This window comes from Flavobacterium aquariorum, from assembly GCF_003254745.1.
Taxonomy (GTDB): domain Bacteria; phylum Bacteroidota; class Bacteroidia; order Flavobacteriales; family Flavobacteriaceae; genus Flavobacterium; species Flavobacterium aquariorum.
Window position 1 is genome coordinate 115,344 of record NZ_QKXH01000001.1, and the last position, 461,373, is coordinate 576,716.

Consider the following 461,373-nt stretch of genomic DNA (forward strand, 5'->3'; position numbering starts at 1 on the left):
AACAGCAAAAATCCTATTGTTTCCCAACTCTCTGAAAACGTGTATTGTGGCGTTAGACTAGGTGGAATGGGAGTCGCAATAGGCAGCTTAATAGGAACCGAACTCGCAGATTTAGTATAAAAAATGGCAACCAAAATAACACCAAAAAAAACAACAAAAAAACCCGTCAAAAAAAACAGCAAAAGTTTTGGATCCAAAGTAAAATGGATTCTGCTAAAAGCGCTGCTGTGGTTTTTTGGGATTTCAATTTCTTTCGTGGTTCTTTTTAAATTTGTACCTGTTCCATTTACACCATTGATGGTGATCCGTTATTTTGAAAATAAAGCGGCCGGAAAAGAAATATATTTCAGCCATAATTGGGAACCTATCGAAAAAATTTCCGTGAATTTACAAAAAGCCGTGATTGCCAGTGAAGATGGAACTTTCCTCACCCATAACGGGTTTGATTTTATCGCGATGCAAAAAGCATACAAAAGCAATGAAAGAGGCCGAAAGATAAAAGGCGGAAGCACCATATCACAACAAACCGCCAAAAATGTTTTTCTTTGGCAAGGTCGTAGCTACCTCCGAAAAGGTTTGGAAGCTTATTTCACGGTTTTAATAGAAGCTATTTGGGGCAAAAAACGAATTATGGAAGTTTACCTCAACAGTATAGAAATGGGTGACGGAGTTTACGGGGCCTATGCTGCAACAGAGCATTGGTATCGAAAAGATGCTTCAAGCCTTACAATGACCCAAGCAGCAGGAATCGCAGCGATATTACCCAATCCCCGAAAATACAAAGCCACCAGTTCTTCCTCATACATAAACAATAGAAAAACAAAAATTGTTCGGATTATGAGACACATTGGAAAAATTGAATATTAAAATTAAACCCCAATAACTATTTGCTATTGGGGTTTGTTATTTAGATGAATTTTAAACTTAGAATTTAAACGCTACTCCTAGAACAAAATTCCTTCCCAGATTAGGTATTCCCGAAGTCGCCAATCGGGATAAATGCGGAATATAGGTTTTGTTGAATAAATTATTCCCATTCAAGTTTAAATCAAAAGCCGTTTTACCCAGCTTTACTTTACCTCCAAAACCCATATTCAGCAAGGTGTAGCCATCCGAAGAAATATCATAACCACTTACTTTATCCTGACTGAAAGTGGTCGATACATTTAAAGTAGCAAAAGCATCCTCTAGCCATTTTCCAATTACAAAATCAGTTTTTAAGGTGTTGTCCCAGTTGTTGGCCGGAATTTGAGGCAAGTAACCACCATCTTGCAGTTTCCCCGTAACGGTTTCAAAACTGGATTCAATATGCAACCAATCCAAAGGGTGCGGATGAATATGCAAAGCAACTTCTCCTCCATACAAATTGGCATTATTCTGGATATAATCATAAACCTTAAACCCATCGATTTCTGCTCCAGATGGTGATGAATAAATGTAGTCGTTTATATGATTGTAAAAACCACTCACACTAAACTCAAAATGGGTGCTTTTATACTCCAAATCCAAATCGGTTTGCAGGTTTTGCTCGGTTTTTAAATTAGGATTCCCAATTTCATAACGAAAAGTGCCTTCGTGAACGCCGTTCGAAGACAACTCAGCCAAATTTGGTGCCCTGAACCCTGTTGCTGCATTCAATCGGAAAGACAAATCTTTGGCCAAATTGGTTTTATATCCCAATGAGGCATTGAAACTGTCATAGTTTTTGTTGAGGGCTTCAAAATATCCTTCTTCACCGACGATTCCATGTTCTTCTGAAGCCAAATGCCTGTAGTCAAATCGAAGACCTCCCTGCAAGGAATTGTCTCCCCAATTGTAAATCCCTGTTCCAAAAACGCCAAAATCATTTGTAGTTGCATTTGGAATTAAAAATTCATCCCCTAGATTTTTATTTTCCTGGGACATTCCTTGAACACCAAAAATGGTTTCAACTTTACCAAGCTTTGGCAAATAATATTTGACATTATAATCGAATGTATTTAAAATCATATGCAAAGACGCAACGTTGCTGTCTTCAAACTCGGAACGGTCATTTTGAATATATCCTAAATTCACATCCAATTTTGAATCGCTAAAAAACAATGTATTATTCAAAGAAAGTAAATTACTGAAAACACCTTGTTTTGGAAAAGTTGTTTTCTTACTTGCCGTTTGGTCAGCAATTCCATCTTCAGGAATTCCAACATCCAGATTGTTGTAATTGTATCTCAAAGTACTTGAAAACTTGGCATTGCTGTACCCTATTCCTGCTTTCAAATCCATTTCTTGAAAACGTGTGTTAGTAACACGGTCACCATCTGGAATTTTATAATCGGATTGAGTGTTGTAGGCGCCACGTATCAAATATTTCCAATTATCGGTAGAAGTTTTCAATCCTAAAGTTGTACTGGTTCCAAGAGTATTCGAAAACAATCGTTGTCCAAAATCTCCTTGAAAAGTATTTGTCAAAGCAAATTTTTCGGGATTAAAAAACAAAACGCCTCCCAATGCATCAGAACCATATAGCAAAGATGCAGGGCCTTTTATGACCTCAACATTTTCTACTCCAGAATCGTTTAAACCCAAGCCGTGTTCGTCTCCAAACTGTTGATTCTCTAAACGGACACCTTGTGTATACACCAAAACTCGATTTCCACTCAGTCCTCGGATTACTGGTTTACCAATTGACGTTCCCGTAGAAACTTGTGAAACTCCGGGGATTGTAGCCAAGCCTTCTATCAACGTGGCACTTCCTTTTTCTTGCATTGATTTGACACTTTCTCGATCAACTTTCATCACATTTTGGGATTGTAATTTGGAGAAAGGAGTTGACACAATAACCTCATCCATTTGAAAAGCCAATTCATCCATAACAACATCGAGCGTATGAATATTTTGTGTTTTTTCAATCTTCTTACTTTGGGCAGCAAATCCAATGGATGAAAACACAAGTGTTAAATCTCCACTTGGGAGTTCTGTCAAAGTATACATACCGTTTTCATCTGTCTTCGTTGATTTATGCAATTCGGATGCATCGACGACAACTCCCGCCAAAGGGTTGTTTTTGGAGTCCGTTACCTTTCCGGTTATCGAATTTTGTGCGTGTAAAAAAGAGGTAATCCCAAGCAATAGGATAATGATATATTTTTTCATTTAAATTGAATTTATTGTTAAATAGTAAATACACAAAAACCGTTGAGTCTTTATGTCAAAAAAAATTTAAGCAATAAAAACGGGAGGTGCCCGAAGCGAAAAAAGACTTCCTTTAAAAAATTCGGTAATTTCTCTGGATTTGAAAAAAGTATATCCGGAGGGAATACAAAAATCCGGAAATTCATAAGAAGCAAATTCGGTAGAAATAAAATTGCTTATCTTGAAATCACAAACATAACAATGGTCTAAATTGTGATGTTGATGTGTAATTTCATGCTTGGATGTGTAGCTGTGATTACATTTTTTTTCTAAAAGCTGTTTAGCCAAATGCTCATAACTATGCACAGATTGAAACAGCATGGCAAACAATACTGCAAGCGCCAGAAAAGAATTGAGTATGACAAACCTTTTTTTCATCGGGAACAAAGGTAGTTATACAAAATAAAAAACCCGATTAACTTTACTATTATTTGTAAGTTAATCGGATTTATAAAACAGTAAAATGGATTAAACCAATTTTGCCGCAATTAAATATTCTGCAATCTGAATAGTATTAGTCGCTGCTCCTTTTCTCAAGTTATCGGCAACAATCCACATATTCAAAGTGTTTTCCTGACTTTCATCACGACGAATACGTCCTACGAAAACATCGTTTTTACCTTCTGCATATTTTGGCATTGGGTAAGTAAAAGTATCCAAATTATCCTGAACCGTTACACCGTCGGTTTGGCTCAAAATAGTCCTTACTTCGTTTACATCAAAATCATTGCTGAATTCAACGTTTACGGCTTCACTATGCCCACCAACTACTGGTACACGAACAGCAGTAGCCGTAACTTTGATTGAATCGTCACTTAAGATTTTTTTGGTTTCTTTAACCAATTTCATTTCTTCTTTTGTGTATCCGTTATCTTCAAAAACATCACATTGTGGAATACAGTTACGGTTAATTTCGTATTTGTAAACCATATCACCTTTTACTCCAGCCACTTCATTTTCGAATTGTTGAACGGCTTTTACTCCTGTTCCTGTAATGGATTGGTAAGTAGAAACGATAACACGTTTTACATTGTATTTTTTATGTAATGGAGCCAAAGCCAATACCATTTGAATAGTCGAACAGTTTGGATTGGCAATGATTTTATCTTCTTTTGTCAATTGATTAGCATTGATTTCCGGAACCACCAATTTTTTGGTTGGATCCATTCTCCAAGCTGATGAGTTATCAATAACTGTAGTTCCTGCAGCAGCAAATTTCGGAGCCCATTCTAATGATGTTCCTCCACCAGCAGAAAATAAAGCAATATCCGCTTTCATATCAACGGCTGTTTGCATACCTACTACTTTGTATTTTTTCCCTTGAAATTCAATTTCTTTTCCAACTGATTTCTCGGAAGCAACTGGAATTAATTCGGTTACAGGAAAATTTCTTTCTGCCAATACTTTCAACATTATTTCGCCAACCATTCCGGTAGCTCCTACAACTGCTATTCTCATCGTAACTATATTATTATATGTGTATATTTTATTTTTGAAGTACAAAAGTATGTAATATTCAAAACATAACAAGCGTCTTCACAAAAATTAACAAATTGTTATAAATTAAACAAAATAGAAAAACCACCCATTTATAGAGCGGTTTAGTTAGAATATATAGTGTAAAGCGGTATTATTTTTTCAGCAAATCTCTAATTTGGGTAAGCAATTCTTCCTGTGTTGGTCCTGCAGGTGGAGTTTCAACTGGAACTTCTTGTTTTTTGGTTTTTTCATAAGCTTTCAGCACCATAAAAATACAAAAACCAATGATTACAAAATCAAAAACGGTCTGAATAAAAGCACCGTAATTAATAGCAACTTCTGCAATTGCCGGAGCTTTTTCCGCACCATTTTCCATAACAGCAGGAACACCATCCTGAAGAACAAGTTTCAGGTTTTTAAAATCTACCTTTCCTAATAGCAGTCCTATTGGCGGCATCAAAACGTCATTTGTAAAAGAGGTGACAATTTTTCCAAAAGCGCCCCCAACGATTACGGCTGTTGCCAAATTCACTATTTCGCCTTTCATTAAAAAGGCTTTGAAATCACTAATAAATCCCATAATGTATTGATTTTGGTTAGTTTATAATATAACGAATATACTTGTTTTTGGGAAATAAATTACTATTATTCTCTATAAAAAACACGTTTCACTCTTTGTGAAATACTCGTAAGGATTTCATAAGGGATTGTTTTCAATTGTTCTGCCATATAAGTCACGGTCGGGCTTTCGCCAAAAATTACAACTGAATCTCCTTCTTTACATTCAATCTCGGTCACATCAACCATTAACATGTCCATGCAAACGCTTCCAAGAATGGGTGCTTTTTTATTTTTTATCGTTACAAAACCAACCCCATTTCCCCAACTTCTGGCAATACCGTCGGCATAACCAATAGGAATTGTAGCAATTTTCGATTCTCTATTTGCCATAAATCGTCTGCCGTATCCAACACTTTCTCCTGTTTGAATTGTTCTGATTTGGGAAATAATGGATTTTAAAGTCCCTACATTTTCAAGATATTTTTGTTCTTCCGAATCATTGGAAACACCATAAAGACCAATTCCCAAACGAACCATATCGTATTGTGCCTGTGGAAAATTGCTGATGCCCGAAGTATTTAAAATATGACGAATGGGAGTAATCTCCAATTCGTTCATTAATTGAGAAGATAATTTTTCAAATAAATTAATTTGATACTGTACAAAATCTTTATGTTGCAAATCATCACTTGTAGCCAAATGTGATAGAATACTCTGCACTTTGACTGTTGAGTTTCCTTTCAGAGTGGCTATTAAATCATCTATTGTATTCGCCTCAAAACCCAAACGGTGCATTCCGGTATCTAACTTTATATGAATAGGAAAATCTTTTAGTTTCTTTTGTTCGGCAATTTTGAGGAAAGCATTCAATCCTTTCAAACTATAAATCTCAGGTTCCAATTGGTGCTGAATTATAGCCGGGAAACTGGTGTTTTCGGGATTCAAAACCATAATAGGTAATTTGATGCCTGCGGTTTTTAATGAGATTCCCTCATCGGCGAAAGCCACTCCCAAATAATCTACTTTGTGATGTTCCAGTAATTTTGCAATTTCAAATCCACCGCTTCCATAACCAAATGCTTTTACCATCGCCATCATTTTGGTGGTGGCTTTTATTTTTGATTTAAAGAAGTTAAAATTATGACTTATCGCATTCAGATTGATTTCAAGAACTGTTTCGTGTGTTTTCTCTGCAAATGCTGCTACAATTTCTTCAAACTGGAAAGACCTTGCTCCTTTAATCAGAATGGTTTCATTTTCAAAATTCAATTGCTCCAAATGCAATAAAAACTCATTGGTGTCTTTAAAAAAAATAGCATTCGGAAGTTTTGTTTTTAATGTTGAAATTGTTTCACCAATTCCAATAAAACGGCTAATGTTATTCGAAACAATCAACTCCGCCACTTTAGAATACAAAACTTCATTCGACAATCCGCTTTGAAAAATATCCGAAAGCACAACCGTCTTTTTCTGATGTTGTTTTTGACTTTCAAGAAAATCCAATGCTATTTTTAAAGATTGAAAATCGGAGCTATAACTGTCATCAATAAGACTGCAATTATTGATTCCTTTTTTTACTTTCAAACGCATTTCTATCGGATACAATAATTCGATTCGGCTTTGAATGGTTTTTGCATCATATTCCAAATGCAATAAAACCGATAGACAAGTAATTACATTTTCGACAGAAGCATCATCCACAAAAGGAATTTTCAAGGTTGAAATATTTCCTTTATAGGTGTATTCAATACCTGTATGTTCGTGTGTATGTTCCTTTTTGGAAACAAAAACGGCAGCAGTTGTATCTGTAAAAGACCAAGAGATAGTTTTAGTTTTTGGAAGAATAAATTTCTCTACGTCACTATTCTTTTGAAAAATCACTACTTCCGAATCTTTGAAAAGCAGCATTTTTTCTTTGACTTTTTCTTCCAGATTTTTAAAACCTTCATCGTGGGCTGAACCAATATTCGTTAAGATTCCAATAGTTGGCTGAATGATTTTCTCCAGTTTATCCATTTCTGAAACAGTCGAAATTCCGGCTTCAAAAATACCCAGATTATGCTTTTCATTGATAGCAAGCACCGACAACGGAACACCAACCTGGGAATTATAACTTTTAGGACTTCGGATAATATTATAATCGGGACTCAGTAGGAAATTGAGCCACTCTTTTACGATTGTTTTTCCATTGCTTCCTGTCACTCCAATAATTGGGAACGAAAAAAGACTTCGATAATGGGCCGCAATTTGCTGTAAAGCTTCCAGAGTATTTTTGACAACCAAAAAATTGGCTTTTGATTCAAGACCATCTGGAATGTGGGTTACCACAAAATTCCGAACGCCTTTACCAATTAAATCTTTTAAATATATATGAGCGTCGTGATTGGTTCCAACTAATGCAAAAAAAAGTGTTTTGTCATTATTTTGCAAAGAACGACTGTCAATGGAAATGTTATCAATAGATTTTCCTGTCGGATTTCTATTCCATTTCGAATTTAGGACAGTTTCAATATTTACAATATTTAAATTCAATCTTAGTCTTTATTATTGGGTTTATGACTCTCACTATTTTTGTCATCTTTCCTCATCGCGTGATAATAGGCAGCGCGACTCAATGGCTCATATTCCTCGGTTTCGCCTAGCATTACGAGTTTATCATTATCCGTCTTTCGAAAACTATAATTGGCTAGATTCCCTGTTCGTGTACACACGGCATGAACTTTGGTAACGTACTCGGCTGTAGCCATAAGTGCAGGCATTGGACCAAAAGGATTGCCTTTGAAATCCATATCCAAACCGGCAACAATCACGCGAATTCCTTGATTGGCAAGGTCGTTGCAAACAGTTACGATTTCGTCATCAAAAAACTGAGCTTCATCAATCCCAACTACATCACAACCTTGTGCCAAAATAGCAATATTGGCTGCAGCGGGAACGGGTGTGGAGCGAATTTCGTTGCTATCGTGGGACACTACCATTTCTTCATGATATCGAGTGTCAATTGCTGGTTTGAAAATCTCCACTTTCTGCTTTGCAAATTGCGCTCTTTTCAACCTACGAATGAGTTCTTCGGTTTTTCCCGAAAACATGGAGCCGCAAATGACTTCAATCCATCCAAACTGCTCTTTATGATTTACTGTGTTTTCGAGAAACATTTTATATTTTTCTAGCTTAAAAAATGAATAGTTTTTATTACTTTGTAGCGGTAATAAATCGCATGGGTAAACTCAATTTTACCTCGTTTCAAAAGTAGATAATTTTTATCAAATCGAAAATTTGAGAGGTCTTATTTAGATAATAAATAATAAAAAAGAAATTCATACCTCGCCAGCTAGTACAAACAAAGAACAATTTTATATAAAGCCATATTCATTATAATTTCAGAAGCCATGAAAAAAAAATTGGAAGCCGACTTAATCAGCATTGCTCATAGAATTTTACAACTAAAAAATAAATCTGATGTTAATCAACTTTATTTGGAAACACAAAAATTATATGAAAAATTAGCAGTTTTACGATTTGTGGAAGAACATTTTTCGGATGCGAAACCAACTATTGGCCAAGCAGAAGTGGTGGAAAAAATGAAAGAATTTTTCGAAACCATTTCCGTTCCCGAATTTCAAAGACCTTCTTCAATCATCAAAGCCGATATAGAAGAAACTCCTGTAGTTGAAATTATTGAGGACAAAACTATCGCTCCTATTGAAGTAGAAGAAGTAGAAGTAAAGGAAGAAGATAGCAAAATTGAAATCGAAGAAGTCATTGCTACAAGCGAAGAAGTTCCAACTTCAGTTACTTCTGAACCTTTAGCTGTGGCAGAAGAATCCGAAGACATTATTTCTGAAAAAACAGAAGAAGATACCCCGATTGAAAAACCAATGTTCGTTCTGGAAGAAACAGAAATTGAACCAATTGCTGCATCAATTGTTGAACCAATAGAAACTGCAAAGCCGGAATCACCTAAGAAAAAGGAAATAGTCCAAATATCTTTTGATGACCTACTCGGTGGAAAATATACTGATCCTGATTTTGTGAAAGTATCTACTTCTGATAAAAAACAAGAATCAGATCCTATCCAACCAATACCTTCTTTAGATTTTCAAAAAGAACCCATTTTAAATGCTCCGCAAACGACGACTGAAAAAGCAGAACCTAAAACTATTACCCTAAATGACAAATTAGCAAAAGAAATCAACATTGGGCTCAACGACCGAATTGCTTTTGTTAAACATCTTTTTGGTGGAAACAATGAAGATTACAATCGCGTAGTAAATCAACTCATCACATTTGATACTTTTACTGAAACCAAAACTTTTATTGACGAAATGGTAAAACCTGATTACAATAATTGGGAAGGAAAAGAAGATTACGAAAATCGTTTTATGGAAATCATAGAGAAAAAATTCTTATCGTTTTAGTGATTTCAACTTTACTCATTTTATATTTTATTAAATCCTCTCTTTTAAGCAAGAAAAATGTCAAAATTATATATAGTCCCTACTCCTATTGGCAACCTCGAAGACATGACTTTTCGGGCCATTAGGATTCTTAAAGAAGTAGATTTAATCCTTGCCGAAGACACTAGAACGAGTGGTAAATTACTCAAGCATTTTGAGATTGGCACACACATGCACAGTCATCACATGCATAACGAACACAAAACAATCGAGAATGTAATTTCTAGATTGAAAGCTGGCGAGAACATCGCCTTAATTTCGGATGCAGGAACACCAGCGATTTCCGATCCCGGATTTTTGCTTACTCGCGCTTGTATCGAAAACGGAATTGCTGTAGAATGTTTACCTGGTGCAACTGCTTTTGTTCCTGCCCTTGTCAATAGTGGTTTACCCAATGACAAATTTGTTTTTGAAGGTTTCCTTCCAGAAAAAAAAGGAAGACAAACCCGATATCTGGAACTGGCCGAGGAAACCCGCACGATGATTCTGTATGTTTCCCCACATAAATTAGTTAAAACTTTAGCTGAATTTATTACCTATTTTGGCGAAGACCGTACTATTTGCGTTTGTAGGGAATTATCAAAACTACACGAAGAAAATGTACGCGGAACGGCTCGCGAAGTCCTGACACATTTTGAAAAAACAGCTCCTCGTGGTGAAATTGTCGTAGTCATCGCAGGAAAAACAGTTGTAAAAGAAGCAAAGAAAAGTAAATTTCAAAAAGACGAAGAATAAATACAAGAATATGAATATCAATACCTTTTTAGACAAACTAAAAGATCCAACAACAATAACATTCGCAGAGACAATTGCAACAATAGAAGAAAACTACACTTTTACGCCGACTGCTTTTAAAAACGGAGAACAACATAATGCGGCTGGAGAAAACTCGGGATCTTGCAAATTATTTGCTTTTGCACTATTGCAAAAATTATCCGTTGCCGAGACTTTAGCCTGTTTTGGGGCCTATTATTTTGAAGAAGTTTTGGGAGATCCAACCGGAACCAATCATCAAAACATTCGCAATTTCATGAAAACAGGCTGGGACGGAATTCAATTTGAAGGAGAAGCATTGCTTTTGAAATAGTTTTATTGCCTAAATATAAAAAATCAGAAACTAAAACCTTCATAAAAAATGCGTTGGACACTTAAGCCAAAACCTGCTGAAGAAAAAATAAAGCGTCTAGCCCAAGCTTTGAATGTAGAAGAATTTGTCGCTGCTTTACTGATACAAAGGGGCATCGAAACTTTTGAACAGGCCAAATTTTTTTTTCGCCCAAGTTTAGAGGATTTGCACGATCCATTTCTGATGAAAGATATGGACAAAGCTGTCGAGCGCATCGAAAAAGCCATTGCAAATCAAGAAAACATACTTGTATTCGGTGATTATGATGTCGACGGAACCACTGCAGTATCTCTGGTTTCTTCATATTTGAAGAGCTATTACCCCAATATTGCCACTTATATTCCGGATCGTTACAACGAAGGCTACGGTATTTCCTATGCGGGAATTGATTTTGCTGATGATAACGGATTTTCACTCATCATAGCCCTAGATTGCGGTATAAAATCCATAGATCATGTCGCTTACGCAAAAGAACGAAACATTGATTTTATCATCTGCGATCATCATCGGCCAGGTGACTTTTTGCCCGAAGCCATTGCGGTTTTGGATCCAAAACGCGAAGACTGTAATTATCCTTATGATGAATTGTGTGGTTGCGGCGTAGGTTTTAAACTTATTCAGGCGTTAGGTTCCAACAAAAATCAAACCATCGAAGATTTGGTTTTATATCTTGATTTGGTTGCCACAGCAATTGCTGCCGATATTGTTCCCATGACCGGTGAAAATCGTGTATTGGCCTATTTTGGATTACAAGTAATTAATGCAGAACCGAGACCTGGAATTAAGGCATTAATACATCAAATAAAAAAGAAAACACTAGATATTACAGATGTTGTATTTATAATTGCCCCTCGAATCAATGCTGCAGGACGCATCAAACACGGTAATCATGCCGTCGAATTATTGACTGAATTTGATTTTGAACAAGCGCAACAATTTGCTTCCGAAATTGAACAATACAATACTGATCGAAAAGATTTGGATAAACAAATCACAAAAGAAGCGCTCCAGCAAATTATCCAAAACCAGGAAGAGAAAAACTTTACTTCGGTGGTTTTTCAAGAAGATTGGCACAAAGGAGTTATTGGAATTGTAGCTTCACGACTAATCGAAACCTATTATCGTCCCACATTGGTTTTTACAAAAAGTGGTGATAAATATGCAGCTTCGGCACGTTCCGTAAAAGGATTTGATGTGTACAATGCACTCGAGGCCTGTTCGGAACATTTGGAGCAATTTGGGGGACATATGTATGCCGCAGGAATGACTTTGGCAGCAGAAAATTATCAAAACTTCAAAAACGCATTTGAAAAAACAGTGCAGGAAACCATTCATCCCGATCAATTGACTCCAGAGATATCTATTGATGCCGAAATTAATTTTGAAGACATTTCTCCAAAATTAATTAGAATCCTAAAACAATTTGAACCCTTTGGCCCATTAAATATGACCCCTGTTTTTTTGACCAAAAAAATAAAAGATACGGGCTACGCCAAAACACTGGGTTCTGAAAATGAGCATTTAAAGCTATTTGTAAAACAAAATAACTCGGAAGGTCTTTCCGCTATTGGCTTTGGACTAGGAAATAAAAAAGAGTTAACTTCTAATCAAAAAGAATTTGAAGCCGTATATTGCATCGATGAAAATGAGTGGAATGATAAAGTAAGCATTCAATTACGGTTAAAAGACATTAAATAATTAGCATTTACAATGAAAAAAAATGATCCTTACGCAGCTCTGAGATTCAAGGAGTTCAACACCTTTTTGTTGATTCGTTTTGCCATGGTTTTTGCCTGGTCAATGCAGTTTATCATCATCGAATGGGAAGTTTATAGAATTACAAAAAGTGCACTTTCGCTTGGTATTATTGGTTTAATGGAAATCATTCCTGCCATATCTGTGTCATTATTCGCAGGACATTTTGTCGATCAAAATGAAAAAAAGGGCCTTTTATCCAAATGTATTCTAGGGTTTTCAGTAATTAGTTTGGGATTGTTTTTAATCACTTGGCCAAAGGTAAATGTTGGTTTACCTACAACTACTATTCTATATACTATCTATGGCCTAGTCTTCTTTGGGGGAATTGTCCGTTCATTTTTAGGGCCAACTGTTTTTTCGCTTTTGGCACTAATTGTTCCTAAAAAAGCGTATTCAAACGCAGCCACTTGGAGTAGTTCTGTCTGGCAAGTGGGTTCTGTTGTGGGGCCTGCCGTTGCGGGTTTCTCTATTCACTTAATCGGAGTTCATTGGTCTATGTGTTTGGTTTTTGCGTGCTCTCTTTTTGCTCTGCTACTGTTAACCCAAATCGGGAAAAAACCTATTTTGAATCCAAAAATTGGCGAACCCGTTATGGACAGTTTGAAAGAAGGTGTCAAGTTTGTTTATAACAACAAATCTATTTTAAGTGCCTTAACCCTTGATATGGCAGCCGTTTTGTTTGGTGGAGCGGTAGCATTACTGCCTATTTTTGCTTTAGACATTTTAAAAGTAGGCCCTCAAGGATTTGGATTTCTAAGAGCCGCCCCAGCAGTTGGTGCCATTTTAACCATGTTTTTTACAGCCTATGTTCCTGTGAATAAAAATGCCGGTATGAAATTATTGACCGCCATCTTCTTATTTGGAGTGTGCATCATCATATTTGGACTTTCCACCAGCTTTTGGATTTCACTTTTAGCTCTATTTTTCAGTGGGGTTGTTGATGGAATTTCAATGGTTATCCGACAAACGATTTTACAGCTAAAAACTCCCGACCACATGCGCGGGCGTGTAGCCTCCGTAAATTCAATATTTGTTGGTTCTTCAAATGAGTTGGGCGCTTTTGAAAGTGGACTAACTGCAAAACTGATGGGGACCGTTACTGCTGTTGTATTTGGCGGAAGTATGACGCTTCTTATTGTCGTTTTCACAGGCTTGGTATCTCCTGAATTTAGAAAATTAGATTTGCAAAAAGACATGGATGACCATGAAAAACATGAATAATATTAAGTTCTAAATTATCCATTTTAAACGAAAACAAACGAACAATTCCTTAACATTTATTTCTTAAATTCTTAGGCGCTCTTCATAACGGTTTACAATTTGTGAATAATGCATTAAATTGTCTTAGTTCTTTTCGCCTCAATTTTGAAATATACTCAAGTGGTTTTTGCTTACAATTTTGATACGAAAGAAACTCAATCGAAGAATAGGTATCATGCCAATTACCCACTTTTTCTTGTAGTTCATTAATATATCTTTTATCCAAGTTGACTTCTTTTCTTATTTTTTTAGGCAAAGCATCATATATGAACAGTATTTTTTTTAGGCTCTTTCTAAATTGGTGCAAACCTTCTCTATTTTTATTCTGAAAATCCTGGCTTGCTTTTGTCAACTCTTTCTCAAAATAGGATTTAACAACATCCTTATCAGGTAGATATGGTGGAAAAGCAACCCCTTCACGAAAAACACCAATAAACTCTATGTATTGGGGAAGGATTTTTTGAAACTGTTTTTTTAAGAGATTTTCTTTCTTTTTTAATTCACGAAGAAGTCTTTTCGGAAGATGTTTGAACGATCCAATTATTTGGATTTCCCTTATTTCTCCAGTTTTCTGATATACCGATTTTAGTTCAATAGCACTATAGGGCTCATTATACAAATCTTCTGCAAAAGAAAACAAAGCATTTACAATCTTTATACCTAATCTCAAAAGATGAAGATGTTTGGGTTTACCATTCTTCGAATAGGCACAAAGATGTTTTTTGACAGATTTTAGATGATCTGAAACATGATGATATAACAAATCTTCTTTCATTAGCTTTTTTTACTGATGAGTTATAACACTTATATATTAATTTGTTTTAGTAATCTTTTGCCAGGTTAATCCCCTTAAGAATTTATAGATCTTTATAACAAACCCAGTTTTTAAATTAGGCACCTACCGTATCTGGATTCTGCGATAAAGAACTATAATAACACCTATCAAAATTACACATATTTCTTTGTTTACTAAAGACTTAGCAATAAAATATTGAAATGTTTTTATAGTATCAATTCAAAATTTTGACAAATAATAATCAATATAATTTTACTGTAATTTTTGGATAATATTCCAAACACTAATTTTGGTTCTGGTTTGAAACCCTAATTTTTTGTATAGTTTTATTGCTCCGATATTGGATTCGGCAACATGTAAAAATGGAGTTTTATTTTTTGCGAAAATAGCATTTGCAGTATGTGCAACTAATTGCTTTGCATATCCTTTTCCAGTATGTTCCGGATGCGTGATTACCGCACTTATTTCGATATATTCATCCATTTGCATACGCTCTCCCGTCACAGCAACGAGTTGATTGTTTTTATAAATACCGTAATAATTTCCCAATGAAGAAGTCTTCTTTTTAAAATAATCGGGATAAACAATTTTTACCAATCCCAATAAATCGTCTAAATGTTCCTCTTCTAATTTAACAATCTGATCTTCGATATCTCCTTCAATTTTGTCATGAATAGTCATTTGCAAACAGATTAATTCATTGTTTAATTTTAAGCTATCAGGTACATTTGGTTTCTGCCCAATAATAAAAAAATTACTGGCTAGTTTAGCATATTCAGAAATAGACTGTTCTATGTTATCAAAATCAATAAAACCTCCAAAAGGACAATAATCAGGGTGATAAAATTTTATAGTTCCAAAATCAATTCCAAAATCTTTATGCGTTTCGGACACTGAATACCAAACGGGATTGTCTAATTTATGATTACTAGTTGCCATCTTTATTTTATTTATGAAATACAAAAAATGAGTTCTACTAACAGTGAAATTTATTCAATCTTTTTAACCTCGAATTTTTCTCCATCAAAAACTCCGTAGGTAAAATATGTGATCCAATCTCCAAGATTTACATATTCTGAATTTTCGCCAACTGTTTTAATCATTGGCAAATGACGGTGACCAAAAACAAAATAATTATAGTGTTTGGTTTCCAATTTTCGTTTGGCATAAAGAATAAGCCATTCATTTTCTTCACCTAAAAACTTCACATCTTCGGCACCGGAAATCAATTTATTTTTAACAGAAAGATATTGCGCTAATTTAACTCCAATATCGGGATGAAGCCATCTAAAAAGCCATTTTGAAAATGGATTGGTAAACACTTTTTTCATGCGTTTATATCCTAAATCCCCAGGCCCCTTGCCGTCGCCGTGACCAATCAAAAAGGTTTTATCCCCAAAAGCAAATTCTTTGTTATCGTGATAAACAGGAATGTTCAACTCGGTTTCAAAATAATCAGCCATCCATAAATCATGGTTTCCCACAAAGAAATAAATAGGAACACCGCTGTCGCGAATTTCGGCCAATTTACCCAAAATACGAACAAATCCTTTTGGAACAACAGTCTTATATTCGAACCAGAAATCAAATAAATCACCCAAAAGAAATATTGCTTCGGCATCATCTTTTATTTCGTTCAGCCAAGCGACAAACTTTTGCTCTCTCGGAAAACTCAACTCTGGAGTTGGTGCGCCAAAATGCTGATCGGAGGCAAAATAGATTTTTTTATTGTTGGATAATTGCATGAACTAAATATAAGTTATTGATTGTCGCTTGCAAACCATTCGGCGAATGAAGATTCCGTTTCCTGCAATTTAAGAGAAAAAAGTTCAATGTCTTGAGGTAATCTGCGGATGATTCTTTGGGAAAAATCGACAACCATATTCTCGCTCGTTGGCTGATAATCTACTAAAATTACATGATGCCCACGGTTTTTTAATTCATTTGCCAACTCAATATGCGGAGTCGTCTCGTTAAAAACGGTCGCGTGGTCGAATTGATCGACAATCTCTTCTTTTACAATTTTTTTCAGATCTGAAAAATCAATGACCATACCAAACTTTACATTATTTCGATCCTTAATTGGTTTTCCAATAACGGTAACCGATAACTTATAACTATGACCGTGTACATTTTTACATTTCCCGTCATATCCGTATAAAGCATGACCCGTTTCAAAATTAAATTGTTTGGTAATTCTAATATTGCTCATTGAAGATCTATTTTTGGTTGCAAATTTAATGAATTAGCATGAGAAATGGTCTTTTTAAAATGGGATTCCATTGCTTCCAATTACTAGCCCTGATGGAAACGGCATCCTTTTTATGGGGTGATTTTTCTTCACCTCATAAAAAGATATAGTGTACAGCAGGAAAAAGCTCCTAATAATTCGTGAAATATTTCGATTACAGTAAATATAATTGTTATTTTGTAGAATCAAATTTTAGTTCATTATGTTCAAAAAACATTTTAAATATATTCCTTTTTTGTTTCTGCTTTTTTTTATCAGTTGTGCCAAAAGAGGTGCCATTACTGGTGGTGCGAAAGACACGATTGCACCAACATTAAAATATAGTTTTCCTGAAAATTATTCGGTTAAATTTCAAGGCAATAAAATCAAACTTGTTTTTGACGAAAATATCAAGCTTAAAAACCTGAACAAGCAGTTGATTATTTCGCCTCCAATGAAGAATGAACCGTTGATCACTCCAACGACTGCAACAAAAGTATTGACTATCACTATAAATGATACGCTACAACCCAATACCACATATAGCCTGAATTTCGGGCAAAGTATTGCCGATAATAACGAAGGTAATCCATTCAACCAATTTAAATATGTGTTTTCTACAGGAGATTATATCGATTCTTTGGCACTTGGCGGAAGAGTAAAAGATGCTTATGATAAAGAGGTTGCTTCTTTTGTTTCTATTATGCTTTATGAAGCGAATGAAAAATTTAACGATTCTACCGTTTATAAAGAGAATCCCCGATATATTACCAATACTTTGGACAGTTTGAAAACATTTCGATTGGAGAATTTGAAAGCGGGAAAATATCATTTGGTTGCTATGAAAGACAACAATAGCAACAATAAATTCAATCCCAAATCGGATCGAATTGGATTTAGCAAGCAAATTGTAACGATTCCGAATGATACCGTTTTTGAATTAGAATTATTTAAGGAAGTATTGCCTTTTAAAGCACTTAAACCAAGCCAAGCTTCTGGAAATAGATTAATTGTGGGTTATGAGGGCAATCCGAAAAGCAATGGCGAAATGGCCAAAATCACTCTGAAGAACAATGGTGAATCAGTGCCCTCAATAGTTACAAAAATAGAGAAAAAAGACTCTTTACAAGTTTGGTACAAACCTTTGAAAGTGGATTCGCTTTCGCTAAATATTATAAAAGACAAGTACCAAAAAGACTTTACTTTTAAAATCAAAAATCAAAAAAGTGACACTTTGAGTATTAAGGCTATTCAGTCAGGTGTTTTGAATTTTAGAGATCGATTTACTTTGGAATCCAGTACTCCTTTGGTTAATTTTGACAAATCAAAAATGAAACTTGTTGACAAAGACTCGACTGCCGTCGCATTTACTACAGCTTACGATGAATACACCCAACAGTTATTTATCGATTTTAAAATAGAAGAAGCCCAGAAATACAATTTAAAATTGATGCCTGGCGCCGTTACCGATTTTTTTGAAAAAACAAATGATACCTTATCGTTTAGCACAAGTACAAAGAACCTTGCTGACTATGGAAATATTATTATGAATCTGAAAAATGTAAAACGTTTTCCAATTATTATTGAATTGACAAATGAAAAAGGAGACGTTGTTAAAGCCAGCGAATACACTGATAGTAAAACCCAAATCGAATTCAATTTACTAGAGCCGAGTGCTTACACGGTTAGAGCGATTTATGACGACAATAAAAACAAGGAATGGGATACTGGAAACTATCTTGAAAAACGACAAGCTGAAGAAGTAATATATTCCTCTAAGGAAATAAACCTTCATGCTAATTTTGATTGGGAAGAGACTTTTGACTTAAGCCTTCCATATGTTCCTGAACCCAAGAAGAAAAATCCAAAAGACAAAGAAAAAGGCAAAAAAAGCAGCTCATTTTAACACAAAAGAATCCTGATCACTTAAAAAATTAAACTTTTTTCTGGCCAAGAGCAGCTCGGCTTTATTTAATTCGACAATAAAAACCCCTTTTGTCTCAATAGGTTCCATAATGTAATCTCCCAAGAAATTGACCACTTGGGAATGTCCATTATATTGAAAATTGTTATTATCTTCCCCTATTCTATTGACTCCAATGGTATAACTCATGTTTTCTATGGCACGTGCTTTGAGCAAAGTATCCCAAGCGTTTATCCTCGCTATTGGCCAATTGGCGACATAAATCAATATATCATATTCCTCTACATTTCTGGAAAAAACAGGAAAACGCAAATCATAACAAATCAACGGGCAAATTTTCCATCCTTTATATTCAATAATTTTTTTTTTGCTTCCTCCTATATAAACTTCATCTTCTCCAGCCAACGTAAACAAATGCCTTTTATCATAAAACTGCATTTCGCCTGAAGGGAAAATAAAGACCAATCGATTATAGAAATTATCATTTTCAGTGATTACCAGACTTCCGGTGATCGCCAAGTTTTTGGCTTCTGCCAAGTTTTTTAACCAGGTTATTGTTTCACCTTGCATCGTTTCGGCAACATCACTGGGCTGCATCGTAAATCCCGAAGTAAACATTTCTGGAAGAACAATCAAATCAACACTTTCGGAAATGGCATTGATTTTTTCTCCGAGTTTTTTTCTGTTTTTTTCCGGATTTTCCCAGAATAATGATGATTGGATGAGTGCGATTTTCATATCCTAAAATTACTAAAAAAAATGGTACACAGATAACACCTATAAAACTGATTTTTACAGATCCTCATTTTATCGCATAAAAAAACGTCCCAATTTCTCAGGACGTTTTACTTTTGGCTATTGCCTTTTGCCTAGAGGCTATTATTTCAAACTTGCAGAAAGGTATTCTCTGTTCATACGGGCAATGTTTTCAAGGGAAATCCCTTTTGGACATTCAATTTCGCAAGCTCCAGTATTAGTACAGTTACCAAAACCTTCTTCGTCCATTTGACGCACCATGTTCAATACACGGTTTGTAGCCTCCACTTTTCCTTGCGGTAACAATGCATATTGTGAAACTTTTGCTCCAACAAATAACATTGCAGAACCATTTTTACAAGTAGCCACACATGCACCACAACCGATACAAGCAGCTGCTTCAAAAGCTTTGTCAGCATCGTCTTTGGGAACTGGAATGGTATTGGCATCGATAGTATTTCCAGAAGTGTTCACTGAAACGAATCCTCCCGCTTGCTGAATTCTGTCAAATGCTGTTCTGTCCACAATTAAGTCTTTAATCACTGGGAAAGCAACACTTCTCCATGGCTCAACTACAATAGTATCCCCGTCATTGAACATTCTCATATGTAATTGACAAGTAGTGATCCCAGTATCTGGTCCGTGTGCACGTCCATTGATATACAAAGAACACATTCCACAAATTCCCTCACGACAGTCGTGATCAAATGCGATTGGTTCTTTTCTTTCATTTACTAATTGTTCATTCAATTGGTCTAACATTTCCAAAAATGAACTAGCCGTAGAGACATCGTTCAATTTGTATGTTTCCATTTTTCCTTTTTCTTTGGAGTTTTTTTGACGCCAAATTTGAAGGCTTATGTTGATATTTTTTGCTGCGCTCATAATTTTTTTATTTGTAATTTCTTGCGGCTATTTTAATAAACTCGTATTTCAATTCTTCTTTGTGAAGTTCCGATTTTGTAACATCGTACCCTTTGTTTTCCCAAGCTCCTACAAAAGAGAAGTTTTCGTCATCACGAAGCGTTTCTCCTTCAGAATCCTGATACTCTTCACGAAAGTGACCACCACAAGATTCTTTACGTTGCAAAGCATCCATAGCCATCAATTGTCCTAATTCGATGAAATCGGCAACACGAAGTGCTTTTTCCAATTCAGGATTCAATTCATCTGCACTGCCTGGAACATAAACATCTTTGAAGAATTCTTCTTTTAAAGCTGCGATTTCTGATATAGCCTCTGTTAAACCTTTCTCATTACGCCCCATTCCAACTTTATTCCACATAATCAAACCTAAACGTTTGTGGAAATGATCCACAGTTTTTGATCCATTATTAGACAAGAATTTGTTGATTTGCTCTTTTACACTATTTTCAGCAGCTACAAATTCTGGCAAATCTGTAGAGATTTTTCCAGTACGAATATCATCTGCCAAATAATTAGAAACGGTGTAAGGCAATACAAAATATCCATCAGCTAAACCTTGCATCAAAGCTGAAGCTCCCAAACGGTTCGCTCCATGGTCAGAGAAGTTAGCCTCTCCTGCAACGAAACAACCTGGAATAGTAGATTGTAAGTTATAATCAACCCAAACTCCACCCATTGTGTAGTGAACCGCAGGATAAATTTTCATTGGAGTTTCATAAGGGTTCTCATCCGTTATTTTTTGGTACATAGTAAACAAGTTACCATATTTTTCTTCCAACCATTTTTTTCCTAATGTAAGTATTTCTTCTTGAGAAGGATTGTGATTTCCTTTTGCGTAAGCCGTTTGTTTTCCTTTAGATTGAATCTCTGTAGCGAAATCCAAATAAACTCCTTCGTTGGTGTCATTAGCCTCAATTCCGCGACCTTCGTCACAAACTTCTTTTCCTGCTCTTGAAGCAACATCACGAGGAACTAAATTTCCAAATGCTGGATATTTTCTTTCTAAGTAGTAATCTCTATCTTCTTCAGCAATTTGAACTGGTTTTAATTTCCCTGCTCTAATAGCTTCCGCATCTTCCTTTTTCTTTGGAACCCAAATACGTCCAGAGTTTCTTAAAGACTCGGACATCAACGTCAATTTCGATTGATTGGTTCCGTGAACTGGAATACATGTTGGGTGAATTTGTACGTAACACGGATTTGCGAACAAAGCACCTTGCTTGTGAATTTTCCAACCAGCAGTTACATTCGATCCCATTGCGTTTGTAGAAAGAAAATAAACATTTCCGTATCCACCAGTTGCAATAATCACGGCGTGAGCAGAGTGTCTTTCTAATTCTCCAGTAATCAAATTACGGGCAATGATTCCACGAGCTTTTCCGTCAACCTTTACCAATTCCAACATTTCGTGACGGTTGTACATATCGACTTTCCCTAAACCGATTTGTCTCGATAAAGAAGAATAAGCTCCTAACAATAACTGTTGTCCAGTTTGTCCTGCAGCATAAAACGTACGTTGTACTTGTGTACCACCAAAAGAACGGTTATCCAACATTCCACCGTAATCACGTGCAAAAGGAACTCCCTGAGCTACACATTGATCAATGATGTTTCCGGAAACTTCAGCTAAACGGTGAACGTTTGCTTCACGTGCTCTATAATCTCCCCCTTTGATAGTGTCATAAAACAAGCGGAAAGTACTATCTCCGTCATTTTGATAATTTTTTGCAGCATTGATCCCCCCTTGTGCAGCGATAGAGTGCGCACGACGCGGAGAATCCTGGTAACAAAATGCTTTTACATTATAGCCCATTTCGGCAAAAGATGCCGCAGCCGAAGCTCCAGCTAATCCTGTCCCTACTACGATAATATCTATTTTTGGTCGGTTGTTTGGTGCAACTAACTTTAAGTGATCTTTATAATCAGTCCATTTTTGTGAAATGTGACCTTCTGGTATTTTAGAATCTAGTTTCATAAGTTGATCTTTATTTTTTTTAATCGGTCTTATGTAATTCGCATAACAAGTCTAATTTTAGAAAATCAGATTAAAGTATGCTCATTTCATTATAGATTGATATTAATTATTAAAATGATGAAATAGCGCAATAAAAATAAATCCAAAAGGAACTATAATTGCAAATGCATAACAAATTTTATGCAATGACTTTCCTATTTTATTGTCGAATCCAACTGATTGTAAAGAAGATGTGAAACCATGCCAAAGGTGTAATGCCAATAAAATGAAAGCAACACTATACAATCCTGTACGAACTGGACTTTCAAACTTAGCCACCAATTCAGGATAATATCTAGTTTCATCAATAACATTTGACTCCACATATTTGTAAATCATTTCGTGAACCCAAAAATCATAAAAATGTAATCCTAAGAATGCCAACACTACCAAACCTGAAATAATCATATTTCTGGATGCCCAAGATGCATTTGCAGCACCATCGTACTTTACATAGGCAACAGGCCTGGCATTTCTATTTTTCAACTCCAATACAAATCCCATAACGAAGTGAAAAACAACACCTGCAACCAAAATAGGTTGCATTACAAATTGGATTAACGGATTGTAACCCATAAAATGTGACATCGCATTAAATGAATCGGCACTAAAAACCGAAACGAAATTAATAAAGAAGTGCAGCGATAGAAACATAATCAAAAAAAGTCCTGAAAGCGCCATAGCTACTTTTTTAGCTATAGACGACTTCAATATTGCAGATTTTGCCATAATGATATAAATATTATATTTTTTTAAAAAGTCGAACAAATTTAGGTTAATTAGGAAAGAATAACAACCAAATATGCAATTTTGCTGTGCTATTTATAATGATTTTAAAGTACTTAAAAAATACGTACAAACTACGTATAAAAATACGTAGTCTTAAGACGTTTTTCTACATGGACTTACATAACAAGCCTTTAACAATTGTTAAAGTCAAAAAAACCATTAAAATTACAGACCCAATTATATTTTATTGCCAAAAGTTAAAAAAACTAACAATATTATAATCCAAAACAAGGTTTACGTATTATTCCCTAAAAATTAAAGATTAGCGATTTTATAGCCTTTAAAACATTGTATTTCCCCGAAGCAATTTTAACTTTACAACTTTAAATTTTATTCATGAAAACTGGAATTGACGCTATTGCATTTGATGTTGCCAAATTACATTTACCCATAAAAACATTAGCCTTAGCTAGAAATATAGAACCCGAAAAACTCGAAAAAGGGTTAGGATTATTAAAGATGACATTGCCGGATACCCATCAAGATACAGTAGTATTTGGTGCCAACGCTCTGACAAAACTAATACTGGACAACGACATCATGTTAGATGAAATTGCTCGAATATATGTTGGAACCGAAAGCGGGATCGACAGTTCAAAACCCATAAGTTCTTTCTTGATTTCTCTAATGGAACAAAAGTTCGGAGAGGACTCTTTATCCGAATGTGATGTTGTGGATTTTACTTTTGCTTGTATTGGCGGCGTAGATGCTCTCCAAAACTGCCTTGATTTTGTTCAACTCAATCCAAGCAAAAAAGCAATTGTTGTCACAACCGATTTTGCTAAATACGACTTGAATTCAACTGGAGAATATACTCAAGGAGCTGGCGCAGTTGCCATGTTGATTACTTCAAATCCAAGAATTATAACTTTTGAGAATCATTGGGGAGTAAGCACAAAAGGAGTTTTTGATTTCTTCAAACCTTACAGAACGATTTCAAAACAGGAAATCACCGGGAACGCAAACAACGATTCCTGGTTTGATAATTTAGAAAGTGAAATTGAAATCCACAAAGATCAACCTGTTTTTGACGGTCAGTATTCAAATCAATGCTATATGGACAGGACAAAAGCAGCTTATTTCTCTTTTAGAAAAATAAAAAACACTTCCGAAACGGTTTACAACAACTGGACAAGCATTGTCATGCATTTGCCTTATGCATTTCAAGGCCGAAGAATGCTTTCTGAAATATATGCTCTGGACGCTTCAACTGCAATTCTTTCCGGAGAAGAAACTGCTTCGGAATACCAGAATAAATTAAAAGAAATCAGTAAATCCGAAGATTACAAAACATTTGTTTCTCAAAAATTACAGCCAGCAGAATTAGCATCTTCTTTAATTGGAAACTTATATACTGGCTCCATTTTTATGGGACTACTTTCTACTCTGGCTCATTTCTATGATACTAAAAAAGAAATCTCAAACGAAAAATTCGGTTTTCTAGCCTACGGAAGCGGATCTAAATCTAAGGTTTTTGAAGGCACCATTCAACCCGATTGGAAATCGGCACTTGCGAATGTTGCGCTTTTTGAAACATTGGAAAAAAGTTTTGAAATTGATTTTGAAACTTATGAAAAACTACACAAAAAGGAACAAAAACAAAGCATCCAGGAACCTAAAAACGAATGGATTTTGGACAGAATAGAAACTGAAACTCCAAATTTAGTCGGAGCCCGTTATTACAAATGGGTTGATTAATACCGATATTGACAATACAAAAAGAGCCACGAAAGATATAAATCCATTCGTGGCTCTTTTGCTTTAACTAAACTTAGCTAAATATTCTTGAACTGTCGCGTCAGTCTTTTCATTTCTAAGTTTTTGTTCCAAATGAATTGACGGTGAGGCTCTCTCCAAACAATTTTGCACCGAGCAAGTTTCACAAGTCACACCAACTAATTGTCTTTGCACCGAATTTCCTTCGATAAACTTAAATTTCTTCTTAATAGAAGGCGTTATCAAAATTCCAACCGAAATACTTCTCAAACAATTTTTCTTGAAAGGATCCGGAGTAGCGGATGAAAAAACAAGATATTCATTATTACTGTTTTCATAACGTGAAATCTGCGCGTCAAAAAAGTGTTCTTTCTTTTGTTTCAAAGACTCCACAATTGTTTTTATGGAAACCCATCTTCTGCAATAATGCTCATTCATTTCGTTGGCATGTGGTTCCTGTTGATTGGTAATATGTAATTCTTTTTTTATTTGATAAGTGTCCGTGCCAATTTCATGAGACAAACGAAGGAAAAAGAGGTTCTTTATCTGAAAATCCTTGGGCAGAATATTGGTCAGTCGCTGATAAAATGACTCTGGCGAAACCGTAAATTTATTCATCAACTGAATCATCTCTTGAGGTTTTGGATCTGTTTTTGACAAAAATAAATTCAACTCATTTATCAATCGTTCTCTAGGAATAAGTAATGCTCCTGCAAAATAAGAAGCGTAAAAATTATTAAGAACCTGATCAAAATTATCAAACTTGATCCAGCTAAAAGTATACAGTCTTTCTTTGATTTCAAGAAAATTATAGGCAATTTCTTTAGCCAAAATAAATGCTTTTTGAGAATAATCTATACCAACCGAAAGCAGTAATGTCTTGCTTTTTGGCACAAAAATAGACCTCAAATCACCCAACTCTTCTTGTTCCGAAAAAACAATTTCTTTTATACTGTAGCCATATTCTTCAATCAATATCGCAGACAATTCATCAATCGAAATTGTGGTTTCTCCATCAATATGAAAGGCTTTGCAAAACAACAGCACTTTTTCCTCAAGCTCTTCAAAGTAATTATTATGTGCTTCTTGATAAGAACGCAAGGAGGCCAAGAAGAAACTTTCTCGAGTTAAGTTATAATGCTGAGCAATTTCAATAATGGTACTGATAAAGGCATTGACCTTGGCAGGAGCATTGGCTATAATATCAATTAAATCTGCCTCTTGAATTCCAAAAAGATCCAACGGAATCTCCTTCAAAATTCCCGATTTTAATATTTCTCCAATCGGTGCCAGATTATTGTCGAGTTTTAAAGACACCATATGATCATAGGTGACATCCAATTTCTCTGCCAAAAGGATAATTTTTTCCGTTTTAGGATATTTTTTTCCCTTTTCTATCTCGTTCAAATACGATTTAGACAGCTCCGTGATTTTGGCCAAACCAAATAATGACAAATTTTTATTTGTTCGAGCCTGCTTGAGTTTAAGCCCGAAAATCAATTTGATATAATCTTTTTCCATGTTCATAAAATCAAAGATAAACTAAAAAAAGAAAAACCTCAAAAAAAATATTTTTCATTTTTAGCGAACGTTCGCTTGTTTTTTAAAAAACTTTTTGTAGTATTGCAGTATCAAAATGAACTAGTTATGAAAAACCAGACAGAAACCATCGAGAAAAAGTTCCAAATAACAAATGGAATCACACAACAGTATCCTGAAATTTTGACGGATAGCGCCATTGAATTCTTAACTGAATTGCATCAAAAATTTAATACCAAAAGACTTTCGTTGTTAGAAGACCGCAAAAAACAACAGGTCGCATTTGATGCCGGAGCCTTACCTTGTTTCCAACCCGAAACAAGAATGATCAGAGAAAGTAACTGGGTTGCGGCAACCACTCCAAGAGATTTACTGGACCGAAGAGTCGAAATCACTGGGCCTGTGGATCGAAAAATGGTCATCAACGCACTCAATTCAGGCGCCAATACCTTCATGGCTGATTTTGAAGACAGTACTTCACCTACTTGGAGCAATTTGATGGAAGGACAGCAAAATCTAAAAGATGCCGTAAACAGAACCATAACTCTAGAAGACTCGATAAAAAATAAAAAATACGCTCTAAAAGAAAAGACAGCCGTTTTAATTGTAAGACCTCGTGGATTGCATTTGAACGAAAAAAACATACTTATCGAAGGACAAGAAACTTCGGGTTCTCTAGTTGATTTTGGATTATATGCCTTCCACAATCACGAGGAATTAACTAAAAACGGAACTGCACCTTACTTCTATTTGCCAAAATTGGAGCATTATCTAGAAGCAAGATGGTGGAATGAAGTTTTCGAATTTGCGCAAGAATATCTTGGCGAACAAAACGGAACTTTCAAAGCAACTGTTTTAATAGAGACGATTACTGCAAGTTTTCAACTGGATGAAATTATTTTCGAATTAAGGGATCATATCGTGGGATTGAATTGTGGTCGTTGGGATTACATTTTTTCTTTCATCAAAAAATTAAGAAGAAACAACACCTACATCGTTCCAAATCGCGATCAAGTAACAATGACTTCGCCTTTTATGAGCGCTTATTCACAATTGGTTATTCAAAGATGTCACAAACGAAATATTCATGCGATTGGCGGAATGGCGGCCCAAATTCCGATTAAGAATGATGAAGAAGCCAATAACGTTGCCTTTGACAAAGTAGTAACCGACAAGCGAAGAGAAGTTCAAAACGGCCATGACGGCACTTGGGTTGCCCATCCCGATTTGGTGCCTTTAGCAAAATCAGTTTTTGATAAATACATGCCTACTCAAAATCAAATTCATGTAAAAAGAGAAGATGTAAATGTAGTCGAAGAGGATTTACTGGCAGTCCCAAAAGGAACCATTACCGAAGAAGGTGTTCGAAAAAACATCAGCATTTCTGTTCTATATATTGCCTCATGGCTCAACGGACAAGGCGCTGCCGCTTTACATCATTTGATGGAAGACGCGGCTACGGCTGAAATCTCAAGGTCACAATTGTGGCAATGGCTTCAAAACGAAGTGGTTTTGGATAATAACAAAACGCTTACTGAAGACTATTACCATCGCTTGGCAATGGAAGAATTTGAAAAAATTAAAAAAATTGTCGGTGATGAAAACCATGAGAAACAAAATTATCATTTGGCAGAACAGCTATTAGACACACTGGTAGTAAATGACAATTTTATAGAATTTCTAACCCTAATAGGATATAAATACCTATGATAATTTCAATGACAATGGCAAAAATCAATAGCAATGTCAATTTAAATAAACAAAACAAATAACCAAACACACTATTAAACTTAAAAACACCATGAAAACAACAGAAACAAGAATTCAAGAATTAGTTACTGATTGGATTACCAACCCAAGATGGGAAGGAATCGAACGTCCATACACTGCTGAGGAAGTGATCAATTTACAAGGGTCTTACCAAATTGAACACAGCATTGCCAAAATGGGCGCAACCAAATTATGGAACAAACTGAATTCCCAAGATTTTGTGGCAGGATTAGGAGCACTTACCGGAAACCAAGCCATTCAGGAAGTAGAAGCTGGTCTTGAAGCTATTTATCTAAGTGGTTGGCAAGTAGCGGCTGATGCCAATGTAGCTGGCGAAATGTATCCTGACCAATCTTTATATCCCGCTAACAGTGTTCCATTGGTAGTAAAAAGAATCAACAACGCACTTTTACGTGCCGATCAAATACAAGTGGTAAACAAAACAGCCGATAAGAAAGACTATCTAGTTCCCATAGTTGCAGATGCTGAGGCTGGTTTTGGAGGTAATCTAAATGCATTCGAATTGATGAAATCGATGATTGAATCTGGCGCGGCAGGAGTTCATTTTGAAGACCAATTGAGTTCCGCCAAAAAATGCGGTCACTTAGGAGGAAAAGTTTTGGTACCTACTCAAGAAGCGATTAATAAATTAATTGCTGCACGTTTGGCTGCCGATGTAATGGGAACACCGACACTTATCGTGGCACGAACTGATGCCGATGCTGCCAATTTATTGACAAGCGACATCGACCCAAGAGATGCCAAATTCATCACAGGAGAAAAAACTGCCGAAGGATTTTTCTATGTAAACTGCGGTGTAGAGCAAGGGATTGACCGCGGATTGAGTTACGCTCCTTATGCCGATTTGATTTGGATGGAAACCAGCAACCCAGATTTGGCTTATGCTAAACGCTTTGCTGAGGCAATTCACAAACAATTTCCGGGCAAAATGCTGGCTTACAATTGCTCGCCCTCTTTCAATTGGGCTGCTAAATTATCCGTAGCCGAAATGGAAACTTTCAGGGAAGATTTGGCTGCAATGGGTTATAAATTTCAATTCATCACTTTGGCTGGATTCCATGCCTTAAACACCAGCATGTTTGAATTATCCAAAGCCTACAAAGAAAGAGGAATGGCTGGCTATTCTGAGTTGCAGGAAAGAGAATTTGCATTGCAACAACACGGTTTCAAAGCCGTAAAACACCAAAATTTTGTTGGTACATCTTATTTTGATGCCGTACAAAATACCGTTACCACAGGAAAATCTTCCACAACAGCTATGAAAGATTCTACCGAAGTAGCACAATTTTAATTTAAAAATTGCCATTTTAAAAGCACGGAGAAACCCTCATTTCTTAGTGCTTTTTTTATTTATAAATGACACAAAAATATATTTTCAAATCATCTTGTTCGAATCCCAATCCTTCATTTCTAATAATTAGTTATAAACACTAACTAAATTAGTAGTAAAGGATAACTCTGTTAGTCATAATAAACAATAAAATTAGCCATAAAGCATAATTTAATTTACAAAATAACAAACTTAATTAATCATAAAGGATAATTTAGTTAATCATAAAGGATAACTTAGTTAGCAAAAAAGCAAACTAAATTATATATAAAGCTAATTTACTTAAGCAAGATGCTATAGTAAATTAGCATTTTTGTATATAATATTCTCTAAAATACTAAGTTTCAAATGACAACAAAAAAGTAATATGTTTCCTCCTCGCCCTGATCGAAGTAAAAATCCTTTTTATCTAACCTTTTGGGACGACATAAAAAGGATTTTCACTAAACTTCTATTTTCATAGGTGTGCAGTGAATTTCATTTGCAACGAAGAGCAGGAATCCATTAACCAAAAAAACAAATGTTGCTGCTCCTAAAAACAGCTTACTTTAAAGATCAATTCTAAATTCTTAAAAAAAATAAAACAAAGATCAATTGCATTCTTAAAGTTACTATTTTTGATAATTCAATACCTAAAATCATTTTAAAATGAAGTTGCCACAATTTCAAATCACAAAATCAATAGAAAAGTGGCAATACCATATTCCAATAAAAAATTAATAAATACAAATACGTATGAAATACCACCAAATTGACCGTGCCCTTTTTATAAAAAACAGAGCAAAATTCATGGCTCAAATGAAGCCTAATAGTGTAGCAGTATTTAATTCTAATGATATTTATCCTGTTTCTGCAGACAGTACATTGCCATTTGCACAACACCGCGATATCTTTTATTTATCGGGAGTAGACCAAGAGGAAAGCATCTTATTGCTTTTTCCAGATGCACCATACGAAAATCAAAGAGAAATGTTATTCCTAAAAGAAACTAGCGCACATATTGCTGTTTGGGAAGGTGAAAAACTGACCAAAGAAAGAGCTTTTGAAGTTTCGGGGATTAAAACTGTGTATTGGTTACAGGATTTCGAGAAAATCCTAAACGAAATGATGACTTATTCAGACATCATGTACATCAATACCAACGAACATTATCGTGCTTCTGTTGAAACCGAAACTCGTGAAGCTCGTTTCATTAAATGGTGGAAAGCCAAATATCCGGCACATCAAGTGGCAAAAAGCAACCCAATATTGCAACGTATTCGTTCTGTGAAAGAAACCGAAGAAATAGATTTAATCCAGAATGCCTGTAATATTACCGAATTAGGGTATAGAAGATTACTTTCATTCGTAAAACCAAATGTAACCGAATACGAAATCGAGGCTGAATTAGTTCACGAATTCATTCGTAACAGATCCAAAGGTTTTGCTTACACACCAATTATTGCTTCTGGAAATAATGCCAATGTTTTGCATTACATCGAGAACAATCAACAATGTAAAGCGGGTGATTTAGTATTACTTGACGTTGCAGCAGAATACGCTAACTATTCTAGCGATATGACTCGTATGATTCCAGTTTCGGGAAGATTCACCGACAGACAAAAAGAAGTATATAATGCTGTTTTGAGAGTTAAAAATGAAGCGACCAAAATGCTAACTCCAGGAACTCTTTGGAAACAATATCATGTAGAAGTGGGCAAAGTCATGACTTCAGAATTGCTTGGCTTAAAGCTAATTGACAAAGCTGATGTTCAAAATGAAAACCCTGAATGGCCTGCTTACAAAAAATATTTCATGCATGGAACATCTCACCACATGGGATTGGACACACATGATTACGGATTATTGCACGAGCCAATGAAAGCTAATATGGTATTCACTGTTGAGCCTGGAATTTATATCCCAGCCGAAGGTTTCGGAATTCGTTTGGAAGACAATGTCGTGGTTCAGGAAAAAGGAGAACCTTTCAACTTAATGAGAAACATCCCGATTGAAGTGGAAGAAATCGAGAGCTTAATGAATTCATAATTCAAATGGTAAAAAAAATATTCCTATTTGTCTTTCTATCTCTTTTTGGGCATTCATTTGCCCAAACCGAGGGTTTTGCAAAAAATGCAGATTCAAGCCAAACCTATTATAAAATATTTGGCAAAGGCACACCTATTTTAATCATAAATGGTGGTCCCGGAATGAATAGCAATGGGTTTGAACCTATGGCAAAAATTTTGGCGGAGAAATATCAAACCATTATTTATGACCAAAGGGGAACTGGAAAATCAACCCTCAAAGAATTAAACGACAAAACGATATCGATGAAATTAATGGCTGATGATATCGAGTCATTAAGAAAACATTTGAAAATCAAAAAGTGGACAATTTTAGGTCATTCATTTGGTGGAATGTTAGCCTCTTATTATGCCACAATTTACCCAAACAGTATTGAAAAATTAATTTTATCGTCTTCTGGCGGAGTGGATTTGAGTTTGCTAAAAGGTGAAAACCTTATTGAAGCTGGCTTGAGCAAAACAGAGAAAGATTCCTTGAACTATTGGAACGATAAAATAGAAAAAGGCGACACTTCGTACAAAGCCCGATTGGGCCGCGGAAGAGCGATGGCACCTGCTTATGTGTACGATAGAAAATTTGTTCCAATCATTGCCGAAAGATTAACACAAGGCAATTCGACCATAAATTCATTGTTATGGGGTGATATGCAAAAAACAAATTTCGACTGCAAAAACAAGCTTTCCAATTTCAAAAATCCTGTTTTAATCATTCAAGGAAAACAAGATATCATCAGCAAAGAAATAGGAGAAATAAGTCTAAAAGCATTTCCTAATTCAAAAATGGTTCTGCTTGAAAATTGCAAACACTATGGTTGGCTTGACGCAAAAGAAAAGTACTTTGATACAATTGAAGCTTTTTTAAAAAGTTAAACAATTGATTTTATAGATTTCAGAAACGGCTTTCAGCAATGGAAGCCGTTTTTTTGTTCCATAAAATAAGTAAATAGAAGTGCTGATCTCATTTACTGTTGTTGCGGCTTGATTTATGGTTCTTGCAATACCATTTACAGTTCTTGCAATACCATCTATAGTTCTTGCGATACCATTTACAGTTCTTGCAATACCATTTACAATTCTTGCAATACCATTTACAGTTCTTGCGATACCATTTACAGTTCTTGCAATACCATTTATAGTTCTTGCGATACCATTTACGATTCTTGCAATACCATTTACGGTTCTTGCAATCGGATTTTGATAGAGACACTTTTACAACTAGTGCTTTGCCTGTTATTCCTCTTTAATTAGGATGTAACATTCTAAGTTTAAATTCGACTTATCAAAAAACTTAAATTAGAGAAATCATGCAAGCACACGAAATAGATTATCAGATTTTTGGAGAAGAAATGCAGTATGTGGAAATAGAATTGGACCCACAGGAAATAGTAATTGCCGAAGCGGGCAGTTTTATGATGATGGAAAATAACATCCAGATGGAAACTATATTTGGAGATGGTTCCGAACAACAATCAGGTTCTGGTTTATTTGGCAAACTTTTGAATGCCGGAAAAAGAGTTCTTACGGGCGAAAGCTTATTTATGACAGCATTTCTGAATCAAGGCAACACCAAAAGTAAAGTTTCGTTTGCCTCACCATATCCCGGAAAAATTCTTCCAATTGATTTAACACAATTTCAAGGGAAATTTATCTGCCAGAAAAGTTCTTTTCTATGCGCTGCCAAAGGCGTTTCTGTTGGAATCGAATTCTCCCAAAAACTAGGTCGCGGCTTCTTTGGAGGCGAAGGTTTCATTATGCAAAAAATAGAAGGAGACGGAATGGCGTTTGTTCATTCGGGAGGAACGATGGCCAAAAAAGAATTGGCGCCCGGCGAAGTCCTAAAAGTGGACACAGGCTGCATTATCGGTTTTACTAAAGATGTTGATTATGATATTCAGTTTATAGGCGGTATCAAAAATTCACTTTTTGGAGGCGAAGGTTTGTTTTATGCCACTCTAAAAGGCCCGGGCACAGTTTACATACAATCATTACCTTTCAGCAGATTGGCCGACAGAATCATTGCATCGGCACCAAGATCAGGCGGTAACAGCCGTGAAGAAGGAAGTTTGCTAGGCGGACTGGGTAATCTTTTGGATGGGGATAATCGTTTTTAATTTTTTTATAAATAAAAATCACAAGACGGCTTTCAGAAATGGGAGCCGTTTTTATTTTATATAAATATTTCATATTTATATGTTTGTCTTTCAAACTCTTTTATAATATTTTTTTCATTTAATTCAACAAAATAAAGCCTATCCTCTTTATCCATATTTACAACAATATCTCTACCTATTATACTAAATAAGTTTCTCAACTTATTTTCCATATCCCTTGAATTAAAATAAAAGACACAAATTTTAGCATTTTTTCGCAAATCAAAATCTAAAAATTTAAATAAATCAGAGATATATTCTTTATCTGAATCATCTAAAGAATGACCAATTATATAAAAAATATTTTCATCAAGACTGTGCGATTTTTGTTCCGGAATATCAATAAATTTTTTATTAGATTTTTTATTTATCTTTTGATAATATTTAGTAAAATCAAACATTTTACTCATTCTAATATGTTTTGGCAGTTCACTAATCCCAAGTACTAAATTTTGCTTACTACAATCTTCATTTATTTCTCCGTGCAAATAAACTACTTTGGATTTCTCAACTTTATATAAATTTTCTAATGTGGGAGTATAATTAAATGTGTAAATCTCACTTAATAAATGAAATGGAATTTCTGATTTTTGTTTTATTTCAGAATAAAAAACACTAACTACATCAACTAAATAACGATTAAAAATCACAATAAAACCCTCAAATGATTTTGCTAAATCATCCAACATTTTTTTAATATCAATAGAAAATTTCCGTCCGTTAATATATTTTTCATTTAATCTAAAAGGAATTTGACTTATCGGTTTATTTTTTATTATTTCAAATAATTCAAAATTCGTAAAACCAAATAAATAATCATCAAATAGATTTTTTCTAACAACCCTTTTATCTTCATGCTTATTAAATATTTCAAATTGATTCAAAATACTTTCAATTTCCATTTCAAAATCAATCCATGTATCTATTTCTAAAACATTTTTGAAATGCTTGTACCAAAGATTTGTTTCTAAAAGTTGTCTTATTTTATTTAATTTTTCAGAACTGAATTTAATATTACCTGAGTTGTAATTTTCTACTATTGAATTATAGTCAGATTGGTATCTTAATTTAAATACCTCACCAAATAATTTTTCAAAAGACACATCGGTAGCATATACATTGTTTTCAATAGTTTGCATTATTGAAATAAAATGATGGTATTTTGTTGGCAAATGATGAAATAAATCAAATCCGTTTCCTGTAATTAAAATTTTAGCCATATTAAAAAATGCTTTCCTCAAATGTAGCATTTAGGAATTTAAAAAATTAATTTTGCATTTGTAAACTATCAACATAATCAGCACTCTTTTGGAAACACTTCTCTACAAAAACACACAAATTTCGTATTCTGATTCTGGAAAAGGAACTGCAATAGTCTTGCTACACGGTTTTTTGGAAAACAAAACCATGTGGGATGTTTATGTTTCCGAACTAAGCAAAAAAAACCGAATCATAACCATAGACTTATTAGGACACGGCGAAACCGAAAGTTTGGGATATATCCAAACCATGGAAGAAAATGCCGATGTGGTTCACGAAGTTTTATCGAAATTGAGAATTCGAAAAGCCATTCTGGTTGGACATTCTATGGGTGGTTATGTTGCTTTGGCTTTCGCCGAATTGTATCCCGAGAAAATGAAAGGATTGGTATTGCTCAACTCCACTTCCAAAGAAGACAGCTCCGAAAGAAAGAAAAATAGAGACCGTGCCATCAAAGCGGTTAAAAAAGATTACGAAACTTTCATCAGACTTTCGATTGCCAATTTGTTTAGTGAAGAGAACCGAGAAATCCTTATCAAAGAAATCGAAGAAGTAAAAATTCAAGCTTTGAAAACACCATTGCAAGGAATTGTTGCCTCACTTGAGGGAATGAAAGCTAGAAAAGACAGAGAATTTCTTTTACACACTACAACTTATCTAAAATTATTGATTCTAGGAAAAAAAGATCCTGTTCTCAATTACGAAGAAAATCTGGAACAAATAAAAGACACCGATGTTGAATTGGTTACTTTTCCCGATGGACATATGAGTTCTATTGAAAATCAAGATGAATTAGTTACTGTTTTAACTTCTTTTATCAAAAACATCTAACATACCGTTTTTCAAATATCCTTTCTCAACCAGCTCTTCTTTACAAAGCAGATGATGTGCCTTACCTTCTTTGAGTAAAACCAATTTGTTTGACACTTTGATTATATTTTCATAATTATGATCAGATATAATAATCCCTTTAGTATTAGAATTCTCAACTATTAATTCATTCACTTTTTCAACCATTAAAGGAGATAAACCATTATAAGGCTCATCTAACAAAACAAATTTTGAAGAATTATTGAGAATGATTTTAATTTCTAAATACCGTAATTCTCCCCCTGACAAATGAGAAACTTTCTTTTCTAACATTGTCACAATGATTTCATCTGCACAAAACTCTAAAATCCTCTCCTTCGGAACTGATAATTGTATTGCTTTTTTAACTGAAAACACATTAGGGATAGAGTTATCCTGAGGCAAATAACTAATTTCAGCAAACAAATCCTTGGTAGAAACTTTGACAATCCCATCAATCCTAACAAACTTAAAATCAGCAGATGTAATCCCAAAAATAATTTTTAGCAAAGTTGACTTACCTGAACCATTTCTGCCAAGAAGCCCAATAATATCATTTGTTTCGCATTTTAAATAAACATCTGACAATATATTTTTATTGTCAAAAGATTTCTGAACGCTATCAATCTCTAGTAAATGCTTTTTCAAAATAATTTCCTTATCAAATTAAAAACAAAAGAGCAAATTGCTAAAAAAACAAAAGTAAAAAACCATGAATATACCCAAAGCTGTATTTTGGAAATTGTATTGTTGAAATAAAACACATACTCATTTTTGGCATTAACTTCTTTGAAAAACAAACTTAAAGCAAAACCAAAAGTAAGCACTGAATAATTAAAGGCTATCAATCCTCCAAAAAGAAAAACAAAAAAACTCACAGCGAAATTAATCGCAAGAGTACTTTTAAAAAACTCAAATAGATTACTCCATTTTCTATTCATCCCATTATATAATTTTCTCCTCAAACGGAATTGTCACATCCAATATTTCATTCAATAACAAAACAATTTGTTCCAAATAGCTAGCCTGAATTTCAGTATTAATAATCGCTACACTTTCTTTTTCTTCTTTAAAATTAAAAGGCAAAAATCCCGATTTTAAGTTTTTAAACGAAATAATTCCTGCTTCAATAGGTTTCCCTTTCGCATTTTCTTCATACATATAAGTGTATGCCAGAACCTGAATAATTTTGTCGTTTTTAATATCGTCAGTCAGTCCTTTCCAAGATTTAAGCGTAACATTAGTTTTTTCGACTTTGCCCGTTTTGTAATCAATGATTCTGATGATTCCGTTGCGTTCTTCAATCCTGTCCACATTTCCTCTTATCAAAACAGGAAAAGGTAAACTTGGATGCTCTACCATTCTATCAAAAGTCTTTTCAAGCTCCAGAATCTTTATGGCGTCACCGTTCTTGATGCTTTCCAATTCCACTTTTAGGAAATTAAAAACATTTCGTTTTGCCACTTCAAAAGCCAATAGATTTCTTCCCTTTTTTATTTCTCCTTCTTTGTAAACTACTTTGAATTGAATCAAGACTTCGGAGTCAATTTTCTTAATACAATTTTCAATGTCTTTCTCAGAAATAAATTTCCCTATAAAAGGATCATATAAAACCTTTAAAGTCTCGTGAATAATAGTTCCCAAAGTATTCAAGGCAATATTCTCCTCTACTTCTTCAACTTCACTGATCCTCAAAATCTTTTGAAAATAAAACTGAATCGGATTCCTTATATAACTCGTCAATGCTGAAGGAGAAAATCCTTTTCCTGCTATTTCTTTCAAACGAGCCATTACCATCTCCGATTTTGGAATTACCATTGGTGAATAAGCCGTGTCAGGCAAGACTGCATTGTAAATTTCGTGGGTTAAAGTATGATTAGGCTGTTTCTCTACCTCCAATTGAGTAATGAAACGACTTTTCTCTCCAGCATCCAAGCCTTCACTTTCGGTATTATACAGTAAATAAATGTTTTTTGCACGTTGTAGTAAATGATAAAAGTGATACGTATAGATAGCATCTTTCTCTTTAAAAGTAGGCAATCCCAATTCACTCTTTACATCATAAGGAATAAAGGAGTTTTGTGATTTACCAGCTGGAAATTTACCCTCATTCATAGAAGTGATAATAACTGTCTCAAAGTCCAAAACCCTACTCTCAAGAACACCCATAATCTGCAAACCATTTAAAGGCTCCCCTTCAAAAGAAACTTCAGCCAAATCAATAACTTGCTTATAAATTGCATACAAAGTATCAATCGTGTCAATTTCTTTGTGCTTTGAATAGTAATTAATCAGTTTATTAATTACTTTGAAAATAGCATAGACAAAAGTTTTGGCTATTTTTTCCTCTTCATTTTCATTGCTCAGATTATTTTTAATTTTAAGCAATAAACTTGAGATTATTTCTAAAACACCAATAGAACCCGTTTCCCATTTTCGAAATACAAGCAAAAATAAATCACTGGTATTATCATTTAATTCAAATAATTTATGATGACTGATAAATGTGTAGTTGTTTTTATTGATGATTCCAACCAAAGCACTTGTATTAGCATAAGGCTCAATTAACGGATGCGTCAATATATCCAACACATCTTTATAATAAAAAACATAGCTGCTATTGCCTCTAGATAATGCATTGGTGTGCATTTTAAACAATTTGGCAATAAGAATTTGTGCTGGATTATTTTTGCTTGAATATCCCATCGTAATATTCAAAGCCCCTACAGAATTAGACAAAGAGTACAACAGTGGAATCAACAAATTTTCTTCTCCCAAAACAATAGCCACTTTATCCAAGGAAGTATTTGGATTTTCAATGCTGATATTTTCTATGATACTTCCTGCAATCTTGGCCTGACCAATAGTTTTTGGTGTACCAATAACTTGAATATTTTTAGTAGCCGAAAAATCATCAACAATCCATTCAAAAGGATGTGATTTATAATGCTTCCAGCTTTCTTTAAAACGACGCACAAATAACCCGGCATCATGGTAAGGATCATTTAGAAATGTTTGATCAGCATCCCAATAGATCTTGGCCTGATCTGAAGCAATAAGATGTTGAATTATTTTCTCCTCAGAAGCGTTCAAAGCATTAAAACCTGCAAAAACAAAATGTTTCCCTTGAATTGATTTTGAAAATTTATTGATGTTTCTTACTGCTTCCCGATAAATCAACCCTTGATATCCAATTCCTTTTTCAAACAAATGCTCATAAAGAGATTGATAGTATTTAGGCAATAATTTCCAAAAATCAATGTAGTTCTCTAATAACTGGGTTTTATTTTCTACTTCAATCCCCCATTTCTTAATATCTTCAATATCTTTCAAGTAGGATAAAACATGATTTGGATCTAACAGATAACGATCGATTTCATTAAAATCTTGAAGTAAAGTTTTAGCCCAGTTTGCGAAAATTTCAAATGACTGTTGGTTCTTTTTTTCTGTAATTGAAAGATACACTTGATAAAACTCAAATAACAATTCTATGGGATCAATAGTTCTTATTTCCGCAATACTTTGAACAAAATCTTCAATGCTGATAATTTCTGGCGAAAACATATTTTCTTCTGTTTGCTTTTTTAATGCTTCAATAAGAAATATTTTTGCCCGTTTGTTTGGTAACACCACTATAGTCTCAGTAATACTATTATGATACTCTGTTATTATTACAGTTGCAATTTTATCTAAAAAAGAAATGTTCGTCATTTTATAAATATAAAAAAAGCCATTCAATTAAGAATGGCTTTTTAAAATTATTTAGAGAATTGATTACAATTTACCTTCGTATATTGTACCTATGTGTCTAATCTCAGTTCTTCTGTTTAATGCTCTACCTTCTTTAGTTTTGTTAGTAGCAACAGGTTTAGATGAACCGTAACCAGCTGAAGTCAAGTTAGCAGGATTAACACCTTTTTCAATTAACTTATCCATAACAACTTTAGCTCTAGCTTCAGAAAGTTTTTGGTTTAATTTAGCGCTACCTGTGTTATCTGTATGACCTTCGATAGCAAATTTAGCGTTAGGGTAGTTTTTAAGGATTTCTTTAATCGCTTCCAATCTACCATCTGTAGCTCCTTTATCAGCAGTCTCAAGTACAGCTTTACCAGTTACGAAGTAAACCGCTCTAGCTTGAACTTTAAGTTCTTGCAATACTTGCTCAGTTACTTCAGGACAACCTTTGTTACTTGCAGGACCAGGTACTGTAGGACAAGCATCATCTTTATCTAACACACCATCTTTATCAGCATCCAAATCAGGACATCCACCATTTGAAGCAGGACCTGCTTCTTTAGGACATTTGTCTGAAGCATCAGTAATACCATCACCATCTGTATCAGGACAACCTTGGAATTGTTTCAATCCAGCCACTGAAGGACAAGCATCATCAGGATCTGCTACACCGTCACCGTCTGTATCAGGACATCCTTGGAATTCAGCTGGACCAGCAACAGTAGGGCATTTGTCTTTAGAATCTTCGATACCATCAGCATCTGTATCAGGACAACCGTTGAATTGTTTTAGACCTGCTACTTCTGGACAAGCATCGTCTTTATCATAGATTCCGTCTCCATCAGTATCTTTAGCACCAAACTTGAAAGTAAGGCCAGCAGAATATTGAGTGTAAGAAGGTGCATCAGGCGTATTAGTACCAGCATACGTTCTATCTCCAAAAGATTTTTTGTAAGTACCCAACAAAGAAAGACCTACGTTTTCAGTAAACCAAAAATTCACTCCAACTCCAGGATTTACAGTTCCATAACTCTCGTCACCTAAGAAAGTATAACCTCCACCAACGCTTAATGTAGGCTCAACTACTTTAGATTTTATTAATTCCATGAAACTGTACGTAACAGTAGCATCAATACCATAGTACATTAAATCACCAGGATTTACAGCTACATAATCATTAGGTCCATTGAAAGTTTTTCCAGGAACAGCTACAACAAATTTATCAATTTGATTGATAGACCCTGTAAGTCCTACAATAAAACCACTTCCTACGTATCTTGAAACGTTGATATAAGAAACTGAAGGAAGAATATTCCAGTTATCACTTACCATAAAAGGTTGGTCAAAATGGCTCATAAAGTCATCACCAGCGCTAGATCTGTAGTCAATCGCGTTTACTCCAAAACCGATAGCCCATTTATTGTTACTGTCTTGTGCCTGAGAGCTTAGCCCCATCACCATCGTTACAGCAACTAAAAGTTTGTTAAGATGTTTCATACTTGTTATTTTTAATTACAATTAGTTAATTTCAAACAAAAGTAGGACGATTTTCTGTAACAACAAAATAAAATGTTAAATAAAACACTTCGTAAATGCAAAATTTAACAATTATATTACAGCAAGTCTCTTACCTACAGTGACAAAAGCATCGATTGCTTTGTCTAAATGTTCTTTTGTGTGAGCCGCTGATAATTGTACTCTTATCCTTGCTTTATCTTTTGGCACCACTGGAAAAAAGAAACCTATGACATACACACCCTCTCTTAAAAGTTCATTAGCCATATTTTGGGACAATTTTGCATCATATAACATCACTGGAACAATGGCAGAATCTCCTTCTACTATTTCAAAACCTGCTTTTTTCATTCCTGCTTTAAAGTAATTGGTATTCCATTCCAATTTATCTCTAAGTGTAGTATCTCTTTCTAGCAGCTCAAAAACCTTGATCGATGCTCCTACAATAGCCGGAGCCAATGAATTTGAAAACAAATAAGGTCTGGAACGTTGACGGAGTAATTCTATTATTTCTTTCTTTGCTGTCGTATACCCCCCCATCGCGCCTCCTAAGGCTTTACCTAATGTGCCTGTAATAATATCTACACGCCCCATTACACCTTTGGCTTCAAGCGTTCCTTTTCCTGTAGCTCCAATAAATCCTGCAGCATGACATTCATCCACCATAACCAAAGCATCATATTTATCAGCTAGGTCACAAATTTTATCTAACGGAGCTACTACTCCATCCATAGAAAAAACACCATCGGTAACTATTATTTTAAACCGAGCTCCCGCGTCATTAGCTTTAATCAGTTGTTGCTCTAAATCTTCCATATTACTATTTTCATAGCGGTAACGAGCTGCTTTACACAACCGAACTCCATCTATAATAGAAGCATGATTTAAACTATCTGATATAATGGCGTCCTTTTCTCCAAATAAAGGTTCAAATACCCCACCATTTGCATCAAAAGCAGCTGCATATAATATAGTGTCTTCAGTTCCATAAAAATCAGCTATCTTTTTTTCCAATGTTTTGTGGATATCCTGAGTTCCGCAAATGAAACGCACCGATGACATCCCAAAACCGTGGGTATCCATAGCGTCTTTTGCGGCTTGAACCACTTCAGGATGTGAAGACAAACCTAAATAATTATTGGCGCAAAAATTTAAAACTGTTTCGCCTGTCGAAATGGTAATTTCCGCCCCTTGTGGAGAAGTTATAATTCGTTCTTTTTTGAAAATTCCGTTTTCTTCAATAGTTTGAAGTTCTGATTGCAAGTGTTGTTGAATTTTACCGTACATTTTATTAGATTTTTAATCTTAAAGCTTAAAGGCAGACAAGCAATAAACTTCGTTATTTGACAATTTTTTATTTATTTTTACAAATGTACTACATCGATTTCGACTCCTATGTACACAAGCGCTTTTTTTAGCACTTTGAGGCCCATTTTTTCAATAGCCACTTGGTAATTTTCCAATTGATATTTATATTTTGGATTAGGGAGACCTGTTTTATAGTCCAAAAGGAAAACTTCTTTGGCCTTATTAATCACTATTCGATCCGGTTTAACAATACCTCCTTCTTTTTGAATAATTGTCTTTTCATTCAAAACTTCATTTCCTTCGGCAAAATGATCTACTAAATCCCGATGGTTAACTATTTCAATAATAGCATTATGAACAATTTTTTTTTGAAATATCGTAATTAATCCGTTTTCAATCGCTTTATTAATTGCCAACTCTACATCTTTTATTGACGCAATAAATGAAAGTATTTCGTGTATCACATTACCAAACTCTATAGCTTCCAATTGATGTGTTCCCCACATCAATGCTTCCCTTTGGGCAATTTTTATATTTTTCGGATTTAATACTGCCGAAACTACAGGAATGCTTTTGGAAGTATCAATATGTTTTTCTTTTTTAGATAACTTAGTCGAATTGCCAAATGTATATTCTAATTGATTTTCATCATAAAGGCCTTGTTGCATCAAATATTTTATAAAAAACGAGGCCATATTACTTGGATATTCCCCATCCTTTCTGGGCTTTACATTTTGAGAAATAACATACAATTGTTCCTCGGCCCTAGTTAAAGCTACATACAATACATTAACATTATCCAACAATTCTTCTTGCTTTTTCAAATTATAAACTGCAGAAGCTTCCTCTCCAAATTCTTCAATAGCACTACTGTTATCAACTAACACTTTTGGCATATCAAAATCCTGTCCTTCGGAGTTGAGCCATAACTTATCTTTCGGTTTTCTATTATAATCTTCTTCGGCAAAAGGCATTATTACAACCGGAAATTCCAATCCTTTTGATTTATGAATGGTCATTATACGAACTGCATTTGTGCCTTCTGGCGAAGGAATACTGAATTTCTCTGCATTTTTATCCCAGTAATTCAAAAAATCTGAAATTCCGGCCTGATTACGCACATCTCGTTCCAAAATAATGTCCAGAAAATACTGAACATAAGCGGTTGCCGACGATTGCGTTTCTAAATTTTCATTGGTTTTTAAAAACTTCAAAATAATTATTTCAACCGCTTCGTACAATGATTTTTTTCTAATGTTTTGAAAAGAAAGTTCTATGTTGCAGTTTTCGAGCCATTTTTCAAAAGTTGCTTCCTCCTTCAACTCCATTCCTTTGGCTATAAAATCATGAACAGGCGATTCAGTTTGTTTGTTTTGTGCCAAATATTGTAAAAAATTGGCTTTCGCCTCCAAGTCAGAACTGTTTTTTAAATATTTTAAAATGTGAATGATCAATCGAACTTCAGTCGCATTTTGAATCATCAATGTTTCAGAGGACAAAAGTGGGATGCTTTGCTCGGTCAAATAATTAGCAATAGCAATTCCCTGGCTTCGTTTTCGGGTCAGAATTACAATGTCTTTATATTCAAAGCCTTCTTTTACTACATTTTGAATAGTATTTAATGTAGCCAAAACATATAAATCCGTTTTATCCAATACGTCTTCATCCGCTTCTGAAGATTCAATTTCTGGTAGAAAAGAAATATTTACATATCCACCTACCTTATTATTTATCTTTTGACGACTATGATTTTCATATAAGTCTTTATAATCAGCATTACTAAATTCATTGGACAATAATTGAAAAAAATCATTATTGAATTCAATCACTTGGGAATAACTTCTATAATTTTTGTCTAAATGCTCTAGTCTTTTTTCTGGATTACTGAACGGATTCTGATCCTTACTCAATTCGATAAACTGCTCGGCTTTACCACCACGCCAACGATAAATAGATTGTTTTGGGTCACCTACAATCATTAAAGTTCCTTTTTGCCCAAAATCATCTTGACCTGAAAGTGCATTATCGATAAGCGGAATCAGGTTTTGCCATTGCATTTCGGAAGTATCCTGAAATTCATCAATAAAAAAATGACGGTAACGCTCTCCTAATCGTTCATATATAAAGGGAGCGGGCTGATTTTGGATTTCGCGGTGAATAATTGCGTTGAACTCAGTTATCGAAAGTACATTTTGTTCGTTCTGAATTTTTGCCAATTCATTACTAACCGTATTTAGTAATGATAACGGTGTGATGTTTTTTAAGAACGCTTTGTAGAAATTTCGCTTTTCGAAGTTTTTATAAATTTCAGCAAGACTCTTCAGTAAATCGGGGATGATATTTTCTATTAACGCTCGGTCTTTTGCCGTTTTATTGATGGCAATATCTTCGAACTCATGAAACATCTTGTTTTTAGAATTGAATTTTCCATCCACAATGCTTTGGAGATGATTAGGAAAAGTTCCTCTGGAAAATGATTTTAAATCAATTGCATTTTTATCAATTAGCAATAACAATTCAGTTGCAAGAATTGTATTTTCTTTTTCTAAATCTTTACAAACTTGAACTAATTTTTCTTTTACAGCAATAAAATCACTGATCGATTTGTCGTGAAAATGAGTAATTTCATTTCGGTTATTTTCATTCAGCACTAATTTGCCGGTTTCTAGAATTTCTCGCGAAATATCCCAAGATTTATCATCATCGGTTTTTTCCATCGTAAAATCGATGAGTAATTTAGTCAGAGTTTCGTCTTCACCGGCTTGGGCAATAATCGCGTCAACCGCTTCGATTAGTAGATTTTCGGTATCTAGAGTCACCTCGAAAGTCATAGGCAATCCTAAATCATGAGCAAAAGCACGAATTACTTTGTGGGTGAATTTATCTATAGTGGATATATCAAAAGCAGCATAATTATGAATAATGTGCTTGATGATTTGTTGTGATTTGGTTTTAATTTGAATTATCGAAAGACCTGTGTCTATGGATAAATCTTGCATTAAATCCGATGCTTTGGAATTGGGTTCGTCTTTCGCAAATTCAGACAAACTGCCTACGATTCGGCTTTTCATTTCGTGTACCGCTTTGTTGGTAAACGTTATGGCAAGAATATTTCGGTAAGCATCATTTTTGTTTGCGGTAAGAATGATCTTGAGGTATTCTTTTACAAGAGCATATGTTTTTCCTGAACCTGCGGAGGCATCGTATATGGCGAAAGAAGGTCTCTCCATTTGAATTTTAGATTGTTGATTAACGATTTTAGATTTCTGATTAACATTTAAGATTATTGAAATCCTAAATGCCCTAGCCCCGATAGTAGTGAAAATCCTTTTCTTTTTTTCCTTTAAAAAAAGAAAAGATTGCAACGAATAGCGGGAAATAGCTCCTAGAAATCACATCATCATTTTATTTGATGAAATTATAACGAAATAGAATTTTCAATTCCAAAGTTAAATGTTTAATTTTGAATAAAATATTTATAAATCATTAAACAACTATATTATGGCTTTTGAATTACCACAATTACCTTATGCGTATGACGCATTAGAACCTCATATTGATGCACGTACAATGGAAATTCACCATTCAAAGCATCACAATGCTTATACAACAAATTTGAATGCAGCTATCGCTGGCACTGATTTGGAAGGAAAAACGATTGAAAACATTTTACTTAACTTAGACTTAAAAAATACTGCAGTTCGAAATAACGGTGGTGGTTTTTACAATCACAATTTGTATTGGACAGTTATGTCTCCAAATGGTGGTGGATTGCCAACAGGTGAATTATTAGCCGCTATTGAAGCTGCTTTCGGAACATTTGAAGAGTTTAAAGCTAAATTTTCAAAAGCAGGTGTAACACAATTTGGTTCTGGATGGGCGTGGTTATGTGTTCAAAAAGGAGGTAAAGTAGACATTTGTGGGACAGCAAATCAAGACAATCCCTTGATGCCGGGAATTGGTTGTGAGGGAACTCCAATTTTAGGAATGGATGTTTGGGAACATGCTTATTACTTACACTACCAAAACAGAAGACCTGATTATATAGAAGCATTCTTTAATATAATAAACTGGACAGAAGTCGCTAGACGTTTTGCTATAGAGAAATAGAGTTCGAAAGATAATAGATTCTTAGATGATAGACGAATAGACTGAAAAGTTTATTCGTCTATTTTTTTTGATCCTTTTACCTGTTTTATTTCTTAAGACTTTATTCCAATAAAAAAGGCGGAATTTTACTTCCACCCTTTTTGCCCCAAATCTACCATAAACTTAACCTACTAAAAATTATGGTAATCAAATATACAGTGAAACAAACTGTTTTAATACTATTTTCGATGAATGCCCCAAATACTCGTTTAATTGCTAATTTACTGAATTTCAGTAAATTAAATTTATTTTTTAGCAATAAAAAAGGTGAAATTTTACTTTCACCCTTTTTGCCCCAAATCTACCATAAACTTAACCTACTAAAATTATGGTACTCAAATGTACGTTGATAATCACTTTCTTGAAAATATTTTCGATGAATGTCACAAATAAACGATTATTAACTAATTCATTGATTTTCAGGTTATTTAACTTGTTATTTTACTCTTAATTTATCTAAAGAATGCGTGATTTTATTCCAATAAAAAAGGTGAAATTTTACTTTCACCCTTTTTGCCCCAAATCTACCATAAACTTAACCTACTAAAAATTATGGTAGTCAAATATAGTTTGACATTTGTTTATTTTAAAATATACTCGACAAATTCCCTAAATACTCGTTTATTGAATAATTTATTGATTTTCAACACATTAAACTTATTGTTTCGATCTTAATTTATATGTAAAAAAAACTTGACTTAATTCCAATAAAAAAGGTGAAATGTTACTTTCACCCTTTTTGCCCCAAATCTACCATAAACTTAACCTACTAAAATTATGGTAGGCGAATATACTTTGAGATTTACAACTTTGAAAATAAAATCGATTAAACACCCACAAACCCGTTTATCGGCAAAATGGATTAATATGCTCTAGCGTCTTTTCCTTCATAAAAATTCATGAAAGCCCTGTTAACCACGCGGTTACCTCCTGGAGTAGGATAATCACCGGTAAAATACCAATCTCCTAAATTTTTTGGACAGGCAACATGTAAATCTTCAACTGTTTGAAAGATAATTTTCACTTCTGCGTTAATTTCCGGCGAGCTTAGCATTTCAGCTATTTTATCTGAAACCTCTTGAGGTGCAAACGGCTCGTATATAGCAGTCACATAATTCACAACGTCATTATCGTGATAGTCTTCCTGAGCTTTACACTTAGCATAAACTTCATCAACGATATGGTATAAGTTTCTTTCTTTTAACAACTCCAAGGCAGCTCTAAAAGCAACAAGCCCTTCTAGCTTTGCCATATCAATTCCATAACAATCCGGAAATCTTATTTGTGGTGCCGAAGAAACAATTACAATCCTTTTTGGATTAAGACGATCCATCATTTTGATAATACTCATTTTAAGAGTTGTACCTCTTACAATACTATCATCAATTATTACGAGATTGTCTGTTGGTTTTATCACACCATATGTAACATCATAAACGTGAGCCACCAAATCGTCTCTACTACTATCTTCAGTAATAAAAGTTCTCAATTTAGCGTCTTTTATGGCAACTTTTTCAGTTCTTATTTTTACAGATAGTAACTTCTCCAAAGAATCAACTGTTAACGTGTCTTTGTTTTCCAGAATGAAATTTTTCTTTCTTTGATTTAAGAAGTCTTGTGCAGCTTCCACCAGTCCATAGAAAGAAGTTTCTGCCGTATTTGGAATATATGAAAACACTGTGTTATCTGTGTCATTATCAATTGATTCTAGCACTGCCGGAAGAATTAATTTTCCCAAATTCTTTCTTTCTTGATAGATTTCGGCATCACTTCCTCTTGAAAAATAAATGCGCTCAAATGAACATGCTTTTTTAACAGTTGGAGTAAGTATCTCTTTCATAGAAACATCTCCATTTTTCTTGATGATTAATGCACTCCCTGGGTCAATTTCTTGAACGCTTTCAAATGGTACATTAAATACCGTTTGAATAACAGGTCTTTCAGAAGCTACAACCACAATCTCTTCATCCTGGTAATAATAAGCAGGGCGAATTCCTGCCGGATCTCTAAAAACAAATGCATCTCCATGACCTAATAAGCCTGCCATAGCGTATCCACCGTCAAGATTTTTTGCTGAACGGGAAAGTATTTTTGCAATATCTAAACGATCTGCAATAACTGGCGAAGCCTCTCTTTTAGAATAACCCTCAGCTTTGCAATCTTGATATAACTGCATTACTTCTTTGTCCAAAAAGTGACCAATTTTTTCCATTACCGTAACCGTATCAGCCATTTCTTTTGGATGTTGACCCAACTCAACCAGATTCTCAAAAAGCTCTTTAACATTGGTCATGTTAAAATTCCCTGCCAAAATCAAGTTTCTGTGCATCCAATTACTTTGACGCAAAAATGGATGAACGCTTTCTATACTATTTTTGCCAAAAGTTCCATAACGCACATGCCCTAAAAACAATTCTCCTATATAAGGAATATTAGCTTTTAATTCTGACATATCATCCGCGTATTCTGGATGGGCAGTCATTTCTTCGTTTATTCTATCATTTATTTGTTTGAAAACATCTTGAATCGGTTGTGCATGATTGGAACGTACACGACTGATATATCTTTCACCAGGCTCCACATCCATTTTAATACTTGCAAAACCAGCACCATCTTGACCACGATTGTGCTGCTTCTCCATCATCAAATACATTTTTTGGATACCATAGAAAGCAGTTCCGTACTTTTCTTTATAGAATTCAAGGGGTTTTAAAAGTCTAACTAAAGCTATTCCACATTCGTGTTTTAAAGCGTCGCTCATTGTTTTATTGTTTGTAGTTATTGGTATTTAATGATGTCTCAATTCTTATTACTCTAATCAAATACGATGCAAATTCGTACTCTTTCTTATAAATATTGACTGTACTAATTAAAAAAAGCCTCATATAGAGGCTTAAGAACATTATAATTCTATTTCAAACTGGGTCAGAGACTTGAACTGTTTCAATCTTGAGACTACCTCTTCTTTGTCCAAATCAAGCATTCGTTCCGTTCCAAATTTCTCTACGCTGAAAGAAGCTAAATTGGAACCATGAATAATTGCATTTTTCATATTATCGAAAGAAACATTTTCGCTTTGTGTAATGAATCCTGAAAAACCACCTGCAAAAGTATCTCCTGCTCCCGTTGGATCAAAAACCTCTTCTAATGGTAATGCCGGCGCAAAGAAAATCTCTTCACCATGGAACAATAAAGCCCCATGTTCTCCTTTTTTAATTACTACATATTTTGGTCCCATTTTATGAATTTTTGCAGCCGCTTTAACCAAAGAATATTCTCCTGAAAGCTGACGGGCTTCTTCATCATTTATGGTAATAACATCTACTCTTTTTATGATTGCCAATAATTCAGGCAAAGCACAATCCATCCAAAAATTCATGGTGTCCAAAACCACTAATTTTGGCTTGGTTTCCATCTGATCCAAAACACTGCTTTGTACTAAAGGATGAAGATTGCCCAACATCACAATTTCGGCATTTTTATAATCTTGAGGAACTTTAGGTTGAAAATCTGCCAAAACATTAAGTTCTGTAATCAAAGTATCTCTCGAATTTAAATCATTATGATACAATCCACTCCAGAAAAAAGTTTTTCCACCTTTGACAACTTCAATTCCAGAAATATCAATTTTTCTATCCGTTAACAAATCAAGATATTCTTGTGGGAAATCGTCGCCAACCACAGAAACTATAGCTGATTGCACATTAAAAAAAGAAGCTGATATCCCTATATATGTTGCTGCTCCACCTAGAATTTTATCTGTTTTTCCAAACGGAGTTTCAATTGCGTCGAAAGCTACTGTTCCAACAATCAATAATTTATTCATTATATGAGTTTCGAATTAGGGTGCAAAGATAGTCCTTAAGTTGCAATATTGCAAAGGGTAAATACCTCAAAGTTTTCACAAAAGTTTTCCCTCCTCCTTTTCATAAAAAGCATCAACGGAAAGTTGCTTTTGCATTGAAGCCATGACTGCCAATTCATCGCATCTTTCGTTTTGGGGATGATTGTTATGACCTTTAATCCATTTGAAATCGACTTTATGTTTTTTGTAAATAATTAGAAATCTTTTCCATAAATCAGGGTTCTTCCTGCCTACAAATCCTTTCTTTTCCCAACCAAAAACCCATTTTTTTTGAACGGAATCTACAACATACTTTGAATCTGAGATTACTAAAACGGATGTGTTTTCTTTTTTTAGTTTTTCCAATCCAACGATAACGGCCAAAAGCTCCATTCTATTATTGGTAGTATACCGAAAACCCTCGTAAAATTCTTTTTTATAAGGTTTGCCAACCCATTCCATTACAACTCCATAGCCTCCATTTCCAGGATTCCCTTTGGCTGCACCATCCGTATATATATGTACGTCGTATTCCAAAGTAGTAAATTAAAGATTGGAGGTAAGAAGTTTTTCAATAACCACTGGAAAATATTGCTGTTCCAATGTATGTATTTTTTCCGCTACCGATTCCGGCGTATCGTTTTCAGAAAGAGCTACGCTCTGCTGGAAAATAATATTGCCTTCATCATAGTTCTCGTTTACATAATGAATGGTTATTCCTGTTTCTTTTTCATTATTTTCAACTACCGCTTTATGAATATGCATACCATACATTCCCTTTCCCCCAAATTTTGGCAATAGCGCGGGATGTATATTTATTATGCAATTTGGATAAGCTTCAATCAAATTTTCGGGGAATTTTAACAAAAAACCAGCTAAGACAATCAAATCAGGTTGAAAATTACTAACTTTTTGTAATATTTTTCCTGAATTTAATTCTTCTTTTGAAAAAATAACGGTCGGAACAGCTAATTTTTTTGCTTTATTAAGAACTGTTGCATTCGAATTATTTGAAAAAACCGCTATCACAGTTCCTGTAGATCTATTGCCAAAATATTTTATAATATTTTCAGCGTTAGTCCCCGATCCAGAAGCAAATATCAGTATTCTTTTCATAATTCGTTTTTTTAAATTTATGCAAAAAAAGGAATAAAAAACGAAAATAAATAGATTTACGAAATCTTTGTTGAAATAAATTTTATAAATTAGTACACACATTTATTCACTAAATAGTTGTTTTAAAATAAAGTTGTTTTATTTTTGCCAACAAATTAAATTCTAAAATTAAAAGATTATGTCAGACATTGCATCAAGAGTAAAAGCGATTATCGTAGACAAATTAGGTGTTGACGAAAACGAAGTTGTAACAGAAGCAAGCTTCACTAATGATTTGGGAGCTGACTCATTAGACACTGTTGAGCTTATTATGGAATTCGAAAAAGAATTTGATATCCAAATTCCAGACGATCAAGCAGAAAACATCGCTACTGTAGGTCAAGCTATCTCTTACATCGAGGAAGCTAAAAAATAATAATGACACACCCGATTTCTAAAATTTTAAAGTTTTAAGAATCGGGTGTTATTATTTGAATTAAATTAATTTTTCGATTGAACTTCAATCAAATTATATTTACATTATAATACCCATGTCTCTTTTAGTTACTTTGTATAGTATAGAAAGCATGGGCTTTATTTGTTAAAAGATAACAAAAATAAAAACGTTATGGTTTTAAGAAGAGTTGTTGTAACAGGCCTTGGTGCTCTTACTCCCATTGGTAATAATATTGAGGAATTTTGGAATGGTCTAATCAATGGTGTTAGTGGAGCAGCTCCAATAACCTATTTCGATGCTTCAAAATTTAGAACACAGTTTGCCTGTGAAGTAAAGAACTTCAATGTTGAAGACTTTATAGACAGAAAAGAGGCAAGAAAAATGGACCGTTACGCACAATACGCTATGGTTGCTTCGGAAGAAGCTGTAAAAGATGCCGGTTTCGATTTTGACAAAATAAACAAAGACAGAGTAGGTGTTATTTGGGGTTCCGGAATTGGAGGATTAGAAACTTTTCAAATAGAGGTTCTTAATTTTGCAGCCGGAGACGGTACACCAAAATTTAATCCTTTCTTCATACCAAAAATGATTGCAGATATTGCAGGCGGTCTAATTTCAATGAAATATGGATTTAGAGGACCTAATTTTACAACGGTTTCAGCTTGTGCATCCTCAACAAACGCAATCATTGACGCTTTCAATTATATTAGATTAGGTCACGCAGACGCTATAGTAACAGGCGGTTCAGAAGCTGCTGTAACAATTGCAGGAATGGGAGGTTTTAATGCTATGCATGCCTTATCGACCAGAAATGACGATCCAAAAACAGCTTCTAGACCAATGGACAAAGACAGAGATGGATTTGTGTTAGGTGAAGGCGCTGGTGCATTAATCTTAGAAGAATACGAACACGCTGTAGCCCGTGGCGCAAAAATATACTGTGAAATTGGCGGAGGCGGAATGTCTGCAGATGCTTATCACATTACTGCACCACATCCTGAAGGATTAGGAGCTAAAAATGTAATGTTAAACTGTTTGAGAGATGCCGGTTTAGAACCAACTGATGTAGACGGTGTAAATATGCATGGAACTTCAACTCCTCTTGGTGATATTGGAGAATCAAAAGCAATTCTACACGTTTTTGGCGAACACGCTTATACAATGAATTTGAATTCAACAAAATCAATGACTGGCCACTTACTTGGTGCTACTGGAGCAATTGAAGCTATATCTTGTATTCTTTCATTAAAACATGGTATTGTTCCTCCAACAATCAATCATTTTACAGATGATGAAAACATTGACCCAAAATTAAACTTTACTTTTAACGTTGCTCAAAAAAGAGAAATGAACGTTGTTATGAGTAATACATTTGGTTTTGGTGGCCACAATGCTTGCGTTTTGGTAAAAAAATTAGATTACAAAGCATAAATGCGTATACTTAAAAAAATATTCTCAAAATCCCGTTCTCTAGAAGACGGGATTTTTTTTGATTCTATTCAACCTATTCTCGGTTTTGATCCCGTAACTCTAGAATGTTACAAAAAAGCATTTACCCATCGCTCTTCCAATCGTATCGATTTAAAAGGGAACCCTGTTAATTACGAAAGACTTGAATTTTTGGGAGACGCAATGCTAAGTGCCGTAATTGCAGCTTACTTATTTAATGAAGCTCCGCTTGGAGACGAAGGTTATCTAACCAAAATGAGGTCTAAAATAGTCAGTAGAGAACATTTAAATGAGTTAGGTAAAGATTTAAATCTGATCCAATTTGTAGAAAGCAAAGTACCAGTTCATCATTTTGGCGAAAACATTCATGGTAATATATTCGAATCTTTGATCGGAGCCATTTACTTGGACAGAGGATATGAATATTGTGAAAAATTCATCCAAAAAAGAGTAATCATCCCTTATGTTGACATTGCTCGACTCGAAGGAAAAGTAATTAGCTACAAAAGCCTTGTTATCGAATGGTGTCAAAAAGAGAAAAAACAGTTTCATTATGACATATTTGAAGACAATGGTATTGATGGTCAACGCCTATTTGGGGTAAAACTTAGTATTGACGACAAAGTAATTGCAAAAGCCAGAGCTACTTCTAAAAAGAAAGCGGAAGAAAAGGCTTCTCAACGAGCTTACTTTGCATTTCAAGAGAAAATTGACAGAAAATAACTATTCCATTATCAATACTACATCGTTTTCGTTAATAAAATATCAAAATCATAGCCGCCAAGCAACCTTTTGCGACAATAGAAATACTATATTTACATCTTATTTTTTAATGAAATGGCAATTCATAAACTGGATTTTGGCGAATTTGACGAAATAGATTATAGTCTTATTGCTATTCACACTTCATTAGAAGATTACCGATTGGCTTATTTTATCAATCAAAAACTTCATGTAAATCTGAATAAATCTATAAAAGAAATTCAAATTACAGTTAAGGAAGGGGAAGCTCATTTTTCTAGATTTCATTATTATGAAAAGAAAAAAGAGATTTCCTGGGATTTGATACAGAATAAAAACGAAGTCATTCAACAACAAAAAGAGGAAAATCAGAGTTTGTTTTCAAATGTAAATTTAGAAGTTGTCACAAAAGTGTATATGCTTCCTGAATTTAAAAAAGTAGATTACTTTTTGAAAATAGAAAATAGCAATGAGAATTTAAACCTTTTAAAAATACAGAATGAATTGAATACAATAGACAATATAGCAACGATCTATATTGTTGACATAAATAAAATAAAATCTAAAAACAATTTAATTTTTTAATACCAATGCATACTAACAAAAAGACCAAAATTGTAGCCACACTTGGGCCTGCATGTAGCACACGAGAAATCATAAAAGACATGATTGAAGCAGGTGTAAATGTATTTAGAGTAAATTTTTCCCATGCTGATTACGAAGACGTAAAAAATAAGATAAGCATTATTCGCGGTATAAACGAAGAATTTGGATATACTACCGGAATTCTAGGAGATTTGCAAGGACCTAAACTACGTGTTGGAGTAATGGAAGACGGAGTTGTTGTAAATGACGGTGATTTAATCACTTTTACAACTGCTGAAGATATAATAGGTACTTCAAAGAAAGTATTCATGAAATACCAAAATTTCCCTAATGATGTAAATCCTGGAGAAAGAATATTACTTGACGATGGTAAATTAATTTTTGAAATTGTTTCAACTGATAAAAAATCAGAGGTTGTTGCTCGTGTTATTCAAGGAGGCGAATTGAAATCAAAGAAAGGTGTAAATTTACCTAACACTAAAATTTCATTACCTGCAATGACTGAAAAAGACATTGCTGATGCCATTTTTGCAATAGAAATGAAATTAGACTGGATTGCTCTTTCATTTGTTAAAACACCAAGAGATTTACAAGACCTACAAGAATTGATCGCTAAATATTCTGAATATAAAATTCCAATTATAGCCAAAATCGAAATGCCAGAGGCATTAGAAAATATGGATAGAATTGTAGCTTATTGTGATGCTTTGATGGTTGCCAGAGGTGACTTAGGTGTTGAGTTACCAGCCCACGAAGTACCATTGGTACAAAAAGAATTGATTCGCAGAGCTAAAACAGCCAGAATCCCAGTTATTGTTGCCACTCAAATGATGGAGACAATGATTACGAGCTTGACTCCAACTCGTGCTGAAGTAAATGACGTGGCCAACTCTGTAATGGATGGTGCAGATGCAGTAATGCTTTCTGGAGAAACTGCCACTGGAAACTATCCAGTTCAGGTAATCCAAAAAATGACTCAAATACTTGAAGCAGTTGAAGATTCACCGCTTATCCAAGTTCCTCAAAACTCACCACAAGTAAGAACAAACCGTTTTATTACTAAAACAATTTGTCAACACGCAGCCATTATGGCCAATGCAATCAAAGCAAAAGCTATTTGTACATTAACCAACAGTGGTTATACTGCGTTCCAAATTTCGGCATGGAGACCTTCTGCTCACATTTTGGTTTTTACTTCCAATAAAAGAATTTTAACTCAACTTAACTTATTATGGGGAGTAAAATCATTTTATTATGAAAAATCAGTGAGTACAGACGATACTGTTACTGATGTAAATAACATCGTAAAAGAAAAAGGATTTGTGAAAAAAGGTGATTTCTTAATTAACTTGGCCGCTATGCCTATTTCCGAAAAAGGAATGGTAAATACCTTAAGAGTTTCTGAAATAGAATAACTTTTAGAGCATTAAAATATAAAACCGTCTTAAATCTTTTAAAGATTCAAGACGGTTTTTGCATTTAAATTTTTACTTATTTTTACCGAAAATAAATCCAACTTGAATGACTCGTTTTTTACTGTTTGTTATTATTTCACTTGTATCTATTCCTTTATTTGCTCAAAATAATTCAAATACTCTGTTGCCTGAAATAGACAAAACTATTGAAAACAATTCTTATTATACGCAAAGGAAAGAACACGGGATTACCCAACTCAAAGCACAATTAAAGCACACCCTTGTTCCGGAGGAAAAAGATAAGATTACACAAAAACTGTATAATGAATACCAATCATATCAATCCGATTCTGCTTTGGTTTATGCTCAAACGAATTTCCAAATAGCGGAAAATCTGAATGATCCAGAAAAATTAAATCAGACCAAATTTAATCTTGTTGCCATAATGGGAACATTAGGCATGTACAAAGAAGGTATCGACATACTTAATGCTATAAATATTGCATCTACTCCCAACTTAAAAGGTTCTTTTTATAGTGTTAGTAGAGTAATTTATGGACAAATGGCCGACAATGCTTCTTCGCAACAAGAAAAAGAAAAATATCTTTTACTATCAAAACAGTATCGAGATTTGTGTGTGACTTTTTACGATCCTAATTCCACTTCATTTATTATTGCTAAGGCTGATTGGAATTTAGATAATAAAAAACCCGAAGAAACTCTTGATTTATTACTTCCTTTCTTTCCTAAAATTAAACAAACCGATTCTAATCGAGCCATAATATCCTATATCATTTCACAAGCATACAAGCTGAAAAAAGATAGAAGTAAAGAAAAAAAATGGCTATGTATTTCGGCATTATCCGATTTACAATTGGCAAAAAAAGAATACATTTCACTTCGGTCATTGGCTTTTCTACTTTATGAAGATGGTGATATTGAGCGAGCTTATACCTACATAAAACGTTCTCTCGACGATGCAGTTATCTGCAACGCCCGCTTGAGAACCTATGAAATATCGAAGATGCTTCCCATCATCAGCGAATCGTATCAGCAACAAAACAAAACCAACAGGTATCAATTAATGGTGTTTTTAATTAGTGCAAGTTTTCTAGTACTCATATTACTTGCTCTTTTATTTTTACTTTTTAGACAAATGAAAAAATTATCGAAAGCAAAGAGTGATTTAAGCTCGGCTAATGATAAACTTTCCGAATTGAATGTTGAATTAAACACTTTTAATGAAAAACTAAATCTGTCCAATAATACTTTGACGGAAGCAAATTATTTAAAGGAAATATATATTGGGCGTTATATGGACCAATGCTCAGATTATTTAGGGAAGCTGGATGAATACCAACGAAAACTGAATGTATTGGCGACCACCGGAAAAATCAATGATTTGTTAAGTGCGGTAAAATCAAAAGAGTATATAGAAAATGAATTAAAAGAGTTTTATGCCAATTTTGACAAAACCTTTTTACAGCTCTTCCCTAATTTTATTCATGATTTTAATGCTCTATTAATCCCAACAGACACCATTCAGCCAAAAGAAGGTGAACAACTCAATACCGAATTAAGGATTTTTGCACTCATTCGTTTAGGAATAAAAGACAGCGCCAAAATTGCAGTTTTCTTGAGATATTCCATTTCCACTATTTACAATTATCGTTCGCAACTCAAAAACAAATCGGCTGGCCCTAGAGAAGAATTCGAAGAAAAAGTAATGCAAATTGGTACAAGTAATAAATAAAACTTCTCATTTTAGGGATTTGTTGGGATTATATCTACTCCTATTTTAAATTTAGATTCTATTTTTTGCCACTTTTTTTTAAACCAAAATAAATATAACTTATTGATTTTAAATATTTTAAATTGTATTTTTGAAGTTACAATCTACTTTTTTAAAACAATTGAATTTTTCGAACACTAAAGCATCTACTTTTACTTTCACGAAAACGATATATCATTTTTAAAAATTAATAAATCGATTTCGCCGAAAGCTATTCAAAAAAAATCAATCTCTAATTTATATTTAAAAAATGAAACATTTACTTTATACTGCTCTGTTCTGTTTTTTGGTTTTGCAGTCTGTCAATTCCCAACAGTTGAAATCCCCTAATGGAAAATTCATTATGGAATTTACTCTACAAAAAGACGGAACTCCAAGTTATAGCTTAAACTACAAAGACAAAACTGTCATAAAGCCAAGTAAATTAGGCCTTGAACTTAAAGATGACAAAAAATCGTTATTAAATGATTTTACGGTAATTGACACCAAAACAAACTCTTTTGATGAAACTTGGAAACCTGTTTGGGGCGAAGTGGAAAGCATCAGAAATCAATATAACGAATTGGCCATTACGCTAAATCAGAAGGAAACAGACAGACAAATCATCATTCGTTTTCGCCTGTTTAATGACGGTCTAGGATTTCGATATGAATTTCCAACACAAAAAAACTTAGTTTATTTTGTCATAAAAGAGGAAAGAACTCAATTTGCAATGACTGGAGATCATACTGCCTTTTGGATTCCCGGAGATTATGACACCCAAGAATATGATTACACTACCTCTAAATTATCTGAAATAAGAGGGCTGGCCGAAAAAGCAAAAACTGAAAATTTATCACAAACATCGTTTTCACCAACTGGCGTGCAAACTTCCCTTATGCTAAAAACAGCTGACGGACTATACATCAATTTACACGAAGCGGCATTGATTAATTATTCCTGTATGCACTTGAATTTGGATGACAAAAATATGGTTTTTGAATCTTGGCTAACTCCGGATGAAAAAGGAGTTAAAGGATATATTCAAGCTCCCGCACATTCGCCTTGGCGTACTATCATTGTAAGTGATGATGCTAGAGAAATTCTGGCTTCAAAAATGACTTTAAATTTGAATGATCCTTGTAAAATTGAAGACACTTCTTGGATTAAACCAATAAAATACGTCGGCGTTTGGTGGGAAATGATTTCTGGAAAAAGTTCATGGTCATACACCGATGAATTCCCATCAGTACAACTTGGTGTTACTGATTTTTCTAAAGCTAAACCTAGCGGCACACATGGTGCAAATAATGCAAATGTTAAAAAGTATATTGATTTTGCTGCCGCAAATGGATTTGGAGGAGTATTGGTTGAAGGTTGGAATGAAGGTTGGGAAGACTGGTTTGGTCACTACAAAGACTACGTTTTTGACTTTGTAACTCCTTACCCAGACTTTGATGTTAAGGGATTGCATGAATATGCAAAATCCAAAGGTGTAAAAATGATTATGCACCATGAAACATCTGGATCAGTTCGTAACTATGAGCGTCATATGGACAAAGCATACCAATTCATGAAAGACAATGGATATGATGCCGTAAAAAGTGGCTATGTAGGTAGTATCATATCGAATGGTGATAATCACTACAACCAATTTATGGTAAATCATTATCAATATGCCGTAGAAAAAGCGGCCGAATATAAAATTATGGTCAATGCCCACGAAGCGGTTAGACCAACGGGTATTTGCAGAACTTATCCAAACTTAATTGGTAATGAAGCAGCTAGGGGAACAGAATACCAAGCTTTTGGTGGTTCAAAACCTAACCATGTAACATTATTACCTTTTACTCGATTAATCGGTGGACCAATGGATTATACCCCTGGTATTTTTGAAATGGATTTAAGCAAATTTAGTCCCAACAATAAATCACACGTAAACAGCACTATTGCCAATCAATTGGCATTATACGTAACACTTTACAGTCCGTTGCAAATGGCTGCAGATTTTCCTGAACATTATAATAAATTCCCTGATGCATTCCAGTTCATAAAAGATGTTGCAGTAGATTGGAGCGAAAGCAACTATTTGGAAGCAGAACCTGGACAATATATAACCGTAGCCAGAAAAGCAAAAGGAACAAACAATTGGTTTATTGGGAATGTAAATGGGTACGAACCTCGTACTTCTAACATCAATTTTGCTTTTCTGGAAAAAGGAAAAAAATATACTGCAACTATTTATGCTGATGGAAAAGAGGCCAATTATAAAACAAATCCACAAGCATATAACGTTCGAAAAATTCAGGTAACGAATACATCAAAACTTTCTCAATTGAGTGCTGCTGGTGGCGGTTACGCGATAAGTATTATTGAAAACAAAAAATAATGGCATAATTCTAATCCTAACAGATTAAACACATAAATAATCATTAAGAAATTAAGGCTCATTAAGGAATAAAAACTTAGTGAGCCTTAATTTCTTAATGGTTTAAATTTTTAAAGTTTAGATGTTATTTGTCTCCAAAAATCTGAATATCGTCCACCTGAAAAGCGCCATCCAAAGCGAGGTTTTTACCCGAGCCGGTGTACTTGAAAGCAATGTTTATTTTCCCTGTATAGGTTGACAAATCCACTCCGCCAGAACCCACAAACTGATACCAAGGTGTAGCTTGTTTAGGTAATACAACCGTGAGCAGAATCCAAGTGGCTTTGGCAATATTCAAGGCATCAAAATCATTAGAAACATATACTTCGAGTGAATTTAAAGGTGAATCCACATCCAGATGATGTTGTGCTGATCTAAAAGTTAGCACTTCATTGGTATGTATATCCATATCAATTTTTGGAGAAATCAACCAAGCTATATTGGATGCTGCTTTGGTTCCAGCTGTATTAAACTCGGCATACCCATTTCCTGCATACATAGTTCCAAGCCAAAACTTTGTCCCTTTTTGTACCATATTTGACCAGCCTGGAAGATTGAGTTTAGTATTGTTTTCAACACTTTGAAAATTTTCAGAAAAGAATGGAACTGCAGCTGTACCAGTAAGCGTAACATCTTTTTCGGAACGTGCCAATAACTGATAGTCAGAACCAAATTTGGTCAAAACCCCACGTACTTTTCCGCTTCCGTCTGGAACAATTTTATCGGCAAAATCAGCAAAACTACTGGTTCGAAACAGCATCTGATTTCCCAATTTATCCATCAGACTCCAATTGGTTCCTCCGCCTACATCATTGGATTCCTCATAATAATGACGTCCAATAGCGTCTTTTGTAAATTGAACTTCCGACAATTCCACCAATGTGTTGATATTCGAATCTTTTAACAAATCAGTAATAGAAATAGATCTAACCAGAAGCTCCTCACTTACCATTGTGCAGGAAGCATTCAATACATTTTTATAATCGTTTGGCGAAATTCGGCCAACGCCTCCCTCGTTATATGTGTTAACATAGATGCTCCCAATTCGCATTCCTCCAAAGTAAATATCGGTATATTGATTTTTCATTTTGATATAGACTTTATTACCCAGCCTAAAATCAATGAACGTATTCGAAGCATCTACAGGAACACTAAAGCCCATCGTCGGGGTTGTGGCTGTCGCCAAAGTTTGAAACGAAATCGTCTTGAAAAAATTCCCTCCCTCATCACTGGAAACCACATACGCTTCAATAATATCATCGTAGGTGTATTGCGTCACTATGGAACTTGTACTGGTACGCACTTCTTCAACGGTTCGATTTACTTTCAAATCGGGTTGAGTGCAGACTAGTTTTGGCACATCAAATTCTTCCTTTACACAGCTCCCAAAAGTCATTGCAACTGCTAAAAAAATAATATGGAATTTTAAATTCATTTTTCTTTTGTTTAAAATTTATAAATTGACGTACAGGTTTACAAAATACGTTCTCCCGTAACCATAAAAATATTTGTTGCCAAAATTGGGTGTTCCACTGGAAACATCTTGATTGAGTTGCCTAAAATTTGCATTCCTGGCTTGTTCATATCCACCAGTTTTATAGCTAAAATCCAGAACATTATTTATCGTTGCAAAAAGTCCGACATTCTTTCCTTTTATTTTCCAAGATTTTCCTCCTGAAATGTTTAGCAAAATAGTAGGATCAAATTCTTCTTGCTTCAATAACTCTCTAGCTCTTTCTTCTGAAGCTTCAGGAAAATTGAAACCACTGGCAGGATTTTTATAAAATGTATCTGTTCTAGAGATCGGCGAAATATCTATAAAACTATTCGCCAAATAATTAATATTGGCACCAACCCACCAATATTTGGGGTCTCTATATTCGATCCCTAGAGCAAATGCCTGTTGCGGCATCCCTGCCTGATGGAAATTTTTTAATGATGAAGTTCCAAAATCGAATACTGGATTGGGATTATCAGCAGTGGCTTGAGCATCATTGGTTATGGTGACATTCGGATTGCTGTCAAACGTAAATTGACCGTAAGCTGCCGAAAAATTAGTCATTAGTGTTGGGGTTAATTGGTATTGAAAACTAAATTCGGCACCGACATTCTTCTTATCCAAATCTGTTAAAGTCTGGCTTACAAAAGCATCTGTATTTGCATATCCTGCACCATCATCAAATATTCCCTCGGCATAAAAGAAAGAAGTTTGTGTAACGTTCTTTATTTTGGCATAAAAAAGAGTGAGACGAGTTTGCCATCTTGGAGTTCTGTAAAAATAACTTGCATCCAAACTGTTTATGTTTTCACTTTCAATGCCCGCCACAACCGAATTGTTCAATCTCGAATTGGGAAATGCATTCCTGATTGTTGGTGGGTTTGAAAGATACGCTCCATTAAAATTCAATTGTTGTCTACCTGAAATTTTGAAAAGTATTCCTCCTTTAAACCCAAAATTCTCAAACTGCACTTTCTCACTTTTGCCAAAAGAATTAGTGGCGTAAATTCCGTTTTGGTACAAACCTTCCCTTTGATAATTGGTACTTATGAAATTTTGTGCCAAATAAAAATCGACTTTGTCGTAAGTAAATTTAAAATTGGTAAAAAGGTTTAAAGTATTGGCAGCATAATTAAAGTTGTATCCATAAGTATCTCCCTCCACAACTTGCCTGTCGGGATGGTTCAAATCTGATTGCGCCTGATTTCCATTATAAAAAACATCAATATCGTCAAAATACAAACCTCCCAATAAGTCTGTCAATTGTTGGTAATTATGGGATTTTAAATGGCTGTAAAAACCTCCAGCAGTCAAGTAAAGATTATCGCTTATTTGTGTGTTGAAGTTAGAATTGGCTGTTATCGTTTGGTCGTCCGTTCGGTCTTCATATAAAACATAATTGCTTTTGGCTGGCATATAGCCCATTATTTTTCCGTTGGAATCCAAAATCGGAGCTTGATTGGCATAATACAACGCATTCCAATCAATTTGATTATTAGTTAAAAACAACTGCTTACTTTTTTCAGCATTTTCATAATCGGGAGTAAATTCTCCAGAAAACTCTCCATTATCCGGCGCATACATCGAGCTATAATAACTCGGCATTTTTCTGTAGTAGGTTGGATCCGGGCTATTACTGTTTTGGTAATCTATATTACTGTTGGTGATTTTTCCAAATTGATAGGTCAGACTTGAATTCAAAGTTGAGATATCATTAATAGCATAAAAATGATTCAGCATCAAGATGGGTTCCTCAATTGTTTTTATTCTTGCATTGCGTTTTTTGCCGTCTTGCCAACCCCAATACGAATTGTATTTTTGGCTCATTAATTCAGTAACTTCGGCAGTATTTGGAGAATTTTTGGCTCTGGAATTTGGTGTGTAGAATCCGGAAAAATTCAAAGAATGGTGGTCATTTATTTTCTTTTCCACACTGATAAAGCCTGCTAAAGCATTGTAATTGGTGCCTTCGAAATACCCTTCCGTTGCCCATCGTGTTCCTGCCGAAACCACAAATGCCCATCCTTTGCTATTCATTCCAGAAGCATAAGTTCCCATCATTCGCCAATCATAATTGGTATTGGTCCCCGAAAAGGATAAAATCATTCCCGGTTTGTAAATCGAAGCTCGGGTATTAATTTCCTGGGTGCCCAAAATCCCGCCAAAAGCATAATCTGAAGGAAAAGAACCCACCGTAAATTCCTGATTCCTAATCACATTATTCAATCCACCCCAATTGCCCCATTGTGGCCTCCCGTCAAACAATTTGTTCATCGTAACACCATTGATCATCGTCGTTGCATATTGACTGTCTAACCCACGAATCCTAAATCGGGCCTGTCCCCAATTGAAAGCAGCCGCTTGTTGAAAAGCGTCTCTGGAAGATTGCAAAAGTCCCGACGTGCTTTCGGAGCCGCTATTGTCATCACTCAAATCACTTTCTAGAAGTGTAATTATGCCTGTTTGCTGCTCTGAAGTTTGATCATCTTCTAATGGAATAGCACTCAAATCCAACATTTGTTCTTTGTTAATTACAACTGACAATATCAGATCCTTAAATCCTTGGCTGTGTAAAAGCAACAATTGATTTCCGGGAACCACAGCGTAAAAACTAAAAACACCATCACTTGATGTGAGTTGCATCAACTGTGTGTTTGAAATCGTAACCACTACATTTTCTAATGGCTTTTGAGTTTTAGCATCAATGATTTTTCCCTTAATTCCTGTTGGCTTTTGGGCAATTACAAAAGACATTTTCAATAATAAAAGTATTCCTAACAAAAATTTACCCATACTTGTTTTGTAAACATATGGAACACATTGTATGCAAAATACAACGCCTCCAAAAATTAGATTTGTTTAAAAAAGGATAAAATAGTTTTGGAAAAAAGAATTGTAAAAACCTAAATTAGGTGTGGTATCTTAATTTTTAATCGAATGAACAAAGTATTCAATTAAAACACAAACGACAAACTTAAGATAAAAACTATTAATTTATTAATAAATAACACGTTTTTTCTTAATTATAACAAAATTGAAGAAATGTTTTAAAATTCTGAGGTCAATCAATAGCTTTAATTCGACTAACCATAAAAGCGATGAAAAAGCCGAAAATACCAATAAAGGCAAACGAAAATCGCAAACTAAAAAGTTCGGCAATATAGCCTATAACCGGTGGTCCAATCAAAAATCCTAGGAAACTAACGCTAGAAACCGTTGTTAAAGCTTCTCCAGTAGGTATTGTTGGGTGTTTACCTGCAATACTATACAAAGTAGGTACAATTGTAGAAACTCCCAGTCCAATAACCATAAAAGCAATTGTGGAAGGTATTATATAAGGAAAAACAACCGCAGTAAAGAAACCGGATGAAATCATAATTCCACTAATTTTCATCACTGTTTTCCGTCCAAATCTATTGATTAATTTATCCCCAAAAAAACGACCACTTGCCATCATAATCATAAATGAAGTGTAGCCTAAAATTATTAAAGCGCCTGGTGCTTTGACAATGTCTTTAAAAAAAACACCACTCCAATCAAACATAATTCCTTCGCTAGCCATACAACAAAATCCAATAACTCCAAGTAAAACTAAAGTGCTATCCGGTTTACTGAATCCTTTTTTCTTCTCTTTTTTAATGGTTTCTTTAGCTTTAATTAAAAATTTGAAATTTGAAACAATCAACAAAAATGCAATAAAAGCAACGATTAGGAAATGGGTATATGTACTTAGCTGCAATGCCAACATTCCCAATCCAACCAATGCACCGGTAAATCCTGCCAAACTCCACATCCCGTGGAATGAAGACATAATTGTTCTTCTAAAAAGCCCTTCTGTATAGACGCCTTGGGTGTTTACAGAAATATTAGTCAGGTTACCAAAGATTCCGAAAGCATATAATCCGAGAGCCAATTGCCATGCATTTTGAGCCAATCCTAAATTCGTTAAACTCACCGCATACATCAAAATTGCAAAAAGCAAAATCCGATGACTTCCATAGCGGGTAACCAATTTACCCGAAAAATACATCATCGTTAATTGTCCAACTGGCAAAGCAAAAAGAATACTTCCTAATTGACCATCGCTTAAGTTCAGCTCTGATTTTATGGTTGGAATACGACTTGCCCAAGTAGCAAAACACAACCCCATAGCAAAATAAAACATTGATACTGCCCAACGAATCCTGACCAAATAAGACGCTTTCGCATCTCGATAGTTTTTCTTGTATTTACCCTTGGTCTTAAAGCGACCTAAAAAATTTAAATCTATCAAAATAATTGTTTTTTTGGGAATTCTTTGTGTCAAAAGTACGAAAAGAAACCATCCAAACCCCCAAACCCTTTCAATACAATAAATTATAACGTTATTGTTAGAAAAAACAGCAAATAATACCACCAAAATAAGAAACATTTACTTCGTCAGTTCGCAAAAGCTCGTGTGGAGGTGCCACCATTAGGGAAAGGGACCAACTCAGCATATCGCTTAGTCGGTCCCTTTCCCTAATGCTGTCGGGCTATTGCCGTTACTTCGGTAACTTGGCGCTATCCCTCACCCAAACTGCAAAACCAGATATTAAATGCTAAATAACCCATTTTGGCTAATAATATTTACCATAACTAAAGCTATTCACTTCTCACTTACAAAACAACCACCTTCCCTTGAGCATTACTTTCAATAGCAGCTTCAATAATTTGCATCACCTGTAATCCTTCTTTAGCGGTAACAGGCTCTTCGAAATCATTCACAATCGACTGATAAACACCTTCAAAAAAACCATAATAATTCCCTTGCAATGTTGGAATCTTCTCTTTTATAATTTTATCATCTATTTCCGTATGCAACAATCCTTCGTTACCGGAAGCTTCTTTTCCCCAAGTGGTAAGATTTGGTTTTTTTCCTTGTTTCAACTCATCTTCCTGCACATCACCGCGAGGTTTTAAAAAAGAACCTTTTTTGCCGTGGATAACATACGCAGGATTGGCTTCCCTCACAAAAAACCCAGCTTTCAATCGCACTCTAAAATCCGAATAATAAAGCAAAATATCAATCCAATCATCTACCAAAGAATGCTCCCGTGTCACTCGAATATCGGCAAAAACACCTTGGGGAAACCCAAATAGATATAGTGCTTGGTCAATTAAATGAGGTCCTAAATCCTTAAGTATTCCAGCACCAGAATTGGCTGTTTCTTTATGTCCTTTTGGACTCAAAAACGGATTATACCGATCAAAATGAAATTCGGCTTCCACCAATTCTCCCAACACTTTATCCGAGACAACCTTTTGTACTGTTTTAAGGTCGCTGTCCCATCTTCTATTCTGAAAAACCGAAAGTTTCAATCCTTTTTCCTTGGCCAAATTAACTAATTCCTGAGCTTCGGCAACAGTAGTGGTAAAAGCCTTTTCTACCACAGCATTTTTTCTTGCAAGCAAAACTTGCTTGGCGTATTCAAAATGAGTTCCGACTGGCGTATTTACAACTACCAAATCAATATCATCCTCAAGCAATTCTTCAATAGTTGCATAACTTTTTACATTTGGATAATCCAATTGAATTAATTGCTTGCTTCTTTCCCAAGAACCAACCAATTCAAATCCTGGATGAAAATCCAAAAAAGGAGCGTGGAAAACTTTTCCAGACATTCCATAAGATAGTAATGCGGTTTTTATTTTTTGCATTTAATATTATATTTAATTTTAAAAACTATGCTTTTAAACAGTAACTTATCTCATTTTAGCTCTGTCATATTGTTTCGGCCATTGAACATCAACGCCCAATTCTTGTGCAAAAGTCAATGCCAAATTTGGATTTCTAAGTGATTCTCTGGCAAACAAAACGAGGTCAGCTTTACCGCTTGCTATAATAGCTTCGGCTTGTTGAGAAGTGGTAATCAATCCAACCGCGCCGGTCAAAATTCCAGTTTCCTTTTTAATTTTTTCGGCAAAATGAACCTGATAATTAGGTCCCAAGGGAATTTGTTGATGAGACACCAATCCACCTGAAGAAACATCAATTAAATCAACCCCTTTTTCTTTTAGAATTTTAGAAAGTTGCACTGATTCATCAGCGTTCCAACCGTCATCTGCCCAATCAGTAGCCGAGATTCTCACCATTAAAGGAAGCTCTTTGGACCATTCAGACTGAACCGCCTGGAGCACTTCCAGAAGCAATCGAACACGATTTTCAAAAGAACCACCATATTCATCCGTTCTCGAATTAGACAAAGGCGACAAAAATTGGTGCAACAAATAACCGTGTGCTGCGTGAATTTCAAGAACTTGATAGCCTGCTTGCTCAGCTCTTCTGGTGGCCAATTTAAAATCCGTAATTACTTTTTGGATTCCTATTTTATCTAATGCGGTAGGAGTTTGCTCATCATCGTGATAACTAATTGCACTTGGTGCAAAAGTTTCCCATCCCCCTTGATTTTGAGCCAATTTTTTATTCCCATACCAAGGAGACGAAACACTGGCTTTCCTGCCGGCGTGAGCCAATTGTATTCCCGGTACCGAATCCTGACTAATGATAAACTTCGTGATAGACTGCAGTTTTTTAATGTGATCATCACTCCAAATACCTAAATCACTGGGAGAAATTCTTCCTTCGGGAGAAACAGCTGTCGCTTCTTGAATAATTAAACCAGAGCCACCTGTAGCACGACTGCCAAGGTGTACTAAATGCCAATCACTGGCAAAGCCATCTTCCGCCGAATATTGACACATAGGAGAAATTGTGATTCTGTTTTTGAGCGTAATGCTTTTTATTTGTAAAGGAGAAAATAATTGTGAAGACATAAGTACAAGTATATTAATGTTTTAAACCAAATAGCATTAAAACAAGATTTTTATGTAGTAAAGTTATTGCACTAACTCTAAAATAAAAATGAAAAATGCATTAATTAACAAACATTTAAAGGGGTACTAAAAACAGGAGATAATCAAAACTGTTTTTTAATCATGGGATATGCTTAGATATATAATTCTATTTATGCCTTTGAGTAAGTTTCTAACTTGACACAAAAATAGTTTTCTCAGTGTCAATATTTTATTGAATGAATCTTTTGAGCTAATGGAAATAATTATAAAATGCTTCACCAATAACATATCCAAAAAAGAAAAGAAAAAACCACAATACGATAGCTGATATTATTAATTTTGTAAAAAAATTCACATTAAAGATTTCTTTTTCAATTTTCATAATTCCAAAGATTTTAATAGTTAAAAAATAGCACAACAAAATCATTTTCTAAAGAACTTTAGCTACGGTAAAGTAATTGAAATAAAACTAAATAGACAATACCTACTTTTAGTGATATTCCAAACTGATTAAATATCCTAAATATGTGTTTAAATGCATTAATTAACAAACATTTAAAACGATCCAAAAAAATATAGCGCAAATAATAAAATAGAAAATAGTACTTTTGTCCGTCATTAAAGAACCGAAAATTAAAAAATGGAAATAGTTATCAAGCTTTCTCAATTTTTATTGAGCTTATCATTACTTATTATACTTCACGAATTAGGGCATTTCATTCCTGCAAAATTATTCAAAACTAGAGTCGAGAAATTTTATTTATTTTTTGACGTTAAATATTCCCTTCTAAAAAAGAAAATCGGCGAAACCGAATACGGAATCGGTTGGTTGCCTCTTGGCGGTTACGTGAAAATATCCGGTATGATTGACGAAAGCATGGACAAGGAACAAATGGCTTTACCTCCGCAACCATGGGAATTCAGATCCAAACCGGCTTGGCAGCGTTTGATTATTATGTTGGGCGGTGTGACGGTAAACTTTATACTTGCTTTCATCATATACATTGGCATGGCTTATGCTTATGGAGATTCTTATATTTCAAATGCGGACATGAAAGATGGTCTTTTGATAGAAAATCAGGCGATGATTAATGCCGGATTCAAATCGGGTGATAAAATCGTTGCTGTTGATGGTGAAAAAATTGTTCGTTTTGATAAGGAAATCAGTGGTAAAGTAATTATGGCCAAAGAAGTGGTTATCGAAAGAAACGGCACCCAACAAACAATTAAAATGCCTAATGATTTTGTTGATCAATTATCAAAATTTGAAAAGGAACCGTTAGCTACCATAAGAATTCCATTTGTTATAGGTAATGTTCCCGATGAATCCTTAAACCAAAATCTTAAGGCAAAAGATATTCTTTTGTCTCTAAATGGCCAGACTACAAAATACCTTGACCAAGCCAAAGTAATTTTAGAAAACAACAAGAACAAAACAGTTTCAGCATTGGTTTTGAGAAATCAAAAACAAACAACTCTAGACCTGAAAGTAAATAACGAAGGTAAACTTGGTGTTCAACTTGGTGGATTAGGACTCGATTCTTTGGAGAAACTGGGCTATTACAAAATTACACATCAAAAATACAGTTTCCTTGAATCGATTCCTTTTGGAATTGAAAAAGGAAAAGACCAGTTGATTGGATACGGCAAACAATTGAAAATGATTTTCAACCCAGAAACCAAAGCGTACAAACAAGTAGGAGGCTTTCATGCCATTTATAATATTTTTCCAAGTTCTTGGAGCTGGGAAGTTTTTTGGGGCATCACGGCCATATTATCGATTATGCTTGGTGTTATGAACTTATTACCTATTCCGGCACTTGATGGTGGTCACGTAATGTTTTTATTGTTTGAAATTGTTAGCGGTAAAAAACCAAGTGATAAATTCCTTGAAAATGCACAAATGGTTGGTTTTGTACTTCTTATCGCACTACTATTGTTTGCAAATGGAAACGATATTTATAAAGCAATTGTAGGCAAATAAAAAAGAATGTTATTTTTGCTTTTTTTGTTTGCTACATTTAAATTTAATTCTATATTTGCACTCGCTAAAAAGAGCAACAACTTCCTCCTTAGCTCAGTTGGTTAGAGCATCTGACTGTTAATCAGAGGGTCCTTGGTTCGAGCCCAAGAGGGGGAGCAAACTTTTTTTAGCAAACATACATACCTTTAAGGTGATTCCTCCTTAGCTCAGTTGGTTAGAGCATCTGACTGTTAATCAGAGGGTCCTTGGTTCGAGCCCAAGAGGGGGAGCTTAATAAATACCACTTACGAAATGTAAGTGGTATTTTTTTTGCCCAAAACTTTCTTCCTTCCATTCGAAATATCAAAATCTTTATTATCACTCGCATTTTAAAATCAAACTACAAAACCCCCACTATCAAATAGCTATGTTCTTAAAAACTCAATTTAGCGAATGCGAAATCAAAAAAAAATCCAAACAAAAAAATTAGATTCATCAAAAAAAGATTAGCTAAAAAAGAAAATGATATAAATTACAAAATAATCACAGTAATATAAATTTCAGTGATAATAATTTAATAATTTAGTCCTAAACACGGCCCAAAAAGCCATATTACACCAGAATATTAATTATTTAATACTGAGAAATATGATGAAATTGATGCCACAGCTAAACCCCAAAGGGTGGGACGAAATGTTCTCAAATGAAGGCGTTAGAGATTCCTATGCTCAAGTTCTTCAAACGTTACAAAATCTAAATCCGGAAAGTCTAAACGATAAACAGATTCAGGCTTCGGATTTGTTCATGAATCAAGGTATAACATTTACAGTTTACAGCGACAACAATCAAGGAATAGAAAGAATTTTCCCGTTTGACATTATTCCAAGAATCATCACAAAAGCCGAATGGAGCGAAGTAGAAACTGGAATCAAGCAACGATTAAAAGCCCTTAATTTATTTTTGGAAGATGTTTATAATGGACAACACATCATAAAAGATGGTATAATTCCCGCTTCATTGGTAGCGTCTTGCCCTCATTACATTCAAGAAGTTCACGGAATAAAAGTCCCTCATAATATTCATGTGCATATCGCAGGAATTGATTTAATCAGAGGAGCAAAGGGTGAATTTTACGTACTTGAAGACAACCTACGATGTCCCAGCGGCGTGAGTTACATGTTGGAAAATCGCGAAATCACCAAACGAATTTTCCCAGACATGCTTACTTCCAATAAAGTAAGTATGGTAGGAAACTATCCAATGATATTTCACAACATCTTAGTTTCGCTATCTCCACGAAATGTTCCCAATCCCAACGTGGTTTTACTAACGCCGGGAGTCTATAATTCGGCTTATTATGAGCATACCTTTTTAGCCCGTCAAATGGGAATTCCACTTGTGGAAGGAAGAGACTTGGTGGTGAACAATAATAAAGTATACATGAAAACTACTTCGGGATTACAACAAGTAGATGTTATTTACCGACGCTTGGACGATGAGTATCTCGATCCATTAGTTTTTAAACCCGAAAGTACACTGGGCGTTCCTGGACTGATTAGCGCCTATCGCCACGGCAATGTAGCCTTAGTAAACGCAGTCGGAAATGGTGTTGCCGATGACAAGGCAGTCTATGCTTACGTCCCAGATATGATAAAATATTACCTTAACGAAGAACCTATACTTAAAAATGTTCCAACATACCAAATGGAAAACAGAGAGGAAAGAGAGTTGGTATTTGCTGATATGGAAAATATGGTCATCAAAGAAACCAATGGAAGTGGTGGATATGGAATGATTATGGGAAACAAAGCTACCCAGGAAGAACTTGAAAATGGTAAGACAGCCATTCTAGCCAATCCCAGAAATTTTATCGCACAACCTATCATTCAACTCAGCACTGTCCCCTGTTTAATAGATGGCCAATTGAAATTACGCCATGTAGATCTAAGACCGTATGCTTTATGTGGACCCAATGGAGTAGAAATTGTGCCTGGAGGATTAACTCGAGTCGCATTGACAGAAGGTTCATTGGTCGTCAACTCTTCTCAAGGAGGAGGAAGCAAAGACACTTGGATCATAAAGTAATTTCATTTTAATTTTTAAAATGAATCAAAATGAAAACAGTAGCCTTAAACACAGAAAAAAACGAAAGCAAAAAGTTTGCCTTTTTACACGAAATGGTTTTAGAACATTTAAACGATGCGAAACCAACTGAAACTACAGTAGAAAATTCAAATGAGCCTGAAGTTAAAAAAATAACAATAACAGCCGATCCTGAAATACCAAATTTAGATTCAATTCCAGTTCCTGAAATTGTTACACAAAAAGAAAAAATAAAACCCATAAAACCTGTAGAGGAACCCCATTTGGAAAACCCAAACAGTGAAACCGAAGAAAATTTAATCAAGAGATTTATAAATAAAATCAAAATCTATTAACATCAATTTTTAAAACCAATTCAAATGAAAACAACTATGCAAAGTGGAGTTACAAACGGGATGTTTTTACTCAACAATTATTCGGATTCTCAGGCTCCTATCATAGAGTCAATAATAGAAACCATTGTAGAACCTATAATTTTCAAATGCTAAAATAGAGAACTATTTAAGCCACAGTTGTCAATCATTGTGAACTTGTAAGCATTACGAAAAGTCGATTTATGGGATTGCGTGAGGGATAGAAGCTAGCTACCGAAGTAGCGCGGATAGCCCGACGCAGTTGAGCAAAGGGGCTGTATAAGCGATGGTAATAGTAAGCCCCTTTGCTCAATAGTGTCACGCCCACACGAACTTTTGCGAACTGACGCAGTAAATAATTTTGGTAGAAAAAATTACAATTGTTTTATTGCTAATAACAAAGCTTTTTACAAATTATAAATCGAAGCAAATGAAGGCAAATATGCTAAGTCGAGTTGCAGACGGGATGTTTTGGCTCAACAGATATATGGAAAGAACCGATGGCATGTTGCTAACTCTTAACACCAGTTACATACTTTCGTTTGACAAAGAAACCGATGATTGTCAAGGTTACAAACCTTTATTGAAATACTATACCGACTTGACACACGACCAAATAAATGAAGTGCAATACGACACCAATTTTGTACTGAAATACATTATTTGCGATAGTTTGAATCATAATTCGGTCAAGAATCTAGTTATAAAAGCGCGTGAAAACGCCAGAGGCTCTCAAGATAAAATAACCAAAGAACTTTGGGAACATATCAATTCGCTGTATCATTTTATGAATTCCCCCGATCTTCCTAAAAAACTGGAAACCTCAGATGCCTTAAAAATTGTAAACAAACTCAATAAAGACCTCCTGCTTTACAACGGCATATTGCATGTAACCATGCCAAGGGGGCTCGGCTGGAGCTTTTCGAATATTGGAAAACTGATCGAAAGATGCTTACAAACCATCTCTATGACTCAAGCCTATTACGCGCCAATCAATTATAATCTTGGCGGAAATGAAGACGTAATGTACTGGCGAAGATTATTGCTCTCGTTATCGGGTTACGAATTGTACCTTAAAAGCTATAGCAACATCAAGCACAATCGAAAAGTGGTACAACACGTCATTTTTAACCAAGATTTTGCCCATTCTGTGATCTTTACGCTCGAATTAATAAATAAATATTTGGATTGCCTGGTTAAAGACAGCGAAATAAGTGACGCGAGAAAACTGTACAATCAATTTGGAAGATTAAAAAGCTATGTAGACTTTACCGACTATCATCATTTGACGGACAAACAATTGGAAGAAGTTTTGGAAACTACAAAAGCACAACTGAATCAATTTTCAATCGATTTTTCAAAATTATTTTTCTCCTACACTTAGATAACTTATGGCAATATTCAAAATAGTTCACATTACAAAATACCAATATAACTGGCCCATAAAAGAAAGCATAAACGAGGTTCGGCTATTTCCCCATAATTTTAGCAATCAAGACGTACTCGATTACCGACTCTTAATTACCCATAATCCAGACGTAGAATTTTACCAAGACTATTACGGCAATCGTGTTGCCAATTTTAATAATCTAGAATCACATGAAGAAATGGTAATCGAATCCCGAATGACGGTTCGCGTAAATCATTCGCTAAAAATACCTGCAATTGACAACACCACTGTTAAAGATATTGGGAAAGAAAAAAGTGAAAACATAAACTTATTGAGATTGAATTATCCTGAAGTTATTCAAAAACAGCAGGAGATAGAAGCTATCTTGGCAGCAATAGATGTAGCCAACAAACCCATCATCGAAATTGCTCAATTATGCAATCAATACATATTCGACAACTTTACCTATACCAAAGGAATTACAAATATAGAAACCACCATTGATGAAATTTTAGAAATTAAAAAGGGAGTTTGCCAAGATTTTGCACATGTCTTATTACAGCTGGTCCGCACTGTAGGCATTCCCGCCAGATATGTAAGTGGATACATTTGTCCTTACGAAAGCGGATTACGCGGAGAAGGAGCAACGCATGCCTGGGTCGAAATTTACACTCCTACTCAAGGATGGCTAGGTCTCGATCCCACCAATAATATATGGACGATGGATAATCACGTAAAACTGGCTACAGGTAGAAATTTTTATGATTGCACCCCAATTAAAGGAACTTTCAAAGGACTGGCAAGACAGACACTCTCCGTATGTGTCTCCATAGGCTATGAAGACGGTAGGCATTATGAAGAAATAAACGATGTCCTACTTGAAGAAATCCCACAGGAAATTAACGAACAAATAAGTTATATTGAGCAACAACATCAGCAACAGCAATAATATTCATAACTAAAAGTTAAGCTGCTTCTTCAAATGCTATGAAGTTTACCAGTTCCCCTTTTTTATTAAAAATTGGAAAACCTTCAATATTACAATAATAGAGTTCTCCATTTTTTTTATAATTCAAAACTTGTTTAACGAATGGTTTTTGCAATGCAATAGCTTCTCTAATTTCGCTGGAAGTATTTAAAACGGTTTCCTTTCCTTGAAACATTTTTGGTGTTTTGCCAAGAACTTCATTTTCAACATAACCATTCATTTTATGCATGTTATGAGAAGCAAAAACAATATTCAATTTAGAATCGGTAATGAGTATAACCTTTTCTTCTAACTTATTTCTAAAATTCCAATTTACATTTTTCCATTTTTTGTCTTGGGCAAGATTCAATATTTTATTGGTATCTAAAACAATCTTTTTTATTTCAGTTTGAAAAATCGCACTGAATCCCCAAGAAATTAATGGAAATGAATTTCCTTTCAAAGAGGCGAAATACTTTGCTTTCGGATTATTGCCTTCCTTTAGAGTTGTCATAATTTTGCTTTTAAAATTCAAAGATAAAAACAATTCAAACAATAAAGTCTCGCTTGTAAGGTTTTAACTATTGTTGAACCTGTTTTCTACAAAATCAAAAATCAAATTTAAGCTGTACTACAACTGTCTTTTTGATTTCCGTATTTAGATTACTTAAAGAAATTCCCAATAGCCGAACCGAATCTTTCATTTTCTCCTGATATAATAGTTCTTTAACCGTTTCAAAAATCAGCGCTTTATCTGAAATAAAATAAGGCATTGTTTTGCTTCGCGTCTGTTGGGTAAAATCGCTGTACTTTATTTTAAGGGTAATCGTTTTACCCGAAATCTGATGTTTCTTTAGACGGCGTTCCAATTCCAATGCAATTCTTTCAAGCTTTTCCAACATAAATATTTCCGAGGAAAGATTAATATCAAAAGTATGTTCGGCTGCTACCGATTTTGTAATCCGGTTGGATTTCACTTCACTGTTGTGAATTCCACGAACTACATTGTAATAGAAACCACCCGACTTTCCGAAATGCTTTTCCAAAAATTCGACTGATTTACTTTTCAGATCCAAACCCGTAAAAATTCCGAGTTGAAACATTTTTTCGGCGGTAACCTTCCCTACTCCGTAGAATTTTTGGATGGGCAATTGTTCCAAAAAAGAAATAACTTCATCTGGATTGACCGTTTTTTGACCGTTGGGTTTATTGTAATCACTCGCGATTTTGGCCACAAATTTATTGACCGAAATCCCCGCTGAAGCTGTTAGTCCAACTTCATTGAATATTCTTTCCCTAATTTCTTGTGCCAATAAACTGGCGCTGGGATTTCCTTTTTTGTTTTTGGTAACATCCAGATAGGCTTCGTCAAGCGAAAGAGGTTCTATTAAATCCGTATAATCACGAAATATTTTATGGATCTTCTTTGAGATTTCTTTATAACGATCAAAACGTGGTCTTACAAAAATAAGTTCAGGACAGTTTTTTTTTGCCAAAACCCCGCTTATGGCAGAACGGACGCCAAATTTTCTGGCTTCGTAACTGGCCGCCGAAACAACTCCACGATTTTCGGCACCTCCTACCGCAATGGGCTTTCCCCGCAACTCAGGATTGTCCATTTGCTCCACCGAAGCATAGAAAGCATCCATGTCGATGTGTATGATTTTTCTATGTGGAAGCGGTTCGGACATATTACAAATTTAGAAACGTTTTGAAAAAAATGAAACGCCGAAACTGTTAAAAAATAAATGAATATCTTTGATGAACGCAACTAGCCCAGATAAGAACGGCAGTACAATTTTAGATTTAGATTGCTGATTTTAGATTTATAAAATTTAAAGAGATGGTAGAAATAGAAAGAAAATTTTTAGTCACTTCAAATGCATTCAAAGAAGAGTCTTTTGCCCAAAACAGAATAAAGCAAGGCTATTTAAGCTCAGTTCCTGAAAGAACCGTAAGAGTACGTGTGAAAGGAAACAAGGGTTTCTTGACCATAAAAGGAATCTCAAACGACTCGGGTATGTCCCGTTTTGAATGGGAAAAAGAAATCCCAATTGACGAAGCTGAAAAATTATTGCTTTTATGTGAATCCGGCGTAATTGACAAAACCCGCTTTGAAGTCAAAACGGGTAGTCATATTATTGAAATCGATGAGTTTTATGGTGAAAATCAAGGACTGATTATGGCTGAAGTCGAACTAAAATCTGAAACCGAATCTTTTGAAAAACCAATCTGGCTCGGTGAAGAAGTTACGAATGACAAAAGATATTACAATGCCTACTTAAGCAGCAATCCTTTTAAAAATTGGTGAATTTATTTTCGTAATTCCTCTATTTTTACAATTACTGCACCACTGCTTTTGCTAGAAGTAATATCCATAAAGGCTTTTTTACTCAAATCAATTTCTCTTCCTCTTGCAAAAGGGCCGCGATCTATCACTTCTACTATTACCGACTTCCCATTGGCTTCATTGGTAATTTTGAGCTTAGTTCCAAAAGGGAATTTTCTGTGAGCAGCTGTTAATTTTTGGTTGTCAAATCGTTTTCCGCTTGCTGTTCTTTTTCCGTTAAACTTGTCGTGATAATATGAGGCATGAGCATTTTTTTTGAAGAATACAAATTTTCCGGTTTCCACAGCAGTAGTATCTGGGGCGATTGTTACTGGCGTAAACTCTTTTTCGACGACCTTAGTTGTTTTTTTTACAGTGTCTTTATTAATGGAAAATTTTTTGCTGTTTATAATGGCACTTTGACCACTTACCAAACCAAAATTGGCAAGTATAAATAAAAGCGTGATTATTTTTTTCATTTATAGTTTATTAGGTGAAACTTTGAATTGCAAAAAAATTATAGGTAAAAAAAAGTCCTTTTCAGGACTTTTAAAAATGGGTCTAAAACCACAAGGACCAAGGTATTCTGCTTAAAATAAGCACTAACCCTAAACCGTAAAATATAGAGAAGGTTTTGAATTTTGATTCGCTAGCAGTTAATTTTTTATGTTTTGACCAACCAATCGTAATTAAAACGATAGCAATGATATTGATTAATGGGTGTTCCAATGAAGTTAAACGTAATGCTTTATCTGACATTTGTCCAAATGAGGCCAATCCTAGTGGAGAAACAAAATACAAGATTATACCAACCAACAATTGAACATGCATTCCAATTAATCCGAACAAAGCAATTTTTCTGTCTTTTGAAGTAAATTCTTTTTTAGAAGACATTCCTATTATGGCATTAATAACCGCGATAACAAGAACTAACAATGCAATATAAGCCCAACCTGAGTGAAATTTTTGTAAAATCGTGTACATAAATATTTTTTTAATTTAAACAAATATAAGCAAAAAAGTCATAAAAAAACCCCAATTCACTAAAAAGCGATTGGGGTTTTCTGAACTGTATTTCGATTCTTTTTTTAGAAATCGTAACGTAAACTAAAGTTCCAAGTTCTTCCAAATCCGAAGAAAACTTGATTGACATTTGCTACACCATTGTAAAGCATATTGTTTGAAGCATAAGTCCCTTTTGAACCCGCTGGTTGACCTGCTGCAACAGGAAGGTCATCATCAGCAAAGAAGTTAGATCTAGATTCAGCAATATAAATTTTATCAAACACGTTGTTTACATTCAATCTGAAATTTACTGATTTATCTCTTTTTGCTCCTACAAGCATTTTGTATGAGAACCCTGCATCAACTAATCCGTAAGAAGGCAATTCTAAAGATCCTTTATTATCAACCTTTGTGAATTTTTCAGGAGAAATTGCTGCATATAAATGATTATTATAGTTATAATTAGCATCCAAAGTAACTCTTTCCAAAACCTCATAAGAAGCTCCCAAAGAAGCTGTCATTTGAGCAGCATCACCTACTTTAACCTTATCTAAATATAAAAGTGCTTTACTCAATTCTACGTTAGCAGAATTGTATAATGTTGAATTAGCATTACCACTATATTCCCAGTTTCCATAAGAGAACATTCCATTAACTTTGAATTTATCAGTAATTCTAGCATTTCCTTCAAATTCAGCTCCCATGTGTGTTTCACTAATTCCTGTATAATCATAATATCCACCATTATTAGTAGTTGTATTAGAATCATTTATTCTTAAATTTCTATCATCCCAAGTAGTATAATAAACATTTACATTGGCAGTAAAAATTTTAGAACGGAAACCGTAACCACCTTCAACACTCATGATTTTTTCATTTACCAAATATGGATTCACTATAGAAGCATTCCCAGGATAAACTGCATTAAAAAATGGTTGTTTTGAATAATATCCAGCATTAGCAAAAACATTATGCTGTTCATTGATGTTATAGTTTACTCCTCCTTTTACGTTACCACCAAGTATGTTTTCGTAATCAGTAGAAGAAAGTGGATCAGAACTTAAATATTTAAAGTAATCCACTCTTTTGAAACCTTGTTGAGAAACAGCCCCTTGAATGAATGCAGTCAAATTATCTTTAGAATACTCTAATTGAGTAAAAGCGCCATACCAGTTTACATTTCCATCATTGTAAAAATTGATTTTATCTCCAGCTGTAGCATTTGAAAAAGGATTCCCAGAAGGACTCACAGTGTAGGTATTAGTCAAAACTCTATTTGGATTATTCTTATCAGTGTTATCAAAATAAACATCTGCACCAAGCAAATTATTTAAATTTTGATAGTGAATACCCACATAAGTTCTAGCATCAACCCCTAAATCCCAAGTTATGTTCTCTGTGAATTTTTTATTGAAATTGATTACACCACCATACCAGTCATGAGAATTGATAGATGAAATTTGAGAAATACCTGAAGTACTATTATAAACATATGGATCAGTTGCTGTTCCAGCACCTTTTCTACCTGTATCTGAACTGTTTTGAAAATTACCATTAATTTCCGTTCTAGTTCTAGCCACTCCATTAATCATAACTGTTTGACCAGAGTTGTAGGCCTGAATTTTATCAAAATCCACTAAACCATCAGCAGTTCTAAAAGCATCTGCCGTATAAGATGAACCTCTAACTCCTCCAGCACCTCTAGCTCCACCTCCACGGCCCCATGAACCATAAAGAACAGTAGATAATTTTGAAGTCTCGTTGATCTTGTAATCCCAGTTAAAAGAACCAATTGGTTTATGGAAATAGTTTCTAGTCATGCTAAACTTTTCTCCATTCAAATATCCCCAATCAGAATTGTATCTTATATTTGGCTCTCCATCAACTCCATATTTTTGATACTGAGCAATAGTAATACTTGAACTTCTTTGGTTATGCCATTGTGGTGCACCTGTAAAAGTAAATTGAAAATCGTGTTTGTTGTCTTTTGTAGTATAACCTAAAGCAACAAAATAATTATCTCCAACAAAATCAGTTCCATCTACATATCCATCTCCCATTGTGTGGCTGTATAAAATAGAAGCTGAAAGTCCATTCTCCAATTTACCTGTAGAATAAGAAGCTTGTGTTTTTAGATAATTTGCATTTCCAAAAGAAGACCCAATAGAACCTCCTTCTTTTTGATCAGAAGTTTTAGTCAATATATTTATTGTTCCTCCAACAGATGCAATAGCCAATTTTGAAGATCCTAATCCTCTTTGTACTTGCATAGCCGAAGTTACATCGGATAATCCAGCCCAGTTACTCCAATATACAGAACTGTTTTCCATATCATTAACAGGTACACCATTAATCATAACCGCAATGTTATTTTGGCTAAATCCACGAATACTAATTCTTGAATCTCCAAATCCACCACCACCTTTTACAGCATAAACCGAAGGAGTGTTCTTTAAAACTTCAGGAAATTCTTGAGTTCCAAGTTTTTGTTGGATTTCTGTTGCTTTAATTGTAGAAACGGCAACAGGAGTTTTTCTGTCTTTTGCAACGTCTACAACAGTTGATTTAACAACTATTTCGCTCAATTCATTTGAATTAGATACTAAAACAATGTTCCCTAAATCAGTAGTTCCATTGTTTGAAATTGTAAAATTAACGGCTTGGTTTTGGAAACCAATGTAAGAAATAATTAATTGTCCAGTGTTTACAGTAGAACTAATGGTAAATTTACCATCAAAACCTGTTGAAGCACCTGCCGATGTACCTTTAATAGCAACGTTTGCTCCAGGTAATGGACTTTGTCCATCTGTGATAGTTCCAGTAATTTTTCCTTGTGAAAATACGGTCGAAACCATCAAAAACAGTAATCCAGAGAGTAACCAATTTTTCATTGTCTTCATTCTTGTTAGTTTAAATATTTTTGGCAAAATTATAACATTTGAATCAATTAATGTTAAGAAAGCTTTAAGAAATTGCACTTTTAATAACTTTTAGAGCTCGGAAAAGTATATTATAATTTTATCGTTAATGTTTTATCATTTTTACTAATTAAAGTTTAAAAAAATAAGAATTTCACATTAAAAACAACAGACTAAATTCTCTTTTTTTTCCTCCAAAAAAAATTACCCCCCTTTATTCAATAAAAAAAGCTCTGATTATAAAAAATCAGAGCCTTCAATTTATTTTAAAAGCAATCTACTTGTTTTCTAAAAAATGATTCAATAAAAATTTAGTAGAACTATCGTGATTCTTAACTTGTTTTGTATGAATCTCTTCTAATATCGAATTAGCCAATTGTTTTCCAAGCTCAACTCCCCATTGATCGAAACTAAAGATATTCCAAATAATTCCTTGCACGAAAATCTTATGCTCGTACATCGCGATCAAAGAACCTAATGATTTTGGCGTTAATTTTTGAATCAAAATTGTATTAGTTGGTTTATTTCCCGTAAATACTTTAAACGGCAAAAGAACACTTGCTTTATCTGCACTTAGTCCTTGTTTATCAAACTCAGCCTGAACCTGCTCTTGTGATTTTCCGTTCATCAAAGCTTCTGTTTGAGCAAAAAAGTTGGACATTAATTTATCATGATGATCCTCATCACCATATAATGGTTTTACAAATCCAATAAAATCAGAAGGAATCAATTTGGTTCCTTGATGAATTAACTGAAAAAAGGCGTGTTGCGCATTCGTACCTGGCTCTCCCCAAATAATAGTTCCAGTTTCATAATTTACCGGTTTCCCATCACGTCCTACACTCTTACCATTACTTTCCATCGTTCCTTGTTGCAAATAAGGAGCCAATTTTTGTAAATATTGTGTATAAGGAATCAAAGCTTCACTTTCGGCGCCAAAGAAATTATTGTACCAAACACTCAATAATGCCAATGTTACCGGAATATTTTTGTCAAAATCGGCTGTTTTGAAATGCTCGTCCATTTCATTGGCTCCACTTAACAAATCATTGAAATTATCGAAACCTACCGCTAAACTTATAGAAAGTCCCACGGCACTCCATAAAGAAAAACGCCCTCCAACCCAGTCCCACATTGGGAACACATTGTCAGGATTGATTCCAAACTCGGTTACTTTTTGAATATTGGTAGAAACTGCCACGAAATGTTTGGCAACATCTTCTTGACTGGCCGATTTTAAAAACCAAGCTTTAATCGTTTCAGAATTGGTTAAGGTTTCCTGAGTGGTAAATGTTTTGGAAACAATTACAAATAAGGTAGTTTCAGGATTTAGTTTTTTAATAATTTCATTTACGTGATCTCCATCCACATTGGAAGCAAAATGAACGTTTAAATGATTTTTATAGTATTGCAAAGCTTCAACTGCCATGACAGGCCCCAAATCTGAACCTCCAATACCAATATTAACGATATCTGTGAATGGTTTTCCAGTATATCCAGTTCTTTTTCCAGAAACCACTTCGTTAGTAAATGATTGTACTTTGTTTTTTACCGCATACACTTCCGGCATAACATTGATTCCGTCCACGTTAATCACGGCAGATTCTTTGGCACGCAAAGCAGTATGCAAAACAGCTCTATTTTCTGTTTGATTGATAATTGCTCCCCCAAAATAATCAGAAATTGCATTTTTCAAACCTGTTTCGTCTGCTAACTCAAGCAACAAATCAATTGTTTCCTGATTAATTCGGTTTTTTGAATAGTCAACCAAAAAATCATTCCATTTCAAATGGAATTTTTCGGTTCTTGAAGAATCAGCTTGAAACATTGCTGTCATCGAAGCCTTTTGTATTTCATTATAGTGTGCCTGTAGTTTTTTCCAAGCAGAAGTTTCAGTTGGGTTTATCGTATTTAAAGCCATTTTAATTCTAGTTTTTTATAATTGCGCAAATTTACTGAAATAAGTTTGATTGGACTAAAATCAGTACATTATATAACAATTAAATTCAAATTAAAAGAATAAATTAACTTGGTTTAAATAAGCTTAAAAATCGTGTTTCCTATAAATTGGAAACACTATCCAATTCAAATTTAAGTGGCTCGATTTTCTTTAAGAAACGTTCTTTATTTTTAGGGTTCATTGGCTCTCCGTTTGGCAATTTCAATCGTAATGCATCAACTTGAACTCCATTTTTCCAAAAACGGTAGCATACATGTGGACCAGTGGCCAACCCTGTACTTCCTACCAATCCAATAGTCTGTCCTTGATTGACATGCTGGCCCCGTCTTACCAATATTCGAGACATGTGCAAATATTGAGTAGAATACACTTTGTTGTGCTTTACTTTCACAAAGTTTCCGTTTCCGGCGGTATAACCTGTTTGTTCCACTATTCCGGCTGCTGTTGTAGAAATTGGCGTTCCATATGGCGCAGCGTAATCGGTTCCTTTATGGGCTTTCCATATTTGTTGAACGGGATGAAAACGATTAGAACTAAAATGAGAGGTAATGCGACTAAATTTGATTGGTGTCTTAAGGAAAAAATTCTTTAGGGTTTTTCCATCTTCGTCGTAATAATCAAGTTTACCTGAACCTAGATTTTGTTCAAATGGAAAAGCATAAATAATCTTCCCTTTATATTCAAAAAAAGCGGCTTCAAGACTATCCACTCCATCATAAATCGAATCATTAATGTATCTTTCAGTAAAGGTTAATCCGAATCGATCTCCTTTTTTAACTTTAAAAAAATCAATAGACCAAGCAAAGATCTTAGAAATTCTCGTTGCCAAGGCTCCTTCAACATTAGCAGATTCTAAAGTCTCGGATAGTGAACCTTTTAACACTCCACCAATAGTCCGGCGTTTTAATGTTAAAGGTTTTGTCTTTTTATATGCCTTTGCAATTGAATCCCGTAAATCAACTACATAATAATTCAAAGCATCAGGTTGGTATATAAAAACATCCAGTGTATTGGTTTTATTCTTAGAACGAAGTAGTGTGTAATGTTTGTTAATTCTAATCGTGCGTACATCGAAAGTGTCTTTCACTTGAGCAACAATGTCAAATACTTTTTTGTCTCCAATGTTTTGATTTTGCAAAATACTTCCAAAAGTATCTCCTGACTTTACGGAATCCTGTACCACATTAAAATCAGAAAATTTAAAACCAAAATCATTTTTTTTTGATTTTACAATTATTTGTTTTTCAATAACATCCTCACTCCTGTTACAGGATATCAAGGAAAACAGCACTACCAGAATTACAATTACCTTCTTCAAGTTATCTCTTTTTAATCTTTAGTTTTCTACCCCCCAATTGGCCAATTCCTCTTCACTCCATAATTCCGGGAAGAAAATTCTCCTTTGGTATCTTGGGTGCATGTATTTTTTCCAATCACTTCCTCCCGTTGCCTCACCATCTCCTTTACCATTATCAATATATTTTCTGGCGGCATTTAGATGACCCATTACCCAAGTAATATTTACTGTGTGATCATAATGACGCATGGCTTTCACCAATTCAGGATTTTCACGATCGGCTTCCGGTAATTGCTTAAATTTCTGCCAAAGGTTTATCGTGTTGTACTCTTCCATTTGGGTCAAAAATGCGGCTTTGTATTTACGTTCAAACTCTAATAGTAAATAAGATTTCTCACCTGTTTGATGATCTTTACCCGCTGCTTGCCAATACATGTGATCCAAGGCGTGTTCGTAAGGCGTATTTCTATCAATAGTTGATCTAAAACGGTAATCAATAAGGTTGATTAAATCAGTCGAAGCAATTTCTATCATTCTATATTGTGCACTTTGAAAACCGCTGGCTGGAGTTAGGGTATTTCTAAATTTCATATATTGTTCGACTTCCATTCCGTCTCCCATAATATCAAAAGAAGTAGTAAGCATATCGAAGTAACGACTAATTCTCATTAATCTCTCGGTAAAAAAATCAGTTGTCAGTTTTTCCGCATAGGAAATTTGATGCATTTCCCAAAGTACCATTTTAAAAAGTAATTCATTGACTTGATGATACATGATAAAAACCATTTCATCTGGAAGCGTTGTTCTTTGAATCTGTAAATTCAATAATGCATCCGTTTGAATGTAATCCCAATATGTAATAGGTTTGGACCAAAGCAATCCTTCGAGGTGAGTCTCCGTTTTTTGATTTATCTTTTGAAATTTTTGATCAATTTCATCTAAAATTGATGCAGTGGTATCATTTATTGTCATTTTGATTTTAATTTAAACGGATTATTCAATCCCTTGTATTCCTCCAAATCGGCTTTGATCGAACCCACCAAAAGGGTCGCTTTTATACGAACCGGTATCTTATTGTAGTCGTCTGAAATCCAAAGCGTTAAACTTTCCTCTTCCTTAAATATACGTCCGGACTGTACTAAAGGTCTAAAAATCATGGCAGAAACAACACCAAATTTAGTTGTAATATCTTCTCTACCTATGAATTTTAACTTAAATTTTGTAGTTTCATTATCAAAAAACATATCAATAACTACTGATTCCCCTGCCTTAATTTTATTGATATTGGGATAATTTCGTAAATAATAAAACGAAGACAATATATCCTGAGTGTTTTTGGAAAAGTTAAATGATTTTTCAGTATTGTGTTTGTAATCTTTCACCAAGATTCTATTGGTCTTTTGGTTAAAAAAGCCTTCTTGATTTTTAGTATATCCACCTTCATTGATTTTTCGAACAAATTTATAGGGATTTCTAGTATCCTTATCTATATAACTTTCATAGACATCTTCTACATTAAAAAAGAATTTGGCCATCCCCGTAGAGAATCCTTTCCCGATTACATGATAAACGGGCTGACCGCTTAGCATTTCATCTTTGACCTCGATTGTAGCATAACCCGCGTTTATGATGCCATAATGCACTCTAAACTTTAGAAATTCACCCCCGGAAAAAGCCTCATCTTTTTGAGTATCGAAACCTAAAGTGATGACCACTAACAAGAAAATTATAATTTTTTTCATGGATTCGATACATTACAACTAAAATAACCTCAAATGTATTAAAACAAAAAAACTCAGTCAAATTAATGACCGAGTTTTTATGCTATTAACTAACCAAAAAACTATAAATTATGAAAATTTATATGAAACTAAGAAGGAAACCACCCCTTCCTGATTTGCGAGTGCAAAGGTATTGTATAAATCGAGCTTTTCTTAACGAAAAACCAAGTTTAACACAACATTTGCAACTTTAAGGGTTATTTAACTATATTTTTTTTTGATAATTCAATAAAAATGAAATTTTACAGAGTTCCTCGCAATTGTTGTTCGCGTTCTATTGATTCAAAAAGTGCTTTAAAGTTCCCTGCACCAAATCCTTTTGCTCCCATTCTTTGAATAATTTCAAAAAACAAAGTTGGACGATCTTGAACAGGTTTGGTAAAAATTTGTAATAAATAACCATCTTCGTCTGCATCGACCATAATGGCCAGTTTTTCTATTTCGGTCAAATCCTCTTTCATCATATCCATATGCACTCCCAATCGTTCAGGAATGGCCTCATAATAGGTATGTGGTGGTGCGGATAAAAACTCTACGCCTCTTGCTTTTAATTGTGAAACAGTTTTTATGATATCATCGGTGGCAATGGCGATATGCTGAATCCCGGGTCCCCCATAAAAATCCAAGTATTCTTCAATTTGTGATTTTTTCTTTCCTTCGGCTGGCTCATTGATAGGGAATTTGATTCTTCCGTTTCCGTTGGACATCACTTTACTCATCAAAGCCGAATATTCGGTATTGATTTGTTTGTCATCGAAAGAAAGGAAATTAACAAATCCCATTACGTCTTCATAGAATTTCACCCAAGTATTCATTTCGTTCCAACCCACATTTCCAACCATGTGATCAATATATTTCAGACCTGTTGGTTCCGGATTGTAATCAGATTTCCATTCTTTGTATCCAGGCAAGAAAATACCGTTGTAGTTTTTTCGTTCCACAAAAATATGAACCGTTTCTCCGTAAGTATAGATACCCGAACGTACTACTTCTCCAAACTCATCTTTCTCAACTGTTGGCTCCATAAAGGAACGAGCACCACGTTTCATGGTTTCTTCATAAGCACTTCTTGCATCTTCTACCCAAAGTGCGGCTACTTTTACACCATCCCCATGTTTTTTTAGATGATCATGAAGAGGAGAATCTTGCGTTAATGGAGTGGTTAAAACAATTCGGATCTTATCTTGTTTTAAAACATAAGAAGCCCTGTCTTTTACTCCTGTTTCCAATCCGGCGTAGGCCAATGATTGATAACCAAAAGCCGTTTTATAATAATGTGCCGATTGTTTTGCGTTACCTACGTAGAACTCGACGTAATCGGTTCCTAAAAGCGGAAGGAAATCTTGCGCTCCTTCGAATATTTTCTCTAATCCGTATTCTACTGATTTAACTTCTTTTGCCATGACTTTTTAATTAGAAAATGAGATAATTAGAAAATAAGATAATGTGCATTCCGATAAAAAATTATCTCATTGACACATTCACAAATAGTCTAATTATTTCATTTTTGATGTTGATATTATTTTGTTTAAAATTTTTAAAATTTCTGAAAGATCATTTAATAAACGTTTACAATTTGGATATTCACTGTGGGCATCACATAAAAACAACCAATATTCTGTTTCATCTGCCTCTTTAATTGCAATCTTTAATTTATGTATAAAATCAGCTTTGCTTTCTGCATTTTTGTGATTCTTTTGAATTTGCTCCAATTGATGTTCCGCTTTTTAATAATTGATTTGCAATTACAAACTTCTTCTCATCTTGTAATTCGTTTGTGTAGTCAATTATATTTAAGGCGAAATTGAAAGTTTTTATTAAAAGAGCATTGCCTTTATATTTTTCGTTGAAAGTCATGTTTAGAAAATTTGATAATTAGAAAATGAGTCAATTAGATAATTTACTGTAGGGTTAAAATTACAGATTTGTTTTAATTATCGCATTGCCCAATTATCTAATTTTCTAATTGGCACATTGACTAATTATTCAACCCAAGATTTATAGTATTGTCCATCGTCGATCCCCATCGCTTCTTCGGTTACCATAAGCGGTCGGAAGGTATCGACCATTACTGCCAATTCCTGTGTATCCTTGTGTCCGATGCTGCGTTCCATAGCTCCTGGAGCTGGTCCGTGCGGAATTCCTTTTGGGTGTAATGTGATGTGTCCTTGCTCGATATTGTTACGACTCATGAAATCACCATCTACATAATACAGCACCTCGTCGCTGTCAATATTACTGTGATTGTATGGCGCCGGAATGGATTTTGGGTGGTAATCGTAAAGTCTTGGTACGAAAGAACAAACCACAAAAGTGCCTGTCTCGAATGTTTGGTGTACCGGTGGCGGTTGGTGTACACGCCCCGTTATAGGTTCAAAATTGTGAATCGAAAATCCATACGGAAAGTTGTAACCGTCCCAACCCACAACATCAAAAGGATGTGTTGCATAAACCACTTCATGCATCATGCCTTCTTTTTTCATTTTGATGATAAAATCTCCTTTTTCGTCATGCGATTCTAATTCGTTTGGCAAAATAAAATCACGTTCACAAAACGGTGAATGTTCCAAGTGTTGTCCCGATTCATTTTTATAGCGTTTTGGTGTATAAAACGGAGAATAGGATTCTACATAAAACAAACGATTTTCTTCAGTTTCAAACTCGATTTGATAAATAATTCCACGCGGAATAATCAAATAGTCCCCATACTTGAAAGGAATATTTCCAAGCATAGTGCGGAGTTTTCCTTTGCCTTTGTGTATAAAAATCATTTCATCGGCATCGGCATTTTTATAGAAATAAGCAGTCAATGATTTTCTCGGTGCTGCCAATCCGATAATACAATCCTTATTGATTAACATGGCTTTTCGGCTGTCCAAGAAATCGTCTTCTGACTTCAATTCAAAGCCTTTCAACAATAATGATTTTATGTTTTTCCCAATTGCAATTTTTGGCTCAACCGAATATGATTTTAGTATTTCTTTGACCTGAGTCGGTCGATGAATATGATAGGACAACGAAGAATGGCCATGAAAACCCTCTGTGCCAAATAGTTGTTCGTAATATAAACCACCATTTGGCTTTTCAAACTGGGTGTGTCTTTTAGGAGGAATATTTCCTAGTTTATGATATATTGGCATAACAATTTAAATTAGATAGTAAACAATTCGTAAAAATCATAGTGTCAAATAGTTTCCTTTTTTTAAGCAAAACTTTGATATACAGAATAAAGTATTCAATTCTTTGACAATACTAATAGGCTAATTGCACCAATAAAATCACTCTGGATTTCTTTTGATTAGGAATTGAAGATACTCTAATAAACCCGTCCAATTTGTTTTCATAATTACAAATATCGTAATTTTTATTTAAAAAAATACAAATTAAAACATAAATCCAACACTAAACCAAAGGTATGAATTTGAGGTTTCCGGAGACCAGGAATATTTTATTTCGACTGGACCAATAACGGTTTCCAATCCGTAACCTAAGGCATATCCTGAATACTTGGGCCATGAAATCCAATCAAGGGAATCGTATAAATCATCTTCTAAATTGGCATAATTGGCAGAAAGATTAAGATGATTCTTTTTGAAAATTTCAAAATCAAGTGTAATAGAACTTTCCAAATAACTATTGCCTGCAATACTTAAATAATCATAGCCATAAAAATACTTGAAATTATTTGTATTATTAAATCCATAACCTCCCAAAATAAAGTCGAAATAAGGCAAGGTTTTATTACCAATTGAGGCTCCCGCTTCGGCCTGAAACTTTATTGTTGTATTTTTAAAAATTGTTCTTGCAATACCAGCTTCGCCACTTACAATAGAGAAGGGTTCAAAATTTGCTGAACTTTCAGATGAAAACATATAAAACTGTTGATTTCCAGAAAAGTACCAGCCTTTTTTAGGGAAGTATTTATTGTCATAGGAATCATATTTAATATATCCAAAGAGGCTAAAATAATTGCTTTTAGTAATTGTTGGTTCCAACTCAAGTGTTTCGGAGGTAATATCGAGATATTCAAATTCAGCTCCAACACCGATAAGGAATTTTTGGGCAAATATAGATTGTATATACACTTGATTTGACAAATCAAGATAATCAATATTTATAGAATTTGTACCGTCGCTATTATAAGTAATCACACTAACTGGAATGTTTTTGTTGAATTGGTGCAATTGAGACTTAAAACCATAACTCAACTGAAATCCATTATCGATATAGTAATCAAAGTAATATCTTATATTGTCTCCCAAAACCAAATCGGCTGATAAAAAATCATTTTTAAAAAACGTTTTTTTGTTGGTCACATTGGCCAAAATAGCACTTTTATACAAACCATCGTAGTGCAATCCAAATTTTAATTGTGTTTTCACAGAACTTTCGGTTAACGTAAGAATCAAATCATCATAGGCTCCATTTTTTTCAAAATAATAACTCATGGCACTAAAATTCTGTGTTGCATTAAGGTTATTTATCCCTGTTTCCACATCTTTAAAACTTATTTTGGATCCCGGCTTAAAGTTTAATTTCCCGATAATATAGTCCCTCGAATAATTTTGCAGTTCATTTGTTTTAATATCCACAATCGTCAAGCTATCAGTCTCTACTTTTAACTTAGGTTTATGGTAAGGATTCGCTTTATCAACCAAAAGGTCAATTTTTTCATATACTGCAAAAGTGGCATCTTCTCCTTTTTTAATAATTTCAGCGGCTTTGTCAAAGGTTACCACTCCGTAATTTTTTACGTCTGGTTTGATATAGACTTCCGTTAGATTTGCATTTGTTTTCATTCTTTCAATCATCTGCAAATTGGTGATTTGAAAGAAAATTTTTGAAGCACTCCTTAATTCGTCTTTACTGAGTAAACCCGATTGCACATCAACTCCTATTATTATATCGGCACCCATTTTCCGGACTTCTTCAATAGGGTAATTATTGATTACTCCTCCATCAACAATAAGGTTATTATCAATTACTACCGGTGCAAATATGGATGGCAAAGAAGAACTTCCCGTAATTGCCTGGGCCAAAATTCCTTTACCAAAGACCACTTGTTCCCCTAGTGCAATATTGGTTCCTACACATAGAAATGGAATTGGCAGTTCATTAAAATCACGAACATGCCGAACCGGCAATGTCAATCGACTCAACAAATTGAAATTATACATTCCTTTTGACAATGCCTCGGGTGCACCAATACTGAATTTATTAAAAGGAAGTGTCAAGGCATACAATTCATCATTTCTCTTTTCATAAAAATTTTTGGAAGACCGCGGAATATAATCGTTCAGGACATTGCTGAAGTTGGTTACGTCAATAATAGAATCAATTTGTTTGGCATTATATCCCATCGCATAAAGTCCGCCTATAACGGCCCCCATACTGGTTCCTCCTATGTAATCTATCTTTATTCCAGCATCTTCCAATACATTTAAAACACCAATATGAGCAAACCCTTTGGCTCCGCCTCCACTCAACACCAAACCTATTTTAGGCCTTTTGACTGTGTCTTGGGAAAATGAATTCAAACAAGTAAAAAACAAAAGAATAAAAATCAGTATTCTATACATAAAGGGCAAATTACTTTGTTTTGTAAAAGTCGGTAATTTTTTTGGCTTTTGATATACCTATAACGTCAGAAATTTCTTTTTCAGTCGCCAATTTCAATCTTTTAACACTTTTAAAATGTTGAATTAACGTCAGCATTGTTTTTTCTCCAATTCCGGGAATACTTTCTATAGAAGAATTCAACGCTTCCTTACTTCTTTTATCACGGTGAAACGTAATTCCAAAACGGTGCGCCTCATTTCGCAATTGCTGAATGACCTTCAAAGTTTCTGATCTTTTATCCAAATACAAAGGGACAGAATCTCCAGGATAAAACAACTCCTCCAGTCTTTTGGCAATTCCTATAATGGCAATTTTACCTCGTAATCCCAAAGCATCAATACTTTTTAAAGCCGATGACAATTGTCCTTTTCCTCCGTCGATAATAATCAAATTGGGTAATGGTTCGTTTTCGTCCAATAATCTTTTGTAACGACGATAGACTATCTCTTCCATCGAGGCAAAATCGTCCGGACCAACTACGGTTTTGACATTAAAATGCCTATAATCCTTCTTGCTTGCTTTTCCATCTTTGAATACTACGCAAGCAGCTACAGGATTAGTTCCTTGAATGTTTGAATTATCAAAACATTCTATATGTCTTGGTTCCACCGGCAATCGTAAATCACTTTTCATCTGTGCCATGATTCTATTGGTATGACGATCTGGGTCTACTATTTGCAATTGTTTCAGCTGTTCTATTCTATAAAACTTGGCGTTACGGATCGACAAATCCAATATTTGCTTTTTGTCGCCCAATTGCGGAACCGTAATTTTTATCGTTGGACCCAAATCCACTTCAAAAGGGACAATCACTTCCTTGGACATTAACTGAAAACGTTCCCGCAATTCTATTATGGCCAATTCCAATAGCTCTTCATCCGTTTCCTCTAGCTTCTTCTTGATTTCCATGGTGTGCGAACGAATAATTGATCCATGCGAAATTTGCAGGAAATTTATAAAAGCGGCGCTTTCGTCAGAAACAATTGAGAAAACATCGATATTGGTAATCTTCGGGTTTACAATCGTAGAACGTGATTGATAATTTTCCAAAATTTCTATCTTTTCTTTTATCTTTTGCGCCTCTTCAAAATGCATATCCTGAGCCAAACTGGTCATAAGACGCTTGAAATCTTTCATGCTTTCCTTGAAATTCCCTTTTAGAATTTCCCGAATGGCATCAACTTGCTTTTGATAATGCTCCAATGTTTCAAAACCTTCACAAGGTCCTTTGCAGTTGCCAATATGATATTCCAAACACACTTTGAATTTTCCGCTATCAATATTGCTTTTACTCAAATCGTAGTTACAGGTTCGTAGTGGATAGAGTTCTTTTATTAAATCTAGAATCGTATGAACGGTCTTGAAACTGGTATAAGGACCAAAATACTCAGACCCGTCTTTGACCATTCTTCGGGTGGCAAAAAGGCGCGAAAAAGGCTCCTTCTTTATACACAACCACGGATAGCTTTTATCATCCCTCAACAGCACATTGTATCTGGGTTGCAGGGTTTTTATAAGATTGTTTTCCAATAACAATGCATCAGTTTCTGTGGGAACAACAATGTGTTTTATGGTTACAATTTTCTTAACCAGCACGTTGGTTTTTGCCGTATCGTGAATTTTATTGAAATACGAAGTGACTCTTTTCTTAAGATTCTTGGCTTTGCCCACATACAAAATCTTCCCTTCCTTATCGTAATATTGATATACGCCAGGACCATCCGGTAGAGTTTGTATTTGTAAGGCTAAATTAGGGTTGGTCATTGGGATTTAAGAATGCAGATTATCTATTCGCAAATTAACTTTCAGTATACAAATATACTCATTAATCTTTTTTTGTTAAAGCTAGATCCATTAATTCCCATCATCCTAAACATTCTGATTATAGTTTCAGATAGTTTATTCGTGCATATAACGTCATTTTTTAAATTCAATCATTAAAAAATTAATTAAACTTATTAAATTTTTATAAAATATATTTAAAATTTTAATACTATTTTTTTAAAATTTAACTGATATAATTCTATTTTTTAATATTTATAAATAAAATTTTATTTACTATACTTAATTTTTTAAACATATTTTTTATATTTTTATATAAAATACTTAAAACTAACACAATATGCCAATAGAGAATTTAGGTAAAATCCATTTTTCGAAACAGCAAATTCAGGACATTAACAAAGCCCTGACCACGCTGACGGATACTTTGGCGGGAATGTCAGTGAACTTGACCGCTGCTGAACACCAGAAATATGGCAGAGTGAAAGAGAAAAACAAATTGCTTATTGACAAAGTAAAAAATTACCATGATAACCAGCCCCGCCTGCAGTCGCCGGAAGTAGACTGGAAGGAATTTGATCTTGATTATGAAAATCGGTTACAGGCTTCACAAATGTTATTGAAAATAAAGGCCATCGAAAGCCAGCTCATCAACATAAAAATCCTAGGCGACTATGATAATTATACCGATGCGCTGCGGGATTATCAATATGCCAAATACAAAAACAGATTTGCGAATGAAAGTGGCTATTCAAAAAAAATTGAAGATATGATTGTCTTTTTTCCAAGAACGGGTATAACCAAAAAGGAGGTCTAAAATGATTTATTTGCAATAGCGAATAGCATTTTTGTTGTTTTCATAAAGATTTTCATTTGGATCTACAACTTCTGATCTCGCCCAATAATAATTTTTATATTTAAGCTTTATTTTACAGTATGAAAGACTCAAAACCATTAGTGATTTTTGGCGAAAGCGTTTTGCCTGGAGAAAGTAAAACTATTCAACTGGAAATTGCACGATTGCATAGCACGACCAAACTGACTATTCCGATTATTATAAAACGTTCCAAAATCGAAGGTCCTGTTGTACTTTTTTCAGGAGGGATTCATGGAGATGAATTTAACGGTATTGAAATCGTGAGGCAACTCATCACCAAAAAAATAAACAAACCCAAAAAAGGCACTATCATTTGCATTCCCATCATAAACATATATGGATTTATAAATAAATCAAGGGATTTTCCTGACGGAAGAGATTTGAACCGCGTTTTTCCGGGAAGCAAAAAAGGGTCGCTGGCCAGTCGATTTGCCTACCATATTATTACCGACATTATGCCTCTCGTGGATTATGCAGTCGATTTTCATGCAGGAGGAGCCGGACGATTTAATGCTCCACAAATTAGGCTTACGCCAAATAACCCCAGTGTAAAAATATTGGCAGATGCCTTTAATGCCCCTTTTACCTTATTCTCAAAAAATATTGCGGGCTCTTTTAGAAGTTCAAGTGAAAAAATAAACGTAAAAATGTTGCTTTTTGAAGGTGGAAAATCTTTGGACATTAATCATGATGTAGCCCAAGAAGGCATCAATGGGGTCAAGCGTCTTTTGAAGCATTTGGATATGCTTGATCCAAAACAATTTGCTCCAACCCAAAAAAAACAAACCATTTACATCGAAAAATCGGGTTGGCTACGGGCTAAATGTTCTGGCTTATTGATAGACAACAATCTGGTTGGTCAGTTTGTAAAAAAAGGAGCTGTCCTTGGAATGATAACAGATCCTTTTGGAAAATTTGAACGTAAGATTAAAGCCCCGAATGATGGCTACGTCCTCAATGCCAATCATTCTCCCATTGTTTATCAGGGAGATGCGATTTATCATCTTTCCAATACAGGAGAAGACGAACAAGAAGAAGAAGATTAAAACCTAACAATTATCATATTTTCAACACTTCAACATTCTTATTTTTGAATAAAATTTAAGATTATGTTGTATTGGAAAAAGTTATCCCAGAAGGAAAGACAAACCCGTATCGAAAAAGCTTTACAAGAAAATGTCAATTTTACTTTGGACATTTCTTTAGGATACCCAGCCTCAAAACTAGACAGTAAAGTATATTATGAGGAAGCCTCGTTCTTGGCCGACGCCCCCACTTTAAAAACTTATGTAGCCAATCCCAACCATATTGGATGCCATACGCTCGGTACTTCAGAAAAAGCTTTCAAGGGAACCCAGGAAATCGAACGCGAAGTTTTGGATGTACTGGCAGTTGATCTATTCAAAGCACAACCCAAATCTTATGACGGATACATTTCTCCCGGCGGAACCGAAGCCAATATTCAGGCTATTTGGATGTATCGCAACTATTTTAGCTATAAACTTGGTGCCAATCCTTACGAAATAGCCATTCTAGCTTCCGAAGACACGCATTACTCCATCCCAAAAGCCGCCAATATACTGATGCTCGATTGGCTGAAAGTGCCAGTTGATTTCCATACCCGAGAAATTGACACATTTCAATTGGAAAACATCGTTATTAAAGCCAAAGAAAAAGGAAAAAAATATTTCATTGTAATCTCTAATATGGGAACGACCATGTTTGGAGCAATTGACAATCCCACCGATTACATCGAAATTTTAGAAAAACATCATTTGATTTATAAAATACATATCGATGGTGCCTACGGTGGATTTATCTATCCGCTTAGCAACAAAGAGTCGGAACTTAATTTTGAGAATCCAAAAATAAGCTCAATCACAATTGATGCCCACAAAATGCTCCAAGCACCTTATGGCACCGGTATTTTTTTGTGTAGAAAAGGATTAATTGAAAACGTTTTGACCAAAGAGGCGGAATATGTAGAAGGAATGGACTTAACCCTTTGCGGCAGCCGATCAGGTTCCAATGCTGTAGCAGTTTGGATGATTTTATTTACTTATGGCCCTTTTGGTTGGTGCGAAAAAGTCCGTGTTCTACAAATGAGAACACAATGGCTTTGTGATCAACTGGACGAATTGAAAGTAGCCTATTTTAGAGAACCCTTCATGAATATCGTTACCATCCAAGCCCAATACATTGAAGAAACATTAGTCAAAAAATTTGATTTGGTACCTCAAAAACACAATGGTGATAATTTATGGTATAAAATTGTGATTATGGATCATGTAGAAGTAGATCATTTAAGTACTTTTATAACCGATCTAAAAGAATCACTTTATGTTGAAAAAAGAATTAAGACAGAAGTATAAAGCATTACGAAAAGAGCTCACTGAGATTGAAGTTGAAGAAAAGAGTTTGGCTATCGCCAATGAGATACTGAAACTTCCTATTTGGAACAAAACCTATTTCCATGTTTTTTTGCCTATTGAAGAGCAAAAGGAAGTCAATACCGAATTTATACTGCACCTCTTATCTGGAAAGGACAAAGAAATTGTGATTTCAAAAAGTGATTTTGCAACCAGAGAAATGACCCATTTTCTTTTGACCGACAATACCCGAATACAAAAAAACGAATACAATATCCCCGAACCCGTTGATGGACTAGAAGTTCCCGCCATAAAAATTGATGTGGTCCTTGTCCCGCTTTTGGCGTTTGACAAAAAAGGAAACCGCGTAGGCTATGGCAAAGGTTTTTATGATAAATTCCTGTCCCAATGCAAACCCGAAACCCTTAAAATTGGCCTTTCATTCTTTGAACCCGAAGAGATGATTGAAGATGTTTTTGAAAACGACGTATTGCTTGATTATTGTGTTTGCCCTAGTGGAATTTATGAATTCTAATTTAGAAGTAGTATTTTTGCTTTTATAAAAACTACACTTAAATTATGAAAATGTTTAAAATCCAAAAATTCGTTGCCCAAATTCTAATTCTTTTGTTTGTATTAACATTGACAAACTGCAGTGTTAAAGTTGGACCAAATCATAGTCATGCCAAAACGAAACAGGTTCCCCCCGGACAAGCCAAAAAAATGTCTGGTCAAAAAAGCGCCAAAAATTACGCTCCAGGTCACAATAAATAAAACAAAAGAGGCTGTCTTTTACGGACAGCCTCTTTTGTTTTTGACAAAATCATCAAAAATTAATGTTTATGAAATGCTTTTTTATTGAAGACTATCAAAATCCCAACACCTGTCGAAATAGCCATATCGGCAACATTGAAAATAGCATTGAAAAATGTAAAATTACGACCTCCCAAAAAAGGAACCCATTCCGGCATTGGGTAATCTTTTATAAATGGAAAATAAAACATATCGACTACTTGTCCATTTAGCCAAGTTCCATAGGGTTTGTTTGTAAATATTGTAGCCAATTGTTGGTGACTGTCGTCAAAAATAACACCGTAAAAAACAGAATCAATGATGTTTCCAACCGCTCCGGCAAGAATCAAAGCTATAGCAACTATGAGATAATTGGAGCTTTTTTTTCGTTCTACCGCATCCCACAGCCAATATCCAATTCCTGTTACCGCAAAAAGTCTAAAAACTGTTAAGATTAATTTTCCATAGGCACCGGGTATTTTTGTCCCCCAAGCCATTCCTTCATTTTCAATAAAATGAATTTGGAACCAATTGAACACATGAACCTCTTCGCCTAAAATAAAATTTGTTTTTATATATATTTTGGATACTTGATCAACCAACAATATAATAATAATGAGAAAGTATGCTTTGACTAATGACATTTTTAAATTTTTAAAGCCGTAAAAGTACTAAATTAACCAAAAAAAACGCTCCCAAAGGAGCGTTAATTATTGAATGATAAGACATTTATCTTTGTAAGTTTTTTGCCTCGATGCTCATTGTTGCGTGAGGGACAATTTTAAGCCTCTCTTTTCCGATTAATTTTCCTGTGATTCTACAAACACCGTAAGTTTTGTTTTCTACACGGAATAGTGCATTCTTTAAATCTCGTATAAACTTTTCTTGACGAATTGCAAGCTGTGAGTTCGCTTCTTTCGACATGATTTCGCTACCTTCTTCAAATGCTTTAAACGTGGGAGATGTATCATCTGTACCGTTGTTAAGGTCATTCATATAGGCGCTTTTAATCAAATCTAAATCGGCTTGAGCCTTTACGATTTTAGTCTGAATGATTTCCTTAAACTCTGCTAAATCAGCGTCAGAGTATCTTGCAACTTCATCTACCATAATACTAATTTTTTGTAATTGTTATTTTTGTTGTTATTCCATCAAAGTCAATTTCCGTGCCATTCTCTATAATTTCCTCAAAAACAAGAACTTCTGTCAGTGTTTCCGATTTGATATAGTCTTCATTGGCCTTAACTGCTACTTCCAAAGTATCATTTTTTTGCAAATGCACTTTAATTTTATCCGTCACCTCAAATCCGGTATCTTTACGAATATTTTGAATTCTGTTCACCAATTCTCTTGCAATTCCTTCTTGTTTCAGCTCGGGAGAAATTGTAATATCCAACGCAACCGTTATTCCGTTTGAATTAGCAACCAGCCATCCTTCAATATCTTGTGACGATATTTCTACATCTTCTAGTGATAAAATTACACTATTTCCCGCAATTACAACAGTTAACGTACCTTCTTTGTCAAATTGTGAGATTTGTTCTGCAGTTAGATTTTGTATCTCTTTGGAAATCAATCCCATATCTTTTCCGAAGCGAGGTCCCAAAGCTTTAAAATTCGGTTTAATTTGTTTAATCAAAATTCCCGAAGCATCGTCCAAAAGTACGATTTCTTTCACGTTTACTTCAGCTCTTATTAAGTCTGAAACCGCTTCAATTTCGAGTCTTTGATTCTCGTCAAGTACTGGAATCATTACCTTTTGCAGTGGTTGACGCACCTTTATCATCTCCTTTTTTCTTAGTGATAAGACCAGTGATGAGATAGTCTGTGCTTTCTGCATTTTACTCTCTAACATTTTATTAACATACTTTTCAACTGAAACTGGGAACTGAGCCAAATGTACGGACTCAAAATTTTCTGTTTGTGTTGCTTTTGTTAAGTCTCTGTAAAGTGCATCCATAAAGAACGGAGCAATTGGCGCACTTAATTTACTAATAGTTAACAAACAAGTATAAAGTGTTTGATAAGCCGCGATTTTGTCCTCTGCATATTCGCCCTTCCAGAAGCGACGACGACACAAACGAACATACCAATTACTTAAATTCTCTTGTACAAATTCGGATATCGCGCGAGCCGCTTTTGTAGGCTCATAATCGTCATAATAACCGTCAACCTCAGCAATTAAAGTGTTTAATTCTGAAATAATCCATTGATCAATTTCAGGTCTTTCGTTTACTGGAATTTCAGCTTCCGCATATTTGAACCCGTCAATATTGGCATATAAACTGAAGAATGAATAGGTGTTGTACAACGTTCCAAAGAACTTACGACGCACCTCAGCAATTCCTTCTAAATCAAATTTTAAGTTATCCCAAGGATTGGCATTGGAAATCATGTACCAGCGCGTAGCATCCGGGCCGTATTCTTTTAAGGTTTCAAAAGGATCAGCGGCATTACCCAAACGCTTGGACATTTTTTGACCATTTTTATCCAAAACTAATCCGTTTGATACTACATTTTTGTAGGCAATTTTATCAAAAACCAAAGTCCCTATAGCGTGTAAAGTATAAAACCAACCACGAGTTTGATCCACTCCTTCGGCAATAAAATTCGCAGGAAAATCTTTGTTTTCGTCTATTTTATCTTTGTTTTCAAAAGGATAATGCCATTGTGCATAAGGCATCGCTCCTGAGTCAAACCAAACATCTATCAAATCGGCCTCACGCTTCATTGCTTTCCCAGATGCCGAAACTAATGTAATTTGATCGACCACATTTTTATGCAAATCAATCAAATCATAATTTTCCTCAGACATGTTTCCAATCTGGAATCCCTTAAATGGATTTTCAGCTTGAACTCCTGCTTGAACCGCTTTTTCGATTTCGTTGTACAATTCTTCAACTGATCCGATTAGCATTTCTTCGGTTCCGTCTTCGCTTCTCCAAATTGGCAATGGAATTCCCCAATAACGGGAACGGGATAGATTCCAGTCGTTGGCATTTTTCAACCAATTCCCAAAACGTCCTTCACCTGTTGCTTTTGGCTTCCAATTGATGGTTTCGTTCAAGTCGAACATACGATCTCTAACCTCGGTTATTTTTATAAACCAAGAATCCAAAGGATAATATAAAATTGGCGTGTCGGTTCTCCAGCAATGTGGGTAACTGTGCACGTATTTTTCTACTTTGAATGCTTTATTTTCTTCTTTTAATCGAATTGCGATTTCTACGTCTATAGAACGTTCTGGAGCATCTCCGTCAGCAGCGGTATAATATTCATTCTTAACATATTTCCCACCCAATTCACCCATGTGTGAGGTGAACTTTCCTTGCAAATCTACTAATGGAACTGGGTTTTCATTTTCATCCAAGACTAACATAGGCGGTACTTCGGGCGTAGCTTCTTTAGCAACCTTAGCATCATCGGCTCCAAAAGTTGGGGCAGTATGTACAATTCCGGTTCCGTCTTCAGTAGTAACAAAATCTCCTGAAATTACTCTAAAAGCGTTTTCTGGATTTTGGTAAGGCAATGCATATTGCATCAATTGCTCGTAACGAATACCTACTAAATCGGCTCCTTTACATTCGGCAAGAATATGAAATGGTATTTTTTTGTCTCCTTCTTTGAAATTTTCAAAATCAGATGGGTCGGTACTTTCAAAAAAACCTTTACCAAACTGTTTCCCCACCAGATTTTTGGCCAAAATCACATTGGATGGACGGAAAGTATACTGGTTGAAAGTTTTTACCAAAACATATTCAATTCTTGGTCCGACAGTCAATGCAGTATTACTTGGTAAAGTCCAAGGAGTGGTCGTCCAGGCTAAGAAATGAATTTCATCTAAATCTAGTCTTTCAAACTTATAATGCTTTAAATTATTAGAACTGATATAGTCATAAAAAACATTAAAAACCAACTCTTTTTGATCTTCTAAAACTTTGAATTGAGCAACAACAGTTGTATCGGTAACGTCTCTATAACTTCCTGGTTGGTTCACCTCATGCGAACTCAAACCTGTCCCCGCTTTTGGAGAATACGGCTGAATGGTGTAACCCTTGTACATCAAATCCTTATTGTAGATTTGTTTCAGCAGCCACCAAACCGATTCCATATATTTGGATTTGTAAGTCACGTATGGATCTTCCATATCAACCCAATATCCCATTTTTTCGGTCAGGTCATTCCATACATCGGTATAACGCATTACGGTTTTTTTACACGCTTCGTTATACTCTTCAACAGTTATTTTTTTTCCAATATCTTCCTTGGTGATTCCTAGTTCTTTTTCCGTACCCAATTCCACAGGTAAACCATGGGTATCCCAACCGGCTTTGCGCTTTACTTGGAATCCTTTTTGGGTTTTATATCTGCAAAAAATATCTTTAATCGCGCGTGCCATTACGTGGTGAATTCCAGGCAATCCATTAGCAGAAGGCGGACCCTCAAAAAACACAAAAGGCTCATTTCCTTCGCGAGTGGTTACACTTTTCTCAAAAATGTTTTTTTCCTTCCAAAAATCCAGCACTTCCGATGCCACTGTAGGCAAGTCAAGTCCTTTGTATTCAGTAAATTTTGTACTCATTTTATCCTTTTCTTAATCGTGGTGCGAAAGTAAGAAATTTTAAAATAAAAAGGCAATGAGCATAAGTAAAAGTTACTCTTAGTTATTTTTTGTTGATCAAGCCATTTTTTAAACCATTAAATTATTAAAAAAATAAGCCCAATAAATTCATGCAAAGCATTTTAGAAATTAAAAACAGGTAATTATACGCGCATCTGATTTTTAAAATATTTGTACGTTTGATCCTCCTAATCAGCAAGTTAATAAATTTTAATACAATGAATTTAGCTAAGGTACTTGACAAACTTTCCAAGAAAATAACTTCTGAAATTACAGCATCAAATAATGGAGTTGTGGTAAGTATCCAGCTAACAAATGTTGCCACTTTGAATGATGGTGACGAATTTTTACAGGAAAAATCTTCGATGATTCTTTCCATAGTAAATATTGAAGAAGATAAAACGCTAAAAAATCAAAGTTTGTACAAAGAATATTCAGGAAATGGCAACTCAATTGAAAAATATAAAAAGCCTACCCAAAACTTGATTTTTTCTCTATTATTTACTTCTTACAATAAAAAATTAGACCAATATGCTGAAGGACTTGATAAACTAGAATACATCATTAAATGCCTTCAAAACAACAACGTGTTTTATTATGATAATACCAATTTCTTTGAACAAACCGAAGTTTCTGAAAATCAAGCTAAATCAATGAATAAAATTATTCTCGACTTAGTCAGTTTAAAATCGGAGCAGCTCAACCAAATGTGGTCTTATTTAGGGAATAGATACATGCCATCGGTATTGTATTCTATGCGAATGATACGTGTTCAAAACGAAAATAACCTACCAGCAGATCCAATCATCGATAAGGCAAAAGTTCAATTGTGGACTAATGACAAAAGCGATATAACGGGAGAAATAGAAGCCAGCTCATTCCTGTTAGAATAAAAAGATTAGCATTCCAGCAATTTAAGAACCAATAAATATAAAGTCATGAATATTAGCTCTATTAAAACACCTGGGGTATACATCAATGAGATTGACGCATTCCCGCCTTCTGTTGCTCAAGTAGCAACTGCCGTACCCGCATTTGTGGGCTTTACAGAAAATGCCCCAACCCCTAATGTTGTCACTAGGGTATCTTCTTTTTTAGAATTTCAACAACTCTATGGAGGAGCTCCTCAACCTACGGGAATTACCGTCGATTTAGATGCCAATTCTCAACCAACCGATAATTGTACGGTTGCGGAAAGCAAATTCAAACTCTACAATAGTTTACAGCTTTTTTATGCTAATGGGGGAGGAGAATGCTACATTCAATCTATTGGTTTATATACAGATGCACCTGCTTTTGACGCTACGACCAAAGCCAAATTCATTGCAGGTGTTGCAGCCCTTGAAAAATACGACGAACCTACCTTGCTTCTTTTTCCAGACGCTGTGAATCTAGGCTTTCTAGATCTTGGCGAAGTTCAAAAACAAGCCTTGATGCAATGCCAAAAACTAATGGATCGTTTTGTTATTATGGATGTAAAATACGACAAAGCAAAAACTCCAATTAAAGACAACGAAGATTTTAGAGATGGCATTGGAACCAATAATTTAAAATATGGAGCGGCTTATTATCCTTATTTAACATGCAATTTTCCACAAGCTTTTAGATTATCGGACATTAATACGGCATTGGCACCATCTGGTGGTTTCAAACAATTTTTTCCGAATAATAACGATCTTAAAGCAAACATCACTTCTTTTGAAAGCCTTCATGCAGATGTTTCCGGTTTAAAAACAACCAGCACAGCCGCAATCACAGCCAATAAGTTACTGGATTGGACTCCTACAGTAAACGCAACAAAACTAAATGCCAATTTAACAAAAAGCTGGAATCTGATCAAAGTGTTTGCCAAGCCAAATGATTTTACGAATCCCAACTTAGTAACCTATACCAATGCCGATTTGGTATCGATTTCTTTGAAACCTGTGGTTCAAAAATTGATTGATTTTAGAAAAGCGTATGAAAAATTAGCAAAAACCGATGCAACTCCTATTGCTCCCTTGGCTTTAACGATAAATGATGTTGATTTTAACGGCAATTGGGGACTTATTTCGGCAATTACAGAATCTCCAGTAAACGAGTACGATGGCAAATTGAGTAATTTAATTCCTGTTGCCGGTCCCGTTCCAGCCCATAATGAACCTGATTTTGTAAAAATTCAAGCCGAACTCAACAAATTACAAACTCTAGTGATAAATACATTGGACACAGCGGTAAATGCTGTTTACAAATATGAATTGGTTCAGGAAAATAACCTTATCGCACAAATGCCAATTTATGGAAGCATCGTTTCCAAATTATCCCAAAGCATGAATACAGTTCCTCCAAGTGGTGCCATCGCGGGAATTTATGCCCAAACAGATGGAACCAGAGGTGTTTGGAAAGCTCCCGCTAATGTGAGCATTAATGGAATCATTGGACTAACCAGAGACATTAACGACTTTGACCAAGAACCTATGAACATTCACGAAACCGGTAAATCCATCAATGCCATTCGCAAATTTACAGGTAAAGGATTTTTGGTTTGGGGAGCACGCACACTTGACGGAAACAGCAATGATTGGCGCTATATCAACGTGAGACGACTTGCCAACATGATTGAAGAGTCCGTAAAAAAAGCCTGTATGCGTTATGTATTTGAACCTAATGTTTCTCAAACTTGGGTAAACGTAAAAGGAATGATTGAAAATTACCTGACTTCGATTTGGAATGATGGAGCATTGGCTGGAGCCAAACCCGAACATGCCTTTTTTGTTGCCGTGGGAATCAACCAAACGATGACTGCACAAGATATTCTGGAAGGACGATTAATCGTAAAAATAGGATATGCTCCATCAAGACCTGCTGAATTCATTATTCTTGAATTCAAACAAATGCAACAAAAATCGTAAGCTCCCATAAAGAGTATAATTCGAAAAAATAATATTTAGTAACTAACATTTAAAAATATAAAGTTATGCCTAATACAGATTTTCCTATCCCAAAGTTCCATTTTAGTGTTGAATGGGGCGGTACAAAAATAGCTTTCACCGAGGTTTCCGGTCTAAATAAAGAAATGGATGTTATAGAGCACCGCGTAGGTTCCAGTCCAGAGTTTTTCAAGAAAAAAATGCCCGGTTTGCAAAAATTAAGCAACATTTCACTCAAAAGAGGTGTTTTTGCAGGCGACAATGAATTTTATCAATGGTACAATACTGTAGCAATGAACACTGTCGAGAGACGCAATATCACCATTTCACTCTTAAACGAAAACCACACACCAGTCGTGGTCTGGAAAGTAAAAGACTGCTTTATTGTATCCTTAAAATGCTCAGACATGAAAGCTGATGCAAACGAAGCTGCAATAGATACAGTCGAGATTGCCAACCACGGATTTACGATGGAACACGTAGCTTAACGTTATGGCGAGTTCAAATCCTATAGTAGGCTTTCATTTTTCGGTGATTTTTGAACTGTTACCCCAGTTTAGTATTGATACCAAGTTTCAAAGTGTGGGTGGTTTAAAAGGAACTCTGGAAATGGAATCGGTGAAAGAAGGCGGCCAAAACCGGTTTACGCATCAATTACCCATACGATCGGGATATCAGGATTTAGTGCTCAAAAGAGGACTTACTTCGGATATGTCTGGCGTATCGATGTGGTGTTTGAATGCCATTGAAAATTTCAATTTCAGTCCGGCCAATCTGGTGGTTTCCTTATTAAATGAAAATGGAAACCCTGTAAAGGCTTGGTATGTATCACATGCCATTCCATTATCGATAGATTACGGAGATTTTAACGCCGAAGAAAATAAAATTGTCATTGAATCAATTGCCTTGAAATACAATTTTTTCAAAGAAATCCCAATTCCAAGTTTTTAAAAAATCAACTGTTTTTATTTTACACTGAAAATTATGCCGATAGAAATCAAAGAATTGCGCATTGTAGTTAAAATTGAAGAGGAAAAACCTTCATTTCAATCCCAAACTCCTTTGGATAAAGTGCAGTTAGAATTTATAAAATCGGAGCTTATTCGCGAATGCACCTCTAAAGTTTTAGAAAAAATAAAAGAAAAATCGGAACGATGATACAAGCTGCTTTAGGTATTATAGACAAAATGAGGATTGAGGTTTTCGAGACTAATGATTACGAAAAAGATCCCAAGAAAACCATTTTTGTACAACTCAATCCAGAGAAGTACACCATGAAACACAATGTTGTTTTTAATGAAAGTCAGCCTATGGGAGCCACTGGCAACGATTTGAAATTCAACAAAATTGAGGGTGAAGAGGTGACTTTCGAATTCCTTTTTGACAGCTCAGGTGTAATTCCTCCAGGTAAAATAAAAGATGGTAAAGGGAAAATGTCATTTTTGGATAAAGCTGGTGATGTTTTTGATGCATTAAAACCAGCCATTGTTAATCCTTTTGACGAGGTAAAATCGGTAGAAGAAGATTTGGAAGCCTTCAAAAATCTCTTGTTAGGCTACAATGGCAAAACGCATCATACCGCATACTTACAACTTTTATGGGGCGGTTACAGTTTGCAATGCCGCTTAAAAAACATGGAAATTGAGTACTATTTGTTTCGAAAAGACGGAAAACCTATTAGAGCCAAAGCCAAATGTACTTTCAAAGGAACTGTAGCTTATAAAATCATGGTTGCAGAACAAAAGAAAAGTTCTCCAGACCTTACTCATGAAAGGAAATTTGAAATGAATGACAAGCTTACTCTTATATCCGAAAACATATATGAAAACCCCAATTATTATATAGATGTGGCCCAATCAAATGCCATTTTGAGTTTTAGAAATATTCGTTTTGGTACAAATTTGATTTTTCCACCAATAAAATAATTCAATATGCCAATAAAACCCTATATCGATGAAGATGAAGTCTTGAAACTAGAAATTCTGGTGAAGGATAAAAATGATGGATTGGATACCTTACTCAAAGAAGCACATGTTCATTTTGAGCTTAATAAGATTCCATCGGCTAAATTCACGTTCATTGCTTCAAATAGGGATGTTGATAAAAAGGAAACATTTCCCAGTGATGCTTTAAAGGAAAATGATGAAATCACTTTTAATGTTACCATTAAAAAAGAAAAAAAAACACTTTTTAAAGGAGTAATAAAGGCTACTGAAAAAGTACAGGATGGTAATTTTATCAATATAAAAATAGAATGCAAAGATATCGCCTTTGACATGACATTGCCCAGTACAGAACCAGAAACCAACAACCAAACTTTTGAAGACAAATTAAAATTATTCACAAAAAAATTAAAACTTAATGATGAATTATCTGGAAAAGATTGGGGAAAAGAAAAAATAACACACAACTCGGCCACGTTGCCTTGGGATTTTGTATTAGGCTATTTGGATTCGGTTGGAGTTTTTGTATCTATAAAAAACGGTGAGTTTAATGGCGTAGATTTATTAAAAACGCCTCCTACAGAAAAATATTTAGCCGAAAACGGTATTAATGTTTTCTCTTTTACAGGAAAATCAGATGAGACCAAAAAATTAAAAAAAGCGATCATTGAGCATTGGGATCCAGCAACGCAAAAAATAGTTAAAACCGAAGAAACACAAGAAGCCATAAATCCTTTTGAGAAATTAATAAAACTCAATGAGAACAGATTTAGTGAAGCGACTGTAAAACGAATGCTCAAAGCAATTCTAAAGAAAAGTGAGCTCCAAACCATAAATGGTAAAGTGCAAACTTTTGGCAATCTGGAAGCACATACGGGCGATTTTATAAAATGTAATAAGGTAAATGAAAAAATAGACAATAAGCCCATCATCATTAGTGCCATAGAACATACTATTGAAAATGGAAGTTGGAAAACCGAATATACTTTAGGATTTGAAGGAGAACCTTCATTTGCAGAAAATGCAAGTAAACAAACAGCAAGTCCACAAGCACAAATGGGACAGACGAATGCTATTAGTGGATTGCAAATAGGCGTCGTGGTACAGATTGAAGAAGACCCTAATAAGGAATTCAGGATTAAAGTTCGCATCCCTACACTGTCCGAAAAAGGAGAAGGCGTTTGGGCCAGACTTGCCACTCTCAATGCCTCAAAAGAAATGGGAAGTTATTTTATACCAAGTGTAGATGATGAAGTTATATTGGGTTGTTTAGGTAATAATCCGGACACACCAATTATTTTGGGAAGTTTATACAGCAGTGCAAAACCAATGCCTATTCAAATCAAAAAAGAAAATTATATAAAAGGTTTTGTTACCAAAGAAGGTACCCAAGTTCTCCTCGATGACGAAAAAAAATCTATCGAACTCAGTACCAAAAAAGGAAACAAACTCTTGATAAGTGATGATGAAAAAGGATTTGTTTTAGAAGATGAAAACAAAAATAAAATAACGATGAACAAAGATGGAATTACGATAGAAAGCAGCAAAGACTTTATTGTAAAAGCGTCTGGAGACGTCAAAATTGACGGGATGGGCTGCAGTGTAAATGCATCCGGAAACATGGAATTGAAAGGGGGAATCATAAAAATAAACTAATATGCCAGCAGCAGCAAGAGCATCGGATATGCACGTTTGTCCATCCACAACTGGGACAGTTCCTCATGTTGGCGGACCTATTTTGCCGGGTGGCAATACAACTGTGCTCATAGGTGGTATGCCAGCCGCAGTTGTGGGAGATAATTGTGTATGCACTGGCCCACCTGATTCCATTACAAAAGGCTCAGCAACCGTTACCATTGGTGGAAAAGCGGCGGCTAGAATGGGAGATTCAGCGGCACATGGAGGAACAATAATACTAGGATGTCCAACAGTTTTAATAGGAGGTTAGAAAAAATATGAACGACGAAACATTTATAGGAACAGGCTGGAGTTTTCCACCCACATTTAATCCCATTTCCGGATCAGTAGAAACGGTAAATGGAGTGACTGACATTAACCAAAGTTTGCAAATTCTTTTGGGGACGAAACTCGGCGAACGCATTTTAAGATCCGATTTTGGGTGCAATCTTACCCCCTTGTTATTTGAAAACATAACCGTTACCCTGCTAACCAAAATAAAAGGAATTGTAAAAATGGCGATACTCAAATACGAACCCAGAATAGACCTCAACAATGTTTCTTTTAGTTCCGAAGAAACGTCACAGGGACTAATAAAATTAGAAATAGAATACACTGTAAGAACCACCAACTCAAGACAGAATTACGTATATCCTTTTTATCTGGAAGAAGGTACCTACATAAAATAAGTGTTGCCACCTATTACTGAACTCTTATACTAAAAATAAAAAAATGGACAATTGCTCATCAAACATATCAATTCACCAAGGAATGGGAACTACCCAAGAAGAGCGATTTTTGATGGCCCTAAAACCCGATTATTTTCTTATTGATGAAAGAAAAGAAGTTGATTTTATAGCCTTTGCCCAAAAAATGGCCACTCATATAAAATTCTATAATGATACCAATGTTGAAGATGGTAATTGGTCTAACTTTTTTCAATGGGAATCGACAGCAATTCTTGTTCAACTGTATTTATGGGACGTACAAAAACTGCAAGAGCAATACAAAATTACTAAAACCAAAGTCAAAGCTTCAACGGTTACTGCTGATCGAAAAAAAATCCTTTTGTCGTATTTCGAAACCGTAAACAATCAATTCTTAGACTTTAATCGAAAAGTAAGTTTCTTAGATCCAATTATTTTAGCCAAAGAAACCTTGCAGGGAACAAGCCCGTATTTTATTCAAAAAATCAAGGATTTGAATGACAAAGTAACCGCAAGCACAAATCCATTGGCATTAATTTCAAATTCACAATTTGACAAAAACGTACAACAACTTTATGGTTTAATTCACAATTGGAAACAGGTCGCGAGCGAAAGCATTGCCAATCAATTGGAAAATTACTCCAATCACAAACCTCATTTTACATTATACCTTTCATTTTTGAAACTTTTGGGAATTGCACAAAGCCAACTCAATGAGTTTACAAAAAGGCATCTTGATTTTTATTACAGAGACATTTTACAAATACAACCTGCGAATGCACGACCTGACTATGTACATCTTGTTCTTGAACCTACTCCAGAAAAGGCCGTGTTAGTACCCAAAGGTCGTGTTTTCCCTGCGGGTAAAAATTCATTGGGCAAAAACAAATTCTACGCTGCAACAACAGACCAAGCAATTAATGATGGAACTTTACACTCTTTTTTAAGTCATTATAAAGATTCTACTACACCTTGGAAGCAATCCGATTTTACAAAATCGAATGCTCAAAATACATCTTTCAATGTGTTTTCTAGTGCGGAAACAATTGTAGAAACGGGTTTGCTTATTGCTAGTCCGTTATTCTTCTTGAGCGGAGGTTACAGAGTGATTTTTCTCAAAATAAATGATGAAACTTTAGACTTATCCCACTATAAATTTTTTATTACTGGCGAAAAAAAAGTGATCGAAATTAATGCTACTTATTACTATGACAATTATATCTATCTAGAGATCTTAGCCTCAGAAAAAAAAATAATTGCTCATGATCCCAAAATCCACGGCAGTATAAATATAAAAACTAACTATCCCGTACTGAAGATAGTATCACTGAATGGTGCAAAACAAATCGACATAACTCAGCTAGAAATCTACATTTATGTTTCAGGTTTTAAGAATTTTATTTTAGGCACAGACACGGGATTGGTTGATACCAGCAAATCGTTCAAACCTTTTGGTGATTTTCCAAAAAACGGCAATGGTTTTGTCATTGGTTGTAACGAGTTTTTTGCCAAAAAAAATGCCAATCTATCCCTCAATATCAATCCTTATTTTGCCAGTGGCCTTGATTTGCAAACAGAAAAACTAATTGATGGATTGTGGACCAATGCTCAAACTTTTAATTATGAAATTGAAAATACAAACCCAATACAGGAATACCAGGAAAAAAACACATTGCCAAACTCTTCCAGCGTTTCAGGTTATGCTAAAATTATCCTGAATGATACCGATTTTGCAGGAGAAAAATTTCTCGAAACTTTCATTACCCAAAGTAAAGCCACAAGCGGTACTCTTCCTGTTGCCCCCACTATTAATGAGATTAGTTTACAATATTCTGTTTCGGATACCTATAGCAATGGCGTATCAAATAACCCAATTGAAGTATATCACATTTTGCCTTTTGGATATAAAAAAGATGAATTATATGACTCTAAATTTCCCCATGATGCTCCTCTTGGGGGTGAGCTTTATTTAGGATTTGAAAAAGTTGTTCCTAAAAACGGATTATCTCTTTTAATTCAGCTAGCAGAAGGAACTGCCAACCCAAGACAAGAACCAGCAACAATACAATGGTCATTCTTAAACCAAAATACATGGGTACCGATTGACTCTCATGAAATGGGCGATGAAACAAACGGACTCACACAGTCCGGACTGGTGGAATTAACGATTCCTGAATTTGACACCAGTCAAACTACCATTCTGGATAAATCTCTTTTTTGGATAAAAATAGCTGTAGATCGAACCGATGCCATTTGCCATTTTATTGGTGTTCACACTCAAGCATTGAAAGCAGTTCTAACCGATTTTGAGCAAAACGGTAGTTTCTTTATTGAAAACACACCAAAAGAAACCATCTCAAAATTTCATGAGCCTATTGATTTTATAAAAAAAGTAATCCAGCCGTATGCATCCTTTTCGGGTAAAAAACAAGAAGATGATCTTTTGCTTTACCAACGTTCCAGCGAAAGGCTTAGACACAAAAAAAGAGCCATCACTTCATGGGATTATGAACGATTGATATTAGACGAATTTCCAGAAGTGCATCGGGTAAAATGTTTGAGCCATTACCGATATAATGCCACAACCATATCCAATGTTTCCGCAGGTTATATCACTTTGATTCCCATTGCAAAATCCAATAATTACCAAAATCCCATTTCCTGGAAACCGCTTTTGAGTTTGGGAATTATGAAAAAAATACAACAGCATATCGCCAAAATAGCGTCGCCTCACGCCCGAATTTCGGTTAAAACACCCACTCTGGAAAAAATAGAAGTTAAATTTAAAGTCAAATACCGCGAAATTCCTGGTGCCGATACTCGTTTATATGCTACCGAATTAATAAAAATCATCAATGCCTATTTAAGCCCTTGGGCTTTTGAAAATACTGAAGTCGTTTTTGCCAATGCCATAGAAACTTCGTCTCTTATCCAATTAATCGACAATCAAATTTTTGTGGATTATATAACTGATTTTGAAGTCAATCAAATCATTCTCAATGACACAAACGATACTGTAAAAACAACTTATTATAAAGTAAAGGAAATTATTCCGATGACCGATTTCACCTTATTTGTACCCAATGAAACTCATTTTATAGAAGAAATAAATAATTGATCCGTATGAAAACCAATTATTTTATAGCAAAAGACCGAAAGCTCCTTCCCGCTCAAGATTATGATTTCTTGAGAAAAGAAGGTATGAAATATATCGAAAAACTAGGGAACAAACTCTGGACAGATTACAATGCTCATGATCCAGGAATAACTATTCTTGAAGTTTTGTCCTATGCTATTACCGAGTTGGGTTATCGAAGTAGTTTTGATATTAAAAATATTTTGTGTGATAAATACGGGACAATTTCAAACCATACTTTTTTCCCAGCCAGCACTATTTTTCCTAATGCTCCGCTTACCGAAATCGATTATAGAAAACTACTCATTGACATTGACGGTATTTCTAATGCTTGGTTTTTGGCAACCAAAAAAACAGTTGATTCTTCAGGTTTTTTTGCGCCACACGACAATGAGATTCCTATTTATATAAATCCTGTAGAAGACAAATTGAGTTTGAAATCGGTTGACAAAAATAATACTGCTCTCCAACAATTACCCCTTAGAGGCCTGAACAAAGTAATATTGGAACTGGAAGAAGACCCCAAACTTGGCGATTTGAATTCTACTCTTTTGGACTTCGAATTTTTGGACAATGACCGATGGGTTCAAGTAAATATCAACCCGATGTTTGAATCTTGGAACAATCCAAAAGCCAATTTACTAGAGGCACTGAGCAAGCCTGCTAAAATAAAAAGTAAAAAAATTGAGAAAATAGACAACACAGTAGTACTTACTCTTTTTAAAACTCCAAGTGGTGTTGAATTTTTGACTTTTACCATTAGCTGTTATGATCCAAGCGAAATAGATATTGTGTTGGCTCATTTTTCGGTTCCAAAAAATTATCTTGAATTGGTTACTCTTTTTAAAGATAAAAAAAATAAAGTCGATGATACCTTCCAATTAGTTCATCAAAAACTGCATCAAAACAGAAATTTCACTGGGGACTATTTATGCCTTTCGACTATAGAAAGTATCGAAATTGGGGTTTGTGTTGATATAGAAATAGAGCCTCAAAGCAATGTCGTTGATGTTATGGCTCAAATTCAGATTGCCCTGTTTGATGTTATAAATCCTCCTATTCGGTTTTACACATTGGCGCAATTACTGGAGCAAGGTTATCATTCCGAAGATTTATTTCTAGGCCCCAAACTAGATCATGGTTTCTTGAAAGATGAAGAGTTAATCAACTGCTCCTTGCCCACTGCCATTCATTCCTCGGATATTATTGCTGTACTGATGGGGGTAAAAGGAGTGGTTTCAGTCAATAATCTTTTGCTTACCGCTTATGACAAAAACGGAAAACCTATTCCCGGAAGTTCCAGCCAACCTTGGAGTTTAACTCTTTCTGGAGAAGTGAATCCTATTTTTACGCCGAAGAAATCGAAAATACTTTTGTTCCAAAAAAAGATCCCTTTTCTGCTTTCAGAAAACAATCAGATGTTGGTAGATCAGAGGATAGAAATCTATAAGTCTCAACAAAAAAACTACAAATTGCTTAACACCAATAATGAACTGCCTTATCCATCTGGAACTTTTTATCAACTCGATGAGTTTTACAGTATTCAAGACGAGTTTCCCCAAAACTATGGTTTGGGCAAAAACCAATTATCGGATAAAGAATCGGATCTTCGAAAAGCACAGGTCAATCAGCTCAAGGGTTACCTGCATTTTTACGATCAAATTCTGGCTGATTTTTTCAATCAATTGTACCATTCCAAAAATATTTTGGACACCGCAACAGTAGACAGAAGCTACTTCCCTAAGTTTCTTTCAAAAAACGATTGGACCGGCGATGAATTTTATTCCAAAAATTTATACTCCACGACATTTGAGGATAATTTATGGATTCCAAATGACGACCATATCTCTATTTATGAAAACAAAACCGATTTCTACGAACGACGCAATCGGGCATTAGACCATTTGATGTCTCGTTTTGGGGAGAGTTTCAATGATTATGTTTTCATGATGTATCAAGTCAATCAAGATGCAAAAGGCTTAGGGGAACTCAGTTTTCAATTTGAAGATTTAATACAGGACAAGCAAAATTTCATCAATGATTATCCCGAAATAAGCAGTAAAAGAGGTATTGGAATGGATTACATAAATCCAAACACCCTCACTCCGCCTGATTTTTGGGGGTCCAATTCTAGAGGTGGCTATGAAAAACGCGTGGCTAAATTATTAGGTATTAATGACATTAGTTTAAGAAATGTTGCCAATGATGATAGCCCGCAATCTCAATTGTCAATCCCTACAAAACTTGGAGTTATCCATTTTAAAATTCAAAGTCCCGCTACCGATTTGGTGATTAAATGGAGTTGGTTACAAGAACATATTTTTGATCCCAATGCCTATACGATTCATAAAGCGAGCACCAAATATTATCTCTATCTTGAAAAAGATGGCACTAAAATAGCGAAGGTAGACAAATCATTTGGCTCTTTTGAAGCAGCATACGACTATTACAATTCGTTGCTACAAGCTTTGAATGAAACTTTCGAGAATTTTTATTGCATCGAACATCTTTTACTCCGCCCTTTTCTAACAACTAATCAAGACAGTGATTTACTCACGGTTTGTTTGCAGGATGATTGCAAGGATGAAGCCAATAATGACCCCTATTCTTTTAAAGCCACGATCGTTTTACCGGGTTATTTAACCCGTTTTCGAAACTTGACTTTTAGGAAATATGCCGAGAAAATTTTCAGACAAGAAGCTCCGGCACATGTGTTATTGAAAATTTGTTGGGTGAATGCAAATGACATGGCTCAGTTTCAAAAAGCCTATAAAAACTGGCTCGAAAACTACCGCTATTTTAGAATTAAATACTGTTCTAAAACACTGCTACCAAAAGACGAATCCAGCTTCTTGCTTCATCATAAAGAAATGATAACCGCTCTAAACGAATTGAATACAATGTACTCAGAAGGTAATTTATTCGATTGTCATTTGAGTGAAATAACTAACCCCATATTATTAGGAAATACAGCATTAGGAACACTTTAAAAATAGCATTATGAAAGCATTTAACAACTCCAAATATCCCGTTTTTGAGGCAGATCAAGTCCTAAGCCAGAAACATCTCAATAGTGTTGTAAGTTATCTTGAGGAACAAGACCGCTTGTCTAGAACTGCACTCATAGGGATGGGAATTGTTTGTGGACTAGAAATTTCACACCCACAACCCAATCAAATTAAAATAGGGTGCGGAACGGCTGTTACTTCATTGGGGTATGAAATTAATTGGGAGGAAAAACTTTTTACTTTTTATCATGATTTAGAACTTTCCGCAAATTTTCTGGGAGCCAATTATAGTAAAGAGCCTTTTTTGGAACCAATGTTAAAATATGGATCGAAATATTTGCCTTTCAAAAACGCCATTGAATTACTGGAAACTACAACATCTGAACCATTAAAAACAGCTATTCCGAATGGTTTTTTTAATGATAAAGTTGTTCTGTTTATTTTAGAGACCGCATTGATAGACGAAAAAAATTGCGTCAATACCAATTGTGATGACAAAGGCAAAAGACTGGAATTTACCGTAAGACCTTTAGTTATAAAAAATTCAGATATCGCCCCTTTATTGTTACTTGGTTTTGACATAAAAAAAGCGTCACAAAAATTAGTGACTCCCAGATATAATGTTCCTTTCAAAAATTTGGTAACAGGACAGCAAGTTCTTGACGGTTTCAAAAACTGGTATGATGACGCATTTCTGACCACACTTTCCAATCAAATAAACTCGATTTACAACACCAATAAAAATGTACTGAAATCAACTTCAGACTTCTCTTCGTTGAACAATTGCAAAACTCAATTATTGCAAACCATCAACGCCAACAAAGACAAATTGCAAATTCAATATGTGTGCGATTGGATTGCAGATATTGTTGCGGCGTATAATGAAATTGTAGATTTCCAGAATCAGAATCCTACTTTTTGCTGTTTTGACGAAAGTCTGTTTCCTTTTCATATCATTTTAGGAAACATCAATTTGGAGAATAATTTCAGAACTCCTTATGTAAAAACGGGCAATACAGACAAAGAAATTCTACTAAGAAACAAACTCAATATCTTATTTGAACGGTTGGTGCTTTTGATAAAATCCTGGTCCGTCACTGATACTGCTATCCGAATAACACCCACAATTTATGGCAAGACTCCTTTGTCAAAAAAATCTATTCCATATTATTATTCCAATTTTTTGGAATTAAATAAAAAATGGAATCCCGATAAAACTGTAAAAAGCAAAACAAATGAAATCCTTTCCTATCAATCTGAAAAACCCAATTATACTGATTTACAATGGGTAAAAAAACCGTTGTTGTATGACTTAGAACCTTATAATTTTTTTAGAATAGAAGGGCATATTGGTAAAAATTACTTGGAAGTACTTACAGAATTGTCTTCTTTGAAAGACACTTACAATCTACCATTCAAAGCAATTGCCTTGAATGCAGTCGATTTTGTGGGCAAAGATGTGGACATTACGAAACACCAAGGCGATTGGTCAGACCTTGAAGTTGATTATGATTTGGCTCGAAAAAAAGTATACAATATTACCGAGTTTGTCATTAATTGGATTACTTCAAACAAAAAAGAGATTGTTGCGCAAACCATCATGACCGATGCCACGATTACTTCTCTCAAAAACATTTTGAACGAAGTAAAAACGCTGCTGACAGATGATTTAAACGAATTTTTACCCAATTATAAAAGCTTTTATGAAATTTTCAAAAACTTAAATATTCTCTTCTTATTTCATCGTTTTTGTCTTTTATGGGGCAAAAAAGATTTAAGCATTTTGGTTGAAGACTTGATCGATCACTTGGATCAAATCAATGAATTATTTCTTGAAGATTCCTTTACAGTTTTATATGATGAAGCTGTGAAAAGGTGGAATACCAGTTTCAAGGATTTGTTTTTGTCTTCATTTTTACAGAAAAACAAGGGAATGGAGCACCATGCTGGAGTTTCCGTAGGAGGCACATTTATTCTGGTTTACTCTGATTCCTCCATTTTCAAACCTCAACAAACTCCTCCAAAATATCAAGTGCTTCTTAATTCAATACAAAATTATACCGATAGTTTTTCTTTTGGAACTGTTGAAGAGACAAAAACGATTAAAGATGACCTCACCAAAAGCGTTTTATTCAATAAGACAAAATTCTCATATAGTGATTCCTATGACGCAAATGCGCTGAAAGATTGCAAAAATGAAACAGAAAACCTCAAAGCCAATCTTATAAAAGTGGCACAACAAAATCTTTCCGCCAATTATCCGGCACACTTACAAGAATTTTTTCTAACCAATATTACAAACTTATTCCAATTTGAGCCATCAATTTTGGCAGAAAACACCGCCCCTCAAAAAGTGGTACTTGCAGATTTTTTCTTGCCCTATATCCAAAATCCAGAAGGAAACAGCATCAATATTGTCATAGGAAACACCGAAACAAAACTTGGAGATTTTGAAAAAGTAGATTTTAATAATGACGATTTTAACACTTAGCAAATAATTCTTAAAAAATAACGTTATGGCAACCAAACAAGAAATAATTACAGCAATTGACGGCAAAATTATTGCGAAAGGAAATATAACCGCTGTCGACACTAACAAAATTCTAAAAGACATTTTGGAATTTTCAGACAAACCTGTAACTCCTATCAATGGTTTTGATTTTGGGAATGTGGATAAACCTTTAAGCACTAAACAACTTGCAACTGTAAAAGTGAATTTTACCGGAATAGACAAATTCTCTTGCTCCCTATATATATGTACCGAAGCACGATTGAAAGACCCTGCAAATACTGATGTGAAAAACAATCCCGAATGGCTATTTATACCTTTAAAGGAAGAAGAATATAAAATTCTGTTATCCTTTTTGCCCAACATCAACGAGAAACAAATGTATATTACCTTTACGGTTCCTTTCTTTAGAGCGGAGTTCAAAGATGCCACTACTCCAAATGCTGCAGGTGGTCTCAATAGCGACACAAGAGCAACAGTAAGTCGAGCTGATTTTCCAATGACAATTATTGGCATTGGTTTACTCGAAAACAAAAAACAACAAAAAGGTGTTCATCTCATAATACCAGAAGCCGGCCATATTTCAACATCTATGGCTCTTTTGTATAAACCAAATAAATTTGAATTTGGTTTATTCACAAAAGAAATGCAAGATAATTTAGATAAAATGTTCAGTAGCATCCTTGAGGACAATGATTTAATTATTGACTAAAAACAATGCATTTAATTCAGCAACATACACTTGATATTCGTTGTACTTCGCTCGATTTTGGGAAAGAAGTACAAAGTGTTGTTGCTGCATTGATGGAAAAAGAATTGTATCCAAAACTTGAACTCCTACTCAACCTTTACTCTTTTCAAAACTATACTTGGAAAATTGACAAACTGGAAATAACACTCCCTCCTCTTTCCAGAAAAAAATGGAAAGAAGAAATTGTGAACTATTCATTGGAACAAATTGAATTGTATCTAAAAATGAATTTTGAAGATTTTGAACAAAATCTTGGTAGAATTGAAAATTCGGAAATCGTATTTACAAAAAATAACATTCTTGAAAGTTTATTTTTTGATTTTTTGCAAAAAGGAATTATTCCCGAAAATGGATTGATTAAAAATCTTGAAGAATTAATTGCAAGTTTAGAAGTAAATGAATCTTTTATTAAAAAACTAAAAGATTTATTTAGAGAGAATTCGAAAGCCCTAATACGCTTTATATATGCCTTCTCTGAAGAATTTAAAACGAAAATTGCAAATCAAAGTGATGATTCTCAATCGGAATTCATAACATTATTACAATTTGCATTGGCTTCAAAAGCAAATTCGTTTTCTAGTACAGTAATCGAAAGTTGGATTGAATTTATGGCTTGGCAATTTTATTTTTTTAAAGAAAAAATAATCTCGAATGCAACCCTTTATCATACTGTTAAAATCATCACCTCCCAATATTGGGACATAGAATCCAATCATTTGTTGATTTTAAAAGAATTATTAATCACAGAAAAAGGTCTTCATAAAAAATACATTTTGTTACAAAACAATGATTTTATTGCTTTTTGGAACATCTTTTTGAATACCCTCGATTCTTTAAATTCAATAGAGGAATCAATAATCGCAGAAAAAAATACTTTAGAAATTAAGAAAAAAACAAAATTAGAAACTCCAGATTCAAAAACACAGAATATGATTTATGTTGAAAATGCTGGTTTGATACTATTCCATCCTTTTTTAAAATCTTTATTTGAACAGCTGGATTTGACAAAAAATGACATTTGGACAACCAAAATCAGTCAGCATAAAGCCATTTTATTAACTCAATTTTTAATTAACGGAGAAACAAAAATAGGGGAAAATGAATTGGTACTCAACAAAATTTTATGCGGTTTCCAAATAGAAAATGTGGTCCATACACAACTGGAGATCACTCCTAAAGAAATAGAAAAATGCGAGAGTTTATTAAATGCCGTGATTGAACATTGGAAAATACTAGGTGACACCTCCATTGCCGGTTTACGCGAGACTTTTTTACAAAGAAAAGGGAAAATTTTGATGACCGAAAATGAAAAACTGGAACTATGGGTAAAACAAGAAGGTGTCGATGTTCTATTAGCCCAATTACCATGGGGAATCGAAATGATAAAAACCCCATGGATGGAAGATTTTTTGCAGTGTTATTGGAATTAAAGAAAACGATTATAATGAATTAACAGCTTAATTATTGGACAAAAAATGGCTAAAACAGGACCTGTATTTAAAGCGCTTACCAAAAAGCCACAGCGAAAAACGATGCCTTTCTTTCCTTCGGCAACGAAGAAAAAAAAGAAAGCAACTGCTCTTGTGCCTGTACCTTTAAAAGCTAAAAAAATAGAAGCGGCAGATCCTGTACTTAATTTAAAAAAAGCATCTATCCTTGATATTCAAAAAGCCAAAATTGTAAAAACTGCAAAATCCCAAAAGAAACACGGTACTGCCGACGAGAAAAAAGAGGAAATGCAAAAAGCAGTTTCTATAAATCCTGCATTGGAAAAATCTAGCGTAGCCAAGAAGAATCAAGTTGAAGATATGGCTGATCCCAAAAACGCAGTCGGAAAATTTAATGCAAAAAAATTCTCAGACGCCATTTTGGAAAATATCAAAAAAGTGATTCCAAAAAACAAAGAGGAAATGGATAAAGACCAAACCTCTTCTGAAAAAATGGGTGCGGCACAACAAGGTATTACTGATTCCCTAGAAAAAGAAAAACAAGCCACAAATGGCGAGTTATCAAATTCCGTAAATGCGACTCCAGACCAAGCTAGTGTTGTCACAAAAGTAGCTACACCATTGCCAAAAGAGGATATTGGTGCCTATCCCAATGTCTCCAATCCAGGATTTGCACCACCACTCAAAACAGCTCAAGATAATGACCTTTCTTCCGATTCTAAAAAAATAGACGATGAGTTGGCTAACAACGATGTTTCGGAAGCACAGCTTCAAAATGGAAACGAAGCTGCTTTTGATCATTCATTGGTAGAAAAAAAAGAGAGTCAGAAAAAAGCAGAAGGTACTCATCAACAGTATTTAAAATCGGCTAACCCAATTGCTGGTGCCACAAAAAACAGCACCAACACTCTTACTCTCGGAGGACTGGCCAAAATGAATGCTACAAGGAATAAACAATTAAGCCAAGTAGACAAAAACAAAGAACTTAAAAAACAAAAAGAAGAAGAAGTTCGAACCAAAGTCGCAACGGACTTGAATAAAATTTATGATGACACCAAACTTTTGGTAGAAACCAGACTTAAAAACCTTACCGAAAAAGTAAACAAAGATTTTGATGAAGCCCTCGATATAGCTAACAAAGCTTTTGAAAAAAATGTAAAAGAAAGAACCGATACCAATTGGTTAGAAGATTTAGCCAATTGGGCTGCAGGAATTCCTAATGATATCAAGAAAGTATTTCTCGAAGAGCAGGATAATTTTATCAATTCATTGGCCCCTGTGGTTCGAAAAATTGGAGATTTTGTTGAAAAAGAATTGAACCAAGCCACAAAGGATATTGAGAATGGAAAACTCCAAACTCAGAATTATTGGAAAAATCAGGACAAGGATACACAAAGAATCGCCGGCGAAGTATTTGCCCATGCCACTGAGAGATTTACAGAATTGGATTCTAAAGTAGAGGAAGCAAACGAAGGTTTAAAACAAAGTATTACTACCAAATTTAATGCTGCTGTTGCCAAACTGGAAGAAACATTTGACAAGATTCAAGAAGAGAATAAAAGTTGGCTGGAGCGTGCCTATGATGCCGTAGTTGGTGTGATAAAGGCCATAATAGAAATGAAAAATCTGTTGCTGAACATATTGGCAAAAGTGGCAGATGTTGTTGGGAAAATTATTCTGGATCCTATTGGTTTCCTATCCAATTTACTGGATGCAATTGTTTTGGGTTTTCAAAATTTTGGTAAAAATGCATTAGAACATCTCAAGAAAGGATTTTTTGAATGGCTAATGGGCAATATGCCTCCGTCGATAAAATTTCCGAAGCAATGGGATTTAAGCGGGATTTTTGAATTTATAATGTCTGTTTTTGGGCTTACTTGGGAAAATATTAAAGCCCGAGCTACTAAAATGTATGGAGCAACAGTAGTCGCAGCGCTGGAAACAGGCTTTGAGATTTTTCAAATTATCCGAAAAGAAGGTCTTGGCGGATTGTGGAATTACATCAAAGAAAAAATTGGTGACCTAAAAGTCATGGTAGTCGATGCCATACAAAATATGCTTATCGAAACCGTAATCAAAGCAGGAATAACATGGGTCATCAGTTTGTTCAATCCTGTGGGTGCTTTTATAAAAGCTTGTAAACTCATTTATGATGTCATTAGTTGGTTTATCAATAATGCCAGAAGAATATTGGATTTAATAAACAGTATTGTTGATAGTACCGCGCTGATTGTAGCTGGAAAGATAACTCAAGCCGCAACATTTGTAGAAAACTCGTTGGCCAAATTAGTTCCTATAGCCATTGGATTTTTGGCTGGATTATTAGGGCTTGGCGATTTAAGCAAAAAAGTACAGGCTTTGCTCGATAAAATACAGGCACCTATAAATAAAGCCATTGATTGGGTACTTGAAAAAGCAGGCGCTGTGGTAAAAACATTATTCAAAGCTGGAAAAGCCGGAGTTAAAAAATTGTTGAGCTTTTTTAGTATCAAAAAGAAATTTAAAACAGAAGACGGGCATTCACATAGCCTTTATTTTGAAGGGACCGAAGAAAATGCTGAGTTAATGGTAGCCAGTACTCCGGCAACTTTTGCAAAATTTATAAGTAAGTTAGGAAAAACAGATGCCAAAAAAGCGGAATCCAAAAAAAATGCACAAGCTGAATTTAATTTACTAAAAGTGGCTATTTCTAAGAAAAATAAATCTGCTAAAGGATCAGAAAAATACCAGACAGAACAAACCGAAAAATATGAAGTAGTTACAGATCATGTCAATAAACTGAGTAATCACATGATCCCGCTTTTTAATATGGAAAGCATCGGAAAGTTTGAACTTGCTTTTGGTTCATTACAAAATGGTTTTGGGACAAGTATGGAGGTGAAAAACCTTCACAAAACAACCAAACCACCCACGGGATCGGTGCCTGGCGTTACCAACGCTGGTTATGAAACGCTTAAGAAAAAACGAAATGGCAGTTCGACTTACTATATCTTGGGTCACTTATTAAATCACAATTTAGGAGGAAGCGGAAATGATTTTAGAAATTTAACACCGCTTACTCGAAAAGGAAACAAGGATCACAATGCAGACATTGAAGAAACCGTAAAAAAAGATTTGGCAGATGACAAAGTAATAAATTATAAAGTTACTCCAATTTATGGCGGGAATTCGGTGAAAAACCTACCTCAAAATTTATCAGCCAAAAGAAAAAAAATTATAGAGATGGAAGAAAAAACACCATCAACGATAAATTATGAATTCTCTTCCTGGAAAAAAGAAGACCCGAATACTAAAGTTACAAAAACCGATCATTTTAGTAATGGATTGGACTATACCCATGGCGATTATATAGAATAGCTCAAGATTATATATTTTAAACAAAACCAAGTAAATATGTCCTTTCAAATTCTAAAATCTTTTCTCATTCAGTCACTTCGTTTACAAGAAAATGAGGAGGAAGAACCTGTGTCCTATAACTTCGAGAATTCCTTTTCGGAAGCTTTAGGGAGACACACGACTCATGATGAAGCTGTAATTTTACTATTGGCACTGGTTCCTAATATTTTGCCTCATTTTTTTGATGAAATCATAAAAGAAGTTTACCCAGATGGGGGTGAACTTCCCGAATTGGGAGGAATCCGATTGGATAATCACAGAGGAATGTTGCCTACCGGGGAAACGGCACAATATATTTTGGCTAAAGAAGACATCAACCATCGATTGGAAATACAACAATTGTTCGCACCAACCCACTGGTTTTCTAAGGAAAATGTTTTGTTACTTGAGGATGTAAAAGAAGGGGAACCCTTGATGAGCGGTCGTATTATTCTACCTCCCGAAGTGGTTCATCTTTTATTTTTTGGCGAAAGATTAAAACCCAAATTCGGAACTAACTTTCCCGCTCAGGAAATTACGACCGAAATGGAATGGAAAGACTTAATCGTAAATCAGACCACACAGGATCACATCAAACAAATCAAGCTTTGGTTGAAACACCAAGAGAAGTTGCGTCACGATTGGGGAATGGCAAAACAAATTGCGCCTGGCTACCGAAGCTTATTTTATGGCCCATCGGGTACTGGGAAAACGCTTACTGCTACTTTACTTGGAAAAGAATTCGAGAAAGAAGTATATCGTATCAGTTTGTCACAAGTCGTGTCCAAATACATAGGCGAAACCGAAAAAAATCTGGAAAAAATATTTGTGCAAGCCGAGAACAAAAATTGGATTCTCCTTTTTGACGAAGCCGATGCACTTTTTGGCAAACGAACACAAACCAAATCCTCCAATGATAAATACGCCAATCAGGAGGTGAGCTATTTATTGCAAAGAGTCGAAAATTTTAATGGACTGGTCATCTTAACATCTAATTTTAAAAATAATATTGATGATGCTTTTTTAAGAAGATTCAATTCTATTATTCATTTTAACAAACCCACAGCCGAAGAACGTTTGCAATTATGGCAAAACTGTATGCCACAAAAAACAAAACTCAAAGATCATAACATTCTCGAAATAATAGCCAAAAATTATGAGCTCAATGGTGCACAGATAGTGTCGGCAATGGCTTTTGCCTGTTTACAAACTCTTGATGAAAACACCACTGTAATCGATTCTCAACATATTTTGAAAGGAATCGAGTTGGAATACAGCAAAGAAGAAAAACTTTTTATTACGGCAACTTTGGTTTCAAAAACGGCATAAAACTGAAGGAGTTGTAGGCAAAAAATTTAGGACAACCCTTAAAACAAAAGCCATGCAAAAAACATTCTACCAAAAAGAATTACTCATCAAAGCCCCCCAACAAAGAAACGGCACTGCCAACAACAAAAAAGACATTGAAAAAATTCAGTCCTGGCTTAATTTATTTGCAATGCAAAATCCAAGTTCAGGAACAGCAACCGGTATTGATGGAGATTTTGGTCCGGCAACAGAAAAAGCAGTTTTGAACTATCAACAATTCAATAACTTATCCCAAACAGGAATTATTGATCAAGCTTTATTTAGTTTGCTGACAACACCCTTAAAAAAAGCATTTGAAGATCCTATTACTGGCAATAACTTAAGAGAATTAGTGCTGAGTGTTGCCAAAAACCATCTCAAAAATCATCCGTTTGAACTTGTCATTCACAATCAAAGCAATACAGGGCCATGGGTACGCAGTTATATGGACGGAAATGAAGGAACCGATTGGTTTTGGTGCATGGGATTTGTACAAACAGTACTTGACCAAGCCGCATCCATTCAAGGAAAAAACTTCAAAACACTAATGCCCTTAACATATAGTTGCGATACTGTTGGCACCATTGGACTTCAAAAAAAAATGCTTACCCGTTACCAGATAGCGAGAACAAATCCAAGTATTATACAACCAGCGGATGTATTTTTATTGCAAAAAACACCAAACGATTGGTTTCATACCGGAATTGTAACTGCCATTCATGGAGATGTAATTGAAACTATCGAAGGAAATACTAATGCCGATGGTTCCCATAACGGAAATGCCGTCATGAACCGAATCCGAAACTTTAAACAATCAAAAATCGACTTTTTCTCAATTGCCCCTTTGGTCTGAAAAAAAATCAAGAAAATATTTAGATGTTTTACCAAGAATTAATCAAGAAAAAACTTCTTTCAAAACATCCAAAGATTTCGGCCTTTTGAATCCGTCGAGATGAAAACTGTAGTAATCGATTAAAATCTTTAAAAGCAATTGTCTTTCAATGACATGAAACGTTTTTTGATCGTTATCAAATTTCAATTGAATTAGTTTTTTGAACAACTCCGTTTCGTGTTCTGTGAGCGAACTAATGGCATGAAAAGGAGTAAAAACACCTTCGATCATTTCGAAGAAAGGCATGTCCATATCTGAAGTGTCAGGGTAAAACCCGAGGTATTTTGTGGTTTCCAACATCAGAATCAAATGGAAATTGGAAATTTCATCATGTTGGTCGAGCCAATGCAAAGCCGTTTCAAGAAACGTAAACAAGGATTCGTTTTTTTCTTCTTCGTGTATTGAATGATGCAAAATTTCGGAAAGAAACAAAACTATGGTGCTTTTGAAAATATCCGAATGTATCGAATGAAAAGGAGACGAAATTTTTACTTCTTTGAAATTTTCTAAAGTTCCTTTGTTTTTGTGAACGGCTTCAATTTCGATGATGGTCAAAGGTTGAAAATAAGCCATTTTTTGACTCGCTTTCCGGGACGAAAAAGCATCTCTTACAAAGTATGATTTCAGTCCGCTAGACAATGTAAAGCATTTTACAATCAAACTTTTCTCCTGAAATTTTAAGGTCGAGATTACGATAGCTTTGGTTTTGACTAGCATTTTAATTTTAGAATTGAAAGATTGAAAAATTAAACAATCTTAAACATTTAAACGATTACACAATTCAACGAATAATCATCACTTTTTTGACTTTGGTTTCACTTCCATCTTGAGCCGATACAAAAATCATATACACTCCCGATGCCACTTTGTATTTCCCAAAAGCGGTGGTATCCCATTCCAGAGTTCCGCCTTCGGATATGGCTTCATAAACCAGATTGCCTGCAACATCGGTTATTTTTACATTAGCCTTGTTAAGCAACCCATTTATTTTTACGGTTCCTTCATATTCTGGGCGGACAGGATTGGGATATATAAATACATTGCTTAAGTTTTCACTGGCCGATGTGGCAATTCCTTTGAAAGAAATCAATCCTTTGGATGTTGCTATAAAAACCTCGCCAGTATCGCTGTTGATACTAATGTCGTTTATCACATTACTCGGCAATGGAGAATTATCCGTTGTAAAATGATACTTGGTTTCCTGTCCGTTTGGAGACACCATAAATACACCGGCATCGGCTGTACCAATCCATTTATTGTTGGCACCGTCTATTTCAATATCGCTTATAAATTGTTCATACAGTAATTCCTGCGCCAGATTATCCTCCAGAATAATGATACTCTCTGTGGTCAACTGATTATCGTTTTGAAAATTATTCACATTGGACAAAACCCTCAATCCTTTGGTTGTTCCTATCCAAAGCTGATTCTTGTTGTCAACTGCAACTGTCCTAACATCTTGAATGGGTAAATTACCTAGGTCTGCACCAAAAGTAATTTTTTTGAAGGTATTACTACTTTCATTAAATCCGATTACCCCATTTTTACTCGTTGCCATCCATTTGGTACCATATTTATCGATAACCATTGTCGCAAAATCATTTTCTGATGGGGAAGACAGAATTTTATCCATGGCATAACTTTTCCATTGTCCACTGGAGCTTAACATTTTTAAACCATTTACAACCCTACAATTGGTTACCCAAAAATTTCCGGATTTATCAAATGCCGAACCATTGATCCTTATGTCAATATAATTGGGGTCTGGCGGGCTAACGGTTAGTGATTCTAAAGCACTATTGGTTTGATTGTACAAAATTGTTGGAATATCCTTTTCTATTTCCAACAAGCCAGAGAAAAAAGAACTGGCATAAACTCGGTTTTCATTGGTTGGATTAACAGCAATTCGGGACATCGATTTTGCTCCAAAAACTTTATCAAAAGGAATATTCAACCATCCCGATGGTGTGAATTTGCTTATGCCAAAATCGTCTAATGGGTACGGATTGTAAAAAGTATCATAATCTCCATAAACAGTCCAAAGCTGAGTGGGAGTAACTTGCATGGAGAAGATACTATTTCGGGAAGGCCCAATAGGTGTTATATTTTCAAAAGTTGAAGCGGTCGAAAGTGAGGTAGTAATCAATCCGTTTACGGCAGTACCAATGTAAACAGCATCACTTATCACGGTTGCACAAGTGAATGCTGAATTTATCTCTGTGATTTGATTTCTATTTATTTGACGCTGCAATACCATCTGCTTATTGTAAATAAAAACGGTATTGGCTGTTGTTATAATAAAATAATCTGTGGTGGAATGAAAATTGGTGGTGGCTTCTGATAATGGCAAAAAACCATTAAAGGTATTGGAACCTGAATCGTATTTATGGACGTAGCCTGCCGTATTTACTGCATATAATTCGCTGCCAAAAGATGTGATTCCTGACCAATTGCCTGCGTTTATAGCTTGCCATTGTTTAAAATCAATTAAATTAGGATTCGTTGTATCTCCTTTTCTAATTCCACTTGAAGTGGATGCATAAATAAATCCATTGAAAATGGCAGTTTGAGAAACTTTGATTTCGACTCCATTATCCCCTATAAAATAAGTATCACCAAACTTGGAAGTGGCTAAATTGAACTGTACAATCCCAAAGTCGGTTGAAATATAAACTATTCCGCCAAATTCCATGAAATTGTTGATTCGTTTTATACTAGTTGGCAAATTTTTATTGATGATATCGACCACCTTGAGCATAGAACCATCGGCTTCGTTTATAACAATTAATAAGCCATTTTGATAACCGACAATAGTTTTATTGAAAGTTGGGCTGTAATAAAGTGCAGTAATGGTTTCGCCTGAAAGTCCATCTACTGTTGTGGTGGTTTTTATAATGTTTGTATTGCTGTTTTTTGAAAACAGAGCATTTTCGGAAGCGGCATAAATAGTCGTTGGCGATTCGGAAACGGCTTTGATTTGGGTGTACGAGAAATATCCCTGCCAAGACAAATTGGTTTGGGCAAAAGTGATTTGCAGTACGAATAAAAAAAATAGATATAAAAGCCTTTTCTGCATTGAATCGATATTGGTTCACAAATATAGCACAAAGGAAAAGAGATTATAGATTGCAGATTTAGATTTTAGATTTATGTAGCACTTTCTCATATGCTTTTCTTTGTCCACCTCTAAAATATACATGACCACAGAACGTGTAACCCAATTTTTCAAAAACTTTCATCATTGCAATATTATCAAAATTGGTATCTGCTTTTACGCTGTATATGTTGTTCTGAGTTGCAAAATCTTCTATACATCCAATCATTTTTTGGGCACAACCTTTTCCCAAATACTTTTCGGAAATAGCCACGCGGTGACACACCACAAAATCACCATTGGTTAACCACTCTCCTTCAATATTTGCATATTCCGGTTCGTCATTGATCAATACCGCAGTATATCCAACGATTGTTTCTCCATCCGTCAAAACAAATCCTTCTCCTTTTTCAATATCTTTTTGTACCACTTCGGGGTTTGGATAACCATCTTGCCATTGGTCACTTCCTTCTTCTTTTCTCCTTAATATAGCCAATTGTAAAATATCCCATATTTGGGGAATTTCAGAAATTATAGCTTTTCTAAAGTGATACTCTGTCATTGTAATTTATTTTTACTTACTAGCTAGAGAGTATGATAAATCCACCTAAAACTAGATGAACATAGTCTACTCCAAAACCATCGTGTATTGTTCTCAAATATATTGAATAATATGAACAATTCCCTGAAAGTTTCTTGAATGTGTGATTTTACTTTTGGTCTTGAAAGAACATCAATATCTTGTTTTCCTTGAAGTTGTTGTGTTCGCGAAAGGGATAGCAGCAAGCTACCGAAGTAGCGCGAATAGCCCGACCGCATTATGGAAAGTGGGCGAATAAACGGCATCTAAAGTAGCCCACATTCTATAATGGGGTTTCGCCCAAGATGATTTTAGATTGCAGATTGCAGAACCAAACAATTACAAATTGGGAAGTGTTTTAGAATTTTGGAATTTAGATTCCTTTTCCAATAACCATAAAAAAATGCCTTTAATCTTTACAGAAAAAAGGCATTTTATATTATTCTGAATTCTAAAATCTGAACTCTGCAATCTAAATTCTTATACCACTCCTTGAGCAAGCATAGCATCGGCAACTTTTACAAATCCTGCGATGTTGGCTCCTCTTACGTAGTCAACATAACCAGTTGCATCACTACCGTATTTCACACATGAAGCGTGAATGTCTTTCATGATCATTTTTAATCTTTCGTCCACTTCTTCTGAAGTCCAGCTCAAACGCAATGAGTTTTGAGACATTTCAAGTCCTGAAGTAGCAACTCCACCAGCATTTGAAGCTTTTCCTGGAGCGAATAAAATTTTAGCTTTTTGGAAAACGTGAACCGCTTCTGGTGTAGAAGGCATGTTTGCTCCTTCGGCAACACAGATGCATCCGTTGGAAACAAGCAATTTAGCTTCGTCTTCGTTCAATTCGTTTTGAGTTGCACAAGGCAAAGCAACATCACATTTTACTTCCCATGGACGTTTACCGGCCACATACTTTGCATTTGGATATTTTGCAACGTAATCGCTGATTCTTCCTCTTAACTCATTTTTGATTTCCATTACAACGGCCAATTTCTCAGCTGTAATTCCTTCTGCATCGTAGATGTATCCTGCAGAATCAGACATAGTAACTACTTTACCTCCTAATTGAATTACTTTTTCGGCAGCATATTGAGCTACGTTTCCAGATCCAGAGATTACTACCGTTTTCCCGGTGAAGCTTTCTCCTTTGGTAGCCAACATACTTTGTGCAAAATATACATCTCCGTATCCAGTAGCTTCCGGACGAATTAATGATCCTCCGAACGAAATTCCTTTACCAGTTAAAACTCCAGTAAATTCATTTACCAATCTTTTGTATTGACCAAACATGTATCCAACTTCTCTTCCACCAACACCAATATCTCCAGCAGGTACATCAGTATCAGCACCAATGTGTTTCGATAATTCTGTCATGAAGGATTGGCAAAAACGCATTACTTCGTTGTCTGATTTTCCTTTTGGATCAAAATCGGCTCCACCTTTTCCACCACCCATTGGTAATGTAGTCAGACTGTTTTTGAAGGTTTGTTCGAAAGCCAAAAATTTCAAAATACTTAAGTTTACTGAAGGATGAAAACGAATTCCTCCTTTATATGGTCCGATAGCCGAATTCATTTGAATACGGTATCCTCTATTTACCTGTGTATCACCTTTGTCGTCTACCCAAACTACTCGGAACATAATGATACGATCTGACTCGACCATTCTTTCCAAAATCATTTTATTTTGGTATTTTTTATTTTGTTCGATGAAAGGAATTACTGTTTCAGCAACTTCTGTTACAGCTTGCATAAATTCCGGCTCGTTCGGATTTTTTTTGGCAACCAATTCGATAAAATCTGTAATACTTTTTGACATGATCATAAAATTATAAACGTTTCAAAAACGTTTCCGTTAGTTTTGCAAATATACATCTTATTCAAATATTTTAACTTTTTTTGCGCATGATTACAATAAAATTATCTTTTTATTAATCATTTATAAAAAATTCAACACAAGGCATATTGTTTTTACGAAATCGATGTAGTTTTCGTAAAAAATAGAATAATCTACACTTGTTTTTTATTTTAATATTATTATTATCAGTACTCGTACTTTTTATATCTTTGTTGCGTATTCGAAAATACAACCTATCTATGATCAAACTTAAAATATTTGTATTATTCCTATTAATCGGCCTACCTCATAATTCCTTTTCTCAATTTGGAATTACACATGAAATTGGTGTAATTGCAGGTCGAGTTGAGTTTCGATCCGACTATGGACAACGCGATAACACCAAAAACAATTTAGAAAATCAGGGGTTTGGAGTTGCCGTTGTTGATTATATGAACTTCTCGTATACTGACAACTTGAATGACTATTTCAAAGAGCATTTCAAAGTAAGGTCTGAACTTTCGTATAGTCAAGCCAATTTACAACACTATGGTGAATGGGTTGAACGAGGTACTCCAGGATCTGAACGTCTCAAAGCAATGAGGGGTTCAACTGAATTATTTAATTTAGGGATGCAACTTGAATACAATTTTATACATATCCATGATTTTGAAAATACGATAGGCAGTTTTAATCCCTACATTGGTTTGGGACCGCAAATCAGTTACTATACCGCTACCGCTACTTCTACTTTGGGAGAAATGGGCGATCCTAGTGTTACTCCTACAAAATATTTAATCCCATCAGACGGACATCCTCATGGGTATTCTAATGAAAGTAAAGCAGTCTTTTCTGCAACCTTAAATCTTGGAACTCGTTTTAAGTTGACAACAATGTCTGATCTTATTTTTGACATGAGAGCTCAATATTTCGGTTCGGATTGGGTTGATGGCCTTAATCCAAATAAAGATTTATTCAAGGAGAACAAGCAAAATGATTGGCTTACTTTTGTTGGCTTAGGTTATATCCTTTATTTAGACAATTAAAAAAAAATTATAATTCAAAAAAAATCCCAACTCTTTTATTATTAAGGTTGGGATTTTTTTTCTTTTATGCCAATGCTTGCTTCAAATCTGCAATCAAATCCTCGGCATCTTCTATCCCAACACTTAATCGAACCAGATCATCTGTAATTCCCACTTCTTTTCGTTTGTCTTCCGGAATAGACGCATGTGTCATCAATGCCGGATGATTGGCCAATGACTCTACACCTCCTAAAGATTCTGCCAGTGTAAACACTTTTAGTTTTTCTAAAAACTGTACTGCTTCTTCTTTTTCACCTGATACAAACGTAAAGGAAACCATTCCTCCAAAGCCGCTCATTTGCTTTTTGGCAATTTCATGATACGGATGACTTGGTAATCCGGGATAATAAACGGTTTTTATTTTGGGATGATTGCTCAAGAATTCAACTACTTTGGCTCCATTTTCACAATGTCTTTGTACCCTCAAATGCAGCGTTTTTATTCCTCTTAGCACCAAGAAACTATCCATTGGCCCCAAGGTTGCGCCTGTAGCAAATTGTTGAAAATGCAATTGGTCTCCCAAGGCTTCGTCTTTTACAATCAAAGCTCCCGCAATTACATCCGAGTGTCCTCCCAGATACTTAGTCGCTGAATGCATTACGATATCAGCTCCTAAATCCAACGGTTTTTGCAAATATGGTGTTGCAAAAGTATTATCCACCGCAAAAAGAATATTATTCGCTTTCGTAATTTTGCCGATTTCTTGAATATCAGCCAATTTCATCAAAGGATTGGTTGGCGTTTCTACCCAAACCAATTTGGTGTTTTTATTTATCAACGACTTGAATTTATTCAAATCATTCATGTCCACAAAATGAAATACAATTCCGCTATCTTTATAGATACGGGTAAACATTCTGTAGGTTCCACCATACAAATCGTCCATGGCAATTATTTCATCACCCGCTTTAAACGATCTTAAAATACAATCCGTAGCGGCCAACCCTGACGAAAAAGCCAATCCACGAGTTCCGTTTTCGATACTGGCCAATGCATTTTCCAAAGCAGTTCGCGTTGGGTTTGCAGCTCTACTGTATTCGTAATCCGGATTCAACGGTTTCCCTGGACTTGTTTGAACAAAGGTCGAGGTTTGGTATACTGGAGGCATCACCGCCCCAGTACTTGGATCATGATGTTGTCCACCATGAATTACTTTAGTATTGAACTTCATTTGACTTTTTGTTTTTTAGTTAGTTTTACCTAACATCTTTTTTTAATTCGACTTACAAAAATTATATAAACTTTCTGATACTCATCATAATTCCAATATGTAAGCCTTCGTGGAAGTTATTAAATTCAATTGCTCCTTTAGCACTTTTTAAAATATAGCCAGTAGAAGTTGGGTATTCTTGATAATTTACAAAAATCCCATTGTTATAATCCGCTTCTAATTGATCTACTGATTTTAATAACAATGCTTTGATTTCATCAACTTCTGCCTGTGTTACATCATGTTCCGGTTTGGTTCCCTTACGATATTTTTCAACCATTTCATCAGACACTTCCATAGGCAGTCCCGATAATTTGTAAACTAATAATTGTTGGGTCACTATGACATGACCTAAATTCCAAATTAGATTATTACTAAATCCCTCAGGAATTTTATTTAATTGTTCCAATGTATAATTTTCAAAATAAGAACTTAGCATTTTTCTACTTGTTCTGTTAACTTCAAATGTATCTTGCATGATTGTATTTTTTGCATAAAATTAAACATTTTAACTGTCAAATGATTTCCTTTGCATTCAGAAAAAAGAAAAAAATGAATAAAATATATTACTTAGCTTCTTGTGACACTTGCCGAAAAATAATAAAATCACTTCCAAAAGACCATGATTTGGTTTTTCATGATATCAAGCAAAACCCAATTACGGTTGAAGAACTAGAAGAAATGTACCGCCTTTCTGGAAGTTATGAAGCATTGTTTAGTAAAAAGGCACAACTGTATAAATCGATGGATTTAAAAAATAAATCACTCACCGAAGCCGATTATAAAAAATACATTCTGGAGCATTATACTTTTTTGAGCCGACCTGTTTTTATCATAAATGACAAAATATACATTGGCAATACACAACAAAATATTCTTCAAGTAATGAAAGCGTTGGGTTAATGTCAAAAAGAAATCTCGCCTTAATTGGCGCTACCATCGTTTCTATAATTTACGGAGTTACTTTTACCATTGCCAAAGATGTGATGCCAAAATACATTGATGCTTATGGATTTATTTTATTACGCGCCGGTGGTTCCATGCTTTTGTTTTGGTTGGTTTGGCTATTCATGCCTAAAGAAAAAATTGCACTGAATGATTTTCCACGAATTATAGCAGCCGCTTTTTTTGGCGTGGCGTTTAATATGCTGACTTTTTTTAAAGGTTTAAGCTTAACTTCACCAATTTCCGCAGCAGTGATTATGGTTTCGACACCAATGATTGTGTTGGTGCTTTCGGCCATTATCATGAAAGAGCGCATGAAAAAAAGAATGGTCTTAGGAATTATTCTTGGCTTGATTGGAACAGCTTCCTTAATCCTTTACGGAAAATCCATCGGCGATAGTTCACAATCCGGACTGGGTAATTTTTTGGTTTTGGTCAACGCCATTTCGTATGGATTTTATCTGATTATCGTCAAAAAATTAATGAATAAATACAGTGCTTTTACGTTTGTCAAATGGATTTATTTATTTGGTTTTATAATGGTTTTACCTTTTGGCTGGAGCGAATTTTCAGCTGTTCATTGGACTATTGTTCCAACGGACATTTACTGGAAAATAGGTTTTGTGGTTGTAATTTCGACCTTCTTGACTTATTTGTTAAACTTACTTTCCATGAAAGAATTAAAGCCAACCACAGTAGCAGTTTTTATTTACTTACAACCATTTTTTGCTAGTATTTTTGCAATTGCTTTAGGTAAAGACGAATTGAATTTAATTAAAATAACTTCATCCTTATTGATCTTTTCAGGGGTTTATTTGGTGACCAAAAAAGCACATTAATCTGACTTTTGTGACATCATCCGAGTTGTTAAAAACAGCCTTGTATTTTTTATTATATTTACATAAAACAAAATAAATGGACAAACTCAAGGATTTTCTCTACCAAAATAAGTATGAGATTTTACTATTCGGATTGATTCAACACTTATTTATTGGTATTTTATTTTTCGATTTATCCGGGACGCTCAAATTCGTTTGGGTTTCGAACATCATTGTACTTGGTTTTGCCACAATCGGAATTTTTATCCAAAAAGGAAAAAGAAAGAATCAGATTCGGAATATACTCTTATTTTTAGTCCTTTTGATAACATTGGGTATACCGTTCAATAATGAAAATTTGTTTTTCTTGATTACCGTAAATGTGCTTTATATCCTGTTTTTTATTTTCATTTTTTGGGAGGTATTAAAATTTTTGGTAAGTCCTAGCTATATCAATAAAGATGTAATTTCCGCCGCTGCTTGTGGTTATTTTCTACTTATTGAGATTAGTGTTTTTATCATGCAAACCCATTTTTATCAAAACCCAAAATCTTTTAACGGAATCAGCACATCCACACCGTATGCATCTTTCACCGATTTGGTTTATTTTTGTTGCATCACTTTTTCGAGTATTGGCTTTGGTGATATTACTCCCAATAGTCAGCAAACCAAATTATTCACTTCATTATTGGGAATAATTGGGCAATTTTATTCTGTAGTACTCGTTGGAATTTTGATCAGTAAATTCTCTTCGCATGAAAAAAAATAAATTTTTCCTTTTTCAAATAAATTGAAGAACACGGTTACTATATATAGAATACAGACCACTGAAAACTTTTTCCTTATCTTTGAACACTTTTAGAAAATATATGATACAATCGATGACAGGCTTTGGTAAAGCCACTTTGCAATTACCATCCAAAAAAATTACCGTAGAAGTAAAATCCTTAAATAGTAAAGGTTTAGATTTGAATGTACGAATGCCTTCTGTGTATCGAGAAATGGAATTGGGTTTGCGCAACCAAATCGCCTTGAAACTAGAAAGAGGTAAAGTAGATTTTTCCATTTTTATCGAAAGTACCGCAGAACAAACATCTACCAAGGTTAATGTACCTATCGTGAGAGCTTACATCAATCAATTAAGAGAAGTGTATGCTGATGCCGATGAAACCGAATTGATGAAAATGGCGGTGCGCATGCCCGACACCATGAAAATAGAACGCGAGGAAATCGACGAAAATGATTGGATTCAAATCCAAACCGTAATCGACGAAGCGTTGCAAAATATTTTGAATTTCAGAAAAGACGAAGGACAATCTCTGGAAAATGAATTTCAATTGCGAATCGGAAATATTCGTCAATATATGAATGAAGCTTTGGCGCTGGATCCAGAACGTGTTCAAGCAATAAAAGACCGTTTGCAAACTGCCATTGCCGAATTGAAAGTCAATGTAGACGAAAATCGGTTTGAGCAGGAATTGATTTATTACCTGGAGAAGCTGGATATTACCGAAGAAAAAGTACGTTTGACCAATCATTTGGATTATTTTCTGGAAACTATAAACGGAACGGAAGCCAACGGTAGAAAACTAGGATTCATTACTCAAGAAATGGGTCGTGAAATCAATACTATGGGATCTAAATCGAATCATGCACAAATGCAAAAATTAGTGGTTCAGATGAAAGACGAATTGGAAAAAATCAAGGAGCAGGTATTGAATGTTTTATAAAAAAAGCTTTATGCCTTAAGCTTTAAGCTCAAGGCGAAAACTGTAAATGAAATTCGTAAGCTTAAAGCATATTGCTTAAAGCCTAAAACTAGAATAATGAAAAAAGGAAAATTAATCGTGTTCTCGGCTCCGTCGGGATCTGGGAAAACCACCATAGTTAGACATTTATTAGGAAAAGAAGATTTGAATTTGGAATTTTCAATTTCGGCAGCTACACGTGAAGCGCGTGGCGAAGAAGTAAATGGCAAGGATTATTACTTTATGTCCTTGGAAGAGTTTAAAAAACACATCAAAGCTGAAGATTTCGTAGAATGGGAAGAAGTCTACAGAGATAATTTCTATGGGACGTTAAAAAGCGAAGTGGAACGCATTTGGGCCAAAGGGAAAAATGTTATTTTTGATATTGACGTCGCAGGCGGACTACGTATCAAACATAAATTTCCTGAGGAAACTCTAGCCGTTTTTGTAAAGCCGCCAAGTGTTGATGAACTCAAAAGAAGGCTAAAAGAACGCTCCACCGAAAGCGAAGACAAAATCAATATGCGTATTGCAAAAGCTTCTGTTGAACTGGCTACAGCACCACAATTTGACGTAATCATCAAAAATTACGATTTGCCTGTTGCTCTGGAAGAAGCTTATCAATTGGTGAAGGATTTTGTGAAAAAATAGTAATTAGTAAAAAGTTACTAGTAATTAGCTTAAAAATGGGTGAAATAAAATCATATAAAGATTTATTGATTTGGCAAAAAGGGATTAAGATAGTCTATTTAATTTATCAGTTAGTAAAATCATTTCCTCAAGAAGAATTATATGCTTTAACTACTCATTTAAAAAGAGCTTCAGTATCTATTCGTTCAAATATTGCTGAAGGCTATGGAAGAAATACCGATAAATCATTTAGTCATTTTTTAGATATTTCAAGAGGTTCATTGTTCGAAATCGAAACTCAGTTACTAATTACTAATGAACTTGGTTTTATAGCAAATAAGACTTTGTACACAGAAATTTTAAATCAAATTGAAGAAGAATCTAAAATGATTAATGCTTTTTCGAAAACCCTCAAGAACTAATTACTTTTTACTAATCACTAGTTACTAAGTCAAATGAAAATCGGACTTTATTTTGGAACGTTTAATCCCATTCATATTGGGCATCTTATCATTGCCAATCATATGGCAGAACATGCCGATTTGGATCAGGTTTGGATGGTCGTTACACCACACAATCCATTAAAAAAGAAAAATACATTACTGGACGATTACCACCGTTTACAAATGGTACATCTTGCTACCGAAGATTTTCCTAAAATAAAACCTTCAGACATTGAGTTCAAATTATCACAGCCCAATTATACGGTAAATACGCTCGTCCATTTACAGGAAAAATATCCAGATCACGAGTTTTCCTTGATTATGGGAGAAGATAATTTAAAGTCATTACACAAATGGAAAAACTATGAGGTGATTTTGGCTCATCACGACATCTACGTATATCCCCGTATTTCATCGGAAGGAGAAAATTTGGATTTAAAAAACCATCCTAAAATCCATTTGATTGATGCTCCTGTTGTAGAAATATCCTCGACCAACATTCGAAATATAATCAAAAGAGGGAAAAATGTTAAGCCCTTACTACCACACAAAGTTTGGGAATACATTGATCATAATAATTTTTATAAGAAATAGTTAACCCAAAAGTTCCTTTAATTCCGTTTCAATTTCCTCAAAAATCGGACTCAAATTTTCATTTTTACCCGACAGTAAAAAAACATCAGTACTTGGCATTTCTTTGCTGTTCCAAATCAATTGCAATTTGTTTTCCTGAATTAAATTTTTTGCATTAATGTTCCATGTAACCGCAACTCCAGTATTCCTGCCAAGAATTTTCAGCATCTCATATTCTGATGGAATGATATAATTGGCCACAATTGATGGTCTTTTTTTAGCAAAAACATGAAGCCAAAATAATTTAATATGCGGAATTCCGGCATCATGACTGTACCATTTTTGATCGTTTAGCCAGTTTTCAATGGCAAGATGATCCTTGCTTTTTATATTTTGCTTTATTACCGTAAGATTAATATTCGAAGAACCGACAATGATTTGTTTGATATCGCCCACCTTTTTCTGAATCGTATCAAAAGTGTCAAACTTCTTGGTCAAGATAGCAAAATCCAGTTTTTTGGAATTCACCAAGTCAAATAATACATCATTATTATGAAATGTAAAATCGATGAAATCAAATTTCGAGACCAATGAACTACCTATACTGCTCATCAAATGTCGAGAAATACCAATAGTAATTAATCGATTAGCATTAAAAGCTTTGGCACGAAATCCGTTCTCCACATTTTCCAAACGGTCTAAGGCATCAATAATTAGATTATTGAGTAACTTAGCATATTCTGTCGGCTCAACCCCTTTTGACTTTCGATTAAAAAGTTTGTAACCTACATGTGCCTCCAACATCACTATTTGCTGACTTACAGCAGGTTGGCTTATAAATAATTCTTTGGCAGCCAAAGAAAAATTTCCGTTTTTATATACCGATTTGAATGTACGGTACCACTCCAGATTAACCATGATATAAATATATTTATCACAAACATAATTTAAATTATTTTTACTAATATCATATTCGTCATAAATTTGCTGTAGTAAAAAAAATTAAATCATGAGAAAATTTACAATATTAACTGTTCTAGCATTAACCGTGGGCTGCTTTATGGCAACCGCACAAAAACAAAATAATAAAAAGATGAAAAAAGTATTATTCGTAGTTACCAGCCACGATCAATTAGGTAACACAGGAGAAAAAACAGGATTTTGGACAGAAGAATTGGCAGCTCCATATTATGCATTGCTTGATCAAGGCGTAGCGATAGACATTGCAACTCCAAAAGGAGGACAACCACCAATTGACCCAAAAAGTGCTGATCCGGCATCGGCAACCGAAGACACAAAGAGATTTGATGCCGATACTGTTTTATTGGAAAAACTCAAAAACACCAAAAAATTAGCAGACGTAAACCAAGCAGATTATGATGCGGTTTTTTACCCAGGAGGTCACGGACCACTTTGGGATTTAGTTGAAGATAAGAATTCCATTGCTTTGATTCAGTCATTTTATACGCATAAAAAACCGGTAGCGTTTGTATGTCATGCTCCTGCTGTTTTAAAAAATGTAAAAGTTAATGGCGAATTTTTAGTCAAAGGAAAAAAAGTAACTGGCTTTACCAATACCGAAGAAGAAGCCGTTGGATTGACCAAAATTGTTCCCTTTTTATTGGAAGATGCTCTACAGGCAAATGGAGGGATTTATAGTAAAACAGAAAATTGGCATCCATATGCTATAGAAGATGGTTTACTAATTACAGGTCAAAATCCAGCTTCGTCAAAATTAGTTGCTGAAAAATTATTGGCTCAATTGAATTCAAAATAAAAAAAGAAACTAAGTTCCTTAGTAACTAATTTAAAAAACTCAGTATGTTAAATTTCGAATTATATAATCCTACCAAATTGGTTTTTGGAAAAGGACAAATAGAAAAATTACCAACCTTGATTCCTGCCAATGCGAAAATCCTTCTCGCTTATGGAGGAGGAAGTATTTTTAAAAATGGAGTTCACGAGCAAGTTCGCAAGAGTCTGGAAGGATATGAAATCATTGAATTTGGTGGAATCGAAGCCAATCCTCATTTTGAGACTTTGATGAAAGTCGTTGCTGTCATCAGAGAACAAAAAATTGATTTTATTCTGGCTGTTGGTGGCGGAAGCGTTATCGATGGTGTGAAATTTATTTCCGCAGCAGTTCCTTTTGAAGGAGACCCAATTAACATACTTAAAAAAAGAATTCTTTTCAAAGAAGGATCAAATGTTATTCCGTTTGGAACAGTTTTAACTTTACCAGCGACAGGCAGCGAAATGAATTCGGGATCAGTGGTGACCATTGCAGCAACTCAGGAAAAATTAGATTTTGGTGGTTCTGCTTTATTCCCAAAATTTTCAATTTGTGATCCTACAGTAATTGCTTCACTACCTAAAAGGCAATTGCAAAATGGAGTTGTAGATGCTTACACTCACGTTTTGGAACAATACCTAACCTATGTGCACGAAGGTTATTTGCAAGATCGAATTGCCGAAAGCATTTTGCAAACTTTAATTCAAATAGGACCTGATGTAGTTGAAACCCCAACTGATTATACTTTGGCTTCCAATTTTATGTGGAGCTGTACCATGGCTTTAAACGGATTGATTCAAAAAGGAGTTCCAAGTGACTGGGCAACTCATATGATTGGCCACGAATTGACAGCGCTTTACGGAATTGACCATGCCAGAACTTTGGCAATTATTGGACCAAACTTATATAAAGTTATGTTTGAAACCAAAAAAGAGAAATTAGCTCAATACGGAAAACGCGTATTTAATCTAACAGGCTCCGAAGAAGAAATTGCGACAAAAGCTATTGAAAAAACGGTTGCCTTCTTTCATACTATGGGAATGAAAACATTACTTTCTGAAAATGCTGAAAATTTTGAAAAAACAGCTGATTTTATAGTCGACCGTTTTGAAAAAAGAGGTTGGAAAGCACTGGGAGAAAAGCAAAATATAACTTTAGAAAAAGTGAAAGAAATTGTTTTAATGAGTTACTGATTTAAGTATATATAGTGCACAAAAAAGGCGTTCACTTAACCAATAAGAACGCCTTTTTAAAATACTAAAACAAAACTAACTAACTCAATCTTCATATTTAAATTCTAAACAATTTATTTATAATGACTTACAACGTAAGTATTGTGTTTATATTGTGCAAAATCAAAAAAAAATATAAATAATTTACTTTTTTAATAAAAACTTTATAAAGTCCCATAAATTCAAGGCTTGTCAAAAAAATTAATTTGTGTTATTGGTATATTTTTAAGTACTTTTGATGAAATTTAATAAAAAAATGGCCGATAATTTAAAATTTGCAGTGATTGGTGGCGGAAGCTGGGCTACTGCTATCGCTAAGATGTTGTGCGTAAATCTTCCCGAGATTTCATGGTATATGCGAAATGATGCTGCTATAGAACACATTAAAACGTACAAACACAATCCCAATTACTTAAGCTCTGTTGAATTTGACAACAAAAAACTAAAACTTACCAACGATATCAATGAAGCCGTTGCTTACGCCGATTACATCATATTTGCAATTCCGTCCGCTTTCTTGAATAGCGAACTCGAAAAATTAACGGTTTCCCTAAAAGATAAAATAATTTTTTCTGCAATAAAAGGAATAGTTCCCGAAACCAGTTTGATTGTTGGGGAACATTTTCATTACAAATACGATATCCCTTATTACAATATTGGTGTAATTACTGGTCCTTGCCACGCTGAAGAAGTAGCATTGGAGAGACTTTCGTACCTAACCATCGCCTGTGGCGATCCCGACAAAGCCAGTATTGTTGCCAAAAATTTATCTGGTAATTATATCAAAGCAAAAATATCTGACGATATTATAGGAACTGAATATGCCGCGATGCTTAAAAATATTTATTCTATTGCTGCAGGAATTGCACATGGATTGGGTTATGGTGATAATTTCCAGTCGGTTATAATGAGTAATGCTATTCGCGAGATGAAGAAATTCATCAAGAAAGTGCATAAAATGAAACGCAACATTAATGATTCGGCTTATTTGGGCGATTTATTGGTTACGGGTTATTCCATTTTTTCACGAAACAGAATGTTCGGTAATATGATTGGAAAAGGTTACACTGTACAAGCTGCACAAATGGAGATGAGTATGGTTGCCGAGGGTTATTATGCCGTAAAAAGCGCCTATAAACTAAACCAAGGCTATGGTGCCAAAACTCCTATTATTGATGCTGTTTATGCGATCTTGTACGAGGGAAAAGAAGCTAAAGCCGTGTTTAAAAAATTGACGGAAGAACTAGACTAAACATTGCAGAATTTAGATTGCAGACCCGAGCGAAAGCGAACTGGCGGAGCAATTCAGATTTAAAAACAATAAAAAAAGGCATTTTCTAAAATTAGAAAATGCCTTTTTTACTTATTACTAAATATTTTATTTTACCATCACTCCATCTACAAATAAAAGAGGAACTTCCTCAACATCTGTTTCGTTGATGCTGTTGGCTTTGAAAATAAACTTTTTGTCGTATAATGTGTTTCCGATGAAATAGGTTACCATAAACTCATTGTTGAGTGCCAATACACTTTTTTCAATCATTTCGATTTTTACCACCGAGACAGCAGGAACTTCCATAAAAGCATGACGCAAAAGAGACGTTTTCTTCATTTCTCCGTCGATGGTTCCAAAAGCTTTGGAAACTACCATAACGCTGTCGAGTTGGAAATCGCTATCGTTTATTAAATAGGCATACCATACTTTTTCCATAAAATCGTCGCTCCATTCTTGGACGGCAGCGAGGAATACGTTTTCTACTTCGGGGATGGTGATGTCAGATTTCATTCTTTTGCAAATATTATTATGATTGTTGTTTTTGTATTAAACTAAATATGTTGAATACGGAATGCCCTAGCCCAGATGGAAACGGCATCCTTTTCCCTTTTTCTTTAAAAAGGAAAAGATACAGTGGACAGCTGGAAATAGCTCCTTAAAATTTATATGCTAGACTTAAATTGCTCTAGGAAACGCACGTCATTTTCATAAAACATACGGATGTCACCAATTTGGTATAATAACATTGCGATACGCTCAATTCCCATTCCGAATGCAAAACCGTTGTACTCGTCCGGATTGATGTCGCAATTTTTAAGAACATTTGGATCTACCATTCCGCAACCCATGATTTCCAACCAACCGGTTCCTTTGGTGATACGGTAATCGGTTTCGGTCTTTAAACCCCAATAAATATCAACCTCCGCGCTTGGTTCCGTAAACGGAAAGTATGACGGTCTCAAACGTATTTTGGATTTCCCGAACATCTCTTTGGTGAAGTACAAAAGAGTTTGTTTTAGGTCGGCAAAGGAAACATCCTTGTCGATGTATAATCCTTCGACTTGATGAAAGATACAGTGCGAGCGCGATGAAACAGCCTCATTACGGAAAACTCTGCCTGGGGAAATCGTACGGATAGGAGGTTTGTTGTTCTCCATATAACGCACCTGCACAGATGAAGTGTGCGTACGCAACAAAATATCAGGATTGGTCTGAATGAAAAATGTATCCTGCATATCACGTGCCGGGTGATATTCCGGTAGATTTAATGCGGTAAAATTATGCCAATCGTCCTCTATTTCCGGACCTTCGGAAACGTTAAATCCGATGTTTGAAAATACATCTATAATTTGATTTTTTACCAAAGATATAGGGTGACGCGAACCAATAATTACAGGCTCGGCCGTACGGGTCAAATCCCCATAGATTCCTTTGGATTCTTCTTTGCTTTCCAAAGCTTCCTGAATGGATTTTACTTTCTCTTCAGCAGAAGTTTTAAGTAAATTGATTACTTGTCCAAATTCCTTTTTTTGGTCATTGGGCACGTTTTTGAATTCAGCAAAAAGATCTTTCAACAAACCTTTGGTTCCTAGAAATTTTATTCTAAATGCTTCTAAATCTGCTGAGTTTTGTGTGGAGAACGCCTGAGCTTCACCAATATATTCTTTTATCTTGTCTATCATTTTCATTCCGTAATTGAGAGTGCAAATTTAGCTTTTTTTGGTGATTAGTGAAAAGTAATTAGTGATTAGTCTAAAAAAAATTAGTAAAAAAGCTAATTACTAATGACTTACTGCTAATCACTAATCAATCACTTCTCTTTCCAGGAAATAATTGACGATTGCTTCTTTCATTAAAACGGATTGTTCTCCTGCTTTTAATGGTGGTAATTGTTCTTTGACTTTGTAATGTGGCCAACCTTCTTCGTCAAAAAATTCGAATTCATAGAATCCGTAAGGTTCCAATAATCGGCAAATGGCAATATGCATCAAATTTAGTTTCTCGTCTTTTTTGTATTCACGATGTACTTTTCCTAATTCTTGCACTCCTATTAGATAAATAATGGCGTCCAAATCTAAATCTTCTCCTTGTGAAAATTGATTGGAAAGTATATCGACTAGCCGTTCCCAGCGTTCTTTCAGTTGTGTGTCTCTTGACATTGTTATTTTTAATTGCAGATTAACGATTTTTGATTGCAGATTTATTCCGCAGATTCTAAAAAATGAAATCGAGTTATTTTGACAAAGATAAGAACTTGAAAATTGACAATGGTTACCGATCAATTCTTTTATCTTTGCGCTTTTAATTTTAAAATAAAAAAATGAGTTTTTTTGATATTATCATAGGCGGATTCTTGTGCTATTCGCTGTATAAAGGAATTCGAAATGGTCTTTTTGTAGAATTGGCTTCCTTAATTTCCCTTATTTTGGGAATTTACATTGCCATAAAATTTTCGGACGTGCTGAAAAGTATTTTATCGGGCTGGTTACATTGGAATCCCTATACTATTCAAGTTTTTGCATTCATCCTAACTTTTATTGTCGTAGTTATTGGCATTTATATGCTTGGAAAATTCTTGACTAATGTAGCTGATTTTGCTTTTTTGGGTTGGATAAACAGTCTTGGCGGTGGTCTTTTCAGAGTATTGAAAACCATTTTAATAATTAGTATATTTTTTACGATTTTCGAAAAAATGAACTACCATAACTATCTGGCCAAAAAAGAAACACTTGACAAATCAATTTTCTTTAACCCAATTCAAAAAGTTGCTGCGTTTGTTTTTCCTTCTATTGAAAAATGGTACGATAAAGCGAGGAAGTAGTTTTTTGAGATAGCAGATTTTAGAGGGCAGATTTTAGATTTCTTTATCCCATAAGATTATTTTTTAACGAATAATACCTAATACCAAAAGTAGAGTAGCCGACAGTTGAAAACTGTGGACTACTCTACTTTTATTTTATAAATCTAGTGATTGTTTATTTATTTTGAAATCAAAATATTAATAAATCTTGAATCTTTCTATCGCAAATTTCTGAATTCTGCTTTCTGAAATCTATAATCTGTCCTCTAAAATCTGCAACCTGAACACTAATCCTTCACTTCTTTAATCGATCTACTGTCAATCCAACCTTCGGTTCCATCGGTCAACTGAATTTTTTTCCAGTAACCTAATGTTTCTTCCACATACACTTTCGTGCCTGCGTGCAGGACAAAAGTGGTTGCACTTGCGTTTTGAGGTTCGCTTCTTACGTCAGCTGATTCAGCAAAAACAATGGCTGGTCTTTCATTGTCAAAATGACTTTTCTCGAAAAAAGCTGCAGAAATACTCATTACAAGAAGCACTAATATTACAAACATTCCTACAAAGAAAATTCTTTTAACCACTACTGTTTGGTAAAAATAATAGCCCATAAAAAAAAACAAGAACAAAAATGCAAAGCCTATTGTAATCCAAGCCCAAGTGTCGAAAGGATAAATTCCCGTAAAATCGCGAAGCAATTTCGCAAAACCTACTTTTGGAACTACTTTGATTTCGTCTATAGTTTGTTTTTGGGCGAATTTTATATTGTTTAAAGCATCTTTGTCGGAAGGGTCTAAAACCAAAGCTTTCTCGTAATTATAAATTGCCGGTGCCGTCTGGTGTAACTTATAATAACAATTCCCTAGATTAAAATACAATTCGACAGACTCTTTGTTTGCTTCCAAAACAGATTCATAGGCTTTCGCAGCCTCAGCATACTTTCCGTTTTGGTACAAAATATTTCCTTTTTCAAAACCCGTCTGGGCATAGAAAACTTGAGAGATCAATAATAGTATGTAAAAAATGTTTTTCATTTTATTTTTTTTAAGATGCTAAGTCGCTAAGATTCTCAGTTACTCAGAATCTTAGCAACTTAGGTATTAAATCTGTTTTTCCAATTCCGAAATGATGGCTACCGCTTTATCAAAATCATGTTGTATCGTTGCACTTGATGACGGTGCGTATCTGGCAATCTCGCAATTCTCGGTAAGCGCAATAAAATCATTGACCACTTCGGGCTTGGCTTTTCTGGACAACAACAGTTCCTGAATATTATCTTTACTCATTTCCGAAGTTTCGATATGCAGCTTGGCTTTTAAGAAATTATGCATTGCTTTTTCCAATGCAACGTAAAAAGGCTCCTTGTTGTTGATTTGTTTTTTAGCTTCTGATAAATATTTCTTGGCCAATCTGTTGTTCATTTTGATTCGGTTTCCAAAAACATCACTGTCAATTGCTTCTTTTTTCTTTTTGAAAAGAACAATTATCGGAAGCAACAAGAATGGCAAGAACAATAACCCATAGAATTTATCAGAACCAAAAAACACAGGTTCATCTTTTGTTGCGAGTTTAGTTTTTAAATCTATATATTTAAATTGCTCAACTCCATCTATTCTATTTTTTCCGACGCTTGTAGTTGCTGATGCCTCTGCTGTTTGAGTAGGTCCGTCAAGAACATTGATTTTAATTTCATTAGAACTTATCGTTTTGTAGGTTCCTGTTCCTAAATCAAAATACGAAAAATGCATCGGTTTTATGACATAATCACCTTTATATTGTGGTATAATAGTATAGGAATCTGATATTTTACCCGTCATTCCAGATAGTGGTGTGTTTACCTTTTCGTCATGAACGGCATCATACATTTCTAATGCATTTGGTACTTCTGGCTTAGGCAAAGTAAATAATTTAAGATTACCAGTTCCAACCACACTCAAAACTAAATCTAAACTTTCTCCGTTTTTCAAAGTTGTTTTGGATGGAATTGCCTTAAAATCAAATCTTCCTACAGCACCGGTAAAATCTAATGGTTTTCCAGCCTCTGGCAAAGGTTTTACATTAATGGTTTTAGTCCCTGCAGATACTCTTTTGCTATCTTCAACCAATATAACTCGACCGAATATATCTCTACGATTCGTTGGCAATTGAACTCCAATATTTAACGAAAGTGGTTCTATGGTCAGTTTTCCAGATTTTTGTGGATATAAAACAGTTTTACGTAAAACAACATAACGATATTGCTCTCCCTTAAACATTCCTTCCTCAGGAACCAATTGTTTAATATCAATGTTCTGATTCCAAAAATCATTGTATTTTGGTTTGCTTAGTTCTTCAAAACCTCTAATGCCTATATTATTAAAATACAATTTATACACAACCGTGATGGGTTGATTAATGTACGGGTTTGTATTTGAGATATCAGCAACTAAATATAGATTATCATCGGCAGAAACTTGTGAGTCATTTGGATCTCTAGGTTGTTCTGTAGCCGCAGTTACATTGATTCTGATGGGTTGCGTTTTGTAAATCTGACCATTATACTCAATCATCGCCTGTTTGATGACCAAAGTTCCTTTTTGATTTGGCAACAAAAAATAAGAATAGCTCTTCTCGAAAGATGTTTTTCCATTTATCCAAGATTGACTCACCTGCTGACTTGGCCCTGCAATAATTCTAAAGCCATCAAAAGAAGGTTGTACAAAATTATCTCCATCAATATTCATAACAAAATCGATACGCAGTCTCTCATTGAGTCCAAGCGTCGTTTTGCTTACCCTTGCCTCAAATTGCACTTGAGCCAAAAGTCCTTGAAAACTTAATAGGAATAGAATTAAATATCTTTTCATTACTTTTTTAATCTTTTTGTATTTAATGTTTAATCGAAAATTTAAAAACTTTAATTTCTTATTGGTTCTTTAAAATTCTACCAATCTTTTTCTGTTTTCCTAGGCGAGCCTTTTTCTTTATTGGCATTTACCTTCTCTTGAATTTTCTTTTCCTCATTGTTTACGGCATCCAAAAGATTTTCGGTTCTCTGTTTTGAAATACCTCCTGGTTTTGGTTTCGGCTGCCCTTGGTCATCTTTGGGTTTACCGTTATCCTTTTTATCTTTGTCACCGTCTTTCTTGTCGTCCTTTTTGTCTTTATCGCCGTCTTTTTTGTCGTCCTTTTTATTTTTATCCTTGTCCTTGTCTTTATCCTTATTTTTATCCTTGTCCTTATTCTTATCTTTATTTTTATCGTCTTTTGGAGGAGGATTGTCTTTTAGCATTTTTTTTGCCAAAGCATAATTATAACGCGTTTCTTCATCCTCAGGATTATTTCTCAAAGCATTTTTATAGGCCTCCACAGCTTGGGTATAATCTTTCTCTTTCATGAAAACATTCCCCAAATTATGGAAAGCTTTATGTTTTTGGGATCTTGTTTTCAAGCTTTTCAAAGCATTCGCATACGCAAATTTGGATTCCGAAAATTGATTTTGCTTATAAATAGAATTTCCCAAATTATACGAAGCTACCGTTCTACTTGGAAATTTAGAATGCGAAATTCTATAGTTGGCTTCGGCATCCACAAAATTCTTTGCTACATATTCCTCATTTGCTTTAGGCAAAACTTTGTCTTTCTCTTGGGCGTTGGCCACAAAAGTTAAAAGCAATAGTAGTAAGTATATAATTCTATTTTTCATTTTCATTTAAATGTTCCTTTCAAAGTATTTGCTAATGATTGCATCCTTAGTTTACCTTGATTTTAATACTTTATTTATTCTCGTTAAATAAATTCAACTTATTTACCCAGCTGGTTTTTCTTTCCAGAAAGAAAACATCCAAAAACAGCAACACAAACCCAATTCCTAAAAACCATTGAAATTGCGATTGGAAATCGGCCATTTGGGTGGCTTCAAATTCTGTTTTTTGAATTTTATCCAATGTTGCTTTTATGTATTCCAAAACTTCTTTGGTATTGTTTCCGTTTACATAACCGCCACCGGTAATTTTGGCAATTGTAGCCAGACTATTTGGGTTTAATTTGGTTATCACTATTTCACCATTATTATCCCTTTGGTAGCTTTCGATGATTCCATTTTTTTTCAGAGGGATAGTTCCACCTTTCTCTGTACCAAGTCCAATGGTCACAATTTTCATTCCTAACTTCTTAGCTTCCTCTGCTGCGGCTTCTGCTCCTTCAGAATGGTCTTCCCCATCCGAAATCATAATCATCAACTTGCTGGTCTTACTTTTATCATCAAAATAAGTTCCTGACAATTTTATTGCTTCATCTAACGAAGTTCCTTGGGACGAAACCATTCCTGGTCCCATACTTTGCAAGAACATTTTGGCTACACTATAATCTGTAGTTATCGGCAGCACCGGGAAAGCACTTCCTGCATAAGCTACAATTCCTATTCTGTCGCTTCCTAATTGATTAATAATTTGTGATACGATTTGCTTGCTTTTTTCCAAACGGCTTGGGGCAACATCCTCACAAAGCATACTTTTGGACACGTCCATCGCAAAAACAATGTCTATTCCTTCTCTTTTTACTGTTTCAACTTTGGTTCCAATTTTAGGGTTTACCAATCCAAAGATCAAAGCAATTAATGCCAAAAGTAAAACGCCCAATTTCAAAAAAGGCTTGAAAATAGAACGTTCTGGACTCAATCTTTTGATAACTTCCAAATCTCCAAACTCACGTTGCTTCTTTCTTTTCCAATATAAATTAAATAGAAAAAGTACCGCCACAACTGGCAGTATAAAAAGAAAGTATAAATATTTTTGTTCGTCTAATTCCATTTTTTTCTTTTACTCACAGTTTTCAGTCGCAGTTTTCAAATTGAAACTTTGACTAAAACTGAAAACATTTTATTATATAAAACTTCTATATATTGTATTACGCAAACCTATTTCCAACAATAATAAAAACCCAGCCAGTAAAACAAAAGGTCTGAACTTTTCGTCATAATCATAGAATTTCAATTCTTCGATTTCAGTGGTTTCCAGTTTATTGATTTCACTATAAATTTGAGCTAATTTATCATTACTGGTCGCTCTAAAATATTTTCCTCCTGTTTTTCTGGCGATATTCTTCATCAGTTGCTCGTCAATCTCAACCTTCATCATTCGGAATATTAATTGTCCGTTTGGCCCAAGTGCATAAGGCGATTCTGCCATTCCATTGGTACCAATACCAATAGTGTAAACTTTTATACCATATTGCTGTGCAATATCCGAAGCCGTTTCAGGCTCAATAAATCCTGCATTATTGACACCATCCGTCATTAAAATAATCACCTTACTTTTGGCCTTACTGTCTTTAAGTCGGTTTACGGCTGTCGCCAATCCCATCCCAATTCCTGTTCCGTCCTGTAAAACATTATCGTATTTAATACTAGCGATCGCTTCTTGAATAACCGCTTTGTCACTCGTTACCGGTGATTTGGTATATGCTTCAGAAGCATAAACCACAAGTCCAATTCTGTCATTTGGCCTTTCGTCAACAAAAACAGAAGCTACTCTTTTTAACGCTTCCATTCGGTTTGGCTTAAAATCCTTGGCAAGCATACTCCCGGATACATCGACTGCCACTACAATATCAATTCCCTTTGTGGTTTTTGTTTTATTGCTAATGTCAACCGTTCTAGGTCTAGCCATTGCCACAATCAATAATGACAATGCCAATAATCGCAAAACGTCCAGCCCTGGTTTTAATTTCGCCAATAAAGATTCTGTTCCTTTGAACCCTTGAAGAGAACTCATTTTCAAAGTAGCCGATTGCTGATTTCTTTTCCAAACTAGCCAGACAATTGCTAATGGAATTAAAAGAAACAACCAAAAGAATTCTGGATTTAAAAAGGTTATTTTTTCCATTAGTTACTCGCTGATTTAAGTTCTACCGAATTCATAATACGGTCTGTCAATTCCGTTGCATATTTATCTCCTTCTTCGTGAAGAATCATAATTTGCTGCAATCCGCCTTCTTGTCCAAAAAGCAAGATTTCATAATATATTTTGGAACTAGTTTGACTGTTACCATCTATTCTTGAAAAAGTACCGTATCCTTTTTTGCCAGTTACTCCATTATTGGTTTGAAAATCCTCTTCTTTAACAATCATGTTTTGTGCTCCTTGGGTTTCCAATACTTTCAAAGAACCTTCAATTGCTTTAGATAAATCCAGTGCTCCTTCTTTTTTATATTTCATGGTCGAAACCATAATGTAAAAATTGTCCAAAAGACTTCCATACCCGAAGGATTGCATTTCTTTTATAAGTGCCATTCCGTCTTTTGGCAATGATTTTGTCAAATCTATTCGCTTCAAGACTTTTGGGGTTTCTACTATCACTCCTGGATTTCCATACTCACTTTTAACCCATTCTCCTTCCAACAATTCTTTTGTTGGATGTCCAAGAATATTGTCTTTAACGTAATCGAATCCTTTGGTCGCTATAAAGAAAGTTGTCGTGGCAAAAAATAAAAAAACAACAGATCCAACAGCAATTGCAATACGTTGATTTCTCTTTTTTCTAAGCAAAATTTGAATTTGTTTTTGCTTTTGAGCTTCATTCAAAATAGTGTCTTCTTCAATTGCCACTTCCACCGGAATCGCTTCATCAAGTGTTAAAATCGCTTTCTGAATTCTATTTCGGTCTTCGGTGATTTCAAATTCCAAAGGTTTTGATTTGGCAAATTTCACTAAATCGGCCTGTTTCAAAACGGTAAACAGATTCTCTATCGTTTCTTGTGAAAGCTTCATTTTTTTCTTTAATGATGCTGCTTTAAGTCCCTCAATCAATTCTGAAGTAGTGCTTTCCATTGCCGGAATTTCTATTGCCTCTTCGATATAATTTCTGGCAATATCCGTCAATTCACTATAATACGCTTTCACCTCACCGTGTTGCCAAAGTTCTTTTTTCTCTAAAGTATTAAGTAAACTTGTCGCTTTTTCTATAGGCGTTTTATAAACTTCTTCTTCAATTTTTTTCTTTTGGCGAATTTTTGTGTACCAATAAACGAAAGCACCAATTCCTAAAATTAATAAGATTCCCAAAAGATATTTCCACCAATCTGAAGAATCTTTTGCTTTTACAATATCTTTAATGTCATACATTTTTTGTCTTAACGTATCAACCTGAACATTGGCAACCTCAACTTTTATGGAGTCCGTCAAAAACTCTTTATTGTTTATCAGAATTTTTATGCTTGGAATTGTATATTTTCCCGAATCAAATTGAGTCAAACCGTACTTTTTAATTAATTCGTATCGGTCGTCTTTTTTGATGGTGTCAATTGGATACGATTGAATTACTTCCAGTGCTCCAATGTTTTTTAGTTTTGGAAAAACAACTTTAGACAAAGTATCTACCGAAGTTTTTAAAGTTAATTTAAACTCAGCTCCAATTTTATTTTTTGTGGTATCGATACTGGTAACTACTTTTTGCTGTGCAAAAATAGAAGTCGTTATAAGTATAAATAGTAGGTAAAGTTTAATTTTCATTTTTTATCTAATTAACCTTGTCAGTTCCAATGAACATACTAGAACTGAATGAGGCTAGGTTTCGCCTTATCGTGATTTAAAATAGCCTAATAATTTGGTCACATAACTTTCGTCCACTCTGGTATTTACAACACCCGAACCCGATTTACTGAAAGTCTCTTTAAAATAGTTCACATTATCTTGATAGTGCTTCTCATAATTCATTCGCACTGATTTTGAACCTGTATTAATCAATCGCGTTTCACCTGTCTCTGCATCAATCATCGACACCATTCCTAAGTTTGGCATTTTTTCTTCTCGAATGTCATACACGCGAATACCTGTGATATCGTGTTTCTTTGAAGCAATCTTCAAGGTTTGCTCATAGTCTCCTGACATAAAATCGGAAATGACAAATACAATGGCTTTCTTTTTTTGAGTTCCCGATAGAAACTTCAAGGCTTGTGCAATATCTGTTTTGTAACTTTTAGGTTCAAATTCTATCAATTCACGAATGATACGCAACACGTGTGAACGCCCTTTCTTGGGTGGAATATATAATTCGATTTGGTCGGAAAACAAAATCAATCCTATTTTGTCATTATTCTGAGTAGCCGAAAATGCCATTGTTGCAGCAATTTCGGTAACAATTTCTCTCTTAAACTGATTCTTCGAACCAAAACTTTCAGAACCCGAAATATCGACCATTAACATCATGGTCAATTCTCTTTCTTCCTCAAAAACCTTGACATGCGCTTCGTTGTATCGAGCGGTTACATTCCAATCGATGGCACGTATATCGTCTCCAAATTGATACTGACGCACCTCACTGAAAGTCATCCCACGCCCTTTGAATGATGTGTGATATTCTCCCGAGAATATATGATCACTCAATCTTCGGGTTTTGATTTCTATTTTACGTACTTTTTTTAAAAGCTCTTTTGTATCCATTTTTTTTAGTAATTAGTAATTAGTGAATAGTGAATAGTAACCAACCAAGGCTAATTACTTTTCACTTATTACTTTTCACTTTTTATGGTACTTCGATTTCGTTAATGATTTTATTGATAATGTCAACCGATGTAATGTTTTCGGCTTCGGCTTCATAAGTAACACCGATTCTATGACGCAAAATATCATGAACTACGGCACGAACATCTTCTGGAATTACATATCCACGACGTTTGATAAAAGCATAACATTTGGCGGCTGTAGCAAGATTAATACTTCCACGTGGTGATGCTCCAAAACTGATTAAAGGTTTCAAATCAGCCAATTTATATTTCTCTGGATAACGAGTTGCAAAAATAATGTCCAGTATGTATTTCTCAATTTTTTCATCCATGTAAACCTCACGAACCGCTTCTTGAGCGCGCAGAATTTGTTCCACAGACACTACTTGGTTTACTTTGTCATAACTTCCTTTAAGGTTTTGACGAATAACCAAACGCTCGTCCTCCATTTTTGGATAATCAATAACTGTTTTCAACATAAAACGATCGACTTGTGCTTCTGGCAATTGGTAAGTTCCTTCTTGCTCAATAGGGTTTTGAGTTGCCAAAACTAAAAATGGTCGGTCTAATTTGAAAGTAGTATCTCCAATGGTTACTTGTTTTTCCTGCATTGCCTCCAATAATGCAGATTGCACTTTGGCAGGAGCACGGTTAATCTCATCGGCAAGAACGAAATTAGCAAAAATTGGTCCTTTTTTTATAGAGAATTCATTTTGCTTAATATTATAAATCATGGTTCCAATAACGTCGGCAGGCAATAAATCGGGAGTAAACTGGATTCTGCTGAAAGAACCGTGAATGGCTTGCGAAAGGGTGTTTATGGCTAAAGTTTTTGCCAATCCCGGAACCCCTTCCAACAAAATATGTCCTTGGCCCAAAAGTCCAATTAACAATCTTTCGACCATATGTTTTTGTCCCACAATAACTTTGTTCATTTCCATAGTGAGAAGGTCTATAAAAGCACTCTCTCTTTCGATTTTTTCATTGATTGCTCTAATGTCTAAAGTCGTTGTATTTTCTTCCATTTTTATATATTTATTCCCTTAAATTTTTATCTCTTTTATTTGATGGTGCAAATTGAATTTTTTTTTAGAAGTAAGATGTTAAAAAATGGTTAAAACTTCGACCAATCCCCTAATTTTAAGGACGAATTATGATAGTATTTACCTATTTTTAAGAACTAAAAAAAATAAACATCAAATTCATAGATTTACCCCCAAAATCATTGGGGGCAATAACAAAATAAAACCATGAGTAAAATTCCATTTTCAAAAATAATTGCAGGCACGATGACTTGGGGTGTTTGGGGCAAAAACTGCTCTACTCCACAAATGATTGAGCTAATGAATTCATGTCTCGAAAGTGGTATTTCCACCTTTGATCATGCCGATATTTATGGAGGTTATACTACAGAAGAAGCCTTTGGAAAAGCTTTTGGCGAAAGCCAGATAAACCGTAAAGATATTCAATTGATTTCTAAGTGTGGCATACAAATGATGTCCGAAAAAAGAAACAATACCATCAAACATTATGCGTACTCCAAGGACTACATTATCGCCTCGGCCGAGCAGTCTTTAAAAAATTTACAAACTGATTATTTGGATCTTTTGCTATTACATCGACCAAGTCCATTAATGCAAGCCGATGAAATTGCTGAAGCTATTGAAAAGTTAAAAATTGACGGTAAAATTTTAGATTTTGGTGTTTCTAATTTTACTCCAAGTCAAAGCGATTTGATCGAGACAAAAACCAAAATAAACTACAATCAAATTGAGTTTTCCATTACTCATTTGGAACCTATGATTGATGGAAGTTTGGATCACATGCAAACTAGAAGAATAGCTCCCATGTGCTGGTCACCTCTTGGAACTGTTTTTAGAAAAGAGAATGAGCAATCACAACGCATTCAAAAAGTCGCAAATGAATTGGCATACAAATATGATGTCTCCAATGATATTATTTTATTGGCCTGGATATTGAAACATCCAGCTGGAATTTTACCCGTTTGTGGCACTTCAGACAAAAACAGACTTGCCCGTTTAATGCAAGCCACCACTATTGAAATGGAGTTACAGGATTGGTTCTCACTTTGGACGGCAAGTGCAGGAAATGATGTGCCTTAAAAAAAGTGGTCAGTGGTCAGTTTATAGTAATCAGTTTATGTGCGGTAATTAAAATTAGTATTATTTATTGTAGAAAATCTTAAATCATAAATCGTTAATCCGTAATCTGAAATCAAATGATCAATAAGCGTATTCTTATCAAAAACCTTTTGGCTCACAATGATGAGTGTAGTTTTTATGATAAAAAACGACAGCTAAATTTGCATTCCAGAGAAGGAAAAGCTAAATTTTTGAAACACATTTGCGCATTATCTAATTCAAATCCAACCAATAATTCCTATATAGTTGTAGGGGTTGAAGATGAAAGCAATAAAATTGTAGGAGACGATTTTTTTGATGACAGCAGAATTCAGAATTTAGTAAACGCTTTTCTTGAAAATCCGCCCAAAATTCAATATGAAAATGTCCCTTTCCCTAATTTGCCAAAAGACAAAGTAATTGGACTCGTAACCATTAAGCCCAACAGCAAAACTTCTTCATTCAAAAAAGGCATACACACAATTCCTGCCAATAGTGTTTTCATTCGTCGAGGAAGTAACACAATGCCAATTGAAGGTGAAGTAGAGAAAAATTTTCAGAATACGGAAACAGTAATTGGTATCGAAAATAATTCAAGAAACAGCATCGAATACACACTAGATGGAGTAATTGATTTTATGAATTATCGGCATAAGGACATGGCGCCAAAATATAAAGTTTTCAAAGAGTTATTTGTCATTTGTTGGGCTGGAATTCCCAAAAAATCCAGAAACAAAACCTTTCTTTCAAGAGTAGATATTGAACTGATTAATGAACAAATCAAATTATTCTATTCGGCTCAAGATGTTGTTGAAATTACCTACGACGACGATAGCTTTACGATTATTGAATATGTCCCTTTAGGCTTGAATGACAGAACCAGTTATTATCCTCTGGAGGAACAAAAAATCCATTTTCATGATAACGGGTACTATAAAATTGACAGGAAAATACTTTTTGAACCACCCGAATATAACAAGAAAATGTTATACCATATTTATAATTCGAATGTGGCACTCTTAAATAAACTTGAAAAAAACATCAAATTATCGGAACGGGAAAGAAAAGATTTGAACCATTTGCCTTCTACTTTTATGATTTGTTATCTAAATGGTTTTGAAGATGCTAAACAAAAATTGATTGATGCCAAAACGTTATTGAAACCGTTTACACAAGTCTATCTTTCGTTTAAAGAAGCATTACGAATTCTAAGAAAAATGAAATATGACGTACAATAAGGAAGTTTCTTATTGCAATTTGATCAGCCTTAATTAGCTAAACAATCCTGTTACCCAAACAACCACGTCAATTATAATTTGACAAATAAAATTGGTCATTAAAAGCAATAAAGTGAGAAGTGCATTCATTTTAAAAATTTTAAGTAAAATTACAATGTTTCCTTACAGCATACAATCACCAAAAACAATGATTTTTTTTGAAACTCAAAAGTAATTAAAAATACAATACCACCATTCGACATCAACATGGAATTTAACGGATATAAATAGCAATTTGACGGTTTTATTCTTAATAAAAACTTAAAACTGTTTTACTTAAGATACTTCTAACATCTCTTTCAAAAAATGTCGAACCAACACTTCTTTTCTCTTATTTTTGTAAAAGAAGAAATATAGAATAAATGAGAACATTAGTTATTGGTGATATACATGGTGGTTTAAGAGCTTTGCATCAAATTTTTGAAAGAGCAAACGTAAGTCCAAAAGACAAACTCATTTTCCTGGGAGATTATGTAGATGGTTGGAGTCAATCGCCGCAAGTCATTGATTTTTTGATAGAACTAAAAACAACCCATGATGTTATCTGCATTCGTGGCAATCATGATGAATTACTGAGAGAGTGGCTAAAAGACAGCAAAGACAATGAACAATGGTATCAACATGGTGGAGAGGCTACTGTTTTGGCCTACCAAAGTGTAAATGGAGAAACTAAAAACAAACATATAAAATTCTTGGAGTCCTTGGATGATTATTACTTGGATGAACAAAATCGCATGTTTATTCATGCGGGTTTCACCAATATGAATGGAGTCAATTTTGAGTATTTTTCTAAGCTTTTTTATTGGGATCGAACACTTTGGGAAACTGCATTGGCATTAGATCCAAACATGGACCCTAATGATCTTTTTTACCCCAAACGATTTACTTTATACAAAGAAATCTATATTGGCCACACTCCCGTTTCCCGAATTGGCAAAACCACTCCTGTCCAGAAAGCCAATATCTGGAATATTGACACCAGTGCAGCCTTCAAAGGCCCGCTGACTATCCTGGATGTTGATACCAAACAATTTTGGCAAAGCGAACTCCTACCTAGTTTATATCCCAATGAAAAAGGACGAAATAAAATCTAAATACTATATTTGCCGAAAATTTATTACCTAATTTATATTATGAAAAAAATTATTGTCCTTTTAGTATTTATTTCTTTTGGTGCTGCAAATGCACAACAAGCCTTCAAAGGTAAAGGTGATGCAAAAATAAATATTGGTGCCAATCTACAAGACGGGGGTTCCGGGATTCAGGCATCTGCTGATTTTGGTCTTGGAGAAAACTTTTCTTATGGATTTGTAGCTACTTATTTATTGGGAGTAGACGAATTTTCAGGTATCTATGGCGACAACACTTACTTTGAAGCAAAACCAGAATTTCAAGATCGTTTTGATGCAAAATTTAGAATTAATGCTAATTTAAGCAGTGTAATTGGTGTAGAACAATTAGATATCTATCCAGGTTTGAGCTTAGGATTGCACAATTTTGGAGGTCACCTAGGCGGTCGTTACTTTTTTACTGAAGGTTTTGGTGTTTTTACTGAACTTGGATTCCCAATTGCAAAATACAGCAATGATAAAGAAGTATTTGATCATTTAAATAATCAGGTTACCTTTAGTTTAGGAGCTTCGTTTAATTTAGATTAAATTCCAAATAAAAAGTGGCTTGTTAACAAAAACAAGCCACTTTTTTTATGCCTTAAAATTACCTACAAATCAAATTTGATTCCTTGTGCCAAAGGCAAACTTGTGGTATAATTGATGGTATTGGTTTGACGACGCATGTACACTTTCCATGCATCAGAACCGGATTCTCTACCTCCACCAGTTTCTTTTTCTCCTCCAAAAGCACCACCGATTTCAGCTCCAGAAGTTCCAATATTCACATTGGCAATTCCACAATCAGATCCTACCACAGATAAGAAATGTTCTGCTTCACGCAAATTGTTGGTCATAATCGCAGACGATAATCCCTGTGCAACTCCGTTTTGAACATCAATTGCATTCTCAACAGTTCCAGAATATTTGATCAAATATAAAACTGGTGCAAAAGTTTCGTGTTGTACAATTTCAAATGAATTTTGGGCTTCGGCAATAGCTGGTTTTACATAACAACCGCTTTCGTAACCTTCTCCAGAAAGTACTCCACCTTCTACTAGAATTTTTCCACCTTCCGCAACAACTTTAGTTAAAGCACTTGCATACATTTCAACTGCTTGTTTGTCAATTAACGGTCCAACGTGATTTTTCTCGTCCAATGGATTTCCGATTCTTAATTGCCCATAAGCAGATACTACAGCATCTTTCACTTTATCATAAATACTTTCGTGAATAATCAAACGACGAGTAGATGTACATCTTTGTCCTGCAGTCCCTACTGCTCCAAAAACAGCTCCGATAACTGTCATTTTAATATCGGCATCCGGCGTTACAATAATTGCATTGTTGCCACCTAATTCCAATAATGATCTACCCAAACGACCTGCAACAGTTTGTGCCACAATTTTACCCATACGAGTAGATCCTGTAGCCGAAATCAAAGGTACACGTTTATCGGCACTCATTAATTGACCTATTGTATAATCTCCATTAATCAAACAAGAAATTCCTTCTGGAAGGTTGTTTTCTCTAATTACCTCAGCAATAATATTTTGACATGCAATCCCGCACAATGGTGTTTTCTCTGATGGTTTCCAAACGCAAACATCACCACATATCCAAGCCAATGCTGTATTCCAAGCCCAAACAGCTACTGGAAAATTGAAAGCCGAAATGATTCCCACAATTCCCAATGAATGGTATTGCTCATACATTCTATGTCCTGGACGTTCTGAGTGCATGGTTAATCCGTGTAATTGACGTGATAATCCTACTGCAAAATCACAGATATCAATCATCTCTTGTACTTCACCATATCCCTCTTGCAATGATTTACCCATTTCATAAGAAACCAATTTACCTAAAGCTTCTTTATTTTGACGCAGCTTCTCTCCAAACTGACGCACAATTTCTCCACGTTGTGGTGCCGGCATCAATCGAAATGTTTTGAAAGCTTCGGTAGCAGTTTGCATTACTTTTTCGTAATCTGCTGGTGTACTCATTTTTACAGAAGCAATTAATTTGCCATCTACTGGCGAAAAACTTTCTAGGATTTCTCCGTTTGAAAAATGATTAATTCCTGTCGAAGTTCCTTCGTTTATGGCTTTAACTCCCAATTGCGCTAATGCCTCTTTCATCCCAAATTGATCTGCTATTGTTGTCATTGTAACTTTTTTAGTTAAAATTGTTATATTTTTTCGTAAAGATATTATTTTAAGGTCAATTTTGATACTACTGAGATGTTAAAATCAAAATTGGTACAAAATTAACTTCTTTAGAAACATACAAACTTTAATATGTAATAGTAAAATTATAGCATTTTAATGGGTTCTTTCCAATTTTACCAAAAAAACATGTCTATTAAAAAAGAAGAGAGTAATTTTATAAACTGAAAAAAATTAAAATAATATCCTTTCTAATGACTTCTATTAATCGATACTTCATTGGTTTACTTTTGATATCTGTACAACTATTTGCTCAAAAAGCGGCATTTGATATAGTCCCTTTGGGTGTAAAAGGCGGTATTGACGAAAAAAATCTTTCGGCCTATTTGGTTGCTCCGATAAATACTCACGATTATATCTGTCTCGATGCGGGAACTATAAACGCAGGGATTGAAAAAGCAATTTCGAATAAAGTATTCAATGTTTCGACAAGCGAGGTTTTAAGGAAGTACATCAAAGGATATTTTATTTCCCATGCACATTTGGATCATGTTTCAGGTTTGATCATTAACTCTCCTGCTGATTCCTCCAAAACGGTTTATGCCACAAAAAAATGTATGGAGATGATGGAAAATCATTATTTCAACGGAGAGACATGGGCTAATTTTGGTGATGAAGGGCCCGGTTTTCAATTAAAAAAATATCATTTTCAAACACTTAACTTCGGGGAAGAAACCAAAATTAAAAATACCACAATGACCGCAAAAGCATTTCCGCTAAGTCATGTGAATCCTTTTGAAAGCACCGCTTTTTTAATCCAAAATGGAAATAATGCAATTTTGTACTTGGGAGATACTGGCCCAGATTCAATTGAAAAAAACAATAATCTAAGTGAATTGTGGAAAGCTGTCGCTCCGCTAATTCAAAGCAAAAAATTAAACGGAATTTTTATTGAAGTATCTTTTCCAAATGAACAACCGGACAACTTATTATTTGGGCATTTGACTTCCAATCATTTAATGGTAGAGCTTCACAAACTGGAAGAATTGGCCGGAAAAGGAACTTTAAAAAACTTCAAAATTATTATTACCCATTTGAAACCGCCGAGCCAAAACATTGTAAAAATTAAAGAACAATTGCAAAAAGGGAATGATTTAGGGGTAGAACTCATATTCCCTGAACAAGGAAAGCGTTTTACATTATAAACTTAAGACTGGTTTTACTTTTTTTCTTTTATCAAATAAACATAAACGGGAAAGTGATCGCTAAAACCAATTTCGGTGAGTGAATGCCGTAACGGATAACCTTTATATTTTCCGCTTTTTTGGATTAAAAAAGGTTTGTTATAAATTCCCGCTTTCCAATATTGAAAAGAACTGTAATCCTTTTGCAGCAGCGAACCCGAAACCATCACTTGGTCAAATATATCCCAAGAATCTCGAAAAGCAATCGTTCCCAATCCTCTATTGGCCATTTCTTCGAAGGGGTTGTAAATCCCAAATACGCCAACTTCCTGTAGTTTCCCTTTGGCTCCAAGCGCTTTTTTTACGCTGTTGTTAAAAGGGCTGTCATTCAAATCTCCCATGGTGATGACTTTGGCATTAGGGCTAATGCGTTGCAGGGAGTCAATAATCTTTCTATTCAATGCTCCGGCAGCTTCCCGATAGGGACTCGATTTCTTTTCGCCTCCCGATCGTGACGGCCAATGGTTGACAATAATATGAATTTCTTCCCCATTCAAAAAACCGGTTACCAGCAATTGGTCTCTGGTATAAATCCGATAATTTTTGGTATTGACTTGAATGACATCCTCGGTTTCTAAATTCTCCACAGCATCTGTTTTTGGAATTTCTTTGAGAGGTTGTTCTCCTTTATAAACATATAACGGAACATTTATATAACTCGTGGGCTGGAATTGTTTCTTTTGATACAATAAAGCGACATCTATTCCTCTTTTGTCTGGGGAATCAAAATGGATAATTCCATAATCTTTATCAATCAATTTGGGCTGTTTGATCAAATCTTCAAGTACATTTTGATTTTCAATTTCGGCTCCTCCAATAAATGTTGGGGAATTCGAATTTTCACCTGTACCAATTTCGGATAAAACGCGGGCTAAATTTTCTAGTTTTTGATGGTATTTTTTGCTGTTCCAATGTTGATTTCCCGTTGGTGTCCACTCTTCATCATTTACATTTGGATCATTGATGGTGTCAAAACAATTTTCAAAATTGTAAAAAGCCACTGTATGAATCGAAAAAGCCTTGGCTTGTCCACTGCTTTTTGAAATTAAAAAAAATAAAAACAAACAAAAACTGGTCTTTTTAATTATCATTACACTTTCTATAATAGATTCTAGTTTAGTAAATATAGTAATTTGATTACAATTATTTGTTGCTTTTAAGAAATGTCTATCTTTGCTTTAACTCAGAATCCATATCACCATTCATTTTTCAAAAAGCTAAGCATGTATACCAATCCATTTTCTTTTACTAAAAAACAATGTGTTTTGTATCCAATGCTATTACTTATTTTTGTTTTACAATCTATAAACAGTCAAGCTCAAATTACTATGATTACACCACCCTATTTACAAAAAGGAGATACCGTTGCTATTGTGGCAACCGCCAGAAAAAACGTTGATGACAACCTAAAACCTACTATAGATTTATTGCATTCCTGGGGTTTAGAAGTTGTTGTTGGAAGCACCATCGGATTAGATCTTAATCAATTGGCGGGAACCGATGAACAGCGCGCCATCGATTTTCAGCATCAAATGGATAATCCGAATATTAAGGCCATTTGGTGTGCCCGTGGTGGATATGGTACGGTTCGCATGATTGATTTATTGGATTTTACCAAATTTAAACAGCACCCGAAATGGATTGTGGGCTTTAGTGATGTAACTGTTTTGCATAATCATCTCAATACGATGGGCTACAAATCGATACATGGCACTATGCCTGTTAGCATTGAGAAAACAGCACCCGAATCAATCTCATCTTTGAGAACAGCACTGTTTGGCGATCCATTGGTATACAAAATTGATCCATTCCCGATGAATCGTTTCGGGAAAGCAACCGGTGAATTGGTGGGTGGCAATTTATCTATTTTATATAGTTTATTAGGATCTAAATCGGCAATTGATTGTACCGATAAGATTTTGTTCATAGAAGATTTGGACGAATACCTTTACCATATTGACCGAATGATGATGAACCTAAAACGTAATGGCTGCCTCGAAAGTATTAAAGGAATTATTGTGGGAGGAATGACCAAAATGAAAGACAATGACATTCCTTGGGGGAAAAACGCTAATGAAATTATTCAGGATGTAACCAAAAAATACAACATTCCTGTACTCTATAATTTCCCGGCAGGACACGTTCACGACAACAGAGCCTTAATTATGGGTAATATCGTGACTATGGATGTGAACGAGAATTGCAATACGGTGACTTTTGAAAAGTAAAATGATTTTTGCTTGAAGATTAATGATTTTAGATTGCAGATGGATGCTACCAAAATCTTTAAATTAATCTCAGAATTAAAAGTTATTTTCTGTTTATTATTCACTTTTTCTACTTCTAAAATCTAAAATCGTTAATCTAAAATCCTAAATCGAATGGCTGCACACAACGAACTGGGAAAATTAGGGGAAGATCTTGCGGTAGATTACCTTAAAAAAAATGGGTATACTATTCTGGACACCAATTGGACATTCCAGAAAGCCGAAATTGATATTATTGCCAAAATAGAAAATACACTGGCTATTATTGAAGTAAAAACGCGTTCGTCTCTCGATTTTGGTTTGCCCCAAGATTTTGTAAAACCAAAAAAAATTCAACTACTAGTAAAAGCTGTAGATGCATACGTATGCGAAAAAGACTTGGATAGTGAAGTCCGTTTTGATATTATTTCCGTCCACAAAGAAGGGAAATCTTTTGCAATAGAACACCTTATGGATGCTTTTTTTTATTTTTAAAGAAATTTAACAATGTTATATTTGTAACAAATTGTTTTTAATGTATATTTGCATCTGTTTTACAACCAAAAACTAAGTACTAACTACGTAAAAACCACTATGCATTATGAAAACCGTTTCCTCAATCGTTGAAAATTACATCAAAACAAAGCCTTTTTTGTTGAATGCATTGTCCCTTGGCATCATCAATTTGACTTCTTTGTCAAGAAATATTATGACCGAATTGGAAAGTGAATTTGGAAAAGAAGTAAAACAAGGAGCAGTGGTGATGGCTCTGAAACGATTGACAGAAGAGTTAGATTTTAGATTGAATCACAAAATAAATAAAGTAATAAAAAACATTGGCGAAATTACTGTACGTTCTGCTTTGACGGATTACACATTTGCCGTTTCAGACACCGTTTTGAACAAACAAGCCGATTTGATTACTGACATCAATTCGTTACCGGATATTTTTTACACCTCATCCAAAGGAGTAAATGAGACTAACATCGTGGTGAGCAATAGTGTCAATCATTTGGTTGAAAAACATTTTGCTTCAGAAAAACTGATTCAGAAATTGGATAATTTGGCTTCCATAACAGTAAAATTACCAAAAGAAAATATTGTTGTTCCCGGAATTTATTATTTCATTTTTCAACGTTTGGCCTGGGAAGGAATTATAATCAACGAAGTAATTTCTACTTCTAATGAATTTACCATTATGGTGAGCGAAAATGAAGTAGATGTAGCTTTCAAGGTGATTAAAGATTTGAAAAACTAAAAACCAGTTCTTAGAATTGAAAACGAAGCTAACTGCTTCGTTTTTTTTTGTTCAAATCTAGAATTAACATTGACTAATCCCTAATTTTACATTTTAAGCGCAAAAGATACTGAATGTGTTTTTGTTATTTAAAAATTCGTCTATTTATAAACACAAGTGCCATGTTAACTCCTTCTTATCAAAAGTTAAAAGACATATTATCAGTATCGATTGATCCCAAACGCATTTTGACCAATCCTTTGCAAACCCTTGCTTATGGAACCGATGCCAGTCTTTATAGACTAATTCCAAAAATTGTAATTCTGGCTCATGACGAAGCCGAAGTAATCGAAATTATAAAACAGGCAAAATTACTCGATATTGCTTTGACATTTCGTGCTGCCGGAACCAGCTTATCGGGTCAGGCCATTACGGATTCTGTTCTTGTGGTTGCTACGCATGGCTGGAAAAATCAGGAACTTTTCGACAATAATCGAAAAGTAAAACTGGAACCAGGTATCATAGGCGCTAGAGCCAATATTTTTCTGGCACCTCATGGTTTGAAAATTGGACCCGACCCAGCCTCTATCGCCACTTGTATGATCGGCGGTATAGTAGCCAATAATGCCAGCGGCATGTGTTGCGGAACAGCCCAAAATTCCTATCAAACCATAACCGATATTCGAATTGTATTGCATGATGGAACGATTTTGGACACCGCCGATACTGAGAATGTTGCCACTTTCAAGAAAAACCAGACCTTGCTAATCCAGGAAATCGAAAGACTTAGGGATCAAATTAAAGGCAATGAAATCCTTTTTAATCAGATCAAAAACAAATTCAAAATAAAAAATACGACGGGCTACAGCATCAATGCCTTTGTTGATTATCAAGATCCTATTGACATTATTAAACATTTGATGGTGGGTTCTGAAGGGACTTTGGCTTTTATTTCGAATGTGACTTTCAAAACGGTCATTGACGAAAAACACAAATCCTGTTCTTTAATTTTTTTCAATACAATTCAGGATGCCTGCAATGCCGCTATTTTGTTGAAATTTGCACCCGTAGCAGCGGTTGAATTACTGGATAGGGAATCCATTCGTTCGGTCGAAAATGACAATGATGCGCCAGACTATTTTAAAATATTACCCGAATCGGCATGTGCTTTATTAGTCGAATGCCGTGATAACGATCTGGATAATATGCTGCTAAAACAACTTAAAGTACGTTCAGCAATTGAATCTATTCCCACTTTTTCGGAATATGAATTTACTTCAAATCCAAAACAATATTATTTTAATTGGAAAGCTAGAAAAGGATTATTACCAACTGTTGGCGGACTCAGAAAAAACGGGACAACGGTTATTATTGAAGACGTAGCTTTCCCTTTGCCTCAACTCGCGGATGCTTGTCTGGCATTGAAAGATTTGTTCAAAAAATTTGAATACCACGATGCCGTTTTGTTTGGCCATGCCTTGGAAGGAAATCTGCATTTTGTGTTTTCTCAGGACTTCTCGAATCAAGCCGAAGTGGATCGTTACGAAAAACTAATGTCCGAATTGGCTGTTTTGGTTGTTGACTGCTTTAACGGTTCCTTAAAAGCCGAACACGGAACGGGGCGTAACATGGCTCCTTTTGTGGAAAAAGAATGGGGGCCTACAGCTTACGAAATCATGAAACGCATCAAGAATATTTTTGATCCCAATAATAAAATTAACCCAGACGTACTGATCAATCCCGATCCAAAAGCTCATCTCAAAAATTTAAAACCACTTCCGGAATGCAATGCTATTGTGGACAAATGCATGGAGTGTGGCTTTTGTGAACCGCATTGCGTATCCGAAGGCTTGACTTTGTCACCTCGCCAGCGTATTGTCATTGCAAGGGAAATTAGCCGATTGGAACAAACAAATGAGGATCCTCAACGATTAGCTGATATTCGAAAAGACGTTACCTATCAACTAGATGAAACCTGCGCAACCGATGGACTTTGCGCCTTGGCTTGTCCCGTTCATATCGACACCGGAAAATTTGTGAAAACTTGGCGTGCCAATGAATTGAGTTCCGGCAACAAAAAAGTGGCTGCATACATTGGCTCACACATCGCAGAGACTACGTCGATTTTGAGAACCGGATTAAAAATAGTTTCCTTTTTTCACACCATTCTCGGAACGACTATTATGACGGCATTATCCAACGTTTCTCATTTTATAACCTTTGGAAAAATTCCGAAATGGATTCCCGAAATGCCCAAAGGAGCCGATAAAATTAACTTGAATGAAAAGCATTAAAATGAATACAAACACCGATTTAAAAGTCGTTTACTTTCCTTCCTGTATCAACAGAAGCATGGGTAAAAACAGTTTACAAGACTCCGATGATCTTCAATTGACCGAATTGACACACCAATTACTGGTTCGTGCAGGATTTACCATAATTTATCCGGAATCCTTGGATAACCATTGTTGTGGTATGCCTTTTTCAAGCAAAGGTTTTGCCGAAGTCAATCATGCACAATCTGAAGCATTGGAAAAAGAATTGCTAAGAGCTTCCGAAAATGGAAAGTATCCCGTTTTGTATGACATGAGCCCTTGTTTCTACCATTCGAAAGAAGAATTTTCCAAAGCCCTAAAAATTGTGGATCCAATCGAATTCATGTTGGATTATGTAATGCCCCAATTGGTCGTGAAAAACAAAAAAGATACGGTAGCCGTTTTCCCGGTTTGTTCCGTTAAAAAAATTGGCAAAACAGAACAATTGGTCACCTTATCTGAAATGTGTGCCGATAACGTTACCCTTATTGACAGCAATTGTTGCGGTTTTGCCGGAGACAGAGGTTTTCTGATTCCGGAATTAAATGAACACGGATTGCGTGAATTAAAAGCGCAAATTCCGTCCAACTGCAAAGAAGGCTATTCCACCAGCCGAACCTGCGAAATTGGTTTTGAAAAAATGAGTGGCATTGATTTCAAATCCATTTTTTATTTAATCGAGGAAGTGACGAGGTAAAAAAACAACACAGATTTCACATATTACCACAGATTAATTTGTGAAAATTAGTGAAATCTGTTTCTAAAATTTGCTTAACACATAATTACAAATTCATTCCTCCCGAAACTTCGATGCGTTGTCCGTTCACCCATTTGGCATCGTCTGTACACAAAAAGGCAACAACACTTCCAATATCATCGGGCAAACCTACTCTTCCTAATGCAGTTATCGAAGCAATCTGTTGATTTAACTGTTCGTTATCGCGGACTGCTCCTCCACCAAAATCGGTTTCAATAGCGCCAGGCGCAACAATATTCACTCTGATTTTTCTCGCTCCCAATTCTTTTGCCTGATATTTGGTCAATGTTTCCATCGCGCCTTTCATACTGGCATAAGTGGCATATCCCGGAAATGAAAAACGTGTCAATCCGGACGAAATATTTACAATTCCACCACCGTCATTCATAAATCCCAATGCTTTTTGAGTCAGAAAAAAAGGACCTTTGAATTGAATATTAACCAAATCATCAAATTGGACAGTGGTAGTTGTTGCAAAACTTTCGTGAAGACCAACGCCTGCATTGTTGATTAAAAAATCGATTTTATTGGTTCCAAACGTATCTTTCAAAGCAATTTCAACCTTTTGGAAAAACAAATCAAAACTGCTTACCTCAGCAACATTCAATTGAATGGCCACTGCTTTTTGCCCCAATTTTTCGATTTCGTTTACTACAGTGTCAGCTTCTTCACTTTTACTGTTGTAAGTTAGCACAATATCAAGCCCTTTTTTGGCAAGATTCAAAGCCATGTCTTTTCCTAATCCGCGACTTCCTCCTGTAACTAATGCTATTTTATTGTTTCTGATTTCCATCTTTTATTTTGTTTTAAATTAATAAGACAAAATTAGTGCAGATGTAAACCTCTCCAATTGCAAATATCAATCCAGAGTTTGCAAAATTCAAATCAACATATTTAAACCCGAAAAGCTATAGGAGTCAATGCTGTTTGTTTTTTGAAAAAATTAGAGAAATGTGCCAACTCTTCAAACCCGAGAGAATAGGCAATTTCCGAAATGTTCCAGTCGGTTTCTTTCAATAGAATCTTGGCTTCATGGATCAATCGGTCGCTAATCAACTCGGTCGTAGTTTTACCAGTATTCTCTTTTAAAACTTTATTTAAATGATTGACATGAATGGCCAAACGTGCAGCAAAATCTTTGGCCGATTTTAATTCCAAGCGTTGTCGTGGTGATTCAATCGGGAATTGTCTTTCGAGCAATTCCACAAATAAGGAAGAAACCCTTGCAGCCGAATTATGCTTGGAATACAAGGCAGTCACGGGTTGTAATTTTTGCCCAAAATGAATCAGCTCCGCCACATAATTCCGAATCAAATCGTATTTATAGACATAATCCGAATTAATTTCTTGATGTATCTTTTTGAAAATCAAATCGACAGCAATAGTGTCATCTTTCGTTAACTGAAAAACTGGATAACCATCTGTTTGAAAAATAGGCAGTTTATCCAAGTCTATTCCGCTTTTGTCCTTAGTCAAAAACTCACCAGTAAAAACACAAAAATGACCAGACTGCTGAGTATCTAAAGGAACATAATTATAAGGAATTTTTGGTGTGGCAAATAGAAGAGCATTTTCTTCTATTTCAATTATGCGGTCTGCATATTCTACTCTGTTTTTTCCCCGAATCAAACTTATTTTATAATAGGCTCTTCTGTCATAAGGCATAAAAGACTTTTCCTTTAACCTTTCATAAAGTTCTTTGATATTAAAAACATTGAAATGTCCAATTTCTTTTTGGATACCATTAGGCAATAATGAATTCGGTTCCGCACCGGAGTCTCCAGAAATTTCTTGGTAGAACTCTTCTATTGATTTTGATTTCATTGGGAATGAATTTGTAAAAATCAAATATACGGATAAAAACAACAGTGTTTCAAAAACGTCAATTTTACAAATTCTTAATCAACAATTTCTATTTTAAATGTTCCCTTTCGTTTTCTAACATTTTTTCAATGTTAAAATACACCCCGTCAATTTTGTACTTTCCTTTTTCAAAAGCCAAATAATCGCAATTACCCACTAAACTTTGAGATGTAGATTCTAATCGAAACATATTTAAAAAAACATATTCGTGGCTAACAGATATTACATGCATTCCCGTTTCACATTGCTCTCCATTCCCAGAGGACAATATGGCTTCCAAAATACTTTGAAATCGGTTTGACATTTTTTTGGCAGCAACATCATCTCCTTTTAAATGATAGATATATCCCAGATAATTCATTTGCCTTAAATCAAACGGAAATAAGCTAATAGAATGCTCTGATAATTTTATTATTTCGTCATAGTCCTTTTCGTAAATTGAATCACTGGTAAAATATTTGCTCAATTTTTCTTCATCTGGCGACCTAAAATAAGCATCGTATTTCGGATTAAAAACATATCCAAAATACAAATGTCGATAATCCTCATTAGTCAATAAGGTATCATTAGCAATCATTCTTTCCAATAATTTTGGATAATAATAATTCGATTTTTTGTCCTGAATATTCTTTTTGATTAATTCGTAATCAGGTACCTTAAAACTTATTTCTTGTGCATAAGTCTTAGTGAACGTAATTATTAAAATTGCAGTCAATATGATTATTCTTTTCATGATGCTTTGAGAATTTGAGTTAGGCAATAACTGAAATTATTTAGCTGAAAATTACAAATTAATAGTGAGAGTTGTCCCTTTTTATTGCCCGCCCAACAACTCCATCAATTCCAAAGCTCTTCTGGTTGATTTCACATTATCAAAAGTCAATAACAATCGTAACCCTGCAGGAGTCTGCTTTTCTTTCATCACGCAAATGTTGCTGTGCGTCTGCACAAACTGAATCACTTTATGGAAACGTTTGGAATGGTAATAATCCGATTGTTGATCGGAGACAAAATAACCAATCATCTTGCCTTTTTTCATTACCAGTTTTTCGATACCCACACGGGTCGCAATCCATTTAATGCGGATGCTGTTCATTAAAGCAAGTGCTCTTGGAGGCATTGGACCAAAACGGTCAATCAATTTATTTTGAAAAACAATCAGTTCTTCTTCGTTCTTTACGTCAGCCAACTCGTTATACAAACTCAAACGCTCCGTGACATTATTGATATATTCGTCTGAAAACAACAGTTCAAAATCAGTGTCGATCTGCAGGTCTTTTACATATTCTTTAGTATCGATATTATTCTCTTCGGGATACAAATCCTTGAATTCGTTTTCCTTCAATTCCTCGATGGCCTCGTTCATGATTTTTTGGTACGTATCAAAACCAATGTCGTTGATGAAACCGCTTTGCTCTCCTCCCAATAAATCTCCCGCACCACGAATCTCTAGATCTTTCATCGCAATATTCAAACCGCTTCCCAATTCGCTGAACTGTTCCAAAGCCTGAATTCGCTTCCTCGCATCTTCGGTCATGTGAGAATACGGCGGGCAGATGAAATAGCAAAATGCTTTCTTGTTGCTTCGCCCTACACGGCCCCGCATTTGATGTAAATCAGACAAACCGAAATTATTCGCATTATTGATAAAAATGGTATTCGCATTCGGAACGTCCAATCCACTTTCGATAATGGTGGTGGCCACCAAAACATCGAATTCGCCGTTCATAAAGGCAAGCATTAATTCTTCCAATTTGGCTCCTTCCATTTGACCGTGACCAATTCCCACGCGTGCGCTAGGCACCAGACGCTGAATCATTCCTGCTATTTCCTTGATATTTTCGATTCGGTTGTTAATGAAGAAAACCTGCCCGTTACGCTGAATTTCATACGAAATCGCGTCCCGAATCAATTCTTCATTAAACCCAACCACATTCGTTTCTATAGGATATCTGTTCGGAGGAGGCGTCGTAATTACCGATAAATCCCGCGCTGCCATCAACGAAAACTGCAAGGTTCTCGGAATTGGCGTTGCAGTCAATGTTAAAGTATCAACATTGGCCGCAATGGTTTTCAGTTTGTCTTTTACGTTAACTCCAAATTTCTGTTCCTCATCGACAATCAATAGTCCAAGGTTTTTGAAAACCACATTTTTGTTGACTAATTGATGTGTTCCGATTACAATATCGAGTTTCCCTTCGGCCAATTGTTTTAGGGTTTCAGCTTTTTGTTTCGCGGTTCTAAAGCGGTTCAAATAACCAATAGAAACCGGCATATCTTTCAATCTTTCGCTGAAAGTTCGGTAATGCTGGTAGGCCAAAATTGTCGTTGGAACCAAAATCGCCACTTGTTTTGAATTGTCCACAGCCTTAAAAGCCGCACGAATCGCCACCTCGGTTTTACCAAATCCTACGTCCCCACAAACCAAACGATCCATAGGGCGCTCGCTTTCCATATCGGCTTTGACTTCCTGAGTCGATTTGATTTGGTCCGGCGTATCCTCGTAGATAAACGAACTTTCCAACTCGTTTTGCAAGTAACTGTCGGGAGCAAACTGGAATCCTTTTTCCAATCGGCGTTTGGCATACAACTGAATCAAATTGAATGCAATATGTTTGACCCTCGCTTTGGTTTTTTGTTTTAAAGTCTTCCACGCACTGGATCCTAATTTGTATATTTTCGGAGGCGTTCCGTCTTTTCCGTTGTATTTCGAAATCTTGTGCAGCGAGTGAATACTCACATACACGATGTCATTATCGGCATAAACGAGCTTGATTGCTTCTTGTGTTTTGCCTTCGACCTGTATTTTTTGCAACCCGCCAAACTTCCCGATTCCGTGGTCGATATGCGTTACATAATCGCCTACGGACAAAGTCGTGAGTTCTTTTAAGGTTAAATTCTGCTTTTTGGAATAACCGTTTTTGATACTGAATTTATGGTAGCGCTCAAAAATTTGATGATCGGTATAACAAGTAATTTGGTTTTCCTGATCGATAAAACCTTGGTACAAAGGCAAAACAATCGTCTTGTATTGCTTTCGGACATTCTCCGAATTGGCTTCATCCAACGATTCGAATATATCATGAAAACGTTTCGTCTGCGCTTCATTCGAACAAAACAAATAATTTTGGTAGCCGTTAAAATGGTTGTCGCTCAAATTATTCAGCAACAAATCAAATTGCTTATTGAACGACGGTTGAGGCTGAATGTGAAATTCAAACTTCTTGGTCGTTTTAAAAACGGGCTTGGAATGGAACTCCACAACTGAAAAATCCAACGCTCTTTTTACAAATTCCTTTTGGTTCAAGAACAATTGTTCTGGAGTCGCGTGTTTGATGTCTTTGGATAATTTCTCAAAAGCTTCTTCGGCTTTGCCAAATTGCTTATCCAATTCGTATAAAAGATTCTCGGTATTTTGAAAAAACAAAACAGTTCTTTCAGCTATATAATCTAGAAAACTTTCTCTGTTTTCCTGAAAAACTTTATTCTCGACATTTGGAATAATGGTAATTTTTTTCTGCTTTTCCAATGAAAGCTGCGTTCCCACATCAAAGCTTCGGATGCTTTCGACTTCATTGCCAAAAAATTCGATTCGGTACGGATTGTCATTCGAAAACGAAAACACATCGACAATTCCACCGCGAACCGAGAATTCACCTGGTTCTGTAATAAAATCAACTCTTTTGAATTCGTATTCGAACAAAACTTCGTTCAGGAAATCAATCGAAATTTTGTCACCAACCGTAACTTTTAAAGTGTTTTTATCCAAATTTTGTCGGGTCACCACTTTTTCAAAAAGTGCTTCTGGATACGTTACAATTACCGCAGGTTTTTTACGGGAATTAATTCTATTGAGTACCTCAGCCCGCAACAAAACATTGGCATTATCGGTTTCCTCAATTTGGTACGGACGACGGAAAGATCCTGGATAAAACAACACATCCTGCTCGCCTATCATTTGTTCCAAATCGTTCAAATAATACGCGGCTTCTTCTTTATTGTTCAAAACTACCAAAAAAGGAAGTTCCGATTTCTTGAAAAGAGCCTGTATCACAAAAGAAGCTGCCGATCCCAACAGACCGTCCAATTGCATTTTTACTTGATTATTTTCCAGCAAACGGGCTACAATCTGAGCCGTTTTTGGAGAAGAATCATAAACCGAATATATAGTAGCCTTACTCAACGCGTGGTTCATTTGAATTTTTTGGACTGGTCGCACCTCCCGGATTTCCAGGTATTGTCTGATTCCCTGGCATTTTCGGATTTCCGCGTAATGTCGGGTTTCCTGGGGTTACCGTATTTCCTGGGATTGCCGGATTTCCTGGGATTGCTGGATTCCCAGCTTGTATAGCCCTTGTAGTGTCTAACATCATCAATAAATCAGATTCCCCAACTTCCATCGGGATCTTGCTTTTCTCAACAATCTTGTCCATTTGTCTTTGCAAGGAAACCAGCTCCAAATTAATTTCAGCAACAAGTTCTGTCACTTTTTTATCCGAAACTTTATCGAGATTAATGTATAAATCCAACATTCGAACTTGAGTAATCAAAGTTGCGATTCGGCTTCTTATCTGCGGGTTGTCAAATTGAGTTGGAATATTGGTGTTCAAAGCCATAACCTTGGTCGATAGTGCCTTGGCTTTCTTTTGAAAAGCTGTGATTGTTTTTTTTGGTTTAACGGACAACTCTTCCATAAAAACTCTCCACTCTGGCCAAGTCTTCATAGTAGCTTCTGAAGTAGTATTGATAGGAGTGTCAATAAAATTCCATCCTTTGTCAATGGTCTTGAAAATTAATTCTTTCTTTTTTGCATCCCTTAAATTATCGGCAAGTCTTACATCATTGTCGTCTTTACACGAAAACTGCATCAAAAGCACCAAAAAAAGTAGCGTTAATTTATTATTCATTTCCTAAATTATTTGAATCACAAAGTTACAAAGTAAATTTACAATGGCAATTTCAATTTCATTGACAATATCAATGGCAATGACAATGCTAAATTCAATCACAACTTCAATCATAATACTAACTTTAATGACAGAATATTAACACCAATAATTACGGCCTTTCCCCGATTTAAGCTGTTTTTTTACAATATCTACAAAAATGATTATCTTTATTCATGATAATTTACGAAATCGTTATCTTTGCATTTCAAAACGACACACAATGAATCCAAAGATCTTAATTATTGGCGCTTGCGGGCAAATCGGTACCGAGTTGACCCACGAACTCAGAGCCATTTATGGAACTGACAATGTTATTGCCTCAGATATTCGAAAGCTGAATAACGATGTCGTGAATTCTGGCCCTTTTGAGGTAATCAATGCATTGGATTTTAACCAAATCGAAAATTTGGTAGAACTTCACCAAATTACCGATGTTTATTTGATGGCCGCTTTACTCTCGGCAACTGCCGAAAAAAACCCTGCCTTTGCATGGGATCTTAATATGAATTCATTGTTTCATGTTTTGAATTTGGCGAAAGCCGGAAAAATAAAAAAGATATTCTGGCCTTCGAGTATCGCCGTTTTTGGCCCGACAACCCCAAAAGAAAACACGCCGCAATACACCATTATGGAGCCTTCAACCGTTTATGGAATCAGCAAACAGGCCGGTGAAAGATGGTGTGAATACTACCACAACATTTTTGGTGTCGATGTGAGAAGCGTCCGTTACCCAGGATTAATCAGCTGGACAACATTACCCGGCGGGGGAACGACCGATTATGCCGTAGATATTTACCACAAAGCACTTTCTGAAGGGAAATACGAGTGCTTTTTGACCTCCGAAACCAAAATGCCCATGATGTATATGGACGATGCCATTGCGGCTACGATTAATATCATGAAAGCGCCTACTGAACAAATCAAAATACGCTCTTCTTATAATTTGGCCGCCATCAGTTTCACCCCAACCGAAATTGCTGCCGAAATCAAAAAACACATCCCAAAACTCGAAGTAACATACAAACCCGACTTTCGCCAAAAAATTGCCGACAGCTGGCCAGCCAGTATTGATGATTCTCGCGCCAGAGAAGACTGGGGTTGGAACCATGAGTTTGATCTGGAAATGATGACCGTCGATATGTTGAAAAATCTATCACCGCAATACAACACCGATTTACAATAACACACCAATTACTATCATTTTTTGGGCGTGCCACCATAAAGAAAAGGGACCAACTCACTGTAGCGGTGATTTGGTCCCTTCTCTTTATGCAGTCGGGCCATACGCGCTACTTCGGTAGCTTGCTTCTGTCCCTCACGCGGCATTCGTTTACCTAAGATCTTTTTCGTTAAATAAACTATTTCCACAAACCAACCTTCCAATTATTGCAAATAAAACAATTCATAAATAATTTTTCATTAATTATCTCCGATGATTTTTACCAATTCCATACGTGTTTTTACGTGTGTTTTATCTAAATTGCGAGTGAGAATAAACAAAGAAAGGGTATGTCAGAAAGAGAGGAAGAAAAAAACGCCGAAAAAGCACGTTTACAATTACGAACCGATAATAAAGGCTGGAAAAAATGGGGTCCCTATTTAACCGAAAGACAATGGGGAACAGTTCGAGAAGATTATTCCCAAAGCGGTTATGCCTGGGGTAGCACTACACACGACATGGCTCGTTCCAAAGCCTATAGATGGGGAGAAGAAGGGATTGGGGGTATATCCGACAACAAACAACACATCTGTTTTGCTTTTGCATTTTGGAACCATAAAGACCGTATCTTAAAAGAGCGCTTTTTTGGGTTAACCCCAGCCGAATCGAATCATGGTGAAGATGTCAAAGAAATTTACTTTTATCAAGATTCCACTCCTACACATTCTTACCAAAAGATGCTCTATAAGTATCCTCACGCTGTTTTTCCTTATGAAAAGTTAATTGAGGAAAGTAAAAAGCGTAGCCGTCTGGAACCCGAATATGAATTACTGGATACGGGGGTTTTTGACAAAGATGAATATTTTGATATCACCATAGAATATGCCAAAGCCGATGAACAAGACATTTTAATCAAGGTAACGGTAGAAAATCGTTCGAAAATAACTGCTCCCATCACGGTATTGCCTACCATCTGGTTCAGGAATACGTGGAGTTGGGGCTATGAAAATTACAAACACAAACCCACTTTAATTGGCGTTGACAAATCACACATAGAAGTCAATCACCGATTGGTGGGACACTTCAATTTGTACGCCGAAAATGCCAAAGATCTTTTGTTTTGTGACAACAAAACCAATTTTGAAAAATTATATAAATCTCCCGCTCAATCCACTTATGCCAAAGATGGAATAAACGATTATATTATCAATCAAAAACGAACCAGCATAAATCCAGAAGCCATTGGTACCAAAGCATCGGTGCATTATGATGATTTCATTCCGCCACTTGGGAAAAAAGAATATCGTCTTCGCTTTACAAACACCAATCCGGACAAACCCTTTGAAGATTTTAATGCTATTTTTAAACAAAGAATAGAAGAAGCCGACGAATTTTATGCTCCCCTTCAAAAAGGAGTAAAAGACGAAAAATTAAAATCCATCCAGCGACAAGCTTACGCAGGTATGCTTTGGACCAAACAATGGTATTATTATAATGTTTTTGAATGGTTAAAAGGAGATCCATCTACACCCAGACCTGATGCCAACCGAAAAGAGGGACGCAATAGCGCATGGAAACACATGTATACCTCCAACATTCTCTCGATGCCGGACAAATGGGAATACCCTTGGTTTGCAGCATGGGATCTCGCTTTTCATACCTTGCCTTTGGCCAGATTGGATCCTGATTTTGCCAAAAGACAATTATCGGTTATTCTTAGGGAATATTACATGCATCCAAACGGACAAATCCCAGCTTACGAATGGTCGTTCTCGGATGTCAATCCGCCCGTTCATGCCTGGGCAACCTGGAAAGTATATGAAATTGACAAAGAAGCCAATAATGGTGTTGGTGACACTGTTTTCTTGGAACGTATATTTCACAAACTGTTGCTCAATTTTACGTGGTGGGTAAACCTGAAGGATAAAAACGGAAATAACATCTTTGGGGGTGGATTCCTCGGAATGGATAATATTGGAGTATTTGACCGCTCCGCCGATTTACCCACAGGAGGTCATCTGGAACAAGCCGATGGTACTGGTTGGATGGCGATGTACTGCCTTAACATGCTGCGCATAGCCTGTGAAATATCACTAAAAAATCCCGTTTATCAAGATATGGCCTCCAAATTCTTTGAGCATTTTCTCCAAATTTCGGGAGCTATGCAGTCTTTGGGTGATAATAAATTGAACCTTTGGGATGAAGAAGATCAGTTTTATTATGACATGCTCCATAAAGAGAATGGTGATGCCCAACTACTAAAAATCCGTTCAATGGTTGGGTTAATTCCATTATTTGCCGTCGAAGTTTTAACGCCCGAATTACTGGAAAAACTACCCATTTTCAAACGCCGCGTCGAATGGGTTTTGAAAAACCGCCCCGACCTAGCCAGCTTAGTTTCCAGTTGGTACAATCCAGGGAAAGGTGAAACCCGTTTACTTTCTACGCTTAGAGGACATAGAATGAAAATGATACTCAAACGTATGTTTGACGAAAAGGAATTTTTGTCTGATTATGGAGTACGCTCTTTATCCAAATACCATAAAGACCAACCTTATAAATTCAAACATGATGGCGGAACCATCCAAGTAGATTATACGCCAGCCGAAGCCACCGGAGACATGTTTGGCGGAAATTCCAATTGGAGAGGTCCTATCTGGTTTCCTATGAATTATTTGATCTTGGATTCACTGGAAAAATTCCACAGCTATTATGGCAAAGACTTCAAGGTCGAATTTCCAACCGAATCTGGTAAATTGGCAAATTTACAAGAAGCCGCCGAAGGTGTTGCCGAAAGATTATTAGCGCTATTTGTTCCTGGTGCCAATAAAAAAATTCCAATGTATGGTGAATACAAAAAGTTTCAGGAAGACCCTCTTTTTAACAAAAATAATTTGTTTTTTGAATATTTTGATGGTGATACCGGTAAAGGTTTAGGCGCCAATCACCAAACAGGATGGACAGGATTAATTTCCGAAATTATCAGGCATTTGCATGAGACAGCGGAATAACGTTTAACCTCACTTTCCACACCTTTGTCAAAGTTTCAAACTTTGACAAAGGTAACTTCCAACCTTTTCATCATTTCCAAAAATCAAAACTTTCAAATGGATTATTGTGACAAAAAATAAAATTATCCAAATCATCAAACAATTGTATTACTTCAGTTCGTTTTAAATTCGTTTTAGCATTGGACAACATTGCCGCATAAGAAGAAAAATTATAAGTTTTGAAATCTTTTTTTAATTCAGTTGGATTCAAATGAACATAAAGGATTAGATTTCTTAAATATTCTTCCGACTCGACTTTTTTTCGTTTAAAAGGAGATTCTAATAATCCTCCATGTCTGCGATATACTTTGTTGTAAGATTGACTATAAGAACTTATAAATTTGCTTATTTGCTTACTAACAACATTATGCATAGCATGCAAACCCTCACTATCTTTAATCAATTTTAAATTGTTAGTGGCAAAGTGCAGAAGTTCTTCTTTAGATTTAATTTTTATCACAAAATGAAAATGATTTGGCATCAAACAATAGGCATAAACATCGCAAACTGGTATTACATATTTTGAAAATTGTTTTAGAAAAAAAAGATAATTGTCTACATTTTCAAAAATTTTGTCACTATTAATTCCACGATTATAGATATGATAATAACAATCGGGTTCTAAAGTTTGAATTCTTATATCCATTTTATTCTGTTTTATGAACCTTTGTCAAAGTTTTGAACTTTGACAAAGGTGTAAGTCTTAATCCACTGAAGAGGTTTTGAAATTACAATAATTTAATTAAAAATCTTACTCGGTGATTTTTTATTTTTCCTACATTTGGGTGCTTTTAAAAACCAAAACTAAACCACTTCTTAATTTTAAAACATGAACAACACCTACAAGCCGATTGAAGATTATAAAAGAACCACAATTGTTGATATTCTGAGAGGCTGGGCTTTACTTGGTGTTGTCATTGGTAATTATGTCGATTATAAATTCATTGGCTTACCTTCTAATTCTAAAAATATAGTAACGACAATTCTTGGAAATATTCATCAATATGTTTTTGCAGCCAAATCTTGGACATTATTAAGTGTTTTATTTGGTTATGGTTTTGCTGTTTTAATTCAAAATATAGAGAGCAAAGGCAAGAATCCTGTTGGCTTTTTTGCTTGGCGAATGTTGATTCTTTTTGTGCTGGCTTTTCTTAATTCGGCTATTTGGCTGGGTGACATTTTGAAAGATTATGCTTTTCTGGGTCTTATTTTATTATTGTTTTATAAATGTTCCGCAAAAACAATTCTTAGGGTGAGTTTGTTTCTTTTACTAGCTATTCCTGTAATTTCTGGTTATGTCAATACCCTTAAATATGTAGTTCCTGATGTATATTCGGATCTTAAATACTTACAATTGTATCATTGTGGCAACTGGTTTGATGTGTTTGAATACAACCTATTGGGTACTTATTACGGTCAAATGCTAAATCTGGCTTATGCAATAACAGTACACATAATGATGTTTGCTTGTATGTTATTGGGGGTTTATGCTCAAAAAACAGCTTTCTTTAATCGTCTGCCCGAAATGAAAAAAACTTTAAAAAAGACATTCTTCATCAGTCTGGCAATTGCGCTTCTACTCATTTCTATTTTTGAAATTGTTTTTTCAATAGATCTGGTTTTCCCAACTTATTTCAGACCTGGCTATTGGTTAATATTAATTACAATGATTTGTATTGCTTCAGGAATTTGCTTGCTGTATTATCATAATAAACTACAAACCGTTTTTGTCTATTTTAGATTTTCGGGCAAAATGACCTTGACCAATTACATCGTTCAAAACCTACTGGCTTTTCTTATTTTCTCGGGCGTTGGATTGAAATTATACAATACTATGCCTTTTTGGTTCTACTTCGTATTGGCTATTTCGGTATTCATTATTCAATTGTTCATTAGCAAATGGTGGCTTTCCAAATTCAATTATGGCCCTGTGGAATGGCTATGGAGAGTATTGAGTTACAGAAAAATATTTCCGTTCAAGAAAACCAAATCAGAATTGATCTCAAAAGAAGTGGAAGCTGTTGTTATTGAGGTTTAAGACAATTCAAAGACTCCCATAATCTCATTGAAATTCTAATTTTCTAAGTTTATACTAATGCTGTTATATTTGGGTGAGGGATAGAAGCAAGCTACCGAAGTAGCGCGGATAGCCCGACCCCGTTGAGTAAAGGGGCTTTATAATCGATGCAACAAGTTAGCCCCTTTACTCAACGGGGGCACCTCCTAAAAATATTAACTAAAAAAGGCTCTTTTAAAACGTTACATTTTAAAAGAGCCTTTTATGTTTACTTCCGAAAAATTATTTCAGTTCGTAAACATTATTGCTTTGTTTAACATCAGCCATTAAACCGCTTGGGTCGATGGTGATTTTCTTGATAGTCGCCTTAGGTTTTGAGATGTTGAACTCAAAAGTAGGATACGCCCAAGCCCAATCGTTGAGAACGGTTCTTGTAATGGTGGGATTTGGGTTTTCTTTTTCGAAACTCATCATGCGTAATGGGATGTAGAAACTCTCTTGAGTACCGTCTGTATATTCTACCAATAAATCAATAGGCATTGGCATTCTACCGATGCGTTCTAAGGTTACTGTTGTTTTGTCCGCGTTTTCTTTGACGTCTTTGATTCCGTAATCGATAGTGTTTAATGTTTCGGTCCAATCCACCAAGTACCAATCTAAGTTAGCTCCCGAAACACGCTCGGCAGTTCTCTTGATATCGTTTGGTGTTGGGTGCTTGAATTTGAAATCTTGGTAGTATTTTTTCAAGGTTTTGTTCAAATTGTCCTGACCAATCACATAAACCAATTGAGACAAAAATATACTTCCTTTTACATAAGATGCAATACTATAAGAGCGGTTTTCATCATAACGATCTCCATGTGTGGAAAGTGGTTGTTCTTTTCCTGATTCTACTAATTTATAGTAAGCAGCATAGTTTCCTTTGAATGGGTTTTCTTCTTTTTTGGCTGCTAATTCATTCAGAGCAGAATCTTCAATATAGGTTGTAAAACCTTCGTCCATCCAAGGGTGTTTAGATTCGTTTGAAGCTAAAATATGTTGAAACCAAGAGTGTCCCATCTCATGTGTTGCAGTTCCTAAAAGTCCTTCCAGCTTTCCGTTACCCAACATCAAAGTACACATAGCATATTCCATTCCGCCATCTCCTCCTTGTATAAACGAGTATTGCTTGTATGGATAATTTCCAACAGTTTTGTTGTAATAATCCATCACTTTTACCATCAAAGGTTCTAATTTTTTCCAGTTTTCGACAACTGCAGGTGTGTTTTTATAAAAGAAATGCAAATCGACATTATTTGGCCCTTTTACTATATCGTGTTGGTAATTTTTATCGGCAGCCCAAGTGAAATCATGTACCATTGGAGCTATAAAATGCCAAGTCAACGTTTTTGCTTTTTTTGGATAAACTACAGTAACTCCTGCATCTTGGTAACCATGACCTATTTCGTTAGGGTTTTGTAAATAGCCGGAAGCTCCCAAAGTATAATCTTTGTCGATTGTGATGTTCACATCAAAATTCCCCCAAACGCCATGAAATTCTCTGGCGATATATGGATCAGCGTGCCAACCTTCAAAGTCAAACTCAGCCATTTTTGGATACCATTGTGCCATCGACAATTCAATTCCTTCAACACTATTTCGTCCTGTGCGACGAATTTGCACAGGCACTTGACCATGAAAATCCAGAGTGAAAGTTGTTTTTGAATTTGGTAAAATTGGTTTTGCCAAAGTCACTTCCAAAATTGTTCCTACTTCTTTGGCAACAGCCGTAACACCGTCCTGCTTGAAATTGGAAATTTTCAAATACCCAATCTCATTCGGCTTAAGGTTTTTGATTCGGCTTTCTTTTACGTCTTTGCCATCCACTTTTATTTTGGTTACCATACGACCATCTGGATCCTTGATAGATTGTAGTCTTGCATCCATTTCGCTTCCAGGTTGAAAAGCGTTTGTATATAAATGATAGTACACTTTCTTCAAGGTATCTGAAGAATTATTGGTATAAACCAATTCTTGTTTTCCTTTATACTGATAGTTTTTGACATCCATAGTGACGTCCATTTTGTAATCAACCTGTTGTTGCCAGTAGCCTGTATTTTGGGCGAATAAATTCCCAAGACTTACTGAAAAAAAAGCAAATAGAAAGAGTTTGCGCATAGCATTTAAAATAAAAAAATGGAAGAGCCGAAAACTCTTCCATTGGATTAATAGTAGTTAAATTATTTTTTAGACATTTTTTCTGCCATCAATAATGCATTGTAAGCATTTACCATTTTTGCTGATTTTGATGATTGAGCCGATGAAACTGGTACCGTTTTTTCATTAGGATTTGGGCTTTCACCCAAAGCAACCATTGCAGGAAGTGGTGTTCCAGAATCCATCAAGATTTGTTTCACTTGTTTGGCAGATAATTTTGGATAATATGAACGAATCAAAGCAGCCACTCCAGCAGCATTTGGTGAAGCCATAGAAGTTCCTTGTTCGTATTTGTATTTGTTATTTGGAACCGTTGCATAAATTTCAGTTCCAGGAGCATAAACATCAACGTTGATTGCGCCATAATTTGAAAAATCAGCGATTACATTTTCACCATACTTATTGTTCAAAGCGCCAACAGTCAATACATTAGAAGCGAATTCTTTTTTATTGTCTTCTGAGTCATTTGGAAAGTTTATGTTTTCGTCCAAGTCAATATTATTTCCGTCATTTCCTGCTGCATGTACAAATAAAACATCTTTCTTTTCGGCATATTTTATAGCATCAAAAACCCATTGTTTGTGTGGCGAATAACTCTTTCCAAAACTTCCATTAATTACTTTAGCACCATTATCTACAGCATAACGAATCGCCAATGCAATATCTTTGTCATATTCATCTCCATCTGGAACAGCTCTAACGGCCATAATTTCTACATTATTGGCAATTCCGTCACCACCGATATTATTACCTCTTACTTGCGCAATAATTCCGGAAACGTGAGTTCCATGAAGGGCTTCTTCTTTGTCTGGACCATAAACAGTGTTATTACCGTATTTGGTATCTTTAATGTCTTCTGGATTGTCACCTACCGCTTTTCTACCATCTAACTCTTTGTTCAAATTATAGTTAAGCTGTCCGTAAACGTATTTTGAGTAGTCTTCAATCTCGGCTCTGAAAGTAGGCCCGGCATTGGTCAAGATGCGAGTCATGATTGTCTTACTTTTAGTCAAATCGGCATCCGTAGTGACAATTGCATTCAAATCTTCAATGGTATAATTTTCTTTATTCAAATGCTTTTGAATCGCTTTATCAGTAGCAATCAAGAAATCTACCTGCTTTTTGTCTTTCATTGCCTTGCCGTATTTTTCATCATAAGCTGCCAATGCGCTTTTATAGGCTGCCGAACCATCATCACCCTTTTTTATAATACGGGTCATCTCTAAAGTTTCATGCAAATCATTCCCTAGAAAATTCCAACCATGAATATCATCGATATAACCGTTTTTATCGTCATCTATTCCATTTCCGGCAATCTCTTTTTTATTGGTCCAAATTATCGCTTTCAAATCTTCGTGGTCAATATCCACACCGGAATCAACAACTCCAACAATCACTTTGACTCCTTTTTTTCCTTTAAGTAATTCGGCATAAGCCTTATCCACGCTCATTCCCGGAATACTGTCTTTGGCCAAATCCAGGTGAGACCATCTTTGCAATTCAGGTTCACTTAGTTCTCCTTTTTTACCAATATAGTTGGTGGCAGTTTGCGCATTGGCCGAAAGACAAAAAGACAAAGCCGCAAGTAATGTCAATGACGTTAAATTTATTTTTTTCATGTGTAGAAGTTTTCCAGTTTTACTAATTTATTTCAAAAATAGTGGAAGTAAATTAGATATTACACAATCATTAACGGTTTTTTAGGATAATATGCCTCTGTACAGGAATTTTGTTAGAAAAAATAAAAGGTGTAGGATATTCTTAAAAATTATTGTAAGAAAATAAATTATATTTCGTACCATTGTGTTGCCTTATATCTAAAGCCATATCTATGAAAATAAAACTACTTATTGTATTTACTTTTTTTACTTTTAATTTGTTTTCCCAAATCAATTTAGTTCCAAACAATGGATTTGAGGATTCGGTCGATAATAAACCTTTTTATAATTGGGCTACTGAAAATACTATTACACCAATTATAGGCGACTGTGTGCAAGGAAGCACAAGCGCAAAACTCTCTATAGCAAATAATACATTTAGACCAAAAATTACAGCTCAAGTATTTATGGATGCTGGAGTTACTTATACAGTGAAATTTAAATATAAATATTTAAGTGCAAATTATAGTGGTGATCATCCTATTTCTTTAAACATAAGCCAAAACGGAAGTGCAACAACATTATCTAGTAGTGCTTTTGCAATAGACAACAATTGGATTCTAAAAGAAACTACCTTTACACCTGACCAGTACACCTATTATGATTTGAGTATATCCTTATTTACTTTTGATAATGCGGCATTTGATGTTTTAATCGACGATGTGCAAGTATACATTCAAGGAACAGAACAATATACCCTTATACCTGATGTGAATTTTGAGAAAAAATTAATTGCACTTGGGATTGATTCTGGTCCAACAGATGGGGAAGTACCAACGATCAATATTAAAAATGTAGGTCTTTTAGATGTTTCGTCTAGTTCAATTTCGGATTTAACTGGTATTCAAGACTTTGAAGATCTTTGGGAACTTATTTGTAACACCAATCAATTAACAAACCTAGATGTTTCTAAGAATATAAATTTAAATTCGTTATACTGTTATAATAATCATTTGACAAGCCTAGACGTTTCTAATAATATTAATTTAGATGATTTAAATTGTTCTACAAATCAACTTACATACCTAGATGTTTCTAAAAATGTGAAATTACTTAATTTAGATTGTGACAAAAATCAACTTATAAGCCTAGATCTTTCTAAAAATTTAAAATTGGCCACTTTATATTGTTCTAACAATCTACTAGCAAGCCTAGATGTTTCACAAAATATAGATTTGACTGGCTTTTCGTGTTCTACAAATCGATTAACTAGTTTAGATGTCTCTAAAAATATTAAACTAAGTGATTTAGGTTGTTATACAAATCAATTGACAAACCTAGATGTCACTAAAAATATTAAATTAGAAAGATTATCATGTCAATTTAATAAATTAACAAACTTAGATTTTTCTCAAAATATTAAATTAAAATTATTAGAATGTGAGGCAAATCAATTAACAAGTCTCGATGTTTCTAAAAATATAGCTTTAAATATATTATATTGTTCAAAAAACAAACTATTGAGTTTGAATTTAAAAAATGGCAATAATGTCAATTTCTTTGACCCCACTTATCTTTCCAATTTTACTGGCAATCCCAATCTAAACTGCATACAAGTTGATGATGCGATTTATTCTAATGCGAATTGGAGCTTAATTAAAGACAATACTGCAAATTTTAATACTGACTGCGCAGCTTCAAATCTATACACTTATATACCCGATATCAATTTTGAAAACAAATTAATATCTCTCGGCATCGATTCTGGTGTGGCTGATGGAAAAGTGTTGACTAATAGCGTTAACAAATTGACTTCTCTAGATGTTTCTTCAAGCTCAATTGCAGACTTGACAGGAATTCAGGATTTTGTTGCGTTGAAATATTTAAATTGTTATTCCAATCAATTAAAAAGTCTGGATATTTCTAATAATTTAAATTTGACCGAATTAAGATGTTCTTCAAATCAATTAACAAGTCTGAATGTTTCTAAAAATACGGCATTGTTGATACTATCTTGTACTTACAATCAAATAACAAGCTTGGATGTTTCTAATAATATAAATTTGACTGAATTAAGATGTTCTAACAATCAGTTAACCTCTTTGAATGTTTCAAAAAATGTGGCTTTGCAAAATTTATATTGTAGTTCAAATCAATTGACAAATCTTAATGTTTCCAAAAATGTTGCTTTAGTAAATTTTGCTTGTCCCGTTAATAAAATAACAAGCTTGGATCTTTCTAATAATCCTGCTTTAGATTTTATAGCTTGTTACGATAACTCATTGTCAACTTTAAATCTAAAAAATGGACATAACTATTCATTAACTAATCCTAATTCATCCTGTATTCTCAATCCTTCTTTAAGCTGTATTCAAGTAGACAACGTTGATTATGCCACTACAGGATTGTATTTAATGAAAGACTCTACCGCTAATTTCAATACGGATTGTACTCCTTATACAATGATTCCAGATGCAAATTTTGAAGACAAATTAATTGCTTTAGAAATAGATAAAGATGGAAAAAATGGAAAAGTAGCAACCGCCAGTATTAACCAAGTTACTTTTTTAGATGTAGCTGATAGCAACATTTCAGATTTAACTGGATTACAAGATTTTACAGCACTCATATACTTTTTTTGTGAGCGTAACAAAATCACAACTGTTGATTTCAGCAAAAATCTAATGCTTGAAAACATCGGTGTCGCAGAAAACAATTTAACTAGCTTAGATGTATCTAAAAATACCAAAATTCATAGTCTTGACTTTACAAGAAACCAAATAACATCAATAGATTTATCTCAAAATACAAATCTTAAGAGATTGGGTTTTAATTATAATAAACTAACCGAAATAAATCTTACCAATAACAATCTTACTGAGCTTCATTGCCGTACTAATAACTTAACGAACATCAACCTAACAAATCAGCCCAATCTAGTGTTTTTAGAATGTGGTGTTAACAAAACAGTATCATTAGATTTATCGGCAAACAAAAAACTTGAAGAGTTACACTGTGAATTTATGGAATTAACAAGCCTAAATCTTTCAGAAAACAAAGAATTAATACTTCTAAACGCTTTTGGAAATCAGCTGACTTCATTGGATGTTTCGCAAAATCCAAAATTAAAAGCGTTATATATTGAGTTTAATCCACTAAAAATATTAAATCTACAAAATGGAAATAATGAAAACTTTGTGTTAGCACAACCTACTAATAAAAAATCTCAAACAGTTGTGTACACTAGCTTTTTAAACAACCCAAATCTTTCTTGTATCCAGGTTGACAATGTAACCTATTCCAATGCAAAATGGGCAAATATAAAAGATCCTACAGCAACTTATTCATCAACTTGTTCCAAATTAGGGATAGAGGATTCTGTTTTTGATAAAGTTTCCATTTATCCAAATCCTACCCAAGGAGAATTACACATCGATAATATTGTTCTTGAAAAAGCAACTGTTTATGATGCTTTAGGGAAATTAGTAAAAACAACTACATTTACTTCTGGAGCTAATGATAATACGATGCATTTGGATGGATTCGCAAGTGGAATCTATTATATCTACTTAGAAAGTGAAGGAGCCAATACCGCTAAAAAAATTATAGTAGAATAGTCTAATAAATTATAACAACAAACAACCCCCATATTTCATTCATCTGAAAATGGGGGTTTTATTTTTATTGGAACATAGCATTTCTATCCTAGGTTTTGTTCATCCTTTTTTAAGATCCTAGCGATTCATATAATAGATATCTTCAAGTCCTATTAATCAATTTCCACAATAGCTAAAATAAATCAGATATTAATCAATCATTAACGGTTTTTTAGGATAAAATGTTTTTGAAAACAAATTTTGTGAGAAAATTAAAATCAGTAGGATATATGGAGAAAAAACTGTAAGAAAATAAATTATATTTTGTATACTTGTGATACTTTATAACTAAACCAGAACATATGAAACAAAAACTACTCTATTTACTATTTTTTGCAAGTTTATCATCTTATGCTCAATACACCACAATACCCGATGTGAATTTTGAAAATAAATTAATTGCACTTGGGATCGACTCTGGTATGACCGATGGGAAAGTATTGACTTCTAGCATTTCATCTCTTACTTCTTTGAATGTTTCGAGTTGCTCTATTATAGAATTAACTGGAATTGAAGATTTTGTGGGGTTGAAATCTTTAATGTGTGAAAATAATAAACTAACGACTTTAGATATTACCAAAAATATTGCTCTAACTCTATTATATTGCTCTAAAAATCAAATAGCAAATCTTGATGTTTCTAAAAACACTAGTTTGTTAGACTTACAAACAGGTGACAACCCATTGAAACAATTAGATGTTTCTACAAATTTGGCTCTAGCACATTTGGAATGTTATAAAAATCAGTTGTCTGTCTTAGATGTTTCCCAAAATGTGGCTTTGAATTACTTAGATTGTTTTACTAATCAATTAACGAGCTTAGATTTATCTAAAAATGTAGGATTACAAACTTTATATTGTTACGACAATCAATTAACAAGTCTAGATGTTTCTAAAAATACAGCATTGACTGGACTATCTTGTTCTAAAAATCAAATAAGTAGTTTGGATATTTCTCAAAACATAGCTCTTGATGGAATGGATTGCTATTTTAATAAACTAACCAATTTGGATGTTTCTAAAAATACAAGTTTGACTTTTTTATCTTGTTATAACAATCAAATAACCAATTTAGATATCTCAAAAAACACAGCTTTAACCTACTTTAAATGTAATAGCAATTCATTAGTGAATTTGAATTTAAAAAACGGTGAAAACACACTTCTAAATAGTTCCAACATAAACTTTACTGGCAATCCCAATCTAAACTGCATACAAGTTGATGATGCGATTTATTCTAATGCGAATTGGAGCTCAATTAAAGACAATACTGCAAATTTTAATACTGACTGCGCAACTTCAAATCTATACACTTATATACCCGATATCAATTTTGAAAACAAATTAATATCTCTCGGCATAGATTCTGGTGTGGCTGATGGAAAAGTGTTGACTACAAATGTAGATTCACTTACAACTTTGGATGTCAACAATAGTAATATTTCAAATTTAACAGGAATAGAAAATTTTACTTCTTTGAATAAATTGGATTGTGGATATAATAAACTTTCAACACTTAATGTTTCAAACAACAAAAAATTAAACGAACTTATTTGCAGGTATAATAATCTGACAGCTTTAGATGTATCTGCAAATTTAAATTTAACTTCATTGGATTGTATTTATAATCATATTACAGCACTTAATGTTTCTAATTTACTGGCTCTTAAATCATTATTATGTGTTAAAAATCAACTAACAACTTTAGATGTGACTAATAATTTGTATTTGGATTGGTTTAGCTGTAATGGTAATCAACTAACAACTTTAGATGTTTCAGAAAACAAAATTCTGCGATTTTTAGACTGTGGATTCAATCAACTGACATCTTTGGATATTTCCAATAATCTATCTATATTTTATTTAAATTGTTATCACAACAAGCTGACATCTTTAGACGTTTCTATGCTTACAGAGTTAACGACTTTAGGTTGTTCTGAAAGTCAATTCAGTAGCTTTGACGTTTCTAAGAATGTCAAATTAAGTTCTTTATTGTGTGAAAATATTAATGTTTCAACTCTTGATCTTTCTAAAAACACAGCCCTTAAGGAATTATACTGTGGAAATAATGAACAACTTGCAACTTTAGATCTTTCAAAAAACAAGGAACTGACCACTTTTTCATGCTATAATACTAATCTAACCGATTTAAATATTAAAAACGGAGCAAACACTCTACTTATCGATGTGGATTTTATGAACAACCCAACCCTAACTTGTATTCAGGTGGATGATGCAACTTATTCCAATACCAATTGGGCTGGTAGAAAAGACACCACGGCAAGTTATTCTACTAACTGTAATGCTTATACACTTATAACCGATGTCAATTTTGAAAAAAAATTAATTGCACTTGGTATTGACTCGGGAGTTGCAGACGGTAAAGTCCTAACTTCAAAAATTGATAAATTGACTTCCTTAAATGTATCCAATGCTACTATTTCAAGTTTAAATGGAATTGATGGTTTCTCAGCTTTGAAAACTTTGGAATGCAATGGAAATCAATTAACGTCTTTAGATCTAAGCAAAAACACTGCTTTAACTTTTTTAACATGCACAAATAATTTAATAACAAGTTTAGATCTCAGCAATAACTATGAATTGCAAATATTCGACGGTAGTAATAATCGTTTAACAGAATTATACACGGCTAAGAGTGATAAATTGTTAGCATTAACTTGTGAAAACAATCTACTGACTACCTTAAATGTAAGCAACAATACCGCTTTAGATCTTTTAGATTTCTCTGGAAATCAATTAAAACTTATTAACGTTTCTAAACAAAAAGCTTTGACTCAATTATTTTGTGCTTCTAATCAATTAACCAAATTAGATGTTAGTAACAACACTCTTTTGACTGACTTGAATTGCTCTTCAAATCAATTGGTAAGCTTAAATTTAAAAAACGGAAACAACACTATTCTGCATACTTTTAATATGCACCTTGACAATAATCCAAATCTAAGTTGTATACAGGTAGATGATAAAATATATTCAGATAATAATTGGACTGGATTTAAAGACGTTACATCTTATTATAACGTTTATTGTGATTATTATACTGTAATCCCAGATTCTGCTTTTGAACAAAAACTAATAGATTTAGGAATTGATACAGATGGTATAAACGGAAAAGTTGATACATCTAAAATCAATACTTTAACTTCGTTAGACGTTTCAGAAAGTGGCATTAAAAGTTTAATAGGAATTGAAGATTTTGCTGATTTGACTATTTTGAATTGTTGGTCAAATCAATTAACAGCATTAGATATTAGTGAGAATAAAGCATTAACAACGCTACAATGTTGGTCAAATCAATTAACGAAATTAGATGTAAGTAAAAACACAGAATTAATGGTTCTGCAATGTTTTTCAAATCAATTAACGGCATTAGATATAAACAATCAGAAGATGTTAACATCTTTGGATTGTTCCTTTAATCAAATAAGTGTTTTAGATATTGGTACAAACAAAATATTAAATAACTTAAATTGCTCTTCTAATCAATTAACAACATTAGACGTAAGACCTCATGCCGAATTGAAAAGCTTGGTTTTTACTTCTAATCAATTAACAACATTGGATATTAGTAATCAAAAAAAATTAACTCTATTGGGTTGTTCCTCAAATCAATTAACTACACTAGATATAAGCCAAAACACAGCATTATGGTCATTGTCCTGTGATTCAAATCAATTAACCGCATTAGATATAAGAGCAAACACAGAATTACAGGCTCTGTATTGTTTTTCAAATCAATTAACTGCATTGGATATAAGTAACCAAACGAAATTAATCTATTTGGATTGCTCTTCTAATCAAATAACCGCATTAGATGTCAGTAACCATAAGAATTTATGGAATTTTTCTTGTAATTCAAATCAGTTAACCTATTTGAATTTAAAGAATGGTTATAATTCACATTTTAATATTATTTCATTTATAGACAATCCAAAACTTACCTGCATTCAGGTAGATAATGTAATATATTCTAATACGAATTGGACAGATAGAAAAGATATTGCTGCAAGTTATAATGAAGATTGTAACGTTTATACTTTTATTCCAGATTCAAATTTTGAACAAAAATTAATTGATTTAGGAATTGACACTGATGGTTTAAATGGCAAAATTACCGTTGCGAACATAAACTCAATTACTTCGTTAGACCTTTCGAACAGTAATATTAAAGATTTAACAGGACTTGAAGTTTTTACAGCACTAACCATTTTAGATTGCAACAACAACCAACTTACATCTTTAGATCTTTCGAAAAATACTAATCTTCAAATACTATATGTTACAGGTAATCCGCTTGTATATATAAATTTGAAAAACGGAAACAATCAAAACCTTATTGTGGAATCACAAACATCCAAAAACACGGCTAACACACAAGGGACAAGTTTCTTAGGACTTACTTCTTTGGGTTGTGTAAAAGTAGATAGCGTTGCTTATTCAAATACAAATTGGTCTAAAATTAAAGAAACAACCACTATCTATTCCGAAACTTGTACTTTGGGAATTGAAGATTCTGTTTTTGATAAAGTTGCCATTTTCCCAAATCCAACCAAAGGAGAATTACATATTGACAATATTGTCCTTCAAAAAGCAACCGTTTATGATGCTTTGGGAAAATTAGTAAAAACAACAACATTTACTTCTGGAGCTAATGACAATATGATGCATTTTGAGGGATTACCAAGTGGAGTTTACTATATCTATTTAGAGAGTGAAGGAGCCAATACCGCCAAAAAAATCATGGTAGAATAATCTAATAATTTATAACAACCAATAACCCCTATTTTTCATTCATTGAAAATGGGGGTTTTATTTTTTATCGTAAATTTGAGTACTTCGAAAAAAATTATCAGTTTCCGCAGCAATAAATCGAAAACCAAATGGGCAAAATACAAAACTATTTCAAAATAAAAGAACGTGGAACTTCAATAAAACAGGAACTTTCAGGTGGTTTGGTTACTTTCTTGTCTATGGCTTACATCATTTTTGTTAACCCAAACATACTGTCGATGACGGGTATGCCAAAGGAAGCCTTGATTTCGGTTACTTGCATTGCTGCAATTTTTGGAACTTTATTAGTTGGAATTTGGGCCAAAGTCCCTTTTGCAATGGCCCCCGGTATGGGACTAAATGCTATGTTTGCCTTTACCTTGGTTCTTGGTCAAGGTGTCTCCTGGCAAGATGCTTTGGGTGTTGTTTTTCTTTCGGGAGTATTTTTTACTATTATATCTTTTTTTGGTGTTCGACATAAAATTGTAGAAGCAATTCCTCCCTCATTACAAGTGGCTATGGGATGTGGTGTCGGTTTTTTTATCGCATTTATTGGATTCAAACAATTAGGACTTATAGTTGCTCATCCTGAAACTTTAGTCACATTGGGCAAATTTACTCCAGCTGTAATTATAGGTTTGATCACTTTGTTAATAACTGTAATTTTAGAAATTTACAAAGTAAAAGGAGCCATCTTAATTGGAATCCTGATAGGAACTAGCTTGGGAATTGGATTTGATCCCAATGTACATTTACCCACCCACGTTTTTTCGTTACCACCATCCATCGCTCCTATCTTTGGGCAATTAAATATTTTGGGGGTTTTAAAATTAAGTTTTGCCTCAGCCATCTTCTCTTTTCTTTTTGTAAGCCTGTTTGATTCTATTGGAACTGCAATAGCCTGTTCATATGAAGCAAATCTGGTTGGCAAAAATGGTAAAATGCCTCATCTCAAAAAAGTATTAGAAGCTGATGGTATTGCAACTATGTGCAGCGGTATTTTGGGCACAAGTAATACGGTGGTGTTCATAGAATCAGCAACAGGAATTGCCAATGGAGCAAAAACGGGTTTAAGTTCCGTATTTGTTGCTCTGTTTTTCTTTTTGGCCTTATTTATTTCTCCTATTATAGGAATCGTTCCAGCTTATGCAACCGCTCCAGCTTTGGTCCTCGTTGGAATTTATATGTCCAAACACTTATCGAGAATCAATTTTAATGATTTACACATTGCGGTTCCTGCATTCTTGACTATGATTATGATGCCCTTAACCTATAGTATCAGCAACGGAATAGCCTATGGTTTTGCCTGCTATATTATCCTCGCCTTATTTACCAGAAACACGAAAGAAGTAACTCCAATGATGTGGGGTGTTGGTATCTTTTCAATCCTAAGTATTGTGGTTGCACAAATGTGATAACAAATAAAAACCCATTTTCAAATCGATTTGAAAATGGGTTTTTTCCAGATCCTTTATTCTTATTCTATAATATCTGAACATTTAAAAACTTCTTTCAAGCGCACTCCTTTCTCGGTATGTTCAACGGTTATAATTTCATTATGAGCATCGTGTTCCAAAAACAAATAATAGTTATTATCGGCGGCGGCGTTCAAGAATTTAGATTTCTCGGGTAAGGTCAACAAAGGCCTGGTATCATATCCCATTACATACGGCAACGGTAAATGTCCGGCTGTCGGTAATAAATCGGCACAAAAGACAATAGTTTTATCCTGATACTGAATATGCGGAATCATTTGCTTTTCGGTATGGCCATCGACATAAAAAATTCCGAATCCCAACTCCTTCGATACTTCAAAATCGCCCACGGGTTTCAAAATAAAATGCAACTGCCCGCTTTCTTGCATCGGCAAAATATTCTCAGATAAAAATGAGGCTTTTTCTCTTAGATTCGGTTTTGTAGCCCATTCCCAATGATTTTCGTTGCTCCAAAATCTAGCGTTTTTAAAAGCTGGTTCATATCCCGTTTTGTCTTTATTCCATTGTACACTCCCACCACAATGGTCAAAATGCAAATGCGTCATAAAAACATCGGTAATATCATCGCGATGAAAGCCGTATTTCGCCAATGATTTGTCCATAGAATGGGTACCCCAAAGCGAGTAATATCCAAAAAACTTGTCCGATTGCTTGTTTCCCATTCCGGTGTCAATCAAAATCAGTCGGTTTCCGTCTTCAATCAACAAACAGCGCGCAGCAATGTCTATCAGATTATTTTCGTCGGCAGGATTGGTTTTGTTCCAAATGGTTTTGGGCACTACACCAAACATGGCTCCTCCATCAAGTTTAAAATTGCCTGTTTCTATTGGATAAAGTTTCATTGGTTATGTCTTAAAGTTTAAAAGAACCTGCAATTTAGCAAAATCCAATGGCTTAATTCTACCATATATAACAAATTTCTATTTTGGCATTAGTTATATAAATGTTATCACTTATGGGAAAAAGCATTTTATATAGTATCTTTGCAGTTAATTTAGACGAAATAAAGATAGTGCATAAAAGAGCTTTACAGAATTATGTTCTCTTTCTAGAGATTCATTTTAAGCCATTTATGTCCAAAACACAAAACTAATATTACCAAAACATGATACAAGTTTCTGATACTGCCAAAAAGAAAATCATCGATTTGATGAAAGATGATGGTTTTGATGCCGCTGTGGACTACGTGAGAGTGGGCGTGAAAAGCGGTGGATGCTCCGGTTTGTCTTATGATTTAAAATTCGACAAAACCAAAGGCGAAGACGACAAAATATTCGTTGACAACGACATCACAATCGCTGTCGAAAAAAAATCATTCCTTTATTTAGCAGGAACTATATTGGAGTTTTCTGGAGGATTAAACGGAAAAGGTTTCGTTTTTAATAATCCAAATGCCAATAGAACTTGCGGTTGCGGGGAATCATTTTCACTTTAGTCAATAGGACAAAGTCTTAAAGTAAAAAGACTTGCAATGACTTTATCCCTTTAGACTTTAATACTTTTAAGACAAAAAATATGTCAAAATACACCGAAGACGATTTAAAAATCGAATTAGAAACAAAAGAATATGAGTACGGATTTTATACCGAATTAGAATCGGAAACTTTTCCTATCGGTTTAAATGAAGATATTGTTCGAGCTATTTCTCAAAAGAAAGAAGAACCCCAATGGATGACCGACTGGCGCATTGAGGCTTTTCGCGCTTGGGAAGAAATGATTGAGCCAGAATGGGCAAATGTTAAATATCAAAAACCAGACTTTCAAGCCATTTCGTATTACTCAGCTCCAAAGAAAGCAGATCCAAACAAAACATTGGACGACGTTGACCCTGAACTTTTAGAAATGTACAAAAAGTTAGGAATCTCTATTGATGAGCAAAAAAAGATGAATAATGTAGCAATGGATATTGTAGTTGACTCGGTTTCGGTAGCTACAACATTCAAAAAAACATTAGGTGAAAAAGGAATTATCTTTATGAGTATTTCTGAAGCCATCAAAGAACACCCTGAATTAGTTCGTAAATATCTTGGTACTGTTGTTCCTCAAAGGGACAACTTTTATGCTGCCCTGAATTCGGCTGTTTTCTCAGACGGATCTTTCTGTTATATTCCAAAAGGCGTTCGTTGTCCAATGGAACTGTCCACTTATTTTAGAATTAATCAGGCAGGAACTGGACAATTCGAAAGAACATTATTAGTTGCTGATGAAGGTAGCTATGTTTCTTACTTAGAAGGATGTACAGCTCCAACACGTGACGAGAATCAATTGCATGCCGCTGTGGTAGAATTGATCGCCTTGGACGATGCCGAAATTAAATATTCAACTGTTCAAAACTGGTACCCTGGAAACAAAGAAGGTAAAGGTGGTGTTTTCAATTTTGTGACCAAAAGAGGATTCTGCGAGAAAAACGCCAAAATCTCTTGGACACAGGTAGAAACAGGATCTGCAATTACCTGGAAATATCCTTCAGTGATCTTAAAAGGAGACAACTCAATTGGGGAATTCTACTCCATTGCCGTTACCAATAATTACCAACAAGCCGATACTGGAACCAAAATGATTCATTTGGGGAAAAATACCAAATCAACCATTATTTCCAAAGGTATCTCTGCTGGAAAATCACAAAACAGCTATAGAGGTTTGGTTCAAATTGGGGCTAGAGCAGAAAATGCCAGAAACTTTTCGCAATGTGATTCACTGCTAATGGGAAATCATTGTGGAGCACATACTTTCCCTTATATCGAAAGCAAAAATCCAACAGCCAAAGTAGAACACGAAGCTACTACAAGTAAAATTGGGGAAGACCAAGTTTTCTATTGCAACCAACGTGGAATTCCGACCGAAAAAGCAATTGCACTTATCGTTAACGGTTTCAGCAAAGATGTTTTGAACAAATTGCCGATGGAGTTTGCCGTGGAAGCACAAAAATTATTGGAAATTTCGTTAGAAGGTTCTGTAGGATAATATCATAATGGAAAATAGGAAAGTTATTATAGTAGGATCTTCCAGAAGCAATGGAAATACATCAAAAATAATCAATAAAATTTCTCTTCCAATAAATGCAGACGTTATTGATTTAAGAGATTATTCTATTTCTTATTATGATTATGAAAGTCAGAATATAACAGATGATTTTTTGCCTTTAATAAAATCGATACTGGAAAAATACGATACTTTAATTTTTGCCACTCCCGTATACTGGTATACAATGAGCGGTATAATGAAAGTGTTTTTTGATAGATTCTCTGATTTAATCAGAATAGAAAAAGAAACAGGAAGAATGTTAAGAGGTAAAAAGATGTTTGTGATTTCAAATTCTGATGAAGATAAATTAGATTATGATTTTTATTTACCCTTTCGACTATCAGCAGATTATTTAGGCATGACATATTTAGGAGAAAAACATTTTTCCTACCAAACAATAAAAGATCAAGAACATATAAATAGTATTTTGTCATAAAGAGAATTCAGAATTCTTTTAAAATTAAAAAAAACAAATGTTAAGTATAAAAAATTTACACGCTTCAATAGGAGACAAAGAAATATTAAAAGGGATAAACCTTCAAGTAAACGCAGGAGAAGTTCATGCTATAATGGGGCCAAATGGTGCTGGTAAAAGTACACTTTCGGCCATCATTGCCGGAAACGAAAATTACGAAGTAACCGAAGGGGAAATCTTTTTGGACGGTGAAGATCTTGCAGATCTTGCGCCAGAAGAAAGAGCACACAAAGGTGTTTTCCTTTCTTTCCAATATCCTGTGGAAATTCCTGGAGTTTCGGTAACCAACTTTATGAGAACGGCTATCAACGAAACTCGCAAAGCAAACGGTCAAGAAGAAATGCCTGCCAACGAAATGCTAAAAGTAATTCGTGAAAAATCAGAATTATTGGAAATCGACAGAAAGTTTCTTTCTCGTTCCCTTAATGAAGGTTTCTCAGGTGGTGAGAAAAAAAGAAATGAAATTTTTCAAATGGCTATGTTGGACCCAAAACTAGCTATCCTTGACGAAACTGATTCTGGTCTTGACATCGATGCGTTAAGAATTGTTGCCAATGGTGTAAATAAATTGAAAAGCGATAAAAATGCTGTCATTGTAATTACTCACTACCAAAGATTATTGGATTATATCGTTCCGGATTTTGTTCACGTTCTTCACAATGGAAAAATTGTAAAATCAGGCGGAGCAGAATTAGCGCACGAGCTAGAAGAAAAAGGATACGACTGGATTAAAGGAGAGAATTAAAATGGAATTAAAAGAAAAATTACTATCGTCTTTTATGGCTTTTGAAGAGCGCATCGATGTTCATTCCGAACTTCATGATGTGCGAACAGCAGCTATAAAAAACTTCGAAAATAAAGGTTTTCCAACCAAAAAAGAAGAAAGTTGGAAATACACATCGCTAAACGCCATCCTCAAAAATGACTTTAGCGTTTTCCCAAAAACAGAAAATGCCATCCAATATAGCGATGTAAAAAAATACTTTTTACACGAAATAGACACCTACAAAGTAGTTTTTGTAGATGGTGTTTTTAGTTCGCATTTGTCTTCAACTACCCATGATGGTATTGACGTTTGCTTAATGTCTTCGGCATTAAATAAGCCAAAATATAAAATGATTATTGATACTTACTTCAACAAGATTGCCAGCAAAGAGGAAAGTTTGACTTCCTTGAATACGGCTTTCGCCAATGAAGGAGCTTATATCAATATCCCAAAAAGCAAAGTAGCAGACAAGCCTATCGAGATAATGTATTTCTCTACAGGAAGCGAAACCGCAATTTTGGTTCAGCCAAGAAACTTGGTTATTGTTGGGGAAAACTCACATGTACAAATCATAGAGCGTCATCAAAGTTTGAACGAAAATCCAGTTTTAACCAATTCAGTTACCGAGATTTTTGCACAAAAAAGAGCCATTGTGGATTATTACAAAATTCAAAATGACAATCTGGAAGCTAATCTGATTGACAACACTTATGTTTCCCAAAAACAGGAAAGTCACGTTTCAGTTCACACTTTCTCTTTTGGAGGAAATTTGACCAGAAACAATTTGAATTTCTACCATTTTGGAGAAAGATTGACCAGCACTTTAAACGGAATCACGATTATTGGCGAAAGTCAACATGTCGATCATTATACGTTGGTGAATCACGCAACACCAAATTGTGAAAGTTTCCAAGATTACAAAGGGATTTTCACCGACCGCTCTACCGGAGTTTTCAACGGAAAAGTATATGTTGAAAGAGAAGCTCAAAAAACAAATGCTTTCCAAAAAAGCAATAACATTCTTTTGAGCGACAAAGCAACCATTAATGCTAAGCCACAATTGGAAATTTTTGCCGATGACGTAAAATGTTCTCATGGTTGTACCATCGGACAATTGGACGAAACGGCCATGTTCTACATGCAACAACGCGGAATTCCTAAGAAAGAAGCCAAAGCATTATTGATGTACGCATTCTCGAATGCCGTTATCGAAAATATCAAAATACCGGAATTGAAACAACGAATCACAACCATTATCGCTAATAAATTGGGCGTTAAAATTGGGTTTGATTTATAGTTTTTAACCGCAATCCCGATAACTATCGGGAGCAGAAATTTACGCAAAGAGCGCAAAGTATAAATTTTATACTCTGCGCTCTTTGAGGTTTTTCCTTTGCCTTCTTGTGCTAATTTTTTCTCACACTCCACACAATTCCACTCAACAATCCATTAAAATCAAATTCATGTTCTTCTGTCAAACCCATTCTTACAATTACCATATCCATCGACGGAATGATAGCTACCATTTGGCCTTGAAAACCACTGCAATAATACAAATCTCTGGGAACATTTGGGAAATGGTTTCCTGCATTGAGCCAAAATTGTGCTCCATATCTTCCGTGTGAAGTATCTGTGGGAGTCGAAACATACTTTGCCCAACTGGGATCAAATAATTGTTCTCCGTTCCAATTACCTTTATGTAAATACAACAAACCCAATTTGGACCAATCACGAGTAGTTGCCCAACCATAAGACGATCCTACATAATTCCCCGCCATATCTGTTTCTACAAGCATTGAATGCATTCCAATTTTATCAATCAATGCAGAATACCAAAAATCCAAGTATTCTTGGTGTGTCTTGAACTGCTTCCGCAAAATTCCGGATAGTAAATTAGTCGTGCCGGAAGAGTAATTCCAATGCGCATTGGGTTTAAAAATGGCTGGCTTTAGCAATTGCGACCGAGTCATGTCTTCGGCTTGGAAAAGCATCTTTGTCGCATCACAGATTCTGTCATAATACTCGTCCCATTCCAAACCCGAATTCATATGTAATAAATCATTGGTCGTAATATATTTTCGATTGTCATTTTGCCATTCGGCAATGGGAGCAGGTTTGTAGATGTCAAATCGACCTTGCTTTTCAAGTATTCCAAAAAGCGTCCCCGTTATACTCTTGGTCATAGACCAACCGAGAATGACGCTATTTTTTGTAAAACCATCAGCATATTTCTCCGCAATGATTTTATCTTTATAAATAACCAAAACTGAGCGTGTTCTTTTATAATTATTTCCTTTGGCATCAAATGCATTGGCAACAACTTGATTCAATTTGGTATAATTCACATTTTCAAAAACCGTGTCTTTGGGTACTAAATCTCCATAAGGAAAAGGAAGTTTATTATTTGATTTAGTTCTTTTCGGAATTTCATACGGTTTCGCAACATCAAAAGCATCATCGATTAATGTCGCACCCAAACCTTCCCTGTAAATTGCTTTTCGCATTTTTAAACCAAAAACTGATGCTGCTGCAAAATTCCCAGATTCATTTATTTCATTGGTAGCCCAACCAATTACATCAAAATCATTGTCACTTTTTTCAATAATCTCTTGCGAACGATTGTCAATAAAATGGCCCGAAGCTACGTTTTTTGCAGAAAATCCAGATATCAATTCTAGCTTAGGATAGTTGGTAAAACCAAAATAACCCAAAAACAAAAAAACAGAAGAGCGCAAATTTTAAAATATTTTCCCATAATGAAAGATAATTCACCAATTTAGTGAAAAAATAAATACTAGCAGCCTGATTTACGTTATTCTTTTGAAGCAGAAACATTTGGCTTTTTTGTCTGCATCGTCCTGCTTTTTGTTACAACCTTTTGTGCCGAACCCCGACGGAAAAGGGTTTCATCTTCAACCGGGACTAAAGACTAACATTACGTCTTTTTGCTATTATCCAAAAAAAGAAAAAAAATAATAATGCAATTTAGCTTCGCACTAAAACAATTAAATTCCATTTCCATTTTGTACTATTTTTATAATTATTAACTATTGTTGCTTAGAAAACTAAATCAATTGTATTACTTTTGTATTTAGAAAAATTCTAAATAAAGAAATGTTAGATATTCAGAAAATAAGAGCCGACTTTCCTATTCTATCACAAAAAGTAAACGGAAAGCCTTTAGTATATTTCGATAACGGAGCCACTTCACAAAAACCGCAAGTGGTTATTGATGCAATTTCAAACTATTATCAAGAAATCAATGCCAATATTCATAGAGGAGTTCATACATTGAGCCAATTGGCGACAGATGCCTATGAAGTTTCTCGTGCAAAAGTGCAAAATCATATCAATGCTAAATTTCCTCACGAAGTACTTTTTACTTCGGGTACCACTTTTGGCATCAACTTAGTAGCAAATGGATTTGCTTCCATTCTAAAGCCAGGCGATGAAGTATTGGTTTCAGCATTGGAACACCACAGTAATATTGTGCCTTGGCAAATGTTGTGTGAAAAAACAGGAGCCACACTCAAAGTCATTCCGATGAATGAAAATGGAGAATTGATAATAAGTGAATACGATAAGCTGCTTTCGACAAAAACCAAAATCGTAACGGTAAACCATATTTCGAATGCGTTGGGAACTATCAATCCAATCAAATACATGATTGACAAAGCGCATGAGGTTGGAGCTGCCATTTTAATTGATGGTGCACAAGCGGTACCACATTTAAAACCCGATGTTCAGGCTTTGGATTGTGATTTCTATGCTTTTTCGGGACATAAAATGTGTGGTCCAACAGGGACAGGAATTCTATACGGAAAAGAAGCTTGGTTGAATAAATTACCTCCGTATCAAGGTGGTGGTGAAATGATCAAAGAAGTCACTTTTGAGAAAACCACCTATGCTGATTTACCGCATAAATTTGAAGCGGGAACACCCAATATTGCTGGTGGAATTGTTTTAGGTACTGCCATCGATTATATGAATGAAATTGGTTTTGAAAACATTCAAAAACAAGAACTGGAATTATTGGATCACGCCACAAAACAATTATTGGAAATTGAAGGTGTGCGAATTTTTGGTACTTCTGAAGCAAAAACTTCGGTAGTCTCCTTTAATATAGATGGTATTCACCCTTATGATATTGGAACAATAATTGACAAATTAGGAATCGCAGTAAGAACTGGTCACCATTGTGCACAACCGATAATGAATTTCTTTGGTATTCCTGGAACGATCCGAGCTTCATTTTCTTTTTACAATACTAAAGAAGAAATTGACATAATGATTGATGCGGTAAAAAAAGCTAAAATGATGCTGTCTTAAAATAAAAAATATGAAATCGCCATAACGGTAGTTGTCGCAAACACCAATGAAGATCTGGAGATACCATATTCAAATAAAAAACAAATATTATCTATATATGAAAATTGTAACACTCTTGTTTTTGACGTTAATTCTTGGGAAAAACTGCCAAAGCCAAATTAATATGGATTTAAGCACCGCAAAGATTGAGTACACAGCCAATTCCAGAGGATTGTATAATAACATCGTTATAGAAAATAAAACGGTGTCTGTTACCAAAACAAGGGACGGAAAACCCGTTTCAAACTCTCTCACGGATGACCAATTGAATACTTTAATAAGTGAATTTCAAAAAGTGAATTTGGACGAAATACCAAGTTTGAAAGCACCTACCGAAAAACGTTTTTACGATGGTGCGGCTATGGCCAATTTGAAAATAACATATAAAGGAAAAACCTATGAAAGCCAGACTTTCGATAATGGATATCCTCCTGAAAAAATAAAGAACTTAGTAAACACAATACTATCCTTTTCAAAAAAAGTAGAATGACAATAAAAGAAATACAAAACGAAATTATAGATGAATTCTCCATGTTTGACGACTGGATGCAACGTTATGAATATATTATTGACCTAGGCAAAAATCTTCCTTTAATTAAGGAAGAATTCAAAACTGACAATAACTTAATCAAAGGATGTCAATCCAAAGTATGGTTGCAAGGTGAACAAAACGATGATAAAATTGTTTTTACGGCCGACAGTGACGCTATTTTGACCAAAGGAATAATCGCTATTTTAATCCGCGCTTTTTCAAACCAAAAAGCAATTGATATATTAAACGCAGATACGGATTTTATTGATGAAATCGGTTTGAAAGAACATCTTTCGCCAACAAGGGCCAATGGTTTGGTTTCGATGATAAAAAATATTAAAATGTATGCTTTGGCATTTGATGCAAAAAAATAATCACTTTTTTAACCATATAAGTAATGTAAGGGCATATAAGTAGTAAAAAAGAATTAGTTTTGTTTTGAAGAGTATATTCTCACAAAATAATTAAATGGTTCTAAAGTATACTATGATTACAAAAGCATATCTAACCGATTTAGTATATCGAGTTAACGGAGCAGCAATAGAAGTTCATAAACATTTGGGTCCTGGTCTTTTAGAGAGCATTTATCATAAATGTATGATTAGAGAATTGGCATTGAGGGGGATTAACTTTCAATCGGAATTAGTTATTCCTTTTGAATACAAGGGTTTAAAATTAGAGTCAGACTTGAGATGTGATTTATTTATAGAAAACTGTATGGTTTTGGAACTTAAAGCGACAAATAAAATTATACCAATAAATGTTGCAGTATTAATGTCATATATGAATCATTTAGAAGCACCAATTGGTTTAATGATAAATTTTAATGTTGAAAACATATTTCATCAAGGTCAAAAAACATATGTTAACTCATTTTACAGCAGACTTGAAGATTAACTAAATTAAAAAATCTATTAGAAATAAAGTCACGGTCTACTAAAAAAACTTAAATGAACTTATATTTCTTATATGGTTATAAAAAATAAAAAAATTATGGAACAAGAAATAAACACCGCAGAATTAGGAGAATCAATCGTAAAAAAATTGAAAACCATTTATGATCCAGAGATTCCTGTAGATATCTACGAACTGGGATTGATTTATGATGTAATGGTAAATACCGATTATGAAGTAAAAATATTAATGACACTTACTTCTCCAAACTGTCCGGTAGCTGAGAGTTTACCAAGAGAAGTAGAGGAAAAGGTAAAATCAATCGAACACATAAAAGATGCTGAAGTAGAAATCACTTTTGATCCGCCATGGAGCAAAGATTTGATGAGCGAAGAAGCAAAATTAGAATTGGGAATGCTTTAATTAGTCATAAAGTCAAAAGTCATAAAGAATAAAAAACTACTTTATGCCTTTTGACATTCGACTTTAAGATTTAATTATGGAAGAAATAATCAATAAAGTAGCGAATAGTGTTCTGGAAGTTTTCGATCTTGAAGACTATTACCCAGCTGGAGTTCGTGTGCAAATCGATATTTCACAATGGCTTTTTGAGGGTTTTTTGTTAAAAGAAAAAGACTTTAGAGAACAGTTAAACAATCAAGATTGGTCACAATATCAAGACCAATATGTGGCAGTTTCATGTGGTACCGATGCTATTATCCCAAAGTGGGCCATAATCTTGGTCACGATGCATTTGGCTCCCTATGCCAAGAAAATTGTAAATGGTTATATAGACGATTTGGACTCAGCCTTGTATGAAGAATTGCTTCCAAAAATCGATTATAGCACTTATCATAACAAACCTGTAATTATAAAAGGGTGTTCGCGAAAGCCAGTTCCTATGCGAGCTTATGTTTTGGCAGCGCAATACCTGCAACCTTACGCCAGAAGCATAATGTATGGAGAAGCTTGTTCGGCTGTCCCTTTATACAAATCGGATAAAAAATAACATAATTTTTTTAACCAATTGAATTATAGCTGTTTATTCTTTTCATTATATTTGTATTAGAACTAATACTCTTACAATGAAAAAAATCATACTGTTAGTCTGTCTGCTTCCCCTTTCAACATTTCTCCGCGCTCAATCTTCCGAAAAGGATTTAATCAAAAAAACAGAAGATGCAGCCAAAAAAATAGAAGACACCATCCCGAATGGTTGGAAGTCTACTGGGAAAGTTTCATTTCTTTTTAACCAAGCCAACTTTAACAACTGGATTGCTGGAGGCGAAAATAGCTTTTCGGGAAATCTAGGACTTGATTATAAAATCGATTATAAAAAAGACGATTATTCATGGGAAAATAGAATTCTGGCTTCCTATGGTTTGTTGCAAACTCAAAATTCCAGTTTTGAAAAAAAAACAGATGATCAGGTCGAAATCAATTCCATAGTAGCCAAAAAAACAAAAAGCTATTGGTATTATTCATTTCTGGTAAATTTTAGAACCCAATTTACCAAAGGTTATCTATATACGAAAGATGCAAATGGGGCCGAAATAAGAGAAGAACACACCAATTTTATGTCACCTGGTTATTTACTGTTTGGTCCAGGAATGTATTGGAAAAAGACCGAAAATTTCAAAATTAATTTGGCGCCATTAACCTCCAAATTTACGTTTGTAGACAGTCGTTATACTTCTATTGCTGGATATGTGGATGGTGATTATTTTGGAGTTGATGCGAACAAAAGTATGCTTTATCAACTAGGTTTTAATGCAACGGCTTATTATAAATTCACGATAATGGAAAACGTTACTGCCGAAAATCTTTTGAATTTATATTCTAATTATCTAAAAGATCCTCAAAATATTGACATCAATTACAACTTAATTATAGTGATGAAAATCAACAAAATATTATCGGCTAATCTAAATTTTCAAGCCATTTATGATGATGATGCCTATGCTGGTTTCCAAACCAAAGAAGTATTTGGTGTAGGACTGAATTATAATTTTTAGCACAAACAAAAAGACCTTTTAACAATTGTTAAAAGGTCTTTTTGTTTATTCATTATCTTCATCTTTCTCTTCCTTCTCCACCGCATCTTTATAATCTGGATATAAAAATTTATTGTATGGAAAACGGGTAATGTGAATTTGTCGAACAGCTTCGTAAACACGTTCCCTAAACTCTTCGAAATTTTCTTTATTCGTTGCCGAAATAAACAAAGCTTTTTCGCCTCCTAATCGGTGCATCCAAGTTTGCTTCCACTCCTCAAGAGTAAAATGTCTTGGAGTTTTCTCTGTCATTAAATCATCTTCGTCAATAGTCAGATGTTTGTAGGCATCTATTTTATTGAACACCATTATAACCGGTTTGTCATTTGCCTTAATATCGAGCAGCGTTTGGTTTACTGACTCAATATGATCCTCAAATTCAGGATGCGAAATATCGACAACGTGCAATAACAAATCGGCTTCACGAACTTCGTCCAAAGTACTCTTGAACGAATCAACCAATTGAGTTGGCAATTTTCTAATAAACCCTACCGTATCCGACAACAAAAAGGGCAAGTTCTTAATAACTACTTTTCGAACGGTAGTGTCTAATGTTGCAAAAAGCTTGTTTTCTACAAATACGTCACTCTTTCCGATAGCGTTCATCAAAGTTGATTTTCCAACATTGGTATAACCCACCAAAGCAACACGAACCATAGCACCGCGATTACTGCGCTGCACTCCCATTTGTTTGTCAATGGTTTTAATCTTCTCTTTCAATAACGCTATTCTATCGCGTACTATACGTCTGTCCGTTTCTATCTCGGTTTCTCCAGGTCCACGCATTCCAATACCCCCTTTTTGACGTTCCAAGTGTGTCCACATTCCGGAAAGTCTTGGTAATAAATATTGGCATTGTGCTAATTCTACTTGGGTTCTGGCGTAAGAGGTCTCAGCTCTTTGAGCAAAAATATCAAGGATAAGGTGAGTTCTGTCTAATATTTTACAATCAATTATTTTGGAAATATTCTTTTGTTGCGAAGGTGATAATTCATCGTCAAATACCAAAGTCGAGATGTCATTCTCTTTTACGAAAAGACAAATCTCTTCTAGTTTTCCAGTCCCCACAAAAGTTTTAGGATTGGGTCGTTCCATTTTTTGCGAAAAACGTTTCACCACTTCACCACCAGCTGTAAATGTCAAAAACTCCAATTCATCAAGATATTCATTGAGTTTTTCTTCACTTTGATTTTGGGTAACAATACCAACAATTGCGGTTTTTTCGAAATTTATTGTTTCTTTTTCTAACATGTCTTTAAATAAGAATGCAAATTTAATGATTTGATGGCTACAATCCTTTTTATACCATTATAAATCCATAAAAAACTGATTTTGATTATTTTCGTTTTTTTTGAATGATGATAAAAAAAACAGAATATCTCCCTGTAACCCCGATAGAAGTGAAAATCCTTGTGAGCCGGTGTTAGGCTTACAAGATTACTTCACTATACTTTTATTTACATTGGAGTTCAGTGAACTTCGTTTGTAACGGACAGCGGGACCAATGTCGAAAAAAAAATCAAATCTTTCTGCTTCAAAAATTTATAATCAAACTAGGATTGTCAATAAAAATCTGTAAAAGAAATACCCTTCATCTCTGAAGGGTATGATTATTTAAAATATTTGCTGAATATTATTTTTTGGAAAGTTTGGAAAGCAATCTTAAAAATTCAATATACAACCACACTAGAGTTATCATTAAACCCATTGCACCGTACCATTCCATGAATTTTGGCATTTTTTGCTCCACTCCTTTTTCTATTCTGTCAAAATCTAAGAATAGATTTAATGCTGCAATTACAATCACAAATACACTAATACCAATACTCATCATAGAGTTTCCATAATGCACCGGAGTAAAACTAGTAAACATTGAGAACAACCAAGAAATTAAATAATATGTTGCAATAGCACATGTAGCAGCAACAACCACCGATTTGAATTGCTCGGTTACTTTTACAATTTTATATTTATACAACCCAAGACAGACAGCAAAAGTCACAAAAGTGGCACCAACGGCTTGTGTTACAATTCCAGGATACTGAACTTCAAAAATAGCCGAAACTCCACCTATGAACAATCCTTCAAAAAGTGCATAACCTGGTGCCAAATAAGGAGAATATTGAGGTTTAAATGCTGAGATTACAACCAAAATCAATCCGACGATAGCACCTCCAAATGCAGGAACAATTGGATTCAGACCATTAAAAGTAGCCCACCAAATTACCGTTGCAGAAGCAATAAGCAATAAAAAAAGAATTAAACTTCTATTGATGGTTCCCGCCAAAGTCATCTCTTGATTATTATCAATAACAGTAGCCTGATGCACGTCGTCTTTTCTTGAAACAGCAGTTGAAAATGTTTTGTTGTTTAAAAAAGGGTTATTCGAATTCATAGTTTTCAAATTTAAGTTTTATCAAATATAATTTATATTTTTTAGAAGAATGTTTAAATTTTATTAATTTATTTCTGCTATTTGCCCGCTAGCCATGACCTCGGATTAGTATAAGTTGTGTTTTGTGTGATAGCAAATTTTAATATTGTTTTCCCATCTCCGTTGGTTTTTATTTTTCCCAAACTTTGTCTTATACTCACGTTGTCTCCTTTAGTTACATTAACCGAACTCAAGTTTTGATATATCGTAAAAAAATCACCATGTTGTAGCATCACCAATTTATTTACCGGTGAAATAATGATAACGCTCGTTACCACCCCTGCAAATACAGCTCTGGCACTGGAGCCGGAATCGGTGGTAAATTCCAATCCGCTGTTGTGGATTTGAAGTTCTTTATATACTGGATGGAATTGATCACCATAACCCAAAGAGATAAATCCTCTTTCGACCGGCCAAGGCAATTTTCCTTTATTCGCTTTAAAATTATCCGAATCCACTTTATCTTTAGGTGACAAATTCATTTTTGTTGTTGAAACAACTACAGTTGGGTTAGCGACTGATGTTTCCTTCGCAACGACTGGTACCTCCTGAGCAATGGCTTTTTCAACTTCCTTCGGAATAGGGATAGGCTTTGGTTTTGGTTTCGAATTGGCTTTTGCCTGCGCTGCAGCTAATGCATTGGCTTTCTCGATCTCTTTTTTCTTTTCTAATGCTTTGGCTTTTTCCAAGGCAATAGCTTTAGCGGCCGCTTGGGCTTTTGTTTTTGCAATTGCATCGGCTTTAGCTTTTTCCTTCGCTATTTTTTCCGCTTTTTCCCTCGCCGCTTTTCTATTAGCTTCAGCAATGGCTTCGCGAATTAATTTGTCGATTTTTTTATCTATCGTTTTAGCTTCTTGTTGCTTTTTCTTGATTGCAGCTATGATTTTCTTTTTATCTTTCTTTAAAGACTCCACCAGTTTTAATTGTTCCTGCTTTTCTTTTTCCAACGACAATCTTTCTTTATCATTTTCGGCAATGAGCTGTTCTTTTGCACTTTTTTGAACATCCAATTTGGCATTAAAAGTGTAAAGTACATTTGTTTTGGATTTTATTTCTTGTCCTTGCATCTGTCTAAAATTTGTATACTGTTTCATATACTGTGCTCTTTTATAAGCTTGCAAAAAACTTTCTGACGACAATAAAAACATTGCACGACTTTCTTCTGACCGACTTTTATAGGATTGAACAATCATTTTGGCATAATCCTCTTTGAGTAATTGCAGTTCCTTTTCTAATTTTGCAATTTGCGCTTGATTGGCAACTATTGAATTTCCCAGAAGTGATGTTTGTTTTTCGGTAGTAGCAATCAGTTCTTCTTTAAGTTTGATTTTATTGCTTTGCAAAACAATCGCTTTGGTCGCCGTTGTTTCTTTCTTCTTTACCGTTTGAAGTTTGGTTTCGTTTTCTAGAATCTCTTTTTGAATTTTAGCTTTCCGCTCTTCCAGCTTTTTTTGATTGTCCTGACTCCAAGTTAGAGCTGTTGTAATTAGAAAAATAAAACTTAGAAAATATTTTAACATCGCAAATTGTATAAGGTGCAAACTTAATGAATGATTTTATTAAAAAGCAGCACTAATTTATTTTTAGAAATAAATTAGTGCTGCTTTTGCTCTTACAAAAACTACATATTATACAACCAAGATGCAGGGTTGTTGTAGGTTGTGTTTTGTGAAATAGTGAACTTCAAGATTGTTTTTCCTTCACTATTAGTTCTTATTTTCCCCAAACTTTGTTTGATATTTACTTTTTCACCTTTGCTCACGAAAACAGAACTTAAATTTTGATATACGGTGAAGCAATCTCCATGTTGGATCATTACGGCTTTGTTTACTGGAGACAACACGATAACACTGGTCACTTCTCCACCAAAAACAGCTCTCGCATTTGATCCTTGTTCCGTGGTAATTTCCACTCCACTATTATGAATCACAAGACTTGGATAAACTGGGTGTGGTTGATCTCCAAATGGAAGTGACACGAAACCTTTTTCAACAGGCCAAGGTAATTTTCCTCTATTGGCCCTGAAATTATCTGCCAATATTTTGGATTCAGCCGTCAGAACAATTTTTGACGACGTATAGGCCGCTACTGGAGCATTTGGGTTTTCGCTCGCTGCTTTTCTATTGGCTGCGGCAATGGCTTCACGAATTAAACGATCGATTTGACGGTCGATAGCACGCGATTCCTGTTGCTTTCTTTTAATTTCCGCGGTGATTTTTTTCTTATCTTTTTTTATTGAATTCACCAACTTCAGTTGTTCTCTCTTTTCTTTTTCAAGAGACAATTTCTCTTTAGTATTTTCGGCTAACAATTTCTTTTTAGCTGCTTTTTGAATGTTCAGCCTTTGATTGTAACCTAAAAGTTCATCGGTTTTCGACTTGATTTCCTCCCCCTGCATTTTTCTATAACTCGTATATTGTTTCATATACTGAGCTCTTTTGTAAGCCTGTAAAAAATTCTCAGATGACAATAAAAACATGGCTCTACTTTGCTCTGATCTGCTTTTATATGATTTCACAATCATCTTGGCATAGTCTTCTTTAAGAATAGCCAGTTCTCTATTCAACTTATTAATTTTCATTTGATTGATATACATGTCATTACTAAGAATCTTTGTCTGTTTCTCAGTGGTACGAATCAATTTTTCTTTCAATTTTATTTTATTGCTCTGCAAAATAATCACATTGACAGCCGACTTTTCTTTTTTCTTTACCGTTTGCAGTAACTTTTCATTATCCAAAATTTCTTGTTGAATTTCGGCTTTACGCTTTTCTAGTTTTTCTTGTTGCGATTCCTGTCCCCACATTACTGAGGTAGTGCATAAAAAAAACAGGCCTAAGAGAAATTTTCGCATCTTACAATTATATTTGTTCAAATTTACTTAATTAAAATCCTTTTATAACCATTTGGAACACTATATGGAAAAGTAAGTTCTTCATTTATGGTTATAGTACTGTATCCCAAATTAATCTCGGTTTTGCCTTTTTCCTGTTCGGCATTAATGGCAATATCTGATGGAATCGGAGACTCATTATACATTTTATAATCCGAATAAGATACTTCTATCTTTCTGTTTTCGGACGTCTGGGTAATCTCTTGCTTGTTTAATAGAAATTTATCTTTGTCTAAAAAGAAATATTTCTTGGTGTTGTCATTCAAAATATTTTCCAATCGATACGTCTGGTCAACTAAGGAATCTTTGTAGTTCCCTTTGGTTAAATCATCCATTGCTTGTCCAACCAAGATATTTTGCACTTTATTAAAATCCAAATCCGTTCCTAACCATTTGCTTAATGTACTAAAATCGCCTTCGAAATAACTGGCATTTAGCTTCTCATAATAACTTACTGTAGTTGGCGTTATCAAGGCTTTGGCCATAGTAATCCCTAGAAAACGAATGCTTACCAAAATTTGTTCGTTCTTTTTAATTTTAATTTCTGCAGTTAAATTTTGAGTTTGCTTATCGTCGCTATATTTTACATTGGATTTTATGTATAATGTATTAAAATCGTTTTTGTTGGCATAGTAATTTTTTATAATTCGCTCTGCTGTCATGCGATTCGTATCTGTACTTTTACTCTCATTCACCACTTTTGCCTTTGCCTTACAGGACACCAACGTAAGTGAACTACCTACGCAAACTATAAAAACAAAAAGTACTCTTACTAGAAATCGATTCATTATTTTTTTTCTTTTAATAATTGATTGGCTTTATTGAAATATAATTCTTTTTTGGTTGGATCGCCTAAACCATTATAGGCTTCTCCGAGTTGAATATTAAAATTGATTTCTAAATTTTTATTTTCGACAACATAATCTAAACCCATTTCAAGAATATCTTTGGCCTTCTTGAACAATTGTAATTGATTATTCGCCATGCCTGCATAATAATAAAACTGTGGTTCTGCAGGATAGTTATCAATCATTGCCATTGATTTTTTGACTACGGGTTCAAACTGCTTGAGTTCGGTATTGGCTTGAAGCCAAAGTAAATTCGTCTCCAAATCAACTTCTGAACTATTTTTCTGGGATAGATCATAATATTTAATTGCCTTATCCCACTGTTTTTTATTGTGATAAAACTTACCTATTTCTTTGGCTACATTTACGGATGGATCATTTTTAAAATATCCAATCGCATTATCCAAATCAGGCACAAATTGTGGATTTGCATTGGCAAAAAGCAAAAACTCATTCAGAATTCGGTGCTTTATTTTGGAATCAATTTTGGAACTTGCCAAAACCATATTCATCGATTTTACCGCATTGGCACCATCATTATTGTCAAGATAATTTTTGAACAAACTAACCTGGGCCCAAACCGACTCTGGAATTTCTTTTTCCAGTTTTTTGGCAACTTCCTGTACTTTATTTTCCTCATTATTGTTTGAATATAGGAATATCAAAGCAATATAATTGGATTCTTCTTTTGGATTTTTTTCAATCTGCTCTTTTAAATTATCAATCTCCGAACTTTGATATTTCCCTTCAGACAAGATTTCCATTTTGTACATTTCCCTTCTCTCCGTTTTACCAACCTTTTCGTTTAACTCATTAATTAAAGCCAACGCCTTATCTAATTGTTTGGTTGCCATGTAAAGTGAAACCAGGTCCTCTTTGTATTCGGCATCAAAAGGGATAATTTTATTGACAAAAATTATGGCTTGATTGAAATCTTTGGTTTCATAACACACGTCATACAATCCTACCCAAAACCATTTATTGTTGGCATCAATTTGAGTGGCATGCTCATAAGAGGAATAGGCATTCTTATAATCCTTGGAATATTGGTAATTCTTCCCCATTTCAAAATAAATGGTAGCATCATTGGGCTTCAATTTTAAACATTGTTCCAATGCTACTAACGATTTGTCGTAATTTTCGATACTTTTTTGAAAAATAGATTCGTAGAAAAAATCTTGAAACTTGTCCCCTTCCACTTTAATTTCCTCAGGTTCCGTTTGCGCCAATACAGTAACAGTATTGCTAAGCAAAACAGAGAAAGCGAATATGAAAGGCCATTTTTTTTTCATTGAAAAAGAAGTCTTCGAGAACAAAATCAATAGTATTGTTATCCTTTGCAAAATAAATTAAAAAAACAACAAAGCAGCATAATAAAAACTTAAATAATGCTGCTTGCTATTTTTAATTATATGCTTAAAATTATTCTAAAACCGAATAATCACCAATGCTTATATTACTAAATTTTCCATCAAAACTAGCGTGATTTCCAATCATCGCATTGTCCAAATTAGCATTTTTTATATGTGAATGTGTTTGTACCAAACTGTTTTGAATTGTACTGTTTTGTACATGACAGGCATCACCTAGTGATACATTTGGACCAACTGTTGCGTTGATTAAAATTACATTTTTTCCAATATAACAAGGGGGAATAATAGTCGAGTTTTCCAATTTGACACTTTCATCAACCAAATTGATTCCATCACTTTGAAGAAATCTTAACATTCTGGAATTGGTTTCTACGGTAACATCTTTGTTTCCGCAATCCATCCACTCATCAACTTTTCCTGGAACAAATTTCATGCCTTTGGCCATCATTTGTTTTATTCCGTCATTAATTTGATATTCTCCGCCGTGAATGATGTTATTATCCAATACCAATTGAAGCTCATTTTTTAAAACACCAATATCTTTAAAATAGTAAATTCCGATAACGGCAAGATCTGAAACAAATTCTTTTGGTTTTTCCACCAGTTCAATTATTTCATTATCCTCATTTAAGTTTACCACACCAAAAGCTTCCGGCTGATCTACTTGTTTTACCCAAATAACACTATCGGCATCTTTATCCAAGTCAAAATTAGCACGAATTAAAGTATCGGCATAGGCAATAACGGCCGGTCCGCTCAAAGAATCTTTGGCACACATAATGGCGTGACCCGTTCCAAGTGCCTCATTTTGATAATAAATGGTTCCTTTGGCTCCTAACTTTTGGGCAATTGCAATTAAATCTTCTTCTACTTTTTTTCCAAAACTTTCATGAATGATAAAGGCAATTTCTTCAATATCCTGATTTAAAACTCCAGCAATATCTTCGACCAAACGGTGTACGATTGGTTTTCCGGCAACCGGGATTAAAGGCTTAGGAATAGTTAATGTATGTGGGCGAAGGCGTGATCCACGTCCTGCCATTGGTACTATTATTTTCATTTGGTTTGGTTATTTTACTGTAAAGTGTACTATTTGAAAGCACACTTAACTATATTATTATTTATTTTTTAGAAGATTAAAAGTAAATCCATTTACTACTGCTTCTTCTTTTTGCATTCTGTAATCTGCTAACTAAACACTGCTTACTACTTCACTCCTGTACTTCCAAATCCACCTTCTCCTCTTGAGGTTTCAGATAATTCCTCAACTTCAATCCACTCAGCTCGTTCGTGTTTTGCAATAATAAGCTGGGCAATTCTTTCTCCATTTTCGATAACAAATGGATCGTTTGATAAATTTACTAAAATTACTCCTATTTCGCCTCTATAATCGGCATCGACTGTTCCGGGCGCATTAAGAACGGTTATTCCGTTTTTGGCAGCCAATCCACTTCTTGGGCGCACCTGAGCTTCATAACCTATTGGCAATTCAATGAAAAGGCCTGTTTTTACTATGGTTCTTTCAAGAGGCTGCAAAGTTATTGATTGCGTTAAATTTGCCCTTAAATCCATTCCTGCAGAGGCAATGGTTTCGTAATTTGGCAATGCATGCTGTGATTTGTTGATGATGTTTATTGTCATTATTTTTTTAAATATAAAATGTATTTGATTACGGAAAGCCCTAGCCCTGATGGAAGCGGCATCCCACGCTTTTTTGCGTGGATACAGCGGACAGCAGGAAATAGCTTCTAATTTTTAGTTGGACGTTTTAAAATTCGTAAAAGTGTTTCTTTTTCATTGTAATAGATAAAGCCCATAAATACCGCCAAAAGTGAAATCCCTATGTAATAATTACCACTAAATCCATAAAAAGAAATACATGAAAAACCGGTAGATAAACCAAGATAGCCTACAATTTTTTTCTTGTCATAAGGAATTGGGTAATACTTATTTCCGAGATAATAGGAAATAAACATCATACTCCCGTAGGCTGAGATGGTTGCAATAGCCGAACCGTAATAGCTGTACTTTGGAATTAATAAATAGTTCAAGACCAAGGTTACAATTGCGCCCACTATTGAAATGTATGCTCCTACATAGGTTTTATCGATGAGTTTATACCAAACAGAAAGATTAGTGTAAATCCCCAAGAAAAAATTAGCCAAAATAATCAGCGGAACCACTTTCATAGCTTCCCAATAAGAGGAATTTGGAATCATAACTTGTTTCAAAAGATCAGCAAATACTATTACAGACAATAAAATAAACGATCCAAAAATCACAAAATATTTGGTAACTGTTGCGTAGGTTTGTTGCGCATTTTCATCAGAAGCATGACTAAAAAAGAAAGGCTCAATTCCCAGCGTATAAGCAGTTCTATATAACACCATAAAAAGTCCCAATTTATAGCAGGCTGAATATACTCCTACCTGTTCTGCCGCAATATTGGCCGGCAATAATTTACCCAAGAGAATTTTGTCAAATTGTTCGTTAATCGCAAAGGCAATTCCGGCAACCATAATGGGCAATCCGTAGTGCATCATACGTTTCCAAAGTTCATAATCAAATTTCCATTTGATGGTAAAATAATCCGGAAAAAGTACCACAAAAGTTAGAAAACTGGCTATGATATTGGCAAGAAAAATATATCCAATCTGGAAATTCTCAATATAAACGGAACTTAGAAAACTGTCGGGTTGTGATACCGAAACACTTGGCAAATAGAGTAAAAAAAACAAATTGAAAGATAGATTGACTACTACATTCCCAATTTTGATCAAAGCATAAAATTTTGGTCTTTGGTTGGCCCTCAACTTAGAAAAAGGAACAATGACCAAAGCATCTAATGCTAAAATCCAAATAGAATAGGTGATGTATTGCGTATCGACTCCAGACCAAAGTGCCAAGGAATTTCGAAACAATAAGGCTATAAAAACGAAAAGAATTGTGGACCAGAAAATGGAAACAGTAGTCGTTTCGACCACGCTTTCCTTATTTTTCTCAGAATTGTAAAATCTAAAAAAAGCAGTTTCCATACCATAAGCGAGAATGACATTGAAAAAAATCATCCAAGCAAATATGATGGATACTTTACCGTACTCTTCTTTTGGAAGCAAGTGTGTGTAAAGAGGCACCAAAAGAAAGCTAAACATCCTTGGTATTACTGTGGCAAGCCCATATATGGCTGTTTGTTTAAAAAGCTTTTTATATAATCCCAAAATGAATTTTCTGTTAATTATTATAAAACAAAAATAACCAATTCTTTGGTTATTTTTTGTGTTTTGCAGGTGAATAAAGTTTCAAAATGAAATTGTAACTATGTCAGTCCTTCTTCATCTAACATTTTTATAAAATGAAACCCTTTTGGTACATATCCTTGATTGTAATAAAAACGATGGGCAGTAAAATTACCCGTGAAAGCATCCAAAACAATAGCGGTACATCCTTCAGCTTTGGCTTTCACATCAATATAATCAGTCATCATCTTTCCAATGCCCTTAGAACGATGTTCCGAATGAACAATAAAATTATCAATTTCTATATACTTTCCTGTCCAAAGTTTAATTGCTGTCCAAAAACCAGATATTCCGACGCAGATGTCATTTTCAAAAACTGCCACTTGTTTGTAATTATGGGGAACCATTTGCTGCAAATACGATTCGTACTTTTCTAAAGTGAGTTTAGGATACAAATGTTGCATCACTTCAATTTGAGCGAGCATTTCTGAAATGGTAGTGAGTTCAATAACTTTCAATTGAATAAATTTTAAAAATAGAAGAACAAAAATAAACAAAAAAGAACCATTCAGAAAAGTCAAAAAAAATTATTGAAATATCACCAAAAGTGGGTATTGTATAAATCTTAATAATGACTGATATTTGTATAACAAAATTAAAATAAGGGGTTTATAAAGCTAATTGATCCCCAAAAAACAGAGCATAGGGTTTATAAAGCTAATTGTTCCCTCAAAAAAAAGCTCAGGGAAAAGCTAAGATTTACCCTTAAACATAGAGCAAAAGGATTATAAAGCTATTTGTTCCTTTAAAAACAAAGCATAAAAAAAGAGCCAAATGGCTCTTTTTTCATTTTATGCATTTTATAAATTATCCTTTCAAAGCTTCTGCTCCACCAACAATCTCGAGGATTTCATTAGTAATAGCTGCCTGACGTGCTTTATTGTAAGTCAATTTCAATTGGTCTCTCAAGTCTGTTGCGTTGTCTGTTGCTTTATGCATTGCAGTCATACGTGCTCCGTGCTCTGAGGCGAAAGAATCACGAATACCTTTGTACAATTGTGTTTTCAAAGCTTTTGGAATCAAAGTCAAAACAATTTCATCCTTTGCAGGTTCGAAAATGTAATCACCTGCTGAAACAGGTTTATCAGATTGAATAGGTGCTAATGGCAAAAATTGTTCTGTTTGTACAATTTGAGTAGCTGCATTTTTAAATTGATTGTAAACCAATTCTATTCTGTCATACTCACCAGTAACAAATTTTTGAGTCAACGTTTCTGCAATAACAGCAACATTATCAAAAGTCAAATGATCAAAAATTGCACTTTGATTGTCAATTACGTTCAAAGTTTTTGATAAAATATCGTTTCCTTTTTTACCGATAGCAAAAATATCTACTTGTTTACCAGCATAATATTCAGAACGGTTTTTAGCTTCCTTAATTACATTCGTATTAAAAGCACCGCACAAACCTCTATTAGAAGTGATAGCAACAATTAAAACTTTTTTTACCTCACGTTGTGTAGTAAATTCTCCACCAACATCTCCATCAAGAGAAGCTGAAAGATTTTGTAATAATTCCGTTAATTTTTCGGCATAAGGGCGCATTGCAGTGATCGCATCTTGTGCTTTCTTTAGCTTTGCTGCAGAAACCATTTTCATTGCCGATGTAATCTGCATCGTAGATGAAATGGAAGTAATTCTATTACGGATTTCCTTTAAGTTTGCCATTTTATTTTTAAGTAAATAGTAAGAAGTAACTAGTGACTAGCTCTTCGCCAATCACTAATTACTATTAACTAGATTAGTTATATTTCGCTGAAATTTCTTTTGCAACAGTTTCAAGTACGTCTGTAATTTCATCTGTTAATTTTCCTGCTTTCAAAGCATCAAGAGTAGCTCTGTGTTTGTTGTTCAAAAATTCCAAGAAATCTTTCTCAAATTCTTTTACTTTATTCACAGGAACATTTCTCAATAAGTTTTTAGATCCAGCATAGATAATTGCAACTTGGTCTTCAACTGTATAAGGGTCATTCAAACCTTGTTTCAAGATTTCAACGTTTCTTTTTCCTTTTTCAATTACGTTCAATGTAACAGCATCAAGATCAGAACCGAATTTAGCAAACGCTTCCAATTCACGGAATTGTGCTTGATCCAATTTCAAAGTACCTGCTACTTTTTTCATTGATTTAATTTGAGCATTACCTCCAACACGAGATACAGAAATACCTACGTTAATCGCTGGACGAACCCCAGAGTTAAACAAATCTCCATCCAAGAAAATTTGACCATCTGTAATTGAAATTACGTTTGTTGGGATGTATGCTGATACGTCACCTGCTTGTGTTTCGATAATTGGCAATGCTGTCAAAGAACCTCCACCTTTAACGATTCCTTTCAAAGAATCTGGTAAATCGTTCATGTCTTTTGCAATTCCATCATCAGCAATCACCTTACAAGCACGCTCTAATAAACGAGAGTGTAAGTAGAAAACGTCTCCAGGATATGCTTCACGTCCCGGTGGTCTTCTCAATAAAAGAGAAACCTCACGGTATGCAACTGCTTGTTTAGACAAATCATCATAAACAATTAAAGCTGGACGACCAGAATCTCTAAAATATTCTCCAATAGCAGCACCTGCGAAAGGAGCGTAAACTTGCATTGGAGCTGGATCAGAAGCATTTGCTGCCACGATCACTGTATAAGCCATTGCTCCTTTTTCTTCTAATGTTTTTGCAATTCCTGCAACAGTAGAAGCTTTTTGACCAATAGCAACATAGATACAAAATACTGGTTTCCCAGCATCGTAAAATTCTTTTTGATTTAAGATGGTATCAATACAAACAGTAGATTTTCCTGTTTGACGGTCACCAATAACCAACTCACGTTGTCCACGACCAACTGGGATCATAGCATCAACAGCTTTTACACCTGTTTGCAAAGGCTCAGTTACTGGTTGACGGAAGATAACTCCAGGAGCTTTTCTTTCTAAAGGCATTTCGAATAATTCACCACCGATTGGTCCTTTTCCATCAATTGGAAAACCAAGAGTGTTAACTACACGTCCTACCATTCCTTCTCCTGTTTTAAGGGAAGCAATACGTTGTGTTCTTTTTGCAGTAGATCCTTCTTTGATTCCTGTTGAAGGTCCTAAAAGTACCACCCCAACATTGTCTTGTTCAAGGTTCAAAACGATAGCCTCTAATCCGTTTTCGAATTCAACTAATTCACCGTATTGAACATTTGAAAGCCCATAAATAAGAGCAATACCATCTCCAACTTGAAGCACTGTTCCTACTTCCTCTAGCGTAGCACCAGATTCAAACCCTTCTACTTGCTTTCTTAATATTGCTGATATTTCAGCAGGTTTAATTTCCGCCATCTTAATTTATAATTTAGACACTAATGTGTAATAAAACTAATTACTTAACTCTCTTTTTAATATTTGTAATCTGTTGGCAACAGAAGCATTATACTGCTGATCACCTATTCTTAATATAAATCCTCCAATTATAGAAGGATCTACAGTATTTTCGATTGTGATTTTTTTATCAGAAAGTGTTGCTATTTTAGCCAAAACTTTAGCTTCAAGCGCAGCATCCATAGCAATAGCTGTAGTTACTTTTGCTACTTCAACATTATTCATGATATCAAACAATTTGCTATACTCTGCAGCAATGACATCTAGAATTTCAAATCTTTTGTTTTCAAATAACAAATGAAGTAAACCCTTGGTTACATTATCAACAGTAGCAAAAACTTCTAAAAGTGCTTTCTCTTTCACTTCCACTTTAATGGTTGGATTTTGAATAAAAGTACTCAACTCCAAATTACCCTTAATCGTTGAAGCAATAGATTTCATGTCATTATTCACAGCTTCAGACACTCCTTTTGAATTGGATAAATCTAAAATTGCGGTTGCATAACGAATTGCTGCTCTAGTACTTGCCATGATTAGTTCAATTTTACGTCACCTAATAATTTCTCAACCAGTTTAGTTTGAGCTTCTTTATTAGATAATTCTTCTTTTAATAATTTTTCAGCAATACTTAAAGACAAAGTTGAAACTTGTAATTTCAATTCAGCCATAGCTGCATTCTTTTCGCTTTCAATTGCAGCTTTTGCTTGATCAATCATTTTTTGACCTTGAGCTTGAGCTTCAGTTTTTGCATCATCGACCATTTTATCTTTCATTTCACGAGCATCTTTAAGCATGTTGTCACGCTCTAATCTAGCTTCTTGTAAAATACGTTGGTTGTCAGCTTGCAAGTTTTGCATTTCTTTTCTAGCGTTTTCAGCAGAAAGCAAAGCATTTTTAATTCCTTCTTCTCTATCATTTACAGCATCAAGAATAGGTTTCCAAGCGAATTTTTTCAATAAGAATATTAATCCGATAAATATTAATACTTGCCAGAAAAACAAACCTAACTCAAACTGATTTATTAACTTTTCCATTTTTTATAAATTGTAAATTGTATTTTTAAAAATAAAATTTAATCTGTTTAATATAATTTTCAACATTTAATTAAAACAATAGTTACAACCAACCGTTGTAACTATTGTTTGTTTTTTAAGTCCTAATTAAGCTGCGAATAACGCTGCGAAACCAATACCTTCAATAAGTGCAGCTGCAATAAGCATAGCTGTTTGGATTTTTCCAGAAGCTTCTGGTTGACGAGCAATAGCATCCATTGCTGAACCACCAATTCTACCAATTCCTAAACCTGCTCCAATTACAATTAATCCTGCTCCTACGAAATTTAAACCTTCCATAATATATATATTAAAAATTAAACATTCTTTTTTATGGCTTAATCGATAATTTGTTAAATCGTTGAATCGGTTAAACAAATTAACTGCTAAACATTTTAGTGATGAGCTTCCTCATGATGATGCTCTTCCACCGCCATACCGAAATACAAAGCAGAAAGCAAGGTAAAAATATACGCTTGTAAAAACGCAACTAATATTTCAAGAATAGAAAGTGCAAATGACAAACCAAATGATAAACTGCTTCCTATCCAACTTTTGAATATAAACATCAAACCAATAATACTCATCAATACAATGTGTCCAGCAAAAATATTCGCGTACAAACGTATCATTAATGAAAATGGTTTAATAACTACTCCTAACAATTCTATTGGAGCCAATACAATACGCATCGGTTTTGGCACACCCGGCATCCAAAAAATGTGTCCCCAATAATTTTTATTGGCAGTAAGGTTTGTAATTAAAAACGTTAATATAGCTAATGAAAATGTAATAGTAAGATTCCCTGTTACATTAATACCGAATGGCATCAAACCGAAAATATTTAAAAACAATATGAAGAAAAAGATAGTTAATAAATAACTCATGTATTTCTTGTAATGTTTCTCTCCAATATTTGGAATAGCAATCTCGTCACGAATAAACAATACAACCGGCTCAAATATGCGACCTGCTCCAGAAGCAATTCCATTGTTCTTAGCATATGATTTTGCCAAACCTGTAAAAATGAAAAACATCAAAACCGCTGCAATTAATATTGACAAAACAGATTTTGTAATTGACAAATCCAAAGGACGCACATTTGTAGGGTGCCCTGATTTTTCATCTTCGGTAATTGTACCGGCAGCATCAGTTTTGTAAATTTTTCCGTCGTGGTGATTTATTTTATAGAAATTTCCATTTGATTCGGCAACTGCTTCTCCATGTTCAAATTTTGAAGAAGAGAAAATTTGAAAACCATTATCATAAATAATAATAGGTAATGAAAAACCATAATGAACTCCAGTTTCATCATCTTGAAAAAAAGAAAATTCATGAGAATCTAAAACGTGGTGTTTTATAAATGCTTTTACTTTAGATTTCACATCTGTTGGTTCAGCATGTGCTTCGTGGCTTGCTTCTGCACCTTCATGTGCTACTACAGTTTGAACAATTGTAGTGTCCTTTTCAGGATTTGCCATACTAATAAAAGGAAGACATATAACGAAAGTCGCTATAATAAATCTAAGTGCTTTGTTGGAAATCACCATATCTCTTAAATATCTTATTTTTTAACGATTCTAAAATTTGGTGCAAAGGTACATTTTTTATTAATACTCAAAAGCATATAAAAGTATTTTTTTGAGAATTTGATTCACAGAGGTATTGATTATTGCTTTTCGTTTACTAAGCGTATTGTAAAAAGGGTCTCAATTGTTAAAAAGACAATAAACAATATAAGAAAATTTATTCTTTCGGTAGGATCATTGGGTTTTGGAATTTGCAATAATGGTCTCAAAATCAAATAACAAAAAACCATCTTTATACTTGTCGCCAAAAGGAAAGACATTCCAACATTATCAAAACTTCTTTCCCTTATTGTTAACAAAACTTTAAAAATAATAGCCGACAAAACGAAGAAAAACAAATAAAGCGTTTCAAGAGAATAGTGAAAGGTCTCTTGGTTAATATTAAAACCATAGAAAACCATCTTATGAATCGTGTATAATAGGAATGAAAGACCCAATAAAGTTAAAAATGGGAGCGTTTTTTTAAGGTTCATTATGCTTTTGCTTTTACTGTTTTTTGTTGATTTCGTTTACTTGCCGGATAACATTATAGAGTGCCAAAACAACACCTACCATTACCATCACTTTTACATAATAAACTTTTGTACTGGGATGGTTTTCGTCCAACCAATTTCCAAAATAGGCAAACAGGTAAATTATAATTCCCATTTGTATTGGGATATTAATCAAGGCCAACCATTTATTGTAGTTGTTCTTTTTGGGGTCATTATTAGTCGGCACTTTTTATCCCTTTAGTAGTGTTAGATAACATAACACAGGATGCATTGAAAGTGGCACCTGGCTCTACAGATAATTTACCTATAATAACTTCTCCAATAATACTGGCCGATTCTTTAATGTTCAAGGTGTCCTCAATCTGAATTTTTCCCTCAAATTTCCCTTCAATGTCTGCCATGTTACAAATGATATCACCTTTGACACTTCCTGCAGGCCCAATCACTAATTTTCCGTTGGATGTAAAATTCCCTATCAGTTCACCATCTAATCTAAAATCAGCTGGCGAAATTATGTCTCCATGTATTGTTGTACCTTCTACAATTCTATTAGTTTTTCCTAAAAGATCTGTGTAGGATTTTGGTTTTTTATCAAACATAATTACGGTTTTTTAATTGAAAGAAACTCTTCAAGATTTTTCTTGATTTGAATTATTTTATAATTTTCATTTGAAATGACAATTCCAGGCTGACTAATTTTGTATTTTTCATTTTCTGCAAAAAGAGCAGCTACAAATTGGGCATACGATTGGGAATGGATTCCTTGAATAGAAATGAAGCTTTCTTTTTCGGTATAAGAATCACACGTATATTTTAATTTCTCCACATTTTCATTGGCAAAAAACAAAGCCAATTTGGTTTCGATTGCCAAAGCAGTTTTGTCATCATTTTTATCAATTCTAAAAATAACCTTCCAGTTTTTAGAATCAACAGTACTGAAACTCATTTTTTCCAAAAGCGGAATTTGCGTTTTAAGAATTTCAATTGCATCTTTTCCTTCATTACTGTTGGCATAATTATCGGCTACATATTGTATTGCTTTTTTATAAGCTTCCAATCCATATAATTTCCCGATGGTATACGCTTTTAGCAATTCAAATTTTGGGACAATGGCTTCCCCTGTGAAATTATTGATTAAACCATCCACTTGTTGTAAAACAGAAGTAAAATATTCCTGCTTGTACAATCGGTACAGATTGTCATATTCTCCCTCAGGTGTATTACTCCCAACACCCTCTTGTGGACTGGAATTGGTAATGATTTGTGCATAACGGGAATTAGGATATTGACTTACTATTTCATTTTTGATCGATTCTGCTTTCGTCGGATCGGTAATTTCATATATCTTATATAAATTGTATTTCGTAGGAAGAATTAATTTTTCCTCTGGTTGATACAATAATAATTGCTCCAATCTAGCCGAGGCCAAATTATATTCTTTGAATTTTTCTTTGTAAATAACTCCCAATTGATAGTACACTGCATTCCTTTCTTTAGTAATACTGTCAATTGCTATTTGTGATTTTGGCAATTGCTTTAGATAATAGTCTGTGGTGTATTTTTCATTTACTTCTGTCGACACTATTGGGCTATCCGTAGTCTCATCCACCGCATTACTTCCAGGTGTATTTTGATTTTGATTCGTTCCAGACGAAACTCTCCAATAACCATTTTGGGCTCTGTTACCCCATATTTTTTTAAACTCTATCTTTCCGTAAGCAACTGTGTTGGGGTTATAAAAATAGAATATATTGGAAGTTGTTGCTGGATTACTATTCGTTGGCGGTGCAAAAGAAGGCGGACTCGCCACTTGAACATTTTGATTTGAGGTTGCATCATTAGGTATATTTGTCCCGGTATTTAATGCAATATTGTCATTTATTTTCTTTTGTTTCTCGGCTAGCAGTTTTTTAAGCTCATCGCTGTTTTTTAATTTTTGAATGTAATTCTCATAATACACTACTTGTTCCGGTCCCTTTAAAGAAGTAACGTAGATAATACTGTCATTTCTTTTGGCAATAGCCTCATTGACAATGGCTTCATCCAAGTTTTTTCTAATTTTAGAAATCTGAAGATATTCTCTGGTTTTCGGATCCAATAATTCCAAAGATTTGTCATAGCTCTTGGCCGCAAAAAGATAATCAGTGTGTTTGAAATATAAATTTCCAATATTTCTATAGTTGGAAGCATTCAAATATGGGTCGGAAGATTTGGCATCCAAAGAAGCATTATAATACTCTAATGCCTTTTCTTTCTCATTATTATTATCATAAAAAATTCCAATGTTATGGTAAATCACATCCAAATAGGGTCTGTTTTCTCTGTCTTCCATGATTTTTTTGGATTTTTTGACAAATAAATCATAGTCTTCCCCTTGATAATTATTGAGTTTCGCTTTTTTGGCGTAAGCTTGAATAACAAATTTTCTTTCGGCTTTTCTATTCATATCAATAACCGTTTGATAAAAATAAATAGCACTGTCTTTTTGACCTGATTCTTCATACAATTGTCCCAGCAAAAAAGAATAACGCTCTTTTTCCTCATGGATTTTGGTATAGTCATTCGCCAATTTAAGCTTAACGATTGCGCTGTCCTTTTCTTCAATATTCAAAAAGGCACTTGCTAAAATAGCGTTTGCATTAGCAAATTCTTGCTTTTTTAAATCGTTATCCTTGATGAGTTTTGAAGTGTTTTTTATAGCCAAAACATCATTACCTAAACGAACATTTGTTTTTTCACGCCACATTTTGGCATCATAGATATTGCTGCTGTTGGGATACTTATAAAGAATGTAATTAAATGCATCCAACGCAGGAATAAATCTTTGATCATAATACCTTGCTTTTCCAAGCAATAAATAGGCTTCATCAATTTGATAGTTCTTTTCTCGACCGCCAATATTCATGGAATGTTTTTGGATCGCTTTGGTTGCTTTGGCCTCGGCTAGTTCAAAATCGGCATTTTTGGGTTTACCATCAATGGGCACATCATCACTGACTTGCATTTTCTCCACAGGTAAACGTTTCCAGAAATTTTCAACAGTGTTGTCGTTTATTCCTTTTACCCCTTTATCTAAAGCAATTTGTCCATTGTACAATATATTGAGTTTTGTACTCAAAGCATGGGAATTTCTAGCCAAAAAAGTATCTTTCTTGGTAGAACAAGCTATCAAGAAAGATATTAATAATGTAGCTAAAATGTATTTTGATGTGTTGCTATTCAAAGGAAAACGTTTAGGTCATTAAACTTGTAAAAAAGTATTTTAGTATAATGACTTGTAAAAATACGTTTCTTTTTGAAATATATAAATTTAAACCGCAAAAAACAATTCCAATTCTTGGAGTGTCTCTTTTGTAGTTGGCATGTCTTTAACCAATTCACCTTTATTCAATGCTACAATTCTATCGCAAACCTCTACTGTATGCTGCAAATCATGACTAGAAACCAAAACAGTAATACTTGGGTTATCCGCCAATTCTTTGATGATTTTTTTTAATCTATTTACCGTTGTCGGGTCTAAATTGGCAAAAGGTTCATCCAAGATAATTACCTCTGGATTCCCTATTAATGTGGCGATGATCCCCACCTTTTTTTGGTTTCCTTTGGATAAATCGCGTAAGTATTTTTTATTTTTAAGAATTTCACCATTGAAAAATTCTTCATATCGAATCAATAACGCATCAACATCGGCTTTGTTTTGTCCTCTCAAATCACCAATAAAATAAAAATATTCTTCGGGAGTTAAGTAGCCTATCAAGAAACTCTCATCTAAAAATGAAGCTGTAAAAGGTTTCCAATCTTCACTAGTATTCACCTGAATTTCATTGTTTAAAACACAACCCGTTGTAGGCTGAATTAAATCCAATAATAAACTGAAAAAAGTGGTTTTTCCTGCGCCATTATTACCAACTAATCCAAAGCTCTGTCCTTTTGGAATTTCTAATGATTCTATATTCAATACGGTAGTCCCGCTATATTCTTTGGAAAGATTATTTACTTGTATCATTTATTAAAGTTTAATCGTTGATTTGTTAATTTGCTCTTTTAATAATTTAACTTTTTTGTTTGTAAGCTTCGATGGTTTTGTATTTCTCCTTCTTATAAATCTTTTCGATTATTGAAAAAACGGTGTTTCTAAACATAAACCCTAACACACCTGCTAATGCCACAAAAGCCAATCCTAGTTTCGGATCCATTATATAAGACCCGAGCCAATATAAAAACACAGGCAAAAGTAATTTAGGCAATGTAAGCAGCATCGTGTTTACATTAAATGATTTTTTGTCACCAAAAGCGCCTTTCGTCATTGATAAATCAATTGGCGTTTTAGTAAAAGCACCGCCTAACAATACCAAATGTGAATTAACACCAATATTATAAACAGCTCCCGCCACTATGGTAAGATATACCTGCCATCCAAAGTACAAATAGAAAGAAGCCAAAATGGTCGAAATAAATGTTCCAATAACAATTAGCCACCATTTTGAATTCAAATAGCCACGATAAGGAATATTTTGCGTCATCATCAGCTGGTAATAGGAACTATCCCAACTTGGAACAAACTGCCCAAAAGTGAATAGAAATCCTCCAGAAACAAATATTCCTGCAAAAATGTGCATTATGGGTTTATCATAAGCTTCTACTCCTCCTGAAAAAAATAGTAAACCATAAAACAAAAACATCACACTCATGCCAACTGTAGTTTTGGAGCGCTTATTTCTTTTGATTAATTTAATGTCATTTTTCAAGAATGTGCCTAAAGTTCCAAATTGGTTTAACCAAGTAAGATTCTCCGTTTTGGCAATATCTTTTTTGACAGATAATCCCGCATCCAGATACAAATCCCCTTTTAGATAATTATAGGTCCAATAATATAATCCAATTAAAACTAGAAGTGGTATCATAAAAGCCCATCTGGTGTTGAATAATGCTTCGAAAAATGGGTAAACACAATTAGTAATATCAAAAATTTTGTAATATTGACAACCTCCTAAAATCACCACAATCGTTATAAAAACACCTAATAAGTTGTCTTTATTATTCAACAAAATATTTAAAAAATTATTGCAAAAAATCAATAAAAAAAGAGCTGTTCCCCATAGCAAAACACTAATTACATCATAGCCTTCATAGATTAAAACAGCACAAAAAGGAAGAAAGAAAAAACCATGTACTAAGTTAAAAAAAGATAAAATGGTCTTCCCTAGCGAGAAATGCACAATGGTTGGCTTTTTAAAAGGTAGAGTTAACAAAGGCCTTATGTTCATTACCGGAATCGCCTGCAGCAAAAGCCGAACAATCAAGTCCATCAAAAAGTAATACACCAAAAATTTGTTTACGGTTACCAACGGTTCCAGTTTCATTTCCTTAAGAATATAAAAAGTTCCTACTCCTAAGGCTAAAAAAACTAATGTAAAATATAGGACTAGAAATCCCATTAAAATTTTCAAGGCCACATTCGTAGCGAACGAAGCAGATCTCGTAAAGGACTTCCATTCAAGATAAATAAATTTTGTAAACATGGTTTTTTGTTTGGTTTTGCAAATAAGTAGTTTAGAGTAGGAAAATGTTACAAAAATATAGTGGAATTCAAACTTGAATGATATCAAATTCTTTCAATCCTAAATAGTTTTATTACTTTTGCAAAAAAATATTCCTATGCCATCCTTTTTAAAATTGATTGTAAAAGAAGTAAAACGCGAAACCAAAGATGCTGTTTCTATACTTTTTAATGTCCCTGAAGAATTAAAACCTAATTATACTTTCGTTGCTGGCCAATATATAAATTTACGGCTGACATTAGACAATGTCGAAATTCGTCGTGCGTATTCCATTTGCTCAGCTCCTGGAAGCGGTGAATTGCGAATTGCAGTTAAAGCAGTTAAAGACGGTATTTTTTCTCAATTTGCAAACACCAAGTTAAAAGCAGGTGATGTACTTGAGGTAGGAAAACCTGAAGGAAAATTTATTTTTGAACCCGAAATAGACCGTCAAAAAAATTATATTGCTTTTGTGGCCGGTAGCGGAATTACTCCCGTTTTATCAATTATAAAATCGGTTTTGAAAAGCGAACCAAAAAGTTCATTTGTCCTGGTTTACGGAAATAAAACCCCTGAAGAGACTATTTTTCATGAAGAATTGCACGATTTACAATTGCAATATGTTGGACGCTTATTTATCCATTATGTTTACAGTCAAGTAAATGTCGAAAATGCCTTGTTTGGTAGAATTGATAAATCCGTAGTGAATTTTGTCTTAAATAATAAACATGCAGCATTGGATTTTGAAAAATTCTACTTGTGTGGCCCAGAAGAAATGATCAATACAGTTTCTGGTGTTTTGAAAGAAAAAAACGTAAGAGATTCGGCTATAAAATTCGAACTTTTTAAAACCTCTTCACATGAAAACACCATTCAAGAAGCGCTGGTTGGACATTCTAAAATCACTGTTATGGTCGATGATGATGAGACAACTTTCGAAATGTCACAGAAACAAACCATTCTTGAGGCATCCCTAAAACAAGGAATTGATGCGCCTTATTCCTGTCAAGGAGGAATTTGCAGTAGTTGTTTAGCGCGTGTCACATCTGGAGCAGCACTAATGAAGAAAAATTCTATCCTTACCGACAGCGAAATTGAAGAAGGTTTAATCCTGACTTGTCAAGCACATCCAACCACGCCAACTATTCGAGTTGATTATGATGATGTTTAAAATTGTATAAATGATAGTAAAAACTTCTCTTTTCAGAGAAGTTTTTTATTTTAAGGAAGTTTTGATTTTTTCAACAACCGTTGCTGGCAAAATTGTTCGCATAGCATCTTCATAACCCTCCACTTTTTTATTGCCGTAAACAGATGTAGGCAATTTTGGGTACAAGCTCCTATCCGAAACCAAGGCGTTTTCCAAGGGTTGATTGAAAGGAGAAAAACCTGTATAAGGATGTGTAGCGCCCCAAAGCGTGACAACTTTAATGCCAAGCATTGCCGCAATATGAGCATTCCCAGAATCCATAGAAAGCATCACGTCAAGGTTAGATATCAATTGCAATTCTTGCTGAAACTTAATTTTTCCCGCCATATTGATGACATTTATTTTGCCAGAACTTAACGTATTCAAAACTTCAATTTCTTTTTTTCCACCACCAAAAAGCAAAATGGTATTGTTTTGATCTAATGCTAAAGTATCGATCACTTGTTGCATTAAATCCTGAGGATATACTTTAGAATCGTATTGCGCAAAAGGAGCTATCCCGATTAGTTTTTGTTGCGAATTACCAATCAAATTTAAAATCTGCGAATCCAAAATAGCTTTTTTAGGAAATATTGGGTTGGTTAAATCCACTTGAAAACCAAGCTGTTCAAACACTTTGGCATGCCTCTCGAACATCGTGGTCAATGGTTTGAAAATTTTATTTTCGAAACGGGTCAAGGCTTTTTTCTCTTCTCTGCCTTTATCTACTGAAGCTATTTTTTTTCCGCTTACAGCAAAAAATGTTCGTACTACTTTGGAACGAAGTACATTGTGCAAATCGGCAAAAGCATCGATATTCAATGCCGACAAATCTTGAAATAATCGGCACAAACCCAAAAACCCTTTATGTCTCTGTTTTTCGTCAAAAGTAAAAAAAGAGAGATTGGGAATTCCGTCAAAAAAAGGCTTGAAAAAAGGCCTGGAAACTACCGTGATTTTTACTTCTGGAAATTGATTTGCAAAAGCACGTAAAACAGGAACCGTCATGGCGACATCCCCCATTGCGGAGAGTCTCATGACGGCTATATGTTTAATTTTTGGAGACAAATTTGTTGCCAAAAAATTATTTTTTATTTTGATACAAAACAGGGTTCAAATCATCGTCATTGTACATTTTCATTTGTTTGTACACTTTCATGAATTTATCTCCATTTTCGATGTCTTTCAATAAATCATCAATTGCCATTGACAAATCAGATCTTTGTTCCAAAAGAATGTTTAATTTGGCCTGACATTTGTCTCTATGGTCTTGTGAAGCTTCTGCACGAGTTGCTTCTTCATTCATATGATAAATTTTCAGCGCCAAAATAGACAACCTGTCAAAAGCCCAAGCTGGACTTTCAGAGTTGATTTTTGCATCGTTCTTAACAACAACATGACTGTATTTTTGAAGAAAATAACTATCGATATATTCAACCATATCGGTGCGCTCCTGGTTCGAAGCATCGATTCTTCTTTTCAGAGCCAAAGCTGCGACCGGATCAATGTTCGGGTCACGAATAATATCTTCAAAGTGCCATTGCACAGTGTCTATCCAGTTTTTTAGATACAACAAATGTTCGAATTTATCTTTTGGAAAAGGATTGTTTATAGGCTGGTCAACATTATCAAATTGGTGATAATCTTTTATACTTTGCTCAAATACTGAATAAGCTAATTTTGAAAACATATCTTATGATTTTAGAAATACAAAGATACTTTTTATACTTTTGATAGTATAAAAAAACTCCACAAATTAAATTTCTAATAACAACTCCATGGAAATTCATTATTTATCAGAAAAAAATAGTGTGCTTAACCACTTTTTGAGTCAAATTCGGAATATCGAAGTTCAAAAAGACAGTATGCGATTTCGCAGAAATATTGAACGCATTGGAGAGATTATGGCTTATGAAATGAGTCAGTCTTTTCATTACAGAGATATTGAGATAACAACACCTCTTGGCGTCAAAAAAACAACTGAAATTGCAGATCAACTAGTTGTATGTTCCATTTTAAGGGCAGGATTAACTTTGCACCAAGGTTTTTTGAACTATTTTGACAATGCCGAAAATGGTTTTATTTCGGCATACAGACACCATCCAAACCATGACGATTTCTTTGACATACTAGTGGAATATCAAGCTATTGCTGATATTAATGGAAAAAATGTTTTGTTGGTAGACCCAATGTTGGCAACTGGTCAATCTATAGTGGCTGTTTTTAACAAACTAATGGAAAGAGGTACCCCAAAAGAAATCCATATCGCCGTTATTATTGCAGTACCTGAAGGCATTTCGTATCTAAAACAAAATTTACCTGACACCTGCCATCTTTGGATTGCCTCTCTAGACGAAAAACTCAATGATAAAAGTTATATTGTTCCTGGTCTTGGAGATGCAGGAGATTTGGCTTATGGAGATAAACTATAATTGAGAGAAAAAAGTAAAAAAACTACAAACCAAAAGGACAAACATAACGATTTCCTCTTTCAGTTTTGGTTGCGATATTTCAATATGAGAAGTAGCCATTATTGACAACGGCGCAAAAGTAAAGACTAATAGTTCATTACTTTTATTGGCTGATAAAACAAAGACTAAAATACCGATAAAAAAAGAAGCTATTACTTTTTTATACGAAGAAAGCAATACCAAAGGTCTGCTAGACAATGTTGAAAACATCGATATTACAAAAAACAAAGCGATTGTGACATAAATAGAAAAAGCTGCATTTTGATAATTATTGGTAAAATAGTCAAGACTTAAGCTGATTTTGCTTTTCTCCAGCAAAAAAGCGATACTGTGAAAATCAAAAATTAAAGAAAATAAAAGAAATAAAATTGATACTCCAAAAAGAGCAATAAAAGGAATAACCCAGTTTCTATAATCTCTGGAAACATGGAATATTACGGATATAAAAACCAAAAGAATATACAAAATGCTCCAAAATTGAAATAAAGCCGCTATAAAAATCCATAATGAGGCGTCAAAAAGTTTCTCTTTTGTTTCTTTTAATGTCTGCAAAGAAACAAGCCTTCTAAGAGCCAATAAAATAAAAAAATTGGCTAAAATCAGATTAGCGTTATTTAATAAATTTGGGAAAAAAAGCAGGAATAAAAAATAAAAAAATGCCGTGTAAGTACTGTCCCTACTCAATCCATTGCGTTTCGAAATAAAACTGGAAAGAAAAATAGTCCCCAACAAAATCACTAGTAGTCCTATACTTTTTAAAATAGAAATAACTGAATTTGTCCAAGTAGCATCTTGGATTTGATATAGAAAAAAGAAAACTAGCATTAAAATAACTACCAAAGAAAAATTTAATGGTGTAGATTTTTTAAAAACACTTGTTATCATAAGGATATTTTATACTTTTGTGACTGTAAATATAATACTTGTTTAAAAAGGAATGGAACAAGATTAAAAAAGATTCAATAGAAAATTTAATTTTTTGATGTTCTAAATTCCAAAACATAAAATAATAAAATAAAAGAGATACATTATGACATCATTTTTTGAAGGAATACAATACTTATTTGTAAACATTTTATTCGCTCCTTTAGACTTTTTACGTTCATTAGAGCTTAAATCATGGTTTGGTGCCAATACTATCAACTGGATCTTTATGATTATTTGTTCAGTTGCTATCGTTTATTGGATTAAACAATTGAAATTACAAAAAGAAAACGGAGAAGAAGATCAAGACACAACGGCTCATTCTTTTTTGGAATAAAAATCAAATCCAACTAAAATCAAAACACGAATTGAACTTACTATTTGTTCAATTCGTGTTTTTTATTTTTAGATTAAATCGAATCCTATATCTTTTCTAAAATTCATTTTTTCAAAATGTAATTGATTTACATTCTTATATGATTTATTTAAGGCTTCTTGAAAATTATCTCCATAGGAAGTAATTGCCATGACCCTTCCGCCGTTAGTTACCACATTTCCGTTATCCAATTTGGTACCTGCGTGAAAAACAATAGAACCAGTAACTGTTTCTAATCCAGTAATTACCTTTCCTTTTTCAAAATCTTCAGGATATCCGCCAGAAACAATCATAACTGTAGTGGCACTTCTTTCGTCAACTTCCAAGTTGAATTCGTCCAATTTTTCATTGGCTACAGCCAAAAACAATTCAACTAAATCCGATTTTAATCTAGGGACAACAACCTCTGTTTCAGGATCACCCATTCTCACATTGTATTCAATAACAATTGGTTCGTTATTGACATTAATAAGTCCTATAAATACGAACCCTTTATATGGAATTCCGTCTTTTTGAAAACCTTCGATAGTAGGTTTAACTATACGTGTTTCTATTTTCTCCATCAAAACAGCATCTACATAAGGAACTGGAGAAACTGCTCCCATCCCGCCCGTGTTCAAACCTGTATCGCCTTCGCCTATGCGTTTATAATCTTTGGCTGTTGGCAAAATTTTATAGCTTTTTCCGTCCGTCAACACAAAACAGCTCAATTCTATTCCATCCAAAAATTCTTCAATAACTACTTTTGAACTTGCTTCACCAAATTTTTGGTGTACCAACATATTTCTTAATTCAGACTGTGCTTCGGCCAAATCCTGAATAATTAAAACTCCTTTTCCTGCAGCCAAACCGTCTGCTTTCAATACATAAGGAGGTTGCAATGTTTCCAAAAATTCACATCCTTTTTCAACGGTTTCAGCAGTAAAACTATCATATGCTGCTGTTGGAATTTTATGTTTCATCAAAAATTCTTTGGCAAATTCTTTACTTCCTTCTAATGTTGCCCCAATTTTTGAAGGCCCAATTACCGGAATGTGTTTTAAAGCTTGATCATTTAAGAAAAAATCATAAATGCCTTTTACCAACGGGTCTTCAGGCCCAACAACTACCATTTCTATATTTTTTTTGATTACCAATGCTTTTATGGCTTCAAAATCAGTGGCACTGATATCAATGTTTTTTGCAATTTGAGCAGTACCAGCATTTCCAGGTGCTACAAAAAGGGTGTCACAAAGTGGACTTTGAATCATTTTCCATGCAAAAGCATGTTCTCTTCCTCCTGATCCTAATAGTAAAATATTCATGATGTAGTTATTTAGTTGCATTGCTGTCTTTTGACAGATGGTGCAAAAATAATTGCTTTTGAACGTAAAAAATAATTATATGTCAAAAAGTTGTAACTAAATCACCAATAGTTGTGGCTAAATATTATTTTTGACAAAATTAACTCCTCCAATGTTCAAAATATTCGACTTAACGCTTCAAATAAATGGTTTTCCTATGCAGAAAGCCAAGTCCGAATTGCAAAAAATAATTGCCATTCCAGAGGAAGAATACAGTCATTTCATTGAACAAAAAAAATTGGAAATCGTAAATTTTCATTTAAATAATAATCCTTTTTACCAGGAATTGGTCGGAACCGAATCTTTAAAAAATTGGTCAGATTTACCAATTTTGAATAAGCGAAATTTACAGAAGCCTTTGAAAGAAAGATTATCTTCTGGTTATACCGAAAAATCCATTTACCTCAATAAAACATCAGGCTCAAGCGGTGACCCTTTTATTTTTGCCAAAGACAAATTTTGCCATGCCTTGACATGGGCTTCCAATATATATCGTTTTGGCTGGTATGGAATTGATTTTAATTCTTCCTATCAAGCTCGTTTTTATGGAATTCCATTAGATTTTATTGGAAACAAAAAAGAAAGATTCAAGGATTTTTTGAGTCACCGTTATCGATTTCAAATATTCAATTTATCAGATAAAATTTTAGAGCGCTTTTTAAATGATTTTAAAACCAAAAAATTCGACTACATCAATGGTTACACGAGTTCAATTGTTTTGTTTGCTAAATTTTTACAACAAAAAAATATTGTTTTAAAAACTATTTGCCCGACTTTGAAAGTCTGTATTGTAACTTCTGAAATGCTTTTTGATGAAGACAAAATCCTGTTAGAAAAACAATTTGGCATTCCTGTTGTTAACGAATATGGAGCTTCGGAATTGGATTTAATTGCATTTCAAAATCCTGAAGGAGAATGGCAAGTGAATTCCGAAACGCTTTTTGTAGAAATTTTGGACGAAAACAATACTGTTTTGCCTTACGGAAAAGAAGGTCGTGTCATTATAACATCTTTGTACAACAAAGCACATCCTTTTATTCGATACGACATTGGAGACACTGGTATATTGGACGAAAAAAGCACACCAAAAAAAACAATTCTGAAAAAATTAATTGGGAGAACCAATGATATTGCCATTTTGCCAAGTGGTAAAAAATCGCCTGGGTTGACTTTTTATTACGTAACAAAAAGCATTGTAGAAGACGATGGAAACGTAAAAGAATTTGTCATCAAACAAACTAAAATCGATACTTTTGACATTGAATATGTGAGTAAAACCGAATTGAATTTGGAACAAATTCAAAAAATTGAAGCCGCAATTGCATTATATTTGGAAAAAGGGCTCGTTTTTACATTCATTAGAAAAGAAAAACTGGAGCGAAGCAAAAGTGGAAAATTGAAACAGTTTGTTTCGTTACTACAATAATTAGAGGTCGCAAATTGCGACCTTAAAGAAATTTATGGAAATTTATGGAAAACGAAATACTGCTTTCTGAAGAATTAATTTCTAATAAAATTTACTTTATTAGAAACCAAAAAGTGATGATTGATGTTGACTTATCTGAGCTTTATAATATTGAAACTAAAAGATTAAACGAACAGGTAAAAAGAAACTTATCCCGATTTCCTGATGATTTTATGTTTCAACTAACTGAAAATGAATTTCAGAACTTGAAGTCGCAAATTGCGACTTCAAGTTGGGGTGGAACTAGAAAGTTACCTTATGCCTTCACAGAACACGGTGTTCTTATGTTGTCTAGTGTTTTGAAAAGCGACAAAGCAATTCAAACCAATATTCAAATTATGCGGATATTCACCAAAGTGAGACAAATGCTTTTGGATACCACTGATTTAAAAATAGATATTCTTCAGATTCAGAAAAAATTAGAAAATCACGACAAAAATATCGAGTTGGTTTTTTCCTATTTGGATGAATTGTCCGAGAAAAAAGAAAATGAGAAACCAAGAACAAAAATTGGTTACAAAAAATAACATCAAATGAAAATCACCATAGTCGCAGGCGCAAGACCCAATTTTATCAAAATTGCACCCATCATCAAAGCAATTGAAAAAAAGCAAAATGAAGGAGCAAACGTTTCCTATCGACTGGTACATACCGGTCAACATTATGATAAAAACCTAAGCGATACTTTTTTTGAAGAATTAAATATTCCGAAACCCAACAGTAATTTAGATGTGAAAAGTGGTTCGCAAGCAGAACAAACCGGTGCCATAATGATAGCTTTTGAAAAAGAATTACTTCAAAATCCTTGCGATTTAGTTTTAGTGGTTGGCGATGTCAATTCGACGATGGCTTGCGCTATTGTAGCCAAAAAACAAAACATAAAAGTAGCTCATGTCGAAGCCGGAATTCGTTCCGGAGATATGACAATGCCTGAAGAAATCAATAGAATAGTTACCGACAGCATCACTGACTATTTCTTTACCACCTCAACCTCAGCATCCGAAAACTTGCTAAAATATGGTGTTAACGAAACCAATATTCATTTTGTGGGCAATGTGATGATTGATACTTTATATCAAAATCTAAACAAAATTTCCGCGCCACTTTTTTGGGATAAATTCCAATTGGAAAATGGAAACTATATCATTCTTACCCTACATCGCCCATCAAACGTGGATGAAGAACAATCTTTAATTCAATTACTCCAAGGCATTGATAAAATGGCTGATGACAAAAAAGTCATTTTCCCCATTCACCCAAGAACAAAAGCTATTTTGGGAGAAACAAATTTGAAATTGAAAAACATTCTTTTTGTCGAACCGCAAGGTTATCTAAATTTTATGTATCTCATCAAAAATAGTTTTGCTGTTATTACTGATTCTGGTGGAATTTCGGAAGAAACTACCGTTATGGGAATTCCTTGTTTTACAATGCGAAATAACACCGAAAGACCCGAAACACAAAGCATTGGAACCAATACTTTAGTAGGAACTTCAATCGAAAATTTGAAAAAATTATTTGAAGGATTTCTTAAAAATGGAAGAAAAAAAGCTGGAATTCCAGAACTTTGGGACGGAAAAGCCTCAGAGAGAATTATTGACATCCTGCTTAAAAAATAATGGAAGAAATCCTCATCATATCGAATTATTATCCGCCTGAAAAAGGTGCTGCTGCTAATAGAATAGAGCAATTGGCTCTTAAATTAAATCAAAACAATTACAAAGTTTCCGTTCTTTGTCCTCTGGGAAATTACCCAAAAGGTGAATTATTTCCTGAATACAAAGGGAAATTTTCGGTAACGGAAAATCTTCAGAATATTACCGTCAACCGACTTTGGATCTACCCAAGTGTTAGTAAAAACATCTTCAAAAGAACGCTTTCGGTTTTGTCGTTTTCTACTATGCTTTTTTTCTATTTATTGTTCAAAAAAACACCACATAAAGTTGTCGTTCAATCGCCCCCTTTATTATTGTCGTATGTCTCAGTTTTAATTCTTTCGTTAATGCGAAAAAAGATAACCCTAAACGTTTCTGATTTATGGCCTTTGGCAGCTATTGAATTGAAAGCACTGAAAAATGGAAGTTTTTCACATAAAGTTTCTTTATTTTTTGAACGATTTATATATTCAAATGCAACTTTAATATTTGGTCAATCTAACGAAATTATCACTCACATTCATTCTTTTTTTCCAGAAAAAAAATGTCATTTGTACCGCAATTTTCCCGAACATCAGACAACGAAAATGTATTTTACAACCAATATAAATGAGCCCATAAAAATATTTTATGCAGGATTGTTAGGCTTGGCACAAGGTGTTTTCGAATTATGCCAAAAAATTGAATTGCAAGATGTCAACATCGAATTGCACATTTTTGGCGATGGAGCTGAAAAATCACAAATCGAGGATCTTATCAAACTAAATCCTGAGAAAAAAATCTTCTTCCACGGAATGTTGGAACGCAATATTCTACACGAGAAACTAAAAACTTTTGATATTGCTATTGTTCCGTTGAAAACAAGAATTTACGGCTCTGTTCCTTCAAAAATATTCGAATACGGGGCATTGGGCTTTCCTGTGCTTTATTTTGGTGGTGGTGAAGGAGAAGCGATCGTGAAAGAAAATAATTTAGGTTGGGTTGCGCAAGTTGGAAATTTTGAAAGCTTAAATACTGCTTTAATCGAAATCTCAAAAACAGGGAAAGAACCCATTCAAATGATGAAAAAACAAATCTTTGAATATGCCAAAAATCATTTTAATCTCGATTTTCAAATTAATGACTTAATCAATAAAGAGGTGTTTTAATATGCTTTTTTGTCGCCTTTTACAGTATTATAAATGGTGCTGAAAATGATTTTAAAATCCAACAAAAGTGACCATTTTTCTATATAAAAAATATCATACCTCACCCTGTTTATAATGTCGTTGTCTGTTTCAACTTCTCCACGAAATCCTTTTGTTTGTGCCAAACCCGTTATACCTGGTTTTATAAAATGACGCACCATAAATTTATCGATACGTTCTGCATACATATTGGTATGGCTTACCATATGCGGCCTTGGTCCAACTACAGACATATCTCCCAATAAAACATTAAAAAATTGTGGCAATTCATCCATACTCGTTTTTCGGATAAACTTACCGACTCTTGTTATTCTTGAATCATTTTTGGAAACTTGTTCAATATCTGCCAACTCATTTATTTCCATAGATCGGAACTTAAAACAATTAAATTCCTTGTTATTTAATCCATTTCTTTTTTGAACAAAAAATAATGATCCTTTGGAATCTAATTTAATAATAATGGCCAAAACAGGTGTCAACCACGACAATATACCTAATATGATTATTGTTGAAAAAAAAATATCAAAAACTCGTTTGATAATTTTATGTAAGGATTCGTCTAGCGAAATTGTTCTTTGCGAAATTACTGGAATGTAATCATAATATTCGAAAACTGAATTTAAAGAAAGTAATTGCTTTTGATTTGGAATAAACTTAAGTGTTTTCAAATTATTATCTGCAAAAAATATAAAATCTTCTAGCTGCTTACTTGATAAATCAGTCACAGAACAATAAATTTCGTCTATTTTATTGTCTAAAATAAAAGAAAGACTTTCGTTTAGAAACTCAGATTTATGACTTTCCAAATCAAAAACTTTTATCAATTTATACCCATAATCTGGGTTTTCTTCAAAAAAATGCTGCAAAGGATTAGTGCTTTTTTCTTTGCCCACAAGAACCACTGTTCTAAAATTACCTCCAAATATAATTCGGTACTTTCTTAAAAAAAAATAAATAAATAATTTAAAACCAAGAACCAACACTACCGATTCTGTTGTGAATAATAGTATTGTAGATAAACTAAATCTCTCTGGGTAAAAATAAGCAAGTGCAAGACAACACGTTGTGAAAGCCACAGCTTGCTTCAAAGTACAGTTCAAAATAGCAATTACTTTGGTGTATCTATAGACCTCGTAAAAACCTAAATTGGCGGCAATAATAAACCATGCACAACTGATAAAAAGAGCGTAAAAGTCTTGAAAAACAGGAATACCCGAAAAATATGCAGCAAGGAAATTGATAATTATCAAGTCCAAAATGCGAGAAAAGGGTCGGATGTAACCTGAATATCTTCCTGTTTTAGCTTTCACTAATTAATATACTTAGAAAAATCTTTATGTTCCTCTTTGGATAATTCTTCTTTGGATAATGATTTGAAATAATCATACGTTATTTTCATTCCTTCAGCACGATTTACTTTGGCTTCCCAACCCAGTAATTCTTTCGCTTTAGTAGTATCTGGCTGACGTTGCAAAGGATCATTTACAGGTAAAGGGAGATAAACCACTTTTTGATTCGTTCCTGTTAATTTTATAATCTCCTCTGCAAAATCTTTGATGGTGATTTCATCGGGATTGCCAATGTTTACCGGATATACATAATCCGAATGCAATAATCTAAAAATTCCTTCTACTTGATCATCTACATAACAAAATGAACGTGTTTGCATTCCGTCTCCAAAAATAGTCAAATCTTCTCCACGAATGGCTTGTCCGATAAAAGCAGGGATAACACGTCCATCATTAAGTCGCATCCTTGGTCCGTACGTATTGAAAATTCGAACAATTCGAGTTTCTACTCCATGAAAGGTATGATACGCCATCGTGATAGATTCCTGAAAACGTTTGGCTTCGTCATACACTCCTCTTGGTCCAATTGTATTTACGTTTCCGTAATATTCTTCGGTCTGTGGGTGAACTAGAGGGTCTCCATACACCTCGGATGTAGAGGCTATAAGAATTCTTGCTTTTTTTACTCTTGCCAGACCTAATAAATTATGTGTTCCCAACGAACCCACTTTCAAGGTTTGAATTGGAATTTTAAGATAATCTATAGGACTTGCTGGTGAAGCAAAATGCAAGATATAATCAATCTTTCCGGGAACATGTACAAACTTTGTAATGTCATGATGGTAAAATTCAAAATGCTCTAATTTGAACAAATGCTCTATATTTTTTAAATCACCCGTGATGAGATTATCCATTCCTATTACATGATAACCTTCTTTGATAAAACGATCACATAAATGAGATCCCAAAAATCCTGCCGCTCCGGTGATAAGTATTCTTTTCATGGTTGATATATACTACTGTAATTAACTTTTGTAATACGCGCAAATGTACTAAAATATTTTACCATTTAATTTACTGATAAATGATTAAGCACTAAACATTTCGCCATCAAATCATGTTTAATTAGATTTCAAAAACCACACTATCGATCAAAAAAATTATATTTGGTCAACTTTAAACTATTTTTGTCCCAATAAAATTAGCAATTTTGAAAGTTGTCCATGTAATTGAAGCATTAGGAGGAGGCGTTTATACTTATTTTAAAGACTTGTCCTTTTATTTTGGAGATGATAAAGTAGTAAAAGAGATATCTACTACCATTATCTATAGTGGAAATCGTAAAGAAATCGATCCTGAAAAAATTGAATCTCAATTTTCAAAAGGGGTATCGTTGATCAAAATAAATATGGTTCGCGATTTTTCACCAATTCAAGATTTTAAATCCATTCTTCATTTACGAAAAGAACTTCAAAAACTAAATCCAGATGTCATTCATCTTCACTCTTCAAAAGCTGGTGTTTTAGGAAGGATTGCTTGTTTTTTATTGTTCAAAAGAAAAAAAATATTTTATACCCCGCATGGTTACTCTTTCCTTAGAACTGACATTTCAAATTTGACAAAAAAAACATATTGGTTAATTGAAAAAAGTTTTCAGCAATTATTTGGCGGTGTAACAATTGCATGTGGAGACACGGAATATGAAATCGCAAAAAAAATCGGAAAATCAATGTTGATTCGAAATGGCATCAATATTGAAGAGGTTAGACTACAGCATTTAAAAACTCAAAACCAAATCTTAACAATTGGGATTGTCGCCAGAATTACCACTGCCAGAAACCCAGAACTATTCAATGCGATTGCGTTGCGTTTTCCTGACTTTAATTTTGTTTGGATAGGAGACGGTGAATTAAATTCAACATTAACAGCACCCAATATAAGAATTACAGGTTGGTTCATGGATAGAAATGAAGCGTTGAAAGAACTCAATACCATAGATATTTATATTCAAACCTCTCTTTGGGAAGGACTCCCTATCGCCGTTTTGGAAGCAATGGCTATGAAAAAACCAGTTCTAGCAACCAACGTTATAGGCAATAAAGACATCATTTTCCATAATGAAACTGGCTTTCTTTTTAATGAAATTGAAGAACTTGATTGCTTTCTAGAACTATTAAAAGACGATAAAACTCGAAATCAATTTGGCGATAATGCCTTAAAAAGATGTAATGATTTATTTGATAAAAACAAGAATTTTACAGCTCTTGCTGCTCTTTATCAACACTAACTTTTTGTTGCAACCAATAACTTCCAAAAATTGACAACCAAAGCCCACTAAAAGCGATACCGTCAAAACGCAACAAAAAATCATCGGTGAGATTGGAAGTGAAGAAAAGGAAGAAAAAAGAAAGTACTACTGTGTTTTTTAAACTACACCCCAAATAGCCAATTGTAAAAATATAAAGCAACACAACGAAAGGGCCCAATATTCCAAATTTGATTAAAAAATCAAGAAATTGATTGTGCGTTGGAAATTCATATTTTGCCAAAAAATGCTGATTTGTTTGCTTGTAATATTTGACTAATTCTGGTTTTCCATCTGATGCGCCCACACCAAAAAGAATATTTTTTTTTGCAAGTTCCCAACCTGATTTCCAGATAGAAACTCGAGTTACAAGGGAATTAAATACTTTGGCTTCAGGATTCTCAATTTCGTCAAGCTTCCCCACTTTATCCATATAAGCAAAGGTTACCGACGAATATTTCTCTTTCATATAGGGGTTATTTTGAACAAAAATGTAAAGTATGCCACCCAATACAAAGATTAAAACTACTAAAGTCCCGATTACTTTTTCAAAATTGAATTTACGAATCCCTTCGCCGAAAAAAACCAATGCAAACCCAACAAATACATTAAACAAAGCCATTCTTGTATTAACAAACAGCACAAAGAAAAAGGAAAGTACAAAAACTAAAATACTCCCCATTTTAAGTAATCCCTTTTCATGTAACCGAAAGGAATTAAAAACAAAAAAAAGACAGCTAATCGATACAAAAGCCAAATGCATATTTAGTGCCGGTGCATGAATACCAATGCTGTTCGAAAACTCATATCCCATTTCCCATAAATCATTACCTTTTAAATATTTATAAATCAATTCAGGATAACAAATAATGAATCGGATGAAGAAAAAAAATATAATTCCAGTGGTTATCACACTATAAAATCTAAGAATTTTTAGAAATTGAATCCTTTGATAGTTTCCCAAAATAAATAACGAAAAAACAAGAAGTGAACTATATTTTTCTAATGATTTTAACCCTTTAGAAAAAGAATCATTGTTCCAAAACATTACTATTTCCAGTAGTAATGGAGACGCAATAAGTAATACTAAAATCAAGGATTGTTTGGAATAATTTAGCTTTTTAATAAAAACCAAATTAAAAACTGCAAATAGTATAATCAACAAAGTACAGGGTTTTCTAAAAATCATTGTAATGGCCAATACTGCCAGAAAACCGTTGACTATTTTATTAAAGTTTTTTTCTGAAATGGTCATAATATAATGCATAATAAATTAGAGGAAAAACACCTATTTTGTGTCGAACTGCCGACCCTAAATCAGGTTCGAAAACACCTTGAACAATGAAAAATGCAAACAAAATAAGCAATATCCAAAGTTCCTTTTTGTGCGTATCTCTCGCTGCAATACATCTGGAAAATCGCACAAGCAGAATGTAAAACAAAAAAAGCTGCCAGATAACAAAAACCAATATCTGAGGAGAAAAAATATACTTGAATCCGTTGACCGGAACATTTACTGAAAAAAAACCGTATACAATGCCAATCGTTTCTCCATACCATGTATCTGGTTTTACTGGAGATATAATGCTGGAATTTGCATCTACACCGCTTAATCTAGTATTATTTACCACTTCTCTACTGATTTCAGAGAAATAATGCCCTGTTACCAGTCCATAAATTAAGGATAAAAATATGGCTATTACTATTCCGTAAAAAACAGTCATCAATGTCCTACTCTTAAAATTTACACCGCTTATCCCATACATTACAACAGCAATAATCGGAATCAGAAAAAAATAAGGGCGATATAAAACACCAAAAAGTGCCAGCAAAAATAAAGATGAAAAAAGCGCTGTGCGAAACGAAATCTTCTCATTTAAGAATAAAAAAACAATCAGGGAAACAAACAAATACGTAATAAATTCTTTCGAAGGCATCGACATAAAAATGGCTATCATCAAGATTCCCAGATAAACAAGTATGTTTTTTATATTTAATTTTTGGAAGTCAGTTGGAATTCCAATTTTATACAGCACATACATCAAAATGGGAAATTGAATCAATCCAACTATTGAAAAAGGCAAATACCGCAACCCTGTAATTTTATAAAATAAAATAGTAAGTGGATAACTCCCAAAAAATCCAATTTCATTGCCCTTGTCAAGTGCAATAGTAACTGCATCATAAAAAAATCGTTTCGGCAAAACATAGAATGCAAGAACCGTTACCAATAAATTGAGTACAAATAATACAATAAAAGTCGCTGTACTTCTTTTGATCAAAACTTGCATAATTATACTATTGTTTGGCACAAATGTAGGTGTTTATCAACCATAATTTGAATGTCATATTGCTCTGCTCTTTTTAAACATGAATCTACAATTTCTTGATAATACGTTTCATTAGTCATTAGTTTTTCGATTGTATTGGCTAAATCCCTTGCGTCTCCTAGTTTGAATAAAACACCCGCATCTCTAACTATTTCTTTCAAACCTGGCACGTCTGAAGCCACAAATGGTTTCCCTGAAGCCATTCCTTCAATACTCGATAAAGACAAACCTTCATGTCTTGAAGATAAAACAACCACATCGGCTGATTTTAATAATCTTGGCACATCCATTCTTAATCCTAAAAATACAACACGATCCTGCAGTTGAAGTTCTTCAACCAACTTCTCACTTTTTATTTTAAGGATACCCTCTCCCACCAAAATAAGCTTTACGCTTTCGGGCAAATACTTTAAGGAATTAATTATTGTTTCTTGGTCTTTTTGTTTATCGAATCGTGCAACCTGTATCATCACAAAATCATGAGAACTAAAAAGATTAGAGATTTCATTTTTAAAATACGGTTTTGCCGCATGGATTTTTTGTAAATCAATCCCATTTTCAATAACAACAAATTTAGATGCTTTTAAACCTGTATAATTAATAAATGTATTTGAAATTTCATTTGAGACACAGATTACTCTATCATAAAATCGATAAAAAAATCTATCAAATACAGCAATCAAACGATTCTCTAATCTTGGATTTGTCGAGTTGTGTTCTGTTATTATTAATTTTATTTTGGAAAAAGACAAAATTTTTGCCAAAACGACCCAATATTGAGATGGAAATAAATGTACGTGAGCTATATCGTATTTTTTTAGATACGGAATCAATTTAAAAACCAGCATCGGATTATAGACCGATTTTAAACCCAAAGAATAAATCGAACAACAACCTGTTTCTTCCAAAGCATTCATAAAAGGACTTGAAGCACCATTTAACAGCAATAGGTCAACTTCAATTCCTTTAGATTTATAAATAGGGATAGTATCCAGAAGTAATTTCTCGGCGCCTCCAGATGCTAAACTATTTATAATATGTACTACTCTCATTCTTGAATTTTAGTTCAAAAAAACATTCACTTTGTCCTTTTTATAAATCACAACAGCTGTAATACTATTCCAGAAAATAGAACTAACGGCAAACGCTGTTGCGGCTCCCGTCATTCCATATTGAGGTATTAATAATCTATTCAGAATAAAATTTATAAGCACAGCAACAATCAAAATGATTTGAAAAACATGCTGTCTCCCGGTCATGTTCAAATAAACGGGTGCAGTTCCAAAGGCAGAACAAATTCCTTGACCTATGATCAAAATCAACAAAGCATCCTTGGCGGCGACGTATCCCCTTCCAAAAAATCCTAAAATATACTCTGGAAAAAAACAAATGATAAGTACCGCTGGAAAAGTCAACAGGAAAATTAAACGAGTTGCATGCTGAGTTACCTTTATCAAATCTGCCTTGCTCCTGCTGAAAAAATATTCAGAAATTTTGGTCGATACCGTAATATTAACCGTAATAATTACCATTGAAAGAATCGTCATTAATTTTGTAGCCACCGAATAAAAGGCAACGGTTGCATCATTTCTATATTTCTTTAAAAAAAGAATATCAAAACTCATTAACAAAAATAAAGCCATGCCACTGATAGCGATTGGATATGATTTTGCGAATATTTCTTTATAGGTGAAATCCGTAACTTTATTCTCAATTTTAGCTTTACTGAAATAAATGAAAAGTATAATTGTTGTTATTAACGAAAGAAGAACAAAACCAACCAAGAAAACGGTAACCAAATAGTTTTTTTTATCAAAATAAGACAATAAAATTGCCCCAACAATCAAAGGAATATATTTAATGGTATTTCTAAAAAGTTCTGCAATGTAAAAATGATCCAATGCCCTAAAAACTTCGGTATTCAAAGTCGTTAAACCATAAAAGAACAATATCATTATTGATTTTAAAAGAATGTCATAAACTCCACGATCCGAGAAATAATTGTTTACAAATTGTTCGTCAATAGACCAAAAAACACATAAAAGCAGAATTGACATCAATAACAACAATCCAACCATTTTCGCATATACTTTTTTAATTCCTTCTAAAGTATTTGATCCTCCTAGTCTTCCTTTAAAATACAAAACAGACTGATCGCAGCCCAACAAGCAAATACTGCCAACTACCAATAAAAAAGAACGAACAAAATCATATTGTCCAACAATTTTAGGAGGATATGTTTTTGTGAGAAAAACGGTAAAACCAAATAACGTTATTACACCAAAAACCCTCAAAATCAAAGTGATCAAACTTTGTTGTACAAATGGATTTTTATTGATTTTCAGTAGTTTATTCCGTGTTTTTTTTAACATATTTCGTTCTCCATGCTCATTATTATTTCAAATTTGCATTGGCTTTCAGGGATTGCTTTTTGTAAAAAGAAATGAAAAAGCTAAAGAAAACAAAAAGACCTACAAATACTAATGGTAATATAAAAATGAGTTTCCATTTAAATATTTTATTGCTTTTTATGTTTAAAACCATTCCTTGCTCCCTAATGGTTTTTCCGGTATTGTATTGCTCAATTTTTAATTTGTCGATTTCACCACATAAAGAATCTTTGGTTTTAATAATCTTATCCAGATTCAAATTTTCATTATAATAAATGAGTTTTTCATTGCCTGATTGACTTGTGTTTGCACTAGAAAATTTATTTAAAATCCTATCTATTTGAAGAATTGTTGCCTCTTTTTCTTTTATATTGTTTTGGATATTCTGAGAATTAATTTTTTTAAATGCTTCATAATACACACTTGTATTCAAAAAATTTAAGATTGGGTCGATTGTGTTTTTTTGAACTATTATACCATTGGCATTTATCTTAATACTATGAAAATTATAATATTTCCTTAAAGTTGTATCCTTAACAATTGTATTTAAACTCTCATTTTCTTTCATCAATTGTAATAATTGAAACTCTTTATCCTCTTTATTAACAAGATCATTTACATTTAAAATAGGCGCAACAGAAATAGATGCAATTTGTAATGGATTTTGAATGCCAATTGATTTTAAAAACACCGTATCTTGCAATTTAATTTTAGAAGCTAAAAAATCAATTTTAGCATATAAATAATCGGTACTTTTAAAATTAGGAGTTACAGTAATTTTATTAACATATGTTTTTTGAGCTGAATCCAAATACTTTCCAATCCCGATCCCAATAACAATCAAAACAGCTACAACAATTGCATTTTTTACAAAAAAGCGAATGATCCTAAACAACGAAGTATTAATCCATTCGAAGAAATCCCCTATTCTGCTAAAAACAGTCAGTAAATCAATTTCAGGGTTCTCGGGATTATTTTCTTTTTGTACGCTCATGCTGTATTTTTATTTTATATTAAAAATTTGTTCCAATATTTTAATCGTAATCAGATAGGTTGGTTTTACACCCGTTGTTCCCAAACCTCCTGATGCGAGTGTACTTCCTGTTTCCAATGGATTATCAGAAGCATAATAAGCATAACGTACTTTAATATCATGAGGAACACTTTTTCTAATTTTGGAAGCTGATTGAATCGCTTTTTGGTAATAGGAACCTTCCATTTCCAAACCAATAACACCCCAAGTCGATTCATGAAAGAACTTTAATAAATCCCTGTTTTGCAATGATGTCCCGAGAACCGTAACCATTGGTCCGGCAAAAACAGCAATGTCATTGCCCTCAAACATGTCAGCGGTTAACTCATTTTTAAAGAAATAATTATCAGCCGTTCCCTCATTGATATGGGCATTCGGAATCATAATATCTCCTTTTCCTCCTTCCAGAATTCCAGCTTTTCCCATAATGGAAACCGATTTTACGTTAAGCAAAGTCTCTTTTTTATAGGGTTTCAATAACTCGTCTATCGTTTCATACGCTTGCTCTCCAAAAGCATAATCCATAACAATGATAACTGGTTTTTTCTCCCCTAAATCAGCCTTTGGAAAAGATGTTTTTGCCCAATCTATTTTGCCCGTATCAAAAATTTGAACGTCTATATTGGTTCCGGAATTATCCGGCAAGAAAATCATTCCTTGTTTTAATGCAACTGTTTCCACTTGATTGCGAAGCTCATTCGCCCCTGACTTACTCAATTCTTCGTAAATAAAGAAATCAGCCTTATCCTTGAACTTTGTTTTCAAAATAGGTGTGGCAAAAATGGAATTCATCACCGAGTGCATATTGGCACTAATCACATGAATGGGTCTATCCAACAACTGATTGGCTTTCAAAACTTCTTTAATGTTGGTTGCCCAAACTTCTCCGTGAATATGATGTCCCAAACGCTCTCGCAGAATAGGACTAAATGTAATCGTTCTTTTATTACTGTCAACAACTTCCTCTATCGCAAGTTTTCCCAGCCAATAAATTACATGCAAAAAACGATCCGGTGCAGCTTCACTTCCAAAAGAATCATAAATATCCAAAACTTCTTCGAAAGTTCTGCCCAGAATATTGGCGGCATGAGAAATAGCTTTTTCTTTTTCGACCAAGGTCAATTTCTTGCTTTGGGATACTGCAATTTCCAATTTTGTCCAATCACGGGAAACTTCACCGGCATCATCCAGTAAAATTCTATTTTTAATTTTATGGGATTCGATGAAAATAAACGTCAAATGGGTCAGAATATCATAAATGTCTGATCGCCCTCTGGTGATTTCAACATTCATTTGTTCTTCGTCTATACGATAGCAATTGCGGCGTCTTTTTGGTGGAACTATCGCTTTAAAATGCGATTTAGAATATCCTTCATCCGAAGTTAAATTAATAAAACGGCACTCCTCAATTCCGATGGGCAGACGTTCTATAACGTATAGAAGTCCATTTAACTCAACTTTTTCTTCGGCAATATTTCCATAAATCTCAGGTCTTAGGGCCAATAAAGCTTCTCTTAAAGTGTCCCCGGAAATTCCCATCGGTTTGTAAAATCCTCTATTAAAAAGATGGCGCATCGTGATGTACATTTTTTCAATGGCAGCCGATGATTCTTGTGCTCTGGATCTGGATATATTTTTAGTCTCTTTCATGCTTATATTCTTTTATACCCTCAAATGTATAGTTTTTATTTTTGGTTTAAAACACTTACAATACTCCTATCGTTAGAAAGTCTTGGAATTTTATTTTGTCCGCCCAACTTTCCAATGGATTTCATGTAGTCTTGAAAACCGTTTTTAACCACTTTGGTAATAACCAGTTTTTTCAAAACATGCCCCACAATTAAATCATCATAATAAATGTTTTGTTTTCGCATGGCATTGTCCAGCGCTTCCGCAAAAGTGTCATTATCGTCCGGTTCATTTTCAAATTCGATAAACCATTCATGGTACGGCAATCCTTCAATGGGTGTGATTTGTGGTGCTACTGTAAATTCATTGACACTTACGTTTGTTCCAACCATCGCTTCCTTCAAAGCGTGTTCAACCTCTTTCCCGATAACGTGTTCTCCAAAAGCCGAGATATAATGTTTAATACGACCCGAAACAATAACCCGATACGGTTTCAATGATGTAAATTGAACAGTGTCACCAATATTGTAACCCCAAAGTCCGGCATTAGTAGAAATAATCAAAACATAATTTACTCCCAACTCCACTTCTCCAATAGTATATCGTTTTGGATTTTCGGTAAAAAAGTCTTCGCTCTTTATAAATTCGTAAAAAATTCCAGAATTCAGCAACAGCAACATTCCTTTTTCTTTTTGGGAATCTTGGTAGGCAAAGAAACCTTCAGAAGCTGGAAATAACTCGATACTGTCTACTTTTCTACCTATCAAATTTTCAAATTTGGCTCTATAAGGTTCGTAATTCACACCTCCGTAAATAAACAAATTGAAATTCTTGAAAATCTCTCCTACGGGCTTTTCTGCTCTTTGTTGCAGTTTTTCAAAATACATTTGCACCCATGACGGAATTCCCGAAATCACAGTCATATCTTCCTTGATGGTTTCATCAACAATGGCGTTTACTTTGGTTTCCCAATCTTCAATACAATTGGTTTCCCATGAAGGCAGTCGGTTTTTTTGTAGATATTTGGGAACGAAATGAGCGACTATTCCAGACAATCTGCCTAGTTTTATTCCGTATTTTTCTTCTAGAATAGGGCTTCCTTGCAAGAAAATCATTTTACCGTTTACAAAATCAGCTTTTTTTGTTTCATGTATATAAAGCAAAATTGCATTTCGGGCCGCTTCAATATGATATGGCATTGATTCCTTGGTCAACGGAATATATTTAGCCCCCGACGTCGTCCCCGAAGTTTTGGCAAAATAAAGTGGTTTCCCTTTCCAAAGAATATTTTCTTCTCCTCTTACCACTCTGTCCACATAAGGTTTCAAAGCTTCATAATCACGAACAGGCACTTGCTTTGCAAAATCTTCATACGTTTTTATTTGGTCAAAATGATGGTCTTTACCAAATTGAGTTTGCTTGGCAGTCTGTATCAAACTTTGGAAAACAGCTTTCTGGGTTTCAACTGGAGAATTGGCCCAAACTTGTGTCTTTTTATATATTTTTTGTGCAAATATTTTTGCTGCAATCGATTTTAGTGACATTCTTTGGGCTTTGTTTAAAAATTGTAATGTTCTATTATAATTCCGAAGCAATTCGGATTATTTTTTATTTTTTTGGCTCTTCTCTTTTTGGGAGGCTGGGAGAGTATTCTCTTCTTTTTTCACTCTTTCCCTTAACTCCTTTTCTTTTTCGGAAGGTGATAAATCTACTGGTTCAGGGGCTTCTTCACTGCTTGAAAGTATAGAATCTTTGTTGAATTTGGCGTATTCTAAATCACCATTCAGTACTTTTTGAATCGATTTTATATAAGCTTCATTTTTCTTCAAAGCCATTGTAAGTGAATCTGATTTTAATGCCAAAACAGTTGCATCTCTCTTTAATTTAGAAGATGAATAACCGGGAATAAATTCTCGTAAAGGAGTAAAAGCAATCAAAACGGTTGTAATCGAAATCAAGAAAATAGCACCCAATGAAAGCGAAACAAAGACACTCATAATGTTCAATTTGAAAGAAAAGATTTCCTCAAAAGTATCCTCATTCAAAATTATTAATCGGTTTTTGATTAATAATCTGTCAAAAAACTTCTTCTTTTTTAATCGATTTCTGGACATGGCATTTGTTTAAGTCACAAATATAATAATTTAAAGCGTTGCCAACACTAGCCTCTTCTTAGTAGTTGAATTCCTAACCTCATAATTTTATAAAATATTTAACGCTGTCAAAAGCAAATAAATCAATCAAAATGAATGCGTATTAAGTTATTCTATATACATTTGCACATTAGATTTATTACAAATTTGCTACGGCATTAAATATTCAATCATGGGAAGATTAGGTTTACCAGAAATCCTTGTTATATTGGCAGTTGTTTTATTACTTTTTGGAGGTAAAAAAATTCCAGAATTAATGAAAGGCTTAGGAAGCGGTGTTAAAGAATTTAAAAACGCAGCCAAAGACGATCAGCCAGCTGACAAAAAAGAAGAAGAAACGAAATAAGAATTTTTATAAAAAATTCCTAAATCTTAAATTCCAAATTCCAATATTTATTTAGGGAGTTTGGAATTTTCTATTTAAAAAAAAGCCTTTTCAAGAGTTGAAAAGGCTTTTTTTTGGCAACAAAATTAACTAATTTTTATAGGTAACTCCCATATCTTCAATCGAGAAATGATCTGTCAATAGGTGCAATAAATGATCTCTTAGCTCAATATATTCAGGAGTTTTTACGATTTCAATCTTATTTCTCGGCCTTGGCAAATTTACCGTAACAATCTCGCGAATAGTTGATGCTGGGCCATTGTGCAAAACCACAATTCGGTCTGACAAAAACAGTGCTTCCTCAATATCATGTGTAATCATCACGATGGTTTTTTCTCTGTTATTCAAATTCCACAATTTCAAAACTTCGAGTTGCATAGAACCTTTCGTTAAGGCATCCAATGCGCCAAAAGGTTCATCCATCAACAATACTCCAGGATTTATGGCAAAAGCTCTCGCGATGGCCACTCTTTGTTTCATTCCGCCCGAAAGTTGTCCTGGCAATTTATCTTTATGTTGAAACAAATTAACCATTTTTAGGTTTTTAATCACGATTTCGTGTTTCTCAGCTTTGGAACAATCCATAACCGAATCCACCGCCTGAAAAATGTTGTTTTCCACCGTTAACCAAGGCAATAGCGAATAGTTTTGAAAAACAATTCCACGATCCGGTCCCGGACCTTTGATATTTTTATTGTCTAAAACAACCGATCCACCAGTTGGGGTAAGCATCCCGCCTATGGCATTCATAATAGTTGATTTTCCACAACCCGAATGTCCAATGATGGATATGATTTCCCCTTTTCTGATAGAAAGATTAATGTCTCTTACTGCAATGTATTTCCCTTTTGGGGTTGGAAAAGAAATTTCCAAATCTTTTATTTCTAAATAGCTCATCTTTTCTAGTTTTTAAGTTTCTGAGATTCTAAGTTTCTAAGTTTTTTTGGAAGCAGAAGTTTTTAATTTTTAAGATATGTCCTCCCGCTATCCGTTGCAATCTCTAGTGCTGAACCCCAGCACTAGAGGTTTTTCACTACTATCGGGGCTAAAAATCAGCATTCTGTTTTTTTAAGTTGCTGAGTTACTCAAGTTGCTAAAATCTTAGAAACTTAGCACCTTAGTTTCATAGCATCTTCCTAAGCTTTATACGATACTTTGTTTTCAATCATTGTAAAAAACCCGTCAAAAATAATTCCCACAAATCCGATGATGATGATGGCTGAAATCACTTTTTCAAGGCTTAACGCATTCCAGCTGTCCCATACAAAAAATCCAATTCCTGCGCCACCCGATAGCATTTCGCCGGCAACAATAACTAACCAAGCAACACTGATGCTCAATCGCAATCCTGTAATAATGTGTGGCAAAGTGTATGGGAAAACTACTTTGGTTAAATATCTCCATTTTGAAAATCCAAAAGCCTTGGCTACGTTTTTATGGTCTTGCGGAATGGTGCTCACCCCAAAAGAAGTATTGATCAGTGTAGACCACAAAGAGGTAATAAATACTATGAATATTGTTGCCATTCCCGTGTCTTTGAAAACAACCAAACCGATAGGAAACCAAGCCAAAGGCGAAACCGGTTTCAAGAATTGAACGATCGGATAAAATACTTTTTTAAAAAAAGAACTCGCCCCAATCAAGATTCCGAAAGGAATTGCAAATAAGGAACCTAATGAAAACCCTAATAAAACGGTTTTGATGGAAACAAACAATTGCAGTCCGATTCCTTTGTCGTTGGGTCCATAATCATAAAATGGGTCGCTTAACATTTCATATAAAACCTTTAGAGTTACTGTTGGTCCAGGAAGAGAATCCTTTGTATAATAACTTAATAAGCTCCAAAATCCACAAAAAATAGTCAATCCAATACAAGCAAATACAATTGATTTTGCTTTTTCTAAAATATAGATTGACGCATTTTTAAGGCTTTCTTTCTTAATTACTTTACCAAAAGTGTTGAGAAGTGAATAGCTTTCTACTATTTCTTCTGTTTCGATTGTTGCTGTAGTTGAATTTGACATAATTATAGATTTTAATTTGATATTTGTGTTTAGTGTTGGTGTTTACTGCCTCTATTATTGGTACGACCTACCAATAGTGCTGGTATTTACTACCTCTATTATTGGTAAAAACCACCAACAGTACTGGTATTTATTACCTCTTTTATTGGTACTAAATACCAGTACTATTAGTCTTTATTACCCCTTTTATTTGTATTAAGTACCAACCCTATTAGTATTTATTACCTATTTTATTCGTATTAAGTACCAATAGCATTGGTGTTTACCACCTTTTTTCTATGAATTTTAATCCGATGCGATCCTCAGAATAGAGCAAGGAGGCATAGGGCTCGAAATAACCCCGCCAAATATTTTAATGCTTTACCACTTTTAAATATGCTGATGGATTCGATGGGTTGAACACCGTTTTGTCCATCGTGAGCGAGAAGGGTTTCATATCATCCGTTGGGATTTTGATCTTCATGCTTTTGGCCACTTCTTCGTATAAATCCTGCATGATTAGTTTATCTGCAATCGCTTTGTAATTGGGTTCTTCTTTCAAATATCCGAATCGGACAAATTGTGCCATAGCCCAGATTGCGTAGGATTTACGAGGATAGTTTACGGTTCCCCCTTTGTAAAACAACATATAATCTTTATCATAAACTTCAGTTCCTTGGTTACAGCCCAAGTTATAGTCTCCCATCAATCTTCCTTCGATAACATCGGCAGGGGCATTTACATAAGGAGCTTTCCCAATGATGGCGGCGGCTTTCTTGCGATTGGCAGGATTATCCAGCCAGATGCAGGCTTCAAGAATCGCTTTCATAACTTTCTTTAAATCTTCGCGACGTGTTTCGCTAAATTCTTTATTCACAACCAAAGCTTTTTCCGGGTGGTCTTTCCAAATATCTTGAGAGGCAATCTGTGTAAATCCAATTCCTTGTTTTACGGCAACACCGCCCCAAGGCTCTCCTACACAGTATCCGTCCATGTTACCCACTTTCATGTTGGCAACCATTTGCGGAGGCGGAATCGTGATGATTTTAACCGCTTTTTGATTTAATCCTGCCAATGACATCCAGTTTCTCAACCATAAATCGTGGGTTCCTCCTGGGAAAGTCATGGCGAAAGTCACTTCTTTTTCGGCTTTCAATTTGGCAGCAACCACTGGAGTTACTTTATTCATTTGTTTGAATCCTACTTTACCGCAAAAATCATTCGATAAGGTAATCGCTTGACCGTTTACGTTCAGCATCATTGCGATTTTCATTTCAGAACCAGCCTTTCCTCCTACTCCTGTGTACACTGAAAAAGGCATCGTGTAAAGACAATGAGCTCCGTCCAATTCGCCGGTTAAGATTTTGTCACGGACATTGGCCCAAGATGTTTCTTTGGTTACCACAACCTCAACTCCGTATTTTTTGAATAATCCCAGTTCTTTGGCCATTACGATTGGCGAACAATCGGTCAAGGGAATGAAGCCTAGTTTGATAGGTTCGCCGGCAATTGGCGGTTTTGGATTTGTTTTGAAAGAAGAGAACAAAACCACGCACACTACCAACATCAAGGTGGTAAAAAGTGTGCCTCTATTTTTTTTAGTTTGTATCATTTTTTTAATTTTTAAATCGTTAATTCAATTACTTTTTATTCAAAAAGTTGGGTTTAATATTCACCATCACATACGCCCATTGCGGAGTAAGATTGGCATTAGTCACATTTTTAACTTGTGCGGATGCCATTGAATTTGTTGCTTGCATTACAGAATAACCTGCTTCAATATTGATCATTTTAGTCATGTTATAAGACATTTTCAAATCCAATTCTGTTCCTAAATAGCTCGTTTGTTTTCCTCCTGCTCCGTTAGATAAAGAGTTTGCCGATTCAAAACAGTGGATATCAGCAAAAAGCGTAAGGTTGTCTTTCAAATTGTATTTGGCTTTCAAGAAGTAGTTTAGCAAACCTTGAGCTCCGAAACCGCTTGAAGCGTAGAAATAATCCATAGTTCCCCAAAATTTGTGAGGCGTTCCATAAAGCGGATCAAATTGATTGTTCTCTGAAGTCGCCGTAACGGCTTTTGTTCCGTCGTTACCAGATAAATAATCAACACCAGGACCTACAAATAATTTTCTTCCTACCTGTAAAGTCGATGTAATCGAAGCCAAATTACTGCTCAAACTGCGACCGTTTTTGTCATGTCCAAATTGGTGATACAAGCTTCCTTCGAATTTCAATTTTCTAGTAGCATTCACATTATAATAGAAACCTGTAGTGTTGCGCGTCCAAATTCCTTGTTCGTTAACTTTGGTTGTCACCGCTGGAGTTCCAGCAGTTACATTGGTATATTTGTTAAAATTATCGCTTAGGAATAAAAAGGAAATGTCTCCAAAGAAAAACTTCTTAGCGATATAAGCATATTCCAATGATTTATAATTAGTCCCTAAACCGTTGGTTCCAGCGGTATAACCTGAAGTTGCAGCTGGTACACCATTATAAATTGTTCCCGCCAATAATTCTTTGTTTTGGTTAAAAGCGGCTCCAAAATCGGCTGTCCATCCTTTGTTAAAGTATTTCAAAACAATCGCGTCATGGTAACGAGCTTGTTGCAACCAATCCAATGCTCCAATTACCTTTTGGTCATCATACGAAATCTCCTGACGTCCAATTTTCAAGGACAAATTTTGAATACTGCTTACTGTATCATTCAGCATAATTTCACCCCAGGCTTCGTGCAATTGAATTCCATTATTCTCAGCTATCGTTGTTCTGTTAATGGTTGAAGCATCTTGCCCCCAAACTCGAACATCTTGTACGGCAACAAAAAATTTGAATCGGTATCCTGTAAACCCAACATTCAATCTTGTTCTTTGTGAAGTAAAAACTGCAGTCTCGGCATCTTTTGATTGCAAAGTGCTGTAACCGTCTCTAAATTCTGTTCTTGGTCTAAATTGTCCTGATGCTGTTAACTGAGCATTTGCAGCGTTATAACCAAACAATGTTATGGCCAAACCTAATAGTATCGATTTTGAATTCTTTCTCTTTTTAAGTGCTTTTATTTTTTGTATTGTGGTTGTAATCTTTTGCATGGTAAATTGGTTTTGATTAGTATGAAGCAAATATACATACGTATTAATACTTACGTATTTACTTTTTACAGTCTAAAACCTCTTTTTAACACAGCAAAAATTATTCTGATAACAACTTATTTACTGCGTTAACGCAAATAATTATTGTTAAGCCTTATAATTATTGACACCAACAAACACTTAGTTTTTAACTAAAATACGTACTTAGCTCAACGTTAAAAAAATATTTTTCCTTCAATACTCCTAAAACGACATTTATTTCCACAAAAAAGCCCCAGAAGGGCTTAATAAATTCAAAGTTCAAATCTAAAACTACTTATACATACTTATGCTCCATAATCTCCGATTTCATTTTGTTGATCTGCTGCAATCCTATTTTCTTCCCAACCGTTTTTATCAAAGTCTCTCTCTTCAAACTCGAAATCACTCGGGTTACCTGTTCTTCGGTAGTACCGGCAAAATCGGCTATCTCTTTTCTGGACAAATCAAGATTAATCAAATCATTTGTTTGACCAAATTTTCTATGGATATATAATAAAGTATCAATCACGCGTTCTCTCACATTCATGTGGGCAATTTTCCTGATGTTGTTCTCGCTCTTGTTCAATTCCTCAGCATAAAAAAGCATCATATCATAAGTGAATTCGGGAACGTTTTTAAGAATGTCCAGCATTACTTCGTTGTTAAAATTACACAAAACCGTATCCTCCAGAGCATAAGCGCCTATCAAATACCGATTGCTTGTACCAAAACCCCTAAAACCAACCGTGTCTCCATTCGTGGTAAACCGAACAATTTGTTCCCTGCCGTTAATACCCGTTTTCACCGTTTTCACCTTTCCTTTTTGCACAAAATAAAGCCCCTGAATGGGCGCGCCCTCTATAATGAACTGCTGTGTCTTCTTGCAGGTAAAACTGTGTTTCTTCTCTATATAACTTTGCATGTTGGGCAAATGAATATGCTTTTTGATAAAACAATTTTCATTACTACAACTGTTGCAAATAGCTTGATTCTCTTTCATCTGTAGTTAATTATTGTTTATTTTTTAAGTGTTTGAGACATCCAAAACCAATATTTTAATCATCTTTAGGGCGTGACCCCATTGAGCAAAGGGGCTTACTTATTGTACCGCTTATACAGCCCCTTTACTAAACGTGGTCGGGCTATCCGGGCTACTTCGGTAGCTTCCTTCTATCCCTCACGCAGCGGTAAACGAGATATTTAATTCAATGAACAAATCTTGGTTAAATGACAAAATCAGTAAAAATTATACTGTAACTGTCTTTATTTGAAGTAAATGTATAGGTTTTTCGCAATAAATGGTAATTGATTCAAGCCGACAAGTCAGGTCATCAGCTCAAAAAAAGAGTCGTTTTTTATTCATTTTATATAAATGGACCCGAAAAAACGATGTCAATTATCATTTCATCTACTTAGAGCCAGTGCTATTTTGATATTCGCAATTCTTTATAAATAAGTAAAAATACGTAGTTTTCTATTGTTTGTAGTTTTTTACTTAAACAAAAATCCCAATCCAAAGGGTTTGGATTGGGATTTTACAATAATATGATCCTATTTGATTCTTAAATTTTTGAAATTAAATCACCATCGTCAACTGAATACGTTTCCTATCCTCATCCACCTCCACAACTTTAACGGTAACATGTTGATGCAATTTTACCACTTCATTAACATCGCTCACAAAACCAGCTTTGAGTTGGGAAATATGAACCAATCCACTTTCTTTCACTCCTATATCTACAAAACAGCCAAAATTGGTAATGTTGTTGACAATTCCAGGCAGAATCATGCCGGTTCTGACATCTTTAATAGTTTTTACATTCGGGTCAAATTCAAAAACAGTAGCCGCTTTTCTAGGGTCCAATCCCGGTTTTTCAAGCTCTTTAATAATATCTTTTAGGGTCAAAACCCCAATATCTGGAGTAATGTAATTTTCCGGTTTTATTAAAGCTGTTTTTTCTTTGTTGGCAATCAAATCATTTACCGTTATTTTCAAATCTTTGGCCATCTTTTCAACAATAGCATATGCTTCGGGATGTACCGCCGAATTGTCCAAAGGATTCTTCGCATTCGAAATTCGGATAAAGGCAACTCCTTGTTGGTATGCTTTGTCGCCCAAACGAGGCACTTTTTTGAGTTGTTTTCTATCTGTAAAAGGTCCGTTTTCAGAACGATATGCTACAATGTTTTCGGCCAGCTTCTCTCCTATTCCACTTACGTAACCCAGTAAATGTTTACTGGCTGTGTTGATGTTTATTCCGACCGAGTTCACGCAACGAATTACGGTATTATCTAATTCTTCTTTGAGTTTATTTTGATCGACATCGTGTTGGTATTGTCCAACTCCAATCGCTTTGGGGTCAATTTTTACCAATTCCGCCAATGGATCAGACAATCTGCGCCCGATTGAAACCGATCCTCGAACCGTCACATCAAAATTAGGGAACTCATCCCTCGCAATCTTCGAAGCCGAATACACTGAAGCCCCAGCCTCCGAAACGATGAATACTTGAACCGGTTTGTCAAAAGCAATTTTCTTGATGAAAAATTCCGTTTCTCTCGAAGCTGTTCCGTTTCCTATTGATATCGCATCAATATTATATGCATTGACCATCGATTTTATCTTCTTCATCGCCATTGCAGTTTCATTCTGAGGTGCGTGCGGATAAATGGTTTCGTTGTATAATAAATCCCCTTTTTCGTCCAAACAAACAATTTTGCAACCCGAACGAAATCCAGGATCTATAGCCAAAATTCTTTTTTCACCCAATGGTGGCGCCAATAACAACTGCCCTAAATTATTCGCAAATACCTGAATCGAATTGGCATCGGCTTTGGCCTTGGCTTCCTGTAAAGCTTCATTCGAAATCGCAGGATTCAGCAAACGCTTATAACTATCCTCTATCGCCAGCTGAATATGTGGCGTGGTGCTGTTATCTCCTTTTATGACCAATTCATCAATGATATCATAAGCGTCATCCAGTTCCACATCCACTTTAAACTTGATAAAGCCTTCGTTTTCGGCACGCATTATGGCCAACAAACGATGTGATGGCGCTTTGGTCAACGGCTCCGACCAATCAAAATACTGATTGAATTTGTGGGCGCCTTCTTCCTCTTTTTTGGACTTAACCACCTTGGTGGTGATTGTCGCTTTACGCTCAAACAATCGTCTGAGTTGTTTTCTAACGTAGATATTTTCATTAATCCATTCAGCAATAATATCTCTTGCGCCTTGCAAAGCTGCTTCCTCATTAATCACGTTATCATTCAAGTATTGCGTCGCCAAGAAATCAACGTCGTCCTTGCTTTGCGCCATAATTATCTTAGCCAAAGGTTCCAATCCATTCTCTCTAGCTACATCGGCTTTGGTTCTTTTTTTCTTTTTATATGGTAGATAAAAATCTTCCAATTCCTGTAAATCGAAACTTTGCTGAATTTTTTTATCCAATTCTGGTGTTAAGGCATTTTGTTCCTGAATGGATTTTAAAATCGTTTCTTTCCGTTTTATTATAGCTTCGTACTCCTTTTGAAATTTAGCAATTTGCTCAATAAAAACTTCATCTAGATTTCCCGTTTTGTCTTTTCGATATCGCGAAATAAACGGAATTGTGCAGTCTTCCTGCAGTAATTGAACGGTATTTTGAATGTTGATGGCAGCCGTAGCAACGTGCTTTGAAATGAATTGTAAGTTGGTCATTGTGAATTTCTGTTTAAAAAGGAATTTTTTTTCTTTAAAAAAAGAGATGCTAAAATACTATCTTTAAATTTTAATTGAACTCCATTTATGATTTTATTATATACTTTTTTAGCCGTTAATTTAATCGCTTTTCTATTAATACGCTACGACAAAAAATTAGCTCAGAATAATAAAAGAAGAATATCCGAACAAACACTTTTGCTCTGGGTAGCCTTTGGCGGAACCATCGGATCATCGCTCGCTATGTCGGTTTTTAGACACAAAACAGCGAAAAGAAGTTATTTATTGAAATTTTTTGGAATTGTTTCTTTTCAGATTATAATCATTATCACATTGTTTTATTTTGATTTTATATCATTATAAAACAAAAAAAGCCCAGTTTTTAACTGAGCTTATACTAAATACTTGGTGCGAAGCACCGCGAATTTTTTTTATTGACAAGCGATTTTATTCACTCTGTTTTGGTGTCTTCCTCCTTCAAATTCAGTAGATAAGAACGTTTCAACAATTTCTACAGCTTGTGGAATAGAAGTAAATCGTGCTGGAATACTAACAATATTGGCATCATTATGTAATCTTGTCAAAACTGCAATTTCCTTGGTCCAACATAAACCTGCACGAATTTTGGCATGTTTATTAACTGTCATGGCAATTCCGTTTCCGCTTCCGCAAATAACAATTCCAAAATCAGCTCTTCCTTCACTTACATCTTCGGCAACCGGATGTGCAAAATCTGGATAATCAACACTTGCTTCAGTATCTGTACCATAATTGGTAACTTCATATCCTTTTGCTTCAAGCATGGCAACTATAGCTTTTTTATAATCTGGTCCTGCGTGGTCATTCCCTATCGAAATTTTCATTTTTTTTGTATTAGTTTTTGAACTGCAAATTTAACCAAAGTATTTTATATAAATGCAAAAAGTGTTGTTCACTTCTATATTGCGTATCAAAGAAAAATCAATAGAAAATCATATTTACTAAAAACCTCACAACTGTCTGATTATTAGAAAATTTTAAGTTTATTAACATTTTAATTAATTCATAATAGTCTGCAAATCAATAAACAGAATAAAATTTAAATGTTAATTTTTTGTATTGTTAATAGTAAAACACAACTGCTTGATATTCAGGTAACCTTAAATTAACATAAAATGTTTATAACTTTAGATAGAATTTTAGAAGTTTTTTTAGTTTGTAAACAAAAAATAAGTAATCCAAAACCTATATTTAAAAACCAAATAAAGTTTGATGATTTTTTAGAAAAGTTATCAATACTTAAAATTGATTTTTCAACAAGAAAACAAAATTCACTTATTTACAATTTATATATTTTTTTAATTGTTAACAGTTGTTAACTAATCTAAAAAATATATTAAAAGACAGTAATTTAAATCAAAATAACTATGTTAATAAGTCAATATAAAAACCTAAAACTTCATTCCAATACATTTTTTTAGAAATTTATAGTAACTATTAACAAGCTATAATAACCATAAATAATTAATTTAAATTTAAATTTTCTTTTTGTTGTATTTAATATATGTTGACAACTTTGAAATTTGAAAACAAAAAAAGTTGAGTAATTAGTGAATAGTTTTTAGTGATTAGCTAATTGTTTAGTTATAGATAATTTTTAGACAAAGGAAAAAAGCTAATTACTCTTTACTAGTTACTAGGTGTTGAATTCTTTTAAACGATAGAAAGTTTGGAATTCAAATTGTCCAGTATTTCTTGAACTTGTTCAAAATCGTTTGGGTGCACTTTTAGTTGGATGCCTCCGTAGGCAAAGCTTGCCAACGGATCAATGGAGACGATGTGTTCGTTTTCGAAAAAATAATGAATTTCTTCCTGATCCAGAATATGTCTAAGTACCACAATTTCATGTGGATAATTAAATATTGCAATCGTTTTAAAGTCTTTCATTTTATTTTTTTTATAAAAGTAATAAAGTTATTATTAGTTTAAAACTCTAGGTAGAATAAGGAATAGTGAATACAATTTTGTAATTTTAGACTTTTAAGAAAAGATACATGAGTAAAAGATTAAGAAAGCCGATAAAGAAAGAGAAAGATTTCTCAGATAAAATTATAAAAATATTATCGCAAAGTGCCAATAAAGCCTTTAATTATAAGCAAATAGGAGCAAAGTTAGAACTAGATGACACTCAAAGTCGCAATCAAATCATAAAAGATTTAAAGATTTTGGCTGCTTCCAAGAAAATTATAGAATCCGAACCTGGTAAATATTTAATTAAAGCCGCCAGCAAAGAGTATTACGAAGGAACAATCGATATGACCGGTCGTAAAACCGCTTATTTTATTTGTCCGGAATTTGAAGAAGATGTTTTTATTCCCTCCAATAATTTAAATCACGCACTCGATAAAGATACCGTGAAAGTATATGTTTACAACAAAAGAAGCGGTCGTAGAGCAGAAGGTGAAGTAATTGAAGTAATTGAAAGATATAAAACCGACTTTGTTGGAGTTATTGACATCCAAAAGAATTTCTCTTTTGTGTCAACTGCCAATCCAAAAATGTACACCGATATTTTTATTCCAAAAGATAAAATTGGTGAAGCGGAGCAAGGAGATGTAGTTTTGGTTCATATCGAAGATTGGCCATCCAGAGCCGACAGCCCTTTTGGAAAAGTGGTAAAAGTTCTTGGAAAACCTGGGGAGCACGATACTGAAATTCACGCCATTTTAGCCGAATATGGTTTACCTGCAGAGTTTCCTATAGAAGTGGAAACCTTTGCCCAGAAAATAGATACTTCAATTCAAGCCAATGAAATAGCCAGACGTCGTGATATGCGCGATACGTTGACTTTTACTATTGATCCAAAAGATGCCAAAGATTTTGATGATGCATTGTCTTTCAAAAAGTTAGAAAATGGAAACTACGAGATTGGAGTTCACATTGCTGATGTTTCCTATTATCTGGAAGAAGGTACCATTTTAGACGATGAAGCGTATCAAAGAGCTACATCTGTTTATTTGGTGGATAGGGTAGTGCCAATGTTGCCAGAAGTACTTTCTAATTTTGCCTGTTCATTACGTCCTCAAGAAGAAAAATATACATTCTCTGCTATTTTTGAAATCACCGAAAAAAGTCAAGTGGTCAACCAATGGTTTGGTCGTACCGTAATATTCTCGGATCAGCGTTTCTCTTATGAAGAAGCACAATACATTATAGAGACCAAAGACAATGCGATCCCGGTCGATATTTCGATAACTGGAAGTTCCTATGTTGTTTCGGATGAAATCGTGGCAGCAACTCTTAAAATGGATCAACTGGCTAAAATATTGAGAAGAAACAGAATGAACGAAGGAGCAATTTCTTTTGATAAAGTAGAAGTAAAATTCAATTTAGATCAAGAAGGAGAACCGGAAGGCGTTTATTTTAAAATTTCAAAAGATGCCAATCATTTGATCGAAGAATTCATGCTTTTAGCCAACAGAAAAGTTGCTGAATTCATTGGAAAACAAAAGAAAACTTTTATTTATCGTATTCATGATGAACCTAACGAAGATAAATTAATTGCAATGCAAACTGTGATTGCAAAATTTGGATACAAAATAGATTTTAGAAATAAAGGTGACATTTCAAAATCATTAAATAATTTATTAGCGGACGTTGTAGGTAAAAAAGAGCAAAATTTAATTGATACTTTGACTATCCGTTCCATGAGTAAAGCCAAATATTCTACGGATAACATTGGTCATTACGGATTGGCTTTTGATTATTATTCACATTTTACCTCTCCTATTCGTCGCTATCCAGATGTTATGGTACATCGTTTGTTGCAGTATTATTTAGATGGTGGAAAATCGGTTGATGAAGAAACTTATGAAACCAAATGTTTGCATTCTTCAACGATGGAAGGTTTAGCAACTAATGCCGAAAGGGATTCCATAAAATACATGCAGGTAAAATACATGCAAAATCATCAAGATCAAGAATTCTTGGGTGTTATTTCTGGTGTCACGGAATGGGGTATCTATGTGGAAATTATAGAAAATAAGTGTGAAGGAATGGTTAGAACCCGTGACATAAAAGAAGATTATTATACATTTGATGAAAAACAATATGCCTTAATTGGTGCTAATTCTAATCGATTATTGCAATTGGGTGATGAGATTTATGTTAAGGTTAAAAATGCCGATCTGGTTAAAAAACAATTGGATTTTAATTTTATAAGAAGAAATGAATAATGTTATTTTAAGATAGAGATATTAACAATTAAATTTTATTAAAATGAAAAGAATTATTTTAGTATTTTTTGTATTTCTGACACAATTAAATTTTGCGCAAACAACCATTGAACTTAAGGATTTTGATGACGTAAAAGTGTTTGATAAATTAAGTGTTACTTTAATTGCTTCCAATGAAACTAAGGCCGTAATTACTGGACCTGAACAAAGCAAAGTAGAAGTTGTTAATAAAAATGGACTTTTGAAAATAAGAATGCCACTAACAAAATTGATGAATGGAGATGAAGCAAAAGTGACATTATATTTCAAAAAAATTCAAAGTATTGATGCCAATGAGGGTAGTTCTGTTACTTGTGCTGATATTTTTAAGCAAACAAGTTTAGATTTAGGAACTCAAGAAGGTGCTAAGATTACAGTTGCATTAGATGTGGATAAAACAACTATTAAAGCCTTTTCAGGAGGAATTGTTACGGTAACAGGTAAAGCGGTCACTCAGTCGGTTTCTGTTAATTCTGGTGGTATCTTTAACGGTAAAGAGTTAGAAACTTCGCAAACAACTATAAGCATATCTGCTGGTGGAAGCGGCGATGTAAATGCAACTACTCTTGTTGATGCCAAAGTAAAAGCAGGAGGGACTATTTTTATTTATGGTAGTCCAAAAGAAATAAAACAAGAAACTCTTATGGGTGGAAGTATTATTCAGAAATAATTTTTAATTTTTTAAAGTCATTTTTTAATGATAAACGATATTTTAACCGGTATTCCTTGGGGAGTTTTATTGAGTTTTATGATTGGCCCTGTATTTTTTATTTTACTTGAGACAAGTATAATTAAAGGATTTAGAGCTGCTTTAGTTTTTGATTTAGGCGTTGTTTTGGGAGATGTTTTTTTTATAACAATTGCTTATTTAGGTAGTTATAGATTGATTCAAAGTTTAAATGATAATTCTTCCTTGTTTATTTTTGGTGGTTTTATAATGATGGCTTATGGATTTGTTTCTTTCTTAGGAACTAAAAAAGAAAAGAAAGTAAATACGAAAACAATTGACAATGAGATTATAAAAAAGAATTATCTAGGTCTTTTTTTTAAAGGTTTTTTTTTGAACATCATTAACATTGGTGTACTTGGTTTTTGGTTAGCTGTTATTATTTCAGTTGGACCAAAATTAGAAATGGAAACCTCAAGGGTACTTACATTTTTCATCTCGGTAATTATAACTTATTTAAGTATTGATTGCATCAAAATAGCATTAGCTAAGCAATTGAAACACAAAATGACTCCAACAAATATTTACAAAATAAAAAGAGGGATTAGTGTTGTTCTAATGATTTTTGGACTGGTTTTAATTTTTCAAGGCTGGTTTCCGGAAGAAAAGCAAATGGTAAAAAATGCCTTTGAAAAAATAGACAAGTAAATTTTCTATAAGATTAAAAAAAAGGAACTATTATTTAGTTCCTTTTTTTTGTTTCTTTTTTTTTGTGAATTATATAGATTTGAAGATTGTATTTACTTCATTTTTAGAAAAAATTAGATAAAAAAAACCTCTAAATTGCTTTAGAGGTTTTAAGCATCGTCTGGATTCGAACTATATCTTTATCTAATTTTTTCTAAAAATTAAACATAAAAAAAACCTCTAAATTGCTTTAGAAGTTTTAAGTATCGTCTGGATTCGAACTATATCTTTATCTAATTTTTTCTAAAAATTAAACATAAAAAAAAACTCTAAATTGCTTTAGAAGTTTTAAGTATCTTCTGGATTCGAACTATATCTTTATCTAATTTTTTCTAAAAATTAAACATAAAAAAAACCTCTAAATTACTTTAGAAGTTTTAAGTATCGTCTGGATTCGAACTATATCTTTATCTAATTTTTTCTAAAAATTAAACATAAAAAAAAACCTCTAAATTACTTTAGAGGTTTTAGAGGCATCGTCCGGATTCGAACCGGAGTAGGAGCTTTTGCAGAGCCCAGCCTAGCCGCTCGGCCACGACGCCATTCTTGAATGGATGGCAAAAGTAACTTAAAATTTTAAAGTTTAAAAGTTTAAAGTTAACTTTTTTCTATTTTTATACTAATTGTTATAATTTGAAATAACGCTCTTCTTCCATTTCTATGGTAACCGCTTCTACATCACCACCAATAGGAGGATTTATTTTGGAAACACCTACTTTTATTTTTGAAACGGTTTCCAGTTCTGCCAAGGCTCTATCTATAATTCTTTTAGCTACATGCTCCAATAAATTAGAACGAATTGCCATTTCTTCGACTACAATACGATTTAAATGAACATAATCGACAGTATCTTTCAAGTTATCGGACTCAGAAGAATGCTTCAAATTGGTTTTTATTTCCAAATCTACACTGTAATCAGAGCCTATTTTTCCTTCTTCTATCAAACAGCCGTGGTATGAAAAAGTGCGTATGTTTTTTAATCTTATTGTTCCCATTTTTTTATTTTTTCAGTAATTAATTCATGTTTAAAAGCGTAATGATTTTAAACTTTAATAGTTATAATAACATTCCTTTTCATCGATTTTCACATCTTGAATAACCTCATTTTTTATTCCAAAACATTAAGTATTTATACAAATGTATTAAAAATTGACAACTGTTTTTTCTTTAAAGTCTATTATCTTATTGTCTATTATCTGTCATCTATTTTTTATCTTTGCTAAAATTTTTAAAAATGGCATCAGAAGAGAAATCACTTCATTTTATTGAACAAATCATAGAAGACAGTTTAGCAAACGGTTTTCCACAAGATAAATTACGTTTTCGTTTTCCACCAGAACCTAATGGATATTTGCACATTGGCCATGCCAAATCAATTTGTCTTAATTTTGGTTTAGGTTTAAAATACAATGCGCCTGTAAATTTGCGTTTTGATGATACCAATCCGGCCAAAGAAGAGCAGGAATATGTTGATGCTATCAAAGAAGATTTAAAATGGTTAGGTTTCAATTGGTCTGAAGAATTGTATTCATCTGATTATTTCCAACAATTATATGAGTGGGCTGTTGCAATGATTAAAAACGGTAAAGCCTATGTTGATAGTCAATCTTCTGAAGACATGGCAATTCAAAAAGGAACTCCTACTCAGCCTGGAGTTGATGGACCTTATAGAAATCGTTCTATTGAAGAAAATTTAACTTTTTTTGAAGGAATGAAAAATGGTGATTTCCCTGAAGGAAGTCATGTTTTGAGAGCAAAAATTGATATGGCTTCAACCAATATGCTGATGCGTGATCCATTGATGTACAGAATATTGCACCGTCATCATCATCGTACTGGAAATGAATGGAATATTTATCCAATGTATGATTTTGCCCATGGTGAAAGCGATTATATAGAACAAATTTCGCACTCAATTTGTACTTTAGAATTTGTGATGCACCGAGAATTATACGACTGGTTTTTGGATCAAATTTATGACGAAAATAAAGTTCGTCCACATCAATATGAGTTTGCCCGCTTGAACTTGAATTATACCGTAATGAGTAAGCGTAAGCTCTTGCAATTAGTGCAGGAAAATATTGTAAATGGTTGGGATGATCCTAGAATGCCTACTATTTCCGGATTAAGAAGACGTGGTTATACTGCAGCTGCTATCCGTAAATTCTGTGAGGTAATTGGCGTTGCCAAACGTGAAAATATTATTGATGTGTCACTTTTGGATTTCTGTTTACGTGAAGATTTGAACAAAACTGCTCCAAGAGTTATGGCCGTTTTAGATCCTGTTAAAGTAGTTATCACCAATTATCCAGAAGGAGTAGAGGAGTGGCTTGAAGCAGAAAATAATCAGGAAGATGAATCGGCGGGGTATAGAAAAGTTCCTTTTTCCCGTGAATTATATATAGAAAGAGATGATTTCCTAGAAGTGGCTCCCGCTAAGTTTTTCCGTTTGAGTATTGGAAATGAAGTACGTCTAAAAAATGGTTATATAATTAAAGGAGAAAGTGTTATAAAAGATTCTAATGGTTTTATTACTGAGATTCAAGTTACCTATGATACTGATTCTCTAAGCGGAAGTGGGAGTGAGGCTAGTAAACGTAAAGTTGCCGGAACTTTGCATTGGGTTTCTATTTCTCATGCTGTTGAAGCCGAAATTCGTTTGTACGACCGTTTGTTTATTGACGAAGCTCCAGACAGTCATAAAGAGAAAAGTTTCTTGGAATTTATGAATGCTGAATCGTTACAAATCGTTAAAGGTTTTGTGGAACCAAGTTTATCAGGTGCTAAAATTGGTGACCATTTTCAGTTTCAACGTTTGGGTTATTTTGTTGTTGATAAGGATGCAACTGACTCAAAATTAGTATTTAACAAAACAGTTGGGCTTAAAGATGCTTGGGAAGAGAAGGACAAGAAAGAAGCTAATCTTTTGATGAATACTCAAAAAGAAATCAATAAATATGTAAAAGAAAAAGACGAAAAGAATGCTTCTTTACTTTTAAACACCATTGTTGAAAACATCAAATCAATTGATAATTTTAGTTTACTTTGTCAAACATTGGTTAAAAATGTGAAGAATGACAACAATTCTTTATTGTTTGCCAATTTACTTTTGCATTTTTCTGTTAAAGTGAAAGCAAATGATATTGATTTGGAGATTGTACATAAATTATATACTATGTCTTTGAAAAGTCAATTGGCAACAGTACGTATTTTTGTATTATTAAATCTAAAAAGAGATTTAGTTAATAATTCTGTTTTCGAAGCCCAAATTACAGAATTAAGAAATACTGAAAAAAATGAAAAAGTATTAGAAGTACTTAATTCAATTTAAAATTAACATATAGTTTTTATCAATTAAAAGTGCTTTTTATAAAGCACTTTTTTATTATATAAAAATTTTATTAATTTTTAATTTATTATAAATATTAATTATAAAAACTAACCTCCATAAATTAAATTTAAGAGCGTTTTATATTTTAGCTAAGTTAATTTATATTTTTAAATTTTTTATTCTTTAGAAGTGGTTATTTCAAATTTTAGCTAAAAAAGCTCTTTTTTATTCATCAAGTCTTTTTTTATATTATAATTTTTTATGATTAAAATTTTATAATAATAATTATTAATTATTATTTGTTTTAGATATTAAAATATTTATTTCAATAGTTATTATTGATTAAAATTAACTTTTATATCTTCTTTTTAAAACATTTTTATTTATTTTATATGTGAATATATCATTTTTATTTTTTAGTTCAAATAAGCGCTATATTTTGAGTTTTTGACCAATATTTACCACTTTAACGGCTTGTTAACATTAGTTTGTTGATAAAGTTGTATTTTTATAAGTAGTAACTTCTAAATTCATTTAATATGTCAAATAATACTGGAAATACAATTGTAGCTATTTTGGTTGGTGCAGCTATAGGCGCAGGAGTTGGAATTTTGTTTGCACCAGATAAAGGATCCAAGACTAGAGAAAAACTTAAAGATGGTTTTGATGATGCAAAACACAATCTTCAGGATAAATTTCATGATGTATCCGAAAAGTTGGTTGGAAGAGCAAAGGATTTAATAAGTAAAGAGGATATAGATGGTAATTATCAAAATATAGTTTCTTCATTAAGTCATAAGACTGAGGATGTTATTTCTTTTTTAGAAAATAAATTAGCAGAACTTAAATTAAAAAATGCTAAATTTCAGAAATAAAATCCAGCATCTATGGCTTTTGATAAAATAAAAGAAAACACGGATAATATTCAGGAACAAGCTCAAGTTTATTTTGAAAAGTCGGCTTCATATTATAAACTTTGGGGATTCAAGGTTGCAATGAAATCTACCACAATGATTTTGAAGTTTACTTTGATTTTATTGTGTTTTAGCATGGTCATGTTATTTGGATCATTAGCAGCAGCTCTTGCTATTGGGACTTATTTTGGAAGTTATGCCATAGGGTTTCTTATTGTTGGAGGGTTTTATTTAGTAATTACTTTCCTTTTATTTTTAGTTAAAGAAAAAGTTATTGAAGGACCAATTTTGGAAAAATTTTCGGAAATCTTTTTTAACGATTAATTATGGAGGCAAAAAAATATTCATCATATGCATCAATTGATCGTGATCTTGAAATCTTAAAATTGGAAAAAGAGATCAGTTATCAAAAATTGGTATTAAGTGTTCAGAAGGCTAGAGATCAAATAACTCCAGAAAATATAGTTAGTGGTTTTTTGGAACCATATAAAGAAGCGATTCCAAATCAATTTCTTTCAATTATTAAAGCAGCAATTCCATATATTATAAGTTATTTTATAAATAGAAAAAGAGGCGATTAGGCCTCTTTTTTATTTTAAGATCTATTCATCTTATTCAGTTTCTGTGGGATTTGAAGTATCTGAAGGATTATAGTCAACAGCAGTTGTGTCTGGTTTTTTAATTCTCTTTGGCTGTTTTTTCATTTGTTCACCAATAATATTCGATGCTGTAAAACTGGTGACCATACTGTTTAGCATATCGCTTGCGGCTTGAGGAGAATTTGGCAACAATATCAAGTTTGAATTTGTGTCAGCACCAATAGCTTGTAAAGTATCATAATGTTGGGTAATTACAATTAAGGCTGATGCTTCCTGTGAATTGATTCCAACATTGTTTAAAACTTCGACACTTTCTACCAATCCTCGGGCTATTTCTCTGCGTTGATCGGCAATACCTTGACCTTGTAGTTTTTTACTTTCTGCTTCGGCTTTGGCTTTGGCTACAATTCTGATTCTTTGTGCTTCAGATTCGAACATGGCGGCTGTTTTTTCTCTGTCGGCAGCATTAATTCTGTTCATTGCATTTTTCACTTGAATATCTGGATCTATATCGGTGACTAATGTGTTGATAATATCATAACCATAAGTCATCATAGCTTCGTTCAATTCGCGTTTTACACCTATTGCAATATCATCTTTTCTTTCGAATACATCATCTAAAATCAGCTTAGGAACTTCGGCACGAACAACATCAAATACATAAGCCGTAATCTGATCGTGGGGATATTCCAGTTTGTAAAATGCTTCATAAACATGATCTTGAATTACTTTAAACTGTACAGAGACCTTCATTTTGATGAAAACGTTGTCTTTGGTTTTTGTTTCAATCAAAACATCCAATTGTTGTATTCTTAAATTCACACGACCGGCAATTCTGTCTATCAACGGAATTTTGAATTGTAATCCTGAATTTCGTACGCTCAGGAATTTTCCAAAACGTTCTATGATTATACTCGTTTGTTGTTTTACGGTAAAAAACGAGGAAAGAAAAATAATCAATCCGAAGACGATTATAAAAATAAAGGTTATGTTCATGGTTAATGTTTTTAAGTTTGTTTATGTTATACGTAGGAATATCTTTAAAGTTACAAAAACAAAAAAGCTCCCAATTATTTGAGAGCTTTTTACTTTATAAAGTAATTATTGCAGTTTGTAATCTTGAAATAGTTTCTTGTTTTCCTATGACTTCCACAATATCAAATAGGTGAGGACCTTTGAGCGCTCCAACAAGACTCAATCGAAACGGTTGCATTACTTTCCCCATTCCAATTTCATTGTTGGTCATCCAATCTTTTACTATAGTTTCAATATTTTGCGAAGTGAAATCAGTTATTTCTTCTATAACTGATATTAATTCTTGCATTAAAGCCGGAGTTTCAGCTTTCCAATTTTTGCTTGCTTTTTCGTCATAGCTTGTTGGGGCGATAAAAAAGAAATCACTCATTTCCCAAAACTCTGAAACAAAGTGTGCTCTATCTTTGATTAATGAAACAATTTTTGTCATTTCGATTAAAGAATAATATCTGTTTAGGTTCTTTAATTCGATATTTTTGGAGAATTCTTCTGCTAAAACAACATTATCTTTTTTGATTAGATACTGATGATTGAACCATTTGTTTTTTTCTGGGTCAAACTTAGCTCCCGATTTGTGTACTCTTTTTAAATCAAAAGCTTCTGTTAGTTCTTCCAAAGTAAAAAGCTCTTTATCAGTGCCGTCATTCCAACCCAATAAAGCTAAAAAGTTTATCACTGTTTCAGGGAAAAAACCTTTCTCTCTGTATCCAGATGAAACACCTTCTGAAGTTTTCCATTCCAATGGAAATACAGGGAATCCCATTTTATCTCCGTCACGTTTGGATAATTTACCGTTACCAATTGGTTTTAATATCAATGGTAAATGTGCGAATTGTGGTGCGTCCCAACCAAATGCACGGTATAACATAACATGTAACGGCATTGAGGGCAACCATTCTTCTCCACGAATAACATGTGAGGTTTCCATCAAATGGTCATCAACAATGTTAGCCAAATGATAAGTTGGCATTCCATCGCTTTTGAATAGTACCTTATCATCCAAAAGTCCGGTTTCAAATTTTACGTCTCCGCGAATGATGTCCTGTAAATGCAAAGTTTCATTAACGGGTGTTTTAAAACGGATTACATAGTCTTCGTTATTGGCAATTCTTTTGGCAGTTTCTTCTTTAGAAATAACCAAAGAAGTATCTAATTTTTCACGATTATGATGGTTGTAAATGAATGTTTTACCGTCTGCTTCGTGTTGTTTTCTATGAGCATCTAATGCTTCGGCAGTGTCAAATGCATAATAAGCATTACCCGATTCGATTAATAAATCAGCATATTGTTTGTAAAGGTGTTTTCTTTCGCTTTGTCTGTATGGTCCAAATTTTTCATTTTTCCCAACAGTTTCTTCCGGTGCGATTCCTAACCATTCCAAGGCTTCTAAAATATATTCTTCTGCTCCTGGTACAAATCTATTTTGGTCAGTATCTTCTATTCTCAAATAGAAAGTTCCTCCATTTTTTTTTGCAAATAAATAATTAAATAAAGCGGTACGTACTCCGCCAATATGTAAAGGTCCTGTTGGACTTGGTGCAAAACGCACACGAACTGGTTTAGACATTATTGTAAATTTTTTGCAAATATACAATTTCAATTTGTCCTTTTGGTAACTGTAATTTGTGTTTCTTCAACACTTTAATATTATGTTTTATTTACCTTTTAGTAAGCATTAAAATTATTACTTTTATTGGTTATTAAATTAATACGGTAATTTTGGAAAAGTCATATTCGATACATCAAAAGTTAGAAGCTTTTATAAAGAAGTATTATACAAATGAATTAATTCGAGGCATTATATTTTTCGTTGGCCTTGGATTAATCTATTTCCTTTTTACACTCTTTATTGAGTATTTCCTTTGGTTAAAACCTAAGGGTAGAATATTCTTGTTTTGGTTTTTTATTGCAGTTGAATTATTTTTATTACTTCGTTTTATATTGTTTCCAATCTTTAAAATTTTAAAATTTAAAAAGGGAATTGATTATAATCAGGCTTCAATTATTATTGGAAGTCATTTTTCGGAGGTAAACGATACATTGACTAATTATTTGCAGCTTTCAAAATCTGATGTTTCTGTTTATAATTCAGAATTATTATTGGCTTCCATCGAACAAAAAGCAAACTCTTTGCGTCCAATTCCTTTTGGAAAAGCGATTGATTTTAGTACCAATAGGAAATATTTGCCTTTAGCTATTTTACCAATTCTTTTTTTACTTTTCTTTTTTCTGTCAGGTAACAGTCGTATTATTTCTCAAAGTTTGAATAGGGTAGTGCATTTCAACTCGACATTTTCTCCACCAGCTCCTTTTATATTCACAGTTTTAAATTCGAATTTAGTTACTGAACAAGGCAAAGATTTTGTTTTGCACATTAAATCTGATGGAGCTGTAGTTCCCGAAAATGTTATGATTTTTATAGGAGATGAAAGCTATTATCTTGAAACCATTCATCCTGGGGAATTTCAATTTAAAATTGCCAAACCAATAGCTAATGTTTCTTTTCATTTGGAAGCAAATTCTGTTGTTTCATCAGACTATGAATTGAAAGTGATTGCGGTTCCAACCATTTCAAATTTTGAGATGAAGTTTGTTTATCCTGCTTATTTGAATTTGAAAAGCACTATCGTAAAAGGAACAGGTAATGGCATTATTCCCGAAGGAACTCAAGTTACTTGGGTAATGAATACTAATGCGACCCAAAATGTGGTTTGGAAAAATGATTTACAGGCTTTTCCATTTGCTAAGAGTGATAATGCGTTTAATTTGACTAAGAATATTGTTCAAAATACAGAATATCAAATTATTACGTCAAATAATGAAGTAAAAAACTTTGAAAAATTGAATTATCAGCTAAATGTTGTTAAAGATCAGTTTCCAACTATCAATATTGCTAAAGCTCCAGATAGTTTGAGTGTTGAAAGTTCTTATTTTGTGGGTCAAGTAGGAGATGATTATGGGTTATCTAAGTTGCAAATAGTGTACTATGAATCTGGAAAAACTCTTAATGCCAAACGTGGAACAATTGCTGTTAAGCAAGATACTTTTGACCAAATTGTTTTCAACTTTCCTAGTAATCTTGTTGTTGAAAAAGGGGTTAACTATGATTTTTACTTCGAGGTTTTTGATAATGATGCGATTCATCATTTTAAAAGTACTCGTTCAACTGTTTTTTCAAGTCGAATTTTGTCTGATGAAGAAAAGCAAAATAATACTCTTCAGGAACAAAACAATGCTATAAACAGTTTGCAAAAAACATTATCGAAGCAAGACAAACAGTTTTCTGAAATGGAGAAGTTACAACAAACTAATAAAGAAAAAGAAGGTTTAGATTTTAATGATCGTCAGAAGATTAATGATTTTATCAAGCAGCAGCAACAACAAAATGAGTTGATGAAACAGTTTTCTAATAAGATGAAGGATAATTTAGATAAGTCAAATCCTCAACAGAAAGGTGAAACCAAAGAATTATTGCAAAAGCGTTTGGATAATACCGGGAAGGAATTGGATAAAAATAAGAAATTATTAGATGAACTCAACGAATTAAATAATAAAATTAAGGATGAAGATTTTGTTCAGAAGTTAGAAAAATTTAAAGAAAACAGTAAAAGCCAAAATAAGAATTTAGCACAATTAGTGGAGCTAACAAAACGTTATTATGTCGAGAAAAAGGCCGAGCAATTGGCTGATAAACTAGATAAATTATCTCAAAAAGAAGATAAATTATCTGAAAGTGAAAAAGAGAATTCTGCTCAAGAGCAAAAGAAATTAACGGATGAGTTTGAAAAAATTCAAGAAGAATTGAAACAGTTGGACAAAGACAATGAAGATTTAAAAGCTCCTATGGATATTCCTTCTGATTCTGATAAGGAAAAAAGCATTAAAGATGATCTCAATAAAGCTAATTCTGAATTGCAAAATAACAATAAATCAAAGGCAAAACCGAGTCAAAAAAGTGCTTCCAAAAAGATGAAAGAAATGTCAAAAGCTATGGAGTTGGCAATGGAAGAATCTAGTAAAGACCAGATAGAAGAGGATGTTAAGATGTTGCGTCAGATATTAGATAATCTATTGGCTTATTCTTTTTCACAGGAAGATGTGATGAACCAATTCAAAGCAACTAAGTTGGGTTCTCCCTCTTTTAGTAAATATATTAGAAACCAACAGAACTTAAAAACTCAATTCAAACACATAGATGATAGTTTGTTTACATTGTCTTTACGCCAGCCTAAAATAGCGGAACCTGTTACTAAAGAGGTTGCCAATGTCCAGTATAACATTGATAAATCACTAGAAAGTTTAACCGAGTCACAATTGCAAAGAGGATTATCGCAACAACAATACGCCATTTCATCTGCTAATAAACTTGCCGATTTATTGAGTGATTCGTTAAATAGTATGCAAATGCAGATGTCAGGAAGTAGTGGAGGAAAGCCAAAACCAGGTCAAGGTTCAGGGATGCAATTGCCTGATATTATAAAAAAGCAAGGTGAGTTAAGTGAGAAAATGAAGCAAGGTATGAAGCCTGGTAATAAACCCGGAGAAGGAAACAAACCGGGCGACAGTCAAAATAAAGGTTCACAATCAGGAAAAGGTCAAGGACAGAATGGCGAGTCTGATGGTGATGGAGAAGGTGATGCTAAAGCTACTATGGATATTTACAAAGAGCAAAAACAGTTACGTGAAGCATTACAAGAAGAGTTAAACAAAAAGGGTTTAGGCAATAGTGGGCAAAATGCTTTGGAACAAATGAAACAGTTAGAAAAGCAATTATTGAACAAAGGTTTTAATAATGAAACGCTTCAAAGAACCAACAATATTAAACAGGAACTTTTAAAATTAGATACTGCTATTCGTTTACAAGGCGAAGATCCAAAGCGTCAATCTGAAACCAATACCAAGAATTTTACTAATACAGCAAGTCCTTTACCTAAATCACTTTCAGATTATTTGAACAGCATCGAAATATTAAATAGACAATCGTTACCTTTGCGCTCGAATTTTAATCAAAAAGTTCAAGTTTATTTTAACAACAAATGATCAATTTTAATTACGAATCCGAATTTACACTAGAGAACGAGGAAGCTATTGCGTCTTGGTTAAGCGCTGTAATAGTTTCGGAAAACAAAACAGAAGGAGAAATCAATTACATCTTTTGTGATGATGAGTACCTTCACAAGATTAATGTAGAGTATCTTAATCACGACACTTTAACAGATATTATCAGTTTTGATTACACTATGGGTAACGAAATAGGGGGTGATATTTTCGTATCGGTTGAAAGAGTTTTAGACAATTCTAAAGACTACAACACAAGTTTCGATGAAGAATTAAAACGCGTATTGGTTCATGGAGTTTTACATTACTGTGGTTACAAAGATAAATCGGAAGCCGACGAAATCTTAATGAGAAGCAAAGAAGATGAAAAATTAACAATGTTTCACGTGGAACAGTAGTTAAAAATCCATCTAAATTATATAAAAAAAGAATACGTTCCACGTGAAACATTATAAAAATTTTATATTTTTTTTAATGTGTTTCACGTGGAACATTTTTAATTTTGTTGAATCAAAAAGTTTTACGTAGATCGGTTTTAAGTTTTTATTTTTAATATGTTTCACGTGGAACATTGTTTTGAGATTTCATAATTCCTTTTCGAAGGATTAATATATAAGAAAATGTTTTTAGAAGAGTATGATGTAATTGTGGTGGGTGCAGGTCACGCAGGTTCAGAGGCCGCGGCAGCGGCAGCAAATTTGGGATCCAAAACTTTGTTGGTGACAATGAGTTTGCAGAACATTGCGCAAATGTCCTGTAATCCTGCGATGGGCGGAATTGCCAAAGGGCAAATTGTTCGTGAGATTGATGCGCTTGGTGGATACTCCGGAATTGTTTCTGACAGAACTGCAATTCAGTTCAAGATGTTGAATAAATCAAAAGGACCTGCTATGTGGTCTCCAAGAGTTCAAAGTGACCGTATGCGTTTTGCTGAAGAATGGAGAATGATGTTGGAGGGAACTCCTAATCTTGATTTTTATCAAGAAATGGTAAAAGGGTTGATAATTGAAAACGGAAAGATAAAAGGAATCAGAACTTCGTTGGGAGTAGAGATTCGTTCCAAATCTGTTGTTTTGACTAATGGTACTTTTTTGAACGGTTTGATTCATATTGGAGAAAAGCAATTCGGAGGAGGACGTGCCGGAGAAAGTGCGGCATTCGGAATAACCGAAGATTTGATTAAAGTGGGTTTTGAAGCAGGAAGAATGAAAACCGGAACTCCTCCGAGAGTGGATGGACGTTCTTTGGATTATTCTAAAATGAATGAAGAAAAAGGAGATGCCCGCCCGGATAAATTTTCATTTTCGGATTTGACTAAACCTTTGTCTATTCAAAAATCGTGTCATATGACTTACACCTCGAATGAGGTGCATAATATTTTAAGGGAAGGTTTTGATCGTTCTCCAATGTTTAACGGAAGAATAAAAAGTATCGGACCAAGATATTGTCCCTCTATAGAAGATAAGATTAATCGTTTCGCAGATAAAGAGCGTCATCAATTATTTGTTGAACCAGAAGGTTGGAATACTTGCGAAGTTTATGTAAATGGGTTTTCAACTTCTTTGCCAGAGGATATTCAATTTAAAGCATTGCGTACAGTTGTCGGTTTTGAAAATGTAAAATTCTTTCGTCCAGGTTATGCAATCGAATATGATTATTTTCCGCCAACACAATTGAAACATACGTTGGAAACTAAATTGGTGGAGGGTTTGTATTTCGCAGGACAAATTAATGGAACTACCGGATATGAAGAAGCCGCTTCCCAAGGTTTGATGGCGGGTATTAATGCGCATTTGAAAGTGCACGAACAAGCCCCATTAATTTTGAAAAGAGATGAAGCATATATTGGTGTTTTGATTGACGACTTGATTACAAAAGGAACAGAAGAACCATACCGTATGTTTACTTCGCGCGCGGAGTACAGAACTTTGTTGCGTCAGGATAATGCTGATTTTAGATTAACACCTTTGTCGTATGAAATTGGTTTGGCTTCCGAAGCTCGTTTACGACGAATGGAATTGAAATTAAACGAATCTGAAAAAATGGTGGCTTTCTTTAAGGAGACCAGTGTTTCTGTAGCGGAGACAAATCCGATTTTAGAAGCTAAAGAAACAGCGTTGATTAATCAGGGTGATAAAATGTTTAAGGTTTTTTCCAGACCACAAATTGATCTTGAAGATATGATGAAGTTTGAGAAGGTTAAGGAATATGTTGTTGAAAATAATGTTGATCAAGAAATTTTGGAACAAGCCGAGATTCAGGTTAAATATTCTGGTTATATCGAAAAGGAGAGAAATAATGCTGATAAGCTTACTCGATTGGAAGATGTGAAGATTCCGGAAAATTTTGATTACAACAAAATCAAATCGATGTCGATTGAAGCAAAACAAAAATTGAGTAAAATTCGTCCCGTGACGATTTCGCAAGCTTCAAGAATAAGTGGAGTTTCTCCAAGTGATGTTTCGGTGCTTTTGATTTACATGGGCAGATAGAGGGTTTAGAATTCAGATCGCAGAATTCAGATTGCATATTATGAATCTTAGATTAATTTTTGAATTTATTAAAATAAAAATCATTTAAAGTTTTGCTTTAAGTGATTTTTATTTAATTATATTTTTTTTAAAAAATTTGTACTGATACTATTCAGTTTTAATAAATTCTTAAATCTGCATTCTGTAATCTAAAATCTTTCTGTGTTCCACGTGAAACTACGGCTGTAAGCCTTATATTTGTTGAGTAAATTGATTTTTAAAGTTTTTGAGAATGAAAATTATTCAAACAAAGTTTTTAACTTTTGAGCAAAAACAATCTTTGTTTGATCTTTGGAACGCAGAATATCCTGAGAGAATTGGTTATAAAGAATTATCCGAATTTCAAGATTACTTAGATGGTCTTTTAAGTGTAAAACATTATTTGCTTGCAAATGATTTGAATCAAATTTTTGGCTGGGCTTTTACTTTTGTTCGAGAAGACGAAGATTGGTTTGGAATTATAATCAATTCCAAAATCCAGGGGAAAAGATTTGGAACACTTTTGCTCGATGAATTAAAAAAGAATTGCTCTGTTTTGAATGGATGGGCAACCGATCATCAAAATGATGTTAAGCGAAATAAAAAACCTTATTTGTCACCATTGGAGTTTTATACCAAGAATGGATTTATAATTGATCAAAGCATACGAATGGAAAATGATAAAATTTCCGCAGTAAAAATTAGATGGGGAAAGGATATTGCAGGCTAGTGCATTTCTTTCCAAATAAAATTAATAAAAAAAGAATTTCTTTTCAGCTTTTACAATTAGGGCTGAAATTATTTATTTAAAACACAAATGGACATTACAAACAAAAAACATTTTCTTACTGTACAAGATTTTTCCGTCTCTCAAGAGATTTTTGAACTTTTTTATGATGAAGCGTTAGATATGTTAATCACGCATCCACAACCTGGTTTGGATGTTTTAGGTAAATATTATGAAAGCGCTGATTATATTTCTCATACCGACTCGAAAAGATCCATATTTGAAAAGGCATATCATTTTGTAAAAAATATTGCATTAAAAAATAAATTGAATTTAATCAATTCATATCAACCTTCTAAAGGTTTGATTTTGGATATTGGTGCCGGAACTGGAGATTTTTTATCTGTTGCTCAAAATGATGGTTGGAAAACGGTAGGAGTGGAGCCGAGCGATAAAGCCAAAGCTATTGCCAAAAGCAAAGGGGTTTCTTTTGTTGAGAATACCTCCGAATTGGAAAGCCATACTTTTGATGTGATTTCGATGTGGCACGTTTTGGAACACGTTCCAAATTTGGAGGAACAAATTAAAGAATTAAAACGATTGTTGAAACCGAGTGGAACTTTGATTGTTGCCGTTCCAAATTTCAAATCTTTCGATGCAAAACATTATGGGAATTTTTGGGCTGCGTATGATGTGCCAATCCATTTTTGGCATTTCTCGAAAACTGCCATTCAAAAGTTGTTTGCTAAAGAAAATATGAAACTTGAAAAAGTGCTTCCGATGAAATTTGATTCGTTTTATGTGAGTCTGCTTTCCGAAAAATACAAAACAGGAAAAATGAATTACATTAAAGCTTTTTTCATCGGATTGCAGTCGAATTGGAAAGCCAAACAAAAAATGGAATATTCATCGCACATTTACATCCTTAAAAACAACTAAAACTTATTTTAAGCGATTTTAAGGCGTTTATTTTGGCTTTAATAGGGATTTAGGTCGAATATTTTAATTAATTCCTCTAAAAGCTTCTGTAAAATCTAATTTTTATAGTAGTTTTTTATCGTTTTTAAATTTTTAATAATTTTAATTTATACTAATAAAATAGTAGCATTTTTGAAACTTTTTATCAATACTATCTATTTTTTTATATTTTTGTCATCCATACATAAAAAAACTTGAAATACATCAAAATGAAGAAAGCATTATTATTTATCGCAATTTCAATATCACTTGTTTCTTGTGATAAAAAAACAGAAGTAAAAGAACATGAATTCAAAACAGCTTATGTTGATACAGCTGAGTTGATGAAAGAATATACAGAGACCAAAGATTTAGAAGCAAAATATAAAGGTGTTGCAGCTGAAAAGGGAAGACAATTGGAAGCAGAAATCAACAGATTTAAACAAGACGCAGCTAATTTTCAACGTAATGCTCAAGCAAACGGTCAAGAATGGGCTCAAAAAAATGGTGCTGAATTACAAAGAAGAGAGCAACAATTGGGGCAAGCACAACAAGCTTTGCAAATGCAATTGCAACAAGAGAGTGGAAAAGAAATGGATTCTCTTGTAAAAGGAGTGAAAAAATTCATCAAGGATTACGGTAAAAAAGAAGGGTATGCTTATATCTACGGTACTGGTGATGCTGCATCTATTTTGTACGCTGAAGAGAAATACGATATTACTAAAGAAATCGTAAAACTTTTGAATGAAAAATACAAATCGACTGCAAAAACAGAAGAAGTTAAAAAGTAATTTTTAGTTTACACAAATTCATAAAACCTTCATCTTGAATAAGATTGGAGGTTTTTTTATTTTTCAATATTTTATATTTTCGCTTTATAAATTATACGCCAAATGCAATCCATATCCGAAGCCGCTGCTTATGCTCTCCGTTTTATCAACCAAACTCATCAATCTGTTTTTCTAACTGGGAAGGCGGGAACCGGAAAAACCACACTCCTAAAGGAAATCATTGCGACCACGCATAAGAATACTGTGGTAGTGGCACCTACCGGAATCGCTGCTTTGAACGCAGGCGGTGTAACCATTCATTCGATGTTTCAATTGCCGTTTGGTGGATTTATACCCGACAATTCTGCTCCCCAATTTTCTGATACGACCAAGTTTGAAACCAAAGCGACTTTGCGCAGGCATTTCAAAATGAGTGGCCAAAAACGAGCGGTTATTCGCAATATGGAATTGCTTATTATTGACGAAGTCAGTATGTTACGTGCCGATTTACTGGATGCCATGGATTACATGATGCAAACGGTTCGAAAAAAATCGGCTCCCTTTGGTGGAGTGCAAGTATTGTTTATAGGGGATTTATTACAGTTACCTCCTATTATTCGTGATGAAGAATGGCGAACGTTGCGAAACTATTACAAAGGAAAATTCTTCTTTCACGCCCATGTTATTCAGCAGTATCCGCCGTTGTACATAGAATTGTCCAAAATTTACCGTCAAACAGACGACCGATTCATTTCGGTTTTGAATAATCTGCGTAATAATGAGATTACGCCTATTGATATTCAAATGCTTAATGAATTCGTAAAACCTGATTTTGACCTGAAAGCCAATAAAGGCTTCATTACACTGACTACTCACAATGCCAAAGCCGATGTGATGAATGCCCAATCACTCGAAGATTTGGAAGGGAAGCAAATGATGTTTATGCCAGACATCACAGGAGACTTTCCCGAAAAAATCTATCCCGTCGATCCTTATCTGCAGTTGAAAGTAGGAGCACAGGTTATGTTTGTCAAAAACGATTTGTCGATGGAAAAGAATTATTTCAACGGGAAAATGGGTGTTATAAAAACGATGACTTCCAAAGAAATTTGGGTGCATTTTCCCGATGAAGACAAAACCATTGAAGTTGACAAATACGAATGGCAAAACATTCGCTACACCGTTAACGAAATGACCAAGGAAATAGAGGAGGAGGTTTTGGGCACGTTTGTGCATTATCCGATTAAGTTGGCCTGGGCGATTACGGTCCACAAAAGCCAGGGATTAACTTTTGATAAAGCTGCGCTCGATGTATCGCAAGTTTTTCTACCCGGACAAGCATATGTAGCATTATCACGTTTACGTTCGTTAAATGGGCTTATTTTGCTTTCTCCGTTGCGAATGAATGGCATTTCAAACGATCAGGACGTGATGGATTACGCCGAGAACAAAGCCTCTGAAGAAGCTTTGGCGAATGCCTTAAAGCGAGAAACCAAGAATTTTATTCTCAACTATCTGAAAAACAGTTTCGATTGGAATGAATTGGCTCAAGAATGGCGCAACCACCAATTCAGTTACAATGAAGATGCCGAAAACTCCGTTAAATTCAAACACAAAACTTGGGCACACAACCAAGCCGGAGTGATTTGGCAATTACTGGAACCTTCCTCCAAGTTTTTGTTGCAACTGGATAAATTGTTTCGCAGCGAACAAGTGGAATTCAATCATATCTCAGACCGAATCAACGCAGCATTCAATTATTTCATGGAACCCATGGACAAGCTGGTCTATGAAATTCTGTGGAAAATCGAGGAAGTGAAGCGTCTAAAAAAAGCCAAAGCCTTTTATGACGAGTTAATAATCTTGGATGATCTGCAAACTAAGGCGGTACTTCAATTGATGAAAGCCAAATTAATGGTTGCCACGTTGGTAAAAGGCAAAACCATTTCGAAGGAAAAATTAACCTCTGAAGAAATCAAAAAATACAAAACTATTAAGGTCGAGCGCGTTATCGAAGATTTCAAGAAAGCGAATATTACACTGATAGACGACGAGAAAGACGCCGATCGATACGCATCAAAGAAAGCAACGGCTAAAGAACCTAAAAAATCGACAGTTGAGCAAACCTATGAGCTGTGGTTGGAAAAGAAAACTATTCAAGAAATAGCCATTATACGCAAATACAATCAGGAAACCATCATGTCTCATCTCACCAAATTGATTCAGGCCAAAACCATTTCAATCGGAGAAGTCTTTCCCGAAGATAAATTGGCGGCACTCACCGAGGCTTTTGCAGGCTACAAAGAAGAATCTGTTTCGCCCCTAAAAGAAAAATACGGCGATCAATTCTCTTGGGAAGAACTTCGAATGTTCAAGGCCAGTTTGAATCTCCACTAAAGCAAAGAATTTTAGAATCATCCACTTCCTCAGGTTGCCAAAGTTCATTTGGTCAGGCTGTCCGTGTTACTTCGGTAACCGGCTCCTATCCCAATGTTTTTAAGTTGAGCTTTAATTAATTGTTCTCGCAAAGACGCAAAATTTAGAACCGATTTCTTTGCGACTTCGCGTCTTTGCGAGGGCTAGATTATAAAAAAGCTTTGCGAGAAATCCTTAACTAAATGACCTTGGGATCTGAGTATGTAACTCTGCAATCTGCATCCACAATGACTTACACATCACAATATCATCATAAAAACCTACCAATTTCAAATCACACAAGTAGTTCTTTACTTATAAATTTAACAAATTTATTTAATTTCGAAAGAAAAACGCTATAAATTAAAACAAGAATAGTTTAGCTTTGTTTTTGTAATCTATTATTAAACAAACCTTTAAAAAAACTATTTATGTCAAATTTGCTCAACAACCGCGTAAACGCGACTGCTACGGCAGCACAGCTAACGGCAGTCAAAGCCGCTTTTCAAACCATCTTGACCAACCTCCCTTTTTTGGTGGGTTTAACCGCCGATGAACGAAAATCATTAAACAGTATTGATGTCAACAACAAAGCATTTACGGAGGATGCCATCAATGCGGGTGTAAACAATCCTACGCTTATTCCGTCTTATCTTTCGGTGGTGAATATGCAAAATGATTTAGCGCTCTTTACCCAACTCGATGAAATCTCGGGACTGGCCAACCAACTCTGTGAGCGCATCGAAGACACCAAAATGCTTGCCGGAAGTGAGGCTTATGGTGTGGCACTCGCTTTGTACAAAGCCTTTGGCTCTGCTGCCGATGCCGGAGTTCAGGGAGCCGACAGCATAGTAGATCAACTCAAAAAGCGTTTTGCAGCTAGTGGAGGTAATGCCGTTACGGTACCGCCAGTAATGCCTGCGGTGTAGTAAAACAATTTGCTTAAAAATAACTGCAATCGCCTCTTTTATTTCGAAAGGGGCGATTTTTTGCCGTTTTTTTTTTTGATATCCAAAAGCAATTGTATGTAGTTCAAACCAATAGTATATGTAGTTTAAACCAACTTTATTGGTTTGTCGAACCAATAGAACAGGTAGTTTGAACCAATAAACGATATAATTATAGCCAATATACTATGTAGTTCAAACCAATAAAACTTTTAGCTTGAACCAATAAGCTATGTAGTTCGAACCAATAAAGGATATAGTTTGAACCAATTCTATTAATGTTTAGCACCACTTTTTTAGAAAAATAAAATGCATTCACAACATAAAACACAGAAAAGATGATATCTACCAGCAACAAATACAGGAATGGAAAAGGGGAACATTACCCAGTGATTGGCAATTTTATCCATTACCACATTATCCATAATAAAATCAAGAAAGCCGATGTTGCCAGAGCATTGGGCATACTCCCAACAGGATTGAACGAATATTTTAAGAAAGAGTCCCTACAGTTTGCTATTTTATGGAAGCTGAGTATGGCAATGAACTACAATTTTATTGCGCACTTGGGCGAATACCTGCCGTATCGTTTTGAAACCATTCGCGAAAAAGCCCTAAAAGAAGAACTGGCTGAAAAAGATGCTATTATCCAAAAAATGGAAATACAACTGCAAACCATGCGGGAATTAATAAAAAAATAAACGGAATTGGAATGAGATAAATCTTTATATTTGAAGAATAATCTGATGTTTACCACACAAATCCACTAGTTACAGGCAAGCTTAAACCAAAATTATGGCAAATTTAGAGCAAATAAAAACACTTAATTTAAAGTATAATAAAGCGAGTGCTTTTACTCGATCATTTATAACCTTCTCAATTAATGAATCTTTAGATTCTAAAAATATTGAACTTTCTATTCAAAATAAGATTAATAGTCTTGGAACAAACTTTGTTCAATATTTTGATGATGGAAAAGATGCAGATGTTGCATTATTATTTATAGATATTTGTGATTTCTCAAGTAAAAACAGCCACTTAAACGGCAAACAAATTAGCGCATTTTTTGATGAATACTATGATTTAGTAATCCCAATAATATATGAATTTGGTGGTGAAATAGATAAAATTATTGGAGATGGAATTATTTGTCTATTTGGCCAACCGTTTTTAAACAAATCAATAAATGAATGTATTTTAGAAGCCGACAAGTGCGCGAAAAAAATAATAGTCGAAACAAAAAAGAAAGATAAATTTAAGAGTAAAATTGCATTTCATTTTGGCAAAATAAATTATTTTAGAAATAAATCAGCATTTTATAATGAATTAACTATAGTCGGAAAGCCATTAACAGAATTATTTAGACTAGAGTCTATTAGTGAAAATGAAAAAATAAATTACTTTGTTAAATATTCTTATATTAATAACTGGAACGCAAGTCTAAATCAAAACACCGTACTTTGGTCACTTGAGGATATAAAACCAATAACAACTGATTTAAAAGGTGTAGATTATAAATATACCCAAACAAATAAATATTATATATAAAATGAAGGGAATACTTGATGAAATAACTGCGGATGTATTAGATATTAAATCTAAAAATTTTCAATATTCTTCCACAAATCTTGTACCATCTAGACACGATACTTCACTCACTTTTGAAAGAGGAGAAGACAAAATAGGAAAAGAAATTGAAACTTGCGTTCTTTATGTAGATATAAGAAATTCTGTTGAATTAAATAGAAAACATCAAACCCAAACAATGGGAAGAATTTATAGTGTTTTTTCAAAGTCAATGCTTAAATTAGCAAGATATCACGGTGGTTCTGTTAGAAATATAATTGGAGATAGAGTAATGATAGTATTTCCTAGTAAAGATTGCTTTACAAATGCTGTTAACTGTGCTATTTCTATACATCACGTTTCAGAATATATTATCAACTCAAATTTCAAAGAAGTAGAATTTAAATGTGGTATTGGAATTGATTATGGTCTATTAAAAGTTGTAAAAGTAGGATTACACAGGAAAGGCGTCGAGAATATTGATAATAAAAATTTAGTGTGGGTTGGATATCCGGCAAACATTGCTTCAAGACTAACTGATGTAGCTAATAAAACTATAAATAATTCTTCTGTCAAAGTAACATACAATCCTTATAATTACGGAAATTTATATGGATTTCCTAGTTTTTTGGGACAACAACCTATAAAAAAATCAAATAATTTTTTTTCAGACAGTACTGTTACTAAAATTCACACAAAAGAAGAATTTGCAAATAGCCTTAGTTTTAATAACATTCTCGGTATTTGTTATTCTGGTGGAAAACTGATTCGATTTGACAAAATAGAATCAAGTATTAATTTCCCTCCTATTCTTATGACAACTTCGGTATACAATGGATTTAAAAAGGCAAACCCAACTAGAAATTGTATAACTGATAATTATTGGAAAGAAATCTCAAATCATAAAATTAAAAATGTTACCGCAAACGTATTTGGTGGGACTGTAAACTGGAAAATTTAAACCTATGGAAAAAATAGATAAAAGCTTAAAAAAATTAGAGATCATTAATCAATGGATTTCAAATTGTGACACAAAAAGTTCATTTATATTAACTTTTTTTGGGGTAATTACAACAATTATTTTTACATCAAATATTGGGAACGAAATGATACAATCATTGTCATTTTCGAAGGCAAGTGATATTGATTGGACAAGTATAAAAAATTTTCTTTGTTTTATTATTACAATATCTTTTTTCATAAGTGCAACAATTACATTATATCAAATCTATTTAACTTTAATCGGTAGAATTGATACAAAAATCTATTCTCAAGAAAAATTGAATATAAATTCAAATATTTTTTTTGGAACTATTTCTGCAAAAACTTTTAAAGATTATGAAATTGAAACTAATGGAGAGGACAACGAAAAATACCTTAATGACATAAATTCGCAAATATTTATTAATTCTAATATAGTCAATGAAAAATTCAAGTACTATAATAAAAGTCTTTTATGGTCATTAATAACTTTTGGTGTTTTCTTAATTTACATATTAATCAAATAAAGCCAGCTGGTAACACTTGTTACAATTGATTTGGGCAATTGGCTTAATTTGAAAATGGGTTTGTATTTGGGATGATTTACTTCGTCTATTCGCTATCGCTCGGGTGGCAAATCCGAATAATGGGCTTAATTTAACCGTAAACCACTTGTAGCAAGGGAACGTTGTAAGCAATGCCAAAGATGACCATTCAAAACAATTTTTTATATTAAACTACTATGAATAGTAACTTTTTTTCTAACTCACTTCTTTGGTTATTATTAATAGCTTTACCAGAAATGGTATTTTCTCAATCGACCGACTTTACCATTCAAGATGTAAAGTTTGAAAGTCAAGGCGTCACTCTTGCAGGCTCGATTTTAACGCCTAAAAAAACAGTTGCAGCAGTTGTAATTGTTCATGGGTCTGATCCTGTAAAAAGAGAAATGGAGTTCGCTAAACGTCTTGCCAAAGAAGGTATTGCTGTATTGACATATGATAAACGTGGAGTTGGAGAATCAGGTGGTGTATATGTAGGGCCATCTGTTGGCACGAATAATATTGACACTACTAATCTTAATTTATTATCTCACGATGCAAGTGCTGCAGTAAATACATTTCGAACCTATTTGAAAGATAAAAAAACACCAATTGGATTAGTTGGCTTCAGTCAAGCTGGATGGATAATCCCAATTACTGCAAGTAAAAATCAACAAATAGAATTTATGGTTTTATTTAGTTGCCCTACAATTACAACTCTAGAACAACTTCGATTTCAGTTTTATACCAATGGAAACAATAATTTTTGGGAAAATCATACAGAATCAGATGCTCGTGAACATACTAAAAATGACCCCGACAGGTATCAATTCGTGGCGACTGACCCAAAAACTTCCCTGAATACTCTTTCAATTCCAGGACTTTGGCTTTTTGGCGAGAAAGATATACAGATTCCAGTAAAGTTGTGTATAGAGCAATTAAATTCATTGAAAGCTCAAGGTAAACCTTTCGAATATACCTTGTTTTCAACATTAGGGCACAATACTGTTTCTGGCAATATTACGGAACCAGTGGATATTTCAATTCAGTGGATAAAACAGAAAGCGTTGAACAGTAAGAAGTCTAAAGTATCAAAATAAAGCACTGCCTACAACAGCTACCACAACGGATTTGGGCAATAGGCTTAATGGAAAGTTGGTTTTGTATTTGGGATGATTTACTTCGTCTATTCGCTATCGCTAATTAGCCTACCGTCTGGACACAAATATAAGAGGTTAATTTTGACACAAATTTCACAAATTTTCACGAATCCATTCGTGAAATTAATTACACGAACTGTATTAATCGTAATGATTTGTGAAAATTTGTGGAATTCGTGTCTGTTTTTTTTTGCGCATAAAAAAAGAGACTTGATTTTGATTCAGTCTCTTTTTTATTTTATCTGGGCAGTTTTGTTTTTGTCAACCATTTTATTTCATTTTAGTAGGGTTAGGGCTTTAAAAGTGATCGTGATGTATATGGGTACTGTGCTTTTTTTTGTAATAATACAAGGAAATAAATACGGCCATGTTTACAACAATTATGATCGATACAAAGGGATCGAAATCTAAGGCTTTTCCAAGATTTGTAGTGATTTTGCTTATTCCTAGCAATACAAATGCAGAGATGCTTACATATGCATAGATTAGGTGTAAAGATTCTTTGATAGTCATTTGATCGTTTTTCATCTTTGTTTGTTTTAAGTTATTTATATAATCATCTTATAACTAAATAAATTATTAATAATAAGACTGTTATAAATTTAAGCCAATGTAATTATTCTTAAAAATAAATCTGACCAATGGCTTTATAATCCGATAAAAGAACAAAAAAGAAGAGGACGTCAATTTAATCTTATTTTTGAGATTAAATCCTTGATTAAGTAGTAAAGAATTGCGGGTAATTTATATGTAAAAGCTTGTTTGGCTGCGATATGCAAATCCTAAAGTAATTTGTTGAACTAGTATTTTTTGACACAATATTACTTTGATTTTTTGGCTTCTTCTTAAGTAATTCAAAACCGTTATATGTTTTCTTAAATTTGGCTTATAAGTTGATTAAATGATTAAAATTCAAATATTTGATTCTTCCATACGAATTTGTTTTTTTTATATCTTAGATTAAATTTCATTTAAATTAGCAACGATATGTGTGCAAAAAAATCAGAAAATCTTAAGCGATTGAGTCATGAAAAATGGGAAGAAGCATGGCAAAAACATTGGAAAAAAGCGCAATTAGAATATGAACTTCCGATATTAGAGTCGGAGGAGTATTTTTTTTTAAGTGAACAAAGAACTGCCGAAAAGGAAAAGGAGCGTTTGGAAAGAATTACTGCAGAGTTTGAAATGGGCTTTACCAATCTCAGTCAGCTTGGACCTGCAGTGACCATTTTTGGATCGGCAAGATTCAAGCCTGGAGAGCCTTACTATGAACTGTCAAGAGCAACGGGAAGAGCTTTTGCCAAAGCGGGTTTTACAGTTCTGACTGGAGGTGGTCCCGGGGCGATGGAAGCAGCCAATAGAGGCGCAAAAGAAGCGGGCGGACCTACTTACGGGCTTAATATCATTTTACCCGAAGAACAAAAGCCTAATCCGTATGTCAATGACAGTTTCGAGTTCAAATATTTCTTTGTCCGAAAGGTTATGCTGGTCAAATATTCCTGTGCTTTCATTGTCATGCCCGGAGGTTTGGGAACTCTGGACGAATTGTTTGAGGCGGCTACCTTGATTCAATGCCACAAAATCGGACCGTTTCCGCTTATTTTGGTTGGAGGAAAATTTTGGAAGGGTTTGCGCGATTTTGTTGGATTCATGGCGGAACAAGGTGTCTTCTCTCCCGAAGAAATAGGATTTTCCCGAATTGTTGAGACTCCTGAAGAGGCGATCAAGATGGTTTTATCTAGTTTACCAACTGATTTTAGAAATTCTTTAAAACAATTGTAATTAATCCAATTCTAACTTTTGCCGATTAACGAATACATATGAAAAAAAATAAAAATGTTCTTGCCATCATTGGTAGTACTAGAGCCAATTCTTCTAATTTTAAGCTTGTTGAATATTGTGCTGAATCGACAAAGGGTTTATTTGACATTACCATTTTTGAAGGGATAGGTGAATTGCCACATTTTAATCCGGATCTTGACAATGAAGATCCACCAAGTACCGTAGTTGAATTTAGACAACTAATCTCAAATGCTGATGGTTTACTTATTTGTACTCCTGAGTACGTTTTTAGTCTGCCTGGAAGTTTGAAGAATGCAATAGAATGGTGTGTTTCTACTACTGTTTTTTCCAAAAAACCAATAGGACTGATTACGGCCTCTGCTTCTGGAGTAATAGGACACGAGCAATTGCAATTAATTATGAAAACGGTTGAAACCAAATTTAATGATGACACCACTTTACTCATTAGTGGAATTAAAGGAAAGTTCAATGAACAAGGAGTGCTGATTGATACAGAAACTATTCAGAGGCTCAACTCATTTATTGATGGTTTGGATAAACTTATAAACGACTAATTTTTTGAATGTTGTAAAATACAAATTTATATTTATTTTTGTGACTGATTAGTCAATCTTAATGTAATGGAAAAAAAAGACATCATTTTAGCTGCCGCACTTCGTCTATTTGTTGAAAATGGTTTTCATGGTACTGCGACCGCTAGAATTGCGCAGGAGGCAAATGTGGCCACAGGTACGCTATTCAATTATTTTAGGACGAAAGAAGAGCTGATTGTGGCTTTGTATTGTACGATTTTAAAAGAAATGGATGATTTTATTCTTGAAAGATTGGAATCCCATTCGATTTCCAAAGAATCGTTCCGTTCCCTTTTTGTGTCAACTTTGTCATGGAGTTTGGAAAACCGTGATCATTATCGATATTTACAGCAATTTGATCATTCTCCTTATTTTAAAGTTGTAGAAGAAACAATTGCTGGTCAAGAGGAGTATCCACTTTTTGTTTTAATAAAAAACGGAATAGACATTGTTCTCATCAAACAATTGCCAGTGTCTTTTATTTACTCTTTGTTTACCGCTCAAATTAACGGCTTACATTATTATATTATTTCCAATGATTTAAGGGAGGATAAGGAATTGGAACTTATCTCGGAAGCTTTCGAAATGTTGTGGAAAATGATTGAAGATTAGGTAAATTGCAACTTGACTGATTAGTCAGTTTGTTAGTTTACTAAACTATTTGTTTTTATAAAAAGCAGTATTGAAGGAATATCTAAACGAAAACTGAATCTTCACATCATTTCCGCTATTGCCTTTTTCGGCTGGAAGATTAAATTGTGGATCGCCTCCAAAGTCATTGTTGTGGCGCATTCCCCATTGTAGTTCAGGTCCTAAAATGCAATTTTTGACTGGGGAATACAAAAGATTGACACTGGCATATTGTCCCGTTTTATAAGCGGTTGATAGCTGCGCTTCGGTGGTGGTGTTATTTAGGATCGAATACCCGATTGCCGAACTGAATTTTTGGCTCCAATTAATGTCGAAATAGGTTACAACTCCCACCATTGGAATCGCGACTCCCTTTATGGGCGAATTTACGTTGTCATATTGTCTTTTGATTCCAACATCCGCATCCGCATCATTCATATAGTTTTGGATTCCGGCACCTGTTGTTAAAGCTCCATGAAAAATTATGCTATTGGTGAGTTTTAATCGGGTGGTCAAACTTAAACCCCAGCCCACGGCACTACCAGACAGGTTGTATTGGTCGTTGTTGTGGTCTTCCCATTTTATGCTTCGAAGGACACCTGCCAATTCCAAATAGCCCCAAGCACTGCGGTATCTATATTCTGCCGTTAAATCGGGTACAGAGAATCTTGGTTTTACATTTTCGAGCACAGATGCATAGACAAATCCAGCACCATATTGTCCTTGGTCTGCTGTGGCTCCTGGCTTTTCTATTGCAACTGCCAACGTATGGTTTTGGTTTGAAACAGGAGTGTAGCGTATTTGTACATTGCGGAGGAATGGTAAGGCATTAGGGCCCATGAACTCGACTATATTTGGATAGACGTCGGTATCGGTAAATAGACTATTGGTTTGGCCTGCTCCAAATTTACCCAATTCGCCATAAGCATGTTTAAGGCGAAAAGCGGTGTTTCCGACTTCTTTCCCCATACCAAATAAATCAAATTCAAAATGTGTTTTGATTTGTCCCAAAGGTGTGTCGAAATAGTTTTTTATGCCAAATGTACTCTGCCTTACGCTCATAAAATATATACCTTGGGGTTGGTATTCGTTTCCCTCTTTGTCCAAAATTTGGGTGGGCCTCATGGTGTCATACCAATCGGGATTCATTCTTCCAAAATCGTAACCGGAATCCATCATAATAAAACCAAAGATTTCCATGGTTTTGTCGGCTCCAGCGTTTTGCGCGGTTAGAGCACAAGAAAATAATAAAATAATCAGAGAAGCGTATTTTATTTTTATCATATTCTTTGGTTTTAAATAGTGATTGAAATACTGCTGATTGATTTGTAAAAAACGTCGTATGAGAGAGGATACAGAATAGATGGTTTTTACTTACCAAATTTAATAAAAACTTCATAACTAATTTAATTACAGTAGCTTATATTTTTTTCGATTCAGACTTTTTATTTGAAGTGCGGCTGATGGTGGAAACTAATAATTTCGTCTATGTTTTGAAAGCGAAAGTATTTTGAACTTTAGGGAGTGATGACGAACATAGAAAGTTATGTTCAGCCGAAGTTTTAAGGTTGCTTTTGTTTGATTTAAGGCTGTTTTAAACAAAAAAAAGCTTTCTGTTTGTTTCTGGGAAAAACCAACGGATAAGCGCTAAGTTTAGCTTTTCTAATAAATCGAAAACAGTAGTATAGGTAAAAAATAAAAAATCACGAACAATTCCGTTTTTGATTCGGGTCTGTTCGTGATTTTGAGTATTGAAATTTAGATTTTTCTACAAAGATTGAATCAAGATCCAAGCTTCAGGATTATCTGTTTCAGTTATACTGTCTTTTTCTTTTTCTGCTTCAGCAAAAGTAGCGTAGCTTCCGTATAAAACAGGGTAAAGCCCATTTTTATTTATTCCCAAAACTCTTGCTTTATAACCTTTTGCAATCAATTGGTTGTATCTTTTTTGAGCATTGGCTTCGCTTCTAAAAGCACCAGCCATAATGTGGTAAGGCATTTTTGCTTCTACTTCTTTCTCGGATTTCAAAGAAAGCGTTACGGCAGGAATTGGCGTTTGGATGAAAAAAGTCGCTTCTTGAATTTTATGTTGTACTTGTTTTTGAACGGCTGTTTCTACCAAAACTGTTTCAGACGCTATTTGATTTTGATACATCGGATAACCGATAGAACCTGCAATGGCCAATCCAATTACAAAAACAGCTGCATATTTAAGATATGGACTTCTTTCTCTAGTTTCAGGAATGAAATTGAAAATAGGTTTTTCTTCCTCAATTACTGCTGTAACTGCTGTTGATTTTTCAAATACAATTTCAGGTTTTGGAAGTTCTACTTCTCTTTTGACTGCAGGTGAAACAAAAGAAGTCAATCCAAAAGATTGTGCCAAATAATTGGTTTGCTCGTTTGGTGTGAAAAGAATATTATTTTCGGCGGTCAAATTAAGAACACCAATATTTTTTATCGTAAAACTACGATTTTCCTGTAGTGTTTTTTTCCAATTCAAAACTTCATATTCTATAGCGCTAACGGCATAATCGTATGAGGTTTTTTCGGCTTGTGCGATATGATTCGCCAATAACCCGTCATTGTTCTTAATATGGGTATTAAACGAGATCATCTTTTTTGGAGGGAAAAAAGAATGGGAGTTTTCAAGCAGTTGAGCCGATTGGATTTCGGTCAGGAAAGCCCCAAAACCAGGAACCGTTACACACTGATAACGGTACAAAAGCTGCGCGATGTAAAGTTCTATTTTCATGTTAACAAAGTTATGCAACGGGAATAGTTATCAAAATTTTATTCACAATTTTTATTAACAATTTGTATGTATAACGGAATCAGTAGATTATATTTTTAATGTATTTTTTTATTTCAGTTTTATTTGCAAAAACTAAGGAATTTTAATTTTAAACCGTTCTGAGATTCAAAAAATTGTCTTATAATTGTAAGATATGTCAGAAGAAAATTTATTTTACGCACTAGCTTTACTTCGGGTGGAAGGAGTGGGGGATATTATGGCTAAAAAGCTGCTTTCCCATTTTGGAACCGCCGAAAATGTTTTGAATGCCAAGTCCTCACAACTTGCCGCAATAGATGGGATAGGAACTGTTTTGTTGAAAAATTTCAAGGACAAAACTATTTTTGAAAAAGCCAAACAAGAATTAGATTTCATTCAAAAGAATGACATCGAGGTGCTGAGTTTTCAAGACGACAAATACCCCGATCGTCTAAAGCACTGTATTGACGGCCCCGTTTTATTGTTTTCGTCTGGGAATATCGACTTGAAAAACCGAAAAATCATCAGTATTGTCGGTACTCGCCAAATTACATCTTATGGAACCGAATTCTGCAGAAAATTAATAGAAGATCTGGCGCCTTTGGATCCGATAATCGTTAGTGGTTTTGCCTATGGCGTTGATATTGTGGCGCATCAATTGGCGATGGATCATGATTTGCAGACGATTGGCGTTGTTGCCCATGGTCTAAACCAAATTTATCCTAAACCGCATAAAAAATACGTTGCCAAAATGGAACAGAACGGCGGTTTTATGACCGAATTCTGGAGTACTTCCAATCCTGACAAAGAAAATTTTGTTCGTAGAAACCGTATTGTGGCCGGAATGACCGAAGCCACGATTGTCATCGAATCTGCAGACAGAGGCGGTTCGCTCATCACTGCTAATATGGCCAATGATTACAATCGGGATGTTTTTGCCGTTCCGGGACGCACCACCGATAAATACAGTCAGGGTTGTAATAATTTGATTAAGACCCAAAAGGCAAACGTACTGACCAGCGCTGCCGATTTGATTTATATCCTGAATTGGGATATTGAGAAAGAGAATAAACCCGTTCAAAAACAGTTGTTTGTCACGCTAGATGAGGATGAACAAAAAGTCTACGATTATCTCTTGAAAGCAGGTAAAGAACTGATGGATATCATCGCGTTGCATTGTGATTTTCCGATTTACAGAATTTCAGGTCTATTGCTGAATATGGAATTAAAAGGAGTGATTAGACCTTTGCCTGGGAAAATGTTTGAGGCTATTTAATCAAAAAAAGGCTGAAGATGTTTATAATCTTCAACCTTTTTTATCAAAACTAATTGTACTTATTTTAAAGCCTTAAAAAGTATTTCAACAGGGTGAAATGCTTTTCGGCTTGTTCCATCGCTTATTTGATGTCTACAGCTGGTTCCTGAGGCCGAAATCAAAGTGGCTTCTTCTTCTGAACGAATGGTTGGGAATAAAACCAATTCACCTATTTTCATCGAAATGTCATAATGCTCTTTTTCATATCCAAAAGACCCAGCCATACCGCAGCATCCGCTTGGGATATTTAGTACGGTGTAATTTTGTGGCAGCATTAGTATTTTTTTCAATGGGACTAATGAAGACAATGCTTTTTGGAAACAGTGACCGTGCATACGAACTCTTTCGGTGTTTTCCGTAAATGATGATGATGTGATGCGGCCTTCGTCCAATTCCTTGGCCAAAAATTCTTCGATTAGCATGGCTCTTCCTGAAAACGCTTTGGCTTTTTCTTTCAAATCACCACGGCATAAATCAGGATATTCATCTCGGAACGATAAGATTGCCGAAGGTTCGATTCCGATTAAAATTACGTTTTCAGGTATTTCTTTGGCGAAAGCCTGAACATTTTTCTCTGCTATTTCTCTAGCTTCTTTCAGCATTCCTTTCGAAAGATAGGTTCTTCCGCTTATACCGATTTCGGGAATCACCACTTCATAACCCAAACGGTTGAACAATTTAACGGCTGTTTGACCTATTTCGACATCGTAGAAATTCAGGAACTCATCGTTGTACAAATAGACTTTCCCCTGAATGAAATTCCCCGTTTGTCTGTAGCTTTTGATCCATTTGGCAAAAGTGATTTTGTGCATTAACGGCAATGATCTTTCGGTGGCAAAACCAGTCGAACGTTTCATGATGTTTCCTAGAATTCCTGTTGAACCAAAATTATACAACCACGGCAATGAGGCGAATAATTGATTGATTTTTGGAGTGTTACCAATTAATTTCGAACGGAATTTCACTCCGTTTTTATCGTGGTATTGTTGCAAGGTTTCAGCTTTTAGCTTCGCCATATCCACATTGGAAGGGCATTCGGATTTACATCCTTTACAGCTCAAACATAAATCCATTACTTCGAGCAAACCCTCATCGTCAAATCTGTTTTCTTTGGTAGAGTTGTTTATAGTTTCTCTCAGAATGTTGGCTCTGGCGCGAGTAGTGTGTTTTTCATCGCGTGTTGCCATATAACTTGGACACATAGTACCACCGCTTTTTTCTGTTTTTCGGCAATCTCCCGATCCGTTGCACATCTCGGCCGCACGCACGATTCCGTTATGCTCGGAGAAGTCAAAATAGGTTTCCGGCATTGGAGTGTCCTGACCCGGAGTATATCTCAGGCTGGTATCCATAGGTGGCGTGTTCACAATTTTACCCGGATTGAAAATTCCCCAAGGATCCCAAGTGTTTTTCACTTGGATAAACATTTGATAGATTTCTTCTCCCAACATTAATGGAATAAATTCACCGCGAAGTCTTCCGTCTCCGTGTTCTCCACTCAATGAACCTTTGTATTTTTTAACCAAATGGGCAATATCTGTAGCGATAGTTCTGAAAAGTGCTGCTCCTTCTTTGGTTTTTAGATCAATTATTGGGCGAAGGTGTAATTCTCCTGTCGCCGCATGGGCATAATGCACACAACTTAGATTACGTTCTTTTAGAATAGCATTGAAATCTTCGATAAAATCAGGTAAGTCATTTACGTCAACGGCAGTGTCTTCAATAACGGCAACCGCTTTGGCATCGCCGGGAATATTAGACAATAATCCCAAACCTGCTTTTCTAAGATTCCAAACTTTATTGGTGTCTTCGCCCCAAACAATCGGGAAGTGATAACCTAGATTTTTGGAACGCATCAGCTCTTCCATTTCTTTGGCGGCCTGAATAATTTCCTCTTTCGAATCCCTTAAAAATTCGACAACCAAAATCGCCTGTGGATCACCTTCCACAAAGAATCTATTTTTGCTTTGTTCGATATTTTCTTTGGTACATTCAAGGATATAATGGTCTATCAACTCAACACTGTCAGGGTTGAATTTCAATGCTTCCAAGTTGGCTTTCAACGATTCGTTGATGCTGTTGTGATGTACGCAGACCAAACCTGCGAACGGTTTTAGTGCATCAACCAAATTCAGTTTAATTGCTGTCGAGAAGAACAAAGTTCCCTCAGAACCAGCGATTAATTTACAAAAATTGAATTTCTCGGTCGGATCGCCAAAAGGCTGGCTGTCGGCCAATAAATCTAATGCATATCCAGTGTTTCTTCTCGGAATTGATTTTTTAGGATAATTTTCGTCGAATAATGCTCTGTTGGCCGGTGATGACAATAATTCTTTGGTTTGAACATAAATATTTTGTTCCAAAGGGCTTACTACGTTTATTCCGTTGCATTTGTCTTCAAATTCGGCATTGGTTAAAGCACCAAAAGTAACTTCATTTCCATCTGCCAAAAAACCTTTGATTTCAAGTAAATGCTCACGGGTGGAGCCATAAATCACAGATCTTGCGCCACAGGCATTGTTACCCACCATTCCGCCAATCATACAGCGATTACTGGTTGAGGTTTCCGGGCCAAAGAATAATTTATAGGATTTTAAATGTAAATTCAGTTCGTCACGAATCACTCCAGGTTCTACCCAAGCCGATTTTTCGACAGGATCAACCGAAAGGATTTTGGTAAATTCTTGTGAAATATCAACCACAATTCCATTCCCAACAACCTGTCCAGCAAGAGAAGTTCCGGCTGCACGAGGAATTACACTGCTTTTGTTTTCTCTGGCAAAAGCAATGATTTTTTGAATATCTTCCTTAGTTTTTGGAATGGCCACTGCCAACGGCATTTCTTTGTAAGCACTTGCATCAGTGGCATAAAGTGTACGCATAGTGTGGTCGTACAATAATTTTCCATCTAATTGCTTTTCAAGACTTTCAAGGTTCATTTTGGTGATTTTAGATTTAAAATTACAGCTTTTAGATTTCGTGTAATTTGAAGTCTAAAAGCTGTAATTTAAAATTATTTAGTATAGAATTCTATATCTGATTGTATTTGGAATCTTTTTCAGTTTTTTCTCCAAATCTTTGTTGTGGAAATTATCAATATCGGTAATTACATACCCCAAAGTTTCATTGGTTTTCAAGTATTGACCCAAAATATTGTTGTCGTACTCCAAAAGAATATTGTTGATTTGTGCCAAAATACCTTTCACATTTTCATGGATATGCATAATACGGTGTGCACTTTGAAGTTCAGGAAGCTGAATTTCAGGAAGGTTAACGCTTCCGTAAGTCGTACCTGTATTGATGTAATTGATTATTTTGTTGGCAACATAATGTCCAATATCTTCTTGAGCTTCTTCGGTACTTCCTCCAATATGTGGAGTCAATATTACATTTGGCAATCCTTGTAATTCAGATACAAATGGCTCGTCATTGTTTTTTGGTTCGTATGGAAAAACATCTACCGCTGCTCCATGGATTTTTCCGCTTTTCAAATTGGCAACCAATGCTTCAATATCAACGACATGACCTCTTGAAAGGTTCAAAAATACAACACCTGGCTTCATGTAATCAAAAGCGTCGGCATCGATTAAGTTTTTATTGCTTGCACGTCCGTCAACGTGTAAAGAAACAACATCCGAAAGCGATAATAATTCTTTCAAAGAAGAACATTTTTTGGCATTTCCAAGAGCCAATCTGTCAACAGCATCGTAGAAGTATACTTTCATTCCCAATGCTTCGGCTACGATAGAAAGTTGTGATCCAATACTTCCGTATCCAACCAAACCTAATTTCTTGCCACGGATTTCAACACTGTTTGTGGCTGATTTGTCCCAAACACCTTCGTGCATCAATTTGCTTTTTTCGAAAGTATTACGAACAAGCATAATGATTTGTCCCAAAGCCAATTCCACAACAGATCTAGTGTTGCTGTATGGCGCATTGAAAACTGAAATTCCTTTCATGCTACAAGCAGTCAAATCGACTTGATTGGTTCCGATACAAAACGTTCCAACAGCGTGAAGTTTATTGGCATGCTCCAAAACTTTGGCAGTAACGTGAGTTTTCGAACGAATTCCTAGTATTGAAACTCCTTTTATTTTTTCGATTAATTCGTCTTCAGACAAAGAACCTTTAATGGTTTCTACGTTATAGCCTTCGTGTTCAAAGATTTTAACGGCATCCTGATGAACGTTTTCCAATAATAAAACATTAATTCTATTTTTTGGATAAGAAACAGAAGCTTTATAGGATAGCTCATAAAGAATTTCGTCCAATGATGGAGCTATTTGACTAGCTTTTTCTACCACAATCTTGCGGCTTACATTTTCAGTAAAAGCAAAAAACTTACTTACTGCTCCACCCTCAAGGGTTTCATAGTCAGTATAACCATCTCCAATCATTATCGCTTCTCCTTGAAGGTTTAATGATTTGATTTTTTTTACTTTTCCTTGGTTTTCACACAATTCATCTTTTTCGTCAAACCCAATAATGTTTCCTTCATGATCAAATTTGAAAGTGTTGGCCAAAACATTTTCTGGTTTAATACCGTATTCTTGAACGATTGGGATGATGATTTCCTTAAAACCGTTTGAAATAATATAAATGTTATCCGAATGTTGTTTAAAAAAAGTTCTATTTCGTATTACAGATGCAGTTACTTTCTTTTTTAATTCTTCAATTACACTGCCTATATGATCTCTATTGGCCTGCAATAACTGAATTCTTTGAGTCAAAGATTCTTTCAAGGACAATTTACCTTCCATCCCAAGGTCAGTTAATCGTTGAATTTCACTTAATATTTGAACTCCTGCAGCACTATCTTGGTAAATTACTTCGCATAATACATCCAGTGCTTCGACTTTCATGAAAGTACTGTCAAAATCGAATATAAATGTTTCCTTATTTTCTGTCATCTTTTTTGTGTTTGTCACAAATAAAAATTATTTGTAAATTTTTTGCACAAAGATAAACCCTCAATTGCTATTCTGAAAATATATTGGTATAATACTGGCCAGTTTAACGAGAATTGAGATTATTGTTATAAATCATCTCTTTGGATGGATAATTTTAAATTTAAACCTTCAAAATCAATTTTAAATTTTGTTTTATTTATTTTAAAATTGCTCTTCGACAGTTGATTTTCCTAATAGAGGCGCAATATTTCTTAAAAAAAGCAATAACTTGTCGTTTTTCTCCAGATATAACAGAGAATTTGACAAGTTATCGACTTGTTTTGACCTTTTAATTTTGCAATTTCACATCAGTACTTTCAAAAATTTTATCAGCAGAAGAAGCTACAAATCCTTGGTATAAATTACCATCAGGCATGGCATATCTCAAGGCAAATTCGTAGTAACAAGATGGAATTTCAAAAGAACCTTCTTCAAAGTTGATGGTATGTAAATCAGCCAATGTACTGGATTGCTCTAAAAATTGCTCAGGAGTTCCTTTTATTTTTCCGCCAGAAGCGTTCAATTTCCACCCGCTTTCTTCCAAGAAAGTATTCAATTCTTCCAATTTTTCAAAGTGTTTAAGCGCATTTACATTAATTGTAAAATGATTGGCGCGAAAACCATAGATATACATCCAAGCAGCATATTCCGATTCTTCCAAGAGTGATTTGTATATCGCTTGTGAATTTGATTTCCAAAAAGTACTGTTCAAAGCCAATTGTGGGTGATTAAATTCATTCGGATCGCAATCATCCAGTAATTTTTTTACCGTGTTTTGTAAAGATTCGGAACATTTTTCTAACTCTAATTCGGAGATGAAAATTCTTGGTGCATCTTTGTCTGTAGTGTGTTCGTAATGTTTGGCGAACAATTTTTTTGATTCAAATACATATTCTCCACGGGCTTCATACCCAACGTTTAAGAAAATTTTTTCTAATACCGAGATGTTGACTCTTTTGTCATTAAAAGTACGAATCGCAATGTGATCGTTTAGAATCGTTTCGCCTTTTTCTTCTAATAAAGTGTGTATCTTTTTTGCAGATGGGGTTATTTCAGCATATTGTTCCCATAGTTTCGAAAGCAGTTGATTTTTGTCCATTTCTGTCTGTGTTTTTAAATTGTAAGAATGACACAAAACTAAATAGAAATCTGTCGAACTAACATATTGTTGATTCGATTATTGATAAATAGACATATTTGAATGATAATTGTGTAATTTTGACAGATGTAAGCATTTTTTTTGCTTTAGAATTGTCAATGTTATAGTTTTCAACCAAATAGTTAAGTGATGTTAAACTCCAAAAACAACGAAAATACTGATTATTTAGACCAAGAAATCATCAGAAAGCTGAGTGAGAACGGAAGAATTCCATATTCTGAATTAGCCAAAGAATTAAAAGTGTCTAATTCTTTAGTGCATTTGCGTGTTCGAAAATTGCAGGAGTCGGGGGTGATTGCCGGGTTTTCTGTAAAATTGAATGCCAAAGCCAATGGTTTTGAAACGATTACCTATACAGGAATTACCACCAAAGAAGCCCGTTTTGCCTACTCAATAGCCGAGCAACTCAAATTGATTCCCGAGATTGTGGAATGCCATTGGGTTTCGGGAAAATATGCTTTGTTTATCAAGATTGTGGCGGCCAATAACGAAGAGTTACGAAAAATCATCTACGAACAAATTCACATTATCGAAGGAGTGGGGGGGACGGATTCCTTTATTTCTTTCGGTTCCGCTTTCGAGAAAAACTTACCGATACAGTAAAAAAAAGACCAATTGATACAATTTATTTATCAATTGGTCCTTTTATAGTTTTAAGGAATGTTTTAGATTTCAAATCCCAATTTCTCTCTTACTCTTGCCAAAACTCCGTTGGCAACAATACTGGCTTTTGTAGCTCCTTTTTTCAATAAAGCATCCACTTCAGGAAGATTGTTGATGTAGTAGTTGTATTTTTCTCTTTCGGTTTTAAATTTTTCCAAAATCAATTCAAACAAAGCTTGTTTGGCGTGGCCATATCCATAATTACCTCCTAAATAGTTGGCTCTCATTGTTTCGATTTGCTCTTCATTGGCTAACAAAGAATAAATAGCAAAAGCATTACAAGTATCTGGATTTTTTGGATCTTCTAATGGTGTACTATCGGTTTCAATACTCATCACTTGTTTGCGTAGCGCTTTGTCATCCAAGAAAATATTAATGATATTATTCGCCGATTTACTCATTTTTCCTCCATTAGTACCAGGTATCAGCATGCTGTCTTCTTGTATTTTAGCTTCTGGAAGTACAAAAGTTTCTCCCATTTGGTGGTTGAAACGAGACGCTACGTCACGGGTAATTTCCAAGTGTTGCAATTGGTCTTTTCCAACGGGAACAAATTGGGCATCATATAATAAAATATCGGCTGCCATTAACATCGGATACGAAAACAAACCGGCATTAACATCATCCAATCGATCTGATTTGTCTTTGAAAGAGTGTGCCAATGTCAAACGCTGAAAAGGGAAAAAACAACTCAAATACCAAGACAATTCCGCTGTTTGTGCGACATCCGACTGACGGTAAAAAACTACTTTTTCAATATCCAAACCGCAAGCCAACCAAGCGGCAGCGGTACTATAGGTGTTGGCTCTCAGTGTTTCTCCATCTTTTATTTGTGTAATTGAATGCAAATCGGCAATAAAAAGGAATGATTCGTTTTCCGGTTTATTTGACAGTTCGATTGCGGGTATAATTGCGCCCAATAGGTTTCCTAAATGCGGAGTTCCTGTACTTTGAACGCCTGTAAGTATTTTTGCCATTTTTATTTATTTAAATCTCGTATGATTGTATGGTGATGTAATATTTGACCGCAAAGTTAATTCTTTTGCTAAATTTTCCGCAAGTTTCCTTACTTTTGACTTTATGAAAAGTGTAAAAAAGATATTTTGGGCCGTTTGGCGGGTTTGGTTTTATGTTGTTATGCTCATACCCATCCTGATTATGCTTCCTTTTTTGGTGGCTTCCATATTGACTGAAAAAGGGTATCCTTATTTTTTTAAAATGTCCCGGATTTGGGCCAAATGTGTGCTTTTTGGAATGGGTTTCTACTATAAAATTGAGAAAGTCCAAAAGCTGGATCGTAAGAAAAGCTATATGTTTGTGGCCAATCATACTTCCATGTCTGATATAATGCTAATGCTTGCCTCGGTGGACAATCCTTTTGTTTTTGTTGGGAAAATGTCGTTGGCGAAAATTCCATTGTTTGGTTTTTTCTATAAAAGAACCAGTATTCTAGTGGATAGAAGCTGTTCCAAAAGCAGAATGGAAGTGTTCGATGAAGCCCAAAAAAGAATTGATAGAGGATTAAGTATCTGTATTTTCCCCGAAGGTGGCGTACCACATGATGAGACTATCTTTTTGGATCAATTCAAGGACGGGGCTTTCCGTTTGGCAGTAGAGCACCATTTGCCTATTGTTCCTCTTGTTTTTCCAGATAATAAGAAAAGATTGTCGTACACGTTCTATAGCGGTAGTCCCGGCCTTATGCGCGTCAAGATTTTACCTTTGGTTGAAACGGTTTCGGAGAAAGGAGAACCATTGGACAGAAAGGAAGTTCGTGAACACGTTAGGAACTTAATTTATAATGAATTATTAGCCTTCAAAAAGCTAGATGAATCAAAAATAAGTAAATAAAAAAGACCGTCTCGTTTTTTGGAACAAGACGGTCTTTTCTGTATTTTATGCTTCGGCTAATTCCTTTATGTGATTTTTGATTTTCACTTCCAGTTCATCCGCCAATTCCGGATTGTCTTTAATCAAAGTTTTTACTGCGTCGCGTCCTTGACCTAGTTTGGTATCTCCATAACTGAACCAAGAACCCGCTTTTTTGATGATTTCGAACTCTACAGCAAGGTCAAGTATTTCCCCTGTTTTGGAGATTCCTTCACCATACATAATGTCAAATTCGGCTACTTTAAACGGTGGTGCCACTTTGTTTTTAACCACTTTCACTTTGGTTCTGTTACCCAAAACGTTCTCACCATCTTTAATTTGTGTAGAACGACGGATATCCAAACGTACCGAGGCGTAAAACTTCAAGGCGTTACCACCGGTAGTCGTTTCAGGATTTCCAAACATTACACCGATTTTTTCTCTCAACTGGTTGATGAAAAATACTGTACAATTCGTTTTGCTGATCGTTCCCGTCAATTTTCTCAATGCTTGAGACATCAAACGAGCGTGAAGACCCATTTTGGAATCTCCCATTTCACCTTCAATTTCACTTTTTGGTGTCAATGCAGCAACCGAGTCAATAACCACGATGTCAATCGCTCCAGAGCGAATCAAATTTTCTGCAATTTCAAGTGCTTGCTCTCCGTTATCTGGTTGAGAGATAATTAAGTTTTCAATATCAACTCCTAATTTCTCTGCATAATTTCTATCAAAAGCATGCTCAGCATCAATAAAAGCAGCAATTCCTCCTGCTTTTTGAGCTTCAGCAATTGCATGAAGTGTCAAAGTTGTTTTACCAGACGATTCTGGTCCGTAAATCTCTATAATTCTTCCTTTTGGATAACCACCAACTCCCAAAGCCAAATCAACTCCCAAAGACCCAGATGAAATCGTTTCCACTTCCTCTATGGCTTTGTCGCCCATTTTCATTACAGTTCCTTTTCCGTAGGTTTTGTCTAATTTGTCAAGTGTAAGCTGTAAAGCTTTCAACTTAGCTTCTTTCTCTGAACTGTTTTTTTCTTTCATCTCTATATCTTTTGTTTATTCAGTTTTTCCTTTATTTCAGACAAAATAAGGGATTATTTTTATATAATTTTCGTAAAAATACTCCTTTTTTTCGAAGTAGCAAAAGTTGTTGTTTTTCATTAAAAATTATTATTTCCCCGTAAAAACAGCTTTTCTTTTCTCCAAAAATGCTTTAGTCCCTTCGTTGAAATCTTCGGTTCCAAAACATTTTCCAAAGTTTTTGATTTCGGTCTCGTAACCGTTTTTTCCTTCGGTATAATTTGCGTTGATGGCTTTTATGGCTCTACCAATCGCAAAAGGAGAATTTTTTATGATTTTTTGGGCAATTCCAGTGCAAAATTCAATTAATTCGGATTGAGGAACTACGTGATTTACCAACCCGTATTGTTTAGCTTCATCGGCAGTAATCATTCCGGCGGTCATAATCATTTCCATTGCTCGGCCCTTACCGATTAATTGCGGTAAACGTTGTGTCCCTCCGTAACCCGGAATCACTCCAAGGGAAACTTCAGGAAGTCCCATTTTGGCATTGTCTGAGGCTACTCTAAAATGACAAGCCATAGCCAATTCCAGTCCGCCTCCCAATGCAAATCCATTAACGGCTGCTATAACTGGAGTTTTTAGGTTTTCAATAAAATTAAAAAGCAGTTCTTGCCCCTGGAAAGCTAATTGTGTTCCTTCTTCGATAGTGAAATGGGCAAATTCTGAAATGTCTGCACCAGCAACAAATGCTTTTTCGCCACTACCAGTAAGTATGATAACCTGAATTTCTTTGTTTTTACCCAATATTTTTATGGCTTTGTGCAAGTCATTGATCGTTGCAATATTCAAAGCATTTAGTTTGGTAGGTCTATTGATAACAACGGTTGCAATGTTGTTTTCCAGTGTAATTAAAAGATTGTCGTAGTTCATTGTGTTATAGTTATGAGTTAATAATTGGTAGGGTAACGGTAAATATGGTACCTCTTCCAAATTTAGATTCAAAGGTAATTGTTCCGTTGTAGTTTTCGATGATGTTTTTTATAATTCCAAGACCTAAACCCATTCCACTGTTTTTGGTAGTGAATTTGGGTTCAAAGATATTGTCGACATGTTCAGGACTTATTCCTGTTCCATTGTCTTTTATAGTGATAATGACTTCTTTTTTAATTCTTTCTATGGTAACCAATATCATTTTGGTTTCCTGATCTTCTGGAATGGCCTGTATGGCATTTTTGACCAAATTGGTAATTACCCGGATGAGTTGTGTGCGATCAATTTTGGAAATAATATCTTTTTCGGAACACTCAAAAACAATAAAATCTTCATGAAAAATATCCAAGGTTAGTTCTACCACTTCAACTACATTCAGCATTTCATTTTGTTGGGCGGGCATCGAAGCAAAATCCGAAAAGGCTGATGCTACGGCACTCATCGTGTCTATTTGTTGAATTAAGGATTCCGAGAAATCGTTTAATTTCTGTTTAATATTCGGATCTTCTGGGTGAAACTTTCGCTGAAAACTCTGAATAGTAAGTCGCATCGGCGTTAGCGGATTCTTGATTTCGTGAGCCACCTGCTTGGCCATTTCCCTCCAAGCCAGATCTCGTTCGTTTTGGGCTAGTTTTATGGCGTTTCTTTCGAGTTCTTCAATCATCCTGTTGTAAGCATGCAACAGCATATTAATCTCTTTAATTTTGGCCGAAAATGGTATTTTTTCATTCTTTTGGTTCAAACTAGTATCTCGTAGTTTTTCGGCAAAATCATAGATAGGTTTGGTGATAAAGGAAGAAAGCAAATAAGCCAATCCAAAAGCCAAAGCAATCATAAGCGCGTAGACCTGTGTTAAGCTAACCAAGAAATTGTTTAATTTTTTTTCATAATAACCATCATCGGGAATGTTGGGTAATTTTAGGATTCCAATGGGTTTGAATTTTTTATTTTTTATGAGACTGTACGAAGAGCGGTATTTTATGCCGTTGATAGTTTTGACTTCGACAAATCTTTTGTCAATAGAGGCATTAACCAAGCGCACGATGAATTTTGATATTATTGGGGTTTGTGTCGCCACCGAAAAGGACTCTTTGGAGGATTTCAGTAATTTTCCATCCAAGGAATATATCTGTATTTCAGCATTTTGAATATCAGATATTTCATGAATTTTATCTTTGAAGATTAATTTTATATTGTCATCTGTCAGAGGATAGGTAGTATTGGAAAGCATATAATTGATATGCTTTTTTACATAAAATTCCATGCCTTCAATACGTTTTTGATTGTATTCTTTGGCGACGCTTTTGTATTGAAAGATGGAAATGGTTATGAGCAAAAGGGAAGTTGCAATGATTAATACAACCATTGATAGAAAGATTCTAACACGTAATGAAATTATAGGAATCTTAAATTTTTTAAGCATAATTTTTTTAGTGTTCAGTGTTCGGTTTTTTAGTATCCAGTTAGCAACTTGTGTTCAGTGTTTCGGCTATTAACTCAACATCTGAATACTAAATACTGCTTACTGCTTACTATTTCGCTCCCTAATTCTTTTGTAAAATTTAAAACCAAGCATAATAGTAATCGAAAACAAGAAAATACCAATTACTCCATAAATCCAATTAACTGCATTTTTTAATATAACCAAAAATACAACCGCGAATAAAATTATAGTTGCAACCTCATTCCACAAGCGCATGAAATTGGTGGTGTATTTTACTTCATCTCTCTGCAATTGACTAAAAATTTGTTGACATTTTAAATGATATAAATATAGCACAAAAACGAAGCCAAGTTTTACGTGCATCCAAGGCATTTGTAACCAGGCATTTCCCATTGGGGTAAAAAACAGCATCCAAAATGCAAAAATACTAGCCAATACGGCTGATGGCCAGGTAATGATATACCACAATCGGTATGCCATAATTTTATATTGTTTTTGAAGAATTTCTTTTTCGGGTGAGGTTTTATCAGCGGCTTCTATTTGGTAAACGAATAAGCGGACGATATAGAATAAACCGGCAAACCAAGTGATGACAAAAATGAGATGTAGGGATTTGAGATAGTTGTAGAGTTCCATAAATATTATTTTGCCCAATCATTAATCCATTTACTTACCGTAGCACACCATTCATCATCATCATTCAAACAAGGAATGGCTAAGAAATTTTCGCCTCCCTTTGCTTCAAAATCTTCTTTGGCACGCATCGCAATTTCTTCAAGAGTTTCTAAACAATCCGAAACAAAAGCTGGAGTTACTACGGCAAGATTTTTAATTCCTTTTTCAGGCATTTTATCAATTTCGACATCGGTGTAAGGTTCAAGCCATTTATCTCCCGCCAATCTGGACTGAAAAGTCAAGCTGTATTTATCTTCAGGAAGGCCTAATTTCTCAATTACTAATCTCGTCGTTTCATAACATTGATGGCGATAGCAAAAATCATGAGCAGGTGATGGCGTGTTGCAACAAGAACCATCAATTTTGCAATGTGATTTGGTTATATCTGTTTTGCGAATATGACGCTCAGGAATTCCATGATATGAAAATAACAAATGGTCATAATCAAATCCAGATAAATGCTTCTGGATTGAGTCGGCTAAGTTTTTAATGTAATCTGGTTTGTTATAAAACGCCGGAACATCGGTAATCTTCATGTTTGGAAATTTCTTCTTGCGAATTTCTTCGGCTTTGACCAAAATAGTTAGGGTAGAAGCCATTGCATATTGCGGATATAAAGGAAAAAGTAATACTTCATCTACTCCTTTGTCGTGCAATTCCTGTAGTCCTTTTTCAATATTCATTGAGCCATAACGCATGGATAATGCCACTGGAACACCTACTAAAGGCTGTACTTTTTTATGCATTCTTTCTGAAAGCACAACTAAAGGTGAGCCTTCATTCCACCAAATTTTCTGATAAGCGTGAGCCGATTCTTCTGGACGTTTTCTTAAAATGATGCCACGAACCAGCAAAGCACGCAACAAATACGGAACATCAATAACGTATTTGTCCATTAGAAATTCGTCTAAATAAGGTTTTACATCTTTTGGTTGTGGACTTTCTGGTGAGCCTAAATTTACTAATAATACGCCTTTCATATATAGGTTTGATTTTTTGCCAAAAGTATAGAAAGCAACTTTTTGGAAATATGATAAATGTTATTTTTTTGTTATGTTTAAATATCTAAAAGCAATAGTATTTTAGATATTGGTATTTATGGACATCAAATATTTCTTTGGAGTGGTAGCAAATTTCTTTTTGAAGGCCGCTATAAAATGGCTTCCGGTGCTGTAACCAATTTTTAACCCCACTTCATTTACATTATAGGAACCACTGTCCAGCAATTGACGAGCATAGTCCATTTTATAATCAAAAAGGAAACCATAGACAGTATCGCCATAAATTTGCTTGAAACCCATTTTTAGTTTTTTTAAAGTCAAACCTATTTCGTCTGCCAATTCTTGTAAACCTGGAGGTTCAGCCATATTGGCAATGATGATTTCTTTGGCTTTTTTGATTTTATAAACATTGTCTTCATCAATCAAAAACGGACATTGTTCGGCATTCGGATCTTCAGAGCGGTTGAAATACAAACTTAGCAATTCATATCCTTTGCCTTTGTAATATAAATTCTTAATGGAAGGATTCAAATTATAATGAAACAATTGACTCAAAACAATAGCCATTGAAGGACTGATGTCTCCTTCTTTATAATATTTTTTATCTTTATTCTCTTCACTTAGAAATGGAATGTGTCCTGCATCATTAGAAAATAATCGGTGAAATTTTTGAATCGAAATTAAAATGGATATTACCCAAGTATTAGGTGCCAATTCCAAATTGAGTGGTAATTCTTTTTGTGGATTGTAGAACAAATAGGATTTTTCCTCATTCAAATCCAATATGTAACTTCCTTGATTAAAGTTGAATTTGGCTTTTCCTTTTAAACCGAAATGAAATTGAATCAAGCCATTACTCACTTCGTGTTTGGCTTGAAAAGTTTCTAAACCATCGTTTTGAAAACGAATCAACGTGAAATCATCTTCGATAGTTATAATTTCCTGTGAACCCATAGCGATATTTTTTAAATAAAAAAATGACTTTTACTGAAAGTATTTATTTAGAATCACTCTAAATAAATCAAAAATAAACCCTCGATAACGCTACAAAAATAGCAGTTTTTATTAGAAAACAACGAATTAAATCTAAAAAAACATACAGCGACACAAATAGAACTTTTAGCGTTACTTTTATAGAAACGATAGTAATAGTTTTGTAGTACTTTATATGAAAGGGAATATATGGAAAATCATAACGGTTCAAAGCATCACTATTTTTACTCAATTGGCCTTAGCTACAAAAAAGCAGATGCCGAAATAAGAGGTAAATTTAGCTTGGATACTTTAGCAAAAACACGTCTGTTGGAACAGGCTAAGACTGAAGGAATCAAGAGTTTATTTGTAACTTCAACCTGTAACAGGACAGAAATTTACGGTTATGCCGAACACCCTTTTCAATTAATAAAATTACTTTGCGAAAACAGCAACGGAACAGTTGAAGATTTCCAAAAAGTCGCTTATGTTTTCAAGAACCAAGAAGCTATTTCGCATTTATTTCGCGTAGGAACAGGTTTGGACAGCCAAATTCTAGGTGATTTTGAAATTATAAGCCAGATACGAAATGGTTTTGCCGAAGCTAAAGCAATGGGTTTAGCCAACGCTTTTATGGAAAGATTGGTGAATGCGGTGATACAGTCCAGTAAAAAAATCAAAAATGAAACCGAAATCAGTTCAGGAGCCACTTCGGTATCTTTTGCGTCGGTTCAATATATTATCAAGAACGTTCCAGACATTGGAAACAAAAATATTTTACTTTTTGGAACAGGAAAAATCGGAAGAAATACTTGTGAGAATTTAGTAAAACACACCAAAAACGAGCACATCACTTTAATCAACAGAACCAAAGACAAAGCCGAGAAATTGGCCGGAAAATTGAATCTGATTGTTAAAGATTACTCGGAATTGCATATTGAATTGCAAAAAGCCGATGTAGTGGTGGTGGCTACGGGAGCTCAAAATCCTACTATCGACAAAGCTATTTTGAATTTGAAAAAACCGTTGTTGATTTTGGATTTATCAATTCCAAAAAACGTCAATGAAAATGTCAAAGATCTTGAAGGCGTTACTTTGATTCACATGGATCATTTGTCACAAATGACCGACGAGACATTGGAAAACAGAAAAGCTCATATCCCAGCAGCAGAGGCTATTATTGAAGAAATAAAGGATGAATTTATCGCTTGGACCAAAGTAAGAAAGTTTGCGCCAACCATAAATGCCTTGAAAGAAAAGCTAAACACGATTAAAAATTCGGAATTGGATTTTCAAAGTAAAAAAATGTCCAACTTCAACGAAGAGCAAGCCGAAATCATCAGTTCCAGAATCATCCAAAAAATTACGACCCATTTTGCCAACCATCTTAAAAATGAAGATACAATGGTAGATGAGAGTATCGATTGGATCGAAAAAGTATTTCAAATAGCAACGGCTACTAAAATTTAACCATTAAGATATTAAGAGAATTAAGCGTTGTGTTTTGAAAACTTAATGCAAAAGAATGAACAATTAAGAAATTAAGAGAATTAAGCTTTGAGCCTAAAAAAACTAATCATTAAATGTAAAGATAATTAAGCTTTGTATTTTAAAGCCAGCCTTAATTAACTTAATATCTTAATGGTAAAAAAATAAAAGTTCTATGACAAAAAAAGAGGTTACGCAATTAGCTTATGAAATTACAGGTTTTGCTATAAAAGTGCATAAAGCTTTAGGACCTGGACTTTTAGAAAGCATTTATGAGCAATGCCTTAAATATGAATTAGAAAAAAATGGATACGTTGTTAAACAACAATTAGTTGTTAAAATAGATTATTATGACCTTGAATTAGAATCTGATTTAAGAATTGATTTACTGGTAAATGATTGCATAGTTGTTGAATTAAAAGCGATAGAAAACCTTTTGCCAATTCACGAAGCACAATTACTTACATATATGAAATTGTTACAAAGACCTCAAGGATTATTGATTAATTTTAACACTCTAAATATAACAAAATCAATGAAACCACTTGTAAATGAGTTTTTTTCAAGATTAATAGACTAAACATAAACATTGCCGTAAAGAGATTGGACCATTAAGAGATTAAGAAAATTAAGTTTAAACTTTTTAAAACTTAATTAACTTACATTCAACACAAAGCTTAATGATTCTTAATGTCTTAATGGTAAAAAAACGAAAAATGGCAGAAAAAACAATACGTATTGGAACCCGTGATAGCGAACTCGCGTTATGGCAAGCCCACACGGTAGAAAAAAAACTAAACGATTTAGGCTATAAAACCGAAATCATTGCCGTAAAATCACAAGGAGATATCATTCTTGACAAACCCCTTTACGAACTCGGAATCACCGGTATTTTTACCAAAACACTTGATATTGCTATGATAAATGGTCAAATCGATATCGCGGTGCATTCCATGAAAGACGTTCCAACAGCTTTACCAATTGGCATTGTTCAAGGAGCGGTTCTTGAAAGAGCCAACACTTTGGACATTTTGGTTCACAAAGGAAACCTGGATTTTTTAGAAGGAAAAGGAACTATTGCCACAGGAAGTTTGCGCCGTCAAGCCCAATGGTGGAATAAATACCCCAATCACACCGTAGTCGATTTGCGCGGAAACGTGAATACTAGAATACAAAAACTACAGGAAAACGATTGGAATGGAGCTGTTTTTGCCGCTGCCGGTTTAGAACGCATCAACCTGAAACCCGAAAATTATATCAATCTCGATTGGATGATTCCAGCGCCGGCGCAAGGTGCAATGGTTGTTGTGGCTATGGCCAACGATGATTTTTGCCGAGATGCCGTTGCGCAACTCAACGATATCGAAACTGAAGTATGTACCCATATCGAAAGACAATTCCTGAAAACCCTCGAAGGCGGTTGTACGGCACCAATTGGCGCTTTGGCAAAATACAACGAGATCGAAGATACCATCCATTTCAAGGGAGTTCTATTTTCGATTGACGGAAAGCAAAAAATCGAAGTAAACAAAATCGTTCCCATAGAAGAATGGAAGAAATTAGGTTATAACTCCGCCCAAGAAATTTTCGAAAACGGCGGGACCCAATTGATGGCCACAATAAAAGAAACTTTAAAAAAATAAGGAGCGAAAGATTTGGCTTTTTTGCCAATATGGATTCCCGCTTTCCGTTGCAATCTTTTGCTTTTCGAAAAAAGCAAAAGGATTTTCACTTTAATCGGGGCTAAGACAGAAACAATGGGCTTTTTTAGAATGATTCAAAAAACAAAAAATGAGTAAAACAGTTATATTATCTACCAAAACGCTGTCGGATATTCAACGACGGGAACTTCTAAGTGCTGGTTTTGAAGTATTCGAAGAGGATTTCATTTCGACTAAGAAGCAAGAATTCGAACTCAATTCTATCAACGATAATTTGATTTTTACCAGTCAAAATGCGGCACAGAGTGTTTTGGAAAATTCAGATGTTGACAATTTGAAAAACAAAAATGTTTTTTGCGTTGGACTAAAAACGAAAATTCTATTATCTGAGGCTGGGTTCAATGTAGTTGCTTACACGGGTTATGCCGCTGACTTAGCCGAGATTATTGCTTTGATTTATAGCCAAGAAAGCTATACTTTCTTTAGTGGAAATCTGCGTAAAGAAACACTCCCAAAAGCTTTGAAAGAAGCAGGGATAAAATTCAACGAGATTCAGGTTTATGAAACGCTATTGACTCCTATAAAGATTAAGGAGAAAATCGATGCGATACTATTTTTCAGTCCGTCAGGCGTAGAAAGTTATCTAAAAGAGAATACAATTAAAAACGAGAATTGTTTTTGCATTGGCGAAACTACCGCAAGTGCATTAGACAAAAAAACAAAAAACATCATCGTCGCAGACCAACAAACCATTGAAGACGTGATTGAGGATGTAATAACAGAATATAAGTAAAATAAATAAAAATAAGAGTTTCTTTTACGGTTGTCAAAACTGTAAACTGAAAACTGCAAACTGAAAATTATGTTAAAGAACGACCTATTTTTAAAAGCTTTAAAAGGAGAAACAGTACAACGCCCACCAGTTTGGATGATGCGTCAAGCCGGAAGATATTTACCGGAATTTAGAGCTTTGCGTGACAAATACGATTTTTTCACCCGTTGCGAAACTCCAGAATTGGCTGCAGAAATCACCGTTCAGCCTATTCGCCGTATTGCTCCAGATGCCGCGATTTTGTTCTCGGATATTTTGGTAGTGCCAAGAGCAATGGGAATTCACGTGGAATTGAAAGACAATTTGGGACCGATTATCCCAAATCCAATTCGTACTATGGAACAAGTAAGCCAGGTTTATGTTCCAGATGTAAATGAAACTTTAGGTTATGTTTTTGATGCAGTTAAATTAACCAAAGAAATGCTGAATGATGAGGTGCCTTTGATTGGTTTCGCAGGTTCTCCTTGGACAATTTTCTGTTATGCTGTTGAGGGAAAAGGTTCTAAAAGTTTTGACACTGCCAAAGGTTTTTGTTTTTCAAACCCAGTAGCAGCCCATACTTTATTGCAAAAAATCACCGATACCACTATTTTATATCTGAAAGAAAAAGTAAAATCGGGAGTAGATGCCGTTCAAATTTTTGATTCTTGGGGCGGAATGCTTTCACCAGTGGATTATCAGGAATTCTCTTGGAAATATATTAACCAAATAATTGAAGCTTTGGCTAAAGTTACTCCGGTTATTGTTTTCGGAAAAGGATGTTGGTTTGCTCTAGGCGAAATGGGAAAAAGCAAGGCTTCGGCTTTGGGAGTGGATTGGACATGTTCGGCTAGAAACGCTCGTTATTTATCAGGTGGAAACGTTACTTTGCAAGGGAATTTTGATCCTTCAAGACTACTTTCACCAATTCCAACCATCAAGAAAATGGTACACGAAATGATTGACGAATTCGGAAAAGACAAATACATCGTGAACTTAGGTCACGGAATTTTACCAAATATCCCTGTGGATCACGCAAAAGCATTTATTGATGCAGTGAAGGAATACGGAAACTAGTACGCAGTTCTAAGTTTGCAGAAAGGCAGAAATCAAAGAATTTAAAAAATGCTAAACAAAGGCTTAAGAGACCAGGAAAGTATCCGCATTGACAACGTGCTAAAAAAGTTGATGTCATTGGTTTATGTACCCAAGTTTTGGAATTTGGAAGACCTTCTGTATCTTGAAAATGACTTAAAAGACTTAGCGATGAATGTCGAAAGTCTCAATAACTTTGAGGAAGAGGAATTGATTGTTCATTTGCAACGCCTTAATTTAGATTGGAATCAGTTGGAGTTATTTGCTGATTTTTTGATTGCTTTTTCTAAAGAAAGTCAGTTTGATTTCTCGCAAAAAGCCATTGCCATTTACAATTATATCCAAAAGGAAAGCAAAGTCTTTTCGTTTGGAATAAATGCTAAAATCGCTTCGGCTAAAAACAAATAAAAATGAGTTTTACAGATTGGAAAATAGACCGAATTGAACATATTCTTCCTGAAGAGTTTTATAAACTAATTGATGAGAATAGAAATCACATCGGGAAAACTTTTCCAGTAACTCTCGCCAACTCTGATTCTTTAAAGAAAGCAAAAGATTTTCTGGCTGTCAGTCTTGACAAAGAAAAGAATAAGGAAGGTTATTATTTTTATGCAAGAGATTTAATAACCAATTATTTAATTGGTTATTTATGTGTGAAAACTATAGATTACCGCATTTCAAAATGCGAATTGGGTTATTTTGTAGATGAAGATTTTCAGAGAAAAGGAATCACCTCAAAAATGGTTTTGGATGCACTTGAATTTTGTTTCAACGAATTGACGATGAACAAGGTTTTTATCTGCACTTCAGAAATTAATCTTGCAAGCCAGCGAATTGCATTAAAACACAATTTCAAACAAGAAGGAATTTTACGAGACGAATTTAGAAATGGTGATGGCGAATTGCAAAACACTGTTTATTTCGGATTGCTTAAATCAGAATATAATAACAATGAAAAATAAATTTTACGCATACATACAAAACCTTCAAGACCAAATCGTAGCAGGATTAGAAGCCGTTGACGGAACTGCAAAATTCCGTGAAGACCTTTGGGAACGACCGGAAGGTGGAGGAGGACGTACTCGCGTAATCGAAAACGGAGCTGTTTTTGAAAAAGGTGGTGTCAACATTTCGGCTGTTCACGGAAAATTGCCAGATTCAATGCAAAAACTATTCAATGTAGGCGAAGCCGATTTCTTTGCCTGTGGTTTGAGTTTGGTTTTGCATCCGAAAAATCCAATGGTACCAACGGTTCACGCGAATTGGCGTTATTTCGAAATGTATGATGATAATGGAAATGTGATTCAGCAATGGTTTGGCGGAGGTCAGGATTTAACGCCTTATTATTTGTTTGAAGAAGATGCGGTTCATTTTCACCAAACCTGTAAAAACGCTTGTGATAAACATAACCCAGAGTTTTATCCAAAGTATAAAAAACAATGTGATGCCTATTTTTGGAACGCACATCGCAACGAAGCTCGAGGAATTGGAGGATTGTTTTTCGATTATTGTAAAGCAACCGAAACAATGTCAATGGGAAATTGGTTTAACTTTGTTACAGAAGTAGGGAATAGTTTTCTAGAAGCCTACGTTCCAATAGTCGAAAGAAGAAAAAACTTGACCTACACTGCTGAAAACAGAACGTGGCAAGAAATAAGAAGAGGCCGTTATGTAGAATTCAATTTGGTGCACGATAAAGGCACTTTATTTGGATTAAAAACCAACGGAAGGATAGAAAGTATTCTGATGAGTTTACCGCCGAACGTGCAGTGGGTGTATGATCATCATCCAAAAACGGGAAGTGAAGAAGATAGATTATTGAAAATATTACAAAATCCGATTGATTGGATTTAGATTTAAGAATGAAGATTAACGATTTTTGAATTAAGATGTAAAAAAGTCCTAAAACAAGAAAAGTTTTCTTCAATCTGTGAGCATATCTGCAATCTAAATTCTGCAATCTAAATTCTAAAATTATTATGTTCCCATTACACAGAGGTAGAAGATTACGCGTAAACGAATCCATTCGTTCTTTAGTTCGCGAAACCACATTAAGCCCAACCGATTTTATGTTCCCTATGTTTATCGCTGAAGGGGAAAACGTAAAGGTCGAAATATCTTCTATGCCAGGAATCTTTCGTCGTTCGATTGATTTGACGGTTGAGGAAGTTAAAGAAATATATGCATTAGGAATTCGTGCAGTCAATATTTACGTAAAAGTAAGTGAGGATTTAAAAGACAATACAGGAAAAGAATCTTGGAATCCAAACGGATTGATGCAACAGGCCATTCGTGCGATCAAATCGGCCTGTCCAGAGATGATTGTAATGCCGGATGTGGCTTTGGACCCGTATTCTATTTATGGTCACGACGGAATTATTGCCAATGGCGATGTTGAAAACGACTCTACCGTTGCTGCTTTGGTAAAAATGGCTGTTTCTCACGCCGAAGCCGGAGCTGATTTTGTAGCGCCATCCGATATGATGGACGGACGCGTGTTGCGTTTGCGAGAAGGATTGGACGCCGCAGGTTTTCATCACGTGGGGATTATGAGTTATTCGGCTAAGTATGCTTCTGCGTTTTACGGGCCTTTCCGAGATGCCTTGGACAGTGCACCAAGAGAAGCTGACGTTGCTGTTCCAAAAGACAAGAAAACGTACCAAATGGACTATGCCAACCGCATCGAAGCCATCAAAGAAGCTTTATCCGATGTAGAAGAAGGTGCCGACATGGTTATGGTAAAACCCGGAATTGCGTATTTGGACATCGTTCGTGAAGTTAAAAACGCTGTGAATGTTCCCGTGACGGTTTTTCATGTTTCTGGTGAATATGCAATGATCAAAGCAGCTGCCGAAAGAGGTTGGTTGGATAATGACAAAATAATGATGGAGCAATTGATGTGTATCAAAAGAGCAGGAGCAAGTTTGATTTCGACCTATTTTGCCAAAGAAGCAGCTATACTTTTAAATAAATAAAACATGAAAAAGCTATTAATTATTGTTACGCTCTTAGTTTTGGTTAGCTGTAAAAAAGAAAGCCAGGAACCCTTCGGAAAACCGGAAGTAACTTCTGATTCAGCAACAGTAAAATCACCGGAAGTTCTAGGAAAAGAAATTTTTGAAAACAAAGGAAATTGTATCGCTTGTCATTTGCCAGACAAAAAGCTTATAGGCCCTAGTTTACACGACATTGCCAAAATCTACAAAGATAAAAACGCTGATATGGTCACATTTTTAAAAGGAGATGGTGAACCTCTTGTGGATCCAAGCCAGTTCGAAGTAATGAAAACTAACTTTGCCATCACTGAGGAGATGTCAGATGAAGAGTTACAAGCATTAGAAGCTTATATCTATTCGAATTTGAAATAGTTTTAGGAGCTAATCCCGCTGTCCACTATATCTCTTATGGTCTCGTCTTTTTTGACGAGACCATAAGAGGATGCCGTTTCCATCGGGGCTAAAAAACATGAACCATTTGTATGTGCGAATGGTTTTTTTATTTTTCATCCTTTCTAAATTCTTTACGAACTTTGCGATAACTTTGTCACTAAATCTATTCAAAATCATGGAAACAGTCTACATCAAAACACCCTTAGGAATCGCCTCAATCGCAGGAGATGAAAATGGAATTTCAGAAATTTCCGTTTTGGATGAAGGAACTGTTTCAACAGCAATTCCAAACGTTTTACAAGAAGCTGTTTCTCAACTCAATGATTATTTTGAAGGGAAACGAACCCATTTTGATTTCAAACTCAATCCAAAAGGAACTGAATTTCAGCAAAAAGTGTGGGGCGCCTTATTGGAGATTCCGTATGGAAAAACCAGAACGTATCTCGAACAGTCAAAAGTTTTAGGAGACGTTAAAGCCATTCGTGCTGTGGCTTCCGCCAATGGGAAAAATCCACTTTGGATTGTTGTTCCTTGCCATAGAGTCATTGGAACAGATGGTTCACTTACAGGTTACGCTGGAGGATTATGGAGGAAAAAATGGTTATTAGAACACGAAAACCCAACAACTCAACAAAGTTTGTTCTAATACATTTATAGAATAAATTTCTTATATTCGTTTTTAGATAACTTGTAAAAAATGATTGAAAAAATAAACCTCAATAATATCCTTTTCCTTGACATTGAAACTGTTCCCGAAGTTGCGGATTACAACACTTTGGATGATGAAATGAAAGGACTTTGGGAACAAAAAACTTTATACCAACGCAAAGATGAGTTTTCAGGTGAGGAATTCTACAATCGCGCCGGAATTTGGGCAGAGTTCGGGAAAATTGTCTGTATCTCGGTTGGGTATTTTACGATCAAGGGTGATATTCGTAATTTTAGGGTTACCTCTTTTTTTGGTGAAGAAAATAAAATTCTAAAAGACTTCAATAATTTGTTGAACAATCATTTCAATCAGCCACAACACGTTTTGTGCGGGCATAATGCCAAAGAATTTGATATTCCGTTTCTTGCCCGCCGAATGATTATCAACCAAATTCCTATTCCCGACAAACTCAATTTATTTGGTAAAAAGCCTTGGGAAATTGCACACTTGGACACTTTGGAGTTATGGAAATTTGGCGATTACAAGCATTTCACTTCTTTAAAGTTATTGTGTAAAGTGCTCGGAATCCCATCGCCAAAAGGCGATATTGACGGTAGCCAGGTAGGGCATGTCTTTTATGTGGACAAAGATATTGACCGCATTGTTACTTATTGCGAAAAAGACACCGTCGCCGTGGCACAAATTTTTCTTCGGTTACGTCGTGAAGATTTATTGATTGAGGACGAGATTATTCACGTTTAGTGTCAAATGATTACAAAAATTCCAAATCTCTCCCCTTAGCCCCGATTGCTTCGCCAGTTCGCTTCGCTCGTGTGTAGTGAAAATCCTCTCTCGTTTTTTCAACGAGAGAGATTGTAACGAATAGCGGGACCCATGCCGGCTAAAAAAGCCACCCGAGCGATAGCGAACAGGCGAAGCAAATCTTTCTGCTTAAAAATCAATAACCGAATACCGATTTTATAGTTTGTGTTTTTTCATTGTACCCAGTGTGAAAACCTTTGTGAACTTTGCGGTTAAATATTTACATTTACAAAAATTATAAATTATGGTATTAAGTAGATTCTGGTTAGTCATTTTTATTTCATCGATTGTTTTTATTGTTGTCAGTTTGTTTTCTGCCAATACATATACCATTGATTATGTTTTGAATGGAAAAAAAGACGACCCAGTTTTAATTTCTGAAAAATATATCGAACAAGTTCCTGCTTTTATCAAAGACAGTATCAAGAAAGCAACGGATCAAGCCATGATTATCAATCGTGATACGCTAAATGCCGACACGACTTATGTTTATAAAAATAAAACCGTAAAAATCTACAGCGGTGTTCAAAAATCGGATGGTTTATTGCCAACATGTAAAAGTACTTTGCTTGATTTGATTTTACCCCTTATGGCCTATTTGGCATTTTTCTGCGGATTGATGGAGCTTTTAATCATTTCTGGAGCATCCGGAAAATTGGCTAAATTGTTGAGCCCAGTATTTGTAAAGGTGTTCCCGAGTATACCAAAAGATCATCCATCTATTTCATACATGACCTTAAACTTTGCCGCCAATTTCTTGGGATTGGATTCTGCAGCGACACCATTTGGATTAAAAGCCATGGAAAGTTTACAAGAAATAAACCCCGAAAAAGACAAAGCGAGTGATGCTCAAATTATGTTTATGTGCCTGCATGCTTCGGGCCTAACATTAATTGCAACTTCTATTATTGGCTATCGTGCTGCTGCTAATGCAACAAATCCAGCCGATGTTATGTTGCCTTGCATTATCACTTCTTTTATTGGTACAATAGCTGCTTTTTTAATTGTTGGAATCAGGCAAAAAATAAATTTCAAGAGCGCATCTTTGGTTGTGGCTTTGATGGGGTTAATAGCTGCCATAGTTGGGTTATTGATGTATGTAAATCATTTGGATTTAATCGGTAAAAATTATTTTACCTCTAATCTTTCGGCTTTGATATTGGTGGGGATTATTGCTTTTACTTTGATATTTTCATTTATTAAAGAGAAGAAATTTGTCGAGGCAAAAACCACAGTTTTTGAAGCCTTTGTGTCAGGAGCCAATAATGGAGTTAAAACTGGAGTTACCATTTTTCCTTATGTTTTAGGGATGTTAGTTGCTATTTCGTTATTTAGAAACAGTGGCTTGTTTGAAATTATCAGTAATTGGATTGCTTTTGCTTTTTCCAATATGGGAGTAAGCAAGGAAATTACCGATGCTTTGCCGGTAGCCTTGCTTAGACCGTTTAGTTCTGCTGGATCAAGAGGGTTTTTGATTGATTCGATGAATACTTTTGGTGCCGATTCCATGACGGGAAGGTTAAGCAGTATTTTTCAGTGCAGTGCCGAGAGTACTTTTTATGTGATTGCGGTTTACTTTGGTTCGGTAAATATCAAAAATACCCGTTACGCTTTAGGAACAATGCTTTTGGTTGATGTGATTTGTGTGATTACAGCCATTTTTGTGGCGAGCTGGTTTTTTTAATCTTTTTATAAGTTGGAAATATTGTCAAGTAAATTTGTTTGGGAAGCGAAAAATCTGTTAAAAAATTTGCTCAAGGAGAAAATGAAAATATTGGAATATAATAATAATTTTTAGGAGTTTTAATTTATTTTTCATTCTTTTGGATTCAACTCAATAAATAAATTAAAAAATGTCAAAATACACAAAATACATCGCCATAGGTTTGCTTATTTTATTCTTAGTTACAAGTTTATTAAGTTAAATCTATTTAGTTCAGTTAGAGTTTTAGGTTTTAATCCAAGACATTAATATAAAAGCCTCACATTTCTGTGAGGCTTTTCGTTTGTCTAAAAGAAAAATTATTTCTTAATCAATATTTTAGTCATTGTTTTTTGACCATCATTTACCTCGACAAAATAAGTTCCGGTACTTAATTTACTTACGTTGATGTCATTTTCAGATAGTTTTCCTGCATCAACTTGTTGTCCTAGGTAATTAAGAATTCTGTATGAAGTTTTTCTACTGTCTCCCATTTTTATGTTTATGGAATTGCTAGTTGGGTTTGGATAAATTGAACAATCAAATATATTATTTTCATCACCCAATTCACTTGTGGAAGTATTAGCTGTCAATCCTGTGATTGTTGTACCGCCAATATTCACTGTATAATCTTCTACTTCACCATAAGAGAAAGTTTCACAGGCCGTTGAAGCGGCATTGTATTTCATAGAAACCCTCATTCTCGTCGTTCCTGCCAAAGCGGTTGTTGGAACTGTAAAAGTGTAGGATAGATTGGTGCTAAGAGAGGATGATCCCGCTACCATTTGTTCTGAAGTTTCGAAACTTCCATTTTTATTGAAATCAATCCAAACTCTCCAATATTCTGTATAAGCTGAACCTGAAAATCCGACACTTAAAACTATTGTATTTGAGCCATAAGGGAGATTACCAGTCAAGTTTGTGAAATCTCCATAACCTGCATTTCCGACTGTTGTATTTGCAATACCACCAATGGCAACATTGTCTATAAATTCATCGGCGACACTGTTTCCTTTAGAAGTGCAATAAGTAATTGCAGTTCCTGTTGTGGTTACATTTGCTACATTACTGGATGCAGAAACATTTCCTGCAGCATCTTTTGCCACTACATAAAAAGTATAAGCTGTACTTGCTGTCAAGCCTGTAACTGCATATGTAGTTCCTGTAACGGTAGATTTTAAAACTGTTCCTTGATATACGTCATATCCTGTTACGCCTACATTGTCTGTAGCAGCTGTCCAAGATAGATTTGTTGTTGTTGATGCAGTTCCAGAAGCAGCAAGGTTTGTAGGTGCTGTTGGCGCCTGAGTATCGGCTGTTCCTGTAACAAGGGTAACAGTATAATCTTCAACCTCTCCATATGAGATTGCTTCGCAGGAAGTTGGTATACCATTGTATTTCATTGATACTCTCATTCTAGTTGTGCTGGCGGTCGCAGAAGTTGGGACTGTAAAAGAACCAGTCGCTGGTGTTGTAGTAGAAGCGGCTTTGCTCCATACTAATTCTCCTGCGTCTGCAAAATCCTTATCGTCGTTTAAATCGATCCAAACAGCATAACCTTCCGCATAAGCAGTTCCAGTCCAGGTTGGTGTAATTGTGATAGTAGAAGCACTACCTTTTGTTAAATTGGTCGAGATAGAAGTAAAGTCACTATACCCTGTACCTCCTGTGGACGTATTATTGATAGTGCCTAATTGTACTTTTCCGATATATTCATCTGTTACACTATTCCCTTTTGAGGCACAATAAGTTGCAGTTGCTGCTCCTGTTGTTATAGAGACTGCATTACTGTCTGGCGATAAATTTCCAGCAGCATCTTTAGCCTTTACTGTAAATGTATAAGCTGTGCTAGCTGTTAACCCAGTAACGGTATATGTTAGCCCAGTAACAGTAGTTACTAAAGTAGTCCCGTTATAAACATTATATCCAGTAACAGCAACATTATCGGTAGCGGCTGTCCAAGACAAATTTGTTGTAGTTGAAGTAGTTCCTGCTGCCGCTAAATTTGTTGGTGCTGTAGGAGCTGTTGTGTCAGAAGAACCAGAATAAGCTGCTCCAACTCCCACTGCATAAAATGCATTTGTAGTAGCTATTACCTCTGCAGAGCCTGCTCCATATAGGTCAGTTGCAGCCTGGATTCCATAAGTTCGGGCGTTGGCATAAGTAGAGTTTGCTGATAAATAAACACTTTCCAAGCGATAGGCTATTTTTGCTGCTTTATCTATTGTAATTCCTGTTACGTTATAGGAACTGCCAATATCATTCGTGCCAGATTTACCAAGTGATAAAATATAAAACCAATGATTTAGAACACCAGAATTTCTATGTACTCCACATTGATCATTCGAACTTGATGGAGTGCAATTTATATTGTACCAATTGGTACCTCCATAGGTATCCGGTTGCCCCTCCGTTTTTGGATTACTCATCGAACGTAAAGATAAATGTCCTGTTCGTCTCTCTATATCCTCACCTATAAGCCAAGTAGATTTTGTTGGCGCAGCTCGATATTCAATACATGCTCCCCAAATATCGGAGAAGGCTTCATTCATGGCCCCTGATTCTTTTTGATAAGCTAGATTTGCAGTATAGGTACAAACTGCGTGTCCTATTTCATGTCCTGCAACATCCATTGCAGTCAAAATATCAAATCCCCCTGTTCCGCTACCATCACCGTAGGTCATTACGCTACCGTTCCAAAAAGCATTGTTGTTATCGGGGTAACCTGCAGCTATTAAATTATAGTGTACATAACTTTTAATTTTTGCGCCAGCATTGTCATAACTATTTCTTCCATGCACAGTTGACCAATAATCATAAGTCATTTCGGCTCCCCAATGAGCGTCTAATGCCCCATTGTCCTTATTGGTGTTGTTAAATTCAGTTGCAGTCCAGTTATTATCAGCATCTGTAAAATTTGTTGTTGGATATGTGGCTGTTCTGGCTGAATTATAGGTTTGAACACCATTCCCTCGGGTTGCATCCGATAATATATATGATGAACCGCTTAATGTAGTTTGTATAGTTTGTGTTCCGCTATAACGGGTTGCGGCATTTGCTGCAACCATGGCGATATTTGAATTATCATTTAGCTTCACATTTTTTTCTGTTGAGGTCCCAGATTTTCCGTGACTGTATTCGCCTAAGTGTTTGATAGTAGTGTTATAAAACAAAGTTTGTCCTGTATTTGCATCGATGTAAATATCACCACGGCTTATTGGATTTGTAGCATAAATGTCAAACTTGTAAGCTAAACGAACATTGTCTTTTGTTCTTTTTTGACCTTGATCTTCCATAGAGGGCAATAAAACGAGCTCTCCTTTTGGTTTTGTATAGTTCATTGCTGCTGCATCTGCTTGATTTTCCCATAAGTAAGTTTTAGCGCCTATTTGAAGCAATGCTTTTTCAAAAGCTGCTTCTGGGGATAAAGAAGGTTTCGTGTTTACTTTTTTTATAGTATAATACTCGCCACTCATGGAAGCTAATTTTTCATTTTTTGAATGAAGGCTGTATGTGGCAAATTCTACTTTAATTCCTTGATGGTATAATTGGAATTTTTCGTGTGTAAATCCATCTCTGTCGGATTCCGTTTTGATTCTTGAATACGATTGAGTTTCATCTAAATTCAATTGTTCTTTAAGCGCTTTTTTATAATCTGATCTTTTATAATCCGATTTTTCATTAAAGCTGATTAAACTAGGAGATCCATTTTCAGATAAATTTTTTTGACTGATGCGTTTGTCTGTTTTTTGTGAAAACGCTGACAAAGAGAACATTGAAGTAACGACTGTTAATGCAATGATTTTTTGTAATTTTCTTTTCATTTTGGTTAGTTTGGTTAATTATTAAATTGTTAATTTTATAACAATTGTAAATGTATTTGTTATGAAACAATCACAAATACGTATAAATACCTGATTATTTGGTTCTGTTTTTTGATAATGGAGTGTAAATTGAGATTTGGTTTTCTATGAAATAATGAATTGATTCTTGAGCTAATGATTAAAAAAGGGAGTTAAAACAGAACAAAAATTTAAATTTCGGGTTATAAAGTCATTTCATAATTTACAAAGGACTGTTAGTAATGAATTATTTATACTTTGGAATAATTTAATTACGAAGCTGATATAAATCAGTTATGATTCCTTGAACAATTCTTATATTTGGCGTTCTTAAAAAATAATCAAATTATGGACTTTATATACCAGGATCCTTATCCAATTTTAAAAGACGATACCCAATACCGTAAAATCACTTCTGATTTTGTAAAAACAGAAAAGCTAGGCGATAGAGAAATCTTAACTATTGATCCAAAAGGATTGGAACTATTGGCACAAGAAGCTTTGAAGGATGTTTCTTTTATGTTACGCACTTCGCATTTGGAAAAACTAAGAGCCATTCTTGATGATCCCGAAGCGACAGACAACGACCGATTTGTGGCTTATAATTTATTGCAGAATGCGGTTGTGGCAATCGATGGGGAATTGCCTTCGTGCCAAGACACCGGAACAGCGATTGTAATGGCCAAAAAAGGAGAAAACGTATACACAGGTGTCGATGATGCCGAATGGCTTTCAAAAGGGATTTTTAACACCTATCAGGAAAGGAATCTTCGTTATTCCCAAATTGTGCCTATCAGTATGTTTGAGGAAAAAAACTCCGGTTCGAATCTTCCTGCTCAGATAGATATTTATGCCAAAAAGGGTGCTTCTTATGAATTCTTGTTTTTGGCAAAAGGAGGCGGTTCTGCGAACAAAACCTATTTATACCAACAAACAAAATCGTTGTTGAATGAAAAATCTTTAGATGCTTTCATTCGTGCCAAAATAATGGACTTGGGAACTTCGGCTTGTCCGCCGTATCATTTGGCTTTAGTGATCGGAGGGACTTCTGCGGAAGCGAATTTAGCAGCTGTTAAAAAAGCATCTGCGGGTTATTTTGATAATTTGCCAACAACTGGAAACATGGCTGGTCAGGCTTTCCGTGATTTGGAATGGGAAAAAAGAGTACAATTAATTTGCCAGGAAAGTCATATTGGAGCGCAATTTGGAGGGAAATATTTCACGCATGATGTTCGAGTAATCCGTTTGCCACGCCACGCGGCTTCTTGTCCGGTTGGATTGGGAGTTTCCTGCTCAGCCGATAGAAATATCAAAGGAAAAATTACCAAAGACGGTGTTTTTGTAGAACAATTGGAAGTGAATCCAAAACGTTTGTTGCCAGAAACGCCACCACATTTGGAAGCAGCTGTTGATATTGATTTGAATCAACCAATGGATGATATTCTTAAAAAATTATCACAATATCCAATCAAAACGCGTTTGAAACTAAACGGTACATTGATTGTGGCTCGTGATATTGCACATGCCAAAATCAAAGAATTATTGGATGCCGGTAAACCAATGCCAGAATACTTTAAAAACCACCCAATTTATTACGCAGGACCTGCCAAAACACCGGAAGGGATGGCTTCGGGAAGTTTTGGTCCAACGACTGCCGGTAGAATGGACGTTTATGTGGAAGAATTCCAAAAGAATGGTGGAAGTATGGTAATGCTTGCCAAAGGAAACAGAACCAAAGAGGTTATGAATGCCTGTAAAACTTATGGTGGATTTTATTTGGGTTCCATCGGAGGTCCGGCGGCCATCTTAGCAAAAGAAAATATACTTTCTGTTGAGGTAGTTGATTTTGAGGAACTGGGCATGGAAGCCGTTCGTAAAATCACGATTAAAGATTTCCCAGCGTTTATTATCACCGATGATAAAGGGAATGATTTCTTTGAGAATCTATAGAATAGAAATGAATTGAGATTGTAAAAGACCGTCGATTATGGCGGTCTTTTTTGTTTTAAAATAAATTTGCATTTACAAAGTTCTTTTCGCTGAAAACAATAGAGACTTAGTTACTTAGCACATTGGTTAGTTTCTTAGTCTCTACTGTATCATTAATTTGGCTGTTTTATTGGAAAGTTACTTTTTAATAAACGTTTTGGTAAATTTTTGATTTCCGTCATTGAGTTCCAATATATAAACTCCTGGACTTAAATAGTTGGTATTAATATTATTCTCAACTGTTTTTCCTGTAGCTATTTGGATACCAGATGATGTTATTATTCGATACGTAAATCCTTTATTTTCGGGATTGGTAATGTTTAAAATAGAATTAGTGGGGTTCGGAAAAATATAGTATAGGTCAGTATTGGTATTGCCATCAGAAGTGTTTGCAAATGGATTCGCAAAAGCAACAATGGTGCTTGCGCCAATATTTACGGTATAATCTTCCACTTCACCATAATATATAGATTCACAGGCTGTTGATGCAGATGTTCTTTTTAAGGAAACCCGCATTCTTGTAGCGCCAGTTAAAGCAGATGCTGGAACAGAAAAAGAGTACGAATTATTGGTAGCAATATTTGTTGATGTTGAAACTACTTTTTCTGAACTTTCGAAAGTTCCATTTTGATTGAAATCGATCCAAACACCCCAATATTCTTTGTATTTGTATGATTTATATCCGACACTCAATACGATTGTATTCGATCCATAAGACAAATTTCCTGTTTGATTTGTGAAATTGCCATAACCGCCATTAGCGGCTGTTGTATTGGCTATTCCTCCAATGCCTACATAATCGATATATTCAGATGTAACATTTGTTCCTTTGGACACACAATAGTTTATGTTATTTGCCAACGTTGTTACCGATACCGAATTACTTGCTCCAGATAAATTGTCTTTTGCATCCTTCGCTTTAACCGTAAAAGTATAGGCTGTGCTTGGGCTTAATCCAGTTAGAGTATAGCTAGTTCCGGTAACGGTATTCACCATAGTAACACCGTTATAGATGTTATAGCCTGTTACGGCAACATTATCGGTTGCTGCTGTCCAAGATAAATTGGTGCTTGTGGCTGTAGTTGCGCTGGCAGTCAATGTAGTTGGTTCAGTTGGAGGTATCGTGTCTGTTGCCAATGTGGTAATATTGGCTTCATTACTGGGGTCCGATAAATTAGTTGCTGCATCTTTGGCTCTCACCGTGAAGGTATAGGCCGTGCTCGGACTTAATCCAGTTACTGTATAAGTTGTTCCTGTAACTGTTGTGATAAGTGTGACTCCATTATAAACATCGTAACCCGTAACGGCAACGTTGTCTGTAGAAGCTGTCCAAGATAAATTGGTTGATATGTCTGTAGTTCCTGAGGCTGTTAAATTGGTTGGTGAAGTTGGAACTATTGTGTCGGCTGGAGTAGGTAAGGTAGTTATGGAGGCGTCATTGCTAACAGCAGATAAATTGCCAGCTGCATCTTTTGCTTTTACGGTAAAAGTGTAAGCGGTAGATGCTGTCAACCCTGTCATGTTGTAAGTTGTTCCTGTAACAGTTGTTATTAAGTTAACACCGTTATAGACATTGTATCCTGTTACGGCTACATTATCGGTAGCTGCTGTCCATGACAAATTTGTCGTTGTATCTGTAGTTCCCGAAGCGGTTAAACCGGTTGGTGCAGATGGTGCAGTTGTGTCAGTTGGGCCCGCGTATGCATCGCCAACACCTACTGCATAAAAAGCATTTGTTGTAGCGATTACTTCTGCTGATCCGGCTCCATATAAATCGGTTGCCGATTGAATTCCGTAGGTTCTGGCATTGGCATAAGTTGAATTGGCCGTTAGGTAAATACTTTCAAGCCTAAAGGTTATTTTGGCAGCTTTTTCAATAGTAATTCCTGTTACCGAATAGCTCTTGCCTTTGTCATTTGTTCCCGATTTTCCCACAGACAATATATAAAACCAATGATTTAAAACCCCGCTATTGGTATGAACCCCACAATAATCATTAAAGCTAAAAGGGAAACCACAATTTGGATTTTTCCAATTGGTTCCGCCATATGTATCGGGTTGTCCCTCTGCTTTTGGATTACTCATGGAGCGTAATGACAAATGCCCAGATCTTCTTTCAATATCTTCGCCTATAAGCCAAGTTGATTTGGTAGGAGCCGCAAAATATTCGATACAGGCACCCCAAATATCTGATAGTGCTTCGTTCATTGCGCCTGATTCTTTTTGATAAGTTAAATTGGCTGTTTTTTCGCAGACGGCATGCCCAATTTCATGTCCGGCAACATCCAATGCCGTCAGGATGTCAAAATTGGTTCCGCTGCCGTCTCCATAAGTCATTACTGATCCGTCCCAAAAGGCATTATCATAAGCCACATCATAGTGAACATAACTCTTGATCGTCGCGCCGGCATTATCATAACTATTTCGGCCATGTACGGTTGACCAATAATCGTAGGTTTTCTCGGCTCCCCAATGCGCATCCAAAGCTCCGTTGTCTTTGTTGGCGTTATTATATTCGGCTGTGGTCCAATTGTTGTCTGCATCGGTGAAGTTTACGGCAGCGCTATAATTGGTGCCCTTTTTCATATTGAAAGTGTTAATCCCATTTCCTCTTGTGGCATCTGCTAGGATATAATTTGCCCCGCTTAAAGTAGTTTGAATAGTTTGTGCGCCGGAGTAACGGGTATCTGCATTGGTAGCTACTACAATTTTGTTCTGGTTTCCAGAAGTTGCTTCCGCTTTTCCATGACTGTATTCGCCAAGGTGTTTGATGGTGGCATTATAAAATAAGGTTTCTCCCGTTATGGCATCAATATAAATATCGCCACGACTTACAGGTTTTGTGGCGTAAATATCAAATTTATAAGCTAATCGCAAAGGAGTGTCTTTTGCATTGGAATTGTCTCCGTCCAAAATTGGAAGCCAAACCAATTCGCCAACTGGTTTTTTATAGTTGAACATTTTGGCGTCTTCTGGAATTTCCCAGAGGTAGGTTTGAGCTCCTATTTGTTGCAGGGCTTTCGCAAACGCTTGGTCCTGCGATAAAGTAGGAATGGCGTTCAATAAATCGGTTTTATAGAATTCACCATTCATCGAACTTAATTTGCCTCCTGCCGAATGTAAAGTGTATGTAGCGAACTCTACTTTGATACCGTTATGGAATAATTGAAATTTTTCATGGGAAACGCCCAATTTGTCAATTTCAGATTTGATTTTTGAAAAATTCGAATTGCCTTTTAAACCCAATTGATCTTTGAAAATTTGTTGGTAATCACTTATTTTATAAGTTGATTTACTTGTAAACGTTATCAATGTGGGAATGCCTTTTTCGTTGGTGATTTTTTTTAAAACATTTTTATCTCCTTCTTGAGAAAATAGTGTGAATGTGGAAAAGAAAAAAATGATTAAAATGATACCCTTTTGAAGTAGTGTATTTTTCATAGAATTTATTATTAAATAATGAATAATCCGTTGTGAAAAATGGGGTAATCAAATTTAGGAATTTTTTTGAAATTTGAAGGAATGTTTTTAATTATTTTACTGATTATTAGATTTTTACGTAAATAAACGTAGTCTTTTATGTCGAGTTTGGTTTTTTTTTGACATAAAAAAAGCAACTCAGTTGAGTTGCTTTCATAAGTATTTTTTTTCTCTTATTTAAAGTTGAAACCTATGATAGCTCCCAATCCAAATTGGAAAGAATTAGTATAGGTAGAAACTGCAACAGGTCCCCAATAGCCCCAATAGGTATCGCTACCGGTATGTATAACCATTGATTGAAGAGAAGCTTGAAGGCTAATTGATACAACAGAAGGAGTTTTTATTTTCACCCCTCCTTTAATTTCCCAAGCAAAATTAGTTTCGCTTCCTGAACTTGGCGTTTCTAAAATTCCGACACCAATTCCACCGCCTAAGTAAGGAACTGCATTACCACCATGATCAAAATAATGATTCCCTCCTAGAAGAATGTAGTTAATAGCTCCATTATTACTTCCATTGTTGTTAATTTGGCCACCTCCAGGAAGATCACTATATGCGGGCATTGAAGCGTCCAGTCTTAAGTATTTTAATTCGACAGATGAAGATTTTTGAGGAAAAAATTCAAAACCCACACCATATTCAAAGCCATCACCTATTGTGGCATGACCATAATCAAACTCGATTCTATCCGAAAAAACGTAACTACCGTAAACATCTAGCACAACTGATCCTCTATCTTGAGCCATCATACCTGCTGAAAATAAAAAAGTGATTAGTAAAAAACTGTAATTTTTCATAATTTCTATGTTTTGTTTGTTCCTAACAAATATAGAAAAAAAATAAAAGGATTACAAATTATATGTTAATTCATGTTTGTAAAAATAAAAAAATCATTTAAGTGTTAGCTAGTTAAAGCATTTTTTGATTTTTTAAGTTTTTGGTAAAAAAAAAACAACTCGTAAGAATTGTTTTTTTTAATCAGATGAAGTTTTAATCAATTGTCATTTCCGGAATTTCACCTTCGATGATTAAATCGGCTTCTGTGGATGCTATTATTTGTTCTACTGTCACTCCCGGTGCTCTTTCCAATAGTTTAAAACCTTTTGGCGTGATTTCTAAAACCGCCAATTCAGTGACTACTTTTTTCACGCAGCCCACACCTGTTAATGGCAAGGTGCATTTTTTTAATATTTTGGATTCTCCAGCTTTGTTGACATGCATCATTGCCACGATAATATTCTCGGCAGAAGCAACCAGATCCATAGCCCCTCCCATTCCTTTGACCATTTTCCCGGGAATTTTCCAGTTAGCAATGTCTCCTTTTTCTGAGACTTCCATGGCACCCAGAATAGTCAGATCGACATGTTGTCCACGGATCATCCCGAAACTGGTGGCGGAGTCAAAAAAAGAGGCGCCAGGCAAGGTGGTGATGGTTTGTTTTCCAGCATTAATGATGTCGGCATCTTCTTCGCCCTCAAAAGGGAAAGGTCCCATGCCCAGAACGCCGTTTTCGCTTTGAAATTCGACGTCAATTCCTTTCGGGATATAATTTGCCACCAAAGTGGGTATTCCGATGCCTAGATTCACGAAATAACGGTCTTTTAGTTCTTTTGCAATTCGTTTTGCAATTCCTATTTTATCTAATGCCATGTGCTTTGTATATAAATTTTTTTAATATGCCAATTAGGCAATTTGATAATTAGATAATTTCAAAACGCACCGTTACGAATTATCTAATTGACAAATTATCTCATTATCTAATTATTTCTAACTCTTACAGTACGTTGTTCAATTCTTTTTTCATACTTTTTTCCTTGGAAAATGCGTTGCACAAAAATCCCAGGGATGTGAATTTGATTAGGATCCAATGTTCCTGCTTCGACCAATTCCTCTACTTCGGCCACGGTGATTTTGGCAGCACCACACATGCATGGATTGAAGTTTCTGGCCGTTCCTTTGAAGATGAGGTTTCCTGCGGTATCGCCTTTCCATGCTTTTACTATTGCAAAGTCAGCTTTGAAGGCGTGTTCCATAATGTGCATTTTGCCATTGAATTCACGAACTTCTTTTCCCTCGGCCACTTCGGTTCCATAACCTGCTGGAGTAAAAAATGCTGGAATTCCTGCTTGAGCAGCACGACATCTTTCAGCCAATGTTCCTTGTGGGATCAGGTCTACTTCAAGTTCTCCCGAAAGCATTTGACGTTCGAATTCAGCATTTTCACCCACGTAGGAAGAAATCATTTTCTTGATTTGTTTTTTTTGCAAAAGCAAACCAAGTCCAAAATCATCCACTCCTGCATTATTTGAAATACAGGTTAGGTTTTTGGTTTCTTTTTGTACTAATTCGGCGATGGAGTTTTCGGGTATGCCGCACAATCCGAAGCCACCAAGCATAAGCGTCATTCCGTTTTCAATTCCTTGAAGCGCTTCTTGAACGGTATTTACTTTTTTGTTAATCATAATAATTCTTTTATAACTATATCGATTTCGTTTTTTGTTTTTAAAAATTGAACATTTCGGTTTTCTGTGAAGTATTATTATTTAATGGATTGAAAAATGAACCTCAATTGAAGAAAACGAATTTATAAAGCAAATCTAATAAAATAATCGCATTAATTTGGCTTCAAAAAACATATTAAATGTGATAATATTTTATGGTCAATATAAATATAAAACAGGTTGGTTTGCAGGATTTGCGTGAGGGACAGAAGCAAGCTACCGAAGTAGCGCGGATGGCCCGACACCATAAAGAAAAGGGACCGAATCACCGGTATAGTGAATTGGTCCCTTTTCTTTATGGTGGCACGCCCAATTTGAATTTAAATTATCCATTGTTGGGATCAAAGCCTATTTTTATAATGAAAATTCTTCGGTGTCTTGTTCAGGAGTGGCAGTAGAGTCTTTTACTACTGCTGCTCGTGGAGTGTAACAATCTACTTTGATAGAAAGATTTTTCGGTCTTTCAAAATCTTCTTTGGATATGTTTAAGCCTTTGTCAGCATAACATTTTTCCATGAAATATCCCCAAATAGGTAAGGATGTTGCAGCTCCTTGCCCATAGGTTAGCGTTTTGAAATGTGCAGAACGATCCTCGCAGCCTACCCAGACACCTGTTACTAGGTTGGGCACCATTCCCATAAACCAACCATCCGACTGATTTTGTGAGGTCCCCGTTTTTCCCGCGATTGGATTGGTAAACATATACGGATATCCTGTCCAACGTTTATCACCGTTTCCACCATTTTGAGTTCTCAATCTGGCTCCAGATCCCGTTTCGGTTACACCTTCCAATAATTTAATTACTGCAAATGCAATGTCTTTGTTCAAAACATCATGGGATTCCGGGATAGGTTCGTAGATAACTTCACCGCTTTTATTCTCGATTTTGGATAAGAATTGTGGTTTGGTATAAACGCCTTGGTTAGCAAATGTGCTGAAGGCAGCCACCATGTCTTCTACAGTAATTTCCACAGCGCCCAAAGCAATGGACGGCTGATTGATGATTTCGGATTTAACCCCTAATTTATGGGTTAATTCAATGACGGCTTCCGGACCTACTTTGTCGATTAACTTAGCCGATACCGTATTGATGGAATGGGCTAAAGCTTGTTTTAAAGTTACCATTCCGCGGTAATTATTGTCGGAGTTTCTCGGTTCCCAATCTTCGGTTACATGGTGACGTCCTTTGCGAATAACAAACGGGCCATCAAGTATTGAGTCGCAAGGAGACATGTTTAATTGTTCGATTGCAGTTGCGTAAACAAACGGCTTGAAAGTGGAACCTACTTGTCTGGCTCCTTGTCCTACGTGATCGTATTGAAAATATTTGTAATTGATACCACCAACCCAAACTTTAATATTACCTGTTTGAGGCTCCATAGACATTACACCCGCCTGCAAAAAGTGTTTGTAATAACGGATAGAATCCAATGGCGTCATTATAGTGTCTCTTTCTCCTTTCCACGTGAAGACCGTCATTTTTGTTTTTTCGCTGAAGGTTTTGATGATTTCCTCATCGCTTTTATCTTGTTCTTTCAGCGCAGCCCATCTTCCAGACGATTTCATGGCTTGATTCAAAATACGTTGGGTTTCTGCTTCGGAAATGTTTACAAAAGGCGCATTTTTGTTGCCTTTGGCTTGATCGAAAAACTCTTCTTGCATATTGGCCATATGGGCAGCGACTGCTTCTTCGGCATAAGCCTGCATTCTGGAATCGATAGTGGTGTAAATTTTAAGACCGTCTTTGTAAATATCGTAATCGGAACCATCTGGTTTTTTGTTTTCTTCCACCCATTTCTTCATATAATCACGAAGGTATTCTCTAAAATAAGTGGCAGTTCCTTCTCTGTGGCTTTCCAATTTGAAATGCAATGTGATAGGTAAACTTTGCAATTGATGTTTTTGGTCTTCGGTAATTAGATTTGCTTTTTCCATTTGCGAAAGCACTACATTTCTTCGGTTTTTTACACCAACCGGATTTTTTACTGGGTTGTAAAGTCCTGAATTTTTGAACATACCCACTAAAATAGCCGATTCGTCAATGGTTAAATCTTTGGGCTCCTTTGAAAAGTAGGTTTTTGAAGCTGAACTAACCCCTACGGAATAGTTTCCAAAATCATATACGTTGCAATACATGGCAATGATTTCGTTTTTGGTGTATTGTCTTTCCAAACGAATAGCGATAATCCACTCTTTGGCTTTTTGTACAATTCGGAAAGGCAAAAACTTAGATCCTTCGCCGTGAAATAACTGTTTGGCCAATTGCTGAGTCAAGGTACTGGCTCCTCCGCTGGTTCCCAAACTGGCAATAGCCCTTAGGGTTCCTCTTCCGTCGATACCGGAATGCTCGTAAAAACGGGCATCTTCAGTAGCTATCAAGGCTTGAACTAAGTTTTTTGGTAAATCAGAATATTTTAATGCAGAACGGTTTTGCTTGAAATATTTACCCAAAACGACACCATCAGAAGAGATGATTTCGGTGGCAAGATTGGAATCCGGATTTTCCAAATCTTCAAATGAAGGCATGGAACCAAATAAACCCCATGAGGCAAACAGGAAAAATAAAGCAATGATTCCCAATCCATAAAAATAAATTTTCCAAAACTGTCTGGAATAATATTTAACATCTTTATCGACGCCTTTTGTCTGAGTGTTACTTTTTTTTATAGCCATAATCGTGTCTTAATCTTTGTTTTCTATTCTAAAACCTACTTCGGTAATTCCATCTAAAAAAGTAACTCCAGGCACTTTTCCGTTTTCTCTTACCGCTTGTTTGATATGTACTTTGTATTTCCCTCTAAAACGCACATTTTCTTTGTAATAGAGCTTGCTTTCTTTGATATCTGTAAAACCGTCTCCTAACAATGTTCCGTCGGGCTCGGCCATCTGGTATTCCAAAGTGTCCACTTTGGTAAAGCCGTTTGGAAGTTCCAAAGCCACAATCAGAAAGATATTATTGTATTTGTAATTGCTGTTATCCCTTAAATTGACAAACAAATTGTATCTTTTTGTCGAATCTAGGACTGGTAAGTCAAAAGTGACGATACTGTCTTTATTCCAAGCGCTCCCCACAGATTTATACTCATCGAAAACCCTTTTTTTATCACAGGAAAAAAGGAGTACTGCCACAAAAAGCAGTAAAAGACTATTCTTTATTCTCATTTTTTTTAATAATTATTGGTTTTCTAGGTTGTTCCGGTTTGTTTTCTGCAGAAGCGGGACGATTGTTATTGGGTTTCTTACGATTGTTTTTATTACGATTTTTATTGGCGCTATTACCGTTTGGATTTTCCTTAACAGGATTCTCTTTTGTAGTAACGTTTGCGTTAGCATTGCTCGGAGGATTATTTTTTTGAATAGTTGGTTTGTTAGCATTGTTAGGAACAATCACATTTTCACCGGCTACTCTAGGTTTTTTGTTTGGTTTTTTCTTTCTCTTTGGTTGATCAAAACGCGTTAAACTTTCTTGACCCATTGCGTTATTGAAATTTTGTTCAGGTTCTGCAACTAATTCGATGGCATAGTCTTCAAGAGAAGTAACTTTGTTTTTCAACTTATTTTCGGCAATAATTTCTTTGACCTGATCAATTTTCAATATATGCCAATTGGCAAAATTATTGGTATAGGCAAACCACATTAATCCTTTAAATATGTCTTGTTTTTGGCAAATAGCATCTCCTTTTTCGGTAACCAATTTTGTGTCAAAATCAGGAAAATCTTTTAAGGCGTCCATGTAGGTGTCCAGTTCGTAGTTCAAGCAGCACTTCAATTTACCACATTGGCCTGCCAATTTTTGTGGATTTAAAGATAGTTGTTGATAGCGCGCTGCCGAAGTGTTCACACTTCTGAAATCCGTTAGCCAAGTCGAACAACACAATTCTCTGCCGCAAGATCCTATTCCTCCCAAACGAGCTGCTTCCTGACGGAAACCTACTTGTTTCATCTCGACTCTTGTACTGAATTCTTTGGCAAAATCTTTGATTAAAAGTCTGAAATCGACTCTATCATTGGCCGTATAATAAAATGTGGCTTTGGAACCATCTCCTTGAAATTCAATATCCGAAATTTTCATTTCCAATTTTTGTGCAATAGCCAATTCACGTGCACGCACTTTCATAGGTTCTTCTTTGTTTCGGGCCGCCGTCCAAATATCTATATCTTTTTGGCTCGCTTTTCGATATATTTTTGGAACTTCATTACTAGAAGGATTGACTCCTTTTTTCTTCATTTGAATTTTTACCAATTCTCCTGTAAGTGTCACAATTCCAATGTCATGACCTGGTGAAGCGACAGTTGCCACGATATCACCCATACTCAAAGTCAAATTCTCGGTATTGCGGTAAAATTCTTTTCTACCGTTTTTAAAACGGACTTCCACACAGTCAAAAGGAGCTTCGCCATTAGGTAAACTCATGTTTGAAAGCCAATCAAAAACCGTCAATTTATTGCAGCTGTCGGTGCCGCAAGTCCCATTATTTTTACAACCCTTTGGTGCACCACCATCTGAAGTTGAACAACTTGTACATGCCATAATGATATATGTAGTATTGCTATAAAAGCAATTTAAGTTCGTATTACGTTTAATGGGTAAAGATAGTATTTTTTTGGTTTATGTTACAAGGCCTGAAAACGGCAAATAATCATAAATTTATACTAAAAAAAAACCATATCGATTTTGCTCGTTATGGGTTGATTTTTATGTTGAAAACAAAGTATTATCTTTATGTTTCCTTCACCGAAATAATTTTCACGGGACAGGCTTTGGCCGCCAAATCACAACTTTCAGCTATGGTGTGGTCGGGCGATTTCAAAGTGTAAAAACCTTTGGCGTTTACACTTTTAATCAATACCGATTTTCCGTCTTTTTTGGACATCTGAAATTGAACGGGTGCCATTTCCACACAATAATTGCACCCAATGCATTTGTCCCTTTGAAGTGTTACAATGACCATTAGGCTTCGACTATTTTGTATAGTTTGTCGGACATACGGATTCTAAAAGGCAATTTGAAAGTACAGTCGTCACCTTTGGTTGCTTTTTCGGCAATGGTGTCATTTACGTACATTTCTTCGATAACCATTTCCTGAGCTCCAGTGCTTGGGCCTGTAACCAATATTTTGTCTCCGATTTTAATGTCGTAGGCTTCGATTTTGAATTGACCAATTTCCGCTTTTGGGAAAAAATGGGTTCCTTTCCCCACATATACTTTCTTCTGGGTTGCCATCGATCCTGATACATCGCTCCATTCTCCCAATTCTTGTCCGAGATAATATCCTGACCAAAAACCACGATTGTAAACCGTATTTAAAGCTTCCATCCAAACGGCAACTTTTTCTTTGCTATAAGTACCCTCGTAATAACTGTCAATAGCTTCACGGTAGGTTTTTATTACAGTGGCCACATATTCGGGAGCGCGTCCACGGCCTTCAATTTTTAGGACTTGAATACCTGAATCCATTACTTGATCCAGAAAATCCAGCGTGCATAAATCTTTTGGAGACATCATGTATTCGTTGTCCAATTCGATTTCGAAACCGGTTTCCTGATCGATAACGGTGTATTTTTTGCGGCAATTTTGTTTGCACGCACCACGATTTGCCGATGAGTTATTCGAATGCAGACTCAAATAGCATTTTCCTGAAACGGCCATACACAAAGCACCGTGACCGAAGATTTCGATTTCGACCAATTTGCCGTTTGGCCCTTTGATTTGTTCTTTTTCGATTTGTTCGGTGATTTTTTTCACTTGGCGCAAACTCAATTCACGGCTCAAAACCATTGTGTCAGCAAATAGACTGTAGAATCTGATGGTTTCGATATTGGTAATATTCAATTGAGTCGAAATATGAACTTCCATCCCAATACCTCTCGCCATCGCAATTACGGCTTGATCGGAGGCAATAACGGCTGTTATGTTGGCTTCTTTGGCTTTGTTCAATAATGTTTTTACCACCGATAAATCATGGTCGTAAATGATGGTGTTTAACGTCAAATAACTTCTAACGTTTTTTGCTTCGCAACGGCGGGCGATTTCCGGTAAATCATCCATCGTGAAATTGACCGTTGCACGGGCGCGCATGTTCAATTGCTCTACTCCAAAATATACAGAATCAGCACCGTTATCAAGTCCAGCCTGAAGCGACTCAAAGTTCCCTGCGGGAGCCATGAGTTCAATTTTGTTGTTTGTTGTCATGATAAATTATTCTAAAATCTTGTATATTTTATCAGACAATCGAATTCGGAAAGGAACTTCAAAAGTAACTTTATCACCAATTTTAGCCGTTGCAGTTTCAGCCCCGTCAACAATCATTTTTTCTAAAACCAATTCCTGATTACCCGTTGTTGGTCCTGAAATTAAGATTTTATCTCCGCTGTTTACTTCGTGATTTTCAACCGTAAACTGCCCCACTTGTGCTTTTACATAATAATGTTCTGCTTTTCCAAGAAGTACTTTTTTCACTTTTACTTTTTGACGAATATCAGCAGGTTTTTCTGTTGTAGCTAACGCCGTATTTGATAAGTCGCCAGAGTGTTTAAATTTCAAGTTTTCTGATTTCCCTTTTCTGAAAACTTTGTTTCCAACTTGTTGTCCGGTTCTCAATCGTACCTGATCAACCAAAGGCAGATGAATAATTTCTAAACATTCAGCAGAACAGCAGTTTTCCATTGCTGATTTACATTCATCGCATTGAATGAATAACAAATGGCATCCATCATTCTCGCAATTGGTGTGATTGTCGCATGGTTTCCCGCATTGGTGACATTGTGAAACAATATCCTCGGTAATTCTTTCGCCCAAACGATTGTCGAAAACAAAATTCTTTCCGATAAACTTGCTTTCCAAGCCTTCTTCTTTAATTTGCTTTGCATAATTAATGATTCCGCCTTCCAATTGAAAAACATTTTTAAACCCCTGATGTTTAAAGTAAGCACTTGCTTTCTCACAACGGATTCCTCCGGTGCAATACATTACCAGATTTTTATCTTCTTTGTGGTCCTGAAGCTGTTCGTTGATAATGGGTAGACTCTCTCTGAAAGTTTCGACATCCGGAGTGATGGCATCTTTAAAATAGCCGACTTCACTTTCGTAGTGATTTCTAAAATCAACCACAATCGTGTTTGGATCATCCAGAATTTCATTGAATTCCTTGGCTTTCAAGTGAACGCCTATATTGGTAACATCAAAAGTTTCGTCGTTTAAACCGTCAGCAACAATTTTGTGGCGCACTTTGATGGTAAGTTTCAAAAACGAATGGTCATCATGTTCCACCGCTTCATTCAAACGAATACCTTTCATGAAATCATACACTTCCAGAGTGGCTCTAAAAGCCTCCAGATTTTCTTCAGGAATACTCATTTGAGCGTTGATTCCTTCGTGGGCCACGTATATTCTGCCCAAAGCATCGAGTGCGTTCCAGGCTAAAAATAAATCGTCGCGAAATTGTTTGGGATCTTGAATTTTGGCATACGCATAGAAAGACAACGTTAGTCGTTGTTTACCGGCATCATCAATCATGATGGCTCTTTCTTCTGCGCTTAAGGTGTTGTACAGTTGCATGCTATAAACGTTTAAGTGAGAAAATATGTTGTGAGTTCTAATTGGAAGAACTCAAATCGGGCGCAAAATTAGTGAACTTTTGCGGTTTTCAAATGCGAATTAGGGGAAATTTAGGATTTTTGGGGTTAGCGAATGAAAATAGGCTAAAGTCCGAATTACAAAATGGTCTCTCGGTTATTATTTTGGAGCAGAAAGATTCCGCATTTTAGGATATACAGTCCCGCTTTCCGTTACAATCTTATGTCCTGAACCCAGGGCCATAAGGATTTCCACTTCAATCGGGGCTAAGGGGAGAGATTTTTACTTTTTTATCATCATTCGAAAAAGGAAAAAATTTAATAATCGGACTCAGCTAGGTAAGCAACCCGAGTCTGATCCGCAAAGTCGGGGGACTTTGTGGAGCGGATGTAGGTGTTATGCGTTTGTTTTTTTTATTTCATCTTATTCTTCCAGTAATTTATTGTATAGGCAACTAAAGTTACTACGAAAGATAAACTTGTTATTATGCTCAATACGAAGCCAAACAAATAAAGACTGTCTAAATTAAAATATTCCGATGCTCCCAATGATAAAAGAGAAAGTAATAAGCCCCAAATATTTTGGTTTAGATTTATTTTAATACTATCGGTCATTTGCAGATTTCTTAAGTTGACTTATTTTTTGTTTTAACTCTTCCAATTTCGTGTCCAAATTTTCAATAATAACTGATAATTCATCTTTATTCATTCCTAAAGAAATTTTTTCAGTTTCGGAAATAATTTCATTTGCCTTTTCCTTTATCAAATTTTTAGAAAGGTCTAATAACATTTGTTTGTTTTCTGGAATCATAATTTTATCTTTTTTAAGTTTGGTTTAAGCTGATGCATAATGTCTTGCTACTACAGCGGGAGACTTTGCGGAGCGGTGTTATGCCTAGCTGTTTATTATCTTTTTTATTTCTGATACCCATTCAATATCATAACCTAATAAATAATCGGTATCAGTTATTTCTAAATATTTTTTTGCAAAATTTAATTTATTGCTTCCATAATTTTTATTGAAGAATGCTTTTAATATGTCTTTTTCTGAATCTCTCAAGTCTAATGCGTTTTTTGAATAAACAGATTTTTTATTAATGTTTTTTTCCTCTAAAAGAGGAATTAGTTCTTCGTTTTCAGAACTGAAAAACTTAAGAGTTTCTATGAAAATTTCTGAGTTTAGTGAATCTTCGATTGTTGTTACAGTTGTTAAATCTGAATTCACATCATATAGAATAGAATCGTCTTTTTTATTAAAAACTAATCTTTTGAAATAGAGATTTTTATTTGATATAACGGAATCAACATCAATACGATTTTCATCTGTATCAATTAAGCAAATAATTTTGCCCTTTTTATCATAATCTGAATCCTTAAAAGGACCAAGCAAATAATTGTAAATTTTCATAACTTCTTCATAACCACCTACTGGTAAAATACGAAGTTTTTTATCCATAATTTCTTTTTGAAAGAAATTTTCAAAATATATTTTTTCTGATGATCCTTCACAAATTATCCAATTGTATGGTGGATCTTGAATAATTGATATTATAACTGATTGTATTAAATCATTATAAGATTTGATTCGGTAATCAATAGATAGTGGGCCTTTTACTTTGGCTTTTTTATGTCTTTCTTTTTCTTGCTTTATGAATTCTCTGAAATTTGATAAGCTAAAAAAATCTGTTGTAATTTTATTATCTAATCCTTTATTAATTGAGGTCGCTGTTCCTTCAGTTACAATAGGAAGAAAACCATACCAATGAGTCGTGATTAATATTTGATGATTTTCTTTTGCTATTTCTATTAATTTTTCGAATTGTTCATAGCAATTGCTAATATGTAATGATGATTCAGGCTCGTCGATTGCTATTATTAAATTAGTAGTTCTATCTGAATTCTTTTTTAGGAATGAATATGCTAAGTCAATTAATGCTTTTCTTTTTTCCCCTGAACTTAACTCATTAACTGCAATGGTTTTTGTGGAATTTGGAACTTTTTTATTTAATTCTTTTATAGAAAAATAGGATTCTATTATTTTAGAAACTAAATCAGGCATTGTTAAGCTATTTTTAAACTTTCCCTTATATTTATATGTTTCAAGTACGCCTTCTATATCCTCCACAAATTTATCTAAATGACCATTTATGGTTTTTATAGTTTTTTGAGTTATTGCATTTTCTATTTCTATTTGAATGTTTTTGTCCATCAATCTTTGCATATCCTGAGTTTCTAGCTTTGTGTATGTTTGGACGTCTGTTTCTACGGGGATGTATAAATAAGAATAATGTGAAATAATGTAATCGTAAAAACCTGAAAAATATTCTTCTAGTTCCTTTTCTTCATATTTAATGTGTGGATTGCTATTAATGAAAGAAAGTGTATTTTGATATGATCCAAAAAAACACTCATTTGATTTATATTTTCTCCCTACCAATAACAAAAAATAATCATTTGGGTCTATTTGTGTTTTCAAAATATCTCTGTGGATATAAAACTCTTTTATTGTCTCAATATTTTTGTTATCCGAAGTATTCCATAAATAATCAGACAAAGAAGTGGCATTTCTATATGATTCTTGATCAGCTTTAAGACTATTTCTTAGTTTACTTTTATGTATTAAGAAAATTGGTATTATGTGAGGACTATTTTCGCCTGAACTACCTTCGGCTTTTGCTTCAAAATTTATCGACCAATCTGTGAAAGGTTTTTTATTAAAAAAGCAATCCAAAGATTCTAAAATTGAACTTTTCCCTGCACCATTTTCTCCTAAAATACTTGAAAATTTGGTTCCGTCTGACAATGGGATATAGTTTAGCCCTTTATATATTTTGTAGTGTCGAATTATTAGTGATATAATCATTTTTTTATTTTTTCCGATATTATTAGACGCAACTTGTAAAGCTGTCTGACAAACATAACTTAAATTTTAGAATTATAACTGAGATATATTCCTGTCTAAACAAAATCAACACTCACTAACTTTGAAATATTACTTTCCCACTCAACCTTTCACCCCAATCACTTGCAATAAAATTTGCTTCTCCGCTTCTAGCAGTTTTATTCTTTCCTTCAAAGCCTCAATTTCGTTGGCAGTTGTTGTATCTACGGGAGCATCGGTTGTGTAGGTTTTGGGCAGTTGCACGGCTATATCCATCAAAAAATTGTGCTCTAGCCCTTCTGAAATTTTCAGTAAGGTATCTACTCGTAAAGTCTTTGCCTTTTGATGTTTAATAATAGATTGATAACCAATGCCTGTTTTTCGTGCCAGCACACTTTTGTAAATGCGTTTGCGCTTGAAGTAAGCCGAGAGTAATTCACCAATGTCTATTGATACCATAATTTCTAAGTGCTATATTTTTTATAAACATACGAATTTATTTATTATAAATAATACACTATATCATATAAATCGTATAATTAACTATATGAAAAATATAATTAAATTATATAAAAAGTATAATTCAATTATATAAAATGGACAATTGATTAATACATAATATATAATTTGATTGTATAAAATGTATAATTTAATTATGTGAAAGGTATAAATTGATTATATAAAAGACATAATTTAATTATATAAAACGTATAATTATATTATACTAATCGTATAGTTTTATCTTCTCGCGACAATTTAGTTATTTCAAAAAAAAGGATAAAAAAAAACCAACAGTGAAGACCGTTGGTTTTAGTATTTAGTAATTATACCTGTTGTTGTTTCAGGCAGAAAAACTAGTTGTTATAGATTTCGTTTTATACGCTTTGTGGAGCTGTGACTCCCGCTCTTTCAAATCTAACCTTTAGTTTGTCATAGCTGGCTTGAGCACCAGGAACACCACCATCGGCGGCCGATTTGTATTGTTCGTAGGCTTTACGGGCATTAATTAATGCTTCTCTTCCGGCAATGCGTTGGGCATCTTTAAGTCTGAGGATAATGCTTTGATAGAGCGAAATCAATTCCTCGGACTGGTCATAAAAAGCGACATCGTTTGCCAAGTTAGCAGTACTGAACCAAGCAGGCATAATAGCGGCTCCATTGGAATTTAGTTCGTTCAACGTGCCGTCCACAAAAATTTTGTTGTCCACATTGATGTCGCCACCGCTTGCGCGCTCTTCTTCGGTAAGGGTAGCCCCAACTGGAATTTTGGCAATGGTTGCGTTGGCATTGCTCTTCATTAGGGTCATGTCGGCAGCAGGATAGGTTAAGTTTAACCTGTTTGGATTTAAATTACTCATTCTAGTTACATTTTTTAGTTAATATATTCAAATGTAAGAAAATAAGAATGAAATACTAATTTACTTGTAGGAATTTATTAATTAATTGTTTAAAAAGTCTTCCATTTCGTAAATATTGTCATGCTGACAGAGGAAGCATCTCCGCAAGTAGCTCCTCACTGCAAGTAAAAAGAAAAGTCACTTTGTCGAATAGAATTGGAGAAGACATTGACACCCCTAATTATTTTTCATTGCACTAACTACCAAATCATCCACCGAAACTGCACGGCTGATGTGTCCCAAAAGCTCTTCGAGACCCTCGGCACGAAGACTATCCCGAACTTCAGAGCGGGCTTCGGCAATTTTTAAAGAAATATTCTTGGCTTTCAAATCCATAAAAAGTTGTTTTAAAAAGCGTGCTCCTGCAATATCGATTCGGGGTGAGGAATTAAGATCCAATAGTACCGTTTTTAAAGAGTCGGATTCGCTGTTAATTTTTATCCATAATTGTTCTTTGATGTATTCGACGTTGAAATACAATATGGCTGATTCGATTCGAACTATCAGTACGCCTTCTATTTTTTCATTGTCAGGATGTCTTTCCATGTCCGTATAGCGTTTGGTTCCGGGAATTCTTCCCAGGAAAGCGACATTCGGTGTGGAGGTTGCTTTGATTAATAAGAGTAAAGTAACCAAGGCTGCCAGTAAAACACCGGTCAGTATTCCCCAGATAAGTACACCAACAAGTGCAATCATGGCAACATAAAATTCCTGTTTATTTATTTTATAAAGATGCTTGATTTCGTCTAAGTCAAACAAACCTCTGATGGCCACGAGGACTATAGATGCTAAAATTACAGTAGGTAAATTTTCAAGGAAGCCAGTTAAAAATAGTAAACAGATTGCGATTGTTGCTGAAGCAAAAACTAAGGATAAAGGTGTTTTGGCACCTGCAGTGTCATTTACAGCAGATTGTGATAATCCACCCGCAATTGGGTAGCCTTGTCCAAATGCTACGGCAGCATTGGCAACTCCAAGGGCCAGTAATTCTTGACGCGGGTCGATGTTGTATCCGTTTTTTTGTGCCAAAGTTCTTCCTGCCGAAACACTTTCGATATAAGACAGTAAAAAACAAGCCATAGCCAGCGGAAGTACCCCATCTACATCTCTAATCCGAAGGGAAGGCAAATGAAATTCAGGTAAACCTTTAGGTATGACACCAACTGTATTGAATCCATGAAGACTTAATGATGTTGTCGAGATGAGTAAAATGGATATAATTACTATAAAGATTGCAACTGGACGTCCTGGAGCAAATTTTTCACCCACAATAAGGATAATTATAGCAACAATACCAAAGAGGAAAACAGTTGTGTTAGTTTCTGGGAGTTGTTGAAAAAGGGTAATAATGCGATCAATAAAATTTGCGCCACCTCCTTTTACGCCAAATAATTTCGGTAATTGGGTTAAACCAATCGTTATGGCTGCACCGGCTTTGAATCCGACCAAGACAGTTTCGCTGATAAAATTGATGATGCCACTCAAGCGCAACAAATAAGCGAGTATTGCCATTCCTGCAAATAGAAGGGCTGTAAGTGAGGCAATATCTGCCCAGCGTTGTACATCACCATTGGCGATCTCCGCGATGGTAATGCCAATCAATAAGGAAATAGCCGATGTGGGGCCGATGGCAAGTTGCTTGCTGGTTCCCAACAGGGCATAAAATAAACCTCCAATGAGATAACCATAAATTCCGTATTGAGGAGGAAGTCCTGCTAGAGTAGCATAGGCCAACGAAACCGGAATTCCGTAGGCAGCAAGCGTTATTCCAGCTACAAAGTCGCTTTTTAAGGTTTTGGTATTGTATGCTGCAATCCATTCCGCAGGAGGGAAAAATTTAGAAGTCATAATCTTTTAAAATTAAATAGGCATATCAATCTTTTTCGTCTAACAATGCTTCTTTGACCGCATTTAATTCGGCTATTTTTTCTGGACTTACTTTTGGGTATTCTAAATCCATCTCATCCAGTGCTGTTATGATTGCCGATGCAATGGCAATGCGGGCATAAGATTTATTGTCAGCAGGAATCACGTACCAAGGAGATTTTTTGGTTGAGGTGTTTTTTATCAGTTCTTGATAAGCATGCATATAATCATCCCAGTAGCCTCTTTCTTTGGCATCGGCCGCGCTAAATTTCCAGTTTTTGTCCGGATCGTCCACGCGTTCAATGAATCGTTTTTTTTGTTCTTTTTTGGAAACATTGAGGAAAAATTTGATGACAATTGTTCCATTTCGGGTAAGGTATTTTTCGAAGTTTCGAATGTCCTGAAAACGTTCCTCCCAAATGTCTTTAGTAATTAATTTTTTTGGTAATTTTTGATTTTTTAAAATTGCTTCATGAACACGCACCACTAAGACTTCTTCATAATAGGAACGGTTGAATATCCCGATGCGTCCCCGTTCCGGTAAATGTTTTTGGCACCGCCATAAAAAATCATGATCCAAGTCCTCGGAACTGGGTGCTTTGAAAGAAGATACCTGACATCCCTGCGGATTTACGCCCGACATCACGTGTTTGATGGCTCCATCTTTGCCTGCTGCATCCATCGCCTGAAATACAAGGAGTAGTGACCATTTGTCCTGTGCATATAACACGTCCTGCATCGTGGCCAAAGCATCAACACCCATTTGCAGGGTTTGATTCACTAGTGGTTTTCCTTCTTCTCCCAAATTGAAACTCGCTTTAGTCTCGTAATCTTTAAGTTTGAAATCATCACCATCGCCTACACAATATTGTTTTGAGAATTTTTTGGCTCGCTGTACAAGTTCTTTTTTGCTTAAAGTGCTAAGGTCAGTTAGGTTTTCTTCAGTTTCATTTGACTCTTTTTTATTTGATTTGGACATAGTCTTGAAATTTAATGTTAGTAAAAGATAATTTATGTAAAAACAACAAAAAATAATGCTTTTGTATATTGGGAATTTTTGGAATACAACCCACTAATTTAGTAAAAAAATAAAAGCGAAATTTATTTTTGTGTAAGATGATTGTATAATTCTTAACATAAATTTAAAATGATAAAATACTATTAAAATATTTTCATCATTTGCTGAATTATTCATATGTTTTTTTGTAATTTCCTCGTACTGATAAATATAAATCAGTATTTTTGTTTTCACTAATTTTAATAATAATTTTATGAGTACGCTGAAAAAGATTAAAATATTATTTTTCGTTTTAGTTCTTCCTACATTTTTTATCTCCTGTAAAAAGGAAGTTGCACCAGAGGCAAAGCCACTAGAAGTTTCGATTGTAAAAGTACTGCAGCAAGATGTAAGGCTAGAATCAGAATTCACGGGACAGACTTTTGGACAATCGGATATACAAATTAACCCTAGAGTTGATGGCGTAATCGAAAGTCTCGATTTTAAAGAAGGAGGTTTGGTAACCAAAGGACAATTGTTATATACAATTGATGCATTGCCGTTTCAGGAGAAGGTGCATCAGGCGGAAGCAAATTTGGCCGAAATGCAGGCCAGATTAGCTAAAACCAAATCAGATTATGATATGATGGTACCACTTGCCAAAATGAACGCTGTGAGCCAGAGAGAATTAATAGCGGCAAAATCAGCGTATAATGCGGCTTCTGCTTCTATAAAAGCGGCTACTGCCAATTTAGAAAACTCAAAAATTGAATTGGGGTATTGCAGAATTGTTGCTCCAATTTCTGGACTAATAGGAATATCAAAAGTTCGTGTTGGTGATTACGTTCGCCCGGGAGCTACATCCGTTTTGAATACCGTTTCCGATCTAGCCGACGTAAGGGTGCGATTTACGATGAGTGAGCAGGAATACCTTCGAATTTTTAGAGAAATAACCAAGAAAGATTCTAGTCTAAAAGGAGCTGGAAAATCAATTTCATTATTATTGTCGGACGGATCAGTTTACCCCGAAACAGGGAAAATTAGTTTTGCCGATAGACAAATAGATCCAACTACAGGAGCAGTAACTTTTGAGGCTGCATTTGCCAATCCCGACCAATTAATTCGACCTGGTCAGTATGTGAAGGTATTGGTTGTTACTGATGTCCGTAAGAATGCATTGATTATTCCTCAACGTTCCGTTATTGAAATGCAAGGGATTTTTCAAGTTTATGTTTTGGACAACAGTAATAAAGTAGAGCTGAAAATGGTACAAATTGGCCCGTCATATAAAGACTCTTATTTAGTTACAGATGGATTAACGGCTAATGATAAAATTGCTCTTGGAGGAACCTCCTTATTGAAAAGCGGAAGTGTCATAACTCCAAAAATGAAAGAATGGGCTCCAGGAAAAGCCGATAATTAATCAGCGCTAACTACTAATTTAGAAACATCATTCATTATGGGAGAATTTTTTGTTAGAAGACCAATTGTAGCCATGGTAATCAGTATCATCATCGTGATACTTGGATTGCTTGCGTTACAAAAAACACCAATATCGCAATATCCGGATATCAATCCGCCCGTTGTAAAAATAACTACTTCTTTTACAGGGGCTAATGCTTTAAATGTGGAACAGGCTGTTGCTACTCCAATCGAGCAAAAGGTAAACGGAGTAGAGCAGATGCTTTATATAAAATCTACAAACACATCTGATGGAGCTTGTACAATCGAGGTGACATTTGACGTAGGAACCAATTTGGATAATGCCAATATGCTTACTCAAAACCGTCAGGCGCAATCAGCTCCTTTTATGCCTTCGAGTGTTAAACAGCAGGGAGTCGTGGTGAAAAAATCATTGTCATTCCCGATGATGCTGTTTACACTTACTTCTACAAATCCTAAATACGATTCCAAATTTTTGAACAATTATGCCAACATCAACATAGTGGATCAATTGGCACGTATAAAAGGGGTTGGTGAAGTTGCCCTTTTTGGAGGAAGCGACTATTCGATGAGGGTTTGGCTAAAAGCCGATGTGATGAGTAAATTAGGGATTACTGTTGATGATGTAAAGAATGCCCTGAATGCTCAAAACATGATTAGCCCTGGAGGGAAATTTGGTGCAGAACCTGCTCCACAAGGAACGGACTTTACGTATGGTGTTACGCTTCAAGACCGATTGGTTACCGAAAAGGAGTTTGGCCAAATTGTGGTAAAAAGTAAATCTGATGGTTCCGAAGTATTATTGAGTGACATCTCCAGAATCGAATTGGGTACGGAGAATTATAGTTCCAACGCTCGTAGAAACGGTAATCCCACAGCGGCGATTACTGTATTTCAGATGCCGGGAAGTAATGCTTTAGAAGTGGCTACTCTTGCCAAAGAGGCTATGAAAAAAATGTCCGAAAAGTTTCCTAAGGATATTGTTTATCAAGAATCATTGGATACAACACTTGCAATTACTGCCGGTGTTGAAGACATTGTTCATACTCTTTTTGAGGCTGTTATACTGGTAATCCTCGTGGTATTTATATTTCTTCAAAATTGGCGTGCCACTTTGATTCCATTGATTACAGTTCCAGTATCATTAATTGGTACCATAGCGGTTTTCCCTATGTTAGGTTTTTCTATAAATACCTTGTCTTTATTGGGATTGGTATTGGCTATTGGTATAGTTGTGGACGATGCCATTGTGGTTGTGGAAGCCGTGATGCACCATATTGAACACGGTAAATCTCCAAAAGAAGCAACTATTCAAGCGATGCGGGAAGTGTCTGGACCAGTAATTGCAATTGCACTTATATTGATTGCGGTGTTCGTGCCCGTTGCGATGACTCCAGGTATAACAGGTCGTTTTTACCAACAATTTGCCATAACTATAGCGGTTTCGGTAGCGTTTTCGGCATTCAGTGCCCTGTCGTTAAGTCCCGCACTCTGTGCCATGCTGCTGAAACCTACAAAACCTATTGATCAACAAAAAGGATGGTTGGCGAAATTTTTTGCTGGTTTCAATAGAGTTTTTGAAAAAGTAACTGGAGGTTATATAAAAGGGGCTACTTTTTTTGCTAAAAAATCATTCCGTATTGTCGCTTTATTAGGTATAATTTTAGTTGCTGTTGTATTATTGGGAAAAAAGATTCCATTAGGATTTATTCCTGAAGAAGATCAAGGATATGTCTTGGTTAATATAGCATTACCTCCCGCATCTTCCCTTCAGCGTACAGATGAAATTTCTAAGAAAGTAGATGGTTTTTTAAAAGAAGAAGAATCGATACTGTCTTATACTACCATCAATGGATTTAGTATGCTTACCAACTCCTATCAACCAAACAATGCTTTTATTTTTATATCCCTAAAGCCATGGGAGGAAAGGTCTGAAACAGCCAAACAATTAGTGGATCGGTTAAATAAAAAATTATCGACACAGATTACGACAGCGACGGCTTTTGCCTTTGGTCCTCCAGCGATTCAAGGTTTGGGAGCATCTGCTGGATTCAGTTTAATGCTACAGGATAGGGGAGGAAATACTCCACAATATCTTGCCCAGCAAACACAGGCCTTTATTGCGGCTGCTCAAAAACGCCCAGAAATAAAAAGGATTTATACCACTTTTAACGCAGGGACACCCCAGATAAAATTAGATATTGACAACGAAAAAGCGATGAAATTAGGAGTGCCGGTTTCAAAAGTTACTGAAGTATTGGGTGCCTTTTTGGGAGGAACTTACGTAAATGATTTTAACCGTTTTGGTCGTCAGTACAAAGTGTATTTACAAGGTGACGCAGTTGACAGATTAAAACCTGAAAATCTAAATAAGATTTATGTAAGAAATAATAATGGAGATATGTTGCCGGTATCAACCTTGGTTACAGCTACGAAAGTTACAGGGCCTGATTTTACTAATCGTCTCAATCTATTTAGATCTGCCGAAATTGGAGGAAGTCCAAATGACGGTTACAGTAGTGCACAAGCATTGGATGCATTGGAAGAAGTAGCTAAGGAAACTTTGCCAGCTGATATGAGTTACGATTATATTAATCTTTCGTATCAGGAAAAACACTCGCCTGGAGGAGGTACCGTTTTCTTTATGGCATTGGTATTCGTGTTCTTAATTCTAGCGGCACAATACGAAAGCTGGAAACTGCCATTTAGTGTATTACTTGGGGCACCTTTTGCCGTTTTTGGTGCATTTTTAGGATTGGCTTTGGCAAGATTTGGAAGTGATGCTTATGTAAATAACGTGTTTGCACAAATTGGGTTGGTACTGTTAATCGGTTTGGTGGCCAAAAATGCGATTCTTATTGTTGAGTTTGCCAAAGAAGAATATGAAAAGGGTAAACCACTCTACGAATCGGCAATGGTTGCGGCTAAACTTCGTTTCCGACCAATATTAATGACTGCTTTTGCCTTTATACTCGGGGTTGTTCCTTTGCTTACGGCTACAGGTGCTGGGTCACAGGCTCGTATCGTAATGGGGATGGCAGTGTTCAGTGGGATGTTGATAGCCACAGTTCTTGGAGTATTAATTGTTCCGGGTTTATTTGTAATGATTGAAAATATCGGGAAAAACAAGGATGAGGTTGTAGCAACTGAAAATAGTACGGATTCAAAAACTACAGATCATGAGGAATAAATTTAAAATAGTTGTTGTTATTCTTACCCTTGCCATACTTCCTGTAGGTTGTTTGGTAGGACCTAAATACCAAAAACCAGAAGAACAAAGCGCTGCTAATTTTCACAATGGTCCTGCAAATGCAGATACGCTGGCTTCTGTGGTTAACGTCAAATGGTTTGATCTCTTCAATGATGAAGTTCTAAAAGGGTTAGTCAACAAAGGGTTAGAAAATAATTATGACATGAAAATTGCTATGGCTCGCATAGAGCGTACCAGAGCAGAATTAGGATATACAAAAGCAGATTTATTGCCAGCAGTTGGATACAGCGGAACGGTAAACAGTAACGAGAAGACTTTTTTACCTTCAAATGCATCAGCTAATTTGTCTTGGGAATTGGATTTTTGGGGTAAAATTCGCCATGAAAATAGAGCGGTTCAAGATGAATTACTGGCTAGCGAAGAAGGGCGAAAAGTGATTCTTTCCAGTCTAGTGAGTGATATTGCGGTTGCTTACTTTGAGCTTCGTGATTTGGATAATCAATTGCTGATTACAAAGCAAACGTTAGAAACCAGACAAAAGGCCTTTGATCTTATCAATCAGAGGTTTATGGCAGGTTATGTTTCTGAGGTTGATAAAGTTCAGATTGAGCAGCAAGTGGCTATTGCCGAAGCTGCAATACCTTCTATTCAAAGACAAATTACTGAAAGGGAAAACACGATTTCAATATTGATTGGGCAAGCTCCTGGTCCAATTGATCGCGGAAAAACTGTAACAGAACTTCAAGTGGCTAATAACATACCTGTTTCCATTCCTTCTATTTTGTTAAAAAATAGACCCGATGTAAAGCAGGCGGAAATGTATTATATGGCTTCTAATGAAAGAATAGGTGTAGCACAGGCGATGCGTTTCCCGTCCTTCAATATTGCTGCAATAGCGGGATTTGCAAGCAGTGAAGTAAGTTCTTTATTCGATGGTTCTTCGTATCTGCAAAATGCAAGCGCTTCGGTTGCTGGACCAATTTTTAATTTTGGTAAAAACAGAAGAAGAGTAGAAATTTATAGACAAATTGCTGAAGAATCAAGACTTTCCTATCAAAAGACTTGTATTGTTGCTGTTGCAGAGGTGGAACAGGCATTGCAAAATGTAAAAACGTATAAAGAAGAATGGACAGCCAGAAATAAACAAGTACTGGCTGCCAGAAAGAACTTGGAATTGTCAAACGCTAGATATTACAATGGTTATGTGTCTTATTTAGAAGTTTTGGAGGTAGAGCGTTCATTGTTTGATGCCGAATTGAGTCTTTCCCAGTTAACCCAAAACCAATTGAGTTCAATGATACAATTGTACAAAGCTTTAGGTGGAGGCTGGAATTAGAAAGAATCTTGGTCAATAATCTATAAAAAACCATTCGCCGTTGCGAATGGTTTTTTGTTTAATGGAAAAGCAATCTACTTTTTCCTTTTGAATGTTGGCGAAAAGCAGTATGCTTTTATTTTTATCGGAGCTCGTGAACTTCGTTTGTAACGGAAAACGTGACAATGTTGTTAAAAAAGGCTAAATGTTTCTGCTTCAAAAATTTTAATTGAACATGGGTTCTGGGATATAAGTCGTAACTTTAAGTCATTGAATGATTTATGTTTTTATATGAGTTTGTTTTCAATTTAATTATGGGAAATCATGAATAATATGCTGTTAAACTTGGAAATGTATTTAATTCCATTTTTTTCTGTTTTGGTTCCGATTCTTTTTGGGCAGGGGTATGGATTTTATTTAAAGAAGAAGGCTGTTAAAGTCAGCGATGCGCCTGTGGGATCCGTAGTAGGTGCATCACTTGGTTTGTTGGCTTTTATGTTGGCATTTACTTTTCAAATTGTTGATAATCGATATAATGAGCGTAAGAAACTTTTACTGGATGAGGTTACGGCTATTCGCACTACCTATTTGCGTGCCGGACTTATTCCGGAACCTTATAAATTAAAAACCCGGAACCTTTTGATTGAATATACCGATGTACGTGCCTCTATAGTTAATGATTTATCGCCTAAAAAATTGGAGCACCTAAGAATTAGATCTCAAGCAATTTTGGATTCGCTTTGGCATTATTCTGAAGCATTGGCGGCTTTTGATCGAAGTTCGGAGGCCTTTTCACTATATACAGATTCAACAAACGATTTGAATGAAATATATAACCAGCGTGTGACTTATACTTTTGAATATCGGATTCCATTCGCAATTTTATTTATTCTGGGAGTTATTACGCTATTTTCAATGTTTTTGCTGGGGTATCAGTTTGGGATATCAGGCAAAAAAAATAATGTGGTTGCTGTTATAATTTCTATAATTTTTGCCTCTTTGATGTGGCTGATTTTGGCTCTAGACCGGCCAGAACAAGGTTTTATTCGCTTGAATCAACAGCCAATTATAACACTTCATAAGCAGTTACACGGAAGATGAAGTTGAACAAGACAGCATTAAAATCAAAAACCATTCACGAGGTGAATGGTTTTTGATTTTTAAAGTATTTTAAGGCTTAACAATACTCGTTAAAAGCATCTTTTAAGTTTTCAGCAATGGTTTCCGCTGGACGCCCTTCGATGTGGTGACGTTCTAGCATGTGAACCAATTCACCGTCTTTAAACAATGCAATGCTCGGAGAAGAAGGAGGGAATGGAAACATAAATCCTCTTGCTGCTTCAACCGCTTCACGATCTACACCTGCAAAAACAGTTACTAGATTAGATGGTTTTTTTGCATTATCCAAACTCATTTTGGCTCCCGGACGGGCATTTCTTGCTGCGCAACCACAAACTGAGTTTACTACTACAAGTGTTGTTCCTGCTGATTTTATGGCGCTTTCTACAGCATCAGCGGTATGTAATTCTTGAAAACCAGCAGAAGTTAATTCAGCTTGCATTGGTTTTACCATTTCTTCTGGATACATATTTTCTATTTTAAGTTCAACTTTTAGAATTGCAAAGTTACAAAGTTTAGTTGCAAGAACTTAATTTGAATTATAAAGTTTTGTTATAGTTTGATTGTTGTTTTAGGGAAATGTTTCAACAACCAACTAATTTATTTTCTATTTTCAAGTATAGTGAGTAACTGCTTGCTGTTTAGAAAAGAATGTTTTTGGAATATTATAGAAAAATCAGATTGTAGAACCGTAATCGTTGGATAAATCACTTGAGAATTAGTGGTTGCCAATGCCGTTGCCAGTTCATGAATTCCGGTGTTTTGCCCATTTGGTTTAAATGAGAAAGTATGATTATTAAAATGAATATCTTCTTTGTTTTCGGCATCCAATGGGATAAAATAATAATTAGTATTTAAAATATTTATGATTTCAGGATTTTTGAAAGTTGAATTTTCCATCATTTTGCAATAATTACACCAAGAGGTATGGATGAAAACTACCAATGGTTTTGGATTGTCCTTGGATAATTTTTCAGCTTCTTCAAAAGAATAGATTTTCAATTGGGCAAAACCAGAAGGAATCACCCAAAAGAAAATCAATAGTATGTAAAAACCTTTTTTCATTTAAAATAAATTATAACGAAGTCCAAAGAATCCCCTAATTCCTTGATTGGGGCCATAAACATAAGTAGTATCAAATGTTAATCCGTAGGGATTGTCCGGTGTTACTAATACTTTTCCATTTGGATCATATTGTACATTTTTGTCAAACGGATCTTCGATTCTTGAAATCAGGAATGGATTGTTTTGTTTAGGAGTAAAGTTAAGCAGGTTTTTGATGCCCACATATAGTTCAAAACCTTTAATTCCGGTATAGGTAAACTGTATGTTTTGTAAACTGTACCAAGGAGAGTTTGGATTACGAGGATCTGTTTCGCTCAACAATGGTAATTTCATCGGGCTGTATATATTTCCTGTGTAGTCAATGGAGAGATTTATTCTTTTTATTTTATAGGAAGCACTCCAGGTGGCGGTGAAATTCTCTGTCAAGTAAGGTCGTGTTTTTATTCCGTTTTCTACATTGGAGACATCCATATACGTAGCGCCAAGTATGAGTTTTAATCCGTTGGTGAAATTTGTGTCGATATTACAGCTTATTCCTTGACTCAAAGCATAACCGTCTATGTTGTCATAAATGATTTTGTTTGGGTCTGTTGCATAATCCGACACTATTTTATTGCTGAATTGGGTGTAAAAAGCAGTTGTCTCAATTCCGAAGAAAGTGCCATTGTTTAAGTAGATTTTCTTTATGTAATTCAAATTGGCGTTCATTGATTTTTCGGGATCTAGATCATGAGCAATCACAACTTCTCTTGACCCGGTTAACGCTGCGTGGTCTTCCGTAAATAAATTGACAACCCTAAAACCGGTTCCGGCGTTAAAACGGAGAATGTTATCATCATTGATTTTTAATTTATAGGCAAATCTCGGTGTAAAAATATTCCCGTGGACGGAATTGTAATCGTATCGTATGCCGAATAATACTTTGTGCTTCTCGGTAAAAGAAATTTCATCTTGGGCAAAAATTCCCGGAAGCCATGTTTTTTCGGCGTTGTTTTCGTTCAAAAGTGAAGTGGATTGAGTATTGTCATCATAGTAAGTGTAACGAGATGCAATTCCAGTAAGCAAATCATTTTTTCCTATTTTTTTGTCCCACGTAAGTTGAAGAAACCCAATTTTTTGATTTGCAATGTAAGAAGTGGTTCCATATCGACTGTCTTGAAAATGCATGGTTCCAGAGAAGGAAAGCATTAGTTTTTCGATTGTTGGCAATTGATAGCTTCCTATAAGTTCCCCTCTTTTGGTATAAATACTCTCTCCATAGATTTCATTCCCTCCGCGGTATTTTTTCTCCCAACGTACATCGCCTCCCCATCGATCTTCGTACATTCCTCGAACGGCTACTGTAAATAATCTGTTTTGAGCACGATTGAAATTCCATTTATTGAAAAGTGAAATTCTATTTTGTGCCGTAACATCCGTAAATCCATCATGGTCATTGTCAATGGTTTGATCGTAGAGGTAATAGTTTAGGCCTAATAGAGAAGATGCTTTTTTATTAATGTTAAATTTAACTCCCAAATCAGCATTTGTTTCCAGCCAAGAAGTAGTAAATACATCGGCTGAAAACAGAGGAGCATTAATTGGATTTTTTGTAATGATATTAATCAAGCCTCCTACAGCTTCACTTCCATATAAAGAGGAGGCTGGGCCTTTTACAATTTCAATTCGTTCCACCAATGAATTTGGTATTCCTGAAAGTCCATAAACGGTGGATAAACTACTCACAATTGGCATTCCGTCAATCATTACCGATGTATAGGGGCCTTCCAATCCATTGATATGAATATCCCCAGTATTGCAGACACCACAGTTGAGCTGCGGTCTCACTCCGTTTACATTTTGCAAAGCTTCATAAATACTTGGTGTAGGGTTTTTTTTGAAAAAAAAAGGAGTGTAAACTTCAACAGGGACTGCGCTTTCTAGTCGTTTTACAGCTTTTAAAGTTCCAGAAACCACTACTTCATTAAGCTCATTTTCGTCTGTTTGTAGTTCATAATCCAATTGGTTTTCGCCTAAAGATTGTATTGTGATGCTTTTTCGTTGGGTTTTATAGCCTACCGCGGTTACTAGTATTTTGTAGTTGCCCTTAGGAATATTTTGAAAATTATAAATTCCGTTATGATCTGTTAGTGTACTATAATTGGTTCCTATTATTTCTACTGTTGCATTTTCAATTGGGTTTGTTTTATTCGTAATCAGTCCTTTTACAGCTATATTTTCTTGGGAGTATGTTAACTGTATTATAAGTATTGTGATTGCCAAAAATAAATGTTTCATTTTATTAAATTAAATTTTAGACAAAGCTAAAAAATTAATTCTATTAATGTAAATATATTTTATATATTTGTTTTTTAATCTTTTAATAATGACTAAATCTCTCGAAGAAGTACATCAATCGGTGGCAACACAAAATAAAACTTCTGTATTCAGGAAAATATTGGCTTTTTTTGGTCCAGCCTATTTGGTTAGTGTTGGGTATATGGACCCAGGAAATTGGGCGACGGATATAGCGGGAGGGAGTCAGTTTGGATATGCCTTATTATGGGTATTGTTGATGAGTAATTTAATGGCGTTGCTGTTACAAAGTTTAAGTGCTCGATTGGGAATTGTAACCCAACGTGACTTGGCGCAGGCATCAAGAGAAACCTATTCGAAATTCATTAATTATATTCTTTATTTTCTTGCCGAAATTGCCATAGCCGCATGTGATCTTGCTGAGGTTTTAGGAATGGCCATCGGTATCAATTTATTGTTTGGAATTCCGTTGATTGAAGCGGTTATGATTACGGTTTTGGATACATTTTTATTACTTTTTTTAATTAATAAAGGTATTCGTAAAATGGAAGCGTTTATCATCGTGCTTGTTATGATAATTGGATTGTCTTTTATATTTGAAATGATATTTGCACAACCCGAGATGGGGAAAGTAATTTATGGATTGATTCCTTCTTTGCCAAATGAATCAGCACTTTATATTGCTATTGGGATTATTGGGGCAACGGTAATGCCTCACAATTTGTACCTGCATTCCTCTTTGGTGCAAACCAGAAAATTTGACCGTAGTCCAGCAGGAATCAAACAAGCCATTAAATATAATTTTATAGATTCAACGATTGCCTTAAACTTGGCTTTCTTTGTGAATGCGGCTATTTTAATTTTGGCTGCAGCTACATTTTATAAAAACGGAATGTTTGAAGTAGCCGAAATTCAAGACGCTTACCGTTTTCTGCAACCGATATTAGGAACTAAGTGGGCTCCTATTTTATTTGCGGTAGCCTTAATAGCGGCAGGGCAAAGCTCGACGGTTACCGGAACATTGGCTGGGCAAATTGTGATGGAAGGCTATTTAAATTTACGTATACAGCCTTGGGTTCGTCGAATTATTACACGTTTAATTGCCATTGTACCTGCTATGATTGTTATTTTTATTTTTGGCGAAAGCGTTACTGGGAAGATGTTGATCCTTAGCCAGGTAATTTTAAGTTTGCAATTAGGGTTTGCTATAATTCCGCTCATCCATTTTGTGAGTGATAAAAGAAAAATGAAAGGATTTCATATTAGCAGAACAACGCAAATTGCGTCATGGATAGTGGCTTTGATCATTGTTTCACTCAACGCCAAATTGGTTTTTTCAGAAATACAAGGTTGGTTAGAAACTTCAGAAAATCCATTAATTCTTTGGTTAACTGTGGTGCCCTTGGCAATTAGTTTCTTGATTTTACTGCTTTATATCGTAATTAAACCTTTTGTGACGAAATCAAAACCGGATATTCAAAACCATTCTCCACATCTTTTGGCTTTGAAGTTTTCTTCAACGGGAACGTATTCTTATAAAAACATTGCTGTGTCTGTTGATTTTTCTTCTGCAGATGAGGCAGCTTTAAACCATGCTTTTGAATTAGGCGGAATGGACGCAAAATATACTTTGATGCATGTGGTAGAGACAGTTGGCGCGATGATGTATGGAAATGAAGCCGATGATCACGAAACCACTATAGATGAAACGTTGTTGTTAGAATATAAAGAAATGCTTTCGCAAAAGGGTTTTAAAATTGAAACAGAATTAGGATTTGGAAATCCAACAAAGATTATTCCAACGATAATAAATAATGGTAGTTTTGATATTTTGGTCATGGGAACTCATGGGCATACAGGCTTGAAAGATTTAATTTTTGGTACTACGGTTGATAAACTGCGCCATAAAATTTCAATACCTTTGTTCATTGTAAAAAATTAAAAATAGTTACTGAGGTTCTGAGTAACTAAGTTTTTAAGATTTTTGGATGATGGTTTTTTTTAAATCTGCAATCTAAAATCTGCAATCTAAAATCTGCAATCAAATGACTTTCTCCGAAGAAAATTATCTAAAATCCATATATCATCTTACCACTAGCCTCGACAGTGAAGTAAGTACCAATGCTATTGCCGAAATGATGGAAACCAAAGCTTCCTCTGTAACGGATATGCTAAAAAAATTGGCCGAAAAAGACTTAGTGCATTATAAAAAATACCAAGGAGTTTCATTAACGGAAAACGGAAAGCTTGCAGCCAAAATGATTGTGAGAAAACATCGTTTATGGGAAGTTTTTTTGGTTGAGAAGCTTGATTTTTCTTGGGATGAAGTTCATGATATTGCCGAACAACTCGAGCATATCAAATCTGAAAAACTCATCAATAAACTCGACGATTTTCTTGGAAATCCTACCGAAGATCCACACGGTGATCCGATACCCGATGCACAAGGGCGAATAATAACAATAGAAAAACAATTATTATCTGAGTTAGCGGCAAGTCAATCTGGAATTTGTGTTGGTGTCAAAGACAATTCTTCCGATTTCTTGAAATACTTAGACAAACAACAAATCGGGTTGGGAACTAAAATCGAAGTGGTAACTAAAGAATCATTTGATTTGTCGTTAAAAATAAAAGTAAACAGCACGGAATTGACCATTTCAAACAAAATAGCAAGTAATTTATTTGTAAAAGTGCTTTAAGTTGAACTGTTATCCTCATTTTGAAGTCAAAACACTCATTTAGAGAAGAATACTTAGTTAGAGGAGGAGGAATTTATATAGAAAGCTGCTTTAATTTTATTGGTGAGATAAGGATATGAAACTTGAATTAATCTATTTGGCACAATTTTTGTTTTTTACGATATAAGATATTCCATCAAGGACTTAATTTATTAAGTTTTGTTTGTTATATTTACATTAGTATTTTTAAATCGTAATAATATGAAAATAAGATTTTTATCGCTATTAGCAATAGTAATTAGTTTATCAGGTTTAAGTGCTTTCTCACAAACAGGGAGTGATACTGGGGAATTAGGTTTGCCAGGAGATAATTTAGACCTTTATGCAGTTTTGGATCTTTTTCAGAAATCAAAGACGATTGAAGATTTTGAAAAATCATTGAATGATAGTAAAAATAAAATCAATAATTTGGATTTAAACGATGATAAAAAAATTGACTTTATCAAAGTGGAGACCAAAAAAGACGGAGACGATTTTACTTTTATTCTTCGTGACCCAATAGATAAAAAAGAAACGCAGGATGTTGCCGTTATTTTTGTTTCAAAAGACAAAAACAAAAAAATATCGCTTCAAATTGTTGGTGACAAGGATTTGTATGGCAAGGATTATATTGTTGAGCCTAGCCCAAAGGGAAATGCCGGAGTAACAGCCAATCCTGCTTACCAAGGAACGAATCCGGTAACCGTGAATGTTCCAGCCTCTACGACTACAGTTGTTGTTGAGCAAGCTCCAATTGTGCAGTATGTGTATTCACCTGCTTATGTACCTTATTACCCACCGTATTATTATGGGTATTATCCGCCTTGGTTTGGATTTGCTACTGTTATGGCAGTAGGTATTTATCGTCACAATCATTATCATTATCATGGTGGCGGTTATGGATATCACAATTCAAATGTTTATGTTAATCATAATAGTTTCAACAATTATAATAACAATAGTCGAAACACTTCAAATCGTGTATCGCACAACAACATAAATAGTAATAACAGAGGTAATAATAACATAAATAATAATAGAAATAGTAATAACAGAAATAACTCAAGAGATGGCAATAGAAATTCTGCTTCAACCAGAGATGCCAATAGACCTTCAGCGTCAACGCGTGATGGAAACAGGGCTTCTACTTCAACTCGTGATGCAAGCAGCAGACCATCAGCTTCAACTCGTGATGTAGGCAGCAACAGATCTTCTTCAGCATCAACAAGGCCTTCTACTTCTAATCGTTCAAGCAGTTTTAGCGGAGGCGGTGGTGGCGGTTTCCGTTCAAGCGGTGGTGGCGGCGGCGGTTTTAGAGGTGGCGGAGGCGGCGGCGGCGGAAGAAGACGCTAACTAGATATGATTTAATTAAAGCGACAATAGAATAACCCTGATAAAGTGATTTGTCAGGGTTTTTTTATTGTCAAAATTATTTTCAAATAGATTTTTCCTTAAAGGCGAGTATGCACCGTAGATACTGTAGAGATGAACTTCGATGCATCTTTACAAATATAATTAGCCGATTTTAAAATAGGATTTAGTTTATTAGATAAAAAAGTATAGCAGTATTAGACATAAAAAAAGGTTCTCAAATCAAATTTTTTGAGAACCTTTTTAGTGGGAGAGCCATTTATTAGTTTGGCAAATCTGAAGTGCTCATGTCTCTTAAGCTATAATATTTACCGTCTTTTTTAACGAATAATGTCATGTAATTTCCTGAATTAACAACGGTATTTGTAGAATCTAGTACTTTATAATAACCAATTTCAACGACTTGTTCGCCATCTTTTGAAGGAAACACTTCGGTGGTCGTAAATGAAATTTTTCTGCCCTTTGAAATACTATCAACATGGGATTTCAAATATTCAATTATTGCTTCTTTGCCTATTACTGGTTGGTTGTTTTGAGGAAAGGTAATGGCACCATCTGCAAAGTATCCTATTTCTTTTACTACGCCGGTATTATATGTGTCTGCAAATTCATTTTCCTTGGCTTGAATTTCTTTTTTGATTTGGTTAATGTCAATAGTGGCAGTTACTGGCTCTTCTTTTTTGCATGAAATTAATAATAACAATACGCTAGAAACAACTAATGCTTTACTAAACAATTTTTTCATAACAATCAGTTTTTAAATTTAGAAATAAGTTATTGAATATTAATGACATAAATTTAAGATAAAAAACGGAACGAAATGTGTTTATTGCCAGAAATTAGTAACTTTCTTTGAGTTGGGAAGCTATTCTGGGCTTGTTTTGATGTTTTTTTACTAAAAAAATAAATAAAGATATTTTTGAAGATTTAGGCTAACTCCAATTAACTGCAGCCACAATCACCACTACCGCAGTTTTTATTCGATTTTTTTTTGAAGAAAAATTTTCGAATCAAAAAACCAAGTGCGAGTATAAGGATCACAAAGGCTATTATTTCTTGAATCATAATTGTGCTATTTTAGGATTTGAAAAGCAATTAATGCTACTATATAAGCCAAAGAACTCATAAAAACAAGTTGACCAGCAGGCCATTTCCATGAGTTGGTTTCTTTTTTGGTAATGGCTAGAGTACTGGCGCATTGCATTGCAAAAGCATAAAACATTAGTAATGATATTCCAGAGGCAAAATTAAATATTTTTTCTCCTGTTACAGGATTTACTTCTTCGGCCATTTTGTTTTTTATGGTATTTTCATTGTCGGTTCCGCCCACACTGTATATGGTTGCCAAGGTCCCTACAAATACTTCTCTGGCAGCAAATGAACTGATGATAGCTATACCAATTTTCCAGTCGTAACCCAATGGTGAAATAACTGGTTCAATGCCTCTTCCCATTAACCCAATATAAGAGTTTTCCAGTTTTTGCGAAGCGACAGCATTATTGAATTCGGTTGTTGATAATGGATGTGCTTTTGTATTCTCCAATATTATTTCTTCGGCGTTTTTAAACTGTTTTCCGGGACCGTAAGAGGCCAAAAACCACAAGATAACGGATATTGCCAAAATGATTTTTCCGGCGCCAAAAACAAAGGCTTTTGTTTTTTCAATTACGTTGATGGCGACGTTCTTGAACATTGGCAATTTATAGTTTGGCATTTCTACCACAAAGAATGTTTTGCCTTTTACCTTTAGAATGATATTCAGGATATAAGCGGATAATATCGCCATTCCAAAACCAATAACATATAAAAGCATTAAAGTCAATCCCTGTACATTTAAAATTCCTAAAACATAAGTATCTGGAATGACAAGACCAATGATAATGGCATAAACAGGTAGCCTAGCCGAACAGGTGGTAAACGGTGTTACGAGTATGGTGATTAAACGTTCTTTCCAGTTTTCTATATTTCGGGTTGCCATAATTGCAGGAATGGCACAGGCTGTTCCAGAAATTAATGGTACCACACTTTTACCGGATAGTCCAAATCGGCGCATGATTTTGTCCATCAAGAACACCACACGACTCATGTAACCACTCTCTTCAAGTATGGAAATAAATAAAAACAAAAAAGCAATTTGTGGAATGAAAATTAAAATACCACCAATTCCGGGGATTATTCCTTGTGAAATCAAATCGGTCAGCATTCCTGAGGGCAAATGTTCACTCGCCAATGTACTTAAAGTGGCAAAAGTGCTGTCGATAAAATCCATAGGTATTTTGGACCACTGAAAAATAGACTGAAAAATAACAAATAAAATAACGAAGAAAATTACATACCCCCATATTTTATGAGTAAGTATACGATCTAATTTGCTTCGAAAGTCCTTGGCAATACTAGAGTCAATTTTTAAGCCCTCTTTTAAAACATCATTGATGAACTGATACCGTTTGATGGTTTCTTTTTGTTGTAACCGTTTTAAATCCGAATGCGATTTGGTAAAAGAGCTTCGAATTTCATTACGTTCCAAATTCAAAAAGTTGACATCCTGAGTTATAACCAACCATAATTTATACAACAACTGATTGGGAAATGCATGTCGAAGGCTGTTAAAATATTCTACATCAATACTCGATGCATTCAAGCAAGGTTCTGAAGAAATGGTTTTGTAACTAACGATTAAATTTTTTAACTCTTCAATTCCATACCCTTTTCTAGAGCTAATCAGTGCAATTTTGGTTTTTAAATGTTCTTCAAGATAAGGAATATTAAGACTGATGCCTTTGTGCTCCATTCTATCGGCCATGTTAATGACCAAAATGGTTGGAATTTCAAGGTCTTTTATTTGGGTATAAAGGAGTAAATTTCGTTTCAGATTCTCCACATCGGTAACCACAAGGGCCACGTCTGGATAAAGGCGGTCATTTTTGTTAAGCAAAAGTTCGATAACAACACTTTCATCTATGGAGCTCGCATTCAGACTATAAGTTCCGGGTAAATCAAGAATATTTGCTTTGATATTGTTGGGCAGTTTGCAAAAACCCATCTTTTTTTCAACAGTAATTCCTGGATAGTTTCCCACTTGCTGATTCAATCCTGTAAGTTGGTTAAAAACGGAAGTTTTCCCTACGTTTGGATTTCCAATTAATGCAACGTTGATGTTTTTTAAACTCATTTTTATTTGTTTTTAATGAGTTCTACTTCAATTTGTTTTGCGGTTTCAATGCGAATGGCAAGATGAGAACCGTTAATATTCAAATACAAAGGATCTCCAAAGGGTGCAATTTGAAGCAATTCGACTTCATTGCCCGGCAAGCATCCCATTTCTAACAGTTTTAATGGTATCACATCGATATCAAAATCCAGTATAATGGCTTTTTGGCCTTTTTTGAGAGAATGTATCGTTGTTTGCAAAGCTTATTTAGATTGAATTAAGATTGCAAAAATACATTTTTTATTATAATTACAGCTGATAATTATCAGTTTTACTCATTTTTTTCATTGGAACAAAGCCAATTAATATCGTCGATTAATCGCTGAATGTCTTCTTTCTTGGTTCCGTCATAAAAACCGCGGACACGTCTTTTTTGATCTACCAAAACAAAATTTTCGGTGTGTACCATATCATACAATTGTTCTGGTTTTCCAAGTTTTACAGCCAAGTAAGATTTTCTGGCCATAGTATAAATTTCTTTTTTGTTGCCAGTTACCAGATTCCACTTTCCGTCAATGACACCATACTTTTTAGCATAAGCCTTTAAAGCAGGGACACTGTCGGTTTCAGGAAAAACGGTATGTGAAAGCAACATTACTTTTGGATTGTTTTGGATTGCTTTCTGTACATCGACTAAGTTGGTGGTCATTTTTGGACAAATTGAACCACAAGTGGTAAAGAAAAAATCGGCTACATATACTTTGCCTTCATAATCTTTTTGAGTAATGGTTTTTCCGTTTTGGTTCACAAAAGAAAAATTAGCAATCGTGTGGTATTTACTGATGTATTGTACTGTACTGTCTACCAGTTCCGGGTTTACATCGGCTGGATTATAGATTGGCAATGTTTTACTTGGTTTCAAAGCCGAATAAAACAAGTAAAGCGTTATGATGGAAAAAATTAATACAACACCAATATAGACTCTGTATTTTTTTAGAATAGATAACATAAAATTAATTTGGTGCAAAAATAAAGAAAAATACAACCATATCGTAAGTATGGAATTTAGTTATTTCTTCAGAAAAAATATTTAAAATTTGATTGCCAGGAATTACTTTACATTTTTATAAGAAGAAAATTTTTTCATCACGTTTTCAAATGAATTAAGATTGCATTAAAATCTTACAATTGTTTGGCTTTTAATCTTTTTACTCTAATGGACTTCTATTATTACTTCACTTTTGTTTTTCTTTTTTCGCATTGCATAATTAATCAGATACAATCCAATTAACGTTATGCTACCGCCAAAGATTATTGCTGTGGTTAATGGTTCCCCAAAAATAAAAGCGCCCAAAATTACTGCAACTATTGGGTTTACGTAAGCATAGACGCTGCTCAGTTCGGTTGGAAGTTTTTGTAAGGCATAAATAAAAGCGATAAAAGTCAGGACAGAACCGACGATTACCAAATAAGCAATCGATAACCAAGAATTAATTGGAATTTCCGAAAGCGGAATGCTTGCTCCAGTAGCTCCAACAAATGAAAAAAGAAAAATACTGGAAATAAACATTTGTAACCCCAAGCTGAAATATGGATTGAAACTCGCCGCTTTTTTCTTGGTATATAAAGTGCCAAAGGCCCAAGTAATTGTTGCCGCTATCGAAAGAATTATTCCAAATTGAAAGTCGGGTTGTAAAAAGTCGAGCAAGTGCTCATAAAAAATAACGCAAACTCCTCCAAAACAAACTAAAATTCCCAGAATTGCCAATCTGGTAACTCTTTCGCCTTTAAAAATACTGATGAATACAATCCACAAAGGAACCATAGCTCCAATTATAGCCCCCAAGCCACTGCTGATATATTTCACGCCCCACGTGCTGAGTCCATTGCTAAAAACAAAATTAAGTAAACTTAGAATAATGATAGTTTTCCATTGCTTTCCTTTGGGCCAAGGTGTTTTTTTGAATAAGAAAAAGGCAAGATATAAAGAACCTCCAATAAATTGTCTAATGCCAGCGAGCTGTAATGCTGGCATGTGTTTAACCCCTTCTTTCGATGCCAACCACGTGGTACCCCAAAAAAAACTCACCCAACACAAAGCTAAAACGGGTAATCCGATGGCATTGATTCTAGACTTAAAAGCGGTTTGTATTTTTGTTCTCAACTTACAAATTGGTTTTAATGAAGGAATAACCCAAAACGTTTTCTACTTTATCGCTCAAAACCAGCTTTCCAGTTGAAGGTTTCGAGTGGTCAAATTGTGGCAAAGGTAAAGCTAATTCGGTTGCTTTTTGAGTATAATAGGTTTCTCTTTCGGGATGAAAAGGACTCACACCATTGTAAATTTCGTTCCAAGAACCACTAGCTATTATTTTAAGAATAATACCAACAGAATCGTCCTGATGGATAAAATTAATGGGAGTTTCTGGATTTTCTAAGTTTTGTTTTCCTGCCAAAAATTTTATCGGATTTCGGTCTTCACCAATGAGTCCGCCAAAACGGAGAATCGTACTTTTGAAGTTGAGATTATTCTGCAAAAGCGATTCCGCTTCCAGTAATTGTTTGCCACTTTCAGTATCTGGTTTTGGAACAGTTTCTTCGGATATCTTTCCATTGATTTCGCCATAAACGGAAGTCGAGCTTACAAAAAGTACATTCTCAATCGTCGATTTTTCCAGATACGGAATCAAAGTTTTTATTTTTTCAACAAATACCTTTTCATTCGAAGTTGAAGTTTCAGCGTTTTTTCCTCTCAATTGAGGCGGAATATCAATAACCAAAGTTTCACTTCCGTTGAGAAAGTCTTCGATTGCACCCGTTATATTTTTGCTGTTAAGCGCAATCAAAAAAGGATCAATGCTCAACGATTTTAATGTAGAAAGTTTACCTTCGGATGTAGTTGAGCCTTTCACGGAAAATCCATTTATTAGTAAGGCTTTCGCCAAAGGCAAACCCAACCAGCCACAGCCCAATATGCTTATTTGTCTCATTTTATATTTTTTATAACCCATTATAATTCCAGAAAAAAACGTACTTTATCTTTCCCTGTCCCACCAATGCGATGGTAAAATTTGATAGCCTTTTCATTGAATTTAGGAGTGTGCCATTGTATGTTGATGCACTTTTTATCCTTTGCAATCTGTTTTAATTTTTCGATTATGGCCTCACCAATTCGAAAACCGCGAATCTCTTCTTCGAGATACAAACAATCCATATACATAAAAGAGGCGGCATCCCAAGTTGAAAAATCAAAAGTATAACTCGCATATCCAACGATTGTTTCATTGGCTTCAACAACCAAACAAAATAATTTGGGTTGTTCACCAAACAAGGCGTTTTTAAGTCCGTCTTCTTTTCCGATAGGATCAAAAGGGGCTCGTTCATAGTCTGCGTGTTTTTGACACAAATCAACCACTGCATATACATCTTTTGGTTGGCAATCTCTTATTAAATACTTCATATGTAGATAATATTTGTTTTTTGAAGGAATATGGTATCGCTAGATCTTCATCGCTATTGTGACAAATGTTGTCATGGCGATTTCATTGCAGATTGATTTCGGTTTGTAAAAAGCCAATAAAATGGTTGAAATAATCTGGATATTGTTTTTCGGCTCTAATGGCTATAAAATGTTTTCTTTTTAGCCCGCTTTTGCCAATTTTTATAGCTTTGATAGGGCTACTTTTTAAATAAGGTTGTAACGCCCATTTTGCCATTGACATCACGCCCATATCAGCTTTGACCATTTCGATAGAAGCTTCGGTGAGCGGTAATGGAGTTACTTTTTTCGGAGTTATTTGGGCTGGAGCCAAAACCATTTGATGAATGGTAACCGTTTCCATCGGCAAGGAATGGATGATTAAATGCTCATTTGCAAAATCTTCGGCAACTACATATTTTTTATTGGCCCAAGGATGATTTTCAGAAACGGCCATAACCACTTCATCCTGAAAAAGCTCCAGATATTTTATTCTGTCATCTTTGATTTGATCACTGACTATTCCAATGTCGATTACATTATCCAGTAATTTTTGTAAAGGATAATGGGTGGCTTCGGTAACAATCTTCAATTCAACATTAGGATATAAATGGTGGAATTGCTTCAAAACAGAGGGCAACCAATGGTAACTGGAAAAGCATTCGGTACTGATACGGATTTCTCCAAATTCCCCGAAAACCATTTCTTTTATTTGGAGCTCTGTTTCCGAAAGTTTGTCGAGAATCTCATTTGCAATTTCATATAATTTCTCGCCCGCTTTGGTCAGAACCAGTCTTTTGTTCGTTCTCAAAAACAGCTGTGTACCCAATTGGTATTCGGCTTCTTTGAGCTGATGACTCAAGGCTGATTGTGTCAAATGCAGTTTGTCAATCGCTTTTGTAATGCTCCCTTCTTCGACAATTGCTTTGATCAATCTTAGATGTCTGATTTCCATTTTCGAAAATTATTTGCACAAAGGAACAAAATTTATAATTGGATTTGTATGAAAAGAATTCATCTATTCCATGAATTCTTTTCGTTTTTATGGTAAATTTAGTTGTTCTAATTTTGGATCATTAATCAATCTAAAAGCAATATTAATGGAAGCACAAATAAAACATTATGAAAACAAATTGGCATTCGAAATGGATCCGTCCGATTTGTTTGACGCCTTAAATAATGGAGAAAAAGTAATCGCTATTGATGCCCGAAAAGTATTTGGATTTGAGGCAGAACATATTCCAAACGCGATCAATATTCCGCATCGCGAAATGAGTCCGGAAACTACTGCTCACTTGGACAAGGAAGTATTGTATGTAACTTATTGTGATGGAATAGGCTGTAATGCTTCCACAAAAGGTGCTTTGAATATGACCAAGTTAGGATTTAAAGTAAAAGAATTAATAGGCGGAATCGAGTGGTGGAAATTTGACGGATATGCTACCGAGGGAGCTAAGGGGAATAAAGATGGAGCGAAATTTGAATGTGCTTGTTGATGGGATAAGATTTTCAAATTCTTTAAGGTCATAATTTATGACCTTAAAGATAATCCATTCAGTATGCAATATGTTTTAAATCCAATCTTCTTTTCGAATATGATACTCAAAGTAAGGGACTTCGCTATTGTTAAAATCTACAATACCTATTTTAGTTGCACCAATTTTTGCAATAGCTTTTTGAGATATAATATTTGTTTCACCAATATGAAAAAGTATCGTATTAATGTATTGGAATGCATAATTAATCAGTAATTTTTTCATCGCTTTGTTATGGCCGGTACCCCAGTATTTTTTGGCTAAAAAAGTATAACCAATGGCAATAGCAGAATTTGTAGTGTCCAAATTATAAAAACGAGTACTTCCTATTAACTCATTAGTTGCGACATCATAAACTAGAAATGCACTTTTGGATGCTTGAGCACTATCCAAAAAAAACTGAAACTCTTCCCTTTTATAACGGTTTTTTGATGGGTGATTCTCCCATATTTCTGGGTCAGATGCTACTTTGTATAACATTTCAAGATCACTTTCTTGGAGCGGTATCAATTTTATTTGATCGTTTTCAAGCGTTTCAGGCTGTAAATTAAAATCTAAATTTGACATAATTGATTTGCTTTTCTTAATACTATTTATTTAACCCTCAAGGTATCTTTTACCACCTTTAAACTATCCGTAACTACAGGTTGCACTGCGACAGGATTCACAACAGGCGCAACGAATTTTTGATGTCGTTTTATTTTTTGGGTAATGATTACCGCATCATTCAATACAAAAGGTGTTGGCATCATCCAGCTTTCTCTTGGAGTCATCGCAAATAGTGGATTTACCATTAAATCAAAAGAACTTTCCATTACATCCATATCGAGAACAGTCGCTCGGTTCACCGTGAATTGCAGTATAAGTGGTTCGTTATTTACGACATAATAACTCAACAGTTTTTTGCCGTTTCTTTCCAATTCCGGTCCTTGCTGACCCAAAGTACTCACACCATTGGCTTTGAAATTGTAAAAAGTCATGATTTCATTGGCAAAAATATCATAGCGATTGACCTTTCGGTTTGGGGTAATTTGTATTTTTAAATATCTTTTGACACCTACCACGCTGTCTTGCAGAAAAGTAATCGTTGGTTTGGGAATCCCTTTGTTTGGCGCTTCTGCTGCATATGTGAACTCCGAATTGTACTTGCTGACTAACTTTAAATTATTGAAGATTTTTGCTCCTTTCGGTTTTTCTCCTAAATAAGCTTTCGTCCAGGAATCCAGATTGGTATCATAAGTTAACCAATAAGCTTTATTGTTATTTGCATTATAGAGATATACCAAACTGTTGGATTTGGCTTCACCCAATTCATAACCTGAGTGGTATTGCGCTTTCGCTAAAAATAAAACCGACGTAAAAAAGAATAATAATGACCAAGTTCCTTTTTTGGCGAAAGCTCCAAAAACAGGCAACAATAATCCAAACGCCAAAACAGTCAGAATAGCACTTCCGAATAGCACTTTCAATCCCAAACCTACGGGAAACATTTGAATAAACGGAGCAACAATCAATAAGGTGGGAATTCCACAAATGATGTTTACAATCCAATTTGATCTTTGGCTAAACACAAAAACCGCGAACGCAATCAGTCCAAAATAGACAGGAATAATCAAGAATCCAGCACCGCGCAAGCTATTCGCAAGGAATCCATTGAGTACAATCCAAAATAAAAGCGGAATGACATAGTGGTTCATTGTCACTTTTGGTTTGGAAGCTATTTGATAAAAGAAGAAGCAGATCGAAAGACTCATCAATACAAAGGCTGCAATATAATCGTGTCCGTTGTAGGTAAATCCGTTGAGTAAATCATTGTATTGCGGATTCAACAGCAGCAATCCTTTCCATCCATAATAAGTGATTAATCCCGTAAAAATCAAAGAACCCAAAAACGGGAAAAACCCTTTCATAATGTCGTTCAGCTTTAGCATTCTTTTGGCTTTACCCAAAAACACCAAAATGATTAACAAACCAGCAGCAATCAATGTCATTGGAACAACCCAATCAAAAGGATAACTGATAAACGTAAATGGAATCGTGAAATAAACATCGTCTGTAGTTGATGCCGTAGCATTCAAATCAGCATTCGAGAAATAATTCAGTAACGGCATCAAGTACGAACCTTGGTGTTTCAAGGTGTTTTTGTCCAAATGCGCCACATCATCCTGAGCGGTGTGGTAATTGAAATGGTCATCAATAAAAGCAAAATTAAATCCTTGAATATTGCCTTGCTCTCTAAAAACGGTTAAGTCGGTGTCATTCGGCAACATTTTGTAAATACTGTACATCAATGAATTCGAAACAGGATAAGTAGCATCTGCTTTTGCAAATTCTTTGACCAAACCAGCATTTCCTTTGTTGGTTTCCATCAGCATATAACTCGGTCCCGATGAACCGCGGGCTTCGAAATTTAAAACCAATCCTATTTCTTTAGCCCATTGGTGTTGGGTAACAAAAAGTGCGGCGCCGTTCAAACCTAATTCTTCTGCATCCGTAAATAGAATGATAATGTCGTTTTGGTGTTTGGTTCTCGCATTCAAAAAAGCGCGAACACCTTCTAGTATCGTTGCCACACCCGAAGCATCATCGCTGGCTCCGTGTGAAAAAGAATGCGGTGCACTGTCATAATGCGAGAGTAGGAGCAATGCTTTGGTATTTTTAGTCCCTTTAATACGACACAAAATATTTTTGGATTTAACCAAATTACCCCAGTCGCTCAACGTAAAACCTTCCTGAACCGTTGTTTCCAATCCTAGTTTTTGAAGCTCTTTGATGATATAATTGGCAACAACCTCGTGGTTTTTTGTGCCCACATAATGGGGTTGTTTTGCTATAGCATTAATATGTTCCAAAGCTCTGCTCGTCGAAAACTCCGTTACTTTCTTGTCCTCGTCAGGTGACCACGAAGGCATTAAGGAAGCGAATAAAAATCCCAAAATTCCTAGGATGATGACAATAGTTATAATGGAGGAATAATTCTTTTTCATAATTGGGGGTATTAAATATCTTTTTTAACTAACATGTAATAATCATTGTCCAAAACCATGTAGCCTTGATCATACAGGAAATAGTAGGTATTTCCCGTTTTGGTATTCAAAACATTGGTAAAAAACTCAAAATCAAAACCCTTACTCATCAACTTGGCTCGGGTTGTTTTGGATTTTCCATCAACATTCAGTTCCGACAAAATTCGGTAATTTTTACGCAATTTGTTGTTGATATTGCGCATATAATTCGTACTATCCTTATTTATTTTGTTGTTGTAGGCATTTCGGCAACCGTCGCTGCAGAATTTTTTGTCTTCTCGACCTACAATGGGATCTCCACATTCAAGGCAGGTTTTCATGGTTCTATCTTTTTTATTTGATACAAATCGGTTCTTCGGTCTTTCAGGATTCTCACACTTCCGTGTTCGTGTAATTCTTTCAGCAATCGCAAATCGACATCGACAATCAAGGTCATTTCGGTATTTGGAGTAGCTTCGGCTTTGATGCCATTACTCGGAAAAGCAAAATCCGAAGGCGTAAAAACTGCTGCTTGTGCATATTGAATATCCATATTATTTACTTTGGGCAAATTCCCGACACAGCCTGTAATGGCAACATAACATTCGTTTTCTATCGCTCGGGCCTGCGCACAATGTTTCACCCGAGTGTAAGCGTTTTGAGTATCGGTCAGGAAAGGTACAAACAGGATATTCATTCCTTCATCGGCCATAATTCTTGAAACTTCTGGAAACTCCACATCATAGCAAATCATAATCCCAATTTTACCGCAATCGGTATCAAAAGTCTTGATTTCAGACCCACCTTTCATTCCCCAATGTTGTGTTTCGTTTGGAGTTATATGAATTTTGGTATACATTTCTGAAGTTCCATCTCTTTTGCACAGAAATCCCACATTGTATAAATTTCCATTTTCCAAATACGGCATACTGCCCGATATGATATTGATATTATATGAAATGGCCAATTCCTGAAACCGTTTCCGAATGGGATCTGAATGTTTCGCTAATTCCCGAATCGCTTCTGCCTCGGTCAAATGATTGTAGTCGGCCATCAAAGGCGCAATGAACAATTCTGGAAAAACTGCAAAATCGCAACTGTAACCCGAAACTACATCAATAAAAAATTCTGATTGTTCGAATAAAGCTTCGAGGTTGCCCAAGGATCGCATTTGCCACTGAATTAATCCTAAACGGATAACATTTTTCTCCGTGTTTATTAATCTCGGACTTTCGTCAAAGTAGATATTGTTCCATTCCAGTAAAACTGCAAATTCCTTGGAATCTTCATCGCCGGCCAAATAGTTCTTCATGATTCGAAGCACGTGAAAATCATTACTCAGCTGAAATGAAAGTACCGGATCGTGCAATTGCTTGCTTTTCACTTTCTCAATGTATTTTTTGGGCGTTAGTTTGTCGGCATACTGACCATAACTCGGAATACGACCTGCAAAAACAATCCCTTTGAGGTTCAATTTTTCACACAATTCTTTTCGGGCATCATACAAACGCCTGCCCAAACGCAAACCGCGATAATTGGGATGAATAAAAACATCGATTCCGTATAATATTTCCCCATTCGGATTGTGAGTCGAAAACGAATAGTCAGCGATTATTTGTGAGTAATTATGCTTTTTATCGACCAGTTTTTCATCAACAATCAGGGACAAGGCGGAGCCCACCACTTTTCCATCGACAAGAATAACTAATTGCCCCTCTGGGAAAATACCCAGTAAGCGCTCAATATCATTAGCACGCCAATAGGAATCAGCCATTTCAGGATACGATTCCACCATCGAGTTTTTGAGTTGTTTGTAATCCTCAAAAGCTAAATTTCGCAATTCTACTTTTTTTATTTTGGCCTGCATAATGGAGAATTTTAGGTGATTAATTAGTTTAAAGAAACATCATTTTATTTTTTTGGAGCCAATCTTTGGGTTTTATTAGTGGGTATGGGTTCCTGCTGCCATTCCAATTCCCGTTGAAAAGCGGCGGATTTTCTCTTCCATCAGGGCTAATCAGAATTTATGGTTTTGTTTTTGAATCAAATAATTTCCTTTATAAATGAGCCGTATATTTAATGAATTGTACAGATTGTAACAGATTTTTCAATTTCTGACTATGAAAACTGTAATCATAGTAAGTGCTATAATTCTTATCAGCTTAAAATCCGTTTAATCCTTGTCAGCATTGACCTAATCTCAGTTGCCAAATCTGAAGTAATGCAATCTGTATTATTTGCCGATTCCCAAATATACTCAAAAATTCCCATTTACAAACGGTTACAAATAATTACAACCGAAAGTAAATAGTTAACAACCGAATAACTTTTGCAGTCGTCGCATCTTTGCCATGTCGAAATGAAACAAATGCATATCAATAACAATAGCAAATGTCAATTTCAATAAAAATCATATACACACTAACATTCAAATTTTACACGCCATGAAAAACAGAGTACAATTAATCGGAAACGCAGGAAACGACCCAATCATCAAATCTTTTGAGGGAGGAAAAAAATTAGCCAATTTGACAATCGCTACAAACGACAGTTACAAAAATGACAAAGGGGAGCGGGTGGATCAAACCGAATGGCACACTGTAGTAGCCTGGGGAAAAACCGCTGAGATCATTGAGAAATTTGTAACTAAAGGCAAACAAATTGCCATAGACGGAAAGCTAACTCACAGAAGCTACGACGACAAGAACGGAGAAAAACGATATATCACTGAAGTGGTCGTAAACGAAATTATGCTCCTGGGGAAGTAGGTTACAGATTTTGCCGATAGTTTTGGAATAACACAATTAAATGTATTGAGTCTTGCTTCGCCACAGTATAATCATATTGACGGAGGAAGCATCTCCACAGGCATCTCCACAATCTGATAAAGATGAAATTTAATCAAAAAAAAGAGTCTCACTGTATGTCGAGACTCTTTTTCATTACTATAATTAACTATTGCGACGGTTCATTATAAACCAACAAGGGATTTAAAAATGTTTATTTATGCAATTCTATCTGTCAACTAGAATTAGGCTGTTTTTTTTAACAAATCAAACATGGGACAACGGCTGCAGCGTTTTTTCTCACTTTTCATGTATTTTTCGCAACAACTAGACTTACAGTTCTCTGCCACTTTTATTTTTTTAAGGAGTTCTTTTTTTTTGTCCTTTTTATTTTTCTTCTCTTTTTCTTTCTTGCTCACCGTGTAAGGAATTAAAAACAAGGCAAATATATATTATTTTTATCTGTTCTAAATAAACTTTAACATTTTTTGGAGCAAAAAAATCCCCAAAATGCAATTCAAGCATTTTGGGGATATTATTTATGAAGGTTTCTCTTAATTATTTGGTTGTGGCTGCTGCACTTGCTATTGCCATTTGTTGAATATCACGGTCAAAAAGATACAATCCGCCTTTGTCGTCACCGATAAGGTTGATTTTGTCCAAAATGTTTTTGGCTGTTGCTTCTTCTTCAATTTGTTCGGCTACATACCATTGCAAGAAATTATGGGTAGCATAATCTTTTTCTTCAAATGTTATGTGAACCAGTTTATTAATCGATTCCGAAACAAAAACTTCATGTTTGTAAAGTTCTTCAAACATTCCTTTGAAAGTCTCGTAAGTCGTTTTTGGTGCTTTCAAGTCGGTAACTTGAGCATGTCCACCTCGTTCGTTAACATACTTGATTAACTTGAGCATGTGTAAACGCTCCTCATCAGATTGGGCGTACATAAATCGTGCAATTCCCTCCAGACCATTTACTTCTGCCCAACAAGCCATTGATAGATAGGTTTGAGAAGATTCTGCCTCGATACGAATTTGTTTGTTCAGCGCGGTTTCGATATTTTTTAACAACATGATTTCTAGTTTTTAGTAAAATTAGAAAAAAAATAGTTTAATGTTGTTCTTTTTAAGCCAAAAAAGAAAGAATTCATTTCAATTTAGAATCTTTAAAAGCGCTTTAAAACGGGAATAAAATGGTTAAAGGAGTCATTCTTTTGTCAAAATTGTGCGACAGAAGCTAAAATGAAAACACAAAACAAACTTTGTCTCGTTCTTAATAAACATTTCCCTAAATTTGCTGTCATTATTTAGTTATAAAAATACAACTATGTTACAAATCGCATTTATTAGAGAGAATCAAGAGAAAGTAATCAACGCTTTGGCCAAAAGAAATATGGATGCCAAAGGGATCGTTGAAGAAGTGGTACAATTGGATGAAAAACGTCGTGCAACTCAAGTGGAGTTAGACAACACTTTATCCGAATCTAATAAATTATCCAAAGACATTGGCGATTTGATGAAAGCAGGGGAGAAGTCGAAAGCGGCTATTCTTAAAGAAAAAACAGTTTTGTTAAAAGAGAAAAGCAAAGCATTGGCCGAAAGTGCTGTTGCCATTGCCAATGAACTAACAGAAAAATTATATACATTACCCAATCTTCCTGCCGATATTGTTCCTGTTGGAAAAACTCCAGAAGAAAACGTAAATGTTTTTCAGGAAGGTGATATTCCGGTATTGCACGAAGGAGCGCAACCACACTGGGAATTGGTAAAAAAATACGACATTATCGATTTTGAATTGGGAGTAAAGATAACCGGTGCCGGATTCCCTGTTTATAAAGGGAAAGGAGCTCGTTTGCAACGCGCTTTAATCAACTATTTTCTGGATAAAAACACTGAAGCTGGATACAAAGAAATGCAAGTGCCACATTTGGTAAACGAAGCATCTGCGTATGGAACCGGTCAATTACCAGACAAAGAAGGTCAAATGTATCACGATGCTACTGATGATTTGTATTTGATTCCTACAGCTGAGGTTCCTGTAACGAATATATTTAGAGACGTAATTTTAACAGAAAATGAATTGCCTGTTAAATATACAGGTTATACGCCTTGTTTCCGTCGAGAAGCTGGGTCTTACGGTGCGCATGTACGTGGTTTGAACCGTTTGCACCAATTTGATAAAGTGGAAATCGTTCGTGTAGAGCATCCCGATAATTCATATGCTGCACTTGACGGAATGGTAGAACACGTAAAAAGCATTTTGCAGGAGTTGAAATTGCCATATAGAATTTTGCGCCTTTGCGGAGGGGATATGGGTTTCACATCGGCTTTGACTTATGACTTTGAAGTATATTCTACAGCGCAAGAGCGTTGGTTGGAAATTTCATCTGTATCTAATTTTGAGACTTTCCAGGCCAATCGTTTGAAATTGCGTTTTAAGGATAAAGAAGGAAAAAACCAACTGGCACATACCCTTAACGGAAGTTCATTGGCTTTGCCAAGAGTCCTTGCCGGAATTTTGGAAAACTACCAAACTCCAGAAGGAATTGTGATTCCAGAAGTATTGCGTCCGTACTGTGGATTTGATATTATAGACTAAAAATTTACCATATAAGTCATTTAAGTTTATTGCAAATCTTATAAGACTTATATGGTTCATAAAAATTGATGTTTTACGAAACGAATTGCACTTAAAAATGAAAAAACTCTTTCTATATATTGTCCTGTTTTTTTCATTGGTTTGTTTTTCGCAAAACGAGCAATTGGCGCAGTATTATTATGACAAAGGGGATTTTGGAAAAGCTTTAGTCAGTTATCAGGAATTATCGGACGGTTTGCCAACGAACCCATTTTATTTTCAGCGAAAAATAGATTGTATGCAGCAATTGCTCCAATTTGAACCAGCTGAAAAAGCAATTCAGGAGCGACTGGCGAGGTACAAGCAAGCTACACTTTTGGTTGAATTGGGATACAATTTTCAATTGCAGAAAAATGATTCGAAAGCCAAAAAGTATTATGATGATGCAATAGACAAAATCAGGAAAAATCCAAATGAAGTTTACGGTGTTGCCAATTCTTTTGAAAAGAAAGTACTACTGGAATATGCTTTAAAATCCTATTTATTGGCCGGTGAATTGGTGCCAACTTTTGATTTTAAATATCAAACGGCCTTGTTGTATGGACAACTTGGAAATACGGACCAGATGATTTCCAATTTTTTGGATGAAGCGTTTGAGAATCCTCAATCGGCACTGATGATTCAAAATCAATTGACGCGTTATATGTCCACCGATGGAGATTCCAAGTTCAATGATAGCCTACGAAAAGCATTGATTATTCGGGTTCAAAAAAGCCAAGATATTTTTTGGAATCAGTTCTTGAGTTGGTTTTATATGCAACAAAAAGAGTTCGGTAAAGCCTTTATTCAGGAAAAAGCCATTTATAAGCGAAATCCGGAATCACTTTCCAGTATAATCAGTTTAGGGCAAATAGCCATTGAAGAAGGTGATAATGAGGTTGCCACAGAAGTCATGGATTATGTATTGCAAAACACTACCGATGTAGAATTGATTGTGCAAGCCCAAACTTATTTGTTGAAAATGAAAATGGATACGGCGCAAGAAAAGGATTATGCAGCTATCGATGCCCAATTTGACTTTTTGTTAAAGCAGTATGGTATATCTCCAGTTACCTTATCTTTGCAACTGAAACAGGCACATTTTGCGAGTTTCATAATGCAGAATCCTGCCGAAGGAAAAGCCATTTTAAAGCGAGCCATGGAAATGCAGCTTAATCAATTCGATCAGGCGCAATGTAAAATGGAGTTGGCTGATATTTTGCTTTCCGAAGAAAAGTTCAATCAAGCTCTGCTTTATTATTCTCAGATTCAGGAAAATTTGCAAAACAATGTATTGTCACACGAAGCAAGCTTGAAATCTGCTAAAACAAGTTATTTTAAAACCGATTTTGAATGGGCTTTGAAACAGTTCAAAGAACTGAAATCGGCCAGCACACAGTTAATTGCCAATGATGCTTTGGAGTATTTTCTGTTAATTAATGACAATACCGTTGCCGATTCAACTCAAACCGCTCTGAAGCAATTTGCCAAAGGTGATTATCTTTTGTACCAAAATAGAAATAGGGAAGCAATTGCCCAGTTTCAGTCGATTCTAAAAACCTTTAAAGGCCAGGAAATTGAAGGGGTAACTTTGTTGCGATTGGGAAGGTTATATGAAAAGTTAGGAGATTATACTTTAGCTTTGGCACAATATCAAGACATAATTGACCATCATAGTGATGGGATTTATATTGATGAAGCTTTGTATTTTTCGGCAGATATTTACAATAAGCAATTGCAACAACCCGATAAAGCGAAGTCTTTGTATGAGAAAATTATTTTCGGACATCAGGACAGTATTTATTTTGTAGATGCTAGAAAGAAATTCAGGGAATTAAGGGGAGATACCAATTTATAAAAGTGTAGAAGGTTTAGATAGTTTAAGAGTTTAGTTTCTGAACTTTGTCACAAACCACTAAACACTCTAACCTTTATAAACAGTCTAACCTTATATAAACAAGTTAATTAAAAAGGAATGATAATATACAACGTTACCACAAACATACACGAAAGTGTTCACGACCAATGGATGATCTGGATGCAACACAAACATATTCCTGAAATGTTGGCTTGTGGAAAATTTATTTCAGCACGTTTGGTCCGCGTTTTGGTAGAAGAAGAAATGGGAGGAGTTACCTATTCGGTTCAATATACAACAGACAGCAAGGAAACATTAGGAAGATATTACCAAGAAGATGCTCCTAAACTTAATGAAGAAGGAGTGAAATTGTTTGGCGATAAAATGCTGACTTTTAGAACCGAATTGCAAGTAATAAGTGAGCACTAATAGATTATTCGATTTTTAGATGGTTCGATAGTTCGAAAAATCTAACAATCTAATACTCGAAAAATCTAATAAAATAAAATGGAAAAAGTAACAGCCAAAAAACATCTCGGACAGCATTTCTTAAAAGACGAAAGCGTAGCGAAAGACATCGCCGATACTTTGAATTTAGAAGGTTATGAAGATGTATTGGAAATTGGACCCGGAATGGGAGTTTTGACCAAGTATTTATTGGAAAAACCAATCAATACTTTCGTTATTGAAATTGATACTGAATCGGTTGAATATTTAGGTGTGCATTATGATAAATTGAAAGACAGAATCATCTCAAAGGATTTTCTGAAATATGATATCAACGAAGTTTTTGCTGGAAAACAATTCGCCATAATTGGTAATTTCCCCTATAACATTTCGACCCAAATTGTTTTCAAAACGTTGGAATACCGCAATCAGATTCCCGAATTTGCAGGAATGTTCCAAAAAGAAGTAGCGGAGCGCATTTGTGAAAAAAAAGGAACTAAAGCGTATGGTATTTTGTCGGTATTGGTGCAGGCTTTTTATGATGCTGAGTATCTGTTTACCGTGGACGAAAATGTTTTCAATCCACCGCCAAAAGTAAAGTCGGGTGTATTGCGTTTGCGTAGGAAAGAAGACTTTAGTTTGCCTTGTGGGGAGAAATTGTTTTTTACTGTTGTAAAAACTGCTTTTCAACAAAGAAGAAAGACTTTGCGAAACAGCTTAAAAACCCTAAATTTGTCGGAGAGTTTGCGTGAAGACACGATTTTTAATCTTCGACCGGAGCAATTAGATTACAAAGAATTTATAGCATTGACCCAAAAAATAGAAGCCGATGGAGTTTAAAATCAGCAAAGAATTAATACAGGAATTAGAGCAACTCATTCAAAACAAAAACGACCAGCAGCTGGAAGTTTTATTGAATGATATGCACCATGCTGATATTGCCGAAATCCTGGATGAATTGGATTTTGACGAGGCTACTTATATTTTTAAGGTATTAGACAGTGAAAAAACTGCTGAAATCCTTCTCGAATTAGAAGACGATTTACGTGAGAATATTTTAAGCAGGCTTTCGCCAAAAGAGATTGCCGAAGAACTTGACGAATTGGAGACCAATGATGCTGCCGATATTATTGGGGAACTTTCTAAAGAAAAGAAAGAAGAAGTAATCTCCGAATTGCAAGACGTTGAACACGCCAAAGATATTGTCGATTTATTACGTTACAAAGAAGATACTGCGGGTGGTTTGATGCATAAAGAATTGGTAAAAGTCAATGAAAATTGGACTGTTTTTACCTGTATTAAGGAAATGCGTATTCAGGCCGAAAATATTTCCAGAGTGCATTCTATTTATGTAGTAGATGACGAAAATAAGCTTTTGGGACGATTATCACTCAAAGATTTGCTTACAACTTCGACTAAAACGCCCATTAGTGAAGTATACATCAAAAAATTAAACTCGGTTATGGTCGATACCGAAGATGTCGAGGTAGCCAGAATCATGCAAAAATACGATTTGGAAGCTATCCCGGTAACCGATGAGTTGGGAAGATTGGTAGGTCGAATTACCATTGACGATATCGTCGATGTAATCAAAGATGAAGCCGAAAAAGATTACCAATTGGCTGCGGGTATTACCAATGATGTAGAGTCCAGTGATACCGTTTTGGAGTTAATGAAAGCGCGATTACCTTGGCTTTTGATTGGAATGGTTATTGAAATTATAGCTTCAAAGGTACTTGAAGGAAATCAAACTTCAGTTCAGCAATATTTTACTTTAATGATTTTTGTTCCTTTGCTCTCTGCTACAGCGGGAAACATAGGTGTACAGGCATCGGCTATTGTGGTTCAAGGCTTGGCAAACGGAACCCTAAAACAATACAGTAGACAATACTTATCCAAGGAACTTTCGGTCGCTTTGATTTCAGGGACAATAATATCGTTGTTTTTGTTTTTGTACCATTCCTTAATGTATCAGCAATATTTAGTTGGATTTGCCATCTCTATTTCTATGTTGGTGGTAATATTGTTTGCGGCCACATTGGGAGTATTGGTGCCATTATTTTTGCATAAAAAGAAAATTGACCCAGCTATAGCCACAGGACCTTTTATCACTACCACAAATGATGTTTTTGGTATCATGATTTATTTTTGGATAGCCAGATTAATATTAGGATATTAGCTATCGATAGTTTATTAATTTAACAATTATCCCGAATTTATTTATATTAAAAAATAATAAATTCGGGATTTTTCGTGTTCTTTGTTACCTAATATTTTCTACCCCATTTGAGGCAGAATTTTAAGTTATTATTGAATATCTTTTTGGTATTCTAAATGCCATTAATCAAAGAATAAAAACAAACCGAAATGAAAGTACACATCATAGGCGGCGGAAACCTTGGGGCTTCTATCGCAATAGGAATAGCAAAATTTACTACAAATAATCAGGTAACAGTAACCAGACGCAATCTTGCACCTATTTCACATTTAAAAGAATTAGGTATCCAAATCACTACAGATAATACAAGCAATATTCAGGAAGCAGATGTTGTTATTCTGACCATAAAACCGTATCAAGTAGATACTGTTTTGGCTGAGATATTGCCTGCTATTTCAAACAAAGTAATTGCTTCAGCAGTAAGCGGATTATCGATTGAAAATTTACAAAATAAAATAGGAGGCGACCATAGTGCAATTCGTATTATGCCTAATATCGCTGCTCAATTTGGTGCGTCTGCCACTTGCATCGCTTTTCATGAAAAAAACAAAGAGAAAGCTCAAGCAACGGTTGCTCTTTTTCAAGCATTGGGCACTGCTCCTATAATTGATGAAAAATTAATGGATGCTGCAACTGTTCTTGCCGCGAGTGGAACGGCTTTTGCCTTGCGTTATATTCGTGCATCGATGCAGGCGGGAATCGAGATAGGTTTTGACTGGCAAACTGCTTTAGCCATTTCGGCACAAACCGTAAAAGGGGCAGCCGAAATGCTACTTGAAGAAAAAGGACATCCAGAGCAATTGATCGACCGTGTAACTACGCCACAAGGTTGTACGATTGCAGGGTTAAACGAAATGGAATTACACGGTTTTAGTTCCTCTTTAATCAAAGGAATCAAAACCTCACTAAAACAAATTAAGGGATAAAAATCACTTGGGCGTGCCATCATAAAAAAAAGGGACCAACTCATCTTGCTGGTGAGTCGGCCCCTTTTTTTTATGATGTCAGGCTGTCCGCGTTACTTCGGTAACTTGCTTCCATCCTTCACGCGATGCACAACATCATAACGGGTTATAAGGTATTTTTGTCTTTTATGTAAATAAAGCTTTTAATTCTGTGGCGTCATGAGGATTCATTTTGCCGGCCAATACCAAGCTCAATTGTTTTCTTCTCAAAGCGGCATCATAACGTAGTTTTTCCAATTCAGTTTCGGGTTCAAGTAGGGGAACTTCTACAGGTCTTCCAGTGTCATCTACGGCCACAAATGTGTAAATCGCCTCGTTAGCCTTAGTCCTGTTTCCAGATTGGCGGTCTTCTACCCAAACGTCCAGATAAATTTCCATCGAACTTTTAAAAGCTCTAGATACTTTGGCCTCAATAATGACAACGCTACCCAATGGGATGGATTTGTTAAAAGCCACATGATTTACAGATGCTGTCACACCAATACGACGTGAATGTCTTCCGGCTGCGATACTTGCAGCACGATCCATCCTTGCCAATAATTCTCCCCCAAATAAGTTATTCAGAGGGTTGGTTTCACTCGGTAAAACCAAATCTGTTAATATCGTCAAGGATTCTGATGGATGTTTAGGTGTCATGCTTTATATATGAATATTAGTTTTAATTTAATTTGAAGTTGATTCTTTAGTTAAGCCAGTAAACAGCCATTACTGATGGAATGAAATATAATACGATGGTTCTGGCTCCGTCATAATCTTTGGCTAAACGTTGTCCAAAAAGCAACATGATGAGAGTGATGCAAGAAAAAATAGCGCCATATAAACCGTAGATTCTTCCACTATTTACTGCGATTTCTATTGCACCTACAACGCATAAAATACCGGAAATTAATTCTAGTATCAAAACATTTACTAAAGCCAATGGTACTTGATTACGTAAAGGGGTTTCTGCAAAATGTTCTTTAAGCCAATCGATATTGTCTTTCCAATTGAATAGTTTATCCTGTGAAGACTGTAAAAAAGTGATAGCTAAAAAAACTAAGATTAAAATAGATGCAATATTATTCATGGGGTTTTATTTTTTATGAATTAAACGAGTAAGTTTTATGGATAAATCTGTTAAAATTATTTTGGCATTACCATTGCGTTCTATATGATACATCGCATCCGATAACTCTTTAAATATTTCAGTAATGTTATTCCCGTTTACAAAAGGCGCAAAGTTTTCAAGTTTGAATTTCTCGACTTTGGGTTCAATGTAAACCAGTGTTTTTGCTTCGTAATTCAGCAACAACGCTTGGCGGAACATTTCGATACAGAACTGCAGGAATTTTTTTTGTGTTTCTCTTCCCAAAGCAGCAATCTGCTCACTCCATTCAATTAAATCTTGTATTGCTGCTGCATTTCCTTTGGCTTTAAACGCAGCCCGCACCCAGGTAACAAACCATTGTTCAAAAGGCAACGCCGTGTGGTCATCATATAATAGATGCAAGGCTCTGTTATAGTTCCCTTGAGATTGTCGAGCAATTTTCAGAGCTTCTTTAAGTTCTATCTGTTCTCTTTTAATAAGTCCATCAGTAATATCTTGTTCACTCAAACTACTAAAATGAGTAATTTGACAACGTGAACGAATGGTTTGAATGATATCTTCTTCATTTTCAGAGATGAGAATGAAAACTGTTTTTTCTGGTGGTTCTTCAAGTAATTTGAGTAGTTTATTCGAAGCGGCAATGTTCATTTTATCTGCCATCCAAATAATCATTATTTTGTATCCGCCCTCGTAAGATTTTAAGGAAAGAGATTTTAAAATTTCCTGAGCATCATCCACACGAATTTCCCCCTGTTTGTTCTGAACCCCTAATTTGGCATACCAATCAAATAATCCCCCATAAGGATTTTCTAAAACAAACTGTCTCCAGTCTACAATAAAATCAATACTTTTTGGTTTTACTTTTACCTCTTCGGTAGTAACTGTCGGATAGATAAAATGTAAATCGGGATGTGATAATTTTTGAAATTTAAGGCTGCAGGATTCGTTTAGACCTTCGTTACTATTACATAAGATATGATGAGTGTATGAAATTGCCATAGCTAAGGTTCCGCTGCCTTCGGGGCCAATGAATAATTGAGCATGCGGTATTCTGCCTAAATTAGCACTTTGAATTAAGTGATTTTTAATATGCCCTTGCCCTAAAATTTTCGAAAATTCCATGGAGCAAAGATAGGAGAAAATGATAGTTTCAAAAATTTTCTATTAGAAAGTTTCTTTTTCGCAGAGTTTTTGTTATATAATTCAAATTAAGAATTCATGTAATTTTCTTTTTCTTTTCAACCTAGGAGTGTTAATAACTTCTGTATTATTTTTCGCTATTTTCTTTTATGAAGTTTAGTACTACAAATATATAAAAGTAAAAACTGATATAAATTAATGAATTTCAAATAACTGTTATTTTTTTAAATGAAGTTTATGCCGATAAAATGTCGATTTTACTCGGTGTAAAGCAGTTTTAACGCCCTATTTGTAATTAAAAATATCTGTAATTTTTTTTGCAGCACTTGCAAATTCAATTTAATTGTATATTTTTGTTTTATTAATTAATAAATCCAAGATATGAAAGGGAAAATTATATTTTTCAGTATTGTTATGTTAGCATTAACGTCTAAAGGCTTCGCACAAGCAAAACCAAATATGCCAAAAAGTATAGTTAGCACAAGTGCTTCACTACGTACTTATTATGATGATAAGACACTTAGGGCTATGTCTAAAGGGGAATTGGTGGAATTGTACATTGAGCGAATGAAAGTAATTGTGAAAACATTGCCACATATTGCTTTGGCTACTAAACCAGGGGTAACTATGACAGATTTAGGTATTCCAGACGATGCCGATAATAGAAAAGCATTGGATTTAGAAACTGAAGCAACACAAACTTACATAGAAATTACTGTTAATTTCTTAAGAAAAATGCTTCCTTACGCGGATAAAAATCAACTTGTTACTATGGTTTTGTTCTATGAGCAAACTTTGAAATCACTTCATGAAGTTGAGCAACAATAAGAAATAATGTTTTTAGAATAAGATGTTATAATCTTAAGCTAAGTTTGATCTTTTACTCTAAATGAGATAATAAACTCTTGACCTACAGAGATTACGAATAATAATTTAATACCCCCAAACCTATGAAAAATATATTTATTATATGGGTTTTCCTTGCAACTGTTTGCAATATAAATGCACAACAAGAGAAAGGGATAATTGGATCAAGCAATTGGTTGAATAACTGGACTGAATTTAAACCTGGTAAAGCTGATTACGGCGAAGCTACTCAGATTTTGGCTGGTAATATTAGTGAGAACACCAAACTAGTAAAAAAGGATGTGTACATTATTCAAGGTAATGTATACGTGACTAATAATGCAGTTCTTAGTATTGAACCTGGTACTGTTATTATTGGAGACGGTGAATCAAAAGGTACTTTGGTTATTACTAAAGGTGCTCAAATAATTGCAGAAGGTTTAGAGACGGATCCTATTGTTTTTACATCTAATAAATCTTTAAAAAAAGCTGGTGATTGGGGAGGTATTGTTATTCTTGGTGATGCTCCGATTAATAAGTTTGGAAATTATTCTTCTGTAAATTTTGATTTAGACCCAAGTTTAACTACTTATGGAGGTTCAAATGCTGCAAGTTCTTCAGGTGTTTTGAAGTATGTGCGAATTGAATATGCCGGTAAAAAGGTAAGAGGTTCTTCAGAGAGTTTTAATGCTCTTTTGCTTGGAGGAATTGGAAATAAAACAATCTTAGAAAATATTATGGTAAGTTATGCCGCTGGTGACTCATTTGAAGTTCTAGGTGGTGAGCCCGTAATGACTAAAATGGTTTCATATAAATCTAACGGAATAGATTTTAAATTTACTTTAGGAGCTCAGGCTAAAATTGATAATTCATTAGCGGTTAGGTCTTCTTATTTGACAAGTAGTGCTGGATCCCGTTGTTTGGATGTTTCATCATACACTAAAAAAGAAGAGGTAGACTTTACAAAAAAACAAACTTTGGTTACTGCTACAAACTTAACTCTTGCAAATGATAGTGATAATATCGATCAGGATATCAAAGCGGGTTTGGTAAAAGAAGGTGTTTATGTGGCTGAAAACTGTTCATTGGTTTTAACAAAAAGTGTGATTTCTGGATTTAGCCCAGCAGTTGTATTTGATAATAAAATTGAAATCAACGACAAAAATCTTAAGAAAATCAGAATTGAAGATATGTACTTGAATTTCTGTAATGGCAATATCTTTACTGAAGGCTCTACTGAGAATGAAGATTTGGAGAGCTATTATGGCAATAGCGCATTCTTTATCTTATATTCTAAGACTTCGAACTTAGAAACCTTTAATGATTTTGCAAATCCTAGAAGACCAGACTTTAGGTTGGCACTTTCAAAATTTACAGCAGCTACTAAATAAAAATTTATAATTGTTTTAAAATTAATAAAATGAAAGTTGGACCTAGTATTAAGAAGGTTTAGCTTTCATTTTATTAATTTAAAATAGTTTTACATTCAGTTTAATAAGAATGACCTTAACCTATCATTTGGTTGAGAGTAAAATGATGATTTGCGAATTGCATATGCCCCCTATGAATAGCAATAAATATCAACATATGAAAAGCAAACCTACTACCTTTTTTTCTTCCGGCGCATTTATGTTTTTTTGGATGCTTTTGGTACTTCCTTCAGCCCTATCTTTGTTTGCCCAAACAACAATTTTACCTCAAAAACTGGGTTATCCTAGAATTTGTGCCAATATACCGAATGTTGATTATCCAAATGGGTATAATAGATATGAAGTTCCCTTTAAAGTAACTGGGTTTTCTGCAACAGAAAATTTTATAGTCTTACTTTCGAGTGATAACTTTGTGACTATCATTAAACCTAACATTATAACTAACGATTCAAGTGTTCCTGCTGATACTCCTACTGATAAAACACTTACTTTTGAAGTTCCGGCAGATTTAATGGGTTCGGATACTTATAAATTAAGGGTGGAAAGTGCATCGGGTATAAGAAGTGTTGATTTTAAAGCAAGTGATTTACAATCTTCTTTTCCTATTCATTTTTTGTCTTATTCTGGACCATTTTATATCAATAATCAGAGTAACTCGGTTAGTTTTTGTATAGGAGGAAGTGTTACCCTCGCTATAGACAATACTACCCCGTCTGTTCCTAAAACATCTCCGTTACAATATCCTCAATTGAAGTATAAATGGTATAAAGATGGGAATGTTATTCCTAATGAATCTAATAGTACATTGTCTGTTAATCAGACAGGGGATTATTATGTTGAAGTTGACTACGGTCCTTGCACAGATTTTAACACACATTCGCAGATAGTTAAAGTATCTGGGGCTTCGGGATCTGGTGCGGTAATTACTTCTAGTTCTGGAAATCCTTTTTGTGCAAGTTTGGGTCAAACTACATTAACAGTTAATGGCGGAAATTCGTATGTTTGGAGAAAAGATAATGCTATTATTGATGGAGCCACGTCTCAAACGTATCAAACAAATTTGTCTGGAGTTTATACTTGTGATGTCGATTTTGGGGGATGTAAGTCAACAGGAACACTAGATTTAAAGGTTTTAAAAACCAATAGTACTATTTCTGGGGTTGATGTTGATAAAGTTAATAATATTGTGGAAGGAGAAACGCTCAATGCTGCGATAACCTCTGATGCTGCATCTCCGACTTATCAATGGTTTTTAAATGATGTAGCAATCTCAGGTGCCGACAAATCTTCTCTAGACATTACAGCTGAAGGGAAATATAAAGGAGTTGTTACCCAGACGACTGGTTGTATTATTGCTGATGAATTTCCTTTCGAAGTTTCTTTTAAAGTAAATCTAAATGTTCCAAAAATTTCTAATATTGTCACTCCAAATGGTGATGGTGTTAATGACACTTGGATTATTCCTGATCAGTATATAAGTGGAACAAATACACATATTGTGATTTTAAGTTCTTTGGGCGAAATTGTTTATCAAACAGATAATTATGACAATTATAATGGCTGGCCACAAACAGCTATAGAGTTCAATAATTTCAATCCCGTTTATTATTATATAATTACTCCAACTGGCGGATCTGCCAAAAAGGGTTCGATAACTCTTCTGAAATAATATGAAAAAAATTTTACTAAGCGTTTTCTTTTTTTGCTGCTCAATCCAAGTTTTCTATGCTCAACAAGAAGATGGTGCTGTATCATATGTAATTCCTCCTGGAAACTCTTTGAAATTTAATTCTTTTGTTATTAATCCAACATTTAGTTTTGTTCGGCAGCAAAGTGCCTACATAACTTTGTTTAACAAAACGCAATGGGCTGGTTTTGAAAATGCTCCGAAAACATACTTATTAAGTTATTCAGGACGTTTTAGAGAAAATGAGGGTGTGGCGTTAGGTGTTTTTCAACAAACTCAAGGCGTACTTTCAACTACTGGTTTGGTTGCCAATTTTGCTCATAATATTTTGTTGCAGGAAGACAGTAATTTGACTTTTGGGATGAATCTGAGTGCTTATAAAAGTGGTGTAAATAGTGGAAAAGTTGTTTCAAATTATCCTGATCCATCATTAGAAAACATACCGTCAAATACAATATTGACTATTAATCCAGGCATCAATTACGGAACCGCTTTTTTTGATTTTGGATTGGCTTTTAATAATTTAGTTACCTATAATTTTAATTCTGGAATTTTAAAAGACGACCCTAACAAGGGAATCGAAGGTCATGTGATGTATACTGGTTTTATTGATTCTTATGGTTTTTTTGATAAAAGCAAATTCTCAGGTTTAATTAAAACTGAAGTACATAAAGAAAAAACTACTTTTTCTGGATCTGCTATGTTCACAATTCCCAAAGGAATATGGGTGCAAGGCGGTTATCATTCCGTTTTGGGAATGACCGCAGGTGTTGGTCTTAATATTACTCCTAAAATTGCTCTTGAATATTCCTATGGAATGGGATTGGGTGATATTTCTGATTTAGGTGCTTCTCATATAATTGTATTAGCTTATAAGTTTAAAAACAGCAATTTTGATTACGGTGATGATGAGGAAGAAGGAGCTTTGATTGAGCCAGCTCCAATACAAAAAGCATCGACTACAAAACCAAAAGCAGATGCAAAAACAGTTGCTGATGCCAAAGCTGCTCAGCAGCAAAAAATAGCTGAAAACAGAGCCAAATTAGCTGCTGATGCGAAAGCAAAAGCTGACGCGGTAGAAGAGGCTAAAAAAGCTAAATTAAGTGCAGATGCTAAAGCCAAAGCTGATGCTGCTGCATTAGCTTTAGCAAAAAAACAAGAACCAATTTCTAAAACTAAACTGGGAGCTGATGCTAAGGCAAAAGCCGATGCTGATGCGTCTGCAAAATTAATCGCAGATGCCAAAGCAAAAGAGGCTGCTAAACAAAAAATTGCTGCTGATACTAAAGCGAAAGCTGACGCTGATGCTGCCGCTGCGAAATTGGCTGCAGATAATAAAGCCAAAGCCGATGCTGATGCTGTCGCTATGAAACTTGCTGCCGATAATAAAGTTAAAGCCGATGCCGATGTCACTGCTGCCAAACTTGCTGCCGATGCTAAAGCAAAATCTGATGCTGCCGCCGCTAAATTGGCTGCCGATAATAAAGCGAAAGCTGACGCCGAAGCAGCTGCTGCGAAACTTGCTGCTGATGCCAAAGCAAAAGCTGATGCTGACGCTGCTGCCGCTAAATTGGCTGCCGATAATAAGGCCAAAGCTGACGCCGAAGCAGCTGCTGCGAAACTTGCTGCTGATGCAAAAGCAAGAGCCGATGCTGATGCTGCTGCTAAATTTGCTGCAGATAATAAAGCCCAAGCTGATGCCCAAGCTGCTGCCGCGAAACTTGTCGCTGATGCCAAGGCAAAAGCCGATGCTGATGCTGCTGCCGCTAAATTGGCTGCTGATAATAAAGCGAAAGCTGATGCTGATGCAGCTGCTGCAAAACTAGTTGCAGATGGTAAAGCAAAAGCCGATGCTGATGCTGCTGCCGCGAAACTTGCCGCTGATGCCAAAGCAAAAGCCGATGCAGATGCCGCCGCCGCTAAATTGGCTGCTGATAATAAGGCCAAAGCTGATGCCGAATCAGCTGCCGCGAAACTTGCCGCTGATGCCAAAGCAAAAGCCGATGCAGATGCTGCTGCTAAATTTGCTGCTGATAATAAAGCCAAAGCTGACGCCGAAGCTGCTGTCGCGAAACTTGCCGCTGATGCAAAGGCAAAAGCCGATGCAGATGCTGCTTCCGCTAAATTGGCTGCGGATAATAAAGCGAAAGCTGACGCCCAAGCAGCTGCTGCGAAACTTGCCGCTGATGCCAAAGCAAAAGCCGATGCAGATGCTGCTGCCACTAAATTGGCTGCTGATAATAAAGCCAAAGCTGACGCCGAAGCTGCTGCCGCGAAACTTGCCGCTGATGCCAAAGCAAAAGCCGATGCAGATGCTGCTGCCGCTAAATTGGCTGCGGATAATAAAGCCAAAGCTGACGCCCAAGCAGCTGCTGCGAAACTTGCCGCTGATGCCAAGGCAAAAGCCGATGCAGATGCTGCCGCCGCTAAATTGGCTGCAGAAAGTAAAGCCAAAGCTGATGCTGCTGCTGCACAGGCTGAACAAGATAAAATTGAAGCCGCCGCCGCCGCTAAACTGGCTGTTGAGGCACTTGCCAAAGCGAAAGCCGATGCTATGCCAAAAGATGAGTATGGAAAATCAATGGATAATTTGACTAAGACACTCGAAGATTCTAAACGTAAACAACAACAATTGTTAAGTCGTTTGGATGCCTCTGTGGCCAATAAGCAAAAGGCATTAAAAGAAATGAGAGAAGAGAACGATTTAAGTGATAAAGGTATTGTGAAAACTACAGTTGAATTCAAAAGTACATCTGCAGAAAATGCCGAACTGGAATCTATTAAGGCGCAAATTGCAGAGGTCAATAGAGCGCAGGCTGAATCATTGGATGAGTTTAATAGACTTTATGCTGAAAGACTTAAAAAGACTCCAAAAAATGATTTGATCAACCAAAATTATTTAAAGACTATTGAGAATTTAAAAGCAGAACAGGCAAAAGCGGAACAATCTAATGCTATCATGGCTGCCAAACTTGAACAAATTAAAGTTGAAACTGAGATAGAGAAGAAACGTAGAATTAAACGTGCCGCTTCTTTGAATGACCAAGATCGCTATACACAGGACTTGGCTACTTTGAAACGAATAAAAGAAACAACAAAAGTTAGCAGTACACCATTAAAAGCGGAAGATTTTGATTTTGGAGAAAGTCAGTCCAATATGCAGATTATTAAAAATAATAAGAATGTTGAAAGTGGTTATTATGTAATATTGGCTGTTCATACAGATGCTCAAAAACGTGATGCTTTCGTTACTAAAACAGTTGCGGCTGGACAAAAAGACGTGAATTTCTTCTATGATGCCAGCTCTAGCAAATATTTTATTTATGAAGCGATGTTTGATAATTTAGATGAAGCGACGCAGGCATTAGGAGAGAAAGGGAAGAAACCTTATAATGGAAAAATGGTTATTGTTAAAATTCAAAAATAGCGATACCGTGTTTGATTTATTTTAACATAAAATAGTTTGCAATACATTTTGATATTGTTTTAAAATGATTAATTTTAACTTTTTAAGTTATTATTTGTAATATAAATCACTAAAAAACGACAATTTAAAAAGTATTTATTATAAACAAAATTTAAAACATTCAATTTTTTAGTTTCTTTTTTGATGTAAAAAAGAGCTTTATTGCAAGATTTAAGTTAAAAAAATAGCATTTACATAAAATTTAAAATTCTTCTAATTTGTTCAAACGCCCCAAAGAATAATTTAGAGGAAGAATCATAAAAATATAATAAACATGAAAAAACCTACTTTTTCTAAAATTGTTCATTGGATATCGTTTCTGTTTGAAAATTTCTTCCAAAAGAATTCGTTTTTTTATACTTCTATTACGAAAGAGTGGAGAAATTTGAAAAATAGATTTTTTCAAAATAGCTCTTTTTCTACAATGCAAAACAGGGTTACTGTTTTGTTATTCATTTTCTTTTTACTAAGCAATAGCGCGACTTTTTCTCAAGTTGGTACGAAATTTAAAGCTAGATTAGCTGGCGGGAGCATAAGTGTAAAAGGAGATATTGTTTTAATTGGAAATAGCATAATAAATAGAGCAGCAACTCTTCCTGTCTTTAATCCAGTAGCTGGGCCACAAAACAATCAATTATTTACAGGAACGGTAACGAACTTAAATACCATAACAAATGAGGCCAATGTTGCTTTTGATTCAAGGGGGACTAGTGATAACAATAATAATTTTTTTATTGAATATTCGAATGTAGATCCAGGAACAGCGGCAGATGGCATATTTAGTTCCTCTTCTGCAGATTTAGCAATCAATCAAACGTGTAAAAAAATTAAGTTTGCCGGATTGTATTGGTCTGCAATATATCCAACAGAAAGAAGTACAAGTACTGGAGTAAAATATAATGGTTCTTTAAGAAGCGAAGAGTACAATAAGATAAAGTTTAAATTACCAGGTGCTACATCTGCATATCAGGACATTACTGCCGATGAAATTATTTTTACTAGTAAAATAATTCCAGCTGTTCCAGCAACAGGAAACAATACAGCTACTTTTTTTGAATCTCCTTATGTGTGTTTCAAGGATGTTACTAGTTTACTTGCAGGTTTAAAAGATGCATCAGGTGCAGACGAAGCAAACGGAAAATATACTGTCGCCAATGTTAGGGCTACTAGAGGTAAAAAAAACGGTGGAGGTGCAGGTGGGTGGACTTTAGTTGTTATTTATGAAACACCGACAATGCCAAGTAAATTTATTTCTGTTTTTGATGGATATTATTCGGTAGACGGAACCACTACTTTGGATATCCCTGTAAGCGGTTATAAAACTTTACCTACATTAAAAGTGAATGCCAAAATTGGTGTTGCCGCATTAGAAGGAGATGTTGGTTTGACTGGAGATACTTTTCAATTTCGCAATGATGTTCCTGCTACCGGAACCTTTACAAAATTATTTGATGCAGTTAATGATGTCGATAATTTTTTTAATGCAACAATCTCTGACAATGGAGTTATTTTAACAAATCGTAATCCTGCGAGTAAAAACTCTATGGGTTTTGATATTGACAATGTTGTCGTTCCAAACGCTAATAATGCTGTTATACCAAATGGAGCTAGCGCAGGGACATTGAGGCTAACAACAAGTGGGGATGGATATGGGGCATTTTTAGCCACTTTTGCAGTAGATATTATTGAGCCTAAAATTAAATTGACAAAGAAAGTCATCAATACTGCAGGTAATGATATTACGAATCAAATAGTAAATCGTGGAGATGAATTACGTTATGTCATAGGATTTGAAAATATTGGAAGTGATAAAGCTAAGAATGTTTATATCGAAGATTATTTACCCAATATCGTTTTGTTTAATCCCCCGGTTAGTGCGCCACTTTTTGCAACCCTAAATGATGTTTTGCCTTTACCGGCTGGTGTTACTATTTATTCTTACAACCCAAGTGTGATTGATCCACATGATGGTCTTTTGAAGCGTAAAATTGTTTTTAAAATAGATGAATCATTAGTCGATTTAAAAAATGATCAAGAAAGGTTTATTTCTTTCAAAGTACACGTACCTGTAGATTGTAAGGATTTTAGCGATGCTTGTTCAAATGAGGTTAAAAATATTGCCTATTCTATATATGCAGGGGAACAAAATGCAGGTCCTTTTGGTAGTGGTAGTCAACCACCAAGTGTTGCCTGTGCATTAGGTGATATAGCGACCAACTTTATAGGAAATATTGATGGTTGTTTGTATGACAGTAAATATACATTATGTGGTAACAACGTTGCTATTTCGGGTAGAAATGGGTTTCAAAACTATACTTGGACTGGACCAAATGGTTTCACTGCAACAGGTCAAACAATCAATGTTAGCAAAGTTGGTGATTACATTGTAAAAGCAGACCCAATAGCACCCTGCCTTAAAACCTTGACACAAACGATTACAGTTGCGCTTTATTCAAATACAGATACAGATGCCCTACTTAAATATGCCGCCAACTTAACGCCAAGCGGTCCAATATCTGATCGAGGTGAAATTGTTCAGTGTGATATTGACGGTAAAAAAATGCCTCATATTTTCTTATGTGGAGCAGGAGACCACAGAGATATGAGTATCACAAATGCAGCTGTAAAATCAGTTGATTGGTACCAGCTGACAGGTGCAGCATGTATTGCAACGGCAGCAAGTAATAGCGGGAAGTGTGCCAATGAAGATCTTGCATGCTCATGGACACTATTGCAAACGTCAAATAATTATTCTGCAAATACGGCAGGCTATTTTAAAGCCGTAGTACGATATGATAATGGATGTTTTAATACTCTTTATTTTAATGTGTATAAAAACGATTTAAATCCTACGGCAACCGCTACGAATATTATATGTACAAAACCAGGAACAATGACCGTGGCTGGTGTCCCTGCAAGCGGTTATGAATATAGTTTTAATGTAACGGGTTATACTGGAACAAAAACATTTAATTCAGGGCCAAATGCAAATGTTTTTTCCACTAGTACACCACAAAATTATACCGCTACGATAAGACAAATTGGAGTTCTAAATGGTTGTGAATTTACTGTTTCTGCACAAATTGATTTAGTAGATTTTAAAATCAAAGCAGACGTTACACAGCCAACTTGTGTTAATGTGAACGGATCCATACAAGTAACGGCACCAGCAGGTGGTACAAACTATGTATATACGCTTAGCAAAGGAGGTACCGTTATACAAACTGTTGGTCCAGTTTCAGCAACAAATAATACATTCTTAAATCAAAGTCCAGGTACTTATAGTGTAAACGTAAAAACAAGTGAAGGTTGTGATGTAACTGTAAACAATATAAAAATAAATGCTTTATTGCCATTGACAGCTACTGTGGGACTAACAAAAGCAGTAACCTGTACAGATGGTGAAATTACTATTTACCCAGTTGGAGGTACAGCATTTGCTGGAACGCCTCCTTATTATTTATATTCAGTAAATGGGGCTGCTTCTGTAGCCAATCCTGTTATTCCAATTACTTTGCCATTAGCACCAGGAGGGGTTTACAACATACAAGTAACAGATCAAAATAACTGTAATGCCAATACTTCAATTACAGTTACAGCGACTCCTAAGCCAGTATATACTGTCAAGCCAACCAACATATTATGTTATGGTTCAAATACAGGTGTGATTACATTTGATGTGACTTCTAATACAGGTGGTTATACTTTAGCATATAGTATTGATGGAGGTGCCACTTATTCTAGCAATCCTGTTTTTTCTAATCTTGTTGGAGATACCACTTATAGTCCAAGATTGAAATACACTTTGAATGGAGTGGATTGTATTGATACTTTGCCAAATGTTACTTTAACACAACCAATTGCTGCATTAACAGCATCTGCAGGTGTTTCAGAATTGGCTGGCTGTGGCCCGGCTAAGGAAGGGAAAATACGAATTACTAATCCTCAAGGAGGAACTCCTTTTCCTGCACCAAATTATTATTTATACAGCTTCGATGATCAGATAACATGGGTAACAATAAACGATGCTTACAAAGCACCGGGTACTTATACCGTTTATATAAAAGATGCTAACGGCTGTATTTATCCAATGCCTGGAATCGTTATTGATCCAGAACCGGTTGCACCAATAATAGGCAGTGCTCCTGTTATTGTCTATGCTTGTGATGGTAAGGCTACGGGTACCGTAACTGTAACTAATCCAGCTAGTGCTACTTATGATTATACCTATTCTATAGATGGTACTCTTAATACTCCTCCCACATCAAATGTTTTTACTGGGATAAAGGCAGGAGATCATACGATTAGAGTAAATTATATATTAAAAAGTGTTACTACGTTTAGTAATTTATTAAAAGAAGATTTTGGTAGGGGAGGAAATGTTAGGTCAATTGGTATTGATGAAGAATCTGTACCAAAAATTGAAGATGGATATTGCTATCATGATTTAAATCTACCATCACTTTGTAAAGATACCAGAACAACATTGGAAGATAATCAATACGTTGTTACAAAGGCCATTATCCCAAATAATCCAGCCTGGTATCCTTTTAGAGATCATACTTCAGGTGGAACTGATACAGAAGGACGTTTTTTAGCCGTAAACATTGGGAAAGCAGCTGGGGCATATGGGGTGCTTTATAGCAAGGATATTGTTGATGTTATTCCAAATCAACCTATAATAGTGGATCTTTATGTTGCTAATTTGCTTAAAACTGGAACAGGTGGAGCAGCTCCTATTTTTAGATTTCAATTGGTTGATCCTTCAGGAAATACTGTTGGACTTCCATTGGATACAGGTAAAATTGCCGAAGCAATAAATGACACTAATAGAGATAAATGGGTACCCATTTCAATTTCTCTTAATCCAGGGGCCAATACAAAATTAACTTTTCAAATACGCTCTGGTAGTGTTGAATATAGTGGTAATGATGCTGTTATGGATGACATCAAGGTTTACCAATTACCAAAAGCTTGTGTTAATTTTAAAGATATACCAGTAAAAATATCTGATAATCAAGGTTTTTCTGCTCAAGTGACAGGAAGTTCAAATATTAGTTGTGCCGCAGGAAGTGATGGTACCATTACTATTTCAGCCCAAAATTTTGATACAACAGCTGGTTTCCAGTATTCTAAAGATGGTATTACTTGGCTTACCTCTACTACATCGCCAGTAACTCTTATCAATTTGGGAGCGGGTACTTATACGCCACAAGTGCGTTTTAATACAGGGGGTGCTTGTACATTGACATTGCCTTCTAAAACAATAAATGCTCCTACGCCTATAGTGGTGAAAACAACACAAACATTAGCTACTTGTTTCCCAAATGGTGGTGCTACCATAGATGCGACTACTACAGTTGGAGGGACAGGTGCTTACACGATTAAATTGAAAGATAATGCATCTCCATTTACTGTAACTAATTTTCCACTAAACGGGATTTTAACTAATGTGGCACCTGGATCTTATACGCTTTTAGTTACTGATGCCAAAGGGTGTACACCTACTACGAATCCTACGATTACGATTGCAGGTCCTGCGAGTCCAACTGCTACTATTGATCCAACTTCAACCTTGTGTTTTGATCCAACAACTGGAGCCATTATCAAAGTGAGAGTTACTGGAGGGGTAGGGCCTTATACTTATACAACGACTTTTGGTGGTACAACTAGCGCTGCCAGTCCTACTTTTTCAGGTCCTACTTTTGCTTACACTGCTACTGTTACTGGGACATATTCCTTTGATGTTTATGATGTAAATGGTTGTAAAGCAAACACAATCAGTCAGATTATTAATGATAAATTGACTGCAGTTACTCCTGTTACAACACCCTTAGATTGTGATGTTGCTCCAGCAAATCAGGCTGTGATTACAGGAACAATTTCTGGAGGTAAAGCCCCATTTGTGGTTACTCTTCTTTCAGGAAACGCTTCGGGTACTTTAGTTCAACCAACAGCTGTAACGACTGCAAATGAAAAAATATTTACATACAGCATTGCGGTTGCTGGTGCCTATAGTTTTCAAATTAAAGATGCCAATAATTGTATAACAACTAGTGATGCAACTATAAATCCATTGATTCCTATTACTTTAGGGAGTACCAATGTAAATCCAAAATGTAATGGTTCTTCAGATGGAACTATACAACTGAATCCAGGAGGAGGATCTGGTGGATTTACCTATAGTACAGACGGAATTACATATAATAGCACATCATTTTTTACTGGATTGAGTGCTGGAACACCATATACTTATTATGTAAAAGACACCAATAAGTGTACAAAAAGTTTAACGGTTACTTTAACAGCTCCTTCAAAAATCAATGGTACTGCAACAGTAACAACGCCTTATACCTGCAACAGTCCTGCTACAATAACTGTTTCAGGAGTAACAGGTGGAACTGCCCCTTATAATTATACTTTAAATAGAGGTGCTACTGTAGTATCTTCAAATACAACAGGAATATTTAATAATATTAGTGTAGTTGGAAGTTATACTGTAACTATAACTGATAGTAATTCATGTTCATTTACAACAACGCCAGCATTGTCTATTGTGGCATTGAATCCACCAACCGATTTAGCGTTCAACCCATCGGCTTTGACCTGTCCTACCAACAAAAGTAATGTTACTATAACCACTACTCCATTGGCAGGAAATACTCCTTATACATATACAATCTTACCTTCGCTTCCTGCGGGAGCAGTAGCTACTGCTACGGGTATTAACAATTTATCTCCAGGAACATATAATTTTGAGGTTACTGATGCTAAAGGATGTAAGTACCAAGAATCTTATGAGATAATTGCTTTGCCAACTTTAAGTGTTAGTGGATCATTAGTTTCGAATGTAATTTGTAAAGGATCATCTGATGGTAAGCTTACTTTTACTGTTTCTGGTAATTCAGGTGCTTTCACTTATGTGCTTAAAAACAGTGGAAATGTAACTGTACCTATTGGGCAATCTACACTAACAGGAAATGTTATTGATTACTCAGGTTTGGCGGCAGATACGTATACGATTACAATTACGAATACCTCTACAACGTGTACAGCAACTAAATCTGTTACGGTTAGTGCACCAGCATTAGCTTTAGCAATTACAGCACCAACTATTACTCCTATAACATGTTCAGCCAATGCTTCAATAGTTATTAATACTACTGGAGGTTGGGGAGGTAATAGTTACACTGTTACAGGAACTGCACCAGTAGTGGCTGCAATTACTCAGTCCACTAATACTTTTACAAACCTTACGGCAGGGAATTATACAGCTACTGTAAAAGATTTGAATGGTTGTACTGTTTCAATTCCATTTACAATAGCTACAGTTGTTGCAGTTACAGCAAGTATTGGCACATCTGATTTTTGTTATGACAGTACTGATAAAGCAACCCTTGTCGTTTCTCCAAATACACAAACTAACTATGTTTACAGTATTAATGGAGGTGCAACTCAAGCAAATGGAACATTTGTCAATCTTACTCCAGGCACATATACCATTCGAGTAACGGATACATCAACAGCTTGCTTTATTGATTTACCTGCAACAATCGCTAATCAAGTTACAGCCAATGCGAGTATTACAAAAAATCTAGATTGTACAGCCTCACCAAATGCTATAATTAAAGTTACTGTTGGAAATGGGTATCCAGATTATTCATACAGAGTAAGTACTAATGGCACTTTTACTGGTTCAAAAACTCCTATGGGAGCTGGTGTAACTACTTTTAACCATACCACTACAACTGGTGCAGCTGCGGCTACTTATTCCTTTGAAATTACCGATGCTAAAGGATGTATTGCCATAATTACTCAGGCAATAAGCGCGATAGTGCCGCCTACAGCTACCACAAATCCAACAAATCCAACCTGTTTTGGAGGAAGTAATGGTTCTGTTTTAATCAATGCCAGTTCAGGGTCGGCACCTTATACCTATGAGGTTTCGACTGTTTCTTCTACGGGTCCTTTTGCCCCTATGGCTTCTAATTTATATTCTGGTGCTCCAGCAGGAGATTATTGGTTTAGAATTACGGATGCCAAAAGTTGTCCTTTTACAACAGGAAAAATAACTCTAGTGGCTCCTACCGCTATCACTGCTGTAGCCGCTATAACAACACCTTATACTTGTAATGGTTCTGCTGTGATTTCTGTAACAAGTATTTCAGGTGGAACTGCCCCTTATAATTATACTTTAAATAGAGGTGCTACTGTAGTATCTTCAAATACTACAGGAGTATTTAATAACATCAGCGTAGTTGGAAGTTATACGGTAACTATAACCGATAGTAGCCTATGTACATTTACAACAACGCCAGCATTGTCTATTGTGGCATTAAACCCTCCAACCGATTTAGCGTTTAGCCCATCAGCTTTGACCTGTCCTACCAACAAAAGCAATGTTACTATAACAACAACTCCATTGGCAGGAAATACTCCTTATACATATACTATCTTACCTTCGCTTCCTGCGGGAGCAGTAGCTACTGCTACTGGCATTAATAATTTGTCACCAGGAACATATCTTTTTGAAGTTACTGATGCTAAAGGTTGTAAATACCAAGAATCTTACGAGATAATTGCTTTGCCAACTTTAAGTGTTAGTGGATCATTAGTTTCGAATGTAATTTGTAAAGGATCATCTGATGGTAAGCTTACTTTTACTGTTTCTGGTAATTCAGGTGCTTTCACTTATGAGCTTAAAAACAGTGGAAATGTAGTTGTACCTATTGGACAATCTACACTAACAGGAAATGTTATTGATTATACGGGCTTGCCTGCAGATACTTATACAATAACAATTACGAATACATCTACAACTTGTACAGCGACTAAATCTGTTACGGTTAGTGCACCAGCATTGGCTTTATCAATTACAGCACCAACAATTACTCCAATAACGTGTTCCGCAAATGCTTCAATAGTTATCAATACTACTGGAGGTTGGGGAGGTAATAGTTATACTGTTACAGGAACTGCTCCTGTAGTGGCTCCAATAATTCAATCTAATACAACTTTTACAAATCTTGCCGCTGGTGATTATACCGCTGCTGTTAAGGATTTGAATGGATGTACAGTTTCAATAGCTTTTACAATAGCTCCTCTTGTAGGAGTGACAGCTAGTATTAATAATGGAACATCTGATTTCTGTTATGACAGTACTGACAAAGCAATTCTTGTAGTTTCTCCGAATACACAAACTAACTATGTTTATAGTATTAATGGAGGTACATCACAAGCAAATGGAACATTTGCTAATCTTACTCCAGGCACTTATACCATTCGTGTAACGGATACATCAACAGCTTGCTTTATTGATTTACCTGCAACAATCGCTAATCAAGTTACAGCCAATGCGAGTATTACAAAAAATCTAGATTGTACAGCCTCACCAAATGCTATAATTAAAGTTACTGTTGGAAATGGCTATCCAGATTATTCATACAGAGTAAGTACTAATGGCACTTTTACTGGTGCAAAAACTCCTATGGGAGCTGGTGTGACTACTTTTAATCATACCACTACAACAGGTGCTCTAGCGGCTACTTATTCTTTTGAAATTACCGATGCCAAAGGATGTATTACCATAATCACTCAGGTAATTAACGCAATAGTGCCGCCTACAGCTACAACAAATCCAACAAATCCAACTTGTTTTGGAGGAAGTAATGGTTCTGTTTTAATTAATGCCAGTTCAGGGCTTGCACCTTATACCTATGAGGTTTCTACTGATGGTATTACGTTTGCTCCAATGGCTTCTAATTTATATTCTAATGCACCAGCAGGGGATTATTGGTTTAGAGTTATCGATGCTAAAAGTTGTCCTTTTCCAACAGGAAAAATAACATTAAGTGAGCCTTCGAAAATAACTGCTAGCGCTTCAGCAACTACATTAACTTGCAATGCCAGCAATGTACAACAGGCTGCTCTTATTACGGTTACTGCTTCAAGTGGCACACCATTTGGTGCGCCAGATTTGTATAGATACAGTTATAATGGAGCTGCTTATGTAACTTCAAATACATTTAGTACCAATTCACCATCAACGGTAACAATTGATGTAAAAGATGCTAATGGCTGTATTATTAATGTGCCATCAGTGACGATAGCAGCTTTAAACCCACCTTCAGCACTAAATATCAGTCAGAATAGAACAATAACTTGTGTTGCACCTAATTTAAATACAGATGTCAAACTTGATTTAACCGGTGGTGTTGCACCATTCACTTATGAAATAACTGGTCCTTTAGCTTCTGCTACATCAGTTACAGGAGTAATGGCTTTCTCGCACACATTTGTTAATTTAGCGCCAAACACTTATTCTTTCAAAGTAACGGACAAGAATGGCTGTACTATTACCGGAACGTATAAAGTGAATGATGTTACACCAATTACCGTTAGTGGATCATTGGTTGCCAATGCCACATGTAATGGTGCCACTGATGGGAAGATTCAATTTCCGGTAGCAGGTAACATGGGAGCATTTACTTATACTTTAGTAAATAGTGCTTTAGTTACAGTAACCCCGCCAGTAAGTGTTGTTGCAAATACTATACTTTATACTGGTCTTGCGGCAGACACTTATACCGTTACAGTTACCAATCCTGCTACAGGTTGTACGGCTACTGCAAGTGTGAAAGTCATTGAACCGTCAGCAGTAACCTTAACAGGAACAAATGCGACTAAAGTTTTCTGTACCAAACCAATTTCAACCATTACCGTAACTGCTACTGGTGGTACTTCTCCATTAGCGTATGCTGTAGTGAAACATTTAGTTGTACCTGTCGCAGGAGATTACCAAGGAACTAATGTATTTAATAAAGATACTACAGTTGACGGCTTGTCTTATGATGTATATGTTAAAGACAAAAATGGTTGTCCTGCTCCTATGGGAACTGTATCAGTAACAAGTGATCCTGTACCAGCAGTAACCGCTGTGGGAGCTGGATGCTTAGGCACTGCATATACCATAACGGCTACTCCTGTACCTGCAGTTGGATTAACAACGCCACTTACTTATAGTTTGAATGGAGGAAGTTTTGTAGCTACTAGTACTTTTACTATTACTACAGCAGGTGATTATACGATTACTATAAAAGACGGTAATGGTTGTACTGCACCAAGTAATAAAGTTACAGTTGCTCCTAAATTAACATTAAGCGGTATTTTGGATAAAGACATTACATGTGCTTTTGCCGCTCCTTTTACTTCAAATGACGCTCAAATAACATTAACTGCTGGAGGAGGAACTGCTCCTTATGCTTACGAGTATAGCTTAAATGGTGGAAGTTTTACTTCTTTTTCAGGACCTGTTTTTCAAGCACCTACTCCCATTATTCCTCTCACTCAAGATAATTATATTTTTAAAATTACAGATGCCAATACTTGTAGTTTAGCCACTACTGGAGCTATTAAAGTTACAGCTAAAGTCGATCCTGTGATTGATGATACCACTATTGCGGGACCTGTTGGGGTTACTATAACTAAAAATATTAGATGTAGAGGTGATGCTACTGCAGCAATTGCCATAGCGATTGATAATACCAAAGGACAAGCACCTTTTGTATTTAAAGTGGAAAGAACGTCACCAACATATAATAATTATGGTACTCAAACTTCTGGTTTGACTGCAGGAGTTTATACAGTGACGGTTACTGATGCGAAAGGATGTACCGATACTGAAGATATTACAATTAATGAGCCTTTAGCAACAGTTATTACTAAACATGTTGTTGATATAGATTGTGTTGCTAATGGATTATCAACGGGTTCTATAATCATTGACAGTGTTACTGGCGGAACTCCTAATTTCAACTATTTTGTAACAGGTACTAATAATTACAATCAAAGCGAATTAAACAATGGAGGCGTTGCTTCTGTTGCTTTTAATGTCGTTGATTTTGGTTTGTACCAAATTAATGTTGTTGATGCTAATGGTTGTTCTACATTGATTCAGGACATATTAGTGGCTTCACCACCAAGTAAATTAGGAATTGTAGTTACTCCTTCACCACCAGGGGATTGTTTAACTAAGCCTAGTGCAGATGTGGCAGTTGCTTCTGCTTTTGCAGGAGTAGGACCGTTCTTCTTTAGTATTTATCAGGGACCAGCATCAGTTTATCCTAACCCTCCAGGGACATGGTTTGCAGAAGATGCACCTGCAGGTTCTAAGCATCATGTATTCACTAATTTGACTCCTGGTGTTAAATATAACTTTCTTGTTTATGATGACACATCAAAGTGTACTTATATTGAAACAGCTACCCTTACAACACCTACTAACTCTACGTTAACGACAACTGTTCCTGTAGTAAGTAATATAACTTGTAAAGGAAGTGCCAATGGAAGCGTATCTTTTGCTATAAATAGTACTTATGGATCTGCTACTAATGTTACTTACGAAATATTTAATGCGCTGTCATTAGTTTCTACAGGGTTCGTTCGTAGTGGTGTAGTTCCTGCAAATGGTACATTAACTGTTCCTGATCCATTAGATACACCAATTAATAATTTGCCCTTTGGTAGTTTACCAGTTGGTAATTATTATGTATTGATAACAGAAAATGCTGGTGCTACAAATGCTGGTTGTAGTGTTACTACGGTACCTTTTAGTATTACTGAGTCATCAATTCTTTTATCAGTTTCTGCGTTACCTACAAAAAATTCAAATACGTGCGTGGCTAATGCTGGAATAATTACAGCTATTGCCAAAGATGGTACGGCCACTATAGCCAATCCTTATTTGTACCAAATTTTCCCAGATACTGGAACTCCTGGTATATTTGATAGTACCGATAAAGATCCAGATCCTTCTGCACCTTTATTTGACCCTACTTTTTCGGGTACATTCACTTCAGCAATGACTGCAAACAGCTTTAATAGAAGTAAAGGTGATTATATTGTTTATGTAAAAGACGCCTATGGCTGTATTAAAGCCGCATTTGTATCATTAGTCGACGATGTAGCTCCAACAATAACTCCTCAAACGCCACCATGTTTTGTGGCAGGGATGAATATTAATTTGGATTTATCAACTTTTAGTACTTATGCTATTGGCTTACCAACGTACAGCATTAAAGGAACTAGTTTTCAGTCAAGTCCTAATTTTACAATTAGCGCACCAGGTAACTATACTTTGGCTATTAAAGACGGAAATGGTTGTATTGCATCAACTCCTTATGTAGTAAGAGACGAAATAGTGTCAGGACTTAATGTTACCAAGCAATTGGATTGTACAGCATCTCCAGATGCAACAATTCATGGAAATGTTGTAGGAGGTTTTGGTAGTGGTGCTTATTCTTATACCGTAAAAATTGGCAGTGGTGCTTTTGGAGCAAGTGTGCCAATTGTAGGAAGTACTTTCGATTACTCGGCAACTACTCCTGATACTTATACTTTTGTAATTACGGATGGCACTTGTAGTGTTACTGAAGTAATTGATGTTGATTCTAAAGTACCAACGGTATTTGATACCGCTATAGTAGATGTTAAATGTTTTGGAGATAATACAGGAAGTATTTCCGTTAATGTGACTTCTGGAGAAGGACCATTTGAATATAAATTAACTGGTGGTCCAGTTTCTTATGCATATCAAGATTTAAATCAATTTAATTTGCTAACTGCTGCGACAACATATATTGTTACGGTTAGAAGCAAAGGAAATTTGTGTGAGTATACGAAGACTGTTACTGTAGGTCAGCCTCTTTTACCTTTAGCTGTTGATGCACCAACTATCATCAAATTAAAATGTGGTACTGGTAATGTAGCACAAGCAGCTACGGTAACCTTAAATGGTACAGCTGGAACTGGAACAGGTGCTTTTGAATATAGTTTTAACGGAAGTGGGTATAGTGGTGTAAATGTATTTACAGTTAATGACGATGGAACGACTCAAAATATACCGTATAAGGTAAGAGATGCTAATAATTGTGAGATTACAGGTTCTGTTGTTATTGATAAATTAGATCCTCCAGTTTTCAATTTACCTGCATTTACACAAACTACAGTTACATGTTTAGCACCTAATAGTGATGTTGCTGTGGTTAGTACTAATGGTATAGGTACACTTACTTATGAGACAATAGCACCTTCGCCATTGCCTTTAGTAAGCAATACAACTGGTAATTTTACTGGATTAGCACCTGGTGATTATGTTTTTAAAGTAACTGATGGAAATGGTTGTACTGACCAAGTTAGTTACAAGGTTAATGATGTAATTAATATAGATCTTCAGGTTACTTCACAAACTGATGTAATTTGTGATGCTTCGGCAACAGGAACGGCTACTTTTGCTGTAACTGGTTTCGGAACAGGTGTTGGAACGTATAGTTGTACAGTTAACGGTGCAGTATTCCCACTGGTAGCACCAAATTCTAATACTGCATCAACAATCAGTTTGACTGGTTTAGCGGCAAACAGCTATATAGTTAGAGTTACGGATGATGCAACAGGATGTTATTCTGAAAAAACTGTAATAATCAATAATCCTACTGCAGCTTTAAGCAGTTCTAATACTGTTACGCCATTAGGATGTACAATTAAAGGAGCAGTAACGATTAACGCAGCAGGAGGATGGGGTTCTAACCTTTATACACTTACACAGCCAGATGCAACGATAGTGACTAATACTACAGGTATTTTTGGAGGACTCACACAAATTGGTGCCTATACTACTTTGGTAACAGATGCTAATGGTTGTTCTTTCCCGGATTCATTTAGTTTGTTAGCTCCAGTTAATCCAACAGCAACTATCGATGTAACATCTGATTATTGTTATGATGGGACTAATGCTGCAAGCCTAGTGGTTAATGCTGCTACTACATCTACATTTGTGGTTACGCCTTATGAGTATAGTATTGATAACGGTCAAACTTGGCAAGCTTCAAATACTTTCAATAATCTAACACCAGGTAGTTATGATGTAGTGGTTAAAGATGCATTTGGGTGTAAATCGACAGTAGCTGTAAACACAGTAATCGAACCTGAGCTTTTTGCAACTGCAGTTAAGACCAAAGAAATATTTTGTGTTGGCGTTATAAACGGCACGATCAAAATTACTGCAACGGGTGGTTATGGCCCATATTTTTATAAAGTTTCGACAGATAATGGGGTTACTTTCTCAGCTATTGGAACAGCATTTACTAATCCTACGGATACCGATTTTTCTGTGCCTGCTGCTGCTATAGCTGTAAGTTATGTTTTTGAAATCACGGATAGTAAGGGTTGTGTTTTTGTAACCACACCTCCAGTAATAATGACTCCTCCAACAGCTGTAGATGTAGTTGCAGCCGATATTGTTAGTACAGCTGTAGATTGTAATATTGCAAATGGTACAAATGATAATGGTACGATTACTGTTAATTTAAGAGCGGTTAATAACAATCCTGATTATACGTATGCTTTGTCGGGAGCGGCTACTCGCCCTGCCCAGCCATCAAATGTTTTCGCTGGATTGTCTCCAGGAACTTATAATGTTACAATTACTTCGGCTAGAGGTTGTACTGCTACTGTAAACGGTGTGATTATTGCAAATCCTGTAGTTGTAACGGCTTCTGCAACTGCAACTGCATTTAGTTGTGCTGTTGATCCTACAACAACAACTGCGGTTGTTACAGGAGGCGGTGGAACTGGAACTTATAGTTTCAGTTCAGATGGTGTTAATTATTTTACAAGTAATAGTACTCCTGTTGACAATAAATACACATTTAATTTGGTAGATACTGGATTGCCTCAAAATCCTACCTATTATGTAAAAGATTCGAATGGTTGTATTCAAACAACAACTTTGACTACAGTGTTAAATCCGTTACCAAAATTAATTTCAGCCACAGCTACTAGATCAACAGTTGCAGGATCTCAAATAGATTGTGCCAATGGTAGAGAGTTGATTCAAATAGATGTAGTGGGTGGCTCAGTACCTAGTGACTTCAAATATGAAGTTTCTATTGATGGTCTTGCTTATACCCTTCTTTCAGCATCTGCAGGTACTCCATTTACGTATTCAGCTTTAACGGCTGGTAGTAATTATCAATTTAAGATAACAGACAATGTAACGGGTTGTAGTATTTTATCAAATGCATATGATGTTCCATTATTCAATAAAATTAATGTAATTGCAACTGCAGCAGCAAATGCAAAATGTAAATTTGACACCAATGGTGCGATAGAAATTAATGTTACAGGTTATTCTGGAACATATAATTATGAAATTCTTAAAGGAGGAGCTTCTCTTGTTCCTGCTCTTACAGGTACTGGAGATAGCAGTATTACAAGTTCTTTACTGCTTCCTCAAGGATTAGGCGCTGGAAATGATTATACTGTGAAAGTGATTGAAACTGCTTTCCCAAGTTGTACAACAGAATCTAATGTTGTTGTGATTACTGAACCAGCTTTAGCTTTAAGTAGTTCAAATGTAGTTGCACCATTAGGATGTACAATTAATGGAGCAGTAACGATTAACGCTGTTGGTGGATGGGGTTCTAATACCTATACACTTACTCAGCCAGATTTGACAGTATTGACCAATAGTACTGGTATTTTTGGAGGACTCACACAAATTGGTGGCTATACTACTTTGGTGACAGATGCTAATGGTTGTTCTTACCCGGATTCATTTAGTTTGTTAGCTCCAGTAAATCCAACTGTTGACAATGTAGTTGTTTCTTGTCCTGTAAACAATCTTTCTGCTTTAGTGGTTACTGCCTCTTCATTATCTACGTTTACTTATGCTCCATTAGAGTATAGTATTGATAATGGAGTAACGTTCCAATTATCAAATACTTTCAATAATCTAACACCAGGTAGTTATGATGTAGTGGTTAAAGATGCATTTGGGTGTAAATCGACAGTAGCTGTAAACACAGTAATCGAACCTGAGCTTTTTGCAACTGCAGTTAAGACCAAAGAAATATTTTGTGTTGGCGTTATAAACGGCACGATCAAAATTACTGCAACGGGTGGTTATGGCCCATATTTTTATAAAGTTTCGACAGATAATGGGGTTACTTTCTCAGCTATTGGAACAGCATTTACTAATCCTACGGATACCGATTTTTCTGTGCCTGCTGCTGCTATAGCTGTAAGTTATGTTTTTGAAATCACGGATAGTAAGGGTTGTGTTTTTGTAACCACACCTCCAGTAATAATGACTCCTCCAACAGCTGTAGATGTAGTTGCAGCCGATATTGTTAGTACAGCTGTAGATTGTAATATTGCAAATGGTACAAATGATAATGGTACGATTACTGTTAATTTAAGAGCGGTTAATAACAATCCTGATTATACGTATGCTTTGTCGGGAGCGGCTACTCGCCCTGCCCAGCCATCAAATGTTTTCGCTGGATTGTCTCCAGGAACTTATAATGTTACAATTACTTCGGCTAGAGGTTGTACTGCTACTGTAAACGGTGTGATTATTGCAAATCCTGTAGTTGTAACGGCTTCTGCAACTGCAACTGCATTTAGTTGTGCTGTTGATCCTACAACAACAACTGCGGTTGTTACAGGAGGCGGTGGAACTGGAACTTATAGTTTCAGTTCAGATGGTGTTAATTATTTTACAAGTAATAGTACTCCTGTTGACAATAAATACACATTTAATTTGGTAGATACTGGATTGCCTCAAAATCCTACCTATTATGTAAAAGATTCGAATGGTTGTATTCAAACAACAACTTTGACTACAGTGTTAAATCCGTTACCAAAATTAATTTCAGCCACAGCTACTAGATCAACAGTTGCAGGATCTCAAATAGATTGTGCCAATGGTAGAGAGTTGATTCAAATAGATGTAGTGGGTGGCTCAGTACCTAGTGACTTCAAATATGAAGTTTCTATTGATGGTCTTGCTTATACCCTTCTTTCAGCATCTGCAGGTACTCCATTTACGTATTCAGCTTTAACGGCTGGTAGTAATTATCAATTTAAGATAACAGACAATGTAACGGGTTGTAGTATTTTATCAAATGCATATGATGTTCCATTATTCAATAAAATTAATGTAATTGCAACTGCAGCAGCAAATGCAAAATGTAAATTTGACACCAATGGTGCGATAGAAATTAATGTTACAGGTTATTCTGGAACATATAATTATGAAATTCTTAAAGGAGGAGCTTCTCTTGTTCCTGCTCTTACAGGTACTGGAGATAGCAGTATTACAAGTTCTTTACTGCTTCCTCAAGGATTAGGCGCTGGAAATGATTATACTGTGAAAGTGATTGAAACTGCTTTCCCAAGTTGTACAACAGAATCTAATGTTGTTGTGATTACTGAACCAAATGTGTTAACACTAAGTACTGCTATTACTGTTAAAAATAAAAACTGTAATAGTACAGGAGCGACTGTTACTGTGCCGATTACATCTATAACAGGTGGAACTTTGGGGTATACTTATGCATTTGTTCCATCTGGGTCATCACCAACTGGACAGTACGCTGCGTCTAATACCAAAACCATTATAACTAGTCAAATTGCACCTTTATATGATGCTATTGATGTTTGGGTAAAAGATGCAAATGATTGTACAGCGATGCAAACGATTCAAATCACAACTGATCCAATGCCTACAGTTACAGGGACAGTTGCTAGTCAATGTGCTAATCCTTCTGGATATACTATTAATGTTGTAGGAACGGGTGTTGGACCGCTGAAATACAGTTTGGATGGAAATAGCTTCCAAACGACTACTTCTTTCAACGTAAGTTCTCCTGGAAATTATACGGTAACCGTTAAAGATGCTAATCTATGTACAGCAACTAATGTTCTTCCAATTACAATTTTAAAACCACTTGCTTTACAAGGTGCAGTTTCAAAATTAAGAAGTTGTAGTGCTGTTAATGATGGCGAAATTACTTTAACTGCTACAGATGGTTCTGGCTTACCAAACTACGAATACAGTAATGGTGCAGGTGCTTATGGATCGTCTAATGTGTTTAGTGGATTAGCCGCAGGAACATATACGATGAATGTGAGAGATAAAACTACGTTATGTGTGAAATCTATAAAAGTGACTATCGATGCTCCAACAGCAATTACAGGAATGACTTTATCTAAAGTTAATGTAACTTGTCAAGGAGGAAATGATGGTTCTATAACAGTTGCTTTAGATCCTTCAACTCTAACCGTAAATAACAATCCTGCTTATAATTATAGTTTAACAGGAACCACTGTGAATGGTGCTGTAACTAGAGCAAATCAATTAACTAGAGTTTTTGATAATCTTGAAGCTGGAACCTATACAATAACTACTACATCATCTAGAGGTTGTCAGGATACGAAAACCATAGCTGTCGGAGAAGCGCCAGTGATTGTTGTTCCAGCTCCGGTAGTGGTTCAATATGGTTGTTCTACAGCTACTGCTTCGAACAGTATGAACTTGGCTAGTATAACAGTAAGTGGAGTTACGGGTGGCTCTGGAAACTATCCTATTTATGAGTTTGTAAAAGGAGGTATTGTAGTACAAAGTGGTTTAAGCAATGTTTATAATCAAACTGATTTATCAGGAGGTACTATAACTGTAAATGTTTATGACAGTAAAGGTTGTTTAGGAACTGTTGTTGCCGCACCGATAACTCCATTCGTAAGTATTGGCTTTGCAGCTACAGCTATTAAAATAACCAAGCAAATTACATGTTCTTACGGTGAAGATATTCAAGTAAATGTTGTTAAAACAGGAACTACTGTGCCAATGCCAACATTAACTTATGCTGTTAAAGACATTGTTGGTGCTGTATATGGAGGAGTTTACATCGCAAACAATACGACAGGTCTTTTCACAGGATTACCAGTAGGTAATTATCTAGTTACAGTTACAAATCCTGTTACAGGATGTTCTATTGAACAAATGCATTATGTGAATAATCCAAATACTTTTGACTTAACGATAGATAATATTGTTGATGTTAGTTGTTTAAATGGAACCAATGGAAGTGCTAAAGTTACTTTTGTTGATAAATATACTGGTGATGGTAATCAAGCAGGATCGTTTGACTATACGGTTTACGATATTGCCAACCCATTATCTCCAGTGGTTGTTATACCAATGACCAATAGTACAACTTTTGGTCCAACTACACTTAATGGTTTAAGAGCAGGAACCTATATGATTTCTGCTAGTTTAACGAATACTCCTTTCTGTACCGTTGCGAAAAACTTTACAATTACAGGACCTACAGCTGCATTGAAGATTAATGAAACTCATACTGCCGTAACTTGTGTTGCAGGTAATAATGATGGAAGTATTTCTGCAACTGCGGTTGGTGGATGGCCTGGAGGTTATGAATTCCAATTGGAATCGCTTACTGGTACTACTATTAAAACTTGGGCATCAAGGTCAGAGTTCACTGGTTTAGTTGCTGGAGATTACATAGTAAAAGTGAGAGACAGTAAAGCATGTGTGGATCAGATACAGGTGACTTTAGTGAATCCAAAACCAATTATTGCTGCCATTGCGGTTAATAAAACAACATTATCTTGTTTTGGTGATACGGATGCAATAATTACGGTGAATCAACCTGTGACTGGTGGTTCTAGTGTCTATAATTATACTTTAGAAGCTACTTATCCTGATGGTAGAGTTACACTTGATGGTCCTCAATCATCTAATGTGTTCACCAATTTGGGTGCTGCAAGCTATAAAGTTATTGTTGCGGATACTTGGACTTGCTCTAAAGTTACAAATACACTAGTAATAAATGAACCTAACGAAGTTACTGCAAGTTTGGTTGGAGCATCTATACAAACATGTATGAGCCCTGCTACGGTTACTTTATCAGCTGTTGGTGGTACTGGTCCTTATACGTATAGTGCAGATGCTAATTTTGCAACAGTTCTTGGTTCGTTTGCTAATTCAACAACTTTCCCTGTGGCGTTTACTACAGTTCCTGTTGATCATATGTATTATGTAAAAGACAGTAAAGGGTGTGTGAGTTATGCTTCTAATAGTACTACAGTTGTTCCTTTAGAACCATTTGATTTTAAATTTATAAATGATGCACCATATATTAGTTGTTTTGGTGATAATAGTGGAGAAATAACTGCAGTAGCCAATGGTGGTGCAGGAAATTATACTTACACACTATTGAATAGTTCTGGTGGAGCTATTACACCTACTCCTTTGCAACCTACCCCAGGTTACTTCAAGGGATTGGTGTTCGGTAGTTATTTAATGGAAGTAAAAAGTGGTGATTGTACCGTAATTCGTAAACCAATTACGATTACTCAACCTCTTACACCATTAACTTATACAGCAATTGCAACAGATGTAACTTGTAATGGTAACGGTGATGGTAAATTGGTACTTACTTCTTCAGGTGGTACTGGTGTTATCAAGTATGCATTGAGTCCTGATCTTGATAAATTTGTAGAAGATGGGACATTCCTTAATTTGGAAGTAGGACATTATAAAGCAATTATTCAAGATGTAAGAGGTTGTAAATTTGATTATGAATTCGATATCAATGAACCAAACCCAATCGACGCTAAAGTTGATCCGCTTACAGTAAAACAAGAATTATGCGCGGGTGAAAAAACAGGTGAGTTTGTTATTGGTATTACTGGTGGAGTAGGGCCATACAGCACTGTTTTAGATGATCCTAAAGGAACTTACATTCTAAATAAAGTGTCGTTCACTGGATTATCTGGTGGTAATCATACGGTTTACATCAAAGATGCAAATTCATGTACATTTGAATTAGTTGTTCCATTAGATCCAGCTGTTATTCTTAATCCAACGGCAACGGTTTCTAATGAGTGTGTTAATGATTTACCAGCCAATAAGGTTACCATAATCATTGACCCTAGTAATGTTCCTGCAGATGTTAAGTACTCTCTTGACAGCACTGGTGTTGAGCAAGACAGCAATGTCTTTACCAATTTAACGCCTGGTGATCATTTTATAATGGTACATCATAAAAATGGTTGTGTAGATGCAACAGATACATTCACAATTGATAAAATAGACCCATTAGCCATATCAATTGATCTTGGCGGGTTAAATGAGATTGTGGCTACTGTTACGGGAGGTTCCGGTGTTTACAGATTCAGTGTTAATGGTGAAGATATAGGTTCAAACAATAAATACATTTATTTTAGATCAGGAGACTACACAGTTACTGTAACAGACAGCAACGGTTGTTCTATATCTGTTACTAAATATTTCGAGTTTATAGATATTAAAATACCACCTATATTTACGCCGACTGGTGATGGCACGAATGATACTTGGAAACCGACCAATACAGAAAATTATCCAGATATTAAATTTGTGGTGTATGATCGTTATGGACGGGAAGTTGGTGTTTTCGGTGCAGGACAATCTTGGGATGGTAAGTACAATGGAACGGAATTGCCAATGGGTGATTACTGGTATGTATTGAAATTGAGGCATTCTCAAGATGATCGTGAATTTATAGGCCACTTTACTTTATATAGATAACATTTGTAGAAAGAAGATTAGAGAGTGATTAGTTATCCAAAATAAAAAATGAAATGAAAAAGATCTTAATTAGCATTTTTCTTTTGACTGTAACAGCCAGTTACAGTCAAGAGCTTAATGTTCCTGTAGCGACACAATATTTGGCCGATAATCCTTATGTGATTTCACCCAGTTATGCTGGTATTGGTGATAATTTTAGAATCAATCTTAATGGATATCAGCAATGGGTTGGGGTAGAGGATGCACCTCGAAGCCAAGCTCTTTATGCCGATTTTAGAGTTTTGGACCAATCTGGTGTCGGGTTGACTTTGTACAATGATTCCAATGGAAACACAAAACAAGCAGGGGGGAAACTTACCTTTGCGCACCATATTATTTTGGACTATTATTCCAAACAGTACCTTTCGTTTGGGCTTTCGTATATTTATAATTCGTTTCGTATAGATCTTCCAGATTTAGGTAACGTTCCTCCAGATGCGGGAATTACCGATAATCGTTCTACTACCAATAATAACTTTGAGGTGGGACTTTTATACCGTAACAAAAGTTTTTATGTGAGCGCTACAGCCACCAATATTTTGCAAAAAAATATCGATTTTACAACAACTAAACTTGAGCCAAATTTGCTGGCCAATTATCAATTGTATTCTGGTTATGTATTTGATATTGGGAATAGAGCTGAATTGGAACCGTCCGCTTATTATCAATTATTTCAAAGTGATGGACGTTCTAATACGGATTTAAATTTAAAGTATAGAAAGTTCAATCGATATGAAGATTATTATTGGGTAGGAGCCACTTATCGTTTTTTGAATGATCAAATTGGTCAGCCGCTAGGTGTAGGTCCTATGGTTGGATTTACTAAAGGATATTTCTCAATGGGTTATTCTTATCAAATTACTCTTGATAATAATCTAGCTGCTCATAATTCGGGAACCCATTCCTTAACGATAGGATTTAGATTCTTGCAAGGCGTTAGTAACTGTCCTTGTACCCAAAGTCCGGTACATGATTAAATATGGATTTTTTAAAAATAATTAAAGCACAAATTGGTTCTGGTTTAGCAGAAATAATTTGTGCTTTTTTGTTGTATTTCCAATGAATCTGAAGTGTATGTTTTTTATGTTAGGGCCTTATAGGTTAATGCAAATTAATTGTATAAAGAGTATATAGGTTTGTGTTTATTTTGTATTTACATCGATTTCGTTAGTAAATTCATAATTTTTTTAGAATTTTCAAATTTAATACTTATTTAAAAGTTATATCTTTGTTATTCTTTCAAAAACAACTAAAAAAAAGAACCATGAAGACTTTGAATAACTTTGATTTCAATAATAAAAAGGCAATAATAAGAGTAGATTTTAATGTTCCCTTGGATGAAAATTTTAATGTAACCGATGCTACTCGTATTGAAGCTGCAAAACCCACTATAGATGCTATTTTGGCCCAAGGAGGAAGTGTAATTTTAATGTCGCACTTAGGGAGACCAAAAGGAGCGCAAGATAAATATTCGTTAAAACATATTCTAAAAACAACTTCGGAAATTTTAGGTGTGCCAGTTCAATTTGCGGCCAATTGTGTTGGAGCAGAAGCTCAGAATGCTGCTAAAAACTTAAAGCCTGGGCAAGTATTATTATTGGAAAATTTGCGTTTTCATGACGAAGAGGAGGCTGGAGATATTGCTTTTGCAAAAGAATTAGCTTCACTTGGAGATATTTATGTAAATGACGCTTTTGGTACAGCACACAGAGCACACGCTTCAACAACTATTATCGCTCAGTTTTTTCCAACTAGTAAATGTTTTGGACTATTATTAGCCAAAGAGATTGAAAGTTTAAACAAGGTCTTAAAAAATAGCGAAAAACCGGTTACTGCCGTTCTTGGAGGTTCAAAAGTATCTTCAAAAATTACAGTTATTGAAAACATTCTCGACAAAGTTGATCACATGATTATTGGTGGTGGAATGACATTTACGTTTGTAAAAGCGTTGGGTGGAAAAATTGGAGATTCTATTTGTGAAGATGATAAACAAGAATTAGCACTTGAAATTTTGAGATTAGCCAAAGAAAAAGGTGTTCAAATCCACATTCCAGTTGATGTTGTTGCTGCCAATGACTTTTCGAATACAGCCGACACACAAATTGTGGATGTAAGAGAAATTCCTGATGGATGGCAAGGTCTTGATGCAGGACCAAAGTCATTAAAGAACTTTGAAAAAGTGATTATGGAATCCAAAACTATACTTTGGAATGGTCCGTTAGGCGTTTTTGAAATGGAAACATTTGCAAAAGGTACAATTGCACTTGGAAATTATATTGCTGCTTCTACTCAAAATGGTGCATTTTCACTTGTTGGCGGTGGTGATTCAGTGGCAGCCGTAAAACAATTCGGTTTTGAAGATAAAATGAGTTATGTTTCTACTGGCGGTGGAGCCATGTTAGAAATGTTGGAAGGTAGAACATTACCTGGAATTGCTGCAATATTGGACTAATAGTATTGATGTTTTCATCAATTTTTATCCCTTGAATTTTTAAATTATTAGTTATACTTCTTTGAAAATCAATCTAACCTTTAGTCACTTTATTTGTGACTAGAGGTTTTTTTTATTATAACGCACTAAAATACAATAATTTACGTTATATAACAAAGTAATGCAATCTATTGCTCCATTCCAAAGTTCCATTTTTTAAATAGCTAATTTTTATAATTGTTTTTAATCAAAAAATATGTTTTTCAGTTTTTGATTTGAGTTATTTTTAATGAGAACTTTGTGTCGAATTTTAAGTTAATATTTCTATCCTTTTTGAAATTATTTGCTTACAAAATTTAAAAAAATAAGTTAAATGCCGTTTTTTTTTGTATTTTTAACATTATTTATGGTTTGAATTAGAAAATACATTATATGTTTGCAAGAATTGATTTGTAATCGTTTGAATAGTAGCGAATTGAAATTAAAGTTATGACAATAAAAAATACCACCTTTTCCTTTTTTCTTTTGCTTTCTTTTGCAGCATTCTCGCAGAGTTCTGTGAATAAAACAGAAGCAGTGAGTTATGAAAAACCTGTTTCATATTTAGATTCCATAAAAAAAACCTTTGTTAAATACGATCGTACCGTCAAAACTGATAGTTTGTGGATGAATCAAATAGGTAGCACCTTAGATATCTATAATGATTTGGAAACAGAAATTAATACCGTAAACATTGATAAAGATATTGATATAGAGTTGCCAACTGAATTACTGAAAGAGCGACTGGCGGCGATGGATGCTAAATCGCCTTTTAACATCGAATACAATCAGGGTTTAGAAAATTTAATAAAGTCCTTCCTTAAAAATAGACGTAAAGCTTTTGCCAATCAAATGGCGGTTGCCCAATATTATTTCCCTCTTTTTGAAGAGGCATTAGCCAAACAAAATGTTCCTTTAGAAATAAAATATTTAGCTGTTGTGGAATCGGCTCTAAATCCAAAAGCAGTTTCAAGAGTTGGAGCAACCGGTTTGTGGCAGTTCATGTATCAAACAGGAAAACAATATAACTTGAATATCGATTCTTATGTAGACGAACGTTCGGATCCTTTAAAATCTTCGGAAGCAGCAGCGCAGTATATGACTAACATGTACGCCATTTTTAACGATTGGGATTTGGTTTTGGCTTCTTATAATTCGGGGCCAGGAAATGTAACCAAAGCCATTCGTCGTTCAGGTGGACAGCAAAATTTCTGGAACATCAAGGATAAGCTGCCAAAAGAAACTCAAGGTTATGTTCCGGCTTTTCTTGCCACGATGTATATCTACGAATACCACAAAGAACATGGTATTGTTCCCAAGAAAGCTTTAGTTAGACATTTTGCTACCGATACCGTAATGGTTAAAAAAGAGATGTCATTTGCTCAAATCTCTAATTTATTAGATATTCCAGTTGAGCAACTTCAAGCATTAAATCCTTCGTACAAACGCAATGTAATTCCAAATTACACAGGGAAGAGCCATTATTTGACTTTACCTTCAAGTAAAGTGGCTGTTTTTACTTCGAATGAAGATAAAATTTATGCTTATGTTCAATATGAAAGTGACAAAAGAGAGAAAATTTATGAGGGCAGAAGGTCTAATTTTATCAAAGATTCTGCAGCTACGGCATTAGCATCCAACACCAAAGTGAAATATTACAAAGTGAAGCGCGGTGATAATCTTGGTGATATTGCAAAAAGAAATGACGTTGCAGTATCTGACTTGAAGAAATGGAACCGCCTCAAAGGGAATTCAGTCGCTGCCGGTAAATCGTTGAAGATAATTATCGAAAAAGATTCGGATTCAAGTAGTGCTCAATTGGCTTCAAATAGTGATAAAAATAAAGCTTTAATAGTAAAAGACAATACTAGTATTGCAAGCAAGGAAAACAAAGCAACTGTTGATAAAACGGATACGCTTGTTGCCAATGCAACGAATTTCTACATCGTTCAAAAAGGAGATAATTTAAATACTATTGCCAAAAAGTACAACATTACTGTGGCAGAGATAAAAGAATGGAATCACCTGTCTTCTCAAAATATTAAATTAGGCGCTTCATTACAAGTTGGTAATGTAGTTACACCTGTAGCGAATGAAACTGCTGTTGCCGTAGTTGCAGCATCGGAACTTAAAGATATTCAATACGAAGTGCAAAAAGGTGATAACCTTGGAAGTATCGCTAAGAAGTTTGGAGCTTCTTTGGCGGATTTAAAGCAATGGAATAACCTGCACTCCAATAACATTTCTGTAGGAAATTCATTGGTCGTTGCTAAAAACGAAATAGCGATTAACACCAACAATGCTACAGTGGATTCTTTTAAGAAAAAAGACATTGCTACTGCTTCATCCAAAAATGACGATAGTAATTATCTGGTACAAAAAGGAGATTCTTTGTTTAGCATTTCTAAAAAATACCCAGGAGTTACAGTATCCGATTTGAAAAAGTGGAACAATATCACTGGAGATGATTTAAAACCAGGAATGGGATTGAAAATTAAAGGATAATTAAATAAACTGCAGTATATTTGAAGTCTATTCAGATTTTTTAAAATGAATAAAACTGCTATATTACTTGTATTTACTCTTGCAACTCTTATTTCTTGTTCTAAGAAAAAAGAAGATAACTCCAGACACTCGACCGGAAAGATTAATGCTATTTCAATTGTTATTGATAATCAATTGTGGAATGGTGTTGTTGGAGATAGTATCAGAAATAAATTTGCAAGTCCTGTAGAAGGTTTACCAAAAGAAGAGCCTATTTTTGACATTAATCAATACCCAACTAATGTAATGGAGGGTTTTGTTACTAAAAGCAGGACGATTATTGTTATTAAAATAGGTTCTGAGAATCATTTTGAAGTGAAACAAAACCAATATGCCACTCCTCAAAATGTATTTCATATAACCGGAAAATCAGTTGATGCCCTTCTGGAAGTAATTGAAAAGAACACTCCATATATGATTCAAAGTATCAAAAAAGGAGAAATTGATGCCCATTGGGAATTGTTAAAAGATTCATTGGTGATTCCCAAAACACTCCAAAATCAATTTCAGCTTGATCTTAAGGTTCCAAAGAGCTATTCTTTCAGTATTAAAAATAAAAATTTCGTTTGGCTAAAAAGAGAATTTTCCAGTGGATGTTCTAGTATTCTGGTTACCCAATTTCCTGTTAGCAACTTTAATCTAGAGGGCAATATTTTGAACCAGATTGTCAAAATTCATGATTCTATTGGAGCTGCCTATATTAAGGGTGAAGAACCTTCCTCAAACATGTATATTGACACATCCTATCCACTTTATCTTTTAGAAACTGCTTTGGAAGGGAAAACTGCCTATGAAACCCGTGGGACTTGGCGATTGAAAGATAGTTTTATGTTTGGCCCTTTTATAAGTTATTTAATCGTAGATCCCAAAAAGAATAGAATAACTTACCTCGTCGGATTTTGTTATGTTCCCTCGAAAGACAGACGTGATTTCATGCATGAATTAGAAACGATTTTAAAAGAGGTAAGGATAAATTGATTTTGTTTTGAATACTAATAGTTTTGAGTTTTATATTTGTAAACTTAAATTGAGAAAATAATAAAGATTCCAAGAATGACTATAGAATGGAAAATAAAGCCTTTTGAGGCATTATCAGTAAACGAATTGTATGACATACTCCAATTGCGAAGCAGGATCTTTGTGGTGGAGCAAAATTGCGTCTATCTTGATCTTGATGGTAAGGATAAAGTCGCTTTGCATCTTTTTGGAATTTTTGACGGTAAAGTTGTGGCACACGCCCGACTTTTTAAATCTGGAATTTCTTTTGATAACGCATCTATTGGAAGGGTAACGGTTGATCCCGACTACAGAGAAAGAAAATGGGGGCATGAATTGATGAAAGAAGCTATTGCTGGTATTTTGGAGCACTTTGGCGAAAGCCAAATTACCATTGGAGCTCAGTTATATCTCAAAAAATTTTATGAAAGTCTAGGTTTTGTGCAATCCAGCGAAATGTATCTAGAGGATGATATTCCGCATATTGAAATGGTGAGAGAGTAATATGGTTTGCTTTTCAGCAGAACTTGTGTAAATTTTAATTGGGTTATTTTTGGACTTTTATGACCAAAAATAACCCAATTTTATTTCATCCTTAGATGGTTTTGTGTCAAATTTTCAAAATCGAATTGTATTCCGTCGAAGTGTTTAAAATATTTACTGCTTTCTTAATTTCGGGGTTATTTTTAATGTAATAATCATAAAGACCTTCCTGATATTGATAGCGTTTAATGATTTCGTCCAGTAATAAGCCTTTAATTTCTTTTTGGTTTTTATCCAATAATGCATTTTCTGATTTCTGAAGCGCTGTAAGCAATTGTTGATACTCTATAGCAATTGATTCATCCAATTTTTCTTTCTTGGCGGTTTCCAAAGTGTTTTTTAGAGCTACTTCGGTTTCCGTATCAAAAGTTATTTTTTGGGTTTTTAGGAATTGTTTAAAATCGGCATAATCGGAATCGGTGATTACCGGGATTTTTGTGCCTAAATTGGGATTTTTATAATAATAGTATGTGGCGTAATTAAAAATACCGTCGTTTTTTAATAGGGCATTAGCAATCGGACTGGTCTTGGTTTCTTCCATTTCAATGTCCGGTAAAATTCCGCCTCCATCATAAACGGTTCGTCCTTTTCTAGTTTTAAAGGCATTGTAGTTTTTGGCATCAGTTCTTATTGCTACGCCGTTTTTGTCCTTATGTGCATAATCCAGTGCTTGTATGCATCTTCCCGAAGGCGTGTAATAACGGGAGATTGTTACTTTAAGCTGCGTGCCGTAGGTTAATTCTACAGGTCTTTGAACCAAACCTTTTCCGAAACTGCGGCTTCCCAAAACTACCGCACGATCCAAATCCTGCAAAGCTCCCGAAACAATTTCGGATGCGGATGCACTTCGTCCGTTAACTAAAATAATCAAGGGAATTGTTGTGTCTATAGGATCTTTGGATGTTTTGTAAGTGTTGTTGTGTTTCTCAATTTTTGATTTTGTCGTTACGATAATTTCATTTTTTGGAACAAAAAGATTGCAAATATTTACCGCTTCGTTCAATAGCCCACCGGGATTACCTCTTAGATCCAATACAATTCTTTCGGCACCTTCTTTTTTTAATTGTTCCAACGCTTCTCTGGTCTCAGTTGAGGCTTTTCTGTTGAAGTGATCCAATACGATATAACCAGTTTTATCATCAATTTTGGCAAAATAAGGAACCGATTTGATTTCAACTTCGTCCAATACAATTACGGTCGAATAAGGTTTGCCTTGACGAATGTATTTGATGTCGATTTTGGTGTTTTTGGAACCTTTTAATAATTGGGAAGCATCATCTTTGAAATCGGCCAGAGGAGTGTCGCCTATTTGAATAATTTCATCTCCCGCTTTTAGTCCCGCTTTATCGGCTGGAAAATTTTTATAGGGTTCTTTAATGATGAGTTTGTCTTCTTTTCGGGTTATCAATGCCCCGATTCCGGTATATTCACCTGTATTGTTGATTTTGAATTTGAGAACTTCCTGTTCATTAAAATAAACTGTATAAGGATCAAGTGAACTCAACATTCCCTTGATGGCGTTGTTCATTAACTCTGCTGGAGTGGTTTCATCGACATAATTTTTGTTCAATTCCTTGAATAGCGTCGTGAAAATTTCCAATTGTTTAGCAATCTCAAAATAGTCGTCTTTGAAACTTACCCCCACAAATAAAAAGGCAGAGGCAACAACTGGAATAATGAATTTTTTTTGGAAAAAATTGGTTCTCATTTTCAATGGGCTGGTTTATATTGTACTAAAATAAGAATTAAATGCAACACCTCGGTTAATAAGAGTGGAGTTAATTTATTTTTAACAAATAACGAATATTCGTTTTTGCAGACTTCTATTTTTCTTTGCTTTCGTTTACGGTCTTGATTTGCAACAGGAATTTCTCAAATAGCTGTATAGTTTTGGTATTGATTTCCTCATAAGACAATCGGTCTTTACTTTGGTAAAAAAACATAAAATTGTACGGTTGGTCTAAATTGTCTGCCAGCAAATGTTTGTTGAGTCGGTAGGTTTCGCGTAATAAGCGTTTAAAATAATTGCGGTCAACCGCTTTTTTGAAATACTTTTTGGACACCGAAACTCCAATTTTTATTTTTTCGCCATTGCCAAAAGTTGCTGGATTGTAAACCAATCGCAAAGGATATTTGGATACCGATTTGCCCTCGGTAAATAGTAATCCAATAGCTATTTTGCTTTTGAGTTTTTCGTTTTTTGGATAGGTGAAGTTCATTTTGTTAAATACACAGAATTATAGTAAGGGCAAAGGTACAATTAATGTGCAGTCATACAACAGGCCGTTTTAAATGCCTTTGGATTTACAATTCGGACAAAAGTTTCTTTTTTATTTTGATAATTTGTGATTAAAATTTTGTAAATTCATGTATTACAAATAATTATATGGGATTGGATTAATTGCTGGAGTTATAAATAGACCTAAAAATATATTTCTTACTTTTGTGGCAAATTTAATAGTATGCAAAAGTTAATTTCGTATCCCTTATCTTTTATTGTTTTAGTATTAGTGCTGTTGACTTTGGTCGTGTTTCACCCCATTCAATGGTTTTGTTTACACGTATTTGGTTATCAGGCTCATAAAAAAAGTGTTGATTATCTGAATTTTATTTTACTGAAGATCGTCATCATTTTGGGTACGACATTTAGTTTTGAAAATAGAGAAAGTATACCAAAAGGAGTGCCTGTCATTTTTGTGGCAAACCATCAGAGTTTGTATGATATTATTGCGATGATTTGGTTTTTGAGAAAATCTCATCCCAAATTTGTGAGTAAAAAAGAGTTAGCAAAAGGGATTCCAAGTGTTTCTTATAATTTAAGGCATGGCGGATCGGTAGTTATAGATAGAAAAGATCCAAAACAAGCAATACCTGCTATCAAAAAAATGGCAGATTATATTGAAAAACATAAACGTTCGGCAGTGATTTTTCCAGAAGGTACGCGTAGTCGCAATGGAGTGCCAAAGGAATTTGCACAGACGGGTTTGAAGATTTTATGTAAGAATGCACCGTCGGCTTATATAGTTCCTATAAGTATCAATAATTCATGGAAACTTTTAAAATACGGAACTTTTCCGTACGGTTTAGGAAATCATATTACCTTTGTAGTGCATGAAGCATTCGCTGTAAGGGATTTTGAGTTTAAGGATGTCATGCAAAAGACTGAATCAGCAGTCGTAAATGGAATAAAAATTTAATAATTTATAAATAATGTCTATAAAAAACATTCGTCTAGAAGTAATGCAATTTCTAGAAAACAAGGTGGATAGTTTTGTTGATCAGTACTTGATACCTGTAGAGAAAATTTGGCAACCTTCTGACTTTTTGCCTAATTCTGAAAGTGATAATTTTCTAGAAGAAGTAAAGGAACTTAGAGAAATCTCAAAAGATTTGCCATATGATTTTTGGGTAGCAATGGTTGGAGATATGATTACTGAAGAAGCTTTGCCAACATACGAAAATTGGTTGATGGAAGTGGAAGGTGTCGATAATCTGGAAAGAAACGGTTGGGCCAAATGGGTTCGTCAATGGACTGGAGAAGAGAACCGCCACGGAGATTTATTGAACAAATATTTGTATTTGTCAGGTCGTGTGAATATGCGCGAAATCGAAATGACAACCCAACATCTAATCAATGATGGTTTTGATATCGGAACTGGTAGGGATCCCTATAAAAATTTTGTCTACACGAGTTTCCAAGAATTGGCTACTTATGTTTCTCACAACAGAGTGTCACAATTGGCAAAAAGTTATGGGGATAAGAAATTAGCAAAAATGTGTAAAATGATTGCAGGTGACGAAATGCGTCATCATCATGCTTATAGCGAATTTGTAAATCAAATTTTCAAAGTGGATCCAAGCGAAATGATGCTTGCTTTTCAATACATGATGAAACAAAAAATTGTTATGCCAGCTCATTTTTTGAGAGAATCTGGGAATAAAATCAGTTCGGCATTCGAACATTTTTCGGATTCGGCGCAACGTATTGGAGTTTATACTGCAAATGACTATGTGGATATCATGCAAAAATTAATTGACAAATGGGAAATCGATAAAATAGTTGGTTTAACAGATGAAGCCGAGAAAGCACGTGATTACTTGATGAAGTTGCCGGCCAGAATGGCTAGAATCTCAGAAAGATTAGTTATTCCTACTGAGTCATTCCAATTCAAGTGGGTAGAACCGGCAAGACTGTAATTTAAGATTTAAGATTTAAGATTACGGAATGAAGATTTTTTAAAATTGATATTGGTATTGCAATTGATATTGATTTTTGACATTTACAGTAACATTGCTGATTTTTGAGGTTTAGACTTTAAAAATCAGCATTTTTTATAAACATAAACAAGCTAATGAGTAATCTAGATTTGATAAACAAAACCATTCTTTTTGTAAAGGAGAAATTATCCAATGCGGAAGGAGGCCACGATTGGTTCCACATCCAAAGGGTGTATAAGAATGCATTATTAATAGCCAAAGGAGAAAACTGTGACGAAATTGTCGTTAAGCTCGGAGCTTTGCTACACGATATAGCCGACAGTAAATTTCACGATGGAGACGAAACAGTAGGACCAAAGGTGGCTCGTGAGTTTTTGGAAAGTGAAGGTGTTTCGGAAACTATTATTTCTCATGTTATCCAAATCATAGATAATATCTCTTTTAAAGGCGGAAAAACTGAAAAAACGTTCTCTTCTATCGAATTGGATATCGTTCAGGATGCAGATCGTTTGGACGCGATTGGAGCAATTGGGATTGCCCGAGCTTTTAATTATGGCGGATTCAAAAATAGATCCATGTATAATCCTCAAGTCGCACCAAATTTGCACATGAGCAAGGAAGAATACAAAAGCAGTCAAACACCTACAATAAATCACTTTTATGAAAAATTGTTGTTGTTGAAAGACAAAATGAATACCGAAACCGGTAAACGAGTAGCCGAACAAAGACATCACTATATGCAAGGATTTCTGGCTCAGTTCTATGCCGAATGGGACGGGGAACTTTAGATTGCAGTCTGAAACCTGCAATCTAAATACCTTTCTCTTTCATTTCCAAAATCACATCCGATGCATTCTTAAAAGTAGGTGCTTGTTCGATGATACTTCCAACACGTTTTTTGTTCAGTTTGAAAGTGATGTCATTTTCGGTGGTGAACAAAAGTGCGGTCAGGAACGGGTTGTTCATGTAGGGAGCAAGGATAAGATAGGCCTCGTCAAGCGAATGAAAACTTTCAATTTCCTCCGTTTTGTATCGCGCCGTAACCGAAAGGCTAAAAACCCCATCATTTAAAACTGGGCGCACATAGATATTTTTTAAATCAGTATCGCCTATAGTTTTGGCCAAAGTCAGTTTGGCGTATGTTTTATTGGCGATGCTTTCTTTTACTTTTTCCCAAAATTCGGCAAATACAGGTTGAAAAGACATAGATTTTATTTTTAGGTATTATTGAAAGGCAAAATTAACTTTTTGAAAGCAAACAAAACACTTTTCACACCAAGATAATAGTAGTTTTTGATTGTATCATTATGTTTTTTGCTTTCCGAAGTATATGACCACTTGTTAGAAGAGGAAACTAAACAGTCCGAAGTATGTGACAGTCGTTTCGAAGCTTACAACACTCATTCCGAAGCTCGTATCAGGGCATTATTTTTTCTTCGAATGCCCTGTTTTACTGAGCGGAGAGTAAAAGCTGCTGGGATAAGCTGAAATCATGCTTAGCAAGTTTATAACTATTATTTCCTATATTTGAACAAGGGAAAAACCAAGTATCTGACAGTTCAAGTTGAAAAAAAACTAAAAAAATGAAACGAATAACTGTATTCTGTGGTTCTAGTTCAGGAATCGAAGAAATATATAGTTCACAAGCGACCTTGCTTGGAGAAACATTAGCCAAACGAGACATCGAATTAGTGTATGGCGGAGCCAACGTTGGACTTATGGGAGCCGTTGCTGACGGCGTTTTGAACAATGGAGGAAAAGCAATCGGAGTGTTGCCTAACTTTTTGAGGTCAAAAGAAATTGCCCATAAACAACTCACGGAATTGATTTTGGTCGATACCATGCACGAGAGAAAAACCAAAATGAATGACCTTTGCGACGGCGTAATCGCGCTGCCTGGTGGTTTTGGAACTTTGGATGAGCTTTTCGAAATGCTGACTTGGGCACAACTTGGACTGCATAAAAAACCAATTGCCATTTTAAACATTGACGGTTATTTTGACTCATTGATTGCTTTCACCCAAACAATGGTCGAGAAAGGTCTTTTGAAAGAAGTAAACCAACAAATGCTTTTGGTAAGCGAGACTATCGAGGATCTTCTGGATAAAATGGAGAATTACGTTCCGCCAACAGTGGGGAAATGGATTGATAAGGAAGATATTTAAAGGCCGTTAATGAAAACTAAATCAAGCCAAATAAATAATGCGGTGCATTTTATTGAGTTAGCTGAGATATTTATCGGAGATTTGCAGTGAAATTAAATTTCCTATCATTGGTTTTTTGATTACATTTAAATTTTTAGAAAAAGATTTTCAGAGTAAGGATGTACTAGTGGTTTTAAGCAACCACAGACTCACAACAATTGATTCAAATCAATCAAAATGAAGAAAGATACCCATTCGACATATTCAATGCCAACAATTGAGGATTCTATTGCGCATAACCAGATAATGAAAGCCGACTTATTGCCCGATCCAGAGTCGCGTTTGGATTCTATGAACATGAAGGAAAAGCCAATTGGAGATTCCAGTATTCCGTTTAGAGATATGACTGATGCTGCGAGTAAACGGAAAAGTATTGGCCGACTCATTGATAAATTGGATGTTGCCACAAATGTTAGGTATCAAAGAACAGTAGAAGACACTTACTGTAATGTGTATTCGTATGATTATTGTTATTTCTGCAAAGTATATCTGCCTACGGTTTGGTGGACGAATGAATCCCTGGAAAAAGTATTAGAAGGAGAAGCCGTTGAAGCTGTTTTTGAGCAAACTGTTGATCGGATTTACTCCAGTGCAATACACGATTGGTTCTTAGAATGGGGTGAAAGCTTTGGTTGGAAAAGAATGTTTTCGGTCGATGAAATGCAATCTCAAGTGAACGAGAATGGCGGAGTTGGAATCATTTGCGCCAAAAGAAAAATAAAAGGACTTTCTGGACATATCGTTCCTGTTGTTCCCGAAACGGATTTGCATCGAGCATATCGAGAGAATGGACTTGTCGTTTATCCACTGCAATCACAAGCGGGAAAGGAGAATTATAACTACTTTTCGGAAGTCAGAAAAGACTGGTGGAATGATGAATTATATTCCTCTTATGTGTTTTATTATCACGAATAATTTAAAAAATTAATCTGATATCTCAAACATTTTGCATTATTATTGATTTTCAGTGAATTAACTACTTGGAAATAAGATAATAATGAAGTACTTTTGCAACTTGGAAAAAACAAGAATGGCAAAAGTCACAATAAGGCTATTAATCTGCTTAAATTATTGATATAAAAGTGATTAATAACAATAGTAATTTTATAACCCCCTTATAAAATTTCACTTTTTATCAATCGTTCAGTCGATACAAGTGCAGATTTCTGAGACTGAAACCGCCATGAAGAAATTTTCTTCCAATAATATGAAAAGCGGTTCCTGACAACCAAATTTTGAATATTATTTCGGAAGAAATAAATTCCTAAAATTTAAAAAATAATAGAATGGATTTAACAATTTGTTTAATCCCTTAGAAGGATCGTCTCTGTTCTTTAATTTAACAGATAAAAGATTCCTATTTCCGAATAAAAAAAGACTTTAAAAGATCAATTAACCATAAAAAGAAAACTAGTATAAATGAAAGACAATCAGACAAAAAAATATTATTGGGGAATAGGATTAGAAAACGAAACCTACATGCAATTTGAAGAATCCCTAATAGTTTCTGGTGAGTTTATACAAGAAAAAATTGGTTTTGAGAAATACAGTATTGATTACAGAAAATGCTATAAGCCAGAAAGTCTTACCCCTTTATTAAAAAAGGCTTTTGGTTTGAATGAAAATTACAAAGTGAGCAGAATGATTAATAGTCATTCGTTAGAAAAACTGGATGTAAATTACCAACACAAAACACTGTCTGCAGTTAAATCATTGGATACTGATGAGGTTAATCCACAACCACTTGAAAATCCAGACTATCTTGGAAAATCTATCATGGAACTTTTTCTTGAGGATCAACCGTACAATATTCAAAGTATGATTACCCAAAGAAACAAAACGATGGGTTCTGTACATTTTGATGGAGATTCTATCGAATTTGTAACCAAATATTTTGAAAACCGAACGATAGCCGATTCCTGTAAAGAACTTAAAGCCACTAAAAAATTATTCCTTGATAAAATTAATGAATCGGCTGTACTGAATGGGAAATTAAATTTTCCCGATTACAATAACGGTCTTAATATGTTCATGACCAATCAGGAAAATCTTGTTTTGTTCAATAACGGCACCTATCATTTTCACATTACGTTGCCCTCATTGACTGAAGACAGCAGGATTGTGGATTACAATGATTTTGAAAAGACACACGCCAATGCTATTTATTTGTTGCAATGGTTTGAGCCTTTTTTCATAGCAACGCTTGGAAGTCCTGATATTATGGGAGTAATAAGCGATAAGTACAGTTTGGACAAAAAATTCACTTTGGGTTCTATGCGAAATGCGATGTCACGTTACATAGGCGTGGGAACTTATAACAAAGCAATGCCAAAGGGGAAAATTCTAACCTACAAAGTAGATGATTTTAGAAAACTGCTAAAGTTTGAAAAAGAAGAAAACATTTGGTGGCGTGACCAGATTGAAGTGGACATGGAATATGAATTGCTTTCGGAAGTTGGGCTTGATTTTAATCAGGAAAAAATGTATCAAAGCGGTTTTGAGTTCAGAAGCTTTGATGAGTTTCCGGCTGAGTATTTAAACGATGTTCTTTTTTCCATTATTCTTATCTGTGAACATTCTCTAAATTTACCCGATGTTCAATGGGGACATGATAGTGCGGCTTGGAATAACTTAGTCTTTAAAGCTTTAAAAAACGGTTATTTAACCGAAATAAACGAAGTCGAAAAGAATGAAGTTTTAGATTTATTGCAAATCGTGAAACCATCTGACAGCGATTATAACGCACTAAAAGCCGAATTTGAAGCCATTGTAACGCTGGATGAATTTTTCTTCAAAATATTGGCTGTTTTGCATGATAAGTACAAAGACAACAATGTTTGTCTGGATTCGATGTATGGTCAAAAAACAAGTTCTCCTCCAAAATGGGATAACTTCAATAAATACCAAACTGAAAGACATTTACAACAAATAGGGGCTTTCTGCGAGAATTAAATCTTATTATATCGAGCACCGATTTATTAAAACGAAGAGTCAAACCCATCAATGAATTTACGCATCGTATATTGTTTGGCATACGTATCGTAATATCCCATAATATAATAATTTTTGTATCGAATAATATTAGGTATCGTAACTTCGGGATGTTCCTCTCTAAAGCGGGAAATAAAATCGATGGCAAGTGGTTCCTGTACCTGTTTGGTTTGGTCCAATTTTTTATCGAACGTACTTTCAAAATATATAGTTGTTGGGACATTACGGAATGATAAATTAGTGTTGTCTTGGCCAACATCAGTAAATTGGATATCGCCGGTTCCACCCAATGTGATCAAAATGGATTTAGGTGTTTTATAAACGGTTATACCTACTTCCAAATACACTAATTGATCCAAGAACTTGGAAGTGTTTTTTAACTCTTTTGGTCTATCTCCTGCCAATTGTAACCACAAAGGAGAGCTTTTAAAAGGAATAGTTTCGGTTTTTGAAACGGTAATGCTTTTTAGGGTTTCGCCCGATTTGTAATCTTTTATTTCAAACAATAGTTCTTCTTCATTGACTTTGATTTGGTATATTTTGCTCTCGTGATAATAGGAATTGGACAGGCTGACATAATTTTTTGTTGCGGTTTTAGGAATATTTTTTTCCAAAATCTCAATAGTTGCCAAGTCAATTTCGAAAGCTTGGGTTTCATTGTCGCTATGGTCGAAGGTGAGGAGCAATCTGTTTTTTAGGACATACAATTTCGTTTTTTGACTGCCTTTGAACAATGGATTGAACTGATTCGTTTCTATTTTTTCAATGGGGCAAACTTCTAGAATTTTACTAAAAGTTATAGCTTGATTTTTACTGTTTTTAAAATTAAAAGAACTGAAATCCAATGTTTTCTCTTCTTTTTTTCCGTTTTTTAAAGCATACAATATCAATTTTTGTTCGAAGTGTTTTTGCGAAAGAATATAAAAAGTGTTGTTTTCTTGAAATTGCGTGATAATGGTTTGATTGAAAAAAGGTAAGTCATAATTAAAAACAGCAACAGCAGTTTTGGCATTCAAATCGTATTGGACAGCCATTATTTTAGTAAAGTCGGGGGTAGACCAATAAAGGGTAGGGTTGCTTTCGTCATCGAAACTATATCCGGCTACTACTTTATAAGCTATATCAGGCCTTGGTAGCGAAAATTGATTGGTCAGAAACAACGCGCTGTTGTATTTTAAGATTGTGAGTGTTTCTTTGTCGGAGGCAAATACGAAAACATCGTGTGTAGCGGTATTTTCCGCATTTACAATTTGCTTATATTCTTTAGATTTTTTTAGTTCCAATGGAAATGTAGCCAATAGTGTCTGACTAAAAAGAAAATTGCATTGAATTAGAATCAAAAAAAGAATAAATTGTTTCATAAGTTCGTTACTTTCGGGATAAAATGATTTTTTTTAAATGATTCCAAAATCTTGTAGTAATCGGATTTATTGATTCATTATTTCTTGAAAATAATCTACCATTTGACCTACATGCATGGCATCCATCAATCCGTGGTGCACATGTACTGACATTGACATTTTTCTTTTACCCTTTTTAGAAACCATCATTTTGCCAAAAGAAATTTTCGGACAGCTATCAGGAAAAGTCATGCTGCGAGCGTGTGAAAGTGAGGTAAAATTTAGCCATGGAATTGCCGAAAAGTGAATGACATTATCGTCTTTAAATTCTCTGGTGAATAATCCAGTTGTACTTTGAATACGATTGATTTCTGTTATCGCTGTTTGTTCAAAAATTGCGTAATCGGGATGGTATTCAATTAAAGAAAATCCAAAAGTACCATCAGCTCGACTTATGGTTGCCGATCCATCTATGCGGTCATGAATGTAAATATGGGTGTTCTCAATTCGATATTTGAAATTTTCAAAAGCATTTATGGCCATCAAAGTTTTGTGCAAATAATAAATAAAAAAGGATATGCCCTGTGCTTTTGATGTTTCATACGCTTTGGTACAATCAATAGTCACGTTAACTCCAAAAAAAGGTTCTTGCATTTGTTTAAAAAAAAGGAAATGCTCTTTTCGATTCCAATTGTCTAGGTCTAAAAGTTTTTTCATTTTTTAGTATTTAGTGTGATCCAATTCTTTAGCGGTCTGAAGGTTTTAAGGGAATACGTTTAAATTTAAAAACCTAGCTAAAATACTAAATAAAAAGCATTTTAAGTAAAATAAAAAAAGCCCCAAAAGAAATTTCCTTTGGGGCTTTTAGTACTAATTCAATTTATTTATTTTACCTTGAAAGTAACCCTTCTTACTAGTTTTCTGGCTCCATCAGAATCTTTTTCAACAGAGGAATCTTCACCTGCAGCAACAATATTTAATCGTGAAGAATCGATTTTAGCTTTTACAAGAATATCTTTAACGCTGTTTGCTCTTGCGTTTGATAACTTATCGTTATAATCAGACCTTCCAATTTCATCGGCGTGACCAATAATGTCAACCGAAGCCGTCGGGTTGTTTCTTAAATAAGTTAGAATAAAGTCAATTCCTTCTGTAGAAACATTTGTAGGTTTTGATTTTGCAAAGTCAAAATACGTTGTAACATATCCTTCATTGATTAGGTTACGAATCAATTCGTTATTACTCAGTAAAACAGTTTGATCTGCTTTTTTGCCATACGTTTTTTCGAAGTAACGTTCTATTTCATCAGGGATATTATTATTGTTCAAATCAACCGCTCTACCTTTGCTGTCTACCATTACACCCGAAATAGTGTTTGGTTCAGCATCAAGATAATCGACCACTCCATCACGATCCGTATCTTGCATTTTAGTATCAATATCGTTTAATCGTTTATTGATTAAATCAAATTCATTTTCGTTGTCGACAACCCAGTCAGCATGTTTTTCGTTAGAACCTAAATACACGGTCAAACCTACTGTACCATTGAAAAGAATTCCTGAAAAACCTCTGTTAGCCGTTTGACTTGCCGCATCAAATGTACCGTCTTGACCAGCTGTAAGAATGGTAGTAAAATCACCAGTTAGCGCTAAGCGATTAGATAATTTGATTTGACCAGTCACACCAGCTAAAAAGTTACCAGTTCTGTCTTTAAACGATGAATTTTCATCTTCTAATTGTGCTACGCCAAAACCAGCATGACCTAATAAGCCAATAGTTTTTGTCCAAGTTTCAAAACTCATAATTCGCCCTAAATTAGCAACCCCTTGCAAAGCTACTCTGTAATATTTAGTGTCAAAATCTGCTGTATTGTCTCTTTCTTTAAAACTATTATAACCAAAATCAGCTTTCAGACCGAATTTGTTATTAAACATGTATCGAACACCAAAATCAGCAACAAGTGGGCTGGGAGTAGATGTAGAATAGCCTGAAGTCATAGGTCTTTGTGGTTTGTTAACACCAGCTCCTAGTTCAATAGACCATTTATTGAAGTCGGTTTTTTTGCTTGTTTCTGTTGCCGTTTGAGCACTTAATGTGGTCATGCCAGAAGCGAAAACCAATGTTAATATAATTTTTTTCATAATTTCATAATTTAAATTCCCGACAAACGTACATTGGAAAGTTTGTTGGGAAATTTTAACCAGTGAATTATGAAAACATTCGTTTTAGTTTTGTAAAAAACAGCTTTAAACGTATTCTTTTAGTGTTTAATTGTAAGATTTTAAATGCATCAAATAAGTAGAGTTTATTTTAAATGCTATTATCTTTGGCTAAAAACTATTTGGCAACAGTTTATTAATGGTCAAATAGTTTCTACATAGCCTATTTGCCATTATTTCAATTTTGTAGAAGAATCTGTTTAATGTAGTTTTTTTAAAACCTCAGTTATTTTTCCAAAGGCCTGAAAGTTTTTGTGTTCGACTTTATGATCGATTTTTTCGTGCGCCCAAGTGGTGTGAAAAGGAATATGGACGGCATATCCGCCAATAGCTAAAACAGGTAACACATCCGATTTTAGGGAGTTTCCAATCATGAAAAATTCCTCGGGTTGTATCTCCAGACGTTTAATCAAATCCGAATAATCCACTTCCTGCTTGTCTGACATCACTTCGATATGATGAAAATAATGCCCCAAACCTGAATTGTGTAATTTTCGGCGTTGGTCCAATAAGTCGCCTTTGGTGGCAACCACCAATTTATATTTTCCATGCAAAGCCTCTAAAGTTTCCTCGACTCCATCCAGCAACACAATTGGCTTTTCGAGCAATTCTTTCCCGTATAGAATGATTTTTTCAATAATTTCAATCGGAATGGTATTGTTCGAAATTCGCATTGCAGCTTCAATCATTGAAAGGATGTAGCCCTTGATTCCGTAACCGTACAATTTGAGATTGTCGATTTCAATTTTAAACAGCTCCTTTGAAATTCCTTGGTGCGACAAATAATCTTCCATTAAACCACAGAATTTTTTCTCGGTTTCATCAAAATAGGTTTCGTTAACCCATAAGGTATCATCCGCATCGAAGGCTATTACTTTTAGGTTCATGGTTTTATTTATTTTACCGCGGATTCGCAGATTGTTTTTTACTAATCAATGAATCCACGGTTATTGTTATTAATTTATAGTCTCCCCATTCCCAACACCATCCACATCTGGATTAACGAAAACCAATTTTCCTTCGGCATTGGTTGTCATCAAAATCATTCCTTGACTCTCTACACCTCGAAGGTTTCTTGGAGCTAAGTTCACGAGAACGGTTACGCGTTTCCCAACGATATCTTCCGGTTTAAAACTCTCGGCAATTCCTGAAACTATTGTGCGAACATCAATTCCAGTATCCACTTTCAAAATCAATAGCTTGTTGGCTTTCGGCATTTTTTCGGCTTCAAGGATTGTTCCCACACGGATATCCATTTTGGCAAAATCCTCAAATTGGATTAAGTCTTTCTGTGGTTCCGCTTTTTTGTTCTCGGCAATATTTGCAGTTTTAGTCGCTTCCAACTTGTCTATTTGTTTTTGGATTTCCTCGTCTTCAATTTTGGAGAAAAGCAATTCAGCTTCCCCAATTTGGTGACCTGCAGGCAATAAATCAGAATTATCAGTTATAGTTTTCCAATTTAAAGGTGATTCAATCTTCAAGATTCTGGATAATTTTGTAGCTGTAAATGGTAGGAAAGGCTCACAAAGCGAACTCAAAGCAGCGGCAATTTGCAGGGCAACATACATTTGGGTTTGAACGCGGTCTGGATCCGTTTTAACCATTTTCCAAGGCTCTTCGTCTGCCAAGTATTTGTTTCCAAGTCTGGCAACATTCATCATTTCGCCCAAAGCTTCTCTAAATCGATATCTTTCAAGCGAACTTGAAATCACAGCCGGATATGCTTTCAATTCTGTTAAAGTAGCTTCGTCAACTTCTGATAATTCATTTGGTTGAGGAACAATTCCATTGTAATATTTATTGGTTAAAACCACCACACGATTAATGAAATTTCCATAAATCGCTACCAATTCATTATTATTTCTCGCCTGAAAATCTTTCCAGGTAAAATCATTATCCTTGGTTTCGGGCGCGTTTGATGTCAATGCATAACGTAAAACATCCTGTTGGTTTGGAAATTCTTCCAAGTATTCGTGCAACCAAACTGCCCAGTTTTTTGAAGTCGACAATTTATTTCCTTCCAAATTCAAAAACTCATTCGCAGGAACATTGTCTGGTAAAATATAGCTTCCTTCGGCTTTTAACATCGCTGGAAATATAACACAGTGAAAAACAATATTGTCTTTTCCAATGAAATGAACCAGTTTCGTATCTTGATCTTTCCAATATGGTTCCCATTCTTTTCCTTCGCGTAAAGCCCACTCTTTGGTAGAGGAAATGTAACCAATCGGTGCATCAAACCATACGTATAATTTTTTTCCTTCGGCACCTTCGACAGGAACATCGATTCCCCAATCCAAGTCACGGGTTACCGCACGAGGCTCTAGTCCACCGTCAATCCAAGATTTTACCTGACCGTAAACATTCGGCTTCCAGTCGTTTTTATGTCCAACAAGAATCCATTCATTCAAAAAGTCTGAATAGCGATCCAAAGGCAAAAACCAGTGTTTAGTCGATTTCAAAATTGGCGTTTCTCCTGTAATTGTCGATTTTGGGTTGATTAAATCGGTTGCGTTTAGCGTAGAACCACATTTTTCGCATTGATCACCATAAGCTTCTTCATTGCCACATTTCGGGCAAGTTCCCACTACAAAACGATCCGCCAAAAACTGATCTGCTTTGGCATCATACAATTGCTCGGTTACTTCTTCAATAAAATCTCCTTTATCATAAAGTGTTCTAAAAAATTCCGAAGCGGTATCGTGATGAATTTTTGCCGAAGTTCTGGAGTAATTGTCGAATGAAATTCCGAAATCAGAGAATGACTTTCTAATAATTCCATCATATTTATCAATTACTTCCTGTGGAGTAATGCCTTCTTTTTTGGCTTTCATCGAAATGGCAACGCCGTGTTCATCGCTTCCGCAAACAAACAAAACGTCTCTTCCCTGTAAACGCAAATAGCGGGAATAAATGTCCGAAGGCACATAAACCCCTGCCAAATGCCCAATATGTATTGGTCCGTTCGTATAAGGCAATGCCGCCGTGATGGTATATCTTTTTGGATTCTGTATCATATGTTGATATTGATTTTTTATGTAGCATATGTAATTCGCTAATTAAGATTGGTGATTACAACCAATTTAGGTACGCTCATTTCATAACTTAATTTTATTGAGTGCAAAAATAAGGAATAGAATTGAGAGTTTAATGGTTTTTATTAGAAGCTAATCCCGCTATCCGTTGCAATCCCGCGGTAATAAATTTTTAATTGGGATACAAAAAGGAGATGAATTAGCGCAACTCATTGAAAAACGAACTTTTTAATAATTTTATAAATCCATTATCATTGATTTTTCCGACTCCTTTGTAATAATGTAAATACTATCAATAATTATATAACAGTTTTCAGGCACTCCAAGGTTAATTTTGCTATTATTAATTTTAAATAAATAAAGCATGAAAACTAAAAACCTATTATTTGTATTAGCATTAAGTATCGGATTATTTGCAACGTCTTGTAATTCTAGTGATGAGAATGAAGGGGACACACTAGCTCCAATCGAAGGTAAATGGAGTATTGTCAAAGTTGGAACGACGACTAGCAATGGAGCAGAAACATTGATGGATCCACCACAAAATGTAAGTGGCTGTAACCATGATTATATTGATCTAAAGATTAATAATACATTAATTTCAGGAGATTATGATTCTACCGTTAGTGCATGTCAACTAACAACCACGTCGGGAACTTATTCCAAAGGAGATAGTAAAGTAACATTGGTTGTAAATGGCGTAAGCACTACTTATGATATTGTTAATCTAACACTTACTGAATTGAAATTAAAGAATGGTAATGCTATCTGGGTTTACACTAGATAAATATTTTATTATGATGTGACATCCTATATATTTTGGGATGTTTTTTGAAAACGGAAATGACTTTTTTAAAAGTTATTTCCGTTTTTTTTTATGGATTTAATAGGCTTAAATAAATTTTTGGTTGTATTATTCGGGAGCTATTTCCCGCTATCCGTTGCAATCTTTTTGTTTTTCCTTTAAAAACAAAAAGGATTTTCACTTCTATCGGGGCTAGGGGATCAGGTTAAAAAGGATATTTTGGTTTTCATACTGCTGGTTTTTGTATTAATCGAAAGAAGCATAATTTCATCCTTGATCCTCGTCATCACATAACCTCGATCAATTTCGAAAATAAACGCTACAATCCAACATTATAAAAATAACTTACAAATTAATCATGCTTTTTGTGAGTAATTAAAGAATATTCGTATGTTTCGATTCGCAATTTTGATAACTCTTAAAGCTAAAGACATGGAGTACAGTATTCGTTTAATGTTATATCAGTAATTACTTATTCATTAAAATAATTTTGTAAATAATATCAATAATTATGTAACAGCCTTCAAGCTATCTAAAGTTAATTTGGTGATTATTAATTTTAAATAAATAAAGCATGAAATCTAGAAGTATAATATTAGAATTAGTATCATTATTTGTCACGTCTTGAATGAGTGATCATGAAAACGAAAAAGACACATTAATTCTTATAACAGAAAGTAGAATATGGTCCGAATATATCAATATTAATGGTGTAAAAACATTAAGTGATCTTCCACCAACTACAGTAGGTTTTCAACTTTAAGTTTAATAACTGAATAAGATTCAGGGGTGTGAACTAAATTAAGCATTCATTGCAAAAACAGTAATAGAAGTAATTTTAAAGCTGTTGTTAGGTCGAAAATTTTACCTCGACTTTAAAAAAAAGTAAAATAAATCAATAAATAATTAAAAATGAAAAGAATTTATTTTTTAACGATGTTGGGTATGGCGTTTATTTCTTGCGATCAAAATGAACAATCTACTGAATCAAATTCAGTAGCGAAGGAAGAAATTAAAATATTAGAATTTCCTTCCGAACAAAAAATGGAACAAAGAATTGATGAAATTGTTGCTATTAAAGCTGAAAGCCAAAAAATCGCATTAGACAATTTTAATAAACTTGAAACTTTAAAAGGATTAAATGTTGGAAGTAGTAAAACCAACGATGTAGGTATTGAAAAACAAAATGAAGCAATTGTAAGTAGTTTAAAAGTGTATCATGGTCTTGTACTTTCTAATATTTATGCATTGAGAAAACAGTTAAACTTTACTAGTATTCAAAGTATTGCTGACGAAATAAATTCGCTAAAATTAATAGATCCGGATAAGGCTACTTCTTTATTTAAAACTTACGAAAAATTGCTTGTGACTGATCCTAAAATTGGCAGAGTTATTAGTGTTTTTGACGAAAGAACTTCAAATGTATTAAATGTGAATGGCGATATGTTAATTAATAGTAAGAAATTGGATTATAAAAATTACTATTATATACCTAATAATTCTACAGGAAAACTTGTTGGTTATGACAATGGAGTTGCAGGAATAGTTGTTAATTATAATGGTGTCCAAATCTACTATTATGCAGGAAGAGAAGTTCATACAAATGACCTTGGTGTTAGATTTTTTAGATATGCAACACAATTAACATCAATGGCTCTTGTACCTATTGGTCCAGGTGTAAGTTCTACCATAGAGTACCCATCAACTTTTATTATGGACCCAAGTTCTGTAGCAGGTTTCGTTCAAACGAAAAGTCAATTTTTTAGTGATTACGAATTTTCATATCCTTTTATTTCAGGAACAGGTACTTTTGTTAGATTTGTGGGAGGGAACAAAAATACTCCTTATAGGCCAGGCGGAGTAATAATAAAAGGAACTTTTATTACTAATGTTGGAGGTGTCAGCAAAGAAACGAGTTGTGACTTTAAACAATATTACGATTAATCTAGGTGGTGTATACAAGGAGGTGTGTTGACTTCATAAAATAGAATAATAAAACTGAAGATGTTTTGTAAATAATTTTATGAAAAAGTATCTTTTAAGATATAGTATTAAACGGAAATGACTTAAGAAATCATTTCCGTTTTTTTATGAATGATAATCAAAGCAAAAAATCATTAATAAGAACTATGTTACTTAAAATAATTTTTCAAACTCAGCAGGCATTTTATTTATCGGCTTTATTTTAATGTCTTTGTAGAAAACTTCACCAGCTTCACTTTGCAATTGTATTTTTCCTTCGGTTAAAGGCTGAAATTTTTCACCATCAAAATAACGGGAGTTCTGCAAAACCATGACCACTTTACCGTTGATGATGTGAAGACTTTTTCCTTCAAAACAAACCAACTCTATTTCTGTCCAGTCGTTATTTGGCGTTTCTGCTCTCATTTTTCGCATGCAAAACCCAGTATTTTCAGTGTGTGTCCCAAACGGAATGAAATTTTGGCTTTCGTCTGCCACGGCATTCATTCCGCCTTCCGGTAGATAGGCTCGGATGTCGATAGCTGCATTGGCAATATTCCAATAATCGCCAAAATGCCCTTCCATAATTTGAAATTCCTGCGATAACATCCAAGCGCGCCAGTAATCCACACCCGCTTTTCCCTGCGAATGATAGAGCACACCTGCATCCATGAGTTTATCTGTTCTTGGTTCCCATTTTTTGGTTCCAAACTTGACTTTGAGCTTCAAGCGGTAGTTTTTGAAATTTTCTTTGGTAAAAACACAACCATAGTATTCCCCGGCAACTTTAAGTACAGGCTCGTTGTTCTCCTGAATCACCGTAAACATATTGTTTACATTTTTATTGTAACCAATAGGTTGGATTTCGTTCCCGTTAGGATCAGTTGGAATTTTGCCGGAATATCCGTTTTGATGTTTGTAACTTAGATACATATCCCATTTGCTGAGGTTGTTATCGAGTAAATTAACCCAGCCATCTTCGAATGAGTTTGAGTTTTTAGTTACAGATGTCAAACTAAAAAGAAGGACGAGGGCTATTAGTGTAAAGTATTTTTTCATATGGTCGGTTTGGTAATTTGAATAGAAATGATTTCTCAAATCTACTAAATAATGTCACAGTGACAATATGCTATTTATTCAAAATCAGATACCATTTTTGCACTTTATTTTTCTCTTACAAAATATACAAAGCAAAAATTTCTTCTCTGGATATCCTTGGGTTTAAATAGAATTAATGTAAACTATGGCTTTGAGCAAGAAATCAGAATATATTTTGCAACCTTTGCCCTCAGAAAAAAAACAATCATTATGAGTAAGACAAAACTAATCATTAATAAAAACGGATCTATAAAAATAGAAGGTGATTTTGAAATTATGGATCAAGAAGGAACTGTTTACGGACTGCAAGGAAGGTCTGCTTTAGGTCTTTGCCGTTGCGGATTATCGGCAAACAAGCCTTTTTGCGATGGAGGACACCGCAATAATTTCGAACACGATTCAAAAGCATTTGATTTGCCACCAATGAAAACGAATTAAGAAATTCTGTTTACAGGTTAGCATATACAGAAAGCTGCATTACATAATGCAGCTTTTTTTATATATAAAGTTCGCCTCGCATTGTAATAATGGATGAACCGCCAACCAAAATATCATTTTCCCTATTCATAACTTCAATCAGCGAAGGCTGATTTAACTTCACTCCCTGCAGAATTTTGTATTCTTTATTGGGTTGCGTAAACTTCTTTTTTGTCAAAAAACCAATTAATGGTCCTGCAGCCGTTCCTGTCGCAGGATCTTCATTTATTCCGATTAGCGGATTGAAAAATCGGGCTTCGGCTATGTTTTCTTGGTCTTGTTTGGAAATAGTAAAACAATAAAATCCTTCAAATCCATATTCTTTTGAAATTTCGATTAAAAGTTTGTTGTCCGGTACACAATTATTTAGTATTTGACTATCCTTGATTGGAACCATGGTGTGGGCAACCTCTGTTTTAACGATTGTGGGAACAAAATCACTAACATCTAAATCCTCGATTTTTAAACCAAGTGCGACCGCTATTTTATAAGTAGGTATTTCTTGCTTAATTACCGCGGGTTTTTGATGCATTTGTACAATTGGATATTGAGTAACTGGATCAAAACTTGCCGTTAATTTGATGGGAGAATGTTTCATGATCACAAAGCGATCGGTTTCATTTTGTTCATGAAATATTGGTATTTGTTTTAGTAAGGCGCCACAAACTGCCCCTAGCAAATTGTGCCCCGCTCCCTCTATTTCAATGCCTGTAGGTGTAAAGGAACGTACATTCAAAGCTTTTTGTGCTGAGGAATAATAAACAAATGAAGTTTCAGAATAACCGAATTCTTTTGCAATATTCTGATATACTTCTAATTTCAAATTACCGCTTGTAAAAACGACTGACAATGGGTTTCCTTTGTAACTTTTATTCGAAAACACATCCAAAACGTAGTATTCTAATGTAATTCTTTCTTCCATTTTGTGTCTCTTTACTTTTTTTGAACGAATAAAGTTACTACTTGTCAGTGAATCAAAGCTATAATAATGCAAATTTTAAGTTTTTCACAACATTTTTCATTCAAATCTTAAATTTATTGCTTTTTTAAGTTTTAAAAGTCTAGTTTTTTCTTGATTAGAAGTTATAATTCAATGAGCCATTACTTTTTTTATATTTGTAAACTGATTTAAAGATAATAGGTTATGGCAAAAGGACCCGAAAAAAACACTAAAAATAAGGCTTTACATACCAAATTGCTAAATAGAAAGAAAACTAAACTTCAAGAAGAGAAAAAAGCAAAAGCATTGCGTTTGAAAGCTTTAGTTGCAAAAATGAATGGAAAAAAGAACAGTAGCGAAACGGATAACATATAAATCAATTTGTATTTCTTTTCTGTTTTTATTTAGCTGAAATTTGCACCCAAATATTTAAAGATTAAAAACATGGAATTCGGCAGAATAATAGTTTCGGAAACGGCAATGAACAGTGAAAATCTTCAAGATGTGATTCACTCCAATATTTCGGTAATCAATTTAATGCGTGAGGAAGGCGTGAACGATGAATTGATTCATGAAGATGCACTGATGAGCTACTACCTGGATTATTATTATTCCCAATATGTTGCGGGGAACTTTGCGAAATTTGTGCATCATTCTGGTTGGAATAGTGAATTAAACGAATTGATTGAAGAAGGTTTAGCATTGATTGGTGCCGAAAAGCATTTGGAATTATTTCAACAACTATCCAAAAAAGTAAAATTAATGAGCAGTGTAAAGCTTAACAAATTTCTTAAAGGAAAATTGGAAGGCGTAAACCCCACAAGAGATTTGCTTATCAACGATACTTTTTTTGAAATTGAAGAAAATCTGGTTACTTTGAACGCCAATTTTTTGAAATCACACCCTGATTTCGAAGTGCTTTCTGTTGACGATATGTTTGCTGTTTTGGAAGAATTTGTGGGTCATGAGATTAAAAGGGAATAGGGCTAATTATAAAGTAGATAGTATTTAATTCATCATATAAGTCATATAAGTTTTTAATCTGAATAAAAACTGAGTATAGCCAATAGTTCATTTAAGAAAAGTCACTTAATCTTGAAAGGACATTTTAACTTATATTCACTTTAATAACTTATTTTTCAAACTATCCTTTGTAAAAACTTATATGACTTATATGGTAAATCTTTTCACAGCAGTTCTTTTCTAATTCTTCACAAACTTTAATTTCTTCGATCCCACATCTGTTTGTACACTCATAAAATAAACACCAGTTGACCAAGTGCTAATATCCCAATTCGTAGCCGAGTGAGTTGTTTTTATTCTTTGGCCAGCCACATTGTAAAAGACTGTTTTTTCAATTGTTATTCCGTTTGATAAATTTAGTGTGAGCATATCGTTTGCTTGATTTAGCGATATTTGTGCTGCTGTCAATTCAAATTTTTCTTTTCCTAATGTTGCTGTATTGCTTTTTGAAATTATGTTTTTGTTCGGGTCGAAAGTGATGCTTGAAATGGTAAAAGGAACGTTTTCCGTATAAGTTTCTCCATTAATGGTGTTGTTTAAAACCAAATCCAATTGTTGGCCTCCTGTTCCAAAAACACGAATGGGTACCGGCATTTCAAAATAGGAAACCGATGCATCCGATTGCGTTTGATTGATAGTAAATTTGGCTTGGCCGCCACCCAAATTTTGGGCTGTAATATTATAAATGGGATAGCCTTGATTGTAAATCCAGTCGTTAAAGAATTCCGCTAAACTGCTACCATAAACTGCTTCCAAATGCAATTGCAAGTCGGGAGTTTTGGCGTATTTATAAGCTAAATTGATATCTTTTAAATAATTTTTGATTCCCTGAAAAAATAAAGCATCCCCCATCTTGAAACGTAGCATATTCAGAACCATAGCTCCTTTATTATACGTTAATCTGGAGTCGAATATTCGGTTGACATTAGTCAGTTCGGCATCCGTCAAATATACAGCTCCATTAGTTTTGGAAGTAATATTATTAATCATTTTGTTTTTTTCGGTTACAAAAGATGCTTGACCATCAAAATTTTCGATAACCAAAGCGGCCACATACGTAGCAAATCCTTCATTGAGCCAAATGTCTTTCCAACTGCCACAAGTAATTTTGTCACCAAACCATTGATGTGCCATTTCGTGGGCAATTAGGTCTCTTTCGAAACTTACCATGAATGAAACCGTGGTGTGCTCCATTCCGCCACCCCAGCCAAATTGGGCATGACCATACTTTTCGTTATGAAAAGGATAAATTTCAAAAAGACTTTCGTATAAATTCAGGATCAATGGGGTTTGGTCCAATTGCGTTTTTACAGACGATAAAGTCTCCGGATAAATATAATTGATTATCGGATATTGATTCGGTATCGTCCCCCCAGTTTGATTGTACACACTATAATTGGTTACGGCAATGGCAACCAAATAAGCCGGAATTGGGTAACCATGATGAAAATGAGTAGTTTTGTACGGACCACTAATGATTGGCGTTGTGGTTTCTATACCATTTGCAACGCTTATGTATTGAGAAGGAGCTGTAATGTAAACATCAATACTGTCTGCTTTGTCATTCAAATCTTGTTTGCAGGGCCACCAATCGCGCGCACCATAAGGCTCGGACAAAGTATATAAAACAGGCGAACCATTATGTATTGATTTGGTAAAAGCCTGTTCTCCATTGGCGGGAGCTCCAGAATAGGAGATTACAACGGTTGCCGAAGTATTTGAATTTAATACAGTTGGCAACGTGATAACCAATTCATTATCGACGTTTTGAACGAATGTTAAAGGTGCTCCGTCCTTGGTAACGGAACTTACCGTTAATTGATTGGTTAAATCAAAAGTAATTGTTGAAAGATCCGATAATGCCGTAAAAGTGGTCGTTACGACCCCAGAAATGTAATAATTTGCGGGATCTACACTAAAGCGAAGTTCATGATAGGTAATGTCATAATTTTGAGTGTTGGGATTGACTCTCAAATTCATTTTCTTACTGGCCATCTTCTGTTCGAGGATGGCAATATCTTGTGTTTGGCTTTCTTTTTTTTGGGCATAACCAGAAATCATTACCGCCAACAATACTATCAAGTAGCTTTTTTTCATTTTAAAATTCAATTTGTGTATCAAATATAGTTAATGATTTGGCTTTAATCTTTCATAGTTTCCGATTTGTTGAATTTTAGAAAAGCTTTAACCAAAATGCTTCATTAAATATTTACATTAAATTTAAAATTTATTTCGCTGTAAATCAATGTAATAGTGTTAAATTAAAATAATGCGAACAAAAAATGAATACCTTTAAGGTTAGAAAACCGAAGCCTTTTTTTGTTGTTTTTCTTTGCCCTAAATGAAATTTTATTGTTTAACGTAAAAATGAATCTATGCAAAAAAATACTATTTTAATTAGCGGGCTTTTACTTCTTTTTTTAGGTGTTGTTGTAATTCCTTTTTCGCTTCAGGCAAAAGGAAAAACTTTTTATATATCGACTGTTTTTAAACACCCACAAAAGAATCCTTATTCAAATATTCAAGATAAAAACTTAATCAAAGGGAATTGGCAAAGAGATGATACAGCCGTTGAATTGCATATTTTGAGACTTTTGGAAAATGGTTCTTTGCAAGTAAACTATTTGAATTCGAAATTTATTTACATCGAAAAAGCGGGTTGGACTAATTCTTCGGACGTTTTGCGGCTGTTTGTTATATACAGGCAAGATGATAATCCCGGTTATAGTTTGTCATTACAGTATCTTGCTGAAAAAGATATACTAGTTGGTGATTATGTTGACGGTTCTGACAATAAATCGCATAATGTGATTTTCAAAAGAATTAAATAAATTTATTTTGAATGCAACAAAAAAGCCACCTGATTTCTCAAATGGCTTTTTGAAATGTATTTTTTGACACTAAATTTTAAAAGTAACTCCAAATTTGGCACCACTAGTACCTGTGTTTCCTCCCAATTCCAGATTAATTCCAAATTTATCGGTAAAGAAATAACGACCCCCGACTTGAAGTCCAAGACCTAAAGAGGTATTGTCTGGATGTGGATTGTTGTTGTAATCATCATAGTTCCAAATGTAATAGGTAAGGCTTGCACCAGCATAGAAATCAAATTTGCTTGGCATATCCAAGATTCTATTGAAATGGTAATTTCCGTTGGCTCCAATTCCTATTGCAGTGGAATTATAGTGGTAATCGGTGTTGTTATAATGGTATGGGTCATCATCCGTTTGAAAAGAAAGTTGACCTCCAAGGGTAAAATCTTTAGCGATTCCATAATCAAGACCAAAATAGACAGGAACGCCCCAACCCGAGAGCCCAAGACCAGCGTTTAATTGTACTCCACCTTCTTCAAGAGGAGCTTGTGCAAATGCCCCAGCTGAAATTAAACCGAATGCAAATATTAGAATAAGTTTTTTCATAAGTTTTGTTTTATTTTTAAATACAACGTAAAAATAAGATTTTATTATACGTTTGCCTTTAAATTTGGTCAAAAATAGAAGTTTTTCTGTGAATTTTACAAATGTGTTTCAAGATTCGTTTCTGTTAAATACCTAAACATTAGTTTTTAGGAGTACTCCAAAATGCAATTGGATTACTGTCGAAATTTTAAACTCAAAGATTAATTTTTTATTAAAAAAGCAGATTTCAAAATATAGTTATGGTTACAGTACAATCATTTTAGCATTGAACTTGGTTCCATTATAAATCACCTGAACGATATAAGTTCCAGAGGATAACATCTGATTAGTGCTAAAACTCAGAATATCGCCATCAACCGCATAAGCATTCCCGAAAATTTTAGAACCTAATAAAGTATAAATAGTAACTTCTACTGTAGTATTTATAAAATTATAAAACTGAAGATTTATTTGGCTAGTAGTTACTGGATTTGGAAAAATCCTCATGAAATCGACATTCGGATAATAAATTGATTTGTCTGTTTTGAAGATGGGTAGTTTTTCAAATGAGCCTCCCAAAACAGCATCAGACTGTGCTTCGGTCATACACAACCAATCTTGCATAATGGTTGCGTAAATTTGTCTGAAGTCATGCTGAAGGGGTACCTGGTCATTGACCTTAGCTGTTTGAGGTAAATCAGGCGAAGTCCCAATCATCCCCGAAACAGGATTTGGCGTTCCTTGGACTGTACCTCTTCCTGTATTTAAGGCTGCGCCAAAAAAGAGAACGGGTGCAGCAGAGCCATGATCGGTACCTGAACTGTCATTGCTTTTAATTCTGCGTCCAAATTCACTAAAAGTCATTCCGGTAACAATGTCTGCTTTTCCCATCAATTTCAAATCTTCTTGGAAAGCGCCAATAGCTTGCGATAGTATGTTTAAATTTTCGGCTTGTTTACCCAATGTTCTGTCCGTGTCTAAAACCTGATTCTCGTGGCTATCGAACGTTTTGGGATGATTTACCACATAAATGGGTGTTTGCAAACCGCCATTGATGAGTTTGGCAACAATCCTCAGTTGATCGGCCAATCCATTTTTATTGGGATAGGTTGGAGATTGCGGTTTAGGAACATTATAAGCTTTTTGAATCGACTCTCTATAAGCATTGCTTTGGTCTTTCATCAGTCTCAAAAAAGTCAACTCGTGACCATAATCGGAGTTGGGTGCAGGATCCGAAGTCTCATTGATTACATTCAATAAATCTTCGGGTTTAGGCACACTATAAGCCATGTTTATTTTTGGTCCCTGCAGTGAAAAAGGCAAGGTCGAACCTATTTGTATGGCCAATGGATCGGGCATATTGGAATTGGGATAACCCGTTGGAAAATTAGGATAGACCGTATCTAGTGCTCTCCCAAGCCAGCCCGATTGCAGTGATTTGTCACTATCCGAAGCGGTAAACCAAATGTCAGTGGCTCTAAAGTGGCTGTAACTGGGGTTGGGATAGGAAACACCTTGAACAATCAACATTTTACCGTTGTTGTACAATTGCTGCATTTCCTTCATAGCAGGATGTAACCCTGTAGTTTCATTGTAATGCAAAGGCAAAACATCGGTTTCTTTCATTAAAATATTGGGGCGGGCGTTGGTCAATTCATCCCATTTGTCTCTGGCCAAAACGGTATTTAATCCGTCGTTTCCACCATTCATCTGAATTATGACCAATATTTTTCCGCAACCCGCAGCGGCACTAGCCAGTAATTGTAAACTTTCGCTCTCGATTTGGGACGAAGCCATAACAGGAATATGATTGAACACCAAGGGTATTGTCGATGCAATAGCAGTTGTTTTTATAAATTTTCTTCTTTCCATTTTTTTATTTGGTTTCTAAGAAGCTTAGTTTCTAAGTTTTTTTAGAATCTCAGAATCTCAGTTTCTATTTTTTTTGCTTTTTTGAAAAAAGGTACTTGTTTCTAAATTCTATTTTTGATTTTAACAAGTCTGTATATCTCTTAGAATCTTAACAACTCAGAAACTTAGTCACTTCAAAAAAGCTACATTAACTGATATTCGGCAAGTTCAACAATCGTTAATAATAAACTTCGTATTCTTGTTTTTACAATTGATTCGGTCATCTCGTTGGGATTGCTTTGGTAGGTTTTCCATGCGCTGGTCCAATAGCCATCAGAGGCTTGACCTGTTAAAAGCGTTTGTGTTTTAATTGCATTCTTGGCAGTAATACTCAAATCTATTGGCAACAAATAGTTGATGCATTCGCTAACCAATAAATTTGGATCTTCACAAGTCGCATTTGGAAATTGTTTAACAAAGGCTATAGCATCGACTTCCATTCGGGTTGTTAAGCCATTTTTTTCGATGTCAAAACCATAAAAAAGATACTCGATCAATCCATACCGCCTTTGAATCGAATTGGAATTGATCCAATATTCATGAAAAGAAGGTTTTTGATAAAATGCTTGCCAGCCTGCAACATTGGGAATTGATCCCATAGCTTGTTGCATGTCGTACATGGCATAATTGAAAGTATTCCAAAGATCGTATTGTGCTTCATAATTGTTAGCATCAGACACATTATAGTTGAGGTTGAAAGTCCGCATGGTACCCACAATAACGTCTAATGGCGATTTGATATAAACTCCGCGATTGGCCATATCAAAAAAGTGTTCGCTCTTAAATAATTTGTCTAGAACAGGTAAAATATTCCAATTATTGGCAACAAAATGCTGAGCCAAAGGAACAATTACGTTGGCTTCTATATTAGCATCAATATCATAATAAACAAAGAAACGATACAGCCGGCGACAAATGTACTCGGAAACTACTTTTGATTTGGAGAAAATCATATCAATAAACAAATCCAATTCTCCCGCGCCGGTATTGGCAATCGCATTATTATTAAAAAACGATGAAAATTTTTTGGTACTCGTGTCGTGTAGTTTATCGACAAAATTGGTGGCTTCTGATGTGGTATTCAAATCTTGTACTCTCCATCCGGTAAGAACTTTGGCGGCTTGAATAACATCGGCTTCAGTATATTGACTGGCTTCTTCTTTTCCCAAAGTAAAAAGTTCCATAACTTCACGGGCAAAATTTTCATCTGGTGCTGATTTGGTATTGGCCTGGTTGTTCAGATAAAACATCATTGCCGGTTGGGTAGCCATGTTGCGAATCAGGGATTTGTAATTTCCCGTGGCATTATCACGAAACATTTTCATGTATTTATAACAAATTCGAGCCGAATTGGTATTGCAAAATTCATTGGAGGACTGCTTTACAAATTCAAAATCCACTGGGATAAAATGATACCAAAACAATGTCATTTTTTCCCTGATAGTAATGTCTTGATTGAAAGCAAGACCCAAAGACCACGAACTTAAACCTGAAGTTCGATTGCCATTAGTGTCTCCACCTATATCATTGGTTACAAAAGCATCATTGGTCCAATCTGCACCATAAGGAAGCCCGTTTTCGTCTGGGTTTTCATTATTATAATGATTTACGGGAGGAGCAGGAGGAGTGTTGTCAACGGTTAAAATGAGATTAACCGCCTGGGTCATTGAAAGTCCCAATAAAGTATCTACATCTGATTTTTTGAAACCATAACCCGTTCTTCTCAATAAATGCAAAGCTTCAGAAGTCGACCATGTTCCTGTGTAAGTCGCAAGACCACTTGTGACATTCGTAACTCTTTCGGTTTCTGAACCCGATTTGCCAGTAAGATCTTTTTTGGGGTTTGTTAGAGAGGAATAACGTCGCCCATTGTATATTTTACGGGAGTATTTTTCGAATAAAGGATCTTTTTCTTGGGCACTTACCAATAACTTTTTTAGTAGTTTAGTAAATAAAGCTCTCCTAGTCAGCGTATTGTTTCCCATAAAAGATGATTTCGAATTTTTGTTGTCTTGTTGTAATGATAAAATACAACGACAAATATATAGAAATCGATATGAGAGGGATAAAAAACACGACAAAACACGTAGTTTTGCGTAAGGTGTAAGAAAAAAATGTAATATATGATTAAAGGTTTTTTTAAAATTTTTTTAAAAAAGCTTACTTATTTTATTACCGAAATCAAGCTTTTTCCTTTCGTTGTTTTCAAATCTACTCGAAAATGGCCAACATTATTTTTTTTCGAAAGTCCCATTTCAAAGCTTTCAAATGGTTTTAAAAATTTAAAATTTTTATTTTTGGCAATAATGTAAAGCCAATCTTTTGGAAGGAGCTTGTTAAAATGAATCTGTAAATATCCAATTTTAGAAGAAGAAGGTTTTGAAATCCTGTTTTTCAATGGATTTGCTTCCAATGTTAAGGCATTATTTTGGATAGAAGTTTTTGTTGTCGCCAAAGGAAAATTCACGAATACATTACGATTGTCAATGGCATTTTGAGTTTTGAGATAATTAAATACTTTTTTAGAATTCTCTGTTTGCATTGAGAAGTAAAATGAAGGTTCACGATTAGTATGCACAACCACTTTTTTTATCGGATTAAAATCATCATCATAGTCATAACTGATTGCGGAATCTTTCTTTTCAACTATTCCATTTAGCAATATTTCAGTTTTGGTTGGATTGTTAGCCAAAATCGAATCCAGATTAAAACCGATAATTTTGTTGATTTTGGCGGAATGACGTTTAATTATATTTTGATTTTGAATCATTTTGAAATCGAAACCTAAAGAGAACAAAGCATTTGGATTTTGAAGGAATTGTGATTCTTTTTTATACTTCAGTTTCAGTTGTCCATCAACTGTTATTTTGTTGTTTTCCAATTTTAGACTTAGAATTCCATCTTCTTCCAGCAAACTGTTTTTTTTGATCCAAAACGTTACTGCATTTTGTGTGCCAATGGTTTTTTCTATTTGTTTTGCATTTAGAAAAAGTTTTTTCAAAAATAAATCTTCGGCAATATTTACCGCTATGTGCTTTTGTTGTTCGGAAATGTTGGAAATCAGAATTTGGCTTGAACGCTTAACAGCGCAAAGATTCATCGAATTAGAATAATAAGCGACCATTCCATTTTGAAGTTTGGCTTTACGGAAATGAGCTTTGTTCATTGTTTTTTCAAATGCCGTTTCATTTTCAATTTCGGCAGAAACAAACCATTGGGAAATTGGTTGGTTTTCAATATGGAAAAAAGCTAAATAATCGGACATTTTTATTCCATAATTAGAAAGGTTAAAACGTTCTTTGAATGCAGAATCTTTATTACTCCATTGGCATTCGGAAGGGTTTTTTAGGCAGGAAAAAACAAAATAATTTCGAATATTTTTCATATCGACCATTGCAATCCCATCGGCATTTTGGGGAATGCATTCTCGATCAAATTTTTTATGATAGCCAAACCAATACAAAATAGCCATACTCCCAATGGCAATAAGAAGTATGGCGATTTTAGAAAAATAGCTGTTTAGGCTCTTCATGATTTATTCCGTAACGATTGTTTCCTTTTTGCTTTCAGTATATAATTCATTGATAACATCAAAGAAATACTGTAAACTATTAGTATGTTCCCCTTTAATGGTGTACGATGCATCAGAAACAATAGCGCCATTTTTGAATTTGGATTCCACTGTAATTTCTCCTGCATTTTTCAATGCAATGTCATAGTAATTGCTTTTGGCATCTTTGCTAAATTCCGTTTTGGATGCTGTAATTATTTTTTGAATATCAAACCAGGCAGCCGAATTATTTTTTGAAATCGATTTTTTGAAATCAGCCTGTAATGGCATTACTGTTTGTTGAATAAGGTTTTCTACGTTTATCTTTGAGGTAGTTAACATCACCACGCCGTTTTTCATTCCAATGTATAAGTTCTCGATCAGATTGTCCTTTTCAAAATGAATGGTGTAATATCCGTTGGTCAATTGATAATCAGTAGCGGTAAATTTACTTTTATTCAAAGGAAGCTGCAGCAATTTGTTGACAAATGATTCATTTCTCGTATTCATAAGAAATGTAAAGTCAGGCTGTATTTCATCTTTGGTGCCTTTGGTTTCTATTTGCTGATAATTTTCATCATAATCGATGTTCACGAAATCTCTCTGTACTTTTTTGAGATCATGAAGCACGAAAATGGCATTACCGGGAATGAGGTCCGCAATGGCTTTTTCGTCCAAAAACAACGCAACGGCATCAATTAAAACATCAGCTTCGTTGCCGCTGGCTTCTTTGGAGTAGGATTGGTAAACAGAATTCAAAGTGTTTTTTAAAACTTTGTATTCATAGTTCATAATGGCTTGTGTATCCATCGCAATTGAGTAATATCCCAAAACATTATTGCCTATATAATTCAAAAGGTTTTTATCAATTTTCGAATCACATATTTCCTGATATGATTTTTTTGTTTCTTCGTTTTTGGGAGTCATCACCTGATTCAATCGAATCCTGTCTTTTTCAAAATAACCATTCATATGGAAATTACTGTTAAGTATTCCATTTTTGTAAATTCCCATCAAAGCGGAATTTGTGCCTACAAATCCAGAATACAACTGGGTTGTCAATGCGTCCAAATCAGCGAAAATATAAAAGTCAGACTTAGGGTTGTTGTTTTTAAAAACTACGGAGCTTTCTGCCGCCGTTTCTGTTTTGGAATCGAAAGCTTCTTTGAAAATCAAATCCACAACAGGATTGATTTTTAATCTTTCGATGGAATCGGTTTTTCTTAATTCGATTTCCAATAATTTTCTGTTGGTTTCTTCCAGTTCCGCATTGGCTTTTTCTTGTGCAGCATAAATCTCTTCTTCGGTTGGCTCAACAATTTTGGGTTCTTCCGTTACTTTTTTGATTTTCTTTCCCTTATTGCTTTTTCCTTTTTTGGTATTTTTCTTCTTTTCAGGATCGGGAGTTGG

At 34.9% G+C, this 461,373-nt stretch carries 372 protein-coding genes and 3 tRNA genes (2 of these 375 running past the window's edge); 182 read left to right on the forward strand and 193 right to left on the reverse strand.

Translation table 11 applies throughout. The annotated features are described in order from the left end of the window. Together DOS84_RS00570 and mtgA are read left to right on the forward strand one after the other, a co-directional pair. A protein-coding gene (locus DOS84_RS00570) for an NAD(P)/FAD-dependent oxidoreductase (protein WP_111408170.1) crosses the window boundary here: on the forward strand, positions 1 to 120 show its end. The gene continues 993 nt to the left of window position 1, outside the view; only the last 120 of its 1,113 coding nucleotides appear in the window; its start codon lies beyond the left edge, outside the window; it ends in the stop codon at positions 118 to 120. A gap of 3 nt (positions 121 to 123) precedes the next feature. After that, positions 124 to 867 carry a monofunctional biosynthetic peptidoglycan transglycosylase gene (gene mtgA / locus DOS84_RS00575; RefSeq protein WP_111408171.1) on the forward strand — a complete coding sequence of 248 codons (744 nt, stop codon included), beginning with the start codon at positions 124 to 126 and terminating at the stop codon, positions 865 to 867. Positions 868 to 924: 57 nt separating this feature from the next. On the opposite strand, the gene DOS84_RS00580 is transcribed toward mtgA, so the two are convergent. The 6 genes from DOS84_RS00580 to DOS84_RS00605 all read right to left on the reverse strand — a co-directional run bounded on the left by DOS84_RS00580 (position 925) and on the right by DOS84_RS00605 (position 8,366). Next, on the reverse strand, positions 925 to 3,132 hold the full coding sequence (locus DOS84_RS00580) for a TonB-dependent receptor (protein WP_111408172.1): 2,208 nt from the start codon (positions 3,130 to 3,132) through the stop codon (positions 925 to 927). Positions 3,133 to 3,198: 66 nt separating this feature from the next. Beyond that, positions 3,199 to 3,549 (reverse strand): hypothetical protein, encoded by a 351-nt coding sequence (locus tag DOS84_RS00585; protein WP_111408173.1) that lies wholly within the window; start codon positions 3,547 to 3,549, stop codon positions 3,199 to 3,201. Between the two features lie 90 nt (positions 3,550 to 3,639). Then, entirely contained in the window at positions 3,640 to 4,629 is a 990-nt protein-coding gene (locus DOS84_RS00590; protein WP_111408174.1) for an aspartate-semialdehyde dehydrogenase, read from the reverse strand. 172 nt (positions 4,630 to 4,801) lie between these two features. Continuing rightward, positions 4,802 to 5,230: a large-conductance mechanosensitive channel protein MscL gene (mscL, locus tag DOS84_RS00595; protein WP_111408175.1), complete on the reverse strand. Its 429-nt coding sequence runs from the start codon at positions 5,228 to 5,230 to the stop codon at positions 4,802 to 4,804. Between the two features lie 65 nt (positions 5,231 to 5,295). Next, positions 5,296 to 7,743, reverse strand: a complete 2,448-nt coding sequence (locus DOS84_RS00600) for a bifunctional UDP-N-acetylmuramoyl-tripeptide:D-alanyl-D-alanine ligase/alanine racemase (RefSeq protein ID WP_111408176.1) — start codon at positions 7,741 to 7,743, stop codon at positions 5,296 to 5,298. 2 nt (positions 7,744 to 7,745) lie between these two features. Further along, positions 7,746 to 8,366: a thymidine kinase gene (locus DOS84_RS00605; protein ID WP_077376037.1), complete on the reverse strand. Its 621-nt coding sequence runs from the start codon at positions 8,364 to 8,366 to the stop codon at positions 7,746 to 7,748. A gap of 234 nt (positions 8,367 to 8,600) precedes the next feature. Between DOS84_RS00605 and DOS84_RS00610 the strand changes: the two genes are divergently transcribed. Genes DOS84_RS00610 through DOS84_RS00630 form a run of 5 tightly spaced genes read left to right on the forward strand, consistent with a single transcriptional unit; the run spans position 8,601 to position 13,773 of the window. Next, on the forward strand, positions 8,601 to 9,629 hold the full coding sequence (locus DOS84_RS00610; protein WP_111408177.1) for a hypothetical protein: 1,029 nt from the start codon (positions 8,601 to 8,603) through the stop codon (positions 9,627 to 9,629). Positions 9,630 to 9,686: 57 nt separating this feature from the next. Continuing rightward, a complete protein-coding gene (gene rsmI, locus DOS84_RS00615) occupies positions 9,687 to 10,403 on the forward strand; it encodes a 16S rRNA (cytidine(1402)-2'-O)-methyltransferase (RefSeq protein ID WP_111408178.1) in 717 nt (238 codons plus the stop codon). 10 nt (positions 10,404 to 10,413) lie between these two features. After that, positions 10,414 to 10,755, forward strand: a complete 342-nt coding sequence (locus DOS84_RS00620) for a HopJ type III effector protein (RefSeq protein WP_111408179.1) — start codon at positions 10,414 to 10,416, stop codon at positions 10,753 to 10,755. 48 nt (positions 10,756 to 10,803) lie between these two features. Beyond that, complete coding sequence (recJ, locus tag DOS84_RS00625) at positions 10,804 to 12,492, forward strand: single-stranded-DNA-specific exonuclease RecJ (RefSeq protein ID WP_111408180.1); 1,689 nt, start codon at positions 10,804 to 10,806, stop codon at positions 12,490 to 12,492. Between the two features lie 12 nt (positions 12,493 to 12,504). Further along, the gene (locus DOS84_RS00630) at positions 12,505 to 13,773 is read left to right on the forward strand and encodes an MFS transporter (protein ID WP_111408181.1); all 1,269 of its coding nucleotides are present in this window, start codon (positions 12,505 to 12,507) and stop codon (positions 13,771 to 13,773) included. An 82-nt stretch (positions 13,774 to 13,855) separates the two neighbouring features. Here the strand turns inward: DOS84_RS00630 and DOS84_RS00635 are convergent, their stop codons facing one another. From DOS84_RS00635 to DOS84_RS00650, 4 genes are all read right to left on the reverse strand, one after another. After that, positions 13,856 to 14,587, reverse strand: coding sequence for a CHAD domain-containing protein (locus DOS84_RS00635; protein ID WP_111408182.1), 732 nt, complete (start codon positions 14,585 to 14,587; stop codon positions 13,856 to 13,858). A 273-nt stretch (positions 14,588 to 14,860) separates the two neighbouring features. After that, positions 14,861 to 15,547 carry a GNAT family N-acetyltransferase gene (locus DOS84_RS00640; RefSeq protein WP_111408183.1) on the reverse strand — a complete coding sequence of 229 codons (687 nt, stop codon included), beginning with the start codon at positions 15,545 to 15,547 and terminating at the stop codon, positions 14,861 to 14,863. A 50-nt stretch (positions 15,548 to 15,597) separates the two neighbouring features. Further along, a complete protein-coding gene (locus tag DOS84_RS00645) occupies positions 15,598 to 16,353 on the reverse strand; it encodes a UDP-2,3-diacylglucosamine diphosphatase (RefSeq protein ID WP_111408184.1) in 756 nt (251 codons plus the stop codon). A gap of 14 nt (positions 16,354 to 16,367) precedes the next feature. Further along, a complete protein-coding gene (locus DOS84_RS00650) occupies positions 16,368 to 16,820 on the reverse strand; it encodes a 6-pyruvoyl trahydropterin synthase family protein (RefSeq protein ID WP_111408185.1) in 453 nt (150 codons plus the stop codon). A gap of 241 nt (positions 16,821 to 17,061) precedes the next feature. Between DOS84_RS00650 and DOS84_RS00655 the strand changes: the two genes are divergently transcribed. Next, positions 17,062 to 18,744, forward strand: coding sequence for an Ig-like domain-containing domain (locus DOS84_RS00655; RefSeq protein WP_111408186.1), 1,683 nt, complete (start codon positions 17,062 to 17,064; stop codon positions 18,742 to 18,744). Here the strand turns inward: DOS84_RS00655 and DOS84_RS00660 are convergent. The 4 genes from DOS84_RS00660 to DOS84_RS00675 form a co-directional block, all read right to left on the reverse strand. Beyond that, positions 18,736 to 19,500: an amidohydrolase gene (locus DOS84_RS00660; protein WP_111408187.1), complete on the reverse strand. Its 765-nt coding sequence runs from the start codon at positions 19,498 to 19,500 to the stop codon at positions 18,736 to 18,738. The two genes, DOS84_RS00655 and DOS84_RS00660, sit on opposite strands and share 9 nt — an antisense overlap. A gap of 141 nt (positions 19,501 to 19,641) precedes the next feature. Beyond that, a complete protein-coding gene (locus tag DOS84_RS00665) occupies positions 19,642 to 20,403 on the reverse strand; it encodes a succinate dehydrogenase/fumarate reductase iron-sulfur subunit (protein ID WP_111408188.1) in 762 nt (253 codons plus the stop codon). A gap of 7 nt (positions 20,404 to 20,410) precedes the next feature. Further along, positions 20,411 to 22,420 (reverse strand): fumarate reductase/succinate dehydrogenase flavoprotein subunit, encoded by a 2,010-nt coding sequence (locus DOS84_RS00670; RefSeq protein WP_111408189.1) that lies wholly within the window; start codon positions 22,418 to 22,420, stop codon positions 20,411 to 20,413. 102 nt (positions 22,421 to 22,522) lie between these two features. Beyond that, positions 22,523 to 23,188, reverse strand: a complete 666-nt coding sequence (locus tag DOS84_RS00675; RefSeq protein WP_111408190.1) for a succinate dehydrogenase cytochrome b subunit — start codon at positions 23,186 to 23,188, stop codon at positions 22,523 to 22,525. 396 nt (positions 23,189 to 23,584) lie between these two features. Between DOS84_RS00675 and DOS84_RS00680 the strand changes: the two genes are divergently transcribed. Then, positions 23,585 to 24,946 carry a hydroxymethylglutaryl-CoA synthase family protein gene (locus DOS84_RS00680; RefSeq protein ID WP_111408191.1) on the forward strand — a complete coding sequence of 454 codons (1,362 nt, stop codon included), beginning with the start codon at positions 23,585 to 23,587 and terminating at the stop codon, positions 24,944 to 24,946. Positions 24,947 to 25,009: 63 nt separating this feature from the next. Here the strand turns inward: DOS84_RS00680 and DOS84_RS00685 are convergent, their stop codons facing one another. Next, positions 25,010 to 26,491, reverse strand: a complete 1,482-nt coding sequence (locus DOS84_RS00685; RefSeq protein WP_111408192.1) for a helix-turn-helix domain-containing protein — start codon at positions 26,489 to 26,491, stop codon at positions 25,010 to 25,012. A gap of 120 nt (positions 26,492 to 26,611) precedes the next feature. Here DOS84_RS00685 and aceB point away from each other — a divergent pair, with 120 nt between their 5' ends. The 6 genes from aceB to DOS84_RS00715 all read left to right on the forward strand — a co-directional run bounded on the left by aceB (position 26,612) and on the right by DOS84_RS00715 (position 33,801). Continuing rightward, entirely contained in the window at positions 26,612 to 28,213 is a 1,602-nt protein-coding gene (gene aceB, locus DOS84_RS00690) for a malate synthase A (RefSeq protein ID WP_111408193.1), read from the forward strand. 91 nt (positions 28,214 to 28,304) lie between these two features. Next, positions 28,305 to 29,585 carry an isocitrate lyase gene (gene aceA, locus DOS84_RS00695; protein WP_111408194.1) on the forward strand — a complete coding sequence of 427 codons (1,281 nt, stop codon included), beginning with the start codon at positions 28,305 to 28,307 and terminating at the stop codon, positions 29,583 to 29,585. A gap of 774 nt (positions 29,586 to 30,359) precedes the next feature. Next, positions 30,360 to 31,652, forward strand: coding sequence for an aminopeptidase P family protein (locus DOS84_RS00700; RefSeq protein ID WP_111408195.1), 1,293 nt, complete (start codon positions 30,360 to 30,362; stop codon positions 31,650 to 31,652). A 5-nt stretch (positions 31,653 to 31,657) separates the two neighbouring features. Next, positions 31,658 to 32,560 carry an alpha/beta fold hydrolase gene (locus tag DOS84_RS00705; protein WP_111408196.1) on the forward strand — a complete coding sequence of 301 codons (903 nt, stop codon included), beginning with the start codon at positions 31,658 to 31,660 and terminating at the stop codon, positions 32,558 to 32,560. Positions 32,561 to 32,675: 115 nt separating this feature from the next. Beyond that, positions 32,676 to 32,888: a hypothetical protein gene (locus tag DOS84_RS00710; RefSeq protein WP_111408197.1), complete on the forward strand. Its 213-nt coding sequence runs from the start codon at positions 32,676 to 32,678 to the stop codon at positions 32,886 to 32,888. A 106-nt stretch (positions 32,889 to 32,994) separates the two neighbouring features. Further along, on the forward strand, positions 32,995 to 33,801 hold the full coding sequence (locus tag DOS84_RS00715; protein ID WP_111408198.1) for a TIGR00266 family protein: 807 nt from the start codon (positions 32,995 to 32,997) through the stop codon (positions 33,799 to 33,801). Between the two features lie 56 nt (positions 33,802 to 33,857). Here the strand turns inward: DOS84_RS00715 and DOS84_RS00720 are convergent, their stop codons facing one another. Further along, a complete protein-coding gene (locus DOS84_RS00720; RefSeq protein ID WP_165830378.1) occupies positions 33,858 to 35,060 on the reverse strand; it encodes an AbiH family protein in 1,203 nt (400 codons plus the stop codon). A gap of 88 nt (positions 35,061 to 35,148) precedes the next feature. On the opposite strand from DOS84_RS00720, the gene DOS84_RS00725 reads away from it, so the two are divergent. Continuing rightward, positions 35,149 to 35,931: an alpha/beta fold hydrolase gene (locus tag DOS84_RS00725; RefSeq protein ID WP_111408200.1), complete on the forward strand. Its 783-nt coding sequence runs from the start codon at positions 35,149 to 35,151 to the stop codon at positions 35,929 to 35,931. Here DOS84_RS00725 and DOS84_RS00730 read toward each other — a convergent pair. The 5 genes from DOS84_RS00730 to DOS84_RS00755 form a co-directional block, all read right to left on the reverse strand. Continuing rightward, complete coding sequence (locus DOS84_RS00730; RefSeq protein WP_111408201.1) at positions 35,905 to 36,597, reverse strand: ATP-binding cassette domain-containing protein; 693 nt, start codon at positions 36,595 to 36,597, stop codon at positions 35,905 to 35,907. The two genes, DOS84_RS00725 and DOS84_RS00730, sit on opposite strands and share 27 nt — an antisense overlap. A 297-nt stretch (positions 36,598 to 36,894) precedes the next feature. Then, positions 36,895 to 39,660 (reverse strand): PD-(D/E)XK nuclease family protein, encoded by a 2,766-nt coding sequence (locus tag DOS84_RS00740; RefSeq protein WP_111408203.1) that lies wholly within the window; start codon positions 39,658 to 39,660, stop codon positions 36,895 to 36,897. Between the two features lie 63 nt (positions 39,661 to 39,723). Beyond that, positions 39,724 to 41,181, reverse strand: coding sequence for an OmpA family protein (locus tag DOS84_RS00745; protein WP_111408204.1), 1,458 nt, complete (start codon positions 41,179 to 41,181; stop codon positions 39,724 to 39,726). Between the two features lie 111 nt (positions 41,182 to 41,292). Beyond that, positions 41,293 to 42,486 carry a glycine C-acetyltransferase gene (gene kbl / locus DOS84_RS00750; RefSeq protein ID WP_111408205.1) on the reverse strand — a complete coding sequence of 398 codons (1,194 nt, stop codon included), beginning with the start codon at positions 42,484 to 42,486 and terminating at the stop codon, positions 41,293 to 41,295. A gap of 77 nt (positions 42,487 to 42,563) precedes the next feature. Beyond that, the gene (locus DOS84_RS00755; protein WP_111408206.1) at positions 42,564 to 45,737 is read right to left on the reverse strand and encodes a UvrD-helicase domain-containing protein; all 3,174 of its coding nucleotides are present in this window, start codon (positions 45,735 to 45,737) and stop codon (positions 42,564 to 42,566) included. A gap of 271 nt (positions 45,738 to 46,008) precedes the next feature. On the opposite strand from DOS84_RS00755, the gene DOS84_RS00760 reads away from it, so the two are divergent. Beyond that, positions 46,009 to 46,617: a superoxide dismutase gene (locus DOS84_RS00760; protein WP_111408207.1), complete on the forward strand. Its 609-nt coding sequence runs from the start codon at positions 46,009 to 46,011 to the stop codon at positions 46,615 to 46,617. 901 nt (positions 46,618 to 47,518) lie between these two features. Here DOS84_RS00760 and DOS84_RS00770 read toward each other — a convergent pair. From DOS84_RS00770 to purN, 4 genes are all read right to left on the reverse strand, one after another. Next, positions 47,519 to 49,417, reverse strand: coding sequence for an amidophosphoribosyltransferase (locus tag DOS84_RS00770; protein WP_111408209.1), 1,899 nt, complete (start codon positions 49,415 to 49,417; stop codon positions 47,519 to 47,521). Positions 49,418 to 49,558: 141 nt separating this feature from the next. After that, complete coding sequence (locus DOS84_RS00775) at positions 49,559 to 50,482, reverse strand: PfkB family carbohydrate kinase (protein WP_111408210.1); 924 nt, start codon at positions 50,480 to 50,482, stop codon at positions 49,559 to 49,561. Between the two features lie 75 nt (positions 50,483 to 50,557). Next, entirely contained in the window at positions 50,558 to 51,037 is a 480-nt protein-coding gene (gene rnhA, locus DOS84_RS00780) for a ribonuclease HI (protein ID WP_111408211.1), read from the reverse strand. 9 nt (positions 51,038 to 51,046) lie between these two features. Beyond that, a complete protein-coding gene (gene purN, locus DOS84_RS00785; RefSeq protein ID WP_111408212.1) occupies positions 51,047 to 51,616 on the reverse strand; it encodes a phosphoribosylglycinamide formyltransferase in 570 nt (189 codons plus the stop codon). A gap of 178 nt (positions 51,617 to 51,794) precedes the next feature. Here purN and DOS84_RS00790 point away from each other — a divergent pair, with 178 nt between their 5' ends. The 7 genes from DOS84_RS00790 to DOS84_RS00820 all read left to right on the forward strand — a co-directional run bounded on the left by DOS84_RS00790 (position 51,795) and on the right by DOS84_RS00820 (position 60,423). Further along, positions 51,795 to 52,031: an acyl carrier protein gene (locus DOS84_RS00790; protein ID WP_007137004.1), complete on the forward strand. Its 237-nt coding sequence runs from the start codon at positions 51,795 to 51,797 to the stop codon at positions 52,029 to 52,031. Between the two features lie 192 nt (positions 52,032 to 52,223). Then, the gene (gene fabF / locus DOS84_RS00795) at positions 52,224 to 53,483 is read left to right on the forward strand and encodes a beta-ketoacyl-ACP synthase II (protein WP_111408551.1); all 1,260 of its coding nucleotides are present in this window, start codon (positions 52,224 to 52,226) and stop codon (positions 53,481 to 53,483) included. Beyond that, positions 53,484 to 54,224: a ribonuclease III gene (gene rnc / locus DOS84_RS00800; RefSeq protein WP_111408213.1), complete on the forward strand. Its 741-nt coding sequence runs from the start codon at positions 53,484 to 53,486 to the stop codon at positions 54,222 to 54,224. It begins immediately after the preceding gene. A 114-nt stretch (positions 54,225 to 54,338) separates the two neighbouring features. After that, complete coding sequence (locus DOS84_RS00805; protein ID WP_111408214.1) at positions 54,339 to 54,827, forward strand: IPExxxVDY family protein; 489 nt, start codon at positions 54,339 to 54,341, stop codon at positions 54,825 to 54,827. A 5-nt stretch (positions 54,828 to 54,832) separates the two neighbouring features. Beyond that, positions 54,833 to 56,263, forward strand: coding sequence for a pyruvate kinase (gene pyk / locus DOS84_RS00810; RefSeq protein ID WP_111408215.1), 1,431 nt, complete (start codon positions 54,833 to 54,835; stop codon positions 56,261 to 56,263). Between the two features lie 106 nt (positions 56,264 to 56,369). Then, positions 56,370 to 58,016 carry a DUF6377 domain-containing protein gene (locus DOS84_RS00815; protein WP_111408216.1) on the forward strand — a complete coding sequence of 549 codons (1,647 nt, stop codon included), beginning with the start codon at positions 56,370 to 56,372 and terminating at the stop codon, positions 58,014 to 58,016. A gap of 289 nt (positions 58,017 to 58,305) precedes the next feature. Beyond that, entirely contained in the window at positions 58,306 to 60,423 is a 2,118-nt protein-coding gene (locus DOS84_RS00820) for a glycoside hydrolase family 97 protein (protein ID WP_111408217.1), read from the forward strand. A 124-nt stretch (positions 60,424 to 60,547) separates the two neighbouring features. On the opposite strand, the gene DOS84_RS00825 is transcribed toward DOS84_RS00820, so the two are convergent. From DOS84_RS00825 to DOS84_RS00845, 5 genes are all read right to left on the reverse strand, one after another. Then, positions 60,548 to 61,897, reverse strand: a complete 1,350-nt coding sequence (locus DOS84_RS00825; protein WP_111408218.1) for a DUF5689 domain-containing protein — start codon at positions 61,895 to 61,897, stop codon at positions 60,548 to 60,550. 18 nt (positions 61,898 to 61,915) lie between these two features. Continuing rightward, positions 61,916 to 64,753 (reverse strand): carboxypeptidase-like regulatory domain-containing protein, encoded by a 2,838-nt coding sequence (locus DOS84_RS00830; RefSeq protein WP_111408219.1) that lies wholly within the window; start codon positions 64,751 to 64,753, stop codon positions 61,916 to 61,918. Between the two features lie 268 nt (positions 64,754 to 65,021). Next, positions 65,022 to 66,233 carry an MFS transporter gene (locus DOS84_RS00835; protein ID WP_111408552.1) on the reverse strand — a complete coding sequence of 404 codons (1,212 nt, stop codon included), beginning with the start codon at positions 66,231 to 66,233 and terminating at the stop codon, positions 65,022 to 65,024. 365 nt (positions 66,234 to 66,598) lie between these two features. Continuing rightward, a complete protein-coding gene (locus tag DOS84_RS00840) occupies positions 66,599 to 67,639 on the reverse strand; it encodes a Gfo/Idh/MocA family oxidoreductase (RefSeq protein ID WP_111408220.1) in 1,041 nt (346 codons plus the stop codon). Between the two features lie 45 nt (positions 67,640 to 67,684). Then, the gene (locus DOS84_RS00845) at positions 67,685 to 68,755 is read right to left on the reverse strand and encodes an NADH:flavin oxidoreductase/NADH oxidase (protein WP_111408221.1); all 1,071 of its coding nucleotides are present in this window, start codon (positions 68,753 to 68,755) and stop codon (positions 67,685 to 67,687) included. Between the two features lie 661 nt (positions 68,756 to 69,416). Between DOS84_RS00845 and rseP the strand changes: the two genes are divergently transcribed. From rseP to DOS84_RS00880, 8 genes are all read left to right on the forward strand, one after another. Next, positions 69,417 to 70,760, forward strand: coding sequence for an RIP metalloprotease RseP (gene rseP / locus DOS84_RS00850; RefSeq protein WP_111408222.1), 1,344 nt, complete (start codon positions 69,417 to 69,419; stop codon positions 70,758 to 70,760). Positions 70,761 to 70,842: 82 nt separating this feature from the next. Continuing rightward, positions 70,843 to 70,916 (forward strand) — tRNA-Asn (locus DOS84_RS00855). A 39-nt stretch (positions 70,917 to 70,955) separates the two neighbouring features. After that, positions 70,956 to 71,029: transfer RNA gene (locus DOS84_RS00860), tRNA-Asn, on the forward strand. 358 nt (positions 71,030 to 71,387) lie between these two features. Continuing rightward, on the forward strand, positions 71,388 to 72,824 hold the full coding sequence (locus DOS84_RS00865; protein WP_111408223.1) for a circularly permuted type 2 ATP-grasp protein: 1,437 nt from the start codon (positions 71,388 to 71,390) through the stop codon (positions 72,822 to 72,824). Between the two features lie 29 nt (positions 72,825 to 72,853). Continuing rightward, positions 72,854 to 73,177: a hypothetical protein gene (locus DOS84_RS00870; protein ID WP_111408224.1), complete on the forward strand. Its 324-nt coding sequence runs from the start codon at positions 72,854 to 72,856 to the stop codon at positions 73,175 to 73,177. A gap of 24 nt (positions 73,178 to 73,201) precedes the next feature. Next, positions 73,202 to 73,330: a hypothetical protein gene (locus DOS84_RS19365; protein ID WP_279386386.1), complete on the forward strand. Its 129-nt coding sequence runs from the start codon at positions 73,202 to 73,204 to the stop codon at positions 73,328 to 73,330. A 295-nt stretch (positions 73,331 to 73,625) separates the two neighbouring features. Continuing rightward, complete coding sequence (locus DOS84_RS00875; RefSeq protein WP_111408553.1) at positions 73,626 to 74,579, forward strand: alpha-E domain-containing protein; 954 nt, start codon at positions 73,626 to 73,628, stop codon at positions 74,577 to 74,579. 7 nt (positions 74,580 to 74,586) lie between these two features. Further along, positions 74,587 to 75,534: a transglutaminase family protein gene (locus DOS84_RS00880; RefSeq protein ID WP_111408225.1), complete on the forward strand. Its 948-nt coding sequence runs from the start codon at positions 74,587 to 74,589 to the stop codon at positions 75,532 to 75,534. A 16-nt stretch (positions 75,535 to 75,550) separates the two neighbouring features. On the opposite strand, the gene DOS84_RS00885 is transcribed toward DOS84_RS00880, so the two are convergent. After that, positions 75,551 to 76,066 (reverse strand): PAS domain-containing protein, encoded by a 516-nt coding sequence (locus DOS84_RS00885; RefSeq protein ID WP_111408226.1) that lies wholly within the window; start codon positions 76,064 to 76,066, stop codon positions 75,551 to 75,553. Positions 76,067 to 76,160: 94 nt separating this feature from the next. After that, positions 76,161 to 77,243 carry a DNA polymerase IV gene (gene dinB, locus DOS84_RS00890; protein WP_111408227.1) on the reverse strand — a complete coding sequence of 361 codons (1,083 nt, stop codon included), beginning with the start codon at positions 77,241 to 77,243 and terminating at the stop codon, positions 76,161 to 76,163. Positions 77,244 to 77,395: 152 nt separating this feature from the next. Here dinB and DOS84_RS00895 point away from each other — a divergent pair, with 152 nt between their 5' ends. Beyond that, positions 77,396 to 77,863, forward strand: a complete 468-nt coding sequence (locus DOS84_RS00895) for a CYTH domain-containing protein (protein ID WP_111408228.1) — start codon at positions 77,396 to 77,398, stop codon at positions 77,861 to 77,863. A gap of 2 nt (positions 77,864 to 77,865) precedes the next feature. Here DOS84_RS00895 and DOS84_RS00900 read toward each other — a convergent pair whose 3' ends face one another. The 13 genes from DOS84_RS00900 to uvrC all read right to left on the reverse strand — a co-directional run bounded on the left by DOS84_RS00900 (position 77,866) and on the right by uvrC (position 94,225). Further along, positions 77,866 to 78,360: a septal ring lytic transglycosylase RlpA family protein gene (locus DOS84_RS00900; RefSeq protein ID WP_111408229.1), complete on the reverse strand. Its 495-nt coding sequence runs from the start codon at positions 78,358 to 78,360 to the stop codon at positions 77,866 to 77,868. 82 nt (positions 78,361 to 78,442) lie between these two features. Then, positions 78,443 to 78,865 (reverse strand): hypothetical protein, encoded by a 423-nt coding sequence (locus tag DOS84_RS00905; RefSeq protein WP_111408230.1) that lies wholly within the window; start codon positions 78,863 to 78,865, stop codon positions 78,443 to 78,445. 104 nt (positions 78,866 to 78,969) lie between these two features. Continuing rightward, on the reverse strand, positions 78,970 to 81,786 hold the full coding sequence (locus tag DOS84_RS00910) for a TonB-dependent receptor (RefSeq protein WP_111408231.1): 2,817 nt from the start codon (positions 81,784 to 81,786) through the stop codon (positions 78,970 to 78,972). Between the two features lie 295 nt (positions 81,787 to 82,081). After that, positions 82,082 to 83,725, reverse strand: coding sequence for a glucose-6-phosphate isomerase (gene pgi, locus DOS84_RS00915; protein WP_111408232.1), 1,644 nt, complete (start codon positions 83,723 to 83,725; stop codon positions 82,082 to 82,084). Positions 83,726 to 83,864: 139 nt separating this feature from the next. Then, positions 83,865 to 85,082 carry a M23 family metallopeptidase gene (locus DOS84_RS00920; protein WP_111408233.1) on the reverse strand — a complete coding sequence of 406 codons (1,218 nt, stop codon included), beginning with the start codon at positions 85,080 to 85,082 and terminating at the stop codon, positions 83,865 to 83,867. Between the two features lie 18 nt (positions 85,083 to 85,100). Continuing rightward, positions 85,101 to 86,033 carry a tryptophan 2,3-dioxygenase family protein gene (locus DOS84_RS00925; RefSeq protein WP_111408234.1) on the reverse strand — a complete coding sequence of 311 codons (933 nt, stop codon included), beginning with the start codon at positions 86,031 to 86,033 and terminating at the stop codon, positions 85,101 to 85,103. Then, positions 86,030 to 86,803 (reverse strand): DUF3108 domain-containing protein, encoded by a 774-nt coding sequence (locus tag DOS84_RS00930; RefSeq protein ID WP_111408235.1) that lies wholly within the window; start codon positions 86,801 to 86,803, stop codon positions 86,030 to 86,032. Before DOS84_RS00930 ends, DOS84_RS00925 begins: the two co-directional genes overlap by 4 nt. A 281-nt stretch (positions 86,804 to 87,084) precedes the next feature. Beyond that, positions 87,085 to 88,245 (reverse strand): 4-hydroxyphenylpyruvate dioxygenase, encoded by a 1,161-nt coding sequence (gene hppD / locus DOS84_RS00935; RefSeq protein ID WP_111408236.1) that lies wholly within the window; start codon positions 88,243 to 88,245, stop codon positions 87,085 to 87,087. A 93-nt stretch (positions 88,246 to 88,338) separates the two neighbouring features. Then, complete coding sequence (locus DOS84_RS19430; protein WP_341537921.1) at positions 88,339 to 88,554, reverse strand: four helix bundle protein; 216 nt, start codon at positions 88,552 to 88,554, stop codon at positions 88,339 to 88,341. Then, positions 88,508 to 88,699 carry a four helix bundle protein gene (locus DOS84_RS19435; RefSeq protein ID WP_341537922.1) on the reverse strand — a complete coding sequence of 64 codons (192 nt, stop codon included), beginning with the start codon at positions 88,697 to 88,699 and terminating at the stop codon, positions 88,508 to 88,510. Before DOS84_RS19435 ends, DOS84_RS19430 begins: the two co-directional genes overlap by 47 nt. A 125-nt stretch (positions 88,700 to 88,824) precedes the next feature. Further along, entirely contained in the window at positions 88,825 to 89,982 is a 1,158-nt protein-coding gene (locus DOS84_RS00945) for a homogentisate 1,2-dioxygenase (protein ID WP_111408237.1), read from the reverse strand. A gap of 243 nt (positions 89,983 to 90,225) precedes the next feature. After that, a complete protein-coding gene (locus tag DOS84_RS00950) occupies positions 90,226 to 92,421 on the reverse strand; it encodes a patatin-like phospholipase family protein (RefSeq protein ID WP_111408238.1) in 2,196 nt (731 codons plus the stop codon). A 10-nt stretch (positions 92,422 to 92,431) separates the two neighbouring features. Continuing rightward, complete coding sequence (gene uvrC, locus DOS84_RS00955) at positions 92,432 to 94,225, reverse strand: excinuclease ABC subunit UvrC (RefSeq protein ID WP_111408239.1); 1,794 nt, start codon at positions 94,223 to 94,225, stop codon at positions 92,432 to 92,434. 358 nt (positions 94,226 to 94,583) lie between these two features. Here uvrC and DOS84_RS00960 point away from each other — a divergent pair, with 358 nt between their 5' ends. From DOS84_RS00960 to DOS84_RS00980, 5 genes are all read left to right on the forward strand, one after another. Further along, complete coding sequence (locus DOS84_RS00960) at positions 94,584 to 95,060, forward strand: hypothetical protein (RefSeq protein WP_111408240.1); 477 nt, start codon at positions 94,584 to 94,586, stop codon at positions 95,058 to 95,060. A gap of 119 nt (positions 95,061 to 95,179) precedes the next feature. Beyond that, positions 95,180 to 96,166: a succinylglutamate desuccinylase/aspartoacylase family protein gene (locus DOS84_RS00965; protein WP_111408241.1), complete on the forward strand. Its 987-nt coding sequence runs from the start codon at positions 95,180 to 95,182 to the stop codon at positions 96,164 to 96,166. Between the two features lie 63 nt (positions 96,167 to 96,229). Then, on the forward strand, positions 96,230 to 97,492 hold the full coding sequence (locus DOS84_RS00970) for a pyridoxal phosphate-dependent decarboxylase family protein (protein WP_111408242.1): 1,263 nt from the start codon (positions 96,230 to 96,232) through the stop codon (positions 97,490 to 97,492). Then, a complete protein-coding gene (locus DOS84_RS00975) occupies positions 97,461 to 98,024 on the forward strand; it encodes a 5-formyltetrahydrofolate cyclo-ligase (protein WP_111408243.1) in 564 nt (187 codons plus the stop codon). Before DOS84_RS00970 ends, DOS84_RS00975 begins: the two co-directional genes overlap by 32 nt. Positions 98,025 to 98,068: 44 nt before the next feature. Beyond that, complete coding sequence (locus tag DOS84_RS00980; protein ID WP_207802011.1) at positions 98,069 to 98,263, forward strand: hypothetical protein; 195 nt, start codon at positions 98,069 to 98,071, stop codon at positions 98,261 to 98,263. 59 nt (positions 98,264 to 98,322) lie between these two features. Here the strand turns inward: DOS84_RS00980 and DOS84_RS00985 are convergent, their stop codons facing one another. The 3 genes from DOS84_RS00985 to ileS form a co-directional block, all read right to left on the reverse strand. Continuing rightward, the gene (locus DOS84_RS00985) at positions 98,323 to 98,925 is read right to left on the reverse strand and encodes a lipoprotein signal peptidase (protein WP_111408244.1); all 603 of its coding nucleotides are present in this window, start codon (positions 98,923 to 98,925) and stop codon (positions 98,323 to 98,325) included. An 85-nt stretch (positions 98,926 to 99,010) separates the two neighbouring features. Beyond that, complete coding sequence (locus DOS84_RS00990; RefSeq protein ID WP_111408245.1) at positions 99,011 to 99,391, reverse strand: TraR/DksA family transcriptional regulator; 381 nt, start codon at positions 99,389 to 99,391, stop codon at positions 99,011 to 99,013. Positions 99,392 to 99,395: 4 nt separating this feature from the next. After that, positions 99,396 to 102,863 (reverse strand): isoleucine--tRNA ligase, encoded by a 3,468-nt coding sequence (gene ileS / locus DOS84_RS00995; RefSeq protein ID WP_111408246.1) that lies wholly within the window; start codon positions 102,861 to 102,863, stop codon positions 99,396 to 99,398. A 257-nt stretch (positions 102,864 to 103,120) separates the two neighbouring features. On the opposite strand from ileS, the gene DOS84_RS01000 reads away from it, so the two are divergent. The 17 genes from DOS84_RS01000 (at position 103,121) to DOS84_RS01075 (ending at position 126,565) form a co-directional block, all read left to right on the forward strand. Next, positions 103,121 to 103,795, forward strand: coding sequence for a Pvc16 family protein (locus DOS84_RS01000; protein WP_111408247.1), 675 nt, complete (start codon positions 103,121 to 103,123; stop codon positions 103,793 to 103,795). A gap of 45 nt (positions 103,796 to 103,840) precedes the next feature. Beyond that, positions 103,841 to 105,793, forward strand: coding sequence for a phage tail sheath C-terminal domain-containing protein (locus DOS84_RS19275; RefSeq protein ID WP_111408248.1), 1,953 nt, complete (start codon positions 103,841 to 103,843; stop codon positions 105,791 to 105,793). 65 nt (positions 105,794 to 105,858) lie between these two features. After that, on the forward strand, positions 105,859 to 106,299 hold the full coding sequence (locus tag DOS84_RS01010) for a phage tail protein (protein WP_111408249.1): 441 nt from the start codon (positions 105,859 to 105,861) through the stop codon (positions 106,297 to 106,299). 4 nt (positions 106,300 to 106,303) lie between these two features. Next, complete coding sequence (locus tag DOS84_RS01015; RefSeq protein ID WP_111408250.1) at positions 106,304 to 106,762, forward strand: phage tail protein; 459 nt, start codon at positions 106,304 to 106,306, stop codon at positions 106,760 to 106,762. Positions 106,763 to 106,795: 33 nt separating this feature from the next. Beyond that, positions 106,796 to 106,969 (forward strand): DUF5908 family protein, encoded by a 174-nt coding sequence (locus DOS84_RS19030; protein ID WP_165830380.1) that lies wholly within the window; start codon positions 106,796 to 106,798, stop codon positions 106,967 to 106,969. After that, positions 106,966 to 107,736, forward strand: a complete 771-nt coding sequence (locus tag DOS84_RS01020) for a CIS tube protein (protein WP_111408251.1) — start codon at positions 106,966 to 106,968, stop codon at positions 107,734 to 107,736. Before DOS84_RS19030 ends, DOS84_RS01020 begins: the two co-directional genes overlap by 4 nt. Before the next feature lie 6 nt (positions 107,737 to 107,742). Continuing rightward, the gene (locus tag DOS84_RS01025) at positions 107,743 to 109,410 is read left to right on the forward strand and encodes a phage baseplate assembly protein V (RefSeq protein ID WP_111408252.1); all 1,668 of its coding nucleotides are present in this window, start codon (positions 107,743 to 107,745) and stop codon (positions 109,408 to 109,410) included. Between the two features lies 1 nt (position 109,411). Continuing rightward, a complete protein-coding gene (locus tag DOS84_RS01030; RefSeq protein WP_111408253.1) occupies positions 109,412 to 109,702 on the forward strand; it encodes a PAAR domain-containing protein in 291 nt (96 codons plus the stop codon). A 7-nt stretch (positions 109,703 to 109,709) separates the two neighbouring features. Continuing rightward, entirely contained in the window at positions 109,710 to 110,120 is a 411-nt protein-coding gene (locus tag DOS84_RS01035; RefSeq protein ID WP_111408254.1) for a GPW/gp25 family protein, read from the forward strand. Between the two features lie 43 nt (positions 110,121 to 110,163). Then, positions 110,164 to 113,256 (forward strand): baseplate J/gp47 family protein, encoded by a 3,093-nt coding sequence (locus DOS84_RS01040; protein WP_111408255.1) that lies wholly within the window; start codon positions 110,164 to 110,166, stop codon positions 113,254 to 113,256. Positions 113,257 to 113,261: 5 nt separating this feature from the next. Beyond that, the gene (locus tag DOS84_RS01045; protein WP_111408256.1) at positions 113,262 to 116,264 is read left to right on the forward strand and encodes a hypothetical protein; all 3,003 of its coding nucleotides are present in this window, start codon (positions 113,262 to 113,264) and stop codon (positions 116,262 to 116,264) included. 10 nt (positions 116,265 to 116,274) lie between these two features. Beyond that, positions 116,275 to 118,773, forward strand: coding sequence for a hypothetical protein (locus tag DOS84_RS01050; protein ID WP_111408257.1), 2,499 nt, complete (start codon positions 116,275 to 116,277; stop codon positions 118,771 to 118,773). Between the two features lie 25 nt (positions 118,774 to 118,798). Beyond that, complete coding sequence (locus tag DOS84_RS01055; protein WP_111408258.1) at positions 118,799 to 119,503, forward strand: hypothetical protein; 705 nt, start codon at positions 118,799 to 118,801, stop codon at positions 119,501 to 119,503. Positions 119,504 to 119,508: 5 nt separating this feature from the next. Beyond that, positions 119,509 to 120,972, forward strand: a complete 1,464-nt coding sequence (locus DOS84_RS01060) for a contractile injection system tape measure protein (protein ID WP_111408259.1) — start codon at positions 119,509 to 119,511, stop codon at positions 120,970 to 120,972. A gap of 45 nt (positions 120,973 to 121,017) precedes the next feature. Beyond that, positions 121,018 to 124,347 carry a DNA/RNA non-specific endonuclease gene (locus DOS84_RS01065; RefSeq protein ID WP_111408260.1) on the forward strand — a complete coding sequence of 1,110 codons (3,330 nt, stop codon included), beginning with the start codon at positions 121,018 to 121,020 and terminating at the stop codon, positions 124,345 to 124,347. A 36-nt stretch (positions 124,348 to 124,383) separates the two neighbouring features. Next, positions 124,384 to 125,694: an ATP-binding protein gene (locus DOS84_RS01070; RefSeq protein ID WP_111408261.1), complete on the forward strand. Its 1,311-nt coding sequence runs from the start codon at positions 124,384 to 124,386 to the stop codon at positions 125,692 to 125,694. A 52-nt stretch (positions 125,695 to 125,746) separates the two neighbouring features. Next, positions 125,747 to 126,565 (forward strand): peptidoglycan-binding domain-containing protein, encoded by an 819-nt coding sequence (locus tag DOS84_RS01075; RefSeq protein WP_111408262.1) that lies wholly within the window; start codon positions 125,747 to 125,749, stop codon positions 126,563 to 126,565. A 42-nt stretch (positions 126,566 to 126,607) separates the two neighbouring features. Here the strand turns inward: DOS84_RS01075 and recO are convergent, their stop codons facing one another. The 4 genes from recO to gdhA all read right to left on the reverse strand — a co-directional run bounded on the left by recO (position 126,608) and on the right by gdhA (position 132,102). Continuing rightward, a complete protein-coding gene (gene recO / locus DOS84_RS01080; RefSeq protein ID WP_111408263.1) occupies positions 126,608 to 127,321 on the reverse strand; it encodes a DNA repair protein RecO in 714 nt (237 codons plus the stop codon). Positions 127,322 to 127,385: 64 nt separating this feature from the next. Continuing rightward, positions 127,386 to 129,680, reverse strand: a complete 2,295-nt coding sequence (gene porZ / locus DOS84_RS01085; protein WP_111408264.1) for a type IX secretion system anionic LPS delivery protein PorZ — start codon at positions 129,678 to 129,680, stop codon at positions 127,386 to 127,388. A gap of 58 nt (positions 129,681 to 129,738) precedes the next feature. Further along, the gene (locus tag DOS84_RS01090) at positions 129,739 to 130,260 is read right to left on the reverse strand and encodes a GNAT family N-acetyltransferase (RefSeq protein ID WP_111408265.1); all 522 of its coding nucleotides are present in this window, start codon (positions 130,258 to 130,260) and stop codon (positions 129,739 to 129,741) included. Between the two features lie 498 nt (positions 130,261 to 130,758). Next, positions 130,759 to 132,102 carry an NADP-specific glutamate dehydrogenase gene (gene gdhA / locus DOS84_RS01095; protein WP_111408266.1) on the reverse strand — a complete coding sequence of 448 codons (1,344 nt, stop codon included), beginning with the start codon at positions 132,100 to 132,102 and terminating at the stop codon, positions 130,759 to 130,761. A gap of 278 nt (positions 132,103 to 132,380) precedes the next feature. Between gdhA and DOS84_RS01100 the strand changes: the two genes are divergently transcribed. Beyond that, positions 132,381 to 133,166: a THC0290_0291 family protein gene (locus DOS84_RS01100; RefSeq protein ID WP_111408267.1), complete on the forward strand. Its 786-nt coding sequence runs from the start codon at positions 132,381 to 132,383 to the stop codon at positions 133,164 to 133,166. A 64-nt stretch (positions 133,167 to 133,230) separates the two neighbouring features. On the opposite strand, the gene DOS84_RS01105 is transcribed toward DOS84_RS01100, so the two are convergent. Both DOS84_RS01105 and DOS84_RS01110 read right to left on the reverse strand, forming a co-directional pair. After that, entirely contained in the window at positions 133,231 to 134,376 is a 1,146-nt protein-coding gene (locus DOS84_RS01105) for a cystathionine gamma-synthase (RefSeq protein WP_111408268.1), read from the reverse strand. Positions 134,377 to 134,437: 61 nt separating this feature from the next. Then, complete coding sequence (locus DOS84_RS01110; RefSeq protein ID WP_111408269.1) at positions 134,438 to 134,893, reverse strand: DinB family protein; 456 nt, start codon at positions 134,891 to 134,893, stop codon at positions 134,438 to 134,440. Between the two features lie 74 nt (positions 134,894 to 134,967). On the opposite strand from DOS84_RS01110, the gene DOS84_RS01115 reads away from it, so the two are divergent. The 7 genes from DOS84_RS01115 (at position 134,968) to nadD (ending at position 139,593) form a co-directional block, all read left to right on the forward strand. Beyond that, a complete protein-coding gene (locus DOS84_RS01115; RefSeq protein ID WP_111408555.1) occupies positions 134,968 to 135,318 on the forward strand; it encodes an arsenate reductase family protein in 351 nt (116 codons plus the stop codon). Next, positions 135,318 to 136,199: a DMT family transporter gene (locus DOS84_RS01120; protein ID WP_111408270.1), complete on the forward strand. Its 882-nt coding sequence runs from the start codon at positions 135,318 to 135,320 to the stop codon at positions 136,197 to 136,199. The genes DOS84_RS01115 and DOS84_RS01120 overlap by 1 nt, the downstream gene beginning before the upstream one ends. Positions 136,200 to 136,275: 76 nt before the next feature. Next, on the forward strand, positions 136,276 to 136,947 hold the full coding sequence (locus DOS84_RS01125) for a potassium channel family protein (protein ID WP_111408271.1): 672 nt from the start codon (positions 136,276 to 136,278) through the stop codon (positions 136,945 to 136,947). A gap of 100 nt (positions 136,948 to 137,047) precedes the next feature. Further along, positions 137,048 to 137,908 carry a YicC/YloC family endoribonuclease gene (locus tag DOS84_RS01130; protein ID WP_111408272.1) on the forward strand — a complete coding sequence of 287 codons (861 nt, stop codon included), beginning with the start codon at positions 137,048 to 137,050 and terminating at the stop codon, positions 137,906 to 137,908. A 96-nt stretch (positions 137,909 to 138,004) separates the two neighbouring features. Next, positions 138,005 to 138,577 (forward strand): guanylate kinase, encoded by a 573-nt coding sequence (gmk, locus tag DOS84_RS01135; RefSeq protein ID WP_111408273.1) that lies wholly within the window; start codon positions 138,005 to 138,007, stop codon positions 138,575 to 138,577. 35 nt (positions 138,578 to 138,612) lie between these two features. Then, positions 138,613 to 138,978 carry a four helix bundle protein gene (locus DOS84_RS01140; protein WP_111408274.1) on the forward strand — a complete coding sequence of 122 codons (366 nt, stop codon included), beginning with the start codon at positions 138,613 to 138,615 and terminating at the stop codon, positions 138,976 to 138,978. Positions 138,979 to 139,011: 33 nt separating this feature from the next. Further along, on the forward strand, positions 139,012 to 139,593 hold the full coding sequence (gene nadD / locus DOS84_RS01145) for a nicotinate (nicotinamide) nucleotide adenylyltransferase (protein ID WP_111408275.1): 582 nt from the start codon (positions 139,012 to 139,014) through the stop codon (positions 139,591 to 139,593). Here the strand turns inward: nadD and DOS84_RS01150 are convergent, their stop codons facing one another. Beyond that, the gene (locus DOS84_RS01150; RefSeq protein WP_111408276.1) at positions 139,594 to 140,490 is read right to left on the reverse strand and encodes a LysR family transcriptional regulator; all 897 of its coding nucleotides are present in this window, start codon (positions 140,488 to 140,490) and stop codon (positions 139,594 to 139,596) included. 91 nt (positions 140,491 to 140,581) lie between these two features. On the opposite strand from DOS84_RS01150, the gene DOS84_RS01155 reads away from it, so the two are divergent. The 3 genes from DOS84_RS01155 to DOS84_RS01165 all read left to right on the forward strand — a co-directional run bounded on the left by DOS84_RS01155 (position 140,582) and on the right by DOS84_RS01165 (position 143,848). Next, positions 140,582 to 141,349, forward strand: coding sequence for a type 1 glutamine amidotransferase domain-containing protein (locus DOS84_RS01155; protein WP_165830381.1), 768 nt, complete (start codon positions 140,582 to 140,584; stop codon positions 141,347 to 141,349). A gap of 44 nt (positions 141,350 to 141,393) precedes the next feature. Then, the gene (locus DOS84_RS01160; protein WP_111408277.1) at positions 141,394 to 142,557 is read left to right on the forward strand and encodes an iron-containing alcohol dehydrogenase; all 1,164 of its coding nucleotides are present in this window, start codon (positions 141,394 to 141,396) and stop codon (positions 142,555 to 142,557) included. 295 nt (positions 142,558 to 142,852) lie between these two features. Beyond that, complete coding sequence (locus tag DOS84_RS01165) at positions 142,853 to 143,848, forward strand: NAD(P)H-dependent glycerol-3-phosphate dehydrogenase (RefSeq protein ID WP_111408557.1); 996 nt, start codon at positions 142,853 to 142,855, stop codon at positions 143,846 to 143,848. 126 nt (positions 143,849 to 143,974) lie between these two features. Here the strand turns inward: DOS84_RS01165 and DOS84_RS01170 are convergent, their stop codons facing one another. The 3 genes from DOS84_RS01170 to DOS84_RS01180 form a co-directional block, all read right to left on the reverse strand. Next, positions 143,975 to 144,382, reverse strand: coding sequence for a hypothetical protein (locus DOS84_RS01170; protein WP_111408278.1), 408 nt, complete (start codon positions 144,380 to 144,382; stop codon positions 143,975 to 143,977). Between the two features lie 152 nt (positions 144,383 to 144,534). Next, on the reverse strand, positions 144,535 to 145,554 hold the full coding sequence (gene pheS, locus DOS84_RS01175) for a phenylalanine--tRNA ligase subunit alpha (RefSeq protein ID WP_111408558.1): 1,020 nt from the start codon (positions 145,552 to 145,554) through the stop codon (positions 144,535 to 144,537). 120 nt (positions 145,555 to 145,674) lie between these two features. Further along, positions 145,675 to 146,031 carry a hypothetical protein gene (locus DOS84_RS01180; protein WP_111408279.1) on the reverse strand — a complete coding sequence of 119 codons (357 nt, stop codon included), beginning with the start codon at positions 146,029 to 146,031 and terminating at the stop codon, positions 145,675 to 145,677. A 161-nt stretch (positions 146,032 to 146,192) separates the two neighbouring features. On the opposite strand from DOS84_RS01180, the gene DOS84_RS01185 reads away from it, so the two are divergent. Beyond that, the gene (locus DOS84_RS01185; RefSeq protein ID WP_111408280.1) at positions 146,193 to 146,693 is read left to right on the forward strand and encodes a CvpA family protein; all 501 of its coding nucleotides are present in this window, start codon (positions 146,193 to 146,195) and stop codon (positions 146,691 to 146,693) included. A gap of 266 nt (positions 146,694 to 146,959) precedes the next feature. Here DOS84_RS01185 and DOS84_RS01190 read toward each other — a convergent pair whose 3' ends face one another. The 8 genes from DOS84_RS01190 to DOS84_RS01225 form a co-directional block, all read right to left on the reverse strand. Further along, a complete protein-coding gene (locus tag DOS84_RS01190) occupies positions 146,960 to 147,706 on the reverse strand; it encodes a tetratricopeptide repeat protein (RefSeq protein WP_111408281.1) in 747 nt (248 codons plus the stop codon). A 66-nt stretch (positions 147,707 to 147,772) separates the two neighbouring features. Next, a complete protein-coding gene (locus DOS84_RS01195; protein WP_111408282.1) occupies positions 147,773 to 149,518 on the reverse strand; it encodes a BatD family protein in 1,746 nt (581 codons plus the stop codon). A gap of 77 nt (positions 149,519 to 149,595) precedes the next feature. Then, positions 149,596 to 150,357: a tetratricopeptide repeat protein gene (locus DOS84_RS01200; protein ID WP_111408559.1), complete on the reverse strand. Its 762-nt coding sequence runs from the start codon at positions 150,355 to 150,357 to the stop codon at positions 149,596 to 149,598. A gap of 70 nt (positions 150,358 to 150,427) precedes the next feature. Further along, a complete protein-coding gene (locus DOS84_RS01205; RefSeq protein WP_111408283.1) occupies positions 150,428 to 151,462 on the reverse strand; it encodes a VWA domain-containing protein in 1,035 nt (344 codons plus the stop codon). A 72-nt stretch (positions 151,463 to 151,534) separates the two neighbouring features. Further along, on the reverse strand, positions 151,535 to 152,536 hold the full coding sequence (locus DOS84_RS01210) for a vWA domain-containing protein (protein ID WP_111408284.1): 1,002 nt from the start codon (positions 152,534 to 152,536) through the stop codon (positions 151,535 to 151,537). Continuing rightward, positions 152,536 to 154,161, reverse strand: a complete 1,626-nt coding sequence (locus tag DOS84_RS01215) for a phenylalanine--tRNA ligase subunit alpha (RefSeq protein ID WP_111408285.1) — start codon at positions 154,159 to 154,161, stop codon at positions 152,536 to 152,538. Before DOS84_RS01215 ends, DOS84_RS01210 begins: the two co-directional genes overlap by 1 nt. A gap of 66 nt (positions 154,162 to 154,227) precedes the next feature. Continuing rightward, positions 154,228 to 155,091: a DUF58 domain-containing protein gene (locus tag DOS84_RS01220; protein ID WP_111408286.1), complete on the reverse strand. Its 864-nt coding sequence runs from the start codon at positions 155,089 to 155,091 to the stop codon at positions 154,228 to 154,230. An 82-nt stretch (positions 155,092 to 155,173) separates the two neighbouring features. After that, a complete protein-coding gene (locus DOS84_RS01225) occupies positions 155,174 to 156,178 on the reverse strand; it encodes an AAA family ATPase (RefSeq protein ID WP_111408287.1) in 1,005 nt (334 codons plus the stop codon). Between the two features lie 225 nt (positions 156,179 to 156,403). On the opposite strand from DOS84_RS01225, the gene DOS84_RS01230 reads away from it, so the two are divergent. The 4 genes from DOS84_RS01230 (at position 156,404) to DOS84_RS01245 (ending at position 160,229) form a co-directional block, all read left to right on the forward strand. After that, complete coding sequence (locus DOS84_RS01230; RefSeq protein ID WP_111408288.1) at positions 156,404 to 157,276, forward strand: aldo/keto reductase; 873 nt, start codon at positions 156,404 to 156,406, stop codon at positions 157,274 to 157,276. A gap of 116 nt (positions 157,277 to 157,392) precedes the next feature. Continuing rightward, a complete protein-coding gene (locus DOS84_RS01235) occupies positions 157,393 to 158,532 on the forward strand; it encodes an ATP-binding protein (RefSeq protein WP_111408289.1) in 1,140 nt (379 codons plus the stop codon). A gap of 401 nt (positions 158,533 to 158,933) precedes the next feature. After that, positions 158,934 to 159,665 carry a metallophosphoesterase family protein gene (locus DOS84_RS01240; protein WP_111408290.1) on the forward strand — a complete coding sequence of 244 codons (732 nt, stop codon included), beginning with the start codon at positions 158,934 to 158,936 and terminating at the stop codon, positions 159,663 to 159,665. A 39-nt stretch (positions 159,666 to 159,704) separates the two neighbouring features. After that, positions 159,705 to 160,229 carry a DUF6646 family protein gene (locus tag DOS84_RS01245; RefSeq protein WP_111408291.1) on the forward strand — a complete coding sequence of 175 codons (525 nt, stop codon included), beginning with the start codon at positions 159,705 to 159,707 and terminating at the stop codon, positions 160,227 to 160,229. Positions 160,230 to 160,291: 62 nt separating this feature from the next. Here DOS84_RS01245 and amaB read toward each other — a convergent pair whose 3' ends face one another. Continuing rightward, positions 160,292 to 161,845: an L-piperidine-6-carboxylate dehydrogenase gene (gene amaB, locus DOS84_RS01250; protein ID WP_111408292.1), complete on the reverse strand. Its 1,554-nt coding sequence runs from the start codon at positions 161,843 to 161,845 to the stop codon at positions 160,292 to 160,294. A 254-nt stretch (positions 161,846 to 162,099) separates the two neighbouring features. On the opposite strand from amaB, the gene DOS84_RS01255 reads away from it, so the two are divergent. Further along, the gene (locus DOS84_RS01255; RefSeq protein ID WP_111408293.1) at positions 162,100 to 163,050 is read left to right on the forward strand and encodes an MBL fold metallo-hydrolase; all 951 of its coding nucleotides are present in this window, start codon (positions 162,100 to 162,102) and stop codon (positions 163,048 to 163,050) included. 14 nt (positions 163,051 to 163,064) lie between these two features. Here DOS84_RS01255 and DOS84_RS01260 read toward each other — a convergent pair whose 3' ends face one another. Next, positions 163,065 to 164,180: an endonuclease/exonuclease/phosphatase family protein gene (locus DOS84_RS01260; protein ID WP_111408294.1), complete on the reverse strand. Its 1,116-nt coding sequence runs from the start codon at positions 164,178 to 164,180 to the stop codon at positions 163,065 to 163,067. A gap of 132 nt (positions 164,181 to 164,312) precedes the next feature. Here DOS84_RS01260 and DOS84_RS01265 point away from each other — a divergent pair, with 132 nt between their 5' ends. From DOS84_RS01265 to DOS84_RS19280, 5 genes are all read left to right on the forward strand, one after another. Next, a complete protein-coding gene (locus DOS84_RS01265; RefSeq protein WP_424320170.1) occupies positions 164,313 to 165,317 on the forward strand; it encodes a S66 peptidase family protein in 1,005 nt (334 codons plus the stop codon). A gap of 153 nt (positions 165,318 to 165,470) precedes the next feature. Next, the gene (locus tag DOS84_RS01270; protein WP_111408295.1) at positions 165,471 to 165,830 is read left to right on the forward strand and encodes a YraN family protein; all 360 of its coding nucleotides are present in this window, start codon (positions 165,471 to 165,473) and stop codon (positions 165,828 to 165,830) included. 106 nt (positions 165,831 to 165,936) lie between these two features. Next, positions 165,937 to 166,593, forward strand: a complete 657-nt coding sequence (locus DOS84_RS01275; RefSeq protein ID WP_111408296.1) for an aspartate kinase — start codon at positions 165,937 to 165,939, stop codon at positions 166,591 to 166,593. Between the two features lie 161 nt (positions 166,594 to 166,754). Beyond that, positions 166,755 to 168,866, forward strand: a complete 2,112-nt coding sequence (locus DOS84_RS01280) for an FAD-binding and (Fe-S)-binding domain-containing protein (RefSeq protein WP_243636297.1) — start codon at positions 166,755 to 166,757, stop codon at positions 168,864 to 168,866. Further along, complete coding sequence (locus tag DOS84_RS19280; RefSeq protein ID WP_243636298.1) at positions 168,853 to 169,584, forward strand: heterodisulfide reductase-related iron-sulfur binding cluster; 732 nt, start codon at positions 168,853 to 168,855, stop codon at positions 169,582 to 169,584. The genes DOS84_RS01280 and DOS84_RS19280 overlap by 14 nt, the downstream gene beginning before the upstream one ends. Positions 169,585 to 169,669: 85 nt before the next feature. On the opposite strand, the gene DOS84_RS01285 is transcribed toward DOS84_RS19280, so the two are convergent. The 5 genes from DOS84_RS01285 to DOS84_RS01305 form a co-directional block, all read right to left on the reverse strand. Next, positions 169,670 to 170,437, reverse strand: a complete 768-nt coding sequence (locus DOS84_RS01285; RefSeq protein ID WP_111408297.1) for an SDR family NAD(P)-dependent oxidoreductase — start codon at positions 170,435 to 170,437, stop codon at positions 169,670 to 169,672. A 101-nt stretch (positions 170,438 to 170,538) separates the two neighbouring features. Next, positions 170,539 to 171,468: a helix-turn-helix domain-containing protein gene (locus tag DOS84_RS01290; protein WP_111408298.1), complete on the reverse strand. Its 930-nt coding sequence runs from the start codon at positions 171,466 to 171,468 to the stop codon at positions 170,539 to 170,541. An 88-nt stretch (positions 171,469 to 171,556) separates the two neighbouring features. Beyond that, positions 171,557 to 172,240, reverse strand: coding sequence for a DUF4919 domain-containing protein (locus DOS84_RS01295; protein ID WP_111408299.1), 684 nt, complete (start codon positions 172,238 to 172,240; stop codon positions 171,557 to 171,559). An 81-nt stretch (positions 172,241 to 172,321) separates the two neighbouring features. Continuing rightward, positions 172,322 to 175,702 carry a transcription-repair coupling factor gene (gene mfd / locus DOS84_RS01300; RefSeq protein ID WP_243636299.1) on the reverse strand — a complete coding sequence of 1,127 codons (3,381 nt, stop codon included), beginning with the start codon at positions 175,700 to 175,702 and terminating at the stop codon, positions 172,322 to 172,324. Further along, complete coding sequence (locus DOS84_RS01305; protein ID WP_207802012.1) at positions 175,683 to 176,414, reverse strand: collagen-like protein; 732 nt, start codon at positions 176,412 to 176,414, stop codon at positions 175,683 to 175,685. Before DOS84_RS01305 ends, mfd begins: the two co-directional genes overlap by 20 nt. A 262-nt stretch (positions 176,415 to 176,676) precedes the next feature. Here DOS84_RS01305 and DOS84_RS01310 point away from each other — a divergent pair, with 262 nt between their 5' ends. Continuing rightward, the gene (locus DOS84_RS01310) at positions 176,677 to 177,639 is read left to right on the forward strand and encodes an L-threonine 3-dehydrogenase (RefSeq protein ID WP_111408301.1); all 963 of its coding nucleotides are present in this window, start codon (positions 176,677 to 176,679) and stop codon (positions 177,637 to 177,639) included. A 326-nt stretch (positions 177,640 to 177,965) separates the two neighbouring features. After that, positions 177,966 to 180,626 (forward strand): MGH1-like glycoside hydrolase domain-containing protein, encoded by a 2,661-nt coding sequence (locus tag DOS84_RS01320; RefSeq protein WP_111408303.1) that lies wholly within the window; start codon positions 177,966 to 177,968, stop codon positions 180,624 to 180,626. Positions 180,627 to 180,696: 70 nt separating this feature from the next. Here DOS84_RS01320 and DOS84_RS01325 read toward each other — a convergent pair whose 3' ends face one another. Continuing rightward, entirely contained in the window at positions 180,697 to 181,311 is a 615-nt protein-coding gene (locus tag DOS84_RS01325; RefSeq protein WP_243636300.1) for a transposase, read from the reverse strand. A gap of 183 nt (positions 181,312 to 181,494) precedes the next feature. Between DOS84_RS01325 and DOS84_RS01330 the strand changes: the two genes are divergently transcribed. After that, positions 181,495 to 182,703 (forward strand): DUF418 domain-containing protein, encoded by a 1,209-nt coding sequence (locus DOS84_RS01330; protein ID WP_111408304.1) that lies wholly within the window; start codon positions 181,495 to 181,497, stop codon positions 182,701 to 182,703. Between the two features lie 261 nt (positions 182,704 to 182,964). Here DOS84_RS01330 and DOS84_RS01335 read toward each other — a convergent pair whose 3' ends face one another. Beyond that, the gene (locus DOS84_RS01335; RefSeq protein WP_111408305.1) at positions 182,965 to 184,839 is read right to left on the reverse strand and encodes a M1 family metallopeptidase; all 1,875 of its coding nucleotides are present in this window, start codon (positions 184,837 to 184,839) and stop codon (positions 182,965 to 182,967) included. Positions 184,840 to 184,901: 62 nt separating this feature from the next. Next, on the reverse strand, positions 184,902 to 186,497 hold the full coding sequence (locus DOS84_RS01340) for a S8 family peptidase (protein ID WP_111408306.1): 1,596 nt from the start codon (positions 186,495 to 186,497) through the stop codon (positions 184,902 to 184,904). Positions 186,498 to 186,709: 212 nt separating this feature from the next. Between DOS84_RS01340 and DOS84_RS01345 the strand changes: the two genes are divergently transcribed. From DOS84_RS01345 to DOS84_RS01355, 3 genes are all read left to right on the forward strand, one after another. Further along, the gene (locus DOS84_RS01345; protein WP_111408307.1) at positions 186,710 to 190,093 is read left to right on the forward strand and encodes a T9SS type A sorting domain-containing protein; all 3,384 of its coding nucleotides are present in this window, start codon (positions 186,710 to 186,712) and stop codon (positions 190,091 to 190,093) included. Between the two features lie 341 nt (positions 190,094 to 190,434). Next, positions 190,435 to 194,904 (forward strand): T9SS type A sorting domain-containing protein, encoded by a 4,470-nt coding sequence (locus DOS84_RS01350; RefSeq protein ID WP_111408308.1) that lies wholly within the window; start codon positions 190,435 to 190,437, stop codon positions 194,902 to 194,904. 128 nt (positions 194,905 to 195,032) lie between these two features. Next, positions 195,033 to 196,337, forward strand: coding sequence for an NCS2 family permease (locus DOS84_RS01355; RefSeq protein WP_111408309.1), 1,305 nt, complete (start codon positions 195,033 to 195,035; stop codon positions 196,335 to 196,337). Positions 196,338 to 196,399: 62 nt separating this feature from the next. Here the strand turns inward: DOS84_RS01355 and DOS84_RS01360 are convergent, their stop codons facing one another. Then, the gene (locus DOS84_RS01360; RefSeq protein ID WP_111408310.1) at positions 196,400 to 197,260 is read right to left on the reverse strand and encodes an MBL fold metallo-hydrolase; all 861 of its coding nucleotides are present in this window, start codon (positions 197,258 to 197,260) and stop codon (positions 196,400 to 196,402) included. A 263-nt stretch (positions 197,261 to 197,523) separates the two neighbouring features. On the opposite strand from DOS84_RS01360, the gene DOS84_RS01365 reads away from it, so the two are divergent. The 5 genes from DOS84_RS01365 to sufD all read left to right on the forward strand — a co-directional run bounded on the left by DOS84_RS01365 (position 197,524) and on the right by sufD (position 201,980). Next, on the forward strand, positions 197,524 to 197,853 hold the full coding sequence (locus DOS84_RS01365; RefSeq protein WP_077374886.1) for a HesB/IscA family protein: 330 nt from the start codon (positions 197,524 to 197,526) through the stop codon (positions 197,851 to 197,853). An 80-nt stretch (positions 197,854 to 197,933) separates the two neighbouring features. Beyond that, positions 197,934 to 199,382 carry a Fe-S cluster assembly protein SufB gene (gene sufB / locus DOS84_RS01370; protein ID WP_111408311.1) on the forward strand — a complete coding sequence of 483 codons (1,449 nt, stop codon included), beginning with the start codon at positions 197,934 to 197,936 and terminating at the stop codon, positions 199,380 to 199,382. Between the two features lie 7 nt (positions 199,383 to 199,389). Continuing rightward, on the forward strand, positions 199,390 to 199,878 hold the full coding sequence (locus DOS84_RS01375; RefSeq protein WP_111408312.1) for a flavodoxin family protein: 489 nt from the start codon (positions 199,390 to 199,392) through the stop codon (positions 199,876 to 199,878). Positions 199,879 to 199,915: 37 nt separating this feature from the next. After that, on the forward strand, positions 199,916 to 200,662 hold the full coding sequence (gene sufC / locus DOS84_RS01380; protein ID WP_111408313.1) for a Fe-S cluster assembly ATPase SufC: 747 nt from the start codon (positions 199,916 to 199,918) through the stop codon (positions 200,660 to 200,662). Position 200,663: 1 nt separating this feature from the next. Further along, complete coding sequence (gene sufD / locus DOS84_RS01385) at positions 200,664 to 201,980, forward strand: Fe-S cluster assembly protein SufD (protein WP_111408314.1); 1,317 nt, start codon at positions 200,664 to 200,666, stop codon at positions 201,978 to 201,980. Between the two features lie 109 nt (positions 201,981 to 202,089). Here sufD and DOS84_RS01390 read toward each other — a convergent pair whose 3' ends face one another. Continuing rightward, on the reverse strand, positions 202,090 to 203,418 hold the full coding sequence (locus DOS84_RS01390; protein ID WP_111408315.1) for a serine hydrolase domain-containing protein: 1,329 nt from the start codon (positions 203,416 to 203,418) through the stop codon (positions 202,090 to 202,092). 379 nt (positions 203,419 to 203,797) lie between these two features. Between DOS84_RS01390 and DOS84_RS01395 the strand changes: the two genes are divergently transcribed. The 7 genes from DOS84_RS01395 to DOS84_RS01425 all read left to right on the forward strand — a co-directional run bounded on the left by DOS84_RS01395 (position 203,798) and on the right by DOS84_RS01425 (position 208,492). Then, a complete protein-coding gene (locus DOS84_RS01395; RefSeq protein ID WP_111408316.1) occupies positions 203,798 to 205,012 on the forward strand; it encodes an aminotransferase class V-fold PLP-dependent enzyme in 1,215 nt (404 codons plus the stop codon). Between the two features lie 97 nt (positions 205,013 to 205,109). Then, positions 205,110 to 205,541 carry a hypothetical protein gene (locus tag DOS84_RS01400; RefSeq protein WP_111408317.1) on the forward strand — a complete coding sequence of 144 codons (432 nt, stop codon included), beginning with the start codon at positions 205,110 to 205,112 and terminating at the stop codon, positions 205,539 to 205,541. Further along, positions 205,538 to 205,957 carry a SufE family protein gene (locus tag DOS84_RS01405; protein ID WP_111408318.1) on the forward strand — a complete coding sequence of 140 codons (420 nt, stop codon included), beginning with the start codon at positions 205,538 to 205,540 and terminating at the stop codon, positions 205,955 to 205,957. Before DOS84_RS01400 ends, DOS84_RS01405 begins: the two co-directional genes overlap by 4 nt. 112 nt (positions 205,958 to 206,069) lie before the next feature. Next, a complete protein-coding gene (locus tag DOS84_RS01410) occupies positions 206,070 to 206,480 on the forward strand; it encodes a GxxExxY protein (protein ID WP_111408562.1) in 411 nt (136 codons plus the stop codon). A 96-nt stretch (positions 206,481 to 206,576) separates the two neighbouring features. Next, positions 206,577 to 206,900, forward strand: a complete 324-nt coding sequence (locus DOS84_RS01415; RefSeq protein WP_111408563.1) for an SUF system Fe-S cluster assembly protein — start codon at positions 206,577 to 206,579, stop codon at positions 206,898 to 206,900. 76 nt (positions 206,901 to 206,976) lie between these two features. Then, complete coding sequence (locus DOS84_RS01420; protein ID WP_111408319.1) at positions 206,977 to 207,486, forward strand: DUF2480 family protein; 510 nt, start codon at positions 206,977 to 206,979, stop codon at positions 207,484 to 207,486. A 76-nt stretch (positions 207,487 to 207,562) separates the two neighbouring features. Next, on the forward strand, positions 207,563 to 208,492 hold the full coding sequence (locus DOS84_RS01425) for a DUF3078 domain-containing protein (protein ID WP_111408320.1): 930 nt from the start codon (positions 207,563 to 207,565) through the stop codon (positions 208,490 to 208,492). 45 nt (positions 208,493 to 208,537) lie between these two features. Here the strand turns inward: DOS84_RS01425 and hflX are convergent, their stop codons facing one another. The 22 genes from hflX to DOS84_RS01535 form a co-directional block, all read right to left on the reverse strand. Continuing rightward, positions 208,538 to 209,782, reverse strand: a complete 1,245-nt coding sequence (gene hflX, locus DOS84_RS01430) for a GTPase HflX (RefSeq protein WP_111408321.1) — start codon at positions 209,780 to 209,782, stop codon at positions 208,538 to 208,540. Positions 209,783 to 210,164: 382 nt separating this feature from the next. Beyond that, on the reverse strand, positions 210,165 to 210,926 hold the full coding sequence (locus DOS84_RS01435) for a Bax inhibitor-1/YccA family protein (RefSeq protein ID WP_111408322.1): 762 nt from the start codon (positions 210,924 to 210,926) through the stop codon (positions 210,165 to 210,167). Between the two features lie 77 nt (positions 210,927 to 211,003). Then, positions 211,004 to 212,485, reverse strand: coding sequence for a murein hydrolase activator EnvC family protein (locus tag DOS84_RS01440; RefSeq protein ID WP_111408323.1), 1,482 nt, complete (start codon positions 212,483 to 212,485; stop codon positions 211,004 to 211,006). Between the two features lie 101 nt (positions 212,486 to 212,586). After that, on the reverse strand, positions 212,587 to 213,819 hold the full coding sequence (locus tag DOS84_RS01445) for a murein hydrolase activator EnvC family protein (protein ID WP_111408324.1): 1,233 nt from the start codon (positions 213,817 to 213,819) through the stop codon (positions 212,587 to 212,589). 23 nt (positions 213,820 to 213,842) lie between these two features. Next, positions 213,843 to 214,646 (reverse strand): lipoprotein insertase outer membrane protein LolB1, encoded by an 804-nt coding sequence (gene lolB1, locus DOS84_RS01450; protein ID WP_111408325.1) that lies wholly within the window; start codon positions 214,644 to 214,646, stop codon positions 213,843 to 213,845. Beyond that, a complete protein-coding gene (locus DOS84_RS01455) occupies positions 214,646 to 215,998 on the reverse strand; it encodes a tetratricopeptide repeat protein (RefSeq protein WP_111408326.1) in 1,353 nt (450 codons plus the stop codon). Before DOS84_RS01455 ends, lolB1 begins: the two co-directional genes overlap by 1 nt. A 130-nt stretch (positions 215,999 to 216,128) precedes the next feature. After that, complete coding sequence (locus DOS84_RS01460) at positions 216,129 to 217,139, reverse strand: sugar phosphate nucleotidyltransferase (RefSeq protein WP_111408327.1); 1,011 nt, start codon at positions 217,137 to 217,139, stop codon at positions 216,129 to 216,131. Between the two features lie 146 nt (positions 217,140 to 217,285). Further along, on the reverse strand, positions 217,286 to 217,720 hold the full coding sequence (gene dut, locus DOS84_RS01465) for a dUTP diphosphatase (RefSeq protein WP_111408328.1): 435 nt from the start codon (positions 217,718 to 217,720) through the stop codon (positions 217,286 to 217,288). A gap of 107 nt (positions 217,721 to 217,827) precedes the next feature. Beyond that, positions 217,828 to 219,297, reverse strand: a complete 1,470-nt coding sequence (locus tag DOS84_RS01470; protein WP_111408329.1) for a lipopolysaccharide biosynthesis protein — start codon at positions 219,295 to 219,297, stop codon at positions 217,828 to 217,830. A gap of 98 nt (positions 219,298 to 219,395) precedes the next feature. After that, positions 219,396 to 219,839 (reverse strand): GNAT family N-acetyltransferase, encoded by a 444-nt coding sequence (locus tag DOS84_RS01475; RefSeq protein ID WP_111408564.1) that lies wholly within the window; start codon positions 219,837 to 219,839, stop codon positions 219,396 to 219,398. A gap of 343 nt (positions 219,840 to 220,182) precedes the next feature. Further along, complete coding sequence (gene atpG / locus DOS84_RS01480) at positions 220,183 to 221,043, reverse strand: ATP synthase F1 subunit gamma (RefSeq protein WP_111408330.1); 861 nt, start codon at positions 221,041 to 221,043, stop codon at positions 220,183 to 220,185. Between the two features lie 73 nt (positions 221,044 to 221,116). Beyond that, positions 221,117 to 222,694: a F0F1 ATP synthase subunit alpha gene (gene atpA / locus DOS84_RS01485; RefSeq protein ID WP_111408331.1), complete on the reverse strand. Its 1,578-nt coding sequence runs from the start codon at positions 222,692 to 222,694 to the stop codon at positions 221,117 to 221,119. A gap of 36 nt (positions 222,695 to 222,730) precedes the next feature. Then, on the reverse strand, positions 222,731 to 223,264 hold the full coding sequence (gene atpH / locus DOS84_RS01490; RefSeq protein WP_111408332.1) for an ATP synthase F1 subunit delta: 534 nt from the start codon (positions 223,262 to 223,264) through the stop codon (positions 222,731 to 222,733). A gap of 2 nt (positions 223,265 to 223,266) precedes the next feature. Continuing rightward, the gene (locus DOS84_RS01495; protein WP_111408333.1) at positions 223,267 to 223,767 is read right to left on the reverse strand and encodes a F0F1 ATP synthase subunit B; all 501 of its coding nucleotides are present in this window, start codon (positions 223,765 to 223,767) and stop codon (positions 223,267 to 223,269) included. A gap of 126 nt (positions 223,768 to 223,893) precedes the next feature. After that, positions 223,894 to 224,085: an ATP synthase F0 subunit C gene (atpE, locus tag DOS84_RS01500; RefSeq protein WP_100842815.1), complete on the reverse strand. Its 192-nt coding sequence runs from the start codon at positions 224,083 to 224,085 to the stop codon at positions 223,894 to 223,896. 95 nt (positions 224,086 to 224,180) lie between these two features. Then, positions 224,181 to 225,335 (reverse strand): F0F1 ATP synthase subunit A, encoded by a 1,155-nt coding sequence (gene atpB, locus DOS84_RS01505; RefSeq protein WP_111408334.1) that lies wholly within the window; start codon positions 225,333 to 225,335, stop codon positions 224,181 to 224,183. A gap of 119 nt (positions 225,336 to 225,454) precedes the next feature. Further along, on the reverse strand, positions 225,455 to 225,847 hold the full coding sequence (locus DOS84_RS19285; protein WP_111408335.1) for a DUF6168 family protein: 393 nt from the start codon (positions 225,845 to 225,847) through the stop codon (positions 225,455 to 225,457). A 13-nt stretch (positions 225,848 to 225,860) separates the two neighbouring features. After that, a complete protein-coding gene (locus DOS84_RS01515) occupies positions 225,861 to 226,094 on the reverse strand; it encodes an AtpZ/AtpI family protein (protein ID WP_111408336.1) in 234 nt (77 codons plus the stop codon). Further along, positions 226,084 to 226,467 carry a bactofilin family protein gene (locus tag DOS84_RS01520; RefSeq protein WP_111408337.1) on the reverse strand — a complete coding sequence of 128 codons (384 nt, stop codon included), beginning with the start codon at positions 226,465 to 226,467 and terminating at the stop codon, positions 226,084 to 226,086. Before DOS84_RS01520 ends, DOS84_RS01515 begins: the two co-directional genes overlap by 11 nt. A 2-nt stretch (positions 226,468 to 226,469) precedes the next feature. Continuing rightward, positions 226,470 to 229,091, reverse strand: a complete 2,622-nt coding sequence (porW, locus tag DOS84_RS01525) for a type IX secretion system periplasmic lipoprotein PorW/SprE (protein WP_243636301.1) — start codon at positions 229,089 to 229,091, stop codon at positions 226,470 to 226,472. 87 nt (positions 229,092 to 229,178) lie between these two features. Continuing rightward, entirely contained in the window at positions 229,179 to 229,874 is a 696-nt protein-coding gene (locus DOS84_RS01530; RefSeq protein ID WP_111408338.1) for an ABC transporter ATP-binding protein, read from the reverse strand. A gap of 46 nt (positions 229,875 to 229,920) precedes the next feature. Continuing rightward, a complete protein-coding gene (locus DOS84_RS01535; protein WP_111408339.1) occupies positions 229,921 to 231,390 on the reverse strand; it encodes a DUF5687 family protein in 1,470 nt (489 codons plus the stop codon). A 136-nt stretch (positions 231,391 to 231,526) separates the two neighbouring features. Between DOS84_RS01535 and DOS84_RS01540 the strand changes: the two genes are divergently transcribed. Further along, complete coding sequence (locus DOS84_RS01540) at positions 231,527 to 232,579, forward strand: ferredoxin--NADP reductase (protein ID WP_111408340.1); 1,053 nt, start codon at positions 231,527 to 231,529, stop codon at positions 232,577 to 232,579. A 45-nt stretch (positions 232,580 to 232,624) separates the two neighbouring features. On the opposite strand, the gene DOS84_RS01545 is transcribed toward DOS84_RS01540, so the two are convergent. Next, positions 232,625 to 233,635, reverse strand: coding sequence for a glycosyltransferase family 9 protein (locus DOS84_RS01545; protein ID WP_111408341.1), 1,011 nt, complete (start codon positions 233,633 to 233,635; stop codon positions 232,625 to 232,627). 46 nt (positions 233,636 to 233,681) lie between these two features. Continuing rightward, positions 233,682 to 234,287 (reverse strand): DUF4254 domain-containing protein, encoded by a 606-nt coding sequence (locus tag DOS84_RS01550; protein ID WP_111408342.1) that lies wholly within the window; start codon positions 234,285 to 234,287, stop codon positions 233,682 to 233,684. A gap of 88 nt (positions 234,288 to 234,375) precedes the next feature. On the opposite strand from DOS84_RS01550, the gene upp reads away from it, so the two are divergent. After that, positions 234,376 to 235,029 (forward strand): uracil phosphoribosyltransferase, encoded by a 654-nt coding sequence (upp, locus tag DOS84_RS01555; protein WP_111408343.1) that lies wholly within the window; start codon positions 234,376 to 234,378, stop codon positions 235,027 to 235,029. Here the strand turns inward: upp and DOS84_RS01560 are convergent. After that, on the reverse strand, positions 235,024 to 235,953 hold the full coding sequence (locus DOS84_RS01560) for a DUF6427 family protein (RefSeq protein ID WP_111408344.1): 930 nt from the start codon (positions 235,951 to 235,953) through the stop codon (positions 235,024 to 235,026). The two genes, upp and DOS84_RS01560, sit on opposite strands and share 6 nt — an antisense overlap. Before the next feature lie 145 nt (positions 235,954 to 236,098). Here DOS84_RS01560 and DOS84_RS01565 point away from each other — a divergent pair, with 145 nt between their 5' ends. Beyond that, on the forward strand, positions 236,099 to 236,329 hold the full coding sequence (locus DOS84_RS01565; protein WP_111408345.1) for a DUF6341 family protein: 231 nt from the start codon (positions 236,099 to 236,101) through the stop codon (positions 236,327 to 236,329). Positions 236,330 to 236,397: 68 nt separating this feature from the next. Here DOS84_RS01565 and purD read toward each other — a convergent pair whose 3' ends face one another. Continuing rightward, the gene (gene purD / locus DOS84_RS01570; protein WP_111408566.1) at positions 236,398 to 237,672 is read right to left on the reverse strand and encodes a phosphoribosylamine--glycine ligase; all 1,275 of its coding nucleotides are present in this window, start codon (positions 237,670 to 237,672) and stop codon (positions 236,398 to 236,400) included. Between the two features lie 151 nt (positions 237,673 to 237,823). On the opposite strand from purD, the gene DOS84_RS01575 reads away from it, so the two are divergent. Genes DOS84_RS01575 through DOS84_RS01590 form a run of 4 tightly spaced genes read left to right on the forward strand, consistent with a single transcriptional unit; the run spans position 237,824 to position 241,979 of the window. After that, on the forward strand, positions 237,824 to 239,137 hold the full coding sequence (locus DOS84_RS01575; protein WP_111408346.1) for a phenylacetate--CoA ligase family protein: 1,314 nt from the start codon (positions 237,824 to 237,826) through the stop codon (positions 239,135 to 239,137). Between the two features lie 44 nt (positions 239,138 to 239,181). Then, on the forward strand, positions 239,182 to 239,703 hold the full coding sequence (locus tag DOS84_RS01580; RefSeq protein WP_111408347.1) for an ORF6N domain-containing protein: 522 nt from the start codon (positions 239,182 to 239,184) through the stop codon (positions 239,701 to 239,703). A 6-nt stretch (positions 239,704 to 239,709) separates the two neighbouring features. Further along, on the forward strand, positions 239,710 to 240,795 hold the full coding sequence (gene wecB / locus DOS84_RS01585; protein WP_111408348.1) for a non-hydrolyzing UDP-N-acetylglucosamine 2-epimerase: 1,086 nt from the start codon (positions 239,710 to 239,712) through the stop codon (positions 240,793 to 240,795). Then, positions 240,795 to 241,979: a glycosyltransferase family 4 protein gene (locus DOS84_RS01590; protein ID WP_111408349.1), complete on the forward strand. Its 1,185-nt coding sequence runs from the start codon at positions 240,795 to 240,797 to the stop codon at positions 241,977 to 241,979. The genes wecB and DOS84_RS01590 overlap by 1 nt, the downstream gene beginning before the upstream one ends. On the opposite strand, the gene DOS84_RS01595 is transcribed toward DOS84_RS01590, so the two are convergent. Then, on the reverse strand, positions 241,976 to 243,328 hold the full coding sequence (locus tag DOS84_RS01595; RefSeq protein WP_111408350.1) for an exopolysaccharide biosynthesis polyprenyl glycosylphosphotransferase: 1,353 nt from the start codon (positions 243,326 to 243,328) through the stop codon (positions 241,976 to 241,978). The genes DOS84_RS01590 and DOS84_RS01595 overlap by 4 nt on opposite strands. Further along, positions 243,328 to 244,311 (reverse strand): UDP-glucuronic acid decarboxylase family protein, encoded by a 984-nt coding sequence (locus tag DOS84_RS01600; protein WP_111408351.1) that lies wholly within the window; start codon positions 244,309 to 244,311, stop codon positions 243,328 to 243,330. Before DOS84_RS01600 ends, DOS84_RS01595 begins: the two co-directional genes overlap by 1 nt. A gap of 206 nt (positions 244,312 to 244,517) precedes the next feature. Here DOS84_RS01600 and DOS84_RS01605 point away from each other — a divergent pair, with 206 nt between their 5' ends. Continuing rightward, on the forward strand, positions 244,518 to 245,594 hold the full coding sequence (locus DOS84_RS01605) for a glycosyltransferase (RefSeq protein ID WP_111408352.1): 1,077 nt from the start codon (positions 244,518 to 244,520) through the stop codon (positions 245,592 to 245,594). On the opposite strand, the gene DOS84_RS01610 is transcribed toward DOS84_RS01605, so the two are convergent. From DOS84_RS01610 to DOS84_RS01645, 8 genes are read right to left on the reverse strand one after another with little or no spacing between them, the layout of a single operon-like run. Continuing rightward, on the reverse strand, positions 245,563 to 246,867 hold the full coding sequence (locus DOS84_RS01610; protein ID WP_111408353.1) for an O-antigen ligase family protein: 1,305 nt from the start codon (positions 246,865 to 246,867) through the stop codon (positions 245,563 to 245,565). The two genes, DOS84_RS01605 and DOS84_RS01610, sit on opposite strands and share 32 nt — an antisense overlap. Then, positions 246,842 to 247,903, reverse strand: a complete 1,062-nt coding sequence (locus DOS84_RS01615; RefSeq protein ID WP_111408354.1) for a hypothetical protein — start codon at positions 247,901 to 247,903, stop codon at positions 246,842 to 246,844. Before DOS84_RS01615 ends, DOS84_RS01610 begins: the two co-directional genes overlap by 26 nt. A 2-nt stretch (positions 247,904 to 247,905) precedes the next feature. Continuing rightward, positions 247,906 to 248,994 (reverse strand): glycosyltransferase, encoded by a 1,089-nt coding sequence (locus DOS84_RS01620; RefSeq protein WP_111408355.1) that lies wholly within the window; start codon positions 248,992 to 248,994, stop codon positions 247,906 to 247,908. A 9-nt stretch (positions 248,995 to 249,003) separates the two neighbouring features. Continuing rightward, complete coding sequence (locus DOS84_RS01625; protein WP_111408356.1) at positions 249,004 to 250,314, reverse strand: MATE family efflux transporter; 1,311 nt, start codon at positions 250,312 to 250,314, stop codon at positions 249,004 to 249,006. A 22-nt stretch (positions 250,315 to 250,336) separates the two neighbouring features. Next, positions 250,337 to 251,326 carry a hypothetical protein gene (locus DOS84_RS01630; protein WP_111408357.1) on the reverse strand — a complete coding sequence of 330 codons (990 nt, stop codon included), beginning with the start codon at positions 251,324 to 251,326 and terminating at the stop codon, positions 250,337 to 250,339. A gap of 9 nt (positions 251,327 to 251,335) precedes the next feature. Continuing rightward, positions 251,336 to 253,015 carry a DUF6909 family protein gene (locus DOS84_RS01635; RefSeq protein ID WP_111408358.1) on the reverse strand — a complete coding sequence of 560 codons (1,680 nt, stop codon included), beginning with the start codon at positions 253,013 to 253,015 and terminating at the stop codon, positions 251,336 to 251,338. Between the two features lie 35 nt (positions 253,016 to 253,050). Continuing rightward, on the reverse strand, positions 253,051 to 254,538 hold the full coding sequence (locus tag DOS84_RS01640) for a GH3 auxin-responsive promoter family protein (RefSeq protein ID WP_111408359.1): 1,488 nt from the start codon (positions 254,536 to 254,538) through the stop codon (positions 253,051 to 253,053). Between the two features lie 57 nt (positions 254,539 to 254,595). Then, complete coding sequence (locus DOS84_RS01645; protein ID WP_111408360.1) at positions 254,596 to 255,108, reverse strand: DUF4868 domain-containing protein; 513 nt, start codon at positions 255,106 to 255,108, stop codon at positions 254,596 to 254,598. Between the two features lie 211 nt (positions 255,109 to 255,319). On the opposite strand from DOS84_RS01645, the gene tatA reads away from it, so the two are divergent. After that, positions 255,320 to 255,493 (forward strand): twin-arginine translocase TatA/TatE family subunit, encoded by a 174-nt coding sequence (gene tatA / locus DOS84_RS01650; protein ID WP_111408361.1) that lies wholly within the window; start codon positions 255,320 to 255,322, stop codon positions 255,491 to 255,493. A gap of 129 nt (positions 255,494 to 255,622) precedes the next feature. Here tatA and DOS84_RS01655 read toward each other — a convergent pair whose 3' ends face one another. From DOS84_RS01655 to DOS84_RS01680, 6 genes are all read right to left on the reverse strand, one after another. Continuing rightward, complete coding sequence (locus tag DOS84_RS01655; RefSeq protein ID WP_111408362.1) at positions 255,623 to 256,429, reverse strand: ABC transporter ATP-binding protein; 807 nt, start codon at positions 256,427 to 256,429, stop codon at positions 255,623 to 255,625. A gap of 239 nt (positions 256,430 to 256,668) precedes the next feature. Beyond that, complete coding sequence (gene ntrB / locus DOS84_RS01660; RefSeq protein ID WP_111408363.1) at positions 256,669 to 257,556, reverse strand: nitrate ABC transporter permease; 888 nt, start codon at positions 257,554 to 257,556, stop codon at positions 256,669 to 256,671. A gap of 352 nt (positions 257,557 to 257,908) precedes the next feature. Next, positions 257,909 to 259,147 (reverse strand): CmpA/NrtA family ABC transporter substrate-binding protein, encoded by a 1,239-nt coding sequence (locus DOS84_RS01665; protein WP_111408364.1) that lies wholly within the window; start codon positions 259,145 to 259,147, stop codon positions 257,909 to 257,911. A gap of 28 nt (positions 259,148 to 259,175) precedes the next feature. Next, a complete protein-coding gene (locus DOS84_RS01670; protein ID WP_111408365.1) occupies positions 259,176 to 260,621 on the reverse strand; it encodes an alginate export family protein in 1,446 nt (481 codons plus the stop codon). A 316-nt stretch (positions 260,622 to 260,937) separates the two neighbouring features. Then, a complete protein-coding gene (locus DOS84_RS01675) occupies positions 260,938 to 261,642 on the reverse strand; it encodes a Crp/Fnr family transcriptional regulator (protein WP_077374719.1) in 705 nt (234 codons plus the stop codon). A 576-nt stretch (positions 261,643 to 262,218) separates the two neighbouring features. After that, positions 262,219 to 264,342 (reverse strand): Tex family protein, encoded by a 2,124-nt coding sequence (locus tag DOS84_RS01680; protein ID WP_111408366.1) that lies wholly within the window; start codon positions 264,340 to 264,342, stop codon positions 262,219 to 262,221. Positions 264,343 to 264,429: 87 nt separating this feature from the next. Between DOS84_RS01680 and DOS84_RS01685 the strand changes: the two genes are divergently transcribed. Next, positions 264,430 to 264,705, forward strand: coding sequence for a DUF1294 domain-containing protein (locus DOS84_RS01685; RefSeq protein ID WP_111408367.1), 276 nt, complete (start codon positions 264,430 to 264,432; stop codon positions 264,703 to 264,705). A gap of 68 nt (positions 264,706 to 264,773) precedes the next feature. Here DOS84_RS01685 and rpiB read toward each other — a convergent pair whose 3' ends face one another. Both rpiB and DOS84_RS01700 read right to left on the reverse strand, forming a co-directional pair. Continuing rightward, the gene (gene rpiB, locus DOS84_RS01690) at positions 264,774 to 265,205 is read right to left on the reverse strand and encodes a ribose 5-phosphate isomerase B (RefSeq protein WP_111408368.1); all 432 of its coding nucleotides are present in this window, start codon (positions 265,203 to 265,205) and stop codon (positions 264,774 to 264,776) included. 829 nt (positions 265,206 to 266,034) lie between these two features. Then, positions 266,035 to 266,268 carry a DUF2007 domain-containing protein gene (locus DOS84_RS01700; RefSeq protein ID WP_111408370.1) on the reverse strand — a complete coding sequence of 78 codons (234 nt, stop codon included), beginning with the start codon at positions 266,266 to 266,268 and terminating at the stop codon, positions 266,035 to 266,037. 107 nt (positions 266,269 to 266,375) lie between these two features. Between DOS84_RS01700 and rnr the strand changes: the two genes are divergently transcribed. The 3 genes from rnr to DOS84_RS01715 are packed head-to-tail and all read left to right on the forward strand — an operon-like array spanning position 266,376 to position 269,970. Further along, complete coding sequence (gene rnr, locus DOS84_RS01705; protein WP_111408371.1) at positions 266,376 to 268,556, forward strand: ribonuclease R; 2,181 nt, start codon at positions 266,376 to 266,378, stop codon at positions 268,554 to 268,556. A 43-nt stretch (positions 268,557 to 268,599) separates the two neighbouring features. Then, entirely contained in the window at positions 268,600 to 269,265 is a 666-nt protein-coding gene (locus DOS84_RS01710) for a head GIN domain-containing protein (RefSeq protein ID WP_111408372.1), read from the forward strand. Between the two features lie 27 nt (positions 269,266 to 269,292). Then, complete coding sequence (locus tag DOS84_RS01715; RefSeq protein WP_111408373.1) at positions 269,293 to 269,970, forward strand: LysE family translocator; 678 nt, start codon at positions 269,293 to 269,295, stop codon at positions 269,968 to 269,970. A gap of 510 nt (positions 269,971 to 270,480) precedes the next feature. Here the strand turns inward: DOS84_RS01715 and DOS84_RS19035 are convergent. Together DOS84_RS19035 and folB are read right to left on the reverse strand one after the other, a co-directional pair. Beyond that, positions 270,481 to 270,551: transfer RNA gene (locus tag DOS84_RS19035), tRNA-Cys, on the reverse strand. Positions 270,552 to 270,635: 84 nt separating this feature from the next. Next, a complete protein-coding gene (folB, locus tag DOS84_RS01720; protein ID WP_111408374.1) occupies positions 270,636 to 271,004 on the reverse strand; it encodes a dihydroneopterin aldolase in 369 nt (122 codons plus the stop codon). Positions 271,005 to 271,243: 239 nt separating this feature from the next. Between folB and DOS84_RS01725 the strand changes: the two genes are divergently transcribed. The 4 genes from DOS84_RS01725 (at position 271,244) to DOS84_RS01740 (ending at position 274,835) form a co-directional block, all read left to right on the forward strand. Continuing rightward, positions 271,244 to 273,340 carry a glutamine--tRNA ligase/YqeY domain fusion protein gene (locus DOS84_RS01725; protein WP_111408375.1) on the forward strand — a complete coding sequence of 699 codons (2,097 nt, stop codon included), beginning with the start codon at positions 271,244 to 271,246 and terminating at the stop codon, positions 273,338 to 273,340. 539 nt (positions 273,341 to 273,879) lie between these two features. After that, a complete protein-coding gene (locus DOS84_RS01730; protein WP_111408376.1) occupies positions 273,880 to 274,215 on the forward strand; it encodes a YtxH domain-containing protein in 336 nt (111 codons plus the stop codon). A 12-nt stretch (positions 274,216 to 274,227) separates the two neighbouring features. Next, a complete protein-coding gene (locus tag DOS84_RS01735) occupies positions 274,228 to 274,578 on the forward strand; it encodes a phage holin family protein (RefSeq protein WP_111408377.1) in 351 nt (116 codons plus the stop codon). Positions 274,579 to 274,580: 2 nt separating this feature from the next. Next, positions 274,581 to 274,835 carry a DUF6327 family protein gene (locus DOS84_RS01740; RefSeq protein WP_111408378.1) on the forward strand — a complete coding sequence of 85 codons (255 nt, stop codon included), beginning with the start codon at positions 274,581 to 274,583 and terminating at the stop codon, positions 274,833 to 274,835. A 30-nt stretch (positions 274,836 to 274,865) separates the two neighbouring features. Here DOS84_RS01740 and DOS84_RS01745 read toward each other — a convergent pair whose 3' ends face one another. Together DOS84_RS01745 and gltX are read right to left on the reverse strand one after the other, a co-directional pair. After that, positions 274,866 to 275,849: an SPFH domain-containing protein gene (locus tag DOS84_RS01745; RefSeq protein ID WP_111408379.1), complete on the reverse strand. Its 984-nt coding sequence runs from the start codon at positions 275,847 to 275,849 to the stop codon at positions 274,866 to 274,868. Positions 275,850 to 275,943: 94 nt separating this feature from the next. After that, positions 275,944 to 277,455 (reverse strand): glutamate--tRNA ligase, encoded by a 1,512-nt coding sequence (gene gltX / locus DOS84_RS01750; RefSeq protein ID WP_111408380.1) that lies wholly within the window; start codon positions 277,453 to 277,455, stop codon positions 275,944 to 275,946. A 152-nt stretch (positions 277,456 to 277,607) separates the two neighbouring features. On the opposite strand from gltX, the gene DOS84_RS01755 reads away from it, so the two are divergent. From DOS84_RS01755 to DOS84_RS01815, 13 genes are all read left to right on the forward strand, one after another. Beyond that, a complete protein-coding gene (locus tag DOS84_RS01755) occupies positions 277,608 to 280,928 on the forward strand; it encodes a coiled-coil domain-containing protein (RefSeq protein ID WP_111408381.1) in 3,321 nt (1,106 codons plus the stop codon). Then, entirely contained in the window at positions 280,925 to 281,344 is a 420-nt protein-coding gene (gene ybeY / locus DOS84_RS01760; RefSeq protein ID WP_111408382.1) for an rRNA maturation RNase YbeY, read from the forward strand. Before DOS84_RS01755 ends, ybeY begins: the two co-directional genes overlap by 4 nt. Positions 281,345 to 281,566: 222 nt before the next feature. Next, positions 281,567 to 283,438, forward strand: coding sequence for a tRNA uridine-5-carboxymethylaminomethyl(34) synthesis enzyme MnmG (gene mnmG / locus DOS84_RS01765; RefSeq protein WP_111408383.1), 1,872 nt, complete (start codon positions 281,567 to 281,569; stop codon positions 283,436 to 283,438). Between the two features lie 271 nt (positions 283,439 to 283,709). Further along, positions 283,710 to 284,186, forward strand: coding sequence for a GNAT family N-acetyltransferase (locus DOS84_RS01770; RefSeq protein WP_111408384.1), 477 nt, complete (start codon positions 283,710 to 283,712; stop codon positions 284,184 to 284,186). An 87-nt stretch (positions 284,187 to 284,273) separates the two neighbouring features. Further along, entirely contained in the window at positions 284,274 to 285,122 is an 849-nt protein-coding gene (locus DOS84_RS01775; protein ID WP_111408385.1) for a class I SAM-dependent methyltransferase, read from the forward strand. Between the two features lie 248 nt (positions 285,123 to 285,370). Next, the gene (locus DOS84_RS01780) at positions 285,371 to 285,931 is read left to right on the forward strand and encodes an OmpH/Skp family outer membrane protein (RefSeq protein ID WP_111408386.1); all 561 of its coding nucleotides are present in this window, start codon (positions 285,371 to 285,373) and stop codon (positions 285,929 to 285,931) included. A gap of 102 nt (positions 285,932 to 286,033) precedes the next feature. Beyond that, positions 286,034 to 288,307, forward strand: a complete 2,274-nt coding sequence (locus DOS84_RS01785; protein WP_111408387.1) for a helix-turn-helix domain-containing protein — start codon at positions 286,034 to 286,036, stop codon at positions 288,305 to 288,307. Positions 288,308 to 288,756: 449 nt separating this feature from the next. After that, on the forward strand, positions 288,757 to 289,254 hold the full coding sequence (locus DOS84_RS01790) for a hypothetical protein (protein ID WP_111408388.1): 498 nt from the start codon (positions 288,757 to 288,759) through the stop codon (positions 289,252 to 289,254). 356 nt (positions 289,255 to 289,610) lie between these two features. After that, positions 289,611 to 289,973, forward strand: coding sequence for a transcriptional regulator (locus DOS84_RS01795; RefSeq protein ID WP_111408389.1), 363 nt, complete (start codon positions 289,611 to 289,613; stop codon positions 289,971 to 289,973). Positions 289,974 to 290,067: 94 nt separating this feature from the next. Next, positions 290,068 to 290,820 (forward strand): nucleotidyl cyclase domain-containing protein, encoded by a 753-nt coding sequence (locus DOS84_RS01800; RefSeq protein WP_111408390.1) that lies wholly within the window; start codon positions 290,068 to 290,070, stop codon positions 290,818 to 290,820. A gap of 1 nt (position 290,821) precedes the next feature. After that, positions 290,822 to 291,799: an adenylate/guanylate cyclase domain-containing protein gene (locus tag DOS84_RS01805; RefSeq protein WP_111408391.1), complete on the forward strand. Its 978-nt coding sequence runs from the start codon at positions 290,822 to 290,824 to the stop codon at positions 291,797 to 291,799. A 4-nt stretch (positions 291,800 to 291,803) separates the two neighbouring features. Beyond that, a complete protein-coding gene (locus DOS84_RS01810; protein ID WP_111408392.1) occupies positions 291,804 to 292,346 on the forward strand; it encodes a Pycsar system effector family protein in 543 nt (180 codons plus the stop codon). A gap of 215 nt (positions 292,347 to 292,561) precedes the next feature. Next, positions 292,562 to 293,461 (forward strand): alpha/beta hydrolase family protein, encoded by a 900-nt coding sequence (locus DOS84_RS01815; protein WP_111408393.1) that lies wholly within the window; start codon positions 292,562 to 292,564, stop codon positions 293,459 to 293,461. A 357-nt stretch (positions 293,462 to 293,818) separates the two neighbouring features. On the opposite strand, the gene DOS84_RS01820 is transcribed toward DOS84_RS01815, so the two are convergent. Next, positions 293,819 to 294,049 carry a hypothetical protein gene (locus DOS84_RS01820; protein ID WP_111408394.1) on the reverse strand — a complete coding sequence of 77 codons (231 nt, stop codon included), beginning with the start codon at positions 294,047 to 294,049 and terminating at the stop codon, positions 293,819 to 293,821. Between the two features lie 459 nt (positions 294,050 to 294,508). Here DOS84_RS01820 and DOS84_RS01825 point away from each other — a divergent pair, with 459 nt between their 5' ends. The 3 genes from DOS84_RS01825 to DOS84_RS01835 all read left to right on the forward strand — a co-directional run bounded on the left by DOS84_RS01825 (position 294,509) and on the right by DOS84_RS01835 (position 296,508). After that, the gene (locus DOS84_RS01825) at positions 294,509 to 295,303 is read left to right on the forward strand and encodes an LOG family protein (protein WP_111408395.1); all 795 of its coding nucleotides are present in this window, start codon (positions 294,509 to 294,511) and stop codon (positions 295,301 to 295,303) included. Between the two features lie 38 nt (positions 295,304 to 295,341). Next, the gene (locus tag DOS84_RS01830) at positions 295,342 to 295,878 is read left to right on the forward strand and encodes an NADPH-dependent FMN reductase (RefSeq protein WP_111408396.1); all 537 of its coding nucleotides are present in this window, start codon (positions 295,342 to 295,344) and stop codon (positions 295,876 to 295,878) included. Positions 295,879 to 295,944: 66 nt separating this feature from the next. Then, positions 295,945 to 296,508 carry a TetR/AcrR family transcriptional regulator gene (locus tag DOS84_RS01835; protein ID WP_111408397.1) on the forward strand — a complete coding sequence of 188 codons (564 nt, stop codon included), beginning with the start codon at positions 295,945 to 295,947 and terminating at the stop codon, positions 296,506 to 296,508. A gap of 45 nt (positions 296,509 to 296,553) precedes the next feature. Here DOS84_RS01835 and DOS84_RS01840 read toward each other — a convergent pair whose 3' ends face one another. Both DOS84_RS01840 and DOS84_RS01845 read right to left on the reverse strand, forming a co-directional pair. Next, positions 296,554 to 297,810 carry a DcaP family trimeric outer membrane transporter gene (locus DOS84_RS01840; protein ID WP_243636302.1) on the reverse strand — a complete coding sequence of 419 codons (1,257 nt, stop codon included), beginning with the start codon at positions 297,808 to 297,810 and terminating at the stop codon, positions 296,554 to 296,556. Between the two features lie 484 nt (positions 297,811 to 298,294). Then, positions 298,295 to 299,281 carry an HU domain-containing protein gene (locus tag DOS84_RS01845; protein WP_111408398.1) on the reverse strand — a complete coding sequence of 329 codons (987 nt, stop codon included), beginning with the start codon at positions 299,279 to 299,281 and terminating at the stop codon, positions 298,295 to 298,297. A 193-nt stretch (positions 299,282 to 299,474) separates the two neighbouring features. Between DOS84_RS01845 and dprA the strand changes: the two genes are divergently transcribed. After that, positions 299,475 to 300,575 carry a DNA-processing protein DprA gene (dprA, locus tag DOS84_RS01850; RefSeq protein WP_111408399.1) on the forward strand — a complete coding sequence of 367 codons (1,101 nt, stop codon included), beginning with the start codon at positions 299,475 to 299,477 and terminating at the stop codon, positions 300,573 to 300,575. 59 nt (positions 300,576 to 300,634) lie between these two features. On the opposite strand, the gene DOS84_RS01855 is transcribed toward dprA, so the two are convergent. From DOS84_RS01855 to DOS84_RS01865, 3 genes are all read right to left on the reverse strand, one after another. Beyond that, positions 300,635 to 303,553, reverse strand: a complete 2,919-nt coding sequence (locus tag DOS84_RS01855) for an FAD-binding and (Fe-S)-binding domain-containing protein (RefSeq protein ID WP_111408400.1) — start codon at positions 303,551 to 303,553, stop codon at positions 300,635 to 300,637. A 78-nt stretch (positions 303,554 to 303,631) separates the two neighbouring features. After that, positions 303,632 to 305,527 (reverse strand): phosphoglycerate dehydrogenase, encoded by a 1,896-nt coding sequence (gene serA / locus DOS84_RS01860; protein WP_111408401.1) that lies wholly within the window; start codon positions 305,525 to 305,527, stop codon positions 303,632 to 303,634. Between the two features lie 328 nt (positions 305,528 to 305,855). Further along, on the reverse strand, positions 305,856 to 306,665 hold the full coding sequence (locus tag DOS84_RS01865; protein ID WP_111408402.1) for a DUF1338 domain-containing protein: 810 nt from the start codon (positions 306,663 to 306,665) through the stop codon (positions 305,856 to 305,858). Positions 306,666 to 306,854: 189 nt separating this feature from the next. Between DOS84_RS01865 and DOS84_RS01870 the strand changes: the two genes are divergently transcribed. Next, positions 306,855 to 307,328, forward strand: coding sequence for an Lrp/AsnC family transcriptional regulator (locus DOS84_RS01870; RefSeq protein WP_111408403.1), 474 nt, complete (start codon positions 306,855 to 306,857; stop codon positions 307,326 to 307,328). A gap of 62 nt (positions 307,329 to 307,390) precedes the next feature. Here the strand turns inward: DOS84_RS01870 and trpS are convergent, their stop codons facing one another. Then, positions 307,391 to 308,365: a tryptophan--tRNA ligase gene (gene trpS, locus DOS84_RS01875; protein ID WP_111408404.1), complete on the reverse strand. Its 975-nt coding sequence runs from the start codon at positions 308,363 to 308,365 to the stop codon at positions 307,391 to 307,393. A 103-nt stretch (positions 308,366 to 308,468) separates the two neighbouring features. Here trpS and DOS84_RS01880 point away from each other — a divergent pair, with 103 nt between their 5' ends. After that, positions 308,469 to 309,239 (forward strand): lysophospholipid acyltransferase family protein, encoded by a 771-nt coding sequence (locus DOS84_RS01880; RefSeq protein WP_111408568.1) that lies wholly within the window; start codon positions 308,469 to 308,471, stop codon positions 309,237 to 309,239. A gap of 45 nt (positions 309,240 to 309,284) precedes the next feature. Here the strand turns inward: DOS84_RS01880 and recA are convergent, their stop codons facing one another. From recA to DOS84_RS01910, 6 genes are all read right to left on the reverse strand, one after another. Then, positions 309,285 to 310,304 (reverse strand): recombinase RecA, encoded by a 1,020-nt coding sequence (gene recA, locus DOS84_RS01885; RefSeq protein WP_111408405.1) that lies wholly within the window; start codon positions 310,302 to 310,304, stop codon positions 309,285 to 309,287. 129 nt (positions 310,305 to 310,433) lie between these two features. Further along, entirely contained in the window at positions 310,434 to 311,216 is a 783-nt protein-coding gene (locus DOS84_RS01890) for an enoyl-CoA hydratase/isomerase family protein (protein WP_111408406.1), read from the reverse strand. A gap of 10 nt (positions 311,217 to 311,226) precedes the next feature. After that, entirely contained in the window at positions 311,227 to 312,642 is a 1,416-nt protein-coding gene (locus tag DOS84_RS01895; protein ID WP_111408407.1) for a sensor histidine kinase, read from the reverse strand. Positions 312,643 to 312,798: 156 nt separating this feature from the next. After that, positions 312,799 to 313,356: a CopD family protein gene (locus DOS84_RS01900; protein ID WP_111408408.1), complete on the reverse strand. Its 558-nt coding sequence runs from the start codon at positions 313,354 to 313,356 to the stop codon at positions 312,799 to 312,801. 5 nt (positions 313,357 to 313,361) lie between these two features. Next, positions 313,362 to 314,375, reverse strand: a complete 1,014-nt coding sequence (gene hemH, locus DOS84_RS01905; RefSeq protein ID WP_111408409.1) for a ferrochelatase — start codon at positions 314,373 to 314,375, stop codon at positions 313,362 to 313,364. Between the two features lie 102 nt (positions 314,376 to 314,477). Then, positions 314,478 to 315,350: an AraC family transcriptional regulator gene (locus DOS84_RS01910; protein ID WP_111408410.1), complete on the reverse strand. Its 873-nt coding sequence runs from the start codon at positions 315,348 to 315,350 to the stop codon at positions 314,478 to 314,480. 228 nt (positions 315,351 to 315,578) lie between these two features. On the opposite strand from DOS84_RS01910, the gene hemA reads away from it, so the two are divergent. From hemA to DOS84_RS01980, 13 genes are all read left to right on the forward strand, one after another. After that, entirely contained in the window at positions 315,579 to 316,838 is a 1,260-nt protein-coding gene (hemA, locus tag DOS84_RS01915; protein WP_111408411.1) for a glutamyl-tRNA reductase, read from the forward strand. A gap of 193 nt (positions 316,839 to 317,031) precedes the next feature. Then, entirely contained in the window at positions 317,032 to 317,436 is a 405-nt protein-coding gene (locus DOS84_RS01920) for a GxxExxY protein (RefSeq protein ID WP_111408412.1), read from the forward strand. Between the two features lie 136 nt (positions 317,437 to 317,572). Beyond that, positions 317,573 to 318,499 carry a hydroxymethylbilane synthase gene (gene hemC, locus DOS84_RS01925; RefSeq protein WP_111408569.1) on the forward strand — a complete coding sequence of 309 codons (927 nt, stop codon included), beginning with the start codon at positions 317,573 to 317,575 and terminating at the stop codon, positions 318,497 to 318,499. A gap of 148 nt (positions 318,500 to 318,647) precedes the next feature. After that, positions 318,648 to 319,310: a uroporphyrinogen-III synthase gene (locus DOS84_RS01930; protein WP_111408413.1), complete on the forward strand. Its 663-nt coding sequence runs from the start codon at positions 318,648 to 318,650 to the stop codon at positions 319,308 to 319,310. Positions 319,311 to 319,379: 69 nt separating this feature from the next. Beyond that, a complete protein-coding gene (gene hemE, locus DOS84_RS01935) occupies positions 319,380 to 320,405 on the forward strand; it encodes a uroporphyrinogen decarboxylase (RefSeq protein WP_111408414.1) in 1,026 nt (341 codons plus the stop codon). 48 nt (positions 320,406 to 320,453) lie between these two features. Next, entirely contained in the window at positions 320,454 to 320,831 is a 378-nt protein-coding gene (locus tag DOS84_RS01940; protein WP_111408415.1) for a hypothetical protein, read from the forward strand. Between the two features lie 2 nt (positions 320,832 to 320,833). Next, positions 320,834 to 321,385 (forward strand): GNAT family N-acetyltransferase, encoded by a 552-nt coding sequence (locus tag DOS84_RS01945; protein ID WP_111408416.1) that lies wholly within the window; start codon positions 320,834 to 320,836, stop codon positions 321,383 to 321,385. Next, positions 321,375 to 322,277 (forward strand): oxygen-dependent coproporphyrinogen oxidase, encoded by a 903-nt coding sequence (hemF, locus tag DOS84_RS01950; protein WP_111408417.1) that lies wholly within the window; start codon positions 321,375 to 321,377, stop codon positions 322,275 to 322,277. The genes DOS84_RS01945 and hemF overlap by 11 nt, the downstream gene beginning before the upstream one ends. A gap of 125 nt (positions 322,278 to 322,402) precedes the next feature. Beyond that, positions 322,403 to 323,398, forward strand: coding sequence for a porphobilinogen synthase (hemB, locus tag DOS84_RS01955; protein WP_111408418.1), 996 nt, complete (start codon positions 322,403 to 322,405; stop codon positions 323,396 to 323,398). Positions 323,399 to 323,401: 3 nt separating this feature from the next. After that, positions 323,402 to 323,791: a c-type cytochrome gene (locus tag DOS84_RS01960; RefSeq protein WP_111408419.1), complete on the forward strand. Its 390-nt coding sequence runs from the start codon at positions 323,402 to 323,404 to the stop codon at positions 323,789 to 323,791. A 196-nt stretch (positions 323,792 to 323,987) separates the two neighbouring features. After that, a complete protein-coding gene (locus tag DOS84_RS01970; protein WP_111408421.1) occupies positions 323,988 to 324,458 on the forward strand; it encodes a methylated-DNA--[protein]-cysteine S-methyltransferase in 471 nt (156 codons plus the stop codon). Positions 324,459 to 324,509: 51 nt separating this feature from the next. Then, entirely contained in the window at positions 324,510 to 325,223 is a 714-nt protein-coding gene (locus DOS84_RS01975; RefSeq protein WP_111408422.1) for a 3'-5' exonuclease, read from the forward strand. A gap of 304 nt (positions 325,224 to 325,527) precedes the next feature. Further along, positions 325,528 to 326,967, forward strand: coding sequence for a nucleoside recognition domain-containing protein (locus tag DOS84_RS01980; protein WP_111408423.1), 1,440 nt, complete (start codon positions 325,528 to 325,530; stop codon positions 326,965 to 326,967). Between the two features lie 338 nt (positions 326,968 to 327,305). On the opposite strand, the gene DOS84_RS01985 is transcribed toward DOS84_RS01980, so the two are convergent. Next, the gene (locus DOS84_RS01985) at positions 327,306 to 330,809 is read right to left on the reverse strand and encodes a M4 family metallopeptidase (RefSeq protein WP_111408424.1); all 3,504 of its coding nucleotides are present in this window, start codon (positions 330,807 to 330,809) and stop codon (positions 327,306 to 327,308) included. A gap of 366 nt (positions 330,810 to 331,175) precedes the next feature. Here DOS84_RS01985 and DOS84_RS01990 point away from each other — a divergent pair, with 366 nt between their 5' ends. Beyond that, entirely contained in the window at positions 331,176 to 332,777 is a 1,602-nt protein-coding gene (locus tag DOS84_RS01990) for a fumarate hydratase (RefSeq protein ID WP_111408425.1), read from the forward strand. A gap of 177 nt (positions 332,778 to 332,954) precedes the next feature. On the opposite strand, the gene DOS84_RS01995 is transcribed toward DOS84_RS01990, so the two are convergent. The 16 genes from DOS84_RS01995 to DOS84_RS02075 all read right to left on the reverse strand — a co-directional run bounded on the left by DOS84_RS01995 (position 332,955) and on the right by DOS84_RS02075 (position 353,495). Then, a complete protein-coding gene (locus DOS84_RS01995) occupies positions 332,955 to 336,257 on the reverse strand; it encodes a M4 family metallopeptidase (RefSeq protein ID WP_111408426.1) in 3,303 nt (1,100 codons plus the stop codon). A 212-nt stretch (positions 336,258 to 336,469) separates the two neighbouring features. Beyond that, complete coding sequence (locus tag DOS84_RS02000; RefSeq protein WP_111408427.1) at positions 336,470 to 337,093, reverse strand: hypothetical protein; 624 nt, start codon at positions 337,091 to 337,093, stop codon at positions 336,470 to 336,472. Between the two features lie 193 nt (positions 337,094 to 337,286). Beyond that, positions 337,287 to 337,946, reverse strand: coding sequence for a CoA transferase subunit B (locus tag DOS84_RS02005; protein ID WP_111408428.1), 660 nt, complete (start codon positions 337,944 to 337,946; stop codon positions 337,287 to 337,289). Between the two features lie 107 nt (positions 337,947 to 338,053). Next, positions 338,054 to 338,758, reverse strand: a complete 705-nt coding sequence (locus DOS84_RS02010) for a CoA transferase subunit A (RefSeq protein WP_111408429.1) — start codon at positions 338,756 to 338,758, stop codon at positions 338,054 to 338,056. Between the two features lie 393 nt (positions 338,759 to 339,151). After that, positions 339,152 to 341,470, reverse strand: a complete 2,319-nt coding sequence (locus tag DOS84_RS02020) for a penicillin-binding protein 1A (protein ID WP_111408431.1) — start codon at positions 341,468 to 341,470, stop codon at positions 339,152 to 339,154. A 9-nt stretch (positions 341,471 to 341,479) separates the two neighbouring features. Beyond that, on the reverse strand, positions 341,480 to 341,959 hold the full coding sequence (locus DOS84_RS02025; RefSeq protein ID WP_111408432.1) for a gliding motility lipoprotein GldH: 480 nt from the start codon (positions 341,957 to 341,959) through the stop codon (positions 341,480 to 341,482). Then, on the reverse strand, positions 341,943 to 343,328 hold the full coding sequence (locus tag DOS84_RS02030; RefSeq protein WP_111408433.1) for a PSP1 domain-containing protein: 1,386 nt from the start codon (positions 343,326 to 343,328) through the stop codon (positions 341,943 to 341,945). The genes DOS84_RS02025 and DOS84_RS02030 overlap by 17 nt, the downstream gene beginning before the upstream one ends. Before the next feature lie 190 nt (positions 343,329 to 343,518). Further along, positions 343,519 to 343,749, reverse strand: coding sequence for a ferredoxin (locus DOS84_RS02035; RefSeq protein WP_111408434.1), 231 nt, complete (start codon positions 343,747 to 343,749; stop codon positions 343,519 to 343,521). After that, complete coding sequence (locus DOS84_RS02040; protein WP_111408435.1) at positions 343,749 to 344,990, reverse strand: peptidase U32 family protein; 1,242 nt, start codon at positions 344,988 to 344,990, stop codon at positions 343,749 to 343,751. Before DOS84_RS02040 ends, DOS84_RS02035 begins: the two co-directional genes overlap by 1 nt. A 6-nt stretch (positions 344,991 to 344,996) precedes the next feature. Next, positions 344,997 to 346,355, reverse strand: coding sequence for an oxygen-dependent tRNA uridine(34) hydroxylase TrhO (gene trhO, locus DOS84_RS02045; protein ID WP_111408436.1), 1,359 nt, complete (start codon positions 346,353 to 346,355; stop codon positions 344,997 to 344,999). A gap of 621 nt (positions 346,356 to 346,976) precedes the next feature. Beyond that, positions 346,977 to 347,183 (reverse strand): hypothetical protein, encoded by a 207-nt coding sequence (locus tag DOS84_RS02050; RefSeq protein ID WP_111408437.1) that lies wholly within the window; start codon positions 347,181 to 347,183, stop codon positions 346,977 to 346,979. 84 nt (positions 347,184 to 347,267) lie between these two features. Beyond that, complete coding sequence (locus tag DOS84_RS02055; RefSeq protein ID WP_111408438.1) at positions 347,268 to 349,235, reverse strand: AAA family ATPase; 1,968 nt, start codon at positions 349,233 to 349,235, stop codon at positions 347,268 to 347,270. Between the two features lie 141 nt (positions 349,236 to 349,376). Continuing rightward, on the reverse strand, positions 349,377 to 349,712 hold the full coding sequence (locus DOS84_RS02060; RefSeq protein WP_111408439.1) for a helix-turn-helix domain-containing protein: 336 nt from the start codon (positions 349,710 to 349,712) through the stop codon (positions 349,377 to 349,379). A gap of 416 nt (positions 349,713 to 350,128) precedes the next feature. Continuing rightward, entirely contained in the window at positions 350,129 to 350,611 is a 483-nt protein-coding gene (locus tag DOS84_RS02065) for a hypothetical protein (protein WP_111408440.1), read from the reverse strand. A gap of 216 nt (positions 350,612 to 350,827) precedes the next feature. Continuing rightward, on the reverse strand, positions 350,828 to 352,498 hold the full coding sequence (locus DOS84_RS02070; RefSeq protein ID WP_111408441.1) for a SulP family inorganic anion transporter: 1,671 nt from the start codon (positions 352,496 to 352,498) through the stop codon (positions 350,828 to 350,830). Between the two features lie 25 nt (positions 352,499 to 352,523). Continuing rightward, entirely contained in the window at positions 352,524 to 353,495 is a 972-nt protein-coding gene (locus tag DOS84_RS02075) for a polyphosphate kinase 2 family protein (RefSeq protein WP_111408442.1), read from the reverse strand. 292 nt (positions 353,496 to 353,787) lie between these two features. On the opposite strand from DOS84_RS02075, the gene DOS84_RS02080 reads away from it, so the two are divergent. From DOS84_RS02080 to DOS84_RS02095, 4 genes are all read left to right on the forward strand, one after another. Beyond that, positions 353,788 to 354,936: an efflux RND transporter periplasmic adaptor subunit gene (locus tag DOS84_RS02080; protein ID WP_111408443.1), complete on the forward strand. Its 1,149-nt coding sequence runs from the start codon at positions 353,788 to 353,790 to the stop codon at positions 354,934 to 354,936. A gap of 36 nt (positions 354,937 to 354,972) precedes the next feature. Continuing rightward, positions 354,973 to 358,146 (forward strand): efflux RND transporter permease subunit, encoded by a 3,174-nt coding sequence (locus DOS84_RS02085; RefSeq protein WP_111408444.1) that lies wholly within the window; start codon positions 354,973 to 354,975, stop codon positions 358,144 to 358,146. After that, the gene (locus DOS84_RS02090; protein ID WP_111408445.1) at positions 358,136 to 359,503 is read left to right on the forward strand and encodes an efflux transporter outer membrane subunit; all 1,368 of its coding nucleotides are present in this window, start codon (positions 358,136 to 358,138) and stop codon (positions 359,501 to 359,503) included. Before DOS84_RS02085 ends, DOS84_RS02090 begins: the two co-directional genes overlap by 11 nt. A gap of 303 nt (positions 359,504 to 359,806) precedes the next feature. Continuing rightward, positions 359,807 to 360,583: a bestrophin-like domain gene (locus DOS84_RS02095; RefSeq protein WP_111408446.1), complete on the forward strand. Its 777-nt coding sequence runs from the start codon at positions 359,807 to 359,809 to the stop codon at positions 360,581 to 360,583. A 76-nt stretch (positions 360,584 to 360,659) separates the two neighbouring features. On the opposite strand, the gene DOS84_RS02100 is transcribed toward DOS84_RS02095, so the two are convergent. The 3 genes from DOS84_RS02100 to DOS84_RS02110 form a co-directional block, all read right to left on the reverse strand. After that, positions 360,660 to 361,070 carry a BrxA/BrxB family bacilliredoxin gene (locus tag DOS84_RS02100; protein ID WP_077372634.1) on the reverse strand — a complete coding sequence of 137 codons (411 nt, stop codon included), beginning with the start codon at positions 361,068 to 361,070 and terminating at the stop codon, positions 360,660 to 360,662. A gap of 131 nt (positions 361,071 to 361,201) precedes the next feature. After that, positions 361,202 to 361,666 carry a thioredoxin family protein gene (locus DOS84_RS02105; RefSeq protein ID WP_111408447.1) on the reverse strand — a complete coding sequence of 155 codons (465 nt, stop codon included), beginning with the start codon at positions 361,664 to 361,666 and terminating at the stop codon, positions 361,202 to 361,204. Next, complete coding sequence (locus tag DOS84_RS02110) at positions 361,667 to 363,943, reverse strand: TonB-dependent receptor (protein WP_111408448.1); 2,277 nt, start codon at positions 363,941 to 363,943, stop codon at positions 361,667 to 361,669. 88 nt (positions 363,944 to 364,031) lie between these two features. On the opposite strand from DOS84_RS02110, the gene DOS84_RS02115 reads away from it, so the two are divergent. From DOS84_RS02115 to DOS84_RS19215, 3 genes are all read left to right on the forward strand, one after another. Continuing rightward, positions 364,032 to 365,903, forward strand: coding sequence for an Nramp family divalent metal transporter (locus tag DOS84_RS02115; protein ID WP_111408449.1), 1,872 nt, complete (start codon positions 364,032 to 364,034; stop codon positions 365,901 to 365,903). Positions 365,904 to 366,006: 103 nt separating this feature from the next. After that, positions 366,007 to 366,660: a metal-dependent transcriptional regulator gene (locus DOS84_RS02120; RefSeq protein ID WP_111408450.1), complete on the forward strand. Its 654-nt coding sequence runs from the start codon at positions 366,007 to 366,009 to the stop codon at positions 366,658 to 366,660. Positions 366,661 to 366,900: 240 nt separating this feature from the next. After that, a complete protein-coding gene (locus DOS84_RS19215; RefSeq protein ID WP_207802013.1) occupies positions 366,901 to 368,031 on the forward strand; it encodes a hypothetical protein in 1,131 nt (376 codons plus the stop codon). 280 nt (positions 368,032 to 368,311) lie between these two features. Here DOS84_RS19215 and DOS84_RS02130 read toward each other — a convergent pair whose 3' ends face one another. The 9 genes from DOS84_RS02130 to DOS84_RS02170 all read right to left on the reverse strand — a co-directional run bounded on the left by DOS84_RS02130 (position 368,312) and on the right by DOS84_RS02170 (position 375,633). After that, on the reverse strand, positions 368,312 to 368,794 hold the full coding sequence (locus tag DOS84_RS02130) for a YybH family protein (protein ID WP_111408451.1): 483 nt from the start codon (positions 368,792 to 368,794) through the stop codon (positions 368,312 to 368,314). 197 nt (positions 368,795 to 368,991) lie between these two features. Beyond that, positions 368,992 to 369,114 carry a FeoB-associated Cys-rich membrane protein gene (locus DOS84_RS02135; RefSeq protein WP_424320171.1) on the reverse strand — a complete coding sequence of 41 codons (123 nt, stop codon included), beginning with the start codon at positions 369,112 to 369,114 and terminating at the stop codon, positions 368,992 to 368,994. 7 nt (positions 369,115 to 369,121) lie between these two features. Beyond that, positions 369,122 to 371,221 carry a ferrous iron transport protein B gene (gene feoB / locus DOS84_RS02140; protein ID WP_111408453.1) on the reverse strand — a complete coding sequence of 700 codons (2,100 nt, stop codon included), beginning with the start codon at positions 371,219 to 371,221 and terminating at the stop codon, positions 369,122 to 369,124. Between the two features lie 2 nt (positions 371,222 to 371,223). Then, positions 371,224 to 371,460 carry a FeoA family protein gene (locus DOS84_RS02145; RefSeq protein ID WP_111408454.1) on the reverse strand — a complete coding sequence of 79 codons (237 nt, stop codon included), beginning with the start codon at positions 371,458 to 371,460 and terminating at the stop codon, positions 371,224 to 371,226. Between the two features lie 71 nt (positions 371,461 to 371,531). After that, the gene (locus tag DOS84_RS02150; RefSeq protein ID WP_111408455.1) at positions 371,532 to 372,209 is read right to left on the reverse strand and encodes an SCO family protein; all 678 of its coding nucleotides are present in this window, start codon (positions 372,207 to 372,209) and stop codon (positions 371,532 to 371,534) included. Positions 372,210 to 372,413: 204 nt separating this feature from the next. Next, the gene (locus tag DOS84_RS02155; protein ID WP_111408456.1) at positions 372,414 to 373,364 is read right to left on the reverse strand and encodes a DMT family transporter; all 951 of its coding nucleotides are present in this window, start codon (positions 373,362 to 373,364) and stop codon (positions 372,414 to 372,416) included. A 1-nt stretch (position 373,365) separates the two neighbouring features. Next, positions 373,366 to 374,190, reverse strand: a complete 825-nt coding sequence (locus DOS84_RS02160; protein ID WP_111408570.1) for a Rossmann-fold NAD(P)-binding domain-containing protein — start codon at positions 374,188 to 374,190, stop codon at positions 373,366 to 373,368. 20 nt (positions 374,191 to 374,210) lie between these two features. Then, a complete protein-coding gene (locus tag DOS84_RS02165) occupies positions 374,211 to 374,660 on the reverse strand; it encodes a GNAT family N-acetyltransferase (RefSeq protein WP_111408457.1) in 450 nt (149 codons plus the stop codon). An 82-nt stretch (positions 374,661 to 374,742) separates the two neighbouring features. Beyond that, the gene (locus DOS84_RS02170; protein ID WP_111408458.1) at positions 374,743 to 375,633 is read right to left on the reverse strand and encodes a LysR family transcriptional regulator; all 891 of its coding nucleotides are present in this window, start codon (positions 375,631 to 375,633) and stop codon (positions 374,743 to 374,745) included. A gap of 145 nt (positions 375,634 to 375,778) precedes the next feature. Between DOS84_RS02170 and DOS84_RS02175 the strand changes: the two genes are divergently transcribed. Next, positions 375,779 to 376,174, forward strand: a complete 396-nt coding sequence (locus DOS84_RS02175) for a rhodanese-like domain-containing protein (protein ID WP_111408571.1) — start codon at positions 375,779 to 375,781, stop codon at positions 376,172 to 376,174. 75 nt (positions 376,175 to 376,249) lie between these two features. Here the strand turns inward: DOS84_RS02175 and DOS84_RS02180 are convergent, their stop codons facing one another. From DOS84_RS02180 to DOS84_RS02195, 4 genes are read right to left on the reverse strand one after another with little or no spacing between them, the layout of a single operon-like run. Further along, on the reverse strand, positions 376,250 to 376,780 hold the full coding sequence (locus DOS84_RS02180; RefSeq protein ID WP_111408459.1) for a GNAT family N-acetyltransferase: 531 nt from the start codon (positions 376,778 to 376,780) through the stop codon (positions 376,250 to 376,252). 26 nt (positions 376,781 to 376,806) lie between these two features. Further along, on the reverse strand, positions 376,807 to 379,200 hold the full coding sequence (locus tag DOS84_RS02185; protein WP_111408460.1) for a M28 family peptidase: 2,394 nt from the start codon (positions 379,198 to 379,200) through the stop codon (positions 376,807 to 376,809). 11 nt (positions 379,201 to 379,211) lie between these two features. Then, positions 379,212 to 379,559 carry a DUF2116 family Zn-ribbon domain-containing protein gene (locus DOS84_RS02190; RefSeq protein WP_111408461.1) on the reverse strand — a complete coding sequence of 116 codons (348 nt, stop codon included), beginning with the start codon at positions 379,557 to 379,559 and terminating at the stop codon, positions 379,212 to 379,214. Further along, positions 379,556 to 381,085, reverse strand: a complete 1,530-nt coding sequence (locus DOS84_RS02195; RefSeq protein WP_111408462.1) for a bifunctional GNAT family N-acetyltransferase/carbon-nitrogen hydrolase family protein — start codon at positions 381,083 to 381,085, stop codon at positions 379,556 to 379,558. The genes DOS84_RS02190 and DOS84_RS02195 overlap by 4 nt, the downstream gene beginning before the upstream one ends. Positions 381,086 to 381,662: 577 nt before the next feature. Between DOS84_RS02195 and DOS84_RS02200 the strand changes: the two genes are divergently transcribed. Continuing rightward, a complete protein-coding gene (locus DOS84_RS02200; protein WP_111408463.1) occupies positions 381,663 to 381,986 on the forward strand; it encodes a single-stranded DNA-binding protein in 324 nt (107 codons plus the stop codon). 263 nt (positions 381,987 to 382,249) lie between these two features. On the opposite strand, the gene DOS84_RS19040 is transcribed toward DOS84_RS02200, so the two are convergent. Next, on the reverse strand, positions 382,250 to 382,423 hold the full coding sequence (locus DOS84_RS19040) for a hypothetical protein (RefSeq protein WP_165830382.1): 174 nt from the start codon (positions 382,421 to 382,423) through the stop codon (positions 382,250 to 382,252). Between the two features lie 139 nt (positions 382,424 to 382,562). Next, positions 382,563 to 383,078 (reverse strand): ferritin, encoded by a 516-nt coding sequence (locus tag DOS84_RS02205; RefSeq protein WP_111408464.1) that lies wholly within the window; start codon positions 383,076 to 383,078, stop codon positions 382,563 to 382,565. 253 nt (positions 383,079 to 383,331) lie between these two features. On the opposite strand from DOS84_RS02205, the gene serS reads away from it, so the two are divergent. The 6 genes from serS to proC all read left to right on the forward strand — a co-directional run bounded on the left by serS (position 383,332) and on the right by proC (position 390,070). After that, positions 383,332 to 384,603, forward strand: coding sequence for a serine--tRNA ligase (serS, locus tag DOS84_RS02210; RefSeq protein WP_111408465.1), 1,272 nt, complete (start codon positions 383,332 to 383,334; stop codon positions 384,601 to 384,603). A 97-nt stretch (positions 384,604 to 384,700) separates the two neighbouring features. After that, the gene (locus DOS84_RS02215; RefSeq protein ID WP_111408466.1) at positions 384,701 to 386,479 is read left to right on the forward strand and encodes a tetratricopeptide repeat protein; all 1,779 of its coding nucleotides are present in this window, start codon (positions 384,701 to 384,703) and stop codon (positions 386,477 to 386,479) included. 117 nt (positions 386,480 to 386,596) lie between these two features. Further along, the gene (locus DOS84_RS02220) at positions 386,597 to 386,908 is read left to right on the forward strand and encodes a DUF4286 family protein (RefSeq protein WP_111408467.1); all 312 of its coding nucleotides are present in this window, start codon (positions 386,597 to 386,599) and stop codon (positions 386,906 to 386,908) included. A 78-nt stretch (positions 386,909 to 386,986) separates the two neighbouring features. Next, the gene (gene rsmA, locus DOS84_RS02225) at positions 386,987 to 387,766 is read left to right on the forward strand and encodes a 16S rRNA (adenine(1518)-N(6)/adenine(1519)-N(6))-dimethyltransferase RsmA (RefSeq protein WP_111408468.1); all 780 of its coding nucleotides are present in this window, start codon (positions 386,987 to 386,989) and stop codon (positions 387,764 to 387,766) included. Then, positions 387,756 to 389,105, forward strand: coding sequence for a magnesium transporter (gene mgtE, locus DOS84_RS02230; protein WP_111408469.1), 1,350 nt, complete (start codon positions 387,756 to 387,758; stop codon positions 389,103 to 389,105). The genes rsmA and mgtE overlap by 11 nt, the downstream gene beginning before the upstream one ends. A gap of 188 nt (positions 389,106 to 389,293) precedes the next feature. Beyond that, positions 389,294 to 390,070 (forward strand): pyrroline-5-carboxylate reductase, encoded by a 777-nt coding sequence (gene proC, locus DOS84_RS02235; protein WP_111408470.1) that lies wholly within the window; start codon positions 389,294 to 389,296, stop codon positions 390,068 to 390,070. Positions 390,071 to 390,235: 165 nt separating this feature from the next. Here proC and DOS84_RS02240 read toward each other — a convergent pair whose 3' ends face one another. From DOS84_RS02240 to DOS84_RS02250, 3 genes are read right to left on the reverse strand one after another with little or no spacing between them, the layout of a single operon-like run. Next, the gene (locus DOS84_RS02240) at positions 390,236 to 390,745 is read right to left on the reverse strand and encodes an acyl-CoA thioesterase (protein WP_111408471.1); all 510 of its coding nucleotides are present in this window, start codon (positions 390,743 to 390,745) and stop codon (positions 390,236 to 390,238) included. Between the two features lie 46 nt (positions 390,746 to 390,791). Beyond that, the gene (locus DOS84_RS02245; RefSeq protein ID WP_111408472.1) at positions 390,792 to 391,175 is read right to left on the reverse strand and encodes a DoxX family protein; all 384 of its coding nucleotides are present in this window, start codon (positions 391,173 to 391,175) and stop codon (positions 390,792 to 390,794) included. Positions 391,176 to 391,181: 6 nt separating this feature from the next. Then, positions 391,182 to 392,318, reverse strand: coding sequence for a DNA polymerase III subunit (locus tag DOS84_RS02250; protein WP_111408473.1), 1,137 nt, complete (start codon positions 392,316 to 392,318; stop codon positions 391,182 to 391,184). Positions 392,319 to 392,717: 399 nt separating this feature from the next. Here DOS84_RS02250 and DOS84_RS02255 point away from each other — a divergent pair, with 399 nt between their 5' ends. From DOS84_RS02255 to DOS84_RS02300, 10 genes are all read left to right on the forward strand, one after another. After that, entirely contained in the window at positions 392,718 to 393,164 is a 447-nt protein-coding gene (locus DOS84_RS02255; protein WP_111408474.1) for a hypothetical protein, read from the forward strand. Between the two features lie 122 nt (positions 393,165 to 393,286). Then, complete coding sequence (locus tag DOS84_RS02260; protein WP_111408475.1) at positions 393,287 to 394,573, forward strand: hypothetical protein; 1,287 nt, start codon at positions 393,287 to 393,289, stop codon at positions 394,571 to 394,573. A gap of 109 nt (positions 394,574 to 394,682) precedes the next feature. Further along, positions 394,683 to 396,281, forward strand: a complete 1,599-nt coding sequence (locus DOS84_RS02265; RefSeq protein WP_111408476.1) for a T9SS type B sorting domain-containing protein — start codon at positions 394,683 to 394,685, stop codon at positions 396,279 to 396,281. A gap of 1 nt (position 396,282) precedes the next feature. Continuing rightward, a complete protein-coding gene (locus tag DOS84_RS02270) occupies positions 396,283 to 399,726 on the forward strand; it encodes a PorP/SprF family type IX secretion system membrane protein (RefSeq protein ID WP_111408477.1) in 3,444 nt (1,147 codons plus the stop codon). Positions 399,727 to 400,039: 313 nt separating this feature from the next. After that, positions 400,040 to 422,200, forward strand: coding sequence for a T9SS type B sorting domain-containing protein (locus DOS84_RS02275; protein WP_111408478.1), 22,161 nt, complete (start codon positions 400,040 to 400,042; stop codon positions 422,198 to 422,200). A gap of 53 nt (positions 422,201 to 422,253) precedes the next feature. Further along, on the forward strand, positions 422,254 to 423,216 hold the full coding sequence (locus DOS84_RS02280; RefSeq protein WP_111408479.1) for a PorP/SprF family type IX secretion system membrane protein: 963 nt from the start codon (positions 422,254 to 422,256) through the stop codon (positions 423,214 to 423,216). Positions 423,217 to 423,503: 287 nt separating this feature from the next. After that, complete coding sequence (locus DOS84_RS02285; protein WP_111408480.1) at positions 423,504 to 424,691, forward strand: phosphoglycerate kinase; 1,188 nt, start codon at positions 423,504 to 423,506, stop codon at positions 424,689 to 424,691. A 468-nt stretch (positions 424,692 to 425,159) separates the two neighbouring features. Next, entirely contained in the window at positions 425,160 to 427,214 is a 2,055-nt protein-coding gene (locus tag DOS84_RS02290) for a LysM peptidoglycan-binding domain-containing protein (RefSeq protein ID WP_111408481.1), read from the forward strand. A gap of 45 nt (positions 427,215 to 427,259) precedes the next feature. Then, the gene (locus tag DOS84_RS02295) at positions 427,260 to 428,231 is read left to right on the forward strand and encodes a DUF4837 family protein (protein WP_111408482.1); all 972 of its coding nucleotides are present in this window, start codon (positions 427,260 to 427,262) and stop codon (positions 428,229 to 428,231) included. Between the two features lie 75 nt (positions 428,232 to 428,306). Then, entirely contained in the window at positions 428,307 to 428,753 is a 447-nt protein-coding gene (locus DOS84_RS02300; protein ID WP_111408483.1) for a GNAT family N-acetyltransferase, read from the forward strand. 106 nt (positions 428,754 to 428,859) lie between these two features. Here DOS84_RS02300 and DOS84_RS02305 read toward each other — a convergent pair whose 3' ends face one another. Both DOS84_RS02305 and rnpA read right to left on the reverse strand, forming a co-directional pair. Next, entirely contained in the window at positions 428,860 to 430,500 is a 1,641-nt protein-coding gene (locus tag DOS84_RS02305; protein WP_111408484.1) for a S41 family peptidase, read from the reverse strand. 115 nt (positions 430,501 to 430,615) lie between these two features. Next, the gene (gene rnpA, locus DOS84_RS02310) at positions 430,616 to 431,011 is read right to left on the reverse strand and encodes a ribonuclease P protein component (RefSeq protein ID WP_111408485.1); all 396 of its coding nucleotides are present in this window, start codon (positions 431,009 to 431,011) and stop codon (positions 430,616 to 430,618) included. A gap of 243 nt (positions 431,012 to 431,254) precedes the next feature. On the opposite strand from rnpA, the gene DOS84_RS02315 reads away from it, so the two are divergent. The 3 genes from DOS84_RS02315 (at position 431,255) to DOS84_RS02325 (ending at position 433,798) form a co-directional block, all read left to right on the forward strand. After that, positions 431,255 to 431,989 (forward strand): lysophospholipid acyltransferase family protein, encoded by a 735-nt coding sequence (locus DOS84_RS02315; protein ID WP_111408486.1) that lies wholly within the window; start codon positions 431,255 to 431,257, stop codon positions 431,987 to 431,989. A gap of 13 nt (positions 431,990 to 432,002) precedes the next feature. Beyond that, on the forward strand, positions 432,003 to 432,989 hold the full coding sequence (locus tag DOS84_RS02320; RefSeq protein WP_111408487.1) for an acyl-ACP desaturase: 987 nt from the start codon (positions 432,003 to 432,005) through the stop codon (positions 432,987 to 432,989). 155 nt (positions 432,990 to 433,144) lie between these two features. Next, on the forward strand, positions 433,145 to 433,798 hold the full coding sequence (locus tag DOS84_RS02325; RefSeq protein WP_111408488.1) for an HD domain-containing protein: 654 nt from the start codon (positions 433,145 to 433,147) through the stop codon (positions 433,796 to 433,798). 22 nt (positions 433,799 to 433,820) lie between these two features. On the opposite strand, the gene DOS84_RS02330 is transcribed toward DOS84_RS02325, so the two are convergent. Next, the gene (locus tag DOS84_RS02330; protein ID WP_111408489.1) at positions 433,821 to 434,216 is read right to left on the reverse strand and encodes a hypothetical protein; all 396 of its coding nucleotides are present in this window, start codon (positions 434,214 to 434,216) and stop codon (positions 433,821 to 433,823) included. Between the two features lie 377 nt (positions 434,217 to 434,593). Between DOS84_RS02330 and DOS84_RS02335 the strand changes: the two genes are divergently transcribed. The 3 genes from DOS84_RS02335 to DOS84_RS02345 all read left to right on the forward strand — a co-directional run bounded on the left by DOS84_RS02335 (position 434,594) and on the right by DOS84_RS02345 (position 438,166). Next, the gene (locus DOS84_RS02335; RefSeq protein WP_111408490.1) at positions 434,594 to 435,175 is read left to right on the forward strand and encodes an LOG family protein; all 582 of its coding nucleotides are present in this window, start codon (positions 434,594 to 434,596) and stop codon (positions 435,173 to 435,175) included. A 216-nt stretch (positions 435,176 to 435,391) separates the two neighbouring features. Further along, positions 435,392 to 436,129, forward strand: a complete 738-nt coding sequence (locus DOS84_RS02340) for a hypothetical protein (RefSeq protein ID WP_111408491.1) — start codon at positions 435,392 to 435,394, stop codon at positions 436,127 to 436,129. Positions 436,130 to 436,633: 504 nt separating this feature from the next. Beyond that, on the forward strand, positions 436,634 to 438,166 hold the full coding sequence (locus DOS84_RS02345) for a hypothetical protein (RefSeq protein WP_111408492.1): 1,533 nt from the start codon (positions 436,634 to 436,636) through the stop codon (positions 438,164 to 438,166). A gap of 26 nt (positions 438,167 to 438,192) precedes the next feature. Here the strand turns inward: DOS84_RS02345 and DOS84_RS02350 are convergent, their stop codons facing one another. The 5 genes from DOS84_RS02350 to metG form a co-directional block, all read right to left on the reverse strand. Further along, positions 438,193 to 439,566: a hypothetical protein gene (locus tag DOS84_RS02350; protein ID WP_111408493.1), complete on the reverse strand. Its 1,374-nt coding sequence runs from the start codon at positions 439,564 to 439,566 to the stop codon at positions 438,193 to 438,195. Between the two features lie 66 nt (positions 439,567 to 439,632). Next, positions 439,633 to 440,262 carry a chloramphenicol acetyltransferase gene (locus DOS84_RS02355; RefSeq protein WP_111408494.1) on the reverse strand — a complete coding sequence of 210 codons (630 nt, stop codon included), beginning with the start codon at positions 440,260 to 440,262 and terminating at the stop codon, positions 439,633 to 439,635. 167 nt (positions 440,263 to 440,429) lie between these two features. After that, complete coding sequence (locus DOS84_RS02360) at positions 440,430 to 441,686, reverse strand: OmpA family protein (RefSeq protein ID WP_111408495.1); 1,257 nt, start codon at positions 441,684 to 441,686, stop codon at positions 440,430 to 440,432. Between the two features lie 278 nt (positions 441,687 to 441,964). Then, positions 441,965 to 442,651: an HAD family hydrolase gene (locus DOS84_RS02365; protein WP_111408496.1), complete on the reverse strand. Its 687-nt coding sequence runs from the start codon at positions 442,649 to 442,651 to the stop codon at positions 441,965 to 441,967. Between the two features lie 69 nt (positions 442,652 to 442,720). Then, positions 442,721 to 444,781, reverse strand: a complete 2,061-nt coding sequence (gene metG / locus DOS84_RS02370; protein WP_111408497.1) for a methionine--tRNA ligase — start codon at positions 444,779 to 444,781, stop codon at positions 442,721 to 442,723. Between the two features lie 382 nt (positions 444,782 to 445,163). Between metG and DOS84_RS02375 the strand changes: the two genes are divergently transcribed. Then, the gene (locus DOS84_RS02375) at positions 445,164 to 445,586 is read left to right on the forward strand and encodes a hypothetical protein (RefSeq protein ID WP_111408498.1); all 423 of its coding nucleotides are present in this window, start codon (positions 445,164 to 445,166) and stop codon (positions 445,584 to 445,586) included. 930 nt (positions 445,587 to 446,516) lie between these two features. After that, positions 446,517 to 447,548 carry a hypothetical protein gene (locus tag DOS84_RS02380; protein WP_111408499.1) on the forward strand — a complete coding sequence of 344 codons (1,032 nt, stop codon included), beginning with the start codon at positions 446,517 to 446,519 and terminating at the stop codon, positions 447,546 to 447,548. Between the two features lie 192 nt (positions 447,549 to 447,740). Here DOS84_RS02380 and DOS84_RS02385 read toward each other — a convergent pair whose 3' ends face one another. Then, entirely contained in the window at positions 447,741 to 448,625 is an 885-nt protein-coding gene (locus DOS84_RS02385; RefSeq protein ID WP_111408500.1) for a 3-keto-disaccharide hydrolase, read from the reverse strand. 249 nt (positions 448,626 to 448,874) lie between these two features. Here DOS84_RS02385 and DOS84_RS02390 point away from each other — a divergent pair, with 249 nt between their 5' ends. Next, positions 448,875 to 449,102, forward strand: coding sequence for a CDGSH iron-sulfur domain-containing protein (locus tag DOS84_RS02390; protein ID WP_111408501.1), 228 nt, complete (start codon positions 448,875 to 448,877; stop codon positions 449,100 to 449,102). 58 nt (positions 449,103 to 449,160) lie between these two features. On the opposite strand, the gene DOS84_RS02395 is transcribed toward DOS84_RS02390, so the two are convergent. Continuing rightward, positions 449,161 to 450,063: a PhzF family phenazine biosynthesis protein gene (locus DOS84_RS02395; protein ID WP_111408502.1), complete on the reverse strand. Its 903-nt coding sequence runs from the start codon at positions 450,061 to 450,063 to the stop codon at positions 449,161 to 449,163. A 222-nt stretch (positions 450,064 to 450,285) separates the two neighbouring features. Here DOS84_RS02395 and DOS84_RS19045 point away from each other — a divergent pair, with 222 nt between their 5' ends. Together DOS84_RS19045 and DOS84_RS02400 are read left to right on the forward strand one after the other, a co-directional pair. Beyond that, entirely contained in the window at positions 450,286 to 450,456 is a 171-nt protein-coding gene (locus DOS84_RS19045) for a hypothetical protein (RefSeq protein ID WP_165830383.1), read from the forward strand. 69 nt (positions 450,457 to 450,525) lie between these two features. Further along, positions 450,526 to 451,065, forward strand: a complete 540-nt coding sequence (locus DOS84_RS02400; protein ID WP_111408503.1) for a DMP19 family protein — start codon at positions 450,526 to 450,528, stop codon at positions 451,063 to 451,065. Between the two features lie 219 nt (positions 451,066 to 451,284). On the opposite strand, the gene DOS84_RS02405 is transcribed toward DOS84_RS02400, so the two are convergent. Further along, complete coding sequence (locus tag DOS84_RS02405) at positions 451,285 to 453,201, reverse strand: M1 family metallopeptidase (RefSeq protein ID WP_111408504.1); 1,917 nt, start codon at positions 453,199 to 453,201, stop codon at positions 451,285 to 451,287. A gap of 278 nt (positions 453,202 to 453,479) precedes the next feature. On the opposite strand from DOS84_RS02405, the gene DOS84_RS02410 reads away from it, so the two are divergent. Beyond that, entirely contained in the window at positions 453,480 to 453,935 is a 456-nt protein-coding gene (locus DOS84_RS02410) for a hypothetical protein (protein ID WP_111408505.1), read from the forward strand. Between the two features lie 69 nt (positions 453,936 to 454,004). Here the strand turns inward: DOS84_RS02410 and DOS84_RS02415 are convergent, their stop codons facing one another. From DOS84_RS02415 to DOS84_RS02435, 5 genes are all read right to left on the reverse strand, one after another. Further along, positions 454,005 to 454,523: an outer membrane beta-barrel protein gene (locus DOS84_RS02415; protein ID WP_111408572.1), complete on the reverse strand. Its 519-nt coding sequence runs from the start codon at positions 454,521 to 454,523 to the stop codon at positions 454,005 to 454,007. Positions 454,524 to 454,766: 243 nt separating this feature from the next. Next, positions 454,767 to 456,374 (reverse strand): DUF1501 domain-containing protein, encoded by a 1,608-nt coding sequence (locus DOS84_RS02420; protein ID WP_111408506.1) that lies wholly within the window; start codon positions 456,372 to 456,374, stop codon positions 454,767 to 454,769. A 182-nt stretch (positions 456,375 to 456,556) separates the two neighbouring features. Next, positions 456,557 to 458,398 carry a DUF1800 domain-containing protein gene (locus DOS84_RS02425; protein WP_111408507.1) on the reverse strand — a complete coding sequence of 614 codons (1,842 nt, stop codon included), beginning with the start codon at positions 458,396 to 458,398 and terminating at the stop codon, positions 456,557 to 456,559. 179 nt (positions 458,399 to 458,577) lie between these two features. Next, positions 458,578 to 459,945, reverse strand: a complete 1,368-nt coding sequence (locus DOS84_RS02430; protein ID WP_124020612.1) for a hypothetical protein — start codon at positions 459,943 to 459,945, stop codon at positions 458,578 to 458,580. Positions 459,946 to 459,948: 3 nt separating this feature from the next. Next, positions 459,949 to 461,373 carry the 3' portion of a hypothetical protein gene (locus DOS84_RS02435; RefSeq protein WP_111408509.1) on the reverse strand. 594 nt of this gene lie beyond the right edge of the window, so 1,425 of the gene's 2,019 nt are visible here — the last part of the coding sequence; the start codon falls outside the window, past its right edge — the gene reads right to left on this strand; its stop codon occupies positions 459,949 to 459,951.

Coding starts and splice junctions, on each gene's coding strand:
- mtgA (WP_111408171.1), top strand. CDS start 124: ATGGCAACCAAAATAACACCAAAAAAAACAACAAAAAAACCCGTCAAA.
- DOS84_RS00580 (WP_111408172.1), bottom strand. CDS start 3,132: ATGAAAAAATATATCATTATCCTATTGCTTGGGATTACCTCTTTTTTA.
- DOS84_RS00585 (WP_111408173.1), bottom strand. CDS start 3,549: ATGAAAAAAAGGTTTGTCATACTCAATTCTTTTCTGGCGCTTGCAGTA.
- DOS84_RS00590 (WP_111408174.1), bottom strand. CDS start 4,629: ATGAGAATAGCAGTTGTAGGAGCTACCGGAATGGTTGGCGAAATAATG.
- mscL (WP_111408175.1), bottom strand. CDS start 5,230: ATGGGATTTATTAGTGATTTCAAAGCCTTTTTAATGAAAGGCGAAATA.
- DOS84_RS00605 (WP_077376037.1), bottom strand. CDS start 8,366: ATGTTTCTCGAAAACACAGTAAATCATAAAGAGCAGTTTGGATGGATT.
- DOS84_RS00610 (WP_111408177.1), top strand. CDS start 8,601: ATGAAAAAAAAATTGGAAGCCGACTTAATCAGCATTGCTCATAGAATT.
- rsmI (WP_111408178.1), top strand. CDS start 9,687: ATGTCAAAATTATATATAGTCCCTACTCCTATTGGCAACCTCGAAGAC.
- DOS84_RS00620 (WP_111408179.1), top strand. CDS start 10,414: ATGAATATCAATACCTTTTTAGACAAACTAAAAGATCCAACAACAATA.
- recJ (WP_111408180.1), top strand. CDS start 10,804: ATGCGTTGGACACTTAAGCCAAAACCTGCTGAAGAAAAAATAAAGCGT.
- DOS84_RS00630 (WP_111408181.1), top strand. CDS start 12,505: ATGAAAAAAAATGATCCTTACGCAGCTCTGAGATTCAAGGAGTTCAAC.
- DOS84_RS00635 (WP_111408182.1), bottom strand. CDS start 14,587: ATGAAAGAAGATTTGTTATATCATCATGTTTCAGATCATCTAAAATCT.
- DOS84_RS00640 (WP_111408183.1), bottom strand. CDS start 15,547: ATGGCAACTAGTAATCATAAATTAGACAATCCCGTTTGGTATTCAGTG.
- DOS84_RS00645 (WP_111408184.1), bottom strand. CDS start 16,353: ATGCAATTATCCAACAATAAAAAAATCTATTTTGCCTCCGATCAGCAT.
- DOS84_RS00650 (WP_111408185.1), bottom strand. CDS start 16,820: ATGAGCAATATTAGAATTACCAAACAATTTAATTTTGAAACGGGTCAT.
- DOS84_RS00655 (WP_111408186.1), top strand. CDS start 17,062: ATGTTCAAAAAACATTTTAAATATATTCCTTTTTTGTTTCTGCTTTTT.
- DOS84_RS00660 (WP_111408187.1), bottom strand. CDS start 19,500: ATGAAAATCGCACTCATCCAATCATCATTATTCTGGGAAAATCCGGAA.
- DOS84_RS00665 (WP_111408188.1), bottom strand. CDS start 20,403: ATGAGCGCAGCAAAAAATATCAACATAAGCCTTCAAATTTGGCGTCAA.
- DOS84_RS00670 (WP_111408189.1), bottom strand. CDS start 22,420: ATGAAACTAGATTCTAAAATACCAGAAGGTCACATTTCACAAAAATGG.
- DOS84_RS00675 (WP_111408190.1), bottom strand. CDS start 23,188: ATGGCAAAATCTGCAATATTGAAGTCGTCTATAGCTAAAAAAGTAGCT.
- DOS84_RS00680 (WP_111408191.1), top strand. CDS start 23,585: ATGAAAACTGGAATTGACGCTATTGCATTTGATGTTGCCAAATTACAT.
- DOS84_RS00685 (WP_111408192.1), bottom strand. CDS start 26,491: ATGAACATGGAAAAAGATTATATCAAATTGATTTTCGGGCTTAAACTC.
- aceB (WP_111408193.1), top strand. CDS start 26,612: ATGAAAAACCAGACAGAAACCATCGAGAAAAAGTTCCAAATAACAAAT.
- aceA (WP_111408194.1), top strand. CDS start 28,305: ATGAAAACAACAGAAACAAGAATTCAAGAATTAGTTACTGATTGGATT.
- DOS84_RS00700 (WP_111408195.1), top strand. CDS start 30,360: ATGAAATACCACCAAATTGACCGTGCCCTTTTTATAAAAAACAGAGCA.
- DOS84_RS00705 (WP_111408196.1), top strand. CDS start 31,658: ATGGTAAAAAAAATATTCCTATTTGTCTTTCTATCTCTTTTTGGGCAT.
- DOS84_RS00710 (WP_111408197.1), top strand. CDS start 32,676: ATGGTTCTTGCAATACCATTTACAGTTCTTGCAATACCATCTATAGTT.
- DOS84_RS00715 (WP_111408198.1), top strand. CDS start 32,995: ATGCAAGCACACGAAATAGATTATCAGATTTTTGGAGAAGAAATGCAG.
- DOS84_RS00720 (WP_165830378.1), bottom strand. CDS start 35,060: ATGGCTAAAATTTTAATTACAGGAAACGGATTTGATTTATTTCATCAT.
- DOS84_RS00740 (WP_111408203.1), bottom strand. CDS start 39,660: ATGACGAACATTTCTTTTTTAGATAAAATTGCAACTGTAATAATAACA.
- DOS84_RS00745 (WP_111408204.1), bottom strand. CDS start 41,181: ATGAAACATCTTAACAAACTTTTAGTTGCTGTAACGATGGTGATGGGG.
- kbl (WP_111408205.1), bottom strand. CDS start 42,486: ATGTACGGTAAAATTCAACAACACTTGCAATCAGAACTTCAAACTATT.
- DOS84_RS00755 (WP_111408206.1), bottom strand. CDS start 45,737: ATGGAGAGACCTTCTTTCGCCATATACGATGCCTCCGCAGGTTCAGGA.
- DOS84_RS00760 (WP_111408207.1), top strand. CDS start 46,009: ATGGCTTTTGAATTACCACAATTACCTTATGCGTATGACGCATTAGAA.
- DOS84_RS00770 (WP_111408209.1), bottom strand. CDS start 49,417: ATGAGCGACGCTTTAAAACACGAATGTGGAATAGCTTTAGTTAGACTT.
- DOS84_RS00775 (WP_111408210.1), bottom strand. CDS start 50,482: ATGAATAAATTATTGATTGTTGGAACAGTAGCTTTCGACGCAATTGAA.
- purN (WP_111408212.1), bottom strand. CDS start 51,616: ATGAAAAGAATACTGATATTTGCTTCTGGATCGGGGACTAACGCTGAA.
- DOS84_RS00790 (WP_007137004.1), top strand. CDS start 51,795: ATGTCAGACATTGCATCAAGAGTAAAAGCGATTATCGTAGACAAATTA.
- fabF (WP_111408551.1), top strand. CDS start 52,224: ATGGTTTTAAGAAGAGTTGTTGTAACAGGCCTTGGTGCTCTTACTCCC.
- rnc (WP_111408213.1), top strand. CDS start 53,484: ATGCGTATACTTAAAAAAATATTCTCAAAATCCCGTTCTCTAGAAGAC.
- DOS84_RS00805 (WP_111408214.1), top strand. CDS start 54,339: ATGGCAATTCATAAACTGGATTTTGGCGAATTTGACGAAATAGATTAT.
- pyk (WP_111408215.1), top strand. CDS start 54,833: ATGCATACTAACAAAAAGACCAAAATTGTAGCCACACTTGGGCCTGCA.
- DOS84_RS00815 (WP_111408216.1), top strand. CDS start 56,370: ATGACTCGTTTTTTACTGTTTGTTATTATTTCACTTGTATCTATTCCT.
- DOS84_RS00820 (WP_111408217.1), top strand. CDS start 58,306: ATGAAACATTTACTTTATACTGCTCTGTTCTGTTTTTTGGTTTTGCAG.
- DOS84_RS00825 (WP_111408218.1), bottom strand. CDS start 61,897: ATGAATTTAAAATTCCATATTATTTTTTTAGCAGTTGCAATGACTTTT.
- DOS84_RS00830 (WP_111408219.1), bottom strand. CDS start 64,753: ATGGGTAAATTTTTGTTAGGAATACTTTTATTATTGAAAATGTCTTTT.
- DOS84_RS00840 (WP_111408220.1), bottom strand. CDS start 67,639: ATGCAAAAAATAAAAACCGCATTACTATCTTATGGAATGTCTGGAAAA.
- DOS84_RS00845 (WP_111408221.1), bottom strand. CDS start 68,755: ATGTCTTCACAATTATTTTCTCCTTTACAAATAAAAAGCATTACGCTC.
- rseP (WP_111408222.1), top strand. CDS start 69,417: ATGGAAATAGTTATCAAGCTTTCTCAATTTTTATTGAGCTTATCATTA.
- DOS84_RS00865 (WP_111408223.1), top strand. CDS start 71,388: ATGATGAAATTGATGCCACAGCTAAACCCCAAAGGGTGGGACGAAATG.
- DOS84_RS00870 (WP_111408224.1), top strand. CDS start 72,854: ATGAAAACAGTAGCCTTAAACACAGAAAAAAACGAAAGCAAAAAGTTT.
- DOS84_RS19365 (WP_279386386.1), top strand. CDS start 73,202: ATGAAAACAACTATGCAAAGTGGAGTTACAAACGGGATGTTTTTACTC.
- DOS84_RS00875 (WP_111408553.1), top strand. CDS start 73,626: ATGAAGGCAAATATGCTAAGTCGAGTTGCAGACGGGATGTTTTGGCTC.
- DOS84_RS00880 (WP_111408225.1), top strand. CDS start 74,587: ATGGCAATATTCAAAATAGTTCACATTACAAAATACCAATATAACTGG.
- DOS84_RS00885 (WP_111408226.1), bottom strand. CDS start 76,066: ATGACAACTCTAAAGGAAGGCAATAATCCGAAAGCAAAGTATTTCGCC.
- dinB (WP_111408227.1), bottom strand. CDS start 77,243: ATGTCCGAACCGCTTCCACATAGAAAAATCATACACATCGACATGGAT.
- DOS84_RS00895 (WP_111408228.1), top strand. CDS start 77,396: ATGGTAGAAATAGAAAGAAAATTTTTAGTCACTTCAAATGCATTCAAA.
- DOS84_RS00900 (WP_111408229.1), bottom strand. CDS start 78,360: ATGAAAAAAATAATCACGCTTTTATTTATACTTGCCAATTTTGGTTTG.
- DOS84_RS00905 (WP_111408230.1), bottom strand. CDS start 78,865: ATGTACACGATTTTACAAAAATTTCACTCAGGTTGGGCTTATATTGCA.
- DOS84_RS00910 (WP_111408231.1), bottom strand. CDS start 81,786: ATGAAGACAATGAAAAATTGGTTACTCTCTGGATTACTGTTTTTGATG.
- pgi (WP_111408232.1), bottom strand. CDS start 83,725: ATGGCTTTAAATACGATAAACCCAACTGAAACTTCTGCTTGGAAAAAA.
- DOS84_RS00925 (WP_111408234.1), bottom strand. CDS start 86,033: ATGACAATAAATGATACCACTGCATCAATTTTAGATGAAATTGATCAA.
- DOS84_RS00930 (WP_111408235.1), bottom strand. CDS start 86,803: ATGAAAAAAATTATAATTTTCTTGTTAGTGGTCATCACTTTAGGTTTC.
- hppD (WP_111408236.1), bottom strand. CDS start 88,245: ATGGCAAAAGAAGTTAAATCAGTAGAATACGGATTAGAGAAAATATTC.
- DOS84_RS19435 (WP_341537922.1), bottom strand. CDS start 88,699: ATGACTTTCAACGAAAAATATAAAGGCAATGCTCTTTTAATAAAAACT.
- DOS84_RS00945 (WP_111408237.1), bottom strand. CDS start 89,982: ATGCCAATATATCATAAACTAGGAAATATTCCTCCTAAAAGACACACC.
- DOS84_RS00950 (WP_111408238.1), bottom strand. CDS start 92,421: ATGTATAGAATACTGATTTTTATTCTTTTGTTTTTTACTTGTTTGAAT.
- uvrC (WP_111408239.1), bottom strand. CDS start 94,225: ATGACCAACCCTAATTTAGCCTTACAAATACAAACTCTACCGGATGGT.
- DOS84_RS00960 (WP_111408240.1), top strand. CDS start 94,584: ATGCCAATAGAGAATTTAGGTAAAATCCATTTTTCGAAACAGCAAATT.
- DOS84_RS00965 (WP_111408241.1), top strand. CDS start 95,180: ATGAAAGACTCAAAACCATTAGTGATTTTTGGCGAAAGCGTTTTGCCT.
- DOS84_RS00970 (WP_111408242.1), top strand. CDS start 96,230: ATGTTGTATTGGAAAAAGTTATCCCAGAAGGAAAGACAAACCCGTATC.
- DOS84_RS00975 (WP_111408243.1), top strand. CDS start 97,461: ATGTTGAAAAAAGAATTAAGACAGAAGTATAAAGCATTACGAAAAGAG.
- DOS84_RS00980 (WP_207802011.1), top strand. CDS start 98,069: ATGAAAATGTTTAAAATCCAAAAATTCGTTGCCCAAATTCTAATTCTT.
- DOS84_RS00985 (WP_111408244.1), bottom strand. CDS start 98,925: ATGTCATTAGTCAAAGCATACTTTCTCATTATTATTATATTGTTGGTT.
- DOS84_RS00990 (WP_111408245.1), bottom strand. CDS start 99,391: ATGGTAGATGAAGTTGCAAGATACTCTGACGCTGATTTAGCAGAGTTT.
- ileS (WP_111408246.1), bottom strand. CDS start 102,863: ATGAGTACAAAATTTACTGAATACAAAGGACTTGACTTGCCTACAGTG.
- DOS84_RS01000 (WP_111408247.1), top strand. CDS start 103,121: ATGAATTTAGCTAAGGTACTTGACAAACTTTCCAAGAAAATAACTTCT.
- DOS84_RS19275 (WP_111408248.1), top strand. CDS start 103,841: ATGAATATTAGCTCTATTAAAACACCTGGGGTATACATCAATGAGATT.
- DOS84_RS01010 (WP_111408249.1), top strand. CDS start 105,859: ATGCCTAATACAGATTTTCCTATCCCAAAGTTCCATTTTAGTGTTGAA.
- DOS84_RS01015 (WP_111408250.1), top strand. CDS start 106,304: ATGGCGAGTTCAAATCCTATAGTAGGCTTTCATTTTTCGGTGATTTTT.
- DOS84_RS19030 (WP_165830380.1), top strand. CDS start 106,796: ATGCCGATAGAAATCAAAGAATTGCGCATTGTAGTTAAAATTGAAGAG.
- DOS84_RS01020 (WP_111408251.1), top strand. CDS start 106,966: ATGATACAAGCTGCTTTAGGTATTATAGACAAAATGAGGATTGAGGTT.
- DOS84_RS01025 (WP_111408252.1), top strand. CDS start 107,743: ATGCCAATAAAACCCTATATCGATGAAGATGAAGTCTTGAAACTAGAA.
- DOS84_RS01030 (WP_111408253.1), top strand. CDS start 109,412: ATGCCAGCAGCAGCAAGAGCATCGGATATGCACGTTTGTCCATCCACA.
- DOS84_RS01035 (WP_111408254.1), top strand. CDS start 109,710: ATGAACGACGAAACATTTATAGGAACAGGCTGGAGTTTTCCACCCACA.
- DOS84_RS01040 (WP_111408255.1), top strand. CDS start 110,164: ATGGACAATTGCTCATCAAACATATCAATTCACCAAGGAATGGGAACT.
- DOS84_RS01045 (WP_111408256.1), top strand. CDS start 113,262: ATGAAAACCAATTATTTTATAGCAAAAGACCGAAAGCTCCTTCCCGCT.
- DOS84_RS01050 (WP_111408257.1), top strand. CDS start 116,275: ATGAAAGCATTTAACAACTCCAAATATCCCGTTTTTGAGGCAGATCAA.
- DOS84_RS01055 (WP_111408258.1), top strand. CDS start 118,799: ATGGCAACCAAACAAGAAATAATTACAGCAATTGACGGCAAAATTATT.
- DOS84_RS01060 (WP_111408259.1), top strand. CDS start 119,509: ATGCATTTAATTCAGCAACATACACTTGATATTCGTTGTACTTCGCTC.
- DOS84_RS01065 (WP_111408260.1), top strand. CDS start 121,018: ATGGCTAAAACAGGACCTGTATTTAAAGCGCTTACCAAAAAGCCACAG.
- DOS84_RS01070 (WP_111408261.1), top strand. CDS start 124,384: ATGTCCTTTCAAATTCTAAAATCTTTTCTCATTCAGTCACTTCGTTTA.
- DOS84_RS01075 (WP_111408262.1), top strand. CDS start 125,747: ATGCAAAAAACATTCTACCAAAAAGAATTACTCATCAAAGCCCCCCAA.
- recO (WP_111408263.1), bottom strand. CDS start 127,321: ATGCTAGTCAAAACCAAAGCTATCGTAATCTCGACCTTAAAATTTCAG.
- porZ (WP_111408264.1), bottom strand. CDS start 129,680: ATGCAGAAAAGGCTTTTATATCTATTTTTTTTATTCGTACTGCAAATC.
- DOS84_RS01090 (WP_111408265.1), bottom strand. CDS start 130,260: ATGACAGAGTATCACTTTAGAAAAGCTATAATTTCTGAAATTCCCCAA.
- gdhA (WP_111408266.1), bottom strand. CDS start 132,102: ATGTCAAAAAGTATTACAGATTTTATCGAATTGGTTGCCAAAAAAAAT.
- DOS84_RS01100 (WP_111408267.1), top strand. CDS start 132,381: ATGATCAAACTTAAAATATTTGTATTATTCCTATTAATCGGCCTACCT.
- DOS84_RS01105 (WP_111408268.1), bottom strand. CDS start 134,376: ATGAAGTTCAATACTAAAGTAATTCATGGTGGACAACATCATGATCCA.
- DOS84_RS01110 (WP_111408269.1), bottom strand. CDS start 134,893: ATGCAAGATACATTTGAAGTTAACAGAACAAGTAGAAAAATGCTAAGT.
- DOS84_RS01115 (WP_111408555.1), top strand. CDS start 134,968: ATGAATAAAATATATTACTTAGCTTCTTGTGACACTTGCCGAAAAATA.
- DOS84_RS01120 (WP_111408270.1), top strand. CDS start 135,318: ATGTCAAAAAGAAATCTCGCCTTAATTGGCGCTACCATCGTTTCTATA.
- DOS84_RS01125 (WP_111408271.1), top strand. CDS start 136,276: ATGGACAAACTCAAGGATTTTCTCTACCAAAATAAGTATGAGATTTTA.
- DOS84_RS01130 (WP_111408272.1), top strand. CDS start 137,048: ATGATACAATCGATGACAGGCTTTGGTAAAGCCACTTTGCAATTACCA.
- gmk (WP_111408273.1), top strand. CDS start 138,005: ATGAAAAAAGGAAAATTAATCGTGTTCTCGGCTCCGTCGGGATCTGGG.
- DOS84_RS01140 (WP_111408274.1), top strand. CDS start 138,613: ATGGGTGAAATAAAATCATATAAAGATTTATTGATTTGGCAAAAAGGG.
- nadD (WP_111408275.1), top strand. CDS start 139,012: ATGAAAATCGGACTTTATTTTGGAACGTTTAATCCCATTCATATTGGG.
- DOS84_RS01150 (WP_111408276.1), bottom strand. CDS start 140,490: ATGGTTAATCTGGAGTGGTACCGTACATTCAAATCGGTATATAAAAAC.
- DOS84_RS01155 (WP_165830381.1), top strand. CDS start 140,582: ATGAGAAAATTTACAATATTAACTGTTCTAGCATTAACCGTGGGCTGC.
- DOS84_RS01160 (WP_111408277.1), top strand. CDS start 141,394: ATGTTAAATTTCGAATTATATAATCCTACCAAATTGGTTTTTGGAAAA.
- DOS84_RS01165 (WP_111408557.1), top strand. CDS start 142,853: ATGGCCGATAATTTAAAATTTGCAGTGATTGGTGGCGGAAGCTGGGCT.
- DOS84_RS01170 (WP_111408278.1), bottom strand. CDS start 144,382: ATGAAATCTGACATCACCATCCCCGAAGTAGAAAACGTATTCCTCGCT.
- pheS (WP_111408558.1), bottom strand. CDS start 145,554: ATGATAGACAAGATAAAAGAATATATTGGTGAAGCTCAGGCGTTCTCC.
- DOS84_RS01180 (WP_111408279.1), bottom strand. CDS start 146,031: ATGTCAAGAGACACACAACTGAAAGAACGCTGGGAACGGCTAGTCGAT.
- DOS84_RS01185 (WP_111408280.1), top strand. CDS start 146,193: ATGAGTTTTTTTGATATTATCATAGGCGGATTCTTGTGCTATTCGCTG.
- DOS84_RS01190 (WP_111408281.1), bottom strand. CDS start 147,706: ATGAAAAACATTTTTTACATACTATTATTGATCTCTCAAGTTTTCTAT.
- DOS84_RS01195 (WP_111408282.1), bottom strand. CDS start 149,518: ATGAAAAGATATTTAATTCTATTCCTATTAAGTTTTCAAGGACTTTTG.
- DOS84_RS01200 (WP_111408559.1), bottom strand. CDS start 150,357: ATGAAAAATAGAATTATATACTTACTACTATTGCTTTTAACTTTTGTG.
- DOS84_RS01205 (WP_111408283.1), bottom strand. CDS start 151,462: ATGGAATTAGACGAACAAAAATATTTATACTTTCTTTTTATACTGCCA.
- DOS84_RS01210 (WP_111408284.1), bottom strand. CDS start 152,536: ATGGAAAAAATAACCTTTTTAAATCCAGAATTCTTTTGGTTGTTTCTT.
- DOS84_RS01215 (WP_111408285.1), bottom strand. CDS start 154,161: ATGAAAATTAAACTTTACCTACTATTTATACTTATAACGACTTCTATT.
- DOS84_RS01220 (WP_111408286.1), bottom strand. CDS start 155,091: ATGGATACAAAAGAGCTTTTAAAAAAAGTACGTAAAATAGAAATCAAA.
- DOS84_RS01225 (WP_111408287.1), bottom strand. CDS start 156,178: ATGGAAGAAAATACAACGACTTTAGACATTAGAGCAATCAATGAAAAA.
- DOS84_RS01230 (WP_111408288.1), top strand. CDS start 156,404: ATGAGTAAAATTCCATTTTCAAAAATAATTGCAGGCACGATGACTTGG.
- DOS84_RS01235 (WP_111408289.1), top strand. CDS start 157,393: ATGATCAATAAGCGTATTCTTATCAAAAACCTTTTGGCTCACAATGAT.
- DOS84_RS01240 (WP_111408290.1), top strand. CDS start 158,934: ATGAGAACATTAGTTATTGGTGATATACATGGTGGTTTAAGAGCTTTG.
- DOS84_RS01245 (WP_111408291.1), top strand. CDS start 159,705: ATGAAAAAAATTATTGTCCTTTTAGTATTTATTTCTTTTGGTGCTGCA.
- amaB (WP_111408292.1), bottom strand. CDS start 161,845: ATGACAACAATAGCAGATCAATTTGGGATGAAAGAGGCATTAGCGCAA.
- DOS84_RS01255 (WP_111408293.1), top strand. CDS start 162,100: ATGACTTCTATTAATCGATACTTCATTGGTTTACTTTTGATATCTGTA.
- DOS84_RS01260 (WP_111408294.1), bottom strand. CDS start 164,180: ATGATAATTAAAAAGACCAGTTTTTGTTTGTTTTTATTTTTTTTAATT.
- DOS84_RS01265 (WP_424320170.1), top strand. CDS start 164,313: ATGTATACCAATCCATTTTCTTTTACTAAAAAACAATGTGTTTTGTAT.
- DOS84_RS01270 (WP_111408295.1), top strand. CDS start 165,471: ATGGCTGCACACAACGAACTGGGAAAATTAGGGGAAGATCTTGCGGTA.
- DOS84_RS01275 (WP_111408296.1), top strand. CDS start 165,937: ATGAAAACCGTTTCCTCAATCGTTGAAAATTACATCAAAACAAAGCCT.
- DOS84_RS01280 (WP_243636297.1), top strand. CDS start 166,755: ATGTTAACTCCTTCTTATCAAAAGTTAAAAGACATATTATCAGTATCG.
- DOS84_RS19280 (WP_243636298.1), top strand. CDS start 168,853: ATGAAAAGCATTAAAATGAATACAAACACCGATTTAAAAGTCGTTTAC.
- DOS84_RS01285 (WP_111408297.1), bottom strand. CDS start 170,437: ATGGAAATCAGAAACAATAAAATAGCATTAGTTACAGGAGGAAGTCGC.
- DOS84_RS01290 (WP_111408298.1), bottom strand. CDS start 171,468: ATGAAATCAAAATCAATAGAAGAGTTCTACCAAGAAATTTCTGGAGAC.
- DOS84_RS01295 (WP_111408299.1), bottom strand. CDS start 172,240: ATGAAAAGAATAATCATATTGACTGCAATTTTAATAATTACGTTCACT.
- mfd (WP_243636299.1), bottom strand. CDS start 175,702: ATGAACCACGCGTTGAGTAAGGCTACTATATATTCGGTTTATGATTCT.
- DOS84_RS01305 (WP_207802012.1), bottom strand. CDS start 176,414: ATGAATAATAAATTAACGCTACTTTTTTTGGTGCTTTTGATGCAGTTT.
- DOS84_RS01310 (WP_111408301.1), top strand. CDS start 176,677: ATGAATCCAAAGATCTTAATTATTGGCGCTTGCGGGCAAATCGGTACC.
- DOS84_RS01320 (WP_111408303.1), top strand. CDS start 177,966: ATGTCAGAAAGAGAGGAAGAAAAAAACGCCGAAAAAGCACGTTTACAA.
- DOS84_RS01325 (WP_243636300.1), bottom strand. CDS start 181,311: ATGGATATAAGAATTCAAACTTTAGAACCCGATTGTTATTATCATATC.
- DOS84_RS01330 (WP_111408304.1), top strand. CDS start 181,495: ATGAACAACACCTACAAGCCGATTGAAGATTATAAAAGAACCACAATT.
- DOS84_RS01335 (WP_111408305.1), bottom strand. CDS start 184,839: ATGCGCAAACTCTTTCTATTTGCTTTTTTTTCAGTAAGTCTTGGGAAT.
- DOS84_RS01340 (WP_111408306.1), bottom strand. CDS start 186,497: ATGAAAAAAATAAATTTAACGTCATTGACATTACTTGCGGCTTTGTCT.
- DOS84_RS01345 (WP_111408307.1), top strand. CDS start 186,710: ATGAAAATAAAACTACTTATTGTATTTACTTTTTTTACTTTTAATTTG.
- DOS84_RS01350 (WP_111408308.1), top strand. CDS start 190,435: ATGAAACAAAAACTACTCTATTTACTATTTTTTGCAAGTTTATCATCT.
- DOS84_RS01355 (WP_111408309.1), top strand. CDS start 195,033: ATGGGCAAAATACAAAACTATTTCAAAATAAAAGAACGTGGAACTTCA.
- DOS84_RS01360 (WP_111408310.1), bottom strand. CDS start 197,260: ATGAAACTTTATCCAATAGAAACAGGCAATTTTAAACTTGATGGAGGA.
- DOS84_RS01365 (WP_077374886.1), top strand. CDS start 197,524: ATGATACAAGTTTCTGATACTGCCAAAAAGAAAATCATCGATTTGATG.
- sufB (WP_111408311.1), top strand. CDS start 197,934: ATGTCAAAATACACCGAAGACGATTTAAAAATCGAATTAGAAACAAAA.
- DOS84_RS01375 (WP_111408312.1), top strand. CDS start 199,390: ATGGAAAATAGGAAAGTTATTATAGTAGGATCTTCCAGAAGCAATGGA.
- sufC (WP_111408313.1), top strand. CDS start 199,916: ATGTTAAGTATAAAAAATTTACACGCTTCAATAGGAGACAAAGAAATA.
- sufD (WP_111408314.1), top strand. CDS start 200,664: ATGGAATTAAAAGAAAAATTACTATCGTCTTTTATGGCTTTTGAAGAG.
- DOS84_RS01395 (WP_111408316.1), top strand. CDS start 203,798: ATGTTAGATATTCAGAAAATAAGAGCCGACTTTCCTATTCTATCACAA.
- DOS84_RS01400 (WP_111408317.1), top strand. CDS start 205,110: ATGAAAATTGTAACACTCTTGTTTTTGACGTTAATTCTTGGGAAAAAC.
- DOS84_RS01405 (WP_111408318.1), top strand. CDS start 205,538: ATGACAATAAAAGAAATACAAAACGAAATTATAGATGAATTCTCCATG.
- DOS84_RS01410 (WP_111408562.1), top strand. CDS start 206,070: ATGATTACAAAAGCATATCTAACCGATTTAGTATATCGAGTTAACGGA.
- DOS84_RS01415 (WP_111408563.1), top strand. CDS start 206,577: ATGGAACAAGAAATAAACACCGCAGAATTAGGAGAATCAATCGTAAAA.
- DOS84_RS01420 (WP_111408319.1), top strand. CDS start 206,977: ATGGAAGAAATAATCAATAAAGTAGCGAATAGTGTTCTGGAAGTTTTC.
- DOS84_RS01425 (WP_111408320.1), top strand. CDS start 207,563: ATGAAAAAAATCATACTGTTAGTCTGTCTGCTTCCCCTTTCAACATTT.
- hflX (WP_111408321.1), bottom strand. CDS start 209,782: ATGTTAGAAAAAGAAACAATAAATTTCGAAAAAACCGCAATTGTTGGT.
- DOS84_RS01435 (WP_111408322.1), bottom strand. CDS start 210,926: ATGAATTCGAATAACCCTTTTTTAAACAACAAAACATTTTCAACTGCT.
- DOS84_RS01440 (WP_111408323.1), bottom strand. CDS start 212,485: ATGTTAAAATATTTTCTAAGTTTTATTTTTCTAATTACAACAGCTCTA.
- DOS84_RS01445 (WP_111408324.1), bottom strand. CDS start 213,819: ATGCGAAAATTTCTCTTAGGCCTGTTTTTTTTATGCACTACCTCAGTA.
- lolB1 (WP_111408325.1), bottom strand. CDS start 214,646: ATGAATCGATTTCTAGTAAGAGTACTTTTTGTTTTTATAGTTTGCGTA.
- DOS84_RS01455 (WP_111408326.1), bottom strand. CDS start 215,998: ATGAAAAAAAAATGGCCTTTCATATTCGCTTTCTCTGTTTTGCTTAGC.
- DOS84_RS01460 (WP_111408327.1), bottom strand. CDS start 217,139: ATGAAAATAATAGTACCAATGGCAGGACGTGGATCACGCCTTCGCCCA.
- dut (WP_111408328.1), bottom strand. CDS start 217,720: ATGACAATAAACATCATCAACAAATCACAGCATGCATTGCCAAATTAC.
- atpG (WP_111408330.1), bottom strand. CDS start 221,043: ATGGCAAACTTAAAGGAAATCCGTAATAGAATTACTTCCATTTCATCT.
- atpA (WP_111408331.1), bottom strand. CDS start 222,694: ATGGCGGAAATTAAACCTGCTGAAATATCAGCAATATTAAGAAAGCAA.
- atpH (WP_111408332.1), bottom strand. CDS start 223,264: ATGGCAAGTACTAGAGCAGCAATTCGTTATGCAACCGCAATTTTAGAT.
- DOS84_RS01495 (WP_111408333.1), bottom strand. CDS start 223,767: ATGGAAAAGTTAATAAATCAGTTTGAGTTAGGTTTGTTTTTCTGGCAA.
- atpE (WP_100842815.1), bottom strand. CDS start 224,085: ATGGAAGGTTTAAATTTCGTAGGAGCAGGATTAATTGTAATTGGAGCA.
- atpB (WP_111408334.1), bottom strand. CDS start 225,335: ATGGTGATTTCCAACAAAGCACTTAGATTTATTATAGCGACTTTCGTT.
- DOS84_RS19285 (WP_111408335.1), bottom strand. CDS start 225,847: ATGAACCTTAAAAAAACGCTCCCATTTTTAACTTTATTGGGTCTTTCA.
- DOS84_RS01520 (WP_111408337.1), bottom strand. CDS start 226,467: ATGTTTGATAAAAAACCAAAATCCTACACAGATCTTTTAGGAAAAACT.
- DOS84_RS01530 (WP_111408338.1), bottom strand. CDS start 229,874: ATGATACAAGTAAATAATCTTTCCAAAGAATATAGCGGGACTACCGTA.
- DOS84_RS01535 (WP_111408339.1), bottom strand. CDS start 231,390: ATGTTTACAAAATTTATTTATCTTGAATGGAAGTCCTTTACGAGATCT.
- DOS84_RS01540 (WP_111408340.1), top strand. CDS start 231,527: ATGCCATCCTTTTTAAAATTGATTGTAAAAGAAGTAAAACGCGAAACC.
- DOS84_RS01545 (WP_111408341.1), bottom strand. CDS start 233,635: ATGAGACTCTCCGCAATGGGGGATGTCGCCATGACGGTTCCTGTTTTA.
- DOS84_RS01550 (WP_111408342.1), bottom strand. CDS start 234,287: ATGTTTTCAAAATTAGCTTATTCAGTATTTGAGCAAAGTATAAAAGAT.
- upp (WP_111408343.1), top strand. CDS start 234,376: ATGGAAATTCATTATTTATCAGAAAAAAATAGTGTGCTTAACCACTTT.
- DOS84_RS01560 (WP_111408344.1), bottom strand. CDS start 235,953: ATGATAACAAGTGTTTTTAAAAAATCTACACCATTAAATTTTTCTTTG.
- DOS84_RS01565 (WP_111408345.1), top strand. CDS start 236,099: ATGACATCATTTTTTGAAGGAATACAATACTTATTTGTAAACATTTTA.
- purD (WP_111408566.1), bottom strand. CDS start 237,672: ATGAATATTTTACTATTAGGATCAGGAGGAAGAGAACATGCTTTTGCA.
- DOS84_RS01575 (WP_111408346.1), top strand. CDS start 237,824: ATGTTCAAAATATTCGACTTAACGCTTCAAATAAATGGTTTTCCTATG.
- DOS84_RS01580 (WP_111408347.1), top strand. CDS start 239,182: ATGGAAAACGAAATACTGCTTTCTGAAGAATTAATTTCTAATAAAATT.
- wecB (WP_111408348.1), top strand. CDS start 239,710: ATGAAAATCACCATAGTCGCAGGCGCAAGACCCAATTTTATCAAAATT.
- DOS84_RS01590 (WP_111408349.1), top strand. CDS start 240,795: ATGGAAGAAATCCTCATCATATCGAATTATTATCCGCCTGAAAAAGGT.
- DOS84_RS01600 (WP_111408351.1), bottom strand. CDS start 244,311: ATGAAAAGAATACTTATCACCGGAGCGGCAGGATTTTTGGGATCTCAT.
- DOS84_RS01610 (WP_111408353.1), bottom strand. CDS start 246,867: ATGACCATTTCAGAAAAAAACTTTAATAAAATAGTCAACGGTTTTCTG.
- DOS84_RS01615 (WP_111408354.1), bottom strand. CDS start 247,903: ATGCAAGTTTTGATCAAAAGAAGTACAGCGACTTTTATTGTATTATTT.
- DOS84_RS01620 (WP_111408355.1), bottom strand. CDS start 248,994: ATGAGAGTAGTACATATTATAAATAGTTTAGCATCTGGAGGCGCCGAG.
- DOS84_RS01625 (WP_111408356.1), bottom strand. CDS start 250,314: ATGTTAAAAAAAACACGGAATAAACTACTGAAAATCAATAAAAATCCA.
- DOS84_RS01630 (WP_111408357.1), bottom strand. CDS start 251,326: ATGAGCGTACAAAAAGAAAATAATCCCGAGAACCCTGAAATTGATTTA.
- DOS84_RS01635 (WP_111408358.1), bottom strand. CDS start 253,015: ATGAAAGAGACTAAAAATATATCCAGATCCAGAGCACAAGAATCATCG.
- DOS84_RS01640 (WP_111408359.1), bottom strand. CDS start 254,538: ATGTCACTAAAATCGATTGCAGCAAAAATATTTGCACAAAAAATATAT.
- DOS84_RS01645 (WP_111408360.1), bottom strand. CDS start 255,108: ATGTCCAGAAATCGATTAAAAAAGAAGAAGTTTTTTGACAGATTATTA.
- tatA (WP_111408361.1), top strand. CDS start 255,320: ATGGGAAGATTAGGTTTACCAGAAATCCTTGTTATATTGGCAGTTGTT.
- DOS84_RS01655 (WP_111408362.1), bottom strand. CDS start 256,429: ATGAGCTATTTAGAAATAAAAGATTTGGAAATTTCTTTTCCAACCCCA.
- ntrB (WP_111408363.1), bottom strand. CDS start 257,556: ATGTCAAATTCAACTACAGCAACAATCGAAACAGAAGAAATAGTAGAA.
- DOS84_RS01665 (WP_111408364.1), bottom strand. CDS start 259,147: ATGATACAAACTAAAAAAAATAGAGGCACACTTTTTACCACCTTGATG.
- DOS84_RS01670 (WP_111408365.1), bottom strand. CDS start 260,621: ATGCAAAAGATTACAACCACAATACAAAAAATAAAAGCACTTAAAAAG.
- DOS84_RS01675 (WP_077374719.1), bottom strand. CDS start 261,642: ATGAAAGAGAATCAAGCTATTTGCAACAGTTGTAGTAATGAAAATTGT.
- DOS84_RS01680 (WP_111408366.1), bottom strand. CDS start 264,342: ATGACCAACTTACAATTCATTTCAAAGCACGTTGCTACGGCTGCCATC.
- DOS84_RS01685 (WP_111408367.1), top strand. CDS start 264,430: ATGATTTTATTATATACTTTTTTAGCCGTTAATTTAATCGCTTTTCTA.
- rpiB (WP_111408368.1), bottom strand. CDS start 265,205: ATGAAAATTTCGATAGGGAATGACCACGCAGGACCAGATTATAAAAAA.
- DOS84_RS01700 (WP_111408370.1), bottom strand. CDS start 266,268: ATGAAAGACTTTAAAACGATTGCAATATTTAATTATCCACATGAAATT.
- rnr (WP_111408371.1), top strand. CDS start 266,376: ATGAGTAAAAGATTAAGAAAGCCGATAAAGAAAGAGAAAGATTTCTCA.
- DOS84_RS01710 (WP_111408372.1), top strand. CDS start 268,600: ATGAAAAGAATTATTTTAGTATTTTTTGTATTTCTGACACAATTAAAT.
- DOS84_RS01715 (WP_111408373.1), top strand. CDS start 269,293: ATGATAAACGATATTTTAACCGGTATTCCTTGGGGAGTTTTATTGAGT.
- folB (WP_111408374.1), bottom strand. CDS start 271,004: ATGGGAACAATAAGATTAAAAAACATACGCACTTTTTCATACCACGGC.
- DOS84_RS01725 (WP_111408375.1), top strand. CDS start 271,244: ATGGCATCAGAAGAGAAATCACTTCATTTTATTGAACAAATCATAGAA.
- DOS84_RS01730 (WP_111408376.1), top strand. CDS start 273,880: ATGTCAAATAATACTGGAAATACAATTGTAGCTATTTTGGTTGGTGCA.
- DOS84_RS01735 (WP_111408377.1), top strand. CDS start 274,228: ATGGCTTTTGATAAAATAAAAGAAAACACGGATAATATTCAGGAACAA.
- DOS84_RS01740 (WP_111408378.1), top strand. CDS start 274,581: ATGGAGGCAAAAAAATATTCATCATATGCATCAATTGATCGTGATCTT.
- DOS84_RS01745 (WP_111408379.1), bottom strand. CDS start 275,849: ATGAACATAACCTTTATTTTTATAATCGTCTTCGGATTGATTATTTTT.
- gltX (WP_111408380.1), bottom strand. CDS start 277,455: ATGTCTAAACCAGTTCGTGTGCGTTTTGCACCAAGTCCAACAGGACCT.
- ybeY (WP_111408382.1), top strand. CDS start 280,925: ATGATCAATTTTAATTACGAATCCGAATTTACACTAGAGAACGAGGAA.
- mnmG (WP_111408383.1), top strand. CDS start 281,567: ATGTTTTTAGAAGAGTATGATGTAATTGTGGTGGGTGCAGGTCACGCA.
- DOS84_RS01770 (WP_111408384.1), top strand. CDS start 283,710: ATGAAAATTATTCAAACAAAGTTTTTAACTTTTGAGCAAAAACAATCT.
- DOS84_RS01775 (WP_111408385.1), top strand. CDS start 284,274: ATGGACATTACAAACAAAAAACATTTTCTTACTGTACAAGATTTTTCC.
- DOS84_RS01780 (WP_111408386.1), top strand. CDS start 285,371: ATGAAGAAAGCATTATTATTTATCGCAATTTCAATATCACTTGTTTCT.
- DOS84_RS01785 (WP_111408387.1), top strand. CDS start 286,034: ATGCAATCCATATCCGAAGCCGCTGCTTATGCTCTCCGTTTTATCAAC.
- DOS84_RS01790 (WP_111408388.1), top strand. CDS start 288,757: ATGTCAAATTTGCTCAACAACCGCGTAAACGCGACTGCTACGGCAGCA.
- DOS84_RS01795 (WP_111408389.1), top strand. CDS start 289,611: ATGATATCTACCAGCAACAAATACAGGAATGGAAAAGGGGAACATTAC.
- DOS84_RS01800 (WP_111408390.1), top strand. CDS start 290,068: ATGGCAAATTTAGAGCAAATAAAAACACTTAATTTAAAGTATAATAAA.
- DOS84_RS01805 (WP_111408391.1), top strand. CDS start 290,822: ATGAAGGGAATACTTGATGAAATAACTGCGGATGTATTAGATATTAAA.
- DOS84_RS01810 (WP_111408392.1), top strand. CDS start 291,804: ATGGAAAAAATAGATAAAAGCTTAAAAAAATTAGAGATCATTAATCAA.
- DOS84_RS01815 (WP_111408393.1), top strand. CDS start 292,562: ATGAATAGTAACTTTTTTTCTAACTCACTTCTTTGGTTATTATTAATA.
- DOS84_RS01820 (WP_111408394.1), bottom strand. CDS start 294,049: ATGAAAAACGATCAAATGACTATCAAAGAATCTTTACACCTAATCTAT.
- DOS84_RS01825 (WP_111408395.1), top strand. CDS start 294,509: ATGTGTGCAAAAAAATCAGAAAATCTTAAGCGATTGAGTCATGAAAAA.
- DOS84_RS01830 (WP_111408396.1), top strand. CDS start 295,342: ATGAAAAAAAATAAAAATGTTCTTGCCATCATTGGTAGTACTAGAGCC.
- DOS84_RS01835 (WP_111408397.1), top strand. CDS start 295,945: ATGGAAAAAAAAGACATCATTTTAGCTGCCGCACTTCGTCTATTTGTT.
- DOS84_RS01840 (WP_243636302.1), bottom strand. CDS start 297,810: ATGATAAAAATAAAATACGCTTCTCTGATTATTTTATTATTTTCTTGT.
- DOS84_RS01845 (WP_111408398.1), bottom strand. CDS start 299,281: ATGAAAATAGAACTTTACATCGCGCAGCTTTTGTACCGTTATCAGTGT.
- dprA (WP_111408399.1), top strand. CDS start 299,475: ATGTCAGAAGAAAATTTATTTTACGCACTAGCTTTACTTCGGGTGGAA.
- DOS84_RS01855 (WP_111408400.1), bottom strand. CDS start 303,553: ATGAACCTTGAAAGTCTTGAAAAGCAATTAGATGGAAAATTATTGTAC.
- serA (WP_111408401.1), bottom strand. CDS start 305,527: ATGACAGAAAATAAGGAAACATTTATATTCGATTTTGACAGTACTTTC.
- DOS84_RS01865 (WP_111408402.1), bottom strand. CDS start 306,665: ATGGACAAAAATCAACTGCTTTCGAAACTATGGGAACAATATGCTGAA.
- DOS84_RS01870 (WP_111408403.1), top strand. CDS start 306,855: ATGTTAAACTCCAAAAACAACGAAAATACTGATTATTTAGACCAAGAA.
- trpS (WP_111408404.1), bottom strand. CDS start 308,365: ATGGCAAAAATACTTACAGGCGTTCAAAGTACAGGAACTCCGCATTTA.
- DOS84_RS01880 (WP_111408568.1), top strand. CDS start 308,469: ATGAAAAGTGTAAAAAAGATATTTTGGGCCGTTTGGCGGGTTTGGTTT.
- recA (WP_111408405.1), bottom strand. CDS start 310,304: ATGAAAGAAAAAAACAGTTCAGAGAAAGAAGCTAAGTTGAAAGCTTTA.
- DOS84_RS01890 (WP_111408406.1), bottom strand. CDS start 311,216: ATGAACTACGACAATCTTTTAATTACACTGGAAAACAACATTGCAACC.
- DOS84_RS01895 (WP_111408407.1), bottom strand. CDS start 312,642: ATGGTTGTATTAATCATTGCAACTTCCCTTTTGCTCATAACCATTTCC.
- DOS84_RS01900 (WP_111408408.1), bottom strand. CDS start 313,356: ATGGAACTCTACAACTATCTCAAATCCCTACATCTCATTTTTGTCATC.
- hemH (WP_111408409.1), bottom strand. CDS start 314,375: ATGAAAGGCGTATTATTAGTAAATTTAGGCTCACCAGAAAGTCCACAA.
- DOS84_RS01910 (WP_111408410.1), bottom strand. CDS start 315,350: ATGGGTTCACAGGAAATTATAACTATCGAAGATGATTTCACGTTGATT.
- hemA (WP_111408411.1), top strand. CDS start 315,579: ATGGAAAATCATAACGGTTCAAAGCATCACTATTTTTACTCAATTGGC.
- DOS84_RS01920 (WP_111408412.1), top strand. CDS start 317,032: ATGACAAAAAAAGAGGTTACGCAATTAGCTTATGAAATTACAGGTTTT.
- hemC (WP_111408569.1), top strand. CDS start 317,573: ATGGCAGAAAAAACAATACGTATTGGAACCCGTGATAGCGAACTCGCG.
- DOS84_RS01930 (WP_111408413.1), top strand. CDS start 318,648: ATGAGTAAAACAGTTATATTATCTACCAAAACGCTGTCGGATATTCAA.
- hemE (WP_111408414.1), top strand. CDS start 319,380: ATGTTAAAGAACGACCTATTTTTAAAAGCTTTAAAAGGAGAAACAGTA.
- DOS84_RS01940 (WP_111408415.1), top strand. CDS start 320,454: ATGCTAAACAAAGGCTTAAGAGACCAGGAAAGTATCCGCATTGACAAC.
- DOS84_RS01945 (WP_111408416.1), top strand. CDS start 320,834: ATGAGTTTTACAGATTGGAAAATAGACCGAATTGAACATATTCTTCCT.
- hemF (WP_111408417.1), top strand. CDS start 321,375: ATGAAAAATAAATTTTACGCATACATACAAAACCTTCAAGACCAAATC.
- hemB (WP_111408418.1), top strand. CDS start 322,403: ATGTTCCCATTACACAGAGGTAGAAGATTACGCGTAAACGAATCCATT.
- DOS84_RS01960 (WP_111408419.1), top strand. CDS start 323,402: ATGAAAAAGCTATTAATTATTGTTACGCTCTTAGTTTTGGTTAGCTGT.
- DOS84_RS01970 (WP_111408421.1), top strand. CDS start 323,988: ATGGAAACAGTCTACATCAAAACACCCTTAGGAATCGCCTCAATCGCA.
- DOS84_RS01975 (WP_111408422.1), top strand. CDS start 324,510: ATGATTGAAAAAATAAACCTCAATAATATCCTTTTCCTTGACATTGAA.
- DOS84_RS01980 (WP_111408423.1), top strand. CDS start 325,528: ATGGTATTAAGTAGATTCTGGTTAGTCATTTTTATTTCATCGATTGTT.
- DOS84_RS01985 (WP_111408424.1), bottom strand. CDS start 330,809: ATGAAAAGAAAATTACAAAAAATCATTGCATTAACAGTCGTTACTTCA.
- DOS84_RS01990 (WP_111408425.1), top strand. CDS start 331,176: ATGGACTTTATATACCAGGATCCTTATCCAATTTTAAAAGACGATACC.
- DOS84_RS01995 (WP_111408426.1), bottom strand. CDS start 336,257: ATGAAAAATACACTACTTCAAAAGGGTATCATTTTAATCATTTTTTTC.
- DOS84_RS02000 (WP_111408427.1), bottom strand. CDS start 337,093: ATGAAAAATTACAGTTTTTTACTAATCACTTTTTTATTTTCAGCAGGT.
- DOS84_RS02005 (WP_111408428.1), bottom strand. CDS start 337,946: ATGGCATTAGATAAAATAGGAATTGCAAAACGAATTGCAAAAGAACTA.
- DOS84_RS02010 (WP_111408429.1), bottom strand. CDS start 338,758: ATGATTAACAAAAAAGTAAATACCGTTCAAGAAGCGCTTCAAGGAATT.
- DOS84_RS02020 (WP_111408431.1), bottom strand. CDS start 341,470: ATGGCTATAAAAAAAAGTAACACTCAGACAAAAGGCGTCGATAAAGAT.
- DOS84_RS02025 (WP_111408432.1), bottom strand. CDS start 341,959: ATGAGAATAAAGAATAGTCTTTTACTGCTTTTTGTGGCAGTACTCCTT.
- DOS84_RS02030 (WP_111408433.1), bottom strand. CDS start 343,328: ATGGCATGTACAAGTTGTTCAACTTCAGATGGTGGTGCACCAAAGGGT.
- DOS84_RS02035 (WP_111408434.1), bottom strand. CDS start 343,749: ATGGTCATTGTAACACTTCAAAGGGACAAATGCATTGGGTGCAATTAT.
- DOS84_RS02040 (WP_111408435.1), bottom strand. CDS start 344,990: ATGACAACAAACAACAAAATTGAACTCATGGCTCCCGCAGGGAACTTT.
- trhO (WP_111408436.1), bottom strand. CDS start 346,355: ATGCAACTGTACAACACCTTAAGCGCAGAAGAAAGAGCCATCATGATT.
- DOS84_RS02050 (WP_111408437.1), bottom strand. CDS start 347,183: ATGATTCCAGAAAACAAACAAATGTTATTAGACCTTTCTAAAAATTTG.
- DOS84_RS02055 (WP_111408438.1), bottom strand. CDS start 349,235: ATGATTATATCACTAATAATTCGACACTACAAAATATATAAAGGGCTA.
- DOS84_RS02060 (WP_111408439.1), bottom strand. CDS start 349,712: ATGGTATCAATAGACATTGGTGAATTACTCTCGGCTTACTTCAAGCGC.
- DOS84_RS02065 (WP_111408440.1), bottom strand. CDS start 350,611: ATGAGTAATTTAAATCCAAACAGGTTAAACTTAACCTATCCTGCTGCC.
- DOS84_RS02070 (WP_111408441.1), bottom strand. CDS start 352,498: ATGACTTCTAAATTTTTCCCTCCTGCGGAATGGATTGCAGCATACAAT.
- DOS84_RS02075 (WP_111408442.1), bottom strand. CDS start 353,495: ATGTCCAAATCAAATAAAAAAGAGTCAAATGAAACTGAAGAAAACCTA.
- DOS84_RS02080 (WP_111408443.1), top strand. CDS start 353,788: ATGAGTACGCTGAAAAAGATTAAAATATTATTTTTCGTTTTAGTTCTT.
- DOS84_RS02085 (WP_111408444.1), top strand. CDS start 354,973: ATGGGAGAATTTTTTGTTAGAAGACCAATTGTAGCCATGGTAATCAGT.
- DOS84_RS02090 (WP_111408445.1), top strand. CDS start 358,136: ATGAGGAATAAATTTAAAATAGTTGTTGTTATTCTTACCCTTGCCATA.
- DOS84_RS02095 (WP_111408446.1), top strand. CDS start 359,807: ATGAATAATATGCTGTTAAACTTGGAAATGTATTTAATTCCATTTTTT.
- DOS84_RS02100 (WP_077372634.1), bottom strand. CDS start 361,070: ATGTATCCAGAAGAAATGGTAAAACCAATGCAAGCTGAATTAACTTCT.
- DOS84_RS02105 (WP_111408447.1), bottom strand. CDS start 361,666: ATGAAAAAAGGTTTTTACATACTATTGATTTTCTTTTGGGTGATTCCT.
- DOS84_RS02110 (WP_111408448.1), bottom strand. CDS start 363,943: ATGAAACATTTATTTTTGGCAATCACAATACTTATAATACAGTTAACA.
- DOS84_RS02115 (WP_111408449.1), top strand. CDS start 364,032: ATGACTAAATCTCTCGAAGAAGTACATCAATCGGTGGCAACACAAAAT.
- DOS84_RS02120 (WP_111408450.1), top strand. CDS start 366,007: ATGACTTTCTCCGAAGAAAATTATCTAAAATCCATATATCATCTTACC.
- DOS84_RS19215 (WP_207802013.1), top strand. CDS start 366,901: ATGAAAATAAGATTTTTATCGCTATTAGCAATAGTAATTAGTTTATCA.
- DOS84_RS02130 (WP_111408451.1), bottom strand. CDS start 368,794: ATGAAAAAATTGTTTAGTAAAGCATTAGTTGTTTCTAGCGTATTGTTA.
- DOS84_RS02135 (WP_424320171.1), bottom strand. CDS start 369,114: ATGATTCAAGAAATAATAGCCTTTGTGATCCTTATACTCGCACTTGGT.
- feoB (WP_111408453.1), bottom strand. CDS start 371,221: ATGAGTTTAAAAAACATCAACGTTGCATTAATTGGAAATCCAAACGTA.
- DOS84_RS02150 (WP_111408455.1), bottom strand. CDS start 372,209: ATGTTATCTATTCTAAAAAAATACAGAGTCTATATTGGTGTTGTATTA.
- DOS84_RS02160 (WP_111408570.1), bottom strand. CDS start 374,190: ATGAGACAAATAAGCATATTGGGCTGTGGCTGGTTGGGTTTGCCTTTG.
- DOS84_RS02165 (WP_111408457.1), bottom strand. CDS start 374,660: ATGAAGTATTTAATAAGAGATTGCCAACCAAAAGATGTATATGCAGTG.
- DOS84_RS02170 (WP_111408458.1), bottom strand. CDS start 375,633: ATGGAAATCAGACATCTAAGATTGATCAAAGCAATTGTCGAAGAAGGG.
- DOS84_RS02175 (WP_111408571.1), top strand. CDS start 375,779: ATGGAAGCACAAATAAAACATTATGAAAACAAATTGGCATTCGAAATG.
- DOS84_RS02180 (WP_111408459.1), bottom strand. CDS start 376,780: ATGTCAAATTTAGATTTTAATTTACAGCCTGAAACGCTTGAAAACGAT.
- DOS84_RS02185 (WP_111408460.1), bottom strand. CDS start 379,200: ATGAAAAAGAATTATTCCTCCATTATAACTATTGTCATCATCCTAGGA.
- DOS84_RS02190 (WP_111408461.1), bottom strand. CDS start 379,559: ATGAAAACCTGCCTTGAATGTGGAGATCCCATTGTAGGTCGAGAAGAC.
- DOS84_RS02195 (WP_111408462.1), bottom strand. CDS start 381,085: ATGCAGGCCAAAATAAAAAAAGTAGAATTGCGAAATTTAGCTTTTGAG.
- DOS84_RS02200 (WP_111408463.1), top strand. CDS start 381,663: ATGAAAAACAGAGTACAATTAATCGGAAACGCAGGAAACGACCCAATC.
- DOS84_RS02205 (WP_111408464.1), bottom strand. CDS start 383,078: ATGTTGTTAAAAAATATCGAAACCGCGCTGAACAAACAAATTCGTATC.
- serS (WP_111408465.1), top strand. CDS start 383,332: ATGTTACAAATCGCATTTATTAGAGAGAATCAAGAGAAAGTAATCAAC.
- DOS84_RS02215 (WP_111408466.1), top strand. CDS start 384,701: ATGAAAAAACTCTTTCTATATATTGTCCTGTTTTTTTCATTGGTTTGT.
- DOS84_RS02220 (WP_111408467.1), top strand. CDS start 386,597: ATGATAATATACAACGTTACCACAAACATACACGAAAGTGTTCACGAC.
- rsmA (WP_111408468.1), top strand. CDS start 386,987: ATGGAAAAAGTAACAGCCAAAAAACATCTCGGACAGCATTTCTTAAAA.
- mgtE (WP_111408469.1), top strand. CDS start 387,756: ATGGAGTTTAAAATCAGCAAAGAATTAATACAGGAATTAGAGCAACTC.
- proC (WP_111408470.1), top strand. CDS start 389,294: ATGAAAGTACACATCATAGGCGGCGGAAACCTTGGGGCTTCTATCGCA.
- DOS84_RS02240 (WP_111408471.1), bottom strand. CDS start 390,745: ATGACACCTAAACATCCATCAGAATCCTTGACGATATTAACAGATTTG.
- DOS84_RS02245 (WP_111408472.1), bottom strand. CDS start 391,175: ATGAATAATATTGCATCTATTTTAATCTTAGTTTTTTTAGCTATCACT.
- DOS84_RS02250 (WP_111408473.1), bottom strand. CDS start 392,318: ATGGAATTTTCGAAAATTTTAGGGCAAGGGCATATTAAAAATCACTTA.
- DOS84_RS02255 (WP_111408474.1), top strand. CDS start 392,718: ATGAAAGGGAAAATTATATTTTTCAGTATTGTTATGTTAGCATTAACG.
- DOS84_RS02260 (WP_111408475.1), top strand. CDS start 393,287: ATGAAAAATATATTTATTATATGGGTTTTCCTTGCAACTGTTTGCAAT.
- DOS84_RS02265 (WP_111408476.1), top strand. CDS start 394,683: ATGACCTTAACCTATCATTTGGTTGAGAGTAAAATGATGATTTGCGAA.
- DOS84_RS02270 (WP_111408477.1), top strand. CDS start 396,283: ATGAAAAAAATTTTACTAAGCGTTTTCTTTTTTTGCTGCTCAATCCAA.
- DOS84_RS02275 (WP_111408478.1), top strand. CDS start 400,040: ATGAAAAAACCTACTTTTTCTAAAATTGTTCATTGGATATCGTTTCTG.
- DOS84_RS02280 (WP_111408479.1), top strand. CDS start 422,254: ATGAAAAAGATCTTAATTAGCATTTTTCTTTTGACTGTAACAGCCAGT.
- DOS84_RS02285 (WP_111408480.1), top strand. CDS start 423,504: ATGAAGACTTTGAATAACTTTGATTTCAATAATAAAAAGGCAATAATA.
- DOS84_RS02290 (WP_111408481.1), top strand. CDS start 425,160: ATGACAATAAAAAATACCACCTTTTCCTTTTTTCTTTTGCTTTCTTTT.
- DOS84_RS02295 (WP_111408482.1), top strand. CDS start 427,260: ATGAATAAAACTGCTATATTACTTGTATTTACTCTTGCAACTCTTATT.
- DOS84_RS02300 (WP_111408483.1), top strand. CDS start 428,307: ATGACTATAGAATGGAAAATAAAGCCTTTTGAGGCATTATCAGTAAAC.
- DOS84_RS02305 (WP_111408484.1), bottom strand. CDS start 430,500: ATGAGAACCAATTTTTTCCAAAAAAAATTCATTATTCCAGTTGTTGCC.
- rnpA (WP_111408485.1), bottom strand. CDS start 431,011: ATGAACTTCACCTATCCAAAAAACGAAAAACTCAAAAGCAAAATAGCT.
- DOS84_RS02315 (WP_111408486.1), top strand. CDS start 431,255: ATGCAAAAGTTAATTTCGTATCCCTTATCTTTTATTGTTTTAGTATTA.
- DOS84_RS02320 (WP_111408487.1), top strand. CDS start 432,003: ATGTCTATAAAAAACATTCGTCTAGAAGTAATGCAATTTCTAGAAAAC.
- DOS84_RS02325 (WP_111408488.1), top strand. CDS start 433,145: ATGAGTAATCTAGATTTGATAAACAAAACCATTCTTTTTGTAAAGGAG.
- DOS84_RS02330 (WP_111408489.1), bottom strand. CDS start 434,216: ATGTCTTTTCAACCTGTATTTGCCGAATTTTGGGAAAAAGTAAAAGAA.
- DOS84_RS02335 (WP_111408490.1), top strand. CDS start 434,594: ATGAAACGAATAACTGTATTCTGTGGTTCTAGTTCAGGAATCGAAGAA.
- DOS84_RS02340 (WP_111408491.1), top strand. CDS start 435,392: ATGAAGAAAGATACCCATTCGACATATTCAATGCCAACAATTGAGGAT.
- DOS84_RS02345 (WP_111408492.1), top strand. CDS start 436,634: ATGAAAGACAATCAGACAAAAAAATATTATTGGGGAATAGGATTAGAA.
- DOS84_RS02350 (WP_111408493.1), bottom strand. CDS start 439,566: ATGAAACAATTTATTCTTTTTTTGATTCTAATTCAATGCAATTTTCTT.
- DOS84_RS02355 (WP_111408494.1), bottom strand. CDS start 440,262: ATGAAAAAACTTTTAGACCTAGACAATTGGAATCGAAAAGAGCATTTC.
- DOS84_RS02360 (WP_111408495.1), bottom strand. CDS start 441,686: ATGAAAAAAATTATATTAACATTGGTTTTCGCTTCTGGCATGACCACA.
- DOS84_RS02365 (WP_111408496.1), bottom strand. CDS start 442,651: ATGAACCTAAAAGTAATAGCCTTCGATGCGGATGATACCTTATGGGTT.
- metG (WP_111408497.1), bottom strand. CDS start 444,781: ATGATACAGAATCCAAAAAGATATACCATCACGGCGGCATTGCCTTAT.
- DOS84_RS02375 (WP_111408498.1), top strand. CDS start 445,164: ATGAAAACTAAAAACCTATTATTTGTATTAGCATTAAGTATCGGATTA.
- DOS84_RS02380 (WP_111408499.1), top strand. CDS start 446,517: ATGAAAAGAATTTATTTTTTAACGATGTTGGGTATGGCGTTTATTTCT.
- DOS84_RS02385 (WP_111408500.1), bottom strand. CDS start 448,625: ATGAAAAAATACTTTACACTAATAGCCCTCGTCCTTCTTTTTAGTTTG.
- DOS84_RS02390 (WP_111408501.1), top strand. CDS start 448,875: ATGAGTAAGACAAAACTAATCATTAATAAAAACGGATCTATAAAAATA.
- DOS84_RS02395 (WP_111408502.1), bottom strand. CDS start 450,063: ATGGAAGAAAGAATTACATTAGAATACTACGTTTTGGATGTGTTTTCG.
- DOS84_RS19045 (WP_165830383.1), top strand. CDS start 450,286: ATGGCAAAAGGACCCGAAAAAAACACTAAAAATAAGGCTTTACATACC.
- DOS84_RS02400 (WP_111408503.1), top strand. CDS start 450,526: ATGGAATTCGGCAGAATAATAGTTTCGGAAACGGCAATGAACAGTGAA.
- DOS84_RS02405 (WP_111408504.1), bottom strand. CDS start 453,201: ATGAAAAAAAGCTACTTGATAGTATTGTTGGCGGTAATGATTTCTGGT.
- DOS84_RS02410 (WP_111408505.1), top strand. CDS start 453,480: ATGCAAAAAAATACTATTTTAATTAGCGGGCTTTTACTTCTTTTTTTA.
- DOS84_RS02415 (WP_111408572.1), bottom strand. CDS start 454,523: ATGAAAAAACTTATTCTAATATTTGCATTCGGTTTAATTTCAGCTGGG.
- DOS84_RS02420 (WP_111408506.1), bottom strand. CDS start 456,374: ATGGAAAGAAGAAAATTTATAAAAACAACTGCTATTGCATCGACAATA.
- DOS84_RS02425 (WP_111408507.1), bottom strand. CDS start 458,398: ATGGGAAACAATACGCTGACTAGGAGAGCTTTATTTACTAAACTACTA.
- DOS84_RS02430 (WP_124020612.1), bottom strand. CDS start 459,945: ATGAAGAGCCTAAACAGCTATTTTTCTAAAATCGCCATACTTCTTATT.